The organism is Peribacillus sp. ACCC06369, from assembly GCF_030348945.1.
Taxonomy (GTDB): Bacteria; Bacillota; Bacilli; order Bacillales; family DSM-1321; genus Peribacillus.
In genome coordinates this window covers 2,998,919-3,460,291 of record NZ_JAUCEN010000002.1, presented here as the reverse complement: position 1 = coordinate 3,460,291, position 461,373 = coordinate 2,998,919, and the positions used below count along the sequence as shown (strand labels likewise).

Sequence of the window (461,373 nt, the reverse complement as noted above, 5' to 3'; positions counted from 1 at the left end):
GATTGTCCGCTATTTAAGGGATAATGATCACACATGGGATGGTAAGGAAATTACTGAAACAGCCAATCTTCTTAATCAAGCCAAAAGCCTTGCCTTCAGGGACGTGGAAAATCATTTTTTAAGGGAAGAAGACCTGTATTACCATTATTTCAAAATGCGTGAAAAGCAATTTGAAATCATTGAACGAATTCTTCCCCTAGTCACGAATATTCCATTGGTCGTCAAGCAAAGCGGGATAGTGGCTGATTTTATAGAAGATCTGGCAGAAAACGTCCATCCACAAAATACGGCCATTCTTTATCTGAAGAAGCTTGAAGAAATGGAGATTCATTTTAGGGGAATGGCACTGCCGCAGACACGGGAAGAGTTCGTATCCAGGGCCGCATTACTGCAGCTCATGAAGGAAATGGAACGCTATTTATTATTGAAGCATTCCTTCAAGGGGTTACCCAAGCCGACCAGCAACCGAATGAAAAAGAGGCACTTGGCTTAAACTAAGCAAAAAGGTAAAGGAATTGATACGAATGAAATGGATCCTTTCTTTGTTGCTTATGCTATCTTTGTGGCCGCTTCAGGTACATGCCCAACCTCAATCGGTTAAGCCTGGCGATCCTTTTATCATCATCAATAAAGCCAACAATAAATTGGCGTTCATTGATGAAAACGAGGTCAAGGAGATACTGTCGGTCGGTACGGGAAAGAGTCAGGAACTGACACCTGAAGGGATTTTCACGGTTAAAGTAAAAGCGGTCAACCCCTATTACCGTAAAAAGAATATTCCCGGCGGCGATCCCAGAAACCCTCTGGGGTCGCGGTGGATTGGATTCGATGCACGAAATACCGATGGGAGGATTTACGGCATTCATGGTACGAATCAGCCATCATCAATAGGTAAATACATCTCAAATGGCTGTGTACGGATGCATAAATCCGATGTAGAGCGTTTGTACGAAAAAGTCCCTATCGGCACTAAGGTGTTGATTACCATATCAAACGAGGATTTCAAAACTTTGGCAAAGAAAAACGGGGCGATAAAATAAGGAGAGGGAAGCTTTTTGCTCCCCTCCCCATTACGATGTCTTTTACAAAAGAAATGCGATACCTGATAATAAGCTCATTAATAACATTGAGATAAGCATTAAATACACGACGATCTTTCTTATTTTTTTGTTTCCCATATGCTCTCTCCCTCAAAACAGTTTAATTGATTTCATTTTAACTTGAACATTTAGTAGAAACAAGTAAAAGTATAATGTTCATATTATTCCGAATCTTAAAAGACTTTAATGCAAGATTAGTAGTGTTTAAATGGAGTCATCCAATAATACATAGCATGGGGGTTTGAATGATGATAAAAAATATCGATCATATCGGGATCGCCGTCAAGTCACTTGATGAGACTTTGCCACTTTACACGGAAACGCTGAAATTGAAACTTGAAGGAATTGAGATAGTGGAGAACCAAGGCGTAAAAGTGGCCTTTATTTTGGCAGGCAATACCCGTTTGGAGTTGTTGGAAGCGTTATCACCTTCAAGTCCAATCGCCAAATTCATTGAAAAACGCGGTGAAGGTATTCATCATGTGGCGCTTGGCGTCGATCGTATCGAAGATCGAATTAAAGAAATTAAAGAATCGGGATTGCGCATGATTGATGATTCATCAAGAAAGGGAGCGCACCATGCAGATGTTGCTTTCGTTCATCCCAAGTCTACCGCGGGTGTATTATATGAGCTTTGTGAACGAGCCGAATCAAAGGAGGAGCAGGAATGACAGACATATATGAAACGATCAATGACTTATATGATAGACGCCGAAAAGTGGAGATGGGCGGCGGAGAAGAAAGGATCGACAAGCAGCATGATAAGGGCAAACTTACCGCAAGGGAAAGAATCGAACTTTTAGTTGATCCAGGTACTTTCATCGAGCTTAATCCTTTTATCAAACACCGTAATACCAATTTTGGCATGGAAAAGGAAGAAGGGCCGGGAGAAGGGGTTGTCACCGGTTACGGAAAGGTGAACGGCCGCGACATTTACCTGTTTTCGCAGGACTTTACTGTATTTGGCGGTGCACTCGGTGAAATGCATGCTCTGAAAATTGCCAATGTTATGGATTTAGCAGCGGAAAATGGAGCCCCTTTCATAGGTTTGAACGATTCTGGTGGGGCGCGTATTCAAGAAGGCGTAGTTTCGCTTGACGGATATGGCCAAATATTTTACCGGAATTCCATTTATTCAGGGGTCATTCCACAGATTTCGGTTATTATGGGACCTTGTGCTGGCGGGGCCGTATATTCCCCAGCCATAACCGACTTTGTCTTCATGGTTGAAAAAACGAGCCAAATGTTCATAACAGGACCCAAAGTCATTGAAACGGTAACGGGTGAGAAGATTTCATCTGAAGGGTTGGGTGGAGCGACTGTTCATAATACCATAAGCGGTAATGCGCATTTCAAGGGAGCAACAGAAGAACAAGTATTGGCCGACGTTAGACGTCTCCTGAGCTATCTTCCACAAAACAATGAAGAGAAGCCGCCCGTTTTGGAAGCGGACGTAGGCGATGACTACCGTCCGGACTTAACGGATGTAGTCCCTTATGAAGGGATCCGTCCATATGATGTTCGGAAAGTATTGGAGCAAATTGTCGATGAAGATTCCTTTATGGAAGTGCAAGAGGGCTTTGCGAAGAACATAGTGATTGGTTTAGCGCGAATCAAAGGGAAATCAGTGGGGCTTGTCTGCAACCAGCCAAAAGTATTGGCAGGAGGACTGGATATTGATTCATCTGATAAGGCTGCCCGTTTTATTCGTTTTTGTGACTCGTTTAACATTCCGTTAATTACGTTTGAAGATGTTTCAGGGTTCTTTCCGGGCGTTAAACAAGAGCATGGCGGGATTATCCGTCACGGTGCAAAGCTACTATACGCTTATTCAGAAGCAACAGTCCCAAAATTGACGATCATTCTGCGTAAAGCATACGGAGGAGCTTATGTGGCCCTTAATAGTAAATCCATCGGTGCTGATTTAACGTTTGCATGGCCAAATGCCGAAATCGCGGTAATGGGTTCTGCTGGAGCGGCAAATATCATTTTTGCCCGTGAAATTCAAAATAGTGAGGATCCAGATGCGACCCGTGCAGCTAAAATAGAAGAGTACCGAGAGAAATTCGCCAATCCATATGTTGCTGCGAGCCTTGGAATGGTAGATGATGTAATTGATCCCCGTGAAACAAGGATTAAGATCATTCAATCACTTGAAATGCTTCGCAACAAAAAAGAAAAACGTCCATGGAAAAAACACGGCAATATCCCGTTGTGATCCAACTGCAAGGAGCCTAAAATAAATCTATTTTGGGCTCTTTTCCATATTGGGAAGAAATCATGATTAAAGGAAATCATTTATAAGTCATCATTCACCAGTTTAAAACGACCTTTTGGGAGGGAAATGACCATTAAGCGGGGTTCTTCATTTTCACATTATTTGCCGGGGCGCTGCTTTTAGAAGTATAATTAAAGAGGAAAACTTTTTTGGAGGTTTTATTTTATGATTAATGAAGAACGTTTAGTTAGTGAATTCATGGAATTGGTGCAAATTGATTCCGAAACGAAAAATGAAGCAGCCATCGCCAAAGTGCTGAAAGAAAAATTCGGGGCACTGGGTGTAGAGGTTTTTGAAGATGATACAACAGCAGTTACCGGTCATGGTGCAGGCAATTTAGTATGTACTTTAAAAGGAATGAAAGAAGGCGTAGATACCATTTATTTCACCTCCCATATGGACACGGTTGTTCCTGGGAACGGAATCAAGCCTTCCATCAAAGATGGATACATAGTGTCAGACGGAACGACCATTTTAGGGGCTGATGACAAAGCTGGATTAGCGGTCATGTTAGAAACGCTTAAAGTGTTGAAAGAACAGAATATCGAGCATGGAACAATCGAGTTCATCATAACAGTCGGTGAAGAATCTGGCTTGGTTGGAGCAAAGGCATTGGATCGCTCCCTTGTAACGGCTAAATTCGGTTTTGCACTTGATAGTGATGGAAAAGTGGGTAATATCGTCGTTGCTGCACCTACTCAGGCGAAAGTGTCTGCGACAATTTTAGGCAAGACCGCTCACGCTGGTGTCGCTCCAGAAAAAGGAGTTTCGGCTATTACGATCGCTGCAAAAGCAATCTCTAGAATGCCATTAGGCCGAATCGATGAGGAAACGACAGCCAACATCGGACGTTTCCAGGGTGGACAGCAAACCAATATTGTTTGTGACCATGTTGAAATCCTTGCAGAAGCAAGATCCTTGATTCCTGAAAAAATGGAAAAACAGGTAGCGAGAATGAAAGAGGCATTCGAGACTGCCGCTATTGAAATGGGCGGGCGTGCCGAAGTTGAAGTTAACGTCATGTATCCTGGTTTTAAATATGGGGCTGGTGACCATGTAGTCGAAATCGCAAGAAAGGCAGCAGAGAAAATCGGCCGTCCATGCGAGTTGGTTAAAAGCGGCGGCGGAAGCGATGCAAATGTCATTGCAGGCTTTGGGATTCCTACTGTCAATCTCGCAGTGGGCTATGAAGATATCCATACTACGAATGAAAGAATTCCAGTTGAGGAATTAACGAAGCTTGCTGAGATGGTTGTCAGTATCATCAAAGAAGTATCCGGGGAATAATCAACCCGGAAAATGACAGGAGTGGGGAAGAATTTCCTGGATATATCGAAGCAGGTTACCGACGAGAAAAATGATGCATTACTTTGATTCCCACTTTCCAGGATTTGTTGCTGGCATGACAAAGTCAGGAATGAATTGTAACCACTGATGATATGAATGAGGTATTATATCCAGGTAAATCAGCTATCGGTAGATGAACAGAGGTGGATTACATTAAAGGTGGAATCCCCTCCATTGTCCAGGCAGACCGTGAAATACTTGATTTAAAGGATATACCCTTTGAACGGATAGGCTAATTAGGCAATCTAAAAACTGAATATATGCAGGGTGTTGCCAATGTGGGTAGCCGTTTGATTACGATCATTGATCCGCAAAAACTCGTATCATCTTTTGAAGGAGTTCAGGTATTGCAGGAATATATGTACAGTCATCAATGACATGATGGCTGTTTTTCTTGGAGTGGAGCACTTTTACAGTGATTACCAAAGATAAATAGGGGTATCTTAAAAGGAATGGTTTTTTTTATTGACCCTATTATCCGGTGTTTTTTATTTTTACAAGGATGTGACGGTCAAACATGAAGGACATGTATCCCAAAAATGGCAGGGTCATTCTCCATGTAGACATGAATAGTTTCTATGCTTCAGTGGAAATGTCATATGATGTTTCATTGAAAGGCAAACCGCTTGCCATAGCAGGCAATGTTGAAGAGAGAAGAGGCATAATCGTCACTTGCAGTTATGAAGCAAGGAAGTTCGGGGTTAAAACGACCATGCCGATTTGGCAGGCGAAAAAACTATGTCCTCAATTAGTCATCCAGAAACCGAATTTCGAGCGTTATCGAAAGGCATCACTGGCTATTTTCGATGTATTAAGGCAATATACAGAGATGGTTGAACCGGTTTCGATAGATGAGGGATATCTGGATATTAGTGAATGCGCCGAATTGGGTTCACCTTTAGATATAGCCAAGAGCATTCAGGAAAGAATTTATAATACGATGGATCTCCCTTGCAGCATCGGGATTGCCCCTAATAAATTTTTGGCCAAAACTGCCTCAGATATGAAGAAGCCTATGGGAATCACCGTATTTAGGAAAAGGGATATTCCGGAAAAGCTCTGGCCTTTACAAGTCGGCGAAATGCATGGCATCGGGGATAAGACCTCGGAAAAGCTTCATACTATTGGCATAATGACGATCGGGGACCTTGCACACGCCAATGATCATCAACTGAAACAGCTTCTTGGGATCAATGGCATCCGTTTGAAAGATAGGGCTAATGGAAACGATCCGAGGGTTGTCGATCCCGAAGCGATTTTTGATCATAAAAGCATTGGGAACTCGACAACTCTTCCACATGACACCACCAATCAAAAAGAACTGATCGGTGTATTGGAAAAGCTTTCCGGTAAGGTAGCCGTCCGTTTAAAAAATAAACGCCTGCTTGGTCAAAAAATTGGTGTGACGATCCGTTATAAAGACCGACGCACTATAACGAGAAGCAGAACGGTTCCTAATCCAGTTTTTGAAAAAAAGGATATTTTGGATGTAGCTACCGAACTATTTATGAAAAATTGGAATGGGGAAGGAATCAGGCTTCTTGGTGTCACTGCCTATGATGTCATCGAAAAAGAGTCGGCCTTCAAGCAACTGGATATTTTCTCCTTTAAAGAGGATGCAGAAAAAGAACCTCTGTATGAAGCGATGGAACACTTGCAAAATAAGTACGGAGAAAATATTATTAAAAAGGGATTACCCTTGAAGAACCGTTCGATTGGAATAGACACTAGCTTCAGCAAAGATTTCTTTGAGCAATCCAGAAGGCATGATGATTCTTTTGACAAAGAATAGCGTATAAGCTGTGTAAAGATATAGAGAAGGGAAAGATGATCATGACAAAACAACAGATTGGCGTTATCGGACTAGCTGTAATGGGCAAAAACCTTGCATTTAATATTGAAAGCAGAGGATATTCGATTTCAGTGTTTAATCGCTCAGGGTCAAAAACGGACGAAATGATGAAGGAAGCGGAAGGCAAAAACGTAACAGCCACTTATACGCTTGAAGAATTCGTCGATTCTTTGGAAACGCCACGTAAAATTTTATTGATGGTTAAAGCTGGTGCTGCAACAGATGCAACAATCGAGCAGTTAAAACCGTTACTTGATAAAGGTGATATCGTTATTGATGGAGGGAATACCTTCTTCAAAGACACTCAGCGCCGTAATGAGGAATTAAGCCAGCTTGGCATCCATTTCATCGGTACAGGCGTGTCAGGAGGGGAAGAAGGAGCTCTGACAGGTCCATCCATCATGCCTGGAGGTCAAAAAGAAGCATATGAACTGGTTGCACCTATCTTGAAGGATATTTCAGCTAAGGTCGATGGTGATGCTTGCTGTACATATATCGGACCTAATGGAGCAGGTCATTATGTGAAAATGGTACATAATGGTATTGAATACGGGGACATGCAGTTGATTTCCGAATCTTATTTCCTTTTGAAAAATCTTCTGGGACTATCCGCTGAAGAATTCCATGAAGTCTTTACTGAATGGAATGAAGGGGAACTTGATAGCTATTTAATAGAAATTACTGCTGATATTTTCAAAAAATATGATGAAGAAACTGGCAAGCCGATGGTCGATGTCATTTTAGATAAAGCTGGCCAAAAAGGTACAGGGAAATGGACAAGTCAAAGTGCGCTTGATCTTGGTGTTCCGCTTCCAATCATTACAGAATCCGTATTTGCCCGGTTTATTTCAGCAATCAAGGACGAGCGTGTTGCAGCGAGTAAAATCCTTCGCGGTCCAAAAGCCGAATCATTTACTGGTGACAAAAAGGCTTTGATTGAAAATATCCGTAAAGCACTTTACATGAGCAAGATTTGTTCATATGCACAAGGATTTGCACAAATGAAAGCAGCATCAGAAGAAAATGACTGGAACTTGCAATATGGGGAAATCGCGATGATTTTCCGTGGCGGCTGTATCATCCGTGCACAATTCCTACAAAAAATCAAGGAAGCGTACGATCGTGAAGCGAACTTGAACAACCTTCTTCTAGATCCTTATTTCCAAGGAATCGTTGAAAGCTATCAAGGAGCTTTACGTGAAGTAGTGTCAACGGCAGTGATGAACGGAATTCCGGTTCCTTGCTTGTCATCAGCTCTTGCTTATTTCGACAGCTATCGTACAGAAACGCTGCCAGCTAACCTAATTCAAGCTCAACGTGACTATTTTGGAGCTCATACTTATCAACGCATTGATAAAGAGGGAACGTTCCATACCGAATGGATGGAAAAATAAAAAGTTCAAGCCGGCTTATAAGGAAATTTCCTTTCAAGCCGGCTTTTTTTGTATTCATCGATTGAAGGAACTTTTATGTACAGAAAAAGAGAGGGCGCCCCAATGCGCCCTCTCTTTTACTATCTCCGATGCTCTACAAGGTCAATGACCCCTAATACAACATGTGCCAAACCGAAACCAAAGACCGTATTAGCTACCATTTTGTTTGAGCGCCTGTTCTGCTTCATTGCATAGCCCGCAGCTGTCACGGCTGTGCCCAAGGCTGTTGGAATTAATCCTTCACGAATGTCCATCGTTTAATCCCTCCACATCGAAGTTAGTGGTGCCTTAATATCACCTTCTCTAGTGTAACCTCAGCAAGACCTCAGCATTCTTTTTTTATAAAGAGAATAAAAGGGTCAAAATGGTAAAAATGAACTAATTGTAAATAGTGCTAATTGATTTACCTTTTTTATGGAAATGGTAGTATGATGGATGTCATTCATCCAGGCCTTTTAGGTTTAAACACCTGCGGAAAAAGAAATATAAACATGAAGAGCCATGGACGAACCGTAGGATACAGTAGGCAGATAAGAGAGAGAAGGAGCGGATGACAGATGTTCATCATCTGGTTGGCTGTAGCCATTTTTTTATTTTTCATTGCCTTAGAATTTGGTGTTTCATTTTGGCTTAATTCAGAAATGGATGAAGCAATGTCCAAGCCCAAGGAAATGCTTCGTATTATCAGGAAGAAATTGGTCAGGAAGAGTGTTTCATGAATGAAGAAGGGATACAGATTCAAATCTGTATCCCTTCTTTATTTAATCAATCATCATTATTTTTGTTTTTCTTGATTTGCCACCAAATATGCCCATCCTTTTCCAGGAGTTCATCGGATGCAAGTGGACCTGTGGATCCTGCTTCATAGTTAGGGAAAGACTCTTCTTTAGTATTCTCCCATGCATTGGAAATGGTATCGACGAACTTCCATGAGAGGGCAACCTCGTCCCAGTGCGTAAAGTTTGTAGCATCGCCGCGCATACTATCAAACAATAGCTTTTCATACGCCTCGGGAGAATTGATGTGTTCGATCCCTTTGTTGGATACGGTCAGCTTCACTGGCTTTGTATTGGATGTCGTCCCGGATTTCTTGACATTTAAGTATAGTGTGATGCCTTCGTCTGGCTGGATATGGATTACGAGAAGATTCGGGTTCAACGTTTCTTCCGTTTTATAATACAAATTCATTGGGATATCTTTGAATTGAACAACGATATTCGTTGATTTGACATCCATTCTCTTACCGGTACGGATATAAAAAGGTACACCGGCCCAACGGAAGTTATCTATCATCAATTTGCCCGCAACATAGGTCTCTGTGTTGGATTCGGGATTTACGTTATGTTCATTGCGGTATGCCGGAAGTGTTTGACCGTCTACCGTTCCTTCACCATATTGGCCGCGGACGAAGTATTGATCGACTTCTTCCACTTTCATTGGGCGAAGTGAACGCAAAGCCCGCACTTTTTCGCTTCGGATCTCTTCGGTTGTCAAAGCGATTGGGGGCTCCATGGCAAGCAAGGCAACCATTTGCAGCAGATGGTTTTGGACCATATCCCTTAGGGCACCGCTAGTTTCATAATAACGCCCACGTTCTTCAACGCCAAGTGTTTCGCTTGAAGTAACCTGGATGTTAGATATATATCTGTTATTCCAAAGCGGTTCGAAAAGGGCATTTGAAAAACGTATGACCTCAATATTTTGAACCATTTCTTTTCCTAAATAATGATCGATACGGTAGATTTCATCTTCAGCGAAGGCAGTCCGAATCTGCTCATTCAATTTTTGTGCGGTTTCGAAACTGTGTCCAAATGGCTTTTCTATGACCAGGCGCTTGTATCCATTCGAGTTAGTCAGGCCTTGAGCTTTAATCTGTTCGGCAATCGTTCCGAAAAACTCGGGTGCCATCGCTAAATAAAAGATCCGGTTTCCTTCTAATTGATATTGTCCGTCTAATTTTTCGGCAATGTCTTTTAACTGAAGGTATGATTCCGAGCTAGTTACGTCATGGGAGTGATAATGGAAATGGGAAATGAATTCGTCTACCTTTTCTTCCGCATGTCCGAACGTAAGTATGGAGTCCTTGACACTTGTTTGAAACTCCTCGTTCGTCAATGGTCTCCTTGCTACTCCAACGACAGCGAATTTATTGATTTTCTCTTTTTGAAATAGTCGATATATGGAAGGAAACAATTTCCTTTTCGCTAAATCTCCGGTAGCACCAAAAATCATGATCAATGCTGTGGGTTTATTGTTTTCTGTCATGTTAAAACCTCAACTTTCCCTTAAATCTGTCTATAAAGTTGGAATTCCCGAATGTGTACCAATTTCTAATTTTACGTTTAGCTTTCCCTCAAAGCAATCAATTTGCGCATTTTTTCTCATATTTCATTAAAAGATTAATTTGGTTTCAGTTTTAATGGACCATAAATGAAAGAGCACCTTGGTTATGCTATAGTTAAGTCATAAAGTATTTGCAACGGAGGTAGTATCGTGGATTTTGTTTTATTGGGTACAGGCGCTGGCGTTCCGGCTAAAGCGCGTAATGTGACGTCAATCGCTCTTCAATTATTGGAAGAGCGGGGGAAGGTTTGGTTATTTGATTGTGGTGAAGCGACGCAGCATCAAATTTTAAAAACGGCAGTCAAACCGCGAAAGATCGAAAAAATTTTCATCACCCATTTGCATGGTGATCACATCTTTGGACTCCCTGGGTTTTTAAGCAGCCGATCTTTTCAGGGCGGACTGGAAAAATTGACCGTATATGGTCCACATGGCATAGATGCATTTATTAAGACGAGCTTACAGGTGAGTGGCACTCATTTGAAATATCCATTGGAGATCATTGAAATAGAGGAAGGCGTAGTATTTGAGGACGAACAATTCATTGTGACGGCGATGTCGCTTGATCATGGCATTTACAGTATCGGTTACCGGATTGTGGAAAAGGATCGACCGGGAAGCTTACTGGTCGACCGGCTGCTAAAAGAAGGTGTAAAGCCGGGTCCGCTTTTTAAAGCATTGAAAGATGGACAAACGGTCAGTCTCGATGATGGCCGTGTCCTAAATGGGAAGGATTATCTCGGTGCTCCGCAAAAAGGCCGGGTCATCACGATTCTTGGTGATACACGAGTATGCAGCAATGCTCTCATTCTTGCTGAATCGGCGGATTACCTTGTTCATGAAGCTACATTTTCAGCGGAAGAATCTGAAATGGCATCCGCCTATTATCATTCGACCACGGTTCAGGCTGCAGAAACGGCTTTGAAAGCGGGAGCTAAGCATCTAATCCTTACCCATATCAGCTCACGGTATACTCCAGAGGATTCGGAGAGGTTAAAAGCGGAAAGCGAAGCGATCTTTGCAAACACGATCATGGCAGAAGATTTAATGACCATTAAAGTTCCTTTATATTCAGAGGAATAGGGTAGCTGAAATCGATGCTGATGTTTGATATAATTAATCAATTGTTCATTGGATATTTAAAGGAGTGTAAATATGACGGACCAAAGTAACCTACATACTAAAGCAATGGATTTTCTCTTAAAAACAAGCCGGACTTTTTTCATACCAATAAGCTATCTTCCAAAGGGATTACAGGAGGCCATTGGAGCAGCATACCTTTGCATGCGCGCCATCGATGAGATCGAGGATCACCCTGGTCTTCCTGCTGATATTAAGGTTTCCCTGTTACAGGATCTCAGTGAGCTGCTTGGGGCGGATTATAGGGAAGAAGAACTTCAATCGTTATTTGAACCATATAAGGATGAACTGCCCGACGTGACCCTGCTTCTTTCGGACTGGATTCAATATTGTCCTCCCGGTGCAAAAGCCAAAGTCCTGGAGTCGACAAAGGAAATGGCCGAAGGCATGGCCAAGTGGGTTAAGAAAGATTGGCAAATCCATAATGAGGAAGAGCTCGATGATTACACTTATTATGTTGCGGGTTTGGTTGGAGTCATGCTGTCTGATATGTGGAACTGGTATGATGGAACGGAAACGGACCGTGAACTTGCCATCGCATTTGGCCGTGGACTCCAAACGGTCAATATCCTGCGTAACCGTGAGGAAGATGCAGAACGTGGTGTGAACTTTTATCCGGATGGCTGGGGTTTCGATGAGATGCTTGCCCATACGGAACATAATCTTACATTAGCCGATGCCTACATTGGGGAGATTGAAACGAAAGAGATCATCCAATTCTGTAAAATACCCTTGGAATTGGCAAAAGCCACATTGAAGGCCTTGAAAGAAGGCAAAGAAAAAATTGATCGTGCTACAGTTACCGAAATTGTTAACCAAGTAGTCGAACACTGATATTCCATTTAGCTGCTGTGAAAGTTATCCCCTTTCACAGCAGCTTTTTTGATGTTTTACAATTAAAACTCGAAAAATTCTAAAAAGTTAAAAAATAGATTGGAATAATTGGGACTAAACGATTATAATTTAGGACATAAAAGCTAAAAAGCTGGCGTCGTTATTAAATAAGAAAAAAGCGGGGGGAAACATATGAAAAAGAAATTATATTCAACTGCAGCCATGACATTGGTCGCAGGTTTATTACTGGCTGGGTGTGGAAATGACAAGGAAAAAGATACGGCCAAGGATGAAGGCGGAAAGGATACCTTCAAGATTGGGGTATCACAAATCGTTCAGCATGATTCCCTGGATCAGGCATATGAAGGATTCCAGGCGGCATTGAAGGACAGCGACATCAATGCCAAGTATGATCTTCAAGTTGCACAGGGTGACCAAAACAACAGTCAGACGATTGCCAATAACTTCGTTGGGGATAAAGTGGATCTGATTTTTGCGAATTCCACTCCTAGTGCCCTAAGCTCATTAAATGCGACCAAGGATATTCCAATCGTTTTTACATCGGTTACCGATCCCGTAGCGGCGGAGCTAGTTACTTCTTTGGATAAGCCAGGCGGAAATGTGACGGGCACGACGGATTCCCATCCTGAAGCCATTGCAAAGTCAATGAAATTCCTAGCGGAAGAACTTGGCGCCAAGACAATTGGTACCGTTTATAATACAGGGGAGCAAAATTCCGTCGTCCAAATAAAAAATGTGAAAGCGGAAGCGAAAAAAGCAGGATTGAAAGTCGTGGAAGCATCTGTCTCGACTTCAGCCGAGGTTAAACAGGCAGCGGAATCATTAATCGGAAAAGCGGATGCTTTCTATATCATTACTGATAATACAGTTGTCTCGGCTCTGGAATCGGTCATTTCCGTGGCAGATGATCAAGATATCCCTTTGTTTGTTGGCGAACTTGATTCCGTTAAAGCGGGTGGTTTTGCAGCCTATGGCTTCAGTTACTATGATATTGGTTATGAAGCGGGGCAAAAAGCGGTTGAAATCTTGAAGGATGGTAAAAAGCCTGGAGATATCTCGGTTCAATATCCACAAAAACTTAAATTGGTCATTAATGAAAAGGCAGCAAAAGATATGGGTGTTGAAATAAAAGAAGAATGGAAAGCAGATGCTGAGTTTGTAAAATAAACTCTGCTTTTGTTCGGGGAAGGAAGAAAAAAATGTTCTCAGCCTTATTCAACTCTTTTGAGTCGGGAATGATTTATGCGATCATGGCACTAGGTGTCTATTTAACATTCAGGATTCTCGACTTCCCGGATATGACAGTGGAAGGTAGTTTTGTGACAGGGGCCTCTGTTGCCGCCATTATGATCGTTAACGGTTTCTCGCCGATCGTAGCCACATTGAGTGCTATGGTAGCCGGGTTCATCGCTGGGACAATAACGGGTTTCCTGCATACGAAAGGAAAAATCAATCCACTCCTGGCAGGTATCTTAATGATGATTGCGCTCTACTCCATCAATTTAAGGATCATGGGTGCATCCAACATTCCGTTGCTTTCTCAAACGACCATTATCACGAATATCCAGGATGCCTGGGTCGGCACCGGGCTGGACAATTTGTTGAATGGTCTTTTATCGATCGTGGGTCTCGGTGATAGCCTGCCAAAAACGTGGGCCATATTAATCGTTATGCTGATTGTGGCCGTTGTCATTCAAGCTGGAATGTCAGCTTTTTTAAAAACGGAAATCGGTCTGGCTTTACGGGCGACTGGTGATAATGAAGCCATGGTCAAGAGTTTTTCAGCCCATACCGGCAACATGAAAATCCTTGGACTTGCAATCGGAAATGGACTTGTGGCATTCTCGGGGTCCTTGGTTGCCCAATATAACGGTTTTAGTGATATTGGCATGGGGATAGGAATCATCGTCATCGGATTGGCATCCGTCATAATCGGTGAGGCTTTATTTGGGGCAAAAACGATTGCGCGTGCGACGCTTGCGGTTATTGGAGGGGCGATTATTTATCGAATCGTCGTAACTTTGGCACTTCGCGTAGAATTCCTTGATACAGGTGATGTTAAATTAATTACGGCACTTATTGTGGTTGGGGCACTTGTCATTCCGAAAATTTCCGATAAACAAAAGGAAAAAAACCGGAAGAAAAGACGGCTTAAAGAAATACAGATACGTCATGGCGGGACTTTACCGAAAGGGGGGGAAGGATATGCTTCGGTTAAATCAGATTTATAAAGTCTTCAACGAAGGAACACCGGATGAAAAGCTTGCCCTTGGAAATCTGGAACTGCATATGACAAAAGGCGAATTTGTAACTGTCATCGGAAGTAATGGAGCAGGTAAATCGACGTTGATGAATATGATTTCCGGTAAGATTCTCCCTGATGCCGGTGAAGTCATCATTGATGGGGAAAACGTATCGGCAATTGAAGAACATGCACGTGCCAGAATGATTGGCCGCGTTTTTCAGGATCCCATGCTGGGAACGGCACCACATATGACGATTGAAGAAAATATGGCGATTGCTTATGGCCGAACCAATAGAAGAGGTTTAGGCTTCGGTGTGACAAAAAAACGGAAAGAACTATTTAAAGAATGTTTGGGTACCCTTCATTTAGGCTTGGAAAACAGGATGACAGCAAAAGTGGGATTATTATCGGGAGGGGAGCGCCAGGCTCTATCATTGCTGATGGCGACCTTCACGGATCCTAAAATCCTGCTTCTTGATGAACATACAGCAGCACTTGATCCTTCCAGGGCAGAGCTTGTTACAAATCTGACGAAGGAAATCGTCGAAAAGAACCAGTTAACGACGTTGATGGTGACTCATAATATGCAACAGGCGATCGATCTTGGAAATTCCTTGATCATGATGGATAAGGGACAGATCATTTTTGAAGCTAGAGGCGCAGAAAAGCAGAAGCTAACCGTTGAAAAACTGCTTAACGAATTCCAGCGCATCAAAGGTGAAAAAATGCTAAATGACCGTGCAGTGTTGATTTAAGATGATGAAAAGGCCCGACCCAGGTGGAAGACTAACCTTGGGGCAGGGCCTTTTTATTTTTGGGTAATTATCAGATCAGGTTCTATTTCTGAACGAATGTCGATGAAGTACCTTAGCATAGGGAAAATGGCTATGGTGGAGCAATCATTAACGATCTTGGATGATAACCGATGCTAATCGCTGTCGGCTGTGCTCCATGATGAAGTATCGTTCTTTCTGTAATTTCCAAAAATCATTTTTATGAATGGTCTTTTTTTCGGCTTTTTCGTGGCAGCAGCTTCTTCAGCCGCGAGGAAATAATCAAAGTGCTGGTCCATTGGTGTTTCTAACGCTTCAATACGGGCTTCGAGCTTCTTAACGAGTTTGTGCATTTCTTCCATTTCACTTCTGTGCTGTAAAAGTTGATAGGATACAACATCGTCCGCTTTTGTTTTCAGTCCATTTTCAAGCCTGACGACCCGTTCTATCAATTGTTCATGTTCTTTATTCGTTTCGGGGTGTTTCTGGACGGTTGCTTTTCTAATTTTTTTCTCTGATATGCTGACCTTTTGGAGAATGATGCCCTCGTTCAGCTGATCTTGGACTTTTCTCAATAATGCAATGTCATCATCTGAAAACTGGTAGTGGCCAAGCTGATTCCGTTCTACTTCCATGTTCAATTGGGTAACCCAGCGTTGAATCGTACTATGGGAAACATTCAGTAACCGGGCAACTGCACTTGTATTCATCGAGATTCCCCCTTTTGGTTGTTGAATTCGATAAGTATGAGGCAATTCCTTTACAGATGACAAAACATGTTTTCATTCGGCAAAGAAAGTGGATTTCCTACGTAATTTGCATGCGAAACGATCAATAAGGGGGGATCTCTTGGAGTCGGTTTTGGAAAATGGTGAGCCTTGTTAGGAGCTTTAAAGAGCATTTGTGAGTGCGTGGTTTGCCGGTCAATTAAGCTTTAAAAGGAAAAATGATTCAAATGTCGAATTACCAATGAACAATGTATAAAGGAGGACTAGTATGAACAGGATCAACATCATAACTTTAGGTGTCAGGGATATCAATGAATCATTAAGGTTTTACCGGGACGGGTTGGGATTCCATACATCGATTAAAGAGGACGAACCCACAATTGTTTTTTTTAATAATGCAGGAACGAAACTTTCTTTGTATCCTTTAGAGAAGCTAGCAAAAGACATCAATGAGATAGAACCGCCTAAGAAAAATGGTTTCCCCGGTATTACGCTCGCTTATAATGCTAAATCAATTGAAGAAGTCGATGAGGTGATCAACAAGGCTGAAAAGGCCGGAGGCACAATCGAGAAATCACCTCAAGATGTTTTTTGGGGAGGATACAGCGGATATTTTTCAGACCCCGATGGTTACTATTGGGAGGTTGCGTATTCGAAGGATTGGAGTTTTGATGAATCGGATATGCTGATTATAAAGTAACGCTCACTGCAGCTGTGAAATCAAATTGACCTGGACCTTCCCTATGCCCCTTATAAGGAGTCCAGATCATAAAAAGGGCTGTTGCCTAGCCGCTGCCTGTAAGGGAGTGCTAGTCAACAGCCAATCATCATCTCTGGGCATTTACTGAGAAACTACATGCTTGGCAAGTTCTTTACTTATTTGATTGCCCATTCGCTTCGATTGCTCAGTCGCTTCTTGTACACAGGCAATGAAAGCTTCTTGCACTTGATGTGCTTGAAGTGCTTTCAGACCTGCTTCGGTCGTTCCGCCTGGTGAAGTTACTTCCTTTCTTAGCACGGCTGGGGTTTTAGGTGATTTCTGCAACATATCGGCCGCACCCATCAGTGTCTGGAGAATTAATTGCTTCGCGGTTTCGGAATCGAGACCTATTTCTTCTGCTGATTTTTCCAATGCTTCGACCAAGTAATAAATATAAGCCGGTCCGCTTCCTGATAAGCCTGTTACCGCATCGAGCTGCGTTTCGTCAACGACTGCCACCGTACCCACCGTTTCAAAGAGAGTAATCGCCGTTTGTAATTGCGAGTCTTTCGTATGACCATTAGCCGCAAGGGCCGTTGCTGATTTTCCCACAGCTGCCGATGTATTAGGCATGGCACGGACAATCGAGAACCGCTTGTTGGCGATTCCTTCCAAGCTTGCAGTTTGAACCCCGGCCACAACTGAAATGAATAGCATTTCTTCCCGAATATATTCTTTTATTGATTGCATCGTTTCTAAAATATCTTTCGGTTTCACGGCCAGTACGACAAGGTTTGCATCCTGTACTAAAAGCTTCAGCGATCTTGTGGCAGTTACACCGTATTGTTCCTTTAAATAATTGAACCTATCATCATTGGATTTATTTGTTACAAAAATATTTGCTGGGTCAATTACCTGTTGGGTCACCAGCCCCGAAATGATTGCTTCTGCCATCGATCCAGCTCCGATAAACGCGATTTTTTTCATATTTCCCGCTCCTTTTCCTATTAAATTTCTGGCTTTTTTTGAAAAACAAAAAGACCCCTCATCCAATAAAGGACGAAAGGTCTAGCTTCCGTGGTACCACCTTTGTTCAACTTTTCCATAATAAATAAACAGAAAAGCTGCACTTGAATCCTCTAACGCGGGAATTACGTCAGGTTTTCCTGAAGGCTCATAAGGTAGGTTCAATAATGAGGGGGCGATGAAGCCTTTCAGCACATTCCGAGCTTCACTCTCTTTACGCCATCAATAAATTTACTTGGCCTTAATCAAAGCCATGCCGTCTTTAATTACTTGTGATTATGAAGGATATATCAGTACTCTGTCAATGATAATATATGCATGGACGACAAAAAATAGACATGAATTATGTGAAAATAATGACAGTATTTAAAAATGCATGTAAAATGGTAATTATACATTCGTTTTCTTGCTAAGTATACTAAGTAATTCTGTTTAGCGTATAAAAAGATTTATATAAATATAATTTCTAAGGTGGAAAAGATTATGGCGAATTGGAATGGAAATATTGCAAAAATTGCTTTGCCCACGCCGTTTGCAGTGGGTGATGTGAATGTTTATGTAGTTAAAGGGGATGCCTTGACGCTCATTGATACTGGTGTTAAAACCAAACGATCAAAGGAAGCCTTGACTAACGGGCTTGGGGATTTGGGTCTGAAACTGACCGATATCGAACAAATCATTTTAACCCATCATCACCCTGATCATGCTGGTGCACTCGATTTCTTTGATAAGGAAATCCCGGTTTATGGACATAAAAACAATCAGCGCTGGCTGACTATCAGTGATGATTTCCTTGAAACCCATAATCGTTTTTTCCTTGATTATGCCACAAAGTTTGGAGTGGCAGAAGAGCTGAAAAATAAACTGATCCATAACCGTGACGAAATCAGATTCCTTAGTGAACGGAAGCTGCATGGATATTTGGCTGAAGGGGATGAGCTTCCTGGTCTTCCAGGCTGGAAAGTGATCGAGACTCCAGGGCATGCGCAAAGCCATTTATCCTTTTACCGGGAAAGTGACGGGGTCATGATCGCGGGCGATCACTTGCTTGCTAAGATTTCACCCAATCCATTAATGGAACCGCCTTTACTTCCGGGAGGCATGAGGCCTCGTCCGTTACTGCAATATAATGCATCACTTCAGAAATTATTGGATTTTTCGATTTCCACTGTTTATTCCGGACATGGATCTGAAGTGGAAGGAGATGAGGTTGCCGACTTGATTCAATATCGATTCGAGCGGCAGCATAACCGGGCCATGCAGGTGAAAAGCATGCTTCAAGATAAGCCTTTATCGGTCTTTGAAGTGTGTCAGCAGCTTTTTCCTAAAGTATACCTTCAGGAAGTGGGCCTGACACTTTCGGAAACGGTCGGTCAGCTGGACTATTTAGAAGATTTGGGTGAAGTCGAAACCAAAATCCAATCAGGGGTCATTCTGTATTCAATCGCTTAATGTTAGGCAAGGAGGCACACTTTTTTGAATAAGTTACAAGGGAAAATTATTGTTATCACCGGTGCTTCCGGAGGGATTGGCAAGGAAGTTGCCATCCAAAGTGCAAAGCAGGGAGGCCATCTCGTCCTCTTGGCCAGAAGTCTGGATAAATTACAACAGCTAAAGAATGAACTCATCGACCAATATGGGATTGATGCATATGCCTATAAGCTCGACGTTGCAGATACTGATCAGGTGACAAGGGTATTTAATGACATCCATGCTCAAATAGGTGAAGTGGATGTGTTGGTCAACAATGCTGGTTTCGGCACGTTTAAAGAAGCGCAGGATACGGAACTAAATGAAACGAAAGCAATGTTTGCTGTCAACGTCATTGGATTAATGGCCTGCACAAAGCTGGTTCTTCCGTATATGAAGCAGCGAAAATCGGGGCATATCATCAATATTGCTTCACAGGCCGGTAAAATTGCCACTCCTAAATCAACATTGTATTCCTCAACCAAGTTCGCAGTTCTTGGCTATTCAAACGCACTTCGGCTCGAGCTGATGGAGGATCGTGTTTTTGTGACCACCGTCAATCCCGGACCTATAGAAACGAATTTCTTTAACATTGCAGATGAATCAGGTACATATTTAAAGAATGTCGAAAAGTTCATGCTTAAGCCTGAAGATGTCGCGGCTAAAATCGTAGCGGCGATGCTGACCAATAAGAGGGAAATCAACCTCCCTGGCTGGATGAATTTAGCTGGGAAATGGTATAACATGTTTCCAAAGATCACCGAAACATTAGGGAAAAAAGCATTTTTTAAAAAGTAGGCTAGATTTTCGATACCGGACAAGGCGAAAGATGTTCAATAATAGGTAAAAAAAGGGGAATGTCGATGACATTCCCCTTTTTTATGAAATAACGGAAGTTTTATTCTGAATAAATTGGTAACTATTTCATGGGGAATCCGTCTATTTCTTAGGAGGGATTTTCATGAAGATGATTGTAAACCTTTTAATATATATAATTGTTGTCTTTATTCTGGGTAGCTGTCAATCCTCTGATTGGAACATGGGTGAAGCCATTGCCAAGGGGGAAGAAGGTTTCATTACAGATCTTGACGATAAAAGGATTTTGATTAAAGGGACTTATTATAGGGTGACCAATGATACATATATTCAAGATCAACATGGTAATGACCTCGAATATTCTGACTTGGAAATCGGGATGAAAGTGAAACCATGGCACCGGGGCGGGGTCAAGAAATCATTTCCTGGGAAAGCGGAAGCGAAATTGATTCTTGTTTTGACGGATGAAAAAAGTTTGGCCGAACAAAGGGCGGTCACTGCTGCCCTCAATCATGTCAGTAAAGCGGAAAGTCAGCGATTCATGGTTCTCGATGTCGTCCATTTGCCCTCAGAGCATGTGTATAATATTGAAATGATGAATCGTTCCAATTTGGATTCATCATTCATGGTGACTATAGAGGATTTAACGGATGAAATATTATATATAAAATAAATCAAAAAAACCGGACTGAATCATTTATGAATTCAGTCCGGTTTTTTTAATGGGATTTCGCTCACAAGGATGAGCTCATGTCCTGGATTTTATAACGTTTTCGCACCTAAATATTTTGGTTTCCAATAAGAATTATCCATATTCGTGATGGTTATTCCTTTAGAAGACGTAGCACTGATGAATTGACCATTTCCGATATAGATCCCAACATGGGATACTCCTGTTCTTCCAGAAGAAGTATCAAAGAATACAAGATCACCTTTAGCTGGTGATGATACTTTTAAACCTGTATTGGAATAGAGCAATGTTGTTGTACGAGGTAAGGTAATTCCTTGTGATTTCTGGAATACGTAATAGACGAAGCCTGAGCAGTCGAATCCAGTCGGTGTTGTTCCGCCCCATTTGTAAGGTTTGCCTATTAAGGTTTTTGCATAGCTTATCAGGCTTGTATTATTGACATTATAAACACCAAGCGCATTAAATGTGCCTCGGCCTGCAATCCCATCGGCAGTTAATCCTTTGGCTTTTTGGAATTTTTTTACTGCAGATACAGAATAGGTGCCGTAATATGTAGTCAGTGAACCTGAATATGTGAAATAACCTTTGGTTTTTAAAAGTTGTTGTAGTTGTTTGACATCGCTATGTGTCATTCCGGGTCTGAGGGTTTGATCTCCGATATTTGCAAAGGCTTGCAGTGGGGTTAGCATCATGGCAGATGCAACAGCAGCTGAAGCGATCCATTTCTTCATAATTTTCATTTCCTCTCTATCTATCTCTCTATTATTCTAACAATATTATCCTACAATACCATTATGACAATTAGACATAATTTTGGTTACAATTACATTACAAAAAATGAGTAGTAAGACTAAAATTAAATAGACGAAAGTCTATTGAAAAGGGTGGATGAATTTTAAAAAACTAAGCATATGGATTCACTTGAAATTATTCAAGTTACTAATTAATCTATTTGAAAAAAACTATATGGAAACATAGTTTAAATATGGTAATTTATCCGTTTTTAGGGTCTGTTATATTTTTCAAGGAAATTACAATAAAAAGTAGAAATTTGTATGAAAACTTCCATTGAATAAGAACGTATATTCGGTTAAAGTTATGAATATAATAAAAGCGAACGTATATTCTTGTTAGGGTGAAGAAATGATGGATTATGGGACGATGCCGAAACAATCAATTATGTGTATCGATATGAAAAGTTTTTATGCAAGCTGTTCTGCGGTCATGCTTGGTCTGGACCCACTCGATTGTTATCTGGCGGTGGTTGGTGATTTGAAGAGGACGGGGAGCATTGTGCTTGCAGCTTCTCCAAAAATGAAGAAGGAATTTGGCATCAAGACAGGTTCGCGGATGTTTGAGATTCCGAATGATCCAAGGATTGTCGTCGTTGAACCCAAAATGGCGACCTATTTAAGGGTCTCGACAGAAATCACCCGCTTGTTCAACCGTTATGTGCCCAAAGAAGCGATTCACGTGTATAGTGTGGACGAAAGTTTTGTGAAAGTCGATGGTGCCGCTTCTTTATGGGGAGATGCCCGGGTGATAGCTGAAAAGATAAAAGATGAAATCGAACGGGAATTACAGCTCCCATGTGCCATTGGAATTGGTCCGAACATGCTTATGGCAAAACTTTGCCTTGATTTGGAAGCCAAAGATAAAGGGATTGCAGAATGGAAGTATGAGGATGTGCCAAACAAACTTTGGCCGATTTCCCCGCTTCGTGAAATGTGGGGAATCGGCAGGCGCGTAGAAAAAACCCTTCATGGAATGGGAATATTCACGGTTGGGCAGCTTGCCAATTATGATCTTGAATTACTTGAAGCGAAGTTTGGAATTATGGGCAATCAGCTTTACCACCATGCGTGGGGAATAGATTTATCGGATATGGGGGCAGTGATCATCGAAGGGCAGGTCAGCTTTGGCAAAAGTCAAATCCTGCTTAGGGATTATAAGGCGGAGCATGAGGTCAAGCAGGTCATGCTGGAAATTTGCGAAGAAGTTGGAAGAAGGGCACGTACCCATCGCAAGGCAGGAAGGACGGTCAGCCTAAGCATTGGTTACAGCAAGGATGAGTTTGGCGGTGGTTTCCATCGTTCGCGTTCGATCAGCGAACCGACCAACATTACGATGGAGTTATATAAAGTTTGCCTGGAGCTTTTTCATGAGAACTATAAGCAAAAAACGGTTCGGAGCATAGAGGTCCGACTCTCGAATATTGTGGATGATAACGAAATGCAGCTGACTTTATTTGATGCTTCGCGCTGGAAAAAGCGGGAATTGAGTTACACGGTTGATCGAATCCGCCATAAATATGGACCCAAATCGTTATTGCGTGCAGTTTCGTATACAGAAGCGGGTACAGCTGTTCACCGAAGCAGGCTGCTTGGTGGGCATAAGGCGTAAGGTTGACTTTGAAGGGAGGGAAAAGAATGATTCGTGATCGCGGCCGTATCAAATGGACATCGATGATGTTGCCGGAGCATGTGAAGATGCTGCGGGATTGGGTGGTGGAGGATGGCTATGAAACGGAGCGCATCCTGGATGAGCAGCAACTGGAAGAAATGAATGCGGTAATGGGGGAAGCGATGGAGGAAAGAAAGGATGTCGCGATTGCTCATTATGAAGGAAACCGGTATCAGCTGTTAATCGGCAGGATCCATTATTATAATGAGCTCACCCAAAAGCTTCATATCGTTGATCGCTTTCAGCAGGCTCACTATATCAGGCTTTCCGATATAGCGGATGTAAGGATAATGGAATAATGAGCGGAAGGGCTGTTCTCAAGGGACAGCCTTTCATTTTCGGAACGACATCGATCCTCTTTACTGTATTTTCATCTTGATAAAAGGAAATCATCGGGCAAAAGGGAATCTGACTTGTAGCACGGTTAATGGAAAAAGTGATTTTCATGTCGGCCGATCTTGCAGAAGGAAGCAGGCAGTTTCGTTAACAGAAACATTTTTATCGTTTATAATGGGGGAATGCAAAGACATCGGGAGGCATGTAATCATGTATATTGAATGGACGGAAAGAGCGGCTGAGAAAATAGCCGATAAGGTACAGGGACAAGAAGGATATTTACAGTTGAAATATGATACTGATGGCTGTGGCTGCGTGGTAAGTGGTGTGACGGCGCTATGGTTGGTCAACGAACCTGAGGAAGGTACCGAAAAAGCGGAAACAAACGGAATCCCTCTATATGTGGAGAAATCGAAAATGATTTTTTTGGATGAAGTCATGAAAATAGACTTTGTTCCGGAAGCGAACAGCTTTCAGTTAAAAAGTCCGAATCAAATCTTAAATCCGAGGATGAGCTATTTTAATAAAATCTAACTGAAGAAAATGAGAGGGAATCTTGGATCCCTCTCATTTTCTTCTCAGACAAGTTCGAGAAACTGATCGATTTGATCTTCATATTCTTTTGGATTTTCATTATAAGATTGAGCATGGGCCCCTTTTTTAGCGATGTACAACTGCTTTGGGCCCTCTTTTGCTGCATATAATTCCGCTGTCATGGAAGCAGGAATAAAGCTGTCATTCTCACTATGGATGAAGAGCACGGGGTTTCGGATATTTTTCATATAATCGATTGGGGACACTTCATTGGTCCAATATCCATCACGGAGTTTGATGAACGTACGCCCAAGCGGAAACACGGTCCAAGAGGGAAATGGGATTTCAAGCTTGAGCTGGTGTTTGATCTGATCCTCGAAATTTGAAAATGGACAGTCCGCAATGTAAAAGTCAGCACCATCTTCAAGCATTCCCGCATATAAAAGCAGGGTTACGGCCCCCATGGATTCTCCATGAATGCCAATATGAAGATCAGAACCTTTACGCCTTTTCAATTCATCGATTACGGCCTTCAGGTCGAATTTTTCATAATGTCCATAACTGCTCGTCTTGCCACCGGAATCCCCATGCCGGCGGTGGTCATAAATGATGGCATTGAAGCCCCGCTTAAGAAAAATATTCATGTACTTAATGGAATTGACTTTGTTCTCCGTCACACCATGGGAAATGACCACCCACTTATTGGTATCGTGGGGTTCGATAAACAAGCATTTCAAGGAATATCCGGATGGTGAGGATACCCAAATTTCCGTTTTAGGCAGATTATCAAAATCCTCCCTGATCAGGCGTTTAGCCGTGATTTCACGATTCTGGATAAAATCAGCTTCCTTTTTTTTCATGTACATGATCCGATTGGAAAAATAAATGCCGACGCCGATGATATAGGTTAGGATTCCAGCGAGTGTAAACCACCATTTCTTCATGAAGGATCCTCCTCGGTTGATTTTCTTTATTTTACCATGAGGGAAATGGGAAAACACTGTTTGAAAACCATAACGAGGAAAACGGCAGTCGTGATATAATAATTTCATAAATGGCCAGGAGGTTTTAAGGATGAAAAAGAAACAGCCGCGAAATCAAAATCAAAGCAAAAACCAAGATAAAGATTCATCATCATTGAAACTTGGTGATATGATCAATCAAGATATCATGTCCCAGCTTCGTCAAAAGCAAAAGGAACTGAATGAGGCTGAACAAGAGAAAAGGGCAGCGGAAGAAGAAAAAAAACGCGAAGAAAGAAAGCAGCGGGAGAAGAACAAATCATTCGAAGAACTATTGGGTGAAAGCAATATGAACTGGAAGAACTATAAATGAAGAACAGGGAGCAGTTTAAGGGCGTCTCCCTTTTTCGTTCCTAACGACAGGAAAGAACCATTCTTAGAAAAGGATAGGGGAACATTCCTTGCTGATATTCCTTTATTTTATAAAGTATAACGATTATATTAAAGATAAGTTCGATATGCATTCATATCGGATGGACTACTACTAGCTGGTGATATGATGCAAAGTAAAATAGAAAATGTACTGGAAAACCAATTATGTTTCCTGCTTTATGCAAGTTCAAGGGAAATGACGAAAAAATATAAACCGCTGCTTGATAAACTCGAAGTGACATATCCTCAATATCTGGTTCTTCTTCTACTATGGGAACAGGATACACTTACAGTGAAAAAATTAGGGGAGCTGCTTGCCCTCGACTCAGGAACGCTAACCCCCATGTTGAAACGAATGGAGCAGAATGGCTTGATTGTCCGTGAACGTTCCACTGAAGATGAACGGTCTGTCATGATAAAGCTGACGGAAAAGGGACATGGTTTACAGGAAGAGGCCTGTCTCATTCCCGATCGCATTTCGGCTATGTCGGGTGAGGATAAGAGGGTGGTTGAGGATTTGAAAGCTTCACTGCTCCAACTATTGAAAACATTACAGGAATTTTAGCAAAAAGGAAAAACGCTTGGGAATCCCAAGCGTTTTAGTTTGTCGAAAAAAGGAGATTCGGAATGGTCTTATCCCTAACCAAACTATAAAAGAAGGCTTGGTTATCCAAACCTTAGTAGATTGAAGAAATTTGCGACACTCCTGCCGAATAACTGGCTAGCCGAGACCCCACAGACGCTTGCTTTGATGAGGCTTGGCTGACAGTCGGCGGAAAGGGGGCGGATTTAATCCGTGGATCTTAAATAATTGCTTCGGCGTCCGAATAGTGAAATGAAGGTCGAAATAATTTGTGAAAGATCGAATAAAGTGCGGTGTAGGTCGAAAAAAATCGTGAACGGTCGAATAATGTGCAGTGTAGGTCGAATAATTGCGTGAACGGCCAAAAAAAATGTGGTGTAAGTTGAAAAACTGCGTGGACTGCCGGGAAAAAGCTCCGGATAACGAAAAAAGTAACGGTGTAGGTCGAAAAAAGTGCACCGGCTGAAATCAACTGCAACTTTTTTAAAATAAAAAACTGCAGGCAAACTCGCTTTTCTTCGAGTTTGTCTACAGTCTGAGACGCTTGGGAACCCCCAAGCGTCTTTTTGTCGGATTAATCTACATCTATTTCAATGGCGACATCCACATTGCCGTTGATTGCTTTTGAATAAGGACACATTTGATGTGCTTTATGAACAAGGGTTTCGAATGTCTCCTTATCGACCCCGGATCCCTTCACGGCCAAAGTTACAGCCAAGCTGTACTGATGCATCTCACCCATCAATAGACTGACGCTTGCAGTGACTTTGGAATCGAAAGAAACGCGTTCAATTTTACCAACTGATTGCAAGGCACTATCAAAACATGCGGCATATCCAGCTGCAAAAAGCTGTTCCGGATTAGATGCTTCAGGCATCTGTTTAGCCCTTGGCGTTCCCGGCATCGCAATATCAACCGTGAAGTTACCGTCAGCGGAAATAGCCGTTCCTTCTCTTCCGCCATCCACTGTTACTGATGTTGTAAATAATGTTTTTGTCATGATTTTTCTCCCTTACCTTCTTATTTTCAATTGTACACAACTGAATTGTACAACATTAACTTTAGGATGGCAATGAAAAAGTTGAAAAACTATATCGAATGAAGTTATCGATCAAAATTCATCAACTGAATATATTAGAAGTGGGGTCTGGAAAGGATTAGAATGATAGGAGATACAGAAGCACTATGGAAAATAAAATGACGGAACGGAAATAGGCTGCCTATCCCGTTGGTTAAACGCAGATAAGGCAGCCTCTAAAGATCGTCCTGACATTCCTTTGAAACATTTAGTTTAGTTCGAACAACTTTTTATTCCCGGTGACTTTCATATTTGTTCGCTTTGGTCAACTGCTTCAAGATATCAAGCTCGGTTTTGGACAGTGAAGAGCTGTTAGCGGCCTGGCAGTTTTCACGGAGCTGCTGTACTGAGCTTGCTCCTGGTACAACGGTAGCGACGCTTTGATGTGACAATACATATTGAAGTGCCGTTTCATTCAACTTCCTATCAGAAAGTTTGTCCTTTAATTGCGGAAGTAAATCCTTAAGCTCGTGATAGCTATAGTCGAGGTATCCATCCTCTTTTGCCTTTGCAAGCATTTTCTCACTAAGCAACCCTTTAGCAAGGGGCCCACGGGCGATGATGCTGATCTGTTTGTTGTCCAAAAGGGACATCCACTCTTCTGGGCGGCGGTCGAGAAGATTAAACTGCAGCATTACGGAATCGAGCTCGGATTTTTCAGTGAATTCCTTGATCACATTCGGACGAATCGAGGAAATTCCATAATATCGGATATAGCCTTCTTTTTTCAGCTCTTCAAATGCTTCTACCGTTTCTCTGATATTGTCTGAAATGGTGCCTCCATGTAATTGATAAAGGTCAATATAATCAGTCCCCAACCGTTTTAAGCTATCTTTTACTGCCGTTTTAATATAAGAGCCAGATGGATCCCAGCTCCAGGCATCCTTATTTTCATTCCAACGGTTTCCAACCTTGGTGGCTATGTATACCTTATCGCGGACCGATTTTAAATTCTTTCCGACGATTTCTTCATTCATACCGAAATCATATAAGTCAGCCGTATCAAAGTAATTGATTCCTTCATCTAAAGCGGCCTGTATGATTTCGGATGCCTGATTTTCAACAGTCCCCAATGACATGCATCCGAGCCCGATTTCAGATACTAGCAATTCTGAATTGCCTAGTCTGCGTTTTTTCATGTTATCCACTCCCTTTACATTCATTGTAAAGGAGAAATCCATTTCACTCAAAGAATTCACTTGATCCGTTTTAAAGGAGCGGGTGGCGCCTGATGGTGTATGTCGGCAATCCAATCATTGATATAGACATATTGATTTTGCAATTGTTTTAGTTTTTGAAGGATTTCCCAACTCTTTCCGGATAAAGTAACGCTTTTTTCCAATACGTAAACTTTCATTAAATCGCCCTCCCTCTCTATTATGGTAAAATGTATGAGAAATCATGCTGCAATTAGAACAGAGGAGTGGTCAGGATGAAAAAATTTGAAGAAAAAACGCTGTCTTCGGAAAAAATCTTCACAGGAAAGGTAATCAGCCTGCAAGTGGATGATGTTGAACTTCCTGATGGGAAAACGGGTAAACGTGAAATAGTCAAACATCCGGGAGCGGTTGCAATCATAGCTCTTACTGCAGAAAATAAAATCATCATGGTTGAACAGTACCGTAAAGCGCTGGAGAGAAGCTTGGTGGAAATCCCTGCAGGAAAGCTGGAAAAAGGGGAAGAACCGGTTCTGTCGGCAGAACGGGAGTTGGAAGAGGAGACAGGTTATGAATGCGAAAAAATGGAGCACATCATATCCTTCTATACTTCACCAGGTTTCGCCGATGAATTGGTCCACCTGTATGTGGCCCACAATTTGAAAAAGAAAGAAAATGCGGCCCCACTGGATGAAGATGAATTTGTCGAGATGATTGAACTCACGTTGGAGGAAGCTCAAACTTATATGGTTGAAGGGAAAATCCAGGATGCCAAAACGGCATATGCCGTGCAGTATCTGCTGTTGAAAAAGGCGATGACTTCATAAATGAAGGAGTTTTACGCTGACCTGCATATCCATATAGGCAGAACGAGAAGCGGAAGGGCCGTGAAAATAACAGGTGCTAAGACGTTAACCTTCAGCAAGGTGCTGCAAGTGGCGAGTGAAAGGAAGGGCCTTGATCTAATCGGGATAATCGATTGCCATTCTCCTGAAATTATCGAAGAGATCGAAGCGGGGATTCTGGATGGCGAAATCACGGAAAAGATGGAAGGTGGACTTCAATACAGGAATACAACCATCATTCCAGGCTCGGAGATTGAAATTTATGACCAGAATTGTAATGGACCAATCCATGTCCTCGCCTATTTTCCCACTTTAAAAGCGATGAAGGAATTCTCCTCATGGATGAGCGGACATGTTAAAAATATAACCTTGAGCTCCCAAAGGATTTATTGTGATGGAAGAACGCTGCAAAAGATGGTGAAGTCACTGGGCGGCCTGTTTATCCCGGCACATGTTTTCACCCCTTTTAAAAGCTTGTATGGAAAAGGAGTGCGGTCCAGTCTGACAGAAGTATTTGATCCGAAGCTGATTGATGCCATCGAACTTGGCTTAAGTTCAGATACAGAAATGGTCAAGGATATCGAGGAGTTGGACTCCTATGTATTCGTGACAAATTCCGATGCTCATTCGCTTGGGAAAATCGCTCGTGAATATCAAAAAGTCCTGCTTGCAGAACCAAGTTTCAATGAGCTGGCAAAAGCCCTTAAAGAAAAAGGGAATCGTAAGGTGACCGTTAATTATGGATTGAACCCCTTATTGGGAAAATATCATCAAACCGTATGTTCAGGGTGTTTACACCAGGTGTTGAGGGATAGTGAACAATGTCCTGAGTGTGGTAATAAATCCATTATAAAAGGAGTATCGTCCAGGATCAACGAACTCTCCAATACCAAAATCAACGGAAGATATGGAAGGGAAAGGCCACCATATATCCATCAAGTACCACTCGATTTCATCCCAGGACTTGGACCTAAATCGATGGAAAAACTGCTGGAGGCATTTGGAACAGAGATGAATATCCTTCATGAAGTTACGCTTGAACAGCTCATGGAAATCGTGCCTGAAAAATTGGCTCGCTACATTGATTCTGCCAGAAAAGGGACGCTTTCTTTTGAGGTGGGGGGCGGAGGCAAATACGGAAAAGTCAAAAAGGAAAGCTAACCTGAATAAAAGTCCTGACAGATGATTGTTACCTGTCAGGACTTTTTTTAGTTTGTAGTTTTTGCATAAATGGAGGTGTCCCGCAATTCCTTGCCATCAGCACTTAGACAGTCATAACGCAAAGTTCCTTCAAGGATAAACCCTAGCTTCTCGGGTATCCGTTTGCTGGCAATATTTTTAGGATCACAGCGGATTTCAACTCGCTTTGCCCCATAATGGTAAAAAGCGAATTTGGTTAACTTTTCGACCGCTTCCATTATGTACCCTTGTTTACTGTACCTCGTATCAATCCAATAGCCAATTTCGAATTTAGGGATATCCCAGTTAATCCGGTGCAGACCAGTGGAGCCGATGAATTGATCGTCTTCTTTCCTATAAATATGAAGTCTAATATCCTCTTTTATAATAAAGTCCGCAAAGGACTTAAGAACGTTCTGTTCTGAAGTTTCCGGAGACGCATCTTGATGGGCAAATGGCAGCCACTGTTTCAATTCATGTTTAGAATGGACAATGGCCTCGTAAACGTCAAGGCCATCACCAGGCTGACATGGTCTTAAATATAATCGTGGGGTTTCAATTTTTTCGGGGAAATCCATTAATATAGCTTTCATATCCTACCTCCATATAATGATTTTGGGAAATTATAACACAAATTCTGTTTAAGGTGTTCTGCTGATGGGGAAAGTTTTCTTAGCATAAATGAGAGAGTGAAAACATAGATTCTAGTAAGCGGAGTTGGGAGGATGAAAGATGAAAAAAAAATCTGTCGTACAAAATGCCGTAATGAAACATATTAACGAACATTCCTCATTATATGTCTTTATCACTGTGCTTTTTTTGATGGGTGTCATTTTTGGGGCAGTACTGGTGAATAGTTTGAGCTTTACCCAAAAGGAAGACTTGTTCTATTATTTATCGCAATTTTTCGGACAAGTATCCAAAGGTGAATTTGCATCTTCGCATGATATGTTCAGCCAAAGTATTATGCATAATATAAAATATATCGGCGTCATCTGGATTCTCGGAATATCGGTCATCGGTTTGCCTGTCATCTTGGTTTTGCTATTTATAAAAGGGATGGTTGTTGGATTCACAGTCGGCTTTTTAGTCAATCAAATGGGGTGGAGTGGGTTTTTATTATCGTTTGTCGCCATTCTGCCCCAAAATATATTCATAGTCCCTATATTCATCGTGATAACCGTCCTTGCCGTCTCACTATCAATGAAAATGATCAGCCGGATTTTCCTTAAGCAGGTTCGTGAGCCACTGAAGCCGATAATATCACGGTATATTTTCTCATTGATTTTGTCGGGGTTATTTTTGGTTACAGCTGCTGCATTTGAAGCGTACCTATCCCCTTCCTTAATGAAAAATGTCGTAAGTTTATTGGGTCATTGATGGAAATTTACGGTTCCCGCAAATTTTTTTATCATTAACAAGAAATCTATTTTGACAGTTTTCCCTCATTTGATATAATGGATAGGATAGCGGCGCGGGAGGGAATATTAGGTATGGAAATAGAAAACAGAATTGATAGGATAAAAAAGCAGTTGCACTCGTCCAGCTACAAATTAACGCCTCAGCGAGAAGCGACCGTCCGCGTTTTACTTGAGCATGAAGAGGACCATTTAAGCGCAGAAGACGTTTACCTCCTTGTCAAAGAAAAGTCGCCGGAAATTGGATTGGCAACAGTTTACCGTACGCTAGAGTTGCTGACTGAATTGAAGATAGTAGATAAAATTAACTTTGGAGACGGGGTTTCCCGTTATGATTTAAGACAAGAAGGAGCTGCGCATTTCCATCATCATCTTGTTTGTGTGGAATGTGGTGCGGTAGATGAGATCCAGGAAGACCTACTTGAAGACGTAGAAGACATTGTCGAACGCGACTGGAACTTCAAGATTAAAGACCATAGATTAACCTTTCATGGCATTTGTCATCGATGTCATGACAAAGAAGACAACAAAGGTGAATGAAGTTGGACCTTTTCCATTTAGTGGAGAAGGTTTTCTGCATTTTTAAAGGGCTAAAACCTATTGCGAGACATCAGGAAAATATCAGGATGAAGGAATGAATTTTCTCACGTAAGTGCAGTATTTGCTTTCTCCTTACCTAAACACGTATAAAACTTGTCCTGTTGGGCATAGATTGATACAGAGGATCGAATGGGAGGGGAAAGATGATGAAAACATCATTATCGCTTATTTTGCATACGGCTAAAGTGATGGTTCTCTTTGTTAGCTTTACTGTTCTTTTTTATATAGGAATGGTATGGTTAAATCAGGAATATCAGAGTTATCATCGTTATGATGAACCCAAAGGTATGGCTGTAAAAGTATCGAAGGCTGTTGATACAGGTGATGATGCATGGCTTGAACGCTTAATGTTGTTTTATTTAAACGGGGAGTAATGAATATGGAGAATCAAATTAGGGATTTCATTCATTTTTTAACCATTGAAAAAGGACTGGCCAAGAATACGCTCGTCTCCTATGAGCGCGACTTAAAATCATATTGGGGCTATCTGAAAGATGTTGAAACCATTAACGACTGGAATGATTCACGGCGGGTGAACATCTTGCATTTTCTCGTGCATTTGAAGGATCAAGGGAAATCATCGAAGACGGTAGCACGTCATATTGCGTCCATCCGGTCTTTTCATCAATTTCTTCTAAGGGAAAAAGTAACCGATCAGGATCCGTCCATACATATAGAAACGCCAAAACCGGAACGAAGCCTTCCGAAAGTATTAAGCATGGAAGAGGTTGAAGCACTATTGGAAGCCCCGAAGATAATGGATGAATTCGGTTTACGAGACAAGGCGATGCTAGAACTGATGTATGCGACAGGTATGCGTGTCAGTGAGTTGATATCCATGGATGTGAGTGATGTTCATGCATCGATGGGTTTTGTCCGTTGTGTAGGGAAAGGGAATAAAGAGAGGATCATTCCGATTGGACAAACGGCACTGGGTGCCATTGAACATTATATGGAAAGTTCCCGAGGGAGATTGGCCAGCCCAAAGCACAGGACAGATTCACTTTTTTTGAATCATCATGGCAACAGGCTGACAAGGCAGGGGTTTTGGAAGATTCTAAAAAAACTTGTGAAATCGGCACAAATAGAAAAAGAAATTACACCACATACACTGAGACATTCTTTCGCGACTCATCTATTGATGAATGGGGCTGATTTACGTGCCGTCCAAGAAATGCTCGGTCATGCGGATATTTCGACAACGCAAATTTATACACATATTACGAACGTACGGATCAAGGATGTATATTCAAAATTCCATCCGCGAGCATAATAGAATAGCAGAATGATAGAAAGGTTGTGAATTTAACTGCGAGGCAGTTGAAGGGAGCAGCCTTTTTTCTGATCTGTCTCGACAGTCATAATGCTGCTGAGATTCTAGCGCACACCCAATGGAACTTTATTTCATTCGTGAAATATATTATTTGTCTCCATCTAGGTAATCGTTTACAATATAGAGAGGTCAGACTTCTGACGTTATCATCATTGCATTTATTTGAAGAGTAACTGTGCAGTATAAGGGTATTATAGAGAGTATAAAACTGATTACTATTTTAGGAGGAATGACTCATGAATGGAAATTCAGCATTTAAACGTATATTTGTAGTTGTTATGGATTCTGTTGGAATCGGCGAAGCACCTGATGCAGATTTATTCGGTGATAAAGGGGCGGATACACTTGGCCATATCGCAGAAAAAATGAATGGATTGAACATGCCGACTCTCGCAAAATTGGGTTTAGGCAATATACGTGAAATCAAAGGGATTGATAAAGCTCAACATCCTCTCGCATACTATACGAAAATGAAAGAGGCATCTACAGGAAAAGATACGATGACTGGACATTGGGAAATCATGGGGTTGAATATATCCACTCCATTCCGTGTATTTCCAGATGGTTTTCCGGAATTGTTAGTCAATGAACTCGAGGCGAAAATGGGACGGGGAATTATTGGGAACGTCCCGGCAAGCGGTACGGAAATCATTGAAAGACTTGGCGAGGAACATATGAAAACGGGTGCGTTGATCGTATATACATCAGCTGATTCAGTTTTACAGATTGCTGCACATGAAGATATCGTTCCGATAGACGAATTATACAGGATTTGTGAAATTGCACGTGAGGTGACAATGGCTGATGAGTTCAAGGTTGGGCGCGTGATTGCCAGACCTTTCACAGGTGAACCAGGCAGCTTCAAAAGAACCACTAACCGTCATGATTATGCATTGAAGCCTTTTAACCGGACGGTAATGGACGAATTGAAGGATTCTGGATATGATGTGCTCGCAATCGGGAAAATCTCGGATATCTTTGATGGGGAAGGCGTCACAGAATCATTAAGGACCGTATCCAATATGGATGGAATGGATAAATTAATCCAAACGATAGAACAGGACTTCAAAGGGCTAAGTTTCCTTAACCTGGTCGACTTCGATGCTTTATACGGTCACAGGCGCGATCCAGAGGGATACGGAAAGGCATTGGAAGAATTCGATGCTCGGATGCCGGAAGTCCTAGATAAACTGAAAGAGGATGATTTATTGATCATCACTGCCGACCATGGGAATGATCCGGTACATGAAGGAACCGATCACACACGTGAATATGTGCCATTATTAGTCTACTCCAAACGATTTACAGAAGGTGCGGAGCTCCCGGTAAGAGATACATTTGCTGATATCGGGGCGACGGTCGCTGCTAATTTTGATGTGAAAATGCCTGCCTTCGGGAAAAATATATTGGGCGATCTAAATAAAGGGGAGATTAAATAGATGTTTAATAAAATAGAGACAGCTGCGTCATTCATAAAAAATAAGATTGAAGGCTCCCCGGAGATAGGACTGATTCTTGGTTCTGGACTTGGAGTATTAGCAGATGAAATTGAAAATCCCATAACGATTCCTTACCACGAAATTCCGGAATTTCCGGTATCGACTGTTGAAGGACATGCTGGACAGCTTGTCATTGGTCATTTAAGTGGTAAAAAGGTAGTGGCCATGCAAGGGCGTTTCCACTTTTATGAAGGGTACTCCATGGAGAAAGTCACATTTCCAGTACGTGTAATGAAACTTCTTGGTGTTGAGCAGCTAATTGTAACGAATGCGGCCGGAAGCGTTAATGAAAGCTATGAACCAGGTGACTTGATGCTCATTACGGATCATATTAATTTAATGGGGGCAAACCCATTGATTGGTCCTAATGAGGAGCGTTTCGGCCCTAGATTCCCTGATATGTCAGAAGCTTATAATAAAGACCTTCGGACTCAAGCTAAACAAATTGCATCTTCACTAGGCCTGGATATTAAAGAAGGTGTCTATATCGGAAATACAGGACCAACCTATGAGACACCGGCAGAAGTGAAAATGGCAAGGATCCTTGGCGGGGATGCAGTTGGGATGTCGACAGTTCCGGAAGTTATCGTAGCAAGGCATAGCGGTATGAAGGTGCTTGGAATATCATGCCTTACCAATATGGCTGCAGGCATCCTGGATCAGCCTTTGTCGCATGAAGAGGTAATTGAAACGACGGAAAAAGTGAAAAGCAGTTTTCTGGAATTTGTTAAGCAAATCGTTAAAGACATATAAAACGATCCAAAAAAATACAAGTACACCTGAGAGAAGCGGTGTCTTTAAAAAAGTGGGGATTCCAATATGAGAATGGTAGATTTAATTGAGAAAAAGCGTGATGGAAAGGCTCTTTCTACAGAAGAAATACAGTTCATTATCAAAGGGTTTACCGATGGATCGATTCCGGATTACCAAATGAGTGCCTGGTCAATGGCTGTTTATTTCAAAGGGATGAATGAGCAGGAACGTGCTGATTTAACCATGGCAATGGTCGAGTCGGGCGATCAAATAGATTTATCGATGATTGAAGGAATTAAGGTCGATAAACATTCAACAGGCGGTGTTGGTGACACCACAACACTAGTGCTTGGACCATTGGTTGCTGCTGTAGGTGTCCCAGTGGCAAAGATGTCAGGACGCGGGCTCGGCCATACAGGCGGTACGATCGATAAATTGGAGTCTGTAAAAGGTTTCCATGTCGAAATAGAAAATGACGAGTTCATTAGACTTGTCAATAAAAATAAAATAGCTGTCATTGGGCAAAGTGGTAACCTGACTCCAGCGGACAAAAAGTTATATGCATTGCGCGATGTTACGGCTACGGTTAATAGTATCGGTTTGATTGCCGGCTCTATCATGAGTAAGAAAATCGCTGCTGGTGCTGATGCGATTGTACTTGATGTTAAAACGGGAGCAGGCGCTTTCATGAAAACTCTCGAAGATTCCGAAGAGTTAGCGCATGCTATGGTAAGCATTGGGAACAATGTGGGGCGAAACACGATGGCTGTCATTTCCGATATGAGCCAACCTCTGGGTTACGCAATCGGAAATGCATTAGAAGTGAAGGAAGCCATCGATACGCTTAAAGGGGAAGGACCGGAAGATTTAACGGAACTTTCTTTAACACTGGGAAGCCACATGGTGTACCTTGCCAAAAAGGCAAGCTCGCTGGAAGAAGCAAGAACCTTGCTTGAAAATGCGATCAAAGATGGTTCTGCACTTAACTCATTCAAAGTCTTCCTAGAAGCGCAGGGAGGCGATGGTTCGGTTGTGGATCAGCCGGAAAAACTTCCGCAGGCTGCTCATGTTTTCGAGCTAGAAGCGAAAGAGGATGGATATGTATCGGAAATCATCGCTGATGAAGTAGGAACGGCAGCTATGCTTTTAGGCGCCGGGCGGGCGACAAAAGAGTCAGAGATTGATTTGGCAGTCGGGCTGGTACTCCGTAAAAAAATCGGGGAATCCGTGGCAAAAGGTGAATCCCTTGTGACGATTTACAGCAATTTTGAAGATGTTTCAAAGGTGAAAGAAAAATTGTATGAAAGCATTGCGATTTCAAAAGAGAAAGTGGAAAAACCTACTTTGATCTATAAAGAAATCATGGAATAACAAAAAAAAGGCCGCGGTTTTGAGCGGCCTTTTTACGTCTGTCCCATTGAATGTTTAAAAGAGGATGCCCATGCGCATCCTCTTTTATTTTTGTTAATATGTTACCCAATATCCATTATATGTTCAAAATTCATCTTTATTTGTATAAAAATGGGTTTGATGGAAAAAATAAATCATATAAAGATTGGAGGGTATGGAGATGAAGCGGATTCTTTCTCTATTTTTAACCGTATTAGTAGCAATGGGTTTTAGCATCCCGCATACAGAGGCAGCTGAAGAAAAGGGAGTTGACTTGGCGGCCAATGCTAAATCAGCCATTTTGATTGAACGGGATACAGGCAATATTCTGTATGATAAAAATGCAGATGCTCGTCTTTCACCGGCAAGCATGACGAAAATCATGACGATGCTGCTGATCATGGAAGCGATCGATAAAGGCGAACTCAGCATGAAGGAGAAAATCAGGACTAGTGAGTATGCAGCTTCGATGGGCGGTTCCCAGATCTTCCTCGAGCCAGGTGAAGAAATGACCACAGAACAAATGCTTAAGGGCATCTCGATTGGTTCGGCGAATGATGCATCGGTAGCGATGGCTGAACGTCTTGCTGGATCGGAAGAAGAGTTCGTTAGGAAAATGAACAAAAAGGCGAAAGACCTCGGGTTGAAAAATACGAAGTTCCAAAACGCAACAGGCCTTCCTGTTAAAGATCATTACAGTTCGGCCCATGATATGTCGATCATGGCGAAGGAATTATTGAAATACGATACGATAACAAGGTTCACGGGAACATATGAAGATTACCTCCGTGAAAATACCGAAAAGAAATTCTGGCTTGTCAATACGAACAGATTGGTGAAATTTTACCCTGGAGTGGATGGACTGAAGACAGGATTCACAAATGAAGCGAAGTATTGTCTGACAGCCACAGCAAAAAAGGGGAATATGCGTGTCATTGCCGTCGTTTTCGGGGCCGTTTCTCCAAAGGAACGAAACGCTCAGGTCACCAAGATGTTGGATTATGCATTTTCGCAATACATCACATATCCGATTTATAAACGCGGTGAGGTGTTAGGTGAAGCGAAGATAAGTAAAGGCAGCAAGAAATCCGTGATGGGAGTGACAAGTGAACCCATTTCAGTTTTGACAACCAAGAACGGGACGCCAAAGGACTTTACAAAAAAAATCACTCTTGATAAAAATTTGGATGCCCCCATTAAAAAAGGCGATCAAATTGGTACACTTGAATTGAAGAAAAACGGTAAGGTGTATGTCGAATCTCCAATAGTCGCGAAAGAAACTGTTGAAAATGCCAGCTGGTGGCAATTGTATAAACGGGCTTTCGGCATGTTTGCCCAAGCGAAATAGAATAAATTGTCGCAATGCCTGTTAATCGTACTAATTTAGGCGAATCTCCACTAGTTTTGCCACTAAGAAGGAATCTGCAGGTGAAAAAGAGAATTTGACTCTTTATAAGACAGTGAAGGAGGCTGTATATAATGAGTCTTACGATTAATATGGAGGCGAAAAATCGTGTATTGTGCATTCGTCTCAAAGGTGATTTAGATCATCATACAGCAGAAAAATTGAAAAACCAGGCAGAGGCAGCCATTCAAAAGCATAACATCAAGCATATTATCCTCAACATGGAAGAATTGCATTTTATGGACAGTTCAGGGCTTGGAGTTATTTTAGGACGCTATAAGCAGGTAAACAAAAAGCAAGGTGAAATGGTGGTTTGTGCAATTTCTCCAGCGGTAAAGCGGTTATTTGAGATGTCAGGGTTGTTTAAAATTGTTAAAATGGAACTATCCGAAAAAAACGCTTTGCAAAGACTGGGGGTTGCCTAAGATGAAAAATAAAATGGAAACGAAATTTTCTGCACTAAGCCAAAATGAATCTTTTGCAAGGGTAACTGTTGCGGCTTTCATTGCCCAATTGGACCCGACGATGGATGAATTGACTGAGATCAAGACTGTCGTGTCAGAAGCCGTTACGAATTCGATTATCCATGGGTATGAGAGCGACCCTGAAGGTTGGGTCTATATTTCAGTGGTCATCGAAGGTGATACTGTGGAATTGACCATCCGGGATGAAGGACTGGGCATTGAGGACGTCGAGGAGGCTAAACAGCCGTTATTTACGACTAAACCCGAACTTGAACGTTCCGGTATGGGATTCACCATCATGGAAAACTTCATGGATGAAATCCATATAATTTCCCATAAGGGCGAAGGCACGATCATTCGATTAAAAAAGCACTTAACTACAAGCAGAGCTTTGTGCAATTAAGGGAGACTTGCATATGGATGTGGAGGTTAAAAACCAGAAGAGCAAGAAAGGCCAGCCCCATTTAAAAGATGAGGAATTGCGGAATTTAATCCAACTCAGCCAGAGCGGTGACCAGGATGCAAGGAACCTGATTGTCAATAGCAATCTTAGACTTGTATGGTCAGTCGTGCAAAGATTCCTCAATCGAGGTTACGAACCGGACGACCTTTATCAAATTGGCTGTATTGGTCTGTTGAAGTCCGTGGATAAATTTGACTTATCGTTTGAGGTGAAATTCTCAACTTATGCTGTGCCAATGATCATTGGTGAAATCCAACGTTTTATCCGTGATGATGGAACGGTTAAAGTAAGCCGGTCTTTAAAGGAAATGGCGAATAAAATTCGCAGGGCCAAAGAGGAACTTTCAAAGACATATGGCCGTGTCCCGACTGTCAACGAATTGGCGGAACACCTTGAGCTATCGCCAGAAGAAATCATCATGGCCCAAGAAGCCAGCAGGAGCCCTTCATCCATCCATGAAACGGTTTACGAAAATGATGGAGATCCGATTACCCTTCTTGACCAGATTGCCGATCATAACGAGACATCTTGGTTTGATCAAATTGCTTTGAAAGAAGCGATACATGAATTGAATGAACGTGAAAGGCTGATTGTTTTCCTGAGGTATTATAAGGATCAGACGCAATCGGAAGTAGCGGCAAGGCTTGGTATTTCCCAAGTTCAAGTGTCAAGACTGGAAAAGAAAATTCTTCAGCAAATGAAAAACCACATGAATCAGTGATTCATGTGGTTTTTCATTTGGCTGGAGATAAATCTTTATTTTAGGAAAAAGTAAAAGTAATTCCCTCAGGATATCTTGGTGGGATGAAAATTTTTGAAAATATGAGTGGGGGTCAAATTTTTTAGTTGAATTTAAAATTAAAAACGAATAATATAGTAAAGGTCGCGTTTTTCATTCGTTTTTCATCTTGTTTTAAACGAAAAATCAATCAGGAAAAGCGTCGATGCAGTACAATTTTAGGACACCTTGTCTTTGCGTGCAAACGGTTGTCGGTGTTTCCTTTAGATCTGGAGGTCTAAAATATGTTTATGGAAAAGTTTTTTTCCCTGAAAGAAAATGGGACGGATGTCCGTACAGAAGTCATGGCGGGTGTTACGACATTTTTAACAATGGTTTATATCCTTATTGTGAATCCGGCATTATTGTCTTCTATCGGAATTCCATTTGAACAAGTTTTCATGGCAACGGTCATATCAGCGGTAATTGGGACCCTTATCATGGGGCTGGTAGCAAAATACCCGATTGCGATAGCACCAGGGATGGGTTTGAATGCTTATTTTGCCAGCGTTGTGGGGGCACAGGGCCTCTCATATCAGACTGTATTCGGTACGGTTTTCATTGCTGGTTTGCTATTTCTATTAATTAGCGTAACGAGCTTGCGTAAAATGATAATTGATGCGATTCCTAACTCATTAAAATATGGCATCACATCCGGAATCGGTTTATTCATTGCATTTATCGGATTGAAGAACGCTGGAATCGTGGTGTCTAATGAATCAACGATGGTGACGCTAGGCGATTTGCATCAGCCAGGAACCGTTTTAGCGTTAGCGGGCTTATTCATTACCTTGATTTTTATGGCCCGTAATATTAAAGGGGCAATTTTTATTGGTATGATCATCACGGCAGTCATTGGCTACTTTATCGGTTTGCTCAACTTTGATGGAGTCGTATCTGTACCTCCAACACCGGTATTTTTCGATATCGATATTGCCGGGGTCTTCACGCATTCTTTATATTCAATCGTTTTCGCCTTTTTACTTGTGACGATCTTTGATACGACAGGTACCTTGATTGGTGTCACGGAACAGGCAGGACTAACGAAGGATGGGAAAATCCCACGCGCCAAGAAAGCATTTTTAGGTGATGCGATTGCGACGATAGTCGGCTCGATTTTTGGAACAAGTCCCTCAACGGCTTACGTTGAATCGAGTACTGGAGTCGCCGCAGGCGGACGTACCGGGTTAACTGCTACTGTTGTGGCGATCCTTTTCGCTGCATCGATTTTCTTTTCTCCATTAATATCGGCCATTTCTTCAGTTCAAGCAATTACAGCCCCCGTTTTGATCATCGTAGGATGTTTCATGATGGAAGGCTTGGCTAAAGTCAATTGGAAAATTTTCGATGAAGCATTTCCGGCATTTGCGATCATTTTAACGATGCCGCTTACTTCAAGCATATCTACAGGGATTGCAATCGGGTTCATTACTTATCCCCTTATGAAGGTATTCAGTGGAAAAGGAAAATCGGTACATCCGCTCATTTATATTTTTGGATTGATATTTTTGGTTCAGCTGATTTTCTTCCCCACTCATTAATTTATGAATGTAAATCAAAAAGACATGCTGTCATTGCAGCATGTCTTTTTTGTTTTCAATTAGTAATATTTGGACATGGTTCACTTCCTGCATTTTCAAACTGTTTCCAATCCATACTACTAGCATAAGGAAATAAAAGGTCGGGATGTGATGATAGTGGCAGTTGTATATATCAGGATGAGGAACCGTGTACAAGTAAAGGGAAATCAAACGGTGAGGATAAAAGATATTGCAAGGATAATCGGACCTGAAGAAGTGATTCGAAAAATTGAAGAAATCATATTATTAACGGTCAAGAAGGAAGATAGGAATATTATTGTCATTGATTTGGCTCAAGTTATCATGGCCATTCGTAATGTGGATACGACCATTGAGGTGGAGACGTTCGGACCCTCCCAAACGATCATCGAAATCATCCTCTCGAAAAAGAAAATGTCAGTTTTGACTTTCGCCTTAGTCTGGTTCTTGTTGTTTGTCGGCGGTGGGATGACCATCATGAACTTCCATGTGGATGTCAGCATGGGGGAAGTGCATCAAAAAATCTTTACTTTAATAACGGGAAAAGTGGAAGAAAAGCCGTTATTGATCCAAATCCCATATAGCTTCGGACTTGGCATGGGCATGATTTTATTTTTTAATCACTTTTTTAAAAAACGCTTCAATGAGGAACCTAGTCCGCTCGAGGTTGAAATGTTCAACTATCAGCAGGATTTGGACCGATATGTAATCATGAATGAAAATAAGGAGAACGTGCGCCATCTTGATGACAGGTAAAGTTATCTTCGGAATCTTTGTTGGGTTAGCCGGAGGTTTTGCGACAGGTGCCGGTTTTGTAGCGTTTTTAACTGTACTTGGGGTGATACCGAGGCTGACTCAGCTGACAAAAACAATGAAAATGATACATTACTACGAAGGAGCTATCATTGCCGGGGTTGTCGCAGGAACTTGGCTAGGGTTACAGGGTACGGAATTTTCCCTCCCACAATTTTTATTGATTCCGATCGGCCTGGCTGACGGGATCTTTAATGGGATGCTTGCTGCTGCCTTAACTGAAGTCCTGAATGTATTTCCGGTTCTGTCCAAGCGAATCGGCATTCAAGAGAAAATCATTTATCTGTTAATGGCACTCGTTTTGGGGAAAATAGCGGGATCATTATTCCAATGGATTTATTTTGTCGATTTATAAGTTTATGAGGTAACTATTCCTGATGATGAAAGGTAGGCCCAAGATGGTGACCAAACGAAAAGTGATATTGATTACGGATGGAGATGAGTATGCGAAACGGGCTGTCGAGCATGTAGCCAGGGAAATTGGGGGAAGATGTATCTCCATGTCCCAGGGTAATCCATCACGATATACGGGCTTGGAGTTAGTTGAATTAATAAAAAAGGCGAAGTATGATCCAGTATTGGTCATGTTTGATGATAGCGGTTTTATCGGTGAAGGATCCGGCGAACAGGCAATGAAGGTAGTTGCCGGTCACCCTGATATTAATGTCCTTGGAGTGATAGCAGTCGCTTCAAAGACTAGAAGGGAAGAATGGACCAAGGTGGATATCTGTATTGACCGTGATGGTAATTTGACACCGAACGGGGTTGATAAATACGGCGCTGAGGAATTCGAACTGGGTAAGATTACAGGAGACACGGTGTATTGCATCGATCAATTGCATGTTCCCATAGTAGTGGGGATAGGGGATATCGGAAAAATGTCCCATCAGGACGATTTTAAAAGAGGAGCACCGATAACGAAGCTAGCGGTGGAAATCATATTGGAAAGGAGTGGACATGATGACTTCAGAAAAACCTGAAAACATGAAACCGATTCCGGATAGGGTAGCGGAAGTTGACGCATACATGAAAGAGAAAGTAGGTCTGGGCGTCAGCTTCGACTTAGGGGTAAGAAGGATAAAGGTCCTTAGAAAAGATGTGCATCTTTACTATATAAACGGGCTGACGGATACAGAGTTCATCATGGAAATCCTCGAATCTCTTATTCATAACAAAAATGCTGAAATCTTGACTACTAAAGTTTTTGATGCAGTCAAAGGCTTGCTCGTACACCAATCCGTTGAGGAAATAAAGACGATGGATGAGCTTGTTGATCAGGTATTATCCGGTTTAATAGTCATTGTTGTTGATGGTAAACCAATAGGATTGGTTGTTGATGTCAGGAGTTATCCCGGGAGACAGCCAGTAGAACCCGATACGGAAAAAGTCGTCCGTGGATCAAGAGATGGTTTTGTCGAGAATATCATCGTTAACACTGCGATAACCAGACGGAGAATACGGGATGAAAGATTACGTTTCGAAATGTTGCATGTAGGGGAACGATCGAAAACGGATATTTCCATCGGCTACATTAAAGATATTGCCGATCCTGATTTAATAGAAATCGTTCGTAAGGAATTGAATAACATTGAGGTTGATGGCATAACGATGTCTGATAAGACGATCGAAGAGTTCATCGTCAAGCAAAGATATAACCCATATCCGCTTGTCAGGTACACGGAACGGGCTGATGTAGCGGCAACACATCTACTTGAGGGGCATGTCCTTATTTATGTGGATACTTCACCGAGCGTCATCATTACCCCGTCCACTCTTTTCCATCACATGCAACACGCTGAAGAGTATCGGCAGGCGCCTGCAGTTGGAACCTTGGTGCGCTGGGTACGTTTTTTCGGGATTTTCGTTTCATTATACTTGCTGCCTATTTGGTTATTGTTTGCTTTAGATCCTTCTCTTTTACCGGATAAGTTGGAATTTATCGGGCCGAATGAAAAAACGCATATACCCATTGTGGTCCAAATCTTCATTTCCGATATAGGAATAGAATTTTTAAGGATGGCAGCCGTACATACCCCGTCCCCGCTTTCTACGGCAATGGGCTTGGTTGCGGCAGTTTTGATTGGACAGATAGCGATAGATGTCGGACTATTTGTTCCTGAAGTGGTTCTCTACGCTTCCGTAGCGACAATCGGTACTTTTGTCACTCCAAGTTTAGAATTAGGGGTTGCGAATAAAATTTCCCGTTTAATACTGATAGTGTTGGTCGCTATCTTTAAAGTGCCGGGCTTGATCATAGGCATCACACTCTACATTATTATGCTTACTAATATAAAAACGTTAAATACACCTTATTTATGGCCGCTTATCCCATTTCAGCCGAAGGGTTTGTCACATATACTATTAAGAAGACCTTATCCAGGAACTGCTGAGCGTCCGAGTATTGTGCATCCCCAGGATAAATATAGGCAGCCGAGAAAATCTAAAGGTTGATGTTGTCGAAAAGTTATGGTAATTTAATTTTATTCGGATAAAGCGGTAAAGTTAAGGCTTCACAAAGAGATAGAGCGTTTATGCCTCTTTGAAGTTAAACCAATCTGTCTTTCCCTTCGAACTACTAAGCAGTCATAGAGAACAATATTAAATGGGATAATCGATACGGATGAGGCTTGTTCATATAGAGGACCCTACTCACTTACAGCAGGGTTTCTTTATTTGGGGCTGCCTCATTTCTTATTAATCTTTAGATCTAAGTCAGGAAGGTGAGGCTATCATGCATTTGTACGGAACCGGTGGTGTCAATGAACGTGGACATCTGGAGATCGGAGGAGTGGACACGATCGAACTGATCGAACAATTTGGTACACCATTATATGTTTATGATGTAGAGCTAATTCGTGAACGGGCAAGAGGGTTCAAGAAAACTTTTGAGGAATTGGGGATTTCTGCTCAAGTTGCTTACGCAAGTAAGGCCTTTTCTTCGATTGCCATGATCCAGTTGGCCGATCAAGAAGGACTTTCTCTCGATGTTGTCTCAGCGGGGGAATTGTATACGGCAATTAAGGCAAATTTCCCAACTGAACGGATTCACTTCCATGGAAACAACAAAAGTGAAGAAGAGCTACATATGGCTTTGGATTATGACATTGGCTGTATAGTAGTCGATAATTTTTCAGAGTTGACACTGTTGGAAGAAATTTGTACAAACCGTGAACAAAAAATGAAAATCCTTCTTCGTGTAACACCAGGTATCGAAGCCCATACGCATGATTACATCTTGACAGGGCAAGAAGATTCGAAATTTGGTTTTGATCTTATTAACGGGCAGGCGGAAGGCGCCCTTCGACAAGCACTGCAAAGTGAATTTCTGGAAGTGCTGGGATTGCACTGCCATATCGGTTCCCAGATCTTTCAAACGACCGGTTTCCTTCTTGCAGCCCAAAAAATTATCGGCAAGCTGAATGACTGGCATGGCTCGATAGGGTTTCAACCAAAGGTATTGAATCTCGGAGGGGGATTCGGAATTCGGTATACACAAGAGGACGACCCGCTACCGGCATCTCAATATGTAGAAGAAATCGTTACGGAAGTGCAGAACCTGATTGCCGATTCTGATTTAATGATGCCTGAAATCTGGATCGAACCTGGCCGTTCATTAGTCGGGGACGCCGGTGTGACCTTGTACAAGGTCGGTTCTGAAAAGGAAGTGCCTAATGTCCGTAAATATATTGCCGTTGATGGGGGCATGAGTGATAATATACGTCCTGCTCTTTATGAAGCGAAATATGATGCCATTCTTGCAAACCGGCCACTTGATCCTGTAGAAGAGACGGTGTCCATTGCTGGGAAATGCTGCGAAAGCGGTGATATGTTAATTTGGGACTTACCATTGCCAAAAGCCGGACGAGGTGATGTCTTGGCAGTCTTTTGTACAGGGGCATATGGATATTCCATGTCGAATAATTACAATCGGATTCCGAGACCGGCTGTCGTCTTTGCCGAAAATGGAGAAGCCCGATTGGTCATCAAACGCGAAACGTATGAAGATCTTATCCATTTGGATTTGGCCCTACATGAAGCAGCGGTCGTCAATAAAAAATGAAAAAAGGATGGCATTGGCCATCCTTTTTTCATTTGAATCAGCTGAAAAATGATTTGATTGCGTCTATTAAACTACTGAATACTTCTTTCAATTTATCCAAGAATGATTGACCCTCTTCGGACTCAAGAAAATTGGATAGCTTATCTTTAGCTGCAGTAAGCTGATCCCCGACAGCGTTCCAATCGATATTCAATTCTTTTAACTTATTGAATAAATCAATTAGACTTTGAACTTGATCATCATTTAAGGCGATTCCAAGTTCTTTTGCTGAAGACTCGACAACCTCGCGGACCTCTTCAGTATTGGCTGGTGGATTTTCAGCCATTTCCTCTTTTATTTTCGTTACTAGTGCAGAGGCTTCCTCTGTACCGATTTCGTCACCCAATTTAGCTGTTTTCACCATTTCTTCATTCGCTGCCTGTTTCACATCTTCCGGAATCTTCTTGTCGGAGGAGATCTCATAGGCTTTAATGACCCCTGTCAAAGCTGCTGTACCGGAAACGGGTATAGGTGCGGTGACATAAATGGTAGCATCTTTTACTCCAGCAGTTGCCAGTGCATTGATATACATTTCATCTGAGACCCAGTTAATGTTTTTCGACTCCAGTTTAAGTCCAGTACCTTTTTCCTCCAAAGTAATCGCAGAGGATGAAATCGCTTTAGTACCGATCAGTCGGCTAGCGATATAGTCTCCTAAGTATTCATGTTCCTCCGCATTTGTAACCGTCAGTACCTCAACATCATTAGGGGCTTTCATTTCTGACAAAATCATATTTTTTTGTTCATTTGTCAAATTTTCCCCAAGTGTGACGATCATTTCACCAACAGCTGCATCTGCAAAAGCTTTATATGGCAATAATAGACATAATAAAATGGTTACAATGACCCATTTATTCATTTTTTTCATGATAATCCTCCTTAACTTTTCCTGCTGAATTAGAATCTTTCAATAAAAGGGCGGCGCTTTAAATAAAGATTCATAGTATTTGACGAAACAAAGGATAAAAAAGATACATATTTTCCGGAAAATATTTGTATAGCCAAAGATAGCTTAGGTTCTTTCAACGGAGAAAAAGTGATTGCATCCTTGTATTTTATACCTAAGACCACTCTATGAACCTAAGATCACTTTACCAATGTAGTAAAATTGAAGCAAGATTGCAAGGATATTTGTCAGAGTGTGTTAAGTTATAGTAAAATGAATTCGTTATTTAAATATTTGGACCATTCATAAAGGGAGTATGGGATGAGGAAAAGTAATAAAACTCTTTTACTTATGATGCTTATTATCGCTTTGATGTGGGGAATCGTATATTGGCTGTTTATCGCTTAGCACATAGTACATCGATAAATCAAGTGCTGAAAGTGATGTTGAAACGAACGAAGTTTTTATGTATGATGGAAATGTTATATGTGAGGATTATTATTCAAAGCGAATTATTTGAAACAGGTAGATAATAAAAACGTTATTTAGTAACGAGGGATATTATGTTGATTAAGTATAAGAAAAGTTATGAGAAGTTTGCCATGGGATTATTATCTTTCATGCCAAATGAAAAAGAAATAAAAACGCTTCGGAATACGATGAAGAATTATGAAACGGATGAAAATCTACAGCTGTTCTTATGGAAAGATGAAGAGATTACGGGCTTGATCGGAATAGAAGTCTCTCCAAACCACATTGAGATACAACATATATCTGTAAATCCATCCTTTCGGAAACAAGGTATCGGTAAAACGATGGTCAGGGCCATCAAGGAGCAATATCCTGACAAAGAACTAAAAGCAAATGAGTTTACGGAAAGCTTTCTTGACAGGTGTGAAGAAGTCTGAATATGAAAGTTGAATGGAGGACCACCTTTAAGGGCGGTCCTCCATTCTTGTTTTTCGAAGGGATAGCTGACGAGCCCTTTCTGAAATGACATCTGAACGGTCGCGCATTAGATGCTTATCAACTATTGATGAATTAGCCATGTTGCTACCTGCGCCCCATATGTACCCTTCGTGCAAACACATGGATTGGCATTGTTCGATCAACCCTTGATCCGCTATCGGAAGATTTATGCTTTCATATGGCTTTTGGGATAACATTCGTTCATGTGTGTCCTCGAGCATTTTGAACAGTTCTTCTGGATCGAGCCCCAACTTCAGGAGCTCGGCCTTTTTAGTGTGGAGAATTGCCAGGGCTTTAGCCAGGGTCCTTGCAGCCCCTTTTTTGTTTCCCCTGCGGTCATGGTACAGGGCAACCGCAATTTGTATGAGCCCGACCCAATGCGAGTCACGCTCTTTTGGAGCGGTTTCCTTCCAATATTCTTCAAGAATTTCATGACATTCGAAGTAATCCCTTGTCCCATGGAAATGGACAAGGAAAGAAAGGTAGTCTTCCGCGTAATTCAATAGGAGCACCCCTTTTGTTTGATGGAATCTCTAAGTAAGGAAAAAAGCCTTTTCCATAGCTTAACACCCGCCATGTATACCCTCTAAGTTTAGCATAGAATTTTTTCTTGGAAAATAAAGAAAGCCGATTGCAAGGCAATCAGCTTGATTCATCAGTCTTCCATTAACACCAAGAAGCACCGACGATAACTAATAAAATGAACAATACTACGATAAACGCGAATCCGCCGCCGTTTCCAAAACCACCTGCACCCATAATGAGTACCTCCTTTGTTCTGCTATTCTTACATTTCTAGGTTATGTTGGATTTTAGAATGTGATTGGGCATCGACCCATTTATCGCAAATCCCTTTTAAGAACTTTTCTAAGGTCTGGAAATTATTATTATTGGATAAAGGGCGGCAATCCACTATACTTGATTAGTGAAAGAAATAGGCCTATTATAGGCCAATTAGATTTAAATGGGGTAATTTAATGGGTTATAATATAAAAATTGACGCTTTCGAAGGTCCGATGGATTTACTCCTGCATTTGATTAATCGCCTGGAAATAGACATCTACGATATTCCGATGGCTGATATTACAGATCAATACCTTGGGTACATCCATACGATGCAGCACCTGGAATTGGATGTGGCCAGTGAATATCTGGTGATGGCTGCAACACTGCTTGCCATCAAGAGTAAAATGTTGCTGCCAAAACATGAAGATGAACAATTGGTTGATGAAGATGGGGAAATATTTGAAGAAGATCCACGGGATGAGCTTGTGGAGAAACTATTAGAATATAAAAAGTATAAGTATGCAGCTGAAGAATTTAAAGGGATGGAAGAAGAACGCAGCTTGATGTTCACTAAACCCCCAAGTGATTTATCTGTATATGTTAAAGAAGCGGAAAGTGATAAACAAGAGTTGAACATAAGTCTATACGATATGTTGGGAGCTCTGCAAAAACTGCTGCGAAGGCAAAAAATACAAAAGCCGCTTTATACGAAAGTAACGAAACAAGAGATCTCGATAGAAAAACGAATGGATGAAATCATGATTGAGTTACAATCAATTAAAGGGAAGAAAAGTTTCTTTGAACTGTTTTCGCTTCCGGTTAAAGAGCATATCGTCGTCACTTTTATGGCGGTGCTGGAACTTATGAAACTAAATGAAATCATTGTTGAACAGGAAGATAATTTTTCGGAAATCATGATTGCTGCTAAGGAAGGTGTAGAGCCAGTTGGAAGTTATTAATTGGAAAGGGATTCTTGAGGCATTATTGTTTGCTGCAGGAGATGAAGGACTCTCCGTCAAACAAATTGCCTCTGTCCTTGAAATTACGGAATATCAAGCAACGGACATCGTTGAAAGTTTAAAGGAAGAATATTTATCGGATGTACGCGGGATTCAGGTGATCGAAATAGCGGGTGTTTATCAAATGACGACAAAAAAAGAACACTCGGATTACTTGAAAAGACTAGTGGAAACATCAAACACTCAAGGTTTGTCCCAGGCCGCTTTGGAAACACTCGCAATCATTGCCTATAAGCAGCCGATTACCAGAGCTGAAATTGATGAAATTCGCGGTGTCAAAACGGACCGCCCCATCCATACACTTGTCACTAAAGTCTTAATAAAAGAGGTCGGACGTGCTGAAGGTTCCGGCCGGGCTTATTTATATGGGACAACAAAAGAGTTTTTGGATTACTTCGGCCTGAATTCCATTGATGAATTACCGCCGCTCGCCGATAATTCGGATGATAGCTTTGAAAATGGTGAAGCAGATCTGTTTTTTGAAAAATTTCAGCAAACAATCGAATAACATTTTTCTTTAAATTGTGATAATATAGAAAAAAATGAATGCGGGGGGATTGCGGGTGCAAATTGTAGCATGCAATGGATTTGGCCTTGAAAAAGAAAAGCCAAATTCGCCGGAGGAATTTTTTAACCGATCCGTTATAGAATACATAAAGGATGGAGAAGAAAAGACGCTGAATGTACTGTATCTTCGTTATTTTGATGAGATGGTCACTCGTTGGACTCCTTATCCCGCCAATCCGCTATTCAAAAGTTCTAAGAGAGATATTTATATGGCTGATATCATTGCAATGGTCTGTCTGCTCAAAGACCCGAGCCTGGTTAACCGAAAACGTGTATATATAAATGCAGAAAAAGAGCTAGCCGGTTATTTTGAAAATATAGATTTTGAAAAATTGGAGAAAGTGTTTATATCTATTGACCAAGCTAAACCATATGATATAGAATCACATGTTGACTATTATATTCAATCTTAATCATTTTGAGGAGGGTTCACGGTTGGGGAATACATTGGTTAAATCTCAGCTTGAGGATGTAAAAGGCTTTTTGGAAACAACAGTGGCTCAGCTAGAGGAATTTATAAATGAGACGACCTATACTAAGCTGCAAGAGGAAAAAAGCGGGGATGAAACTTATTATAAAGGGATCCTTTCTAGTTTAAGAAGAATGCTTGTAAGTTGTGAAGAGGGCTTGGAGGCTTGCCAAATCGTTCTTAAAAATGATGTTTTTAATAAAGCTGCAGCTGAAAAGACGCTTTATAGGGTTTATCATCAATGTATCGAAGAATACTTTTCCCCAAAATCGGATCGGTGGTTTGAGGACAGCAGATCTGCCTATACAGGAAAAAACTCGATTAAATTTCACCAAAGTGTGCCAGACAGCATAATAACCATTCTGAAGGCCGTGGAAAGTGGATTCCAGACCATGCGTGAAGAATTGGAGTTTTATGAAACGGATTACCGGACGAAAATGTTACAGTCAAGATAAAGGAAACAGCCAGGCTTAATAGGCCTAGCTGTTTTTTTATTTATAAATGGAATCTCCGCTTAATCGAAACATAGAATACTTTGATGATTATGTGCATGAGGGTTAAGAGGAGGTTGAAAGATGTCTGATGTTAGAGATTATGCTAAAGAGGTAAGTGATTGGGTTGATGGAGTCATGGAATATCTTGAGAAGATCGATATCACCGATTCGTCAGTGTTATCAAATATTGAACGGCTTTCCCAGTTGACAAAAGATATGGATGAGGAAGAAATGGATTATGAGGATATGGTCCTGATTGAAGAAGAGATGGCTCGGGTCTATGAAGAAATTGAAGAACTCGCTAGAGAATTCAATATACAGGATAGGCAATCAGTCCCGATTGGGAAGCATACACTTCCGCCGTTACCTTATGCCTATGATGCGTTGGAACCGACGATTTCAAGGGAGATCATGTATCTGCACCATGATAAGCATCATCAAGCATATGTCGATGGGCTGAATAAAGCGGAATTGATGATGAAAAAAGCGAGGGAAACGAAAGATTTCTCCTTGTTGAAACATTGGGAAAAGGAAGCAGCCTTTCATGGGTCAGGCCATTATCTCCATACGCTTTTTTGGGAAGTGATGATTCCAGGAGGAGGCGGACAGCCAAAGGGAGATTTACTTAAACAGATTGAAAAGGATTTTGGAAGCTTTGCAGCTTTTAAAAGTCATTTTAGTGAAGCGGCCAAACAGGTAGAAGGTGTTGGCTGGGCGATATTAGTCTGGGCTCCACGTGCGTGGCGGCTAGAAATACTTCAATCGGAATTGCATATGGTTTTGACCCAGTGGGATACGATTCCAATCCTTGTTCTTGATGTATGGGAACATGCTTATTACCTACAATATAAAAATAATCGGGCAGCCTATGTGGACAAATGGTGGGACGTTGTAAACTGGCCGCAAACGGCCGTAAGGTTCACGGAAGCGAAGAAGCTGATTTGGAAAAAACAATAACTGATAAAATCCAGGAATGTTTAGGGGAACCAATTTAAGATACGAGCCGTGACGGTTCGTATTTTTTTTGCTGAAATCCTGTATCAAGAATTTTCTAGGGAAAATATGGCAATGATATAAAAGAATCACCTACCCATTTATTTGCAAACGACTATTGATTCTCATTTGGATATTTTTATTTGATTGAAAAGGGGATGGTATCATCTTTCGAAATAATGAGCATGCGTCTTATTTTAAACCTTGAAATAACATCGGAAATGTGTTAAAAATGCTATTTTGAAGTACTATGGGTTTTTAAAAATATTTAATTTATATCAATATAAAAACTGTGACTAATTTGTGAACTTAAAAATTATTAAGGTATATTTATTGACTAGTTTCTATTTAATAATTATTATAAACAGGAGCATATAAAAAAAATAGCTAATTGGAGGAATTTATTATGTCATTGATCAATAAACAAGTAGAAGATTTTAAAGTACAAGCTTACCATGCAGGAGAATTCAAAGAAGTTACACTTGAAGATGTTAAAGGAAAATGGGCAGTATTCTTTTTCTACCCAGCTGACTTTTCATTCGTATGTCCAACTGAATTAGCTGATCTTCAAGATAACTACGAAACATTCAAGGAAATTGGTTGTGAAGTTTACTCAGTATCAACAGATACTCATTTCAGCCACAAAGGATGGGCTGATGCTACTGATACAATCGGTAGAATTCAATATCCAATGTTAGCTGACCCAGCAAACGTTTTATCCCGTCAATTCGGTGTATTGATTGAAGAAGATGGATTGGCTCTACGTGGAACTTTCATTGTAAATCCAGAAGGACAAATTAAAGCATATGAAATTAATGACTTAGGGATTGGCCGTAATGCAGAAGAACTAGTAAGAAAAGTTCAAGCTGCACAATTCGTAGCAGAACACGGAGATAAAGTTTGCCCTGCAAAATGGACTCCAGGTGAAGCTACTCTTGAACCAAGCCTGGACCTTGTAGGTAAACTTTAATTTTTAATGGGATGATCCCTTTCTTCAGTTAAAGGGTATATCCAGCAATTGATTACGATTACTGGGACAATTCGTCCGACAAGATTTAATGACAAAAGGCACTTACCTAAAATAAGTGCCTTTTGTATGTCGAAATAATCAGTTTAGCAGACATTATCATTCAGCAAGGAGAACAAAAATGAAAAAAATATATGATTTATTAATTATTGGTGGTGGTCCTGCAGGCCTCTCAGCAGGCGTTTATGCAGGAAGAGCTAAATTAAAGACAATTATTCTTGAAAAAGGAACTGGCGGCGGACAAGCTGCAACTACATCGGAAATAGCCAATTATCCTGGTATCCGCCATATATCGGGCCCAAGGTTAGTTGAAGAAATGAAGCTGCAAAATGAAGATTTTGGGGTTGAGTTTGCCAAAGCTGATGTAACGGGCGTGGATTTCTCCGGTGAGGTAAAAGTGGTTAAAACCCTTGGTGGGGACTACCATTCCCGCGCGGTCATCATTGCAACGGGTGCTTCTCCAAGAACACTAGGATTTCCAGGTGAAGAGGAATTTACTGGTCGCGGTGTAGCTTATTGTTCAACATGTGATGGCGAATTCTTTGAAGGGTTGGAAGTTTTCGTTATCGGGGCAGGATATGCAGCCGCTGAAGAAGCTATATTCCTGACCCGCTTTGCTACAAAGGTTACAATCATCGCCCGTGAATCAAGCTTCTCGTGTGCCCCGTCCATTGTTGATAAGGTAATGGCAAATGATAAGATTGAAGTGAAATTCAATACGGAGATCCTTGGGGTATATGGAGATGGGATGATTCAAAGTGCCCGTTTCATCAATAACGCGACTAAAGAAGAATTTGAGTATAAGGCGAAGGAAGAAGACAGTACGTTTGGAGTATTCGTTTTCATAGGTTATGAGCCGAAAACAGAGATTTTCAATGGCCATATCGAAATGGATCATGCGGGTTACATTCTCACCGATGATGATATGAAGACTAATGTGAATGGTGTATATGCGGCAGGCGACCTAAGGCCAAAATCCTTGCGCCAGATTATCACAGCTGTATCTGACGGTGCGATTGCAGCAACGGATGCCGGTAAATATATTGCAGAAGAAAAAGATCGCTTAGGCATTAAAGATGAACCTGAAGTTGAAAAACCGGCCAAAAAAGAACAGGCCGCTGTCCCAGCAGGAAAGAGCGCTTTATTAAGTGATGCGTTACGTGGCCAATTAAAGGGCATCTTCGGCAAGATGGAGAGTGACGTAACATTGGTGTCCATCGTCGATGAAAGTTTGCCGAAATCAGTCGAATTGCGAGACTTCTTGTTGGATGTTGCTGAATTGGGGGACAAGCTTCATCTTGAGTTATACAACAAGGGGGAAAATAAGGAAATCGAAGAAAAAATCAATGCAGATAAGTTCCCTGTCGTTTCCCTCTTAAATTCGAATGGTGAATACAGTGGCGTCAAATACCACGGTGTACCTGGCGGCCATGAGTTGAATTCCTTCATTTTGGCTATCTATAACCTAGCCGGACCTGGTCAAGCATTGGATTCAGTCGTATTGAATTCAATTAAGGGAATCAGTAAAAAAGCGAACATTAAGGTTATGGTTTCATTGGCATGTCACTACTGTCCAGACGTTGTAGTTGGCGCACAGCGTATTGCGATTGAAAACCCTAACGTTGAAGCTGAAATGGTCGATATAAGCAATTTCCAGGAAATTAAGAAGAAATATAAAGTCATGAGCGTGCCGGCCATGATCATCAATGATGAAGAAGTGGTATTCGGCGCTAAGAAAATTGATGAAATCGCAGCGTTATTAGTATGATAGAACACTAAGTCGATAGGGGAATGTCCTCCTATCGATTTTTTTATGGGAAATGACCCTTGAAAATCAGTAGATATCATGCCGGTTTACATTCTTTTATTCATAACCCTTGTCCTTTTGCATAAACTTGTACAAAAACAAGTAAAGAGACGAGGGGGCACTCATGCGTTTTCCATATAAAGGGTTATCAAGTTTGTGTATCGTCATTCTCCTGTTGTCTTTTATGGCACCTGTACAAAGCGTCAATGCAAATGTTGCTGTAAGTGCCCATAGCGCGATTTTAATGGATGAGGATAGCGGAAGGGTCATTTATGAAGTGAATGCTCATGAAAAGAATCGCATAGCAAGCATTACGAAAATAATGACGGCGATCTTGGCTATTGAATCGGGACAAATGGATGAAACAGTTAAGGTAAGCAGCAATGCCTTCGGGACGGAGGGATCTTCCCTTTATTTAAAAGTGGGAGAAAAGATTAAGCTCGAAGATTTGGTTTATGGCTTGATGCTTCGCTCAGGTAATGATGCAGCAGTCGCAATCAGTGAAAAGGTTGGTGGAAGCCTGGATGGATTCGTCTGGATGATGAATCAAAAGGCAGAAGAAATCGGGATGAAAAATACACATTTTTCAAATCCACATGGTCTGGATAATACGAAAAACCATTATTCAACCGCATATGATATGGCCATACTTACTCGTTATGCCATGCAAAATGAAACGTATGCAAAGATTGCCGGCACTAAGGAGCACAGGGCGCATAATTCTACAGAACAATGGGATTATGTATGGAAGAACAAAAATCGCCTGCTTACACAATTATATGAGTATTGCACAGGCGGGAAAACAGGGTATACCAAACTAGCAAAACGTACCTTGGTGACGACGGCAACAAAAAACGAGCATGACCTGATTGCTGTGACATTGAATGGTCCCGATGATTGGAATGATCATATCCAAATGTACGAATCCGCTTTTAAGGATTATAAGCCTACAGAAATTTTACCCGAAGGCATGGTAGAAAATTTACAAAATAAAATGTATAAAGGGCATGTTTACATTAAAAATGATTTCTCGTACCCACTGACAAAAGAAGAGAGAAAATTGGTCAATGTGAAAATGAAATTATTGAAGCCACAGAAGGTTTGGAAAGATAAAAGGAAAATCCCGGAAGTGGTCGGCAGAGCATCCATCTATCTCGATGGAAAGAAAATAGGAACGCGTTCAATTTTTTATGGGGAATCGAAAGAAAGCTTCAAGCAACAATCATTCCAATCTTCATGGGCTGAGGTATTTGAAGCGGTATTGGGACTCGAACGAAATGGTTAATTACATTTGGGTTGGCATGTTTGTGATAGGTATTGTATTCGGCATGATTAATGGGACGATGGATCAGGTCAATGAAGCTCTTTTTGTTAGCGCAAAGGAAGCGGTCACCCTTTGTCTGGGACTGATGAGCATTCTTGTTTTTTGGCTGGGTTTGATGAAAATAGCGGAGGAATCGGGACTGCTTGATAAACTATCCAGCTTGTTCAGGCCATTCATGAGATGGCTGTTCCCTGAAGTGCCGCCTAATCATCCGGCTATGGGATATATACTTTCGAATATGATGGCAAACACATTCGGTTTGGGGAATGCAGCTACACCTCTTGGCATTAAAGCGATGGAGCAGCTAAAGAAACTGAATGGAGGAAAAGCAACGGTCAGCCGCTCGATGGTCACTTTTTTAGCGATCAATACCTCAAGCGTAACGTTGATTCCAACGACTGTCATTGCGATTCGCATGAATTACGATGCCCAATCCCCGACGGACATCGTTTTTCCAACCATAATAGCTACGGCCATTTCTGCCGTTGGAGGAATCGCGATAGATCGATATTTTTATTACAGGAGAAAGAGGAGCGGGAGGGAATAGGATGTTGCACTGGATGACCACCATTTCAATTTGGATGATACCGATTTTGATCCTCAGTATATTACTGTACGGCACATTGAAAAGAGTCCCCACCTATGAGATGTTCGTCGAGGGGGGGAAAGAAGGGATCAACATGTCCTTTTCCCTTATCCCTTTCCTGGTAGGCATGCTTGTGGCGATTTCAGTATTTAGGGCATCAGGCGCCTTGGATTTCATTGTACAATCACTAAACCCATTGCTTTCCCTTCTTCATTTTCCGTCTGAGGTTTTACCCCTTGCGATTATCCGGCCAATATCAGGAACAGCCGCATTAGGAATGACCAGCGACCTGATATCGGTTTATGGACCGGATTCCTTTGTCGGGCGCTTGGCTGCCACGATTCAGGGAAGTACAGACACCACCTTCTATGTATTGACGGTTTATTTTGGAGCCGTCGGAATCAAAAAAATGGGTGATGCCCTTAAGGTTGGGCTTTTGGCAGACTTGATCGGAATCATAGCCGCCGTTATCGTCGTCACATTAGTATTTGGAATGAATTAAAGGTAAGGAAATGGGCGATTCCATTTCTTTTTTTTTTGCCTTTTTCTTAAACGAACCCGTTATGGATAGCTATCAATTTTTTATATGGTTCGAACATTCATCTTAAAGAAACATTTTTTTTGTATGGAAAAATAAGCTATGTTACACTCATTATGGAAACCACCCCATTTAACCGTCACATTATTGATGTAATTATAAAAGAAAAGCTCTTAATCGCGAAAAACCTTTTGTTTTTGCCTCTCTATATGTAATAATTGTATGATTGTGTATGTATCGACAATAACAAACGAATGATTATATTATGGGGTGAAGATAGATGGAACGATTACAAAAGGTGATAGCACATGCTGGACTGGCTTCCCGCCGTAAAGCAGAAGAGTTGATTTTAGAAGGTAAGGTAAAAGTGAACGGCAAAGTAGTGAAGGAATTAGGTGTGAAGGTGGGTCCTAATGATAAGGTTCAGGTTAATGAAGTCCCGCTTGAAAAAGAAGCTCCTGTTTATTTCCTATTCTATAAACCGCGCGGTGTCATTTCGGCAGTTTCTGATGATAAGAATAGAAAAGTCGTAACGGACTATTTCCCTTACATCAATGAACGGATTTATCCAGTTGGCCGCTTGGATTACGATACTTCGGGTTTGTTGATTTTAACCAATGACGGAGAATTTGCAAACACGTTAATGCATCCTAAGCATGAAGTGGATAAAGTGTATGTGGCAAAAGTGAAAGGGATGCCTTTGCGTGAAAGCTTGAAAAAGTTGGATAAAGGTATCAAATTGGAGGATGGTAAGACTGCCCCAGCCAAGACTAGGGTATTGTCCACCGACAAAAAAAAGGAAACGGCCATAGTTGAAATCACAATACATGAAGGCCGGAACAGGCAAGTCCGCCGGATGTTTGAAGCAATCGGCCATCCCGTCATAAAATTGAAGAGGGAACAATATGGTTTCTTGACATTGGACGGTTTAACAGCAGGAGATTCCCGTGAGCTGACTCCACATGAAGTTAAATTAATGCGGACTTTAGCAACGACCGAACCAAAACAGCGGAGAATGTAAGAAAGAATTTTTCCTGTATTAATAGGTTGAAACCACTACCCCATTTTTCCCCTGGAGGATTGGGTGGTGGAAAACAACCTGTAAATACCTTTCCTTCATGAATCGGGAAAAGATGTCACAAAACTTTCAGAAATGTAAATAAAATGGACATGGTGTTAAATGGTATAATGGTATGGTTAAATTAGTGTGGCCTTAGGAGGATTTCTATGGATAAAAAGAAGCGACGCCTAATTATCAGGACCATCATTCTCCTGCTTCTAGGTGCAGCTTTAGTGTTTGCCCTTTATACGAACTTCACTAAAGATAAGAATGAAAGTCTGAGTAAAGGATCCGATGCACCCAATTTCGTTTTGACTGATATGGAAGGCAAAGAACATAAACTTTCCGATTACAAGGGAAAAGGCGTCTTCCTGAACTTTTGGGGTACATATTGTAAGCCGTGTGAATATGAAATGCCTTATATGGAAAATCAATATAAGAAATTTAAAGACCAGGGCGTTGAGATATTAGCGGTTAATGTCGGGGAATCTGACTATGCTGTCAATAATTTCATCACAAAGCATGATCTTACCTTTCCTGTCATGATCGATAAAGGTAGGGAAGTGGAAAATGCCTATCGCGTGGATATTTTGCCAGTCACCTTTTTGGTTGATAAAGAGGGGAAAGTGATAGATATCATCACCGGAGCTTTGACAGAAGAGAGCATCCAAAAGCATATGGAGAGAATTAAACCATAATATTGGGGAGTTTTTGACATGAAAGAAGTAAAATGCGATTGTGGTCATGTAAATCCATTTGGCACAAAGATTTGTGGGAAATGTGGGATGGTGCTTGGTAACGAAAAGGAAAACAAGCTAATTGATATGCGATATGAAGGAAGTGCAAGGCGTTCACAAACATATAAAAAAACGGTCATCGATAAAATATGGAACTTCTTTTCTTCCGTTAAGGTAGGGGTGACGCTCATTGTCATTGCCTTAGTCGCTTCAGCTATCGGGACGATTTTACCTCAGGAAATGTATATCCCTTCAACGGCGACGCCTGCAGAGCATTATGAACTGGAGTACGGCTGGTTCGGAAAGGTGTATTATGAACTCGGGTTTCATAATTTGTACAGTTCATGGTGGTATTTGATTATCATAGGCATGCTCGGCATATCACTATTGATTGCCAGTATCGATCGGTTCTTTCCCTTATATAAATCGTTAAAAAAACAAGGGGTCACACGTCATGACGGTTTCATGAAACGTCAGAGGATTTTTGGTGTGACAAAGCTTGAAGATCAAGATGTAAACCTTGAAGAAGTAAAGAATAGGCTAAAAAGGCAGCGTTATCATATACGAGAGGAAAACGGTCATATACTTGCCGAAAAGGGTCGTTTTTCACGTTGGGGACCCTATGTAAATCATATTGGACTTATCATTTTCTTAATTGGAGCATTATTGCGTTCTGTCCCTGGGATGTATATTGACAAAGTACTTTGGCTGCGGGAAGGCGAGAGAAAAGAAATCCCGGGTACAAATGGTGAATACTACCTCCAGAATAATGAATTTACCTTAGAGGTATATGACAAAGAAAATGAAGAAGATGAACAATACAGTGCTGCAATAGATAAAACCGGTACGATAGCTAAAACCTATCAATCCGATGTAACGCTCTATGAGCGCAAGGGAGAAACCATACCAGGGGAGAAAGTGGACCTTGATAAGCTTAAAGATTTTAAAATCAAAGTCAATGAACCTTTGAAACATGATCATTATGCCCTCTACCAAGTAGACTATAAACTGGATGAGCTCAGTACGATGTCTTTTAATTTGATAAATAAAGAAACCGAAGAGAAATATGGCAGCTTAAAGGTTGATTTGAATAATCCTGAAAAGAAATACGAGTTGGATGAAGGTTATTCTGTTGATTTGATCAGTTACTTCCCTGATTTCGAGTTCGATGAAAAAGGTGAACCTAGAACGATATCGAAGATTCCGAATAATCCAGCATTTATCTTTAAAATGCATACTCCGGATAAGCCAGAGGGTGAAGTCAGTTTCGTAGCGATTAAAGAGACTGTGGAGCCTTTAGGGGAAAATACATATAAAATGGCCTTTAATGGTGTGGAAACCCAAGATGTCACGGCTTTGACCGTTAGGAAGGATTTAACGCTTTGGATCCTATTCTCTGGTGGAATCATTTTCATGATAGGTGTTGTCCAAGGCTCATATTGGAATCACCGGCGTATATGGATTAAAAGGAAAGATGATGAGATATTAATGGCCGGCCATACAAACAAAAACTGGCACGGCATTAAAAGAGATATAGGACAAGCGATAGAATCAACATCTCTTTGCGAACCAACGGATCAACTTGAGGAGGAGAAATCTTCTAATAAGGGGGAAGTTTTAAATGGCTGAATTAAGCAGTAACTTTTTATATGCAGCTTTCTTATCATATCTGATCGCTACCTTTTTATTTGGGGGATCGATAAAGGATAAAAGTGGAGCGGAGGAAAAGAAACAAAACAAATGGGCTAAACTTGGCATTTTCATCACCATTCTCGGTTTCGCTGCGCAAATTGGGTATTTCATCACTAGATGGATTGCTGCTGGCCATGCCCCGGTAAGTAACCTGTTCGAATTTACGACCTTTTTCGGAATGATGCTGGTCGGTGCTTTCATACTAATTTATTTCCTTTATAAAACACCTGCACTTGGGTTATTCGCTTTACCGATTGCGTTATTGATAATTGCATACGCAAGTATGTTCCCTACAGAAATTTCGCCGCTCATTCCTGCTTTGCAGAGCGATTGGCTTCATATTCATGTAACGACCGCAGCGGCAGGACAGTCGATCCTTGCGATAAGTTTCGTTGCAGCCATCATTTATTTAATCAAATTCGTCGATCAGTCACAAGCGAGCAAAAGAACGTTTTGGCTTGAAGTCATCATGTTCACATTAGTCAGTACCATCGGTTTCGTCATCATCACTTCTACTTTTGCCGCCATGGATTATAAGGCGAATTTTGATTGGGTCGATAAAAAAGGTGTGCCAGCTAAGCAAGAATTTAACCTTCCTGCACTTGTAGGTCCCCATGAAGGGGAACTAACCGAGACGGATCGGTTTGAACCACTGGTGAACATGCCTGCCCTGATCAATGCCAAGAAACTGAATACAGTCATTTGGTCAATCGGTATGGGACTCGTCCTGTATGGTCTAATAAGATTGATTGCCCGTAAAAGAGTGGCAGCATTGATTAAGCCGATCGTTAAAAATGTGAATTTGAATTTATTGGACGAGATTAGTTATCGTTCAGTCCTTATCGGTTTTCCGATCTTTACACTCGGTGCCCTCATTTTTGCAATGATCTGGGCTCAAGTGGCCTGGACACGATTCTGGGGCTGGGATCCGAAAGAAGTCTGGGCTCTGATTACTTGGTTGTTTTATGCGGCCTTTTTACATCTGCGCATGTCAAAGGGGTGGCAAGGGGAAAAATCAGCATGGCTTGCGGTCATCGGTTTTGCCATAATGATATTTAACTTGATATTTGTTAATCTTGTTATTGCTGGTTTGCATTCATATGCTTGATTCTGTATTGTAATAATTAGATGAAGGGGGTCTTTTGATAGAAACGTCGAGGGTTGGCTTGTCGATTTTTCTAGAGAATGATCCCTTTTTCCGTCCTCACTTTATATATGATATTTCAGTGAAATACCCACTATGAATTCACAGAGGAAACGGGTGAGGTCTTTTTTTGTGACAATATGGTGAAAGGTCCATAAAAGCCATGCGAAATTGGCTCATTATCGTACTTTGGAAGGAAAAATTATTAGTCAGGGAAGTTTTCATTTTGTAGAATAAATGATAGGAGGCTGATTACATAATGTATAACGCTATTAAAATTCTCGTGGTGGATGATGAGGAAAGAATCCGCCGGCTGTTAAAGATGTATTTGGAAAGAGAAGATTATATAATTGATGAAGCTGAAAATGGAGATGTGGCTTTAACAAAAGCCCTTGAAAATGATTATGATTTAATTTTATTGGATATTATGATGCCTGGTAAAGATGGAATCGAAGTTTGCCGTGAATTAAGGGAGAAGAAGACGACACCTATTATCATGCTGACTGCTAAAGGGGAAGAAGTGAACCGCGTTCAAGGGTTCGAAGTGGGGACCGATGATTATATCGTAAAGCCGTTCAGTCCCCGTGAAGTCGTGTTAAGGGTTAAAGCTTTATTGCGACGCTCCTCAAGCACGGGTTACATGCAGACGGAAACGACGGCAAAAGATGTGATCGTCTTCTCGCATCTAACCATTGATAATGATGCCCACCGTGTACTTGCTGATAACAAAGAGGTTTCATTAACACCAAAAGAATATGAATTATTATATTTCTTAGCTAAATCCCCAGATAAAGTTTTCGATCGGGAGCAATTGTTAAAAGAAGTGTGGCATTATGAATTCTTTGGAGATCTTCGAACTGTTGACACGCATGTTAAACGCTTACGTGAAAAATTAAACCGCATATCCGAAAACGCAGCCAAGATGATTGTCACTGTTTGGGGTGTAGGTTACAAGTTCGAAGTCGTTAATGACTGATGCTGTGGGGCAGTGTCGTAGGGAAGCTATGGGCAACGATCCTATTGCTCGTGTCATTCGTATTAATCGTTTTAACCGTTCTGCTGGTCGAATTCTTTGAGAATTTCCAAATTGAAAATATTGAAAATGATTTAACCAAAACGGCCGAACAAATCATTAAGGTAACAAATGACCATCAGGGATCTAACAATGAGGTTTTACAAATAGCTTCGGAATTAATAGGAAACGAAACGAAAATGATCATTCTAAACGATGACAAAATGATTTTCTCATCCATTGGAGGAGATAAGGAGTTTGAAATCACGCCGGAATCCATTAAGAATGATCCTGAATTGCTCAAGGTTTTTACCGAAAGAAAGACTGTAAAAAAGGAAATGGCGCTATCCCATGATCCGGGTAAAGAGGAATTATCCGCAATCGTTGTTGGGATTCCACTTGAATTGAATGGGGAACAGGATGAAGTTTTCTTATTTCAATCATTGGAGTCCATGGAAGAAACCACAAAATCCACTACACAGTTCATTTTATTGGCAGCGGGCATCGCCATTATTTTGACAACGATTTTTGCTTTCTTTTTATCTACAAGAATCAATGCCCCATTGGTGAAGATGAGGGAAGCCGCACTGGCGATTGCCCGGGGGAAATTTGATACAAAGGTTCCAATCTTGACTCAAGATGAGATCGGTGAGTTGGCCATAGCGTTTAATCAGATGAGGAAGCAGCTGAAATTCAATATGAATGCACTCAGTCAGGAAAAGGAACATCTCTCAAGCATTCTTAGCAGTATGGCTGATGGGGTCATTACCTTCAATAAAGATGGCACAATCCTTGAAACGAATCCGCCAGCGGAAAGATTTCTCCAGTCCTGGTACTTTGAAAAAGGCAATAACCGGGAAGATAACGTGAATGTCCCCTTGGTTTTGATGAATCTTTTTGATGAATCAGAGTCCTTCGATAAGGAGCAAGTCGGGGAAATTACCTTGCAGGGCAGAGATTGGGGATTCATTGTCAGCCCGCTATATACAAATGCCGACAATATTCGGGGAGCGGTGGCCATCATACGGGATATGAGTGATGAAAGACGTATGGACAAACTTAGGACGGATTTCATAGCCAATGTCTCCCATGAGTTAAGAACGCCCATTTCAATGCTGCAAGGATATAGTGAAGCGATCGTTGATGATATTGCGGGCAGTGAAGAGGAAAAGGTGGAGATGGCCCGCATCATCTATGATGAGTCTTTGAGAATGGGACGTTTAGTCAATGATCTGCTCGATCTGGCTAAATTGGAATCGGGAAAAATGAACCTTAGCTTTGAACATGTACCAATTTCACCTTATTTAAAGAGGATTACAAGTAAGTTTTCCGGGCTAGCCAAAGAAAAAGGGATTACAATATCAGTCAGTCTTCAAGACAATGAAATTGAATGGCATTTTGATCCTGACCGTATTGAACAGGTTTTGACTAATTTAATTGATAATGCGATTCGTCATACTCCTCCAGGCGGTAACATTGATGTCATTCAGAGGACAAGTGATCGAAGAGGTCTGATCATTGATGTGAGGGACTCTGGATCTGGTATTCCCGAAGAAGATTTACCTTTTGTATTTGAGAGGTTTTATAAAGCGGATAAGGCAAGGACCCGCGGCCGATCAGGTACCGGATTGGGTTTGGCCATCGTAAAAAATATAATCAATGCCCATGATGGCTACATTTCGGTAAACAGTTTACCTAATAAAGGGACAACGTTCAGTTTTATCCTGCCTCGAATTATGGAAAATGCCGATTGAATGACGGACAGCTTTCCAAAAAAAATTGTTTCATAGGGAACTGTGAAGACAAAGGCAATTGGATTCATTTCCAACTTGTCTTTGTTTTTTTTAGGGAACAAGATAAGAAGTTCCGGACATGTGGAAATGACGGAATTTTATATTAAGATTAAAGCCGAAGTATGTAACTTTTATTGAGGAATGACGACTATATTTATGAACGGATGTGGGGAAATGATGGATTCCGTTTTCCACGATCTATATGAAAAATATCATCAGGAAGTTTATCAATTCATTTTTTATATGACTAAAAATCGAGAAACGGCAGAGGACCTTGTTCAGGAGGTCTATATCCGGGTTATGAAGGCTTATGAACGCTTCGAAGGAAAAAGCAGTGAAAAAACGTGGATTTATTCGATTGCCAGAAATGTGACGATTGATTATTTTCGGAAACAAAAAGGGTGGAAAGACAAAATCTTTCCTAACTTTGATTGGGATAGGCAATTGATTAAAGATACTCAGCCCATTCCGGAAGAAGTGGCCATCATGAACGATGAGATCCAAGATATTTATCAATGTTTAAACAGATGTACCGTCGATCAAAGATCCGTCATCATTTTAAGGTACATTCAGGGCATGTCCATTACGGAAACTGCAGAAATATTAAATTGGAGTGAAAGTAAGGTAAAAACGACCCAGCACCGTGCTTTAAAGGCAATCAAAACATTGATGGAAGATTTATCAGGAAAGGAGGGCCACCGCAATGAGAAGATCCCGTTGGAAAGAAAACGAAATTGAAGACATGCTACGCGGGCTTCCGAAATTAAAAGATGACCGAACCAAGGCAGAGGTGTATGCGAGAATACATGATAAAAAAAGAAAGAAACACTGGATACCTCTAATTGCGGGTGTGGCCTCCTTATTCTTAATGGTTGTTTTGGCGTCATCGTTAATTATTGGAAACAAGGGAACTACAAGGGAAGAGGACAGCAGCGGTAATGGGAAATTATCCATATCCGAAAATAAGGAAATGGCAGATCAGGAACGGCAAAATGCAAATATCAAAGAAAATACCTCAGAAGATAAACAGGGTAATCAAGAGTTTTTGAGTAAGCAAGCGGAGATTGAATCTAAAGACGAGGTTTCAGAAATAGAACCTCTAACAGGGGAAAAGGAAAAAACTTTTGCACATGCGATTTATCAAGACGACCTTAAAAATGCATCGGTCATTACCATAGGCGTACCTGATGATCAAATGAATTTCATCGTTCCCATATCAATTAAACTCAAACATTATGACAAAGCGGATACACTGAATCGGTTAACGAATCAAATGTCCAATATCGATGAAGAGCAATATGGGCTATCTGACTATTTTCCGCTTGATATAAAGATTAACCAAGGAAACGATATGACCACTGCTCATATTGAGTTTCGAGAAAACAGCCGATTATTGAAAGAGGATACTCTTTTTCTCCATTCGATGGAAGAAACGCTTTCCTATAATGATATAGAGAAGATGACTTTTTCTACAGGTGGTAAGCAAGGGGCAATGTTTGCCAATAAGGGATTTTTAAAGGAGGCGGATATACCTCATCAACAAAAACGCACATACCTACTTTACCAAAGAGATGAATCCTCTCCAAGGTTCCTAGTTCCAAGCAATATGGATTATCGGGACATTGAAGAGGCACTTCAAGCTGGAAAAGGGGAGCCGGACATGGAGGGGATTTCACCTGCAATCCCGGATGACCTTAAATGGGAAAGTATACGTTCAAAAGGAGATCTTGTGTCCATTCAATTGTCAGATCAAGCAGCTATAGAAAATAGTGAGGAATCCCTTCAAGCTTTAGAAGCCATACTCTTCATTGCTAAGGATTTTGGTTTTGAAAAAGTGAAGTTTGAAAATGCACCAATTGAAGAGGTCGGCCAGTTGAATTTAACTGAAGACATATGGGTGCCCAAAGCACCGAACCTAGTGAATTGATGCAGGGGACGGGCTAAATGATGGAGGGGTGCTCTATACATTTAAAAAAAGTGCCCGCGCTGACGGGCACTTTTTTCTTCTTATAATGAAATACGGGCCATGAATGTAATTTCTTCTGTTTCCATTAAAAATTGTTTCATGTTGTCTGCCAATGGTTCATCAAAGCTTAAAACCATGATTGCTTCCCCACCAGCTTCTTTTCGGCCTACCTGCATGGTGGCGATATTCACTCCGTGATCACCAAGAACCTTACCTACGTTACCGATTACACCAGGTTTATCGGTATGCTGGATATAAAGTAAATTCGATTCCGGATGAAAGTCGATTTTGAAACCATTCAAGCTTACAATTCGAGAACCGTAATTTTCGATATAAGTTCCACTTATTGTTAATTCGCGGTTGTCACCTTTTATTTTAAGGCTGATCAAGTTAGAGTATCCTAAAGAGTCCGTTGAGATTTTTTCACCAACTGTAATGCCACGCTCTTTTGCGACCAGCAAGGCATTCACCTCATTGACTGATGCATCAACCCTTGATTTGAAGAAGCCTGAGATTAGACTTTTTGTCAGAATCGCTGTATCGAAGTCCAATGACTCTCCTGCATACGTAACGGAGATTTCCTGAATCCCTTCATTCATGCACTGAGAAGCAATGGATCCCATTTGCTGAACAAGTTGATAGAATGGCTGTACCTTTTCAAACACTTCTTTAGAAATCGCTGGAAGGTTGATTGAACTGGAAACTGGATTTCCTTCGAAATAGGTCAAAACTTCTTGGGCAACCTGTACGGCTACATTTAATTGGGCCTCTTTCGTAGATGCACCTAGATGAGGTGTAGCAATGACGCTATCCAATTCAAGCAGTTTATGGCCAAGTGGAGGTTCTTCCACGAAAACATCCAGCGCCGCCCCTGCAACATGTCCTTCAACTATCATTTCATATAAATCATCTTCGTCTAGAATTCCACCACGTGCGCAGTTCAGTACATAAACTCCTTTTTTACAGGTAAGCAGTTTTTCTTTATTGATTAAACCTCTAGTTTCATTCGTTAGTGGAGTATGTACAGTAATGATATCTGCTTTAGGAAGCAATTCATTTAACGGCAGGGACGTTACGGCCATTTTCTTTGCACGATCAGCAGTCAGGAACGGATCATAGACAATTACATCCATCCCAAACACTTTAGCACGTTTGGCAATTTCCCCTCCGATACGTCCAAATCCAACTATACCTAATACTTTGCCGCGAAGTTCCGTTCCAGTATATGAAGAACGTTTCCATTCCCCATTCTTCAGTGAAGCATAAGCTTGCGGAATATGGCGCATTAAAGAAGCCATCATGGCAAATGTATGTTCTGCAGTTGAAATGGTATTGCCGTCAGGAGCATTAACCACGACAATCCCACGTTTTGTCGCAGCGGGGATGTCTATGTTATCGACGCCGACACCAGCGCGTGCTATAATTTTCAACTGCGGCATACGGTTCATTAAATCTTCCGTAACCTTCGTTGCACTTCTTACAAGTATTGCATCAATCTGATCAAGTTCGTTTTCCGCTTCCTCTACTGTCTTCTGAATAAGGTGAATATTGGAAGCCTCTGATAGCGGTCCGAGTCCTTCTGGTTTGATGGCATCTGCTACTAAAATCCGATACACGTCTAAACACCTTCCTAGGGAAAAGAATTATCTTAAATTTCAGTTAATTTTACAATTTAAATGCCAATTGTGTCAATTTGGCTTCTCTGATTGTAAGCGCTTAAAACAATAATTACATTTGGATCGTATGTTTAATGCCGCACTATTAATGGCTTCAACATCGATTGCTTTAAAAGAAAAAATATTTTCATTATGATAATTTTGTGTATCCGATTTTTCTTTTAAGTGATTTATAGTCCTAAATGTATCAACTGAGAAAAAATGCTATCACAAAAAAGGAATTTCGGATATAATGGGAAAGATAAAACAAAATTTTATAGGTCTATCTTCGGGGCGGGGTGTAATTCCCCACCGGCGGTGATGAAGGAAATTCTCTTCTAAGCCCGCGAGCCTTATGGGCAGGATTTGGTGTGATTCCAAAGCCGACAGTATAGTCTGGATGGGAGAAGATGGAGGTTCCTGAGTGCGTTTCAACAGTTATTTGCTGAACGTTTGTTTGATGTAACCTTTAATTTATCCCTTTAATTCTATTGGAATTAAAGGTTTTTTATTGAGCATCAACATGATTAAGGAACCCTAACCTCTTTTTCAGGTAGATCGGAAAAGAAGGAGAGAGAACTATGAAAAAGAACAAAGTGAAAAAAATGGTCACACTGGCCATGATGGGAAGCATTTCTTATTTATTGATGCTTTTAAATTTTCCGTTCCCAGGATTTCCACCTTTTCTGAGTGTTGATTTTAGCGACATACCAGCACTGATGGCGGCATTGATTTTCGGTCCGATGGCCGGGATTCTAGTTGAATTCCTTAAAAACCTATTGGATTTTGTCATGACAGGGACCTTGACTGCTGTACCAGTGGGACATATCGCTAACTTTGTTGCGGGAATACTGTTCGTCTTGCCGACTTATTATGTATTTAATAAAATCAATTCAAAAAAAGGGATGACGTTCGCTTTACTTGCGGGTACAGTTTCCATGGCGGTATTTATGAGCGTTTTAAACTATTTTGTCTTTTTACCGGCTTATACCTTCTTTATGGGAGCGGATGCAATGTCGGCACCCGAGTCGAGAAAGTTCGTCACGACGGCAATCTTGCCTTTCAACGTGATTAAAGGCGTGCTCATCACATCTGTATTCATGTTATTGTTCATTAAATTACAGACATGGATCAATAAGCAAATATTATATAAAAATGCTTAACGGCATTGACGATAGAAATATAAAAAAACAACCGGATATCCATATCCGGTTGTTTTTTTATGTCATTGGTATGGGAATATATAAGCGACATTGGCCAAAAGAAAAAGCCATTCTCGATTGAAAATGGCTTGTACCTTTATTCGAATTTTAGTGCATCCCCGTCAAATGCCTCGTCAGCAACTTTAATAGAATCCGTTGGACATCCTTCAAATGCATCCATCATATCATCTATTAGTACATCTGGAATTTCAACGATTCCCTCATTATCGTCAAGGGTAACAAATGCAATCCCTTCGTCATCATAATCATATATATCTGGTGCTGCTGCTCCACAAGCACCACAAGCGATGCATGTTTCTTTATCCACAATAGTAAATTTAGCCATGAATATAACCCCTCCTAAGTTGATTAACAACTGATAATCTTTTTATTTCAGATTATTATCTCTTTCTTATTGTAAGACCGAATGCCAAACTTTTCAATAGAAATTGTATTGATAATAACTATCATGTAGTAGAATGTCAACGAAAAACATCGTAATAATTAACTTGGGTCCTACCATGGTTCGTCATTTAGTCACATAATTTTCCTTGTATTCATCAATAATAACGGCGATTTTTGCAGATATTTGTTACAATGGGTTTATTGGTTAAATGAAACAAGGATGTGAGTCCCATGAATAATTATCTACAGGCAATCATTCTATATGCGATAAAAAAATTTCAAGGCGAACGTTCCATTTATGCTATATACCATATGCTACAGGGAAAGAAGTCGTCACAAACAATCCAGGATGCCCATTTATTCGGGTTAACGAATATATTTGGGACAATACCTCGATTTACCCGTCAGCAATTGAATCAAAACATTGAACAGTTCCTTAAGCATGACTACATTAATTTAACGAATAAATCAGATGCATATGAAATTAGTCTGCAAGGAGAGGGAATGTTAGTCGATTACTTTAATAATAATCCTTTTCCGACGTATATAAATGGTTGGAAGTATCACAATATCACCCCGGTTTTCTGGGGAAGGTTAAACTTGCTCATTCAAACCATATCCCATATTGTCCACAATGAAAGACGTTTTTATCCGATACAACGAAATCCGAAAATCCAATATTTCGTGAAGGAATTCTTACATGCCAATCGTCAGGACCGAGTGTTGATTGCTCAACATCTATATGAAGAACTGATTTCCCTTTTAGAAAGTCAAAGTGATTTGAAACGAGACATTTTCATTTTGAAATTAACTGGGGTAAATAGGATTGGGCTTACGTTTGAACAGATTGCCAAAAGGAAAGATGTAGAAGAACAATATGTTCGCTTTACATTTCTTGACTCGTTGCATCAAATGCTTTCAGAAATGGATACGGGAACGGGAACGGAATACCCCCTTTTGTCCTCGTTAACCAATGATTGGCAAAAGAGTGAGAATCCTCATTTGACACAATCTACACAGACTACTTTACGGTACATACAGGCAGGGAAAAACCTGGGGGAAATAGCTGAAATCCGCCGATTGAAAGTCAACACCATTGAAGATCACCTCGTTGAAATTGTCCTATCGGATAAAGGTTTTCCAATATCCGATTATGTGTCTATCGAGGATGAGAGAGAAATTGCTGCTGCTATTAAGGAACTTGGTACGAAAAAGCTTAAAGCAATCAAGAATATGGTCGATAATAAACAGATAAGCTTTTTCCAAATACGGCTTGTACTTGCGAAATTAGGTGATGGATGATGAATATAGAACGAGTCCTCAAAGAAAAATTCGGATTTGATGAATTCCGTCCCGGACAAAAAGAAGTGGTTGAATCATTGATGTCCGGCCGTCATACTTTAGCGATGCTGCCAACCGGATCCGGTAAATCATTATGTTACCAGTTGCCGGCCTATCTTTTGAATAAGACTGTCCTAATTGTCTCCCCATTATTATCATTAATGCAGGATCAGGCAGATCAGCTCAAGATGAGTGGCGAAAAAAGTGTTTTGACCCTCAATTCTTTTTTGAATCTAAATCAAAAAAGGAAAGCTTTCGACCGGTTACATAGTTATCGTTTTATCTTTTTATCTCCTGAAATGCTGAGCCTGGAGACTGTGATAAAATCCTTGAAATCTATAGAAATAGGTCTATTCGTCATCGATGAAGCACACTGCATCTCACAATGGGGATATGATTTCCGACCGGATTATTTGAATTTAGGAGAAGTGAGGCGTGAATTGAACAATCCATTGACTCTTGCCCTGACAGCAACTGCAACCACTGAAGTCAGAAGGGATATCATTGGTAAACTCAACATTGGACAAGCCAAGGAAACCGTCTCATCTGTTGACCGCGATAATATTGCAATAATTGTAGAGCGCAAGTTCAGCTACGAAGAGAAACTATCCCGTGTACTGGAGCTTGTCAGGAAATTTACAGGTAGCGGAATTATTTATTTTTCCTCTAAAAAATTGGCGGAATCGGTCACTGGGTTTTTACAGGAAAACGGGATTGAGAGCGTCAATTATTATCACGGTGGCATGGAACAGGAACAAAGGATGCTCATTCAGCAGCAATTCATTTCCGGTCAGTTGAAAATTATATGTGCAACGAGTGCTTTTGGCATGGGTGTAAATAAATCCGATGTCAGGTACGTTATCCATTTTCATATGCCATCCACGATGGAAGCTTATCTTCAGGAGATAGGCAGGGCGGGACGAGATAGGAAGCAAAGTGTGGCTGTCTTATTATATAGTGACGGGGATGAAGGGCTTCCCCTGCATCTGATGGAGCAACAGTTGCCTACGGATATGCAAATCGATGGTGTTTGCTCTTTCCTTAATGCTTCACAACAGATTCCGGCGAATTTGACCCTATCAGAAAAAGAACAGCTGTCTCAATCTTTTTCGTTGAACGAAATCCAGCTTCGTTTTTTTACCCAGTTCATTACAGGAAATAAAGATCCTTTATATCAAGTGGCAGAGATGAAAGAGTATTGTCAAAAGAGGAAATCCGGGAATCAAGAAAAGCTTAATAATTTCCTTATTTGGATACAAGCAAACGAATGTCGCCGTTCAGGAATATTGGACTATTTTGAAGAAAAGCAGCGGGAAGTGAACCCCATTTGCTGTGATATCTGTGGTATGGATGCCGAGAAAATGGCTGATGTATGGCCGGAAGTCAAGGTGGATCCGGTTAATTCCTATTCAACGTGGAAAGAGGAATTGGCTTTTATCTTATTAAAGAAGGAAAATGGGAATGAAAAATAAGCAAGCTGAAATAATTAAACAACTAACAGATAAACAGTTGCTAAATAATTTGTTTCTTACACAAATTATTCTCTTAACGTTATCCATTTTTTTAGGTATTATTTTATTTAAAGACCGTTCTGCTTTTTTCGACTTATTTATCTTTGATGACCTGAACATTTTGCTGATTGGAATTCCCGCTGGAGTCATTGTCGTGTTATTTGACATTTTCTTTATGAAAGTGACACCACCTTCCTATCAGGATGATGGTGGTATTAACGAACGCATTTTCAGTAATTTGTCATACCCGATGATTTTTGTCGTTGCTTTAGTGGTAGCGATAAGTGAAGAGTTATTATTTCGTGGAGTGTTGCAAACACATTTTGGCTTGCTTCTTACGAGCCTCATTTTTGCAGCTGTTCATTATCGTTACCTTTTTAATTGGTTTTTATTTTTAAATGTTTTGGTTTTGAGCTTCTTTATCGGTTTTCTCTTTGAAATGACCAATAATATCCTGGTGACGATTACGGCACACTTTTTGATTGACTTTATCCTGGGTATTTTAATCAAGAGCAAAAAGCAAAGAGGGTTGAGCAAGAAAGGGGGTGACTTTAATGAGTCGAGTGCAGAAGAGTGAAAAGGAAAACGATCAGGCTGGTGAACTTCGTTCGCGAATTGAACGTCATAAGGCTAAGTCATCATTGCCCAAGCGCAGCAAAGTTCACCAGAATAAAAAGAAAAAAAGTAAAGTGAAGATTAAGTTTCCAATGATACAATTATTAGCATTGTTTTTTATTTTGCTTCCAATTGGATTTTACAGCCTTTATACATATTTTCAGGAAAAACCTTTCCCTGTACATGATCCAAAAAGTGACCCAGTCGTCTTTGAAGAAAATAAGGAAGATAAAGAAGCGATCCCTACTACAGCAACGGCAGAGGATTTAAAGGAAAAGAAAGAAAAAGAAGTAGCTGAGGCTAAAGCAGAGGAAGAAGAAAAGAGAAAAGCCGAACAAAAAGCTAAAGCACAGCAAGAGGCCGAAGAAAAAGCTAAAGCACAGCAAGAGGCCGAAGAAAAAGCTAAAGCACAGCAAGAAGCCGAAGAAAAAGCCAAAGCACAGCAAATAGCTGACGAAAAAGCAAAGGCTGAAGCGGCAGAAAAGAAAAGGGCAGCCGAAAGAGTTCAAGCGGCGAAATCGGATAAAGAGGAATACAAGGTTGTCTTACATACTGTTCAAGGTGAGGAAACATTATTCCGCATTTCCATGAATTACTACAAATCACAGGAAGGCATTGCTCTGATCAGAGAGTGGAATGGTCTGAATGGCAATGAAATTTCCAGGGGTCAGGTTTTGAAAATTCCGATCAAGAAATAATGATGGCACCTTTAGAAAACATCAAGTTTAAATCCTTCTAGTCCAAAACAAAAAAGACTTTAGGCAAAAGGAGTTCAACCTTAATGTTAAAACAAAGTTGATTGGAACGGAAGGTACGAGACTCCTGCGAGAAAAGCGCGTCCAAGGGAGCCTCCGCAGACGCAATGGCGCCGAGGAGGCTCCCGGACCGCCCGCGGAAAGCGAGTGCCCGAAGTGGAAATCAATATTCAAATTTTAAAAACCTAAAAAAACTGGAGACAAACTCAATTATTATCGAGTTTGTCTCCAGTCTGACCCTGTCTTTATAGGCAGGGTATTTTTAATATTGTTCAACTTGGTTCAGTATGAAGCCAAACATGACAAGTACTTTATCATTTTTTCCACTACTCTTTCATATCATGATTTGAAAGAGTAGAGGAGGAAATGCGATGGAATCTACAATCATTTTATTGGATGAAAAAACGGATCAAGCAACTAAACAAATGCTGCAGAATGTCGTGGATCGAAAAAAAAAGTTCGAGGCTCTTAAAAGGAAACACCTTCAAAGCTTATGGGCAACCATGATTGTTGCTACCCTTTTTTTGGTTTATCTTTATTTATATATCGTTGTACCTTATTCTTATTCCTTTTTCAGTATGTTTAGTGTTTTCGTCGACCATTTTAGCCATTTCCTTTTTTTGGCGGCAGCCATAGGGCTATATGGATATATGATATTAATTAAAAAAAAGCTCGATAAAGCAGAAAAGGAGTTTCAGTTGCTTCGCTGTGAAATTATTAATAAAAGTAAGCAGTTATGGGAAAAAGAGGAAGAATGGAAAAGTCGCCATAAGGTTTTTGAAATGATGAAGAAGAATTATGATATTAACTTATATCATGAAAATAAATGAATGATCGCGTTAAATCATATTTAATTGCGAGTAATATGGTTTTATGGTTATATGAAGGTAACTCTTGGGATTAGGATGGAAAGAAGGTTTACGAAAGATGTTATTGGTATCTGGATTATTTTTAGTCATCATTCTGCTGGTATTTGCCACGATTATTTACATGTGGCGTATGGCCAAGCAAGATAGGTTGATTTTTCAAGACTTATTTTTCAATGACTTTCCTGAAGGGTTTGGCGATGTTCGGATTTTTTTCATATCAGATCTTCATCGACGGATCATATCGGATAGATTAATTGAGGGAGCACGTGATAAGGCTGATCTGGTGATCATCGGCGGGGACATAAGGGAAAACGGGGTTCCCTTGGAACGTGTGGAAAAAAATATATTGAAATTAAAAGAACTTGGCCCCCTTTATTTTGTTTGGGGAAATAATGATTATGAAGGGGATTTCCATGAGCTTGATGCAACCCTTTTGAAACATGGAGTGAAAATCCTTGATAATACAGCTGTTTCTTTTGAGTCTCAAAATGGCAGCAAAATCGCTCTTCTGGGCATTGATGATATAACGGAAGAACGAGATAGGCTCGATCTTGCGTTGTCGGATTGCGGGAATGAAGCTTTTCGGATTTTGGTGAGTCATAACCCATTGGTTAAGAAACAATTGACTCCGGAACACCATATAAGTCTCGTTCTGTCAGGTCACACCCATGGAGGGCAGATTCGCATATTCGGATTCGGTCCCTATCAGATCGGCAGCATAAAAAAAGAGGGTGACTGTTTGTATATGACGAGTAATGGCTATGGGACAAGTACAGTGCCTTTAAGGCTTGAAGCAAAGCCGGAAACGCACTTATTCACCCTGAAAAGGGGGGCATGCACTAAAATAGGCGAAGCGGTGGAGCAGACCTATTAAGCTGCTTTTAATCGAGCCTATCGAGATTTTACAGACTTAAAAAAATCCACTATAATTTCAACAATTGATCGTACAGTTATTGGAGGCCTTGTAAAACCATGCAAGAAGGTAAATATAATATAAAGGCAGTTTCAAAACTGCTAGACATTCAGCCAGGAACCCTAAGGGCGTGGGAAAGGCGCTATAAATTTATCGAACCTGTCAGGAATGAATCAGGGCACCGGCTGTATACAGAAAAACATCTGCAAATCCTTAAATGGCTCATCAATAAAACAGAGCAAGGTTTTACGATAAGCCAAGCCGTTTCGCTACTTGAAAGTACAGGCTATCTGGCGACTGGAGTTCCTGAAACGAACCGTAAGGATGAACAAACGACTAAGTTATCGGATGAATTAATTGAAGCTCTATTAAATTTCAATGAAAATAAAGCCCATATGCTGATAAGCCAAGCATTCAGTATGTATACAATCGAACATACCATAGTTGATCTACTCGGTTCAATATTGGTTCAGATAGGGGATAAGTGGGAAAAGGGGGAAATTACTTCCGCTCATGAACACTTTGCTTCGAACATCTTAAAATCCAGGATCAGCTCAGTCATGCATACGATTCCGACTAACGGTTTTCTTCCGAAAGCCCTTACCGTTTGCGCCCCTGGTGAAAAACATGAATTCGGACTGTTGGTCTTTACCATTTTTTTGAAGCGGAAAGGATATGAAACCATTTATTTGGGAGAATCCATCGCGGATAAGGATCTTTTTACCGTTTTAAACATCATTAGACCCTCTTACTTATTCATGTCATGTTCACTAAAAGAGAATCTCGATAGAACATTTAGGCTGGTTGAGGAGTTAATGAAGGATTTCCCGGATTTGAAGGTGGGTCTTGGAGGTGCGGCGCTGAGCCTAATATCCGAAGAGAACCGTACTGCCTTCAGCGGAGTTTTGATGGGGGACACGCAATCGAAATGGGAAGAATGGCTGAAAGGTTAGCGATCGGCTGTGGAGAAATAATGGATATGCACCCTGCGACCAAGGCTTCATATGATGTATGAAGATGGTAACCAGGGGGCATTTTTTTATGAAGCTGGAGCGATTAACTAATAATAAAATCAAGATTTTTTTGACCCTTGATGATTTGATTGATAGAGGTATTACAAAAGAAGATATTTTAGGGAATTCCTTTAAGGTCCACAAGTTATTCCAGGATATGGTTGAAGAAGCGTGCGAAGAACTCAGCTTTAAAATGAGTGGTTCCATTGCAATCGAAATTTTTTCCCTGCCTGCACAGGGATTGATAATCATCGTAACAAAGGACGAAGAGGAACTATTGACAGACGAAGAGGAATTCTTGGATTTGCAGGTGAAAATTGATGACTTCCCCCATATTCTGTATGTTTTCAATGATTTTGAAGATATCGTCCAATTATCTCATCGATTGTCTTTGCAAGGTTCGCTTAAAAGTACTCTTTATCATTATGAGGGAAGATACTATTTACTTATCGAAAATGTTAAAGACACGACCTATGACACGGTCATCTCTTTAGCGGCTGAGTATGGCCATGCATCAACATTGACACTTTGCCGCATCAATGAATATGGAACATGCATAATCCAGAATGAAGCGATACATGTTTTGATCACACACTTCAGTTAGCTGCAATACGAATGAGACAAGGCAACCACATAATGGAAAAACAATGCGGTTTGCCTTATCTGTCTCACCTTTTTGGCCGGAGAAGATGTAAGGTAAAATAGTAAGAAAACAGTTGATATGATAACGTTTTCATTTTTAGAATATTTCCAACTTTTAAATTCCCATTTTTACTCTTGCATAAATATATCGAAGGTGTATACTAGCACATGAAGAGGACTATTTGTACATTATAATTTTATATATGGATGAGATTTTCTAGGAGGTACTTTTAATGGAATCGGCAAAAGGTAATAGCCATGTAAATGAAGAAGAAAAACACGACGTACTGAGGTCTACCCAAACTGTAATACATAAAGCTTTGGATAAGCTGGGTTACCCGGAAGAAGTTTATGAGCTTTTGAAGGAACCATTGCGTTTATTAACGGTGAAGATGCCAATCCGCATGGATGATGGGTCAGTGAAAATTTTCACGGGTTACCGTGCACAGCATAATGATGCTGTTGGGCCTACAAAAGGTGGTATCCGTTTTCACCCTAATGTAACGGAACGTGAAGTGAAAGCATTATCCATTTGGATGAGTTTAAAATGCGGCATCGTTGATTTACCATATGGCGGGGGTAAAGGCGGTATCGTTTGTGATCCTCGTAATATGTCCTTCCGTGAGTTGGAAAGGCTAAGCCGGGGCTATGTTCGCGCAATTAGCCAAATCGTGGGGCCGACTAAAGATATCCCGGCACCTGATGTATTTACAAATTCTCAGATCATGGCTTGGATGATGGATGAATACAGCCGTATGGATGAATTCAACTCACCAGGATTCATTACGGGTAAACCGCTTGTACTTGGTGGTTCTCATGGCCGTGAATCAGCAACTGCCAAGGGTGTAACGATTTGTATCAATGAAGCTGCCAAGAAACGGGGCATTGATATTAAAGGGGCACGGGTCGTCATTCAAGGTTTTGGTAACGCAGGTAGTTTCTTAGCTAAATTCATGCATGACGCAGGTGCTAAAGTTATTGGTATTTCAGATGCCTATGGTGCTCTACATGATCCTGAAGGACTGGATATCGATTATCTTCTCGATAGGAGAGATAGTTTCGGAACCGTAACGAAATTGTTTAAAAGCACAATTTCAAATAAAGAATTGCTTGAATTGGATTGTGATATTTTAGTTCCGGCTGCAATTGAAAACCAGATCACTGAAGAAAATGCTGCTGATATTAAAGCAGCGATCGTTGTCGAGGCGGCAAACGGACCTACAACAATTGAAGCGACACAAATCCTAACGGATCGTGGAATCCTTCTTGTTCCAGATGTCCTCGCTTCTGCTGGTGGAGTAACGGTTTCTTACTTCGAGTGGGTACAAAATAATCAAGGATATTATTGGTCTGAAGAAGAAGTGGATGAAAAGCTGGAAAAAATCCTTGTGAAATCTTTTAATAATATTTATGAACTTGCACAATCCAGACGTGTTGATATGCGACTTGCGGCTTATATGATTGGCGTAAGGAAAATGGCTGAAGCTTCACGCTTCCGTGGTTGGATCTAAAAGATTCAAATTCTTGTATTGATTATAGTGAAAATCATGTTGATTGCTTTATCATTGAAATGATTTGTAAAAACTCCTATCATGTATTGATAGGAGTTTTTATTTTTAGACGAACGAATTACATAGTGCATGGAAAGGCAGTGGAGTATAGATGAATGTTGAAGAAGTCATTATCATAGGTGGGGGCCCTTGTGGATTGGCTGCTGCGATCGCTCTTAAAGAAGTGGGAATTCAGTCCCTGATCATTGAAAAAGGTAATGTGGTGGATTCCATTTACCGTTATCCAACACACCAAACATTTTTCAGTTCAAGCGAAAAACTGGAGATTGGTGATACCGCATTTATTATCGAAAATCGTAAGCCGGTCCGTAATCAAGCGCTAGCCTATTATAGGGAAGTAGTCAAAAGGAAAGAATTGCGAATCAATAAATTCGAAAAAGTGGAAAAAGTGGAAAAACGTGAAGATGGGAAATTTTTAGTCAAGACATCAAAAGGTGACTATACAGCTCTACATGTGATCGTATCGACCGGATACTATGATCATCCAAACTATATGTGCATTCCGGGCGAACAGCTTCCTAAAGTGTTTCATTACTTCAAGGAGGGCCACCCCTACTTTAATTGTGATGTTGCCGTCATCGGTGGTAAAAACTCAAGTGTGGATGCGGCTCTGGAATTGGTCAAATCTGGTGCAAGGGTTACAGTCCTTTATAGAGGATCGGAGTACTCTTCAAGTATCAAACCATGGATTCTCCCGGAATTTGAATCATTAGTCCGCAATGGAACGATTATGATGGAGTTTAATGCGAATTTGGACAAGATAACTGAAGATAGTGTCATATATCATGTAGGTGAAGAGGAAAAAGTTATTAAAAATGATTTTGTGTTTGCCATGACTGGTTACCATCCTGACCATTCCTTTTTGGCTTCAATGGGCATAAATATTGATAAGGAAACTGGAAGGCCTTCATATAACGAGGAAACGATGGAGACGAATGTTAAAGGTCTTTATATTGCAGGAGTTCTGGCAGCCGGAAATAATGCGAATGAAATCTTCATCGAAAATGGCAGGTTCCATGGTGGTTTGATTGCCTATCATTTGGCTGTTAAAGAAAAGTGAATTAAACGAAATGGAGATGGTTGAATATGGGAAAAATATCATTAATTACCACAGGTGGGACTATCGCCAGTAAAGAAACCGCGAATGGTATGTTGGCCTCTGGTGCATTGACTGGCCATGAGTTGGCATCACTTTGCGAATTGCCAAATGGTATCGGGGTTAAAGTGGTTAATCTTTTTCAGATTTCAAGCATGTCCATGTCCTTTGAGAAAATGCAACAGCTTAAATTGGCCATCCAAAAGGAATTGGAGGATCCGGAAGTTACGGGAATTGTCGTGACCCACGGTACGGATACACTGGAGGAAACGGCTTATTTCCTTGATGTCACGAGTAAGGATCCACGTCCAATCGTATTAACCGGATCCCAACGGTCACCTCAAGAGGTGGGAACCGATGTATATTCCAATCTAAGGAATTCGATATTATGCGCTGCAAGTGATCTAATTAGGGATGTTGGCGTAGTTGTCGTTTTTAATGAGCGAATCTATTCAGCAAAGTATGTTAAAAAAGTGCATGCTTCCAATTTGCAGGGATTCGAATCTTTTGGTTATGGATATTTGGGGATAATTGATAATGATGTCGTCAGCATCTATCAAAAACCTTTACATAGGGAGTGTTATGATATTCGGAATCGCATCCCAAGAGTGGATATCATCAAGTGCCACACAGGCGCTGATGGCATCTTTATTGATGCTGCGGTTGCCAACGGTGCGAAAGGCATCGTGCTCGAAGGTGTAGGAAGGGGACAGGTTACTCCACAAATGGTAACTTCCATACAAAATGCAATCGATAATGGAGTAACGATCATCATGGCTACTAGTGCAGAAGAAGGAAAAGTTTACCCAGCTTATGATTATGAAGGCAGCGCATTTGATTTAAAACAACGTGGCGTGATATTAGGTGCTGATTATGACTGCAAGAAGGCTAGAATTAAGTTAGCTGTCGTGCTGGCAAGCGAAAACTCTATAGATGAAACTTTCTTTAAGTACTGACGGATTAAATAATTGTTGGAAGTCTTGATTCTTGGATTCAGTTTTTCTTCATTCCATGGTACGATTAAGGAAAAGAAGAGGAAAAGAGGGTCAGCTAATGCTGGTCATGTTGTCAGCGGCCATTGCGCCAGGATTGGCGCTACTGAGCTATTTCTATTTGAAAGATCAATATGAAACCGAACCGATATCGGTTGTGGTCAAAACATTCTTATTCGGTGTCTTTCTTGTTTTGCCGATAATGTTCATACAGTATGTGCTCGAAACGGAACATATCTTGAATACCGATTTAGCTAATGCTTTTTTATGGGCTGCACTGCTTGAAGAATTTTTCAAGTGGTTCATACTCATTTATGTTATTTATCAGCATGTGGCATTCGATGAGCCATATGATGGGATTGTTTACGGAGCTGCAGTCTCCCTTGGATTCGCTACGATGGAAAATATTCTGTACCTGCTAGCCAACGGGGTTGAACATGCATTTCTAAGAGCCGTTCTCCCAGTATCCAGTCACGCTTTGTTCGGTGTGATCATGGGGTATTATTTGGGCAAGGCGAAATTTTCAGCTTCGAATAATAAGTTCTATTTATTATTGGCATTGATCATACCAATTTCATTACATGGGGTTTATGACTATATTTTGGTTTCTCAAAAATTTTGGGTGTACTTCATTATGCCATTTATGATTTACCTATGGTGGTTAGGCATGAAAAAAGTAAAAAAAGCACGATTGTTGTCTGACTTTCATGCAGAAAAACTTTCCCAAAACCATTCCCTTAGCAAATAGACGAATACTACCAAAACGGAGTGCTGGCATATTTTGCCCGCTCCGTTTTTTTTATGGGTTGGAATAAAAAAGACAGTTAAGAAGAAAATAGAATTACATTAATTCAAGAAAAAGAGGAGTGTTTTTGATGAAAGGAATTTCGTCAAAATGGAAATGGCTTTTGCTGTTTTCGTGTATTACTATTTGTTTCGGAATTTACCCGGAAGCAAGAACAAGTGCCTTTTCGAGCCAAGTCATTCAAAAAGGTGCGGTTGGCGATGATGTAATTGAACTGCAGGCACGCTTACAAAACATCGGATACTATAATGGAAAGATTGATGGAGCCTATGGATGGGGCACTTATTGGGCACTTCGAAACTTTCAACAAGATTTCGGGCTTCCAATCGATGGCTTTGCAGGGACTTCAACAAAACAGAAGTTGGCGAATGCATCTAATTTCAATAAAAAATTTGTTCACGAACAGATCAATAAAGGGAACGAGTTCACCTATTATGGGGGAGTACCCATTGAAAACCAGGTGAAAGTGAAAGCGAATGGATCCAAGTCTGGTGGAGGCACACCTGGAAAAGCCCCTTCCAAAACAGCGACATCAGCCAATCTTCCAGGAGGATATTCTCAAAACGATATTCAGCTGATGGCCAATGCCGTTTATGGGGAGGCGCGAGGGGAGCCGTATACAGGTCAGGTTGCCGTTGCGGCTGTAATACTGAATAGGGTGGAAAGTGCAGCTTTTCCGAATACCATTTCGGGCGTGATTTTTGAACCTGGAGCCTTTACGGCTGTTGCGGATGGACAGATTTGGCTGACACCAAACGAAAGGGCAAAAGAAGCCGTGGTGGATGCCATCAATGGTTGGGATCCAACCGGTAATGCAGAATATTATTTTAATCCCGCTACGGCAACGAGCAAATGGATTTGGTCAAGAGAACAAATTAAAAGAATCGGAAAACATATCTTTTGTAAGTAAAGAGGTGAAGGAAAATGATCAGGAATATAGTGATTGCCCTGCTTGTTGTAGTTGTTGCAGGAACTGCATTCTGGGGCTATCAAGAACATAAGGAAAAAAATGCTGTACTAATCAACGCGGAAAATACGTATCAGCGAGCCTTTCATGATTTAAGCTATCAAGTAGATTTATTGCACGATAAGGTCGGCAGTACTTTGGCTATGAATTCACGTTATTCATTAAGTCCAGCTTTAACAGATGTTTGGCGTATCACTTCAGAAGCCCAAAGTGATGTCGGGCAGTTGCCATTGACCTTGCTTCCTTTTAATAAGACAGAAGAATTTTTATCGAAAATTGCGGACTTCAGTTATAAAACGGCTGTACGTGACCTTGAAAAAGAACCATTGAATGATCAGGAATATTCGACTTTACAATCCTTGTACACACAGGCAGGAGACATCCAGGGCGAGTTAAGAAAAGTGCAGTATCTAGTCCTTAAAAACAATTTAAGGTGGATGGATGTCCAAATGGCACTTGCATCAGGAAAAGAAAATTCGGATAACACAATCATCGACGGATTAAAAACGGTAGAGAAAAAAGTATCTGGGTATGGGGAAACGAATGAGATGAATCCGACTTTTACTTCTGCACAACAGAGGGATGAAAACTTCAAAAATTTGCAAGGTGAAACCATTTCAAAAGAAGAAGCAATTGAGACAGCAAAAAGCTATGCCCATTCAAAAAGCAGAAATTTGAAGGTGAATGTTGAAGAAAATGGCAAAGGTTCCGATTATGGATTTTACAGTGTGAGCATCCTCGATAAAGAATCCGATATCGAAATGAATATGGATTTGACAAAAAAAGGCGGTTACCCTATTTGGTATATCAATAATAGGGATGTGAACAAGACAACCATTGATTTGAATCAAGCCTATACAAAAGCCGAAGAATTTTTAAGGGAACATGATTTCAGTTCACTTGAACTATTTGAAAGTGCTCAGTACGATAATATCGCATTACTGAATTTCGTGACATCTGAAAATGGAGTCAAGATTTATCCTGATTCAGTCAAGGTTAAAATTGCATTGGATGATGGATCCGTTATAGGGTTTTCAGCCGACGAGTATTTAAAATCACATAAAACCAGGGAAATAGGGAATCCGAAAATATCCGAGAAAGAAGCTAAGGACAAAATCAACGCGAATGTGAAAATAATGGATGAAGGAAAGGCGTTAATCACCAATGATATTGGTGAAGAAGTTCTTTGTTATGAATTCCTTGGTACGATTAAAGATGATACGTACCGCATTTTCATTAATGCAGACACCGGTCAAGAAGAAAAGGTGGAAAAATTAAAGAATTCCGAACCGGTATATGAAAATTTAATTTAAACTGCTAAGATGATTCATACACAGTGGGGAAATGTGCCTAGCACTTTCCCTTTTTTTATTTCATGACATAATAACTTAAAGGATTTATGGATTATATGGGAAGATTAATGGGTAATATTATGGGTTTCCTTCATACAAGGACGTGGACGGAGATTCATTATTTAAGGTTAAAAACCAAGGTCATTCGTTTAACGGAGAAAGAGTATGTGAATATGCTGCTGCACGTCCAAGTTCTTGAACCGACAAAAAATGATGTACAGACATTATGAGATTTATTTTTGAAAAGCAGGTGGACTGAAAGAAAAAAGGCTTGTATGTTTGACATGATTGAATGAAAAACAGTGATTCCATCCATACTGCTAATATAAACAGTATGGAAGGTGCGGCTTATGAAAACATTTGAAAGACTATTAATTAAAGTGATCATCATCCAATTGGTCTGCTTATTTTTTTTCCAGTTCCTTTTAAGCAGGGAGGATCAAATCTTTGATTTGACCAAGCTCTCGAAATACGAAGGTGTCACTAGCAATAATTATACGAAAATCATTGAAACTTTCAATGGGACCCCAAAGTGAAAGCGGTGATCCGCTTTTTTTGTATGAAGGTTTTTCGATAAAGGATAATTTTGATGGCTGTATAAACCGAAAGTTGAACAAAGGTGATTTTGAACGAACACATCCCTTTTATTAATGATTTTCCCGCTAGTTGTGATAAAATGAAAGGGTACTAAATAATCAGCATGATTGTAGGATTCTTGGGAGGATTTATGGAAAAAAAATTATCAGTTGCAATCGATGGACCAGCTGCTGCTGGGAAAAGCACGGTTGCTAAAATTGTTGCAGAAAAGTTCAATTACATATATGTGGATACAGGTGCTATGTACAGGGCCCTTACCTATAAGGCCCTTAATCAAAAGATTCGCCTGAATGATGAACAAGCATTATCTGAAGTTCTCATCAATACAGAAATCGAATTAAGACCAAGTGAAAATGGGCAGTTGGTGTTCGTCGATAATGAGGACGTGACAGCCCAAATCAGGAACAATGAAGTGACCGGTTCTGTTTCGGAAGTGGCAAAGCACAGGAGCATCCGGGAAGAAATGGTGCGCAGGCAGCAAATCTTTGGTGAAAATGGCGGAGTCGTCATGGATGGCAGGGATATCGGTACGCATGTCTTACCAAACGCCGAGGTAAAGGTATTTCTTATCGCTTCTGTAGATGAAAGGGCACAGCGGAGGCATCAGGAAAATATTTTGAAAGGTTTTCCATCCGATATTGAAAAATTAAGGGAGGAAATTGCTACTAGGGACAAGCTGGACTCTGAACGCGAGGTATCGCCCCTGAAGAAGGCAGCGGATGCTATCGAAATTGATACGACTTCATTATCGATTCAAGAAGTTGCAGAAAGTATCATGTCTTTAATAGAAGAGAGGAAAAGATGACATTGGATTTTTACACATTTGCCAAGAACGTCGTAAAAGGCGTTTTAATGCCTTCGTTTAGGGTTAAAACGCTCGGAAAGGAACATTTCCCTAAAGAGGGCGGAGTATTGATCTGTGCCAATCACATTGATAATTTGGATCCGCCTATAGTTGGCATAACTTCACCAAGGGATATTCATTTCATGGCGAAAGAAGAGTTGTTTCATGCACCGGTTTTAAAGGGTATATTACCAAGAGTAAATGCATTTCCGGTGAAGCGGGGCAATAGCGATCGCGAATCTCTTAGAAAAGGGTTAAAGATTTTGAAGGAAGGCAAGGTGATTGGACTGTTTCCCGAGGGTACCAGAAGTAAGACAGGTGAATTGGGAGAAGGTTTGGCGGGTGCTGGATTTTTCGCGCTGAGATCTGATGCCGTGATCATACCGTGTGCGATCATCGGCCCATATAAATTTTTGCGTCCGTTGAAGGTCGTATACGGCCCTCCAATAAATTTTACCGAATATCGGGAACGGAAAATATCAGCCGATGAAGCTACCAAAATCATCATGGACCAAATTGGGAAATTGATTTCCGAGCATAAATAGTCCTTCATACTTGACAATTTTCTGATTTTGTTAGAATTTATAAAATAGGGGTATTGTTCCTTATTGGGGATGAAAAGGAATATAACCTTATAACTCTTAAGAAAACTGTTTTTATCTTTATTAGGAAAGTGTTTTTATTGAACCACTTTAAATAAAATATGTGGCCGATGAAGAGGAAGTTAGCTGATCAGTCATGGGTTAAGGAGGAGTTAGTAATGACAGAAGGTATGAACCAGGTAGAAGTGAACAATTACAAAGTTGGGGATCAAGTTAAAGCAACCGTTTCAAAGGTGGAAGAAAAACAGGTCATTGTCGATGTGGAAAACAGTAAGACTAATGGGATCATTCCTATAAGTGAGCTTTCAAGCCTTCATGTCGAAAAGGCGTCAGATGCCGTTTCGGAAGGTGATGTATTGGAGCTGGAAGTCATTAAAGTTGAAGAAGAAGCTATCATTCTATCAAAACGTAAAATTGACGCTCTGAAAGCATGGGATGACCTGGAATTGAAATTTGAGAACGGAGACGTTTTTGAGGCCGAAGTTAAAGATGTCGTCAAAGGCGGGCTTGTTGTAGATCTAGGCGTACGTGGATTTGTTCCAGCTTCTCTTGTAGAAGACTATTTCGTTGAAGACTTTTCTGATTACAAAAACAAAACTTTAACATTCAAGATCGTTGAGCTTGAGAAAGACAAGAATCGCTTGATCCTCTCACATCGGGCAGTCGTTCAAGACCAAAAGGAAAAACAAAAAGCAAACGTTTTGGATAAAATCGAAAGCGGGCAAGTGCTTGAGGGCGTGGTCCAAAGGATTACCGATTTTGGTGCATTCGTGGATATTGGAGGCGTAGACGGTCTTGTCCACATTTCCCAGCTTTCCCATCAGCATGTCGAAAAAGCATCCGATGTCGTTTCAGAAGGCGATAAGGTGCAGGTGAAAGTCCTATCCATTGATCGTGATAATGAAAGGATTTCACTTTCCATTAAGGATACTCTTCCGGGACCATGGGCAGGCGTTGCCGAAAAAGCGGCAAAAGGCTCTACACAAGAGGGAATCGTTAAACGCCTTGTTTCTTTCGGTGCATTCGTGGAGATTTTCCCAGGGGTAGAAGGGCTTGTCCATATTTCACAGATTTCGCACAAGCATATTGCCACACCACAAGAAGTACTTAAAGAAGGCCAGTCAGTCGAAGTGAAAGTCCTGGATGTCAATGAAACGGATCAACGTCTATCATTGAGCATTAAAGAACTTGAAGAGCCACAATCCAATTACAACACATCAGATTATGAGCTTCCTGAAGAAACGAAAGGCTTTCAGCTAGGTGAAATGATCGGTGATCAATTGAAAAAACTAAAATAAGATAATAATGGTGATGGCCTTGGAGAGAGAACAACGAAAGTTAGATCATATAGAATTTGCGCTAAAAACAGGTCAGCAGCATAAAACCGGATTAGAAGATATTTCGTTCATTCATCAAAGCTTACCAGGGATTTCCTTGAATAATGTGAACCTCACAGCAGAAGTTGGCGGACTTGAATTAAGTTCGCCGATTTTTATAAATGCCATGACTGGAGGCGGAGGCCCTGAAACCGAAAAATTGAATGGTGACCTTGCCATTGCAGCCCGGGAAACAGGAATCGCTATGGCGGTTGGATCACAAATGGCAGCCATCAAGGATTCTAGCCAGCAGGCCTCCTTTAAAGTGGTAAGACAGGAAAATCCCGATGGGGTGTTGATTGGTAATCTCGGTGGTGAAGCAACAGTCGAACAGGCAAAGCGAGCTAGCGAAATGATCGGGGCTAATGCACTGCAGATTCATATTAACGTCATTCAGGAATTGACGATGCCTGAAGGGGATAGGAATTTTGCGGGTACCCTTTCGAGAATAGAGGAAATTAACAGAACTATCGGAATTCCTGTCATCGTAAAAGAGGTTGGGTTTGGGATGAGTATGGAAACGGTGCAGCAGTTACATTCCGTAGGTGTTTCGATCATTGATGTAGGTGGGTTTGGCGGAACTAATTTTGCTAAAGTCGAGAATGAAAGACGAGCGAAGATACTCGAGTATTTTAATGAATGGGGAATACCGACAGCTGCTTCGATAGTAGAAGCTGTTAATGTCTCACCTCAGCTGTCAGTCATTGGATCGGGTGGGATTCAAAGCCCCTTGGAAATTACAAAAAGCCTGGCCTTAGGAGCGAAAGGTGTCGGGTTAGCCGGACATTTCCTCAAGCTGCATAAAGAGTTGGGTCTGGTACAACTGATTAAAGAAATAAACTACATACATGAAGATTTAAAGATCATCATGACTGCACTCGGGTGCTGTAATATTTCAGAGCTAAGGAAATCCAAAATAGTCATCAAAGGCAACACCTATCATTGGTTATCTCAAAGAGGCATTGATTGTTCAGCATATGCTAAATGAATGACCACAAAAAGAAGCATCTCGATTGAAACAAATTGAGATGCTTCTTTTTGTTGAGGATAGACTTAACACTTAACTATTCCTTCTTCTTGCCTCTTCAGGACTTTCCATGCTTGTTGCCCCTTTTTTATCCAATGATTGGTCCCTGTCGGACTCCACCCGTTTACTTTCTTTCAATTTCTTCTCTTGCCGATCTTTGCCCATGTTTACACCTCCTTCTTTAGTTGATAGTGGGAAGGTTTTATGCATAAATATTTGCAGTTCCACATTAAATGCCGGGCTTACGTTTATACTTTGAATAAACAAGCCATAATGTTTCCTAAAAGGGGGACGATGCATGGATGGAATTTTGTTTTATTGGATGTCATGGATAGTTTGGGTCATTGTCATGTATTTTATTCCAAAAACGGTTCCCTTTCGTTTTGATTTTCTTTTTCATCTATTGGCCGTAATGATATTGGCGGGGTATAAACTGGAATTTTCCCTGGTTTCCGTGCATTTGAGCGGTCCATATCTTTTCTTTATACTGTGTGTGTATATTAGGAAGCAATCAATCCTCAAGATAATGGAACTGATCAGCGGCAGTCTTATCATCACTCTCGCTTATGCCAGTTTTCAACTTTTTTCTTTGCTTGATCCGATATGGCTCATCATGAAACCCTCTTATCTTTTGTGTATTTTCCTGAATTATCTAATCCTTTTGCTTTTTAAAAATTGGAAACATCGATTGTTCGTCCTTTTAAATGGCTTGATAATGGGTGATATCATATATTCCGGATTGCTTGTTTATCACTCTTTGCCCCAGGTGGGCCTTGCGTACGCATGGCATGATAATGCCGTGCTGATATTGGGCGCAAACATACTATGGAGAATGTTGGAGCTTTTTGGCCAATACATTTATTTATCATCCCAATCGAGATTATTATCAAAACAAGGTAAAGAGAATTTTAATCAATGAAGAGTATGGTGGAAAATAGGCAAGGGGTGTTATCCGCTTTAACCAAAAGGCTGCAGTTAAAATGGAATCAATTGGCATTGGAAGGCTTTTATGCATACAATCATTGTTGATTGGCGAGAAATTTGTTACTATAGGATAGTTAGAGGTCTGTAGATAAATCGTAAAATGCTCTAAACAATTAAAAAGGAAGCAGTATGCCGAAAGCTTTCTTCATTTTTTTGGGCTGTTTATAATCACGTTTTAGCATGCTGAGGGTTCGGCTTCACGTCACCTGAGGAACTGGGTAGCAAAGTGGACAAACTGCCTGTTAATACTTGATACGTTTAACTGAACATCAGTGGGATTACTGATGAAAGTTTCCTTTATATGATGATGGATACAGCCTTTTCCTTTAAAAGGAAAAAATGAAAATCAATAATGCAAAGCAACCGTAAAAAATGCATTCATGAATTTCGTGACTTTGACAGAGATATAGTAGCAGAAAGGGTGAATAGCAATGCCAAAACCGGTAATTGCGATAGTCGGTCGTCCGAACGTAGGAAAATCGACAATCTTTAATAGAATAGTGGGAGAACGGGTTTCGATTGTCGAAGACGTTCCTGGAGTAACACGGGACAGGATTTATAGTTCAGGTGAATGGTTGACACATGATTTTAACATTATTGATACAGGTGGAATTGATATCGGAGACGAGCCGTTCCTTGAACAAATTCGCCAGCAGGCTGAAATTGCCATCGACGAAGCGGATGTGATCATTTTTATGACGAATGGTCGTGAAGGTGTAACGGCTGCTGATGAAGAGGTCGCTAAAATTCTCTTTAAATCGAGAAAGCCAGTTGTCCTTGCAGTCAACAAAGTCGATAACCCAGAAATGAGAGATCAAATCTATGATTTCTATGCGTTAGGTTTTGGCGATCCATTCCCGATTTCCGGGTCTCATGGGCTTGGTCTTGGTGACCTTCTGGATGAAGCGGCCAAACACTTCCCTAAATTCAGCGGTCAGGATTATGCTGATGATGTCATTAAATTCAGTTTGATCGGAAGACCGAACGTAGGTAAATCATCCCTGGTCAATGCGTTGTTAGGTGAAGATCGAGTCATCGTAAGTGATATTGAAGGAACGACTCGCGATGCGATCGACTCTCCTTATAAATATAATGGCAAGGAATATGTCATTATTGATACAGCTGGGATGCGGAAAAAAGGGAAAGTGTATGAAAGTACGGAAAAATATAGCGTACTTCGTGCATTAAGGGCAATTGAACGTTCAGACGTTGTTCTTGTGGTCCTTAACGCTGAAGAAGGTATTCGTGAGCAGGATAAAAAAATTGCCGGATATGCCCATGAAGCGGGTAGAGCGGTCATCATCGTCGTCAATAAGTGGGATGCCATCGAGAAAGATGAAAAAACGATGAAGGATTTTGAAGAAAAAATCCGTGCCCATTTCCTATTCTTGGATTATGCGCCAATCATTTATCTTTCTGCCTTAACTAAAAAACGGACACATACCTTAATACCAGTCATTGATCAGGCTAGTGAGAATCATGCTATCCGTGTTCAGACAAATGTATTGAATGAAGTGGTAATGGATGCCGTGGCGATGAATCCGACACCGACTCATAATGGCAACCGTTTGAAAATTTATTATACGACTCAGGTAGCGATCAAGCCGCCTACTTTCGTTGTATTCGTTAACGATCCTGAGTTATTGCATTTCTCATATGAGAGGTTTTTAGAAAATCGAATTAGGGATGCCTTTGGTTTTGAAGGAACACCAATACGAATTTTTGGACGTCAGAGAAAATAGTAAAAGGTGGTTATACAATGGAGAAAGCAAAAGAAAGCATCGCAGTGATTGGTGCAGGTAGCTGGGGAACTGCTTTAGCGATGGTCATAGCTGATAACCAGCATGAAGTGAGGTTATGGGGACATAATCAGAAACAAATTGATGAAATCAATCAAAATCATACGAATGGAAAATACTTGCCTGGGATTGAATTGCCTTTGGGGATTCAAGGGTATTCTTCCATTGAGGAAGCGTTGGTCGGGATTGAAATAATAATCTTGGCTGTGCCGACTAAAGCCTACCGGGAAGTGCTGGGTCAGATTAAAGAGGCTCATGATAAACCATTGACAATCGTTCATGTGAGTAAGGGGATTGAACCTGATTCCCTGCTTCGTATTTCGGAAATGATTGAAGAAGTATCTTCGGCGGATTGGCTTAAAGATATAGTGGTTCTTTCAGGGCCGAGCCATGCAGAAGAAGTCAGTCTTCGTCACCCGACAACAGTTGCCGTTTCTTCAAAGAATATGAAAGCTGCCGAAAAGGTTCAAGACATCTTTATCAACAATAATTTCCGTGTGTATACAAATCCGGACTTGATTGGCGTTGAAATCGGAGGGGCATTAAAGAACATCATTGCCTTAGCTGCCGGCATTACGGATGGGTTAGGCTATGGTGATAATGCCAAGGCTGCCTTAATAACACGTGGATTGGCTGAAATTTCCCGTCTAGGGGTGGCCATGGGAGCTAACCCACTTACTTTTTCCGGATTAGCTGGAATAGGTGATTTGATCGTCACTTGTACAAGCGTTCATTCCCGAAATTGGAGAGCTGGGAATATGCTTGGTAAAGGGCAAAAGCTTGAAGAAGTATTGGAAAACATGGGTATGGTCGTCGAAGGTGTCAGAACGACTAAAGCCGCCTATCAATTAGCTCAGAAGTACGAAGTGAATATGCCGATTACTGAAGCCCTGTACGATGTCTTATTCAATGGGGAAGAAGTGAAAAAGGCAGTTGACCTTTTAATGAATCGTTCAAAAACGAATGAAATGGAAGAACTTTTTAACATATTGGATAGCAGACAGCAGGATTAACCTTGAATCTGTTGATTTTAATAAAAGAATTTCATTAAATTAGGCATTCGATGATGCGCCTTGCCATGTATCAGCATACAATGCAACGAAAGTAAACTAGTAATTTGACCTCGGCACGGGGGGATTTAGTCAAATGAGCGGAAGATATCTTGATATCTTCTGCTTTTTTTATGGGCAAAAATCAGCGGTTCACTTTTAGCTAACTTTAAGGATTATGAATAATTGAATAAGTTATTCAAATTTGCATCAAATATTCTCCTTATTTCCTTATTTTTTGTTAAATTTCGACTATTTTTTTTGGTATGAAAATTGCGAAGTGTAATATGACCAATAAAATTATAAGGAATTCCAGAAAAGTTGGTTAACTTTTCTGCTTAAATGGGAAGGGGAATGATACATGCAAACAGGTCAATTGAAAAGGTCTTTAAACTTATGGCATATCGTATTGCTAGGTGTTGGATATATGACGCCGATGGTTGTTTTTGATACATTCGGGATAGTTTCCGAAAAAACGGGGGGGCATGTGCCAACCGCTTATGTCATCGCTCTTTTAGCGATGTTGTTTACAGCAGCCAGTTATGGGAAAATGGTGAAAATTTATCCGCAGGCAGGTTCAGCCTATACTTATACACAAAAAACGATCAATCCGCATTTAGGCTTCCTTGTCGGATGGTCATCGATGCTTGATTACTTATTTTTACCGATGGTGAACGCCATTTTAACAAAAATATACTTAACAGCACTTTTTCCAGAAGTATACCCGTGGATATGGGTGGTGGCATTTGTCCTTTTAATGACAGGCATTAACTTATTCAATGTTAATTTTGCTGCCAACTTTAATAGCTTTCTTGTTTTTTTTCAAATGTTGGTCATCATTATTTTTGTGGCACTTGTCGTTAAAGGAGTCATGAGTGGAGAAGGAACAGGAGAGGTCTTATCGGTTCAGCCATTCATCGGGCCTCATATTGAAATGTCGACGCTCATAACAGGTGCTACAATCCTTTGTTTTTCATTTCTGGGGTTTGACGCTGTCACTACATTATCGGAAGAAACAACAAATCCAACCAAAACGGTTCCCCGGGCCATCTTTTTGACTGCCCTTATCGGAGGGATTTTATTTGTGACGGCTTCATTCTTTACACAGTTATTTTTCCCGGATATTTCACGTTTTAGCGATCCTGAAGCGGCTTCCCCGGAAATTGCCCTTTTCGTGGGCGGGAAGTTATTTCAAGCCTTCTTTCTTGCAGGAACTTTATCCGGTACTCTTGCCTCCGGTCTTGCATCTCATGCTAGTGTTTCCAGGTTGTTATATGTCATGGGGCGTGACCAAGTGATCCCGAAAAAACCATTTGGGTTTGTTCACCCCAAATACAACACGCCATTCTTTAATGTCATATTCGTCGGGGTCATTTCAATGGTTGCCTTATTCCTTGATTTGGTTACGGCTGCTTCCCTCATAAACTTTGGGGCTTTAATTGCTTTTACTTTCGTGAATATTTGTGTAATCGTCCATGCAATTAGAAACAAAAGTTTCCTTACGATTAAGGGATTTCTTACAACTATTCTGTCCCCGGTTATTGGCGCGGCATCGGTCTTCATCCTTTGGCTTAATCTTGGTATGAGTTCATTGATTCTAGGAGTTGTCTGGGCGGTTATTGGAATTGGTTATCTTCTGTACCGGACAAAATGGTTTACGGACTCCCCTCCGCTATTTCATTTTGAAGAAGCCCAGTGAATCCAAGCTATTCACGAAACGAAGGAGGTTGTTATATATTTCTGATGCTTTTGATTGCGTACAGTTACGGACAGGGCAAAGGTCATTTGATCGGGCCGGTTCGGTTCGACATATGCTTACAGAAACAAGTCGATTAATCCAAATGATACTAAAGGATTATTTATTCATTTCAATGGTTAATTCCTTGTTATTCAGCTTTTCTTTTCAGCAGCTTTTGCTTCTGTACCTGCCTATGCATGGGTGTTGAGTTTACTGATTATTGTGACGGTTATCAATGTTGTTGATGAGAAAATGGCTACGAAAGCAAGGCTTCCCTTACGATGTCTCCTTGCTTTCCATTGCCATATTCGCCAATTTTTCTATTCGTGACGGGGAAGGAACGGGAACTCTTTGGAGTTTTCATTCTTTCTATAATCCAAATGAGTCATTTTCTTACATCGTGCAGGTGCTGCACTCCTATTTTCTCGTTTCCTGGCTTTGATTCGGCAATGCCATTTACTGAGGAAACGGCCGATTAAATCCTGAACTAAGAAAAGGTGAACGGTCGAAAAAAGTTTAAGATGATCTGGTTTTAGGTCAAAAGGGTCCCTTAAAGGACCCTTTTATTGTGGGTTGAATAAAGGTAAATTATGGATACATGTAAGGGTGCATATTATTTTTTATCTTGCAATTCAGAATTATGTTAAAATAGGTTAGGTTACAAAAGGAGAGTGAAACTGTGTTATCTATTCCGGATGATAAAATTAGACCATTCATAACTATAACAATTGATCAGCCAACATTTTCAGAGCAAAAAATTGATGAGATACAGGAACCTTTCTTCTTTCTTATGAAGGAAAATCAAGTATTTGCGTATATCCGCATGGATGACCTCCCGTTAAATGAAAAAATAACGACAGTCGATCAGCTTTTACAGTATGCTTTTTCGATCGATAATGTCTGTAAATTAACTCCTAACATATCCTTGCCGCTTCTGTTTCAAATTATTGGTGAACCTATCGTACTGATAAAAACGGATGATGGCCTGCTTACCGGTTATGTAAAAAGGGAAGATGTGTTAGCTGAATTATTTAAGCAGGACAGCAAACAAAATTTAGACCTGCTAAATGTTATTTTAACTTCGATTCCTATGGGGATTTTTGTGGCTGATAAAGAAAAAAATATCGTGAACTTCAATGAATCAGGCTTGAAGATGATAAAAAAGCCTTCTGAACAAGTCCTAAATGAACCTGCTGCGAACATCTTCAATAAGCAACATATACATAGCGTGTTTGCCAGCGGGAGCAGTATTCTGAATCAGCTGGAAATCACTGATGTCATGAGTGTGCTTGTCGACTATAGTCCGATTCTGAACCATGAAAAAGAAGTCGAAGGGCTGATCATCATCGTTCAGGATTTACCGATGGTTGAGGAAATGGCCATGGAAATAGAATTAATAAAAAGCTCGAATAAAGACTTGAATGCCATTTTAGCGAATATCTATGATGAAATACTTGTAGTCAATCAAAAAGGGGAGCTGCTGCGCTATAGTGACAGCATCATCTCAGGATTCTGGGGGAAGGATTTAAAAGATTATATCGGGAAGAATCTCTTGCAACTAGAAGATGAAGGGATTTTTAATCCTTCGGTCACCCGATTGGTCCTTGAACAAAAAAAGAAAGTATCGATTGTCCAAGATACGAAAATGAATAAGAAAGTCCTTTCTGTCGGAACTCCTGTATTCAATGAAAAAGGGGATATAGAGCGTATAGTCATTGCTTCAAGGGATATAACCGAAACGACACAATTGAAATCGGAATTAAATGAAATGAGGAAAGAACTGGACTCATTCAAAAAACAAGATCAATTTTATAAAGAGTTGATTTTTGCCAGTCCTAAAATGGAGCAGATAATCAGCCAAGTCAAGAAAATCGCTCATTTTTCATCCACTGTTTTAATCAACGGGGAGTCAGGGGTAGGTAAAGAAGTGATAGCTGAAGCCATTCATAAAATGGGTAGGCGGTCCAAGCAACCTTTCCTGAAGATAAATTGCGGGGCGATTCCGGAAAACCTCCTCGAAAGTGAATTGTTTGGTTATACGAAGGGTTCATTTACAGGAGCTGATAAAAATGGGAAGGTAGGATACTTTCAACAGGCCAATAAAGGTGTTTTATTCCTTGATGAAGTGGGTGACATGCCTATTCATCTTCAAGTCAAGCTGCTGAGGGTCCTCCAGGAACAGGAAGTGATCCCGATAGGCAGTACTACACCTATCTCCATTGATGTTCAAATTGTTGCGGCCACGAATAAGAGTCTGGAAAAAATGGTCGAGATGGGGACGTTCAGAGAAGATTTATTCTATCGATTGAACGTCATTCCCATTCATGTGCCCCCTTTAAGGGAAAGGCCGGAGGATATACCGCCGCTAGCCTTTCATTTTCTGCAAAAACTGAATGAAAGGTATCAGCGGAATTACCACTTTTCCCCCGATGCCTTAAATATACTGGAAGTCTATACATGGCCGGGGAACATTCGTGAATTGCAGAACATGATTGAAAGATTGGTTGTTTCTGCTGATGAAGAGATGATCGATGCTGACTTCATTCAAAGGTTCATTCCGGTCGGCAGTGACTTTAAACAAACGAAACCCATCATTACCAGAATCCTTCCTTTACAGGAAGCACAGGATCATGTCGAAGAGCAATTGATCATGCTTGCCATGAAACAGTATAAAACTACGACCAAAGCAGCAAAAGCTCTGGGGATAAGTCAATCGTCAGTGAGCAGGAAGTATCAAAAAGTTTTAGCTGAACAGAGTAAGAGAATCGAAAAAAATGCATATTGAAAAAAAGCCGTTGTCGAGTGATGATAATCACTTGTCAGCGGCTTTTTTTAAGAAAAGAAAAAGCTTTTAAATGAATTTTCAAGGATGATTATGCAATGGGGAATAGTAATATGCAAATTTGCATAGTTTAAGAGCGGTTTATCAAAAATAATGCGATTTTATTGGGAAATTATATTGGCACGGTTCTTGCTTGATTAGTAAGTATAAGAAAAAAGGGAGGTAATCATTAAAGTTTCATCAGAGGCGGTCTTCATTAACAAATCCACTAAAGTTATAAAAAAAGGAGATTTTAAAATGTCAATTAACGTAAAAAGTAAAAATACTCAAGCCAACCAAACAGCAACTCAGGATTATATTAAAAAAGTGCTTCAATTAATCGAACAAAAGGAAATTTCAAAAGAAGATGCGCAATGGATAACAAAAGAAACGGTCGAGAATTTCCGGAACCATGTAAACCCAGGGTTCTTGGAATATCGGAAGACGGTCACTAAAGACACACAATTCGCTGCGGTGGAGTGGTCTGATCAAGATTCCTGTTTTACGGATGTTAATGGAAAAAAATATATCGATTGTTTAGGTGGCTTTGGTATTTATAATGTTGGCCATCGTAACCCTAAAGTCGTTAAGGCCGTAACCGATCAATTGCAAAGACAAGCCCTTCATAGCCAGGACTTACTAGATCCATTGCGTGCAATGCTTGCAAAGATCCTAGCCGATATCACGCCAGGGGATTTAAAATACTCATTCTTTACGAACAGCGGTACGGAGAGCGTGGAGGCTGCACTTAAGCTCGCTAAAATGTACAGTGATAAATACACGATTATTTCCACGACAAAATCATTCCATGGTAAAAGTCTTGGTTCCCTATCGGCAACGGCAAAGGGCATGTTCCGTAAACCGTTCATTCCACTGATTCCTGGTGTGCGTCATGTACCTTTCGGTGATGTGGATATGATGAGAAAAACGTTTGAAAGCTGTGCGTTGGTCGGTGAAGATGTTGCTGCTGTGCTGTTGGAGCCGATCCAGGGTGAAGGAGGGGTCATCCTCCCTCCGCAAGATTATTTAAAGCAGGTTCGGGCATTATGTGATGAATATGATGCGTTATTGATATTGGATGAGGTGCAAACAGGAATGGGACGTACAGGTAAAATGTTCGCTTCTGAGCTCTATGATGTTGTTCCGGATATTATTTGTTTAGCGAAAGCATTTGGCGGCGGAGTAATGCCTGCAGGGGCTGTGGTAGCCAATGAGAAAGTGTTTAAAAGCTGGTTCGATAATCCATTCATGCACACTACGACATTTGGAGGGAATCCACTCGCGTGTGCTGCTGCCATCGCTACGATCGACGTGCTTTTGGAAGAAAATTTACCTCAGCGTGCTGCAGAAGTTGGAGAATACTTCCTAAATGGGTTAAAGGAAGTGGCTAACGAGCACAAAGATAAAGTATTGGAGATTCGCGGCCAAGGATTGATGATTGGTATCGAGTTCCATAAAGACGAAGTGGGTTATGAATTTTCAAAAGCCCTATTTGATAAAGGCATATTGGTGGCAGGAACGCTTATAAACTCCAAAACAATCAGGATTGAGCCGTCATTGACTATTCATTTGGATGAAGTGGATACAGTCATAAAAGCGTTTAAAGAGGTCTTGCCGACGCTTCAATCTTAATTTAAATAAGCAGAAAAACAGCCTTTAGGCTGTTTCAGACTGTAGACAAACTCGATGAAAATCGAGTTTGTCTATTTTTTATGAGTTGTACAATTTGGCCGTTGATTTTCCACTCCAGGCACTCGCTTTCCGCGGGCGGTCGGGGAGCCTCCTCGGCTTTCGCCTGCGGGGTCTCCCCTAGACGCGCTTTTCCCGCAGGAGTCTCGTACCTTCCGTTCCAATCAACTTTGTCTTACCTTTTAGATAAACACTTTTGCCTGGAGTCATTTTTGTTTTAAAATAGAAGTATTAAAACTTGAGGTGATGAGGATGCTTTCTAAACATGATTCTATTCAGCGAGATCAACTTGAAATGATTACGTTAGATCAACTGGTGCCACTGAACCATTTGGTTCGTAAAATGGAGGCTGCCATTGACTTCACTTTCATTTATGACTTGGTGAAAGAGATGTATTCAGAGGTAGGACGCCCAAGTATTGATCCAGTTATTTTAGTTAAACTGACATTCATTCAATATACCTTCGGTATTCGTTCCATGCGTAAAACGATTGAAGAAGTTGAAACCAATATGGCTTACCGTTGGTTCTTAGGCTATGGTTTCCATGATAAAGTACCTCATTTCTCTACGTTCGGGAAAAATTATGAGCGACGCTTTAAAGATACAGACCTGTTTGAACAGATTTTCTATCGCATTTTAATGACAGCTGCTAATAAAAAGTTAATAAGTGCTGAACACGTTTTCGTGGATTCCACACATGTGAAAGCCAGTGCGAATAAAAGGAAATTTGAAAAGAAAATCGTTCGTAAAGAAACACGAGCGTATCAAGGGCGTCTTCAAGAAGAAATCAATCAAGATCGTGAAAAACATGGAAAGAAGCCTTTTCCATCAGATAAATTTGATAAAGAAGAGACCAAAGAGATTAAAGAAAGTACAACGGATTCTGAGAGTGGCTACTATGTGAAAGATGAACGAACAAAACAGTTTGCCTATTCATTCCATGCGGCCGCAGACCGCAACGGTTTTGTATTGGGAACGATTGTAACACCTGGAAATATACATGACAGTCAGATCTTAGAGCCACTAGTTGAACAAGTGATTGAGAAAGTTGGAAAACCGGAAGCCGTTGCCGCAGATGCAGCTTATAAAACACCAGCGATTACAAGCTACCTATTTAACAAAGAAATCATACCGGCTTTACCTTATACACGTCCTCGCACCAAAGAAGGATTTTTCCGCAAACAGGACTATGTATACGATGAACATTTTGATTGTTACCTTTGTCCTTCGGGAGAGCTATTAAAGTACTCAACAACCAATAAAGAGGGCTATCGCGAGTATAAATCACCCAAACACACTTGTGCGACATGCTCATTTTTATCTCAGTGTACAGAAAGCAAAGACCATCAAAAAGTGGTGACACGGCATATTTGGCAAACACATGTGGAAGAAGCAGATCATCTGCGTCATCATCAAGATGTAAAAACTATATATGCGAAACGTAAAGAAACGATTGAGCGTGTATTCGCAGATGCAAAAGAAAAGCATGGTATGCGTTGGACAACTTTAAGGGGACTTAAAAAATTGTCGATGCAGGCGATGCTTACTTTCGCTGCCATTAATTTAAAGAAGATGGCCAATTGGACATGGCGAGGTCCAAAAATGGCCTAACATAGTGGGCTCGTAGAGCCCCAATCTCCTAACTTCAGGCAAAAATTCAAAGGGAATCTCAAAAAGGGGTTCGGAATTTTTTAATTCCGAACCCCTTTTGTCTACAAACTGAAACAGCCTTTAGGCTGTTTTTTTGTTGATTGGAAGGAGAAAGTATGGAAAATTCATTATATATTTCTCGTTATTTAACCGCACCTCAGAAATTTTTTTGCGAAAATTAGTCATGAAAACGAGAATTACACAGTTTGGACAATGATTTAATTCCTTTAACGTAATTTGGTATGTTATAATAATTTCTGGAAAAAGGAGTGATGAAGATATGACACCTGCTCTGCAAAAAATGTGGATATCCTTTATAGCTATGGGCTTTATGGTTATCTCTATATTTCTAATCTACTTAAGCCGTTATAAATTAAAAGGTTTTTGGAGAGGCTTGACAGCAATTATCGCATACATACTTATGATTCTAGCCGGCTTGATCATCCTTATCGTTGTTCTTAGCGGGCCAACCACTTGATAGGTGAGGAGAAATGATGAAGAATTTATTCAAAATATTATGTTTATTATGCATCTCCGTATCATTATCTGGCTGTTTATATCCGGAAAAGCAAAAAATGCAAAACCAACTGCCTTATAAAGAGCAAATACAATCCGTCCAAAGTGCAGTCGATCAATTTCAGAAAGACGAGGGTGGCATACTGCCCATCGTTACAAAAGATGCAGAGACACCGATTTATCAAAAATATGTCATAAAGTTTTCTAAGATCTCGCCGAGGTACATGGCTGAACCGCCGGACAATGCCTTTGAATCAGGAGGTGTCTTTCAATACATCCTCGTTAATGCCGAAAAGGATCCGACTGTAAAGCTGTTGGATGTCAGGATGGCACAGAAGATCCAGGATGTTTCCTTGAGATTGACTGCTTATCAGCAAAGCAATGGATACCCGCCATTTAAGGAAAGGTTATCCGATAATGTCTTTACGCTCGATTATGAAAAAATGGGCCTGAAGGAAGCTCCTACGGTCACGAGTCCATTTTCACAAAAAGATTTATATCTTGTAGTCGATGGCCAAGGTGATATTTTTGTTGATTATACCCCGGATTTACTTGAGGCATTAAAGAAGCATGATGGGGAAGTCAAGCCAGGTGAGGATATCCGGGACCTGCTAGTGCAGAGTTCGGAGTTCGTACCAGCCTATTCATTGCCATATACAATTGATGAAAAAACAAATAATCCAATATTTCTTACAAAATAGGCATAACCCTTCTTCTACAAAATATATTGTAGGGGAAGGGTTATTTCTTTATCTTTATTTCATCTTACTTTTAAAATAACAACCCTTATATAAAATTTCTGGTGGAGGAAGGGAATGAACCAGGGAAATAATTGGAATAAATTTTTAGGACAACATCATAGATATATAGTGTCCTAAATAAAAGCAAATGGATAAACGAAATCCCAAAACTCTAATTCGGGAGGGGATACCTTGGAAAAGGTAGATATTTTTAAAGATATAGCTGAACGGACCGGTGGCGATATTTATTTGGGGGTGGTCGGTGCCGTCAGGACTGGGAAATCCACATTTATTAAAAAATTCATGGAGTTAGTCGTTATTCCGAATATCCCTTCAGAGGCCGACCGTGCAAGGGCACAGGATGAATTGCCTCAAAGTGCTGCTGGAAAGACGATCATGACGACAGAACCAAAATTCGTACCCAATCAGGCAGCATCGATTCAGGTAGCTGAAGGGCTCGAAGTTAACATTCGTTTAGTCGATTGTGTCGGTTATACAATACCTGGGGCTAAAGGGTATGAAGATGAAAATGGTCCCCGCATGATTCACACGCCTTGGTATGAAGAGCCGATTCCGTTCAATGAAGCGGCTGAAATAGGTACTCGCAAAGTAATTCAGGATCATTCCACATTAGGTGTAGTCGTTACGACGGATGGGTCAATAGGGGAAATTCCTCGTAGTGATTATTTAGAGGCGGAGGAAAGGGTTGTTGAAGAATTGAAGGAGGTTGGCAAGCCATTTATCATGATTGTCAATTCCGTTCAGCCTCACCACCCAAATACGGTAGCACTGAAGGAATCCTTGCAGGAAAAGTATGATATCCCTGTATTGGCCATGAGTGTCGAAGGAATGCGGGAATCGGATGTTTACAGCGTACTGCGTGAGGCCCTTTACGAATTCCCGGTACTCGAAGTCAATGTGAATCTCCCGAGCTGGGTAATGGTTCTGCGAGAAGATCATTGGTTAAGGGAAAGTTACCAGGAAGCGGTTAAAGAGACCGTTAAGGACATTAAACGCCTGAGGGACGTAGATCGTGTTGTCGGTCATTTTAATGAATTCGAGTTCATTGACCGTGCCGCGCTTGCAGGCATTGAGATGGGGCAGGGTGTTGCGGAAATCGACCTGTACGCCCCTGATGAGCTCTATGATGATATTCTGAAGGAAATAGTCGGTGTGGAGATTCGGGGCAAGGATCATCTGTTATCTTTGATGCAGGACTTTGCGTATGCCAAAGCAGAATATGATCAGGTGGCAGATGCACTGAGAATGGTCAAACAAACCGGATATGGTGTCGCAGCACCTTCCCTTAACGATATGAGTCTTGATGAACCGGAAATCATCCGTCAGGGAGCCAGGTTCGGTGTAAGGCTAAAAGCTGTAGCTCCTTCCATCCACATGATCAAGGTCGATGTCGAATCCGAATTCTCGCCAATCATCGGGACGGAAAAGCAAAGTGAAGAATTGGTCCGGTATCTGATGCAGGATTTCGAAGACAATCCACTTTCCATTTGGAACTCTGATATTTTTGGCAGGAGCCTAAGTTCCTATGTAAGGGAAGGCATACAGGTGAAATTAGCGATGATGCCAGACAATGCGCGCTATAAATTGAAAGAGACACTGGAGAGAATAATTAATGAGGGCAGTGGGGGATTGATTGCCATCATCTTATAAAAACGTTTTAAAGCTGGACCAATTCCTTCAATGGATTGGTCTTTTTGCATGCAATGGACAAAAGTATCCCAAGAAAAATACCCCTTATGAAGGCCAATATTTGAAAAAACCAGTTGTTTTTTAGTATAATCTTGAAAAAACCCTGTGGTTAAGCGATTTTCAGTAATATAATAAGTTTAATTTCTATAAAAAAGGGAAATGATGAATAGCGAAAGACAAAATTTATAATATATACAATTATTAATGAAAAGATTCCCATTATTTTTTGAATTCCCTTGCTAAGCTAATAGGATTTGTGATAATCTACATACAGAAAACGCGTTATAACAGCGATTTCAACCTATTTCCAAATTTCCGGATGCATTATTTGGAAATTAATTCGGCTTGGTAATCCTTGATTTCCATGGAATGAATTTTTTTGGACCGAAACTAATAACAAATCACTATTATAGTGTTGTAATAATGATTTTTTATAAAGAATCCTTTTGGGAGGAGGTGAATGGCATGAACAAAACAGAATTGATTAATGAAGTTGTTACAGCAACTGAAATTTCTAAGAAAGACGCTACAAAAGCTGTTGATGCTGTTTTTGATACAATCTTAGAAGCTCTAAAAAACGGTGATAAAGTCCAATTGATTGGTTTTGGTAACTTTGAAGTTCGTGAACGTGCGGCTCGTAAAGGCCGTAACCCACAAACTGGTGACGAAATTGAAATTGCAGCTAGCAAAGTGCCAGCTTTCAAACCTGGTAAAGCACTGAAAGATGCAGTGAAGTAATTCTACCATTACATACGGGTGCTTAACCGAAAAGGGCCGCGTGAAAACGCGGCCCTTTTTTTGCTTCTTAATTTCTATCTGTGATAATATAAAAGACAGTGAATATTTCAGAAACGCTGTAAATGGCAAATCCGTCAAAAGCCATTACAAAAAAGCCGATTCCGAGGAAACTGCCTTTCAAGAGCGTCATTGCAAGTGGGAATGGGTGGCCTTGATAATAGGAAATATGGATGTCAGGGTGTAATGCCTTGAATTTTATTCTGAATACATAATATTAATGATTTTTTAGGAGGTACTATAAATGGCTAATGTTGATCATGCCAAAATAGAAGAAGCGGTTAAAATGCTTCTTGAGGCTGTAGGGGAAGACCCAACGAGGGAAGGATTGCTTGATACTCCTGGCCGTGTAGCCAGAATGTATGAAGAAATTTTTTCTGGACTTAATCAGGATCCAAAAGAGTATTTCGATACTGTTTTTGGAGAGGATCATGAAGAACTAGTACTTGTAAAGGATATTCCGTTTTACTCAGTCTGTGAACATCATTTAGTCCCTTTTTACGGAAAAGCACATGTAGCATATATCCCGAAAAACGGAAAAGTAACTGGGTTAAGTAAATTGGCACGGGCGGTTGAGGCTGTATCAAAGCGTCCGCAACTTCAAGAGCGGATCACTTCGACAGTGGCTGACTCGATAATGGAAAAGCTTGAGCCTCATGGTGTAATGGTTGTAGTAGAGGCTGAACATATGTGCATGACCATGCGAGGTGTAAAAAAACCCGGATCTAAAACAGTGACTTCAGCTGTAAGGGGAACGTTTGCGAAGGATCACCGCACTAGAGCGGAAGTGCTGGCATTCATAAAAGACTAAGGACATGGGGGCAGGAAAAAAATGAATGAAAAAAAGATTCTGAATGATTTTGTCGTAATCAAAGCCATTGAGGATAGTGTGAATGTCATCGGGTTAACAAGAGGTACGGACACCAAGTTTCATCACTCCGAAAAACTTGACTCAGGAGAGGTGATGATCGCACAATTCACAGAGCATACCTCGGCGATTAAAATCAGGGGCCATGCAAAAGTTTATACTCCATTCGGGGAGATAGAAAGTGATTCTAAAAAGAATTCACCTGACAAATGATAGCTCCAATTTAATTGGTTAAATATAAATCAATCATCTGATATCGCGTTTAACAAGCCGTAAATTTCCCGCATCCATTTTCTTGAAGAGCAAATGATGAAGGTTTCCTTATTTTTGGAAGTTTCATTTTATAAACGTTGTCCATTTCATCTGATTGTTTTTATGGTATAATAATGTGTATTTTACACAGACAGAAACCAATATGTATGAAAAAAATTATCTTTCGGGGATGCAAGGGTGATCTCAATTGTTAAACATAACGGACGACATAAGGCAATTAAAACGATTAATAGAAACGAAAGCTCAACATCCATATTTATTGAAGCATATACAAAAGCCAAGCTTGGACGAAGATAAACTGATATTGCTTTGGGGATTGTTTAACGATTTGGACGTTTTAAACGAAAAACGGAATCAATACATCATTTCAACCATGTTAGTGCAAATAGCTCTGGATACCCATGAAATCGTCTCGAATTCGGGTGATGGAATCGAGTTGCCTGAGGTATTGAAAAATCGCCAATTACAAGTGCTTGCTGGAGATTACTATAGTGGCTTATACTATCAAGGGCTTGCCAGTGTGGGTAATGTTGATATGATCCGTATACTTTCAAGCGCAATAAAAAAAATAAATGATAATAAAATCATTCTTTATCAACAAGGGTCCATTAATGATGTACCAACGCTTTTAATGACGATAAAAGCGATCGAGGCTTCGCTAATCCATAAACTGGCGGATTACTATAATGAGCCTGCCTGGATAGACATATCGGAAGATCTGCTGCTTTTGAAAAGGCTGCATGCCGAGAAGCGGAGCTATCTGAAAACGGGTCAATCTATAGTTTTTGATGTCCTAAGGGCAATGCCTTTTGATGACTCGATTAGTGGGGACGTACTCATTTCGGAAAAAGAAGAACAGGTACGGGCCCAATTCGATAAGTGCCTGAGGGATGCCAGGCAATCCGTACAGTGCTCGATGCGGAAACTTGCAAAGTTTGATGATGAACTTCTTGATAGAGTGAAAGTCATCTTGGAACAAACAGAGAGTATAGCAAATTCATATGTGAAAGAAGGGTGAGTCATGGAGCAGTCTAAAGAGCAAAAAGTTCATCATGTCTTCGAAAAGATCTACGGAAACTATGACAAGATGAATTCCCTCATCAGCTTTAAACAGCATCTTAAATGGCGGAAGGCTACAATGGCCATCATGAATGTCCCAAAAGGCGCCCATGCACTTGATGTATGCTGTGGAACAGCGGACTGGACCATTGCCCTTGCTAATGAAGTAGGACCGGAAGGAAAGGTTGTTGGTCTCGATTTTAGTAAGAACATGCTGAAAATCGGCGAACAAAAGGTGAAAGAACTCAATTTAGATCAAGTTTCCCTAATGCATGGGAATGCAATGGAACTTCCTTTTGAGGATAATAGCTTTGATTATGTCACGATTGGTTTCGGGCTGCGGAATGTCCCTGATTACATGCAAGTGCTTAAAGAGTTAAACCGGGTAGCCAAGCCAGGTGGAATGGTCGTTTGCCTGGACACTTCACAGCCAACGATGCTTGGCTTTAAACAGGGCTATTACTTTTATTTCCGTTTCATCATGCCCATGTTCGGCAAATTATTCGCAAAAAGTTATAGCGAATATTCATGGTTGCAGGAATCAGCTCGAGATTTCCCAGGCATGAAAAAGCTTGAAAGCATGTTCAAGCAGGCAGGAATGGATAATGTCAGTTACAAGGCCCATTTCGGCGGTGTTGCAGCAACACATTTCGGGTACAAGCCTTCAAAATAAGCATAATAGGAATGGACAAAGCTGGGTGGAATGTATGAAATTTAAAATGATGTATTCGTTTTTGAATGCAGATTTGCAATTAATAGAAAAAGAACTGGAAGCCGCAATTGAAGCGGATTCCACTGTTTTAAGGGAGGCTTCCCTACATTTACTGCAATCCGGTGGAAAGCGGATCCGTCCGGTATTCGTCCTTTTGGGTGCGAAGTTTGGCGATTATGATATACATGTCGTAAAGCATGTCGCAGCGACATTGGAACTGATCCATACAGCTTCCCTTGTGCATGATGATGTTGTAGATGATGCAGATTTACGCAGGGGATCTGCCACCATTAAGTCAAAATGGGATAATCGCGTCGCCATGTACACAGGCGACTTCATTTTTGCTCGTGCACTGGAAATGATGGCGGTGATCGAGTCGCCCCTTGCGCATCAAATTCTTGCTGATACTATGGTTGAACTATGCCTTGGGGAAATTGAACAAATAAAAGATAAATACAATTTCGAACAGAATTGGCGGATATATTTCAGAAGGATCAAACGAAAAACGGCATTGCTCATTGCATCGAGCTGCCAGTTGGGAGCCATTTCAGCCGGTGTTGAAGAGAAAATTCACCAAAAGCTATTTAAATTCGGGTATTATGTCGGTATGTCTTATCAAATCACCGATGATATATTGGATTTTACAGCTTCGGAAGAAGAGCTTGGTAAACCAGCCGGAAGTGATTTGATTCAAGGAAATATCACTTTACCAGTTTTGATTGCAATGGAAGATCCAAAGTTGAAAAGGCTTATCGAAACAGTTCGGGAAGATACGCCAAAAGACGAAATGTCCCACATAATCAATGAGATAAAATCATCCGGTGCCATTGAACAGGCTGCGAGGATCAGTGATATGTATTTAGAAAAGGCTTTTACTGAGTTGAAAGGTCTTCCTGCAATTAAAGCCAGAAAAACTTTATCCGATATCGCGAAAAATATCGGAAAAAGAAAGTTTTAATACTGGGAGTTGCGAAACTCATCAAACAATGGTAATATTCTAAAAGGATTGCCTTATATAGGCAAATAACAATGATACATATTAGGAGTGACATTCATGGAAAGAACATTTTTAATGGTTAAACCTGACGGCGTTCAACGTAATTTAATCGGTGAAATCGTTTCCCGTTTTGAAAAGAAAGGCTTCCTTCTTGCAGGAGCAAAATTAATGGTCATCTCTCAGGAATTGGCTGAGCAACATTACGGCGAACACAAAGAACGTCCTTTCTTTGGCGAATTAGTGGACTTCATTACTTCAGGTCCTGTCTTCGCAATGGTTTGGGAAGGCGAAAATGTAATCGCTACTGCACGTCAAATGATGGGTGCTACTAACCCTAAAGATGCAGCTGCAGCAACAATTCGTGGTGATTTTGCCGTAACTGTTGGCAAAAACATCATTCACGGATCTGATTCAGCTGAAAGCGCTGGACGTGAAATCGGTTTATTCTTCAAAGAAGAAGAACTTGTTGAGTATTCAAAACTTGTAAACGAGTGGGTTTATTAATTAATACGAACACACATAAAAAAAGCGGGTTCCATCGTCATTATGAGATGGAACCCGCTTTTTTTGTTTTGAGCTTATTTAATTTAAAGAAAATATGGCATTTTCCGATATATAAAGAGTAGAACTACTTAAAATCATTATGTGCAGGGGAGTCGTAGGAATGCCTCAGGAATATGAAGAGTTTATTCGTAATATCAAAATGTTGACAGGGATTGATTTGGCATCATATAAGGAAGGGCAAATGAAAAGGCGACTAACTTATCTATATGAAAAAAGAGGATATCATTCATTTCGTGAATACTATAAAGACATTCAAACAAGTCCGGGAGTATTAAATGAGTTTTTGGATAGAATGACAATCAATGTTTCAGAATTTTATAGAAATGCGAAAAGATGGGAAGTGTTGGAGCGAAAAATCCTTCCTGGGTTATTAGGAAGCAAAAAAAAGTTGAAAATATGGAGTGCCGCCTGTTCTACTGGTGAGGAACCATATACGATTGCAATGATACTATCCAATCTCGTTCCACTTAACCAGATAGAGATATTGGCGACGGATCTGGATGAAAATGTATTGGCGCGTGCGAAATTGGGAATTTATCCTGACCGATCCTTAAATGAAGTACCTGAAGAAATAAAAAGGAAATACTTTAAAAAACAAGCGGATTTTTATCATGTCGATGATGAAATCAAAAAGAGAGTGACATTTAAAAAGCAAAACCTTCTCGCAGATCGGTTCGAACAGGGATTCGATTTAATCGTTTGCCGCAATGTTTTGATTTATTTCACTGAAGAAGCCAAAAGTTTATTATATGAAAAATTCAGTGCATCACTAAAAGGCGGCGGGGTTTTTTTTGTAGGAAGTACCGAGCAAATATTCACCCCAGGAAAATATCAATTTGAAACGATCGACACATTTTTTTATAAGAAAAAGTAAATACCTTGAAAGGGACTGATTCTGCACAGAGCATTCAGTCCCTTTTCGTTTGTCGTGTAATAGCAAATCCAGTAGAACTTCAATTTGAAAGATTAAACTATATCGAAAATGTTTAAGTACTTGTAAAATAGATAGAAAAGTGATTAAATTCAAACAATATGGTTTTTACGTTTTACATATACCCACATTTCATAAAATTGTGGTATATTGATACATATACACTTTAAAGTGCTAAAAGGGGGCTGGAAGATGAGATATTTAACAGCGGGAGAATCACATGGTCCGCAACTGACTACTATAATTGAGGGATTACCGGCAGGAATGCCGATAACGAATGAGGATATTAATCAAGAATTAGGACGCCGGCAAAAAGGGCATGGGCGTGGAAGAAGGATGCAAATCGAGAAAGATCAGGTTTTCATATCTTCGGGAATCAGACATGGCTACACACTAGGTTCACCGGTGGCTTTGGTGGTTGAGAACGACGACTGGAAGCATTGGACAAAGATCATGGGAAGTGAAGGGCTTTCAGAGGAAGAGGCTGAAGAAATCAAACGTAAAATCACCCGCCCTCGCCCTGGTCATGCCGATTTGAACGGTGGGATTAAATACGGTCACCGTGATCTGAGAAATGTTTTGGAACGGTCTTCAGCCCGTGAAACGACTGTAAGGGTGGCAGCTGGGGCTGTCGCTAAAAAGCTATTGTCTCTATTGGGAATAGAAGTGGCATCGCATGTTTTGGAAATTGGTGGAGTGAAGGCAGAACCCCCCAAATACGAAACGATTCAGCAGTTGCAACAGGTGACAGAAGAATCTTCTGTAAGATGTTTTGACAAAAACGTAGAGCAACAAATGAAGGATGCAATTGATGAAGCGAAACAAAAAGGAGATTCCATCGGAGGCATCGTTGAAGTCATTGTAGAAGGAATGCCGGTGGGTGTAGGGAGTTATGTGCATTATGACCGTAAGCTTGATGCAAAACTTGCAGCAGCGATAATGAGCATCAATGCATTTAAAGGGGTGGAAATAGGTCTTGGATTCGAAGCGGCCCATCTATTCGGCAGTGATGTCCATGATGAAATCGCATGGGATGAAGAACAGGGTTATTACCGGAAAACCAATCGCCTCGGCGGTTTGGAAGGCGGTATGACAACGGGAATGCCGATTGTTGTGCGCGGTGTAATGAAGCCGATCCCTACTTTATATAAACCTTTGAAAAGTGTTGATATTGACACGAAGGAAGTGTTCGAAGCAAGTGTGGAACGTTCCGATAGTTGTGCAGTTCCTGCAGCGGCAGTAGTTGCCGAGGCAGTAGTTGCGTGGGAACTGGCGGCTGCCATCGTTGATCAATTCCCTTCAGATCGATATGAGCAATTAGCTGAATACATTAGATCTTATCGGGAAGAAGTAAAGGAGTTTTAAATCATGGAATCCATCCAAATAAAAACGGCTTCCAAGCAATATCCGGTTTTAATTGGCAAGAAGGCGATTAATGAATTGCCAGAATTAATAACACATGAATTAAATCATCTAAACAAGATTCTGATTATAACTGATGAGAAAGTGGCGGAACTTCATTTGCAAACTGTGAAAAACGCCCTTGTCAAGACGGGGAAACCTGTCCTGCATCATGTTGTGCCAGAGGGGGAGCATGCTAAAACTTTCGATGTGTTTTATGAATGCCAAAGCTACTGCTTATCCCAACAGCTTAATCGCAAGTCATTGATTATCGCCCTTGGTGGTGGTGCGGTCGGTGACTTGGCTGGATTTGTTGCGGCTACATTTATGAGAGGGATTCCATTCATACAGGTACCGACGACTTTGCTCGCCCACGATAGTGCAGTGGGCGGCAAGGTTGCCATCAATCATCCACTAGGAAAAAATATGATTGGGGCCTTTCACCAGCCTGAAGCTGTCATATATGATCTTGAATTCTTAAAAACCCTGCCGCTTAAAGAATTAAGGTCAGGTTTTGCCGAAGTCATTAAACATTCCTTGATAGCCGATAATGAGTTTTATCTATGGTTAAAGTCGAATATTGTGGATTTGAATGATATTACGGATGAGCAATTCCTAACAATGATTACAAAAGGGATCGGCATCAAAGCTAAAATTGTCGAAGAGGATGAGAAGGAAACCGGCATTCGTGCCTTTTTGAATTTTGGTCATACGCTTGGGCATGCAGTGGAAGGTTCAATGGGATATGGAAACTTTACGCATGGGGAATCCATTTTAATCGGGATGGTATATGCTCTTAAATTAAGCAAAAAGAAAGTGGGTCTCGATTTTAAACTGGATGAGTTTATTAATTGGGTTTCTTCTTTAGGTTATCAAATGACCATTCCAACCCGACTTGAACATGCAATGCTACTGGAATTAATGAAAACGGACAAAAAATCAGTCAATGATGCAGCTACCTTTGTCCTGCTAAACGAAGTAGGGTCACCGCAACTAATGGATATAGGCGACTCTGATCTGATAGAGGAAATGGCGGATATGATATAGAGTTCTGGAGAAGGGGGACTATGTGTGATAAGAGGAATAAGGGGTGCCACTACAGTAGAAAGAGACACAGAGATGGAAGTGATTTCAGCTGTCGAAAAGTTGATGGCAGAGATCATTCAGGTCAACGAGATTGATCCCGATATGGTGGCTTCTGTATTTTTTTCTGCTACGGAAGAGATTCGTTCTGTCTTCCCTGCCAAAGCCTTGAGGAAATTCGAAGGCTGGACTTATGTACCGGTTACATGCATGAAAGAAATACCGGTGAGCAATTCCTTGCCATTTTGCATCCGGGTCATGATTCACGTAAATACGACGAAATCTCAAAAAGAGATACAGCATGTATATCAGGCAGGGGCTACGGTATTACGGCCAGATTTGACAAAGCAGATATAAGATGATTTTAAAGCTATGAATATGATATACTATTCTCACACTTTCTTACTTTAAAGTGATAAAAATATAGAGGTGATTGACATGAAATGGAATGAAGCGGTCCTTTCCTTGAAGTCTTATCAACCGGGAAAATCCACTGATGAAGTGAAAAAATTATACGGGTTGGAAAAAATCACGAAATTAGCTTCAAATGAAAATCCTTTTGGCTGTTCGGAAAAGGTCAAGGAGTCCGTTAGGAATTCAACCCATTCTTTTGCCATCTATCCAGATGGATATGCAACGATGCTTAGGGAAGCTGTTGCAAAACATACAGGTGTGAAAGAAACTCAGCTTATATTTGGGAATGGATCTGATGAGAACATTCAAATCATATCCAGAAGCATATTGGGAGCCGGGAAGAATACGGTCATGGCAACAGGCACTTTTTCGCAGTATCGCCATAATGCCACGCTTGAAGGTGCGGAAATCAGGGAAGTTCCTCATATTGACGGAGCTCATGATCTAGAAGGAATGCTAAAAGTTATAGATGAAAAAACCGCGGTTGTCTGGCTTTGTACACCAAATAATCCTACAGGTAAATATATCTCGGAACAGGACTTATTATCGTTCATCGAAAAAGTTCCGGAAGATGTTCTTATCGTTCTGGATGAAGCTTATTGTGAATATGCAACGGCTGAGGATTACCCGAGAACGAATCAATGGATTAATAAATTTAAAAACTTGATCATACTTCGTACATTTTCAAAAATTTATGGTCTAGCCAGTTTTAGGGTAGGGTACGGATTAGCTGATGAGGATATCATTCAGAAACTGGATCCATCCCGGGAACCATTCAATGTCAACACATTCGCACAGAATATTGCTATAGTCGCTTTGGAAGATCAAGCTTTCATTGAAAAATGCAAGGAAGAAAATCAGAAGGGGCTCAAGCGGTACTATGAATTTTGCAGTAAAGAAAATTTAGCTTATTACCCGTCACAAGGTAATTTTATCTTTATCCATTTTAAACAGGATGCCGACATGGTGTTTCAATATTTGCTTGAGCGCGGATACATTGCAAGATCGGGGAAATCTTTCGGTTTTCCTAACAGCCTAAGGGTAACAATTGGTTCTACTGAAGAAAATGAAGGAATGATTAACGCTATTAAAACTTTCTTGAATGAAGTTGAGGCACCTTCTGATTCGCTGCTATAAGGTTTTATCAAACCTAGAGGAGCATAAAAGATGCGGGGGAGAGAAGAGTGAAGGGAAAGGTTTTTGTAATAGGTCTAGGTCTAATTGGCGGATCATTGGCCATGGCTGTACGCCATGCACATCCTGAAGCCGTGATTGTTGGTACGGACCTAAGTGAAAAGAATATTCAACTATCGATGCTATTGGGGATCATTGATGATTCTGTATCATCTCTGGAAGCGGGAGCATGTGAAGCTGATTTGATTCTACTTGCTGTGCCTGTAAATGAAACCGTCAAGATTTTAGCTCAATTGGCTGAAATGGATTTAAAAAGTGATGTAATCATATCGGATGCAGGAAGTACGAAGGATACAGTCGTTAAGGCAGCAAAACCATTGATAGATAAAGGGGTGGCCTTCATCGGAGGGCACCCTATGGCTGGTTCCCATAAAAGCGGTGCCGGAGCAGCCAAACTTCATTTATTTGAACATGCATTTTATTTGCTTACTCCCGGCGATTCCATCGAAGAAGAAAAAGTGGAGCAACTGAAAGAGTGGTTACAAGGGACAAGAGCGAACTTTTTGGTTGTCACTCCTGCTACCCATGATAAACTGACTGGAGTCATTAGTCATTTTCCGCACATTGTCGCATCAGGGCTTGTTAAGCAGGCAGAAAATTATAGTAAGGAAAATAAGTTGATTTCAAGGCTTGCTGCAGGTGGTTTTCGGGATATTACAAGAATTGCTTCAAGCAGTCCGGAAATGTGGCGTGACATTTTGTTACATAACCGGGATGTGTTACTAGAATTAATGAATGATTGGCTTAATGAAATGGAGCATATAAAAGGGCTGGTAGCAGATGAAGATAGTGAAGAAATCCTACGATTCTTTACTGATGCAAAGATTTTCAGGGATGATTTGCCAACCCATGCGAAAGGCGCAATACCAGCGTTTTATGACTTATATATCGATATACCGGATTATGCCGGGATAATTTCTGAAATTACCGGATATTTGGCACAAGAAGGTATCAGTATTACAAACATAAGGATCATAGAAACCAGGGAAGAGATATACGGAGTGCTGGTCATCAGCTTCCAAACGGATGTTGATCGCATAAAAGCCGCGGATTGTATCTCAAGACATACAGATTATGAAACGATCCTAGCATGATATTAATAGGGAAGGATGGTTGTATGAATACAAAAAAATTACAAACGAACATCCAGTCATTACGTGGTTCGATTGCCATACCGGGAGACAAGTCCATCTCCCATCGTTCGATAATGTTCGGAGCCCTTGCCGAGGGGGAAACGACAGTCTCTAATTTTCTTCCAGGAGCCGATTGTTTAAGTACGATTTCCTGTTTTAAGCAGCTTGGAGTCCATATCGAACAAGAAGGCCAGCACGTCAGAATTGAAGGCAAGGGTTTTAATGGATTAAAGGAACCGGAAGCAGTGCTTGATGTCGGGAATTCGGGTACAACGATCAGGTTAATGATGGGCATTTTGGCGGGTCAAGATTTTTCGGCTGTTTTGGCAGGTGACGAATCGATAGCCAAACGTCCAATGACAAGGGTGGTCAACCCACTTCGTCAGATGGGAGCGGTCATTGATGGCCGTAAAGGAGCCGAATATACCCCGCTCTTCATAAGAGGAGGCAAACTACAAGGGTTTCGCTATGAATTACCTGTGGCAAGTGCGCAGGTCAAATCTGCGATAATCCTGGCTGGTCTACAGGCTGAAGGGGAAACGAGCATTATCGAACCGGAAGAGACCCGTGATCATACAGAACGAATGATCCAAGAGTTTGGCGGGAAAATCGAAAAAGACGGTCAAACGATTAAAGTAAGCGGAAATCAAGTCTTCAAAGGAACGGCCATCCATGTGCCGGGTGATATTTCTTCAGCGGCTTTCTTCATGGTGGCTGCAGCGATTACGGAAAATAGCGAAGTGGTATTAAAGAATGTGGGTCTTAATTCGACCAGAACTGGAATCATCGAAGTCATGAAATCGATGGGGGCGGACATTACGATTGAGAAGAAGACGGGCGTAGGTGAACCTGCAGGAGATATCATTGTCAGAAGCTCCCGACTAAAAGGAACCACCATCAGCGGTGATCTAATTCCCCGTCTCATCGATGAAATACCGGTAATTGCACTATTGGCAACACAGGCTGAAGGGATAACGACAATCAAGGATGCAGCAGAACTAAAAGTGAAAGAGACCAATCGAATTGATACGGTCGCAAATGAGCTTTCCATCCTGGGGGCAGATATAACTCCGACAGCAGACGGATTGATTATCAAAGGACGTAATGCCCTAAATGGAGGTACGGTTACAAGCCATGGAGATCATCGTATCGGAATGATGCTCGCTGTTGCAGCTTTGATAACGAATGGGGAAGTGGAACTTGCCGACCCTGATGCCATAGATGTATCATATCCACAATTTTTTGAGCATTTGACGGAATTGATAAAGTAACTATTAAAAAAGTTTACAAACCTTATTTGGTCTGTAAACTTTTTTTTTAAACGCTCTAAAGTGTTGAAAGCGCTAACATTTAGGCGTTTTTGCCTGTATTAATCATGAAAATTAAGAAAAAGGGATTCCTGATCAAAAAGGAGAATGAATGGATCATGGAGAATTAACTAGTAACCTTTTTTTAATGAGAATGAGGAGGGGACTTCATCAATGGAATACAGGGCTACAGTATGGTAAACTAATAAATACTGTTTACTATGCATCTCACTATTGCAACATGGGTATTTTGTCTTGATGGCAGAGAATGTCACATAATGACGTGAGTGTGTATGACTAGAGACCAAGTCAATCATGCAAAAGGAAGGAATCAACAATGAACACAGTGGAACAAGTTATACAGCATTTAAAAAAAGGGGAATTAACAGAAGCTCTTAAACATATAAATCGTATTAAATCATCAGAGTCAGCAGAGGACATATTGTTGCTGGCCGAGGAAATGCTCCAGCTTGGTTTTGTGGAGGAGGCAAAGGATCTTTTTGAACATCTTCTGGAACTCTATCCTGATGAAGGAGAATTGATTGTTTCGTTGGCGGAAATCCTGATTGACATGGACCAGGAAGATGAAGCGATGCTGATGCTTGAAAAAGTAAGTGCAGATGATGAAGTATATCCAAGTGCTTTGCTTTTGGAAGCGGACCTTTATCAATTACAGGGGATGGATGAGGTCAGTGAACGAAAATTACTGCAGGCAAAGGAAATACTTCCCGATGAGATCATCATTGATTTTGCGCTAGCTGAACTGTTCTTTCATCAAGGAAGGGATCAGGAAGCCATTGCAAATTACATAAAGGTTTTGGAACAGGAACAAGAAATCGCTGGAGTTAATGTCAATCAGAGGCTTGCTGAAGCATTAAGCAGTTCTGGGAAATTCGAGGAGGCCCTTCCGCACTTTGAAAAGGCCTTGAATGATGGACTTGAAATCAATACCCTATTTGAATATGCATTTACGGCTTTTCAGGCAGGTCTTTATGAGACAGCGGTACGAAAGTTTGTTGAACTGAAAGAATTAGATCATGAATACCATTCCCTATATTTATATCTGGCAAAGAGTTATGAACATCTTGAGGATTTGGAAAATGCCCTGAAAACGGTCAAAGAAGGAATCAAGGCTGATGAATTCAATAAGGAACTTTACTTCTTCGGTGGAAAAATTGCCTTGAAAAGCGGACTTGATGAAGAGGCGGAAAATCTATTTAAAGAAGCTCTTGCCATTGATCCAGGATACCTGGAAGCTGCACTTACCCTCTTGAAACTTTATATGCACCACGAAAGGTATGAAGATGTACTCGAGTGTATTGGTGAAGTAAGGCGGTATGGAGAGGATGATCCGCAGTTTGACTGGATAGCTGCTGTATCTTATCAACACACCGAACAATTTAAAGAGTCATTAACCAGCTATCATAAAGCATATAATTCATTCAAGAACAATCAAGATTTCCTGGAAGACTATGGTTTCTTTTTAATTGAAGAAGGAGACAGAGCCACATCTAGAGAAGTATTTAATAAGCTGCTTGAGATAAACCCAGCAAATGATGAGTATGCGATGATTTTGGAGCGGCTAGGTGAAAGTACAGATGAACTGTAGATAAGCGAAATGAAACTAAATCAAGACAGAGGAGGGAATTCATGGTGGCTGCCCCTGTTTCTGTGAATGAGAAGAAGGATTTTATTCGGTGGTTTTTAAATCATTATCAACTAAAACGAAGAGAATGCGTGTGGATATTGAATTACTTAATGAGTCATGATCAACTAATGAAAAAGGTTCATTTTGTAGAAAATGCCCAATATTGCCCACGCGGACTAATTATGTCGACACATTGTGTGGATGAAGTCCCTTTCAGGTTCTATAAGTCCAATATCATGACGACCGATGCAGAGAAATCTTTTCATGATATCCGGTTAAATCGGGATGAAGACATTTATATTCAGCTCAATTTTAAATCCGCTTACTCTTCCTATCAATATGCAGCGGTATTGGAAAATAATCCCTTCGTGCCGAAATCTACGGCATCGAACGAAAAAGATCAGCTGCTGGCTGAACAATTTTTAGAAAAAAGCATGCTTTATTTTCAAAGGGATCGTCTGCTAAAGGAAATCGATGAAGCACTTGATAAGCATGATGAACAAGCATTTAAGGATTTAACCGAACAATTGAATCAACTAAAAGTACTTGGATGAAATAAAATGACCTTTCCGTAATCAGGAAAGGTTTTTATTTTTTATAAAACATTGATAAAATCCACATTTTTGTAAAGACTATGGGTATATGGTAAAGATGTTATAAAAATAATGGTAAAATGATAAGGAGTTGATTTAAAAAATCGGGAGTGAAGAAAAGCATGAAGTGGACAGCAAAAGATCTTGACATGTATATGCAATCTAAAGAATATGTGGATACCGTATTAATTCCTTTGGTTCCCATATCTTTTGGATCGCAAATGAAGCAAACGGGTTCAATGAATGAATTTCTTACCATTTTAAGCTTGGAACTTGAAAAGCAGATGAAAGGAAGAATTCTTTTATTGCCAACATTTCATTATTTAAGTGATGAATTGGATAAGATTGAGCGGTTAAAGGGTTGGGCCAATGAAGTGAAAGAAAATAATTTCAAGCATGTTTTTTTTCTTACATCAGATTTCGAGTGGAAAAAGGAAGAGCGGGAATTGGAAAATAATTTAGTATGGATTCCTGCCGTCCCCCTGGAGGGGCTTGAAATTGAACAAGCCAGGGAAATGATTAACCAGCAGGTTCTCCAGATCCTTGATATATTCACTTATAATTGGAAAAATGAAAAAAAGTAGGATTTTTCGCATTATTTGACACATAGTTGCCACCTTTTGGGTTTTACAAATATTGACCTTGGTAAATTATTGAGATATCATGGAAATGTCCTAGTTTTATAGTGTTGCTATTTATTGGTCCTTTGGGCTCTCAGTATAGTAATAGAGGGGGGGAAAACGCATGAGCAAGCATAATGTTTCACGACGTCAATTCCTTAATTACACACTTACTGGCGTTGGTGGATTTATGGCGGCCGGTATGTTGATGCCTATGGTTAGGTTTGCAATTGATCCTGTATTATCAGCAGATAAAGGCGGGGATTACATTGCAACTAAGCAGAAGGTAAGTGAACTGACTACCGAACCAACCCGTGTCGACTTTAGTTTCAAGCAGGTCGATGGGTGGTATGAGTCTGAAGAAACAAATACAGCGTGGGTTTACAAAACGGATGATGGCAATATCGTTGCATTATCTCCAATCTGTAAGCATTTAGGCTGTACGGTAGCATGGAATACGGATAAGTCTAATCCGAATCAATTTTTCTGTCCTTGCCATTACGGCAGGTATACGAAAGATGGAGTGAACGTGAAAGGGACACCGCCGGTTTCACCATTGGATGTCTATGGCACGAAAGAAAAAGATGGAATTCTTTATTTGGGTCAACTAAAACCGCATGGGGAGGCGTAAACATTGCTAACAAAGTTATATGACTGGGTGGACGAGCGTTTAGATATTACGCCATTATGGCGGGATATTGCTGACCATGAGGTTCCTGAACATGTTAACCCCGCACATCATTTTTCTGCATTCGTATATTGTTTTGGTGGGTTAACTTTCTTTATTACGGTCATCCAAATCTTGTCAGGCATGTTCTTGACGATGTACTATGTCCCGGACATTAAAAACGCTTGGGAATCTGTTTATTATTTGCAAAATGAAGTTGCCTTCGGTCAAATTGTCCGTGGTATGCATCACTGGGGAGCAAGTCTAGTTATCGTTATGATGTTTTTACATACTCTTCGTGTCTTCTTCCAGGGAGCTTACAAAAAACCGCGTGAATTGAACTGGATGGTCGGCGTATTGATTTTCTTCATCATGCTGGCATTAGGCTTGACTGGTTATTTATTGCCATGGGATATGAAAGCGCTATTCGCAACGAAAGTTACGTTGACAATTGTCGAATCGGTACCGTTAATGGGACCGGCACTCAAGACATTGATAGCAGGAGATCCAACCATCGTTGGAGCACAGACATTGACACGATTCTTTGCAATTCATGTATTCTTCCTGCCTGCAGCATTATTTGCTTTACTGGCGGCTCATTTCCTAATGATCCGAAAACAAGGTATTTCAGGTCCACTATAAAAGAATGGTGAATCAAGAACCAAAAAAACCTTTTCATAAAGGAGGGGAATTGTTCAATGCATCGTGGGAAAGGTATGAAATTCGTAGGTGACTCGCGTATCTCCGCGGACCGTAAACCGAATATTCCGAAAGATTATTCAGAATATCCTGGGAAAACTGAAGCATTTTGGCCTAATTTCCTTTTAAAAGAATGGATGGTCGGAGCCGTATTTCTTGTAGGTTATCTATGCCTGACAATCGCACATCCATCGCCATTGGAAAGGATAGCAGATCCTACAGATACAGCGTATATTCCGCTGCCAGACTGGTATTTCCTATTCCTTTACCAATTACTTAAGTATACTTATGCTTCAGGCCCTTATAATGCAATCGGGTCCATGGTAATACCTGGTTTGGCTTTCGGGGCATTGCTCTTGGCACCTTTTTTAGATCGTGGTCCAGAGCGGAGCCCAGCGAAACGTCCTTTTGCTGTAGGCTTCATGCTATTGGCAATGGCAGGTGTTTTCTATTTAACATGGGAGTCTGCGGCACATCACGATTGGGAAGCTTCCAAGAAGCAAGGAGCAATCGTGGAAGGTGCAGACATTGATAAAGAAAGCGATGGGTATAAACTGATGGATTCTAGTGGCTGTATTAGCTGTCACGGAGCAGAATTAACTGGTGGAGCAGGAGCGCCAAGCTTAATTGACACAGGTTTAAAGCCAGAAGAAATCTCTAAAATCGCTCGCGAAGGCCAAGGTGCCATGCCAGCTGGCATGTTCAAAGGTACAGATGAAGAATTGGCAACATTAGCTGAATTTGTATCTGGATTATCAGCAAAATAATATAACCATCAACAGCATTTTCTTTCATATGCTGTAAATGAAAAGCTGACGACTACGGTTGTCGGCTTTTTTATTGGTAAATTGAAGCGTAAATGAAAGGAAATTGAAATGATGCTTGGTTTTCAAGGTGATGGAATGTAAAATGAGTATACATGAGAATGTAAGTGAGGGTAAAAGAATGAATGTTATCTACAGTTGGCTTGCAAATCGGCAAATGCTCTTTTTGTTATTAATAATAAATATATTCGGAACAGCCTTTGGATATTATTGGTACGGAAGTCAATTGGAAAACACTCCGGCCATTTTTTTGGCTTTTGTACCGGACAGCCCGACAGCTAGCCTGTTTTTTGTATTTGTTTTATTGGGGTTCCTATTAAAAAGAAACTTTGGACTTATGGAAGCTTTGGCGATAATAACACTATTCAAATATGGTATATGGGCAGTTGTTATGAATCTAATGACATTAGTGACAACAGGTTCATTGCCATGGGAAGGCTATATGTTAATGGCTTCTCATTTGGGAATGGCGATTCAAGGGGTATTATATGCACCATTTTATCGAATAAAACCTTGGCATTTGATAGTCGCAGGGATTTGGACCATACATAATGACATAATCGATTATGTTTTTGAAATGATGCCAATATATCGTGATCTATTGGTATATATGAACTCGATAGGTTATTTTACTTTTTGGCTCAGCATACTTTCCATTTTTGTCGGCTGGTATTTTGGATATAGAAAAAAGCGGATCACCCTATCCTTCATCCATTAAAAAGTTAGCCCTGTATACAGCTTTGTAAAAGCAGGGTTAATTTTTTTTTGTGTTGAACGAGGTCTACTCATGTTTGTTCTTTCATATCGTTTTAGTAGAGATATGAGGAGGGACGAGTAGCATGTTGAAAAAATTCATATTAACCATTGCTGTTTTATTTGTCGTCTTACATTTCCCTGTCTATGCAGAATCCTCTTCAAGTTTGGAGCAATTAGATAACATTTCCGATAGTGCCTTGGAAATGGCCAAGTTGAAGCGATATGGAGATTCGGAAAAGATGCTGACGTTTTTTTCTGATCGGTTTTTAAAAGAGACAGCGAAAGAGCAGATCCTTGACATGGACGAACTTCGAATTATTACTGTAGCTCATAATGAAGCGTTGATGACAATAAAGGATATGAATAAGGGAGATTCCGAAAAGGTTAATTCTGTAACAAAGTTCCGGCTTGTCGTTGATGCGGTCAAGTCTACCCATCAGCCCCTTTGGACAGAGATGGAGGATCAAATGATGAATTCTTTCCAGCAGACAAAGAATGCCGCCATCAATCAAGACACGATTACATTCAATAGCCAATTGAACTTATTCCTTTCACAATATGAAATGATATATCCTAGCTTGAAAGTCGACCTTTCTAAAGAAACGATGCAGCAACTGGACACGAGGATTCAATACATCAACCAATACCGACCGGAAGTAATCAGTGATGGAGAGAGTCAAAAGGAACTGGATGCATTACAAAGCGAACTAACCTCCATTTTTGATGAAATGGGGGAAGATGATGCAGATCCTTCCCTTTGGTGGGTCATCATATCGACAGGCAGTATCATCATTATGACGCTTTCTTATGTAGGCTGGAGAAAATATAAAGGTGATAGGGAGAAACCAAGGAAAGAACATAATGATTAAAAAGACAGGGGAAGAGAACACTATATTTGACAGGGGTGCCCTCAATCCATAGAATTAAGAGTAATTATAGTCATAGGAGGATACCATGTATTTCATTTATTTGGCGATTATCATTTTAATCCCGATTTATGCACAAATGAAAGTGAAAAGCACGTATAAAAAATATACAAAGGTACCGGCTTCTTCTGGTATGAATGGTGCTGAGACGGCGCGGGCCATTTTGGATCAAAATGGTCTGTTCAATGTCAGGGTCGAAGAGACACCTGGAATGCTATCGGACCATTATGATCCAAGGGATAAAACGGTGCGTTTATCAACAGATAACTATCACGGCCATTCAGTTGCCGGTGTAGCGGTTGCAGCCCATGAAGTTGGACATGCGATTCAAGATAAAGAAGCATATGCATTCTTACGTTTCCGCCATGCGTTAGTACCGGTAGCTAACTTTGGTTCTAACATATCTTGGATTTTAATATTAATCGGGATGTTAGCCTCAATTCCTGGGTTGCTATTGGCGGGTATCGTTTTCATGGCAGCCGCTGTTCTCTTCCAAGTGATAACACTGCCGGTTGAGTTCAATGCTTCTTCACGGGCGATGGATCAACTCGTTTCAGTTGGGGTCATCCGAAATGATGAAGAACGGGAAACGAAAAAAGTATTAAGTGCAGCTGCAATGACTTATGTTGCTGCCGCTCTTGTAGCCGTACTGGAATTAGTTCGTCTTCTGCTTATGTATACAGGAATGAGAGAAGAAGATTAATGATAAAAGGACGCCATCACGGGATGGGGTCCTTTTTAACATGCAATTATAAACGCTTTTTAAAAATATTTGTTGTACATTGCTTATAAAAGTCAGGTATTCGGGGAAACATTCAAAAGGATTACATTCCATTTGGTATGCCACCAGCCCCTCGATTACCTTTCAATGGGGTTCTTATTCTCATCAAGTGTAAAGCCCTCGCCCAATACGTCATGCACTTCACTTACAGATACGAATGCATGAGGGTCCACCGATGTTATGGCATTTTTTAAGCGGACAAGCTCATTTTTCCCAACAACACAATAGAGGACTTCCCGGTCATTGCGTGTAAAGGACCCGTATCCCCGTAATACCGTTACGCCACGCTCCATATCATTCATGATTTTTTCGGCAATTTCCTTGTTCTTCTCACTAATGATCATTGCACCTCTGGCTGCATAGGCCCCTTCTTGCATAAAGTCGATTACTCTAGCGCCTATAAATACGGCAACGAGGGTATACATCGCTTCCCGGTAATCCAGGTAGGTAAGGATGGACAGGCCAATTACAACTGCATCAAAGATGAACATGGTCCGTCCCATGCCCATTCCTAAGTAACGGTGGGCAAAACGGGCAATGATATCTACTCCGCCTGTTGTCCCTCCGTAACGAAAGATGATCCCGAGCCCGACACCAACAAAGACCCCGGCAAACAATGCCACCAGCATCAAATCGTTTCCGAGATCGATATCGATTTGGTATCTCTCGAAAACCCAGAGCCAAACGGAGAGGCCGACTGTTCCGATAATCGTATAAAAGAAAGATGTGCGGCCTAAATATTTCCACCCTATTAAAAATAGGGGAATATTCAAAATCAAATTAGAATAAGAAGGATTTATCCCGATAAGTTGATATATAATCAAGGTGAGACCGGTGAATCCGCCTTCGGCCAAGTGGTTCTGCATGTTAAAATGCACAAGGCCAAAGGCGAAGATTCCAGCCCCAAAAAGGATGAATATAGTATTTTTCAATTTTAAGCCCAAAAGCATGTCCCATACCTCCAAAGGTTAGCATATCAGTAATTTACTTATTATAACTAATTAACCAACTATGGGCAATTTTGATTCGCAAACGTATCTGTTGTCATCCGTTTCACTTTTAGCTAACATGGAGAAGGTATAATGTTTGAAAACGAAAATCAAGAATGGGTGACTATATGGAAAAGCAAAAGACGCTCCAACAAATGCAAGCGGAAGTCGACCAATACATAGGACAATTCAAAGAAGGATATTTCAGCCCCTTGGCCATGCTTGCCCGCATGTCGGAAGAACTTGGGGAATTGGCTAGGGAAGTCAATCACTACCATGGTGAAAAACCGAAGAAACCAACCGAGGAAGAGAATAGTATTGAAGCGGAATTGGGGGACATGCTTTTTGTGTTAATTTGTTTTGCCAATTCTTTAGGGATTGACCTTCAAAGCTCACATGATAAGGTCATGGAAAAGTTTACAACCCGTGATAAAGATAGATGGACAAGAAAAGAAGAGGAAATGGAAGGGGAAGGTAAAAATGAGTAAAGTGAAAGTAATTGTAGCTGGTCCTCGTGGCAGAATGGGAAATGAAGCGGTGAAGCTCGTACATGGGACAGAAGGGTTTGAATTGGCCGCTGTCATAGATCGTAAGTATAACGGGGAAAGCCTCTCCGCAATAGAAGGTTTCCACGGTATTGAAGCACCTGTTTTTTCGGATATAAATGAATGCTTTTCTTCTGTTGAAGCAGACGTATTGATCGATTTAACTACACCTGAAGTGGGGATGTTTCATACCGAAACGGCACTTAATCATGGCATCCGCCCTGTAGTGGGGACGACAGGTTTTACAAAGGAAGATTTAGCGAAGCTTGATTCACTTACAAAAGAAAAGGGCATCGGCTGCATCATCGCGCCAAACTTTGCAATCGGAGCCATTTTGATGATGAAGTTTTCACAAATGGCCGCAAAGTATTTCCCGGATGTGGAAATCATCGAAATGCATCATGATCAAAAACTGGATGCACCTTCTGGTACGGCTTCCAAAACGGCAGATATGATTGCAGCGGTACGTGAAACAAAACAACAAGGACACCCAAATGAAAAAGAAACCATCCAGGGGGCAAGAGGAGCAAATGTAGACGGTATGCATATCCATAGTGTACGCCTTCCGGGCCTAGTTGCTCATCAACAGGTGCTTTTTGGAAGTGAGGGAGAGCTATTGACGGTCCGACATGATTCCTTTAATCGAGCATCCTTCATGTCAGGTGTCAAACTAGCTGTCGATACCGTCATGAAATTGGATGTTCTTGTATACGGCCTGGAAAATATTATCGAATAGGGAGAAGGAGGATTTACGATGAGAATTGCCTTAATTGCCCATGATAAGAAAAAAGAAGATATCATTCAATTTATAACAGCCTATAAAGCTGTATTTGAGCAGCATGAATTATTTGCTACAGGTACGACTGGTAAAAGAATTATGGAAGAAGTATCACTGCCTGTCCATCGTTTTCATTCAGGACCTCTTGGCGGAGATCAGGAAATAGGTGCAATGATTGCGCGCGGAGAAATGGATATGGTCCTATTTTTCCGCGATCCATTGACATCACAGCCACATGAACCGGATGTATCAGCGCTTATACGCCTATCCGATGTTTATGAAATTCCCTTAGCGACAAATATGGGCACGGCAGAAGTGCTGATACAAGGTTTGAAACATGGGTATATGGACTGGCTAAAACTACGGAAAAAACAAGGTGAGATAAATGATAAACAAAAGTAACATAGATATCCTGGCTTTCGGCGCGCATGCGGATGATGTTGAAATAGGTATGGGGGGCACGATTGCTAAATATGTGAAGCAAGGAAAGGAAATTGTCATTTGTGATTTGACAAAAGCTGAAATGTCATCCAATGGAACCGTTCCATTGCGTCAGGAGGAAGCGGATAAGGCTGCTGAAATCCTTGGGGTGAAAAGGATTTCCCTTGATTTACCCGACCGGGGTTTATATATGAAAGCGGAATACATAGATCAAATCATTACAGTCATTCGTCAATATAAACCTGCCCTTGTATTTGCCCCTTTTTTTGAAGATCGCCATCCCGATCATGGAAACTGTGCCAAATTGGTCGAAGAAGCAGTTTTTTCGGCAGGAGTCAGAAAGTATATGGAAGAAGAAGGCCTGGATTCTCATCGTGTCCAGAATATGTACTATTTTATGATAAATGGTTTTCACAAACCGGACTTCGTCGTGGACATCACTTCTTCAATATCACAAAAGCTGGATAGTCTTAGAGCCTATGGCAGCCAATTCGAAAAAAGTGAACGAACTGTTGAAACCCCGCTAGTGAATGGCTATATCGAGACAGTGGAGGCACGGGAGCGGATGTTCGGAAAAGAAGTGGGTGTCGCCTATGCGGAAGGATTCATGACAAAAAAACCGTTACTGATCGATGCCGACTTGTTAGGAGAAAAATAATCTTATGAAATTAAAAATTGGAATTACCTGTTACCCTACAGTTGGGGGTTCTGGTGTCGTAGCAACTGAATTAGGTAAAATGCTTGCAGAAAAAGGACATGAAATACATTTCATTTCATCAAGCCTCCCTTTTCGCTTGAATAAGATGTACTGTAATATTTATTATCACCAGGTTGAAGTGAACTCTTACTCAGTCTTTCAATATCCACCATATGACCTGGCCCTTGCCAGCAAGATAGCGGATGTGGTAAAACGGGAGAAACTAGATATCCTTCACGTTCATTATGCAATTCCACATGCTGTTTGTGCGATCCTTGCAAAGCAGATGTCAGGTAATGAAGTAAAGATCGTGACCACACTGCATGGTACGGACATAACCGTATTAGGCCATGATCCCTCATTGACCAATTTGATAAAGTTCGGGATAGAGCAGTCCGATGTCGTTACAGGGGTATCTAATTCCCTTGTCCAGGAAACGCATGATTTAATCGCACCGAATAAGGAAATCAAAACCGTTTATAATTTTATTGATGAAAGGGATTACCATAAATCCAATTCAGAATACCTGAGGGATGAATACGGAATCAGGGAAGATGAAAGAGTGATCATACACGTCTCGAATTTCCGTTCGGTCAAGCGTGTGAAAGATGTCATCCAGGCGTTTTATTTAACACAAAAGAAAATGCCTGCCAAGCTTCTGCTCGTAGGTGACGGACCGGAAGTGACAACCGTTTTGAAATTGGCTAAAGATCTTGGGATCGATGGATCGGTCTTGTTTCTTGGCAAGCAGGATAACCTTGCCGAATTATATTCAATCAGTGATCTGATATTCCTATTATCTGAAAAGGAGAGTTTCGGACTCGTGCTTCTCGAGGCGATGGCATGTGGAGTTCCTTGTATCGGGACGAATATCGGGGGAATTCCTGAAGTCATCGTAGATGGGGAGACTGGTTATATTTGTGAATTGGGTGATGTCAAAATGGTTGCAGAAAAAGCGATTGGACTTTTAAGCGACCCGATTTTGCATAAACGCTTTTCTGAGGCTGCGCTGGAAAGGGCCAATACCAATTTTCATTCGGCTACAATCATGTCAGAGTATGAAACCATCTACCTTCAAGCACTTGAAAGTAAATCTACGGAATAGGGAGGGGATGCTGATGGATCAGTTATTCTTAAAATCAGTACCCATTCTCGAATTGATTGAAGGAGCAGGATTCGAGGCCTATTTCGTTGGTGGTTCAGTAAGGGATTATATCCTCGGCAGGCCCATCAACGATGTGGACATTGCTACTTCCGCAACACCCCAGGAAATCAAACTGATTTTTTCTAAAACGGCTGATATCGGGATTGACCATGGAACAGTCCTTGTAATTACGGATTCGGGTACATACGAAATTACGACGTTTAGAACGGAAAGCGGGTATTCGGACTTCCGCAGACCGGATTCTGTGCAATTTGTCCGTTCTTTGACTGAGGATTTACGGAGAAGAGATTTCACGATGAATGCAATGGCCATGGATAAGTCCGGAAACATTATCGATCCATTTAATGGAAAGCGTGATTTGACTGAAAAAAGGATCATCACGGTTGGCAACCCGCATGAAAGGTTTCATGAGGATGCTTTGAGAATGATGCGTGCATTAAGGTTCGTCAGTCAACTTGATTTTGAACTGGATCAAGAAACCTTTGATTCCCTTAAAGAAAACGCCCAGATCATCAGTGAAATCGCTGTCGAAAGAATCCTGGTTGAATTTGAAAAGTTATTGGCCGGATCCAATAAGTTAAGGGCTCTCTCTCTCTTGCTAGAAAGCGGATTATATCGATACCTGCCTCAATTCTCCAGTAAGAAGGAGCATTTAAGTAAATTACTAAATCTTCCGCTTCATCAGCTTAAAGCGGCAGAAATATGGTCAGTAATCATGGTTCATACAAGTGATCGGGAAATGGAAAAGGCATTAAGGGCATGGAAGCTGCCATTGAAAACGATAAGAAACGTTCAACGTGTCATACAGCTAGTAAAGAAAGAACCCTCTTTTGAAAATTCAGCTATCGATGTATTTCAGGCAGGTCATGGCGTAACTGTACAAGCTGCTAAAGTCAGGGCAGCACTGACTGGGGGAAATGTATCGCGTGCAGAGGAGAATGCACATCTACGCTACAATGAACTCATTATTAAACATATGTCGGATCTTGCCGTAACGGGGACGGATTTATTGAATTGGCAACAAGAGAAACCAGGTCCATGGGTGAAAGAATACTTGGAAAAAATATTGAAAGCTGTCTTGAATAAAGAATTAAGAAATGATAAAGAAGAAATAAAGAGGTGGCTGGAGAAATGCAATCTGAGTTAAGAACAAAGTTGATGGAAGCCCTCTCAAAAGCGGATGGTGCATTTATATCCGGTCAGGAAATTGCAGAATATATTGGTTGTTCGCGTACGGCAGTATGGAAGCATATAGAAGACCTGCGCAGTGAAGGTTATAATGTTGAAGCCGTTAGGAAAAAAGGCTACCGGATCATATCAGCGCCGGAAAAAGTGTCAGAAAGTGAAATACAACTTGGCTTGGAAACAAAAACGATCGGCAAAATGATCCACTATCAGGAAACTGTGGAATCCACTCAAAAAATTGCGCATCAACTAGCAAATGAAGGCGTTCAGGAGGGGACCCTCGTCGTTGCCGAGGAACAATTATCCGGAAAAGGAAGATTGATGAGATCTTGGCATTCCCCAAAATTCAGCGGCATATGGATGAGTCTCATACTAAGACCGAAAATCCCGATTCATGAGGCTCCACAACTTACATTATTGGCCGCGGTCGCCGTGGCTCAGGCTATAGAGGATACCACTGATTTGAAGCCACAAATAAAGTGGCCGAATGATATTTTGGTGAATCGCAAGAAAGTGGTGGGCATCCTGACGGAGATGCAGGCGGAGTCAGATAGAATCCATTCTGTCATTATCGGAATTGGAATGAATATCAACCAGCAATTGGAGGATTTTCCTGAAGAACTGCAGGAAAAAGCGTCTTCCCTTCTCATAGAAAATGGAGGGACGGTTTCAAGGTCCAAGGTCATTCAACGAGCATTGTTTCGTCTGGAAAACTTGTACGAACTCTATTTAGAACAAGGCTTCATGCCAATAAAGGACCTATGGGAGAGTTATGCGATCAGCCTTGGACAGGTTATCAAAGCCAGTACCGTCAATGACACGATTGTCGGAAAAGCATTGGGCATAACGGATTCAGGTGTTTTACTACTTGAAGACGGAAAAGGAAAAGTACATTCGATTTATTCTGCAGATATTGAAATTCAGTAGATTTTTTTGTCAAATCCGCGAAAAATAAATAGAATTATTGAAATTGGCTTGATATAATGCAAGTGGGCAGTATCTCATGTGAACTGCACCCCCATAAATACCAAATTATTTGAAAATCTGCCTTGATCCAGAGATTGGACTGGGACGGAGGGATGAAACTTCTGATGGAACAAAGGGATTGACTAAAATGACAAGTGCTGTTTATTGAACGAAATCTGGCTTTTTAAGCCATTTTTCTTAGCTAAACAGATACTTTTTTAGTCAGTCCTTTTTTGCGTATGAATGTATAGACACCAGTTTACTCTGATGTTTTCATCTCCTCCAACAAAAAGGAGGAAACGTAATGAAATTGTCCGGAGATTTTTTGAAAATGAAACAAAATCAAGAGAAAATTGTCATGCTTACGGCTTATGATTATCCGTCGGCAAAGTTAGCCGAACAATCAGGTGTAGACATGATTTTAGTCGGTGATTCTTTAGGAATGGTCGTTTTGGGTTATGACTCTACGATCCCTGTTACGGTGAATGACATGATCCATCATACAAAAGCAGTAAAACGCGGGGCCCCAAATACATTTGTCGTGACTGATATGCCCTTTATGAGCTATCACCTATCCATGGATGAAACACTTAAGAATGCAGCCCGTATCATGCAGGAAGGTCATGCGGATGCCATAAAGCTTGAGGGAGCAGACGATGTTGTATATAAAATATCAGCATTGACGAAGGCGGGCATCCCGGTTGTAGCCCATCTTGGCTTGACTCCTCAATCAGTCGGCGTTCTGGGCGGATATAAAGTGCAAGGAAAAGACGCCGAAGCTGCAGCACAGCTTGTGGAAGATGCGAAAAAGTGTGAGGCGGCAGGTGCGATGGCAGTAGTGTTTGAATGTGTACCATATCAAGTGGGGGAACTCGTCACAAGGAACCTGGGGATTCCTACCATTGGAATTGGGGCAGGTGCAGACACGGATGGTCAAGTCCTCGTTTATCATGATGTCATCAAGTATGGGGTAGATCGGGTTGCAAAATTCGTAAAAGTTTATGGAGATGCGAATGAACTGATTGGCCAATCGATAACAAGGTATGTCAATGAAGTGAAATCTAAAGATTTTCCGTCGAAAGAACATACATTTACGATGAAGGAAGAGCAGCTTACAGAACTTTACGGAGGGAAAAGATGAAAACTTTTACATCAGCAGCAGATTTGCAAAAGGCGCTCCGGGAGGAAAAAAGCAATCACCAAAGCATTGGCTATGTAGCGACAATGGGCTTTTTACATGAGGGGCATGCAACCCTAATGGAAAAGGCTCGCAAAGAAAATGATATTGTGGTATTGAGTATATTTGTTAATCCGTTGCAATTTGGACCAAATGAGGATTTTGAAACATATCCACGGGATTTGGAACGGGATGAAAATGTCGCAGCCAATGCCGGAGTGGATTATCTCTTCTATCCAACAGTCCACGAAATGTACGGTGAAGAACCATCAGTCAAAGTTGTTGTCCAAAGCAGGACGGATTGTTTATGCGGGAGACAAAGGCCTGGACACTTTGATGGTGTAGCGACGGTCTTGACGAAATTCTTCAATATCATCCTTCCTGATAGAGCTTACTTCGGGAAGAAGGATGCCCAGCAAGTCGCTGTGATAGATGGATTGATCAAAGATTTTAATTTCCCGATCCAGCTTGTAGCTGTAGATACCGTACGAGAAGAAGATGGGTTAGCGAAGAGCTCGCGAAATGTTAACCTATCAGATCGGGAACGAATGGAAGCTAATGAGCTGTACCAAAGTTTATTAAAGGCCAAAGATGCGATTATATCAGGTGAAAGAAATACTGCAACCGTTACGGCTCTGGTAAGTGAACATATTGGTGCCCATACAAATGGGGTGATCGACTATATTGAAATCTATCAATATCCGGAACTTAAACCAATTGAAATGCTTTCTGGAAACGTCATCATTGCAATCGCCGTTAAGTTCAAGCATGCAAGGCTAATAGATAATATTACTTTAAATGTAGAATAATTCATGAAGATCAGGGGGAAATGTGATGTTTCGAACGATGATGAATGGAAAAATCCACCGTGCACGGGTAACTGAAGCTAATTTGAACTATGTTGGCAGTATTACAATTGATGAAGACATAATCGATGCGGTGGGTATTCTGCCTAATGAAAAAGTCACCATCGTGAATAATAATAATGGTGCTCGACTTGAAACGTATGTGATTGCGGGTGAACGGGGGAGCGGTGTCGTGTGTTTGAACGGAGCGGCAGCAAGACTGGTGCAGCCGGATGATATCGTGATAATCATTTCTTATGTGATGGTTGCTGAGGATAAACTGGGAGATCACCAACCAAAAGTTGCGATCATGGATGAAAATAACAAAATCATTGAACTGATTTCAAAAGAACCTGCAGCTACAATCATGTAAGCGGAGGGCCGGCACTTGTGCAGAATCATGCACAGGTGCCGGCCCTTTTCGGCGGATGATGAATGGTGGAACGGGTTTTAGAATAGGTATGATGAACGGCTTGTTTCCTTTATTACGATTATTATGGTATAAAAAAGATAAGAGAATTCCATCAGGAAGTGGAGAAAGCGAAGTTTGAGGTGTACAATTCATGATGCAACGATATGTAGTGGTCGATTTGGAAACAACAGGGAATTCTCCGAAAAAAGGGGATAGAATTATTCAATTTGCTGGCGTGGTCATCGAAAATGACCAAATTGTGGATGAATACTCGACATTCATCCACCCTGGACAGGAAATTTCCTTGTTTATTGAAGAATTGACCGGAATAAGCAACGAGACGGTAAAAAATGCACCTGACTTTGAAGATGTCGCAGAAAATATTGCCCGGCTGATAGAAGGGGCTTGTTTTGTTGCCCATAATGTTTTATTTGACTTATCTTTTTTACAGGAAGAACTAGTACGCTGTGGGTTTGAGCCGTTTTATGGTTCCACCCTTGATACAGTAGAATTAGCGAAAATATTAAAGCCAACATCCGATGGATATAAGCTGCACCAGCTGGCTAAAGAAGAAAACCTAGATCATTCCAGGCCCCATCAAGCGGATAGTGATGCATATGCCACCGCTCTATTATTATTGGAATTGAAAAAAAAGCTGATGAATCTTCCGGTGATGACGCTTAAACAATTATATCGATTATCTTATTCCTTACAAAGTGAAATTTCCGAATTGATAGATGCTTGCATAGCAAGCAAACTTGCTAAAGCAGAAGTCCATTCACCAGATCTTATAACTTATAGGGGCCTTGCATTTAAAAAGGCCGAAGAAGAGAGTGACCATAAAGACACGGAGTCAGAATTCCCGCTCGATGATGAGGGAAAAATCTCCATGCTCCAAAGTGCATTCCCTGCTTTTGAAGCAAGAAGCGGTCAGCTTGATATGATGAACATGATTCACCATTCCTTCGAATCCAGCCAAGATGCAATCATTGAAGCTGGGACAGGTATTGGAAAATCCATAGGCTACCTGCTTCCAGCCGTTTATTTTGCAAGAAAACATCAAAAACCGGTCGTCATTTCGACGTATACGCTTCAGCTACAGGATCAACTTCTCCAAAACGAAGTCCCTAAGCTTAAGTCAATCCTTCCTTTTACCTTTCAAGCTGTTTTGTTAAAGGGAAGAAGTAATTATTTGAGCTTGGCAAAGTTCGAAAGGGCATTGCGTGAAAAGGAAGATAATTATGAAACGGCATTAACTAAAATGCAGATATTGGTTTGGCTTACGGAAACCGTAACAGGCGATAAAGATGAATTGAATCTCACAAGCGGCGGTCAACTGTTTTGGAATAGGCTGCAAAGTGATGGTCTTACATACGCCGGTTTAAAACAGCCTTGGCTAGAATTGGATTTTTTTGGAAGGGCAAAAAAAACGGCGACCAAGGCGGATATCATCATCACTAATCACTCATTTTTAATGACGGATCTACTTACAGAAGACGCTTTGATTCCCAAGAAAGGGTATCTGATACTCGATGAAGCACACCATTTGGAACAGGCTGCATCTAAACAGCTTGGGAGCAGGCTTAATTATATTTCGGTGAAGACGGTTTTGAATAGACTAGGGACATCAGATCAAAAGCAATTATTGTACAAATTGGACAGGTTACTCTTAAATAATGGACTGACGGATGGGAAGTCTTCGCATGAATTAGATCAAAAGCTTAGTGACTTTTCCTATGAATTCGAACAGCTTTTTTATTACATCTCCAGTCAGGCGGAAAAACTTTCCCGTTCCATGAGTCCGAAACGGCTTTCATTCAAAATAGATGATGGCAGATGGGGTAAAGCGATCCTGGTGGCTGAGCGATTGGTTGACTTGTTAGGTTATATCATCACGGAATTAGAGAAAAGATTGGCGCTTTTATTGAATAAAGAGTCCCCCTTGGGTAAAAATTCATTATTTTACTTAAATGATATTGAAGTGCTGCTTGGGCATTTGCAGGATACCAGGGACTCCCTACATGAATTTTTCATTAAGCCTCATGAAGAAAATATTTATTGGCTTGATTATACGAATTCAGCACCTCAGCACGGGGTGACTCTTACGGTTCAGCCAATTTCAGGAAGTAAATGGTTATGGGATTCCTATTTCGGGCGCCAAAAAAGTGTCATCATGACATCAGCAACCCTTGTGGTGAAGGATTCTTTTAATTATTTTAAAGAACAACTCGGTTTAGAGAATGAGCTTATTCAGACAGCGAGTTTTCCTTCGCCCTTTCCTTATAAGGAACTCGTAAAGGTTGTGGTTCCAAATGATATACCGGATATCAATTGCTTAACGGTGGAGGAATTCTCGGAAACCGCAGCAAACCATATTATTGCCGCCGCTCAGGCAGCTAAAGGCAGGATGATGGTATTGTTCACCTCCCATGAGATGCTGCGGGCAACGTATCATTCCATTAAAGACACTGGTGTCCTGGATGAGTTCACCCTGTTTGCACAAGGGATTTCTGGTGGAAGCCGTATGAGGCTGCTCAGGAATTTCCAAAATTTCGAAAAAGCCGTCCTTTTTGGGACAACCAGCCTTTGGGAAGGCGTCGATATACCAGGCGAGGATTTATCTTGTTTAATCATTGTCAGGCTGCCTTTTTCTCCTCCGGATGAACCAGTGACAGCTGCAAAATGCCAACTTCTCGAAAAGCAAGGGCGTAATGCTTTTTCTGCGTATTCTTTACCTGAAGCCCTGTTAAGGTTCCGACAAGGATTCGGCAGGCTTATACGAACTCCAGAAGATAAAGGGATTTTGGTTATTCTTGATCGCCGCATCGTCACTGCCAAATATGGTCCCGAATTTCAAAAGGCCATTCCGGCAGTCGACTGGCATCAAGCCTCAATAATAGAAATGGCTGATATGATAGAAGAGTGGATATAAAGAATCTTTAGATTATTCATTAATCCAATTGAATTTTTATCAATTTATAAAGAAAAATAACTTATGAACTGGTATAATGTGAAAGGTGGTAAAGCCTTCAAATCCTTTTCATACCAGTGGTTGTTGACAATATTTAAAAATGGAGGGGCGTTTTCATGGAAAGTAAAATTGAAGTAATTTCAACAGTCAGGTTGCAACATTCTCCTGATCTGTATAAAATTGTGGATTCTTTGAACCGAACATTGAAAAAAGATGATTTAATGTTCGGTCTGGCATTGGATTCCGAAGATCAAGAAAAAGCGATATTTACAATTTATCGTACATAGAAAGAGGGAAAAGCAGCTTTGAAAAAATGGTTGATTATTGCTTCTATCCTGGTCCTTTGTTTTATCGGATTTGTCAGCGGGGCATATATTAAAGCGTTGCAGCCTAAAAAAGAAGCTGGTGATGAGGCTTTTAAAAAGGCGAAGGAAGAGGGCGGCCTTGTGACTATGGAAGATTTCTACCTTTATAATGGGCAGGATTCATACTCTGTCATCATTGGTAAGGGAGAAAAAGGGACTAAAAAAATAGTCTGGCTTCCTGAGGACAAGAAGAAAGAAATAGTAGTGGAAAACTATAAAGATGGTAAATCAAAAAAAGAAATCTTAAGCATTGTCAATGAAAAGCTCAATCCCCAAAAAATCATTTCAGTTAAGCTAGGCATGGAAAAGAACGTTCCGCTTTGGGAAGTAACTTATCTTGATGAATCAGAGCGTTTTAACTATGATTATTACGATTTTAAAACTGGGGAATGGCTTAAGTATTATCGAAGCATTTAGAATGGAGGATTAATTTACAATGAAATTAGCGAACCGGGTTCAGTCATTAACCCCATCAACAACATTGGCCATCACGGCAAAAGCAAAGGAACTTAAGGCCCAAGGTCTTGATATAATTGGTTTGGGGGCAGGTGAACCAGACTATAATACGCCCCAACATATTATAGATGCAGCCGTTCAATCCATGAATGAAGGTCAAACAAAATACACGCCATCCGCTGGTCTGCCGAAGCTAAAAGAAGCAATTGCAGCTAAATTGAAGCGTGATCAAGGCCTGGAATACAAACCTTCTGAAATTTTAGTTGGCTCTGGTGCAAAGCACGCACTTTACACATTGTTTCAAGCGATCCTGGATGAAGAAGATGAAGTGATTGTTCCGATACCGTATTGGGTAAGTTATCCTGAGCAAATCAAGCTTGCTGACGGAAAGCCAGTTTATGTTGTCGGAACGGAAGAAAACCAATATAAAATCACTAAGGAACAATTAGAACAAGCGATTACCGAAAAAACCAAAGCTGTTATCATCAACTCGCCAAGCAATCCAACGGGCATGCTTTATTCCAGGGAAGAACTAGCGGCTATCGGGGAAGTTTGCCTAGCTCATGATATCTTGATCGTTTCCGACGAGATTTACGAAAAGTTGGTTTATGGAAATGCTGAACATACATCCATTGCAGAGATTTCACCGGAATTGAAAAAGCAAACGATCATCATCAATGGTGTATCTAAATCCCATTCGATGACTGGCTGGAGAATTGGTTATGCAGTCGGTGAAGAGTCCATCATTAAGGCAATGACGAACCTTGCTAGCCATAGCACATCCAACCCTACGACAACCGCTCAATATGGAGCGATTGCTGCTTATGAAGGTTCGCAGGAGCCTGTGGAAGAAATGCGTCAGGCATTTGAAGGCCGTTTGAATAAGATATATGATAAATTGGTTGAGATTCCGGGCATTAGCTGCATTAAACCACAAGGGGCATTTTACTTATTCCCGAACGTTAAACGTGCAGTTGAATTAACGGGTTACAGCAATGTCGAAGAGTTTACGACTGCATTGCTGGAGGAAGCACAAGTGGCTGTTATTCCAGGTTCAGGATTTGGTGCACCTGATAACATCAGACTCTCTTATGCAACTTCATTGGAATTGCTGGAAGCAGCCGTTGAAAGAATCCATTCATTCGTTACATCAAAAATGGCATAATTTTTTTAAAAACCTGCAGACTACCTGGTTACAACAGGGTCTGCAGGTTTTTTTAGTGGAATTAATACCCCTCCCATTTAAAGGGAATTTTTATCACATCAAACCTTTCATAGGTAACTGAACATTATATAATGCAAATCAAGCTTGCAAAGGAAAAAGGAAAATCATATATGATTTTTAATGAAAACCGATTGCAATCATATATGATTTCATATATGATGAAAATATGGAAGATAAAAACAAAAACCCCAGCAAAAAGCAAATTGCTTATGAACACCTTCGTAAATTAATTTTGGATGGAACATACGGTTCTGGACAGCGGATCATTATCGATCAAACGGCAAAAGAACTTAGTTTAAGTCCGATTCCTGTCAGGGAAGCAATCAGACAACTTGAATCTGACGGCCTTATTCAATATAAGCCTTATAGTGGAGCAGTGGTTACAAGCATAAATGAGAGCGAATACATTGAAACTCTTTCTGTTTTATCTTTGCTTGAAGGCTATGCAGCCGCACTCAGTTCTTTAACGATGAATGATCATGATTTTGAAAATCTAATTAAATTAAACAAAGAAATGGAAAAAGCCCTCCATAACTTTGAATTAGAGCTGTTTGGTAAGTTAAACGAGTGTTTTCATGCTGAAATTTATGAAAGGTGCGGAAATTCCTTTTTAATTGAGGAAATTAAACAGGCGCAACAAAGAATGAATAGAGTCAGAAAGTCAATGTTCACCATGGTGCCGCAACGCGCAGTCCAATCCATTTTTGAACATGAAAGCATCATAAAGCTTTTAAAGGAAAAAGCGTCTTTTGAAGATATTGAATCATTGGTGAGAAAGCATAAACTGAATGCCATAAGTACATTCAAGCAGAGGTCGGAAACTAATCACGATCAGGCACTTTGATGATCAAGGCTTTGTTTTATAATAGTCGATCGATTATTTATAAAAGCAAGGCCGATTTTTTCACTTATATTATTCCGAATATTCAAATAATGAAAAGGTGGTAGGAAAAATGTACGAAGAAATCAAAAGCCGTTTAAGAGGATCCATCGCTCCTGTAATCACTCCGTTTGATGACAAGATGGAAGTGGATGTAAAAGCAATTGAAAATCTGGTAAACTGGCATATTGAAAGCGGTTCCCATGGAATCTCGGTATGCGGGACTACAGGCGAGCCCAGTTCTCTAACGATTGAGGAGCGGGAATTAGTGATGGAAACGGCCATTAAAACAGCAAATTCCCGTGTTCCAGTAGCTCCTGGTACTGGATCTGCTAATCAGAAAGAAACGTTGCATTTGACAAAAAGGGCACAGGAAATGGGGGCGGATGCTGCTTTAGTGATCGTTCCATATTACAATAAGCCAAATCAACAGGCACTTTACAATCATTTTAAGACAGTAGCTGATTCTGTTGACATCCCGCTTATCGTTTATAACATTCCTGGAAGAACGGCGACGAATTTAGAAGTGAAGACATTGGCACGCCTTGCTGAAGATTGTAAAAATATTATTGGTGTAAAGGAATCTAATAAGGATTTCGAACATGTGAACCGTGTCTTATTGAATTGTGGAAGGGATTTTCTCTTATATTCAGGCATAGAATTATTATGCTATCCAATGCTGGCTATAGGAGGAGCTGGACATATAAGTGCTACAGCCAATATCACTCCTAAAGAAGTGGCGGAAATTTATAACCATTGGGTGGAAGGTGATGTGAATAAGGCTCTGGACCTCCATTATAAATTAATGCCATTGAATGATGTTTTGTTTAAAGAAACAAATCCAGGACCTTTAAAAGCAGCGATGGGGATGATGGGAAAAATCAATCCTGCATTAAGGCCGCCTATGGGCCCGCCTTCGGAACCATTAGAAAAGGAACTGCGTGAAACCCTTCAATCATACGGACTTATTGACCAAGTGATCGGCTCATAATTGGTAGATTGGGAAGGTAGCAGAATTTCATACTATTTTTGGCTTCTTCCCGAATTAATTATTAAGGAGGATTTATCATGCCAACTTATCCCGTGCAAGATGTCCAACATTACATCAATGGTCAATTTGTTGATGGTACCTCAGGGAAAACATTTGAAAATCTTAGCCCTTTTAATAATCAAGTAATCAATATTGTGGCAGAAGGGTTTAAACAGGACATTGATCTAGCGGTAGCTGCTGCAAAAGATGCATTCGATAACGGTCCATGGAGAAAGATGAAAGTGGAAGAAAGATTGAAATACATTAATAGGATTGCTGATTTAATTGAAGAAAATGCCGAAGAAATTTCCTACTTGGAATCACTTGATACAGGGTTGCCGATTAGCCAGACAAAAAAACAGGCTGCAAGGGGAGCGGAGAATTTCCGTTTTTATTCTGAAATGGTGAAAAGCAGGCTTATAGGAGAATCGTATCAAGTGGATGACACTTTCATTAATTATACGATTCATAAACCGATAGGAGTGGCGGGATTGATCACTCCTTGGAATGCGCCTTTCATGTTAGAAACCTGGAAGATCGCCCCGGCTCTGGCTACAGGTAATACATGTGTCCTTAAACCGGCGGAATGGTCTCCGTTGACAGCTAATAAATTGGCTCAAATCGTGGACCAATCCGGTTTGCCAAAAGGCGTATTCAATATCGTTCACGGTTTTGGGGAGACAGCAGGAGCGTCCTTGGTCGCCCATCCTGATGTCCAATTGATATCCTTTACCGGAGAAACGACTACTGGCGCTGAAATCATTAAAAATGGTGCGGATACAATGAAACGTTTTTCCATGGAACTCGGAGGTAAATCACCAGCTATCATTTTTGAAGATGCCGATCTGGAAAAGGCCATGGATTCAGTGGTTTGGGGAATCTATTCATTCAATGGGGAGCGCTGCACGGCTAATTCCAGGTTATTTGTCCATGAATCGATAATAGACCAGTTCGTTGCAGAATTGAAGGAACGTGTTCATAATATCAAAATTGGAAATCCAATGGAAGCAGGAACGGAAATTGGACCGCTGATCCATCGGAATCATTTTGATAATGTCTCCCGTTATCTGGATATAGCAAAAGATGAAGGGGCAGAAATTGTAAGCGGTGTCATACCGGGTGAATTTAAAGAAGGGAATTTTATCGCCCCGACGCTTCTCTTGAACTGTACAAATGATATGACGGTAGCACAGGAAGAAATTTTTGGACCTGTCATGGCAGTCATTCCTTTCAAGACGGAAAAGGAAGTACTGAAAATGGCCAACGATGTAAAGTATGGGCTTGCTGCTTATGTATGGACCAATGATATGAAACGAGGACATAGATTTGCTCAAGCTGTCGATAGTGGGATGGTCTGGGTGAATTCTCAAAATGTAAGAGATTTACGGATACCATTTGGAGGATCGAAATATAGTGGGGTTGGACGTGAAGGTGGCCATTATAGCTTTGAATTTTATACAGAAACACAAGTTATCCACGTGGCGATTGGAGAACACCATATTCCAAAATTCGGGGATTCGAAACGAAATGCCGTTTCTTCTGCTGAAAAATAATTCGGATTTCAAAAGAAGGGGAGAATACTATGAATTTTTCTATTATTCGTGTTGCGAGAACGATACTTAATGTAACAGATTTAGATAAATCAAGGGCCTTTTATGTGGATGCTTTAGGTTTTGTTGAAACGGAAAGAACAAATGAACACATTTATTTACGTGGTTTAGAGGAAGCGCATCATCACTCGCTTATCTTGAAAAAGGCAAAAAAGCCAAGCGTTGAAGCGATAGGATACAAAGTTGAAAAAGAGGAAGACCTTAAAGAATTGGAATCTTTTTTCCTTTCAAAGGGGATGAAAATGAAGTGGATGAAAGAAGGAACACAGCATGCATTAGGCAAATCGCTTCGAGTTCAGGATATTTCCGGATTGCCAGTGGAATTTTTCAGCAAAATGGATAAAGCCGAGAGATTGCTGCAACGATTCGATTTGCATAGGGGTTCAAGGGTCCAAAGGATCGATCATGTGAATTGTAGTGTAACAAATGTGCAAAAAGCCCATGATTTTTATGTGAAGGAATTAGGTTTTGCCTGTTCGGAAGATACTGTTGATGAGTCGGGTCAATTATGGGCGACATGGCTACATAGAAAACAAACGGTCCATGACCAGGCATTCATGAACGGAATCGGTCCAAGACTTCATCATGTAGGCTTCTTTCTGCCAGATCCCCTTGCACTTATCCATGCATGTGATGTGCTGGCATCACTCGGATATGCACAGTCCATCGAACGCGGCCCCGGAAGACATGGCCTATCCAATGCATTTTTCCTATATTTAAGAGACCCGGACGGTCATAGGATCGAATTATACAATGGGGATTACTTAACGTCCGACCCAGATACAGAACCAATCCATTGGGATTTGAATGATCCAAGGCGTCAGACATTCTGGGGAGCCAAAGCTCCGGATTCATGGTTTGATGAGGCTTCCGCTGTTCTTGATATTATATCAGGTGAAGAAGTTACTCTTGAAGAACCGATCCTGGAAAAAAGCAAGCCTGAATTCATCATCTGATTGCAGCGCGGATATAGGGTGAATGAATGAGCGTCTCGTCAAAGCTAACGTTGACTCTGATTTTGGAGTGACTATGCATGTGTTCACGTTTCCGTGATAAACAATTCATCCGATCATACCAACTGTTTACCGGTTAAGGGAAAAAATGAACTGGTGAATATAAAATGGAAAACCGCTATATTATGGAAGAACTGCTTACTGAAATTTTTAATGGAACCTTTCTTGTAGATGGATTTGGATATCATTCATGTTCAGCACACACTTAACTGCAATTCTATTAATTAATTGAACTTTTGAAATTATTCATTTGTAAGCGCTTCGTTTATTGATGCTGAAGGGGGATACAATCATGCCGGCAAAAACGGGTAAAGAATATATTAATAGGGTAGACAAAGCAAAGGCGAATGTATGGATCAATGGGGAGCAAGTAGAGGATAAGATCAGTGAACATCCAGCTTTTAAAGGGGTCATGAAAACACAGGCGGAATTATATGACCTCCAACATGATTCTGGGAAAGAAGACATCATGACTTATATTTCACCAACTTCCAATGAAAGAGTAGGAACCTCATTCATGCAGCCCCGTACTAAGGAAGACCTTGAAAAAAGGAGGAAAATGATTCAAGAATGGGCAAGACATAATAATGGAATGATGGGACGTTCCCCTGATTATATCAACAGTGGGATGATGGCGTACGGTTCTGCGGCGGATATGTTCGGCAACCAGGATTCGGCATTTGCGAAAAATATGAAAGATTACTATGAGCTCTGCCGGGAAAAGGATTTGTCGTTGACACATACCCTGATTCAACCACAGGTAAATAGGGGAGTTAGTGCGGCAAAGCTTCCGGACCCTTACATCGCTGCCCGGATTGCCGGCAAGAATTCGGAAGGGCTTATTATAAAGGGAGCCAGGTTATTAGCTACACAAGGAGGAATTACGGATGAAATCATGGTTTTCCCTTCAACATTGCTTAAACAATCTGAAGAAGAAAACCCTTATGCATTCGCATTCTCCATACCAAATAATACACCGGGGTTAAAATTCATCTGTCGTGAATCATTTGACTATGGAAAATCACATTTCGACCATCCACTTGGTTCACGATTTGAGGAAATGGATTCGATTATCGTTTTTGATGATGTAGTTGTTCCTTGGAATCGGGTATTTGCATATGGGGATGTCGGCATTTGCAACCAGGCTTATAATGAAAGCAATGCGGTTGTTCATATGACCCATCAGGTAGTATCGAAGAATATCGTCAAAACCGAGTTCGTTCTAGGGATTTTGCAACTAATGGTGGAGACCATCAATATAGGGCAATACCAGCATGTTCAGGAGAAAATTTCGGAAGTCATCATAGCCCTTGAAACGGTAAAAGCTTTCATTACAGCTTCGGAAGCAAACGCGAAAGTGGATAAGTGGGGAATGATGACACCTGATTTCACACCGTTAAACATAGCCCGTAATTATTATCCGAAGATTTACCCTAGATTCAGTGAAATAATGCAGCTTCTTGGTGCTAGTGGCTTAATGGCGATACCTAATGAAGCCGATTTCAATTCGGAGCTTCGACCGGATTTGGATAAATATCTTCAGGCCGCTAATGGTGGAGCCTATGACAGGGTTAAATTGTATCGCCTCGCATGGGATGTATGCATGAGTTCATTTGGAACCAGGCAAACACTGTACGAAAGATTCTTTTTTGGGGATCCGGTCCGTATGGCCAGCGCTTTATATAACGGCTATGATAAACAGGAATATGTGGATCGTGTCAAGGAGTTCTTAAACCGTACTGAACATCTTGCAGAAATCAACTGAGACCGGTAGCGGTATCCGATCATTTCAAGGCCTTCCCGATGATCGGGAAGGCCTTTTATTGTACAGTCGGAATTCCAATAGTTCATTTATTTATATCGATCATGAATATTATTTTTTTTATATGTGCCAAAATCACTGAATTCCGTAAGTTCCATGGAGAGGGCAAGATATCTTTTTGAAAAGAGGGATGCCAAATGGGATTCCATCGTTTCAAAAAGTTGGTCACATACTTTGGTTTTATCACTATCCTGGCGGCCAGCGCCAATTTTTAGTATGGCATGAACAAAGGCATCATCCTCTGTACCATCGGCAACACGATAATGCTTCAATTCAATGGCCCGGGATCGGATGCCGCCAATTGGAAAGATCGAAGGATAGGAGATCAGTACATCATTCACCTTGCTCAATAAGCTGTCAATCTGGATTTCATCTTTGATATTATCCGTATACTCTATAATAATATGAGGCATGTAATTAGTCCCTTCCGTTCATTATGGATTTTAAATGTGGCCGATCCCCGCCTTCTGTAAATATATCGTCACCGACTATTGTGCTGACGAGTTTTCCGATACCTTCAATTTCAGTGATGATTTCATCGCCTACAGCAGTATCCGCCAATCCTTCCGGTGTGCCTGTCAATATTATATCGCCTGGACTCAATGTCATGAAGCTGCTGAAATATTCAATTAAATCAGCGATGCTGAAAATCATGTCTTTCGTGTTGCCTTCCTGAGTCAATTTTCCGTTGACATATGACTTGATGGCAAGATTTGAAGGGTCTGTAATATCTTCGGCATCTACTAGCCAAGGACCGATGGGGGTGCAGGTATCGCGATTTTTAACCTTTAAGTTAGGTCGATAGTAATTCTCAAGATAATCCCGTATTGCATAATCATTTGCAATGGTATATCCACTTACATACTTAAAGGCTTCTTCCTTCTTTATGTTCTTCGCCTTTTTACCGATGACGACTGCCAGTTCACATTCATAGTGCATATAAGATGCATCAGCAGGCCGTCTTGTCTGCCCACGGTGGCCGATAAAGGTATTGGGACCTTTTAAGAACGCCAGGGGTTCTTCCGGGGCTTTAAAAGCAAGCTCCTTCGCATGGTCTGCATAATTCAAACCAAGTGCGAACACAGTCCGCGGTTCCACTGGGGGAAGCCAGACAACATCTTGCTCATGGACAATCCGGCCATCCGCCAATTGGAGCTGGCCATTATATTCACTTGCTTGATGTATGGCACCTGCATAGGCTATACGTGCTCTCTTCATAAAATTCCCTCCATTGATAGTTTTTCTTCGGAAATGATTGTATTTTCCAAATATCCGATTTCGTCAATTTCTATTCTAATATGGTCATTGGCTTTTGCCAGTGGTGCATTCTCTGGGACTCCTACTAAAAGGACGTCACCCGGATTCAAAGTCATGAAGTCTGTTACATCCTCAATTAGGTGGGAGATGGAGCGAATTAGATTTGAAGTTGAATTTTCTTGCCTAAGCACCCCATTAATATATACACGGATCCCTAGAGAATCGGGGTTGGATATGGAGTCCTTGAATACGATCCAGGGACCGATCGGGCAAAATCCATCACGTGCTTTATAGCGGATCGCAGGGCGGTAAACGCTTTCATGCGGAATGCTAATATCATTGGCGATCGTAAAACCTTCTATAAAATCCAGTGCATGTTCTTTCTTGACTCTTGTTGCCGTTTTATTGATAACTATTCCAAGTGCCGCCCCGATTTCCAATGCAGGTATGCCATTTGGAAGGGGAACTGGATTTGAAAAAGAAGATAACGTGTTTCTAGGTTTAATATAAAGGATCGGCCCTTTAGGAGGTTCATTATAAGGAGCTTGGTGGAACTTCTCCTTCAATGCATCCAATGATCCTTTATAGTTTAATAATGTCCCATATACCGTTCCTGAAATAGGGATATCCAACTTTATTTGAGATACTTCATATTTATCACCGTTCATTAATAAATACTTTTTCGACAATATTTCCACTTCTTCAGAATATTCAGATTTTTGTAGTTTCACTCTTGCTTTTGCCATGGACACTCACCCCTTGATTTATTATTAATCATATATGATATCGTATATGATTTTTTGTTTAAGTTCAACATTTTTAGATTATTCAGTATAATTATGCAAAAATTGTTAAAAAGATTGGTTTTAACTGAAAAATGTCTTGAACATTTAGTTAGTAGAGCATCCAGACATCTTCCTTGGTCATAACTCATAGGAGGATTCTCTTATAATAATGTGGAAATTCCCTTTGGGTTCAGATTCTTAAGAATGGGTAGTTGAACCGATATGCATTCATGGCTGCACACAGTATCCGAAAAAATTGGACTTTATGGCTGTAATCTCTGCATGCTACTGTAATGGCAATATAGGGGTGTTCGTGCCTATATTGGGGGGAAGTGATTACTTTAAGGAATTTATTTTGGGTAACGATGGCTACAAATACGATGAAAGGACCTAATGGCATTGTTCTACCCAACAGCACATACATAACTGCTTATAGGTGGTTGTTCCATCAATGGTCTGGGAACAAGAAAATAGATATTTGAACAGGTCCTGTAGCAGATATTTAAAAGTTATGATGATAGGGTTCAATCATAGTTTTAAAAGCTGAAATGCCAATCGATACATATACCGAGGGGATCCTACTGCCTTGGGCGGCTACCATGTCAGCAAATTCGTTAGTGTAGTATCTACCATGCAATCTGGCGAATACGCTCAAAAAACCTGAAAGTGATATCAAAGGCGTGGAACTTCCGCTTCAATTGATTTATTTGCTTGTAAGCAGGGCTATGGGTATAATAAGTAGAGTAAATTACATAGTAAGTTAAGCTATTTTTGGAGGTAAATTCCGTGAAAATTACAATAAAAGATGCTAGCAAATTCGTCGATCAAGAAGTTACCATTGGAGGCTGGCTTGCCAGCAAGCGTTCCAGTGGGAAAATTGCTTTTCTTCAAATCCGTGATGGCTCCGGTTTCATTCAAGGAGTGGTCGTGAAAGCTGAAGTGGGTGAAGAAGTTTTCGCTCGTGCGAAATCGGTTTCGCAAGAGACATCCATGTATGTAACAGGTGTCATTCAAAAGGATGAACGCTCGCCGTTCGGTTTTGAATTACAAGTGAAAGATATTGAAATCATTCATGAATCATTGGATTATCCAATTACACCTAAAGCGCATGGTCCTGAATTCTTAATGGATAACCGCCATTTGTGGCTGCGTTCAAAACGACAGCATGCAGTCATGAAAATCCGTAATGAAATAATCCGGGCTACATATGAATTCTTTAATGAAGAAGGTTTCGTAAAAGTCGATCCCCCAATTTTAACAGGAAGCGCTCCAGAGGGAACGAGTGAATTGTTCGCGACTAAATATTTTGATGAGGATGCATACCTTTCACAAAGTGGACAGCTTTATATGGAAGCGGCAGCAATGGCACTAGGGAAGGTATTTTCTTTTGGTCCTACCTTCAGGGCAGAAAAATCCAAAACAAGACGGCATTTAATCGAGTTCTGGATGATTGAACCGGAAATGGCTTTCATCGAATTTAAAGAAAATCTGGAGGTTCAGGAACAATTCGTATCTTCCATCATCCAATCTGTATTGAAAAACTGTCAGCTTGAGTTGAATACCCTGGGCCGTGACACAGCAAAGCTTGAACAAATTAAAGCTCCTTTCCCGCGTATTACTTATGATGAAGCCATTAAGTTCCTTCATGAACAAGGATTTGATGATATCCAATGGGGAGATGATTTTGGGGCGCCGCACGAAACTGCAATAGCAGAAAGTTATGAAAAGCCAGTTTTCATAACTCATTATCCAACCAAAATCAAGCCTTTCTATATGCAGCCTGCTCCTGACAGGGAAGAAGTCGTTCTTTGTGCCGATTTGATCGCTCCCGAAGGATACGGGGAAATAATTGGCGGTTCGGAGCGGATTCATGATCTGGAATTGCTTGAACAAAGAATCAACGAGCATGGCTTGAGCGAAGATGCTTACAAATGGTATATGGAATTAAGAAAATACGGATCTGTACCGCATTCGGGCTTCGGATTGGGGTTAGAACGTACTGTTGCTTGGATCAGTGGAGTTGAACATGTCCGTGAAACCATTCCGTTCCCACGTCTATTAAATCGTTTATATCCTTGATCTCTTAAAGAAGCGGTTATCTGGTCATATTGGGCAGATAACCGTTTTTTGTTAAAATTATAAGCTTATTCGGGGAGCCATATTCATGTTATACTTAATCAGAGGTGTCCAAAAACATGAATAAAGAACATTTATATGCGTGGTTTAAGGAAGGAACGATAACGATTCCATCCTTTTTGTTGACTAACTATAAGACAATGGGACTGAATGAACAAGAAATGGTCCTATTATTACAATTGCAAAGCTTTATCGATAAAGGTAACCATTTCCCTGCACCATCCCAACTATCTGACCGAATGACATTGCAGGAAACGGAATGTCTATTCCTAATCCAGCGTTTGGTTCAAAGGGGATTTGTTGAAATGGTTGTTGAAGGGAGTCAAGAAATCGGACAGGAAAAATATTCGTTGTCTCCACTTTATGAAAAAATGATGGACTGTTTCTTAAAAACTTTGAAACAGTCAGAGTCGGCTGAGGTCCAAAAAGCGGGGGAGAGCCTTTATACAATTTTTGAACAGGAGTTCGGCCGCCCTTTATCTCCATTTGAATGTGAGACATTGGCAATGTGGATGGAGGACGACCATCAGCCTGAGATCATTAAGTCAGCTCTTAGGGAGTCTGTCATTTCCGGTAAATTGAATTTCCGATACATTGATCGAATTTTATTCGAGTGGAAAAAGAATGGAATAAAAACCTTGGAACAGGCAAGGGAGCAAGGACAAAAATTTAGAGTTCATCAAAAGAGGGATCGGAAGACGGAAACTGCACAACCATTGAAAGATGTACCTTTTTATAACTGGCTCGAGCAGTAATGTAAATTGAAGGAGAACCAATATGTTGAATAAAGCTCAAATTCGATATTGTCTGGATACAATGGGGGAAATGTTTCCGGATGCCCATTGTGAGCTGAATCACTCCAATCCATTTGAATTGGTGATTGCCGTTGCCCTGTCAGCTCAATGTACGGATGTATTAGTCAATAAAGTCACTAAGGATTTATTTCAAAAATATAAAACGCCTGAGGATTACATAAGCGTTCCGATAGAAGAGTTGGAAAATGACATTCGCTCAATCGGTTTGTTTCGTAACAAGGCTAAGAACATACAAAAGTTGTCGCGCATGCTGATCGAAGATTACGGTAAGGAAGTACCCAGAGATCGTGATGAGCTTGTTAAATTGCCTGGCGTGGGCAGAAAGACGGCTAATGTAGTCGTTTCCGTTGCGTTTGATGTGCCAGCGATAGCTGTGGATACCCATGTAGAGCGTGTTTCCAAGCGCCTGGGATTATGCCGTTGGAAAGATAGTGTCCTCGATGTTGAGAAAACGTTGATGGCTAAGATACCAAAGGATGAATGGTCCGTTACGCATCACCGCCTGATATTCTTTGGACGCTATCATTGCAAGGCACAGTCACCAAGATGTGAAACCTGCCCACTTCTCGAATTATGCCGTGAAGGAAAAAAAAGAATGAAAAGGAAAGAGGCCAATTGACGCAGTCCATATCATTAAAAGTCCCCGCAGAATTGGCCCATCCTTTGTTTTTCCCTGAAAAGGAAACCATCTTGGAAAAAGAACACTATGCAGGGTGGAGTGTTTCGATCCCATTCGAGGCTTTTCCGTATGAGTTACTTTACTATAATGATGTTGAGTCGTATACTCCTTGGACTAAGGGGGCTTTTCATGTAAAGGAACTAATGGAAAAATGGAAGGGAATCGATACAGAATGCAGCTTGCTATTTTCAGAGCGAAAAGTGGGACGGACCTTGGGACTCATGAAGCAGGGTATAGGATTATTTTTAACTGCAGTCTTCTGGATGCATGGAAAGCCAGTGGTATTGAGTGATTTCCGGCTACAAATAAAATCTTTAAATCATATTCCGGTGAACCTGGCCGAAAGGCTGTCTTTCATCCTTGAAAGACCTGCTTCTTTCCATTCGTATAGACAACTTAGTGAATTGTTCCGAGAATTTGAAAAACAATATGTGAAGTTCATGATCAAAAATAAGAATAAAAAAAACGTCTAAGCTATAAGCTTAGACGTTTTTTAGTCAATCTTGATTTTCTTTATCCTTGTCTTTCTCTTTTTCTGGATCAGGGTCCGGGTTAGGATTAGGGTCCGGGTCAGGGGTTTCGACTGGTTTTTCTTCTACCGTCCCAGGGTCGGTGCCAGGATCCCCGCCTTCAACGTCTTCATCATCCTTATTGCCATTTCCATCATCAGTATTGTTTCCATTGCCATTGCCATTGCCATTATTATCAGTGTTTCCATTCTCATTACCATTTCCATTGTTGCCGTTGTTATTTTTGTCTTCATCTTGTTTATCTTCTTCGCCTTCAGCAGGAGTTTCTTGTTCCAAATCTTCACCTTCGGCCGGATCTTCAATCTCCTCTTCAGTATCCTCAGGTTCCGCCGCTTCAGCCGGTATTTCGACAGATGTACTTGCAGGATCACTTTGTTGGTTATCCACTAACGCTACCACTGAGAAAGTATATTTACTTCCAGGGGTTGGGTTAGGGATCGTTAAACTAGTATCCTTCGATTTTTTTAACACGCTCTGCGCTCCGCCATCAACGGACATCATAACCTCGAATTGGGCTTTTCCTTTAGGATATGACCATGATAGATTGATTGCATTACTTTCTTGATTGTAAGAAGCGTTAATGCCTGGTGAGTCAATTTTCTCATATTCTGTCGTCACTTGTGTTGGCTCGTGACCTTTAACATAATATTCATAAGTGATTTTACTGCTTGGTGTATATTCATTGGCTTTAACAGCCGGATTCGAACCTTTTATGACTCCAACTTTTACAACGCTGTCAGGTTGATCAAAGTCTTTCGTTTCTTTTGATTGAGCCATATGTTCCATTAAATTCTTAAAGATTGATTTAGGGATCCTTTGAGAAGAATCACCCAGATACTCCAATTTCTCACCTGATGCATTATCATAACCAGCCCATACTGCGACTGTATAATTGGTTGTATAACCCGCCATCCAGCTATCTTTTACACCGGAAGATGGGATGTTGTTCGCTGCACGCTGTTCAGGCGTGAAATTGGTTGAACCCGTTTTACCGGCTACTGGGAGATTTGGTATATTGGCTAACCTTCCTGTTCCATAAGCTTCTTTCATTACGCTCTTCAACATGTCCGTCACGATGAAAGCCGTGGAATCTTTCATGACCGGCTTCGAATCAGTCTTGTTTTTGATGGTTGTTTTGTCACGTAAAACAATCTTTTTCACACTATGCGGTTCATTATAGATACCGTTGTTTCCGAATGAACTGTATGCACCGGCAAGTTCAAGAGTAGAAACGTCTTTACCGCCACCCAATGCTGCTGATTCTGTTATTTCCTTTTCAAAAGGAATGCCCAGGTCAGTGGCAAAATCACGCGCACGGTCCAATCCGACTGCTTGAAGCGTTTTTAAGGCAGGGATATTTAATGAACGTGCAAGTGCTTCGCGAGTCGTTACGGTACCATAATGTCGCCCGGAAGCATTTTTAAGCGGTGTTCCATCAGTGTAACTATATTCCTCATCTTTGATTTGATGGTAGGTGGACCAATTTAAATATTCTACGGCAGGACCATAATCCAAAATTGGCTTAATGGTCGAACCAGGTGAACGCTTGGCATCCGTTGCATAATTCCAGCCACGTTTAACTGTCGTGTTCCTGCCGCCGCCCACTGCTTTTATTTCACCAGTTTCAGTATCGAGTAAGGTGACTCCAGCTTGGAGATCTTTACTTGGATAATTAATGATTTCATCACTGTTCAACATGTTATAGACATATTCCTGGGCATCTTTATCAATGGTCGTTTGGATTTCCAAACCATCGGTAAAGACGTTATAGTCACCCATATCTCCGACTTCCTCAATTACCAAATCGATGAATGCATCATAAGCAGTCGTATCGATTTGACTTTTATCGATTTCTTGAAGTCCTTCTGTTATATCGATGCTTTGTGCACTTTTCATTTCATTTTCGGTGATATATCCATGTTTATTCATTAAGTGCAGGACAATATCACGGCGTTCTTTCGCACGTTCAGGGTATTTATAAGGGTCATAACGGCTTGGGCTTTGCGGTAATCCGACAAGCATGGCCGCTTCGTTCAATTTCAATTCGCTTAGATCTTTTCCATAATAAGTTTGGGAAGCAGTTAAGACCCCGTTGGCACGGTTTGCAAAGAAGATCTTATTCACATACATTTCGAAAATTTCTTCTTTTGTATATTTTCTTTCAAGCTGAATGGATAGCCACATTTCCTGGACTTTCCTTTTAATGGTCTTATCAGGTGTTAAATAAGAACGCTTGATAACCTGCTGGGTCAATGTACTTGCACCCTCTGAGCCGAATCCGTTTTTGAAGTTGGCTATGACGGCACTGCCCAGACGTAAGAAATCCACCCCGTGGTGTTCATAAAAACGGGAATCTTCCGTAGCAAGGAAAGCTTCTTCGACAAGATCAGGTATGTCTTCATAATTTACATAATCCCGGTTTTCCGTTCCGACTTCAGCTAGCAATTTTCCGTTTTCATCCAGAATTTTGGATGTGACTGGATCTTTCAAAAGCTTTTCGTCAAGTTTAGGAGCATCGCTTATAAAGTAAGCCATTGCAGCTCCTCCTGCAACCAAGCCTATAATTCCGATCGTGACTAGTATAAGGAAAATGCGCTTAAGCATATTGGTTGGCTTTTTAGGTCCATTCTTCGGTTCCTTTTTTTGTGTCTGACTCTGTTTTCGGCGTTCTTCTCTCGTATTATATTTTTCAGCCATTACAGCTAACCTGCCTTTCTAAAAAAACTAAAAATTTTCTGCGATGAGCGAATCTACTACTTTAATATAGTCAATTCTCGGTTGAAAGCCAAGAGTAATCTTTCGTGAACTGCTTTCAACCTCTTGAAGAGTTATAGATTTGCGTCCACCGTCTTTCATTCTTTTCCAATAAAAACTCAGTTGTTCAGAACTCAATAGATATATATCATCCATTGCGGAAAACCGGATGATGACAAATGCAATTCCATCATGCTGAATGATCTGTTTCATATGTTCAATTTGATGGTCATGAAAATTCTTCAGTGGGAACGAACTGCTGTTTTTCGTTTCCTTTGCCTCAAAATCAATGTACTTTCCTTTATAAACACCATTGTAATCGGTGGTCGACGCTTGTTTGAAGTAGGCTTCTTTAATGACTGCAGCACTTCTCTTCGGGTAGTGGACATCGACAATTTGAATAGGTGTCGGTTTTTTATGGATGACGGCAATGCCGTGTGCTAAATAATACTGATTGGTTTCGTTCAAATCGTCTTCCAATGTTTTTCCCCGGTTGCTATAACTGATTTTTTTTAGTGGGCTTTTTTTTTCTTCCATAGCCTGCGGTACAAATCTTCGTCCGTTGGGATAATGAAATGCCACTTTTACCCCTCCTTTTTTTCACTTATCTATATTAGCAAAAAAAGAATCCAATATGTGAATAAAAAGAATTGTTTCTTAGAACGATAGGATTAATGTACAACTATATGTCACAATTCATCGCTATAGAAAGGCTGGACACATAGATGCGAATGTTAAAGACGGAAAAGCAATTGCTCCATTCCATAAAAGTCCAAACCGCTAAAGGGAATAGGGATAATATATCAAGAACAAAGGCATATGAACAATTTTTCAAAATGCATCCAGAAATACAATGGTCTTTTTTAGCGGGGATGGTTTCTAGAAATGCAGGCTGGAATATGTGTGACCTTGAAGGGATTTGGCTTTCCCATTTGCTTAGCCCCAAATACAGGTATCATTTATTTCTAACGTATGAAGATGCCAATTGGAGAATATTTCAAGATGCTTATCCGCAATTGCTTCTCTATCATTATTCGACGAAGTATGAACGTCCTTTGTTTCACTTATGTCATTATTTTTTTATTACTAAATTCATGACAAATGAATGGTATTCCTTTTGGAAATATGGGAATCGTGAAAGATTAGTCACTGCGCTTATAATAAATGAACAAAATATCATTGAAAAACCGGTTATTAAAAAGCAATCTTTCGTTTTTCAATCTATATTATTTTTCCTGCAGGACTGGATGCATTTTAGCACTGTCTTATTTCCTACCTGCAATGGAAGACTGTATGGCTCTTCCGTTTCGCATTTTAGAAATATCGATAAAAGGATTGAATTGGGGAAAAGGTTGGCTGGCCTTTTATTTTCTGAAGATTTATTTCCGCTTTTTCATGAATTTTCCTGCAGGACTGAACCAACTGGGGCTAGATATGATTATGAACGATATCGAAAAAAGCCTAGGTACCATGAAACCCCGATGCTGAGGGGAGTTTATCCATTGATTCATCATCAAGTGCGTGAGACGGAGCAATGGGATTTGAAAAAAAAGATTAAAAAGGATTGGTTCATTGAACCTCAATGGGAAGAAGACCCGCAATTGACCGATTGGTATGACCATAAACAAAAGCAGCTGCACACAGTTGCAATGATCAAGAATTGGTTTTTATAAAAGGAAACAGGGAAGGCGTCGATTAAGCCTTCCCTGTTTATTGTACAGTATTTAAGACTTACGTTGAGGGGCGGTTTTCTCCACTAAGTTTCGGGTTCCCCGTTCCTGCCTTTTTAGTGGGCGGCTTTTGTCGTTTTTCGTTTTTTTGCTGTCTGCTTTCATTCGACTGCATAAAATCACCTCCTGTCTGTATTTTTGTTTAAAACTCCATTCTTCATTCTGCCATTGTTGTCGAAGGGCATAATAAATTAAGTGAATTACACTTTCTTTGCCGATTCCCTTCTAGTTTTGTCAGTCATGAAGGGCTTTGTGATAAAAAAAAGAATAGTACAGGTAAAGAATGGGAGGGATCAGCATGGTCAATAAAAGTGTCGCAACAGAGGAAATATTAAGGATGATAGCTGAGATCAGTACCAGCCTGGATCGTTTGGAAATTTCATATGGGGAAACTGTAAATACAGTCCGGTGCAAACTATGGGCAGAGCAATATACATTAGTTAATGAAGCCCAGGAAGCCATTGAAAAAGCCGAGGATTATTGGGTGAATGTTGAAGGTGAAAACCATTCCTTTTCCATTGTTCCGGAAAAATCAATAATTAATCACAAGGTTTTAACTGAATTGCACGTATAAGCCAACAGAATATCATTTTATAAAGAACTGGATTATACTAAAGGGAAACAAACGTGCGGAGGAATATATTGTGCAAAAAGAAAAACTGCAGCTATTGACTGAACAATTAATAAAATATACGGTCCAAGCCGATGATATCTATGAGGGTGTACGCAAGGAAGGAAAGGAAAAGGATTTCTTTTCGGAAGTCAAGCCCTTCGCAGACCAAGTCAGGACCGTATGCATCGAATGGGAAACTGGAATGAAGGAGTGGATGAAAGAAACCGAGTTTAAGCATCTTTTCCCCGAGCAAATCGAACAAACCGCTCATAACCTTTCTGATGTAGCCGTTCAGGCATTCTTTCCTAAAACCAGTTACAAGCGATTTAAAAGTCATATCCAATCGGTCGAATTTATCCTTCATAATGTAAAAGCGGAAATCGATCGGATTTTATCATAAAATCACCTACACTATATTTCCTCTTTTTTCATATATTATCAGAACCATGTAATGAAAAAAGAGGAGGGCTCATTGAACATGATGAGATCCGGTTTTAACCAAGTCTCCCCAAATCAAGGACAGTATCCTCAATCAATGCCGGAATATTGGGGAGGGTACCAGCAGCCAATGCAGTATCCTCCGCCAAATAATCATAATCTTGAACAACCATTTATGTATCCATATCTTCCCCAGGATACAGGGGGCTATATGACGCCATATCATGATCCATATCAGCAAGCGGCCTATCACCCATTCCAACCAGTTCAGCAGCAGGCGATGCCTGTGGGAGCTTATCCGGGCACCAGTGTAATGCAGCCACTGCCGCAAATGCCACAAATGCAACAAATGCAACAAATGCAGTCCAATCAGCAGCCGCAAGCTTTTAGTCCGTTCGCCAATCCGCTGCAGCCAGCTAAACGGCCCCCACAAAGTCAGCAGCAGGCTTATAATCCTTATCCTAAGCAGCAGTTCATGCAAAAGCCACAGCCATCGGGTATCAAATCGGTCATGAATCAATTCAAAACACAAGATGGCTCAATGGATATAACGAAGATGATGAATACAGCTGGACAAATGATGAATACAGTTTCTCAAGTATCTTCAATGGTCAAAGGAGTAGGGGGCTTCTTCAAAGTTTAAATGGTGAATAAAGTATAAAAGCAGACTTACAAGTGACCCAGCCACTTTTTAAAGTCTGCTTTTAATCTTGCCTAATTGATTTCAATACGATTCCCTCTGATTTTGGGAAGGTGAAGCGTGAGGATGCCATCGCGATGTCGTGCGGTCACTTTTGCTTCATCAATCGCTTTTGGAAAGGAAATGGTTCTTGAAAATGTACCTGCTGAAACTTCCTTTTGAAACATTCCTTGAGTTTTGTGCTTCCTATCTACATGCTTTGCAGTTATGGTTACTGCATGGGTCAGCACATCAATTGAAATCTGGCTGCGTGCAATACCAGGCAAGGTAGCGGTAAGGGTATATTCTGAAAGCGTCTCGTGAACATCAACCGGAAAGCTGCGTTCTTTAGTTGAACCGAAGAAATCGTCAAGGGATTGCAGCATACCTTTAGGTGGCCTTTCGGAAAACAGTCGATCCATTTTGTTAATGAAATGGGTAAAGGGTTCTATTCGATTCCGATTATTTTTTTTTTCAGAAGAGGTCATCACGGTGCTCCTTCCTAAAAAATTCCTTTGCCTATAGGCTATGTGAGGACTGAAGAATTGTGAATGCATTCTTGGGTTTTAGATACGGGTCTATAGGGAATAAAGTTACTGAATGATCAATAAAGGAAATGAGGGATTGATATGAATAAGACAAAAAATAGCAAGCTTTCCTACATAGATACCGGGAAAGGAAATAAAACGTTGTTGTTTATCCATGGATTTTGTGGAAGTCATGAATATTGGAGTGACATCATTGCTGAATTAAAGGATGAATACCGGGTTGTTGCCGTTGATTTACGAGGACATGGGTCAAGTGAGGAAATAGGGAAGTCTTTCTCAATTGAAGATATGGCTGCTGATATTGCGTCATTTTTGGAAGAACTGAAAATCGGACAGGTTTATATGTTTGGTCATTCGCTAGGGGGATATGTCACCTTGGCATTCGCCGAAAGGTTTCCTGGGAAATTGTCTGGTTTTTCACTGATTCATTCTACAGCTTTTCCGGATGATGAGGCTGGTAAGGAGGGACGTTTAAAATCTGTTGAGAAAATCGAAATGGATGGAATCCCTGCTTTCATTGACGGACTTGTACCAAAGCTTTTCGCTCATTCCGATGATCCAAATATTGAACATACTAAGGAAATCGGTTATAAAACCAGTGAAAGTGGAGCAATCGGATCTTTGCATGCCATGAGGAACAGAACAGACAGAAATCATGTACTTAAAGATACGAAGCTGCCGGTCCTTTTGGTTGCAGGTGAACAAGATAAGGTGATTCCCGCTGAAAAAACCTTTTCTGTAAAAGGGAGTCATATTAATGAAGTTATACTTGAGGGGAGCGGCCATATGGGAATGGTGGAAGCTCCAAACAGACTAATCGAAGAAATCATTCGCTATGTCGAGAAAAATTAACTGAAAAAAGTCTAAGCAGGAAACGGGCTGTTGCCGTTTCTTGTTTTTTTTTGAATAGGAAATAGTTTCCCTTTTGCATAGAACGTTCATTCGATAGAATAGGAGTATGAGGTGGTTATATGAAACTGCGAAAAAATTTACAAGAAATCATCACGGATTTAAAAACCAATGAAAATTTTAAAGATAATATTGTACATTGGCAAGTAATTGAAGCGAAAGAAGCAAAACATGTCCCTTTTCCCGATCGAATGAATGATAAGATCAAGCATGCTCTTGAAAAACGGGGAATAAATGGGTTGTATACGCATCAGGCAACGGCATTTGATACAGCTGTCAGTGGCAATAGCCTTGTAGCGGTCACCCCAACTGCTTCTGGTAAAACCTTTTGCTATAATTTGCCGGTCCTTCAAAAAATACTTGAAGATGAAAAAACCAGAGCACTGTATATTTTTCCGACAAAAGCGCTGAGTTATGATCAAAAAAGCGAATTGAACGAAATGATTCATGAAATGGATGCTCAGATAAATAGTTATACGTACGACGGGGACACACCTTCAAATATCAGGCAAAAAATCCGACAGGCCGGGCATATCGTGATCACCAATCCTGATATGCTCCATTCCGGAATCTTGCCGCATCACACGAAATGGGTTTCTTTGTTTGAAAACTTGAAGTATGTGGTCATCGATGAACTCCATATTTACCGCGGCGTTTTTGGAAGTCATACCGCTAACGTCATAAGAAGATTAAAAAGGATCTGCAAGTTTTATGGAAGCGACCCTGTCTTTGTCTGTACCTCCGCTACGATCAATAACCCAAAAGAGTTGGCAGAAGAGCTTACGGAAAAAAAAATGGTCCTCATCGATAATAACGGGGCCCCAAGTGGGAAAAAGCATTTTGTGTTTTACAATCCCCCAATAGTCAATAAACCACTAAACATTCGAAGGAGTGCGGTTTTGGAAGTCAGGAAGCTCGCAAATGAATTTTTGAAGAATAAAATTCAAACGATCGTTTTTGCGCGAAGCAGGGTTCGTGTGGAAATTCTATTGACCTATTTACAGGAACTCGTCTCAAAGCAATTGGGGCCAAAATCGATCAGGGGCTATCGCGGGGGGTATCTGCCAACACAGCGCAGAGAAATTGAACAGGGCCTCAGGGATGGTTCCATTTATGGGGTTATATCTACGAATGCACTTGAGTTGGGTGTCGATATCGGCCAGCTCCAGGTTTGCATAATGACTGGTTACCCTGGATCGATATCCAGTGCATGGCAACAGGCGGGACGAGCAGGAAGAAGGCATGGTGAAGCACTGATCATCATGGTCGGCAGTTCTAGTGCCCTTGATCAATATATCGTCCAGAATCCCGATTACTTTTTTACCAGAAATCCAGAAACTGCAAGAATCAATCCAGATAATCTTTTGATCTTGGTTGATCATGTCAAATGTGCAGCATATGAGCTGCCATTTAAAAAAGGCGATACCTTTGGAAAAACAGAGATTATGGACGTACTGGAATTCCTTACGGAAGAAAGGGTCTTACACCTGAATGGGGACAAATGGCATTGGATGAACGATGCTTTTCCCGCAAGCAATATCAGCCTGCGTTCTGCGGCACAGGAAAATGTCGTAATCATCGATCAAACGAACGCACCGGTTAATCGGGTCATAGGTGAAATGGATACGTTCAGTGCAATGACCCTTCTCCACGATGAAGCCATTTACTTGCACCAGGGAATGCAATTTCAGGTGGAAGAACTTGATTGGGAGGAAAAAAAAGCTTATGTTCGTGAAGTCAATGTGGACTATTATACGGATGCTAACCTTGCCGTTCAGTTGTCTGTATTGGAAGTGGATAAACAGCGAACTTTTGCTTCCACAGCAGCTGCCTTTGGTGATGTCGCCATCCGGGCGATGCCTACGATCTTCAAAAAAATCAAATTTGAAACTCATGAAAATATTGGTTCGGGACCAATCAGTCTCCCTGAGATGGAACTGCACACGAGTTCGGCCATGCTTTCCATGGAGCCCGATATATTTGAATGGGACGAAAATCGAATAGAACAAGGAATGATAGGCGCTTCCCATGCTCTTAATTACATGATTCCGCTATATGTTATGTGCGATCCACATGATATTCATGTTTATCCGCAGGTTAAGGCAGCGCATAATGAAAAACCAACAATTTTTATCTATGATAGTTATCCGGGAGGCATTGGGTTAAGTGATAAGGTATATGAAAACTCTGAAGTCATTCTATTGGAAACCATATCCATGATCGATAATTGTACTTGTGAAAGCGGCTGTCCTTCCTGTATCGGAACGGAATCCGCCACGAAAACGGCCAAGAGTGATGCAAAACAGTTATTGGGTCAATTTTTCAAGGAAAAACAAGCATAGTTTGCGGGGATAAGTGAAAAGAGGTGTAGTTTATGTCATTAAAAAATAAATTGAACCGTATGAAAACGCATATGAACCTGGAGCCAGTGAAACATCCTTCCGAAGAAGAAAATAACCATATAGTGAATGAAGAAATTCCTTATCTTGAAAAGTGGCAGGAGAACGATACCGTTTCCTTTCATTTCGATGATGACTATTGTTTCATTAGGGAGGTCCGCTACCCTATAAATCATAAACACGGGTTATATGCATTTTCTGAGCTGAAAAAGATCGTAAAAGAGTGGAATCAAACCTCTTTGGAGCATCCACTATCCGCTAAGGGCGTTAAAAGTGAAGACCTGTTTTTCTTCGATACGGAAACAACAGGGCTTGGAGGCGGAGCCGGCAACACCATTTTTTTACTAGGTTATGCCTATTTAGAAGGTGAAGAAGTTGTCGTGAAACAACATATCCTTCCGCAGCCCGGAAGTGAAATACCGCTTTACCAGAGCTTTCTGGAAAACATCAATTACGAAACGCTTGTCACATATAATGGTAAATCCTTTGATTGGCCCCAGCTAAAAACCAGACATACTTTGGTAAAGGAACATGTACCAAAACTACCGGAATTCGGACATTTCGATTTATATCATGCTTCAAGACGCCTTTGGAAAAACAAATTGGAACGAGTTAAATTATCAGTAGTCGAAACAGATATTCTAGGTGTGCATAGGGAGGATGATATTCCTGGATATTTGGCACCGATGATTTATTTTGATTTTGTTGAGAGGAAGAATCCAGAAATTTTGTTTGGAATCATGAAGCATAATGAATTGGATATCTTATCACTGATAACATTGTATATTCATTTGTCCCGGAAAATTCTCCAAATCGATGGATATACGGAAGAGTCCATGGAAATTGCACGCTGGCTCGCTTATCTGGGTAAAAAAGAGGAGTCAGTCGAGACATATGAAAAAATAGTGGAAGCGGGAAATGAGGAAGATCGGATAATTGCAGGCCATGCCTTAGCCTTCCAGAAAAAGAAGCAACAACAATTCAATGAAGCATTGGAAATTTGGAAGGAAGTCGCCCTAAAAGGGAATGTGCAAATAAGGATACAGGCACAAATTGAATGTGCAAAATTATATGAACATCAATTTAAGGAAGTCGGAACTGCTCTAAAATGTGCAAAAATTGCACAACAAGAGATGGTGAGGGAAGGGACCATTCCAGGGAAAAAACAGTTGGAATTGGAAAAGAGGATCCGGCGGCTCGAAAAGAAAGAGGAATCTAAGGGTATTTCTGTATAAGATAAGGGAATCGGAATTGTCTTTTAGTGCGAAATGCTGAAAAAAAATATGGATACAAATATTGTAGCCTTCAACTATTATGTGTAAAATGGAAAGAGTTGAGGGTGAAATTCCGAGGCATTCATTTCATACCTTTACATCATATAAATTTAAGGTGAAAGCGGAGCGGAGAAATGTATAAAACGACTTTATTTCTATTTTTTGTAGTCCTTTGTTTAACGATTGTTTTATTTACATCATTAAAAGAAAGTCTCTATTCCTTTTTATAGAAAATTACCCTCGGTGCATTTGAAGGGTTAGCCATATTATAATTAAAGTGTACTAATTGACAGCCATACATAGTTTTATACTTATTCTGTATAAATAGGTCATTTCATCAGTACACGTCTCCCCTTTTTCTCATAGTCTGTAATGGTAAGACTAAACTTATCATGATGAAAGGGGACGTATTATAAATGTATTTTCGTAATTGTGGAGGAAATAAACCCCATGTAATGGGAGCATCCAACAATGTAATGGGCGCATCCAACAATGTAATGGGTGCATCCAACAATGTGATGGGTGCATACGGGAACGCACCTGGAGTAATGGGCGCATCAACCGGTAAACACCCCAATAACGTAATGGGAGCGTCAACCGGTAAAAACTCTAACGTAATGGGAGCCTATAGTCCAACGGCTGTGTCTCCAGGGCAATTTGGTCCAGCACAAACATCTCCATCTCAAGTTGCCCCAGCTCAAGTCTCTCCAACACAGCAACATGTTAATACGAATGTATCGAACACAGTTATTCCTGTCGTTCATCCATCACATACAACGACTGTCAATAAACATGTGAACACGTTTAAGCATTACTTCCCGCATACTCAATCCGTGGTGAACGAGTGCTATAATCAACACTTGATATGTGGAAGGCCGCCGCATAACCCATGCTGTCCGCCTAGGCATTTCGGATACTAAAAAATAAGGGCTTATTAAGCCCTTGTTTTCATACATAATCATGTTATAAGGGAGATTGGCCAAGCAATGAAGGTTTTGTATATGACTGGCTACAAAGCTTTTGAATTCGGGATTTTCAAAAATGACCATGAAGCCGTAAAATATATAAAGAAAGCGATGAAGCAACGTCTTCTGCCATTGGTGGAAGATGGGCTGGAATGGGCGATTATATCAGGTCAGTTGGGTACGGAACTATGGGGTGCCGAAGTGGTGTTCGAAATGCAGGAAGAATATAATCAGCTTAAATTAGGGGTGCTTACTCCTTTCCTGAAACAGGAAGAGTCATGGAATGAGACGAATCAAGACTATTACCGATCCATTTTGGCCCGTGCCGATTTTGTTGAATCCATTTTCAACAAGCCATATGAAGGGCCACAACAGCTAAAAATCAAAAATAAGTATATGGTCCATAAAAGCGATGCCATGCTCATCATTTTCGATGCCGAAAAAGAAGGGTCAGCCCGATATCCATATTTCGAAGCGAAGAAAAAAGCGGAAACACAGCCTTACCCCATCTTTCAGATAAACTTTGATGATCTGCAGCTGGCTGCGGAAGAAAGCAGCTGGTCCGAAGAATGACAGAGTGAAAATAATTATGGATTAAAAGTTGTTTCTAAAGCATATTCATATTATGATGAAATTTAGATACAGATTCATGGGAGTACATATCGTTCACTGAAACTTATGCAAATAAAAAGGTGTTTCGTTGACAAACCCAAGCAGATTTGAAAAAATAATAAAAAGTCGATTGTATTGGCGAAAGTATTGAGGTGAAGTCTTATGCTATCCGATAAGATAAAATTAACGGCTAAAGATATTCTTGAGAAAGATTTTAAACCAGCCATGCGCGGTTATAAACCTGAAGACGTGGATCAATTCCTGGATCTGATCATTAAAGATTATGAAGTGTTCCATCAGGAAATTGAAGATCTTAAACAAGAAAATCTTAAATTGAAAAAACAAGCTGAAGAGAGTACAAAACGTCCAAATCAACCTGCTCCCAGTGCCACTCCGGGAACCACTAACTTTGACATCCTTAAACGGTTATCCAACTTGGAAAAGCACGTTTTCGGAAACAAGCTTTTTGATTGAGGTTTTGCTTTGTAAAAGTGAAATTGATTTTGGTATTGTGTTTTCATGAATAATGGAGTATAATCAATTATGTTATGTTAACGTTTGGGTAATTGCTGCTGCATTTTTGCAGTAGAGGAAAGTCCATGCTCGCACGGACTGAGATGTCCGTAGTGTTCGTGCCTGGCGAAAAAATAAGCTTGGGCAGCAATCTTGGATTGCTGACGGCTGGGAAAATGCCTAAGTCCTTTTGGATATGGCATGAATACCTATAAAAGTGCCACAGTGACGGAGCCTTTACAGAAATGTAAAGGGTGGAACGAGGTAAACCCCACGAGCGAGAAACCCAAATTAATGGTAGGGGCGCTTTCTTCCTTGGAAATGAACGAGGAGAAGGACAGAAGCCGTGCTTCTGTAGATAGATGATTACCGCCGAAGTACGAGACGCGAGTCGCTTGCAGTACTGAGGAACAAAACATGGCTTACAGAACGTTATCATATAACACTAAAAGCACAACTCTCCTTTTAAAAGGAGAGTTTTTGTTTATGGAGATTGCCCTTGAATAAAAAAGGGGGCATTCCAATTTATTTTTCGTTTTCTGAAACTCAGCTGTGTTAAACTAAGAACTTGGCAAGTTTCAATTCCAGTCGAATGATTTTTTTAAATGAAAGTGTCTAGCAGGAGGACAATTGCTTGATTGACGTCTGTCCGTAACGTTTTTAAAAATAGCGTTGAAATGTTAAGCATTCCTTGATTCTGGGGCATCCTATTTATAAAGGTTCTGTTTGGCTTCTATTTGAAGGTATTAAGACATGACTTCAAATTTTCAGGTCAATGAATGGGAAGCATTTCTCTATAAGGTATACATAATTGGTGTGAATAAATGGTCCTTCGCTGTATGGATAAATATTTGCAGCGTTTACCTTGATGGATAATTGAGTAAAACTTTATTTTATTGCGGTTGATTTTCCGGTTACTTTAAAAAATGCTCTCGCTAGATGACAACGACATTTTTTTCAGGAAATCAATGACGAATTCTAAGCAAAAAATAAATTGACGGTGGAACTTTTAAATAAGGTTTACATGTCTAAAATCGATTCCCAATTCTTTATTCTTATAATGAAGGAATTAGGTAAAGGTACAATTGATTTGGATTAATGGAAAGAAGGTGCAGGATTAATGAAACAATTCGATATTATCGCAACATCAGCAATGGGATTGGAATCAATTGTCGCCAAGGAGGTTCGGGATCTTGGTTACGATTGTCAAGTCGAAAATGGTAAAATCACCTACAAAGGGGACCAATCTGCCATTGCCCGCTCTAATTTATGGCTGCGGAGTGCAGACAGGGTGAAAATTAAGGTCGCAGAATTTAAAGCATATTCATTTGATGAGTTGTTTGAAAAAACAAAGGCCTTGAATTGGGAAGATTACTTATCAGCCGATGTCGAGTTCCCAGTGAGTGGGAAATCGGTTAAGTCCCAGCTCTACAGTGTCCCTGATTGTCAGGCTATCGTCAAAAAGGCGATTGTTGATAGATTGAAAAGTAAATATAAGCAGGTATCTTGGTTTGCGGAGACGGGTCCTTTATTTAAAATTGAAGTGTCTATCTTAAAAGATGTAGTGACACTTACCATGGACACTTCAGGTGCAGGTTTGCATAAACGAGGGTATCGGACAGGGCAGGGGGAGGCTCCCCTTAAAGAAACATTGGCGGCTGCGTTAATCATGCTGACCAATTGGAAACCGGATATGCCTTTCATTGATCCGTTTTGTGGATCAGGAACGATTCCTATCGAGGCTGCCTTAATTGGGCAGAACATAGCACCTGGGTTTAACAGGGAGTTCGTTTCTGAAACCTGGTCGTGGATGGACAGCAAGGTATGGGATGAAGCAAGGGTTGAGGCTGAAGATTTAGCCGATTATGATCAGTACTTGGACATAACCGGTTGTGATATCGACCATCGGATGGTAGAAATATCTAAAGCGAATAGTTTTGAGGCCGGTCTTGGAGATCTGGTTGAATTCAAACAAATGCAAGTGAGGGATATCTCGACTAGGAAAGAGTATGGTGTCATTGTCGGGAACCCCCCTTACGGAGAGCGTCTAGGTGAGAAAAAAGCCGTTGAACAGATGTATAGGGAAATGGGACAAGCCTTCAAGAAGCTTGATACTTGGTCAGTATACATGATTACCTCCAATCCTGACTTTGAACAGCATTACGGTAAGCCTGCAACGAAAAAAAGGAAGCTTTTCAATGGTTTCATCCGTGCAGACCTTTATCAGTATTGGGGAAAAAGACCGCCGAAACAGTTTTAATGTGAAAATGAGTGGGTAGAATATAACGGTGAATTTTGATAGCCAGGACGTTTTATTCATAATAGGTTCCAGTCTTGCTTATCATTTCCTTTTCTGTTATTCTAATAATGAATTATTTTTGTTCAGATTTAAGGAATACCTTAATATTCAATGAGCAAGGATAGTAATATAATGTGTGGAAAACACACTAGGAGGCAACAAAAATGGAACAAGGTAAAGTAAAATGGTTTAACGCAGAAAAAGGTTTTGGATTCATCGAACGTGAAGGTGGAGACGATGTATTCGTACATTTCTCAGCTATCCAAGGCGAAGGTTTCAAAACACTTGAAGAAGGCCAAGACGTTACATTTGATGTAGAACAAGGTCAACGTGGACCACAAGCATCAAACGTAAACAAAGCTTAATTCAACCCTATATTATTTACAGACAGGCTCTCTAAAGGAGCCTGTCTTTTATTTTACGAGTCGGGTAACCTGACAGCATACATAGAAGAAAAACATGCTTTATACATTTCATTTCTGATGGTAGGGTAAATATCTTGACTATTAATGTGAAATAAAGGATAATATACTTTTGCCTAGATATATTATAATGCGGATTCGATATACTGATGATAGATAAAAGGGGAGACCATGATGCTTAAAACACTGCCTTTTTCGGTAACAAAGGAAGACTCTTTTTACGATAAGCTTTCAGAATGGATCGGTGATGTTTTTTACGATATTCTTCCCGAAAAAGGATTTGAGCTGCGTGACGAACAGATCTTCATGGCTTTTCAGTTAGAAAAAGCCTTTAAAGAAAAGAATGTAAGTTTTGCTGAAGCAGGGGTAGGGACCGGTAAGACCTTGGTCTATTTACTATATGCGATTTGTTATGCGAGATATACGAACAAACCGGCAATTATTTCGTGTGCAGACGAAACGTTGATTGAACAGCTTGTCAAAGAAGAAGGCGACATCCAAAAAATCAAGAATGCCTTAGGTATTGAAGTGGATGTTCGGCTTGCCAAATATCACGATCAATATGTATGTCTTAAGAAATTGGATCACGCAGTGAATCATGAAGATTCAGAGGGAATAGATCAGCTCTATGATGAACTTCCCAAGTTTGTCCATGATAACTCATCCATGAACGCCTATACAGCATATGGGGACCGTAAACAGTATCCATATTTAAATGATGAAGACTGGTCTAAAGTTGGCTGGGATCAGCTTCAAAACTGTTTTACTTGTGATAAACGCCATCGTTGTGGACAAACCCTATCACGGGACCACTACCGAAAATCAAGCGATTTGATCATTTGTTCACATGACTTCTTTATGGAGCATGTATGGACTAAGGAAAAACGTAAGCGTGAAGGACAGTTGCCATTATTGCCTGAACATAGCTGCGTTGTCTTTGATGAAGGCCATCTATTGGAGTTTGCTGCTCAAAAGGCTTTAACTTATAAAGTTGGGGAACAAACCCTTGCTTCGGTTTTAGAATTGCTTACTGCCAATCAGGTTCGTGAAGAAACCTTATACATCATTGAGGACTTAATTGATATCAATGAAGAGTTTTTTGATTTGTTGGATGAAAAAGCCATACATGTAAGCGGATCTAATCGTTATGAAATCCCGATGTCCAAAGAGATAACAAGCTTTGCCCAGAAACTTCATAAAAAGGTTGAAGAGTTAGAGGAAAACCTTGTTTTTGAAGCGGAAATGTACACGATCAATGACTATGATTTAAAAGTGACGGAAGAATATTTAGAACAGCTGGGTTACTCCCTTTCCCTATTTGTGAAGGATGAACAGGCCGTTTCCTGGTTTGAAGAAAATGAAATGACCAAAACATTGGTCATCATGCCAAGGCTTGTACAGGATATTTTGTCTGAACAGGTATTCTCTAAAAAAATCCCTTACATTTTTTCATCGGCTACATTATCGGATAATAAATCTTTCCAATACATTGCAGATAGCTTAGGGATAGAAAAGTATGACAGCTTCTCAGTTGAGTCACCATTCGATTACGATGAAGTCATGAAAATGAACATGCCGGTCTTCGAAAATGGAGACCAATTGGCAAAACTTCAATATACGATGAAGACAATTGAGGAAAATGAAGGTCGAACACTTGTGTTATTCCAATCAAAAGAAGAATTGCATTGGTTCAAGGAAAACTGCCCAATATCAACCTATCCTTTTTATTTTGAAGGTGAAGCGGAAATCAGCGAGCTTGTTAAGAAGTTTCAAGAGAATGAGCAATCTGTTCTTTTCTCCTATCATTTATGGGAAGGGCTTGATGTTCCAGGACCTTCATTACAAAATGTAGTGATACACTCCCTTCCATTCCCGCCACGCGATCCAGTATTCGAGGCCAAACGTAACTCGGTTACCGATGCATTTGAAGAAGTGGATCTTCCATACATGCTCCTTCGATTGCGTCAGGGAATAGGGCGATTGATCAGGACAAGCAATGACTCGGGAACCGTACAGATTTTGATTGAAAAGAACCTTTCGGAACAGGTGAAAGAGAAGATTGTATCCGTTCTTCCTGTAACGCTTTAAGTCAATCCAATCCAAAATAAGAGCCAAGGGCCCCCTTGGCTCTTATTTTATTTTATTAAACGAAGTAGTTCTGATATGAAAGATTTTTGTATAATATGGTAAAGTGTATTTGGAAGGAGCTGTGGATATGAAAAAGGGTATCGATCTGATTGAAAAAGAATTTAAAGAATATGTCAAGAAAATCTCGGCCTATAATGAAGCGCTCGCGTTAATTTTTTGGGATTTGCGTACAGGTGCACCGAAAAAGGGCGTTGAGCAGCGTTCTGAAGTTATCGGGGTGCTTTCCTCCGAGGTTTTTAATATGATCACAAGTAAAGAAATGGAATCCTTCATTACAGAACTTTCGATGGAGGAAGCGACTCTTAGTGAAACGACGAATAAAATGGTTCAAGAGTGTAAAAAAGAGTTTGAAAGAAATAAGAAAATTCCTGCAAACGAATATAAGGAATTCGTCATTTTACAATCCCGTTCTGAAAGTGCATGGGAAGAGGCAAGGGAAAAAGCTGATTTTTCATTATTTCAACCTTATCTTGAGCAAATTGTTGCCTACACCCGTAAGTTCGTAGAGTATTGGGGATATGAAGGGCAGAAATATAATACCCTTTTAGACATGTATGAACCAGGCATGACTGTAGATATACTTGACAGCGTATTCAGTGAGCTTCGGTCAAGGATAGTCCCTCTGGTAAAACAGATTGCTGAAAGCGAACATAGACCTGAAACAGCGTTCCTTTACAAAGAATTTCCAAAAGAAAAGCAGCATCAACTCAACCTGGAAGTTTTAAAACAGCTAGGATACGATTTCAATTCTGGCAGGCTGGATGAAACGGTTCACCCTTTTGCAACTGGAATAAACAGGGGCGATGTCCGTGTGACGACCCGTTACGATGAAAATGATTTCCGGGGGGCAATATTCGGTACCATTCATGAATGTGGACATGCCATTTATGAGCAGAATATCGCCGAAGAGTTAACCGGAACACTGCTCGATAGTGGGACATCAATGGGAATCCATGAATCACAATCTTTGTTTTTCGAAAATTTCATTGGACGGAACTATAGCTTCTGGAAAAACAAATTCACCCTATTAAAAGAATATGCTCCCGAACAATTCGATGATGTGACGCTGGATGAATTTTACCGGGGCATTAACGAATCAAAACCATCGTTCATCCGTATTGAAGCAGATGAACTGACGTATCCCCTACATATTATGATTCGGTATGAATTGGAAAAGGCTCTCTTTAATGGAGAACTCGAGGTGAAGGATTTACCAAAAGTCTGGAATGAAAAATACAAGGATTATTTGGGGATTGTACCTGAAAATGATGCCATGGGCGTTTTACAAGATGTACACTGGTCAGATGGCAGCTTTGGTTATTTCCCATCTTATGCATTGGGATATATGTATGCAGCCCAAATCAAGCAGTCGATGCTTAAAGATTTGCCTGATTTTGATGGACTGTTGGAAGCGGGTGATATTGCTCCAATCAGGGAATGGCTTAATGAAAAGATACATAAATACGGAAAAACTAAAAAGCCTCTGGAGATTTTGAAGGAAACGACAGGTGAAGGCTTGAATGTTCAGTATTTAATAAAGTATCTTGAAAATAAATATAAAGAAGTTTATAAAATCAAATGAATCAAAAGAAGAGGGCCTTGGAATTATTTCAAGGCCTTCTTCTTTTTTTATGGCTGCGTTAATCCAATCCATAATTTCCAAAACTTAAAATACTGTGTTATTTCGTTTCACCCTCTTCTTGGAGTGATTCCAAAAAAGAGTATAGTACCACCAATCGCCTGAGCGGTTTGGTATGGAATCCACTGAAGTGCATGCGCAGGATAACCGTAAGTGACTATTTGTTAATGGGTAAATCCATGTTGATCAGTCTTGGTGATTTCATAATTTTCAAATAATACGAATAATACTTTCTTTTTTTAATTGAAAGTTCGGTTTTTGTTAAAAATGACTTTTCAAATAGAGCCAGCGTTGTTATAATTCATATATTAATAAAATAAAAATCTTCACTCGTATAATAGCAGGGATATGGCCTGCAAGTTTCTACCGGATTACCGTAAATAATTCGACTATGGGTGAGTAATAGATCTTGTTGCATAATGGAAGGCTTTTGCTGATTCATTTTTCATTCATGCCCAAGAAATATTGCTTCACTCCAAAAAAGTGCCGCAATGTTTCTTGGGCTTTTTTATATGCCGGGAAACAATTGCATGGTTTATGGGTCAATATAACATCCAAGATTGGGAGGAACCTTCATGCAACTTTTAAAGGAAAAAATCTTGTCCGAGGGTCAAGCTTTATCAGAAGATATTTTAAAAGTAGATTCATTCTTAAATCATCAAATGGATCCTATGCTAATGAAAGAAATTGGTAAAGAATTCGTAAAACGTTTCGAACAAAAAGAAATAACAAAAGTGCTGACAATTGAATCTTCAGGCATTGGACCTGGTTTGATGGCTGCTTTGGAATTGGAAGTTCCGTTAATTTTTGCCCGTAAACGTAAATCACTTACTTTAACAAATGATTTAGTAACGGCGTCCGTACATTCCTTTACAAAAAAAGAAACCAATACAATTACTGTTTCCAATAAATATATTGAAGCTGGAGATAAGGTTTTGATCATCGATGACTTCCTTGCGGTCGGACAAGCAGCCCGGGGCTTGGTGGATATCTGTAATCAGGTTGGAGCAGAAGTGGCCGGTATCGGCATCGTTATTGAAAAAGCATTCCAAAGTGGCGGTAAGGATCTTAGGGAACAAGGTTTTCAAGTGGAATCCCTTGCGCGAATTGCAGAGTTGAAATTCGGTGAGATAACGTTCGCTGAGGAAAAGGAAGGGGCAACCGTCAATGTCTAATCAATCACCATTGAAAGTTGCTTCCTTAGGACTACAACATGTTCTTGCAATGTATGCAGGTGCGATCGTCGTTCCACTGATTGTCGGAGGTGCATTGGGTTTAACAGCTGCGCAGTTAACCTATTTAGTTTCGATAGACATTTTAATGTGCGGAATAGCGACGTTATTACAAGTCTGGAAAAATAAATTCTTTGGAATTGGGCTTCCCGTCGTTTTAGGCTGTACTTTCACGGCAGTTAGTCCCATGATCGCGGTAGGTACCCAATATGGAATCTCCACCATTTATGGAGCCATTTTAGTGTCAGGATTGATCGTCATAATAATTAGTAAGTTCTTTGGGAAACTGGCAAGGTTTTTCCCACCGGTCGTTACTGGATCAGTCGTTATGATCATTGGGATCACACTCATTCCTGTCGCCATCAACAATCTTGGCGGCGGCCAAGGTGCTCCTGATTTCGGCAACTTGGATAATGTAGCTCTTGGTTTTGGAACTTTGTTATTCATCATTTTCATGTATAAATTTTCAACGGGGTTCGTACGCTCCATCTCTATTTTACTGGGACTGTTAGTCGGGACATTTGTCGCTTTCTTCCTTGGAAAAGTTGATTTTAGCTCAGTAGCAAGTGCCACTTGGTTGCATTTGCCTCATTTTTTCTACTTTGGCACTCCGACTTTCAATATCACGGCTATCATTACAATGACCTTGGTGGCGATCGTCAGCTTAGTGGAATCGACTGGCGTTTATTATGCCTTAGGAGAAATCACGGACAAAGAGATTTCGGAAGACGATCTCGCGCGTGGATATCGTTCTGAAGGGCTTGCCATCATGCTCGGCGGTTTGTTTAATGCTTTTCCGTATACAGCATTTTCACAAAATGTCGGTTTGATTCAATTGTCGGGAATAAAAACAAGAAATGTCATTTATACAACAGCGGGCATGCTCATTTTCATTGGCTTTGTTCCGAAAATTGGTGCATTCACGACGATTATTCCTTCCTCCGTGTTAGGCGGGGCAATGGTTGCCATGTTCGGAATGGTGATTGCCGCTGGAATTAAGATGTTAAGTAAAGTGGATTTTGCCTCACAAGAAAATTTATTGATCATCGCTTGTTCCGTAGGTATGGGACTTGGGGTCACGGTCGTTCCTGAGCTTTTTGCTAAAATTCCGGAAAGCATTCAAATATTAACGGATAATGGAATCGTGGCGGGAAGTCTGACAGCCATTTTCCTGAACATCGTCTTTAACATCGTCCCTACAAAAGGGAAAGTGAAGGAAGCGCGTATTGAAAGGCAGAATGTAGCCTGATTAAAAATAGATTCGCTATACTTGATAGATTCACCCATAAAATGCCCCAAATCCTCAGATGATGGATTAGGGGCATTTTATATTTCCGCCCGAAGACATATCGTTGATAATGAAGTTTTTTCATGAAATGAGATTTTGTCAGATAAAAGGAAACTCTCTTCACTTTTTGAATATATTGATAGTATATGTTCAGGAAAGTAGTGATAGATATGGAGAGAAAATATTGTATTCATTGTCGGACCATTTTAAGTCAGGAGAATAGGTGCAGTGTATGTGGAAATGAGGAGTTTCAAAATATCATTATACAAGTACAAAATCAATCTTCAGTGAAGAAGGAAGAATGAACGTACCCCCTTACCGATTATCTGGGTAAGGGGGTTTATTGTTTCAAGATTACATTTCAACCATTAAGATGATATGAAGGGTACCTACGCCTTCCAATGAAATGGGCAAATTGACTGCTTCATTAAACCCATATATTTTTGTATTGCCCACAATGACGGTGGGAGGTGTAATATCTATAATTGTATTCTCCGTTTCTAAGCAGGTGGCGATATTGCCAGCAAGCATGTTGCCGAGTTCTGCTGCGAAAGATTCAAGCATTTCACCTTCTAATGGAATGACGAACATGCCTTCACCTATTTTACTCATGCATCCGTTTGTTCCTTCAATGATTATTCTTCCGCGGTTATCCCCTGATATGCCAATAAGCACGCTAATGGATTCCTGTTTGAAAGGCTGCCTGATGAGGGATGGCTTTTGAATATCTATAGTTAAAAGGAATAACGGACTTAACAGCAAGGATGGATCCATTTAACACTTTTGTAATTACAGTGTTGATATTTTCATTCCTCCGATTGTATGGTTATGTGTTCTACTTTAACAATATTATAGGTTCTTTTACCTATATTGTTTTAGAAAAAAACAAAAAATATAATGGGCCATCAATAAATATAACCATTAAGCCGTAAAGCATAAATGATATCTTGGTGGGTATATTAACCATATCATGAATAATAAGGGGTGGGATCATGCCATATTTATTATCTGCATCACATATAAAGCTACCATATTTACTTTCACAGGAAAAAATCATGGAATTTTCGAGAGAAATCTTTGGACCCTCGTATAAGAATATAGAACGGTTACTAAAGGCCTTTAAAAATGGACAAGTGGAAAATCGATATTTTTCAAATGATCTTGATTGGTTTAAAGAGGATCATACTTTTTCCGATCGGAATGATTTATACATCAAACAGGCAGTCAAGTTTGGGAAAGAGGCTATAGAAAAATGTTTAGCCAACACAGAATTTTTAAAAGAAGAACTGCATGCAAACGACCTGGATGCTTTCTTTTTCATCTCAAGTACGGGTATCGCTACCCCAACCATCGATGCCAGGATAATGAATGAGCTTCCATTTAACCCGCATGCAAAAAGAATTCCGATTTGGGGACTTGGCTGTGCAGGGGGAGCGAGTGGCCTATCACGTGCTTTTGAATATTGCCAAGCATATCCGGCGGCGAAGGTCATTGTTTTAAGTGTGGAGTTATGCAGTCTGACATTTCAACGGAATGATATCTCTAAAAGTAATTTAATTGGAACTTCCTTATTTTCTGATGGAGTGAGCTGTGTTTTGGTTTGCGGTGATGAAGTACCGGATGAACAGTTTTCAAGAAAAGGAAGCCATTTGAAATTTTTGGATTCGCAATCCACGCTTATGCCGAATTCATTGGATGTAATGGGGTGGGATGTTAAAGACCAAGGGTTATACGTGATCTTTTCGAAAGATATACCTTCAATCATCAAAGATTGGCTTAAACCGAATGTTCAGGAATTCTTAATGGAGAATGGATTGGAGCTTGGGGATATCAAAGATTTCATTGCTCATCCTGGAGGAAAAAAAGTAATTGATGCTTATCACGAAGCCCTGGGATTCGATGAAAGCATGACGGGAGAATCAATGAGTGTATTGAAGGAATTTGGCAATATGTCCTCAGCCACTATTTTGTACGTCCTGGAGAGATTCATGCAGCGTGGCGGGAATGAAGATGAAGTCGGCTTGGCTGCTGCATTGGGGCCTGGATTTTCATCTGAACTTGTGTTAATGAGGTGGAAATGATGATCTTCGCCATTTTCATAATCTTGATTGCCATTCAACGCCTCGTTGAACTATATATTGCCAAGCAAAATGAAAAACAGCTGAAAGTTGCAGGAGCTGTAGAATACGGTGAGTCCCATTACAGATGGATGGTTCTAATGCACCTTAGTTTTTTTATTTTTCTCATTATTGAGGTGGTCGTGTATGAACGGGATGTGGCTGGAGTTTGGCCAATTTGGCTGATCCTGTTTCTAATTGCGCAGTCGGGAAGGATTTGGGTAATCAGTTCATTGGGGAAACATTGGAATACAAAAATCATAGTGGTTCCTAATGCCGAAGTAGTCATTAAAGGACCTTATAAATATTTCAAACATCCGAACTATATAATAGTAGCAACTGAGATTATAGTTATTTCCTTATTATTCAATGCATATTATACTGCAATCATCTTTAGTTTACTGAACGTTTGGATGATGGCTGTAAGAATCCCCCTAGAAGAGAAGGCATTAAAGGAACATACGGAATATTCTGCGGTTTTTAAGGGAAAATAATAAAAATTATAAATTCTTATTGAAAATGATTATCGTTCGTGATAAGATTCTAAATGAAGATGAAAATTATTCTCAATCACATATCGATAAATTTATTATTAAAAACTAAAAGCTACTCAATATATAAGAGGATGGTGTTGGTAATGGTCTGGGTATTCATTTTATTGACAATCGCTACATATGGTTTTGTGATGAAATATGTATTAAATAATATTCAAAAACCGGCAAAGGCAGTAAAACCTTATACGGAGTCAACAATGGAAAACCGAGCTGCATTTAACCCCACCCCTACAACCAGGTAAACACCTGGTTTTTTTTGCATTCACGACGATTATATAATCAAACTAGATGAATCCGCCAAACGGCGGTTTTTTTTTTGAACACGGCCTGTAATGAATCATATAGTAAAACTAAAGCTGATGGTATGAATAATAAACGAAATCGTTTACAATAAGAGTATCAAAATGACGATAGTTAAGGGGTATGGATTCATGATTCAAGAAACATTAAAGCAACAGTCCAAATTGGGGATTTTGACTGCCATGTATGAGAAATTCCAATCGGCAGGTGATACAGGCAATGCCGGTAAAATGAAACAGTTAATCATGAAAGTGAATGATGAGGAGTTCATCATTGCTTTTTGCGGCCATTTTTCAGCGGGCAAGTCAAGTATGATCAACTTTCTCCTCGGTGATCAAGTATTGCCATCAAGTCCGATTCCAACGAGTGCAAATACGGTAAAAGTCCAAAAAGGGGAAGACTATGCCAAAGTCTTTTACCATCAACAGCCACCAGTCTTATTTCCGGCACCTTATGATTTTAAAGAGGTGAAGAAATTTGCCAAGGATGGTGATTCAGTATCGGCAATAACGATAAGTTCCAATCATTTTTCACTGCCGGATTCATGTGCAATCATGGATACGCCAGGAATCGATTCGACAGACGATGCACATAGAGTTTCTACGGAATCTGCCTTGCATCTAGCTGATGTCGTCTTCTATGTTATGGATTATAATCACGTCCAGTCAGAAGTGAATTTCCTATTCACAAAAGAATTGTTGGAGGCTGAAAAGCCGACATACTTAATTATCAATATGATCGATAAGCATGATGAGACCGAGCTTAGCTTTCAAGACTTCAAGCTTTCCGTTTCTGAAGCATTTGCGAACTGGAATGTTTATCCTGATGGCATTTTTTATACATCTGTAAGAGATTTGAACAATAGCGAAAATGAAATAGAAGTGGTCCGGCAGTTTATCTATGAAATGGCGGGCAAAGGTCAAAATGATGGGAAAGATGCCATCATGCAATCGGCTAAAGCCCTAGTCGAAAGGCATCTTATTTGGCTGAAGGACCAATATGAAGAGGCACATGCCGATGATTTTGAAGTATTATCGGAACTTCCTCATGAAGAGCGAATTCATCTGACGAATCAAGTGGACAGCCTAATAAAAGAAAAAAATTCATTGACTGGACGTATAGAGGACATCAAAGTCCAATATGCTGAAGCATTGGAAACAATATTGAAAAGTGCGTACATCATGCCCGCGGCTACACGGGACCTAGGTAAATCATTCTTGGAATCGGCGCAGCCTGACTTTAAAATGGGTCTATTATTTGCCAAGAAAAAAACGGAGGCAGAACGTGGGGAACGCATCAAAGCATTCTTGACTGATTTACAAGAAAAGGTGAAGACCCAGCTTGAATGGCATCTTAAAGAATTAGCGGCTAAAACGCTTAATAAAGCGGAGATCCATGATTCAACACTTGAAAGTAAAGCTCAGGCACTTCAAATCGAGGTTACGGAAGCTTACATAAAAAACTCTTTGAAGCCTCAAGTCGATATTACAGGTGAATACGTTTTAAACTATACGAATGATTTGGCCGCAGCCATCAAAAAGAAAGCACGTGATGTATCAGAAGGATTTTTGAATGGTATGGTTGCGGTAATGGAAGGAATAGTCGAACAGCAGTCTATATCCATCGATAAAGAGCTTGAAGGTTTTTCTGAATTTGCGGAAGCCCTTAAAGTTACTGCGGCGATGAACGCGGAAATCGAGTACCAAACGGAACGTTTAGAGGCCATAGCCAATCAATCTGAATCATTGATCGATGAACGTGATATTGATACGCTTTTAACTCAATGGGAAGAGGAAGAAAAAAATATTACAGTCAAAATCATGAAAACCGATAAAGGAAGTAATTCAAAGCACGTCAACGAACAACCTGAACAAGATCATGATAAAGAAAATAAGGCTGTACCTTCTGTGGCTGTTTCTTCATCTGGTGCTTTTGATTTACGCGGAAAAGAAAAGCTAATGGAGACAGCAGCCGGTTTACATCAGGCGGCCAAGCTGATACAACCTTTGAAAGGGTTTCAATCACTTTATAAAGAATTGACGGATAAGGCGAATCGCTTGGAACAGCAGACTTTCACGGTTGCCCTCTTCGGTGCATTCAGTGCAGGCAAATCTTCCTTTGCCAATGCGTTGATGGGAGAAAGTGTCCTTCCTGTTTCACCTAATCCGACAACTGCTGCAATCAATAAAATCATGGCTTCAGACGCTGAGCATCCACATGGGACGGCAACCGTCAAATTAAAGACGGAAGCGATGCTGTTGGAAGATGTAAGCTTGGCTTTGGCAGCTTTTGATAAATCGGCCAAGACTCTGGATGAAGCACTTCAGCTAGCAGGACAAATCATTGCGAAGGCGGGGGAAGTTGATAAAGGGAAAACGCATTTATCCTTCCTTAGGGCGTTTCATCAAGGGCTGTCCGAGCACCAATATGATTTAGGAAATGTGGTTACGGTAGATCTTGATGGGTTTAAACGTTTTGCTGCGGAAGAGTCCAAGTCATGTCTTGTTGATTTGATTGAATTGCGATATGACTGTGAAATGACAAAGCAGGGGATGGTCCTTGTTGACACTCCTGGGGCGGATTCGATTAATGCCCGACATACAGGAGCAGCTTTCGAATATATTAAGAATTCGGATGCCATCCTTTTTGTGACCTATTATAATCACCCATTTTCACGGGCAGATAGGGAGTTCTTGATACAACTTGGACGTGTGAAAGATTCTTTCGCCATGGATAAGATGTTCTTCATTGTCAATGCCGTCGATCTTGCACAAACCACTGACGAATTGGACGAAGTGAAGGAATATGTCACAGATCAATTGAATGGATTCGGAATCCGTTTTCCAAAACTATTCCCGCTAACGAGTAAGGGAGCTTTAATGGAAAAACAAATGCCTGGTTCATTTAAGCATTCGTTCCTTCCGAATAGCGGTATTTCGGAATTCCAAGACCAATTCGATTCTTTCATCGAAAACGATTTAACTGGACTTGCAATTGAATCCGCTCAAGCGGCTGTAAAAAGAACGGAAGAATTGCTACGGGATGTAATTACAGCTTCCAGGCAGGATGAAAAAACGAAACGAAAAGCCCTGGAGTCCCTTTCACATGAGGCTCAGTCCATTTCGGAACTTCTCTCGGTCATTAAAGGGGATGCAGAAAAACAACGTTTGAAAAAAGAAATCGATGAACTGACTTTCTATAGTAAACAACGGGTCTTTTTCCGGTTTAATGATTTCTTCAAAGAATCGTTCAACCCTGCTGTTTTAAAGGATGATGGAGGGGATCTGAAAATTGTCCTCAAGCAAGCGATGAAGAACTTATTGGATGCGTTAGGCTTTGATCTTGCCCAGGAAATGCGGGCAACGGCTTTAAGGACGGAAATGTTCGTAAATAAATTGCTGAATGAGAAACAAGGCAGTTTGCTTCAGCAAATTCAAAAAGTAAGAAAAAATCTTTCATTACAGCCATACGAACCTAATGAGAGGGAGTCGCTTGAGTTCACAGGAGCTTTTGTCCAATTGGATACTGACGAATTCAAAAAGGAATTGGCGTTATTTAAAAATCCCAAATCCTTCTTTGAAAAAAACGAGAAATTGAAAATGAGCGAAGGGCTTCAGAAGCGTTTGGATGAACCTGCCATTATGTATGTAAAAGGACAGGGTGAGCGGATTTTCGAAATGTATAATGAAGTCCTCGACCAAGAGTTACTCTCGATTCAAAAAGAGTTTATGAGGGAAATATCGGATATCTTTGCGGGTTTACGTGCAGCATTGGAGGAAACGGTCGATCTACCGTATTATGAAAATGCAGTGGCGGAATTGGCAAAAATGCATTCGAAATAGAAACGAGGTTCATTCATGAAAGAAAACCTTATTTCAAAATTGAAATACCTAGAAAAGAATGAGAATATGACCATTTTAATGGCTGCTGTTACAGGCAGCCATTCTTTTGGTGTATCTTCCGTCCATTCGGATATCGATGTTCGGTTTATATATGTTCATAATGATAAGCGAACATACCTCAGCTTGAGTCAGCCCGTTGAAGTGATTCATTTGAAACAAGGTCTATATGATATGGAAGGCTGGGATCTTTTTAAATCATCCCGTCTTACGGTAAAGAGTAATCCTGCTCTATTTGAATTATTTCAGTCACCAATCAAGCTGGTTACACATCCGGATTATCTTAGGAAGATGAATGATTTGATAACGGATTGCTATTCCAAAAAGACACTAGGACACCATTACTATCGGATGATGACCGACAATCTTCAACAATTGGCAAAACCAATGGAATCCGAAAGAAAAGAACTAAAAACATGGGTACAAGTTTACCGTTCATATTTAATCCTGGTATATATTATCCAACAGGGTTCACTGCCGCCTTTATCAGTATGGGAACTGCTTGATGTGGTTTCAATCGATCAAGAAATGAAAACCAGGATGACCCGAATATTTAAGGCAAAACAAAAGGATGAATGTATGACCATCAATGATAGCGAAAAGAATCTTTCGTTATTAAAAGGGAAATCACTTTTTTTAAAGAATGAAATAACTAAGCTTCCTCCCGGGAAGAACATGGAAACGGAGCTTAATCAATTAATTTGGACCATTTTGAAATAGGGGGTTATGCAAATGGGTTATATAATGGAAAAAGAAGAGCTGTTGCCGTTGTTGGATTCTAGTGATATCAAGATCTGTGACTGTCGCTTTCGTCTAGGCTCTCCTGATGCAGGGTTTAATGAATACCAAAAAGACCATATTTCCGGTGCTGTTTATTTCGATCTTGAAAAGGACTTATCGGGGCAGGTTCAAGAACATGGCGGAAGACATCCTCTTCCTGACCTGGAAATGTTTAAAGACAAACTGGAATCAAATGGCATTACCAATGATACGGTACTTGTTGCTTATGATGGGGGAGAAGGTTCTTTTGCTTCAAGGTTTGTCTGGTTGCTGAGCTATCTTGGGCATCAGAAAGTCTATGTTCTTAACGGGGGATATCGCGCCTGGAAGGATGCGGGCTATCCGATTGACTCGAATCAAACGAATTATATTCAAACAAAATATCATATCGATTTAAATCAAACCGTTTTTGCATCTTTTCAAAAAGTGAAGGATTATACTATGAATAGGGCTGACCATGTCGTATTAATGGATTCAAGGGAATCTAAACGGTACGAGGGAATCGAGGAACCGATTGATAAAAAAGCCGGCCATATACCTGGTGCAGTAAATATGGTGTGGTCGAACGTCCTGGAAAATGGCTATTATAAAAAAAAGGAAGATCTTCAGGCGCATTTCTCAAGTATCGACTTGGATAAGGAAATCATTGTGTACTGTGGTTCAGGTGTAACGGCTTCTCCCAATTATATCGCCCTGAAAGAAGCGGGCTATAAAGATGTAAAGATATATATTGGCAGTTTCAGTGACTGGATCTCTTATGATGAAAATCCGATTGAATAATATTTTTTCCAATTAAACGATCCTTAAAAAAGAGGACAGGTATGTTAAAATGGATGTACATCATGATAGAGGTGATAATGTGTTAATGAAAGAAAATGAGCTACATCCATCATTTATGCTTGTTGACGGGATGGCGTTATTATTTAGAGCTTTTTATGCAACGGCCGTTACTGGTCAATTCATGATAAACTCAAAAGGCATTCCAACTAATGCCGTTCAAGGTTTTTTGAAGCATATGCTGACGGCAGTGAATCATTTTTCACCTAGTCATGTAGCGGTGTGCTGGGATATGGGCAGCAAGACTTTCAGAAATGAATTATTTGATGGATACAAGGCTAATCGTTCAGAAGCTCCAGTCGAAATGATCCCTCAATTCGACCTAGCGAAAAAAGCGGTTGAAGCGTTTGATATTCCTAACATAGGGCTCTCAGGATATGAAGCGGATGACTGTATCGGGACAATTGCGAAGGCATCTGCACAACATAGCCGAGTGGGTATATTGACAGGCGATCAAGATATGCTCCAGTTAATTGAAGAAAACATTTCCGTTCTTTTGTTAAAAAAAGGATATGGGAACTATGAAGTGCATAATCCCGATAGCTTTTTTGAATGGAAAGGGATCACTCCAAGACAAATGATTGATTTAAAAGCTTTAATGGGCGATACAGCTGATAACTATCCCGGAGTTAAGGGGATAGGTGAGAAGACTGCATTGAAATTATTGATTCAGTATCAAAGTATCGAAGGGATTCTTGAAAATGTTGCTTCATTGACCAACGGACAACGGGCTAAGATTGAATCAGCCGTCGATATGCTCCATTTATCCAGACAACTAGCAGAAATAAAATGTGATGTACCAATTTCATGTTCTTTGGATGATGCTGTTTATCGGTATGATCGCGAGAAGGTCAAAAATCTGGCTAGGGATCATGAATTCAGGGCTTTACTGAAAATGATTTAATAATGAAACTTTTCGGAGCTCCCCAATGGGAGCTCCTTTAATTTGTAGGGTGAATTTTTTGTCGAAAAATGGATAGTCAAAATCCTTGATTTACGGTAAGATGAAAATAAGGCATGAAGTATGGAGTGGATGCAGAAGTGGCGAAATCAACTGAAGAGTATGTTAATTTTTTAGAGGGTAAGGGATTCACTTTTGGTAATGACGCTATAGGTTTTATTTATTTTGGTAAGCGCTACACTGACGCAAGTGATATATTAGTCAATGCAGCAATAGAATTGACTTTGAAGGTTCAAAAGAATTTTGATGGTAGCTTCTATATTTCCTTTTTGGAAAACTTAAAACAAAATGGCATTGAAACGCGTAGTGCAGCGGTATCATTTGCTAAAGAACAGGGCCTGCTTAAATAAATCGGACTTCTTAACTTTGAAGTCCGATTTATTTTATTTGGCTTTTCAGGAAAACTCCTGTGTGACCGGTTTCTTTTTCTTCGCAGGTAGCTCAGCAAGTATCATCCCCATGAAAATGAAGACACAGCCGATGATGGAAGCGGAAGTCAATTTTTCCCCTATCAATATGTATGAGGATAACGCAGCAAAAACCGGTTCCATTGAAAAGATCAACGCGACTCTTGTAGGTGTCGTATAGGCTTGGAAGAAGGTTTGGGCGAAAAAGGCGAACGCCGTGGCAAGTGCTGCCGTAACCAATAAAGCAGTCCATACATCTTTCTGTAACATGACCTCTGAGCTGAAGATGACAGAATGATTCTCTTTGAAAATGAAGGCTGAAACAAAGGATAATAAAGATACGGTGGAAACCTGAATCAGCGTCAACGGTAAAGCGGGATGGGTTTTGGCATATCTGGCGGTCGTAATGATCTGCATGGCGAAACTTATTGCGCATAAAAATACGAGTAAATCACCGATATTCAAATTGGAGCGGTCCGCGAAAGTCATTAAATAAAGCCCCACGGTTGCAGCTGCCACACCTATGACCGTATTGCGGGATAGCCTGTGTTTCAAAAGTAACAGAGAAAAAACAGGTACCATGACGACACTTAGGCCTGTTATGAAGCCCGTCTTCGCAGGAGTTGTATGATTCAATCCAATCGTTTGAAGACCATACCCAAGAAAAAGCCAAACCCCAATATGAAACCCCGCTCTAAAAAGGCCTTTATTCCATGTTTTCCCTCTTTTGCGTAAAGTCGATATATAAGGGATGAGTAAGAAAAACAAGGCCATGAAAAAACGGACGGCATTAAACGTGAAGGGGTCAAGAAACGATAGGGCATTTTGAACCATGACAAAAGTGACACCCCAGATGAATACAACGAATAATAATGAAAAATCAGCTGTCTTGTTCATGAATTTCCTCAGCCTTATTCAATCGAATGGCACGTCTCGCCAATACATCCGCTGACTTGTTTTCGAGACTTGGAATCCATTTCATGAAAAATAATTCAAGCTCGGCGGAAAGTTTAAGCGCTCGTTCCAGCAATATGGCGTATTTATTTTTTGCAAATCTTTTTTCAATGGCCTGGTTGATGGCTTGGGAGTCAGTCCGAAAAGAAACGATTTGATAATTATTGGCTACACAAATTTCCAACGCTTTGATTAAAGCATGGTACTCCGCTTCATGGTTTTCCATATTTCCAAGCGGAATGGAGTGCCGCTCGACCACACCATTATTATTTATGAAAACACCTGCCCCGCTCGGCCCTGGATTGCCCGCACTGGCACCATCAATATACACTTCGATCAAGATGTGCTCCTCCTCGAGATTAAGCTGTTAATATGCTATGATTAAAAACTGTTTCATATAAAATTAAGATTGAAACATGAGAATTTCAGGCTGATAAGGGAACTATAATGAAAAGAGTGATTCAATTGCTTACATTATATTATAAATGGTGGGACGAGAAAAAGGTATGAAAATTGTAAGCGTTCTGCATGAATAGTGAATTGATAAGGAGCTGGAAATCTTTGAAGGTAATTATGCAATGGACATATCATGCTTCAAAAAAACCATCTGCCGATTTCGTTTCGGATTGGCTTGATGCCGGGACTGCACTAGTCATTACAGAAGACCTTGAAAAGGCGGGAAGGCTGAAAGAAGTGGAATTCAAGGATGAATTTGATACAGTATGGACAAAGAAGGAGCTAAAGAAACTCCTTACTGAAGTTGAAGAAGAGCCGCAGGATGTAACGGTTTTTTTTGATGGCGGTTTTCAAAAAGATGAAAAGATGGCAGGAATCGGTGTTGCCATTTATTATCGTCAAGGTAAGAAGTTCTGGCGTTTACGCACTAATGTAAAATTGGAGCAATTCGAATCCAATAATGAAGCGGAATATGCAGCATTTCATGAAGCGGTAAGGCAGATGGACGAACTTGGAATCCATCACCAAAGCTGTGTATTTAAAGGGGATTCTCTAGTTGTCTTAAATCAACTTTCCGGTGAATGGCCCTGTATGGAAGAAAACTTGAATAAATGGCTGGACCGCATTGAAGCGAAACTGGATAAGTTAAAGATCATTCCGGTCTACAAGCCAATTTCACGAAAGGAAAACCAGGAAGCCGATCGCCTGGCAACACTTGCTCTTCAGGGAAAAGCCATTTTCAGCAAAATAGAAGTTGCTGGGTCAAAGGAGCCATAACAACAATGAACAGGAAAAAAATATATGAAGAAGTGGAAGATGTTCTCGCTTCGTTTTGCCAAGATTGTTTTTTACGAAAGCATTTTCGAAAAGAGAAGGGGCGTTCTTATGCCCATCAGTTCTGTATATCAGAATGTACAGTCGGTGAAAAATTAAAACAGCTAGGCAATGAACTTAGTGGCCGTTCGTAAGTACTGAAAATTGCTTTAATTATGATACAGGGTCATGAAGGATATGGTATTATAGGTAAAAATTAGAGAAATATGTGAGAGCATTGAAGAAATGGGAAGCTGCATGGTCAGAAAATCAAGAACAACCTAAAGTGACAATTCATGAAAGACTCAACGAAGCTTCGCTTCAAATTAAAAACATCTTTCAAGATATACGTAAAGCAGGAAAGATACAGCTTGAAATGGTTGAAGTGATTAAAGCGGAAGTTGCACCTGTCATTGCAGAAGCGGCAAAGATTCCTCATATTTATTACCTTTTTGAAGAAATGCAAGCAAATAAAGAGTCATTATGATCCATCCATACGATCCCCTTAAAGTTTTATTGAAAACCAATACTGGGATCATTGATTTGCGAATGGAAAAGGGATGGCAGATTGAACGGATCATCAGTTAATGAAAGAAGAGCCCGATTATAAAAAATCGGGCTCTTCTTCATTTTGCTTTACCGAATCGAAATATGCTTTGAGCATCACTTTATTTTCGATGAAGTCTGCAATCGTATATTGATCAAGGACCTGTAGAAAAGCATCCAAGGCATTATTAAGGACAAATTTCAAAGAACAAACGGGAGAAATCACACAGTTATCGTGATCTTTAAAACATTCCACTAGATAAAAATCCTCTTCGGTTTTCCGCACCAGTTCCCCTACATTTATTTCAGCGGGGGATTTTGCTAGCCGGAAACCGCCATTTCTTCCACGTATCGTCTCAATATAGCCTAATTTACCTAGATTATGAACAATCTTCATCAAATGATTTTTAGACAGTTGATAAACTTCAGAGATCTCTTTTATATTTGATAATTTGCTTTGGTCGTGGGAAGCCAGGTAAATCAACACTCTAAGTGAGTAATCGGAATAACTCGTCAACCTCATGTTTATCGCCTCACATTCTATCCCCATTTGACTATATCATAAATGTGAACATTTTATAAACATGAAAACTTATTCTCTGAAAAGATGCATTAAAAATATTGCTTTTAATGGATTTAAGTTCTAATATAAACATGTATTTAAAATACTTGTTTATGAAGAGGAGTTTTCCTATGCTATCCCAGAAAACAATCGATATCATCAAATCAACCGTACCTGTTTTAGAAGTGCATGGTACAACTATAACAACTGTATTCTATAAAAATCTTTTCGAGGCACATCCTGAATTATTAAATGTCTTTAATCACGCCAATCAAAAAAAAGGGCGCCAGCAAAATGCACTTGCCAACACGGTTTTGGCAGCAGCTAAATATATAGATAAACTTGAAACGATTTTACCTGCCGTGAAGCAAATAGCACAAAAACACAGAAGTCTCGCAGTTAAAGCCGAGCATTATCCGATTGTTGGAGAACACCTATTAGGTGCAATCAAGGAAGTTTTACAAGAGTCGGCTACAGAAGAAATCCTCCAAGCTTGGGGAGAGGCCTATGGAGTCATTGCCGATGTATTCATTAGCATCGAAAAGGAAATGTACGACCAAGCTTCCAATCAGGTAGGGGGATGGTCAGATTTCAAACCATTCACTGTGGTGGAAAAAGTCCGCGAAAGTGATGTAATCACTTCCTTTTATTTAAAGCCATCAAATGGCGATAAGGTTCCATTTTTTCTTCCTGGACAATATATTACCGTTCGTATCGAGATACCGGGTGAACGCTATTTATTCAACCGTCAGTATAGTTTGTCTGATGTTCCGGGGAAAGATTACTTCCGGATTTCCGTCAAAAAAGAAAAGCCGGGAATCTCTCCTGATGGAAGGGTCTCGAACTACTTGCATGAATCCATTCAGATGGGTGACAGTATAGACGTAACGGCCCCTGCAGGGGATTTCACCATCGACTTGGAAAAACGAACACCTGCAGTATTTCTGAGCGGAGGCGTTGGTATAACACCCTTCATGAGCATGGTCCATGCGGTGGCTGAACAAAAGCCTGAGCGTGATGTCCAGTTCATTCATGCATCCGGTAATGGAAATTTACAGCCGTTTAGAGAGGAATTGACAGACCTGACGCACAAGCTTGCCAGCTATCATTTATCCTTCGTCTTTAAAAATCCGAGTGAGGAGGATAAGGACCTGCCGAATTTTGAGAAGGAAGGGTATATCGATAAGGAATTGTTGAGCCGTCATGTAAAACCTGAAGCTGATTATTATGTGTGTGGTCCTGTTCCTTTCATGAAGGCCATTATCACTTACCTGAAAGAGTTGGGGGTAAATCCCGATAAAATACACTATGAGTTCTTCGGCCCAGCCATGGCGTTATAAGGTTCAGGTTCATTCATACTTGGAATGTTATTGACATCAAGAAGATAATTTTGCATACTATATTAAAACAATGAACGTTGAGAGAAGATTAGTATGCGAGAATCACTGTGACAGAGAGCGGCGTCAATTGCTGGAAGACCCGCGACAGGAAAGCGCAGAACCTGCTTCTTGAGTCCTATGCAAAACATAGGCGCAAATCCTGGCGTTATCAGGCAAAGTGGAATGCATGAACTTGCATTCAATGAAGGTGGTACCACGGAGAGCAGCCCTTTTCGTCCTTATTTCGAGGATGAAAAGGGCTTTTTTTCATGTCTAAGATATTTATTGGAGGAAAAAACCGATGGAAAAGAAACGCATCGTAGTAAAGATAGGAAGTAGTTCTTTAACCAACACAAAAGGTGAAATCGACCAAAAAAAATTTTCCGATCATATCCAGGCAGTTGCAGCATTAAGGAAAGCGGGACATGAAGTTGTCCTTGTTTCATCAGGTGCCGTAGCGACAGGTTTCCGCAAGCTCGGTTATCCTACGAGACCTGTCACTCTCAAAGGAAAACAAGCTGCTGCAGCTGTAGGGCAAAGCCTATTGATTCAATCATATATGGAACAATTAGGTCGATTTGGGATCGTTCCGGCGCAAATATTATTAACACGGAAAGATTTCTCGAAAAAAGATAGATATAAAAATGCATATGCGACATTGATGGAATTGCTTGAACGCGGCATCCTTCCGATTATAAATGAAAATGATACAGTATCAGTCGAGGAGTTGACTTTCGGTGATAACGATATGCTATCCGCCTTAGTAAGCGGGTTGGTCCATGCCAGCAACCTGATCATATTAACGGACATTAATGGGCTCTATGATTCCAATCCACAGACAAATCCAGGGGCGAAACGATTTGAAAAGCTATCCGAAGTAACGGCGGATTTATTGCAAATGGCAGAAGGTGCGGGCTCTAATGTTGGAACCGGTGGAATGAAATCGAAGTTGATAGCAGCCCAAACTGCATTGTCTCTTGGAGTGAAAGTATTCATCGGATCTGGTGCGGGGAGTGAAAAACTTCTCACAATCCTAGAAGGCAACGGTGATGGCACATATATTGGGAATGATGTCATGACGACGGTAACGAAAAACAAACAGTGGATATCCCTTCATTCACAAGTATCCGGAAAAATTTTCGTTGATGAAGGTGCCGAAAAGGCTTTAGTTTCAAATGGCAGCAGTCTGCTGCCAGCTGGAATTTATGAAATTAAAGGAGTTTTCAATAAGGGCGATGTCGTCGAAGTCTTTGGTGCAAATGGATTATTGGGGCGGGGTGAGGTCCTTTATTCCGACGAAGAATTAAAACAGGCGATGGGCAAGCGGACAACCGAGCTTGTGATCACTTCCATCGAAGTGATCCATCGTGATAAATGGGTAAAGGCATAGCTTATAAATATTAGCGAAGGAAAAGGGGGCATTTGAAAATGAGTGAAGTGACTGCGAAAGGAAAGGCAGCCAAAAAAGCCAGTTATCAGCTAATTGGATTAACAACGGATAAGAAGAACGAGGCACTTGGGAAAATTGCTAAGCAACTTGTTATCGATAAAGATCTTTTGATAAAAGAAAACCAAAAGGATCTGGAAGAAGGCAGGAAAAAGGGCTTCAGTGAGTCTACTTTAGATCGAATCATGTTAAATGTTAACCGTATTGATGACATGGCAGCGGCAATTAGACTTTTAATCGATTTAAAGGATCCTATTGGAGAGAAATTGGAGACTATCGAAAAAGAAAATGGGTTATTGATTAAAAAGTTAAGAGTTCCGATCGGTGTAATCGGAATGATTTATGAAGCTAGGCCGAATGTGACCATCGATGCAGCTACACTATCCTTGAAAACGGGGAATGCGGTCCTCTTAAGAGGTAGCTCGTCAGCCAAATACTCCAATATGGCACTAGTCTCTTCCATCCATAAAGCTTTAGAGAATACGGAGATTCCTATGGAAGCAGTTCAGTTAATCGAGGATACGAGCCGTGAAACCGCAAAAGAACTATTTCATCTTAATGAGTATTTAGATGTTTTGATTCCTCGCGGCGGAAAGAATTTAATAGAAACGGTCATTAAGGAGTCCACTGTTCCCGTCCTTGAAACAGGAGCAGGCAATTGCCATATATTCATCGATCAGACAGCAGAGATCACGATGGTCGAGAAAATTGTCTTAAACGGTAAAACGCACCGCCCTTCCGTATGCAATGCAATTGAGAGCCTTCTTATTCACGAAAAATGGTTTAAAGAAAATGGTAAGCGGCTTTTGGCAATCCTAGACGAAAAAGGTATCGAAGTATACGGAGACGAAGCGATTTGCAGCGCTTTTCCAGGAGCGAAAAAAGCTACGGAGGATGATTGGTCTACAGAGTACCTAGCATTAAAAATCAGCGTAAAAATTGTAAAAGGTGTTTCGGATGCCATTGAACACATTAATCGATACGGTACCAAGCATTCCGAAGCAATCCTGACGAGAGATGAACAAAACGCTACCGTATTTTTGAATAAAGTGGATGCGGCAGCAGTTTATCATAATGCTTCCACCCGTTTTACCGACGGTTTTGAATTTGGTTATGGCGCAGAAATCGGCATTTCCACACAAAAGCTCCATGCACGTGGACCTATGGGTTTACCGGCCTTGACATCAAGCAAGTACTTCATTTATGGCCAAGGGCAAATCCGGGAGTGAATTTCATTTTTTTCATAGAAGGTTATTGAAACTCAATTAAGGGTATTGTATAGTACATTACTTTTAAAGGAGCAGATACCATGGACAAGAGGTTTATAGCAATATATGAAAATGAAAATGAAGCGAATTCAGCAGTCAAAAATTTAAAGGAACAAGGATATACATCCGATCAAATATCAGTAGTGGCAAAAAACATTGATAAATTACCCAATGAAGCTGAGGAAGTCAGCCCGGCAAAGACTGATGGATTAGTTGCTGGGGCAGCAGCCGGCGGAGCTGTCGGGTTGACAGGCCTCCTTATTGGAATGAGTGCATTAGCCATACCAGGAATTGGTCCAATATTGGCGGCAGGACCGATTTTTGCCACTTTTGGCGGAGCAGCAGCCGGGGCAGCATCGGGAGCAGGCGGATTGAGAAAGCCATTATTGGATATGGGACTGGAGGAAGCCGAAGTCGATCAATATATGGAGGGTATCAAGTCCGGGAAAATCCTTGTCATTGCTGATCCAGTTTTAAGTTCGTAAGTAGAACCTCCTTGAATGAATAGTTCTACGTTGATTGACAACAAAGCTCCAAGACCTCAAATACTCAAAATGAAACAGATCGTGTATATTGTAAAACCCCGTTCAGGATTTCTTGAACGGGGTTATGTGTTTGTAGACTAATTTTAATGTCAGTAACTATAAAACCAAAAGGAATTCCACGTTTGTATGAAGAATATAAGGAATATAGTCCTATTGTCGAGAAAGGAATGAAAATTATACCAAATAAAATGATTTATATGCCAGGTAATTTTTTTATACAGCAAAGAGGGGGCTAGCATTTTTAATTCAGTTTTAGATTTCATTGAATCACTAAATAATTAAAACTTTAAGAAATCTTCATACTGTTGTTAATGGTAAAAGCTTATTACAGTGATGATAAGCAGGGGAAAAATAAACATTCCAAGAAGAAAAAGGTGAGTAGGGTAATTTGAATGTGACTCTTATTGAAAGAATAATCTGCTATCAATAACAATTCGAATACTAGGGTGTAAATTAAAAGTGAAAAGGTCGTTTATTGACGAAAAAACCCATGGTAACAGGGTTTTTTGTTCTTCAAAAGTGATTTTAAAAATGATATATATAATTCTGAACGAAAACATTTGCTTGGCATACTTAGCCATCTCGATTAAACACACCCTGGTTTGACTAGGGCTTAACTATCAGGTTGCTTGAGATTATATCCAATAAACCAAAATGATTTTACGTTGGAGGTTGGCGTTTTGATAAAAATTAAACTCGTTGTTCCTCGAAAAGGGTATATTACGGATGCTTTTGAAAGGTTTGAGGAATTCAACCAGTTGGAAGAATCAGAAAACAATGATAACGGTTCAGTGAAGTTTGTTTTAGAGGAGGTAGTTGAGGATGCCGATAAGATTGGGAAGTTGAAGCTTGATGCGGATGTAATCATCTCAAGGGGATTAATCACAAAACTATTAAAAGAAAGCAATGAATCTATTCCTATCGTTGATATACCTGTACAAGGTATTGACCTCATTCGTTCCCTTTATGATTGCAAGGCACGTTTTGGCAGTAAAAAAGTGGCCGTTATAGGAGCGCTGAATATGATTTATGGCGTGGAAAACCTTTCGGATATCGTTGATTTGCCAATTCAGTCCTATATATTGAATGATATCGAGTCCTCAGTTAGTTTAGTGGATTTAGCAGCCAGAGATGGCTGTGAGGTGGTGTTAAGTGGTTTAAGTACCTGTAACTATGCTGAAGAGATAGGGTTGGGAGCCATTCTTGTTGACACTGGAAAGGAATCATTTCGGCAGGCGTTGATTGAGGCGAAAAGAGTAGCTCTTGTCAGCAGAAGGGAACAGGAGAAGACCAAGCGTTACCAAACGATTCTTAATTATGCCTATGAAGGGGTTATTGCAATAGATTTAAAACGACAAATATCTGTATTTAATACGGCGGCTCAGGAGATATTATCCATTTCCAAGGGGAGCTTAATTGGAAATTCTATATACGATATCATAAAGGACGGAAAATTTCGTAATATGCTGTTAAGTGACAATGAATACGAAAAAGATATCGTTGCTTACCAAGCCATTCAATTATCGGTTAAAAAAGTTGGGATATTTTTAAAAGGTAAAAAAGTGGGGGATATGGTTGCCTTTCAAGATGTTACACGCATTCAGGAGATGGAAGGGAAGTTCTTTAGAAAGATTCATTCACGTGGACATGTGGCTAAGTACACCTTTGATGATATATTGTACCGGAGTTCCGAAATTAAGAGGACGATTGAAACTGCTCAACATTATAGTGAAGTAGATTCAAACATTCTTATAATTGGAGAAACGGGAACGGGCAAGGAAATATTCGCCCAAAGCATACATAATCATAGCAACCGGAAAAATAACCCGTTTGTAGCCATTAATTGCGCTGCGCTTCCCGAAAATTTATTGGAAAGTGAGTTATTCGGGTATGCAGAAGGAGCTTTCACGGGGGCTATGAAAGGCGGAAAGCAAGGCTATTTTGAATTGGCTCATAGAGGTACGATTTTTTTAGATGAAATAGGGGAAATCTCCCCAAAAATGCAAAGTCGGTTGCTTCGTGTCTTGCAAGAGCGGGAAATCATGCGTATCGGTGATGATAGAGTGATTCCGGTTGATGTGAGAATTGTGTCGGCAACAAACAAAGACCTCATGCAAATGGTCAAAAGTAATGACTTTCGGGAGGATCTATATTATCGCTTGAGTGTACTGGACCTTGTCTTGCCTCCGCTTCGGGAACGCAGAGAAGATATTCCGTTATTGGTGAATGCTTTTATTCAGAAAGGCCATTCGGATCAAAAAATTAAGATTACGGATACTGCCATGAAAAAGCTGAGTGAAGAGAATTGGGAAGGGAATATTCGCCAATTGCAAAATTTTTGTGAGCGATTATGTGCTCTTTATAAAGACAAGTTAATTGATGTGTACGATATCGAAATGTATTTTCCGAATAGAAGTAAAAAGAAAATACTGTCGAAACAAGCAGAAGAACTTGATATGCCACCTGTGATACATCTATCCGAGCGTGAAAGAATAGTTCAAACGTTAAATAAGGTTAATTTTAATAAAGGAAAAGCTGCCTTGGAGTTAGGGATGAGTCGCACTACTTTATGGAGAAAGATGAAAACCTTGAGTGTTGAAACAAATTGAAACGTAATGAAACTTATTAATTCATTATGAAACAATTTGTTAACTTTATTTATTTCTTAATTTGAGAACTAATTGGCTTCTTTCTTGAATAAACTGATGTTTTTTATGTTGGCACAATAATTGTATATATACAAAGAAGTAGGAAAGATTTTTCCTTCAAGGTAAACATGAAAGGGTGGTAATGTGAGTCATTTAGTGTATATTCCTCAAGATATTGAGAAAGAGGGGAAAAGTTATTTAGTAGAAAAAGGCTATAAGATTAAAGTGGGATCTGAACTGGCACAAGAGATCCTTATGGAAGAAATCAAGGATTGTGATGCATTATTAACGAGATCAACGGCTGTAATAAATAAGGAAGTTATTGAAGCAGCTGAAAACCTCAAAGTAATTGCTAAGTATGGTGTGGGCTTGGACAATATTGATATCGAAGCTGCTACAGAGCGAAGCATTTACGTAACAAATACCCCAGAGGCAAATGCGAATTCTGTAGCTGAACATGTAATGGCATTAATTTTATCATTGTCCAAAAACTTAAGCTTGGCTGATCAAGAGCTGCGCCGCGGGAATTTTGCTATCCGCAATCAACTTTTTGGTATGGATTTGGAAGGCAAGACATTAGGGATTATTGGACTAGGGAGAATTGGTAGAATACTGGCAAAAAAAGCTTCCAAAGGCTTCGATATGAAAGTGATTGGCTACGACCCCTATGTTACAGCCAGCACGAATTCGGAGTTAGAGATAGCAACTGACTTAGAGTGGGTTTTCAGAAACTCTGATGTTATCAGTCTGCATCTGCCGTTAACGAAAACAACAAAAGGAATAATAGGAAGCCGTGAGTTTTCCTGGATGAAACCCTCATCCTATTTTGTAAACGCTTCCAGGGGAGGCGTAGTGAAGGAGAGTGATTTAGTAAATGCTTTGCAAGCGGGCGAAATTGCCGGCGCTGGAATAGATGTATTTGAAGTTGAGCCTCCTGATAAATGGAATCCCCTTTTTAAAATGGATAATGTGATTGTCAGCCCTCATAATGCGGCATTGACGAAAGAAGGTTCGGTACGCATGGCTGTACATGCAGCAATGCAAGTTGAACAAGTCCTTACTGGAATGAAACCGAATTGGGCAGTAAATGAGCCATTAACTAAAGGGGTGCCAAAGTAGTGCTACAAGTGTAATTATCTGTTTTTTCTAAATGGTTAGAAGTGAATAGGTCGGGTTTGGCATTTGTTGATAAGGATGGTGAACAAATGAAGAAAATAATCTATGTGATAAGTGCGGTACCAGCACTTGGCTCGCTTATTGTTATCAATCGAATTGAACCATATGTTTTAGGAATGCCATTTGTTCTTTTTTGGGCCATATTATGGGTTTGTCTTACATCGGTGTGCTTGATAATTGCTAATAAACTTGATCCTGCAACCAAGGAGGAAGAAGACTAATGAATGAAGCCCTGCTTGTCATCCTTTTCTTTCTGGTTCTGTGTATTTGGTTAGGGCTTCAAGCTCGAAAAGGTAAAAATATGAGTTTGGAACAATGGGCTATAGGTGGAAGAGGTTTCGGCAGCTTTTTGCTCTTCTTTTTGATTGCAGGTGAAATGTTTACGACATATACGTTTTTGGGGGCCAGCGGCGGCGCTTATAGATCTGGTATGCCTCCAGCCTTATATGCTTTCAATTGCTTCTATTTTGTAATAGCCTATTGGCTGTTGCCGCCAATTTGGAGATATGCAAAAAAAAATAATGTCATATCTCAATCCGATTTTTATGACAAGAAGTACAATAGTCCGGCTTTAGGTGTTCTTGTGGCGGTAATCAGCGTTATTTCAATTATTCCTTATCTAATCATGCAGTTAAAAGGGTTAGGAATTATCGTATCGGAGGCGTCCTATGGGTCCATCTCTCCTAATGTGGCTATAGTTGTAGGTGTAATTGCCATCACAATTTATGTAACTGCCTCAGGGATGCATGGCGTAGCGTGGACGGCGGTTATTAAAGATATCATGATTTTGGCAGTTGTCGTCTTTATGGGGATTTATTTTCCACTTCATTATTACGGTGGTTTGCAGTCGATGTTTGAAGCAATCGATACAGCAAAACATGGATTATTGATATTCCCTGAACAAGGATTGAGTATCTCTTGGTTTATTTCCGCTACGATTATGACAGCACTGGCATTCTATATGTTTCCTCATATGTTAGCGGGAGTGTTTTCTGCAAAAAGTCCAAAATCACTTCGTTGGAATGCTGGGATTATGCCAATTTATCAAGTAATCATCATTTTTTCGCTTTTTATTGGTTTTTCTGCGATTCTTCAAGTTCCGAATTTACAGGGAGCAGAAGCAGATTTGGCTTTATTTAAAATGGCGAAGATGTCATTCGATCCCTGGTTTGTTGGAGTTATTGGAGCATCTGGGGCGATGGCCGCCCTTATACCTAGTTCACTCGTGTTGACGGCTACGGCCACGATACTTTCAAAAAATGTATATAAGGTGTGGAAACCGAATACATCAGATGACCAACTTCGAAGATTGAGCATGATGTTAGTACCTGTCATTTCTATAGTGACCCTATACTTTACGTTCAATGGCGGGGAGTCGATTTTTACGCTGTATCTTATGGCATATAGCTTCATGGCACAGTTGTTCCCAGCACTATTTTTCAGTTTGTGGAAAAAGAATCCTGTTACCGTTCAAGGAGCTTTTGCCGGAATGATAGCTGGAATTCTAATTGTCATTTACTCGACTACATCAGGTACGACACTTGCCACATTATTTCCATCTCTACCGCAAGCAATACAGGATCTTGATGTGGGGTTAGCTGTATTATTCATCAACATTGCAGTAACTTTGGGAGTAAGTGCTATTACAAGAAATACTTCAATTGAGACGGAAGCAGATAATAAACCAGTTTCTGGTATCGAAAAACTTGTTAAATGATAGTAAGAATGAGTGCAATATTAATAGAAACATAAATTAGCAAACAAATACACGTTCTTGAAAGCGGGAGGCTGAATATGAAAGTCAGTGGAGGAAGAGCAGTCGTAGAAGTAATGGCTAAAGAAGGGGTAAAAAAAGCTTTTTGTGTACCAGGTGAAAGTTATCTTAGTGTAATGGATGCACTATATCAACATCCTGAAATAGAACTTATTTCCGCCAGACATGAAGGAGGTGCCTCTTTTATGGCGGAAGGGTATGCGAAGGCTTCAGGTGAGGTAGGAGTTTGTATGGCAACGCGTGGAGTGGGTGCTACAAACTTAGCTATCGGTATTCATACTGCTGCTCAGGATTCAACCCCTTTGGTTGCGCTTATTGGCCAAGTCGAACGCCCTTTTAAAGAAAAGGAAGCGTTTCAGGAAGTGAATTTGACGGGTTTTTTCAGTCATTTATGTAAATGGACGGTTGAGATTGATCGTGTGGAAAGAATCCCGGAATTATTGCAACGGGCGTTCCATATGGCGCGATCGGGACGTCCGGGTCCTGTATTAGTGGCTTTGCCGCATGACATGTTAGAAGATGAGGCAGAGTTGAACATCTATCCTTCTTATCGCGCGCTTCCTCCCCAACCACATTTGGACGATTTGAAGCAGGCGATAGAGACGATACGAAACGCGGAGCGCCCCATATTGATTGCTGGTGGCGGTGTGATTCATGCTAAGTCTAACAAGCTGCTTGTACAGTTTGCCGAGGCAATGAAACTTCCTGTTGTTACCGCTTTCCGCCGATTCGACGCGTTTCCGAACTCACACCCCTGCTATGCAGGATGGCTAGGGTTTGGGACACCACAATATTTACTGGATACAATCCGAGATGCAGATGTAGTTTTGGCGTTAGGGACACGATTCTCTCAAGTAGGAACACAAGATTACACCTTGCTCTCTGAAAATACAAAACTGATCCATGTAGATATTTGTCCCGATATTTTTGGTAAAGTGTATGCTCCTTCCCTTGCAATTGAAGCAGATGCCAAGAGTTTCTTAGAACAAGCACTGCAAGCTTCAGGTTCTTCCATTTCAAACGAAGATAATGTGAAAGAATTGCATGAAAAATATATGACATTTTCTGAACCAAAGGCCGACTACACAAAAGATTTCGTGGATATGGATGGATTAATGCATGACGTTGCTGTCTGTCTTCCGAAGGACACCATTATTACAAATGATGCCGGCAATTTTTTTGGATGGCTATCCAGATATTATCGTTTTGAACATGAAAACACTTACGTGGGGCCAACTTCGGGAGCGATGGGATATGGACTGCCTGCTGCAATTGGGGCAAAGCTGGCGCACCCTCTGAAACATGTTGTTTCTTTTTCAGGAGATGGCGGCTTTATGATGACTCTCCAAGAGATTGAAACGGCTGTACGGTATAAAATTCCGACTATATCAATTGTCGTGAACAACAATATGTACGGAACGATTCGTGTACATCAAGAAAGGCATTTTCCAAAACGGGTCGTTGGAACTGAATTGTCCAACCCTAATTTTGCCGAATTGGCCCGCTTGTTTGGAGCGCATGGTGAAAAGGTTGAAAAAAATAGTGATTTTGCGCCAGCGCTTCAAAGGGCGATTGCTTCAGGGCTTCCGGCTGTAATCGAAGTTGCAGTCAATCCAAAGATTCTAACTGTAGGCCAAGACAAGAAGGGAGTACACGAAAAGCTAGTGTCCAACAAATAGTTGCGGCATCCATGCTTTGGTTTGTTTCCATTAGAAGTCAGTCGTAGGAATTAATAAAAGGAAGTTTTTGGGGAGGGTTCACAAATGTTAAAACCATATTTAGTTGTGGAATGGAATGATACGGAAACAGATGCAAAAGGGTGGCTGGTCGTGCATAACTTTGTTAAAGGCTACGCAGGCGGCGGTACAAGAATGCATCCAACGGTTACACGAGAAGAGGTCGAAAGATTAGCTGAGGCGATGGCTTATAAGTATGTAGCCTGTGAGTCCGAGACGACAGGCGGTTGTAAAGCGGGCATTGCCTATGATTATAAAGCGCCAGACGCGTATGCAGTATTAAGAAGATTTCTAATTGCGATGATGCCTTATATAGACATCGGGGTATCTTTAGGCAGTGACTTAGGTACCAAATATGAAGATGTGCTCAAAATATTCAATGAGTTTGGTATGGATATACCTCTTACGAAATCAATGAAGCAGAATCTGAATGTTCTGCAAGGGATAAAAGACTTTGATGAACTTTTGACGACAAAAATTGACGGGTTGTTTTTAAACGATGTCGTAACAGGATATGGTGTAGCATTTTCGGCAGATGAGGCATGGAAATTTAAAAGCGGAAAAGATGGAGCGAGAGTTGTCATTCAAGGTTTCGGCTGTGTAGGAGCAAGTTGTGCATTGAAAATGTCCCAGTTAGGTTATAAAGTTGTAGGGATTTCTGATGCCAACCTTTTGGTAACGTGTGAAGAAGGATTAGATGTCCAAAAGCTTATTGATCGTAAGAATTCATACGGAGAAATGGATAAAGAGTTTTTTGAACCGCATTATGATGTAAGGGCAAACACGGATTGGCTCGATATAGATTGCGACATATTAATTCCGTCCGCACTAGAGGATGTCATCCACAAATCAAATGCTAAAAGCGTAAAAGCAAGCTTAATTGTGGAGGCGGCAAACATCCCCCTTTCTTTAGAGGGAGACGAAATCATAAAACAAAGAGGAATTGATGTTGTCAATGATTTCGTTGCGAACCTTGGGGCGATTAGATTTTATGATGCCGTTATTTTTGGACTAGTAAATCCAAATCCACAATCTGTAGTTGATGATATCGAAAAACTATGCAGGAAAAATACGTATCACTTGTTTACACAAGCAAAAAACCAAAATAAATATCAAAGAGATGTAGCTTATGAAATATTCAAACCGACAATCAGCGACTTGCTGGAATATGCAGAGCCTTCCGAAGCTTTATCTCCACAATAATGTGTTTTATTTTCAGAATAATGGGAACTCTCTATAACTTGTGTTAATCAGTGTATGGGGCAGTTTATCAATCAGAAAGGGGGGCATTCATGGAAACAAAACATGAAAATCAGCCAAAGGAATTACAGCGTTCGATGAAGAGTAGACATTTATTCATGCTCTCCTTAGGTGGGGTAATTGGAACAGGTCTTTTCCTGGGATCAGGATATGCGATCGGTGAAGCTGGGCCCGGAGGAGCGATTGTTGCCTATTTGGTCGGTGGTTTATTAATGTACTTGGCGATGATTTGTCTCGGTGAATTATCGGTAGTGATGCCGGTTTCAGGTTCCTTTCAGGTCCATGCAACAAAATTTATCGGACCCGCCACTGGATTTGTCATCGGCTGGATTTACTGGCTGAGCTGGGCTCTTTACGTAGGCTTGGAATTTGTGGCGGCTGGTTTGCTCATGACTAGATGGTTTCCTGATATACCAGTATGGATATGGTGTGTGATATTTACCGTACTTTTGTTCACCATAAATGCTTTAACAACGAGAAGTTTCGCTGAGACAGAGTACTGGTTCTCAGGGATTAAAGTACTTGCCGTTATTCTGTTCATAATTATCGGTGCGGCCGCAATGTTTGGATTGATTCATATGGATGCTCAACCTGCTCCGTTTTTTTCCAATCTTATGGGTGATGGACTATTCCCTACAGGATTCACGGGTGTGTTTATATCAATGATGACGGTCGTATACGCATTCCAGGGATCGGAAATCATGGGGGTTGCAGCAGGAGAGACGGAAAACCCGCAACAAAGCATTCCGAGAGCGATTCGTAACATCGTAATACGTGTGCTGCTTTTCTATGTTCTAGCAATCTTTGTTCTGTCGGCTATCGTTCCGTGGCAAGAAGCTGGGGTGCTGGAAAGCCCTTTCGTCACCGTTTTTGAAATGGTAGGCATTCCTTATGCCGCTGACATTATGAATTTCGTGATTTTGACGGCGGTGCTCTCTGTTGGGAATACGGGTCTGTTTGCTTGTACCAGGATCCTTTTCTCCCTTTCTCAAAACGGTATGGCACATTCCTCATTTGGAAAGCTCAATCGGCGCGGTGTACCCATTAACGCTTTACTCGTCACTCTGTTCTTTGCCTTGCTGTCGTTACTTACTAGTGTAGTAGCGGAAGAAACGTTATTTGTTGTGTTACTTTCTATAAGTGGGGTTGGAGGGGTACTTACTTGGATGGCGATTGCGTTCGCACAGTACAGATTCCGTAAGCAGTATATCAGAGAGGGCGGAAAGGTGGAAAATCTGAAGTATAGAGTACCTTTCTTCCCTTTTGCCCCGATTCTCTGCATCCTTATGTGTCTAGGTATTTTCGTGTTCACGGCATATGATCCGACACAGCGCACTTCGTTGTATTGGGGATTAGGTTTCGTCGCTGCTTGCTATATATTTTACTATTTTAGATATACGAGAAGGAAGGTAGATGTGCCTACCTTATCAAATGAACAGCAAAATGATTTCGTTCAATAGAAATTATTCTTAATACGCCGACAAAAGAAAACGTGCCACAATTCGAGTATGAACCAAATGTGGAAGAATTCATTTTAGAAGATTCTAGTAATAATCAAATCTTTAATCAAGATGTAGAAAAATAGAATGCGGGAGGAAATTGTATGCGTTACTTAAATTATATTAATGGAAAATGGCAAGAACCAACTACAGGGGAGTATAAGGAAAATCTTAGTCCCCATAATGGAGAAAATTTAGGGGAATTTCCATCTAGTGCGGCGGCTGATTTACATGATGCAGTTGCAGCCGCAAAAAATGCATTTCCAGATTGGAAAAAACTGTCGTTTCAGCAACGGGCTTCATACTTGCAGAAAGCAGCTGATATTTTGAAAAAGAATGTGCAGGAAGTAGGTCAGGATTTGATAAAGGAAGAAGGGAAAACATTCTTGGAAGGGATGGGGGAAGCCAACCGTGCCGCTAGCATACTTGAATATTATGCTGCTGAAGCTCGGCAGCCACTTGGGGAAGTAATTCCTTCAGCTAATGCCAATACATTTTTGTACACTACTCGCACTCCGCTCGGTCCGGTGGGATTGATTACACCATGGAACTTTCCTATTGCCATCCCTGTATGGAAATTGGCGCCGGCCCTGATTTACGGGAATACAGTCGTGATTAAACCGGCTGATCTTACACCTAAGTCTGTCTATCATGTGATGAAAGCATTAGATGAAGCCGGTCTTCCAGCTGGTGTCATTAATTGTGTGTTCGGAAGAGGTTCCATCATTGGAGCTGCATTGGTGGAACATCCGGATGTGAAGGCTATATCTTTTACCGGCTCGAATCAAGTAGGTCAGCAAATTCAAAAACAGGCCATTGGACATGGGAAGAAAGTGCAAGTGGAAATGGGAGGGAAAAACCCGCTCGTCGTCCTCGCTGATGCTGATCTTGAAAAAGCAGTTGAAATTGCTGTAGGAGGAGCTTTTAAATCCACGGGGCAAAAATGCACAGCAACTAGTAGGGTGATTGTGGAAGAAGGAATTTACGAGGCTTTCCGTGAACGTCTTGTCGCGCGTACGAAAGAATTAAAAGTGGGCGACCCGCTCAATGAAGAAACATATATCGGTCCTGCTGTATCTAGATCACAACGCGATGGTGTGCTTGATATGATTGATGCTGGGAAATCAGAAGCGACGCTTTTGTGTGGAGGAGAGATTCCGACAGAAGAGGAATTGGCGAACGGTTTTTATGTCAGGCCGGCTATCTTTGAAAATGTTCCTCAACATGCCCGCATTGCACGGGAAGAAATATTTGGGCCAGTCATCGCTCTTTTTAAGGCCGGAAACTATGAGGAAGCAGTTATGATGGCGAATGATACAGAGTATGGATTGAGCGCAGCAATTTGTACGAATAATTTAACGTCTGCTCAACGGTTTATTGAAGATGTCGAAGTGGGTCTTGTACATGTCAATTCGGAAACAGCAGGAACCGAACCGCAAATGCCATTTGGCGGATGTAAAAATTCAAGTGCAGGCAGCCGTGAACAAGGAAAGAGTGCTGTTGAATTCTATACAGAGGTCAAAACAGTCTATATGGATCGGATATAACTGGAAATTGAAAATAGTAAGTATTAAGCGTTGAACTTTAAAAAATTAGCTAATTATCTGGAGGGATTTTCGATATGACTACGAAAAAAGAAAATGTACAGTTTAGCCCAACATTACCTTATTCACGGTATGTTGATCCAGAGGTATTTAATGAAGAAAGAAAAAAGATTTTTAGGAAAAATTGGATATTGGTGGGGCATGCCAGTCAAGTTGAAAAAGTAGGCGACTTCTTGACTTTAGATGTCGCCGGAGAGCCTATTATCGTTTCTCACGGAACTGATGGAGAACTGCGTGCTTTCTATAATATTTGTCCTCATCGTGGAATGAAAGTGGAAAACTCTGATAAAGGAAATAAAAAAGTTTTACAATGTGGATACCATGGATGGACATTCAAATTAGATGGAAATGTAAATAGAGCTCCTAATTTTAAAACGAATCAATTGGGAGTACACAGCTGTATGAAATCCATTCGTTTAGAAGTTCAGAATGCTATGATTTTTGTCAATCTAGACAAAAATGCACCTTCCTTGGCAGAAGCATATCAGGAATTTCTAGAGGAAATGAAAGAGTATCACTTCTTTCATTCTCTAAAACTAGTTAGGGAAACCCGGCGTGTAGTTAAGGCTAATTGGAAAGCTGTTGTTGACAACTACCTTGAATGTGACCATTGTTCCATTGCTCATCCAGGCTTTGCAAAATCTTTTGATCTAGCGAACTTTTGCACAACGACACACGACAAATTCACCTATCAATATATGACAGCAAGCAAGAATTCTGAAGGTGACCAAGCGCGCTTTTATTGGATTTGGCCAAATATGATGATTAACGTTTATCCAGGAGACGGAAATGTGAATACCATTCAAGTAATTCCTGTTGATGCAGAGACGTCGCTAGGTATTTATCGTGATTATTCCCTTAATGAAAAAACAACAATAGAAAAAGAAGAATATTTTAATTTCGTTGATCAAGTACGCCAGGAAGATTTTGAACTTGTGGAAAAATTGCAAAAAGGATTAAGTTCTCAGGCGTTTACAAATGGTATCTTTTCTCCAACTGAACATGCTGCAGTCTATTTTCATGAACTTATTGATAAGAACCTCCATGACTAATTATTGTGCAGCCCAATTGAAATAAACGTCATTTAAGAAACGTTAATACAGAGAATTTGCAAGATATTTTATTCAATCTTTTTTGGCAGGGATCTATCGTAAAGTGGTCTTGCCCGAATAAGTAGAAGTTTAAAAGCGAAGCAACCAACCAGTGTGAATCGGAAGTCTACCCGAGCATACTGGTTGAGTTGTTTTTTTAATGCGCTAATCGTTTGTTGACTTATTTCAACGACCGATAAAGTTATAAAAATTCACGAACTTTTTTTTGTATTTACTCATTGTGTGAGGATTTGTTCTTACTTTGTTGTTCCTCGGCAAGAAACTCAATAAAAACATTCATGGCAGATAGCGGATGCTCATTTACCCTTTTAAAGTAATTACTTTTTCTGGAATCTGTTAAATAGTTGCTTTTTTTGATTCTCTCCAACATATATTTTTGACTCATTTTCACTATTTCTTTTTGGTTGTGCTTGTTTTCTTTTAATAGGGCAAATCCTACAGCTCCCACCAATGCATAGATTCCAAGTGCGGTTTTCGAGATGGGTAAGGAATCGCTCTTAAATAAAAGGAAAAAAAGGTTAATGATGGAAAATCCTATCATCACCGTCGAAAAAAATCCGTATTTCAAATTTTTCTTCAACAATGGGGATAATGATGATTGAAGTTGTTCGATTTCGGCTTGCATGAAACCCGGTATTTTATTTATTTTAATATTCATTGTTTCCTCCTTATTACCTCCAAAAAGTATATGCTATTAAAAATCTCATCTATTTAATGAAACAGGAAAAGGAACCTAATAGTATAATCTTATCTTTTGGAAATGCATTTGTCATTTAATATACATCTTGGAATCCTTTAAGGGAAAAGTAAAAGAGAAGGTGAAGCAACAGGGGCCATGACTAATAGGGGTGCTGCAGTTATTTTCATGAGCTAAACTTATACTTAGCTTTTCTCATTATTTGAATTCAGTTGAAAGTTGGAGCACTTATCTAAGGACAAGGCATTATCCATTCCATTGTCCGGGCTCTATTTGGAACTGGCAGTATGTTAAGGGACAAACAAATATCCTTTGCCATAATATCTTAACAAAGGTATAAATAATGAATGAAATATGGTAAAATAGTCCTCAAATGGAAACCTTACATTTCGTTTTTTCATTATTAATATTTATGGATGGCCATCTCGCGCCTTTTTTTGTCATAAATACGTGACTATTGTGGTATTTTGTTCATTTAAATCGAGTTTTGGTACAAATCAATATATAATTAGAAAGCGAGATTATAGTTTCAAAGATTAAGGAGGGACATAGAATGATGGAATGGGCTCTAGTCATTTTGTTTGGTGCAGCAGTTTTACTGTTCATTTTATCGTTTATTAAAAAGGATTCTGTAAAAGTGGACAGTCAATTGGAGCAGATTGCTAGCACTTTTGGGGATGAAATGAATGTATTACAGGAAAAAATCAGGAACATCGAGATAGATGCTGAAATTACGGTGCAAGAAGCAGGCATTCTTGCAATGTCTTCCGAAAAGCGGAGCTTGTTGCGTGAAGTACTCGACCTACATAAGCGAGGCTATTCATTCGAAAGCATCGCACTGAAAACAAAACAGACAGAAAATGAGATAGAAAACTTGCTTACTCCTTACATTAAAACGAAGAATGAAAGGAGTAAAGTGGCCAATGACATCTAAATCAATGCGCAGCTTTGCCGGAGGCCTTATTGTTGCAGCAGGTTTGTGCGGTGGAGTGTACTTCTTTGTTCCAGGTGAAGCGACCGGTACATCAGAGAAACTATCGGAAGATGATATGAAAGAGTCCCTGGCTTCTGAAGGGTATGTCATACATTCCGAAAAAGAATGGGAAGATCAGATTGCTGAAGCAGAGGCAATTAAAGATAAAGCGGAAGCGGAAAAAGAAACTGTAAAAGAACCAACAGAAAAAATCATATACCGTACAGTTCTGACAGTGTCTAAAGGCTCGACAAGCATCGATGTAGGTAAAAACCTTCAAAAAGCAAAAGTCATTAAGAATGCCTATGGGTTTTCTGATGAGGTTGAAAAGAAAGGCAAGGCCAACGGATTACGTCCTGGAACATACGTGGTAGATAGTGAGATGACGACGGAAAAGATCATATCTATCATATTTAAATGACAAAAAACGACCATCCATATGATGGTCGTTTTTTATATGCAGTCAACTTTTTTGAAGCAAAACGTTAACAATAAGAAAAAAGATCTGATTAAACCAAGTGTAATTTTCAAGTTTTCTTTACCTTAACCTTTGTCCGAACTCCGGCCCACACTGCAATGATAAGACCTCCAATAGTATCCGCGATCAAATCTATCATTGTATCTTTATTTCCCCCGCCTTGTAATGTCATTCCGAATAATTGATCGGAACCAAATTCGTAGATCTCCCATATAACACCACCAAGTGCTGAGAAAGAGAGGGTAAACAAAAAGACAAACCAAGGAGATATCTCTTTACCTGCATTTCTGTATATTAAACGTTCATATAAAGCAATACCTGTAAAAGCAAGAAGGGATCCGCTTAGTAAATGTAAGAGTGTGTCCCACCACCCCAGACCATACCAGCCTAAAATAGATCCTAAATATTGTGAACCGAATAAGAAGACTAAATAGGAAATGATAATTGGCAGATTGAATTGAAGCTTGGTAAATAGGGCCAATAGAAGGGGAATTGCTCCACATGCCACTCCTCCTATCGAAACCAGGGATTTGAATGTTTCATCGGTTGTATAGTAAAAGATAGATAAAGCCGCCATGAAAAGGACATACACTAAACTTAATAAAATAACTAGCTTTCTATTCATATGATTACCTCAACAAATCATTATAATTTTGATTTTTTTATACAGGAATAACTGGAGATAAGCAGACCACCGATAAGACCGCAAATTATATCGTACATGGTATCCTTATTACCGCCTCGCTGCATGGTATGAGTAAAAGTTAGATCACCTACATACTCATAGACTTCCCAAAGGACAGTGGCAAGGACTGCAAGTGAGAGTACAAAAAGAAAGGTGACCCAGCTTGATATATCTTTTCTCGACTTTTGAGGAATGAATTTTTTATAAAGAGCAATTCCAACAAAACCCACGAAAATACCCTTGTAGAAGTGAAGGGTAGAGTCCCACCATTTTAAATCCACATAAAAATTTGCGATTGACCCTAAAAATGTCGTACAGAAAACAAAAACATAATAACCGATTATGATTGGAATGTTAAAAGGATTATTTTTTACAAATAGTAATGAAATGGGCAACGCACTTACCAATATTCCCCCTAAAGCTACCATCCATCGGGAAGAATCATCTTTTATGAGGTAAAAGATGAGTAAAACAGTCATGAATACTATAAAAACCAGACTAAGTATAATGATTATTTTATGTTTCAATATATCACCTCATTCGTAACTTCATTACGATCATATCCAATTTATCCTTAATGCAACCGTCATTCTCTAATACTGGCTGTATGTTTTGAACATTCGCTTGAGGTATGACAGAAATTAAAAAAATAGTAAGTAATATTAGAACAGGTATGAAGAAAATTTCCAATGTGCGTGTAAAAATTTCAATACCAAGGCGAGCTGTCAAGATCACTACTACAGCTAACAATATATTCAATGCTACAAGTGGTGTATTCGGCATCCAAAAAGTTTTAATGAAGAACCATACAAAAATTAATGCAACTCCTGTGCCAAATAATGCAGCAAGCCACGCATCCTGCTTTGCAAAACCAGCTAAAGGAGAAGGAGTATGTAAAATAACCGTTCCAACCGAATACAAAAGGATTAAAATCATCAATTGATGTGATGAAATTTTGAAACTAGCAGGCATTCAGATTCACATTTTTGTTTGTTCCTTCCTTTTTAATACTCCTTAGTTTTGGCCATTTTATGTTCAAGTTATTCAAATGGCCAAATTAATTTGAAACAATTAATGATCATTACAATAATTTTTTTAACATGCTTTTGATTAGAGGGGGTTAGCATTGAAATCTCGAGTTCCTATCCCAGTGAGGAAGTTAACTAACCTACCCTATCCTATCCTTTTTATAAACTGGGGATGAGGATTGGCATTGGTAATTTTTTTGAAAGGGTCGAGGTCATTGTGGCCTTCATTTGGATTTTTACAGAATATTTTAAGTTGACCATATGCTATGGACTCGCCTTAGGATTAGTTCAATTGCTAGGTCTGCAAAATTACAAAATCCTTCTTTTCCCATTAGCTTTTCTAATTCTCACTTTTACAATCTTTTCGCATCCCGATATAGTGCATTATCAAAACTTTATGTCTATAGCCTGGACACCTTTTTCCTTAACCAGTTGTTTTTTTATGCCGTTATTATTATTAATAGTTGGAAAAATAAGAAAAAAATTAGAGAAGCCCTAATGTAAAGATAGGTAGTTTTGACGGTTCCCAGTAGCTTAAGGTGTATTATTGGATGTCCCAGTGGATGCCGATGCTAGGTATACCCGAAGCTCAAACAGTAAACGAATCGAAACAGGTCAACAAATTTATTGCCATGTAAAGGAACTACGATGAATTAACTGTGATGTTATAGTAGTACAAATTATCAATTCGACTATTACAAGCCAATATCAGCAACAATTCGTGATACACATGTCGCGGATTTTTTGACGTTGGAAAATTGGGCTTCTTTCATAAAAAGAGGATGTAATCACGATCTGAACAAGGGAGCGTAGCACCCATCTAATAGTTACTTGTCTAGTCCAATGTTCTTCATGCTTCATAGAATAAAACCAGTACATAGGGGGAGGGAAATTGAGTAAAAGCAGAAGGATAAAAAATGTCTGACAATCTCTTTTTTTTTTGCTGCTTTTCATCGCTTAAGATTGAATGAAAATTCGGCTGGAAGGGCATTGCGAATTTTTTCAATGGCGAACCATCCAACTATTATGTCTTGAATCATAAAAAAAGCCATATTACGACATCAAATTCCAACATATTTCTACTTTGCCAAATTGTATAATGGGACAGAAGAAAACTTTAAGGGAGTGATCGTTGTAATATGAAAAACAGAAAAATTGTTTCTACACTAGGAGTTTTCGTTTTATCTGCGAGTATCGCGGCACCGACATTGGCAGCAAAAGAAACATCCCCAGGAACACCTAGTCAACAAACTTATTCCGTTTCAGGTTTTACAGACCATGCTGAACTAGGGAAAAAGCTAGAACAAATTGCAAGTGATAGCCAAGGTAAAGTGAAAGTGGATGTAGCTGGATATTCCAATAGAAATAGAGAAATCTATAAAGCTTCCGTGGGGACAGGTGAAAAAGTAGTTTTAATTCAAAGTGAGATCCATGGAAATGAGAAGACTGGTACGGAAGCCATCTTGAATATCTTGAAGTTTTTGGGGACCAATTCTCCTGAAGCGGAGAAAATTCGCAAAGAAATTACCCTTGTCGCTTTGCCTAAAATAAATCCGGATGCTGCTGAATTAAACCGTCGGGGTAATGATATGACCTGGTCTGAGGTCGTGGAACAATTTCCACAACTGGCTGGAGCCAAACCATCTTGGAACTATTATACATATAAAAATGAATCATTTGATTATGAGTCCAAACCTGGATTCGATGTCAATCGTGACTTTAATCCTGATTTGAATTATAACCCTCAAGCTAAAGACTTCCCTGGAAAATCATCCACCCCCGGTTGGTTCATAACACCTGAATCACAAGCATCACGTGATGTTTACAAGTCTTTAATTAATCAATATGGGAAGGTGGAGATTTTTGTGGACTTGCACCACCAAGCTCCCTATTATGAAATCGATGGGACTGATGATTTAGTCACATACTCGATTTCCGGTCAATTTGTTCCGGATCCAAGAACACCTTCAGGACAAACGTATGCCAAATATGCAAAAAACTATAATTATGATTTTTCCAGACAATTAAATGTAGCGGTATACAATGCTATGAAACAACAAGGTAATTCTCCATTTGGAAATATATCCTTATATCCGCAAAACCAAAACCTTCCTGGAACGGCACTAGGAGCCTTTGCTTTAAACGGAAGTGGGACAGTACTCTTTGAAGTAAGGGGCCAAACACAATCCTTTGGCCAAAAGAAAAAAGGCATGCTTACTAAAGCAGTGGAAAGCGGGTTATATGGGATAATTGATGGTGTTACTGATGGATCTGTATATAAAATAAATCCGGAACAATACGAGTCAATTCCCCTGACGGAGGGCAGGCAATAAAAAAAATAAAATTGAGTGGGAAAAGATATTTATATTAACTTCCAGTATAGGATTGAAGTAACCAGACGGATACCCGCCTGGTTTTTCTTCATGATCGGTTTCGATGAATTTTTCACTTAAATCTTTCAGGAACAACACAGGCAGAACATTTTTTTGAGAGAATCGCCTTTGTAAATGAAGTCCTTTCAACGGTTATTGTTTAATAAATGATATTAGTTGGAAACATAGTTATTTTTCACTATTAACACAAAGTGTTAAAAATGTCAGAATATTAATAAGGTTATATTAATTGTTAAATTAATGAGGAGGGGTTTTATGAGTCTTAAGAAGAGAGTTCTAACAGTTTCATTATCTAGTTTAATGACTTTAAGCGCAGTAACAGCTGTTGCGCTACCAGTCGGAGCGGTTGGAAATGGCCCAAGTGCTGGAAATGGTCAAGTTACAACTTCAAATCTACATACATATGAAAGCTTGGTAAGTTATCTTGAAACCCAGGATGCTAAACAAGAAAGATTGGCACTGGAAGTAATCGGGGAAACGGTAAAAGGGAGAGATATTTACCTAGCTAAGTATATTTCAAATCCTAAAAACCCAACTATACTATTTTTAACTCAACAGCATGGAAATGAACAACTGACTACTGAGGGTGCACTCGAATTCATTAAACATCTAGGCACGAATAAGACTAAAGGTTTATTGGACAATGTTAATATTCTGATCATCCCTATGTTAAACGCAGATGGGGCAATGGGAGATGTTAATTTCCCTCTTGATGACTATTTAGCAAAAGGTGATCGACATCTAACCCGGGCAAATGCAAACGGGATTGACTTGAACCGTGAGCATGATAAAAAAACTGATCAAATGCAAGTCGAGGTAAAAGCTTTACACGAAAATGTATTTGCGAAATATGATATAGATTACATGATAGATTTACATCATCAAGGGACGTTAAGCGAAACGGATGGTGAACTTGTTTCAGGTTCCATTCTTTATCCTACAAACGCTAACGTAAAGCCAGAAGTGTTAGAAGCTTCAAAAAAACTGGGTGCTGTTGTATATAACTCAATTGAACCTGCTGGTTGGGGCCATATTGGTAAATATGATGGCGGTTCAGGAGAAAATATAGGTCGTAACGGTGCAGCTGTTCGTTATGATATTGCCACTCTGTTATTTGAGATGCGAGGTATGTCTGACCACAATGTGGAGTCAGTAGCACTTGGACAAAAAAGTAATGGTTATCTAATAAAGCAAACGGTAACCACTTTGGATGCAGCTGTGAGAGCTCTTGCCGATGATTCTATTGAAACTGTTGATGCAGGCTTTTGGGACACCCTGCCAACACAATCCAATCGTCCTGGGGCAGAATCAGACGAATAAACTAACGGCATGTAAGACTGTAGACAAACTTGAAGAAAAGCGAGTTTGCCTGCAGTTTTTTTATTTGAAATACGTTCCAGTTGTTTTCAGAAATCCGCTTCCTTTTCGCAAGCCCCCTCGCCGCAGCATCTTTGGTGTCTCGGCAGTCAGTTATTAAGCAGGAGTGTCGCAAATTTCTTCAATCTAGAAAGGTTTCATCCCATTTAAAACAGTAAAAATCATGGAGTATAACCAAGTCATGCATTAAAACCATATCATTCCCTCTTTAAAATCTCTGAAAGGGATAGAGGTCATTCGAACACCATTGTGTCGAAAAAACATCCCATTCTTACAAATGGGATGTTTTTGTGGTCTTTACCTTATGAAATCGGAAACAGGATGAGATACGCATTATCCGACCTGAAGTAAACTTGGATTTTCTAGAAGCCTAACTTTTTAATCAGTTGATATGACATTATTTACAGTGAATATAGCAGGATTATATAAAAAGATGACATTGAAAAAAAGCATCCGCTTTCACCCAAGCAGATGCTTTTTGAATTTTAGGGATTTTTTATTTTGTACTTAGCTCGGTAAATGTGTAACGATAACAGTTCGACCTGGATGGCCATTCTTTAGAAGTTGGAGTTTTCATCCTATAAACTATTTTGGGTTAAATTCTCCTTTTTTTGTTCTTCTTTTAATTGTAAGGCTACTAAACTGGCAAAGTCATGAATGATGGTGGCTGCCAACAGTGATGTGATTTGTGTTGGATCATATGGTGGGAGGACTTCCACCAGGTCGAATCCAATAAAATTGAATCCTTGCAGAGAACGTACCATCTGTAGGGTTTCAAAGCTATTTAGACCGCCAACCTCCAAAGTGCCAGTACCAGGAGCACAGGATGGATCAACAAAATCAATATCAAAGCTCAAGAAACATGGTGTATCCCCAATGGTTTTCTTGACTTCCTTCACGACATCTTCGATTCCTCTTTCCTTCAGCTGGGGCGTAGTTATCACATTGTAGCCTAGATCGGTACTGGAATCTATATCTCCTGGATGATTGAGCGTACCTCTGATCCCAATCTGGAAAACTTTATCCGTTTGGAGCAAACCTTCCTCATATGCACGGATAAACGGGGAACCATGCCAATATTTCTCATCATAATAAGTATCCCAGGTATCTGTATGTGAATCAAAATGGAGAAGTGCAACTGGCCCGTGTATTTTTGCGGCAGCTCTTAGATTAGCCAATGTTACTGAATGATCTCCTCCGATGCCTATTGGAATGATCCCATTTTTCATTAAGTCTGCCATAGCCTTTTCGATTAACTCATAGCTTCGGTGTATATTATGGGGGATCACTGAAACATCCCCAATATCAATGGCATTACATTCGTCAAAAGGGAACACCTTTTGAATGGGATGATAAGGAAACAAGGTCATGGATGCCTGGCGGACTGCCTGTGGTGCAAACCGGGCTCCTACCCTGAAGGAAGCAGCAGTATCAAAAGGCAAACCTACCACTGCCAATCTGGCATTTTCTCTTGAAGAAGGTAAGCGCATAAATGATCCGGTCGTACAGAACTCTGGTTTAACATCAGGGGATAAAGGATATTTCATTTTTGTATTCCTCCATTTTCTTATAACTTTAATAGTTTTTAAACTCTTATAGGTATTTATGCAATTACCATGCCAAGTCACAGGTAGTGATTTCTTGCGGTTTCTAACCAGGTATCATGTGCTTGGAATATGCAAGGGCGAATAATTTATGGGAATATGAATCGCCAATTTAAAGATGCTGAACAACTTAATTCCTATGAATCAATCCAATGCAGTCAAGAATACGGGAAATTAAGTGCATTTCCCGCATATTTCATTTATCGAAGTAAACCATTATCATTTGGCACAAAACTTGCATTAAGGTATACAGTTGAAATTATTTTAAGAGGGAGGTATTGAAATTTATCTATTTAAGAATATTGATCCTACTATTTGAAAGCGGTTGCAAGGAGGAATGATAGGTGGAAAATGAGGTTACATTGAAAAGAACGCTGAAATTATGGCAAATTGTTATGATGGGGTTAGCTTATATGACACCCATGGTCGTATTTGATACATTTGGTATTGTATCTGGGATTACGGACGGCCATGTGCCGACTGCTTATATCGTGGCATTGGTGGGGATGCTTTTTACAGCCGCTAGCTATGGAAAACTTGTAAAGGTTTTTCCTGCTGCAGGTTCTGCCTACACTTATACGCAAAAGGCCATTAATCGGCATTTAGGATTCCTGGTAGGATGGTCTTCGTTGTTAGATTATCTATTTTTACCTATGGTAAATGCATTGTTGACCAAAATTTATCTCACAGCATTATTTCCAGGAGTCCCAACATGGGTATGGGTAGTATCTTTCGTAGCAATCGTCACCATTCTCAATCTCCGGAGCGTCAATGTACTTGCTAACTTTAATGCGCTATTTGTTTTAATTCAGATTGCCATCATGGCAGTGTTCATCATTCTTGTTGTCAAAGGTTTGCACAATGGGGAAGGTACGGGTGAAGTGTTTACAATAAAGCCTTTCGTAAATGGGGGAATGGACTATTCGGCAATAATAACCGGAGCCACGATTCTTTGTTTTTCCTTTTTGGGTTTTGATGCGGTGACGACACTATCCGAAGAAACGCCAGATCCGAAAAAAACGATTCCAAAAGCGATATTTTTAACTGCACTTTGGGGTGGAATCATCTTCATTACCTCTTCTTTCTTCATTCAGCTCTTTTTTCCGGATATATCCCGTTTTAAGGAACCGGATGCTGCGTTACCGGAAATCGCCCTATATGTAGGCGGAAAGCTATTTCAATCCATTTTTCTGTGTACGACTCTCGTCAATACGCTAGCATCGGGACTGGCATCGCATGCCAGTGTATCCCGGCTTTTGTATGTTATGGGCCGTGATAAAGTGTTTCCGGAAAAATGGTTTGGATTCATTCACCCTAAGTGGAAAACGCCAGCCATTAATGTACTCATAGTTGGGGTCATTTCATTGTCCGCTTTATTCTTTGATTTAGTGACAGCCACATCACTGATCAACTTTGGTGCATTAATGGCCTTTACCTTTGTAAATCTGTCAGTGATCAGCCATTTTATCATTCGTGAAAAGAAGCATCGAACTATAAAGGGATGTATCCAATACTTAATTATGCCTTTAATCGGAGCTATAGCAATTGGCATTCTCTGGATCAATCTAGAGACAAGTTCACTAATAATGGGAACAGGCTGGTTTATTATTGGGTTTTGTTATCTATTATATATCACAAAGGCATTCCGAAAAGCTCCTCCCCAATATCAAGTTGAAGAAATTCAGCTATAAGACTTTGCAAGGAAAAACGCATTCTAAAAAGGATGCGTTTTTTTATTATCATTTTTTATATATGCAATCCTGAAATGCTTATGAATTAATATATATGTCTGGAAGAGTGTAACTGATATAGCAAAAGTGTTCAAAGTTGAAACCAATATTAATAGGGTGATAGATAAGAATAATGTGCATGACTAAATATTTTTGATTACATGACTATATAAAATTAGCATGCAAGTATGATGAGTTTGTTTAGGATGGTTTACGACTCTTAACGAAATGTAGTAAAACACATCCTTAAACAGGCTATCTTCTTAGACGTAGAATTTCTTCACGTGCTTTTTGATAATTATCTATGGTTTGTTTATCAATTCGATGAAAAACACTTAAGTAAAGAGCATCAACCATGTTAAGTTGCATGATTCTAGATGCTATACTACCGATTCGGTGATCATGTTCGATGTCAGGAAAACAAAGTTGTATACTTGCTATTTTCAATAAAGGAGACTTTGTATAAGCGGTTATTGCCAATACTGGTACGTTAATCTTTTTTGCATATGTAGCCATCTCCAATACATCTTTTGTTTTGCCAGATGTGGAAAAAAGAACTAATGCATCTTCTGAAGTGAAATTGGAAATATAGGAAATCACTGTATGAAAGTCAGTGTTCATTCCTGTAGTAACGCCAAGTTTAGCGAATTTATTACTGGCATCCAATGCAGCAGTAGAGGAGCCCCCGACACCAAAAAATGCAATTTTCTTTGCTTGGCTTAAGCATTCTACTGCTTTTTCAAACTCTTTTTTGTTCAGAGTTTGTCCTAAAGATTCTAAAGCAAATTTATTGCTCATAGTTACTTTTTGGAAAAGTTGATAGGGAGTATCATTTTCACGTAGTAAAGAAAAATCATTAATGTTGGCATTATTTGAACTCATTTCTTTTACTAATGTATGTTGAAAGGTTTTAAAGCTGTCTATACCCATTCTTTTACAAAAACGCACAACACTAGCTTGGGAAACATTTGCGTTGATTGATATTTCAGAAATCGTGTAAGTTTGCACCAAATCTGCATGGTCCAATATATATTTGGCTACTTGCCGTTCAGCACGAGACAAGGAATCGGCTTTTTCTTTTATTTTTTGTAATAAAGTTAAGCTCATAATATGTCCCCTTCATTAAATATTTTATTAAATGATGTAAACTCCCTATTGTTTCATTTATATCATAAATGAAATGTATTTTGCACATAATGCAAAAAAAAATGCCATAAATGAAATTTTATTTCTTGTTTTATTAATAAAACCTTGATTTTTTAATTCTTTTTTCATAAGATAAGTTTATGTAAATATTCAAAAAATTCTGTTATAAGGAGGGGGTAGTTTGAATCGGGCCATTTTACTTGTAAGTCATGGGAATTTAGCTTCGACTATGAAAGACTGTGTAGAGCTTATAGCAGGGAAACAGAAGCAACTCTTTGCATTGAGCATGGATGACCAAGTAACGTTAGATTCATTTTCAAGAGAACTAGAAACGGCAGTCAATCAATTGTTGGATCAGTACAAAGAAATAATCATTCTGGCAGATATTAAAGGGGGGACCCCATGTAATGCAGCTACACTTCAAGTGTTAAAAGGTAGCCGGGTACAAGTAATCGCTGGTTTCCATTTAGGTTTAGTTATTGAATCTTGCCTTTCACCTGTAAGTCCCAAAGAGCTTATAGCTAATACCTCTATGAGCATTAGCTATATAAACTCTACAGTTAACCCCATAAATATTAAGGAGGAATTGTAATGAGTATCGTTGTTACCCGTATCGATGAACGGCTCATACATGGGCAAGTTGCTTATTCATGGAGTGTTGCTTATCAAGTCACAGAATTTATTGTAATTGATGATGGCGTTGCAACCGACCCTACACAACTTTTGTTACTTAGCTTGGCAGTACCTTCGGGGAAAAGACATGCTATCCTTTCTGTCGAAGATGCAGTGAAATATCTAGTTGAGCGGTCTGATCAGGAAAAAACGTTTATCGTAGTAAAAAGTCCTCGAGTCCTTTTATCTCTCATTGAAAAAGGTATCATTCTGCCTTCTATAAATGTAGGTGGCATGTACTATAAAGAAGGAAAACAGGAAATAAGTAAAACAGTCTATTTGGATGAAGAAGATAAATCTGTTTTTCTCAAGATTAGAGATCACGGAATCCCTTGTGAAATCAGAACCTCTCCTAATGATAAATCCATTGATTTATTTAGCAAGATTTAATGGTCGAAAAGATAGTCAGTGTAAAAAGGGGGAGGAAAAGTGGAAATTGAGTTAATATCAGCGATTTTGTTAAGTGTTTTTGTTGCAATTCTCATGACCGAAAATTATGGGTATGGATATTGGATGATTAGCCGTCCCATTTTTGCTGGACCATTATTAGGACTAATAATGGGAGACCTACAAACGGGATTGATTGTAGGGGCCAGTGTGGAATTGATGTTTATGGGGGTCTTACCGATTGGAGGTAGCGTGCCTCCTAATGCACAAATTGCTGGTCTAATAGGGACCATTTTCGCGATTAGTGCCGGGGGTAAGCCTGAGGTTGGAATTGCACTGGCATTACCAATCGGTATTTTAGCACAATTTTTAATCATGCTAGCTTGGAACTTTAATATTTATCTAGTGCATCGGGCAGACAATGCTTTACAAGAGCTTAATCTAAAAAGGGCAGAACGGCTACACCTTTCTGGAATAATCGTTTTTTTTACAGTTATGTTCATTCCAACTTTTTTAGCCATTTATTTTGGCAGTGAATTTGTAAATAATCTGGTAGACTCTATGCCTTCATGGTTTATGGAAGGATTAAAGATTACAGCAGGAATTCTACCTGCAATTGGAATGGCCATGCTTCTGAAAATGATGAACCTCAAGAAGTTTTGGTCATTTTTCCTAATTGGATTTGTTCTGGCAGTCTACTTGGACCTGAATGTACTTTCGATAGCCTTGTTGGGTCTTGGAATCGCGATCAGCATTTCAGCAGTGGGAACGAAAGGAAATGATAGTGGAATTTCCCGTGATTCCTCCCGACAGAGTGCAGCTAAAACGACGATTCTGACAAGGAAAGATTTAATGAAAACATTCTTGCGTTCTTTCTTCAGCATGACCTCTATAAATTATGAGCGTTATGGCAGTTTAGGGTTCTGTTATGCGATATTGCCGGCACTCAAAAAACTCTATCCAAATAATCAGGATTTAAAAGAATCGGTTGTTCGTCATAATGAGTTTTTTAACTGCCATCCGTATACTTCCAATGCCATCATTGGTGTTACTCTTGCACTTGAAGAACAACGAGCGCAAGGAAATCCCATCACCTCAGAAACAATTTCTTCTACGAAAGCCGCATTGATGGGACCACTCTCTGGAATTGGTGATTCTGTGTTTAAAGCAACTTTTATGACCATTTTTGCAGCAATTGGCGCTGGTTTGGCGTTGGATGGAAATTCACTTGGACCCATTATATTTATTGTACCAAACGTCTTGCTCAATATTTTTTCTCGTTACTACGGTATTGTCTATGGGTACCAGTTTGGGATATGCCTAATCCTTAAAATGAAAGACTCTGATGTACTAAATAAGTTTGTTCAGGGAGCTACCATTGTAGGATTAATGGTAACAGGATCAATGGTAGTGAATTTTGTTAAAGTGGGCGTGGCTGCTAAATGGAACTTTGGTGGAAAAGAAATAAATTTGCAAGAACTTCTTGATTCAATTTTACCTGGGCTTTTGCCCCTCCTCTTAACACTTGGTTTCTTATGGGCATTACTTAAATATCAAAAGGCTATCTACTGGTTAATCTTCCTTTGCTTTATTGTAGGATTAGCTGGTAAATTCTTAGGAGTTCTTTAGGTGGTAATTATGGATAAAAAAAACGTATTGGAATCTATTAAGAATGGATTGATAGTGTCGTGCCAGGCTAGAAGGGGATGGCCGATGTATGGGGCGGATATCATGGGCGCATTAAGCAAGGCTGCAGAAAAAGGAGGCGCAGTTGGTATTAGGGCTACCGGGCCTGAAAATATTAAAGCGATTAAAAAGGTAACAAAATTACCTGTATTAGGTATTCACAAGCAATGGATTGAAGAATGTGAAGTATATATTACTCCTACCTATGAAAGTGCAATAAGCATTATTGAGGCTGGAGCGTCCATCGTAGCTTTAGATGGGACTCAACGAAAGCGCCCTCATGGAGAAACGGTAGAAAGAATCATAGGAAAAATCCATAGTGAGCATCCAAATATTTTAGTGATGGCAGATTGTGCGACTTTTGAAGAGGGACTAATCGCAGAAAAATTCGGTGCTGATATAATATCAACCACATTGTGTGGGTATACAGAGGAAACAAAATACGTAAAAGAAGTTGATTATGACCTTATTCGAAAACTCTCTTCTGCCTTAAAAATCCCAATCATCGCTGAAGGGCATATTCATACTAAAGATCATGCTAGAAAAGCTATTGAAAGTGGCGCTTTTGCAGTCGTAGTAGGAACGGCCATTACTCGCCCGGAAATTATCACAAAAAGGTTTGTAGATGAGTTAAACCTGTTGGCTGAAAAATAGAAGTTTCAATATATATTTTGAGTATTTTTCTTTTAAATTTAACAGTCGGTTCCTTGGACTGACTGCCGTTGATTAGACTTGTACCATCATCTGGCATCTGCTACAGATCAAAGCTTTCTTTTTCAGGATAAACAAAAAAAAGAGCACTCAATGAATGTTTTTACATTTATCGGGTGCTCTTTTTTTGTATGTAATCATCATTTTTACGTATGCAAACCTGAATTGCCTATGAATTAATACATATGTGTCTGGATGATTGCTGGTGCCGATGATGATTGCAAATGGCGGTATATGACTATCGACACTATGTTTTCAAAGCTGGCATGAAAGTTGCTTAATACTTTATAAGAATAAAAGAGAGGTGCTAAAATGACAGGGAAAATTAAGGTAATTGAAAAACGGCAATTGGATAACCCGCTGCAAGAATTCCAGGACATCTTAAAAGAAGCCATTCATGTTTTGGGCTATCCAGATCTGGTTTTTGACTTTTTAAAAACGCCAATGCGTTTTTTGGAAGTCTGTATTCCTATTCAAATGGATAATGGGGAGACAAGGATGTTTCAAGGGTATCGGGCTCAACATAATGATGCAGCTGGTCCAACGAAAGGGGGGATTCGTTTTCACCCGGATGTCACACCTGAAGAAGTTAAGGCTTTGGCGGGTTGGATGAGTTTGAAATGCGGAATAACCGATCTTCCATATGGAGGGGCAAAGGGCGGCATTGTATGTGATCCAAGACAGATGAGTTCGTCTGAGCTAGAACGATTAAGCAGAGGGTATGTCAGGGCAGTCAGCCAAATAGTGGGACCTACAAAGGATATTCCCGCACCAGATATGTATACGAATTCTCAAATCATGGCCTGGATGCTAGATGAATACGATCACATAAGGGAATTCGACTCACCCGGCTTTATTACAGGAAAGCCACTGAGATTAGGGGGATCGAAAGGTCGGGAAAAGGCTACTTCTAAGGGAGTATTATATACACTTCAAATGATAAGTGATTTAAAGAGGATTCCAATTGAAGGCATGCGGGTAATCATCCAGGGATTCGGGAATGTCGGCAGTCATTTAGCGATGTATTTACATGAAATGGGGGCAAAGATAGTCGGAATAGCGGATGAACTTGGAGGATTATACGATCCGAATGGCTTAGACATTCCTTACCTTTTGGAGAACAGGGACTCTTTTGGTGTCGTATCGAATTTATACAAAGATTCATTATCCAATCAAGAATTATTGGAAAAAGAGTGTGATGTGCTAATTCCTGCAGCTATTAGCGGAGTGGTAAATAAAGATAATGCAAAACGATTAAAATGTGAAATCCTGATCGAAGCAGCAAATGGGCCGACAACAAAAGAAGCGATTAAGATTCTCGATGAAAAAGGTATAGTGGTAGTCCCGGATATTTTGGCGAATTCAGGAGGGGTGATAGTCTCGTATTTTGAATGGTGCCAGAATAACCAAGGTTATTACTGGACGGAAGAGCTTGTGGATGAACGATTGAAGGAAAAAATAACAGCCAGCTTTTTGAATGTCTACCATACTTCCCAAAAATATTCCGTGAACATGAAAGTAGCTGCTTATATTGAAGGGATTCACAAAATAGCAGAGGCATCCCGGCTTCGAGGTTGGGTCAGGTTCTGAACGAATTAGTGCTTACAAGAAAGGGGGCAATCCGTTGAATTTTGATATTCTTTCGGAAAATAAAGAAAACCAGGCTATTCATCATTATTGCTTATTGTCACAAGATTATAGATATGATGTGACCATTGTTTATTCGGCCCAGTTTTTCGGTAAAGCAATGGTGACTTCCATTCAAAGCGGAAGAATGATTCTGCTGTGTGCCAATGATATTAATTTAGATCAGTACTGGGCTCCAACCCTGGGCATTGAACAAGAAGATATACCTGAGTTCCAAAACTTTCTCGATTTAGTCTTACAATCACCATTTCATTTTGAAGAATACTGAAGGAAGGAATGATGTAAATGTACGTTGATGTGATTCTTAGTCCATGTGATGGCAGGGTTGAAAAAATTTCAATATCCAAAAATTCCAGATTTTACGAATGGGAACAGTTATTTCAGATTAAGAAGGAAGATGGACGTGTGGAAATCATTGATATTGGGGTCAGCGGGGAGATAGAGTCATTGGAGGTATTGGAGGGGGAACCAGTGGTGGCCGGCGAGGTCCTCGCCTATTTTAAAGAAGATTTATTCGTGACAGGCAGCGATTAATATAAAACGAAAAGAAGATGAAATGATTCATCTTCTTTTCATTTTATCCGTTAATCCGCCCTGCTCCTTTATTCATTGACCCCTATACCCCAATTTTGACGAAACCCGATTGCCGGTTTCCATCACATTCTTAATGAGGAAATCAAGTCTTTCTTCTGTCAGGTTAAAGCTGACAAAACCAATGCTCACTGCCCCGTGCACTTCCCCAAAATGGTTAAGTATCGGAACGGCTACAGAACATGTTCCTTCTGTCCTTTCGCTGTGACTGATTCCATGTCCTTTCATTTTAGTTTCTTGCAATATATCCCAAAATGCTGCTCTTTCTTTAATTGGCAAAAGAACATCTACGATTTTTTTCGCTTGATTATAGGGCATATAGGCGAGCATCACTTTATTGGCAGCTCCAATATGCATAGGTACGCGTGAACCAAGCTGGTCATAAACCCGGATTTGGCTTTTTTCACTGTCGATTCGTTCAATAACGAGTGACTCCATACCTATTGGCTGGCTAAGATAGACGCTTTCCTCCACTTTGTTCATCAGCCTTTCCAGTTCAGGCCTAATTTGACTGATGTAATCCATTTTGTCATACATACGCAAACCATATTCGAGCCAAATATTCCCTAAACCATATTGTTTAGATTGTCCGTCCTGTTGAATTAATCCATGCTTGGACATTGCTTTTAACAAACGATGCATGGAACTGACAGGAAGATCACATTCTTGAGAAAGTTCCGTAATCGACAGCCAGTTTTCCGATGAATTGGAAACTAGCACCTTTATGACGTTCATGGCACGGTCAATAGATTGCATAAACAAACCACCTATCTTTCATCACAAGTTGAATAACATGAGGATTTATTTGAATATTTAAAACATATTGACATTATAACAAAAATAATTTTATAATTAAAGAAAAATTCCTATTAGCGGAAGTGTTTTCCGTTATGCGGAAAAAGGAGGGAGAGCCAGTGACATATTGTTCGTCTATGTACAAACCATTGGAACGTGTCATTGTAAAACATCCGAGCGATGCTTTTATCAGTCAAGAGCATTTAAGCCAAGCATGGCGGAACTTTAACTTTGCGTCAGAGCCAGATTTCAAAGAAGCCCTAAAAGAGTATGGTGACTTTATTTCCATTTTGGAGAAATATGTTCCAAACATCGATTATTTGCCAGCATCTTCGGTAGTAGGGATTGACTCCTTATATGCGCATGACCCGGTAAAATTCGCAAGCGAAGGAGCCATTATTTTAAAGTCCGGGAAAGAATTAAGGCAGCCTGAGGCTAATGTATACAAGGATTTTTGTAAGGAAAAAAACATCCCGATCATTGGGTATCTAACGGGTGATGCGGTCGCGGATGGCGGTGATATCGTTTGGCTTGATGATAAGACCCTTGTTGTCGGACATGGTTATCGTACAAACGCTGAAGCCATTCGGCAATTAAAAGAAATGACCGCTCATCTAGTGGATGAATTCATCGTAGTTCAGCTTCCGCATGATCAAGGCGAGGCAGAGTGTCTCCATCTTATGTCTTTCATCAGTATGGTCGACCATGATTTAGCGGTAGTTCATTCTCGCCTAATGCCAGTCTTTTTCAGAAAATTACTTATTGAACGGGGCATTCAGCTTATCGAAGTGCCGGAAGATGAGTACTTGAACTTAGGCTGCAATGTGCTCGCCATTGCTCCTCGGGTTTGCGTAATGTCTTCTGGCAACGCTTACACAAAGCGGAAACTTCTTGATGCAGGGGCAACAGTTTATGAATACAAAGGAACTGAAATCAGTTACAAAGGCACTGGCGGTCCAACCTGTTTAACTTGCCCTGTGGTGCGTACAATATAAATGATGGGGGATTTAATTTTGTATAAACATGTAATTGTAAAAACACCAGGAAAAAGCTATGTAAATGGATTAACAACATCCGACCTTGGCACGCCAAATTATGAAAAAGTATTGCAACAGCATGCTTCTTACGTGGAAGCTTTGAAAAAATGTGGGGTGTCAGTCACACACTTGCCGGCAAGCGAGGAGTTTCCAGATTCAACATTCGTTGAAGATACCGCCGTTCTGACTCAGGAATTTGCAGTCATTACTAATCCAGGAGATGTTTCCAGAAACAGTGAAATAAAAGAAATCGAGTCGGTTCTGAAGGATTTTTATGCTAATTTTCACTATATAAACGCTCCAGGCACATTAGATGGGGGAGATGTCCTTCAAGTCGATGATCAATTTTTTATCGGTATTTCGAATCGTACAAACGAGGAAGGTGCACGCCAGTTAAAGGAAATTTTAAAATCAGAAGGGTATAAAGGGACGATTGTTCCATTAAAAGAGTTCTTCCATCTGAAAACAGGAATAGCCTACCTAGGAAATGACTTGATTGTTGCAGCAGGTGAATTCCTCGACCATCCAAATTTTGCCCAATACAAGAAAATCACGGTTTCAGCAGAAGAAGAATACTCAGCAAACTGCATCCTCGTAAATGACTATGTGATTATTCCGAAGGGATATGATGAGACGACCCGTCGATTGAATGAAGTTGGTTTTAAAACGATTGAGCTGGACATGTCGGAGTTTCAAAAGCAGGATGGTGGATTGAGCTGTTTGTCACTGCGGTTTTAAACTTCGGAGAATTTCGATAAAAGTGTTTTTTCCCACTATTACTCTAATATTAGATGAAAATCGGAAAGGGGATTTCAATGAGTCAATTACTATGGGGTACTCCGGAAACGCTTCGTGCTTTGTTATGTGAACTTGTTAGCTGGGAAAGCCGTACACTTACAATGGGGGAAAGCACGTTTCCTTATAAGTTACAAGAGAAATTAAGAGAGCTTGATTATTATAAAAGGAATCCGGCGTACTTATCGCTTCACGAAGCTGATTTAGGGAGAAATTTTGTCAATGCCTTTTATAAACATCCTGAAGCAAAGGAGACAGTTGTATTAATTAGCCATTTTGATACAGTTCATACCGAAGAATACGGTGATCTTGAGTCTCTCGCTTTTCAACCAGAGGAGCTCACGAAAAAACTTCATGATCGGAAAGATGATCTCCCGGAAGAAGCGCGCATTGATCTTGAATCGGGAAAGTACTTGTTTGGCAGGGGAACGATGGATATGAAAATGGGACTTGCCCTTCACATGGCTATCATCGAAAAGGCAAGCATTGAACAATGGCCAATCAATCTCCTGCTGTTAACGGTTCCTGATGAGGAAGTGAATTCTGCGGGAATGAGGGCTGCAGTTAAAGAACTTGTGACCTTACGTGATAAATATGACATTTCCTATAAAATGTTTTTAAATAGTGAACCATCCTTTTCACAGAAACCGGGCGATGAAAGTCATTATATTTATTCTGGAACGTTGGGAAAAATCATGCCAGCTGCTCTTTTTTATGGGAAGGAAACTCACGTGGGTGAACCATTAAAGGGGATAACTGCCAACTATATAGCCTCGTTTCTTACGCAGCTCATGGAGTGGAACACTCTTTTTCAGGAAAGTGATCTGGGCGAGGAAACACCTTTACCCGTATCGCTTCAGCAAAAAGATTTGAAACTGCAATATTCAACACAGACACCTTATCTTGCAGCCGCGCTTTATAATGTTTTCATCATGAAAAGAAGCGCTGCAGAAATTATGGATTTATTCGAGCAGGTTGCAAAGGAAGCAGCGATGAATTGCAATGAATCATATAAAGCTCTTTGCCAGCGTGAACAAATTGAAGGTGTAGGAGAAGTAAAAGTATTGCGCTACGAAAAGTTACTTTCTTATGCCGAGGGGAAATTTGGAGGCAATTTTGTTGAACGAATCAAGAGTGAAGTAAAAGGGAACATGGATTTGGATGAGCGGGAAAAGTCACTGCGAATCGCTGAAAAACTGATGATACAATGTCAGGAGCTTGCACCCGCCATTGTATTGCTGTTTGCACCGCCATATTATCCAGCCGTCAATACGTCAGATGATCCGCTTATCGTAAATTCTGTGAATTTAATCAAGGAAACTGCCAGCTTCCTTGATGAAGAAGTCAGCCAAATTCATTATTTCAATGGTATTTGCGATTTAAGCTATGTTCATTATCGTGAGGGGTCTGATGGCTGGACGGCTTTTGAAAAGAATACGCCAGTCTGGGGCGATACTTACAGCATTCCTTTTGCTGATATGCAAAGACTTCAGGCACCCGTGCTCAATGTGGGTCCGTTCGGCAAGGATGCACACCAGCGTACTGAGCGCCTTCACATTGATAGTGCCTTCGTCCATACGCCCGTTATGCTGGAGAAGTTAATAAAGAGTATGTTTAAGTGCTTGGTTGAGAAGTGATGGAGGGATCCTATCCCTTCGACTGGAAAACTGGATTAAAAGTCTAAAACTTTAACTGGGGGTATTTATATGAATGACCTGCCTAATGGTCAAATCACTTCCGAGCCGCTTAATCAGAAAAATAAGCCACTTAACCAGCTAACGGAGTTACCGGAAAAAGGGATAAATCCTTTTGTATTGATGTTTATCGTAATTGTAATAGTGACAGTATTGACCTATATCCTACCTGCAGGCCAATATGAAAGAATCGAAAAAGATGGCCGAAGTGTAGTCGATCCCACTTCTTTTGAATTTGTCGAATCAACACCAGTAGGGTTATTGGAAATGTTCAGCAGCATTCATGCGGGGATGATTGAAGGGGCGTCAATAATCTTGTTCGTCTTTTTGTTTGGCGGGGCTCTCGGAATCATGCAGGCAACAGGAGCCCTTGATTCATTCATTAAATTTGTGGCTGTCCGATTCGGAACAAAAGAGAAATTGCTTATTCCGTTGATGGTATTAATCTTCGCATCATTAGGGACACTGATCGGCTCTGCTGAAGATGCGTTAGTCTATATCGCAATCATTGTTCCGATGACGATTGCATTAGGTTTTGATGCACTTACAGGTTTTGCGATCGTTATCCTTGGTACATTGGCGACTGGATTCATTTCGGGGATTACAAATCCTTTTAATGTAGGGGTTGCCCAAAGCATTGCAGAACTGCCCATGTATTCGGGAATGGGATTGCGCATAGCTCTTCTTGCAGTGTTTTATGTAATTACAGTATTGTACATCTATTTCCATGCAATGAAGGTGAAAAGAAACCCCGAACTGGGGGAGTATGGGAAATTCAGGCGTGAAGATCATGCACATCTTGATAAAAACTTTAAGATGAGTAAGAGACATAGCGCTGCTTTAATTATTTTATTGGTGAATTTCATCCTATTAGTCTATGGAGTCATTAAATTAGGATGGTATATAAGTGAAATTGGAGGCTTGTTTTTATTAAGCGGGATCATCATGGGCATGATTGGAGGCCTGACCCCATCCAAGATGGCCAATGGTTTTATTTCAGGAGCAGGCGATATGGTTTCTGGCGCATTGATAATTGGAATTGCGCAGACAATCTTGGTCATCATTACAAGTGGCGGATTGCTGGATACTATTTTATATTATGCTGCAGGATTGGTTGAGCAGCTTCCTCCCGCCATAAATGCAATCGGAATGTTCATTGTCCAATTATTTCTTAACTTCATTGTTCCATCTGGAAGTGGACAAGCGGCATTGACGATGCCGATTATGGCTCCATTAGCGGATTTAATGGGTGTGACAAGACAAACGGCAGTGCTAGCTTTCCAATTAGGGGATGGGATCTCGAATATGATATTTCCGACTTCTGGAGTGCTGTTGGCTGGACTGGCAGTGGCAGGCATATCATTTACGAAATGGGTAAAATGGGTGTTTCCATTTCTTTTGATTCAGGTTGCGGTAGCGATTATCTTTTTGATCATTGCTCAAAGCATACAGTATGGCCCTTTTTAAAGATTTGAAAAGTCTGAATATTCCAACTAAATGATCAAGGAGGCATTCATGATGAAGACAATACAGGAGACAGTTGTGGATGAAGTGATTTCATGGAGACGTCATTTTCACGAAAATCCGGAGCTCTCATATCAGGAGCACCAGACTTCTGAATTCATCTACAGGAAATTAAAAACCTTTACAGGACTAGAGGTGACGAGACCTACCGAAACGAGCGTATTGGCGGTTCTCAAAGGTGCTAAAAAATCTGCACGAAAATCTAATACCATCACTTTTCGTGCAGATATTGATGCACTCCCGATAGAAGAGGAAGCAGAAGTTGAATATAAATCAAAAAATCCTGGGGTTATGCATGCATGCGGACATGATGCACATGCTGCAATGTTATTAGGTGCTGCTAAAGTCCTCTCTGGGAAAAAAGAAGCGATTAATGGAGAAATCAGGTTTATTTTCCAACACGCTGAGGAGGTTCTGCCAGGGGGAGCTCAGGAATTGGTGAAAAAAGGGGTCATGGAAGGAGTGGATTATGCATTTGCATTGCATGTTACTCCTTATGAAAACACTGGAACGATATGTTTAAGGGAAGGGGTATTCTGTGCAGCAGCTGATGATTTTGAACTTAAAATAATTGGTCAGGGCGGACATGCGTCGACACCGGAATTAACGGTGGACCCGTTAATCATTGGTGCCGAAATTACGACGAATATTCAACATATCGTTTCCAGAAAAATTTCAGCTCTAAGGACACCTGTCATTTCAGTCACTCAGTTCCATTCCGGAAGTGCGCTCAATGTCATACCTGAATATGCAGAAATCGGCGGTACCATTCGTTCATTGGACTCTGATAGCCGAGTGAAAGCAAGGGAGCATCTAGAGCAAATCGTTAAGGGGATTTCAGAAGCGCATGGGGCAAAATGTGAAATTACTTGGTATTTAGGATATCCAGCCGTAGTGAATGATAAAGCTGCCGTTGATATTTCGAGAACGGTCATGGAAGGGATTTTTGAAGAAAATCATATCATCCATGTTGATGATCCAATGTTCGGGACCGAAGATTTTTCAGCTTTTTCCGAAATCGTTCCCTCTTCCATGCAGTTCATAGGCGTCCATAATAATGAGTTTGGAAAAGCTTATCCATTGCACCATCCTAAATTTAAAATCGATGAGAAAGCTTTAGGGTATGGAGTGCGATATTTTGTAGGGATAGCGGATAAATTATGCAGTCAATAAAATGATTGAAGGAAGAGTTTAGTATCTGCTTTGGAATAGTTAAGCGATTGCTAAAGAAAAGGGATAAAAGTCAAATTACATTTAAAGTACGGGAGGTTTATTAACCTCCCAAATCTTAAGAAGATAAGCTACCTATTTAGGAGGAATATATATGTTTAAACATGCGATTGTACGAAAGATTGGAAAAAGTTTTGTAAATGGATTAACAACATCGGATTTAGGAAACCCGGATTATGAAAAAGCGCTTGTACAACACGAGGCTTATGTAGAAGCATTAAAACGCTGCGGTGTGAAAGTGACCGTTCTGGATTCTGATGAAACATACCCTGATTCTACGTTTGTAGAAGATACCGCCGTGTTGACGCCAAAATGTGCCCTTGTAACGAATCCTGGTGCAGAAAGCCGAAATGGTGAGGTTATTGAAATGAAAGAAGTTTTAAAGGGATTTTATGACACAATCGAGTATATTCAATCCCCAGGCATGTTAGATGGCGGAGATGTAATGCAGGTTGAAGATCACTTCTATGTTGGCCTTTCATCGAGAACTAATGAAGCAGGAGCTCTGCAGTTCAAGGATATCATGGGTAAGTATGGTTATGATACGACCATCATTCCCCTTAAGAAATTCTTTCATTTAAAAACGGGTGTCAATTACCTGGGGGACAATAATTTATTAGTGGCCGGAGAATTCATCAATCACGAGGTTTTTTCAAGCTTTAATCAAATAACTGTAAAACAAGAAGAAGAATATTCGGGTAACTGCGTCCGAATGAACGACCATGTTATTGTCCCGAAAGGATTTGAGGGAACAAAGAAAAAAATAGAAGATTTAGGATACACGGTGATTGAAGTGGAAATGTCTGAATTTCAAAAACAAGATGGCGGCCTTAGTTGTCTCTCTTTGAGATTCTAAGATAGTTTGGGAGAAGAAATAGGTTAATAGATAAGATAAGGACGTGATTATATGGGGGATGGACTGGAGAATAATGATCAACTGCAACGCTCAATGAAAAGACGTCATTTATTTATGCTTTCGCTTGGCGGCGTTATTGGTACAGGCCTTTTTTTAAATGCAGGCTATACAATTAACCAAGCAGGGGCAGGAGGCGCCCTGTTGGGATATTTAGCCGGTGGTCTTATTTTGTATATGGTAATGGTTTGTCTGGGTGAGCTAGCCGTTCATATGCCGGTTACAGGTTCTTTCCAAAAATATGCTGCTGAATATATTGGGCCTTCGGCTGGTTTTTCGCTCGGATGGATGTATTTCGTCGGTTCAGCCGCAACTGCAGGAGTTGAATTTACAGCAGCAGGAATATTGATGAAACAATGGTTCCCCGATATTCCTACCTGGATTTGGTGTGCAGTGTTCATAGTGCTTTTATTTACCTTGAATGCATTGACGACAAGAGGTTTTGCAGAGGCGGAATATTGGTTCGCCGGTATAAAAATCGTTGCAGTTATTTTATTTATCTTGATTGGAATCGCGGGCATCTTTGGTTTTGTCTCTTTATCTGATCGTCCAACCCCATTCTTTGAAAACCTGGCTCCTTCCGGTCTTTTTCCAGCAGGGGGCATTACAATTATCTTTGTGACAATGATGAATGTAATATTTTCTTATCAAGGTTCAGAACTGATAGGAATAGCAGCAGGGGAAAGTGAAAAACCTGAAGAGAACATACCAAAAGCCATACGAAATGTCCTTTTTAGAATCATTGTTTTTTACATTGCGTCCATTATTATCCTTTCTGCCATATTCCCTTCTTCAGAATTAGGCTTATTGGAAAGTCCTTTTGTAACTTTAATGAAGATAGCGGGGGTTCCTTATGCAGCAGGGATCATGAATTTCATAATTTTGACAGCCATCCTTTCTGTGGGGAATTCATGTCTTTATGCATCTACACGCTTACTTTGGTCGATGGCCCATGATGGGATGGCACCTAAGCTGTTTGGTATTTTGTCAAATAGGAAAGTGCCGTTGAATGCCCTTCTTTTTACCATATCCTTTTCTCTTCTATCATTATTGACAAGCTTCATTGCTGCGGATACTGTGTTCGTGATACTTATGTCAATAGCAGGTATTTCCGTCACAATTTCATGGATGGGAATTGCTTTATCGCAATATATGTTTCGCAGGAAATTTATAAAAGCGGGAGGGAAAACGGAAGAGTTACAATATAAAGTACCTTTTTATCCATTTGTCCCGTTGTTTTGTTTAGGCTTTTGCTTGCTGATTCTTGTATTCCTTGCTTTTGACCCTACCCAACGAGTAGGACTGTTTTATGGAATAGGATTTTTGGTAGCCTCTATTTTATTCTATAAATTTAAACTGGCTAAGAAAGTAGAGTCAAACACTAACTTTGAAAATGAAAAAATATTGTAATGGAGTTCTATATTGAAGTTCGTATTAAAAGGTCAGCCAGTTTTTATACTGGTTGACCTTTTTTTTATCTTGTAGTTCCTGTCACTAGGATGATTATTTGCTTGAATGGAAGGAAAAGATTGACAATGTGACGAAATAGAAGGAATGATTTATTTCAAAAATAGGAAGGAGGAATTAACATGTCTGAAAACAAAATAACTGACAACATCACAACTAACGTAGAGGGTCGGGATCTCATCATGGAGCGTATATTTGTCGCGCCACGGGACCTTGTTTTTAACGCGTTTTCAAAACCTGAGCAGTTGGCTAGCTGGTGGGGACCGAAGGGATGGCAAACGGAAAATCGAGAGTTTAATTTTAAGCCTGACGGCGTTTGGCATTATTGCATGCGGTGCACAGATGAAAACCAAGGTGAATTTTATGGCCAAGAATCTTGGGGTAAAGCCGTCTATCAAGAAATTATTGTACCGGAGAAGATTGTCTTAACGGATATGTTTTCAGATGAAGAAGGCAACGCAGCCGAAAGTATGCCAGAAACACTGGTAACGATGACGTTTGTTGAACACGAGGGTAGGACAAAGCTGATCATGCATTCTCGATTCAATTCAGTCGAGGGTCTTCAGCAAGTAATGGAAATGGGGATAGTCGAGGGATGTGCTTCACAATTTTCCCGCCTCGACGACCTTCTAAAAAAGCGCCAGCAGATAAGATAATAAGTCAGGAGCTGTATACAACCTCCTGCTTATGAACTAACGAGTGCGATTCTTCTTGAGAAGGATCGCTTTTTCTTATCATGCTAAGGGCAGGATGGCATGTGAAAAATTAACTATCTTAACGAGAGAGTCAAGATAAAAAATAAATGTAATACAATTAAAGAATACCTAAAAAGGAAGGGGTGAAAGAATGAAAATCAATCATTTGAATTTAACTGTTAATGATGTTACAGCTTCATGTGAGTTTTTAGAAACATATTTTGGATTGACATGTGAAGGAAGTCGAGGAGATGGGTTCGCCGCAATGAAAGATGATGATGGTTCCATATTGACTCTAATGAAAGGAAGCAATGTACAATACCCCAAGACTTTTCATGTTGGATTCATACAAGAAAATGAAGAACAAGTTAACAGTATCAATCAACGATTGAAAGATGATGGATTCAAAGTAAAACCTCCACAACACTTACACAGGTATACATTCTACGTAGAAGCGCCTGGAGGATTTAACGTTGAAGTACTGTTTTAACGAGTTACTTGGAGATAGATAATAAACTAAAAGTAGCTTGCTGTTGCTGCGGCAGCTTACTTACGGAATAAAAGGGGCGGCAATAGTTTAACAAGGAATGTTAATAAAAACAAACCGGAGGGGGATATATTTATCTCTCTCCGGTTTGTTTATTGTAGGATGTTTAATTTCTTACCTAGGAAGTTATTTTTACCAAACTCAATATTAAGAATAAGAATCCCACTAATACGACTAATTGGATGCCATGCCCATTCCTGATATAATAACCCACCTACAGCAGTACAAATTCAGGAGCTTCCGGTGCTGCAGACGTAATCCAATATTGACTAATATTATTTTCCCCCAAACCAAAACAATTAAAGCCATAGGTCCAGTGAACTGTCCCATTAAGAATAATAAGATGTAAACGGCCCCTAATGCGAAATGAATGCCATGGTAAAGTTTGATGCAAATATGGAGGCAATGTTACCAAGAACGAAAACACCAAGTACAAATAATTACTGCCTTCTTGCGATTTATACCCGAGACCAATAACGGGAAAGTTTACCTAGATATAGCGTCAGCTAGTGCAAAGAGACCCACTAGAAACCCCGCTTTGAATACACTGACGTGAAAGTGATCAGCAATTAAAGCAGACAGGTATCAAAGGTGAGGTGCAAACCGAAAATGAAGTAGATGGCTCAGTCCAAAAACTTGATTAGTAAAACCAGCAGTGTCTGCAATAGCTACACTTCTTATAGGATTTTAAGTTTCAATAATAGCAGACGAAAATAAATCAGTATGATTGGGATGAAAAGTACACGTATTATTTAGTTGATCAACTTAGAAGAGGGATTAATATTATTGACGAATAATGTTATTAGATAGAAAAAATGGGAAATTCAACTAGTTTATTAGAGTTTTAATAAGGATGACTATCTAGAAAAAAAGGATTTTATGTTAGTTCAATCCTTTTTTACTTGGGCACATGAGATTCTCTCTTTTAATTCAGGCTTAAGCTTTTGAATAAGTGGGACGGAATTAGGGTTTTGAATTTGTTGAAAAAGAGAGTCCGTTATTTTTTTTGCTAGAATTTCTACTGGTACACCAATACTTGTTAATGGAGTTTCTAGGTCTCCCATTTTTGGAATGTTGTCATAGCCAATAATAGAAATATCTTTTGGAATGATTAAGTTATTTTCCATTACAGCCCGGATAATCCCACCACTAATATCATAACTACCACCTATAATGGCAGAAGGGATTTCGGAAGACTGTAGTAGACGATTTGTTGCCCTATAACCACTTTGCCAATCAAGGCCACCAGTATTTATAAGTGATTGACCTATAATTTGTAAATTAAATTGTTTCATTGCTTCTAAAAAACCCGCATACTTTTCTGTTTGACGTGAATCATTTAGTGAAAAATCACCAATATATGAAATATCCTTGTGTCCTAATTTATATAGATACTCAACGGCAAGATACATGGCTTTTTTATAGTTTACATCTATATAAGGTATAGTGGTTTGATTATTACAATGCCCATAAGATATGATAGGGATTTTTGAAGATAATAAGTAGTCTATTTGGTTATCGTTTTCCTCAAAAATAATGATTCCATCCACTTGAAACCGTTTAAATTTTTCAACTGCTGATTTGGTGGAATTGATTGATAAAATCATGGAATAGTCATTTTTTTCAATTTCAGCATTAATTTTTGTAACAAGTGTTGATAATGCAATTCTTTCTATAGAAGGCCAAACTAAACCAATTATTTTCGTTTCCTTTGAAACTAGTCTTCGAGCTGCAAAATTAGGTTCATATCCCATTTCTTCAGCAATTTTCAATATTTTTAATTTTGTTTCAAGTTTAACAAGTGGGCTATTATTTAATGCTTTTGAAACAGTAGAAAAACTAACTCCTGAAACATTGGCTATATCTTTAATAGTAGTTCCCAAATAATGATTCCCCCCCAAAAAATAACCAGAAATAATAACATTGTTATTAATGATAAGGAAAAACCTTGTGAATAACAAGATAACCATGACTAAATAATTAAGATCATAAAAACTAATAAGTTAAAAAGGATAAAATCATTTAGAAAGTGTATGGAAATTAATAATTCTGATTTTTGCAAAAAAAGTATTTGTTGTTTTACTTATAGTCATGTATTGTTAATAACAACGTTGTTATTTTGTGTTTGAATAACCAATATTATAGAGAAAAGAGGTAATTTGCGTTGAAAAGCTTAAATAGCCAGGTTTCCTATAAGCAGCTTAGTGCTTTTTTTATCCCATTGGGATTTTCTGCCAGCTTAACATCTATAACACACCTCATTATTAATGGTACTTTAACACGCACAGAAGATGCCGCCTTTATTATTGCTTGTTATGCAGTAGCTTTTTCTCTTTTCCAAATTGTTGAAAGACCGATTATTGTGTTTAGACAAACAAGTTCAGCTTTAGTAAATGACAAACAATCTTTTAAACTTCTTGCTGTATTTTTTATGTATGTAATTGGAATCGTTCTATTGTTTTGTTCTATATTGGCATTTAGCAGGATAGGCGACTGGATGTATGTCCATTTATTTAATGCAGATGAAAATATGGTTCACACTATTTCACAAACCTTTAAAATTATCATTCTCGTATTAATATTTTCCGGGATACGTGGTATTTATCAAGGGATTATTATCAATCATCTTGAAACAAAGTGGATTACGATTGGGGTAATTGTAAGATTAGTTACCATGTTTGTTATCTCTTTTTTGTTAGTTAAGGTTGATTATGTAACGAGTGTTGCAGGAGCGGTTATTTTCTTAGCAGGGATGATCATTGAATGTCTCATTAGCGTATGGAAGGGCCATTTCCTTATTAAGGAATATCCGAGTACAACCGAATCCTCTAATTTACGAAAGTCTGATATCGTATATTTTTATACTCCATTGGTATTTTATTTCATTTTTCAAACGATGATGATTCCAATTGTTTATGTTTTTTTGGCAAAATCCGAAAATATTCAAATGGGAATCGCTTCCTTTGCTCTTGCACTTAGTATCACGAACATGACTTTAAGTTTTTTTATGTATACACACCAGATTGTTTTGCAATTTTATGAAAAAAATAAAAAGAAAGTAATTAATTTTACTTTATTAATAGGTCTTACTCCCTCTATCTTACTTACAGTATTGTGCTTTTCACCATTAGGCAGTTGGTTTATGAAGGTTGCTATGGGGGCAGATCAAGTCTTAGCGGCAACAACAATTGGAGTTCTGAAATTCTTTATATTAAAAACGCTGGTTTTTCCAATTGTAGACTTTCTTAATGGATTTCTTATGCTTCAAAGAAAGACAAAGCGTATGGTACTTTCTCAAGTAGTAAATCTAATAACGGTCATAATCAGTCTAGCTATCTTTCTATACTTCTTCCCAGAGTGGAATGGTATTAACGGGGCAATTGCTGCTTCATTAGGTGAAGTTGCAGGATTAGCTGTAGTATTTTCAATTGTTTATAAATTGAGCAATAAAAATATCAAACAAAAGAAAAGAAAAGGTGCATAGGGATAGGATGTTAATTTTTACATAGCCTTCTGTTTTATTGAATAGGAAATTAAATAGTGACCTTATACCATTGAAAAAGAGAAATTATGCAGTTATTATCGTAATATTAAGAAAAGTAGTAAAAATTGAGGATTGATTATAATGAATATGAAATACTTTTTTTTTCACTTTAAAATAAAGGATAAGATATTTTCCATTATGTTGTTGTTATTAGTCGTATTTTGTTTGATAGGAATAATCGCATTTCATTATTTTTCAAGGATGTATGAAGAGCAAATTTACAAAGAATCAGCAAAAACCCTTCAATTATCTTCAGCTGTTTTAGATAATGAATTAAAAAAGATGGAACAACTATCCTTTCAGATTAGTACTGATAATTTTGTTCAAAACTCATTGAAGCAAATAATTAAGAACCCAAAAGTATTTGAAACCTATAGAACAAAAGACAAATTAATAGAGGGATTAGTTTCATTCGCAACCCAAGAAAGATATATATCTTCCCTTCAGATTATAGATAATCAGGGAGGAACCTACATAGCCGGGTATAATACAAAAATAAAACACAATGCAGAGGAAATTGTTCCCCTTGCCCTTTCGAAAAAAGGGACGAATGTATGGGATGGAATGGAAAATCAAAATAAGTTAACAGCAGCAAGAATGATCAGAGATAAAAAAAATATAAGTCTAGAATTGCTAGGAACATTAATGATAACCATCGATATGGATAACCTCATTCGAGGGAGTTTAAAAATCCCCTCCGATAACGGTTTTGTCATTGTTAAAGACAATGAAATCGTTTATAGGAGTGATTTGAACGAATTAAAAAAACATAGTTTTCCGAAAGGGAGAAATGAAAGCGGTTACGAAATTATGGATATTGAAGGGAAAGACTATTTAGTGGCATTTCAAGATTCGGAGTTTTCTAATTTAACATACTACCACTTTCTTCCTTATGACACTATTACTGAGCAAACTACTATTATCAAACACTGGATGGTTCTGTATTTATTTTTTATGATATTGTTTACGATTTTCTTGAGCAGAAGAGCTGCAAGTGCTTTATCTAAACCTCTAGAAGGATTAACCGAAAAAATGAAACAAGTCCAAAAAGGAAGATTTGAACCATCAGTATTTAGGGAAGGAAAGTATTCGAATGATGAAGTGGGACAATTACATAAAGATTTTCAAACGATGATCAATAAAATAAATGTTTTAATTAAAGAAAATTATGAAAAACAATTGATGATAAAGGAAACAGAGTATAAGGCATTGCAAGCACAAATAAATCCTCACTTTTTATACAACACCTTAGACTCTATTAACTGGATTGCAAAAATCAATAAACAACCCAAAATCTATATTATGGTTGAAGCATTAGGGAATATGATGAGAAATATCATTAGTAAAAAGGCCCCGCTTATTTCTATTAAAGAAGAACTGCAGATTGTTGAAAACTATATTACCATACAAAAATATCGATATCAGGAACGACTTCATTTCACTTTAAATAGCTTGACCGATATTGAACATTATCTTATTCCTAAACTGTCCATTCAACCCATTGTTGAAAACGCTATTCAGCATGGGGTGGAGGAATCCGAATCCGGATGTAGTATAACAGTCGATATTTATACTTTAGATAATGAAGATCTTCATATTGTTGTAGAAGATAATGGCCCAGGAATGAATCAGGGGACTATTACGTCTATCTTTAAGGGAGAAATTAAGCCAAAGGGCACCGGAATAGGATTACGAAATATCAATGATAGAATTAAACTCATGTTTGGCAGTTCTTATGGAATACAAATGGAAAGTGAGAAAGGGAAAGGTACGAGGGTCATTATCACATTACCATGTAGGATGGGGTGAAACATATCATGTATAAGGTACTGATAGCAGATGATGAAATTAATATCCTAGAGGGGATAGCGTCTCTTGTAAATTGGGAGAATTGTGGGGCAACTCTTATAAAAAAAGCACACAATGGACGGATTGCTTTTGATTTCATCCAGGAAAATCCTCCTGATATTGTGATTTCAGATATTAAAATGCCAGGGCTGAGTGGAGTTGAACTAATTGAAAAAGTTCACTCTATTTTTCCGCATATTAAATTTATTATCCTCTCAGGTTATGACGAATTTGAATATGCGAAAAAGGTCATGCAATACAATGTCAAGTACTATTTACTTAAACCGAGCAATGAATCAAAAATTGAAGAAGCACTAAAAAATGTTATAGATGAATTAAACAAAGAAAAAGAAAAGGAACAGGTGGTAACAAGTATAAAAAAAAGCCTGCAAGATGTAATGCCTAAAGCGAAAGAGCAATTCCTTAAGGAGTTTATTACAAATAAAAAATGTGGGATACCTGAATGGGAGTACTTCAGCCAATTATTTGAAATTAAAGTAACATCACAGAAATTCAAATTAGTTATTTTAGAGATTGATGAGGATGAAGGTCATGATTTCGAGAAAATTTTTGCCTTAAAGGAGATTGCTGTTGATCGTTTAAATAACAACTATACCATCCAACTTTGTACAATAATTGGTGAAAGAATTGTCATTTTGTGTGAAAGCTGTCCAAATCAAATACTGATAGAAAAAATTAAGAACGTAAAAGAAGTGTTTTCAACTATCTATAAATTGGAATTCACTACGGGCATAAGTAATGTTGGAAGTATTTATCAACTGCGAAGGCTTTACCACGAGGTTATCGATTGTCTATCACAGCGTTTTTATTTAGGAAATGGAAGTATTATAACAGTTAATGACTTGCATAAAGAAAAATCATATTTTGATAATATTCTATTGCTTGATCACGAGGATTTTATTTTTTCAATTAGAAGTGGGAATATTTCAGAGGTTAAACAATATTTAAATCAATTCTTTGAATATTTCAAAAAGGAAAAATATGATATTAACTTGGTGAAATCACATTGTATAGAGATTAATATGAGCATCATAAGACAAGCAAAAAGAGAAATGATTGATGAACTGTTTCAACGAATCATTTATTTCAAAGACTTTTCGAATTTAGGCCAGTATAAAGATTTTATTGAAAGCATATGCGTAGAGATTGCACAAAATAATTATGATCACACCAAGGAAACACAAAGTGATGTCATACGAAAAGTGATAGAATATGTAGAAAAGAACATATCTGACGAGTCCATATCATTATCCAAGATTGCAAATGATGTTTTTTATATGAATCCAGATTATTTAGGAAAGCTTTTCAAGAAGGAGACAGGAGAAAAATTTTCTAGCTATCTGGTTAATCGAAGAGTGGAAAAAGCAATTGAAATAATAGGAAGCCAAGAAGAAGTTAAAATGATTACGGTGGCTGAAGAAGTTGGATTTGGGAATAATCCGGGGTATTTTAGCAAACTATTTAAAAAACAAACGGGGTTTACACCTTCAGAATATAAAAGTAATTTGCTCCTAAGTTAGCTTGTTGAGTTGTAAAATAACTCAACAGTTTTTTTTTGTCAGAAAAATCAAAAGACCACTGATTTTTTCACATAGATATCTGAAAATTCTATTTTTTAGAAAACTCAGTTAATTTATTATTAATTTAGAAAGCGTTTTCAATAAAGCTTTCGAAATGAATAGGGAGGTTGGTTCCAGGATGAAAAAGAAAAATCTTTTATTTGTACTAATGATTATTTTTACAATAGTGCTCAGTGCTTGTTCAGGAAACAAAGCTTCAAATGATGCAGGTAATGAAAAAGAAAATCAGAAAGAAGATGGGTCTGAAAAGATTACCTTAAGAATGTCATGGTGGGGTTCTCAAAGTAGACATGACCAGACACAAGCTATTATTGATCTTTATGAGCAAGAAAATCCTAACGTTAACATTGTGCCAGAGTTTACAGGGTTTGATGGATATTTCGAAAAGATGGCTGCACAAGCCGCCGGGAACAACCTACCTGATATTATGCAACAAAATTTTGGTGAGTATTTAAATCAATATGCTGATAAAGGGCTATTGGCTGACCTTTCAGAATTTGTGGGAAATGGGACGATTGATGTAAAAGGTGTAAGTGAAACGATCATGGAATCCGGTACACAGGAAGGAAAGATTATAGGAATTCCAACTGGAGCCAACGCGCTGGCAGCTATTTATGATAAAGAAATGCTTGAAAAGGCAGGGACGGCACTTCCAGATGCAAATTGGACATGGGAGGATTTCTTGACCGCTGCAAACAAGGTTCACAGTGAATTAGATACTTATGGTACAAGACTTTTAGAGCCAGGAAATCATTTTGAATATTATTTAAGAGAAAAAGGCTTCAAGTTATTTAATGAAGATGGAACAGGCTTAGGATATGATGATGACCAACTATTGGTTGACTTTATGGAAATGAATAAAACGTTAGTAGATTCTGGTGCAGCACCAGGATATGATGTGATTCAACAAATTAAGGGAGTTGAAGACGAACTTATCGTCCATGGGAAAGCTGCATTTGACTTCCGTTGGTCCAACCAAGTTGGAGCGCTTACGAGTGCTGCTGGTAAACAATTGGAATTAACACTTCTTCCTGGTAAGGGAAATGCACAAGGAATGTTTTTAAAACCTGCCATGCTATGGTCCATTCCAGAATCATCCAAGCATAAAGAAGAAGCTGCTAAATTCATCAACTTCTTTGTAAACAATATTAAAGTTTATGAAATTGGTGGTTCAGACCGAGGAGTTCCCCTGAAGCAAGAAATTAGAGACGCAATGGCATCTAACTTAAGTGAAACAGAAAAGAAAATATTTGATTACATTGCATTAGTTACTGAAAATAGCTCTCCAATTGATAACTTCCCATCTGCATCTGCTGAAGTATTACAAGCATTGGCAGACATTGATGAGTTAGTTATTTATGGGGAAATGACTCCTAAAGAAGGTGCTAAGAAATTTAGAAAACAAGCGAAAGAGATTTTAAGCCGATAAGGAACAAAGAGGTCCTGGTCTCCATCTTCTTTCAGACCTCTTTTTCTACAATACTCACTCACTTCTATTAAAAATTAAACTAGCAGTACTTAGGTGCAACCTTTAAACGACTATATTTAATAAGAAAGAGATGAGGGTTATGATACCAAAAAAATCTGAACAGCATGACTCAGTTGTACATTTTCCAAACAAGAAAATTACTTATAATCCAGTGAAGATTTTAAAGTCCAGAAAGAAAAAATCGGGTTATGAAAATTTAACTGGTTATCTTTTTATCTCACCTTTCCTCATTGGATTAATGTGTTTAACACTCTATCCAGTTCTTTACTCTTTATATTTGTCTTTTACGGAATATGATTTGTTAGGAACACCCACTTGGACTGGTCTTGATAACTATCAACGTATGTTCACCAATGATGCGATGTTTTGGACTTCGATGAAGACTACATTCTTTTATGCAGGAGTTGCTGTACCTATTCGACTTGTTTTTGCCTTACTAGTGGCACTTGCACTAAATAAGATTACAGAAATGGTTGGATTGTATAGAACAATGTTGTACTTACCATCAGTAGTAGGTGGAAGTATTGCGATCTCTATCATGTGGAGACAGTTATTCGGAAATGACGGAGCTTTTAACTCCATATTAGATACATTAGGACTTCCGACTCATTCTTGGTTAGGTGACCCAGGTACGGCCATTTGGACTCTTATCGTTTTATATGGCTGGCAATTTGGCTCTTCCATGTTGATCTTTTTAGCTGGATTGCGAAATATTCCAAAAACATATTACGAAGCATCTAGTGTGGATGGGGCACGTCCCATCCAGCAATTTTTCAAGATTACATTACCTTTATTGACCCCGGTTATTCTATTTAATACTGTTATGCAGGTAATCAATGGTTTTATGGCATTTACACCAAGCTTTATCGTAACAAATGGGGGACCTATGAATAGTACAGTGTTGTTTGTTCTTTATATGTATAGAAGGGCATTTGAATTTTTCGAAATGGGCTATGGATCGGCAATGGCTTGGGTAATGTTAGTTATCATTGCTCTCCTTACTGCATTCATATTCAAAAGTTCAGATAAGTGGGTCCATTACGAAGGTGAACAAAAATAAAATAAGGAGGGTATGTTTATGAATACACAAAGTAAAAAGAAATTAAAAAAAGTTACACAACATGTCACGATGATACTCTTTACCTTACTCATGCTCTATCCTCTTGCTTGGCTGGTTGGCAGTTCTCTTAAAGAAAGTTCAACAGTCTTTGTTGAAGCACATAAAATTATTCCAGATGCATTTCACTTTGAGAACTATATTGAAGGTTGGAAAGGGTTTGGCGGAATTACGTTTACAACCTTTTTTACAAACTCGTTAGTTATTGTAATAATTTCCACAATCGGTAGTGTCCTTTCTTCTACTCTTATTGCATACGGCTTCGCACGTATTAATTTTGTTGGAAAAAAACTCTGGTTTGTTTGTATGATGCTTACCATGATGCTTCCATATGAAATGGTAATGATACCTCAATATATCATGTTTAATGGTTTTGGATGGATTGACACCTATTTGCCGCTTATATTACCAACATTTTTTGGTGCACCATTTTTTATCTTTTTAATCATTCAATTTATCCGTACGATTCCAACGGAGTTAGATCAAGCTGCAAAAATTGATGGATGCGGTACATTTGGAATATTTTTTAGGATTATATGCCCATTAGTGGTACCTGCTATGATGACTGCGGCGATTTTCTCATTCTATTGGCGTTGGGACGATTTCATGGGTCCACTGCTTTATTTAACAACACCTGAGAAATACCCAGTATCATTGGCCTTAAAATTATTTTCTGATCCAAACTCTGTAACGAACTGGGGTGCAATGTTTGCAATGTCAACCATTAGCCTTATCCCAGTATTCATTATCTTCTTTATATTCCAACGTTATATCGTTGACGGGATTAGTACAAGTGGTTTGAAATCTTAAAATAGGAAACAAAGGAGAGGCTCAATAATGGTGATAGTGAACAAGAGTGATAGACAAAAACAACTTCAAACCCCTTTGGACTGGGGGAAGGCGGCCTGTGATTCATTAATAGCAACATATACACCAGCACAACTTCCACCCGAAAATAGATGGCATTACCACCAAGGGGTATTTTTATATAGTATGTTGCAGCTTAATGAAATCATTGGCAGGGAAGATTACTTCCACTATATAAAAGGATACGTGGACAACATTATTGATGAGGATGGAAACTTTTATTTTAATCGTGAAGAGTTAGATGCTATTCAGGCTGGGCTATTACTATTTACATTAGACAAAGAAACCAATGATCCAAGATATAAAATTGCTGCAACAAAGTTGAAAAATATGTTTACAACATTTAATAGAACATCTGATGGAGGCATTTGGCACAAGGATAAATACCCGTATCAAATGTGGTTGGATGGCTTGTATATGGGTGGTGTATTTGCCATGAATTACGGAAAAGAGTATGGTGCACCAGAATTACTAGAAATGGTGATTGAACAAGAAAGATTAATGAGAAAACATACGAGGGATGAAAAGACTGGTTTGTTCTATCATGCCTGGGATGAGAAAAGACAGCAGTCATGGGCTGACCCAGATACTGGAAAGTCACCTGAGTTTTGGGGAAGAGCAATCGGCTGGTATGGTATTACATTTAATGAGATTTTAGCATTCTTGCCAAAAGAACATCCTTCACGACCAGAAATTGTAAAAGCGTTACAGGATCTCATTACAGGACTTGTTCAATTCCAAGATGAAGATACTGGGCTTTGGCATCAAGTAGTCGACAAAGGTCATGACATCAATAATTGGCTGGAAACCTCTTGTGCAGCATTATTTGTTTATACCATTGCTCGTGCCATAAATGATGGTCATACGGATGAAAGGTTTAAAGAGTTTGCTATTAAAGGATATAGAGGTTTGTTAGATCGAATGGAGTTTAATGACAATGGATTGTTTTTAATGCCTGAAATTTGTATCGGTACAGGAGTAGGGGATTATCAGCATTATTTAGATCGCCCAACCTGTGAAAATGATTTGCATGGTGTTGGTTCTTTTATTCTAGCGTGTATAGAAATGCAAAGATTATTGCCTAAGCTGTAAAAAGGGATAATTTCAAATTAAGAATGGGGTGTAAATCATGAAAAAGTTTGCAGTTTGTGGTGTAAGTAAAAGAGCAAACGGGATGTTTATTAAACCGATTCTTGAAAAATTCTCCAAAACCAGTCAACTAGTTGCTTTACTAGACAAGGACCCAAAACGATTCAACGTTTGTAAGGAAGAGTTTCCGCAAATTCATGATGTACTAGAGTATTGTGATAATGAATTTGAAAAAATGGTATATGAAACAAAGCCTGATGTCATTATTGTTACGGGTAGAGATGATACACATGTTGAATATATTTTGAAGGCGTTACAACATGATTTAGATGTTATCACTGAAAAGCCAATGGCTACGACAGCAGCTGACTGTAAAAGAATACTAGAAGCAGAAGAGGATAGTAAAGGGAAAGTTACGGTTACATTTAATTACCGTTACAGTCCGTTCCACACAAAATTGAAGGAATTAATCCTTGAAGGGAAAGTGGGGCGGATTACTTCGGTTGATTTAAATTGGTATATTGATACCTACCATGGCTCTAGTTATTTCCAACGCTGGAATCGAAATAGGGAATTTTCCGGGGGCCTTTCCATTCATAAAAGCTCACATCATTTTGATTTAGTGAACTGGTGGCTTGATCAAAAACCTGTTGAAGTATTTTCCTTTGGTGCTCTCAATTACTATGGAAATAAAAGTGAGCATAATCCTGAAGAAGAAGACGGACGCTATTGTGTTACTTGTAACCAAAAGAGTCAATGCTCCTATTATAGTCGATGGAATTCAAGAAGCAATAGCTTAAACGTTCAAGACGATCATATCGATTCCGACGCCCGTCGAAGGAATGCGTATACGAATTACCGAACAGATCAATGTATCTTTGATTCAGATATTGAAATTGAAGACACTTATACTGCAACTATCAAATATGATAAAGGCGCCCTATTAAGTTATTCTATCAATTTCTCTTTACCATATGAAGGATACCGGTTAGCTATTAATGGTACAAAAGGACGTCTCGAAACGACAGAGTTTCATGCACCAGCCCGTGTTCCTTTTCCAGTCCCTGAGCAGACAATCGAGTATTTTCCACTCTTTGGTTCTAAAGAGACGATTCATGTTTTGAAAAGAGAAGGCGGACATGGTGGAGGAGATCCAGTTATTCAGGAAGATATTTTTCTGGGTGAAGATCCAACAAGACCTTACCCAATTCTTTCAGGAAGTGTAGATGGAGCCTATGCTGTTGCAACAGGTGAGGCTGTCTGGCGTTCTTCTAAAGAAAATAGGCCTATTTATATTGAAGAAATATTAAATGCCCCAAAAGTGAAAAATTCATAGAAAACTAAGTTCTGCAAAAGAGAGAGGCCTATTGGCTTCTCTGCAGAACTAAAATACGATCATGTTGAACATCATGGAAGGAGGAAGGCGAAATGGAGATGAGCCGACTATTAACGGGAATCTATAATCTTTGTAAATGGATCACACATTTTGCGTATTTAAATCTTTTATGGATCATTTTCACTTTAATAGGTGGAGTCATTTTGGGGATTATTCCCAGTACTGTCGCAATGTTTGCAATTGCTAGGAAAACTGCAATGGGTGAAGAGGATATTTCAGTCATTAAAACGTTTTGGAGTACGTTTCGAACAGAATTTATTCGGGCAAATGGTTTGGGTCTCAAAATAACGCTCATAGGTTTTTTTTGGTATTTTGACTTATATTTCTTTCGCCAATTTGAAGGTGCTTTTTACACCATTATGAATTATCTTATGATTTTGATTGGTATGGTATATTTTATGACTCTTCTATATATTTTCCCGGTTTTTGTTCATTATGATTTGAAGGTCTATCAATATGTGACTCATGCTCTAAAAATTGGGTTTTTACGACCAACTACGTTAATCTTTATGCTTATCGGTAGTCTATCCACCTATTATTTCTTTAGTTATTTTACAGGGTTGATTCCATTTTTCGGGATAAGTTTTTTTGTTTATTTTAACATGTGGGTTGCATATAAAAGCTTTGAAAACTTTGAGGTTGTCCGATCTAAAGAGAAGAAATTCATCTGTGCAGACTAAGGTGCAGGATAGTGAAAGAAGATCACCGCAAAACAAAACTTTAATTAGAGAGTATCAAGTTTCAATTTTTGATTTAAGTAACGGGATATAATAATTGGAAATTATCATTTTGGCTGGAGCTGAATCATTCTGGATAAAACCGTGTAAACAAAGGAATTTGTTCATTTTTTTGAGAGATAAATGTAAGCTGCGGCAATGTTAGCACGGATATTGCATCTTAAGATAATGGATAATGAAAGTCAAAAAATATAAGGGTGGATAAAGCATGAGAAAGGTTTCCGTTGATCAAATTCGTGACACAGTTGCAACACTTTGCTGGGAGGCATGTTACAACCTGCCAGAGGACATTGTAGAAGGATTTTATAAAGCGAGAGAATCCGAACAGTCGCCGTTAGGAAGATCCATTATTGAGCAGCTCATTGAAAACGCTAAAGTGGCCGCAACAGAAGATCGGCCGTACTGCCATGATACAGGATTGACGGTGGTTTTTGTTGAATTGGGGCAGGAAGTATACATTGAAGGTGGAAATTTTGAAGAGGCAATCCACGAAGGAATTCGAAAAGGCTATAAAGAAGGCTATTTGCGCAACTCCATCGTCGGAGATCCGTTACTCCGAAAGAATACAAACGATAATACACCGGGTGTGATACACACCAGAATCGTTGCCGGAGACCAAATTAAATTAACGGTTTTGCCAAAAGGCGGCGGAAGTGAAAATATGAGCGCCATGAAATTTCTGCTTCCAGGAGAGGGAGCAGAGGGGGTCAAGAAGTTTGTGCTGGACACGATTGTAGCAGCAGGTGGAAAAGCGTGTCCGCCGATTGTGGTTGGTGTTGGGATTGGTGGGAGCTTTGATAAAGTAACGGAAATAGCTAAGAAAGCGATCTTGCGTGATATCGGCAAGCACCATTCTGATACACATATTGCGCAACTAGAAAAAGAATTACTTGAAGAAATTAACAAGACAGGTATTGGTCCACAGGGACTGGGCGGAACCAATACAGCCTTATGGACGTCTGTGGAAACATACGGATGTCATATCACCGCACTACCGGTAGCGGTTAATATTCAGTGTCATGCAGCAAGAAAAAAATCCTACATTCTTTAAATCCAGAAAAGAAGGTGCTAAATATTGGCTAAAATAACCTTGCAAACACCCCTTACTCAGGAAGATGCCCTCCGTTTACAAGCGGGAGATGAAGTCTTTTTAAATGGAGTGATATATGTGGCTAGAGATGCTGCCCATAAGCGCTTCCTTGGGCTTCTTGAAAAAGGTCTTCCTCTACCGATTGATTTGCGAAATCAAATTATTTTTTACGCGGGTCCAACTCCTCCTAAGCCCGGGCAGATTATCGGCTCGATAGCCCCGACGACAGCTGCGCGCATGGACCCTTATGCGCCGGCCATGTTTGAATATGGTGTGAAAGGTGTAATTGGCAAAGGGCCTAGAGGTCAATCTGTGAAAGATTCATGCCAAAATGAAAAAGCGGTTTGTTTTTCTGCCATTGGCGGACTATCTGCCCTCTTAAGCGATAAGATACAAGCAGCGGAGGTAGTAGCGTATGAAGATCTGGGGCCGGAGGCTGTCCGTGAACTTGTTGTCAAGGATTTCCCGGCTTTAGTTGTCTATGATACACATGGAAATGACCTTTATGAACAGGAGATTGCAAAGTATCGAACGATAGAACGGAGACTATCTAGCATTTAGCTATGCTTGAAGTGAGAGTTTCTCAGGAGGTCTCTTCCAAACGATATCCTTGAAAATAATTTTTTAAATACAAGTTGAGTTTTTAATCAGTTGTTCATAATCTAAAACCTGCAAAATTTCTCCAGAAGATATAAATGAATCCTTATTGGAAGGATGTAGAATTTTTAAGAAGAGGGGAGTAATTATTTAACGTTAATGTATATGATAATATTTCAAGGGTAATAGAAAGCATTAGAACTCATTGTTTAAAGAGACAGGATAAAACATCTGTACTGAAAATTGAGCAGATGAAGGCGGTACTTCTTTAACTGGACTTATAGGTAAGGATATAGAATGGATGTTATCAACTGAGTTCGAGAATGAGATGGTTTTTGAAGTTTTTGGTAATGAAGAATTTTGTAATTTTGTTAATACAGAATAAAGAAATATGAATGTAACGATGATTATTCAACTATCAGGTGCTTTACTTCAATCAGATAGTGCTTCGGTTGCTCTTTTTCTAATGGAACAACAAGGGAGGTTAGTAGAATTATATGTTATGATGGAAAAAAATAGATTTTCTTGGGGGGATTAAAATGGTTACATGCTATCTGAAATATGTTCTTGACCCTTATAAAATAAATGAGTTCGAAGAATACGGTAAGATGTGGATTCGATTAGTTAATAAATTAGGCGGTGCACATCAGGGGTATTTCCTCCCGCATGAGGGTGCTAATAATATTGCTTATGCATTATTCACTTTCCCAAGTTTAGCAGCATATGAAGAGTACCGAGTAAAAATGGCATTGGATGCAGAATGTCAAGAAGCATATAAATTTGCAGAAGAGACTAAATGTATTTTAAGTTATGAGAGAAGCTTTATGCGTCCTATATTCGAATGAACATACATTAAATTTGAAAAATATTCTATCCAAACCTTGTTAAGCTAACAGGTGCTATACTTCAATATCCGGGGTTGCTGCTGCAACCTTTTTCTTATGCAACAAACGGCTCTTTACTTCAATAAGGAAGGTTACTAGGCAGCCTTTTTTATGGAACTAACGTGGCAGTATAGTTGAAAATATAAACTCCAACTATGAAAAGATAATGATATATTCCATCTAGCTCCCTAAATCCTTCTAGTAGTATCATAGCTTCACATGTAATACGTGATCATTGTTCCGATCAGCCTTGTCGCGTGTATACAAGTAGGGGGTGAACCGTTTACCTGACGGGGTCCAAGCCCCACGGGCAGGTACGATCTACCATATCACCTATATAAGCGTGGTCATATGGAAAAACCAGTTGGATCCGGATAATGGCGGGCGTTAATGCCATTTTAATTCCTTCATAACCTTCATAATGTAAATGAAAAGAAAATAACGAAAAAGCTGAATGCAAAAGCCCGCTCAAGACGGCTCCTGTAATCAGCTTTTTTTATCTTAACTATAGCATCCAGCCGGTTTGAAATAATTCCGGCATGACTGCATCCTGAATTTCAAACATGTATATTGAGTTGCTTACGTAGACGCTGCATTTCAGAATTGAAATAGGCTTTACTGTAATCACATCCGACAATGGCAACGATATTGCCGTCATCATCAATTATTGGCGCAAAGCTCGTTTTCCACTCACCGTACCGGTCTTCGTAAATGGGAGTAACACCCGCTTTCCCATTAAACGCCTGGTAAGCGACATTTACCATTTCCGGAGGGCCGATATATTCTTCCCCCGGTTCAATTACAAAGCCTTTGTCTGCGACGAGGTGAATCAGACGTCCATCCTCTGTCATGATAAATATGAAGACCCATTCAATTACGCCTTCTTTTTCTTGAATCAGGGTAAGCTTTTGTTTCAATTTTTGGGAATGGGAAGTTTGCCGGTTCATATTTTTTTGTAGACTGATAACCTCATCAGCTGGAATGATAGCTGCAGTTACAACGGCAACGGAACGAAGCCGCTGATTTATTTGTTCTTCTAAAATGGCCCGTTTATTCACTGGTGAAAAGCTTGCCTCTTCAATTTTATTACGTAATTTTTTATATTTCCTGCTCATGGTCGGCTGGCTGACTTCCAATACCTTTGCCGCTAGTTTTAATGATTTGTATTGTTCCATTGCCATGTTGATCAGTTGTTCCTCCACAAGGTCGACTGCTTCTTGCAATGGCATTAGAAAATCGATGACAGGTATTGAAGTGGGTTTGGGCCCTTTAAAAGGAAGGACCTCTTTAACCAAAGCAACATCCACTTCCGGTACTCCGCTTGTAATCACAAGCCTTTCAACTGTATTTTCAAGTTCGCGCACGTTACCGGGCCATTGATAGATACATAGCAAGTCGATTGCATCCGGGGTGAAGGCTACCTTTCGTTTGTACAGCGTATTGTACTTTTGTAAAAAAAATTGAACCAGATGGGGGATTTCATCTACACGTTTCCTAAGCGGCGGAAGATGGATAGGTACGACATGAAGACGATAATATAAGTCTTCTCGAAATTCACCTTTTTTCACCATTTTTTCGAGTGATTTATTTGTTGCGGCAATCACTTGAATATCAACAGGGTGTGAGGTCGTACTGCCAATTGGGGTGACAACGCGTTCCTGAAGGACTCGAAGCAGTTTTACCTGTACGTTAGGCGGTAACTCGCCCACTTCATCCAAGAATAAGATACCCTTATGTGCAAGTGTGAATTTCCCCTTGGCCCCGTCTTTCCTTGCGCTGGTAAAAGCCCCTTCTACGTAGCCAAACAGTTCGCTTTCAATCAAGTTTTCCGGGATGGCGCCGCAATTGACTGGTATAAAATGTCCGTCGCTCCTGTTACCCATATTATGTATGGCCCTGGCAGCTATTTCCTTTCCGACACCGGATTCCCCCAATAAAAGGACTGTTGCGCTGACATCACAGACCATTTGCATTTTATGAAGAACGTCTAGCATGGGTTTACTGCGGATCACAAATGGAAAAGATGGCTTTTTCGCTTCCAATAATGGCCCCGATTGCCCCACTGATGTATCTGGGTAAGAGTCTTTAATTTCTTTGTAGGCCCAGACCCATGCCCCTGATTCAATCGGGTATGCCGTTACCAGCACCTCTGGACCCTGCCATGAGGACTGCATGAAACTTTTTTTTTCATTTTTGCCCATTACCTCTTCTGCCAAACTCGTAGAAAATAAATCTTGTTCAACATCTTTGATAGAACCACCGACATTAGCGGATTTGACTGTATGGAATAAGGAGTTCCTTGTTCCGGTCGACTTCAAAATGGTGCCATTTTTATCTGTCACAATAAGCTGATCGTAAATAGACAAGAGTGCAGAGGTGAAGTGATCCATTTATGTCTACCTGCCTTTCATTAAACTTCCTAGATTCAATATTACAGAAGTTTCACAATTGTTCAATAGTTTCAAAAATGAATATTCTTCCTATTGAAAACCTTGTAAGCATAGTGTTTCTGATTGGCATGGTTATTGCAACAAAGTAAAGAGAAGGGACTAAAAAGCATGATTTGCAAAGGAGGGAGAAGCTATTTTGAATAAAGAGAATCAGTTTCAACAGAATATCAATTCAGAAGATCCCTTTATTAAAAGTTTATATTCAGATTTGAATGAGCGGATCATTGCGTATGAACAGGAAGATGCCGTGAAAATCGACAAAATGAAATGGAAGGATGCGACAGGCTCTATTTTTTTCATGATTTTAATCATTGTCTACCTGGTCTATTCACTTGTTTAAAGTAGTTTTGTTTAGAACCCCCAGAACAATAACAGCCTTATTTCCAAGCAACGCAATCATTATTTTATAGTTGGGAGAGAAGCGTGTGAGTAAAGAGATTTCCTCCATTTCAAAGGATGTGGCCTTTGGCTTTTTACCGGCAAGTAAAAGTGACCGGATTTTTAACCTTCGCGATTTAATTTTAGTCCAGGTTGTTATTGGCCTCTCATCTTTTGGGCTGTTAACTGGTGGATACACAGGTACAATGCTTGATGCGAAGCAGTCACTTGCAGCGATTTTATTCGGTAACGCCTTCCCAATGCTGTTGATTGTTCCCATTACCCTGTATTTTTCGCGTTATGGCATAGACACTTTTGTAGGGTTTCGAAGTTCACTAGGGTATATCGGATCCAATATCTTTTTCTTTGTTTTCCTTATTTTGACTCTCGGCTACATTTCCATTGCGCTTTTCATGTCTGGCCAGGCGTTAGCAGAGGCTGCTAATTGGATGGGGATGCCCGCCATTTTCTCAAGTCAAGCAACGGGAGCGCCGTTTTTCTCAATTTTACTCTTTATCTGTGCATTTCTTGTAACGGTGAGGGGACCGGTAGCGATTCAAAAATATACCGCAGTAGCCGTTCCGGTTTTTATGGTTCTCATGTTTGGCCTTCTCGCAATAGTCTTGTTTGGACAGGGATTCACGAAAGTTGCCAATATACTTCCTTCTGAGCCGTTTGAAACGACTTCCCGTTCATTCGCGACTGCCTTGGAATTAAACATCGGTCTCGGCTTCTCATGGCTTCCATATCTTGGCCAATACAGCCGTTTTTCTAAAACCGAAGGAGGAGCATTTAAAGCAGGATTCTACAGCTATGGAATCATCGTCAGTATCGCTGCTTTAGTTGGGGCCCTTGCTGCATTAGTCACTGGTTCACTTAATCCTTCTGACTGGATGTTTTCAATCGCAGGAAGTTGGGGCGGTTTCATTGGCTTGATTTTACTTTCGGTAGGGAATGTCGGTGCAGCCATTTTCCTTATGTACTCACAAGCTGTCAGCTTTAAAACTGTATTCCCTAAAAAGTCATGGATGATAGCGATGGGTACAACCGTACCAACTATATTCTTACTTTTAAGCTCAACGTTCTACGATGCATTTGGTTCATTCATTGCTGTCATTTCTTTTATTATGGCTGTTCTTGGTGGCATTGTCGTTGCAGATTACTTTTTTGTAAAGCGCCAACGCATTTCAATAAGGGATTTGTATGATACGCAAGGCTCTTATACCTATTGGAAAGGCATTAACCCGTCTGCAGTTCTCACAGTGGTTATTGGAACGATCGTATACTGGGCACTCTATAATCCATTGACTTTTGAAGCAAGTGACTTTTTCCTTTATTCGGCTGCCGGAATTCCCACATACTTTGTTGCTTTAGTCACCTACTATGCATCTTCTAAATACCTTTTCCGTTTTGAAGTTGACATGGAGCGTCCATCCGTTGAATTAAAGGAAGCTAAATAGAAAAACACGCCCTTAAAAGAATCTAGGGAACGAGAGGAGATTGTTCGATGTTTACACAAAGCTTAGATTTCAAAACAACTGATTTAGATACATTCCCATTTCCATTCACTTCAGGTAACTATCGTTATTCAAACGACTTGAAACGACTCTCAAACATTAACTGTATCGAAGTCACACCAGAATACAAACTCCAAGTAGAAACGAAGCGTCGTCTCCTTCAAGAACAGCCGCATATAAGGTTTCAATCTTTTTCACACACATTAGAAATGCAATGGGAGGTACTGGAAATGCTTGTCGACATGGCAGCCGATCGCTATCCGGAGCATTTCGAGGTCATTAAAGATGGAGACAACTGGACTTTCAAAAACCACATCTTCGGGGAATCCGATTCATTCGTATATGGCGATGCCAGCACGCTTCCAAATGAGCCGCTTGATTATATAGGGCGCCATTTCCACAATGATTTTGTGTTAATGGTTCATCGCGATAGTAATTTCTATTTGGAAGTGGGGCAAGTTTCATACGCCGCGCTCTTCTCAGCTAACTGGAATAAAGGCATGTCCTTTGATGAAATCCATGCACCAGTTCCATTTGTATCGCGGAAAGGCGACGAACTGGCAGATCGCGTTCGTAAGTTTTTATTATCCATTGAGCCAGGAAAGCCATGGACACGCATCAACTGGAACCTGATGGCGGACCGTTGGGATGTCAACTATGAAACGATGGATGTATGGGGACCGCAGCGTTCTGGGATAACACCAGAAAATGCAGGTAAACTTGTTCGTTTGCGTGTTGAAGAACAAAAGTTTTATCGCATGCCACGAAGCAACGCCATTCTATTCGTATTGAATACGCAGTTCCTGCCAATAGAGGATTTGGCATTGCGCCAGGAGTGGTTTGATCTGACATATAGCGTACTGCAGGATATTCCGGAACCTATGGCTGAATACAAAGGGATTGCCCCGTTTCTTCCACAATCGGTTGAATATTTGAGGCGCATTGATGAAAAACAAAAAACGAAGATAAACAAAAAGTAGGGGGATAGGGCCTTGTACAATAGTCCAGTATTGTTTGATAAATCCATTACGATCGTAAATCAATTTACTCCTCGGAATGAACGAAGGAAGTTTGTCATCATTTCTGATCAAGCCGGATATGAAAAGGCGAAAAGTTTCACTTCTGAAATTGCAGGTACAGTACCTTTTGAAGGTCTTTCCATTAACGGAATGGAAGATAAAGAGGAGATTAAGAGAGTCATTTTGTCACAAAAGATGGGCACCCAATTTTATATTGCGGCTGCATGGAACAATGCCGTTATGGTCTTCTCGCTGGGAGTAGAAGCTGGTCTATCTGAGGATGAGATCCAGACGGTGATTATCGGGCCTAAACGAAGGTACGTATATTGCATGAAATGTTTCGAAGTGTCGGAAGTCGCAGAAGAAGCAGAGATTGCAGAATGTGACCAGTGCAGAGCCAGTCTTGAAATAGGTCCTTTTTATTCAATCGTACGGGAAGGTTATATTGGTTACCCATTCATCCCAATCGGAAAAGAAGAAGAAGTAGGGAGCTGATCATCATGCGGGTAGTAGGAAATATTCAAATGAAAGTAAACAAGATCATTCAAGAAACTCCATTCGTGAAACAGTTCGAGTTGATACCAGTTGATGGAAAACCGTTGCCTGCATTTACAGGCGGTTCGCATTTGACCACTTTCATGCCAGCGGAAGATATGATATTCGAGAGAGAATACTCCATCATCAGCCATCCAAGAGACCGCAAAAAATATGCAATTTCCATTCGTCGTGACGAGGCGTCTCGCGGAGGTTCCGCTTTCTGGCATGATCATGTAAAGAAAGATTCCAGGTTGGAAGTCAGTTTCCCTAAAAACAACTTTCCTCTAAGCTTTCGAGCTAAGCATCATGCTTTTTATGCAGCTGGAATCGGCATCACCCCATTTTTGGCAATGATGGAAGACATGGCTGCCGAAGGGCAAACCTTCGAACTCCATTATGCAGCACGCACACCGGAGTTATGTGCTTTTTATGATCTGTTGAAAGCCAAATATCCTGATCAATGTACATTTTATTTTTCGCAGGCAGAAGACAAACGCAGAATGTTGCCTGAGACGATGATGGATCATCGCATTGGCACACATGTATATTTTTGCGGACCCCTAGAGATGGTACAAGAGTATCGAAAAGCTGCAAGTTCATATGGGTACCCGGAACATGCGATCCACTTCGAATTATTTGCGACAAAAAATGATGGACCGCAAGATCCTTTCATTGTCGACCTTACAGACAGCGATCGGTCCATCAACGTTCATGAGGGTGAAACATTGCTTGAAGCCCTTTTAAGGGAAGGAATAGATGCACCTTATTCTTGTAAAGTGGGCGGTTGTGGAAGTTGTGAAGTAGATGTAGCAGAAGGGGAAGTAGACCACCGGGATAACTTCCTTAGCGAAGAAAACCGTCAAACACGCAACTCAATACTGACATGCTGCTCACGTGCGAAGGACGACAGACTTATTTTAAAACTTTAATCATTCTGTATAGGTAAAAAAAAATAATGTAAACCGGAGGCATAAAACATGACAATTTTAGAAACGGCAGTTTTAGAGCTAAAAAATTACATCGACGGTAAGTGGCAGTCCTCATCTTCAAATGAAGTAATCCCGGTAATTAATCCTGCAACACAGGAAGTCATTGCAAGGGCACCGCGTGCCACCAAAGAAGATACAGAAATGGCAATCTCTGTTGCGAAAGCAGCTTTTGAAAGTGGAGTATGGTCAGGCCTAACAGCACAGGAGCGTGCTTCCTACCTATATAAAATCGCGGATAAAATTGATGAACGTGCGGAAGAGTTAACGATTCTTGAAACAATGGACAACGGGAAACTTAAAGCAGAGGCAGGTTTCGATATTGCCGATGCAGCCGCGTGTTTCCGTTACTATGCAGGCTTAATCCTTCATCCTGAAGGGGAAACTTACCAAGTTCCCGCTCCCGTTCAAGCGATGGTTGTTCGCGAGCCAGTAGGAGTAGCCGGTTTGATTGTACCTTGGAATTTCCCTCTTCTAATGAGTGTCTGGAAAATCGCACCGGCCCTTGCGGCAGGTAACACCATTGTATATAAACCGGCTGAATTGACTCCTGTTACAGCTATGAAATTATTTGAAATCCTAGAGGAAGTGGGCATCCCTAAAGGTGTGGCCAATATGGTGATGGGCCGCGGGACTGTTGTCGGTCAAACAATTGCAGAAAGCAAGGATGTTGACATTGTTTCGTTTACAGGAAGTACAGATGTTGGCCGCGCAATCATGAAAGCGGCCGCGGGCAACTTAAAGAAAATTTCCCTAGAACTTGGCGGTAAATCACCTAACATCGTTTTTGCAGATGCAGATTTAGAGACGGCCGTCGATTACGGATTGTTTGGCATCTTCTTCGGTGCCGGCCAAGTTTGTTCATCAGGTAGCCGCATTCTAGTTGAAGAAAGTATTTATGATGAATATGTAAAACGCTATGTGGAACGCGCAAATAAAATCAAAGTAGGACCTGGCCTCGCGGAAGACAGCCACATGGGGGCAATTGTCAGCGAAGCCCAAATGAATAGCATTTTGAACTATATTGAAATCGGCAAACAGGAAGGTGCGACACTTGCAACAGGCGGTTACCGTCTTGTTGATGACGGTCTTGACAAAGGATTCTTCATTGCACCGACTGTCTTCACTGATGTAACGCCTGACATGCGCATCGTACAAGAGGAAATCTTTGGACCAGTAGTTGTCATCCAAAAGTTTAAAGATGAAGAAGAAGCTATTAAACTTGCAAATGATTCAGACTACGGCCTTGCAGGCGGCGTCTTCTCTAACGACGGGGCAAAAGGACTGCGAGTGATCAAGAAGGTACGGGCAGGCATCACCTGGGTAAATGATTATCATCCAACCTATGTCGAGGCGCCATGGGGCGGTTACAAACAGAGCGGTATTGGACGCAGTTTAGGAAAATACGGCTTGGATGAATACCAGGAAATTAAACAAATCAACATTAATCTCGATGTAAAACCGGTTGGTTGGTTTCCAAATTAATCATAGAATTAGAGAGAAAGCAATTAACTTACCATATTCAAATCAAAGAACCTAATCCAAATATGGATTAGGTTTCAGTTTGTAACAAAAGGGGTGCGGAATTAAAAAATTCCGAACCCCTTTTGAAAATTCCCTTTGTAATTTTGGCCCAAGGTTAATCAATGGCAGTCTCAATTTTACAAACCAAATGGTTCGCTGGCATCGGTTGGTCTAAAGTAATCATTTCAAGTTGATCTCGCTGAATAGAATCATGTTCAAAAAGCATCCTCATCAACTCAAGTTTTAATCCTTCTATTTTAAAAGGACTGTAGGCAAAAGGAGTTCTATCTAAATGTTAAAACAAAGTTGATTGTAGAGGAGGCTCCCGGACCGACCGCGGATAGTGAGTGCTTGGAACGGAAGCCACGTCCCAATTGTACAAGCCATAGAAAACTTCAGGCAAACTTTTTTTGGTATGATAACAGTGTCATACCCATGCATATTTATCGGAAAAAGCATATGGGGATTGAATATGTTCTTACCGCTGAAGCACTTATTCTGGGTGTCTTTGGTTGTCGTATATAGTATCATACAAAAGGAAAGGACATTACATAATGCTCACAATATAAGATAATGAGAACGATGTTTATGCCTTCTTTAATTTGAAAAGGCGAGGAATTCGCCTGGACTATCAAAGAGTACTCCAATCAAGGAGAAAGCGTTCTATCAAATGTTAAAGACAGTCAGGATCAGGTTAGGAGTGGATATGGATGACTAAGTTTTATTCGGATATGACAGTGGAGGAAGCGATTTCAAGTTTTCCTGTCGGAAGCAATGAAGTGGAAGTAATGGACGATTCAGAGGAATTTATCGGATTTCTGACGATTGAAGCGTTATCTGCGGCAGTGCAGCAGAGTGATTTGACGAAGCCTATTTCTCATTTCATTACAGTGAATGCACCGCTACAAAATATACGGAATTACTCTATACCATATGAACAATTTCAAGCATTTTTTGAGAGTGATCTATGCAGGGTTGTATTTAATGCCCTGTATGATGGCGTGTATATCACCGATGGGGAAGGAACGACATTATTTATCAATCAAGCTTATCAGCGCATTACCGGAATAAGAGAAGAGGAAATTATCGGAAAACCAATGAGTTATTTAATTGAGCAGGGTATGATATCCGTTTCTGCTTCGTTGGACTCTATTCGAACGAAGAATCAAGTCACTTTGACACAAAGAATCCGAAATGGGAGAAAGATAATCGTATCTGCCACACCTATTCTTTCGCCACAGAATCAAGTCATTTTCGTCATAAATAGTGTAAGGGATATTACTGAATTAATCCGGATGAAGTACACAATCGACAGTCAAAAGTTATCTTTCCAACCTATTTCTCAATTATTGCCCGGCTCGGAACAGGTGAATTTGCAGGAAATAATCATTGGGCCTACTACAACTCCTTTATTCAAACTGGCCGATAAAGTAGCTAAAACGGATGCGAAGATCTTGTTACAGGGGGAAACGGGTGTAGGGAAGAGCTTAATCGCTAAGTACATTCATGCGAAAAGTTCCAGGAAGGATAAAATTTTCCTTGAATTAAATTGCGGAGCCATCCCAGCGAACTTGGTTGAATCCGAACTTTTTGGATACGAACCGGGAGCATTTACCGGATCCCTGAAGAATGGGAAAATGGGGATTTTTGAGAAAGTGAATGGTGGTACGTTATTTTTAGACGAAATAGGGGATTTACCTTTAGAGTTACAGGTCAAACTTTTGAAAGTGGTAGAAGAAAACAAGTTTATGAGAGTAGGTTCCACCGAAATGAAAGAAGTGGATGTCAGGTTAATTACTGCAACTCATCGGGATCTGGCCTCACTCGTTCAAGAAGGATCTTTCCGCGAAGATCTATATTACCGGCTTAATATTGTATCCTTTGAAGTTCCGCCACTGCGCCAGCGAAAGGAAGAAACGATCCCGCTTTTAGAAATGTATTTGAAAAAATTCAATGAAAAATATAATGAACAGAAAAGGATGACACCGGAATGCTATGAATGGCTGACAAACTATTCATGGCCTGGTAATATACGTGAGCTTGCGAGTCTTGCAGAGCGACTGGTTGTCACGACTTACGATGATACGATCGATTTGGCTAATTTACCATCTTTCATACAGCCGGTCTTATCAAAAAAACCAACATCTCATTCCTTGAAGGAAGCCGTTTCCGATCTGGAGCGGACCTTGATACTGGAAGCGATGAAAAAATACGGGACAACAAGGGCGGCTGCCATATCTTTAGATATCAGTCAAAGCGCTTTAGTGCAAAAAATGAAAAAATTTCACATACGAGTAGAAAACGAATCGAATTAGTTTTTTTGATTTGATTTCTACTCATTTTTATAGGGTTACCCATGAAAGAATAAGTTATTTCCCTTATAAATTAAGCGTTTTCACTTTGGCATGATTCATGCATAAGTAATAACTGAAAGGGGAGATAATCATGAATATTTCTATTTTTTCAATGGCTAACAAATTGGTGACAGGAGCAGATTCTTTACAACAGCTGACTGAAGAGGTTACTCGATTAGGGATGAAGAATCCATTGATCGTTACAGATAAAGTTCTACTGGATGCTGGGGTTGTGCAAAAGGTTGAGGATTTACTTTCATCAGCATACGGTATTTTTTCGGATGTGAATCCTGAACCGGAAATTGAAATCGTTGAGCAATGTGTACGGTCCATCAGGGATGGAAATCATGATGGGCTGATTGCGGTAGGAGGGGGAAGTGCGATGGATATTGCCAAAGCCTCTTCTGTCATGGCTACGAATTCAGGTAGCATCGAGACCTATTTTGGCACGAACCTAATTGAAGTTCCAGGAATTCCTTTAATAGCCATACCGACGACGGCTGGCACGGGGTCTGAAGTGACGAATATTTCGATTCTATCCGACAAAAAAGAACAGGTTAAGAAGGGAATTGTTAGTTCGTATCTTTTACCGGATGTATCAATCGTATCTCCCGTCATGACGCTGACTTGCCCGCCAAGTGTGACGGCAGCGAGTGGGGTGGATGCACTGGTTCATGCAGTGGAGGCTTATATTTCCAAATTCGCCTCGCCCTTGACGGATGCCTTGGCAATTGGAGCCATGAAGTTGATAGCGAAAAATTTACCAAAGGCTTACGCTGCGCCAGATCATCTAGAAGCAAGGGAAGCCATGATCACAGGAAGCCTAATGGCCGGGTTAGCTTTTGGAAATGCTGGTGTTGGAGCTGTTCATGCCTTAGCTTATCCGCTTGGAGGCCGCTTCCATTTATCACATGGAGTCAGCAATTCATTATTACTGCCATATGTCATGCAATGGAATAAAATTGCATGTTTGGAAAGGTTCCGTGACATTGCAGAAGCACTGGGAGAGAAAGTCAATCATTTAAATGATGATGAGGCAGCAGATAAAGCTATAGAAGCGATGACGAGAATATGTCGTTACGTGGATATACCTGAATCACTTCGTCAATTTGACATTCCTGAATCTGCCTTAAGTGAAATGGCTGCCGAAGCCATTAAACAAGTACGATTGCTGCGGAATAATCCCCGTGCATTAAACGTTCGGGATATCGAAAAAATTTACCGTTCAGCCTATGGCATTTAAGTGGAGGAAACATTATGAAATGGAAAAACCGTCGCTACGGAGAAGAGACATCATATATACCTGCGGGACCCTTTAAAATTAGATTGCCATTTGTCCATTATCGGTTTGAATGGCCGGACTATGTTCAAGGACTATTGATGTGTGCAGTTGACCTTGGAGCGATTACACTGCTTGCAGACCATCTAGGTATGCCATTTGATGTGGCTCTAGCCGTCGTTGTCTTAAATGGATTATTATATTTAGCACATCATTTACTCGGAGACCCAGTTATACCAGGTTGGATTACACCGGCGGTTCCATTGCTTGTATTGTTTGTCGGGCAATTTCCGGAAGGACCTGATCGGGTCTATGCACTCGTTGCGTTTCAATTGACATTGGGTATTTTATCGATAGTACTAGGAATGACCGGACTTGCGAGTAAGGTCGTTCGATTAGTGCCGAATGCAATCAAATCAGGAATTATTTTAGGAGCTGGTATCGGTGCTGTCGTTTCCATTTTCGAAGTGGGTGGAAAGTTTGATTTATTTCCTTATACAATAAGCATTTGTATCGGTTTTGCCTTTTATCTACTTTTCTCAAAAAGTTTTGGAAAATTAAAAATGCGAAATAAAGCTTGGGTATTTTTAGGGAATTTAGGGATATTGCCAGCTATCTTGCTCGCAGTCTTTGTAGCCCCGATTTTTGGAGAAGCAAAATGGCCTAATATTCAATGGGGATTCAGCAGTCCGGATTTTGCTACGCTTTGGTCAGACTATACTGTTTTTGGTTTGGGATTTCCTGCCATGACCTTCTTTTTAAGTGCGATTCCAGCTGTTTTTGCTACTTATTTAGTCGTATTCGGGGATGTGCTGAAAACGAAAGCGTTGCTTTCTGAATCCGATGAGGTCAGGGATGATGAAAAAGTGGACTATAATCCAAACAGAGCTCATTTAATTTTTGGTGGCCGAAATGTGATCATGAGTTTTATCGGACCTGATATTACAATGTGTGGTCCGTTGTGGGCAGCCATGCAGGTCGTAGTTGTGGAACGGTTCAAGAATGGCAAGAAAGCAATGAATTCTTTCTTTGGCGGTGCTGGCTCATTCCGTTGGGGTACGAATACAGGGTTATTCTTATTGCCGGTCGTCAGCTTAGTGGAACCAATTCTAGGTGTTGCTTTGGCCTTAACACTCTTGGTTCAGGGATATGTTAGCGTACGCGTCGGTGTGATGCAGGCAAAGAGCCAACGCGACCTGGGAATTGCAGGGGTCGTTGCTGCCATCCTAGTTATAAAAGGTGCTGGAATGGCGTTTGCAGCAGGAATCCTATTATGTGCCCTTTTATATGGAAAGGACTTTTTCAAAGGAGAAAATGATAATACTTTTACAGATCATGAAGAAGAAGAAGAAGAGGAGATTAAAGCGGGATGAAAAAAGTAGTGGAAAAATGGCCAATTTATATTAACGGCGAACGCATTCATACAGAACACCATTTTGTAGTAGAAAATCCAGCAACACTGGAGCCTGTTGGCTATGTTCCGGACGCTAATGAAAAAGAGGCAAAGGCAGCTGTGGATGCAGCTCAGGCTGCCTTTCTGACTTGGTCGAAAACAAGTGCTTATCATAGGGCGGAATTACTTGAGAAGTGGTACACAATCATTGAGAACAGGCTGGATGAAATCGCGACAATCATGACACTGGAACAAGGAAAGCCATTGGCCGAGGCAAAAGGTGAAATGAAATATGCTTCAAGTTTCGTGAAATGGTTTGCTGAAGAAGCAAAGCGTAACTACGGGGAAATCATACCAGCCTCCGTTGCTTCAAAGCGTATTTTAGTGCAAAAGCAGGCGGTGGGTGTCGTTGCTGCCATTACCCCATGGAATTTTCCGGCTGCAATGATCACGAGGAAAGTTGCGCCAGCCCTTGCTGCGGGATGTACCGTCGTCATCAAACCCGCAGAACAAACGCCTTTGACCGCTTTGCTGTTAGTTGAAAGTGCCCATGAAGCAGGCATTCCAGACGGCGTAATAAATATTGTAACAACCCAAAAACCGGGAGATGTGTCTGACGTGTGGATGAATGATTCACGTGTAAAAAAGATTACATTCACTGGCTCCACTCCTGTAGGGAAACATCTAATGAAAAAGGCGGCGGAAACTGTTAAAAAAGTCTCGCTTGAACTCGGTGGATTGGCTCCGTTCATCATTGCTGAAGATGCGAATATCGAAGAAGCCGTAAAAGGTTTGATTCAATCGAAATTCAGGAATGCCGGACAAACATGTATTTGTGCGAACCGAATTTTCGTCCATGAGACGATCGAGCAGCCATTTTTACAAGCTTTTGAAGAAGCTGTTTTAACCTTGAAGGTTGGAAATGGAATGGATGGAACCGATCTTGGTCCCCTGATAGATGGAGCCGCAGTAAAAAAAGTCCAGCTTCAATTGGAGGATGCTAAAAGTAAAGGAGCTTTCATCCATAAAACCTCCAAATTCGAAGAAAAACAAGGTTATTTTATCGCACCAGTAATTCTTTCCAAAGTAACGGATGATATGCTGTGCATGCAGGAAGAAACGTTTGGGCCAATTGCCCCTGTCAGTACATTTAAAACCGATCAAGAAGCGATAGATCGAGCCAATAACACAAACTTTGGCTTGGCAGCTTATGTGTATACGGAGTCATTAAATAAAGCAGTTACTTATTCGGATGGTCTTGAATATGGAATTGTCGGTATTAATGACAGTGCCCCATCCACTGCCCAAGCACCATTTGGCGGGATGAAGGAAAGTGGCTTAGGTAGAGAAGGGGGACACTTCGGCATGGATGAATATTTAGAAGTGAAGTATGTATCTCTTATGCTTGGCAATTAAATAAATAGAAGAGTTCGCCTGATTCTTCAGGCATTCAAAAAAAGAGTAAAAGGCACATCAAATATCGATGTGCCTTTTACTCTTTTTCAATAGTTAATAAGCTTTTTACCTTATACAATTGTGAAAAAGTTATATAAATTTGAGTTGCAATCCATTTAGGATAACGTTGTTTTTCTTCATATATCTGCTTCCCAATATAATATTGTAATATGTTTACTTCTTAATTCGATGTGTTGAAGGAGGGAAGGTCATGTTTCCAAGGATGACATCGATGTTAGCGCCGGTAGCCTTGGGAACGTTACTTGCATGACCATGAAAAGTCTCATTTGCAAGTAGCGCAAAGGCCACCGCTTCTTTTGCTTCAGAAGAGTATCCCAACTCTTCTTGAGTCAAGACTTGAATGGAATTTCCAAGTAATGATTGGATCATATTTAATAACGTTTTATTGTAGCTGCCACCGCCGCCAATAATCACTTCTTCTATATTGGTTTTAGGAAAGATGAAATTTCGATAATTTTCCACAATAGACTTTGCTGTGAACATCGTTACGGTTGCTAAAATATCTTGGCTTGGAAGTGATTCAAACATCTTTAATAGTTTTACAACATATTGCTTGCCAAACAATTCTCTGCCGGTTGATTTTGGTGGAGGGCTCATAATATAAGGATGACTGATGCAATAAGATAAAAGTTCGTCATTAATTTGTCCTTGTTTAGCTATTTTACCACCTTCATCATATTTTACATGGAACAATTGTCGGCATACTTCATCAATGATCATATTCCCTGGCCCTGTATCAAAAGCATACATGTCATCCAGAGATGCTTGCTTGGGTAAGACGGTTACATTTCCAATGCCCCCTATGTTTTGAAGTAATCTTCCCTTCGTTTCGCTTCTATAAAGAATATATTCGGTAAAAGGAACAAGCGGAGCTCCTTGTCCTCCTGCAGCCATGTCCATCGTACGGAAGTTAGATATAACAGGAGTGTTTGTATCATGAGCTATCACTGCAGCTTCCCCAATTTGCAACGTGGAGGGAATCCAATTTTGTTCTTGTATAGGCTGGTGGTATATGGTTTGTCCATGGGATCCAATAAGATCCAGTTTATTAATGGGAAATCCAGCTTTAAGACAAACTTCCTTTACTGCATTGGCAAATAATTTTCCTAATTTAAAATTCAAACTGCAAATTAACTGCACATTGGACGTGTCTACCGATAAAGACTGCATAATTTCTTTTTCAACATCTTTTGGAAAAGGGTATGTTATGAACTCAATCATTTCCATTTCAGTCTCTAGTCCACTATAATCCACCCGAACAAGTGCGGCATCAATTCCATCCAGTGATGTTCCGGACATTAACCCTACTATGTACATAGTCTTCCACCTACTTTAATTGACTTTTATAATCCTGATTTGTGATTTTTTGCAACAGCAAATGATACTAAAGATAAGACCATTCCTGCACGTTATTCATGCATACCTTACGTCATTATTCACTTACATGCTTGATGATTATTTTACTTTTATTTTAATCTGTTTAGTTTGTTTGCTTTCATTATGGGTTCGGTCCAAGGCAGTAACAACATATGTGTAAGTCTTTCCTTTTACTACAGTCCCATCATTAAATAATTGACGGTTTTTCTCTTTATGCACGGTAGCCAGTAAATTCGTTGAGTCTTCTATACTTCCTTTTTTCTCTCCATCAAAACGATAAATGGCATAATAGGATGCATCCGATTGCTTGTGATCGTTAATTTCAAATTGTATTCCATCTCCTGCTTGTGTTGCCTTGATTACCTTTGGAGCTTTTGGAGCATGATCATCAATCCAAGGCATGGCCGGAACCAATGCGGGATGTTTATAAATATCCTCGCTTAAGCGATCTGCTATCCCAAGGGGGTTTTTCCGTAAATCTTTGGCACTGAAATGCATGCTTCCATCAAATTCCTCATATGTTCGATTCAGTTTTAACTGGTTGGGCATTTCTTCAGGATTGAACCAGTTTTGTACACCATTGGACTCTGTATTAATTTTATAGTCTCCTTGTCCAATATAGAGTTGAACATTTTTACCTTCGACTTCTTTTGTCCACCAATCAAGAAGTTTGGCATAGTCAGCTACTGGCAATCCTATATTCCAATATAATTGGGGAGCAATATAATCAATGTATCCATTATTGATCCACGTTCTGGTATCTGCATATAAATCATCGTAATTCGTTTGCCCGGCAGCAGTGTCAGACCCTGTGGGATCAACTGCTTTGTTGCGCCAAACTCCAAATGGACTAATACCAAACTTCACATATGACTTTTCTGCCTTGATTTCTTCATTTATATGCTTAACAAGGTTATTTACATTATCCCTGCGCCAATCTTCTATATTTGTAAATTTGTCTGCTCCATATTTTTGATAGGAATGTTCATCCGGGAAAGGTACTCCTGCAATCTTGTAAGGATAGAAATAATCGTCCATATGAACTGCATCGATATCATAATTCTTAACAACTTCCATTATTCCATCGATTACAAACCGCTGTACGCCAGGAATGCCTGGGTTAAAGTACAATTGTTGTCCATATGGTATGACCCAATCCGGGTGCTTTCTAGCAGGATGGGATTCTGGAAGATTATCAATATCCGATATTTCAGCTGTTTTACCTAAAGGCATGGTTATGCGGTATGGATTAAACCACGCATGAAATTCCATATTACGCTCATGTGCTGCTTCAACCATGAATGCAAGAGGGTCGTACCCAGGATCTTTTCCTTGGACTCCTGTTAAATATTTTGACCAGAGACCGTATTCAGAAGGATAAAAAGCATCTGCAGTGGGTTTGATTTGCATAACGACAGCATTCATGCCCATTGCTTTTTGTTCATCCAAATATTTTATGAATTCTTCTTTCTGTGCTGATACGGATAAACCAGGTTTGGACGGCCAGTCAATATTTAACACACTTGCAATCCAAGTTGCGCGCAGTTCCTGTTTTATATAAGTCGTTTGCTGAGGGATAGTCCCTGATTCTGCATTTGCAATCAAGTCAGATGGAAGGATAAGCGATCCTCCCACCAAAGCGGCTAGCGCCAATGAACCTAATTTTCTCTTTGTAACTCTTTCATTCATCAATAATACAACCTCATTTCATTACTAATATTTATATTTAATTATTTGTAAGCGTTAACAAATAAAGAATATATCAAATTGTCACCAATCAGAATGGAGATTATGTCTAATCAATAAAAGAATCATAGGATTCATGAAATAGCCAACCGGTTTACATTTTTAGTAGAAAGTTATAAATCATTTATGTATCTACGTTTATTTTAAAATTAATTTTTAAAAATGTATACACAATATTGAAATAAAATTTTAATAGTGATATATTCACTATAGCAAAAAAAGTTTCACCACTTTCACCACTGAATAAAAAAAGGATGATTTGTATGCTAGGACATTTAACGACAGAGCGTCGTAATGAAAAGACCATGAGTTTAGATGAAATGAATACACTTGAATTGTTAGAGGTGATGAACGAAGAAGACATAAAAGTTGCCCATTGTGTAAAAAAAGAACTTCCGCAAATTTCCAAAGCAGTGGAGATGATCGTTGCAGCTATGAATAAAAATGGCAGATTAATTTACATGGGTGCAGGTACAAGTGGGCGCATCGGTTTATTGGATGCAGTGGAATGTCCCCCAACATTCAATACCGATCCAAGCGAAGTAGTGGGTCTTATAGCTGGCGGGGAAAAGGCTTTCATTAAAGCGGTTGAAGGTGCAGAAGACAGTTTTGAATTAGGTCCTGAAGATTTAAAGAAAATCGAATTGACGAACAAGGACGTTGTAGTAGGAATTGCGGCCAGTGGACGCACTCCATATGTTATTGCAGGCTTGGAATATGCCAATCGAGTTGGTGCAGGAACAGTGTCTATAAGCTGTAACAAAGGTTCAGAGATAGGGAAAATTGCAAAAGTTGCGATTGAAGTAGTAAACGGGCCTGAAGTCCTGACAGGTTCGACACGTTTAAAAGCTGGAACATCTCAAAAGTTAGTATGCAACATGCTTTCAACAGCTTCAATGGTTGGAGTGGGAAAGGTTTATGGGAATTTAATGGTGGATTTACAGTTAACAAATGAAAAGCTGGTTGAACGTGCAAAACGTATTATCATGGACGCTACTGACTGTAGTTATGAAGTTGCAGATGAATTTTTAGAAAAGGCACATGATCAGCCTAAAATTGCAATTGTCATGATTTTAACGAATGTTTCATATAAAGAAGCATCAAATCGTTTAGAAAAGGCACATGGTTTCATAAGAAAAACGATTTAACGCTTTTTAATATAAAAATAAAAAATTGGAGGAACAAATAATGAAGGTATTATTCGTATGTTCAGGTGGAATGTCAAGCGCTATCGTTGTAAGCGCTTTAAAAAAAGAAGGGGAAAAACAGGGTGTAAATATCGAAGTATTGGCAGTCGGAACTCAAGAATTTGATGCAGAAGTACGTAACGGCTGGGATGTGGCAATGGTAGCTCCACAAGTCAAACATCGTTTCGATGGCTTTAAGGCATCTGCCGATGAAGCTGGTGTTCCATGTGAAGCCATTCCAGCTCAAGCTTACAGTCCTCTTGGTGGACCTAAGCTACTAAAACTTGTAACAGAACTAGCAAAATAATAATCTAACTCTATTTCTTTTCAATCAAACGTAAAAGGGGAAAACGACGAATGGACAAGTTTGTAGCTTTTTTAGAAAATAATCTTTCAACCCCCATGGCGAAATTGTCTGAGCAAAAACATTTACGCGCAATTCGCGATGGTGTGGTTTCTGCGTTACCGTTCATTATCTTTGGGAGTTTATTTTTGATCATTGCATTCCCGCCAGTTGCAGCAGATAGTGCAGTAGGTGAATGGGCTGCAAAACACATAGCTGAAATTTTAATACCATATCGATTAACGATGTTTATCATGACTCTATATATTACTTTTGGTATAGGCTACAGTTTATCTCAAAGCTATAAACTTGATCCCCTATCTGGAGGTTTACTATCATTGGCAGCCTTCTTGTTCACAATAGGAGTAAAAATGATGGATGGTGTGGGGTTTGTTTTGCCAATGACAAATCTCGGAGGCCATGGCCTTTTTGTAGGAATGCTCGTATCCATTTTTGCAGTCGAAATTTTACGTCTATGTAAGACCAAAAATATCACAATTAAAATGCCGGATTCTGTTCCAACTTCAGTAGCCCGGTCATTTGAAGCATTAATACCAGTTACAATTGTACTGCTTGTCATGACCTTGATTACAGTCGTTTTTGCTGTTGATTTACATTCACTTGTTGATAAAGCGGTTGCACCACTCATCAGTGCAGGCGATACCTTGCCAGGTGTATTAATCCCAGTGTTTTTGATTACATTCTTCTGGTCATTTGGTATTCATGGCGTATCAGTGGTAGGTGCCGTTGCTCGTCCAGTTTGGGAAGTGTACTTAGCGAATAACTCAGCAGCAGTTGCAGCTGGGAAGACAATTCCCCACATAGCTCCTGAAACATTCTTCCAATGGTTTATTTGGATTGGTGGCTCTGGTGCAACATTGGGTTTAGTAATTGCGATGCTCTTGACGGCAAAGTCTACCTATAGTAAAGCGATGGGGAAAGCAACAATTGTTCCAAGCATTTTTAACATCAATGAACCTGTTATTTTTGGGATGCCTATTGTATTGAATCCAATATTGATCATTCCATTTATCATAACACCGCTAATTGGTGCGACACTTGCATATGTAGCAACGTCCGTTGGGCTGGTGAACCCTACTTATGTAATGGTTCCCTGGACATTGCCTGCTCCAATAGGTGCCTACCTTTCAACAGGCGGTGATTGGAGGGCCATTGTTCTCGTGATGCTTAATTTAACAATTTCCGTCATTATTTATCTGCCATTCTTCAAAATGTACGACAAAAAGCTTTTGGCGCAGGAAAACATGGTAGAAACGACAGAAAATAAAAATATCGCTTTATAAGGAATTTTTAAAAGGGGGAGTTTGGGACTAAAAGCTCCAAACTCCCTTTAAAATAATTGTTAGAGGGAGGAAAGGGCATGAATTCAACATCCAGAATTCACTTTTTTAGTTACAAAAGTGCCTTTCTATTTTTTAGCTTTATTCTTGTTTTTAATTTTATCTTTAACACATTAATGAATGCTTTGGAGATAGATAAACAATTATCACTGTACCTAGGAAATACCTTTGCCATAAGCGCAGGATTGACGATGGTTGTTTGTTTTGTTGAAGGTAAGTTTAAAAACAAGAAACAAGCATCACTATTGTTCTTGTCTTTATTTGCGGTAAGCGCACTGGTCTGTTATGCAATTATCTATAAATAAATGAAAATGGCCGATATGAAATAAATGCTTACGCATGAGGTGTTAGGAGAATGGAAATGAACAAAGGGGTAAAAATTGCCACAATTGGTGGAGGGTCCAGTTATACACCAGAATTAATCGAAGGTTTTATTAAACGATTTGATGAGTTACCTATTAGGGAACTGTGGCTAGTGGATATTGAAGCAGGAAAAGAAAAACTTGAGATTGTAGGAACCTTGGCAAGGCGAATGGTTGAAAAAGCAGGGATTCCAATGGAAATACATTTAACATTAGACCGCCGTCAAGCCTTGCAAAATGCTGATTTTGTCACAACGCAAATGAGAGTGGGATTACTTGATGCACGAATCAAGGACGAGCGTATTCCCTTGGAACTTGGATTGATTGGTCAAGAAACGAATGGCGCAGGTGGATTGTCCAAAGCATTACGAACAATCCCCATTCTTCTGGAAATTGCAGAAGAAATGCAAGAGCTATGCCCTGATGCATGGTTAATTAATTTCACGAACCCAGCGGGGATGGTAACCGAAGCCCTTCTTCGCTACAGCAAGCATAAAAAAGTCATTGGGGTATGCAATGTACCTTTTAATATGCATATGTCCATTTCTAACATGCTGGGTGTTGAAATGAAGAGAGTGCACATAGATTTCGCTGGGTTAAACCACTTGGTATACGGGATGCATGTGTTTGTTGATGATCAAGAAGTAACAGATAAAGTGCTTGAAATGCTGGGTAATCCAAAAATTCAGATGACGATGAAGAATATTGCTCCTCTGGCTTGGAATAGAAGATTTTTGAAATCTTTAGGTGTGGTGCCTTGCCCGTACCATCGCTATTATTACAAAACAAAAACGATTTTGGAAGAAGAGCTGGAAGCATTCAAAGCAGGGAAAACTCGAGCTGAAATCGTGAAAAAATTAGAAGAAGGTTTGTTTGACCTATACAAAGATGAAAACCTTGACATCAAGCCTCCACAATTAGAGCAACGCGGTGGAGCTTACTATAGCGATGCAGCGTGCAACGTCATTTCTTCTATTTATAATGATAAAAAAGACATTCAAGTGTTAAATGTCCAAAACAAAGGATCGCTTACTGATATTGATTATGATTCAGCAGTCGAAGTGAGCTGTATCGTCACCAAAAATGGACCAATTCCATTGACAATGGGTAAATTACCCGTACAAGTGCAAGGCTTAATACAACAGATCAAATCATTTGAAAGGATAGGTGCAGAGGCAGCTGTTACAGGGTCGTATGATAAAGCGTTATTAGCTTTAACGATCAACCCACTTATTCCAAGTGATGATCTAGCTGAATTGGTTTTACAAAAACTATTAAAGGCGCATGAAGAATACTTGCCGCGATTCTTCAATGAAAGTACAGTTTCTTACATCCAGTGAAGAGTTTTCAAACATTGAATATGGAATACAGGAATCTAATAATCTAACATAAATAGGAGTGTAATGATATGTCAACTGAAATGAACAATAACGAAATGGAAATTTTTGAAATAATTTCACATAGCGGAAATGCTAGAGGATTAGCATTCGAAGCATTGAAAGAAACGGAAGAATTTAATTTTGAAAAAGCAGAAGAACTAATTAAACAAGGTCAGGAAGAATTGAACTTGGCACATAAGACACAAACCAAGCTAATTCAAGCAGAATTGAATGGAGTTCCAAGTGAAAAAACTTTATTGATGATTCATGCTCAGGACCACTTGATGACGGCAATGAGTGAACAAAAACTAATTGAACATATGATCCGCATTGTAAAAAAGCTAGCCCCACAACAGTAACGAAGAGGTGATTAAACAATGGGTAAACTCGGTATATCCATCTATCCAGAACATTCAACCGTAGAAAAAGACATCGAATACATTGCACTTGCACACAAATATGGATTCAAAAAGATCTTTACTTGCTTGCTTTCTGTTGAAGGTGACAAAGAGAAGATTTTAAAAGAATTTAAAGAAACGATTGTATATGCCAATCAATTGAATATGGAAGTGATGGTCGATATTGCACCCCGGGTATTTGGGGCGCTAGGCATTTCTTATAATGACTTATCGTTTTTTGCAGAATTAGGTGCGTATGGAATCAGGCTGGACATGGGTTTTACAGGTAACGAAGAGTCGATTATGACACATAATCCCTATGATCTGAAAATTGAAATAAACATGAGCAACGCAACGAAATATTTAGAAAATATTATGGATTACAAACCTAATAAAGAAAATTTAGTTGGATCACATAACTTCTATCCGCATCGCTATGCGGGATTGAGCTATCCTCATTTTATAAAATGCTGTGAGTCATTCAAAAAGCACAATATCCGCACGGCAGCTTTCATTAGCTCACATGCAGCAACTTACGGACCTTGGCCGATAACGGAAGGATTATGTACAATAGAAATGCACCGGGAATTGCCCATTACAACACAAGCGAAACACTTGTATGCGACAGGATTAATCGATGATGTAATTATTGCAAATGCCTACGCCTCCGAAGATGAATTGAAACAGCTTAGCTTGTTAAACAGCGGTCTGTTAACATTTAATGTTAACCTTCACGAAGCCATAACAGATTTAGAGAAAAAAATAGTATTGGAAGAATTTCATTTTTACCGTGGAGATGTATCCGATTATCTTATTCGGTCGACTCAATCACGCGTAAAATATAAGAGCGAAGATTTTAAACCAACATTTACGCCTGATATTAGACGCGGTGATATATTAATTGAAAATGAGCTCTACGGACAATATAAAGGGGAATTGCAGATTGCACTGAAAGAAATGAAGAACTCAGGGAAAACAAATGTAGTCGGAAGAATAGCAGAAGAGGAAATTTTTCTGTTAGATTATTTGGAGCCATGGGGGAAATTCCAATTCAATATTAATTGAGAATCTTCAGGGAAGGAACATTGATATTCCTTCCTTTTTTTGAATAGGAGAATGATATGGATTATATTATCGGTGTAGACGGTGGTGGCACAAAAACTGAAGCAGTGGCTTATGATTTAGCGGGTAATAAAATAAGTGAAGGCAAAGCGGGGTATGGAAACCTGCTTATAAATGAAAAACAAGCCATCGCTAACATTATTCAGGCAATTGAACAATGCGTAGCTGCTATTAATAATGGAAGTTGCCGTTACATTTGCTTAGGATTGGCTGGGTATGGAGGAGTTGAAAATCAACAGGGTATAAAAAGTGTAATAAGCAGCGCATTTACTATCCCGTTTACCATTGTAAATGATGGAATTATCGCTCATGCTGCTTTACTAAAAGGAAAAGATGGCATTTTGACCATATCCGGAACGGGATCTGTAAGTATCGGCATCCATAATGGTATTGAGAAATCGGCTGGTGGCTGGGGACACATTCTTGGGGATGAAGGAAGTGGCTATTGGATCGCGATGCAAGCTTTTATAAAAATGACGAAAGAAGAGGATGAAGGATCTAATTATAGCCATTTAACCGAGTCAATACTTAAAAAACTGGGCTACCACAGTGTTATGGAACTGAAGAAATTCATTTATTCCGCGACGAAAGCCGAGATTGCTGCGTTTGTCCCCCTGATTGTCCAACAGGCGGATGCAGGCGATGATTTCTCGCAAAATATCCTTCGTCAGGCAGGATACCACCTTTCCAAAAAGACGCTTGAGGTTATCAATAAGTTAAAGTTAAGCGAGAATGTTACAATTGCAATTAAAGGTAGCATATTGACAAATATACCATTGGTTCAAAGCTCTTACATTAACCATATTAAACTTGAAAACCCAAAAGTGAAATTTATTTTAGAAGACGTATCTGCTACCTTAGGTTGTTACTACATAGCAATGGAGCAGTTAAAGTAAGTAAAAATCAAGGAGATTACATCATATGCAAGTTGAAAATATTATCCTAAGAATTGAAAGTTTATTGAACCAATTACCAAAATCAGAAAGGAAAATTGCACAATATATCTTAGAAAATCCAAATGATATTATCAGAATGACGATACATGAATTAGCTGATCATGCCAATGCCAGCAGTTCAGCTGTAACGAGATTTTGTCATTCCATAAAAGTAAACAGTTTTTCTGAACTAAAAGTTTCTTTATCATCCCTCATTTCCCAACCGGAGAAAAAAGGATTCCATGACATTGAGCCTAATGAACCAATAGCGTCCATTAAAAATAAAATAGTGTCCAATTCCGTACAAGCCATACAAGAAACTGCACATTATTTGGATGAGGTCGTTCTTGACAATATTATTGAAACCATGAGGAGTGCAGATGTAATTTATGTCTATGGACTAGGAGCATCATGGCTCGTTGCTGAAGATATTACACAGAAATGGTTACGGTTAGGAAAGATTGTAAGTGCCAATCAAGACCCGCATATTACGGCCACTGCGCTTGCTGCTTCATCAAAGAATACCGTTTTTTTCTGTATATCCAATAGTGGCGAAACTGAAGAGATTCTGGAACTCGTTGATATAGCGAAAGCATATGGAATTAAAACAATTGGTTTATCACGATTGGGGGACAATGGATTAACTGAAAAAGTTGATATGTCCCTCCAGCATGTACGTGCACCAGAGGCTAAATTCCGAAGTGCAGCAACAAGTTCGCTTTTTGCACAATTTCTAACGGTCAGCATTATTTTCTATGCGTATGTTTCAAAATTCTATAATGAAAATAAAAATGAAATTGAACGTTCAAGGGAATCTGTATTGAAATTCACAAAAAGGAATTTGGATACTTAGAAACATGAATCTAATCTACAGGAATTTTTATCGTGTTAAAAAGCATGGATCGAACAAGATTATTACTAACGGTATTTTAGCTTGAGATGTTTCCAATCAGGGTGCCTTGTAAAATTACATCACTATGGAAGGAAGATGTACGCTAAATGATCCAAAAGAATTCTCTGAGTCCCCTTTATTATCAACTTGAAGAGGAGATTAAAGAAGCGATTCAAAAACTTGAATTGGCGCCAGGAGAGATGATTCCTTCAGAAAAAGAATACACCGAAAAATATGAAATAAGTAGGATGACGGTGAGACAGGCCATTTCTAACCTTGTGAATGATGGTTATTTATATAGGCAGCGCGGAAAAGGAACATTCGTTGCACAACAAAAATTGGAGCAACCCTTGGATTAACAAACTTTTCAGAGGATATGATTTCAAGAGGATTTGAACCAAGTACACGAGTTATCAGTTTTAACGAGGTCAAAGCCGATGATGATCTTGCTGCGAAGCTTGAGGTTGAAGCAGGAAATCCTATTTTCGAACTGATACGTGTTAGGCTTGCTGATCAGTTGCCGATGGCATATGAAAGACTATACATACCAAAAGACCTTGCCCTGGATTTAACGGAAGAAATAGCCTTAACCTCCATTCAAGACTATGTTCAAAAAACGTTTGGCTTTAAAATTCAGCATAGCAGACAGGTGATTGAAGCCTCCATCGCTCAAAAAAACGAGGCGGAAATGCTTGAAGTAATTGAAGGTTCCCCGGTACTGCTGATTGAACGAAGAAGCACCCTGGATTCCAATATACCACTTGGGGTAGTCAGATCGGTCTACCGGGCTGATCGATATAAATTCAGAATTAATTTGGAGCGACTATCTTAAGCGATAAAAGACAGTAGTAAGAATGCCGCTATTAAAGGGATAATATAAAAGCTAAAAAGCCTATTTCCTTGATCTAAAGTGAGATAGGCTTTTCTTTTTTTCTTTTTCTAATTAGAGTCCCATTGCTGAAAAGAGCGATTGGGTAAGGGGTTCTCCCTTTTTAAAGTAATAAGGAATATCCGATATATTTTAAATTTAATTAAAGAAAATAAGATCCCTTGCCTAATATGGACAAGGGATCTTTGTTCAAAGATAAAAGTATAATATTACTTTTCAAGTTTAAGAGTTTTTCCAGCTCGAAAAAGGAAGCTACTTTGAAAAAAATCATATTCGGAACAATCTGCCTCGTGCTTTTCAAATTATTCCGCTAAGCTTGCTGCCAATCGGTCTTCTTTCCAAATGACTGTAATACCTAGGCCAATGACGATAATGACAGCAGCGAAAAGATAAGGATAGTGGATGTTTACGTCAAATAGTATTCCTCCCATTGCTGGTCCGACGATATTCCCTAAGCTCGTATAGGTTGAGTTCATTCCAGCTACAAACCCTTGCTCTTTTCCGGCAGCCTTTGATAAAAATGTCGTCAATGCCGGACGAAGCAAGTCAAATGCAAGGAAGATGAAGCAAGTTACTACAAGTACTGCCAAATAGCTGGAGATTAAAATGGACGCCACTGCAAATATTGCACCGATGATTAAACATAATTGGATCAGCTTCTTTTCACCGAGGATATCTACCAGTTTTCCAAACATGAATACTTGCACAACAACTCCGAAGATTGAGCTTATTGTAATGATGGTTGCAATATCCTTCGGCGTGAAGCCGAATTTATGATCAGAAAATAGGCTAAAAACAGTTTCATAGGCTGATAAACCAAAAGCGAGTACAAATACAATGATAAACGCAATAAAGTAAAGCGGATTAAGTGATCTTTTTATATCTCCAAAAAAGTTTGTTTGCTTAGTATTAGCAGAAACTTCTGCAAGCTGTTCCTTTGTCATAGGCTCTTTTAAAATGAATATGGATGTAATGCATGCTAAAAAAGCAATGGCTGCCGCAAGGAAGAAGGGCAAGCGTATACCATATTCTGCAATAAAGCCACCGATACCAGGTCCTATAATAAAGCCCAAGCTAATGGCGGCTGAAATATAGCCCATTGCTTTTGGCCTTTCTTGTACTGATGTAATATCTGCAACATATGCAGTAACACCCGGCATAATAAAGGCGGCACTAATTCCCCCTAGGATCCTTGATATATATAAGACGGATACGTTCGTGCCTACACCAAAGATAAGTTCTGAAACACCAAAAAGGAATAATCCGATAATGATGATTTTCTTTCTGCCATAACGGTCAACCCAACGGCCTGCGAATGGTGACATAACAAGTTGTGATACCGCAAATACGGCAACAAGAAAGCCCATCGTACTTCCTGATAAATGCATGATATTCATAAAAGATGGCATAACGGGGATAATGAGTCCAATTCCCAGAAAGGCAATGAATATATTGCTTAGAAGAATAATTAATACCATCTTTTGTTCTTTAATTGGTTTATTCATGTATTAACACCTCTTTCTATGTAAATCATTTTTGTGAAATTCCTCTCCAAAATACTTTCCAAGAGGCTGCTAATTTGTCCTTCAGCCGTTTCTCATCATTGCCGTATACAAGCTCCAGCATAATGGAATCGACTACTCCCAAAAAAGCATAGGTCGGCGTTATTGCTGCATCTCCGACGATTAATTTAGCATTGATCCAATCTTGGAATTTTCTTTCCAGTATCGCCTGTACCTTTTCCTCGATATCCATGACTTCTTCTACGATAGCTTTTTCAAGATGGGCTGGCGGAAAAAAGGACATACGCAGCCAAAATTTTAAATGCTCATTTTTTTGGAAAAGATCGATGATTAATTGTAGAAATCCGTATAAATCTTTTTCAGGATTTTTTGAATCAACTTTACTGAAATATTGGAGTTTCGAAGATAGCTCAGTCTCTTTCACATCACGTAAAACGTTTAGAAAAAGATCATCTTTTCCTTTAAAATGGGCGTAAATGGATTGTTTTTTCATGCCGACTTCTTCAGCTATCAGAGAAAGGGATGCTCCTTCATAACCATGAATCGTGAAATACTTTAGAGCGGCTTCTTTAATTTCATTGCTTTTCAATAATATCACCTCAAATTTAACGAACGTTCGTCAGTTATATTAGCAAATTTAATAAATATAAGCAAGCGGATTAGATTATAGAATGGTATTATGCAATGCGATAATGTAGAAAAATCGGACGCTTTAATTGAATCAAAAGGAGAATGCAAATGAGACATGTCTAATTTGCATTCTCCTTTATTTTTTATTTTTTTTGGAAAATTCATATTAACCACCTCAAGTTTTGCAGATACGGCTATTCCTTAAATTCCTGCATATAATTCTATATTGAGAATAAAAAGGCAGGTGGGATGAAGATGGTTACGTATGATATCAGAAAAGAGCTTCATTACTATTCCACAAAAATACGAGAAACGAATGACCCTTATTATTGGTATTGTTTGGCTGAGACTCAGATTAAAGCCGGATTAACCAACGAAGCACTGCAAACGATTGATAACGCCTTGTCGTTCCGAAATCCATATCCTTCAAAACAGGAACTGCTAGAAATGCAAGTGAGCCTCCAATCAGTTCTTTCAAGAGAAATGAATCAGAACAGATCAACCATTGTAACTTCAAAGCAAGGCGATATTGACGGGGACGGTGAAAAGGACAATGTTTTTCTTACCGCAAATAAAACCCTCGATAGTCCATTTTGGAAAAACCTAACTTTAGTCATCCGGAATGGGAGTACAAATCAATATGAACAAGTTCCTTTGAAAAATAACGGAGGATACAATCCAACCCTTATGCTTGGTGATTTTACAGGTAACAAGAGGGATGATATTTTAGTGGTCATTGATACAGGTGGCAGCGCTGGTACTATTTATGCGTATGTATTTTCTTATTCTAATGGTAAACTCACGCCGATTTTTGATTCCGATGCATTCAATGAAAACTATAAGTATGATGTGGCTTATGAAAATCAATACAAAGCAAAGGTGAACAGTCATTATCTAAATGAAAAGTACATTCTTGACCTAACTTATAAGGGGAAGGAATATTTATCTGAAATTTATAACCAGAATGGTGTTTTGAAGGCGCCGATAGAAGGATGGGTCAATCCTTTATCTGGTTTGTATCCGGTTGATTTTAATAGGGACGGCATATATGAACTCGAAGCCTATCAGAGGATAGCAGGGAGGTACAATGCCGACTCACTAGGGTTTGTACAGACCATATTGAAATGGAACGGGCAAGCGTTTGTTCCTGACCGGCAGAATGTAGCTATTTTTGGAGGGGGAATATAGCATTGAAGCAAAGGGCGACGCAGTGATCAATACAGATTTCCACTTATCATATAATTTGCGTTAATCTCTTATTGCGTCGACAGAATTTCATGCCCTTCTTCTTTGTCACTTCAATTCCCTTGAGTCATCGTTACTTCTTCAATAAACGGGTTAGTTCAATAAGCAAGTAGTAAAAGACTATTATTAGTAGGCGATACCTACACGTGATTTTATATAATCGCTACTTTTTATTTGGCTAAATGTAAATTCTGCAGTATCCGGCACAGATATTTCAACTCCACCCTCCGGCAAAAAATTACCTTCTACACGATATTTACCTACACTTTCTCCAGCAGGCAAATACGTAGGACAGACAATAGTCCATACTAGTGTTGATTGTTTAAGCATATCGTATACTTTATGATGTTCTTTCGCTGCACGGGTAGACTTACGCTTTGATTCACTTGACAGATAACGCAGTGAATTTGGGGTGGTTCTACTTTGCAGGATACCTGCAGTTCCAATAGTTATAATTCGTTGTATATCTTCGTCTTCCATCGCTTTGATAATTAGTGGCATACTTGCTGATAATGTGGTTGTCCCATCAGTATTCAGTGCACTAATAACAACATCAATCCCTTGCATTGCACGGACGATATCATCTTTATTTAAAACATTACCTTTGATAATCGTTAAATTTTCATTATTTATTTCAATCTTCTCTGGAGTGCGAACTAATACAGCAACGTTATGTCTATCATGAAGGGCATAAGTAACTAATTGACTCCCAACACGTCCAGTTGCACCTAAAACCAAAATATTCATAAGAAAGAACCTCCTTTTGCGAATACAAATATTACACTAAACATTATATCGTCTTTTTCAACAAATGAGAGCTTTAGTGCAATATGACATCATAAAACGAACAAACTTTTCTATAAAAAATGAAACAGCAAATTATAATAATAAAATCCCAATTTTTGATTTATATCATTGAAAGATTTGGATTTTTAATAGAGAACATCCTTAACGTGTAAATTCGCGTTTTCTGGCGGGCCTCCAAGAAGGAACTGCCTATCTTTTTTTTAGATAATAATGTTTATAAAATCTAACTTACCATTTAAAAATAGAACAGGATTGTGTCGATGAAAAGTTTTCTCGTCTCGTGAGCTAGGTGAAAGTCAGGAAAAAAGAGTTACAAGACTAATACAAAAGGGCCCCCAATAGCTTCAGGAGTGGCCCTTTTGAAAATGTCACTTGGTAGAATGATCTGATTTCCATTGGTGAGAAATGACTTTATCTTGTCTTCTAGTTTAATTATGTATCACTTTTTTTGATTTCTAATATTGCTGTTCTTCTTTCGATTGTAGAAAAGCATCAACTGATTCATCTAATAACTTTTCCCGATTTGGATCTTCATTGACATCTGTATCCACTTCCATTTCTTGTTCAAGTATATCGAATGTATCCTTTTCTTTATTTAAACGACTAACCTGATTTTTATTTTGGGATGTGTTAGGGTTATTATTTTTTTGATTAGGCATATAAACTCCTTCTTTAACAGTATTTTTATTTAGTATGAACAATTGATCCAAAATAAAATCCAATATTATTTTCAGCTTCTTTCACGAACAGAGACCTGTAATTAATCAATCTCTTGCTATCTTGTTGTTCACGTTGAAAGGTGCCATTGCCTAGAAAACCGAAGCTAGATGGAGTTGCCGACGTGACAAACCTCATCACACAAATGGAAAAGCAGGCTTTTCTAAAGAGGATAGCAACCAAATGGGACAGGAAGACTGAGTAAAAAAGAACATGAGGATTCGCCTTTTATGGTGATAATATGTCCTGCAGTAAGTGATACGAGTTTACACCGTTTCTTCTACTGCCGAACCTGGGGACGTCAAGTCGGTTCGTGGAACGGTGGATAAATCATTTCTTGGACGAGATAGTTGGATTCCCAAATGAATCGGCTCATGTGTTCGATGGTGTGTCAGGTGCTTTTCACGAAGCTACGTGAAATCACCAAACAGAAGAATATGCTATTAAATCGTTACTTTCAGGTCGAAATGGTAATCAATAAAAAGTTTCCGGTGATTATTGTGTCATTATCCTAATTAGAACATATGGTGAAGTAACCCATAAAATTAATTCCTCCTTAAAACAAATAAGGAGATGTTTTTATTGTCAAGTTGTGGTCATGAATCAAATTGTGATTGTGAGAATAACGGTTTTGGATTTGGTGGAGGTTTCGCCTTTATAGTCGTATTATTTATACTCTTGATCATTGTTGGAGCTACTATTTGTTGTGATGATGGAGGTTACGGTGGTCCTGCCCCCGTTCAAGGCTACGGCGGTTTCTGCTAAAAATTGTATATGAAAAAAGCCGACCTTTAATTGGTCGGCTTCTTCAATTAATCTGTCCTTTGCATGTGTAAATTCTTACACTTATCATTTTCAGGGCCCGTTTCAAAAAATGGTACCAATATGGTAACACCGTTCTTGATATGGATATTTATGGTGAAAAGGTACAGGGTTATGAATGTGATGACGCAATAGACCTGGTTAGAATGGAAGTTGGCTATCCGGTCCAGTTCTAATCCTATTGACGGTAAAGTTAAAGTGGAGTGAGAATCCTTTGCTTATTAACAAAGTAAGCCCACTCAGAAAAGCCAATCTCCTTTAGTCTTTTTTGGACTAATTCAAATTCATCACCAATACGTTCAGGTGTATGGGAATCTGATCCAAATGTTACCTTCACATTATAGAAAAGTGCTCGTTCTAAAATGTCATCCGCTGGATACCATCCACCACAATCTTTTGTTTTACCAGAAGTATTGATCTCAATGGCGATATCTTCTTGACTAATGATTTTCAACGTTTTTTCAATACTGTCTGTTTCAATGGATGAAAAGGCTGGATAAAACCCCTTCATTGCATCAATATGGCCTAAGATTTGAAACACTCCGCTTTTTGCTGATTTCTGTATTAATTCATAGTATTCATCCTTGATTCTTGACTGTTCTTTTGAGGTCAAACCATTCCAACGCCCTTTTTTAAAAATGCTAATGTCTTGAACATAATGAACAGATCCAATTATGTAGTCAAAAGGGTGTAAAAGATATTGATCACGGTAGACTTCAATGTGATCAGGGAAGAAATCACTTTCCATTCCTAATAACACATGAATTTTACCTTCATATTTCTCTTTTAAACGATGTACTTCCTCAATATAAGGGACAAGTTCACTTTTTGCCATTGCAATAGTTGGGTAGAGATGGTCGTCCTCACTATAAAAATATGGAGAATGATCAGAAATCCCAATATAATGCAACCCGTATTCAATGGCTTGCTTTACATAATCCTCAATTGTGCCGATAGCATGCCCACAGCGATGATGGTGAGTGTGCAGATCAAATTTTATTGAATTCGTCATTTCCTTAGGCCTCCTAAAACCAACCATATTGTCTTGTTTTATCATATCCAAAATTCAAACTCTTTCTCACAAATTGTAAGAAGATTTATACCTTCCTTAAATCTGCCGTTTTATGGACGGGGGATGGATTTACTTTAGCTGGTGATACCCCTTTTTTTAAAGGAAATAATTTTATACAAATCACTTATCATTGAAAACAACTTTATACCTGCCAGAAAATTTCTTAGTCGGGGGATTTTCATATGTTTGTCGGTTACACAACATCCATTGTGAGTTGTTCCTAGTAGAAACAAGCGGCAGAATCGAATTGGTGAACACGAAAAAATATGATTGGAGATTGGTTTAGTTTCCAGGAACTAAAATTATTTGGTCTAAAACGAACCAGCTAGAAGAAGGTTATTCTGTTTAAGGGCGCATTGTACAAGGAATTGGTCATTTTTAGTTCGAGGTTTGTATAAATGTAGGATTTCTTAGACAAACTAGAATGTTCAAATATGTAAAAAGAAAGGAAAGATACAAAATGACAAAGGTATTGTACATCACAGCTCATCCCCATGATGACAAACAATCTTACAGTATGGCCGTTGGAAAAGCATTTATTGACACTTATAAAGAAGTTAATCCTAGCCATGAGATTGTGAATATTGACCTTTATAAAGAAAATATTCCTGAGATCGATGTAGATGTTTTCAGTGGTTGGGGGAAACTTCAATCTGGAAAGGGCTTTGAAGAACTTTCGTCGGAAGAGAAAGCAAAAGTCAGTCGTCTCTCAGAGTTATGTGAGCAATTTATAGCTGCCGATAAATATATATTTGTAACACCTTTATGGAATTTTTCATTCCCTCCAGTATTGAAAGCATATATTGATTCCGTTTGTGTAGCAGGAAAATCATTTAAATACACCGAACAAGGCCCAGTTGGTCTTTTAACTGATAAGAAAGCCTTACATATTCAAGCTCGTGGTGGTATTTATTCCGAAGGACCTGCAGCTGAAATGGAAATGGGTCACCGATATCTAAATATCATTATGCAATTCTTCGGAGTGCCCTCCTTTGAAGGTATATTCGTTGAAGGACATGCTGCAATGCCTGATAAAGCACAAGAAATTAAAGAAAATGCCATTGCACGATCAAAAGATTTAGCATCTACTTTTTAAAAAAAAGAGTCAACAACTTGTTGGCTCTTTTTTTTTTGCATAATTAAAAGTAATATCTGGATTTATTTATTCTTACTTCATCAATCAGGGGCATTTCTCTAATAAATTCGTATCTCTTTTATTTAGTGGGTATTTATTATTGTTGCTTTAGTATTTTGGCTTTTTAAAATTTCGCCTGATAATTTAATTTCTTAATGTTCTATATGAAGAAGTAAAAAAGTCGATCCTAAACGTATGAACTGACCTCCTAAAGTTAGACAGGTTATATCGTTAGGCAGCCTGTTGGGCATGAGTTCGGTATTGTACCGGGCTCATGCCTTTTAATTTTGCCTTGATTCGTTTGTGATTATAGTATTCTATATATTTTGCTAGTTCTTGTTTAAAGTGTTCCACACTTTCAAATTCTTTTAGATAAAGAAGTTCCGATTTCATGATACCAAAGAAATTTTCCATAACAGCGTTATCGTAACAATTCCCTTTGCGAGACATACTTTGCGTAATGCCACGTTCCCTAAGGGCATCACGGAATTGTTTCATTTGATAATGCCAGCCTTGATCTGAATGAATAAGGAGAGTATCGTCGTCTGTTAAACGTTCAAAAGCTTGATCTAACATCGTTGAAATGAGTGAGTAGGTTGGTCTTGAACCGATTGTATACGTAATGATTTCTCCATTAAATAAGTCCAATATCGGCGATAAATATAGCTTTTCTCCAAATAATTTAAACTCTGTAATATCCGTAACCCATTTCTCATTTGGTTGTTCAGCTTTGAAATTGCGATCTAAAATATTTAGTGCAATCTTGCCCACAGTTCCTTTGTAAGAGCGATATTTTTTCATACGGACAAGACATTTTAGCCCTAGTTCTTTCATGATACGTTGCACCTTTTTGTGGTTTACTTTGTGTCCTCGATTTCTAAGTTCATCACGAATACGCCGGTAACCAAACCGACCTTCATGTTCATCGAAAACAGATTTAATCAATACTTTCAGTTCTGCATCTGCATCAGGACGACCGAAGTTTTTCACCCAATAGTAATACGTGCTACGCGGAATGTCTGCGAGCTGTATAAGTGCTTTCACCGAGAATGCATTCCTTAATTCATAGACTACTTGTGCTTTGTCTTGTTTGGTGATTTTTCCTTGTTTTGAACTAAGGCATTCAACTTTTTTAAATAGGCATTCTCCATACGTAAACGTTCATTCTCCGCCTGTAAAGCCTCTATTGATCCTTCATCGGGTAATTGAGAATTTGATGTCTTATTATTTTTATTTTTCATGGATGGACGCCCCTTTTTCTTTGATTGTAGGGCATCAAATCCATCTGTTTCATAAGCAACTTTCCATTTTCGAAGCGTTTCATAAGAAGGAATATTAAAAATCGCTGCTGTTTTCCTGATAGACGTCCCTTGTTCGTTCATATAATTAAGTACATCTAGTTTAAACTGTGCAGGGTAGGGTGTATAGCGTTTTTCAAAAGCATCATCACCAAAAAGTTTAAATTGTTTAATCCACTGATGGAGTAAACTCGGATGAACACCAATAGATTTAGCAATGGTTTGTCCTCCCTCATTACCATCTATATATTGTCTTACTGCCTGTATTTTTTCTTCTGAAGAAAATCTCGCCATAAAAAACTGCACCTCCAATTGTTAGTTGTGTCTAACAATTGGGGTGCAGTTCACGTAGAGGAGATCGACTTTGGAATTCTCTGTACTTATTTCGTTTTATTTTCCATACTTTATGTATGAAGAATATTTTTATCAATTTTCCCCATTGCTTTAACTCATAGGAGCATTAACTTTAGAACTCTGCAAATGGAAGTGCAAGTTAATAATTGTACTTAAAAATGGAGTGATACGATGAATAAGATGTATGATGTCATCATTACCGGTGCTGGATGTGCCGGCTCTACCTTGGCAATTTATCTTGCTAAGGCTGGTTTCCATGTGTTGTTAGTGGACCGATCTACTTTTCCAAGGGACACATTATCAACCCATACCTTTTTCAATAATACTGTCGCTCTTCTTCGAGAAATAGGTGTCCTGGACAAGTTATTGGAAACAAAAGCACCACCGGTACGGGATATTAAATTTCAATTTGAGGATACCGTGATAGAAGGTCTCATCCCTGAGGTTTACGGAGAGGACAGTTGTTATTGCATTAGACGAACTTATCTCGATCATATCCTACTTGAACATGCCAAATCTCAAATGAATGTAACTGTTTTAGAAGGATTTCGTGTGACGGATGTCATCCGTGAAGACGAAACAGTAATAGGCGTGAAAGGTTTAGACAGCAACAACGAGAAACAAGAATTTTCAGCACGCCTGGTAGTCGGTGCAGACGGCCGATCCTCTATTATTCGCAAGCTGGTAAAAAGTGAACTCAAAATAAGTAGTCCGGCAACAGTCGGCATCTATTTTGGGTATTTCTCTGGATTTTACCATGATAATGTTCCTAAATTCGAAGTATACAAGGTAAAAGATAACACAGCCATTCTCTTTCCGACGAATGATGATTTATATGTTATTGTCGGCATTTTCCCATTACGAAATAAGGAATTGATAGAACGGTTGAAATTAAATCCGGAAAGCGGTCTACGCAATCTCTTAACAGATAACTTTCCGAATACAACAATTGGGGCCCGCTTGAAAAATGCAAAACTAGAAGAACCGGTCAAAGGCATTCTAGGCTATGATAATTACTGGTATAAAGGAATGGGAAAAGGATGGGCGTTAGTTGGAGATGCAGTTTGTTTTAAAGATCCTGGCATGGCGCAGGGTATCCATGATGCTATATGTGGGGCACGTATATTATCCAATATTCTATTAAAATATAAGGGACAATCCGATCAATCAAATCAAATGTCTGAAGAATATCAAAAGGCAATGGAAGATGAGTTTATGGTTCGGTTTCACATGGGATGCCAAATTTCCAAGAATGAACGCATATCTGAACAACAGGATGCTGTCAACAAGCTAATCAGTTCCCATCCAGAGGCCATAGAGAAGTTTTTAGGGATTTACAATTACGCAAATGAGCCCGTTGTTTTAGAAAAAGAACTTGTACGAATCATGCAGTCAATCTAGCGATATTTCTAAAAAATAAAGTGATTCAAGTACAAAAATAATTCACTATAAAGATAGAGCGACAATATGCTGTTCATTTTAAGATAGGACTAATTCAAACAAATTATAAAGCAGTTCAATCTCATTTTGGAAAGCGTATCCTCTTGGTAAAGTTGCCCCGGTTACACAATACAGCTTAACCTATTGAGCCTGCATCAGTGGTGCTACCCCTAATATGGGGGATCAAGAGGAACGGTTAATAAATCTTTATTTCAAAGCTACGGTTGGTACTTTTTTCACCAGGTGCCATGGCACAAATTAGAGAAATAAAAAAAGTCATTTCCTTACGTACAGGAAACGGCTCTTTTTTGCTGGGATTTGCTTAGCATACAAAATACCGAAGTTTGGGGATTTTCAATTGAATTGAAATCCAACATGAAAATACTCCGCGATTTAGTTAATTATCACGTTTAACCAGTATTTCGTCCATATACTCACCAATTTTGCGGAATTTATCATAACGTTGTTGGCGTAAAATGCCTTTATCTAAATGACCAAGTTCTTGCAATGCTTTTCGTAGAGTTTCTTGGATATAATGCGATTGAAGAGGGAGGTCAATATGTGCTCCTCCAACTGGTTCTTTTATGATTTCATCAATCACGCCTAGTTTCATCAAATCCTTAGCCGTAATTTTCAATACTTCAGCTGCGCGTTTTGCTTGTGTGGCATCCTTCCATAATAATGCTGCTGCTCCTTCAGGCGATATAACCGAATAAAATGTGTTTTCTAGCATGAAGATTCGATTGCCGATACCTAAAGCCAAAGCGCCACCACTCCCACCTTCACCAATAATAATACAGATTATAGGCACTCCAAAGCCAGCCATTTCACGAAGGTTGCGGGCAATAGCTTCAGATTGTCCACGTTCTTCTGCTTCACGACCCGGGAAGGCTCCAGACGTATTAATAAATGTTACGATAGGTCTATTGAACTTATTGGCTTGTTGCATAATTCTTAGAGCTTTTCTGTAGCCTTCAGGTTGCGACATGCCAAAACGACGATGGATATTGTCTTTTGTATTTTTCCCTTTTTGATTTCCTATTACAGTAATAGGCATTCCCTCTAAGGTAGCTATTCCTGAAACCATAGCAGGGTCATCCCCAAAAAGTCTGTCACCATGTAGTTCAAGAAAGTCTTCAAAAATATGATGGATGAAATCTAAAGTAGTAGGGCGTTGTTGAATTCTAGATAGTTTAATTTTATCCCAAACTTCCATATTTTCATAAAGGTGATTTTTGATTTCATTGGCTTTTTGCTCAAGATTATTTAATATTTCGGAAAGGTCAAGATTATGATTTGCTGACATCTCTTTCAGTTCGGCAATATGGTTTTCTAGTTTTTTTAATTCTTGAAAATTCATCGTTCAAGGCACTCCCTGAAGTTTAGATGATGGATTTTTAAAATGGTTGTTAATGATTGTCTTAATGCACTTCTATTTACAACCATATCCAGTTGACCGTGTTTTAATAAAAATTCAGAGGTTTGGAAATTTTCCGGGAGTTCTTCTCTTATAGTCTGTTCAATTATGCGTCTACCTGCAAAGCCAATTAAAGCTTGTGGTTCGGCAATATTGATATCGCCTAATGAAGCGAAACTAGCAGAAACGCCCCCTGTTGTAGGATTCGTCAAAACGGATACGAAAAGAATTTTTTCATAGTTTAGTTTTTCTAAAGCACCACTTGTTTTCGCCATCTGCATAAGGCTAAGAATCCCTTCTTGCATCCGAGCTCCACCGCTTGCTGAAAATATTATTAATGGTTTTCGGGTTTTTAATGATTCTTCAATGGATCTTGTGATTTTTTCGCCCACGGCTGAGCCCATGCTACCCATACGGAAGCGAGAATCCATGACACAAATGACAACCGGATAGCCGCCTATGGAAGCTTCCCCAGTAATGACCCCATCATATAATGAAGTCTTTTTCTTATCAGAAACTAATTTATCTTTATATTCAGGGAAGGATAACGGGTCAACGGAAGTTAAACATTTATTGAATTCCGAAAAAGAATTACTATCTGTAATCATTGAAATGCGGTCATAAGCTGTTACGGGGTAGTGATATTGGCACTTAGGACAAACATTCAAATTCATTTTCATTAGAGAGTGATCATACGTTTCCCCACACGATTTACAAGTAAAAGAGTCCGATTCGATATTTTCTCTCTTTATTGGATACACCTTCATCAATCCTCCTATAACAAGTTACGCTCCCATTTATGTAAAAAAAGGAGCGCGATATTTTTATAAATTGTAGAGAATGAAACTTTATTGTCGGTCCTTCATTATGATTTTACTTTCCTGTATAATACATTTACTGGGAGGAGAAAAAAGGTATGAATGAATCAGAAACACAGGGTTATATTGACGGGAATTACATAGGCTTGTACGTATAAAAGTATTAAAAACTTCTTTCTCTTTCTGAAAAGAGGATAGAGGTATCATATGCAATTACTAAAGTAATGGAATGGGTTAAGCAGTTCATTACAATTAAATGGACATATGTACCTAGGTGTAATGAGGGGGAAAATCATATAATTGGAATAAACTCCTATCGTGTGATTCACTATATATGCATCGTAGGGATTAAAATCCAAGGAATTATCACCGCACCAAAAATAATCGTACATTTTGCTCCAAAAGTGGGTAAAACTAAAATGAATGATATGCATTATGTCTAATTTTCAAGATAAAGTTGTTTTATTACGCCTCCAGAGGCAATGGAGAAGCCGCTTCAAAGGAGCTAGCATCTAAGGGTGCGAAGCTGGTATCGGTAGCTCGTCGCGAAGTTTGTTAGAAAACTACAAAAAGAAATTCTGAATTATGGCGGTCACGCTGTTTATAATGTGATGGATGTCACCTAATTTGAATAAATCGAAGAGCCCTATGTGGCATCCAGTGCTTGAATTAGATTAATTGGAGGTTTCATGTATGAGAGCGGTATGTGCTCACGCAGCATTGATTTTGTTTGTGGGGAGGATGAGGTTTAGACGGGAGGCGATACATAAAGATGAATAAACAAGAAAGCGGTTATAGATGGGTGGTATTTGGCACCGTTTTATTTGCTTACTTTTTAATTGTGAGCCAAAGAACGGCTCCTGGTCTTATTACCGATCAATTGATGAAGGATTTTCATGTTTCCGCTTCTACCATAGGTCTTATGAGCGGCATTCAATTTTTAGCCTATGCAGGATTACAAATACCGGTTGGTCTTTTATCAGACAGATATGGCCCCAATCGATTTCTTATTATCGGCACACTCCTAAATGGGCTAGGAAGCCTAATATACAGCCTTTCTCCCAATGAATATGTGTTGATTTTCTCCCGGTTATTAGTTGGAATTGGAGATGCCACCATTTTTGTCAACTTGGTTTTAATATTAAGCCAATGGTTTAAGGCACAGGAATTTGTAAAATTATTAGGCCTGGTTGCCATGGTTGCGAGCCTTGGTTCGTTATCAGCTACCGTTCCTTTTTCCATGTGGATTTCATTCGCTGGTTGGAGAACCCCATTCCTTAGCATAGGAATTATTTTAGTGCTTTCATCATATCTTCTGTATGTCGTACTTGTATCGAAACCAAAACAACTATTTAAAGATGATTCCAAAGCCAAGGAAATTCTAATTAAAGACCGGGAAGGTGTTTGGTCGATTCTACGCCGAATATTTTCTACCCGTCAAGCCTGGGCCACTTTCTTTTGCCACTTTGGAGTTGTTGGCACATATATAGGATTCATCGGTTCGTGGGGAGTTCCCTATGGAATTCATGTGTTTGAAATGTCTCGTTCAGGGGCAAGCCAGCTTATTATGTATGGTCTTTTTGGAGCCATCATAGGAGGCCCTTTAATTAGCTGGATTACAAGCCGGCTGGGTTCTATCAAAAAAGTCTACACCTTTATCCATCTAATTGTCTTATGCAGTTGGAGTGGGTTGTTCTTCTCCGGCGTAAAACCTCCATTTATAATGGTGGTGGTTTTACTATTTATCATAGGTTTTGGAAATGGAGCTAGCTCTTTGACTTTTGCAGTGGTACGGGAATCATTTCCTATTCAACAAGTAGGTGTTGTTTCAGGATTTGCCAATATGGGTGGATTCTTAAGTGCCGTGTTGTTGCCTAGTGTTTTCGGAAATGTACTGGATCTATTTCCTCGGCATTCTATAGATGTGGGCTATCATTATGGATTTCTCATACCTGTCATATTTTCTTTGATGGGATTGTTAGGTGTCATTTTGATCAAAGAGAAAAAAACGTTTTAATATATATTTCAGTTATAAAGGTCCGATTTGTAAACGTCCAAGTTCTAAAAAGTAAGTTTTTATAAAAATACCAGACATATTCTCCTTTACATAGTTAAAACAATATGTAAAGGAGAATATGTCCTTTTCACTTATAGCAAACGAGTTAGCTATATAGAACTTATCAAAATACTATAAATAAACTGGGAGAGATAAATGCACTTGATGCCTATTCAACAGATAGTGAATTGCAAAAATATCATCTTACAGTATTGGAAGACGACAAACATTAATTCTCTCCCTATCAAGCTATCAAGGAGCACCATTGTTAAAGCGAGAGACATTAGAAGAATACCCAGAGTTAAAAGGAATTTTGAATAAATTGTCTGATAAAATTACCGATGACGAAATGAGAAAAATGAATTACGAAGTAGCCGCAGAGAAGAAAGGCGAATAGCGCCAAAGAGTTTTTAGAAAAAATCATTTGCTGAACTAGACGTAAATAACCAGACAGCATTTCATCCGACTATAAATACGAAAGGAGAATTCAAATGAGAATAGAAACAAAGGATATTCTTTCAAAGAAAATCCTCACTGAGGCAAAGGGTTATTTGGATGTCGGATTTACACATTCATTAAATCCCTACAGTGGATGTGCATTTTCTTGCAGGTACTGTTATGTCAGAGAAATGCCCATTCAAAAATTTAAGGGAGTTCCTTGGGGGGAATGGGTGGACATAAAAACAAACGCTGCAGAAACTTACCGGAAGGAGATCATAACACTTCGCGGAAAAAGCAAAACTGTGAATATATTTATGTCTTCCGCAACAGATCCATACCAGCCACTTGAACGGAAAACAAACATTACACGGGCAATCCTGGAAGAGATGATTAAAAATCCTCCTGACTTTCTTCAAATCCAAACTCGAAGTCCACTGATAATTAGGGATATTGATTTATTAGTAAAATTGAAAAAAAAATGTAGAGTCCTTGTTTCCATGACGATTGAAACAGATAGGGAAGATATAAAGCGAATTTTCTCTCCTTATGCACCAGGAATTAAGCTACGTACTAAAGCTTTAAAAGAGGTACATGACGCCGGAATATCCACCCAAGTTTCGATTTCTCCCGTAATGCCATTTAGCCCGGATTTCCCAAAAGTTTTAGATGGAATCGTGGATCATATTTGGATTGATACTTTAATTATTGGCGATGGTACGATGGGTAAACGTTCAAGGAGATTAGGAATGCCAGAATTATTTAAAGAACATGGACTCTCGAAATGGTATCGGGAGGATATACATGTAATGGTGGTTAAATATTTTAAAAAGTACTTTCCTAGTGACATAATACGAGTTTCAAAAACAGAGGCTTTCCCAAAATAAAGTTCCTGTTTTGAGTAGGATTATTGAAATTGAAAGTAAAGTAAAGTTAAGTAACAACGACTCGTTAGGAAGTATGTGACCTTTTAGAGAATCACTGTTCATACGTGTGCTGGGTTTGTAAAGAATTAATAGTAAGGAAGGTTGGGCCAATCTATCACACTTAATAATTATGACGTCGTTTGACATTGAATTTAAGAAAAAACTATTAATATTAAAAAAGTAGTTAAAGAAAAAACAAGGGCGTTAGTTCCATTTACTATTGAATCATTACAAAGTAAGATTTAATAAAAAAGAAATCATTTTATTCTTTAAAAGAAAAGAGTGGGTTTAATAATGAAAGACATTAAAAATATCTATTGTGTAGGTCGAAATTATGCTTTGCATGCAAAAGAATTAAATAATGAAGTACCAACTTCCCCTTTTTTATTTTCAAAACCAACTCATTCGCTAGTTGAAGCAAATGGTCAGTCAATTACGTTGCCGAGTAATCAGGGTTCCATTCACTATGAAACAGAACTTGTCCTTCATATCGCAAAGCCGTACGAAACAGGAATGAAAGTAGATGAAATAGTAGATGCCTTAGCCATTGGTTTGGATTTAACACTTAGAGATGTTCAAGCACAGTTAAAGCAAAAACAGCATCCTTGGCTTTTGGCTAAAGGATTTAAAAATTCGGCTGTTGTAAGTGATTTCATTCCGTTTCAAGGTGTCGAAGCATGTAAACAATTAGATTTTTCCCTTTTTAAAAACGGAGAGCGTGTACAAGTCGGAAATATTAAGGACTTACTTTTTGATTTGCAAACAATTATAGATTTTACAGCAGAGCATTTTGGGCTTGGGAAAGGAGATATTATTTTTACCGGTACTCCTAGTGGCGTCGGTCCTCTTTCAGATCAAGACAAGCTTTCACTAAACTGGGGTGGAAAGGAAATTGGATCCTGTTCTGTCACACTACATCCATGATAAAGAGTAGTCATTTCCTTTTCATATGCAACTATCGGGACAGTAGTTGCATAAAAATAAAAATTATCAATGGATTTTACGTGAAACTTATGCTTTGTTGAATTAAACGTAAAAGCTACTCCTAAAGATTGGTATCTCTGGAGTAGCTCCTATTTTATAACTTTCTATACTTTTCTGGTACTCTGGAATCGAATATGGGAACATCTTTTCTTATTTGGGGTACTTTCTCTAAATTTAAAGTTGCCTTTAATTCACCAACTTCTTGATCTAATTTTTGAACAATGTCTCCCCATGGATCTACAATTTGTGAGCAACCTGCAAATTCCACCCCTAACTTTGTCCCCGCCACATTTGATGCAACAACATACATTTGGTTCTCAATTGCGCGCGCACGAAGTAACGTATTCCAATGTGTTTCCCTTGCAAGTGGCCATTCTGCGACGATATGTAACACTTGAATACCTTGTAATGCTAAGTCACGAATAATTTCAGGGAATCGTAAATCGTAACAAATAATAACCCCCATCTTCACACCTTCAAGTTCAAATATTTCAACTTGATTATGACCGCCCGTTAAAAACTTAGGTTCATCTAACATCGGAACAAGATGCATCTTGTCATATGTGTGAACAATCACACCCATTCGATTTACTATAATCGCACGATTAAAGATATCATTACCTTCTAATACGGCAATCGAGCCACCCACCAAGTTTACATTAAACTTCTTAGCCAATGATTGTAAAAATTCAATGGATTGCTTTCCATCCACTTTGCAGATTTCTTTCAATTCCTCCAACGCATAGCCCGTAGACCACATTTCAGGAAGTACAACAACATCTACATCATCACTATAGTTAGCTTCTAACCAGCGTTCAATGATTTTCCTATTCTCTACAGGATTTCCAACCACTAAATCCATTTGAAATACTAAATAATTCAAATCGGTCACTCCTCTTAATAGTATTTAGTTTAGTAATGAAGTATCTGGTTTCACAAACAACCATAATATAGCTGCAATAAACACAGGGATTACAGTTACTCCTAATGTGATATTCCACCCAAAGTTTTCTGCTAACCAACCACATAATAACGGTGATACAAAAGCTCCTAGATTTCCCCACAAGTTCATCCAACCTGAAACGGAACCTGAAAAGTTTCTCCCTAAGTCTGTAGCGGAAGCCCATGAACACACTACTGTAAATCCTAGTGAACCCAAGCATAATGATAACCATAAAACATTCATATAAGGAGATACTGTCATAACAGCAAGGTACATTGAAATAATAAATACTATTAAACCTGATATAGCTAAAGAGGATCTTGATATTTGCTTTGAAAAACCTTTACGTACTAAGTAGTCGGAAAGAATACCACCAGTCATTACTGTTATCAGTATTGCTAACCAAGGTAGGCTTGCAGCAAATCCCATTTTACTTAATGAGAATCCTCGATCTTCCAGTAAATATGTAGGTAACCAAACTAAAAAGAAAGTGATAATATACAAAACAACGAAATATTGTAATCCTAAAGCCCAAAATCGATAGCTTTTCAGAAAAGTACTCCAAGGGGCTCTAACTTTAGCAGTATCAACAATTTCTCTGTCTTCTAGAATATATTCTTTTTCTTGTTCATTCACAAGTTTATGAATTTCAGGATAATCTCGGGCTATAACATACCATACACCTGCAATGATTATTCCTATTAATCCAAAAATATAAAATACAGCTTGCCAACCAAAATATTGATAGATATAAACCGTAACGATAGGGGCGATAACTGGTCCAAAATATGAACCTGCCAATAATGCACTGGATGCTCTGGCTTTTTCATCTCTTCTAAACCAGTTTGTATTAAATACGGCATTAGCTGGAAACATCGGTCCTTCACCTATCCCAAATAAGAATCTCACCATATACAATAGACCGTGAGATTTAACTAAACCCGTCAAACCCGTAAATACTGACCACCATACTAGAGAAAAAGCGATCATTTTTCTAGGACCGAATTTTTCTGCCATAAGTCCTGCCGGAATTTGAACTAACGCGTAACCTAATGAGAATAGTGATGCGAGCATACCAAACTGCACTTTATCTAAACCTAAATCATCCATCATTGGTTTTGCTATAATTGAAATATTCGATCTATCCATGTAAGCGATTACACCTATTATAAAGAAAAAGAATGCTAGTCCCCATCTAACTTTTGTAGGTTTCTTTTTCAAAACAATTCCCCCTTAATAAACAATGGAATAATGATGTGTAATTTTTCTTTTTAACTTGGGGTGTTCGATTTCATATTCAAATTTATCACCAAAAATAAACCCATTTTTTGTAGGAACAGTACCTGAAAAAATAATAGTATGTTCTAAATCCTTTTCTCCGAACTTGTCCAGCTTTTCCAATAAAACATCAACCTCTAAGAGTGCATCTAAAGTGTCTTCTTGATATAAACGTTTCTCTCCATTTGAAGTAACATAAGAACGTAAAATAATATTATCCCAATCTTCTTTTAAATCTGCTAATCTCCAAAAATCAGTTGCAAGAGGTTTATCACAAATTGATTTAGACTTTAAAATATCTTCTTTTTCTACTTCTCGATCAGTATGATCGCTGCCAAGGGTAACCAACCATTCTTTTCCGTCATGGAATAACACATATTCTGTTTCCCCAGAGGAAAATTTACTTCCATTACATTCATTAGAAAAATTCAGTTGTTCTATTTTTTGTGGATATATCATCGGAACATGGGGTGGAGGTGCAATACCTAATTCTTTTAATTCATCTATGTGCTCTTGAATTTTTTCTATATTTCGTCCACCATATCCAACAACGATTACTTTATTAATATCAATTTCATGCTTTTTGACCTCTCCATTAGAAAGATGCAAATTAATTACTTTTCTCATTTGAATTCCTCCTCAATTGATTAATGATTTCATTTTTGGTATTTTCCACATGGTTATTTGATGCAACCAGAAGTTGATTAATATCTTGTGATTTTAAACCCTGCACAATTGCTTTATGTTCAGATATTGTTTCCTCAATACGCGACTTCTCAGTTATGGCTTTTAACCCAAACCATCTAATCTGATCACCAATTTCCTCAAACCATTTTTCTAACCGCTGATTTTTAGTTAAAAATACAATTTCAGAATGGAACTCTTTATCTAATTCAATAAATCTTTGGTGATCTGTTTTATTTTTTTCTTGCTCCTCAATGTAACCTTCCAATACTTTTATTTGTTCTAGAGTAATATTTCCACACATTTTTTCTAATGAGAATCGGTCAATAATCATTCGAATTTCCATTACTTCCATTACATTTTCCTCGGTAATTTCATTAATAAACGTACCAACCCGTGGTTTTGAAATTATCCATTTTTCTCTTTCTAACAACGACAGGGATTCTCTTACAGGAGTCCTACTTACACCTAACTTTTCACTTAGATCTCTTTCAAAAATGGCTTGACCCGGTAGAAGTTCGTAATTCAAAATTGATTTTTTGATTGCCTCAAAAGCTATATCTCTTAACGGCATAACTGGCTCTATTTTTTTCATTTTTCCTCCTCTTGGTATGTGGTATACCAACAACTTTATCACACGCTGAAAATTCAGTCAATTCATAATTGACAGATTTCATTGGTTCCTTTTTCTATCATTGTAGCAATTAGGATTCTGGCAAGGTTTCGAAAGGGGAATCTTCAACCGGCAGACGCGTTTAAACACGCAAGTTTTTAGTCCAGCTGGTTTTTATCACAACAAAATTATGACAAAAGGTGTAATTAGTTGGGCATGAAATGCTTTTTTCCTTCATATACCGTGGTGAAATGAAGAAGAGAGGATGAACATATTTCCTCCAAGTTTATGTATCGTTGTGAATATTTGTTTTAGGCCTAAACCTGTTTCTTCACTTTTGGTGGAGGTGATACCATTATTACTCAGTTCGCAGACCTAGGAAGTTCATTCTCCTGTAAATAGTATTCAAAACTTCATTTATTGACTTAACAAAGTTGGTGAGTGGGGATTCTGTATAAAAAAGGTCGAATTCCAAAAATAGATGATAGAAGAGAACTGCCCATATTTAAACATAAGCACTCTTTAAAAAGGTTTTAATTATAGGCAAATTTAAAGGAAAGAAAAGGACACAGTAACTTCTCCAATTCAAAATATTGTTCCGGTTTTTCAAATGTAAAAAGTTTTGAGTGGCACGGGTTTTTTGGTAACTGAAATTATTAATAAAAAATTCAGAATTATAAAATAAATATATTGTGTATTGTATACAATATGGCATATAATGAGTTTAATTTACAAAAAGGAGGGCAAATGGATGCAATGAAATTAAATAAAATTAAATCCGTTTCAATCGCTTCAGAAGTTTTTGATCAACTTAGATTAAAAATAATCAATGGTGAGTTGAAAAATGGAGAGCGATTGGTTGAAATGAATCTAGCCAAGGAAATGGGAGTAAGCAGAACTCCTGTTAGAGAAGCGGTACAACGGCTAGAACAAGAAGGTTTAGTTGAAATACTCCCCAGAAAACACTGCGTTGTGAAAGGCATAACCTTGGAAGCCATCAATGAAATTGTCCTCATTCGTTCGTTATTAGAGCCTACTGCTGCTAGAGTCGCAGCGTCCAAAATCACCGATGAACAGCTATTGAAATTAAAAAGTTATCTAGATCAGTCTGAAATGTATTTTCAACAAGGTAGAATTGAAGACCTTATGAAAGTCCATGATTTATTTCATGCGGAAATCATTAAAACTTCTGGGTTAAACAGACTGATCAATATGCTAGAAAACTTACATGATTATATTGTTCATTTTAGATATTCCTTTTTAAGCAGACCCCACCTTGTAGAAAGATCCATCAAAGAGCATTCTGAAATCTATGAAGCTTTATGTAGCCGTGACGAAGACAGAGTGGAAAAAGTATTTATCAAACATCTGAGCGGAATTACAGATTATGAAAGAGTGGTAATGGAAGATAGTATGCATTCCGAACAAATCGGTTTGGAAAAATGATGTAATCAGAACAGGGGGATTGTAATGAGTAATATGAAAACGACAAGTATCCGCGGGGAAATCAAAGAAACGATTCGAGTTTTAAGTGAAGAAGTAGGGCAACGATTCGCAGGAACAGAAGGTGAGTGGAAGGGTACAGATTATATACACCAAAGACTTAGCGAATTAGGAGTAGAAACTGAAAAGCAAGTGTATCCTTTTGTGGGGTGGGAACCTGAAGGAGCACCTGAGCTTGAAATCTTGTCTCCAATTCCTAAAGTATTAAAAACGGCTTATCTACTATTCTCTGGATCTACTCCAAGTACAGGAATTAAAGGGAAGCTTACATATCATGGAATAAAAGGCCTGATTCCGGGCGTGTATGATATGCCTTGTTACAATGTCTTAGGCGCTGAAGGAGAAATTTTGGCACAGGTTGTTGTAAATAGCGGCGGTGACCCTATTGCATTATTGAATCCAAGAGCAAAATTCCCAATTCCTGCTGTAGTGATGAGTTATGAAGATCACCTTCGTGTTCAGGAGTTATTAAGTGAAAAACATGACATTGAGGTATTTGTTAAGGTAGAGGGCAAAATAAAGGAATGTAAATCGGCAAACATCATTAGTCATCCATATAAATCGAAAAATACGGTTAAAAAGAAAAAAGTAATTGTCTGTGGTCACTCTGATACTACGTTAAATACTCCTGGAGCCTATGATAATGGTTCAGGTATAGCAGGAATCGTTGAAGTTGCCAGAAGACTGAAAACTGAAAATCATGATTTTCCTTTTGATATTGATGTCATAGCATTTTCCAATGAAGAAGTCGGATTCATAGGAGCCGATTATTATGTGAACGATTTAAAGGAAAAAGGAACACTTAATGAGGTAGCGGCAGTTATCAATCTTGACCAAATTAGTGCGGGAGACAAGATATGGTCTTGGGTAGGGCCGGAAGATTTCCGTCAAAAGGTAAAAGAAAGTTTCAGAGAAGCTGGAGCTTATGATAGAGATGACTTCGAAGTTGATGTTGATACTCCTAAAGCGGGAGCCGATGAATGGATGTTCCATTTAGAAGGGATTCCAACGGCGCTCCTTATGTTTTGGAGATTACCGGACTATCACCGTCCGACAGATACTATGGAAAAAATCGAATATGACAAAGTGGAGCTTATTATCGAGACTGTTTTCAACTTACTCAATCGAATAGAGTAAAGGAGAATTCCCATGTCCAAAAAAACTGTTCTTATCCTATTAGCTCCATCCGTATTGATCTTATTGGGACTTTTTGTTATTCCTTTAATTGTTGTTCTTAATAATTCCATCTTGGATGAAAGCGGAAGAATAACTTTTCAGCATTATCTTTCATATTTTAACGATCAACACTATTTATTTATTACCATACGATCAATAAAAATCTCCTTAATAGCTACATTTATCACCTTGTTGGTCGGTTATTTTATCGCCTACTTCACCACCAAATATATCAAGAGTAAGATAATTAAGCGTATTGCCTATATCGTGATCATATCACCATTATTTACGAGCGCTGTCGTAAGATCATTTGGATGGATGGTCATTTTAGGGAATAACGGATTTATCAACAAAACTCTATTAGGGCTGGGTATCATCTCCCAGCCTCTAAGACTTCTGTATAATGAGACTGGTATAATAATAGGTTTGGTGTATATTTTAGCTCCTTTTATGATTTTATCCATTACGACGGTTTTGGAGAATATAGACAGCAGGCTGGAAGAGGCTGCGTCGGATTTAGGTTTAGGTCGTTTACAAACCTTTCTAAAGGTAACGCTTCCATTAACAGTCCCAGGAATATTGGCTGGCAGTGTGATGGTTTTCTCTCTAGCTATTAGTGCTTATGTTACGCCTGCTATGCTTTCCGGTGGAAGGATCCAATTGATCGCGACCGTTATCTATGAACAAATGATGCAGGTATTCAACTATCAGTTCGGTTCTGCGGTTGCTTTTGCTGTGTTAATCTTTAGCTTTTTGATTATTGGATTAAACCATTATTTATTAAGGTCTGACTGGATGGAGGGGGGAAGACGTTGATCTCTAAACTAGTAATGTGGACAATAGGTGGCTTCCTGCTTTTATTTCTGGCCTTTCCATTATTGGTGTTGATTAATGTTTCATTTACTGAACTAAATTATTTAAGTTTTCCTGGACAAGGATTTACATTGAAATGGTATCAAAAGCTTTATGAGGATATATCGTACGTAGAATCCTTCATATATAGTTTTAAACTATCGGGTGTTGCTACTCTAGGTGCGATATTAATTGGTATTCCAGCCTCATATGGTTTGGCAAGGAATAATTTTAAAGGCAAGGGGATTGTGATGAGTCTTATCTCATCCCCTCTCTTGCTCCCTCAAATCTTCTTAGGCTTGGCACTGCTTCAGTTTTTTTACTACTTTACTAATAGCCCACAGAATTTCTTAAATCTAGTGTTAGGTCATATCATTATTACATTGCCTTATGTGGTTCGGACGTGTGTGAATAGCTTCCTGGGGATAAGTCCGTATATTGAAGAAGCAGGAAGGGATTTAGGTGCGGGTGCATTGAAAACCTTTTTTTTCATTACATTGCCACTGATGAAATCTAGTATTATCGCAGGAACGCTGTTTTCCTTTGCTGTTTCGTGGGTAAATGTTGAAGTTACGATTTTCTTGACCTCTGCCGATCAGATGGCACTTCCGGTTAAAATGTTCAATTATGTTCAGTACAACATCGATCCAATGATAGCTGCTGTTTCAGCCGTGACGATTTATATTGCATTTTTCTTAATTCTTGTCATTGATATGTTAGTAGGCATTGAAAATGTTGCTTCAAAATAAAACATGGGACTAGGGGATGTTATATGAAGAAGTTAAGTGTTTACACCATTTTGTTGGCAATTATTTTAGTGGTAGCTACCGGTTGCGGAAAGCCCGTTCAACCAAATAGTGTGGCGACTGAAGCCAATACAGATGTACAAGAACAAGAAATATCGATTGCCATTTTCGGTGGTGATTGGGGCGAAACTATCAAGAAGCATATCATTCATCCTTTTGAAAAAGAGACTGGTATCAAGGTAAAAATCATTGAAGGCAATTCAACGGCAACTTTTTCCCGTCTATTACAGGAAAAAGGCGCGCCTACCATTGATTTAGCATTAATGGACTCCGGAATTTCTGAACTATCCTACGAAAAAGGAATTGTTGAAAATATTGATAAAAGTAAACTCAAAGAAAACGCTGCCCTTCTGCCAGAAGCATATCAAGGTAATGGTGAAGAAGTATTTGGAGTAGCTCTAGGGTATTGGGGGCTAGGGATTGTTTATAACAAAGACGTAATTAAAAACCCACCAAAGTCGTGGAAAGATCTTTGGAAGGAAGAGTACAAAGGAAAAATAACGGTCCCTACACCTGCAACTACCGGAGGCTTTCCTTTATTGGTACAAGTTTCTGAGCTAGAAAGAGAAGCAAAAGGAAAAGTAGAAAAAGGACTTGGGAAAATGAAGGAATTAGAAGTAGTAGCATACTTCGATGGTTCTGGAACGGCTACAAATCTATATCAAAGCGGGGAAGCATCAGTTGGAGCTCACTACGGAGGCCCTACTTATGTAATGCAAGACCAAGGTCAACCGATTGAATTTGTTGTTCCGGAAGAAGGCGTTTTAGGTGCAGGTAGCTTTTGGCATGTTGTGAAAGGCTCGAAAAAGTCTGAGCAGGTTTATTCCTTCTTAAACTATGCTACTACTAAGATTGCACAGGAAGGAATTGCGAGTGATTTATATTTGGCACCAGTTCATAAGGATGTTGAATTAGATGAAACAACCCTTGAAAGAATGCCTTATGGCAAAAACGGCACCATACAGGATTTGAACATGCCTGATTATAATCTCATAAACCAGCATCGAGATGAGTGGAACGAGCTATGGAACAGAGAAATCGGAAATTAAGGAGGTTTCAATCATGTCAGTGGTTCCGATTGTAGAAAACAATATAGCACATGTAGCCAAAGAAAAAGACAGCATTATTGAGTTACATAGCATCACGAAAAAATATAGTCAAGCAACTGCCGTAGACAACATTTCCCTTAATATAAAGGAGGGTGAGTTCCTCTCGCTTCTTGGTCCAAGCGGATGTGGGAAAACCACTACCCTTAGAATGATTGGCGGTTTTGAGCTTCCAAATCAAGGCAGTATAAAGATCGATGGAAAAGAAGCAGGGAATTTGCCACCCAACCAACGTCCGGTAAATACGGTTTTTCAAAACTATGCTTTGTTTCCTCATTTGAGCATTTACAATAATATTGCTTTTGGATTAAAGCAAAAAAAAATATCAAAAGCGCAAATTGCAAGTGATACAACCGAAATAATCGAAATTATGGGGTTGCAGCAGCACATGGAAAAATATCCAAGACAACTTTCAGGTGGGCAGCAGCAAAGGGTTGCACTTGCAAGAGCTCTGGTCAACAAGCCAAGAGTGCTCCTTCTAGATGAACCACTAGGAGCATTAGATTTAAAGCTAAGAAAAAAGATGCAATTTGAATTAAAAAAACTTCATGAACAATTCGAAATCACGTTCATATATGTCACTCATGATCAAGAAGAAGCATTAATCATGTCCGATCGAATTGCTGTTATGAACCAAGGTAGAATCGAACAAATTGACACGCCTCAGCAAATCTATAACAATCCAAAGACTCTTTTTGTTGCCGACTTTATTGGGGAAACGAATGTAATAGATGTGGATCTATTAGAAAGCCAGAATAGAGAAAATCTATTAAAAGAGTTTTCCCAAGTTAAGAATTCAGATAAAAAGCTTGTAATAAGACCTGAACACTTAAAAATTACCCAAAGTCGCTTTCAGCCAAATCGAATTACGTTTGAGGCTAAATTGAAAAAGGTCCATTTTGTTGGTTCAAAAAGAGTGGTAGAGTGTGTATCAGGCTCTCAGGAGATTGTTGTTAACCTATCTGATGAGGAGCAAATGGATCATCTAGGTGAGAGTATTTGCTTGAGTGCTAGAAAAGACTTGGTGAAAATACTTTAATATGTGGGTAAGCTCTGTTTAGAGGAAACTTTTTACAGAGCTTTTTTCAATTTAAGTAACAGGTCAGCTGCTCAAACTTTCTAATACTTCATATTTTTATTTCAGTAAAATAACAAAAATATATAAAATTTTTTCGTTGGGTAATTCAGCTAAATCGACTTTCTCTTCAATGATTTTAAAATTTGTTAGGTGATATGCTTTTCTTTAGTTCTCTTACCAATAGAAGTACTGCTACTGTAAAAAGGACTATCAGGATTAATAATAGTTGGGTAAAATCTAATAATAGTTATTTCTCTTCAAATCCACCCATTGGTTAGTTTTTCTTACCTATTAATCTTACTATTGAAATTCCCATTCTTCACCGGAGTTAAGCAATTATTCCCGGAACAGTTCCGTTAAAACGAAGTCATACCTAGCCGATTGTAATAATTAAGGGATAATGATAGGAAAGATATTTTGTAACGGATTAGGTGAAGATGATCATGAAGCTAATCATCATATGTGGATAATAATGGTCAGATTTGGAAATTTAATCTACGTTCATCACTCTAGCTATGCCGAGTGTGTTTCACATTAGTTAAATATTATAGTCACTAATTAAAGTTGTGTATAAATTGTGGACGAAACAAAGAGAGATCTTCATCCCTCAGGTATTTTCCCCAACTTGTGCATGGCTTTTTTTTTGAGGAAGAAAAGAACAGTTTATGTAAATGTTGTTGGGATATAATTTGTAAAATATGAACGGTTTATTTTGCGCATATAAGCTCTTAAAGATTTTTAAGTATAATGTTAAAGAGAAATGATTATATTAATGTAGCATGTGTTCTGGAAAACGAATGTTTGTTTTTTGGACCTTGATTTTCCTATTTTATTCAAATTGAAATGAATATTGATAGGGAATTACGAAAAATAAATAAGATTATATATAAAATATAAATATTTTTAAAGTGTTGTGAAATTTTAAATAATCCTATATACTATAAAAAAACTATTTTCCTATATGTAACTGGCGCAACATGGAGAACCATGGGGGAGCATATAGAGTATAAGCCGCGCGCCTGGGCAAACACTTGATCTATAAATAGATCAAGTGTTTTTTATTTTCCTAGGAAGAGGTGTAGGTAGAGATGAGTAATATGCATAGAAAGATGGGGACTTTTGCTTTAACTATGACAGGTATTGGTTCTATTATCGGCTCAGGTTGGTTGTTCGGAGCGTGGAAAGCCGCCCAGATTGCTGGGCCAGCAGCTATTTTTTCTTGGATTATCGGTATGGTTGTAATTTTATTTATTGCATTATCTTACGCAGAGCTTGGGGCAATGTTTCCTGAAGCTGGAGGAATGGTTAAGTATCCTCAATATTCGCATGGTTCTTTTATTGGATTTTTAGCTGCGTGGGCGAACTGGATTTCTATCGCTTCGACTATTACCGTTGAGGCCATTGCTTCGGTACAATATATGAGTACGTGGCCTTGGGAATGGGCCAGATGGTCTCATTCCTTAGTTGATAACAATATCTTAACGACCAAAGGATTATTCATAGCTTCTTTACTATTATTGTTCTATTTCTTCGTCAACTATTGGACAGTTAACCTTTTTGCTAAGGCAAATTCATTTATTACTATTTTTAAATTAATTGTTCCAGGTGTAATGGCAGGATCGTTATTTTTTGCTGGATTTCATGGTGAAAACTTTACAAGTTCTCAAGGAATCGCACCATATGGTTGGGCAAGCGTTTTAACAGCAGTAGCTACTTCTGGTATAGTGTTTGCGTTTAACGGATTTCAAAGTCCCGTTAATATGGCAGGAGAAGCGAAGTCGCCGAATAAGTCTATACCAATTGCTGTTATTGGGTCTATTCTAATTGCAGGTTTTATATACGTTATTTTACAAGTTGTTTTTATCGGTGCAATCGATCCGTCTATGATTGTGAACGGATGGAGTCAACTGAATTTTAATTCACCTTTTGCAGATTTGGCAATTGCTCTTAGCCTTAACTGGTTAGCGATTGTATTGTATGTAGATGCGTTTGTATCACCGTCTGGTTCAGGTGCCACTTATACAGCTACAACTTCGCGAATGCTTTATGGAATGCAGAAAAATGGGTACTTACCGAATATCTTTGGTACATTACATCCACTTTATGGTGTTCCTCGTCCAGCGATGTTATTAAACTTAGGCGTATGTTTTATCTTTTTATTTTTATTCCGCGGATGGGGCGTACTTGCTGAAGTGATTTCAGTTGCTACACTTATTTCGTATATCATGGGGCCAGTTGCATTGGCAACTTTAAGACGTACTGCTTCTCATTTTAACCGTCCATTTCACTTAAAAGGTGCTTCTATTATTGCACCTTGTGGATTTGTTTTTGCATCGCTTACTTTATACTGGGCGCGTTGGCCATTAACAGGAGAAGTCGTTTTCATCATTGCCATTGGACTACCTATTTACTTTTATTATCAAGCTAAAAATAAATGGAATGGATTCAAAAAACAATTTTTATCAGGTGTTTGGATGCTTCTTTACTTAGGTTGTATGATTTTGATTTCTTATATTGGAAGTGAGAAGTTCGGCGGAAAAAATATTCTTACATTTGGCTGGGATATGGTGGTCATCGCATGTCTGGCACTTTGCTTCTATTGGTGGGGAGTTAAGAGCGGGATTAAAACAGAATACTTGGCTGAGGCTGAAAAAATCAACAAAGAATTTATTAATAAATAACTCTTAGTGTAGACAACCAGCGATTTAATTGGTTGATTGAGCTGACAAGACGTTTAACAACCATGTCCCTGTTAGACATAAGGACTCGAAGTTTTTCTAAGGATTCTGGGCTATGATGAATGAATGTATAATAGCCATTTTTCACCATATCAGCGATGACGAGAGCGTCCTTTTTATCGCTCTTAGATTGGGTATTATCTCGGTTCTCTTTATTCCTTTTAACAAGGTGCGGATTTACGGTAACAACATCGCCGTTTTGTTCAAATAACCATTTTGATAGATTCAACCAGTAATGACCGGTAGGTTCCATGCCCACGATGGCTGTGCCTAAATGGTTTATTCGTTTAAGTTCTTTGATCCAACTTAGAAATTTAGTAAACCCCTCATCGTTATTTTCAAAGGTTAGAGGATGACCGACCACAATTCCTCGATAGTTAACAGCTCGAGCAACATGAAGTTGTTGTGCAATATCAATTCCTACAACAAGATGACGATTCGTGATTCTTTCAATTAGTTGATTTTGTTTGTTTTGCATTTTAAAATTCATAGTAGGCTTCCTCCTTAAGACTTTGAGTTAGATTGGTCTCTATACTCGTATTTTACTGAGGGGCTCTATTTTTTTCAAACCTGATATTTAACGATCTACAGGAATGCTAACGGGTGCTTTACTTCATTAAGGGAGTTGCTTTGGCAGCTCTTTTTCTTATAGAGCTATTGTGGCAGTTAGTCCGATTCCTTAGTGATTTAAGAAATTAGTTTTTCATTTGGGATTATCAAAGTCACCATTGATCAATGGGAGATAGAATCAAATATGGGAGAAATGATAATAGAACTATGCTTTTGAGGCACAATAAATTGAAAAGATATAAAAAGAATGCAAAGCGAGGAATTTTATGAAAAAGGTTGTAATGTTTTTCCTATGTCTTCTTATCTTAATTCTTCCATCACAAGTTTTTGCTCAACGAAAAGTACCTATTTTAATTTATCATTCGATTGACGAGTTTACTGGGCATGGTTCTAAGGAGCTATATGTAACTCCTGATAATTTCCAGAAACAAATGATTTATTTAAAAGACCATGGCTACACATTATTAACTTTTGATCGTTGGCAAGACATTAATAAAGAAAATAAACCCATTTTCATTACCTTTGATGACGGATACAAAAACAATCTGAATGCATTTGCTATCTTTCAAAAACTTGAAAACGAACGTTTTAAACCAAGTGGTACCATTTTTGTTATTTCTGACTTTATCGGTCGTTCAAACCGTTTATCGAAATCGGATTTAAAAATGATGGCTGATTCGGGTATAATCTCAATCCAGTCTCATACTGCTACACATCCTGATTTGGCGGAAATAAAAAATTATGAATATGAACTGAAAGGGTCCAAAGATAAAATTCAAAAAATAACAGGCAAACCAGTTAATGCTCTTGCGTATCCATACGGAAATTTCAATGACAAAGTCGTAGAAGAAACGAAGAAATATTATTTATTTGGACTTACGACAACTCCTGAACTATTTTCTGAGAAGGGCATTAAAGACGAACTTTATCTTTTACCATGAATTTATATCAAGTATTCAACTACTCTTGATGACTTTGCAAAGATAGTTGAAAGCGGTTCCTAAACCAGGTAATCGCTTTTTCTTTTGGAACCAAGGGAAAAGTACTTAATATTGTTTATAAGCAAATGGGTACGGAAATAGGAAAACATCAAATATAATTCAAAAGTTTAAGGAGATAGATATTGAACTAATTGGGTGATTTATGATTGAAGTTCTTTAAAAACAATGGAGTGGATGAATACCACCTTCGTGTGTCACCAAGTAACAAGCAAGCAATAGCTTTTTTTAAAAAAAGCAATGCTAGAACTTAAATTTGAGTTAGGTGTGAAAGTAATTAGAATGAAAGGTACAATTTAACTTTCACTCTTTTCAACTAACGGGTGCGTTAGCTGAAGCTCGGAGCTGTCTTTAAAGCAGCTTTTTCTTATGGGGGTGCCGCCAAGGGTACCGCAAAAAAGGTCGGGCAACTACTGCTCGACCTTTCAACTATACCCCACTACATAGTTAATGGATATTTATAATACGAAACTATAAAAATATCATTCCTCAATATGTATGTAGATTAGTTTTACTTTGCAAATAAGTGGTTGCCTATTCTAATGACTGTTTCCCTAGTGAAAATCCATTCATCTGTTGCCGAGGAAGGATTATAATAATAAACAGAACCATGAGTAGGATCCCAACCTTGTAATGCATCAATAACAGCTCGATAAGAATAGCTATTTGGGGTCAAATAATATTGCCCATCATGTACAGCTGTAAAAGCATTTGTCTGGAAAATAACATCGTAAGTATTTTTAGGAAAACCTGGCGTTGACATTCGGTTCAAAATTACTGCAGCGACAGCTACTTTTCCTTCATAAGTTTCTCCTCGAGCTTCTCCATGAACAACCCTGGCCATCATTTCAATACTATGTAATTTTTGTTGTGTTTGGAATCCAAAAACTCCATCTGGTAATAGTCCAGAATCTAGTTGAAGTTGATTCACTGCATGATCAGTAATTGAACCATAATACCCTGTTGGTTGACTGTTAAAGTAACCCATTTTCTTTAAATTTTCTTGTAAGTCATAAACTGCTTGTCCTTGACTTCCATTGTGTAAAATTTCTTGAGCAAAGATTGAATTTGGTATAAAAAACATGAAACAAATAAAAACAACAAACGACATTTTTTTTACATTTAACATCAAATAATACCACATCCTTCGATTCATTTTCCTACTATTCTACTTTAACATACAAGAAAAATAGATTTATCTTACATTATTCCTATTTTAAACCAAAATTTTAAAAAATTTTCAGGCAAATTTGTCTGTTTATTAGGTACCGCCTATTGCCATCAAGCTAAGAAAAAGGATTATATCCAAAACGAAAAAATAAGCTAATCTTTCTGTAAATGCTACTGAAGATAGCTTTTTTCGTTTTGGGGTATAAAGAAGTTTTAACTTGATGGGCATGCGGCAAGACTCCTTATGGAACTATCGGGGGGGCAGGGTAGTTGAAGAGTGCTGTTTGATCTGTATTCAACAATTGGGCCAGATTGTTAAAAAACACGAAAATGATTTTATTATTTTTTTAGTTATATAAATGTTTGGTAAAATAATAGCATGAACACAATTATGAGTATTGTTGATGATTTTTCTGAGCCTATGCAAACTTTAATTTTTGTGAATTAGTGATGAATCTCAAGGCTTTAAGGATAAAAGAAGGAGGATTAAATGATGAATGAATTTGGTACACTACATGAGTCAAACGGTCGTTATGCTTTAAGATTTGAACGATTTTTTCCTCATAATCCAGAAGATGTTTTCCTTGTCATTACGAATCCTAGTTACTTCTCCCAATGGTACCCTTTTGCCACAGGGGAGATGGATCTCAGACTTGGTGGCCAGATTGCCTTCGATGACGGTGAAGGAACGACATATAACGGTACCATTACAGAGTTAGAAAAGCCATATTTATTTGGTTTCCGTGAAGTTGATGATCTGATAAACATTTCATTGCAGGAAGAGGATAAAGGGTGTCGAATGATCTTTACCCATACTTTTAACGATGATTCATGGGCAGTTAATACCGCGGCAGGATGGCATAGGTGTCTGGATGTATTGGTCCAAATCGTCAATGGTAAACCAATTAAGTGGCACGATAACTCAACTAAGCTGCGTAAAATCTATAGTGAAGTATTTAATATGGAACGTTAAAACAATATAAAAAGTTATTCCATTATAGGGCGCGATTCTGGAAGAAGATTCGCTTTTCTTAATGAACTAACAGGTGCGTTAGTTCATTAAGAAAAAGTAAAAAAGTCGATTCCTATAACGTAAAGGAGATCGACTTTTTATGTTAGAATTCTTTTAGCGTATAAAATTTCAGAAATGGGCGGTATAGCTTGCTACTACAGATTGTAAACGTATACTTTTTTGTTGATATTCTAAAAATCAAAAAGCAGGAACGATTTTAAATTTTTAGGCATCACCTCATCTTTTTTACAATTAAAGGTGATCTTTGGTTGAATCAAAAAGTGGATCACCTGATTTATCCTGCTTCTTTTTATCTGTTGTTAACTCAGGATTTTCCCAATCTTCTTTATCTTCATCAGATACTAATCCCTTGGTTGCACCCTTGAATTCAGTTAAAGTACGTCCAAAGGCTCTACCGATTTCCGGCAGCTTTTTAGGTCCAAAAATAATCAAGGCAATGACAAGTATTAAAATTAAACCTGGTATACCTATACTTTGAAACATAATGCTTCCCCCAAGTAATTAAATTTTGTAATTCCTTTTAAATCATTTTTAGAATAACCTCAGTAAAAAAATCGTTAAAATCCAATATACTTATCAAGTTTTTTTAAGCCCTGATTTATTTTAATTACTGTTGAAGTTTTTGGTCGATAGTTCGAATCGCTACATAATTTTGAAATTGTACCTCTACTTATATTTGATGCTCTTTCTAACTCTAATTCATTTATGTCTTTTTGTTTATCCACCCATCTACCAAAATTACTTCTTTTTTTACCAAGTCTCATCACCATTGATGCTCCTTTTAATTAGTTTTAGCAGCGTTGGTTAATTTTTAATTCAACAATGTTGAACCCACAGCTCTACCAAGTTCGGGAATTGTTTATGGGTCCAAACAAGATTAAGGCATCCCTTAAAATTTCACAAAAAATGCAGTAAAGTACATGATTAATAGTCCAATCGCGAAACCAGAAAGGTTTAACCATGAAACAGATGCTTCATTATGTTTTCTATGATCTTCAATGAGCATTTTTGTTATTACATATATTACTTGAAGAATGGCCCCTGCTCCAATACCAAGGAATAAAGCTCCCCAAATTGGTGAGAAGATGAATCCGCCCACCCATGTACCCGCAATGGCGGGTGCACCTGCGATAACTCCAAGTAATAGAAAGTCTCTAAATCGAGGTGTGGCCTTTAATAAAGGAGCAGCGATTCCAATCCCTTCCGTGATGTTGTGAAGGGTAAACCCTATGATTAAAAAGGTTCCTAAAGCAGCTTCACCTAGTGCAAAGGAAGAACCAATTGCCAAACCTTCTCCAAAGTTATGAAGGCCAATTCCGGTAGCCATTAACAAAGCCAGACCAAAAGGGGAATATCCTTTCCTTTCTTGTTTTCTTTGTTGATACTGATCAAAGCCGATCAATAATAAAAAGGTTAAGGAAGCCCCAATTATGACAACCATATTCCCCTGAAATACAGAAGGTGCTTCTGCACCAATTTCAAATCCATCAGCCAGTGTCCCGACAAATAAGAATAAAAGGAGCCCAACGGTAAGAGCAAGAATCCCATTTATAGATTTTCGTGAGAAACGTTTCATAAATGGATACCACAACAACCCCAATGTGATCGGGACAATTCCAACGTAAAACCCGATTAAGCCGTAATTAAGGAAGTTGCTCCAGGTGGTTTCTGGAGTGAGTGTGGCAGCTGCAACTTCACCTTCCGTGATAATGCCATTCTCTGTGATTAACTTAATGGTATGTGGATCACCTTCCACCCATGGGTAAGAGATGGTCACCTTTCCCTCATCAAATCGTTCAAGTTTTGCTTGAGGAGAGACATTGTAATTCCACACCGAATCATTAACCATCACTTGAGAAATCGTTAAGGGTTTGGGTCCGGTATTACTAACAGATAATTCGAAACCGATTTTAGTTACCTTGATGCGTTCAATGTTCAAGACTTCTATCGGTGCTGCAGGATCTTTTTCTACACCTGCTCCATTTTTCAGCACCCATCCTAGCACCCCTATAAGTAATACTAACGGTATTAAAATAGTAATTAACCATTTGCCCTTCATATTATCCCTCCTTTTTTACTCGACCTCAAAGAATCCCATCCAGCCTAACTCAGCAAATTCACTTACATGGGCATGAAACATATATGTTCCCTTGTATGGAAAACGAACTTCAATAATTCCACGTTCTCCCTGACATTGCATGATGGTATCTGTGAACTGAGAGGGGTTATCGTTTCTGCCGGTTGGATAGTACGTAAAGTAATTCGCATGCAAATGAAACGAATTTAATAAGTCGAATTCTGTTAAATTACTTAGATAGATCCTTACGAGTTGATCTTTTTTGATTTTAATAGGGTGATTCATAAATGCGAAGGCATAGCCATTCACCGTATAAAACTCGTTTTCGCCGTCTAAATCCAAATCAAATCCATTCATAACCATGTTTAACTCTAAAGCCGGCTCTCTTGGCTTCTTAGGATCAATAATAAAATTACCGTATAAGCCTTTATGGATATGGCGGGCTAGGGGGAGTACATGGCAATGGTAAATTTGTAATCCGTATGGCTTCGCTTCAAATTCGTATGTGAATTTTTGTCCAGGATAAATAGAAGTTAAACCGTCCATCTCTGGAGGATGGATTCCGTGAAAATGAATAGAGTGGGGGTGGCTGCCCTGATTAATAAAGTGAAACCGCAAAAGGTCCCCCTCGGTACAACGAAAAGATGGTCCTGGAATTGTTCCATTATAAGTCCAGCCTGGAAATTTAATTCCTTTGGCAATTTCGATTTCTTTATCAATTGCCACTACGTCATATTCCCGGAGTGTTTGACCGTTGGGAAGCTTGGTTTCTTTTCCATAATCAAACTCAGTAAGGAGCCGTTCTGCCATTTTGTAACCTGTGGTTTTTGTTTTATCACTCATATTTGCATGATTGGAATGATTGCCATTCTTGTGAGACGAATTATTGGATGCCTGAGCCATAGTTGGAAATTGTGCCATTTTATTCAAGTAATAAGATCCAGCTACTCCAAACGCACCTGCAGTCCCCATCTTTAAAATATCTCTGCGGGAAACCTTTTTCTCATCCGACATTATTTGACCCCCTTCTAAAAAGTTTCCTGAAGGAAACTTTTTGTTGTATAAGCTATACTTTAAGTTAGGTACAAGTTTAATGTCAACTCTTTTTTTCAGAATACTTCGTATACGATGACAAGCATGCATGGATCTGATAAAGGTGGATGAATAAAGATCCATCCGAATGGTTACAGACGATATATTGCTGCAAAAAGGGTGGGAATGGATCTAGTCCTTTGCTTATCCATAGGGAATCATCATGGAATTCATAAAAAAACATACAGTTCTACTCTGCTGACTTGTCATTATAAGTGGGTACATAATGAAACCTATATATCTACCACACAATGTCCTTCCTGCAAATCATTGGAGTATCAAAAATTATAAGCCCATAATAAGAGTTGAATATGTACGTTAGTAATCGTGCAAGAGTCACAAATCAACTGTCATTTTGGCAGCTTTTATTGTTTCACTAACGGGCAGTTTAGTTTAATAAGAAAAGGTTTTTATATGACGGATAGAGAACTTCTTATGCAACAAACGGGGCAATATAGTTGAAAAAGGAACTTAAATGAAAATCTCGAATATCTAATGTAATCGGATAGCTAAAAATTTGATGACAGACAGGAGTTAGATACGATGATAAAAGGTTTCGGAGGAATATTTTGGAGAACTAAGAATCTTGAAGTTGTAAAAAAATGGTACAGTGAAGTGTTGAAGATTGAAATGGAAAATTGGAATGGGACGGTGATAAAACCCCAATTAGAAAATGAGACTATCTTTTCTTTCTTTACCGAGAATGACAGTTATTTTCCAACAGAACAACAAGTGATGTTAAATTTCCAAGTACATAATCTAAACGAGACTATTAAGCATCTTGAACATATTGGTGTATCTCTTGCAAAGAAAAAAAGAGATTAGTGAATTTGGAAAGTTTATTTGGATTGAAGATCCTGAAGGTCGACTGGTCGAGCTTTGGGAGAAATAACGAGTTGTAATTCATTTGCTATTGAGCTAACAGGTGTGTTAGCTGAAGATCGGAGCTGTCTTTAAGGCAGCTTTTTCGTGCGCCCGGCATGGGTGCAATCTATAGGGTGAAAGTCCCGAACCATGAAGGCAGTAGTAGTGGTTAGCTTAATGCAAGGGTGTCCACGGTGACGTGGAATCTGAAGGAAGCAAGCGGCAAACCTTCGGTCTGAGGAACACGAACTTCATATAAGGCTAGGTATCATTGGATGAGTTTGCGAAACAAAACAAAGTCCTTACTGCCGAAGGTGGTACAGAGTAAATGAAGCAGATAGATGGAGGGAAAGATTGCACTCTTACCCGGGGAGGTCTGATGACAGCCAAGTACACTTGGTAACCTGTCCAGTGATGGACAGCTGAATCATCAGAAGTCAGCAGAGGTCATAGTACTTGTCTACTCGAGAAGATAAGGAAGGACCGAACAGATTAAGGAGGATGAATACTAGGCGTTCGTTATCTGCGAAGAAGCAAACAATTCCTAACGGAACTTATTTGAAGGAAGATGTGGTGAATACACGGGGAACTTCAAAAGGGTGGAGCAGATAAAGGCACAAATAGACCATTTATCCACGTAGAAAGGATATCAACGATGTTAATGGAACAGATACTAGAGAGGGAAAACTTAATACAGGCATTGAAGCGTGTAGAAAGAAATAAGGGAAGCCATGGTGTAGATGGAATGCCGGTTCAAAACCTGAGACCGCACCTCGCAACCGAATGGTACAACATGAAAACTGCCCTTTTACAGGGTACCTATCAACCGAAGCCCGTCCGTCGTATCGAAATCCCGAAACCAAACGGCGGAGTTCGGCTATTGGGTATTCCAACCGTTCTAGACCGTTTCATTCAACAAGCCATTGCCCAAATATTAACCAGGATATATGACTCAACCTTTTCGGAGAATAGCTATGGTTTTCGCCCTAACAAACAAGGGCACCAGGCGGTTCGAAAGGCAAAGTCCTATATAACCGAAGGTTATACATGGGTAGTGGATATGGACTTGGAGAAGTTCTTCGATAAAGTGAATCATGACAAGCTCATGGGAATGTTAGAGCGGAAAATTGAAGATAAACGAGTTCTCAAACTGATTCGTAGATTCCTTCAAGCAGGCATTATGATAGGCGGACTTTTTCATAAAAGTGAGGAGGGAACTCCGCAAGGAGGTCCGTTAAGTCCTTTATTATCTAATATCATGTTAGACGATTTAGATAAAGAACTAGAGAAACGCAATCTTCGATTCGTAAGGTATGCGGATGACAGTACTATCTTTGTGAAGACACGAAAAGCCGCCAAACGTGCAATGGGAAATATCTCAAGCTTCATTGAAAATAAACTGAAGCTAAAGGTCAACTACGAGAAGTCGAAGTATGATCGCCCTTGGAACAGAACGTTTCTCGGTTTTAGTTTCACGAAGTCAAAGAAGAACCCGAAGGTTCTACTGGCTAAACAAACGGTGAAGAGAGTAAAGAAACGAATCAGGGAAATGACCTCGAGAAAATTACCGAAACCCATGAAACTCCGAATAAATAAGTTAAAGCAATACCTTAGAGGTTGGATGGGTTATTTCGCCCTCATTGATACTCCGAACGTTTTGAAGAATTTAGATTCATGGATTCGAAGAAGACTCAGGATGTGCCTATGGAAGCAATGGAAATTGCCAAGAACGAGAGTGAGGAAACTCAAAGGATTAGGCGCCCCATTTGGAAAAGCGTATGAATGGGGAAATAGCAGAAAGGGTTATTGGCGCATAGCGCATAGTCCTATTCTAGACAAAACCCTTAATAATGTTTATTGGCACCACCAAGGGTTAGTAAATCTATATGAACGATATACAAAACTACGTCAGACTTAAACTGAACCGCCGTATACCGAACGGTATGTACGGTGGTGTGAGAGGTCGGAGGCTAGGCGCCTCCTCCTACTCGATTTTATGCAACAAACGGGGCAGGTTAGTTCCATAAGGAATAACTTGGTTTTTTTTCTCCTTCATTTAAAAGCCACTTATTTACAGATCAACAGGGTAAGTAGAACCATTATTATGAATATTAAAATTCCATATTATCAATAATAAAAAGGTGATTTTTAACTTTGGAAGGAGAGGGTTTTATGAAAAAAATATTATTGATGGGATTTATTTTATTATTTCCTCTAAACATGGTGGCTGGAACAACCAGTGCATATGCTAAACCGCAAGTACAACGTATTAGCCAATCTGAGGTAAAGTTCGAAAATGAATTCAGGAGACTTTGGATTGATCATGTATTGTGGACAAGTAATTATATTACAAGTGCAACAACAGCTGGTGCGGAGGATCAAAAACAGGTACTGGCTAGGCTTCTGAAGAATCAGGAGGATATTGGTAAAGCTGTAAAGCCAGTATACGGAGAGAAGGCTGGGAACAAACTTACGGATCTGCTTAAGGAGCATATTGTTATTGCGGGAAAGATTGTAGATGCGGCTAAAAGCGGAAATAATGCCTTGGTGCAACAGCTAAACAAAGAATGGTATAGAAATGCTGATGAAATAGCCGCTTTCCTTAGCGGTGCCAACCCCTATTTGAAAAATGAAGATCTAAAAAATTTGCTGTATATGCATCTGAAATTAGTGACAAAATGATTTAACTGCAAGCTTAGCAAAAGATTGGAACGCAAGGATCGTTTCAATTGACGAAGGGGTCACACATATAATCCTAATGGCAGATACTATCTCTGCGGGAGTTGTAAAACAGTTTCCGGATAAGTTTTAAAAAAAACCTTAAGAATCCTCCAGCATTCAGTTGGAGATTCTTTCATTATGAGGGGCATTTGCTTATGTTTATAACACGATGTTTGTGTAACTGCATTATTGCTCTAACTGTCCCGTTACTTTAAGTACATTCCTTCTCAATCTCTATTTTTAACATAAATATCTAAATTAACAACCAAGTGTAATTCAATTATCTGGCCCGATTGCGGAACAAAAATAAACATCGCTTCAGCATCATGCGTGTTAGTCAATAAAAGTGTAAACAACCTAGGCATTTAGCAAGTTTATCAAGGGATGTGCTTAAATAAAAAGGTGAGTTAGCTTAAGATTGGAGCTGTTTTTAGGCAGCCTTGTTGAATAAGGAAAATGATCATTAGTGATGAAATTATTCTTTTTATAGTACGTAAGGGGCAGTAAAACTCAACAAAGATATTCGTTTGAAATATAGGTAAATTATGGTGTTGTGATTGATGAAATTGACGCAAACAAAAGATGTTTGAACCTAAGAAGCTTTGGTCATTTTTAACTATTTTAATAGTCAGTTTATTCTGATATTATGGAAGGGATAAAGATTGGAGGAGGAAATAACATAAAAAGCTTATTTTCAATCTTAAGTACCTTTGTGTTGGTTCTGGCAGGTGGAATGGTATTATGTACTTCTTCTGCACAAGCAAGTGTTCCTCAGTATTCTTTTCAAACAGAAGATGGAAAATGGGATGGTGAAATTGGAAATCCTAACATAGGTAGTGACCTAGAGGTAGAACTAGTTTCCCCAATCTATTTAAAGACCTCTTCTGGAAGTAAGTTATTGACTAATTATAGTAACTTATGGTCTCGTCTCTGCAATGCTAGTACTGGAAAGTGCACAGGCTATCATAGCTTAGCAGGTGGAAAGACATTATTCACAGGTATGAAAATAGGTAAATTCTATGTTGATGTGAAAGATGGATATTCTTCTGGCAAAGTATATGGAAAACTACAAATTATTTTCAAATAACTTGTATTACTTGCTACTCATTCTTAATGGGTAGCTTTTTATATGAAAAGTTTCTAATATAAATTAATATCTAAATATTTTTGTATAATTTACTAAAATTAATTAACACTGACCTTTTTTGTGTTGGAAGTGCATTTACTATTCGAATGGGATTAATAATTAATTCTTATAACTTTATAGTAATTCAGTATTTTACTGAATTAAGAAAAAATGATACAGTATTTTCTATATTTACAAATATTTTTAAATGGGAGGTTATTCATAGAATATGTATAAAAGCTATTTCTTCTTTCTCATTCAATAGTCAAATGAGAAAGGAATGATCTACTCTATTTATTGACATATTGTGTAATGATGCTATTAATCTTTCGTTCAGGGAGGACAACTTATGAAAAAGTTTTTTGCTTTTCAAGTGTTAATTGCATTGTTTATTGGAGCACTTATCGGACATTTTTTTCCTGTACTTGGCCAATCTTTAAGACCAATTGGCGACGCTTTTATTCATCTCATTAAAATGATTGTTGTGCCTATTGTTTTCACTACTATTGTCATTGGGTCATCAGGCGACGGAAACATGAAAAAAATGGGTTCATTAGGACTTAAAACAATTATATGGTTTGAATTTATTACCACTCTGATTCTAGGTATTGGTCTTTTACTTGTTAACATTTTAAAGCCTGGTGATGGGCTTAATTTGTCCCATCTTGCCCAGAAAGATATAACACAATTAAATGAAAGCGTTACCAAAGTTGTCGATTTTAAAACGATGCTTGTTAACATCATTCCAAGCAACATTGTTGATGCGATGGCAAAAAGTGATTTATTAGCTGTTATATTCTTCGCTATTTTATTTGGTGCAGCTGCTGGAGCAATTGGTAAAAAGTCAGAGCCGGCAATGAAGTTTATGGAATCAGTTGCAAATATCATGTTTAAACTGACACAAATGGTCATGGTAACCGCACCGATTGGTGTACTATCTCTCATGGCCGCCTCTGTAGGTCAGTATGGTATCGCCCTATTAATCCCTATGGCAAAGTTGATTGGGGTTGTGTATCTTGGACTTGCTATTGTTATTTTCGTTCTGTTTCCAATAATTGCTTGGTTCTTGAAGATTTCTTACTTTAAAGTGTTTCGAATGGTATGGGATTTGTTCCTTATCGCTTTTTCTACAACAAGTACGGAAACCATTCTGCCTCAGTTAATGGATCGAATGGAAGCATACGGTTGTTCGAAACGTGTTGTTTCATTCGTTATTCCTTCTGGGCTATCACTGAATTGTGATGGTTCGACATTGTATCTTTCTGTTTGCTCTATTTTCTTGGCACAAGCATATGGCATCCCGATGGATTTTGGCCAACAGTTGATTGTAATGGGTGTTCTTGTTGCAACGTCAAAAGGAATTGCTGCTGTTCCATCCGGTTCGCTGGTTGTCCTTTTAGCCACAGCCTCAGCAGTAGGGCTTCCTGCAGAAGGCGTTGCAATTATAGCAGGCATTGACCGTGTGCTGGATATGGCACGTACTGCTTGTAATACTCCTGGACATGTTCTCGCTTGTATTGTGGTTTCGAAGTGGGAAAAAGAGTTCCGTCAGGAAGAATGGAAAGCTCAAACCGAACAGTCAAGCGTTCAGGCATAAGATTAAGATAAAAGGAGCACACATGTTTTTGTTGTTCTCCGTCAAATGTTGGGGTGATGGTCTTCGGACCTCACCCTTTTTCATGTAAATCCTCATCCTTTTAAACTTTTGGGCTATTAAAACCTATTACGGTGCAGGTGATAAAATAAGAGAATCGATATGGAGGTAGCGCATTGAAAAAAAATGCTGGGTTATTATCAGTTTTCCTTTTTAATGATATGAGTAACTAATTTTTTTGTTTAGCACCTGTTGTTGATTTTATTGGAAATCATATTTTCTTAATAACGATTTCAGTATTTATAGTCTCTTTAATACTAGCTTTCCTGTAAAAAAGGGTTTGGAGAAAAGCTGCGTTCGGCACATTAAGAGCAATAGTTGTTATATTGAAGTTATTCTATGGTTTGATGACAATTTTATAAATACAAGGAGAAGTTTTATAGTCTGTCATTGGAAGCCAGGTTTTTTCTTACTTCTTATAATGCAGTTGGTCAAAAAAAGTATTTAAAAGAGGAAAAAGATGTTGCAGCTTTTTATCATGAACTAGGTGCTAAAGAACTCAGGGCTGCAGGATACAATCATTCATCCGATAAATGAAAATTTTAGAGAAAGATATTGACATCCTATTAGCTGGTTTACTTCAAAAACTAGGGTTGATGCGGCAGTCTTTTTTATGGAACTAAAGGGGGGGATCTTCCTTAGGTGTAGAGTGACAATTTTGTTCATTAATACAACTAATATTCATTTAAATTTCAGAAGTTTCTGGTTGGAAACCTCCTATATTTCTATCTTCGACTACCATGCGCAATCCACGCTTCGGTCTGAGTGTAATAGACGGAAGTGGCTTTACTTCATGATGGTCAGGCGCCAGTCTTATCCGATATCGTTGAGCAATGCATGCTAGGACAAGCACAGCTTCCATCACTGCAAAATGATTACCGATACAAACTCTCGGACCTCCGCCAAATGGAAAGTAAGCGAACGGAGGTAGGGTTTTCATAAAGTTGTTTTCAAATCGCTCAGGTTTAAAGGAATCTGGATTATCAAAATACTCAGGCTTGTGGTGCATCACATACTGACTCAACAGGATCATATCTCCTTTTTTAAAAAGATACCCTCCAATTACCACATCCTCCGCCACTTCCCGTTGTATGATATAGGCAGGCGGGTATATGCGCATTGATTCATAGATAACATTTTGTGTGAATGTTAATTTCATAAAATCGCCAGGTGTTAGATTACGGTTGCCGATTACGCTATCTATTTCATTGAAAAGTTTTGTTTCCACATCAGGGTGTTGGGAAAGCAAGTATAAGGTCCAGGAAAGCACGTTTGCTGTTGTTTCGTGACCGGCAAGGAAAATGGTCATTAACTCATCACGTAACTGCTTGTCTGTCATAGCTAAGCCATCCTCATCATCTCGAGCATCCATTAGAATCCCAAGCATATCCTCATGTCTCTCTGCCACTGTTCTACGTTTTTCAATAAAGCCATAAATCACCTTATCAAGTCTCTGTTTCGCAATTTTATATTCACGGTTGTTTTTAGTTGGAACCCATAGTGGCATTTGAAGTGTTCGCATTCTTTTAACGGCAATTCTCATGAAGGCTTCTATAGGTTCCCCGAGCATGCCATATCCTTCTTTGAGGTTCATGCTGAACATGGTCTTGCTGATAATACCCAGTGCAAGGCTCATCATATCCTCCGTAATAATCCTTTCTTCTCTGTTTTTCCAAGTGGAAATATAGTCCATTGTTATATCAATCATATCCTGACCATAATTGCTAATATGAGACTTTTTGAAAGAGGGTTGAATAAGCCTTCTTTGGCGCATGTGAATTTCTTTTTCACTTGTAAGAAGGCCTTCTCCGATTACTGGTTTTAAAGCAGAGAAGTCCTTTGATTTCAAGAAGGATTTTTGTTTTGTTACAAGTACCTGCTTAATTAAATCTGAATTTGAAATAAGGTAAACATTATGGAAAGGTCCAAAACGAATTTTAGCAACTTCTCCATATTCTTTTGCTAAACGGGTAAGAAAGCCAAGTGTATCTGAAATAAACTCCTTTGAATGGCCAGTAATTAATTTTCCTTTTGGGCCTGGAGAATCATTTGAAAAATCTTTGTCACTCATTGGTTTGTTTCCTCCATTTCGGTAAAATTACTTGTATTCATTCTATGAGGAAAGTATTGATTGGTTTGGACAAGTTGTTAATAAGAAGACTAACAAATACAATATTTTTTAAAGATGGTTAATCAATTTGAATGAAATTATAAGTGTGTATAAAGGAATACTATTAATAAACGAAATCAAAGTGTTTATGAAATTGTAAAGGCACCCATCCCTGGTTGTCACTTTCTTTTACTAATGAAAGCAGGTATGTATGGAACTACCTTACAAAAGTTATTATCTTGTTGAACTAATAAATATGGGGTTGGAAACAGCTCCATTTTCTTATGCAACTAAACCAGCCAATAGTTTGTCAATATTTTTCAATAAAACCTTAAAATATTTCATGCTATACTAAATTTGTGCATACCAAATAACCTTCCAAGTTTCTGTGTTTGGAAAGTTCTGGGTGGTTTAGTTATACTTTCAAACTAGCCTATCTTGGAAAGGTGAGTTGCTTTTTAAAAGTGCATAAATCCAATGTAAGAGTTTATTGGCACATGCTATCACAGCTACTTTAAAGGGCTTTCCTTCTTCACGTTTCTTATCATAAAACTCTCGTAATCGCTTGTTACGAGGGATGATTTCATCTGTCGTTTTCTTCTTGCGACAATCACGAATGGCACATTTAACAGCCATATACAAGGCGTGTCTTAGTCTGCCAGAACCTCTTTTGGTAATCCGATTTACTGTGCCTTTAAATTTACCTGATTCAAAGATACTTGGATCAATTCCGGCAAATGCCACTAGTTTTTTAGGGTGATTAAACCGTTCAATCTCTCCAATTTCAGAAATAATCGTTGCAGCGATTTTTTCACCGATTCCAGGGATGGATTGGATAATCTTATATTCTTCAATTTCTTTTGCCAAAGCATCTATCTCGTCTTCAAATTTGGATAGGTGCTTTTGGTATTCTAGAAGCATTTTTATATACATTTCAAGGCTTAAAATGTGACTCTGATATAAGGTTCTCTGAAAAGGGTTTCGAGCTGAGGCAGCCGTAAGTTTCTCTGCCTGTGTATTCGCCCACTTTTTAGAACGACTTGGACAAAGTTCATTAATCCTATTTGCTACAGTTTCTTCACCGACTGCTAATATGTCTTCAGAAGTAGGGAATTCTAATAGAGTAAGCAAAGAAACAACCGAATACAAATCTCCAAAAACCCCTCTATATTCAGGAAATACTTGATCAAGAACAGCCTGGAACTGTAGTTTTGTTTGTACATAGATACCTGTTATATTTTCGTGTTGTCTTGAAAGATTACGAAGATTTAAGAGTTGTATCCCTCGTTTTTTATAAGGCTCTAAATCCTCTTTATAGTACAGCTCGCAGAGGTGACGTGCATCGATTATATCTGTCTTTACTTTGCGTAAACTTGAGCTCTTCGCACGATAAGAAATGAGTGGGTTAACGACAATTAATAAGTAGCCTCTCTCCTCAAAATACTGTACAACTGGCGTATGATAATGCCCCGTGGATTCCAATACAATCGGAGGTTTGATTCCTGTTTTATTTTCTATTTTTCTCAGAAACTGAAATAGCGTTTCTAATCCTTCAATGGTATGTGTAACTTTGAAACTGCCTTGATAAGGCTTCTTCTTTTCCAAGAATGCTTGAACCTGACTTTCACCTTTAGCTACATCCAGACCAACCACTGGATTCATTTTTTATCTCCTCCAAAAACATAATATTTGCCGGTAACCCCTAATCCTTCTTGCAGTATCATAGCTTCGCTTGTTATACGAGATCTTGGTCCCAACCAGCCAAATCATGTTTAAGCAAGTAGGGGGCGAACTGTTTAGTTGACGGGATCTTAAGCCCCACGGGCAGGTACGTTCTACCCCGGCTACCGTTATATTAAAACTATATAAAAATTGGTCAACCAGAAATATCTGGCTGACCTAATAATACGAACAGGGCAGGTTAGTTCCATAAGGAAATGGATTATTTTACACTTATGAATAATTACTCTTTATTGTTATTATTTTCTTAAAGGTCAATTATTTTGTATTTGATATCGTTAATTCACCATTTAAGGAATGTGATTTACTGTGACAGCAATAAATACAATTAACTTCGTTACAAAGTTATTACTTTTTTTAATTTTTTTCTCTTTTAATACATATATTTGTTTTTATGCAAAAGACAAAACAGAAGGCATAGTTACTGCTAGTATAGGTATCTTTCTAGTGATTTTAGTGGCAACCATTGGATTTCTTCTAGAAAAAAATCAAAAGTAATCGGATATTCCAATCTCGGAATATTTATTGCAGCATCAATAAGGCAATTAACAGATAAAATTACAGATAAATTGTAGGTTCCATAAAATACATAGTTAAATAACTTAATCTTAATCTTAATGAACTAACAGGTGCGTTAGCTGAAGATCAGAGCTGTCTTTAAGGCAGCTTTTTTTTTATGCGACTATCGGGGCAGGATAGCATTCCTGTAGTTCGTTATTTTTCAGCTTTGAAAAAAATAGGGCTCCTCAGTAAGATATGAGTAAGACACCACTCTAACCCAAAATCTTAGGAGGAACCCTAATATGAAGTTTAAAATGCAAGATAAACAAAATCAACTAATAGAAAGAATTTCCGATAAACACCTTGTTGTTGGAGTGGATATTGCCCAACAATTACATGTGGCTAGAGCAGTGAATTTCCGTGGAATTGTAGTCGGAGATCCACTTGCATTTGAAAATAATGAAGATGGATTTGCTAGTTTATTAAAATGGATGGATAAGCTTCAAAGATTAAATAAACTGGATGCAGCCATCGTGGGAATGGAACCTACAGGCCATTACTGGATTAATCTTTCAAAATGGCTATTTAAACAAGGAATTGAGGTAGTGACAGTAAACCTTCACTTAGTAAAAAGGAATAAAGAAAACCGTGATAATACTCAGTCCAAAAGTGATAAGAAAGATGCCCTGGTCATCGCCGATATGGTGAAGAACGGTTACTACGCCTTTGTCAGGAACACTTCAGAATCATTTGAAATAATTAGGGTCCTTATGTCTAACCGTGATGTGGTGGTTAAACGACTCGTTAGCACTATTAAGAATCCTCTGGCTGCCATTGATGCAGCAAGGGAACGGTTTGAAAAGTGGCTCAGAATGCCAGAAAAAGTTGCATGGCATGCCTGCAAAAGGATTTATTAATCAACTTCATAAAACCTTCAGGAGGGATTTATATGTCATTAAAAGTAGGAGATATCATTACGTTTGAACGGACTTTTACAGTAAGGGATGTTGAATTATTTACAGAGATTTCAGATGAAGGGAATCATCATATAACCCCAGATGAACAGGGAAGACTTGTAATTCAAGGATTATTAACGGCAACTCTACCAACAAAAGTAGGTGGAGATCATCACGTAATGGCTCGTACTATGAATTTTGAGTTTTTAAGACCTGTGTTTACGGGGGATACAATAATTTGTGAGGTTAAAATTGAAAAATATGAAAGGCAAGAAAATAATAGAACAGCTATAATTGCATTCTTTTTATGTAAAAATCAGAATGAAAAAGAAGTATTAAAAGGGGATTTTTCAGGTGTAATACTTTAAATTCTTTATAAGTTTCCTTAACTAGGTGCTTAGTAAAATGGCTGGGGTCCCATTTTGTAGCTTTTTCATATTTTCCATTTAATCACGCGCTCCTCTGGAATAACTAAAAGTCCAATTTCTCAATTTTAATGCTGAGAAATTGGGCTTTTTAATATTGTGATTTCCTGGTTAACGTGGTAAATCCGCATTTTCCTGAAGCTACCCGATTTAGTAAAAGAGACATAAGCTACAATTACGGGGGGGAGTTTTTATAACCAAGCCTTTTTTAGGAGCTCCACGCCAAGCTGGATTTCCTCACAAGAAAGATTACTAAAACCAAGTTTAATAATGGGGTTATCGGTATTATTTTTAATAAAGTAGAGTGAAGTAGGATACACTTTAACACCATGAAATGAAGCTCGCTCTATTAGCCATTCTTCTGAACGTTTCAGATGTACTTTGATTAATAAATACAAACCGGACTGCTCACCAATAATTGATATAATTTGATCGAATTGCTTTTTTAATAATGATACCAAGAGCTGCATTTTTCGTTTATAAACAAGACGCATACGTTTAATATGGCGATTCCATTCTCCTTCTTCCATAAATTTAGCCATTGTGAGTTGGCTTAGAAGTGAAGTGGTACTCTCAAAATGAAGAAATTGGTCTTTATAACGGTTTAAAAGTGGTTCTGGCAACACCATATAACTTAAACGAATTCCTGGAAGAAAGGACTTTGAGAAATTCCCTAGATAAATGACTCTTGCAGAATCAATGGATGCGAGAGCTGGAAATGGTTGTTGCGTATAGCGAAATTCACTATCATAATCGTCTTCGATAATATACCCTTGCATCTTGTTAGCCCAATGAATAAGCGTTTGCCGTTGTTGAATGGACATGCTTACCCCATATGGACTGTGATGGGAAGGTGTTACATAGATTAATCGTGATTTCATTTCTGCCAATTGTGAAAAATCAGCACCTGCTTCATAAACTGGTAAAGTTTCAATCGTCAAACAATGGAATTGAAAAGCTTCCCTAGCGCCATCATATCCAGGGTCTTCTACTGTAACGCTTGGAAAATCATCCTTTAGTATATGTCCAAGATTGATAAGCATTTGTTGGGTACTACTGCCGATAATAATGGCATTTTCATCTGTTTTCACCCCACGGGATTGGAGTAAGTATGTGGCAATTTGTTCACGTAGGCACACCTCACCAAAGGGTTCCCCATATTGAAAGCTCTCCTGTAACGTTAATACTTGATTGGCAATCCTCCTCCAAATTTTTAGAGGGAAATGTGTTTGATCTACGGCACCTGCTCGGAAATCAATGAGTGTAGGTGTCACTGACTCTCTTTGCTTTTTATTATGAGGAATTAACTCTTCTTGGGATAAAAGTGGCTCTAATTCATTTACAAAATAACCTTTTCTCCCTTCTCCTCGAATATAACCTTCAGCTACAAGTTGATCATAAGCCATTAATGTCGTATTGCGACTTACTTGAAGGGAATCTGCAAGTTGACGAATGGAGGGCAATTGTTCATCAGCAAGTATGTCACCCCGATCAATAAATAACTTAAACTGCTCATAAATTTGTTTGTATTTGGGAGAATCATCCTTAAAAGCAAAAATGGTATTTATCATTTACGACCCCCTTTGACATGTTTATTTATTTAGAATTGTACCTTTTTATATGTCAGTTTGTATAATACTATATTTCTTAGATGACGTACTCGATTATTAAAGGTAGAAATGAGGATATAAAAAGTTGCTATGATCGTGAATAAATAATATTTAAGAATCAATGTTTAAAAGTTTATATCAGTTGGAAAGGAGATTTTTTATGTATATCCCTAAGCAATTTGAAATAAAAGAATTAGCAGTAGCCTACGATGTAATACAGGAGAATGGTTTTGCAACATTGTGTTCAATGCATGAAGGCATACCTTTTGCTACACATTTACCACTGCTTTTGAATAAGGAGAAAAACTATTTGTATGGTCATCTTGCTCGTCCGAACCCTCAATGGAAAGATATTGAAAATCAAACAGTCTTAGCAGTTTTTCATGGTCCTCACTGTTATATCTCTTCCTCTTGGTATGAGACGAATCAAGCAGTACCAACATGGAATTATGTGACTGTTCATGTATACGGCGAAGCCGAACTAATTGAGGATGAACAGGAGTTAACGGATTCCTTGCATGACATGGTATTGAAGTATGAAGCCCCTGATAGCTCATACAAATTGCAAGATTTAGACGCTGATTTTCTCGCTGGAATGAACAAAGGAATTCAAGGCTTCAAAATAAAAATCAAAAAGATAGAGGGAAAAGCGAAGTTAAGTCAAAACCATTCATTACATCGACAAGAGCTAGTTATTAATCACCTGGAACAGATCCAATATACAGATGAGCAAAAAATTTCCTTTTTAATGAAGGAAAACCTAAAAAAATAACGTTGAATGTTACTGCACTAACGGGAGTGTTGATCCAATAAGGATTTACACTCTTTTTGTTTAACTTCTTTTACTAATGGAGCAGATTTCAATAATAAGGAACACTTAGAACGTTTTTACACAAGTGCAGAGAAAATCTTAGCAGCAACGTTTTTTTCACTATCAGTTAATGGAAGAAAAATTGGAGCCTTTTTAAATAACGTTGCATGTTATTTCCATTAAGCTAGTCAAAATCTTAACAGATTTCAAAATGTTAAGCCGTATGAGTATTTTTAAAAAGATATGCATGTACTGGATTAATTTAACAATCGATATATAAAATATAACAAAAAATCACGGTCCCTTTATACGGATATAAAATTCCAGAGTTATTCTTAATTTACATCTAGAGGGAGGGATCGGAAGTTGTCAAAATTTCAGGCCATATCTTCTTTGTGCATCTTGGTATTTATTATCATTTTCGTAACTTATAAAATCACAGCATTCTCATCCAATCATTCCACAACGAATCATTCCACATCAAACCGCTACATTCAAGTACAATTGTTAGGCGTTAATGATTTTCACGGCCAACTAAACAAATATCAAATGGTTTCAGGAACGATGGCAGGGGGTGCTGAATACCTGGCTGCCTATTTAAAAAAATATATACAAAAAAACCAAAATACACTACTTGTTCATGCTGGTGATATGGTAGGAGGAAGTCCTCCAATTTCTTCTCAATTTAAAGACGAACCCACGATTGAACTTTTAAACCTCCTGCACTTTGATGTCGGGACACCTGGAAATCATGAATTAGACCAAGGCGTAAATGAAATGAAACGTCTTATTTATGGAGGATTCAATAAAAAAACAGGTTATTTTCAAGGTGCCAATACTTCTTACATTTCTGCAAATATCATCGATAGAAAGTCGGGTACTCCCTTGTTATCACCGTATGTTATTAAACAAATTGACGGAATTAATATTGGATTTATCGGTGTGGTCACAAAAGAGACCAACCTGTATGTGGCACCTGAAAATCGAAAAGAAGTAGAAATTACGGATGAAGTTTCAGTTATTAACGGAACCGTTAAGATTTTAAAGGAAAAAGGGATCAAAGTAATTGTTGTACTGGCACATGATTCAACTAAATCTGATCAGACAGGAGCAAATTCCAGTGGAGCTTTAGTGGAGATGGCTCCAAAAATCGATGATGAGGTCGATGTCATTTTTGCCGGTCACAGCCATGAATATGCCAATACCGTTGTAGCCGGTAAACTGATCGTTCAAGCTTATTCTAATGGGAAAGCCTTTTCTCAAGTAAATCTTGAAATTGACCCACATACTAAAAATATTGTTAAGAAACAAGCAAAGGTTATTGTCACTTCACATCATCAAATAAAACCAGATAAAGAAACGGTGGCTCTTCTAAATAAATATAGAAAAAGATTGGGGAGCTATTTTAATCAGGTAATAGGAGAAATGCCTGAAGAAATCACACGAAAACAAGATGCAAACGGTGAATCCCCATTAGCGAAAATGATTGCAGAATCTGAGCGGGAAGCCATGGGGGTAAATATAGCTTTTGTCCATCAAGGCGAAATGAGGAAAAGTTTTAAAAAAGGGGATATCACTGTAGAAGACCTTTATACAAACTTGCCCTTTGGTCATAGTATCAGTAAGTTAATCTTAACAGGAGACCAAATAAAACTTGCTTTAGAACAGCAGTGGGCGAAAGATTATGAAAATAGGTTACAAACGGTTGGTTTAACGTATGATTGGGACCCAAAGGCTCCAATTGGCAACCGCATTGTTGCGCTAAAAGACATGAAGGGTCAAGAGATTCAGCCAAACAACGAATATGAAGTAGCGGTTAGTAATTATTTAGCTTCAGGCGGTGATAACTTCACTGCATTTGAACAAGGTAGACTCGTGGAATCCGGTCCACAAGTCGTCACTGCACTTATACGCTATATCCAACAGAAGTATCCCCACGAAATTTTTCCTCATTCATTGAAAGAATGAAGGGGAAAATACAAGGACTTGCATAAGTGGCAGCTCTTTTTCTTATGAAGTTAAAGGGGCTGGTTAGCTCTTTAAGGAAAGTGGAAGGTAAATCCAATTAATAGTATAGTCATATGTACTAGATCCTTTTTGTGGTCTATTTCATGATCGAAGAAAAATTCAGCTGAGGTGTATTGTACCAAATAATTTACATTGCTTTTATTTTTCGAGAAAGTAAAGGTACAATTAATACTTATATAGTTTAATGATGATAATAAAAAATAATGAGGTAGGGAAAAAAATGATTGCAAAAACAGAAGAAGATTTTAATGGTTTGAAGGAAATTGGCAAAATTATTGCCTCCATTAGAGATGAATTGGTACAAAGAACAATTCCTGGCATAACGACCAAAGAACTTGATGATATAGCCGGAGAACTTTTAGAAAAAGCAGGTGCAGTTTCAGCTCCAAAAGGTGAATATGATTTTCCTGGCTATACTTGCATTAGTCTTAATGAAGAAGTGGCACATGGTATTCCGGGTCATCGGGTTATTCATGAAGGGGATCTAGTAAATATAGATGTATCTGCTTCAAAGAACGGTTATTTCGCAGATACAGGAATCTCATTTGTAGTAGGAGAAGGAGAAGAAGTATTAACGAGAATATGCGACGTTGCTAAAAAGGCATTTGAAGCAGGTCTTAAGAAAGCAAAACCCGGTTCCAAAAAAAGTAGAATCGGAAAAGCAGTATTCGAAACAGCGAGACAGCATGGATTCACTGTTATCAAAAACCTAACAGGACATGGTGTTGGACGTAGAATACACGAAGCACCTGACCATATTTTAAATTATAATGATCCATGGGATAATGAAATATTAAAGGAAGGGATGGTTATCGCATTCGAACCATTTATCTCAACCTTTGAAGAAGAAGTATTCCAAAAAGAAGACGGTTGGACCTATGCTACAGAAAAAAGTTATGTAGCTCAATTAGAACATACGATTATCCTTACTAAAAATGGTCCGATTATTGTCACACTTTAATTCAAGCAATGAAGTTTCTAAAATTATAAGCCCTTATTTAGACTTTGTGAATTGTGAATAAATGTACCTAAACTAACAAGTGCGTTAGCTGAAGATCGGAGCTGTCTTTAAGGCAGCTTTTTCTTTTGGAACTATCGGGCAGGTTAGTTGCGCGAAATGTTTCTAGGTTAAATCGGATGGACTTCAAATAGGATTGTTCAGCAAGAATCGTCCCAGGTTCAATGGTGAATTATGTTAAAATGGACAATTTGATTTTTCGGCCATTTTAATATTTGCAAATGGGGAATTCAAGAATTATTTTTCTACAGATGCAATGATGTCTTCAGCTAAGAGTTTAGAACCACTAGCACCTTTTAAATATTTCAATGTTCCTTCACTAGACCAATCAAATATCTTTATACTGCTTATTCTTTTATTTACTTCTTTAATGTTTAACTGGTTAGAAACAAAATTATAATTTGAAGGAATAATTTTATTGCCGGCTATAGTTAAAGCATTTAAACAGACTATTTGAGTTACAACAGGTAACAACTCTTTTATACAATTAAAATAAGTAAGAGTTATATTATGTATTTTTTCCTTGAGTAATTCGGCTATCTTTGTATTTTTAATTAATAACAAAAGAAAGTTATATACATTTTGTAAAGTAATATGCTTTTCTTTAGTTCTTTTGCCAATTAACGTTCCGTTATTATACAAGGGGCTGTTAGGGTCAATAATTAACTGTGTTGCAATCCAACTAATTTCTTCATCTAAACAGTGAAAAGTAATGAACGCAGATTTAATATTGCATTGTTTTGTACATACTCCGATTCCCCCAAAATCCGGAGTTTTTGCCTATTAATCTGCCTATATCTGGACGGATTTTTTCATCTCCACTCTTCACTGTAATAAAGTTAATTATTTCATGCTTTCTTGGAACAGTTCCGTTAAAACGAAGTCATATCTAGCCGATTGTAATAATTAAGGTATAATGATAGGGAAAGATATTTTGTAACGGATTAGGTGAAGATGATCATGAAGCTAATCATTGCGGAGAAACCAGATCAAGGTTCAACGTTAGCAGCTCAATTTAAAACGAAGAAACAGCAAGGCTATATAGAAATCATGCCGAATGAACTTTTTCCCGATGGAGCTTATGTAACTTGGGCCGTCGGGCATTTATGTCAACTCGTTTCCCCGGAAACCTATCATTCAAAATGGAAGAAATGGTCGATGGAAACGTTGCCGATGATTCCGGAGAAATTTCAATATGAAGTGACCCGGCAAAAGGCAAAGCAATTCAATGTTGTGAAGACATTGCTTAGGAAACCGGATGTCGATGAAATAATTCATGCAGGTGATGCCGGGCGTGAAGGAGAATTGATTGTACGCAATATCGTCAATCTATGCAATGTCAATAAGCCGATGAAACGTTTATGGATTTCCTCTTTGACCCCAAAAGCGATTTATGAGGGATTCCAAAATCTGAAGAGCGAGGAAAAAACCAGGCCGCTCTATTATGAAGCGTATACGAGAGCTTGTGCGGATTGGGTTGTGGGAATGAATGCATCGAGAGCGTATAGTATTTTATTGAAACAAAGGGGCGTTTCGGATGTGTTTTCAGCTGGTAGGGTTCAGACACCTACTCTCGCTTTGATAGTGAAGCGGGAAATGGAAATTGAGCAATTCAAGTCTGAACCGTTCTGGGAAGTGTTCGCTGACTTCAAGATGGATGGTAAAAAGTATCAGGGGAAATGGCAGCAGAACAATGATCCCAGAATCAAGACAAAAGAACTTGCTGATAAAATTGCCGCTTTTTGCAAGGGTAAAGAAGCAGAAATTGCAGAGATGGACACAGAAAGAAAAGAATTTCAGCCACCTTTGCTATTTAATCTATCGTCATTGCAGGCTACAGTAAACAAGATATATAAATATTCACCGAAACAGACTCTCGATATTGTACAAAGTTTATATCAAAAAGGGATCGTTTCTTATCCACGTTCAGATTCCAATTATGTTACGGAGGGGGAAGCCGAAACATTTCCCGATATATTGCAAAAACTAAGTGGATTTTCAGAATATGAGTCCCTGTTTCCTTTGCCACAACCGAACATCATGAATAATAAACGGTTTGTAAATGAAAAAAAAGTGACTGATCACTATGCAATTATTCCGACGGAGCAGGTAACCGACCCAAAGCGGCTTTCCGCTGAAGAACGGAATATTTATGACTTGGTGGTACGCCGGTTGATTGCTGCTCATTATGAGAAAGCCATTTTCGATTACACCACCATTAAAACGCTTGTCGATAAGCGTGCCGAATTCATTTCAAAAGGCAAGCAACAGATCCAAGAGGGATGGCGCAAAGTGATTTTCCAAAATGACAAGGATGATGATGATATCATTTTGCCGTCCGTTTCAAAAGGGGATACCGGAAAGGTCGCCAATATAAAGGTGAAAGAAGGAAAAACACAGCCTCCTAAGCGCTATACAGAAGGTCAGTTGATCACATTGATGAAAACTGCCGGAAAGCATCTGGATAATGAGGAGCTAGAAAAGGTGCTGATGAAAACCGAGGGCCTCGGAACGGAAGCGACTCGAGCTGGGATCATTACCATGCTGAAAGATCGTAAATACATTGATGTCAAAAAAAATCAGGTGTTTGCGACTGATAAAGGGAAAGTGCTGATTACTGCCATCGGGGAGAAAATCCTGGCTTCACCTGAAATGACGGCCAAATGGGAACAGCGTTTAAGGGAAATTGGTGAAGGGAAGGCTTCAGCCGGCGGCTTTATGGAAGCTGTTAAGAAGATGTCAGCAAAAATAATCAGTGATGCCGTGGAATCATCGGAAAGCTGGGATTTTCAAGGGCTGGACACCGAGTCGATTCAACGGAGCGGCCCTAAAAGGAAAAGCTCAGCATCTGTGGGCAGCTGTAAACTATGCGGTTCTAAGATTGTCGATAAAGGGGAATTCTATGGATGTGTAAGTTATCAAAAAACCAAGTGTAATTTTACTATCTCCAAAAAAATCCTAAATAAGAAAATCAGTCAAGCAAATATAAAAAAGCTGTTGGCGAACGGTGAAACGGATTTGATAAGTGGTTTTAAAAAAGGAGAAAAGACTTTTGATGCCATATTATCCTGGTCCGACTCTGAAAAAAAGATCAGTTTTACATTCCCGACAGAACAAAACGTCAACCAAACTTGAGAAGAAACATCATTTAAAGGCGCCCTGAGACGATATCTTCTTGTTTCGGGGCCGTTAATATAGTAAAATTTTTAGATATGCGTTTGAATGGGAGGATTCCGAATGCCTACACCGAGCATGGAGGATTACATAGAACAAATTTATTTACTTATTGAAGAAAAAGGATATGCAAGAGTTTCCGATATAGCCGAAAATCTTTCCGTCCACCCATCTTCTGTTACAAAAATGGTTCAAAAACTGGATCAGGAAAAATATTTGATATATGAAAAGTACCGGGGTCTCGTTTTAACTGCAAATGGGAAAAAAGTTGGTAAAAGGCTCGTATACCGTCATGAACTTTTAGAACAGATGCTAAGGTTGATAGGGGTCAAGGAAGAAAATATTTATCATGATGTTGAGGGGATTGAACACCACCTTAGTTGGAATGCCATCGATAGGATTGGAGACTTGGTTGAATTCTTTGAGGAATCTCCTGACCGTGTCGAGGATTTACGAAAGATACAAAAAAGAAATGAAGAAAATGCAAAATAAGCTGCCGCTGGCAGTTTTTTTTTATTTGACCTGGTCGTTCTTCATTTTACACATACGGTTACAAGTGAGGGAAAGTGCAAAAGTATTTTGAAAAAAGGATTTTTAAAGTGAAAGCAGAATAGCTATAATGTAGCCCCAGTATTTGATTCGGGAAAACTTTTTGTCTTGGTGAACGGGGCCGGGATTGTAATGGCCATGAATATTTCAGGTACTTAGATAATTAGGGGTTAAATGAGAGGGGGAATGTCTGATGAATTTACATACTTGGCATAAAGAGTCGGAAAAGGAATGGGATGTTTTTGCACCTATGTGGGTGAAGAATTCGCAAGAAATGTGGGAAACGGGGAGCCGGAAAAACATTATTCCTTTCTTTTCTGAATATGTACCTTCGGGAGTGAAGGTGGCTGACATAGGCTGTGGTGATGGAGTTGGATCTTTAAAATTGGCCGAAGCGGGATTTGAAGTAACTGGAGTTGATTTATCCAATGTGATGATTGAATTTGCAAAGGGTAAAACCTCTCAACAACCTGAACTTTCTTTCCTTCAAGGAGATTTTTATAATCTTCCATTCAAGGATGAAGAAATGGATGCGGCAATGGTCATTAATTCTCTGGAATATACGGGTGAACCATTAACGGTGTTGAAGGAAATCCAACGGGTAATAAAGCCTGGGGGTTATGTCTGTTTTGGAATACTTGGTCCGACAGCTGAACCACGAAAAAACTTTAGTTTTCAACGGTTGTTAGGAGATAAAGTCATCATGAATACAATGCAGCCGTGGGAATTTGAAAGAATGGCAACAGAAACGGGATGGAAGGCGGTGGCTGATACAGGCGTCGCGAAGAGAGGGGTGGACTATACAAAACTGGGACATTTTTCAAAGGAATTAAAGCAAGCTGTATCGTTCATGTGGCTGTTCCTCCTTCAAAAAGAGGTGGATATGTGATGGAGAAGTATCAAATCGATCAATTCGTTGAAAAGACGAAACAGCAGGATAAAGGACAAGGCTTATTTGAACTTGAAACGGAACGAATTCTGGAAATTAATCTGGAACAGCAGATATGGGCAAAAATGGGGACGATGGTTTCTTATCGCGGCCATATTAAATTCGAGCGGGAAGGCATCTTGGAGCATGGTCTTGGTAAACTTTTCAAAAAAGCCTTGACGGGTGAGGGTGCATCCTTGATGAAAGCGACCGGAAGCGGCAAGCTATACGTCGCTGATCAAGGGAAGAAGATTTCAATTTTACAGTTAAATGGTGAATCGATCTGTGTTAACGGTAATGATTTACTTGCCTTTGAGCCGGGTATTCAATGGGATATAAAAATGATGCGCCGCATTGCCGGGTTATTGGCGGGGGGATTATTCAATGTAAGGCTCGAGGGGAGAGGAATGGTCGCATTCACATCCCATTATGAGCCACTTACTTTAATGGTGGAACCAGGGAATCCAGTCTATACGGACCCAAATGCAACAGTTGCATGGTCAGGGGAATTGCAGCCTGAATTCGTAACGGATGTTTCATTAAAGTCGTTTTTTGGAAGGGGAAGCGGCGAATCCGTTCAAATGAAATTCGAAGGCCAAGGTTTTGTTGTCGTCCAACCTTTTGAAGAAGTATATTTCGGTAATAAGGAATCATGAAACAAACAGCCTGAGTCAGAAACTCAGGTTGTTTCCCATGATATTCGAAAGTGGCTGCCCAAAAAAACTATTTAGTTAAATAGAAAGCTTCTTTTTTCTTACCCTTTCAATCCCACTCATATGGGGTTGATTGGTAGACATAATAGTTCAGCCAATTCGAGAACATCAGGCTGCAATGGCTCTTCCAGCGGTGAAGGGGTACCTTGGTGGGATCGTTATCAGGAAAGTAATTTTCAGGGAGTTGCGTATTGATCCCACGCTCCCTATCGCGTTTGTATTCTTCACCGAGGGTATCGGCATCATACTCGAAATGGCCGGTAACCATAATTCTTTTTCCATCAACAGAAGCAGCCATCAATACCCCAGCTTGATCGGACTGTGCCAGAACCTTCAATTCTGGATGGTTAACTAATTTTTGATAGTCAATATCCGTATGGCGTGAATGAGGGGCCATAAAATAATCATCGAATCCGCGGACTAGATTTTCATTTGGTTCAAGTACCTCATGAGTATATATGCCGAAGCATTTCTCTGGCAGTTCGTGTTTGCCTATTCCGTAATGATGGTACAGGGCTGCTTGGGCTCCCCAACAGATATGTAGGGTGGATGTTACATTTTCGTTTGACCAATTCATGATATTCTGCAGTTCTTCCCAATAATTAACGTCTGAAAATTCCAGTTTTTCGACTGGGGCGCCTGTAATGATCAAGCCGTCATATTTCTTTGTGCGAATATCAGTAAATGATTTATAAAATTGGTCTAAATGAAATTTACTCGTGTTTTTTGATTCATGTGTGCTTAGGCGCAGGAATGATATGTTTACTTGAATGGGAGTATTGCCAAGAAAGCGCAGTAACTGAGCCTCTGTTTTCTCTTTTTCTGGCATAAGGTTTAAAATTAATATATTCAATGGACGGATTTCCTGATTGGTAGCTCTTTCCTCATCCATAACGAAAATATTTTCCTGTTCTAAAATTTCCCTAGCTGGCAGTTGTTCCGGAATTCTGATTGGCATGATTAGCCTCCTTCTCCAAAAATCATAATATTTTTATTATATAGAAAATTATTGAATAGAAAAGCAATTTTAATAATTTCTTGAAAATCTCGAAGGAAATGGATCGCGAATGGTAAAATGGGAAGATCATGAATACATAAACTTATGAAGTTGGAGAGGTGTATGGAGATTGTTTGATCCTACAGCATTTGAGAACATGAAAGTGGTACTGGAAGGAGCTGTCTATGATCGTGACTTCATTGGAGACATATTGGTCATAAACCGTGATGATATGGTGAATCTGTCAACCATGTCCAGATCATATAAGATCGAGATGGAATTGAAAGAACCCATGGCACCCATTTCGATTAGCGGTGCCATCGAAATACACGCTTCACTCCGGAATCTAAGTGCAGAGTTACTCGATTCCACCATTGATGATACGCATTCCGGTTGCACGGTCGATATTTTCATTTCTTTTCCCCAAAAGCTTAATGAAGTGAATGCTGAACAATTCTTGAACGACCTGGGAAAAATTTGGGGAGATCAGAGAATCATTACAGTGACGACAAGCTTAACGGTCAGTAAAAAGGTGCAACCCGTTCATTCATCTTTATTTAAAGTTTCATTTGGCAGGCTTGTAAAAGAGGAGCAAATGGATGATTTGGAAGACATGGTAGAGTATTTGATACAATCCATAAAAGCGGTGAAGATTCAGGGATGATCGGAAAAGGATAAAAGTTGGTAAACGTACCTTTCAATACGGTAAAATGACATCATCATACTAAAGGGAGCGATCATACATGTCCATTTACGAATTTGAAGTTAATAAAATCAATGGCGAAACCATCTCGCTTGAAGAATATAGAGGGAAAGTGATGATTATCGTGAATACGGCAAGCAAATGCGGTTTTTCACCACAGTATGATGATTTGCAAAGCCTGTATGTACAGTATAAAGAGGATGGTTTAGCCGTGCTTGGTTTTCCGTGTAATCAGTTTTTGAAACAGGAGCCTGGTGATGACCTGGAAATCGATTCTTACTGTAAATTGAATCATGGTGTAACATTCCCGATGTTTGCAAAAGTGAATGTCAATGGAAAGGAAGCCCATCCCTTATTCAGTTATCTGACTGAAAATGCTCCTGGAGTGATGGGGTCCAAATCGATAAAATGGAATTTCACAAAGTTCTTGATTGATCGTGATGGAAATATCGTCAGTCGGTATGCACCTAAAACAAAACCCCTGGAAATGGAAGAGGATTTAAAAAAATTATTATGAAGAATGATATCGAGTCCAACGGATGCTGCAGTTTCTGTTGGGCTCGTTTTTTTTAGGTAAGATATTTATTGCATGGATCCATTTTTAGAGGGGGACAGATGGTTGGGATGTTGAATATAATAGTAAACACACAATTGAGGGGGGAAACCATGGAACGAATTGCATGGGTAACGGATAGTACGGGAACTTTAGACGAAGAATTAGCATTGAATGAGCATGTTTACGTCGTTCCGATGGTCGTCATCATCGATGGGAAGGAATATGAAGATGGCGTCGACCTATCACCTGAGGAATTATACCGAAGAATGAGTGAGGATAAGATGAATGCGACTACATCACAGCCCTCGGTCGGCAGATTCCAAGAGTTATATAAGGAGCTTGAAAAACGCTATGATCGAATCATAGCCGTACACCTTTCAAGTGAATTGAGCGGGACCGTTTCCGCGAGCAGGCAAGCTGCACAAATGGTTACGATCCCCGTTGACGTGTTTGATACTTTACTTATTTCCTTTCCAATGCTATTAATCTTGAAACGGCTCATGCATTATATTGATAATGGCGATTCCATCAATGAGGCTTTCGCTAAAACGAGAATATATGCGGAGAATCATGAAACGTATGTATTAATAGGTTCTTTAGATCAGCTGCATCGCAGCGGCAGGTTAACAAACGCACAGTTTATTCTAGGAAGCCTATTGAGCTTTAAACCCATCATTTCAATCGAAAATGGTGTGCTTCATACCAAATCTAAACCTCGGAACCTTAAAAAAGCGGAAAAACAGATCTTCACTGATTTTCGCAGGTCAGTCGAAGCAGGAAAAGTAAAAGAATGCACCATATTATATGGTGCTGTTTCGGAGCAGGCACATAGATGGAAAAAGATGATTTCCGAAGAATTTCCTCATGTGTTGACCCATGTATCTCCGCTCGGTAGTGCAATAGGGGTGCATACTGGTGAACAGACGATTGGACTCAGTTGGTTCAATGAAGATTAAAGCACAACATTATTGAGAACCATGGTAAAATAGATAGGACATGGAGTGGTGAAATGAAACAAACGATGATAGATTTAACGGAGAAGTATGTATACGACCAATTGAATTCAGATGCCAGCGGCCATGATTGGTTCCATATCGATCGGGTTCGTAAGCTGGCTTTACATATTGCAAAAGAAGAAGGAAAAGGGAATGAGTTCATCATTGAATTGGCGGCCCTGCTTCATGATATCCCTGATGATAAACTAAACCAGGAAGCTGATGAGGGATGGGGAAAGCTGGATCTTTGGTTTCAGGAACTGAAGTTGGATATTGATAGTGTGGATGCCATTAAACAAATCATCAACACAATTTCATATAGTTCCGGGCAGTTGAAGCTTCCTTCCATCGAGGCTGAAATTGTTCAGGACGCGGACCGCTTGGATGCAATTGGTGCCATTGGGATAGCCAGGACATTTGCATTTGGAGGAAAAAAGGGACAACTTATGTTTGATCCTTCACTGCCCATCAGGGAAAACATGACAAAGAAGGAATACAGGACGGGTAAAAGCTCTTCCGTTCATCACTTTTATGAAAAATTATTACGTTTGCAAGATATGCTCAATACTTGCACAGCCAAGAGGATTGCAAGTGAAAGGCATGAATATATGGTTAGATTTTTAGAGGAATTTAAAAAGGAATGGGATGTACGATTATGAAAGTTTTTAGCATGGAACATGTAATGAAAACCCAAGGGGAAAAACTTCTATTTAAAGATGTATCTTTTTCCATTACCGAAGGGGAAAAAATCGGGATCGTTGGCATAAACGGCACCGGTAAATCAACATTATTGAATATCATTGCAGGATTGGAAGACAGTGATTTAGGAACGAAGGATCATCCGAATGATTACACGATTTCCTATCTATCCCAAGATCCGCATTTTGATGAGAAATTGACGATCATGGAATATATGTACGAAAGCTCAACTCCTGTATTTTCATTGATCAAGGAGTATGAAAAGACGCTCGTCCAACTCCAGGTAGATCCACAGAATAGTGCAATACAGGACCGTTTGTTAAAACAGCAACAGGATATGGACACGCTTGGCGCCTGGGATACAAGTGCCAATGCCAGAACGATACTGACCAAGCTGGGCCTTCCCGATCACTCAAGGAAATTGGGGGAACTGTCAGGTGGCCAAAAAAAACGTGCGGCCTTGGCAAAAACCTTGATTGAGACCCCTGATTTACTGATTTTGGATGAGCCTACGAACCATCTCGATTTCGAAAGCATTACATGGCTTGAAGAATATTTGGGGAAATATCAAAAGTCCGTCTTATTCGTAACCCATGATCGTTATTTCCTTGATCGGGTTTCCAATAAGATTTGGGAAATTGCCCAAACGCAGCTTTTTGAATACAAAGGGAACTATGCTGACTATTTAGAATCAAGGGCCATTCGTGAAGAGAACGAATCGACCGAAAGAACGAAAAAAGAAAGTCTATTTAAAAAGGAACTGGCCTGGATCCGAAAAGGTGCAAAGGCCCGGACAACGAAACAAAAGGCCAGGATCCAACGCTTCGAAACATTGGAATCCGGTGTAAAGGATAAGCAGAAAACCGAGAACCTGGAAATGGAATTAAGCGGTGCCCGTCTTGGGAAAAAGGTACTGGAGATGCAGGATGTAACTAAATCTTTCGGGGATCAAACCATCATCAACCATTTTTCCTTCCTCTTCAAACCAGGTGATCGAATTGGGATCGTTGGTAATAATGGCAGTGGTAAGTCAACCTTGTTAAATATCCTGGCGGGACGGGAATCTATAGATGAAGGAATCCTGGAAAAAGGGCAAACCGTGAAAATAGGCTACTATACGCAAGAAAGCGTCGATATGGATGAGAATTTGCGCATGATAGAGTATATTCGCGAAACGGCGGATTCAATCGCCCTTAAAGATGGTAGTTTCATTTCGGCTGCGCAGATGCTTGAAAGGTTCCTGTTTCCAATGGGATCGCATGGGACGCCAATTCGCAAGCTTTCCGGTGGGGAGAAAAGGCGTTTATATCTCCTTAACATATTAATGTCGGCGCCTAATGTCCTGCTTTTGGATGAACCGACGAATGATTTGGACACGCAAACCTTGACCGTTCTGGAGGATTATTTAGAAACGTTTTCAGGTGTAGTCATTACCGTATCACATGATAGGTATTTCTTGGATAAAACGTGCCATCAGCTTCTTGTTTTCAAGAATAAAGGTGAAATTGATTTCTATTACGGTAATTACTCGGAGTTCTTGGAAGAAAAGACGGAAGAGGCCGTACCAGTGAAAACACCAGAACCTCAGATTAACCGCACGGAAAAGAAAAAGAAAAAACTAACCTATGCGGAAAGTAAGGAATGGGAAGAGATAGAAGGGAACATGGAACGGGTCGAGCTGCGTCTGAAAGACATCACGTCAGAAATGTCAGCAGCGGGAAGTGATTTTGAAAAAGTCCGCCTGCTGCTTGAAGAAGAAAAGGAACTAACGGATAAATTAGAGCATTTTTTGGAAAGATGGACGTATTTAGCGGAAAAATTGGAAGAGGAATGAGCGGGGACTGGTCCAAGGGAGCAAACTTGGACCGGTCTTTTTTTTAGCCAATCTCAATTGCATGAGAATCTGTTGCCGTTGTGATAATATCTAGTACATGGAAACGTCTTGTAAAAGGAGAGAAATGGATTGAAAATTAAATCAATAGAACCTACACCAAGTCCGAATACAATGAAAATCAATTTAACTGAAGAGTTATTAGCAGGTAAAAGTAATAACTATAAGAAGGATCAAGCTGAACAGGCACCGCAGCTGATTAAAGATTTATTTAAGATTGATGGGGTGAAAGGGGTATATCATGTTGCGGATTTCTTAGCGGTTGAGCGCAATGCGAAATATGATTGGAAAGATATCTTGGTCCAAATCCGTCAGGTCTTCGGGGAAAAAACCGAAGAACAAAGTCAACAAACGGTTTTAAATGAACATTACGGTGAAGTAGCCGTTGCCATTCAACAATTCAAAGGCATTCCGATGCAAATTAAAGCAAGTGATAGCCAACACGAGAAACGTTTTGCCTTACCGGAATATTTCATAAAGGGCATTGCCGCTGCCCAAAAAGAAGATGATAATGTAGTCCTGCTTCGAAAATGGAAGGATTATGGCGTAAGATATGGTGATATGGAAGATATCGTGAAGGAAGTATCGGATGAGCTGATTGCAGCATATCCAGAAGAACGAATTAATCGGCTTGTAGCTGCTGCTAAAGAAATGGTGGATACAAAAGAAACATTCTTGAAACGGCCAAAAATTAAACTGACTGCAGAAATGCTGAATGACGAAAGCTGGGAAAAGCGATATCAGGCTTTAGAACAAATGGAAGATCCAACAGTGGATGATATTCCAGTATTGGACATGGCACTCTCCGACAGTAAAGTCTCCATTCGAAGGCTCGCGGTTGTATACTTGGGTATGATCGAAGATAGAAAAGTGCTTCCGAGCTTGTACAAAGCTTTGAAAGATAAAAGTGCAGCCGTAAGACGTACGGCTGGTGACTGTTTATCCGATCTAGGGTTTGAAGAAGCGATGGGGGAAATGTCACAATCACTTTCAGATAAAAATAAGTTGGTAAGGTGGAGGGCGGCGATGTTTTTATACGAAGCGGGAAATGAAACGACCCTCCCTTATCTAAAGCAAGCGGAACAGGATCCTGAATTCGAAGTGGCCCTTCAGGTCAAGATGGCCATTGATCGTATTGAAAATGGGGAAGAAGCGAAAGGTTCGGTTTGGAAGCAAATGACAGAATCAAGGCAAACGAATGACAAGTGATTTGGAATAACCCAGGCAAAAGGCATGCGGATGATTTAATCCGCATGCCTTTTTATTTTTGAGTTCCCTCAGGTCGAACCCAAAAACATTTAAAATGGCCAATTTTTCGATATATAGAAGTTTTTTAAGATATAAATCTGTTCTCTATTATTTTAGTAAAATAATTTTTGTAGATATTTAGTGTTGAATGGTTGCATTTGAATGTAAATATGTTAGAATTTTTAGAGTATACTAAAAATTATATTATATTGAATCATTAAACATTTAGTGGAAATTGGGGGTACAACAAATGTCTACATCAAATATGAGAAGTGACATGATTACAAAAGGGGTCGATCGAGCTCCACATAGAAGCCTGTTGCGGGCAGCAGGGGTTAAAGAAGAAGATTTCGGTAAACCGTTTATCGCGGTTTGTAATTCATACATCGATATCGTTCCAGGTCATGTCCACCTTCAGGAATTCGGAAAAATAGTGAAGGAAGCGATTCGGGAAGCAGGCGGTGTGCCTTTCGAATTTAATACGATCGGGGTAGACGATGGAATTGCGATGGGTCATATTGGTATGCGCTATTCTTTGCCAAGCCGTGAAATCATCGCGGATTCCGTGGAAACTGTTGTATCTGCACATTGGTTTGACGGTATGGTTTGCATTCCAAACTGTGACAAGATAACGCCGGGAATGATGATGGCAGCTCTTCGCGTCAATATTCCTACAATATTCGTAAGTGGCGGACCGATGAAGGCAGGAAAAGACAAAAACGGTAAGTCTCTTTCATTAACATCCGTTTTTGAAGGGGTGGGCGCTTATCAAGCAGGTAATATCAATGCAGAAGATTTACAGGAAATCGAGCAAGTTGCATGCCCTACTTGTGGTTCTTGTTCAGGAATGTTCACTGCAAACTCCATGAACTGTTTGGCAGAAGGCTTAGGACTTGCGCTTCCGGGAAATGGAACGATTTTGGCGGTAGCAGATGAACGTAAAGAATTCGTCAAGAAATCCGCTAAACAATTGATGGAGATAATCAAACTGGATATCAAGCCTCGTGATATCGTTACGATTGATGCAATTGATAACGCATTTGCATTGGATATGGCGATGGGCGGATCAACTAACACTGTACTGCATACACTTGCATTGGCACATGAAGCAGGTTTTGAATATCCAATGGAACGCATAAATGAAATAGCTAACCGCGTACCGCATCTAGCGAAAATTGCACCGGCATCCGATTATCATATTGAAGATGTACATAATGCTGGTGGTGTAAGTGCCGTCATTAATGAGTTACTCAAAAAACCAGGTGCCTTTAACGGAGACTGCCTTTCCGTTTCAGGTAAAACGCTCCGCGAAAATGTTGCCGGTTGTGAAATTTTGGACAAGGATGTTATCCATCCGTTAGATAATCCGCATTCTGAGCGTGGAGGGCTGGCGGTATTGTTCGGTAACCTTGCACCTCAAGGCTCCATCATAAAAGTGGGTGCCGTTGACGAATCAGTTGGTGGCTACCACAGGGGTCCTGCGATTTGTTTCGATTCCCAGGAAGATGCACTTTCCGGAATCATTACTGGAAAAGTTAAGGAAGGGAATGTAGTGGTCATTCGTTACGAAGGACCTAAAGGAGGGCCGGGTATGCCGGAAATGTTGGCACCGACTTCCCAAATCGTCGGAAGGGGACTTGGAGCCAAAGTCGGTTTGATTACTGATGGCCGCTTTTCAGGCGCATCTCGAGGCATCAGCATTGGCCATATATCCCCCGAGGCAGCTGAGGGAGGCCCAATCGCCTTTGTGGAAGATGGAGATATCATCGAGTTGGATTTGGAAAATCGTAAAATCGAATTGGAAATTTCCGATGAAGAATTCGAAAAGCGCAAAGCAAATTGGAAAGGCTTCGAATCAAAAGTTAGAACAGGCTATTTAGCACGTTATTCCAAACTTGTGACGAATGCCAGCTCAGGCGGAGTGATGAAAGTTTAATTAAAGGAAATACTAAAATATGGTGGCAGAATGAAACGGATTCTGTCACCATGTTTTTTTTTTGCAGCGAAAATGAATCTTCTTTGATTATGACCCATTATGCTGGAAGGACGAATATACAACGCTCTAAGCGTCATTTTTGCATAAGTACTTAAGAATATAGTATGATTAAACTAATTGAAGAATTTTAACCAAGGGGGTTTTTTTATGTCGATGGCATATGATGAATATATGAAACAAATGGTAAAACCAATGCGTGCGGAACTGGTGCAAGCAGGTTTTGAGGAGTTGGAATCAGCCGAAGCGGTTGAAAACTTTATGGATGCCGTAGAAGGTACGACACTTGTGGTTGTGAATTCAGTTTGTGGTTGTGCTGCCGGGTTAGCCCGTCCAGCTGCTACTCAAGCCGTACTTCAAGCAGACAATAAGCCTGATCATCTGGTAACTGTATTTGCCGGTCAAGATAAGGAAGCGACAGCTAAAATGCGGGAATACTTCGATGGAATAGAACCTTCTTCACCATCAATGGCTCTCCTAAAGGGCAAAGAGGTCTTACATTTCATTCCGCGCCATGATATAGAAGGACAGCCAATGGAAGCCATTATGGAAAATTTATTGGCAGCATTCAGTCAAGTGAATAAGTGATGAAGTAGAATGTCCTGGAAACAGGGCATTCTTTTCAAATTTAATAGAGTATGGAGGGGGAGGATTCATGTTTGTCACTACAGTAGGAAGAGTCGATAAAGAAACGATGATATTAGCCGAAAGGTTAGCTGAAGAATTACATATTCCCTATATTGCCCGAAGAAAACGATCGGTGAGAGATATCCAATCGGATCATGATGAAGATGATTGCCTCGTTTTTGGTAAAAAGCGGATGGAGTTATATCGGTACCAAGAAAAAGAACCATTCTTTTTTCACCCGAACCTTGCAATGATAAGAATAAAACGATTAATTCGTGGCGAAAGTGATCCATTTCTCATTGCCGGAGATATAAATGAGGGGGATTCTGTGCTTGATTGTACATTGGGCTTGGGCTCTGATGCGATTGTCGCAAGTTTCGCAGTTGGTGAACATGGACAGGTTGTTGCATTGGAGGGAAATCAATATTTGGCCATGCTCGTGGAACATGGGATGAAGACCTGGGAGAATGCAGAGGAAAAGATGATACAAGCGATGAGACGAATAGAGGTCATTCAAGCGGATCATTACGATATATTGAAAGCATTGCCGGATGATCATTTTGATGTCGTATATTTCGATCCCATGTTTGAGGAAACGATTCAGGAATCGAATGGAATCAGGGGGTTGACTCATTTTGCGGAAGATAAAGATTTATCGATGGAAATAATGAAAGAAGCCAAGCGGGTTGCGCGAAAGAGAGTCGTGTTGAAAGACCATTTTCGCAGCTCCCGCTTTGAGGAATTTGAATTTGAGGTATTAAAGAGAAAAACATCCAAATTTCATTTTGGCTTCATTTCCATTCTTGATCAGGATTTATAATCTGTCTCGTCTAATCCCATTGCACAACCTTCCCTGCTTGAATCGGCAGCACCATAGTTCGAACCATCAGGATTAATTTGAATGGCTTGGACATTCCCTATAGAGTGGGGAACTTCATTAAAGGCAAAGCCCATTCCTTCTAAGTGACCTTTGCTGGTCATATCCATTCCTGCTTCCCATTCAATATGGGGGCCCATTGGTGTGAAAATTCTAGGTTCTTCAATGGCTGCTTTCAAGTCCATTTTTAAATCGAGTACATTGATGATCGTTTGGACGACTGAACTGATGATGGTTGGTCCTCCAGGTGATCCTAACGTCAAAATCGGCTCGCCGTCTTTAAAGATGATGGTCGGGCTTTTACAGCTGACAGGGCGTTTATTGGGCTGCACTTCATTCATGCCCCCAGGAATGGAATCGAAATCAGTCAGTTCATTATTCAACATGAAACCATAGTCGGAAACCATGATGCCTGAGCCGAATGGATGTTCAACTGTAGAAGTGCAAGCTGCAATATTACCCCATCTGTCACGGACCGTGAAGTGTGTCGTTTCACTGATATCTTCGTCATTTGGTTGCGGAATGACTTCCCTTTGTTTCACGGAATCATATATCCAAGGGTTTCCGAAGTCAATGGCATTATTCCTTGCATTGAAATTAATGAATGAGCGGCGTTTGGCTATATATTCATCATGCAGTAGACCCGCTAATGGCAATTCGGCAAATTCGGGATCAGCGAGAAATGCCTTTTTATCTGTAAATGCAAGACGCATCGCTTCTGCAATCAAGTAATATTTTTCCCAAGAACGGACGTCATATTGTTCGATTTGGAAGCTCTCCAATATTTTCAGGATTTGAATGACCGTGAATCCGCCTGCACTTGGGGCCATGGATGATGCAATTCGATAATCCTTATAAGTCCCATACATTGGTTCATCAATCGTTGCTTTATAATCCTGTAAATCAGAAAGCTCCATGAACCCTCCCAATTCCTGTATACAGGAAATGATGCCCTCTCCGATTTCACCATCATAAAATGCGGAAACGCCTTCACGTTGCAATATCCGATAGGTATTCGCCAAATTTTCTTTTATCAGCAATTCGCCATCTTGATAGGGTTTTCCGTTTGGCATGAAGAACTTACGGGCTTCCTCGCCCAATCGATATTCAAAATTTTTAAGAGCATCGCAAAGGACCCAATTGACGGGAACTCCTTTTTCTGCAAATTCAATGGATGGCTCGATGAGGTCAGCTAAAGGCTTGCTTCCATATTCGGAGAGTGCTTCATCCATAGCTTTCAGTATTCCAGGAATTCCAACCGCTGTAGCTTTGATCGAGCGTTCTTTAAATGGGATGACTTCCCCTTTTTCATCAAGAAACATGTCTCGATGCGCTGCTTTAGGTGCTCTAACATGGCCATCGAATATTTTTGTTTTCTTATCTTTAGCGTTATATACCATAAGGAAACCACTTCCGCCGATTCCAGTCATCATGGGTTCTACAATATTCAGGGCAAATTGGATGGCGACCGCCGCATCGACAGCATTTCCACCTTCACGTAATATTTTTTCCCCAATGGAAGTGGCTACGGGATGAGCGGTAACGACCATTCCGGCGTTCCCTGTAGCTGTTTCCCGCTTGTAATCTTTATCTTTAGTGTGTTCATTGGTGTTTTCCATAATGATTCCTCCAGTATTCAGTCCTTTTATCTGCCAGAAGGTAAGGCTTTATGTGATTATGTGAAAAGAAAACCTTGTCATTGTGTATAAATGACAAGGAGATTTTTCGTAGGTATTTATTTATTCTTAATCAGCAAATGCTAAATATACGAAAAATGCTAATGTTACAAGACATAAAGCCACCATGGCAGTCGTAGCCAAAGCCATATAAGACCCCTCCTTAAAAAGACTTGAATCTAATTAAGTTCTCCAAATATCGTCAAAATCCTTCATTTAATTGTAGAATTGTTGATATTTAGTGAAAAAGTTCGGGTTCATAAAGTTTATATAGGTATTTATCCTTTTTTTTGATTTTTGAAACATGGTAACTATATATTCGTAATTACTAAAAAATAAAAGTATACTAAATATAATGATAATACAAAAAAGGAGGGGGAGTGTGATTTGAAAGCAGCGGTTTGGTTCAGGAAAAGTCTGGTCATTTTAGTATCCGTTTTAACGTTTGGTCTTGTCACTCCTTCAGATCTGGCGTGGCTTGCTGAAGCCGATTCGTTAAAGGATACTAAAAAAGGGTTGGTGGATGAAGAAGGGTTAGCCTATCTTTCTTCACAGAAACCGACTGAACCTGAAGAGGAATTCAACCGGGAAGAATTTTTATCGGGCATATTCAATAAAGCAGAGGAAAACGCATTTATGAAATTTGGCGATAAGATCAATCCTAAAATAGGCGATGAGTTCAAAATGGTAATATTACCAAAAATGGAAGAAGCCATTACAGAAATGGCTGCCCAATTTCCAGATGAAAAATTACAGCAATTAACCATTACTGAGCAGCCGAGTGCTGGCAGGGCCGAGAAAATTTTTCATATTTATGATTCATATAGCGGCAAGGATATCATCAGATTCCATGTAAGGCAGGAAAATCCTCCACTGGATGGTTATTGGTTCAATTTTCACTATCATACCTACCATGATTCATTTGCCTCCCATTATGATATAGGGAAAATATATTGGGATAAAAATACGCCGCCAGAGTGGACGAATAAACAAAGGCTCTCATAGTGTGGATGGTTTCGTTGATTTTAATTAAGTGTAAGCGTATGATGAAAATGAAATTTCTAATAGGCATTAAATGATACGTTGTCATGCAACGTATTTATTTTGTGTTTAAAACATAGTAGAGTTTTTATCATTACTGGGAAGAATGTTATTTTAAATGGTTTTCTAATTTTGCTGTAATAGTAGCAGGGGAGTCTTTATCATGTCAGAGTTGTTAAATAACATCATTCAAACATATGCTCAATTTTTTGATTGGCATATGTGGGTGGAGGTTTTATCCGACCCTGTGAGCTGGGGATTGATAGGAACGCTTGTATTAATGGAAGGATTACTATCGGCGGATAACGCTTTGGTATTAGCTGTAATGGTCAGGCATCTTCCGGAAAAACAACGGAAAAAAGCACTTTTTTATGGATTATTAGGTGCTTACGCTTTTAGGTTTATAGCGATTGGAATCGGTGTTTTCCTCATTAAGCTTTGGTGGGTGAAGGTGATTGGAGCAGCCTATCTTGGTTGGCTCTCGTTTAAATACTTTCGGGATAAAAGGAAAAAACAAGCGGGGACCGATGAAGATATCCAGGGAATGAGTAAAAACAGCATACTGATCCGTATGTTTGGTACATTATGGGGAACGGTTGCGGCAGTGGAATTGATGGATATAGCATTTTCCGTCGATAGTGTCTTGGCCGCTTTCGGGGTGAGTGAAAAAGTCTGGGTCCTTCTGACCGGCGGGATGATTGGTGTCTTGATGATGCGGGGAGTCGCAGGTTTATTTTTAAAATTGATAGACAAGGTTCCTGAATTGGAAACTGCCGCATATGTGCTTATCGGGTTCATTGCTATAAAAATGCTAATTGCCGTTGCAGGGATCGAAATCCCTTCTACGATCTTTTTTGCCTTTATCTTGATGATTTTCGGCACCACGATCGTATTTCATTTGAAGAAAGGGAAAAAGCTCAAAGAACATGGTTGAGCACTATGTAAAAAGCTGACACAAAAATGATGTCAGCTTTTTGTTGACAAAAGGATTCGGAACGTTATCATCCCAAACCCCTTTCGACTTTTTTTGTTATTCTTTTAATTAGACCTCTCAAATTTCGACTTTTACCATTCCTTGATCTTTCCATGTCCATTTTAAAGTCCTTTAAAGTCGTCCCACCGCATGCCATGTTTTTTTGGGGTTTTGCGAATAAAAATGCGGTGACTTTAATCCTCGAGTTTTTATCATGTTTTTTACTGTTTTATATGGGGGATGAAACCCTTCCTAGATTGAAGATATTTGCGACACTCCTGCCGAGCCCTCCGCTAAATGCTTACGGCGAGGGGGATATTGGCAGACAGACAGTCGGCGGAAAGGGTGCGGATATCTGAAGTTGGTTGGAAAGTAGGGACACTCGCTTTCTGCGGGCGGTCCGACCTCGCGGACCTATTACAATATAGAACATATTATAACTTCTGCAAACCATTTTAGTCAGGTGAAACAAAGGAAACCCCTGCTCAGCGTTTAAAAATTTCCGATAAGGTGTATTCTTGGGAAGGTATAATTTATAAACGATTAGTCTCCATTTATATAAAATTCTTCAAAAAAAATAGCTCATTGTTTTATCAATGGAATTCCTTTTTCCTCTTCAACTAACGACGGAGGTTAGTGAAAGAAGGAGAATTAAATTTAGTGAAGAATTAACCTTGTAAAGAGTGGTATCTTACCTGAGGAAGTATCAATGGAATTACAAGATGGTTTATATGATGAAATATCAAGTTTATGTTCCGAGGGAGGGGGATCAGTTGGTTGATGGAAAAACAGCGTAACATTATTTTATACATTGGTACTTCAATTGATGGCTATATTGCAAATGATGATGGTACATTAGAGTGGTTAGAATCAACAGAAGTAGAAGGAGATTCTGGCTACAATTCAATTCTGGAAAGAATTGACACTGTTGTTATGGGAAAAGGAACTTATGATGTCATTCGTGGATTTGATATGGATTATCCTTATTGTGATTATAAAAATTATGTATTTTCTAAATCTGTTAGTGGATCAGATGAATATGCTTCATTTATTGATGAAGATGTCAAAACTTTCATTAAAAATGTAAAACAAAAGCCTGGTAAAGATATATGGTTAATTGGTGGAGGAAACTTAGCTCGTGAATTTTTTAAAGAAAATTTAATTGATGAATTCCAACTAGCCATTGCACCCATTATTTTGGGGAAAGGAATCTCCCTTTATATCGGAGATGATATTACCCTAAAATACACATTAACCAAAGTGGAAAAATTAGGTCAACTTGCTATGCTTCATTATATAAAAAAATAATTTTCATCATCTTTCCCTTTTTTAGTAGGGAAAGATTTTTACCTTTTCAATTACACTTTTTACTGAAAATCGTTCGAAAAATTAATGGATGTTTATATAACTAACGGTGAGCTTTAGTACAATTAGTTAATAAAGATAAATATGAGGAAGAGCACAGTTTGAAGAACGGTGCTTCAGTTAGTAGACAAAAGAGTTCTATCTAAAAGTTAAAACAAAGTTGATTGGAGCGGAAGGTGCGAGACTCCTGCGGGAAAAGCGCGTCCAGGAGAGACCCCGCAGGCGCAAAGGCGCCGAGGAGGCTCCCGGACCGCCCGCGGAAAGCGAGTGCCTTGAGCGGAATTCAACGTCTAAATTGTACACCCATAAAAAAAACTGTAGGCAAACTCGATTTTCATCGAGATGCATACAGTCTGTGCTGACATCAAATATGATGTCAGCTTTTTTTTTGGAGAATATCAAGTAATTGAAGAAGGGCGGTAAATGTAGTGAAGAAAATCAAAGGCAATAAAATGTTAAGCCAGAGAGAAGGGAGTAACGGATGCAGCAATATGCCAAAGAAAATGGAGAACAAAAAAAGGTCGAGAATGATGAACACTTTTAAACTGTAAATATCAAGGACTTCTTCAGCAAGTTCACGGTGCTCATTCAAGCTGGCGTTTTTATTATTGGTTTCCATGCAATCACCTTAAACCTTTTACGATTATATACTGTTGATATATGAAAAGAGCGGAACAATGGTTCTTTTAAGGAAGGGCTGGAACCAAAATTACCAAAAAAACATAGAGTTTTTACATTAAATCAATATGTTATACTAATATAATAGTGTTGAAGATTTATAGATTTAAAAATACATATATTTCTTGACGATAATGAGAAATGATTGAAAGGAGAGAAGATTGTGAAAAGTAAAAAATGGTTAACCGTTCTTGCATTATTTGCCTTTTTCCTCTCGATGCTCTCCTATTCCCTAGCAAAGGATGAAGGGGTAAAATGGCGGAATTTGCCCAAAGATAACCTTTTAAGTCAAGCAGATATTTTTAATGATAATAAAGAATTACAAAGAATATTTTTATTTCCAGAAGGGGAATACAATGAAAAGGAAGCACTGAAAATTGTTGGAACCATTGACAAACTGCCGCATTCCCTTTTAGTGAAGACTGCTGACAGAGGTGTGAGGGTCAAACTATTTAATGGTAATTTAACAGAAAATCAATCTGCGGCTAAATTAAAGGGAAAATCCCCCCGTGGTTATTTGAATAAAGAAACAACTTGGGATGATGTACCTGGGATGGGCGGATCTCATACCGTATTGGTTAAAATCGGAGCAAGTGACAAGGGTAACGGGCATGGCTCCATTAATTTGGAACTGCATGAGCTAGGGCATTCCATTGATAATATAGTTTATGATGGTATCCGTGAAGACATGGATTATTTGAAGATTTGGGGCAAGGAAGTGGGAGGACTGTTTCCTGGACAGTCGTATTTTTCCAATTATCCTGAAGAATACTTTGCAGAAACGTTTGCGATGTTTTATGTAAACTTCGAACAAAATCAATTACTTAGAAAAAAAGCACCCGAGACTTATAATTTTATTAAACAATTAGATTAAACATTGGGCTATAATACGTTAAAATAAGGAGAATGAAAGTAGAAAAGGTGGTTTATCATGAAGCAATATTTAGATTTATGTAAGCATGTACTCGAGAATGGCACTCAAAAAGGTGACCGTACGGGAACAGGGACGATCAGTACATTCGGATATCAAATGAGATTTAATTTAAAAGATGGGTTCCCTGTCCTTACAACGAAAAAGGTTAGTTTAAAAGCGATTATCCATGAACTATTATGGTTTTTGAAGGGTGATACAAATGTTGGCTACCTTCAGGAAAATTCCGTACGCATATGGAATGAATGGGCTGATGAAAAGGGAGAATTAGGTCCGGTTTATGGTCATCAATGGCGTTCTTGGGGAGCGGCTGATGGACGGCAAATCGACCAGATCAGTGAATTGATCGAACAAATCAAAACGAATCCCAATTCAAGAAGGCTGATAGTGAGTGCTTGGAATGTTGGGGAACTGGACGAAATGGCATTGCCGCCTTGCCATGCTTTCTTTCAATTCTATGTGGCTGATGGCAAGCTTTCGTGCCAGCTATATCAACGTTCAGCGGACGTCTTTTTAGGTGTTCCTTTTAATATTGCTTCGTATGCGCTCCTAACGATGATGATCGCGCAGGTGTGTGATTTGGAAGTTGGCGAATTTGTACATACTTTTGGGGATGTCCACATCTACTCTAACCACCTTGAACAAGTGGAACTGCAGTTGACTCGTGAACCGAAACCATTGCCAATCATGAAAATAAATCCGGAAGTGAAAAATATCTTTGATTTTAGCTTCGAGGATTTCGTTTTGGAAAATTACGAAGCCCATCCCCATATAAAAGGAGAGGTTAGCATATGATATCGTTGATAGTGGCCATGGATCAAAATCGTGTGATCGGGAAAGACAATAAACTGCCATGGCATCTACCGGCCGATTTGCAGTATTTTAAAAAGGTGACGATGGGGCATCCAATCGTCATGGGCAGAAAAACATTTGAATCAATCGGCAGGGTACTGCCTGGCCGTGAAAATGTCATCGTTACCCGAAATCAGGATTTTAAAGCGGAAGGTTGCGTAGTATTACATGATATTACACAAATCAAAACGTTTGCAGATAATAGTGTTGAGGAAGTCTTCGTGATTGGCGGAGCCGAAATCTTCAAGGAAATCCTTCCTGTTACCGACCGCCTGTATATAACGGAAATTCATGAAACCTTTGAAGGTGATACTTTCTTTCCCGTGATTGATGAAAATGAATGGGATAAAATTTCCTCAAACCCAGGCAGCATCGATGAAAAAAATCGATATGCACATGATTTTATTATTCTACAAAAAAAATAAATGACTAATCCGATTATGGGGAAATAACCATAATCGGATTTTTTTTGGTATGGAATGAACAAAAGATAGAATTTTTAGAAAAATCAATTACATTAATAACAGTAAAGTGCTATAATGATTGAATTGATTAGGAAGGAATGAGGGATTGATATGAACCAGACAGCATCCATGAATAGGGGGATTCAATTGGAAGATATTCTAATTGCCTACAGAGAACTGAAAGAAATCGTTTTACATACTCCTTTACAAAAAAATCAGAGGCTCTCTGAAAAATATGAATGTAATGTATATTTAAAACGCGAGGACCTTCAACATGTACGTTCCTTTAAATTAAGAGGAGCTTACTATAAAATGAAAAGCTTGACCGAGGAAGAGACGAAGAATGGAGTCGTTTGTGCCAGTGCAGGTAACCATGCACAGGGAGTTGCTTTTTCTTGCAGTCAATTAGGAATCCACGGGAAAATTTATATGCCTGCTACAACACCAAGGCAAAAAGTCGATCAAGTTCAGTTATTTGGTCGGGATAATGTGGAAATCATCCTAATCGGAGATACATTCGATGATGCATTTGCCATGGCGATGGAATGCTGTGAAAAAGAAGAGCGTTCCTTTATCCATCCATTTGACGATGAAAAGGTAATCGCCGGGCAAGGAACAACGGCTGTAGAAATCCTGAATGATTGTGAAGATGGAATTGATTATGTATTTGCCGCTATCGGCGGTGGCGGTTTAATGGCCGGAGTATCAAGTTATTTCAAATCGGTTTCACCAAAAACGAAATGCATTGGCGTGGAGCCGCTTGGGGCTGCATCGATGGAATACTCCTTCAAGGAAGGAAAAGTTTCTGAACTTGAAAGCATAGATACATTTGTTGACGGAGCAGCTGTCAAGTGTGTAGGACAGATGACATATCAGCTCTGTAAGGAAAACCTGGAAGATATCGTTGTCGTTCCTTCAGGGCAGATCTGCACGACGATTCTCGATTTATATAATCAGCATGCAATTGTCGCTGAGCCGGCAGGGGCCATTTCTGTAGCCGCTTTGGATTTGTACAAAGAACAAATCAAAGGCAAAACGGTTGTTTGCATGGTCAGTGGAGGGAATAACGACATTGGTCGTATGCAGGAAATTAAGGAGAAATCCTTATTATATGAAGGACTGCTTTATTATTTTATCGTGAATTTCCCGCAACGCGCTGGGGCTTTAAGGGAATTCCTTGATGAGGTGTTAGGACCGAATGACGATATAAGCCGATTTGAATATACGAAGAAAAACAATAAAGAAAGCGGGCCGGCCCTGGTTGGTGTAGAGCTAAAGGATAAAAATGATTATCAAGGGCTCATTCAAAGGATGAACAAAAAAGGATTCTCTTTCGTTGAGGTCAATAAAGACAGTAATTTATTTCATTTATTGATTTAATCATGGACAAAATGTTAAATTAGGATAGAATAATACCTATGTTTTTACATTTTATTCTGCCGGCACAGTCGTTACGGCCATACTGTCGAAAATTGTTACCATTCTATGACGAATTGCCAGTTCCCTTTCAATTGGTTGGAAATGGTATTATAATCGTAGTAGGTCTAATTACAACACCAAAGGGGATGTATCCATGTCGAACATTGGAGTACCTGGTCTGATTCTCATCTTAATATTGGCATTAATTATCTTTGGTCCGAAGAAACTTCCAGAAATTGGCCGTGCTTTTGGACAGACACTTCGTGAATTTAAAAAGTCCACGAGTGACTTAACAAAAGGTGATTATGAAGAAGATAAGAAATTACAACAAAAAAATCATGAATGATTGAAATGCTGGGCGTAAGATGTAATCGTCTTGCGCCTTTATGCTGGAACAAAGATACGGATTTTCAGATGAAGGCGTGATCAACTTTGGAAGATAAAGAATTAAATATCATCGATCATCTCGATGAATTGAGAAAACGGCTCATCATTACTGCTGTTGCTTTTTTCATCTTTTTTATCGCCAGTTTTATTTATGTTGAAGAGATTTATAATTGGTTCGTGAAGGATCTCGATTTTGACCTGATGGTATTGGGACCAAGTGATATTATCTGGATTTACTTTATGCTTTCAGGCGTCGTAGCCATTGCGGCAACGATACCGATAATTGCTCTGCAAATATGGTTATTCGTTAAACCCGCCTTGATGCCAAATGAAGTAAGAGCGACCCTTGCCTATATTCCAGCACTTTTCTTGCTTTTTATCGGAGGGCTTGCTTTTGGTTATTTTGTCATCTTCCCGACCATTCTTCAATTTTTGATTGAATTGGGCGATGGGATGTTCATAACCAGTTTTACAGCGGATAAGTACTTTTCATTCCTATTTAATATGACGATACCTTTTGCCGTTTTATTCGAGCTTCCGGTCGTTACCATGTTTTTGACCTCCATTGGTATAATTAATCCTTATGTGCTTCAAAAGTTAAGGAAGTATGCATACTTTGTACTGGTTGTCATTGCGATATCGATTACGCCGCCTGACTTTATGTCCGACTTTATGGTAATGGTTCCACTGCTGTTATTATACGAAATCAGCATTTCATTATCTAAAGTCGTCTATAAACGAAGGGTGAAGCGTGAAAGTTTGCGGGAAGGCAGCTACGAGGAAGGTTTATAACAGGGGACCCATGATGGCATTTTGCCATTATGGGTTTTTTGTAATGTAAGTCGAGCGTGATTTGTCCATTTTTTTATACATTTGAATATTTATACTTTTTGATTTATTGTGTATAATGTAAGCAATCGGTTAAAAATGAGGATTGATATTTTGATGTTCAAATGCTTGGAATTCAAAGATTGTTTTGGACATAAGGTCACAATTTCAGAAATACCTGTCTTATTGCCTAGTGATCCGAATTTTTTTATGTTGACCGCGCGTTTGGAAATATTTGTAAAGAAAGTTTTTGCTAATAAAGATCATAAAGAAAATTACTCATTTAAGCATTATTTAGCATCCGTACTCAAATGGCCCGTTTATAACAAGATTTTTTTTGGAAGCTTACTCAATAATGCTTAATGCGGACTGTTCCATAGCTAACATCTCCGATAAAAGAGATGCCACGAATGCCGTGCGATTCCGAAATAAAACGGCATGTGTTCAGGTTAGCTCATGGGACGGTCTTTTTTTTGTGCAATCATTTCGAAAGATGAGTATCCTTTCACTTGAAAAAAGATACCTTTGGTTTGAATGCGTACCTTGAATAGGTATAATACAATAGATATGTTAATTTAGGGATGTGTAATGATGAAAAAAGTAAAGATAGTAACAGATTCTACAGTAGATATGACACCGGAAGAACTGGAATATTATGACATTACAATGGTTCCTTTATCTATCTTTATAGATGGAGAGACTTTTTTGGATAAGGTTGAAATCGAACAAGAAGAATTCTTGAAAAGGATGAACCAGTCAAAAGAACTTCCAAAAAGCTCACAACCAGCCGCAGGTACCTTTGTTGAGGTATATAATGAACTCGGAAAAGACGGCAGTGAGATTATTTCGATTCATATGACAGGTGGCATGAGCGGTACTGTACGCTCAGCGGAAAGCGCAGCCAGTATGTCTGAAGCGAAAGTAACCGTTCTTGACTCGAAATTCATTTCGAAAGCGATGTCATTCCAGGTGATCGAGGCAGCGAAGATGGCAAAGGAAGGGAAATCCGTATCAGAGATAATCGAACGACTGGAACATATTAAAAAGCAGTCAAGTTTAATCATTGTCATTGAAACACTTGATAACCTCGTTAAAGGTGGAAGGATTGGGAAAGTTTCTGCATTTATCGGTTCACTGCTGCACATAAAGCCGATTGCACTTTTGGACGATGGTGTACTGAATCCTGTATCCAAAGCTAGGAGCCAGTCACAGGTCGTGAAGTTCATCATCAAGAAATTCAAAGAAGATACACAAGGCAAAAAAATTAGAGGCATTGGTTTTGTACATGCAAATGGACTTGAAATTGCGGATAAAGTCCGCCAGGCCATTGCAGAATTAACAGGGTATCAAGATATAAAGATAGATGCAACCACTGCCGTTGTCAGTACCCATACAGGCGAAGGCGCCATGGCAATCATGTATTATTGGGATTGATATGTATAAAGTGTATGAAATTGCAGCCGCAGAGGTCTGTCATTTTTACAATTGTCTTTAATTCGTAGAAAGTGTTGCTGTTCTCATACCAATTGGTCTGTTAGAATAAATGAAGTAACAGAATATTTTATACATAAAGGACGGGGTAGGGATGAGAAAGCTGCATTTGCTTATGGCAGCTATGGGGGCATCAATTTTATTGCTGTTGACAGCATGCGGTTCCAATGGTGTACCTGATGCCAAGAATTGGGACCTTGAAGATTTTAGTTACATTGATCAGGAGGGAAAGCCTTTCTCAAAAAGCGATCTTAAAGGTAAGGTTTGGGTAGCGGATTTTATTTTCACAAGCTGCGAGACGGTCTGTCTGCCCATGACTTCCAATATGACGAAATTGCAGCAGCAACTGAAGGCTGAGGGTATATCGGATGTAGAGTTCGTTTCCTTTTCTGTGGACCCGGAAATTGACAAACCTGATGTTTTAAAAAAGTTTGGTGACCAATTTAATGTGGATTACGGAAATTGGCATTTTCTGACCGGTTATGGTCAGGAAGAAATCGAGCAGTTTGCATTGGATAACTTTAAAACAATCGTCAAAAAACCAGAAAGAGAAGATCAAGTGATTCATGGGACCAGCTTTTTTCTAATTGATCAAGAAGGAAAGATCATTATGGATTATACAGGTCTGCAGGATATTCCCTTTGAAGAAATTATTAAGCATATAAAAATTTTACAGAATTATTGAACAGGTTAAATGACCTGTTCTTTCTGTTTTCATCCATTTTTCATTCGGATTTCTTTAGCATTTTGAAAGGTGAAAAAGTGAAAATTAGTTTTTGAAGAAACAGCAGTGGCGAAGAATGATTTTACATCCTCAGTACATGCTAAATTTTATAGGACTAGCTTTTATTCACTTCATTTTTCATATTGTATAGTAAGGAATGCTCAAGATAAAAGTATGATGAAGGTATATTGTTTGCAATTTTTCGTTTTCTGCATGATATAATATATGGGTAGGAAGGTGAGGGACATGAGGTACAGAATCACCTGTCTTTTCATATGCCTAGTTTGGATTTCAGGCTGCGGTCAAAGTGAACCGGCCTCAAAGCAGCCATCTGTTCAGCAGAAAAGCATAGTTGAGCTGAGTAAAAAGGAAACCATTCCTGCCAGCTTTTTTCCAGACCCTGTGCAAATCGTTTCAATTGGCGATTCCTTGACTCAAGGTGTCGGTGATAGTAAAGATAACGGCGGGTATCTGCCTTATTTACAAAATAAGCTGGAAAAAGAACCATCGATTACTTCCGTTGAGATGATTAATCATGGCATACGTGGAAATAGGACCGACCAACTATTGAAAAGACTGGATAAGGCTAGGATTAAAGAAGACATTAAGCAAGCTGACTCGATTGTTGTCACAATCGGTGGAAATGATATCATGAAGGTCTTTAAACAGAATTTCTCCAACTTGGAACTGAATCAGTTTGATTCGGCAAAAATAGGGTATGAAAAAAGATTAAGGCAGATACTTGATAAGGTTCGTTCCGAAAATGATCATGCGCAAATTTACCTTGTTGGCGTTTATAATCCATTCTCCAAATGGTTCGCTGATTTTTATGAACTTGATATGATCATGAATGATTGGAATGAAAGCGGAAAAGAGATTATTGAAGAATATGATTCAGCCTATTTTATTGAAATAGCAGACATTTTCAAGGATTCCGAAGAGGATTTGCTTTATGCTGAGGATTATTTTCATCCAAATGACCGCGGATATGAATTAATCGCGACAAGAATCTATAATGATATGGATATAACCACAATTGGAAAGGACACGTTGGAAGCGAGTGCCAAAGGAGATGATGACCAAGAATGACAAATGTCAAATGGAAGACTTTGTTTATTTCCCTATTAGCCCTAAACATCCTGGTCATCCTGTTTGTTGTGATTTTAGTAAATCTGCCGGCTAAAGATAAAGAGCTGATTCCACAAGTAAGCCACGAAGAAGATATCCAATTTCAAGTTCACACGAATCGGGAAGACCTGACGAGATTAATCAACCAATATCTTGATAAAGAAGGATTGACGGGATCGATTCACTACGAAGTGTATTTAACGGATGAGGTAGAGTTATATGGAACAATGCCATTTTTCAATCGTGAAGTTGAAATGAAATTGACTTTTGAGCCAATTGCCCAAAAGAATGGGGATTTGGTCTTAAAACAAAAATCAATTGCTGTTGGACAAATGAATCTTCCTGTTTCATATGTAATGAACCTAATAAATGAGCGTTATAACATGCCGGATTGGGTTAGCATCAGCCCCAATGACGAAAGTATTTATGTGTCATTGCAGGATATGGAATTGAAAAGCGACATTAGGGTGAAGGCGAAAGACTTCGATCTTGAGAATGATGACATTTCATTTTTATTGACCATCCCATCATCATTACAGTAATAGTGAATTGATAAAAAACCAGGATCAATGAATCCTGGTTTTTTATCATTTATGGGGAGAGCGTTAAGGTTTCTGGAGTTGATGATTTTCGATTCAATCCGATTATAAAAATGGTTGAGGACGTATTTTCTTGGAAAACATAGTTTGGCAAAGAGAGTATGATCTCTTTTGTCCCAGCTTTCCTGACTTCGAAGTCGACTATCATGGGATGTATATTAAGATAATCGCATGCTTCCCTGAAATCGAGATTTTCAAAAACGACATCTCCGTCTTTGACGGCAATATCCACCGAAGGTAAACCATGGGAAAGATGGATGAATCGGACCTTGGCTTCATTTTGAGGCACCAATGGATTATCTTCGAAAGGTGACATTTTCAACGACTCATTAGCCAAGGAAGCTGCTATGGTATAGGACCTCCCGCTTTCTAGCGCCACTTTACAGCCTAAAAGCCTTTGCCCGCTGCGGTATATCTCCAATTGGTATATGCCAGGGGAAAGCTGTGAATAACCATTGCTTTCTTTATATGAAAGATTGTTGAGAATGCACTTTTCATTTACATAAACATCAAATGAGGGAGCTGTTGGGGCAGCGTGTAAAATGCGAACTTGTGATGGCAATATGACTTTCATATGCTCATATCTCGATTGTTGTGTTGCTTTATTGAGACTTTTCAAATGCTTATGGTAATAATAATCATGCAGATGCGGATTACTGTATTTATAATAAGACGATAGTAAATCATAAGTACCCGCTTTTTGTAAATATGATTGTTTATCGCTCATTTCCAACACCTCACATTTTCCATTATGGACTCATCATATGTAGTTATACTTGGGCGTGTGTTTCCTTCCCTTATAAGGGAAGGGGCAATTTATGTTAAAAGGGACGATCGGCATATTATTTTACAGAGCAAAATAAAAGCGTTAAAATGCATTCAATGGATTGTTTGTAAAAAAGGAGGATTTTCATTTGACAAAGCAATTAGAGAAAGCAACATTCGCAGGTGGATGTTTTTGGTGCATGGTGAAACCGTTCGATGAACAGCCTGGTATCGAATCCGTTATCTCGGGCTATACGGGCGGGACTACGGAAAATCCTACGTACAAAGAAGTTTGTTCTGAAACCACGGGACATTATGAGGCTGTGCAGATCACCTTTGATCCAAGCGTATATCCATATGAAAAAATAATCGAGTTGTTTTGGCAGCAAATTGACCCGACAGATGTTGGCGGACAATTTCATGACCGGGGAAGTTCTTATCAAACGGCCATTTTTTATCATGACGAAAAACAACGTGAAATAGCTGAAGCATCCAAAGCTAAGTTGCAGGCGAGCGGAAAATTTTCCAAACCGATCGTAACGCCGGTTAGACCAGCCAAAACTTTTTATCCAGCTGAGACATATCACCAGCATTATTATAAAAAGCAACCTGAGCATTATGAAAGATATTCGATTGGCTCAGGCCGAAAAGCATTTATACAACATCACTGGGGGGAAAAAGATGAAAAGTAAAGAAGAATTAAAACAGAAACTTTCAGCGATTCAATATGAAGTCACCCAAAATAATGGAACGGAACCAGCTTTTAACAATGAATATTGGAACTTGAAGGAGGAAGGGTTATATGTGGACATCGTTTCAGGTAATCCTCTTTTCACTTCAAAGGAAAAGTTCGATTCAGGCTGTGGTTGGCCAAGCTTCACTAAACCGCTAAAAGAAGAGGAAGTGGTGGAAAACCTCGATACGAGTTACGGTATGAGAAGAATCGAGGTTCGCTCAAAAACTGCCGATTCTCATCTGGGCCATGTCTTTAATGATGGGCCTGGACCATCAGGCTTGCGGTATTGCATCAATTCTGCCTCATTGAGGTTCATCCCGCTCCAAGATCTTGAAAAAGAAGGATATGGAGAATACAAAAAGCTTTTTGATTGAATGGAAAACCCCCTATCAGATAATGATAGGGGGTTATTTAATATCGGGTAAGATTCAATCGGTAATGATCGATGCTATCCGGACATATGGGATGGTGGTAAGCTCCATTGCTTTACTTCTGCCAGTCACCTCAAAACGGACCGTATGTGAACCTGGAGGAAGCCCATTAGTGATAAATAAATACCTTTCACGGGCAAAGGGCCACCACGTATTCAAAGTGGTGATTTCATTTCCATCGATCCATACATCTACTTCCCCGCCATCGGGACTCCTAAGCAGTCTCACACCAAGCATAGTTCCTTTGAAGTTATATTCAATCACACTGCCCTTTACACTACTAGTGAAATAGCCGCCCCTTGGACGGAAACCTTTCATTTTTTCATAGTGTTCAATCTCGGATAATTCAAATTCTGAATGGTCATGAAGCTTAGATGGCAGGCCTGAAACAGTCTTCCCGCGTTCTATATTATCCAGGAAGCGTTCGTATATTTCATTAGCATAAAATTTATAACCTAGCCCATTTGGATGAATCAAATCTCTGGTCAGCTGTTTTTCCGTATATCCAGAATGCTTGAATATTGGACGCATATCCACATTAGTTGCACCATAATGTTTGGATAAAAGGACGATGGCTGACGCAAATTCCTCATATTTCAAGGAACTCTCTGTTATTGTGAACAATTCAGCATTAGGGTGGAGCCCTTTTGCCTTTCTGATTAAAGCTTCATATGTCATGATAAAATCATCGACATTCATATATTTACGGTCATTTTCACCGAAAACGAAGAAAATCAAATCTTTATGGTCATGCTTCTTTCTTTGGGAAAGCTTAAATAGACCTTCAAAAGCAGTGGATCCGCTTTGGACCACGTAATCTCCGTGTAAAGGAACATCATTGGTTTCGATCAACTTATCTTCTAACTGTTTGAACCATGTTAGTTTAGGGTTTTCGGCTCCCGACCCTCTTCCGATACTGTCACCAATAACGAGATACTGAATGGGCTGGCCTGTTTGGAATTTTTGATAAACATTTATCGAATCATCCGATCCATATGTTTTAGGAGCTTTTTGAAGGATATAGCTGATTAGAAGGATCGTGGCGATTGCAGCGAAAGGGATGAAGGATTTTGCGTTCTTTTTCAATTATGTTCCCCCGTATTAACCTTTTATGTATCTATATTGGCATGAGATAGCGTAAAGAGGCTAAGAATTGTTTTTTTTCTTATTATATCCCAATTTTAAAGTAACACAATAAATACGAAACGTTTTTTTGACACTTTTTATGGCTACTCTTGGTGTTTCACCTATTGAATGTTTAATGGTGATGAAGGTGTTTTTCGATAAGTTTTTTCTTAAATCCAAAAAAATAGGCAAATACACAGACCGAGGCGGGCGTATTGACATATGGTAAGGTGTAAAGAGAAATCAGAATTCTAAAAGGAGTGAAACTTAATGTACGGATATGGTGGAAATGTTGCAGGACCAGGTTACGGTTATGGTGGCGGCGGTGGATATGGTGGCGGCGGCGGCGGTTGCTGCGGATTTGGATCAGGCTTCGCATTAATCGTTGTCTTGTTCATTCTGTTGATTATCATCGGTGCTTCATTCTGTTGCTAATTGAATAACTAAAGAGACCAGTTTATAAAGCTGGTCTTTTCTTTATGTAAGGATTTGGTGGTTTGACGGGGGCCTTTTTAGAATCCATAGTGATTACTGATTAGACATGGATAAATACAGTGTAATCATGGGACAGGCGATACATTACACAACAATTCCTGGCACAACGGGAATGAAGAGAGGATGCCATTGATGGGGAGAACAAGGCCAAAGGATCTATAAGGAAATCATGACCAGGTTTTGATGTAAGTAAGGTCGATAAGAGAATGGGGTGAGTGGCAGTCCTTAAGAGTCTTGATTTTTCTTTGTTCAACATTTCTGCTAAAATAACGAAAGATGTATTAATTTAGGGGGATAAAGATATGAAACCTTCCCGTTTACAAGCAGGGGATGAAATTCGCGTTATTGCTCCTTCAAGAAGCTTGGCGATTGTCAAAGGGGAACAACGCAGATTGGCAGAAGAAAGATTGATTGAGCTTGGTTTTAAAGTGACATATGGTAAAACGGCTTTGTTCCATGATGACTTTTTTTCGAATTCGATTGAAGACCGGGTCGAAGATTTACATGAGGCTTTCAGGGATCCGAATGTTAAGGGAATCTTTACAGCCATCGGGGGGTATAACGCTAACCAATTGTTACGATATATCGACTACGATTTGATTAAGGAAAATCCAAAAGTGTTGATGGGGTATAGTGATATAACCGCAATTTTATTGGCCATTCATAAAAAAACAGGCCTAACTACATACTCAGGTCCTCATTTCTCGACGTTCGGAATGAAGGCTGGTCTGGAATATACGATGGAATATTTTAAAAAGGCTGTAATTGAAAGTGAAGGCTTTTATCTTGATCCAAGTGAAACGTGGAGTGATGACTCTTGGCATTTAGAACAGGATGACCGAACTTTCCACCCGAATGCTGGTTATATGGTCATTCAGGAAGGGGAAGCGGCTGGGACGATCATTGGGGGAAATCTTTGCACACTCAATCTATTACAAGGTACAGAGTTTATGCCGTCTTTAATGGACAGTATCCTTTTCATTGAAGATGACGAAGAAAGTCATCCATTCAGTTTTGACCGGGATTTACAATCCTTGTTACATCAGCCAGAGGCAACTGGGATTAAAGGAATCATCATAGGCCGTTTCCAAAAGGATTCGGGGATGACTGAATATGCTTTGCATGAAATCATAGCTGGCAAAAAGGAGATAAATGGCATACCCGTGATCGCTAATGCCAATTTTGGTCATGTTCATCCATTTGTAACGGTGCCGGTTGGTTCAAAAGCAATAATGAAGGTAAAGAACGGAAAAGCGACGATCCAGATAAATTCATGACACAGTTTGAAGACGCCGTTCAAAAAGTGGACGGTATTTTAATCTGTCGGGATTTGGATAAATGTATTTTACATTTTGGTGTGTTTTTGGAGCCTTTCCTCTAATCAGCACCTGAAAATTGTCCTATTTTACAAGCATTATTAGGGAATATGAGTCTAATAGTTCAAATTCTATATTTTTCTGATATAATACTAAGAGATTTAAAATAGAAAAGGTGATTATGTGTTATTAACAATTCCCGCATCCATTCGTTTAGAAGGGGCTTTGGCCGAGTATAATAAAAAAGGCCGTGTTAGCCATACATGTTTCGTTTGTAACGGAGACACTTCTAATGGTGATGCAAGCAACTTGAACTACTATAAGTTAGGAACTAAAAAAGTTTGTCATTCCTGCATGAAAAATGTTTTGCGTCATCCTTCTTTAAAAGAGTATGAATATGTACATACTTCAGTTATCGATAAAACTGCTTTTTATAAAAATGTGCTGGCTGTTTTAAAGGATGAAAGTTTTTTGGAGTCCATTCGTGAAAAAGAACTAATTAGCGCATTGTAAGAAAAAAGTGTATCTCTCGCGGATACACTTTTTTTGTCGCCTTTTTTTGTCCGATTCATCAGGAAACCCAAAAATTCATCCGTTTATTTGCTTAGGTCAATTTCCTTAGCAAGATTGCGTTCATCTGGACATACACTTTACTATATTGCATTTGTTTTTAAAGAGAAGGAGAGTGTGGGCTTATGGAGCAGTCTTCATTGATCAAGCCGGTCCTGGGAGGAGCCTACCCGACTATCAGTCATGGTCAAGGAGTGTTTTTATACGACAAAGAAGGTAAGGATTACTTGGATGCTTCCTCAGGTGCTGTTACTGCCAATATTGGCCATGGGGTCCAGGAAATCATGGAGGCGATGGTAAAACAGGCTAAACTGGTTTCATTTGTATATCGTTCCCAATTTACCAATGATGCTGCAGAGAAACTTGCCGGAAAAATTGCTGAATTGACCAAAGGGGAACTGACCTACAGCTTTTTTGTAAACAGCGGCTCCGAAGCAACTGAAACTGCCTTGAAGATAGCCATTCAGCATTGGCAGGAAAAAGGGAAGCCCAAGAAACAGAAAATCATATCGAGGTGGATGAGCTACCATGGCATCACGATGGGGGCTCTTTCAATGTCTGGGCATCCGATTCGTCGAGAGCGATTTACCCCTTTGCTTGAATCATATCCTTCTGTATCTCCTCCATATTGTTACCGGTGTCCACTTCAACTTGATCCCCATACGTGCGGAATGGCCTGTGCTTCGGAATTGGAAGCATCCATCCGGCGTATTGGCAGTGAAAATATAGCGGCTTTCATCGCAGAACCTGTTATCGGGGCAGCTGGAGGGGCGATTGTCCCTCCTGATGGTTATTTTCGAAAACTGAAGAAAATCTGTGAAGAGAATGATATTTTATTCATTGCCGATGAAGTCATGACTGGATTTGGACGTACCGGTAAGATGCTTGCCTCAGAATATTGGGATGTGGAACCTGATATCGTAACATTTGGTAAAGGCATGAGTGGAGGGTACACCCCGATAGCCGCCACAGTAATGACCAAAAACGTGATGGAGCCAATAATGAAAGGCTCGAAGTCAATTATCGGAGGACATACGCTTAGTGCCAATCCATTATCGTGTGCGGTATCTTTAGCCGTTTTAGAATATGTCGTAAGGAATGATCTTGTTGAAAAATCAGCCGATAGAGGGAAGGACCTGATTAGGGGCCTGAAGAAGTTAGCAGGGAAGTATTCCTTTATCGGTGATATACGTGGCAGAGGTTTATTGATAGGCGTCGAATTTGTCCAGGATAAGGCCACAAAGGCCCCATTTCCGAAGGAGGCCGATGTGACCAATGAAATCATTGAGTTGGGAATGAGGAATGGAATACTCCTTTATCCCGCAGCAGCAGGCCTTGACGGTGTAACCGGGGCAGCCATCATCATCTCCCCGCCGTTAACGATTTCGGAAGAGGAGTGTGCAGAATTGTTAATGAGGGTCGATATAACTTTTCGGCAATTTAATGAATCCTTTGGTAAACGGCCATCACACCAAGGAAGTGAGTCATAGTGTTGGAAAATACATTCCAGAAGATTTGTCGTTTGGAGGATGTCCTCCATCTCTTTAAAGATAATCAGTCCATCTTGTATGGGGGATTCGGTGGTATTGGGACACCTCCGGGATTGATCAATCTGATTTTGGAGTCAGGTATAAAGGATTTAACCTTGATTGGGAACGATACAGGTTTCCCCGATATTGGAATCGGAAAACTGGTCACCCAACGCCGTGCAAAAAAAATCATCGTTTCCCATATCGGTTCCAATCCAAATGCAGGACTATTAATGAACAATGGGGAACTCGAAGTGGAGTTCTCTCCTCAAGGTACACTTGTCGAACGCATCCGGGCTGGAGGGATGGGATTAGGTGGGGTATTGACTGATATAGGAATTGAAACCGATATCGTCCGGGAAGGCAAGCAAACCGTAAAGATAGGTAAGAAAAATTATCTGGTGGAACCTGCATTAACAGCAGATATCGCCATTGTTTACGCAGAAATGGCAGATCCTTACGGAAACCTCATCTTTGATAAAAGCGCCAGGAACACGAACCCACTCGTAGCTGCGGCCGGACAAATCACGATCGTCGAAGCCATGCAAATCGTTCCGCTTGGCTCTTTGGATCCAGAGAGCATCATTGTGCCAGGTGCCTTTGTGGATTATATCATTCCATCAAAAGGAGTCGATTGGAAATGGGTTTGGGAACCGAAGATAGAAATCGAATAGCGAAACGGGCAGCAGCAGAAATAAGCGATGGGATGCTGGTCAATTTGGGAATTGGCATTCCATCGCTTGTACCGAATCATCTTTTGAATGACCATAAAGTTATGTTTCATGCTGAAAATGGCCTTGTGGGGATTGGCAGTTCTCCTGAAAAGGGAAAGGAAGATGCACATCTTTGCAATGCCGGGGGACTACCGATCACCATAAGACCCGGGGCTTCCTACTGCGACAGTACGGTTGCATTTGGGATGATAAGGCGCGGGAGGGTGGATATCACGATTCTAGGAGCCCTTCAAGTGAGTGAAGTGGGGGATCTCGCTAATTGGATTGTCCCAGGAAAGAGGGTGCCAGGCATGGGTGGTGCCATGGAACTGGCTGCAAAGGCAAAAAAGGTCATCGTATTAATGGAACATACCGATAAAGCGGGCATGTCTAAATTAGTCAAAAAATGTACGTTGCCGTTAACTGCCAAGAAATGCGTACATATGATCATCACTGAGCTAGGCGTGTTTTCTGTAACTTCCGAGGGCCTCCTTTTAACAGATGTATTTGATACATCCAGTATTGAGGAAATCAGGGATCGAACCGAAGCCTTGTTTACCGTCTCTGAAAACATCCATATTTTAAAAGAATGAGAGAGGAGAATGGATATGTATGAGGAAAGAATAAGAACATGGTTGAATGATCATCGGACAAATGGGGTTCAGCTTTTGCAAAAACTGGTCCAGGAACCGAGCAAAAGGGGGCAAGAAGGAAGTGCACAAGCCATAGTGGTCGAGAAGTGCAGACAACTTGGTCTGGAAATAGATCTATGGGAAATTGGGGATGAACAATTAAGAAAACACCCCCATTTTTATTGCGATCGCAAGGATTTTAAAGGAAATCCGAACCTTGTGGCTATTAAAAGAGGAACCGGCAATGGGAAATCCCTTATTTTAAACGGACATATTGATGTTGTTCCTGAAGGCGATCATGCAGCATGGCACGATGAACCCTATAGCGGCAAATTAAAAGACGGGAAAGTGTTCGGGAGGGGAACGACAGATATGAAAGGCGGCAATGTTTCTTTATTGCTGGCCATCGAAGCGATAGTCGAATCTGGAATCCAATTGAAGGGGGACGTGATTTTCCAGAGTGTGATTGAAGAGGAAAGCGGCGGTGCAGGAACACTTGCGGCAGTCATCAGAGGGTACGAAGCGGATGGGGCAATCATTCCGGAGCCTACCAATATGAAACTATTCCCTTTACAGCAAGGTTCGATGTGGTTTCGACTGAAAATAAAGGGCAAGTCTGCACATGGAGGCACAAGGTATGAAGGAGTAAGTGCAATTGATAAAGCGGTTGGTGTAATGAAAGAAATCAAGATGCTTGAACAAGAACGGAATGAGTCACTCCGTCATTCACTCTATAAAAATGTACCCATTCCCATTCCAATCAACATAGGAAGCATTCAAAGCGGAAACTGGCCTTCTTCCGTGCCGGATACAGCCGTTCTTGAAGGCAGATTCGGCATCGCACCGACAGAGACCATGGAAGAGGCACAAAAATCGCTGATACAGCGAATAGATGCTTTAAACCAGAGTGATTCATGGTTCAAAGAAAAACCAATTGAATTAGAATGGTTTGGGGCCAGATGGCTGCCTGGCAATCTCGAAATCGATCATTCGCTAATGAAAACCATTGGCAGGTACTATGAAAAAGTGGTGGGGGAAGAACCGCTTGTCGAAGCGTCCCCTTGGGCGACGGATGGAGGGTACCTTTCATCAGTTGGCTCGACTCCCGTAGTTGTATTTGGACCAGGGGAAACGAAAATGGCCCATGATTCAAACGAATATATAGAAGTGGATAAAATGATGGAGGTTGCAGAAATCATTGCATTGACCATGATTGATTGGTGCGGGGTGGAAGAGCAATAATTATTTTTCCCAAGGTCTGATTCTAGAAAGGGTCAGGCCTTATATTACCATTTTCGATGGACGTGAAAGGAGCGGGACAAATGGAGGCTGGCATCATTGAAAAAAGAATTCAAAAGCCAAGGTGCTCAATACATATTACGATCGACTATTTTAATAAGCGATTAAGGGTTGACGATTACCTAGGTCATTTTCAGGAATGCGTAGAGGAATCCCTGAAGGTGGCTAACGGCGTATCAGCAGAGAAAATCATCTTCAAGTCACGCAAGGAAAACGTTCTGGCATTAATTGCTCAGGGCTTTTTATATGAAGGAAGCATCGATAAATTCTTTTTGGGAAGCGATTGTTTCTTCCTTGTAAAATATAACAAGAACGAAAGGCGCAACAGTGAGGAATGGGAAAAGGAAGATCAAATCCTCACCGATGTTCAGAGTCTCCCGATTAAATCCGGACTGGATGATCCGCCGACTGCCTATCAAGCACGTAAAGCGGAAGTTACCGATGCAGTTCAGCTGGCACAATTGTACGGGAAGGTTTTCGAAGTGTATCCCACTCCGATGAATGATCCGTTATATGTGAAAAAATGCATGGAAAAGGGAACGGTCTTTTATATTTTTGTTCATGAAGGCAAGATCATCAGTGCTGCTTCCGCAGAAATTGATGCCTTTTACCATAATGCGGAAATCACTGATTGTGCGACATTGCCGGAACATCGGCAGTACGGTTTGATGAAACACTTGATTTCCTCACTTGAAGACTACCTTATTTCGAATGGCAATTATTGTATTTATTCCATTGCCCGGTCGCTCTCATTCGGTATGAATGCTGCATTGCACCAGCAGGGTTACTCGTACCGTGGACGTTTGGCCAATAATTGTTACATCTTCGATAAACTGGAAGACATGAATCTTTGGGTGAAAAATTTTACATGATTGCTCATTTTCAGGCGGTACATGACAAGTTTTTGGCATTTCCTCATATACTCTAGCAAGAGGGTAATTGAGGAGGGATATCTTGCCAAGTGAATTTTTTAATACAAGTGAAGTACTGGAAGCTATATTAGAGACAATTGATGAAGGCATTCATGTAATAGATCCAAAAGGACAGACCATATTTTATAACGGAGTGGCGGCCAATCATGATGGAATGAAAAGAAGTGAAGTGCTTGGGAAACCGTTGCTTGAAGCCTTCCCTTCTTTAAATCACAAATCATCGACATTACTCCGAGTGATTAAATCTGAAAAACCGATCTACAACTATAGCCAATCATATGTAAATGCACATGGGCGAATCATTGAGACGCTAAATACGACGCTCCCCATATATGTAGATGGGTTCATGATTGGTGCAATAGAAATTGCTAAGGATTATTCAAGTTTGAAGCAATTATCTGAAAGGTTAGCTGACCTTGAAAGCTCGCTCAAGACAATCAAAAGTCCTGAAAAGAAAACGTCCCAGAAAGGCGGATTGTATTCGTTCACTGAAATCCTGACCAGTGATACTGGGTTTAAGCGTTTGATATCACAAGGGAAAAAGGCTGCCCGATCATCCTCATCGGTATTGGTTTATGGGGAAAGCGGTGTAGGAAAAGAGCTTTTTGTTCAAAGCATCCATAAGGATTCCAGCCGCAGTAAAGAACCATTCATCGCACAAAATTGTGCTGCCTTACCAGAAAATTTATTGGAATCGCTTCTATTCGGTACGGCTAAAGGAAGTTACACTGGCGCTGTGGAACGCCAGGGATTATTTGAATTAGCAAACGGCGGAACCTTGTTTTTGGATGAATTGCAATCAATGCCGATTGACTTGCAGGCAAAGCTTCTGCGTGTGCTTGAAGATGGGTTCATCAGGAGGATAGGCGGCACAAAGAGCGTACAGGTGGATGTCAGGATCATGGCAGCGATGAATATAGATCCTAAAAAGGCCGTATCGGAAAACAGGCTAAGGCCAGATCTATTTTACCGATTAAACGTATTGAGCTACGAGCTGCCTTCGTTAAGGGAGCGTACTGATGATATAGAGCTTCTGACTGAGCATTTCATATCAATATTTAACAGTAAATTAGGACTTTCCATAAAAGGCATTGAAGAGAAGACAAAGGTTTTCTTTCGGGAATATCATTGGCCTGGAAACGTAAGGGAGCTTAAACATACGATAGAATTCATGATGAACCATACGGAGAAGGATATTTTGAACCTTGAAGACTTGCCACAGTTTTTAAAAAAACATACCCATTCCTCATCAGTAAAAATACTTCCACTTCGTGAGGCCATGATTGAGATGGAAACAAAATTGATTACCGAGGCCCTTCATCAGACAAACGGAAATGTCTTTCAGGCATCGAAGCTATTGCAGATTCCAAGGCAGACCTTGCAATATAAAATAAAAAAACATATTTGACCATAAAAAAATCCGGAAGCAGCCAGCAGTCCGGATTTTTTTATGGTCAATGGAATTTTTGGGTCATTTTGGCACCCTTCTTGCATTTAATACTACTATCATAACTCAGGAGGTATAACCATGTTATTTGACTTATATAAGCCAGATCGCAATTGGAAAGATATAGAGCTATGGAAAGATGTAACCAAAGAACAATGGAACAACTGGCTGTGGCAGCTTACGAATACGATCCGAACCGTTGATGATTTGAAAAAAGTGGTAAACCTGACTCCGGATGAAGAGGAAGGCGTAAGGATCTCCACTAAAACCATCCCTTTGAATATCACCCCATACTATGCTTCGCTAATGAATCAAGATGACCCAAGGTGTCCAATCAGAATGCAATCGGTCCCCATCTCGGAAGAAATGCATAAAACCAAATATGACATGGAAGACCCCCTTCATGAGGATGAGGACTCCCCTGTACCGGGTCTGACCCATAGATATCCGGATCGCGTCCTTTTTTTGGTGACGAATCAGTGCTCGATGTACTGCCGTTATTGTACGAGAAGACGCTTTTCAGGGCAAATTGGCATGGGCGTGCCAAAAAAACAATTGGACGCTGCCATCGGTTATATACGTGACACACCGGCGGTTAGGGACGTCCTTATTTCAGGCGGGGACGGATTATTGATTAATGACACGATCCTTGAATATATCCTCAAAAACTTAAGGGAAATCCCTCACGTTGAAATAATCAGGATAGGTACGCGGGCTCCGGTTGTTTTTCCTCAAAGAATCACTGAAAATTTATGTACCATCTTAAAAAAATATCATCCGGTTTGGCTCAATACTCATTTCAATACCTCGATAGAAATCACCGAAGAGTCAAAGAAAGCTTGTGAGATGCTTGCCGATGCAGGTGTACCTGTGGGCAACCAGGCAGTTATTTTAGCGGGGATAAATGACAGTGTCGCAATCATGAAAAAGCTAATGCATGACCTTGTTAAGATTCGTGTGCGACCTTACTATATTTATCAGTGTGATTTGTCAGAAGGCATCGGTCATTTCAGGGCTCCCATATCAAAAGGGATTGAAATCATCGAGGGACTCAGAGGCCATACATCCGGGTATGCTGTTCCTACCTTCGTCGTCGATGCTCCAGGTGGGGGAGGGAAAATAACACTGCAACCGAATTATATCCTTTCACAATCCCCAACAAAAACGGTGCTGCGCAATTTTGAAGGAGTCATAACCACATATCCTGAACCTGAGCATTATACACCTGGCCTTGCAGATGATTATTTCAAAGGGGTATATCCCGATATGGAAGAAAAAAGGTCAGATATAGGTGTATCCGGTTTGATGAACGATAAGCAATTCAATTTAGTGCCTGAAGGGCTGAAGCGAATGAATCGACGGGAAAATTACGTGACAAACCCAGAGCATGCTACATTGAAAAACCAACGTGAAAAAAGAGATTTGTTGAAAGAAAAGAAATACCAGGCACAGCAAAAAAAGAGCACTCCAAAGGGAGATGAATAGCATGGAGACGTGTCCATGGTGTGAGAAAGGGAAGCTTACATCGGTAAAGGGGACGGTGTATTGGGAACTGCCGGATGGTACGAGGGCGGTGGAAATTACGGAAACCCCTTCATCTCATTGTGAGAATTGCGATGCTCTTTTTCAAAGTGATGAAATAGTTAAGGGAATTGAAAATCAACTATTTTTAATTGATTCGAAACAGCTTGAAAAACAAACGAAGTACAGTGAGCTAATGAACATGAAAAAGCTGTTGAAACGCAACTACTTTGACTTTTAGCGGAATGGTACATGACGTTTCCATTTATTAATGAATGAATGAATCCCCTCATTTTAGGCAGAACAGTGTAAATCACTATTCTATCTTAGATGTAGGGGGTTTTTCCCATTCACAAGAATTATAGGCCATCGGGTATTTGAATGTTAGAGTAATTCCGCCACCCTTCATACGGCATGACTGACCATGCTCGTGTGTATATAAGGTAAGGGTACTTGCAAGCATTTGATTGAAGCTCTAGGTTAAACTTGTAGCGATTCGATTCATTTGATCGATCACTTAAAGAATAAAGAACGTAAGTGTGAAAAAATATTTCCCGCCTTTAAAAGGATTGAATCAATTTGGGAATGAGAACGATATTTTTATTGAAGTTCCGTATTCTATTATCAAATGCGGTTCGTGCTGAAAAATGGTGGATTTCAATAAAATGAGGAAGAAAAAACCAAATTATTTTAAAAAAGTGGACGGAAGAGAAAGTTTCCGATATATTAAAGCAGGAATCATAGTTATTTTTAGGGGGGCTCGACACCATGAGACCATTTTATTTATATTTAATGAAATTTCGACAACCAAAGGAAATTGATGCAATCACTAAATTTGCGAATCATGCCTATCAGGATCATGGCTTCCCAAAACAATCGACTGATTATAATGAACTGAGCAGTTATTTGGAATTGAATGCAGATTATCTCGAAAGTATGTCAGTATTCGATCAAGCGTGGGAACAATATGTCCAAATAGAAGAAGGACTCCTATTGGGAGATCAGGAATAGGGGGATCGGAAGGATGCTTAAAAGCCTTCAAACCCGAATTTTGCTTTATTCTTTACTTATAGCAAGTGTTCCTGTTCTGATATTGGGGATCATATCCTATGGATCACAGCGCTCCCTGCTGGAAAAGGAAGCTAAAAATGCCTTGAATGCAGGTTCACTGAATATTGTAAATGAAACATATAGCTATTTGAACGAACGCATCAGTGATGTGAAGTTAATGAGTGCAAATTCGGTAATCATAAATCCCGGCTCTTCAAAGGAAGAGAAGTCAGTTGAACTAAAAAAGTTTATCGATGCAAAAGGAAGTTATTACGGTGTTTTGCATTTGAATATGGAAGGAAAGGTCATTGCGGATACCTCCAATAAAATGATCGGGGATAACCTCGCAAAGAGAATATGGTTTAAAGAGGCCATGGAAGGTCATGAATTCCTTTCTGACGTATACAAAACCCGAGCTTACTCAGAACCCATAATATCTCTAAGTGCGCCGGTATATGATAATACAGGAAAAATAATCGGTGTCGTATCTCCAGCTTTCAGATTGGAAGGGCTCTGGGAGATGATGGAGAAAAAGGCTAATGACATTAGTGATAAATATCCAGTGAACTTTTTCATTCTTAATCAAGAAGGTATCATGATTTCGAAAAAAGACCCACATGGCATCATGCAGGATTCAGCCTTGGAGGAAATTGGATTAACGAAAGAAAAGCTGATGGAGGCTTCGTTATCGGATGAATTGTACAGTGCAGAGAATGGGGAAAAAATATATTCTATCCAGCCTATCCATACGATAGCGGAAACGGAGAATACGTGGTTTGTTGTTGTGGGTGCAGATAAGAATCAGGTGTTTCAGCCTTTGAATGACCTTTTATCACGGTATCTGACCATCTACAGCATCGTATTTGTTTCTATCATTCTGGCTGTCTATTTACTTACAAAGACTCTTGTGCGGCCAGTTCAAGATCTTGTCGAAGCAACGGAGGATTTCATTGAAGGAAAGGAATTCGTCTTTTCCAATAAAAGAAGCTTCGAGGAAATGGAAAAATTGAATCTTGCCTTTCTAAGAATGATGGAAACGATAGAAGATCGTGAGAAGGAAATCGTCCGTACGGAAAAATTGAAATATGTTGGCCAGCTTGCAGCCGGGGTCGCGCATGAAATCAGGAACCCGCTGACGACAATAAAGGGCTTTTTCCAACTATTGAAGAGTCAGGATCATGATAAAACACTAATAGAAAAATATAGTGATGTCATGCTTCATGAAGTGGATCGGGTGAATGTATTCGTGACTCAACTTCTTGATTTGGCAAAACCCCATCAACTGGAATGGGAGAAAATGGATTTAAAGGATTTCCTTGATGAAATGATAGATACATATACTTCTTCAAATCCGAGTTCTCACGTAAGAATAATGAATGGAGTGACACAATCCGTCATTGTTTTTTCAGACAGGAACCGGTTAAGGCAGGTTCTCTTGAATGTCCTGAATAATTCTTGTGAAGCCATCGAAGCAAGAGGGCAGATTGAACTGGATCTGACTGCCGTTTCCCAATATGTAAAATTGATGATCAGAGATGATGGAAAAGGCATCAGTCCCGAGAATTTAAAAAATATCGGCATGCCCTTTTATACCACTAAACAAGATGGAAACGGCCTAGGTGTAGCGACCTGCATTCAGATAATGGAGGAATTAAAAGGAAAATTTCAAATTGAGAGTGTACATGACGAAGGAACGAAAGTGACGCTCATTATCCCTACTGCGAACCGTCTCATTAAATGAGACGGTTTTTGGTTGTAGATAAATGAGGAACAAGGTTTTTCGTTGCCCTTTAATAAATGGGCAAGTTCCTTATCTAAATGAGTAAAATGCCCTCTCATTTCCATTAACCTCCATGTTTGTTTATGCATATAATTTACTAATCAAACGATAAGGACCATATTGGGGGATGTCTCTTATGGGCAAAAAAAAACAGCCGAAATTTAAATTAGGCGATACAGTCGTAATAACAATGTATGGGACAGTCGGGAATATAACCGATGTTAAATTTCTCGATGGTGCTTATGTGTATGAAGTGAACTATAGTGAAGGTCTTTATATTGAAAAAACATTGCAATCGATAAATGAATACGAAGGAGAAATCCTTTATCCAAAAGAACAAATCGACATTGAATATAAATATTTATTAGGTGACTTGGTCCAGGTGGATGGATATGAACAGGATTATTTCAAGATTATCGGCTATCGAACGGAAATTTGGCGCTATAAGGAAAATGCCTGGGAGGATGTAATCTATGAGTTATCAAGAATTTCGGATGGTGAATGGCTTGAAGCGCATGAAGAAGAACTGACTCTGATAGCCGATGCTAAACGTGCAGATGGGATCATTAAAAAGTTGGGCCTGCTCCTTCCTAAAAAGAATAATGAGCTTGCTATCATTGCTAAACAATACAACCCTGGTAAAGGTGAGCGAGAAATGACAATGACAAAAAATGAAAAAAAGGAAATGATTGATGGACTGTTGGATTTATATAATGATTATTGTAAGCTCTACGAACATTTTGGCGATGATGAATATCGTCATATCATGAAGATCGCCCTTGCTAAAATTGAAAAAGCTGCAGAGGAAATTTATCCAGATCATAAAAAGAAGCAAACGAAGTGAAAAGGTATCCCAAACTTTTAAAGGGCAATTTCCAAATTACCTAAAAAAGCTACCATTCAAATTGGCCACCAATGGAACATGGTAAATATAGGCCCTTCATATGATTTTCCATTAAGGGATGCCTTACTGGCATATTTGTCTCTACACATTCATAGACCTTTAAATAAGGGGGCGATGATTTGCGAGAAATTGAGGTTTTTATTGATACAGAAGAGATAGCGGAATTCTTTTTTCAAGAATTGATAAGACGGGGCTATCTTCCAACAGAAGCTGAAGTTGAAGATCTTGCTGACATCACATTCGAATATCTTCTTGAAAAATGCATAATTGATGAAGAAGTCGATGAGTAACCAGTCATAAGACGGTTACCAGCTTCCTTTCCCTTAATTTTAAAAACAATTAAAAAAAGACGGCGGGCCTCCGCCGTTTTGTTTGCGGTTCTGAGGAGGGGTGCCAAAAGTCTTTTCACGATTTCCAGTTTCCTAATCAGGTTGGTTATTGGATAAGGTTCAATTTTCCTAACTTGTGGTTGATATGGTATAGTAGTTTTTGTATATCATTCCAACCACAAGTTAAGGAGGAAATAGTTGTATGAGCGTACATATTGGTGCAAAAGAAAATGAAATTGCAGAAACGGTCTTACTACCTGGAGACCCATTGCGTGCAAAATATATTGCTGAAACATTTTTAGAGGATGCAAAACTTTACAATGAAGTTCGGAATATGTTTGGATACACAGGGACATATAAAGGGAAAAGAATTTCCGTCCAAGGCACAGGCATGGGTGTTCCATCCATTTCCATCTACGTAAATGAATTGATGAATAGCTATAATGTTCAGAAGCTGATTCGCGTTGGAACTGCAGGAGCCATCCAAAAAGACGTAAAGGTCAGGGATGTAATCCTTGCAATGAGTGCTTCCACCGACTCGCAAATGAACCGCATGACTTTCGGCGGGGTGGACTTTGCTCCAACCGCGGATTTCGAATTACTAAGAAAAGCTTATGACGCGGGCACGGCTAAGGGCTTGCAATTGAAGGTCGGGAATGTATTTACGGCCGATCAGTTTTATAACGATAATAGTGAATTGGAAAAATGGGCAAAATACCAAATCCTTGCGATAGAAATGGAATCAGCGGCCCTATACACGCTTGCTGCTAAATTTGGACGCCAAGCTTTATCAGTATTAACCATTTCCGATCACATTTTAACCGGTGAGGAAACGACGTCGGATGAGCGCCAGTCAACTTTTAACGAAATGGTTGAAGTGGCATTGGAAGCAGCTATCCAAGACTGATAATTGGATGTTAATGACAGGCGGGTGACCAGGAATAAATGATGCTGTATAATGAAGGGTGGGATACAGGCTCATTTATTCCTTGGTATCCGCATTTTTGTAATGTCTCGCCTTAAGGGGTACCCTAGATTTAACGTTTGCGAAGGGTTAAAAAATACATATGATCAGTAAGTTGTTATTTTTGATAACTATTATTTTTCGATTGGCATGAAAACTGATAAAATAGAAAGAAACCGTTTATATCGTCATGAAGAATGAAAGTGGTGAGGCTTCAGTGGAAGAAGAAAATCAACAACAGCCAAAAGAGGCAGGGAAATTCATTAAAATAAAGAAGTTTACGTTCATTATGGGGATTTTCCTAGTCATATTTCTAACTGCAGGGATTACTACAATAGCCTTGACCTTTGGAAATGAAAAAGTAGAGTCAATAGCACCGGATAAACATTCGGAATTTGAAAAGCTGTATTCTACATACGATACGATAAAAGATAACTATTATGAAGAGATTGATCAAGACAAGCTGGTTGACGGGGCAATTAATGGAATGATCAAATCATTGGATGACCCCTACTCTGCCTATATGGATAAGAAGGAAGCATCGAGTTTCCATGAGAGCATCTCTTCATCTTTTGAAGGAATCGGTGCTGAAATTCAGGAACAGGATGGAAAAATCATGGTCGTCTCACCGATAAAAGGGTCACCAGCCGAAAAAGCGGGTGTAAAACCGAATGACATCATTTTAAGTGTCGACAGTAAAAGCGTTGAAGGACTGAGCTCTTCTGAAGCTGTCCTGAAAATCAGGGGCGAAAAGGGAACGAAAGTGAATTTATCCATCTCAAGAGCTGGTGAATCGGAACCGATTGAACTCACCATTAAACGTGACACAATTCCGATTGAAACAGTCTATGCGGAAATGCTTGATGATGGAGTTGCAAAAATCCAAGTGACCAGTTTTTCCGAACATACAGTTCAAGAGCTGAAAACGGCGCTTGAAGAAATGTCGAAGAAGGATATGAAGGGTCTGGTATTGGATTTGCGTGGAAACCCAGGGGGACTGCTTGACCAAGCAATAGAAATGGCAAGCCTGTTCATACCTAATGGGGAAGTGGTCCTTCAAGTTGAGGAACGAAGCGGGAAAAAAGATGTCTATAAATCGAAGAATGATGGAGAGCTGAAGATCCCGGTAGTCGTGTTGATTGATGATGGAAGTGCCAGCGCTTCTGAAATTGTTGCAGCGGCTGTCAGTGAATCAGCAGACATTCCTTTGATTGGTGTCAAATCATTTGGCAAAGGGACCGTTCAGACTGCCCAAGACTTTGAAGACGGATCCAACTTCAAATACACGGCAGCTAAATGGTTGACGCCTGAAGGCAATTGGATTCATAAAAAAGGGATCAAGCCTGATATTAATGTGAAGCTTCCTGATTATGCCAACCTTCCGTACATTTCGCCTGATAAGGAATTGAAAGCATCGGATTCTTCAAGTGAAGTGAAAGCTGCTGAAGAGATGTTGAAGGAAGCAGGACATGATCCAGGGAAGATAGATGGATTCTTTGATGAAGCAACAAAAAATGCGGTAACAGCATTCCAAAGGGAACAAAAAATTAAAGAAACCGGCACTATAAAAGACGATACTACCGTTAAATTGATGCAGGTCATCCGGGAGAAAATCCTTAAAAACGACACTCAAGTTAAAAAAGCAGTAGAAGTATTAAAGAAAGAAATCAAATAAATGATTTTGCCCGAAAAGCCTGCCAACGATTATCGTTGGCAGGCTTTTTTGTCGTTTAATGCATACGATTCCAATATTAGGCAGAAAATATGGGTAAATTTCCGATGAGGTGAGGTAATGAAAGAAAAGGTACTGTTCATATATCTATTGATCTTGATTCTGGCAGGCTGCACCTATGCCCCTTTACCCAAACAAAATGGAAATGCAGGTACGGAAAAAAAACTAACCGAAGAAGAGAACGAGGAAAGCGTGAAAACATTTCTGTTTATTGGTGTTGATACCAGGGGAGAGGAAAAATCTCGATCAGATGCGATTATACTGGCAAAATACTTTCCTGAGCAGGAGAAACTGAAGCTGGCTTCAATCATGCGTGATAGTTATGTAAAAATCCCTGGGTATAAACCAGGATATAACAAAATAAATGCCGCTTATTATTATGGCGGAAGGGAACTGCTCAAGAAAACGATACAGGAAAACTTTGATGTCAAGGTCGATCATGTGGCAGTAATTGACTTTCAGGGATTTGTGAAGATGGTCGACTTGCTTGCCCCTGAAGGAGTAGCGGTGGATGTGGATCAAGAAATTATTGATGATATGAGCATTCAAGCAAGCACTGGCAAAAATGTTTTACATGGTGAGGAAATATTGAAATATGTCCGTTTTAGACATGATGATGAAAGTGATTTTGGAAGGGTTGAACGTCAACAAGAAGTAATGGTTCAATTAAAAACAGCGTTTATAAATCAAATCTCAACCTTCGAAGGGATGGCAGCGCTTCCTAGTATAATAGAACAAGGGCTCTCGTATTTGGATACAGATATTGGGCTGAAAACGATAATGGAAATGGGTCCAAAAGCCGTCTTCCATACACCGGAAACCGTTGAAACCTTAAGGATTCCAGTGGAAGGAAGTTTTAGAGATGAAATATATCCCCAGTCTGGAGCCGTTTTGGAAATGGACTACACTAAAAATAAGAAAGCACTTCAGGAGTTCTTTTCAAAATAATAAGAATGTCTAATATCATTTGTTATCGAAAACACGGGATTTAATTAGTGAATAGATTCGAATCACTTAGATTATTGCATAATAGACCTCGTAAGAATAATCATAATTGATCTTCATTAAAAAACGAGACGGATACGAAATCCTTCTCGTTTTTTTATCACCAATAAAACTTGGATCATTTAACGAAATCAGGAATGTTTTTGATGAAATCCGGTGTTATGATGCCGTTTTCTGTAATGATGCCTGTAATTAGATGATTCGGTGTAACATCAAAGGCTGGATTGAAAGTCTTCACGTTTTCCGGGGCAATCCTTACACCTTGAATAAAAGTGATTTCCGCTTCATGCCGTTCTTCGATCGGGATGGATGTGCCGGATTGGATAGAGAGGTCGAAGGTGCTTGATGGAGCCGCCACATAAAAAGGGATACCAAAGTGCTTGGCTAATATGGCTAATCCCAATGTCCCGATTTTATTGGCTGTATCTCCATTAGCCGCAATCCTGTCGGCCCCGACTATAATTCCATTTATTCGTTTCTGGTGAATCGTATGGGCGGCCATATTATCAGAAATTAAGGTGACGTCAACCCCCGCTCGCATCAATTCCCAAGCCGTCAAACGCGCCCCTTGCAGGACAGGCCTGGTTTCACAAGCGTACACTTTTAGCGGAAAGTCCCTTTCTTTAGCCAGGTGGAAGGGAGCCAGTGCTGTTCCATAACGGGCTGTGGCAATCCCTCCAGCGTTGCAATGCGTTAGGATGGAATCTCCTTTAGCGAATAAGGATAAACCATGTTCTCCGATTTTCCTGCACATTTCTTCATCATCAGCAAAGATGGCTTGGGCCTCCGATACAAGTGCTTCCTTGGCAGCTGAAATGCTTTGCGCTGTTTTCAACGTATTCTCCATCCTCCTTAACGCCCAAAAAAGGTTGACTGCAGTTGGCCGTGAAGAAGCAAGTTTTTCAATATGCCTCGTTACATTTTTCTTGAATTCCCCTAATTCAGCGGTTGTTTCCTGTTTGGCACCAAGTGCAACACCAAATGCAGCCGTCAGTCCAATTGCTGGGGCACCACGAACTTTTAATGTCAATATGCTGTCATATACATCATCAACAGAATGAAGTTCAATAAATTCTGTTATGGAAGGAAGGGCTTGTTGATTTAATAATGTAATATGGGTATCATCCCATTGTACCGAATATGGTAAGGGTGCTAGTGTAGTCATGTGCAGGTCTCCTTTTAAAGGGTTGAATAAGATGGCAGTGTACGTTGCTTCAACGCTTCAATGACAGCTGGAACATCCAATTCTTCCCGTTTTTTAATTAAAAATGCACCAATTTCCAATGTTGCCGTTTTGGCAGCGATCCTTGTATCTTTATTTTCAATGACGTTTAAATCGGCAACATGGGAAAGGCCAATGGTTCGTCGAATCAGTTCACAGCCGGCAAAACCGAATGCATCTTTTTTGAATTTTGTCAGTAAATAAGGCAGATAACCTTTCACATGGCGGAATGGGCTTTTATTTTGGCCTTCCCATAATTCGGTATAAGTTTCTTCAAAGGCATTCCAAAATTCATGAAGGTGTGAGAAAATCTCTTCCTTTCCAGCGCCATTTCGTGTAATTGCCTGAAAGAGAAGGTTGGCGGTGTATTGACCAAGGTCAAAACCAACGGGCCCATAAAAAGCGAATTCCGGATCAATAACCTTTGTTTCAGTTTCACTTGCAAAAATACTTCCAGTATGTAAATCTCCATGAAGCAAGGCTTCCTGCTCGGTTTCAAAGCTTTGTTTCAGCTTAGCGACCTCAAGTATCACTTCTTGATCATTCCAAATATTTTTGGCGGCATCAGTCAATTCCAGCTCGAAATCTCCCGGAAGTTCCTCAAAAAATGGATCCGTGAAAATAAAGACCTCAGTGATTTTGCAGAGTTCCGGATTCGTGAAATGTCGGGCCACTTCCTTTTTCGCGGATGGTTCTAAATGATAATCTGATGTATAAAATGCCGTCTTCGCTACATATTCACCAATATGCTGTGAAAGCAATGGATATTGATCGCCATCGATCAAGCCTTTTCTAACGATTTTCAAGTGCGATAAATCTTCCATGACTGTGATGGCAAGCTGTTCATCCGAATAATAGACTTGCGGTACGAATTCGGGGCAATAGCTTCTGAAATGAATCAGTGCATTCGCTTCAATGGATGCCCTTTTCAATGTCAGTGGCCAGCTTTCACCAAGTACCTTGGCATAAGGGACAGCTTGTTTGATTATTATTCCTTTGTTTGTGACTGTGTCTGTAATATGAAAAACATAATTTAAATTTCCATCGCCGATTTCTTTACAGTTTAAACTTGCATCCGCATTGACCAACCCAAGTTTTTTTGCAAGGGTTATAGCAGTTTCGTTTGTCAATCTCTTAAAATTTGAATGGTTTTGAGTCATTCTTTTCCCCTCCAGATTCAAAATAAGAATAAAAAAGCCTCTTTCATATAGAAAGAGGCAGAAGTTTTGGCTTCGGACCTCTTATCTTCCAGAAAATGAATTCTGGTGGAATTAGCACCGTGCTCTGTGGATTTTATAATCCGGCGGTGAATCCGCCCCATTTCACAATGGTATTACAGTCGGTTGCTGGGCTTCATAGGGCCTTTATCCCTCAGCCTGCTCTTGATAAGAGTATATGTTTTCTGAAATTTTAATCTTCGGGAAAATAATATCAACTTTTTAAATAGTTTGTCAATGGGGAAATTAATAATAATCCGGCCGACTATCTTCGAATACGGGTATTTTGTTCATGGCCAAAGCCCAGACTCGATCACTGGAGAGCCTTATTGATTAGCCGTGCCATTGAGAACCAATCATATGTTGTAGCCGTTAACCGTTCAGGTTCGGATGTCAATAATATTCCTTGATTATTGATCCATGGGGGAATATCATAGGTGAATCCGGAGAAGCAAACGAACTCTTGACAGGCACCTTGGACTTCAATAAAGTTACAAAAGCACGGAACTTCGGCGCCTTGAACGGTATGGGCTCGCTGCCATTCAGGAAAACGAATGTCATAACAAATGAATCCAGCACATATTTTTTCATCAAGAGTAAATTAACCATCTTTTTCACCTGGCTGCAGGAAATGATGTTCATCCATTAACTGAAATAAGTGAAGCTTATCATATTGTTTAATGAGATTTCCATGCTTATTGATGATGATCATGTTGTTATAGATGCCCTTGCTTGCTCTTTTGGCAACGGAACCCCCAATTATGTGAAACTGGTGTTTCTTTGCCTGATCTTTTAAACATTCAATCGTTTTTTCTGCTTCTTCATCAGCAATCTCATTTAACCTGGTCAAGTCGTATCCTGTTGTCCGAAGCTCTGGTAAAATAACCATATCGGGTTTGGACATTGCTGCTTTTTCCATCCATTGTTCTGCAACCTGAAAATTGATATCTGGTTGCCCGAAGGCAATATCCATTTGAATGCAGGCAATCTTCCACTTCATCGTTAAAAACCCCACATGTAAAAAATGCTTTACAAGACTATGATAAACATATATCATTTGTGACTAGAATTTCAAGAAATTTCAGAGAAGGTGTATAAATGTTGCAATTCGAAAAATCCAGACAACTTCAAAAACTGCCCAAGCAATTTTTTGCCTCTCTAGTCGCAAAAGTCAATGCGATTACGGCGCAAGGTCATGATGTCATTAATTTAGGCCAGGGAAACCCTGATCAACCGACGCCTGAACATATCGTGAAAAGTTTGCAGGTTGCCGCTGAAAAAACGATTAATCATAAATATTCGCCGTTTCGGGGACATCAATATTTAAAAGATGCTGCTGCCGTCTTTTATGAACGTGAATATGGTGTCAAGCTGGATCCGAATAGTGAAGTGGCGATTCTCTTCGGGGGAAAGGCAGGTCTTGTCGAACTGCCGCAGTGTTTATTGAATCCAGGTGATACGATCCTTGTTCCAGACCCCGGCTATCCGGATTATCTTTCCGGTGTCGTTTTAGCACAGGCAAAGACCGAACTGATGCCCTTGACAGAAGAAAATGATTTTCTTCCGAAATACAATGACATACATAAAGAAGTGCTAGTTAAAGCCAAAATGATGTTTTTGAACTATCCGAATAATCCCACAGGTGCTTCTGCAACTGAAAGTTTCTTTGATGAAACCGTCTCCTTTGCAAAAGAGCATTCGATTTGCGTGGTCCACGATTTCGCATATGGGGCGATAGGATTCGACGGAAAAAAACCGATAAGCTTTCTCCAGGCAGAAGGAGCGAAGGATGTAGGGATAGAAATTTACACTCTATCGAAAACATTCAATATGGCAGGGTGGAGAGTCGGTTTTGCAGTGGGGAATAAAAGTGTCATAGAAGCTCTTGAACTATTGCAAGACCATCTTTATGTTAGTCTCTTTCCAGCGATACAGGAAGCAGCGGCAAGCGCGTTACTGGACTCGCAGAGCTGTGTAGAGGAGTTAGTGAAGATGTATGAGGGACGCAGGAATGTTTTCATTGAGGGATTGAGGGCAATCGGCTGGGATGTCAAAGCTCCTAAAGCATCATTCTTTGCCTGGCTCAAGGTACCAAAAGGTTTTACGTCCGAGAGTTTTGCAGACTATCTATTAACGCATGCCCACGTAGCTGTTGCCGCAGGGAATGGATTCGGTGAATTTGGCGAAGGTTACGTCAGGGTAGGGCTTCTGACTTCGGAAGAACGGCTTGAAGAGGCTGTGGAACGGATACGTACATTAAAATTATTTTAACGGAGGATTCAATTTATCCACGGTTAAATAGACAAAAACTTATTGACAAAGTATGGATTACGTGTCAGAATACAAAATAAATTCTTAATCTTTCGATACTTGAATGTAACTATATATCAGCGTTTTCTTATTTTGAGCAGGTGGAGGGACTAGCCCTATGAAGCCCAGCAACCGACCGTAATTCCATTGTAAAATGGGGCGGAATTCTTCGCCGGATTTTCTTGAAATCCACAAGGCACGGTGCTAATTCTTGCAGCCAATGGCTGGGAGATAAGAAGATGGCTTTTTAAAGCCTCTTCTTTATGAAGGGGCTTTTGCCATTTTGAGACCATTTCAGGTTAATGACTTCGAGAGTTTAACTAACGTGATATAGGAGTGATCAAATGAGCGAGATAGTCGCTACTTATTTAATTCATGACTTTAATGGAAATCATGAGAAAAAAGCAGAAAGCATTGCCTTAGGATTGACTGTGGGAACATGGACGGACCTGCCCCATTTGGTCCAGAAGCAACTGGAAAAACATAAGGGTCGTGTCGTATCGGTGACACCACTATCTGAAGAAGAGAGGGCAAACAGATATTTTAATCGTAAAGTGTACCGTTCACTAATTAAGATTGCCTATCCGGCAGGGAATTTCTCCAATGATTTACCTGCTATCCTCACGACGGTCTTCGGCAAACTTTCATTGGACGGAGAAATAAAACTTATCGACTTGGATTTTGTCGGTGAGATTCAAAAAGCTTTCCCAGGGCCGCAATTTGGCATTGCAGGCATAAGGGAAAAGATTGACGTATATAACCGGCCCCTGGTGATGAGCATCTTTAAAGGTGTATTAGGAAGGGACCTAGCCTTCCATAATGAGCAACTGAAGCGACAAGCATTAGGAGGTGTCGACCTAGTTAAAGATGATGAGATTCTCTTCGACCAGGAACAGACTCCATTTTTCGATAGAATAAAAACTGGAAAACGAATATTGAATGAAGTCTATGAGACCACTGGTCACCGAACTTTATACGCTGTCAATCTATCAGGGAAAACATTTGAATTATTGGATAAGGCAGAGCAAGCTGCTGAAGCAGGGGCGGATGCTTTATTGTTCAACGTTCATACATATGGTTTGGATGTATTGCAGGCCTTGAGTGAGCATGATCGAATCAGGCTACCGATCATGGCGCACCCCGCTTTTAGCGGGGCATTGGCATCTTCATCATTTTATGGGATCGGCTATCCATTATTACTTGGTAAATTAGTAAGGTTATCAGGTGCGGATTTATCCTTATTCCCATCCCCTTATGGAAATGTCGCCCTTGAAAAAAAGGAGACATTGGCGATTGCTGAAGCTCTTACAAAAGATGAACCTTCGTGGAAAAAAGCCTTCCCTGTTCCTTCTGCAGGCATTCATCCGGGCATGGTTCCGGACCTAATCAAGGATTTTGGGCTGGATAGTGTGATTAATGCCGGAGGTGGAATTCACGGACACCCTGACGGGGCAGAGGGTGGGGCCAAGGCTTTCCGTTCTGCTGTGGAAGCCGTTCTAGCAGGAAAGGACCTATCTGAAGCGGCGGCTGAGGAAGAAACGCTAAAAAAAGCTCTTGTTTTATGGGGAGGCTTGTAAGAAAAAATGAAACCGATCATCTTTTGTGATTTCGACGGAACGATCACCAACACAGATAATATCATTTCCATCATGAAAAAATTTGCGCCTCCGGAATGGGAAGAGTTGAAAGACGGTGTCCTTCAGCAAAAAATCAGTATATCTTCTGGCGTTGGGGATATGTTTTCGCTACTTGATAGTGGCTTGAAGGATGACATCATTCAATATGTATGTGAGTCGGCCGGCATTCGTCCAGGGTTTTATGAATTCGTTGAGTATACGAAACAAGCCAACATCCCTTTATATATTGTAAGCGGAGGCATGGATTTTTTCATTGCACCCCTTTTAAATGATATCTTGCCATCAGAGTCCGTTTATTGCAACCATGCATTTTTCAATAAGGAAAAAATTTATATTGAGTGGCCCCATGCCTGTGATGACCAATGTAAAAATGATTGTGGTTGCTGTAAGCCATCCATTATGAGGGGGATTGCGGGTGCGGATGATTTTAAACTCGTTATTGGAGATTCAGTAACTGATTTTGAAGCGGCAAAACAGGCTGATTTTGTCATAGCCCGTGACATATTGCTTGAAAAATGCGATAGGGAAGGAATTCCACATCAAGGATTTGAAACATTTTTTGATGTAATTGACATTTTAAAACAGCAGGAGGTGGTTAAAGCGTGAACACTCATTCTAAAGAATGGCGGGAGTTGGCAGATATTAAGGCTGAATTGGCCGAAAGGGATTGGTTTATGGGAACTAGCGGGAATTTGTCCATCCGTAAGCCCGAAAGTCCTTTCTTTTATATTACGGCAAGCGGTAAGGATAAAAGGAAGCAATCGGATTCGGACTTTTTACTGGTTGATTTAAAAGGAAAACCAGTTGAAGAAACGGAGTTAAGACCATCGGCCGAAACATTGCTTCATACCGTTATTTACGGGAAAACCAATGCGAACTGTGTACTCCATGTCCATACAGTTGAAAATAATGTGATATCCGAATTGTACGGAGATGAAGGTCATGTTACTTTTCGTAATCATGAAATCATTAAAGCGACCGGACGGTGGGATGAAGATTCAGAGCTAAGGATTCCTATCGTCTATAATCACGCTGACATTCCGCTGTTATCCGATAAGTTCGAACCACATGTCGAAGAAGACTCTGGCGCTGTGCTGATCCGCAATCATGGTATTACGGTTTGGGGTAAAAACGGATTCGGGGCTAAAAGAATACTTGAAGCTTGCGAATTTTTATTTCAATATCAACTATTGCTTAATCAACAAAAGGCATTTGCAGGTTCCATAAAATATAAAAATCCATAGAGGAGGAATGAATGATGGCGACGATCAGATTCCATGAAACAAACGAAGTTATTGAAAATGGGGAAAAGGTAAAAGGTTTTTTAGAAACACAAGGGGTTATCTATGAGCAATGGGACATTTCGAAATTACCGGCCCATCTTGTGGAAAAATACGATCTGACAGATGCTGACAAGGAGGAAATCCTTTTAACATTCAAATCGGAGATAGCGGAAATTTCCGAGAGAAGAGGCTATAAAGCGCACGATATCATTACATTATCCGATGCAAATCCAAACTTGGATCAAATGCTTGAAAACTTTAAGCAGGAACACCACCATGAGGATGATGAAGTGCGTTTCATAGCAGGCGGAACGAGTATTTTTGCCATTGAAGGCGGCGATAAACAGTGGTTTGATGTACGGCTTAATCCAGGAGATCTAATTAGTGTACCAGAATCCACACGGCATTATTTCACGCTGGCAGAAGATAGAAAAACGGTCGCTGTCCGTATTTTCGTTACAGCGGCAGGATGGGTGCCGATTTACGAAAAGGACGAAGTTCAAGCATAATCATTGTTGAAAAACCAGCTTATAGGCTGGTTTTTTTATGTGGTTCAGGCAAGTGCTTTAGGAAGACAAGTATGATAAAATTTAACGGAATCGAATTTAACCGGATCATAGGAGCAGATACGAATGAAAACAACCGAAGTGTACATATTGGGCGGCTTTCTCGGCAGCGGGAAAACGACTCTTCTTCGAAATATCTTAAAACAGGAAAGTGAAGCGGGTAGAAAAGTGGCCGTGCTTCTAAATGAACTCGGAAGTGTATCGGTGGACAGTGGCCTGATCGGTGATGAAGTGCCACTGAAAGAGTTGTTTGACGGGTGCATCTGTTGCACAATTCAGGATAAGCTAGAGGTTCAGCTTCATGAATTGCTAACTGAAAACGACCTGGATGCCGTTTATATTGAAACGACAGGAGCAGCGCATCCAGTTGAAGTATTGGATGGCATCATGTCACCGCTTTTCGCCAAAAGGCTGGAGTATAAAGGGATTATAACGGTCGTCGATTTATTAAGGTGGCGCGACCGGGAGGAACTGTCTCCGCAGCTTCGACAGTTGCTTGCTGAGCAAATCCACCATGCGGATTTCATATTATTGAATAAAGCTGATCTAGTTAGTGAGATGGAGGCCGCACAGCTGATTTATTCAATACAGGCGCTGAACACGGATTCTGTATGTTTATTGACGGAGTATGCAGCCATTTCCTTGATATCGTTGCAAAGGATGCAAAGAAAAGGGCGTAATGGCCATCAAAAGCTTGATGTACGCGATCATTTGCATTTAACTGCAGTCGTCCATACATTTGAAGGGGCCGTTGCACAAACTGACTTTGAAGATTGGCTTAGGGCCCTTCCTGAAACGGTCTATCGAATGAAAGGATACATTTCCTTTACACATTCACAATACCCACATTTATTCCAATACTCTTATGGAATGCCGATGTACATGAATGAAATGATGAAAATGCCATTGAATATCGTCATTATCGGGGAAAAGCTGGATAGGGAAATGATGATCGGTCAGTTGAAGGCTTTGGAAGCGAAAGCGGCTCAATAAACGTTTATCGCCCACTAAAGAAGGGAAACATAATAGGAAACTTTCTGATCAAGGGGGCGGTATTAGTGCCATGGAACAATAACGATTATCCGAATTCGATGAAGAATCTAGATAAAGATGTCAGGGAAAAGGCCATTGAAATCGCAAATGCATTATTGGATGAAGGATATGAGGATGGAAAATCCATTCCAATTGCCATAGACCGGGCTAAAATGTCGGTGGGAAAAGATTGAAAAAATGGTCAGACCCATTTACCGGGTCTGACCATTTTTATTGTTGCAATCCAAAGGCGGCAAATGTCTTTTCGTCTTCAATTAATCCGCAAGCAGCACATTGGACCCGAACTTCAGGACCATTATATGCTAGATGGAATGGTTGAAGGGAATCGTTCGAATATTGTTCAACAATCTCACCGGATTGCGGATCCTTTTTAACTGGGGTTGATACTTGCTGAATGAGATTGAAGCGAGATTTATTTGTCCGGCAATTCGGACAGCGGTATACTTGAGACAATGTACTCACTCCTTTTTTGAATTTTTTAAGCGATATCGTATTATTCAAGTAGTCTTTACAAACTTGATCATTAATATGTATAAATTAGTAATGGATGGAAGGGATTATATGAAAGAAAATGTCAGGCAAGAAGCACTACTGGAGGCTTATTTAAGTATATGGAATAATCGTAAGGTGACGGATGGAGGTGGAAGGGAAGTGTTATCGGAACTCATCCGCCGTGAGCTTTTGGATGAAAATGCACATCCACGTGCCCGGAAACCGGTACTAGAGAAGTTTTACCTCTGTATTAAACGCGTGATGGAATCTTCGCTTTCAGAAGAAAAGAAAAACGCGATTGCCATGGCCTATGTGAATGAATTGGAAAGATTATGATTCCGCTTGTGACACGGATGCTTGTTAAGCATATATTCTTTTCCGCTTCATACTTTTTTCACAAATCATTGTTAAAATTTTAAAAAAATAGATATTTAATGAATAAGGAGCTTAAAATATGAAGTGGGGCATTGGGCTTTTTCTTGCCATCGTACTGCTTACTGGGTGTAATGGCGGTAATACATTTACTAAAATAAACAGAAGTGAATCTTTTTTGGCGACAGTCAATATCAAGGATACCTCCCTGACTTTCATAGATGAAAACTATCATACTTTTGCCAAGTGGGATATTTCAGAACCATTTACCGGAGCCCTGCTTCTGGCCGACAAAGATACTATCCTGCTTTATGGAAAAGAGATGGAGAAAGTCCAAGTGTTCTCTTTATCGGCAGGAAAACTGATAAACAGTTGGGAAATTGGGAAAGGGATCGTCAATATGCAGCTGTTACAGGATGGAAAAAGCATCGTGGCAGTCAATCAATCGAATCACTCCATTTCCTTTTTAAATGATAGAGGGGAGGAGCAGGATATAGTCAAAGTTGGTAAAAGCCCCTTGACCGTTCTTCAAGGTGAGCAAGCGAATCGTTTGTATGTGATTAATTTTGGTGATACCAAATGTTCAGTGATAAATCTTGAAACGAAAAAGGTCGATTTCGAATTTCCCATACATAGTTCCAGCACAGGCACATTATTAAGGGAGGAAAAGGATGAAATATGGATCGGGGGACACGGGGATGGGGACCAAGTGGAAGAAGATCTATATATTTATTCGGCAAAAACGGGAGAGTTGAAGAAAAAGTTGAAGGCTCCCACCATGCCGATAAAGTTCCTGGAAAATGCTGAAGGCATTTTTGTCCTTAGTCATGGCACCAGCTCCTTATATAAATTGAATGATCAATATGAGGAAGTGAAAAGCAAAGTGGTCGGCGTCAACCCTTTTGAAATGGTGAATTTTAACGAAGATGTGGTCGTAGCGGGATATGATAGTGATGAATTGTATGTAATGGATGCTGACACGGTCGATGTTAAAAAAACGGTCAAAGTCGGCGAGGGTCCATTCCAATTGATGTTGAGGGAGTAGTTGACATGCATGTTTACACCATATTAGTCGTGGATGATGAAGAGGATATGCGGAATCTAATTGAAATGTATTTGCTGAATTCAGGTTATCAATGCCTTCAAGCTGCGAATGGAAAAGAAGCCATTAGTATGGTTGAAACACAGGAAGTAGATTTAATCCTATTGGATATCATGATGCCAGGTATGGATGGTTTCTCCGTTTGTGAAAAAATCCGTGAAAATTGGGAGATTCCTGTGATATTTGTCAGTGCGAAAGGTGAAGAATGGGATAAGGTGAAAGGGCTGAAGCTCGGCGGGGACGATTATATCGTCAAACCGTTCAATCCTGGAGAATTGGTCGCAAGGGTCGAAGCGGTATTGCGAAGGACAGGAAAACTGTCATTGAATGAAGAGAATCAAAACCATGTCCGATTCGGTAACATTAGCTTAAACTTACAATCCAGAACCGTTTTGGTGGAAGGGAAGCCGATCAATTTAACTTTGAAAGAATTCGAATTGCTTTTATTCCTCATGCGACATAAAAGTCAGGCTCTCAGTCGTGAACAACTGCTTGAAAATGTATGGAGCGGGGAATATGGAGGATCTTTACGTACCGTGGATACCCATATCAAAACGTTACGAATGAAATTAAGCGCGGCCGATTACATTCAAACCGTCTGGGGAATCGGTTATAAGATAGAGGAAAAGAAATGATTAATAAATGGAGATCCCTCTCTTTTAAATTATGGCTCACCATCATCACTGCCATCATCTTGTCCGTGCTTTTCGCTTATTCCCTTTCTCAATATTATTATAAAAATCTATATGTGGAGAAGCTTAAAACAGATTTAGTCAATGAAGCGTCATTGCTTGGAGCGGATTATTCCGGTGGTGAAATCAGCGAAGAATATAAGCAAAGAGTTGAATGGTTCAACAGTAAGAATGACAGCGAGGTCTTTGTCGTCAACAATCCCAGGGAATTGAGTGCCTGTCTGCCTTTTGAAATAAACTATGACACACTTATTTCTGAAGAAGAAAGGCAAATGCTTTTAGCCGGAAAAGCCGTTGAAAAAGAGGGGTATGAGAAAAGGTTTGAAAAAAATATCGTGGCGGCCATCATACCCCTGATTGATGAAGATCGCCTAGAAGGTATCATCTATACATATATTCCAGTAGATTCAATTACTGTCTTGCTTAAGGAATTTGCAGCAAAATGGATGGCAGCGATTCTTTTATTCTTGATTGTCGCGATTTTTTTTACTACGAAATGGTTGAAAAAGCTGGTCAGTCCGATTAAGGAAATCGAGACAGCTGCCCATCATGTCTCAGAGGGGAATTATGACATACAGGTCCCGGTAAGGAGTCATGATGAAATAGGCAAATTGGCAATAGCCTTTAATGATATGGCCAATTCAATCCATTTGGAAGAGGAAAGAAAAAAAGAGTTTCTTGAAAATGTGGCACATGAGCTCAGGACCCCGCTTAGTTACGTAAAGGGGTACACACAGGCCATTTTGGATGGTGTTGTGAAAAATGATGAAGAGGAACGGAAATACCTTCAACTCATTTCAAGGGAAGCTCTTAGGCTGCAGCGCCTTGTAGGAGATTTGATGGACTTATCAAAAATGGATAGTGATCCATTCATGTTATATAAAACTCCGATTGCCTATGCGCAATTCATTGAAGAAGTGCTTGTTAAATATGAACCGATAATAAAAGAAAAGCAATTGGACTTGCAGATCGAGCTGGATCCAGATCCGATTATTATTGGCGATGAAGGCAGGATGGAACAGATCCTGCATAACATTCTTGACAATGCCATTCAGTACACGGATTCTGGAGGATCAATCGATATTAGCCTAATTCAGCATAAAGAAAATTGCGAACTGTTGGTTACTGATACGGGTAACGGGATTCCTGAAGCGGATCTGCCATATGTAATGAATCGTTTTTACCGGGTGAACAAAGCACGAAGTCGTTTTGATGGAGGGTCAGGGCTCGGACTGTCGATCGTCAAAAAATTGGTGGAATTGCAAAATGGCAAAATCGAAATAGAAAGCAAGGAAAAAAGGGGAACAAAAGTCAGGGTCGTCCTACCGATAATAAAAGAAGAATGGAATTCATAAAAAGGGGATACGTTCAAAAATGAAAAAAATCATGTTATTTTGCATGGCGTTAATTTTATTGGCTGGATGTGGCAAGGAAGAGGAAATACCGAAAATGTTAAATGTCGATTTAGCTGTCGATCCAATTCAGGGCAAAGTGAACGAGTCTGTGAAGTTTCAAGCAAAAGTGACCTACGGGGACGAAGAAGTGACAGATGCGGATGATGTCAGTTTTGAAATTTGGCTTGCAAATAGCGATGACCATGACAAGATCTCTGTAAAACATAAAGGAAACGGCATTTATGAAATGGAAAAGACTTTTGAAGAAGAAGGAACCTATTATGTATATGCCCATGTAACGGCAAGGGATATGCACAACATGCCAAAGAAGGAATTCGTCATAGGCAAACCAAGCCCTCCTGAACAAAATGGTGATAAAAAGGAAATGGACGAGATGAATGATGGAGAAATGAAATGATGAATGAACCATCAAAACCAAAACAATTCGGGTTTAAATCCGAATTGTTTTTTTTATTTGGAAAAATGTTCAAGGCAACAGAGGTTAATGAATAAGGACAAAGGACGAAATGTCGAAGTCAATTCGAAAAATTTGTAACATAAAAGTAAAGAAAGTCACAATAATTAGGTTTGAAACGATATGTCAACTAAAAGTTATTAGTATTCAATGGAAATGGTTCTATGTAACTACCATTGACAAGGAATATCTGGATAAATATGAGTATTTATACTATTGGCAGAAAGATAGATAGTTAAAGCATTTTTGCTTGCTTTCTCTGAAACTATGATAATAATATTTTCGTCATTCGCATCCTGTGAATTTGTTGGAAATTGATGGTGCATATATTACAAAAAGTGCATGATATGATAATTCCAGAAGCAAAGCACAACAAAAAAAGAACATCACAGGAGGAAATACGAATGAAAAAGAAAATGTTTATATCAGCAGCAGCAGCTGCAGCTATTATATTCACAGGAGTAGGAGCTAACCAAGCAGAAGCAGCCAACTGTGATACTGTGAAACAAGTAACTTACCAATCTATGAATAAAGAGGATATGCAAAAAGTCCTTAACCAATATCTAACTAAATACAATGTCACTTTACCGGCAGCACAGGCACAACAAAAACCAGTTCAAAAACCAGTTCAAAAACCAGTTCAAAAACCAGCTCAAAAACCAGCTCAAGAAGCTGGAACAGCAAACCAACCAAAACCTGAAGCAAAACCTGAAGTAACACCTGATAAATCAACTGGTGAAAAAGAGACAAGCTCTGAATTAAGCGCTTTTGAACAAGAAGTTGTTAAATTAACTAATGCAGAACGTGAAAAACAAGGTTTGGCAGCTCTTAAAATCGACACTGAGTTGAGCAAAGTTGCACGCGCCAAGTCTCAAGACATGAAAGATAATAACTACTTTGACCACAATAGCCCGACTTACGGCTCACCATTCGATATGATGAAAAAATTCGGAATCAGCTATACAACAGCAGGCGAGAACATCGCACAAGGTCAACAAACACCTGAAGAAGTTGTACAAGCTTGGATGGATAGCCAAGGACACCGTGAAAACATCATGAATTCTAGCTTTACTCATATTGGAGTAGGTTATGTGGAATCTGGTAACTACTGGACTCAACAATTCATCGGAAAATAATAGATTGATAGAAGAGTGCATCCCAAAAACATGGGGTGCGCTTTTTTTGTGCGAAAATAACTAATTCCATTCAAAGGAATGGTATGAATTGTGACATCGATTGGTTGCCGAAATCTAATAGAATGGCAGGAACCGCACTTTATCATCAGTGTGGTCCCAATGAAGCACGTTAAATCTCGGATACATCGATTTCTGAATACTGGGTATTGAAACTTTTCTGAAGACGTATTTCCAATGTTGATTCTTTATATTGGGCTGATGCCCCTTTTTTCTTTACAAGAGCGGGAAGTGTTATGACATGGCGATCTGACTCTTTTGGAATCCCCTCAATGATGGATTGGTTAGAGGTATGGTAAAGTTTCATTTTCTTCAGCCAAGATTCATCTTCTATGGGAATTCTTACAAAGACAAATAAATGAGTTTCAAATACATCGGCATGTAAAGGATGTGCAGATTTGGCATTTACTTTTTGTGAGCCGCCATCATTTTGGTTCATCATACCTTGCATATTTTCAGGGATGACCTGTGAAAATACTTTTTCAATGAATGATTGTACATCACTTTGCTGCATATTTTTCATGAAGTCCTTTTGGTTGGGGTTATTTTTAAAAGAAAAAAGTGAATTCCAGGGAAACATTTTGAATTCCTCTCTCCTGCTTATGGGCTGACAGGTTTATTTCTTATATTTTATGCAGGCTAAAGCCTATAGGTTCGTTTTTATAATTACTAAATTATAGAAATCGGGTCAAACTTATGTATAATTAAGTAAAATCCATTTGATAAAGAGGGTATGCCTGTGGATGAAAAAGTAGCTTTTATTACTGGTGGAGCAACTGGAATCGGCAAAAGGATGGCATTTTCACTCGCGGATAATGGAATGTCCATTATCATTACTTATCGAAAAAGTAAAAAGGCAGCTTTAGCATTAGTGGATCAATTACAGGATAAGTATCATGTTAAGGCACTTGCGATTCAAGGTGATTCGTCAAGTGAGAAAGATTGCCGGAATATTTTGCAGTTGGCCTTGGAGGCCTTTGGCCATGTTGATATCTTCATTCATAACGCAGGGCCATATTTGCATGATCGCAAGCCCATGACTGAATATGCCAGTGATGAATGGAAGTATATCATGGATGGAAATTTAAATGGTTTTTTCTATATTGCGAAGGAGCTTATTCCACAAATGCGCAGTAGAAGCTGGGGAAGGGTCATTACATTAGGGTTTGAAAGGTGTGAAACTGCACCGGGTTGGATTTATCGTTCTGCTTTTTCCGCTGCAAAGAGCGGCTTGACCTCTTTGACTAGAACTTTAGCTGCTGAAGAAGCTACACATGGAATCACCGTTAATATGGTCTGTCCTGGCGATATCGTTGGTGATTGGAAAGAGGAAGAAATTAGGGTCGCAAGAGGAGTAAAGGATGATTCGATACCAGTCGGCAGACCTGGTACAGGGGAGGATATAGCGAGGGTTATCACATTCTTATGTGATGAAAAATCAGATTTCATTACCGGCAGCATCATACCCGTTACAGGCGGTAAGGATGTTCTAGGGAAAATTTATAAAGCCTAGTGGTTAAGGGCATGATCTTCAGAATGAAAAAGGGTGGGGCCGGTGTAATCCAGCCCCACTCTTTTATTACGCCATTTTTTTATATTTTACTTTCTGTATGAACCTTAAGCGGGCCGCCAATCCTATAGCTCCGAGAGCCAAGCCGGAAATTAAGCCTATCCAATACCCAAAGGCCCCCATATCCGTATACTTTGCAAAGAAATAGCCAATGGGAAGTCCGAGAATCCAATAGGAGACCAGTGACATCGCAAACGTGACATTTACATCTTTATATCCACGCAAAATACCCTGTATAGGTGCCTGCAGGGCATCTGATATCTGAAAGAAGATGGCATATATTAAAAAATGTGATGTCAGCATCATTACCTCATGATCTTTAGTGTATACAGAGGCGACAGGTTCACGGAAGAGGAATAGGATGGTCGATAAAACGAGCGACATCGTCAATGCCATCGAAATGCCAATCCAGCTGTACTCTCTGGCATCTTTATAGCGGGCTGCCCCAATTTCAAATCCAATGACGATCGTCAATGCCATGGATATACTTAGCGGCATCATATAAAGTAGTGACGCGAAATTCATGGCAATCTGATGCGAAGCAATTGTCACGGTATCATACTTACTCATTAAAAGGGTAACAGCTGAGAAAATGCTTGTTTCAAAAAAGATAGCCAGCCCGATAGGCACCCCAATCAATAAAAGCGCCCGCCATTCTTTCAAAGAAACCCGGAAAAATTCACTGAAAACCTTATATGTCGAAAAAGGGTTGATTTTGACGACTACAAGGATGGCAACCAGGGCAATTAACCAATAAGTAATGGCCGTTGCGTATCCTGAACCGACACCGCCAAGTTCGGGGAATCCAAACTTCCCGTATATCAACAGGTAATTAAATAGGACGTTAATCGGGAGTGCACACAGGGTAATGATCATGGAAATCCTCGTCTGCCCCAGTGCATCTATGAAGGCCCTTAACGTATTATAAACGAATAATGGAATGATTCCGACTGAAAGGGCGATCAAATAATCATGCGCCACCCGGTGGACATTTTCTTCAAGGTTCATGGCATTCAATATGGGATTCAATGAAAACGCCCCAATGATTAAAATGACCAAGGCTAAAACGACTGCTAAATAAATGGCCTGCATCACGGAATATGAAACGGATTTAGACTGCTTGGATCCAACCAGCTGTGAAACCACCGGCGTTAGGGCAATCAATATCCCACTCAGCCCCGTGTACACGGGTGTCCAAAGCGAACTGCCGATCGAGACGCCGGCAACGTCCTGCGTACTGTATTGCCCCGACATCATAACATCGAAAAAAGTCATGGCATAAAGACCGATTTGAGTGATCAGGATAGGTATCAATATATAAAATAACAGGCGGATCTTTTGCGATTTAGTATAAGTCTGATTCATCAAAGTACCTCAATATCAATATTTGGAATTTTCAACACAATGAAAGAATTATATCACATAGCGTGTGAGGTTTTAAGTTTTATTTAAAGCTAAAAAAGACTTGCCTTATTAGGGCAAGTCTTTTTGTCAGTCGCGCATGGATTCAAAATCATTCATGGCTTCCATATTTGAGTCTTTTTGAAGAATGAAAGCCTGGGAAGGGATGGCAATTTGTACATCTTCCTGTTCCAATATCTCCATGATTTTAAAGTTCACATCTTCTTTGATTGATAAATATCCTCCAAAGTCCGTCGCATTCGTGAAGAAATAAAGGTAGAGATTGAAACCGGAATGACTAAACTCATCAAATTTAACGAGAATCGTTTCCGGATGTACTTCTGGATGGTCAATCAGCATTTTTTCTATGTCCTTAATGACATTTTCCAATTTTTCTTTTGGTGTTGTTACATTCACACCCAAATGGAAGGCAATCTGTCTTTTGCCCATCTTGGACCAGTTAATGATCGGTTCATTCGAAAGGGTCGCATTTGGAACCGTAACTAAAGCTTGGGCAAACGTCCGAACTTTGGTGCTTCGGAATGTGATGTCTTCAATTGTCCCCTCCACACTTGGAGTTTTGATCCAATCTCCTATGGTAAAAGGTTTTTCGGTAACGATGACGATACCCCCAAAGAAATTACTGACGGTATCTTTAGCGGCAAGAGCGAAAGCCAATCCACCCAAACCAAGCCCTGCAACAAATCCATCGACATTGAATCCCCATTCTTCCGCAATGATGGAGGCACCGAATGCAATGATGATTATTTTTATGATTTTCGTAAAGAACGGCATAACGATTTGATCGACTTCAAGTCCGAATTTACTTACTAATTTCGGAAATAAAATAGTTAAGATCGAACTGATATTGGAAAATGTCCAAAAGAATAAAAAGACAAAAAATGATCTGTATATTTTCGATCTTAATTCAACCGAAGGTGAGTCAATCGGAAAATAGTGCAGTGAAATGATAACACCAATCAAAACGATAAGCCATCTTACAGGCTGTTCTATAGCGAGCATTAAGTTGGCGGCAAATTCAACTTTACGTTTTTCCGCTATTCTTAGAAAGAATTTGAATATATATGTAGTAAATACTTTCCGAAGCAAAATGAAGATTAGAAAAATGCCTATGGAAATTCCTAATTTGGTCCAGGCTTCGATTCCATCAAATTGATGGAGAGATTCAGAAACTTCTTGCAATGTATTACTCCTCCAATGTATCTTGTAGTATTGTAGAATACTAAGATTATAATATATTCATGCTGAAAAAGGAAAAATAATCGATGATTACATTCATGTTGGTATTTTACGGTTCACTGAATACTTTTTCAAGTTATTAATGGCAAGGATATATGGTAATATGGATGCAAAGTGACTTTATAAGTTTGGAAGGTGGAAATATTGACTAAGAAAATAGTATTTACCGGAGGCGGTTCTGCCGGTCATGTATCTGTTAATGCTGCAATCATCCCGGAATTTTTAAAGCATGATTGGGATGTTACTTATATTGGTTCAAAAAAAGGCATTGAAAAAAATATCATCGAAAAGGAATTTCCCGAGGTCCGTTATGAAACGATTTCCGTTGGGAAATTCCGACGTTACCTATCTGTTGAAAATATGAAAGATCCATTCCGGGTCATAAAAGGAATTTTTGATGCACGAAAAATTCTAAAAGAAACCAAGCCGGATTTCATTTTCTCCAAGGGTGGATTCGTTTCCGTTCCAGTTGTTTTGGCAGGCAGGATGCTGAGAATTCCGATTGCGATACATGAATCGGATTATACACCTGGTCTGGCCAATAAAATTGCCATGCCACTTGCGTCGAAGATTTTCACTACCTTCCAGGAAACGGAAAAAAACCTTCCGAAAGAGAAGGCCATGTATCTTGGAGCTGTATTGCGCGATGGGATTTTTACGGGAAACCCTTCCTCCGGAAAGGCATTTTGCGGATTCACGAATAACAAACCGGTCCTACTCGTTATGGGCGGCAGCCTTGGAGCTGTAAAAATCAATAACTTGATTACAGATAACCTTGATGCGCTATTAAAGGATTACCAGATCATTCACATTTGTGGTAAGGGTAATGTTAAAACCGAATTGAAACAAAGGGGATATGCTCCCTTTGAATTCGTACATGAAGAATTATTTGATCTATTGGCTGCTGCTGATGTCGTTGTGTCAAGGGCAGGTTCAAATTCCATATTTGAATTCCTTGGTTTGCAAAAGCCTATGTTGCTTATACCGCTAAGTGCCAATGCATCGCGTGGAGATCAAATCTTGAATGCTTCAAGCTTTGAAAAACAGGGGTTTTGTAAAGTCATCCAAGAAGAAGAATTAAATGACCGGATTTTTAATGATACATTAGTGGACTTGGTGAATCATTCGGATGAATATCAGGAGAAAATGCGTCAAAAACGCCCATTCAAAAAGGCAGCGGAAATGTATGATTTATTACTTGAAGTGATGGCTGCAAAAAAATAAGTATCAATCCCTTCTTTGAAGCATATCTTTTTCGAACAGAGGAGGGGGTAGAATGGCTTATGAGTATTCCAAAGGGTGGTTCATTCAGCAATTAAAAGCCGCAGGGATTAACTATCATCCAATTGAGAAAAAAAAGCTGGAGCTGTATAAAACCCATATTCTAAGACGTTTATACGAGGGCCTGAAAAAAGATGAATCATAAAAAGAACCGCAACGTCACTGACGTTGCGGTTCTTTTTATAGGAAATTATTTATAAAAGGAAAGAAACAGGAAATAAGGATACCTGCGATAGCCATTGCCGCACCTGCGACTGCCCCGGTAAACTCACTTTCCTGAGCAGCTTGAGCCGTTCCAAGGCCATGAGCGATCGTACCATAGGCAATACCACGTGCGAAGGGCATCGTAATGTTTAATTTATCCATCATTTTTGGAGCGATCATCGTACCCAGCACCCCAGTCAAAATGACGAAGGCGGCTGAAATATTAGAATTTCCACCATAAAGTTCCGTGATTTCTACAGCGATTGGCACTGTAATGGATTTAACCGCCAATCCTTGGAGTATGACTTGCGGTAGTGAAAATGCTTTAGCAATGGCGAAGGCAATGACCAAAGTGGCCATAAGACCAAAGATCATGCCGCTAATTGCCGGAATTGCATATTTAACGATTATCTTTCTGTTTTTATAAAGTGGTACCGCCAAAGCAACGGTAGCTGGTCCCAGGAAATAGGTGATGATGTCTTTTCCCGGTGAATAATCTTCGAAGTCCAAACCGCTGATCAACAATACGAGAATGATTGTAACCGTACTGAAAAATACGGGCGTCGTAAAAGGTGATGGATGTTTAGCATATATTTTCCTTCCAATGGAATAGGCAAGGATGGTTATCAAGATGCTATAAGTTGTGATGAGCGCTGTCATGCTGCTTAACCTCTCCTCTATGGGATAACTTCTGAACAGTCCAAGCCGAAACGATGAATCCAAATATAAGGCTGACTCCCAATGTAAGTGCCAATGGCAAACCAAATTCTATGAAAAGCCACCCCATGGTCATTAAACTGATTGAAATTGGAATGAAGAAAAAGGCTAGGTGTTTAACCAAGAATCCTGAAGTAAGTTCGATCCACTCGACTTTTAAAACCTTCGTCTGTAGTAAACTGAATAACAGAATCATGCCGATGACGTTGCCCGGAATAGGTAAATGAAGTAAATGTGCTATAAAGTAGCCAAGCTTGCAAATGATGAGAAGTATGATAAGCTGCACGATAAAAGCAAATGTTTTTTTCATGATTAAGTCCTTTCAATGGAGCATTGAATATATTATTGAATTGGTCAATTGTATTCATTATAAAAAAATATCCCCGAAAAGAATAGGGAATTGCAGCAAACTTTCCTAAACATCCTGTTAAAATGGAAAAAAGAGCTTTCCAATTTTGGAAGCTCCGGGCATTATATGAAAAGAAAAGCAAAGCCATCTTAAAATCAGCGGATTTGTTTTTTTGTTTTATTTTATGCTTCAAGTAACTGCTGTTCATCATCATCATGCTGTCTAAGGATATGAAAGGTGTATAAATCTTTAGGGATTTCATACAAATCGAAGATATCTCCTTCATGATTGATCTGATCATAAAGGGACTTTCTTGTTTCGTTTGCATTGACGGCATAAGGAAGCTTTTCTGCGGCTTTTATAGAGCGGATATTTTTTTTGCGAATACGCATGAAGACCGTTTCCATACCGAGCTCGAAAAAAAGCTCTTTAAAGAAAGCGTCTTTTGCAATGGCATTATACCCTTTTCCATGATAAGACTTGCCAAGCCATGTGCCTAAGAAACCTGCACCATTTTCAATATCGTATAAAGAAATGCAACCGATGGGATTTTCCCATTCATCCAAGATTGTTCGTGAAATGAGTTCCCCAGCATCTTCTGCCTCGATCGTTTGCTTAGTAATGAAAACATATTCTTCATATGAATCTACTTTATGGCGCACGAAAGGGAAGACATCTGGATGCGTCATTTGTTCATAAAGAGAAAAACAATCTGTGAAATCTCTCTTTTTTAACATTTCCGTCCCTCCGTTTGAGGGCAGTTCTTATGCGTAGTCGCTGCCCACCCTCGAAATTTTTTAAGTCGTTCATCAAAAAATTTCGGGGTGGGAATCGAACCCACTAGAACCGGAAACCGGTGGCGCACCATTTGCCTTCCCTATTTTTATTGTCTGAAATTATACGGATCTAAAGAACCTTACGAAGGTATAATACTAAAAAAAAAACGGTTTGGGAATAGGTTTTTTGCCTTTTTTTTTCGTCAAATTTCAACTTTTTTATGAAGGGTGAAATTGGAAGGCAAACGGTTGCTTTTTTCCATGGAAAACTGATTTCTTCGCCCGCTTTTTTTAGGGAAACTTGTTGCTACCCTTTAAAATTTACCTGTGAATTGCATGAATAAAATGATTGCTCCGAGGGCCCATACATAAATGGAGAATATTTTCAGTGAACGCTTTTTTAAGAAATCGATCATCCATACCACGGCTATATAACCAAAGATTGCTGCGGCTAGGGTGCCAACGAAAAGAGCAGTGATTGGAAGCCGTTCAACTTCTCCTGTAAATATTGGTTTCATCTGAAATACAATGCCTCCCGTAATGGCAGGAATTGAAAGCAGAAAGGAAAAATAAGCTGCAGTGGCCCTATCCAGCCTGCAGAAGAGCCCAGCGGCTATCGTTAGGCCCGAACGCGAAAGAGCAGGCATGATGGCAGCAGCTTGGAAGGTACCGATGATCAGGGCATCTTTGATGGAAATTTCATTTAAGGATTTGCCACCTTTTCTTACCCCGTCCGCTACCCATAAAATCAGTCCCGTCGCTAAAAATTCCCAGCCAATGGTCACGCCTGTTTTTGAAAGTCCATCAAACCAATCCCCTAGTAAAATGCCGGCAATCACTGCGGGGATCGTCCCAGCAATAAGAAGTAGGGTCATTTTGGAGAAAGGATTTTTCAAAATGGAAATGATGTCACTCTTATAGACGACCAATAACGCCAGCAAGGTTCCGATATGGAGCATGGTATCAAGAAAAATGCCGGCCTCGTCAAGATGGAATATATGCCGTCCTAAATATAAATGTCCAGTACTTGAAATAGGTAAAAACTCAGTCAAGCCTTGAATGATTCCAAGGATGAAGGCTTGAAATTCGTTCAGCAAAAAAACATCACTCCAATCTAGAAGGTATAGGACAATCCATTATTTAATCTGTATGCACAAGACGGGTGAACATGTTCGGATTTTTCGTCATATATATCGCCGATGGGGTTTTATGAATAAAAGGCAGTCCAATTTTATTTTTTTCGAATATAATGAGAGGAAAAATGAAACTATTTTTCATTTGATTCGTAATTAATCATATGAGAAAGGAGGAGAAGACACTATGCCTAATAAAGATGAAAGAGTGTTTGCTGCCCTTATTTATGTGATCAGCTTTTTTACAGCATTTATCGGTCCTTTGGTGATTTGGTTATTGAAGAAGGACTCTTCACAATTTGTGGATTATCACGGAAGGGAATACCTGAATTTTTTCATTTCCTACACCGTATATTCAATAGTTGCAGGGATACTCACTATAGTATTGGTTGGATTCTTGCTATTGCCGGTTATCGGGATAGCTTTAGTCGTATTCACCATCATTGCTGCTGTTAGGGCTTATGAAGGAACGGATTACAGGTTCCCATTAATTTTTAGGATATTATAGATCGATGTAAAAGGATTCCGTTCAATTCGGAGTCCTTTTTTATCTGAATGAACCATATTTTTAAAAGGGAATAGATCACATAGAAGCGAATAAAGTATTATGATATTTACTTCCTTCCATGAATTTTTAGGGAAGTGGATGCCGGGCGCTAAGGGTACAGCTAATCAACGGTCGCCTTAAGGCGGCAAACTTTCTTGTAAGGAGTGAGGAGCAGAGCGGAATATGAATATACGCGAATATTATCAAAAAACGAGCAATTCTAATTTTCATGCTTCTTGGATATCTCTTCTTTTGGCCGTTGTATTTTTCATTTTCCATATTTTTGCGATGATACCTGGCAATATTTTATTGATAACGTCTCCTTTTCTTTTCTTTAGCACTGCCCAATTTGTCAGTCATCGTATATATGAAAATAGAATGAAGGAATTACCTGATGAACTCAAAGGGTCACATGCCGCGTTATTAAAAAATGAACATGTTTTATTGACTTTTATGCCAGCACCGACATTGAGGCTGCTTCTCTTTGCCCCTGATGGATCTCTAATGGGCGAGATTCGGGATTTGAATATGAAGTGGTTCATGTGGATGATTCCCAATTTCTTGTCGATGCTCCTGGCCAAACGTTATGAACTGGTGGACCATGAGGGACGTTTGCTGGCTAAGTACCATATCAAAAGGGGGCTTTTCAATAAAATGACGATCATGGATGATCAGGGAGGTCTGCTGGGATCGTATCAAGAAAATCGGTCATTCGTGAATATCAATGGAATGATATATAAGGAAGATGGTACGGAATGGATGCCCATCAAAACGCCGGGAAGTGTGAATTCTTTCGAGATTGCCACAAAAGAAGGGGAAAAAATCGTTTCATACCAAGAAGGATGGATGCCTTTGGAGTGGGGGAAGCGATTCAAGACAAATACACCGATCCTTTCTTTTTCATCAAATGTTGATGAAATTCCTAAAATCATCGTCTTTGGGTTCTGTGCAGCCACTCTAAATCATCGTTCAAATTGACTAGGATAACCCTTTAGCAAAACTTTTAAATATTTGATATAATCATAGTGGAATACATAGATTAAATACTTATAAAAAGGTGGTAAATATGAGTTTACTTAATGAGATTCTTGATTATAATGAACAGTTTGTAGAAAAAGGTGAATATGTTAAGTATAGAACGGATAAGTTTCCTGAGAAACGTATGGTCATCATAAGCTGTATGGACACTCGGCTCGTTGAACTATTGCCAAAATCCTTGAATGTGAAAAATGGCGATGTCAAAATCCTGAAAACTGCCGGGGCAATCGTCTCCCACCCATTCGGAAGTGTCATGCGGAGTATCCTTGTTGCTATTTATGAGCTAAAGGCAGATGAAGTATTGGTCATACCTCACCATGACTGCGGGATGGCATCAGTCGATGCCGATTCTGTAGTAGACAAGATGATCGAACGTGATATACCTAAGAGCACCATCGATACACTGGGAGCTGCAGGAATCGATATCCGCAGTTGGCTTCGCGGATTTGATGATGTTTATGAAAGTTGTAAGAACAGTGTGGAAGTGATTAAAGGGCACCCTTTGATCCCTAAGAATATTCCTGTACATGGTCTAATCATTTCGCCTGATACAGGGAAGCTGGAATTGGTAGTCGATGGATATGCGGGAGAACAAAAATAATATAAAAACATCAAGGCTGTCGAAATGATTTTCGGCAGTTTTCTTCAAATTTTGAGCTATCTATTTATTTTTATCCTTTTTTTTGATAAAATCACCAAGTGTAGTTTGTCACTAATACAAACGGGTGGGCGAGGGATAAATTTAATAAGGATACAACATGAAGAAATTAAACTTGGAAGCGTTTTTTCATTTTTCCGACTATGGAACGAATGGAAAACGTGAAATCCTTGCTGGAGTCGTCGGCTATTTTACGATAGTCTATATTCTCATCGTGAATTCCCTGATATTATCGGAAGCGGGCATACCGATTAATGGTGCAGTGATTGCCACGATTCTTTTATCTGCCTTAAGCTGTATGATGATAGGGCTTTGGGCGAATGTCCCAATCCTTCTGGTTCCAGGAATGGGCGTAAATGCACTTTTTGCTTATACCATGGTTCAAGGAATGGGTCTATCTTGGCAATCGGCGCTTGGTGCTGTATTTATCTCAGGGGTTATTTTTGTAGTCATCGCTTTCACAAAATACTCTAAGATAATCAGTGATTCAATTCCAAGTTCAATAAAAGAAGCCATATCTGTTGGTCTTGGCTTATTCTTGATGCTAATTGGACTCGAAAAGGGCGGGATAATCACGGGAGGTTCATCCTCTATCGTCGCACTTGGAGATTTAAGCGATCCTGCGGTGTGTGCGACAGTGTTGACCTTTTTACTGGCCATTACGCTATTCATCAAGAATGTCCCCGGTAACTTCATGATTACCATCCTGGCAGGGAGCCTCATTGCCTATTTGTTCGGGACTGTTCAACTATCGGAAATCCATTTTTCAGGCATAGACACAGCTTCCTACGGTAGTCTCTTCTTTTCATTATCGTTCATGGAAGCGGACCGGATCGAATTCTGGATAAGTGTATTTGCGATGACGATGGTTCTTGTTTTTGAAAATATTGGTCTTGTACACGGGCATGTAGACAGTATCAACCGCCAGGGTGCCTATAAAAAGTCGCTGCAGGCGACAAGTGTTTCCGTTCTGATTTCAGGCATATTCGGTTCAAGTCCTACGGTTGCAACCGTTGAAACGGCAGCTGGAATCGCATCAGGAGGCAGAACTGGTTTTACTTCAGTGGTGACGGGTTTTCTATTCATTCTATCACTGCTATTTATACCGGTGATTAAAGTGATCCCTGATAGCGCCATTGCCCCCATTTTAATTATTATTGGCATTTTGATGCTTGGAAACATAAAAAAGCTGGATTTCAGCGATTTAACCGAGAGCATACCGGCAATCATGATAATCACGATCATTCCATTCACTTACAGTATTGCTGATGGAATGGCATTCGGTTTCATCCTGTACCCGTTCTTGAAGCTTGTAACCGGAAAAGCGAGAGAAGTGTCAGCACCTATGTATGTGAGTGCCGGAATGTTTATCGTCTATTTCATCATCGGTATAATCGGTTAATATTTAGGAAGAGCGGTTGGAATGAGTCATTTCTCATTCCAACCGCTCTTTATTGTGTTTTTTTAGAAGGGAAAATTGGATTTATTATGATTTACTCGATGACACATCCGTCCTGAAAATGCTATGATATAGAATATTAAAAAATGATAAATGACTAGCAGCATATTAGAGGATGTGACAGGATGATTATTGAAGGTTTAAAAAGCCATGGTTCAGGTAATGATTTCTTAATCATTGATGAATTGACTACGACCTTGACGTTTACTGAAGAAGAGCGAAAAAATTTCGCGAAGGCCCTATGCAATAGGGAAAAGCTTGGCGCGGACGGAATCTTGTTTGTAATGAAAAGTGAACATGCTGATGCAAGGATGCGTGTCTTTAATGCGGATGGATCGGAAGCCTCGATGTGTGGCAATGGACTTCGCTGTGTTGCACGTTACGCGAACGACGTTCTAGGGCTCGATAAAATGATCGTTGAAACCATGAAGGCAAATTTACTCGTGGAGAAAACGGAAGACATTTATGAGGGCATTCCGACATTCAAGGTGGAAATTTCCCCTGTAAGTTTTAATGTGACGGATCTTCCTCTCGTTATAGCGAAAGAACAGTTGCAAAACGAACCATTGCCGGAACTTCATGATACCCTATTATTTTCGGCTTTGGCGGTTCCTAATCCACATTTAATCACGCTCGTCGATAGTGATATTTTACAAAGTGATTTGCAGGAAGACCTTTCAACAAAGGTCAATCAACCGAATGAGCTTTTCCCTGATGGCGTCAATGTCAGCTTTGTGAAAGAGTTGGAACCAGGGAGCATTTACGTGCGGACATTTGAACGGGGAGTGGGCTTCACGAATGCTTGTGGAACGGCGATGTCGGCTTCAAGCCTAGTAACATGCTCTGTTGGATTAAACGCGTTGGAAAGTGAAATATCTGTCTACAATAACGGCGGAAAAGTTAAATGCGTCGTGCATCATGATGAAGAAAGCCAAAAGTATTCAATTGATTTAATTGGGAACGCAACCTATGAATTCAAGGTATCGATTGAAATAGACTTAGATCAGCCTGAAAAATTTGTCATGCTTGAAAAACAGGATTTTGAATCGGAAACAAGCCTGTATGCCAAGCTGCAGGATGAAGTTCAAAGTTATTTGAAAACGACATTATAAAGAAAAGGACCAACCAGGAGTTGGTTACAGACTGTAGACAAACTCGAAGAAAAGCGAGTGTGCCTGCAGTTTTTTTTATTTAAAAAACGTTCCAGTCATTTTCAGAAATCCGCGCCCTTTCCGCCTACTGTATCAGGGTTGGGAATGAGACCATTCCCAACCCCTTTTTGCCGACAAAAGGGTTTCTATCTGAGTTTTTTAAACAAAGCTGATTGGAATGGAAGGTATGAGATTCCTGCAGGGAAAGCGGGTCTAAGGGAGACCCTAGAGGCGCACCCTACTTTCCAATCAACGTTCCATTTTACACTCCTTCAAAAAAAGACCAACTAGTTGTTGGTCTTTTTTTGTTTTAGGAATGATAATACTTCCAAAAAGGCCGGGCCATTATCGACAAGCCTGTAATCCATAAATGCACATCCGTTCCTTTTGATTCTGTTTGGTATGGTTTCAATCGTATAGTCCTTTAACTGGAGACTTTCGTCAACTTCCTCCCAAAACAAAGGTGTAGCCACACCCGCGAAAGAATTTCCCCGTGGGGAATAAGGTTGAATGATGGTTTTTCCTTCACTATGCTGCACAAAGTCCAAGTAAAGTCGGTCATGCCGATTTATTTTCATTCTTTCCGTTGTAAAATCATTTGGGTTGGAACTTGTTAAGTAGTCACCGAGAAAATCGGTGAATATGCGTGTCTCCTGATAAGTAAATCTGTCATCAGGCAGAGGGATGTGAATTTGCAGTCCTTTGTTACCTGAAGTTTTTACAAAAGCTTTTATCCTTAAAGAGTCCATCACCTTTTTTATTTCCTGTGCGGCCTTTATAGCCAAGGAGAAAAATTCGATGGAAGGGGGATCTAAGTCCAGGACGATTTCATTGGGTCTTGTTTTTCCAGCTTTCTGAAATGGGGCATGGAATTCCAATGCCAGTTGATTTCCAAACCAAAGTAGCGTTTCAATATCGTTACACAGCATATACTCAATATCATCATCCATGAACGTTTTAATAAAGGCCGGCGCATAATCAGGCTTGTTTTTCTGGAAAAATCTTTCTTTATCCATAGTGCCATGAGGATAGCGAATAGTCGTAAGCTGTTTATCCTTCAAGAAGGGTAAGAAGAAAGCTGAAACCTCCCGTAAATAATGAAGGTATTCAACTTTTACCACCTGTTTTCCACCGGTTATCCAAAGTGGTTTATCCTTGGAGGTTATTTGTACAGTATCTGGAAATGTGTATTGGCCTATGACGAATTTCTCCCAGGTACATTCATCGGGGGTTGTTTGTAAAAGCCATTGCGAAAACTGGGGTTCACGCAATTCATTTTCCTCATAAACGTGTAAGAATTGAACTTCGATGCAAATGGATGGATGTATATAAAAAAATTGTGCATCTTCGTCTGATGCATTTTGCTTGATCAGTTCATGCAATATCCCTTTATCTTGAGCACTCAGTCCATTTTTAACACTTCCGATTTTCGTTACGGCACCTTCTTTGAAAACTGCGAGGGAAACGTAACCATTTTCTTTGTGCAATGCTGTAATGAAACAAGAAACGGTCTTCCAATTTTTCACCTTAATCCAAGATGTAGAACGTTTTCCTTCTTGCCAAGTTCCCCGAATTTCCTTGGCGACAACTCCTTCGCCATCGAATAGGATGACCTTTTTCAAGGCATCATCCAAAACGTCAAAACTTTCTATTAATTGGATCAAAGCCTTATCGGTGGAGTCAGGAGGCATAGGAAAGCCAAGTTCTTCACCCATATTCATCATGAATCTCCTTCGTTCTTCCATAGGATTAGCTGCTATGTCTTTTCCGCTGATGCGAAGCAGGTCAAACGCTATAAACCGGCATGGGGAAAAATGAGCTTTTTCTGAAATTAAGGATTGTTTCCCAAGGCGTCCACGCCACTGTATTTGAAAAAAGTCCGCTTTTGCTTGATTGGTAAGCCAGACCAATTCACCGTCCAACTGCAGTGGTAGGTAATCTTCCAGGTCCAGATCTTTGATGTAAGCAATGATTTCTGGGAATAAGGGTGATAACTCCTTCTCATTTCGACTCGAGATGCTTATCGTATCGGAGTCTATCGTTAAAATTGCCCTAAAGCCGTCATATTTGATTTCATAACGCCAATCCTTGGAGTTAGGGGCTTCAGGGTAATAGGTTGGCAGCATCGGTTTCATCTTGTAATTACCTCCGCAAATAATTGATAACATTATTTTGCCAAAAAAACGAAGTGTTAGAGTTGGCAATTGTTTTTTCGGTTTTTTTTTAACAAAGGGGAATAATAAAATTGATCTTCTCTTTAAAAATAAGTTATGAGGTGACGAATATGCATACGATGTGGAAGGGGAGCATATCATTCGGTTTGGTGAACATTCCGATCAAACTTCATGCTGCAACGGAAGATAAGGATATATCTTTAAGGACGTTGCATAAGGAGTGTCATTCACCGATTAAATACGAAAAGATGTGTCCGGTTTGCCAAAAAGAAGTGGGAAAGGACGATATAGTCCGCGCTTTTGAATATACAAAGGGAAAGTTTGTTGTATTGGAAGACAGTGAACTAGAACAGCTAAAAAAACAAAATGAAGAAAAAGCAGTGGAAATCGTGGATTTCGTTAAAATTGAAGAAATAGATCCCATTTATTTCAACCGGAGTTATTACATGTCTCCTAATGACGGTGGGATAAAAGCTTATTCCCTTTTGAGGCAGGCCCTAAAAGAATCGAATAAGGTTGGGTTAGCGAAAATCATCATTCGCTCAAAAGAACAAATGGCGGTAATCCGAGTTGTTGATAATACCTTGGTGATGGAAACGATTCATTATCCGGATGAAGTTCGCTCCACAGCGGATGTGCCGAATATCCCTGCCAACGATACCATTGTAAAAAAGGAAATCGATACGGCTGTGTTATTGATAGATCAATTAACGACTACTTTCGATCCGACAAAATATAACGATGACTATCGAACCGCTTTACTTGATTTGATTGAATCGAAGAAAACGGGACAAACGACGATTACAGCCAAAACAAAAGAGCCAGTTTCCAACAATGTAACCGATTTAATGGAGGCTTTACAGGCATCCATTGACCGAACGAAACATGATGAACCGGAAAAGAAAAAGACTACCCGAAAGAAAGCGGCACCGAAAAAAAAGAAACAAGCATAAACAGGAAGCTGAGCGGAAGACGTGTGATGTCGCTCGGCTTTCTGCTTGTTTTAGCAAGGGGGTTTGCCTTCTAATAAGGTAATGAAAGTGACTTAACAGGGAGAGGATTACATATGGAAGGAAGTACAAATAGGTAAGTGGATCACGATGTAAGGAACTGAATGGAATTAAAAGAAATGATGGATGGAAATGAAGGCAAAAAAATTCGCTCCCTAAAGAGCGACAATGAGGAATTCAATCGTGAAAATCAACATATAGGCGAACGGTTGTAGTTTTCGACTATATATTGTGTTCATATTCTACCATATTTAATTCTGAAATAGCAACAAAATTACTGAAACTAACCTATGAATTTTTCTGGAAATCAATGATATTTCGCCAACTTGGTGCTTTTGCCCTTCTAATCTGCTATATTCCCATAAAAACTACAGAACAAAATGGATTTTTAGTATAATTTATACATATAGGATGATATAAATTAAATAAGAATGGAAGATGTAAAATGGAAAATGGAAAAATCGAATCCCTTCATGCCGGAAAGCCCAAACAGGAAAATTTTTCGAATATCGATATCTTTTCAGCGATGGATAAACAAGCAGTGGATGACGTGATAGTAACTAAATCAGGCATAATGGGTGATGGGGTAGGTAATGTAAAGTTCCATGGAGGTCCTGATCGGGCTTTGTGTTTTTACCCCTTTGAGCATTACTCATTATGGAATGAAAGATTCGCTAAAAAGCTAGATATCCCTGCATTCGGTGAAAATTTAACTGTAGCGGGGATGAGGGAAGAAACAACGTATATCGGTGATATTTATCAAATAGGCGAAGTGATTGTTCAAATTAATCAGGGGAGGATCCCTTGCTCGACCATTTCTCACTTCAATCAAGAACCTAAGTTTTTGGAATTCGTGCTGAAAACGAGTTACACTGGTTATTTTGCAAAAGTCATTCAGGAAGGAACGATAAAGAAACAAAACGAAATCGTGCTAATAGATCGTTTGCAAGAAAAAATTTCGGTTCATTATGCAACAGAGGTGATCCTGCATAACCGAGATGGGCTGGAAGGCTCAAACGCGTTACTTACACTAGACTCGTTAGCGGAAGACTGGAAACAAAGGATAGTGAAGAGAGTTCAAGCTGCAAAAGAGTGATTGAATTTTGCAAAAGTGAAAAAAATGACGATCAGGTATTGAAATTGACAGATTATTAATGTAAATTAAATATAATCAAATTTTGAAATCTTGTGAAAATTATATAATTGGATCTTATCGAGAGAGGTGGAGGGACTGGCCCGAAGAAACCTCAGCAACCAGCTTAGGCAAAGGTGCTAAATCCAGCAAGCAGAGCTTGATAGATGAGGAGAATGTTTCAAAAGACCTTCTTCTTTGAGAAGGTTTTTTTTCTTTTCTCTCATACTCATATAAAACGACAAAAACAGGATTGTTTTTGAGAGAGGGTGTAATTATGAATTTTCGTAAAGAATTGAAAGAAAGAATGCTGGTTGGAGAAGGGGCAATGGGGACCTTACTGTACTCTTATGGCATCGATCAATGTTATGAGGAATTAAACTGCACGAACCCAGATCAAATAGAGTCCATTCACCGTGCCTATTTGCAAGCTGGTGCAGATATCCTTCAATCTAATACATATGGGGCCAATTTCAATAAATTGAAACGGCATGGACTTGAAGATGAAGTAAGCAGAATCAATCGCCAGGGAGTCATCCTTGCTAAAAAAGCGGCAAAAGGAAAGGCATATGTCTTCGGTACCATAGGGGCACAGCGGAGTATCAGGAAATCGGATTTAAGTATGGAAGAGATAAAGCGAGGTTTTCGTGAACAGCTATACAGTCTGTTGATGGAAAACCCGGATGGGATTCTCTTGGAAACATTTTATGACCTGGAAGAGCTGGAAACCGTTTTGCAAATCGTTAAAAATGAAACTGGACTGCCGATCATCGCAAATGTTTCGATGCATGAACTGGGAAATCTTCAAAATGGAATCCATTTAAATGAAGCCTTTCAAAAACTCGAGCAATTGGGTGCCGATGTTGTTGGGGTGAATTGCCGACTCGGTCCACATCATATGATTCGGGCCTTGGAAGAGGTGAGTTTGCCAAAGCAAGCGTCGATTGCCATTTACCCAAATGCCAGCCTTCCCGATTATGTGGATGGAAGGCTTGTCTATAAAGCTGTGCCGGAATATTTCGGCTCAAGTGCCCTAGACCTTCGTGAGCAAGGTGCCGGGATCATAGGAGGGTGCTGTGGAACGACTCCCCTGCATATTCAAGCTGTAAAGAATGCGATTGGAAGTTTGGCTCCAGTAAAAGAGAAATATACGAAAGCCCGTGAAATAGAAATAATTGAAGTGAACGATAGAGAATTGGAACTCCCTCTGTACGAAAAGGCCAAAACAGAAAGGACGATTCTTGTTGAACTTGATCCTCCGAAAAAGTTGGGAATAGAGAGTTTCATGACTGGTGCCGAGGTTTTGAAAAAAGCAGGGGTCGATTCCATTACCTTGGCGGATAATTCACTTGCTTCACCAAGGATATCGAATGATGCACTGGCTAACTTGCTGAAGAACCAATTGAATGTAAAGCCGATGGTGCATATAACATGCCGGGATCGAAATTTAATTGGCCTGCAGTCACATTTAATGGGCCTGCAGACGGTTGGGCTGGACGAATTATTGATCATCACCGGAGATCCCTCTAAAATTGGGGACTTCCCGGGAGCCACTTCGGTTTATGATTTATCGTCGTTTGACCTAATAAGCATGGTCAAACAATTTAATGAAGGTCTATCCTATTCCGGTCAGAGTTTGGGCCAGCGGGCTAATTTTAAAATTGCCGCCGCTTTTAATCCCAATGTAAAATATTTGGATAAAGCCGTACAGAGAATGGAAAAGAAGATTGCCTGCGGTGCCCAATCCTTTTTGACACAGCCAATTTATTCAGTTGAGCAGATTGAAGAAGTTTATGAAGCTACAAAACATTTAGAAACCCCGGTTTTCGTCGGTATCATGCCATTGACAAGCACACGGAATGCCGAATTCATCCATAATGAGATCCCGGGCATCAAATTGCCAGATAATGTAAGGAGGGCCATGGCTTTAGCGGGGGATGACCCTGTAAAGTCAAGAATTGAAGGGGTGAATATCGCGCGCGAGCTAGTCGACGCGGCAAGGGAAAAATTCAAGGGCATATATTTAATCACTCCGTTCCTTCGCTATGAAATGACAGCGGAACTTACGAAATATATTAGAAAAGTCGATAGTAAACATACATCAGAGGTGGCAGTACATGAATAAAAAAGCGATTCAAGATCAGTTGGATACTAAGATTCTCCTGCTCGATGGAGCGATGGGAACCATGCTTCAAGCGGAGAATTTAACAGCAGAGGACTTTGGCGGGGAACAATTCGAGGGTTGCAACGAGTATTTATCACTGACACAACCGGAAATCATCCAATCCATCCATGAAAAATATTTAGCAGCAGGTGCTGATATCATTGAAACAAATACCTTCGGAGCGACTAGCATCGTTCTTGAGGAATACCAAATAAGCACGATTGCCTACGAGCTTAATAAAATTTCAGCTGAGCTTGCCGTTAAAGCATGTGAAAAATATTCAAATGATAATTGGCCAAGATATGTAGCTGGCTCGATGGGGCCTACCACAAAAACGCTATCCGTAACAGGTGGAACGACTTTTGATATTTTAACCGATTCTTATGAAGAACAGGCACTCGGTCTTTTGGATGGCGGGGTAGACTTGTTATTGGTGGAAACCTGTCAGGATATGCTTAATGTCAAGGCAGCCTTTTCTGGAATAAAAGCAGCCTTCGCTAAATCAGGAAAAGATGTGCCTGTCATCATATCAGGTACGATCGAACCGATGGGGACGACACTTGCTGGCCAGTCGATAGAAGCTTTCTATTTATCGGTTGAACATATGAAGCCCATGGCAGTCGGCCTGAATTGTGCAACAGGGCCGGAATTCATGATAGACCATATCAGGACACTTGCAGATATAGCCAATAGCGCAATCAGTTGTTACCCGAATGCCGGGCTCCCGGATGAAGAGGGTCACTATCATGAGTCACCGACTTCACTTGCAGAGAAAATGAAGCAATTTGCCGAAAAGGGATGGGTCAATATCATTGGGGGTTGTTGTGGTACTACGCCAGAACATATTAAAGAACTTGTCAGGGTCCTTGAAGGCATTCAGCCCCGTACAATATCCGAATCAGCCCATGGGCATGCCGTATCAGGCATAGAGCCACTCATTTATGATGATTCAATGCGTCCTTTATTCGTAGGTGAGAGAACGAATGTTATCGGATCTCGAAAATTCAAGGAGCTGATTCGTGGAAAACATTACGAGCCAGCTGCCGAAATTGCACGTGCCCAGGTAAAAAAAGGCGCCCATGTCATTGATATCTGTCTTGCTGACCCTGATGGGGATGAGCTTGGTGATATGAAGGAGTTCGTAGAAGAGGTCGTCAAAAAAGTGAAAGTCCCATTGGTCATCGATACTACAGATGAAGCCGTACTTGAACAAGCATTAAAACATTCACAAGGAAAATCCATCATTAATTCCATTAACCTTGAAGATGGTGAAGAGCGCTTTGAAAAAATAGTGCCATTCGTCCATCAATATGGTGCTGCCGTTGTCGTAGGAACCATTGATGAAATTGGGATGGCCGTCGATGCTGAGCGCAAATTGGAAGTGGCTACACGTTCTGTTGATTTGCTCGTAAATAAGTATGGACTAAACAAAAGTGACATCATTTTTGATCCGCTGGTTTTTCCTGTAGGTACGGGTGATGAACAATATATCGGTTCTGCTTTAGAAACGGTGAAGGGAATTAAGGCAATCAAAGAAAAGTTTCCGGAATGCTTAACGATACTTGGCATATCGAATGTTTCATTCGGACTGCCAGCACGTGGAAGGGAAATTCTAAATGCCGTTTTCCTCTACCATTGTACAAAAGCAGGTCTCGATTATGCTATCGTGAATACGGAAAAGCTTGAACGTTTCGCTCTGATACCGGAAGACGAAGTGAAATTGGCTGAGGCACTCCTGTTTGAAACCTCTACAGAAACTTTAGCGATCTTTACCGAGTTTTATCGTGGGAAAAAAGCGGAGAAGAAGGATAATGGTGTGATCCTGCCATTGGACGAACGATTAGGTAACTATATTATCGAAGGTACGAAAGAAGGATTGATTGATGATTTAAATAAAGCAATTGAACGCGGTGACCGCCCATTGGAAATCATCAATGGACCATTGATGGATGGAATGAGTGAAGTGGGTCGGTTATTTAATGACAACCAACTTATTGTCGCAGAAGTGCTTCAGAGTGCTGAAGCAATGAAGGCGGCTGTATCTCACCTTGAACCACTAATGGAAAACTCTGAAGATAGCGCCAAGAAAGGAAAGATCCTTTTAGCGACTGTCAAGGGAGATGTACATGATATCGGGAAAAACCTAGTGGATATCATACTGTCTAATAATGGCTATGAAGTCATTGATTTGGGTATCAAGGTCGCACCGCAACAAATCATTGAAGAGGTTCGAAAACATGAGCCAACCATAATTGGACTATCTGGATTACTTGTTAAATCAGCACAGCAAATGGTGTTAACTGCACAGGATTTAAGACAAGCGGGAATAGATACCCCTATTTTAGTGGGAGGGGCTGCTCTATCCCGTAAATTCACCGATTTTAAAATATCACCTGAATATGGAGGTCCGGTTTTATATTCCAAAGACGCGATGGATGGGTTGGCTGTTACGAATATTTTACATGACACTGACAAAAAAGTGGTCTACTTAGAAGAGTTAGTCCAGAAACGGGAAAAATCGAAAGCCAATGCCGCCATTGCTGCCACGATGGAAAAACCTGTTCGGAAGCAGTCCACAGCTGCTCCATTGAGTGATGTACCTGTTAAAGAACCGCGTGATATCATGCGTCACGTTCTGAAAAACTATCCATTGGATGTCATCCAGCCGTACATTAATAGACAAATGCTGATTGGACATCATTTGGGGCTAAAAGGTAAAGTTGCCGAATTGCTTAAGGAAGGCAATGAAAAAGCGGTGCAGCTGAATGCCCTCGTTGATGAATTGATCGAATTCTTAAAGACGGAACCGGACTACGGCTTGAATGCGATTTATCAATTTTTCCCTGCTCAAAGTGAAGGGGACAAGCTATTGGTTTACAACCCGGATAATCATAACGAGGTTTTGGAAACTTTTGAATTTCCTCGGCAAGATACGAATCCGCATCTTTGTTTAGCGGACTTCGCGAAACCGGTCTCCTCCGGGAAAATGGATTATGTTGGTTTCTTCCTTGTTACAGCCGGAAAAGGGATCAGGAAATGGGCAGAAAAACTAAAGCTTGAAGGTGATTTCTTGAAAAATCACGCCCTTCAATCGCTTGCTCTAGAAACAGCTGAAGGGTTTGCGGAAAGAATTCATCAATTAATGCGTGATGATTTAGGAATAAGCGATCCGATTGAAATGTCTATGAAAGAGCGGTTTGCCGCTAAGTACACCGGGCAAAGATTTTCATTTGGTTATCCAGCTTGTCCAAATCTGGAAGATCAGGAGAAACTATTCCGCTTGTTACAACCTCAAGATATTGGCGTTGAATTGACTGAAGGATGCATGATGGAACCTGAGGCTTCCGTATCAGCGATCGTTTTTGCACATCCTGAAGCTCGTTACTTTAATGTAGATCGATAAGCATATGGATAAGGCAGCGGTATTTTTTACCGCTGCCTTATTGCGCATGAAACCCCTTAATTGGTATATCTTAATGGTCAAAAGGAAGGGGATGCAACACCTATGAAGAATCTGCTTAAATTATTTCTTTCCATGACGATTTCTCTCATTATTATTTTGTTCGTGATGGATGTACAGTCCATTCAAGTACATGCAATGGTTCCCGAAGAGATGATACCGCTCCTAAAAAGTAAGGAAAATCAGAAAATCGCTTATTTGACTTTCGATGATGGACCATCTTTGAATACCATGGAGATATTGGATATTTTGGACCGCTACCATGTTAAGGCCACATTTTTCGTTAAAGGTAACGAAGAACCATACGCAAAGGAATGTTATCAGGAAATGGTTTCCCGCGGTCATGCGATTGGCCTTCATTCCTATACACATGATTATTCCATCGTTTATCGATCGACAGAGAGTTTCTTTCAAGATCTGAATAGGCTTGAAACCATGCTGCAAAAGGAGTTTGGGATAAAAAGCCGAATTGTACGCCTTCCTGGCGGCTCCAATAATCGACTTCGGCATCAGGCTGCAACTAAACCCATCATCAATGGAATCCTTCAACAACTAATGGAAAAAGGGTATATATACTTTGATTGGACCATTGATTCTACAGATGGCATCAGTCCATCAATAAGTGAACAACAAATCATTTCTTCCGTACAAAAAGGGACGAAAGATCAAAAGCATGTTAATATCTTATTGCATGATATCAATAGTATGAAAAATACAGTGAAAGCATTGCCTGATATAATTGAATTCCTTAAAAAAGAAGGGTATACCTTTGATACTATTGATGAGACAACCCCCAAAATACAATTTAATTGATGAACACATTGTTTATGTATAGTAAATTAAGGTATAGGGATAAGATATTACATTGCGAAAGGATTTATCGTTTCTATGATGCCATCATTGTTTTTATCACATGGAACGCCACTATTAGCTTTGGAAAAGAATACCTACACTTCTTTTTTGAAGGATTATATTAAAGCTATGGAAAAACCTGCTGCCATCGTTATTTTGTCAGCACATTGGGAAAGTGAAGATCAGATGATTTCTGCAGTAGGTAAGCATGAAGTCATTTATGATTTTGCAGGATATCCTGAAGATATATTTCAGATAACATATCCTGCTCCCGGATGCCTTGAGCTGTCCGATCGAATTTTAACCCTATTGTCCAAGATAGGTGTATTGGGGGAACTAGATGAAAGGCGCCCCCTAGACCATGGGGCATGGGGGCTTTTGCACATCATGTATCCCGAAGCTGACATCCCGATCGTATCCATGTCCATTAGTCCTGCCCTGCCATTGGACAAGCAGTATGAAATCGGGAGAACATTGAGGGAATTAAAGGAAAGTAATGTACTGATAATCGGGAGCGGTGGAATTGTCCATAATTTCACCTATATTCAGAAGGATATGCATGTTGCAGAAGGATGGGCAATCAACTTTGAGAACTGGGTGGAAGAGAAAATCATCAAATGGGATTTGAAATCTTTGTTTAATTATGAAAAAATCGCTCCCTATAGCAGAGATGCTGTGCCCTCCAAAGAGCATTTCATTCCATTAGTCATCGCAATGGGGTCAGGAGATGACAAAAAAAAAGCAGCTCTCCTGCACAGGAGCTTTCAATATGGCAATCTGAGTTTAACAGCTTGGAAGTTTGATTGAGCTGAAAGGGTTTTCAAACTAGTTAAATTTACCTGAAAAATAATCATTATACAAAAATACAAAAATCTTTTTTTAGCAAAAAAAGGACTTAAATGAGCAAAAAAGTCAATTAAAAGCGTATTTTGACGAATTAAACAGAAATATAGTTTAAAAAAGGTTGCATAAAGTGGTTTAACCTTTGGATATTTCGACAAAAACATGTTAATATAACATCTGAAAACGTTTTATCCTTTAAAATTTTATTATTCGATAACCAAAGTTATTTATTATATATCTTATATATATCATATATTTGGGGAAAATTTAGAAGAAAGAAATTTGGGGATGGATAAAACGAAATGAAAAAAATTATGAGAAAAATTTGGGGGTTTACAAAATGACCATCAATGATTCTAAGGTATACGACCAATGGAAAGCTTTTTCAGGTCCAAACCTTGGGTATGTCATGGAGCAATACGATTTATTTCTAGCCAACCCGGAAGAAGTGGATCCGGAACTGAAAAACTTTTTTGAAGTAGCAGGTCCTCCTTCATTCGATGTATCGGCAGAAACAACTGAAAGTGCACCAACTGTACAAACTGGAGAAGTTCTTCCAATGAAGAAAATTATGTCTGCAGTAAAGTTAGCTGAAAACATCCGTGCATACGGACATCTTGCTTCAAATATTTATCCTTTAAAAGAAGAAGCTCAAGACACGGAACAAATTCACTTTGAAAAATATGGATTGACTGCAGATGATTTAAGGAAAATACCGGCTGACTTTATTTGTCCAGAATCACCTGAAGACGTGAAAGACGGATACGAAGCCGTTCAATACCTAAAACAACTCTATACAAAAACGATAGCCTTTGAATTTCACCATGTTAATGACTTGGAAGAAAAGCAATGGCTTACTGATATGGTCGAATCCGGAAACATGTTCCCGGAAGTGGCTAAAGAGAAAAAAGAACTATTACTTAAACGATTGAATGAAGTTGAAGGTTTCGAGAAATTCCTTCACCGCACATATGTAGGTCAAAAGCGTTTCTCTATTGAAGGACTGGATGCTTTGGTTCCGATATTAGATGAAATGATTTCACAAACTGTTCAAAATGGAACGGGGAATGTGAATATTGCAATGGCTCACCGAGGACGTTTGAATGTGCTTGCACATGTATTAGGAAAGCCTTATGAGGTAATTTTCTCTGAATTCCAACATTCACCAAATAAAGATTTGGTTCCTTCCGAAGGTTCAACAGGCATTAACAATGGATGGACTGGCGATGTTAAATACCATTTAGGTCTGGATAAACAGATTACTAAAGCTAACATACAAAAAGCAAGGATTACACTTGCCAATAACCCAAGTCACTTGGAAGTAGTCGGTCCAATCGTGGAAGGGTATTCTCGTGCGGCGCAAGAAGACCGTTCAGAAAAAGGATTCCCGGTTCAAGACATTTCCAAATCTCTTGCAATCCTGATTCATGGTGATGCAGCATTCCCAGGTGAAGGCATTGTACCGGAAACGTTTAACTTAAGCCGTTTACGCGGTTATCAAGTTGGCGGCGCTATCCATATCATCGCCAATAACATGATCGGTTTTACAACGGAAAGTGAAGATTCACGTTCAACCTTATATGCTAGTGATTTAGCAAAAGGCTTTGAAGTGCCGATCGTGCATGTGAATGCAGATGATCCAGAGGCATGTATGGCTGCTGTTAACCTTGCTAACCTATATCGTGAAAAATACAACAAGGATTTCTTGATCGACCTGATCGGTTACAGACGTTTCGGCCATAACGAAATGGATGAGCCATTGGTGACTCAACCTGAAATGTATGCATTAATCCATAAGCACCCAACCGTTAAAGAGCTTTATGGAAAAAAATTGATTCAATCTGGCGAGTTCACTGAAGCTGAAGTTAAAGCAATTGCTGAACAAGTGGATACAAGGCTTGCAGATGCATATGCGAAAATTTCCGGAAATAAACCGGAAGCTTCTAAAGAATGTAATCCCCCTGGGATTATTGAAAAAGGACTTCCAGCCATTGAAACGGCAGTTCCGAAACAAGAACTGGTTTCAATTAACGAAGAACTTGTTAAGTGGCCGGAAGGATTCACTCCTAATAAAAAATTAGGAAAGATTTTATCACGTCGCTTGGATTCCTTTGGTGCAGACGGAAAAGTTGATTGGGCTCATGCTGAGACACTTGCATTTGCATCCATATTGAGTGACGGTACTCCAATCCGTTTGACAGGACAAGATTCAGAACGTGGAACATTCGCACAGCGTAATATCATGTTACATGACAGTGTTAACGGAAAAACATATTCACCACTTCACACACTTGATACTGCTAAAGCTTCATTCGCTGTTCATAACAGCCCGCTTACTGAAACGGCAGTTCTTGCTTATGAATATGGTTATAATGTATTTGCACCTGAGACACTTGTATTATGGGAAGGACAATTCGGTGACTTCGCTAATACAGCACAAGTTATCTTTGACCAATTCATCGCTGCTGGCCGTGCGAAGTGGGGTCAAAAATCAGGTCTTGTCATGCTGCTTCCACACGGTTATGAAGGACAAGGACCAGAGCACTCAAGTGCACGTCTGGAACGTTTCCTTCAACTGGCGGCTGAAAACAACTGGACAGTTGCTAACTTAAGTTCGGCGGCTCAATACTTCCATATCCTTAGAAGACAAGCTAAGATTTTGGATCAAGAGCAAGTACGTCCGCTTGTCATCATGACACCGAAGAGTATGCTTCGAAATCAAGTGATGGCTTCAACAGCTGAAGAATTCAGTGAAGGCACTTTTGAACCATTTGTAGAAACCAAAGCTTTGGGCAAAAAACCTAAATCGGTTGAACGCATTGTTTTTGCTTCAGGTAAATTGGCGGTTGAACTTCGTGAAAAAGCGGCAACTGAAAAAAATACGGATTGGTTGCAAATCATCAGTGTCGAAGAAATTTATCCATTCCCGTTCACTGGTGTTCAAGAAGCTTTGAAAAAATATACAAATCTAAAAGAAATCTTCTGGGCTCAAGAAGAACCTAAGAACATGGGGGCTTGGACATTCGTTGAACCTCGCCTAAATGCAGCGGCTCCTGGTAATCTTTCAGTAACATATATAGGAAGGAAACGCAGATCAAGCCCGGCTGAGGGAGATCCACTTGTCCATAAAAATGAACAACAACGGATTATGACTCAAGCAATTACACGCAATAATGAGGGGGAGAAATAAAATGGCTGAAGTAAAAGTACCTGAATTAGCAGAATCAATTTCTGAAGGATCTATTGCGCAATGGTTAAAACAACCCGGTGATCACGTTGAAAAAGGAGAATATGTCCTTGAACTTGAAACGGATAAAGTAAACGTGGAAATCATTTCAGATTATACGGGTACACTTTCGGAACATTTAGCAGAAGAAGGCGATACTGTCCAAGTTGGACAGGCTATCGCTATCGTTGATGAAAATGGATCAGCTGCAGCAGCTCCAAAAGCGGAAGCTCCTAAGGCTGAAGAAGCTAAAGCAGAACCAGCTAAAGCAGAACCAGCATCTCCTGCTAAAGAGGCTCCTAAAGCTGAAACGAAAGAAGCATCATCCACTCAACAAGTTATTGCTTCACCAGCTGCAAGAAAATTGGCTCGTGAAAAAGGAATTGACTTGACTCAAGTGCCTGTAGCCGATCCACTAGGTCGTGTACGTGTACAAGACGTAGAAGCGGCAAGCAATGCACCTGTGGTACCTGCGGCAGCTCCAAAACAAGCTCCTGCAGCTAAACAAGCAGCAGCTCCTGTTGAAGTGAATGATGATCGCATTGAAGTGGTTAAGATGACGCGCCGTCGTCAAACCATTGCCAAACGTCTAGTTCAAGTACAATCCGAAGCAGCCATGCTTACTACTTTTAACGAAGTCGATCTTTCAGCAGTCATGGAATTGCGTAGCCGCCATAAAGATTCTTTCGTGAAAACAAATGATGTCAAACTTGGTTTCATGTCATTCTTCACTAAAGCGGTCATTGGCGCATTGAAAAAATATCCGTTACTGAATGCAGAAATAAAAGGCGACCATATCCTGAAAAAGAACTTTTATGATATCGGTGTTGCCGTATCCACAGATGAAGGTCTAGTCGTTCCGGTGGTAAGGGATGCTGACCGCAAAAGCTTTGCTGAAATCGAAAAGAACATTTCGGATTTAGCTGTTAAAGCGCGGAACAACAAACTAGGACTTTCGGATTTATCAGGTGGTACTTTCACCATCACAAACGGAGGGACTTTCGGTTCCCTATTATCTACACCAATCTTGAATGCCCCTCAAGTTGGTATCTTGGGCATGCATACAATTAAGACACGTCCAATCGCTGTTGGAGATCAAATCGAAAACAGACCAATGATGTACCTTGCATTATCTTATGATCACCGTATCGTTGACGGAAAAGAAGCGGTTGGTTTCTTAGTAGCTATCAAAGATATGCTGGAAGATCCAGAACAACTTTTACTTCAAGGATAATAATGATAAGAAAAACCCCATGTCAAATGACATGGGGTTTTTTTGTATGAAGAGGTTAAACTGAAAGGCATATTTTCATAGAACAAAAGATTGGGAGAAATGAAAAGTTTTTAATTCATTTATGAATGTTTTTGAAGGTATTTTTGAATGAATTTGAATATTTTTAAACGTTTGTGATTGATTATTCCTTCATTTTCATATATGATGATGATATTAAAGTGAGGTGGGCGGTTTGTTGACAACTGAAAGACATCAAATCATCTTATCGATTCTAAAAGAACAAGGAACGATAAAGCTGCAGGAGCTTGTAGATCAGTTTCAAGCCTCGGAGTCGACCATTCGGAGAGATTTAGTGCAACTCGAAGAAATGAAGCTCTTGAAACGCGTGCATGGCGGGGCCTCTTTACTTCAAAGAAAAGGCCTTGAACCAACAACTATGGAAAAGCAAAACAAAGCGAAAGCCGAAAAACAACTTATAGCAAAGCTGGCGTCCTCATTCATAGAGAAAAATGATTGTATATATCTTGATGCAGGCACGACTACTGCAGAAATGATTCCTTTTTTAAAGGATAAAAATATAACGGTCCTGACAAATGGTCTAATGCATATTCCAAAACTTATCGAATTGGAAATCAAAACAGTGTTAGTGGGCGGAACGATAAAATTCTCGACAAATGCTGTTATAGGAAGCAATGCTGTGCAATTTTTGAATGAATACCGTTTTGATAAATGTTTCTTGGGAATGAACGGCATCCACCAAGAACTGGGTTTCACAACACCCGATCCGGAAGAAGCACTACTGAAAAAGATGGCATTACGCCTGTCCAACGAAACCTACGTGCTTGCTGATAGTTCAAAATTGAATGAAGCCACTTTCGCAAAGGTTGCGGATGTAAGCGATGCCATAATCCTGACTGACAGCAATGATGAAGAGGCTGTTGCTCAACTCCATAAAAATCCAAAGGTAAAGGTCGTGACCATTTAATGATTTATACAGTGACACTCAACCCATCCATCGATTATCTGGTCGAGGTGGAGAGTTTTCAAATGGGCAAAGTGAATCGAACTAGTTATGATGCAAAATTCCCTGGTGGGAAAGGGATCAATGTTTCCCGAGTACTTAAAAGGCTAGGAAATAGTACGACAGCTTTAGGGTTCATCGGTGGACAAACAGGTGAATTCGTAAAAAGGTTTTTAAGGCAGGAAGAGATTTTCACAGACTTTACAGAGATAGCTGGAGATACAAGAATAAACATTAAATTGAAAACAGGGCTTGAGACCGAAATAAATAGCCAGGGGCCAGTCATTTCGAAAGGGAATTATCAACAATTATTTAGTCAGATTGAGCAGTTGAAAAATGATGATATTCTCATTTTGTCAGGAAGCATCCCTCCAAGTGTCCCTTCGGATGTATACGAGGCAATGGCAAAGTCTTGTTCTGATAACGGCATTAAAGTGGTAGTGGATACCAGTGGAAAGGAATTACTGAATGTCCTTCCACATCGGCCATTTTTGATAAAGCCTAATCACCATGAACTGGGTGCGCTTTTTTCTACCGAAATTAGAACGGTTGATGATGCTATCGAATATGGCGCTAAATTGGTTGAAGCAGGAGCACAAAACGTTATTGTTTCAATGGCAGGACAAGGTGCCGTGCTTTGCTCAGGCAGAGAGTCATATTCCGCAAATGTACCAAAAGGAAATGTCATCAACTCAGTTGGTGCCGGTGATTCCATGGTCGCAGGTTTCATCGGTACATATGAAAAGACAGCGGATATTCTATCTGCCTTCCGTTTCAGTCTTGCAGCAGGAAGTGCTACAGCCTTTTCATCCGATCTCGGTACATTGGATAAAATTGAAGAGTTATTACCGCAAATTGATATCAATCATCTAACAGGAGGCTGACTCTATGAAAATTACAGATTTATTAAAATTGGATACAATCATAATTAATCTAGAAAGTGTTACAAAGCAAGCAGTCATTGATGAACTGTCAGGGAAGTTAGCCGAGGCTGACAGGTTAAACGATGTGGAGGGTTTCAAAGCTGCCATCTTAAAACGTGAAGAACAAAGCACAACAGGGATTGGTGAAGGGATAGCCATCCCACACGCTAAAACAAATGCTGTGAAGATACCAGCCATCTGTTTCGGCAAATCGGTTAATGGTGTGGATTATGAATCGCTGGATGGGCAGCCATCTCATCTGTTCTTTATGATTGCAGCAAGTGAAGGAGCGAATGCGGATCACTTGGAAACCCTTTCCCGGCTTTCTTCATTACTGATGGATGATAAATTCAGAGCCCGACTGATTTCAGCTTCATCTGGTGAAGAAGTTTTAGATATAATCAATCAAAAAGAAATGGAAGCCGATGAAGAAGAAAGAGAAGAGCAGCAATCAAATAATGCTTCCATTGGTAACAGTAAAGGGAAAATCCTAGCCGTTACGGCTTGTCCTACAGGAATTGCCCATACTTATATGGCGGCAGATGCGTTAAAGGCTAAAGCGAAGGAAATGGGAATCGATTTCAAAGTGGAAACAAATGGTTCAACAGGAATAAAAAATGGTTTAACCGCGGCAGAAATTGATGAGGCGGATGCGATTATCGTTGCTGCGGATAAACAGGTGGAGATGGATCGTTTTAATGGAAAACATGTCATTATTGTCCCGGTTGCCCAGGGGATCCGGAAGACGGAGGAACTGTTAAACAGAGCCTTGAGTCAGGATGCACCTGTATACAAAGCAACAGGGAATGATAAAAGTGACGAAGGTGATTCATCAAAAGGAGGACTTGGGATTTACAAGCACTTGATGAATGGCGTAAGTAATATGCTTCCATTTGTCGTCGGTGGCGGAATATTGATTGCGCTTTCGTTCTTTTTTGGGATCGAGGCAGCCGATCCGGCAAATCCGGATTATAATCCCATTGCCAAAGCATTAAGTGATATTGGCGGGGGAACTAGTGGTGCCTTCTTCTTGCTTGTCCCTGTCCTTGCCGGATTCATTGCTTCAAGTATAGCCGACCGTCCAGGTTTTGCCCCTGGTATGGTAGGGGGATTATTGGCAGCACAGGCCAATGCCGGTTTTCTTGGCGGACTAATCGCCGGTTTCCTTGCAGGTTATGTAGTCTTACTATTAAGAAAGTTGTTTTCCAAGTTACCGCACACACTCGATGGCATTAAACCAGTTTTACTATATCCTGTATTCGGTATGTTAATTACAGGATTGATCATGATATTTCTAGTAAATGAACCAGTAACCGCAATAAACATGGGCCTGACCAATTGGCTGCAGGGGTTATCAGGCACGAACGCAATATTCCTTGGGTTGATCCTTGGGGGTATGATGGCTGTGGATATGGGCGGACCTCTAAATAAGGCAGCATTCACCTTCGGGATTGCAGCCATTGAGGCATCAAGTTTCGGACCGCATGCTGCAGTAATGGCTGGTGGAATGGTTCCTCCTTTGGGAATCGCATTTGCAACTACATTCTTTAAAAGTAAATTCAGTGAAATGGAAAGAAAATCAGGGTTCACTAATTACTTCATGGGTGCTTCATTCATTACAGAGGGAGCCATTCCTTTTGCGGCGGCGGATCCATTACGCGTTATCGTCAGCAGTGTTGTAGGGGCAGCGACAGCAGGAGCCCTGTCAATGGCTTTTAGTGTAACTCTGCCAGCACCGCATGGAGGGATTTTTGTCATCCCCCTTGTCAACCATCCTTTTCGCTATTTGCTGGCCATTTTAATAGGGTCCCTCATTACCGCATTAATATTGGGGTTCTGGAAAAAGAAGCAGATATAAAAAACAGAATGCGGTTCCCATTACATTGGATCCGCATTCTGTTTGTAGACAAAAAGGTTTCGGAATGGTCTCATTCCGAAACCTTTTTGATTTTTTATTTTATTTGAAGCAGTGATAAATAGAGGCTCTAAGATATGACTATCATGCGTATTTCCGGGTGTTACGGTGTTACTATTGTCCCCAATTCAAATCCATTGCGGTATGCTGCTGCCGTATGAAACAAATGGGCAAACTGTTTTGTTCGTTCATCTTTCACATAGTAGCCACTCTCAGGATCAGTGGAATTTCTTTAATCTCCTTGGTTTCTTCCTTGATAAATTTATCTGGTGGAAAAGGCTTATTCCCACGTTTTCACGATCTTGATTTATTTCTTCTTGAAGGCGTCCTTGATAGGCCCGTGTTAACTTTACGAACGCTTTTTTTTCAAATTTCGCTTATTCGCACTGGCTTTCACATGTGTGGAATCAACAATTACATGCAGACGCGATAGAAAATCTGTTCAAACAGGTCAGTATCTTTAAGGCGTCGCTCATAATTTTTCCCGAAAAAACGTGGCGGTTCTTCAAAATTTCGTGGTATTAGTCACGAACAAGTTTGTGTTTTAATTGCCAGATACCGTCAAATAACTACTTATTCACGTGTTCTTGGTAGAGGGCATATTGTGAAAACCCAATTAGACAAAGCTATCGACTCTAAAATGATATCAGACAATAGGCTCTGCACAGATGCTTGAAGGGCTTTTTCTTCGTATGCAAAAAGCGAAAGATTGGAACATTACCACTTTAATATCAGATGGTACAGAACGTGTTAAAAGACTGTACCACATCCAGAATGTGAATAACTATAACAGCCGTTAAAAGGCTGGATGCAACGATTCAATGGATATAGTGAAACATCGTAGTGATAATGTATTTATAAGTAAAATGATTGTAGATATCTGTTTGTTACCAATTAACGAAACTTACAGTCATTAGAACGTACAATATAGTAATGATGACCTAAAAAAAACAGGGAGGAAGAAAGTATGAATTTGACCCCAAAACAACGAACCTTGTTGCTATCATTAACCACTGAATGGCAGACACCGATTCAAATTGCTGGTCGTCTTCCGAAAGAATGGGGAAATCTATCCTGTGTAAATCAGTCGCTTAAAGGTTTAATGCGTAAAGGATTGGTGCAAGCTAATCCAGTTATGTTCGGTCTGTTTCGATTAACCACGGATGGCACGACCATAATGGAGTTAGAATTGGGTGAGAACTAATGAAATATAGGCAACGTACACAAGAGGATAAAATTCATTTTATTTGATTAGATGTTAGTTCAATGAAAAATAGTTTTTTCAATCACAATAAAAATTAACATAGCCTAAAACAAAAAAGACTGTAGGCAAAAGGAGTTCTATCTAACTGTTAAAACAAAGTTGATTGGAACGGAAGGTACGAGACTCTTGCGGAAAGCGAGTGCCTGAAGAGGGAATTAACGGTCAAATAAGAACCAAAAAAACTGTAGACCAATTCAATTATTATCGAGTTTGTCTACAGTCTGAAAGCGCGTCCAATTACATCGGATCCGCTTTTCTTATATCCAATCCAAAACTCTTCAGGAAACCTTGCGTCTATCTAAAAGATAAATGATTATTTATTAAATGTGGTTTGAAGCCTAAAAGATTTTCAACTTCAAGCACTGGATGGGCTTTTTCGCGCAGGGATGAATGTTACCTCAATTGATCGATCCGGATTCAAACCATACTCCCCATACATTTTAAGGCTGCAGGTTTCTATTTTAACATTAGAATCTTAGTGAAAAACTTCCTCAATGGGTCCATGTTATTTTTAGGAGAGGCTAATTGGAAATGGTGATTTTTAAAATACCCCCTCATTCCTTATAGATCCAATATTAAAACAAAAAATTAATAAGGGTGGCTTTATCTTTTTTTTACGGTCGATAAGTTTTGCTAATCTTAATATTGACTGGTTTATTAAAGCATGAATTTTTATGTTTATGGGTAAAGGCATATAAAAACTAACAAAAGGAGTGAATATGCATGCTGAAGAAAAACACCTTAAAAACGACAAAAAGGGATGATATGATTGATGTTACGACTGAAGTACAGGCATTCATCATGGAGAATGGGATTCAAGAGGGCATAGCCCTTATTTATTGTCCACACACGACTGCAGGGATAACGATTAATGAAAATGCAGATCCCGATGTAAAAAAAGATATGCTTAGAAGATTGGATGAGCAATACCCATGGAATCATACATTGGATTTACATATGGAAGGAAATACTGCTGCCCATTTAAAATCAAGTACGGTTGGTTCTTCACAACAGGTGATCATCCACAAAGGGAGCTTAATCCTTGGTACCTGGCAGGGAGTGTATTTTTGTGAATTCGATGGTCCTAGAGAAAGGCAATATTTTATTAAATTATGTGTCGATAGGTAAAAATGGCAGGTATAGCAACGATAAAATGGGAGGAAGCGGATTGGAAGATGTTTGGATTGAAGGAAGCAGAGTAATATTGAGGAATGTTAAACAAGCAGACTTAAAACGTTTATGGAGCCTGAAATATGGAGAAGTCAATCCAGAATGGAAAAAGTGGGATGCACCCTATTTTCCCCTTGAACTCATTGATTTCCATACGTATATCGATAAAGAAACGAAGCACCGAACCTATGATGAAAAGATGGGGGTTTATTCCGAACTATTAATGGAAAAAAACGATCAAATAATAGGTTCTGTTGTATATTACTGGGAACATGAACCATCACGTTGGCTGGAAATAGGGATTACGATTTTTGATCCCAAGTATTGGAATGGCGGTTATGGAACAGAAGCGATAATGATGTTCATAGGCTATTTATTCGAAAATCTGGAGATTGAACGGGTCGGACTGACTACTTGGTCAGGTAATGAACGTATGATGGCAGTTGGAGAAAAGGTAGGCATGCAAGTTGAAGGCAGGATGAGAAAATGCCGTTATTATGATGGTCATTATTATGATTCAATCAGAATGGGAATACTACGTGAAGAATGGGAATCTTTAAAATTTCGAAGTTAATTGACCCGTGAAAATTTTTCCTTTATTTCCTTGGAAAAAATTTAGCGCTGTTTTCTCCTATATGGTCTGTTATCCTTGGAAGATGCTTAACGAGGAGGTTACAGGATGAAATTATCAGTATTAATAACCGTGATAATGACTCTAAGTGTCATCGTACTTGGGATAGCTTTTCCTAAGGGAACGACCAGTCTAGCTTCTGATGGAGCAACCAAACATGTCATTAAACAAGGTGAATCGATATGGGATGTTGCGAAGCAGTATGGTGTCCCAATCAAAAAGTTAAAAGAAGTCAATAATAATGTAAATAATGTTGCCGAGCCTGGTAAAACATTGATTATTCCACATGTAATGAATGAAAAAGATAAAGAATTATTAGCAAGGCTTGTGCATGCAGAAGCCAAAGGGGAGCCCTACAGAGGGAAGGTCGAGGTGGCAGGAGTCGTTTTGAATCGCCTTGATAGCAATGAATTCCCTGATACGGTCCGGGAAGTGATATATCAAAAAAATCAATTTTCGCCCGTTGGTGATGGCAGTATAAACAAAGCAGCCGGAAAAGATGCCAAAAAAGCTGTCAATGAAGCTTTGGCGATTCATGGCTACACAAATGATGCCTTATATTTTTGGAATCCTAGTATTTCGGACAGCGAATGGATGAAACAATTGGACGTAATCAAAATCATCGGCGGCCACCATTTTGCCATATAAACGACATGAATAGAACCGGCTCACCAACTAAGGGATGCCGGTTTTTTATGTATAAACTTTCCCTTAAACGATATCATCCCACATCTCACGGGGATTCAGTTCATAAATACTGTTTTCTCGGTACATGATGCTTCCGATAATCAGTTCACGTCTAATCGTTGCATAATCATCATGGAATGACTGGATGAATTCATTCAGTTCTTTTTCTGGATATTTTCGCCCTTTTTCCAAAAGTCCGGCAATATGATGAAGAACGATCAGTTTCTTTTTTCTCTGTGCTGGTATGGTTTTCAATCGGCCATTTTGTGTCAAGAAGTTTGCAAGGATCTTTTTGTGCTCCATAATCATTTTTTGATTTTCCATTTTATTGGATTCCCCCTTATTTGAAACCATTTTAGGTAATGCTGAAGAATAATGATCCAGGACATCTTCATTCAAAAAATAATATACCGTATTTTTCTCCCTTCGATCCTTCACTAAATTAATGTCCTTCAATTTCGTTAAATGGTGTGAAATGGTCGGTGCTGTCAATTTTAATATTCCTGCAAGTGCCTGTCCGTGTTTTGGACCGTTTGCCAGAATGGATATAATCCTGATCCTGGTCACATCACCAATCGTTTTGTGGAAAGCGACCAATTTTTCTAATTGCATTATTATCCCTCCTAGTTAGACCACTATCTAATTAGATAATAATCTAATTGGTGGATGATAATCAAGTTTATATTCACTTTTCTATATTGCTTTGAAGATTTGATGTATAATTTAGGTTAATTCTAAAAGTTTTTTATCTTAAGGAGCTGTAACATGGCTAATACACATGTTTATACAAAAAAAGAAGAAGTGGTCAATGCGATAACCCACGGTGTCGGTGTTTTGTTGAGTATCGCCGCTCTTGTGTTTTTAATAATCTTCTCAGTCCAAAAAGGTTCGCCTTGGCATGTAGTCATTTCAGTCATTTATGGCGTTTCCATGCTTCTTTTATATGTTTCATCCACTTTAGTGCATAGTTTTCCAGAAGGAAAAACGAAGGATATATTTGAAATCTTTGATCATTCAGCCATATATATATTCATTGCAGGAACATACACGCCCATCATGCTCCTGGTGATTCAAGGTTCACTAGGCTGGACACTCCTAGCAATTATTTGGGGAGTTGCAATCATTGGCGTTGTCTTCAAAGCCTTCTATGTGAAAAAGTTCCTATTCCTTTCGACGATCCTCTATATTGCGATGGGGTGGATGATCGTTATCGTATGGGGCCCGCTCTCGGCAACCATGCCCACAGCTGGTATCCATTTACTGATTGCAGGGGGCTTGCTTTATACGTTTGGAGCTATCTTTTATGTTTGGCGCGCTTTTCCGTTTCATCACGCCGTTTGGCATGTATTCGTGCTTGGGGGTTCTGTCACTCACTTTTTTGCTGTATTGTTTTATATCCTTCCACTATGATCAAATTTAACGATTCTTTAATTTGGTCGATCTTATGATATCTGAATGTTTCTTGAAGTTTTAAATGACCCCTTTTAGGAAATAAATAGGGTATACAAACTAAGAAGGAGGAAAGATCAATGAAAAAATCAATCAAATTATTATCAGTACCGTTTGCCGCGATGCTTGTTTTGGCTGGCTGCGGGGAAGAAAATGATGAAGTGAAAAACCCGCCGGTTCAGGAAAATGAAAATCAAGCGGAAACAAATCCTGAAACAGGAAACGAAAATAATGAAAAACTGCCTTTCACTTATAAGGATTTTCAATTAGAAGTGGATTATAAGGGCAATGATAACGAATACGAAGCCGAATATGATACCATGGGAGCTCAAACAGAAGCTTCGATCGAGGACAAGCAAAACAAACATGAAGTTTATGGTGATGAAGCAATGAAAGAATTAACACCGATTTTAGAAAAGTTGACATTCACCAAAGATTCAACAGAGGAAGAAGTCATTCAAGAAGTGACAAAAGCTTTTGATTTGAAGGATGACTATCAAGAGTTCGATTTAGAGGTCGTTTTCGATGACGGTACGAAAAAAGAATATAAAGTGAATAATAAGTAACTGAATCATGTTACTATATTCTTTATTAAGGAATTAAATGGTGGCATATTCATGTGTGTCCTCAATAGTTGTCAAATTACTGTTACTATAGTAAAATGATTACGGTTAGCAAAGGGGATAATATACATTTGCTATTCATATTCGGACTTATGGGGATAGGACCGCAATAAATACTTGCAAAAAAGATTCTTTTTTAAGAGTCTTTTTTTTGTGTGTGCAAGTGTTCGGGAAATTGAATTATGAGGAAAAAGTGAATAGACGAAAGAGAGGGTACCACAAGCAGTACCCTCTCTTTCATTTACCCATCATTGGGAAAGTGTTGTACTTTTCTTTGGCAGCATATTAGCCGATGCTAACCTTGAACGGATAGTAATGCCAAGCCAAGATGCAAGAAATGCCTTTAAAACGCCTACGATTATAAATGGAGCAAAACCGCTGGCAAATGCCACTGTCCATGATAATGAGCTCATATATTTTAACCAAACTGTACCGATAATCAAAGTAAGTATCATCCCGATAATATTTGCAATGAAAGCCATTGCAACTGAGAACCGCGTTTTTTCCAATATCAGACCGGTTATATATACTGTCGGGATATAGGATAATAAATAACCGCCAGTCGGACCGAATATCTTAGCAAGTCCTCCAGACATTTCAGCGAATACTGGTACTCCGGCAGCTCCTATGAACAAGTATAATAAAACGGAAGAGGTTCCATAACGTGAACCCAGTATAGTAGCTGCCAATCCAACAGCTAAAGTCTGTCCTGTAATCGGTACCAAGGGCAGTGGAATTGTAATTTGGGCTAGTATTCCTATAAGTGCTGCAAATAAAGCTGTAACCATCATCATCCTTAACTTCTCATGACGTTCCTTCATCGTGTTTCCTCCTAATGTAAACCTAGTTATCGAACGAGTTAACATATAAAGAATTCTAATATGTTAAGTAAACACTGTCAATAAATATTATGAATTTTATTTTAATATTGGTCTTAATATGACCAGATTTGTAAAAAAAGAAAGAAAAATGGATGTCAGTTTCAAAAGTTGGTAAAAAGATGAAACTTTTTGAATGTGTCATTCGTATGAATGGTAAGTAGAGTAAATGGAGGGGATTATAACCATATATTATCAATGTTGGTAAAACGCTTATCCTAGGTCCTTAAAGTAGTAAGCGGCTAGGAAAAATCGAATTTAAAGGATGAAAGAGATGGAGTTATTTGGGGTTCCATTAGAAACAGTCTATTTATATGGATTAATTATATTCGGAGGGCTAACATTCTTATTTATCTTGTTTAATGATATTTTTTCCGGCCTTGAATTACCGGATATATTTAATCCAACTCTCATTTTTAGCTTTTTGACCGTGTTTTTTGCGAGTGGGTTTTTGCTTGAATCGCTTTCAGGACTTAATGCTGGATTGAGTGCAGGCATTTCCCTGCTCATTTCATTTACCATCGTCACTTTACTGAATGTATTTGTTTTGATTCCCATCTCATCAGCGGAAGAAAGTTTAACATTCCATGAGAATGACCTGAGAGGGAGGGTTGGTAGGGTTCTGACATCAATCCCGGTTGACGGGTTTGGTGAAGTCCTTATTGAAAGCATCAGTGGCAGCATTGCGAAAACTGCGGCGAGTTATAAGAATGAAGGAATTGTTTCTGATACAAAGGTCTTGATCATTGAAGTTAAAAATGGGGTTGTCTATGTTTTGCCCCATCAGGATTAAAAAAGGGTAGGAGGAAAATTATGTTTAATTTGATTTGGGTTGTTGTCGCCATTGTTGCATTTTTACTTATCGCACTTATCGCTGTCTTTGTTACGAAATACCGAACGGCTGGTCCTGATGAAGCATTGATTGTGACCGGAAGCTACTTAGGCAGCAAAAATGTTCACATCGATGAATCAGGAAATAAAATTAAAATCGTCCGCGGCGGAGGTGCTTTCGTACTGCCGGTGTTCCAGCAAGCGGAACCATTGAGCTTACTGTCAAGCAAACTAGAGGTCTCGACTCCTGAAGTATATACAGAACAGGGTGTTCCTGTCATGGCCGATGGTGTGTCGATAATCAAGATTGGCAGTTCGATCACCGATATCGCCACAGCCGCAGAACAATTCCTTGGTAAATCAAAAGATGACCGTGAGCAGGAAGCACGGGAAGTCTTAGAGGGACATCTTCGTTCCATCCTTGGTTCGATGACAGTCGAGGAAATTTATAAAAATCGTGAAAAGTTTTCCCAGGAAGTACAAAGGGTAGCTTCACAGGATTTAGCTAAGATGGGACTCATAATCGTATCATTCACCATTAAAGATGTCCGGGATAAGAACGGATATCTTGAATCGCTTGGTAAGCCAAGGATTGCGCAAGTGAAAAGGGATGCCGATATAGCAACCGCCGATGCAGAGAAAGAAACGCGAATCAAGCGAGCCGAAGCTTCGAAGGAAGCCCAGCGTGCCGAACTAGAAAGGGCAACCGAAATAGCCGAAGCCGAAAAAATCAACAAGCTTAAGGTTGCGGAATTCCGGCGTGAGCAGGATATTGCCAAAGCACGAGCTGACCAAGCTTACGATCTTGAAACGGCCAGATCCAAACAGGATGTAACGGAACAGGAAATGCAAATCAGGATCATTGAACGTCAGAAGCAAATTGAGCTGGAGGAAAAAGAAATCCTTCGTCGTGAAAAGCAATATGATTCAGAAGTGAAGAAAAAGGCTGATGCCGACCGTTATGCGGTAGAGCAGGCAGCCTCAGCTAACAAGATGAAACAGATTACAGAAGCGGATGCCGATAAATATAAAATAGAAGCAATGGCGAAAGCGGAAGCGGAACGTGTTCGCATGGACGGTCTTGCTAAAGCGGACGCACAAAGGGCACAAGGTACCACTGAAGCGGAAATCATCCGGTTAAAAGGGGTAGCAGAGGCAGAAGCGAAGCAGAAGATCGCTGAAGCTTTTGAACAGTTCGGGCAAGCGGCCGTAATGGACATGATTTTGAAAATGCTGCCGGAGTATGCTAAACAAGTGGCAAGCCCGCTTAGTAATATCGACAAAATTACTGTTGTGGACACGGGTGGAAGCGGTGCGAATGGCGGGGCTAATAAAGTGACCGGGTATGCAACGAATTTAATGGCGACATTGCAGGAATCATTAAAGGCATCTTCAGGCATTGATGTCAAAGACTTACTTGAGAATTTCTCAGGAAAGCGGAATTTGCCAATATCCACCATCAATCAGGAGAGTGTTGAAGCGAATATGAATATGGCAGCAAGCAAGGAAGAGTAACAGGGGAAAAATTTAAGGGAGGTAAGAGCACTAACATGCTCTTACCTTTTTTGAATCGTGTATGTTATAAGAAAAGGCTGGATCAGTTACTGAAGTGAACCCAAAAAGTTAGATGCTTTATTTAATTAGGCAACCTTGAGGGCATGAACCCGGTAATCTACTGGGCTCATGCCTTTTAATTTCATTTTGATTCGTCGGTGATTGTAATGGATATAATCTTAAAGTTCTTGTTTGAAATGCTCAATGCTGTTGAACTTCTGTAAATAAAGTAATTCAGATTTTAGTAAGCCAAAGAAGTTTTCTATGACTGCATTGTCTAAACAATTTCCTTTGCGGGACATACTTTGTATAATGTTATGTCTTTTCAAATCATGTGAGTATTGTTTCATCTGGTAATGCCAGCCCTGATTTGAATGAAGAGGGGGGATCTTTCGATTCCAATCGCATAAAGGCTAAGCATCTTGGAAAACTGGGTGCAGTTCAAAATTTAGATAAACATTTTCTTTAACTTAACTATATTTATTCAATTTTTTAACAAATGCATTAATTGCTTTACATAGTCTTCTGGTTCGTTAACTAAAGCCTCTTTTAGTTTAAGTACATTCCTTTATAATTCGTATTGAAATGAACAACGACCCTATAATTATAAGTTCCTTTCTAAAAGTTTTCCTACTTTTTCTGCCATTTCCTGTGGTGGATAAGGCATCCCATTTTTTAGCCACCATTCCACTACACCAACGTAAGCATTGGCAACAAATTCGACAACTATATCTTCGCTTTGACCAAGGTTTTTGCCCTTTGTTATATCCACGTCTTTTTTGAACTCTTCGATATTATGTAGAACAAACCGACTACGAAAATACCGAGCTCCTTCACTGGCCAACATCGTTGAAAAAAATAAATAATTATTTTCAAGATACTCCATGCAGTGTACAGTCGATTCAATCCAATCCAGTTCAGTTTCCGACTCACAAAAGTCACTCATGTTCGTAATATGTTCTTCCATGATCTTATCCAACAGATCAAATTTATCTAAATAATGAAGATAAACAGTTGCACGGTTAACATTTGCCCTGTCAGCAATATCCTGAATGGTAATACTATCGAAATTTTTTTCTGACATCAATTCAAGAAATGCTTTTTTAATTGCTCCTTGAGTTCTAACTATCCTTCTATCCACTTTTGCCATGTTATCAATACCATACCTTCCTTGAGATAATCGACAATTTTTATTGATTTGTTGTCTAAACAACAAATCCGGTTAAATTAACGAGTGTGATGTCTTGTTTTGTTTATAGTTATATTATAAATTATTGACAGATGTCGTAAAAACATCAATTGTAACTTTTATTTTACATGAAAGGATGAAAAAACGAAATGACAATTGAAAACAAAGTGGTTGTAATTACAGGTGCAAGTTCAGGTATTGGGGAAGCCACAGCTAAGCTGTTAGCTGAAAAAGGTGCAAAAGTTGTACTTGGTGCAAGACGTGAAGAGCGTTTAGCAAAATTAGTTGAAGAAATTAGATCGAACGGTGGTCAAGTGGCTTATCGCGTTACAGATGTGGTTAATCCAGATGATAGTCAGCAGCTTGTTCAACTAGCTAAAGACACTTTTGGTGGTGTCGATGTAATCTTCTTGAACGCTGGACTAATGCCTAATTCACCACTTTCCGAATTAAAAACTGACGACTGGAACAGTATGGTTGACGTTAATATTAAAGGTGTATTGAATGGTATCGCCGCAGTATTGCCAACATTTACATCGCAAAAGTCTGGACATATCATTACTACTTCATCAGTAGCTGGGCTTAAAGCTTACCCAGGCGGTGCGGTTTATGGCGCAACAAAGTGGGCTGTTCGTGATTTAATGGAAGTTTTGCGTATGGAATCTGCCCAAGAAGGTACTAATATCCGCACAGCAACTATTTATCCAGCAGCGATCAATACGGAATTGTTGGATACGATTACTGATAAGAATATTTCAGAAGGTATGACTGCGTTGTATGAACAATATGGTATTTCACCTGATCGAATTGCCAATGTTGTTGCATTCGCGATTGACCAGCCAGAAGATACGAACGTTAATGAGTTTACAATTGGACCAACAAGTCAACCTTGGTAATACTTTGTTCATCATGGGCGAGCACGCTCACTCACGATGCCATAGTGAAGATGCTTACGAATTGGCGGCAATATCAAAAGAGCTGTACATCGTTCCAAATGCAGGACATGTTGATTTGTACGACAAGACGGATTTGATTCCATTCGACAGGTTGGAAGCATTCTTTACCGAGCATTTAAGTAACAATCGCTTCAAAGGCTCTAATCACCATCGCAGATCAGAAGGAACCACCGTTTCGCTGGATTGGTGGTTCAAATGCCATCGCTAGTGCGGAACAGAAAGTCGCAGAGCAAAAGCAGGTCAATGCCTATCGTGACCTTTCGGCTTCCCTCACTTATGAGGATGCAAAAGCTCTCAGACGAAGTAACTTTGAATTCTTCGAGAAGAAATTTTAATAAAATGCCTCCATTGCTTTTTGGGGGCATTTTATTGAGGATAGGAGATCATTTTATGACTAAACGAAATAACTTGCTGATTTTCATATTGACCATAGGAGTTTTCGGAATTATAAATACTGAAATGGGGGTTATTGGGTTATTGCCTTCCATTGCAGATCACTTTCATATCAGTGTATCAAAAGCAGGATGGCTGGTGAGTCTTTTTGCTCTTACTATTGCTGTATCTGGACCAACGATGCCGTTATTGTTTTCTGGGATAAATCGTAAGAAGGTCATGTTACTTGTATTAGGAGTTTTCGTTTTGGGAAACATTGTATCCATATTTACAACTAATTTTATCATTCTATTAATTGCTCGTATAATTCCAGCCTTTTTTCATCCAATTTATTGTTCTTTGGCATTTACAGTAGTTGCTTCCTCAGTAAGTAAAGAAGAAGCTCCAAAAGCTGTTTCTAAAGTATTTATAGGAGTATCTGCTGGTATGGTAGCCGGCGTACCGATCGCAAGTTTTATTGAAAGTGCCGTTTCGTATGAAATGGCGATGGCATTCTTTGCTATAATTAATTTTATTGTATTCATTGCTACATTGATTTTTGTACCATCCATGCCTGTTGAAGAAAGACTTTCTTATGGGACACAATTTTCCGTATTAAAAAAACCTATTATATGGCTTTCCATTGTGACTGTCATTTTATTAAACGCAGCTATATTTGGGGTTTATAGTTATTTTGTTGAATATCTGAAAACAGTAACGAATATGTCCCCTAATACCATAAGTTTAACGTTATTCATCTTCGGTGGGGCCAGTATTATTGGAAACATTGTCGCAGGAAGGTTACTTACTCATAGTGCCATTAAGTCTGTAGTATCTTTTCCTTTGTTATTGGGTGCTGTTTACATCATTTTATTCTTCACAGGACAGTTTACCGTACCTATGGCAATAATAACTTTAATTTGGGGAATATTGGCTGGAGGGATAATGGCAAATATTAATCAATATTTGATTGTGTCTTCAGCTCCCGAAGCGCCTGATTTCGCCAATGGGTTATTTATATCATCCTGTAACGTAGGAACAACATTGGGTGCAGCTGTAGGCGGGTTATTTATATCACAAATGGGTACACAATACGTCGTATTAGTGGGAATCCTATCATTGATCCTAAGTTTGGTAACTATTTTACTAAGAAACTATATGTATAGTCCTACAGAAAAACTTTCTAAATCTGCTCTAGCCCAAGATTAGTAGTCATAGAATGGAGGTTTTAAAATGTCAAAGGATATAAAAGTTGCACTTGTTACCGGTGGGAACCGAGGAATTGGGTATGAACTGGTCAAACAATTGGCTTTGAATGGTTTTAAGGTCATTTTGGCAAGTCGGGATCCAGAAATGGGTCATGAAGGTGCACTAAAACTTAAGGAGTTAAATCTGGAGGTTTCGTTTGTGACGTTGGATGTAGATAATCAAGAAAGCGTCAGTCAAGCTGCGATTACAGTAAATGAGCGGTATGGAAGGTTAGACGTTTTGATTAATAATGCTGGTGTATATTTGGATGAGAATAAAAAGTTAGTGTCTATGGACCCTTCCATTCTGGAGAAAACAATGGCAACAAATTTCTTTGGAGTTTACCATGTGATCCGTTCCTTCATTCCCCTCATGGAAAAACAGGGCTATGGGAGAATTATTAATGTTTCCTCAGAATATGGGGCGATGAGCGAAATGTCATATCCAGGAGTAGGAGCTTATAAGATGTCTAAATTTTCCCTAAATGGATTGACACGATTGGTAGCCGCAGAATTGAATGATGATATCAAAATAAATGCAGTCGATCCGGGATGGGTAAGCTCAGATATGGGAGGACCATCGGCTCCAAGAACACCTAAGCAAGCTGCGGAGTCTATCCTGTGGTTAGCGACGATTGGACCTGAAGGACCTAATGGCGGCTTTTTTAGAGATGGAAAACGAATCGATTGGTAACATTACTATTACTTTGTGTATTTGGGAAATAAATAAGGGTTACACAGAGGTTACCTTGGAAATTCTCACTAGTTTTGTTGGATGGTTAAGGAATCCATTCCAAAGTAATTCAATAACTCCGTTAAAGCACAAAAACAGAGAAAACTATTAATCTTACTATTACAGCAGTAACTAATTTCTATGGTTATTTTTCATCGAACCACACTTAAACACAAAGTAAAGAAACAGTATAATATTGTTCAACTAAAATATGCTTTACTTCAATAAGGGAGTTGCTCGTCAGCTCATTTTCTTACAGAACTAAAGGGGCAGCTTGGTTTCAGAAAATGGTGTTTTTACAATATAGAGAAAAAAAAACCCCGAAAGATCGGGGTTACAGACTGTAGACAAACTCGATGAAAATCGAGTTTGTCTATTTTTTATGAGTTGTACAATTTGGCCGTTGATTTTCCACTCCAGGCACTCGCTTTCCGCGGGCGGTCGGGGAGCCTCCTCGGCTTTCGCCTGCGGGGTCTCCCCTAGACGCGCTTTTCCCGCAGGAGTCTCGTACCTTCCGTTCCAATCAACTTTGTCTTACCTTTTAGATAAACACTTTTGCCTGGAGTCATTTTTGTTTTAAAATAGAAGTATTAAAACTTGAGGTGATGAGGATGCTTTCTAAACATGATTCTATTCAGCGAGATCAACTTGAAATGATTACGTTAGATCAACTGGTGCCACTGAACCATTTGGTTCGTAAAATGGAGGCTGCCATTGACTTCACTTTCATTTATGACTTGGTGAAAGAGATGTATTCAGAGGTAGGACGCCCAAGTATTGATCCAGTTATTTTAGTTAAACTGACATTCATTCAATATACCTTCGGTATTCGTTCCATGCGTAAAACGATTGAAGAAGTTGAAACCAATATGGCTTACCGTTGGTTCTTAGGCTATGGTTTCCATGATAAAGTACCTCATTTCTCTACGTTCGGGAAAAATTATGAGCGACGCTTTAAAGATACAGACCTGTTTGAACAGATTTTCTATCGCATTTTAATGACAGCTGCTAATAAAAAGTTAATAAGTGCTGAACACGTTTTCGTGGATTCCACACATGTGAAAGCCAGTGCGAATAAAAGGAAATTTGAAAAGAAAATCGTTCGTAAAGAAACACGAGCGTATCAAGGGCGTCTTCAAGAAGAAATCAATCAAGATCGTGAAAAACATGGAAAGAAGCCTTTTCCATCAGATAAATTTGATAAAGAAGAGACCAAAGAGATTAAAGAAAGTACAACGGATTCTGAGAGTGGCTACTATGTGAAAGATGAACGAACAAAACAGTTTGCCTATTCATTCCATGCGGCCGCAGACCGCAACGGTTTTGTATTGGGAACGATTGTAACACCTGGAAATATACATGACAGTCAGATCTTAGAGCCACTAGTTGAACAAGTGATTGAGAAAGTTGGAAAACCGGAAGCCGTTGCCGCAGATGCAGCTTATAAAACACCAGCGATTACAAGCTACCTATTTAACAAAGAAATCATACCGGCTTTACCTTATACACGTCCTCGCACCAAAGAAGGATTTTTCCGCAAACAGGACTATGTATACGATGAACATTTTGATTGTTACCTTTGTCCTTCGGGAGAGCTATTAAAGTACTCAACAACCAATAAAGAGGGCTATCGCGAGTATAAATCACCCAAACACACTTGTGCGACATGCTCATTTTTATCTCAGTGTACAGAAAGCAAAGACCATCAAAAAGTGGTGACACGGCATATTTGGCAAACACATGTGGAAGAAGCAGATCATCTGCGTCATCATCAAGATGTAAAAACTATATATGCGAAACGTAAAGAAACGATTGAGCGTGTATTCGCAGATGCAAAAGAAAAGCATGGTATGCGTTGGACAACTTTAAGGGGACTTAAAAAATTGTCGATGCAGGCGATGCTTACTTTCGCTGCCATTAATTTAAAGAAGATGGCCAATTGGACATGGCGAGGTCCAAAAATGGCCTAACATAGTGGGCTCGTAGAGCCCCAATCTCCTAACTTCAGGCAAAAATTCAAAGGGAATCTCAAAAAGGGGTTCGGAATTTTTTAATTCCGAACCCCTTTTGTCTACAAACTGAAACCCCGAAAGATCGGGGTTATTTTTTATTTACTTGACGTCCACTTTTTTTGGAGCTCTGTGAACTTGTGTTTCCAATTTGAAATTCATTACCTAATTCAACATCATTTCTTTTATCCTGTTTCTCGATTTGCTTTCGCGTTTGATCCTTGTTTTGCATCCCTTGTTTAGACAATACGTATCCATCTGCTTTCAATGTTATTGTTTTTAATATGCGCAAGTATAAGGGAAAATACGTATGATTTATTTAAAAGATAATAAATGTACTAATAGGTTCTGGAAATAAAACTTTCTTGTTGCATTACGGGTGCGTTATCTGAAAATCGAAGCTGTCTTTAAGGCAGCTTTTGTGGATTTAAAACAAAGATCAACCTGTTGTAATAAAGTTGCATCGTTTTGAAAAAGGTCAACTGTTTATATGTGGATTTTTGATAATGTAGGATTTTCTCTTATTAAGCAAATGGGCCAGATTGTAAAGTAAGATTGTACAACTAAGGTTAGAGAAGGATTTCACGAAACTAAAATAGAATTTCACACTAATACTTTTAGATGATTTATTGGATAGATTCTCTTTATTTTATGAGTAATATTGCATGAGTACTAATGAGATCAACAAAAATACGAGGTGTCCAAACATGAGTTTTTATTTTAAAGAATGTAAACAAAGTGATATTGGGGATTTAATCCAAAGATATGTTAGTACATTAAGTTCTCCTATTGATTCCTTTTTAGAGGAGCACATTCTCAATTCCGTATTTTATACAATCAGTTACAACTCTGAAGTTGCAGGTTATTATGCCATACATAGTAATCAGTACCTAACTCAATTTTATTTAGATTTATCATACTACAAAAAATCCCAAGAGATTTTTGACAATGTTCTTAAGGATCATTCAATTCGGTCAATACTGGTTCCAACATGCGACGAACTTTTTTTAAGTTTGGTATTAGATCATGATTATAAGATCGAAAAACAAGCTTACTTTTTCCAAGATAACAAAGTGGAAATTCCAAAGGGAAAATTATTTAAAGATGGGGAATTCAGAGCTGCGGTGCCTAGTGATGCTGCAAAAATAACTGAGGTATGTCAGGACTTCATTGATAAAGTGGAGGAACGTATTGAAAATAGGGAAATATTCACCTACACCAAAGGAAGTATTCTGCTTGGAATAGGGATTATGGAAACAAGTAAGTTACTTGATAGATATGGAAATATCGGCATGTTTACAAATGAACAATACAGAAAAAAAGGAATAGGCAGAACGATAATTCATCATTTAAAGGAACGGTGTTATGACAATAATCTAAATCCGATTTGCGGTTGTTGGTATTATAACACTCCCTCGAAACAAACGTTAGAAAGTGCTGGTATGGTCTCTAAAACAAGATTATTAAATATCAAAGTCCTATAGGTAGAAAATGATCAAAAATTTTTATAAAAACCAAACTTAAATCTGCTGGAGAAGATTCCATTTTGATCAATCTTTTTTTCAAAATGGATTCTTTTTATTTATCGTAAAATACTGGTTTGTGAGTTAATTTTGATCAAACTTTATTTCAAAGCAACAGCTTATTCTTATGGAACTAACGTGGCAGTTTAGTTGAAGATTGAATACGTTGCAAAAAGGGATTTATACTGTTAAGGCGAATAGTTAATAATTGGATTTATTTTGAAATGGAGAGATATTAAGAGTTAAGAAAAGACCTAAATAGAAAGGTTGTTTTATTTGAACAAATTTGACTGCGTTTCTGAAACAGGAAGATTAGTAATAAGACCATTAAAGGAAAATGATTTTAAAAATTGGCTTAGCGAATTTAAAAATAGACATCCTTCTCAACACAGGTATGATCAAGGGAAGATTGATATGAGTGAATGTATAGAGGAATGGTTTACCAACTTAGTGGAAAAACATCAAGAATTAGCAGTGGATGATATAGCATATGTTTTTGGTGTCTTTAGGAAAGAAGACGGTACACATCTTGGAACGATAGATTTTTCCACCTTAGAGAGAAATGACTTTCAATGGGGTAGGATAGGTTACACTATTCATAATCAATATTGGAGAAATGGTTATTGTAAAGAGGCAGTAAAAGAAGCCCTTAATATCGCCTTTAAAGACTTAAATTTCCACCGAATTGAGGCTCATATAAACGTTGATAACACACCTTCTTATAAGTTAGCAGAGAGTGTAGGCATGGAGTTTGAATGCATAAGAAAAGGATTTATTTTTGAATTTGGTGAATGGACTGATAATCTGGTTTATTACATAAATTCCAAATAGAAAATTCTTCAACTACGAGGTTCGGTAGCTTAGATCTGGGGCTACCATAAGGTGGAATTTTTGCTTAATTAACTAAAGGGGCAGAATAGTTGATGAAGGTATTTATTGTTCAGAAAGAGAATAGTATTCGGTAAAGGTTGATTTTTAAGGAGTAAACAAACTTAATATCAGGAGGGGAAAATGGTTGATTATAGTTATGAGAAACAACATCTGAAAAAACTCAGGACTTTTATTTATATCACGATAGCATTAATTTTTTCAATGTTATTTATATTTATTAGCATTTTTCTTTTGTATTTTTCTATGTCAAGCATTTTAGACGTTGTGTATTTTCCACCAAAACTAGCGATTTTTTCATTCATAATTTCTATTGTATTTTCTGTTTTAGCTATAAAAAATCTCTTTGGTAAGATTTTGTTAGTATTAAACATATTTCTAATGCTATTTATGATTTTTTATGGACCATAAATAGATACAAGAAGACTAACTTAGGGTGAAATAGTGAGGCTGTTGTTTAGACAGCCTTTTTTTATGGAACTAAAGGGGCAGGTTAGAGTATAAGCATATTTATAATAAAGGGACAGTACCTATTTTTCATGGTATTGTCCCTTTATCCCTGTGTGATTTATTTTTTCAAACCTGCTGCAAAGAAGGGACCATTAACTGTAATGGTTGATAGGATACGAGCCATTTCTTGAGGGGATTCTTTCCTGCCACTATCCAACCATTGTTGAATTACTCCTATATGTGCAGATGCAACGTAAGAAGCAAAATATTGTCCTGGAACAAGTAAATTTTCCTCCTTAATAAGTGCGTTTGGATTATTTCCAAACAGTGTTTTCCACATAAATTCTTTCAGTCTTGTTTGAAATGATAAATCTCCTTTTGGACCTAACACAGCTTTCATAAATCCACTATTTTCATTAAAATACTCAAATATTGAAACTGAGAGGTTAAACGGTGCTAAAGTCGGAGAGTCGGTTCCAAGTGTGGCAATAACACCTGGAATGTTCTGTTTTGCAATTCTGGACATTTCAAGCATGATTTCTTCTTCGTATTTAGTCATTAAATCAAATTTGTCTTGAAAGTGTGCATAAAATGTGCCTCTATTAATTTTTGCTCTGGTTGTTATGTCTTTAACCGTAATTGCTTTGAACCCTTTTTCATCGATTAATTCTACTAGTGCATTTCGGATGGACTCTTTTGTCCTGATGATCCGTAAATCCGTATTACTATCTAGCAAGTTAATTCCTCCTTGATTTTATCCAACACATTTATAAAAGGTGTTCCGTAACCAACACATGTGACATTTTTGATTATTGAAACAGAACTAGTCCCCAAATTATAATTTGAATGTAGTAAATAAAACAACAGGTTGTTCTTTATTATAAACCCAAACCAAGGAGGGGAAAAATATGTTTAAAAACAAACTGGTATTGATTTCACCTATCATCGCATTTGCAGTTATTTTTATTTTTTCACTGACATTATTTCCATCGGTTCAATCACAACCGAAAAATCTGCCGATTGCAATCGTAAATGAGGATGAAGGAGTGGAAATTCCTAATCAACCAAAGATGAACATGGGGCAAACGATTGTTGAAATGATACAAAAGTCTTCAGCATCAACCAAGGATAGAGACCCTACTGTAAAATGGGCAGAAGTAGACAGTATTGAGGCAGTCCAAAAAGGTTTAGATAATCAAAAGTATTACGCGGCTTTAGTTATTCCCAAAGATTTTAGTCCAAAGCAAGCATCATTACGGACACCAGCACCTTCTGCACCTGAAGTACAAATATTTATTAATCAGGGAATGAATACGGCTGCTTCAACGATGGCAGGACAGGTCTTGAATGGAGTAGTTGACAACATGAACAACACTGTCCGAAAACAACTACTTGATGGTTTTGAAAAACAAGGAGCAACATTGACTGCAAAACAGGCAGCAAGCCTTGCAGTTCCAATCGCTAAGAAAGTCACAAATGTCAATGAAATTGGCACGAATAGTGCGAATGGAAATGCTCCTGTTTCTTTATTCCAGCCATTATGGATGGCTAGTTTGGCAAGTGCTGCGATTATCTTTATTTCCATTAGCAAAATGCCGATCCGCACTAGAAAAGAAAACCTTGTCAGAAAGTTCGGGCAAATTTTAATGGGTGCGGTTGTAGCTCTGGTAATTGGATTTGGCTTAACCTGGATAGCAGATGGTATGGTTGGTTTAAATATCCCGAATTTCATGGATACGGCTTTATTTTTATCAATTACATCCTTTAGCTTTTTTCTAATGATATTAGCTGTACTTTCACTATTGGGGCTTAAAGGTATGCCTATTTTTATCTTAATGCTTTTCTTTGGTGCACCATTGCTTGCAATGGCTCCAGAAATGATGTCTCCATTTTATCACGATTGGGTTTATTCTTGGTTGCCAATGAGATTTATGGTAGAAGGGCTTCGAGGATTTTTCTTCTTTGGGGAAGGCTTAACCTGGAATACACCTGTTACTGTTCTTGTTTGGATTGGATTAGTAAGCACGATTGTGATACTGAGTACTGCTTTAAAACGCAATGGAGTGAAGGAAGTAGTATCGGATTCTCGAAATATATAAAACATGGATACAACGTTGGTCAATTTATTGCCATGTTTACCAAAAGAGTCGTTTCTCTTATAGGGAAAACGACTCTTTTTATTGAGTATGTGAAAAAATGTACTTAAACTGTATTTAAGGCAGCCTTTTTCATTTACTCTTAAGTATTAAACAATAATATCTACTACCTATTGTTTATTTTTTCACCCTAATTCCAGAAAAATCTATTAGGGACTATAAGAAGTAGAGTATATGTGGTTCGAAAAAAAGAAACTATTTTAGGATGATTCATAGTCCATAGTCTTAACACCTTTCGGGAACGTTAGGGATATTTTAGTTATTTTGTATTTTATGCACACTTTATGCACAAATTTGTAATGATAATGTAAAATTAGGTAAATATGTGTGTCACTTAAAGATGATAAAATTATAAAAAAAGAAATTTTATCGGGGGAGAAAATGAAAAAAATTATAGCATCTTTTGTAGTCTCTGGATTGTTACTATCAAATCCGTTGGTTAGTAATGCTGCATTGGGCGATCGAACATTAAAAAGTGGAATGACTCATACAGAAGTAAAACAATTACAAGAGGTTCTAAAGAAAAAAGCATACTTTAAGAGTAATAATACAACTACATATTTTGGTACCGTTACTAAAAGTGCAGTCGTAAAGTTCCAAAAAAGTAAAGGCTTAAAAGCTGATGGTATTGTAGGTCCGAATACATATAAAGCTTTGGGGGTAAAAAAGCAGACATCCAACGTAGCTAATATTAATAAAACAAGCAATAAATCTACTGCGATTGTGAATGAAGCAAAAAAACATTTGAATGTACGGTATGTATGGGGTGGAACTACACCAAAAGGTTTTGATTGCAGCGGATTCCTAAAATACGCTTTCGATAAAGGTGCAGATGTCACTTTACCAAGAACGGTATCGGAAATCTATAAAAAGGGGACAAAAGTGTCCAAACCACAAGTTGGAGATTTGGTCTTTTATGAAACCTATAAACCTGGTGCCTCACATGCTGGTATTTATATAGGTGGTAATCAATTCATACACAGCTCCTCATCAAATGGTGTTAGCATTTCCTCTATGGATAATAGTTATTGGAAGAAAAGGTATTTAGGAGCAAAAAGAATGTAATAGAGAAAGTTGCCAGTTCTTTTTATTAAGAGACTGGCTTTTATAGTTCTACCAATAGGTTACGATACAAAGAAGTCCTATGGATGGTAGTATCTCTTCTAGAATGGACAGTCTCTTATTTTTTTCCATTCTTCTCCTCAATTTTACGAACCAACTGGTTCGCTGGCACCAGTTGATCTAAAGTAATCATTTCAAGTTGATCTCGCTGAATAGAATCATGTTTAAAAGCATCCTCATCACCTCAAGATTTTAATAATTCTAGGCAAAAGGGTTCTATCTAAAAGTTAAAACAAAGTTGATTGGAGCGAGTGTGCGAGACTCCTGCGGGAAAAGCGCGTCCAGGGGGAGACCCCGCAGGCGCAAAGGCACCGAGGAGGCCCCGGACCGCCCGCGGAAAGCGAGTGCCTGGAGCGGAAATCAACGTCTAAATTGTACACCCATAAAAAAACTGTAGACAAAATCGATTTTCATCGAGTTTGTCTACAGTCTAAGGTAAGAGCACTGATATGCGCTTACCTTTTTTGAATCGTGTATGTTTTAAGAAAAGGCCGGATCAGTTTACCTGGCCTTTTGTATTTAACAAATTTGTTCATCATACTCGGCTTTCAAGAAATTTAACAAATTTTGCTTTTGGTGGGAATAATGAAAACAATTAAAGTAAAAGGAAAAGTCGTCAAAAAAGAGTGGATTTTTATCCTCGAAGCCATAAGTATTTAAAAAATCCGAAATTATTTTTTCTTGATCCACTAAGTCGAACAATCCGGATACATAAAATTGATAACTGAATTTATCATATAAAAAAAGGTATCCTGTATCCTCAAAAATATTTTTCACTGTATGACCATCCAATTCAACTCACTCCTTCCTTACCAATATACCTTTTTAACCATGAAATTATTCAGTGCCCATCTTTCAAGGAATATTATTATATTTATTGCAGAGTGTTTTTTATACCTTCAATGCATTGAAGGAATGAAACAAATGCAGGTAGGGAGAATCAGGAACCAAAAAAAAGCACATCCAATAAGGATGTGCTTTCATAAATCTTATTTGTACATTTCAGCCACTTGTTTTTGTAATTGGCTATTTTCAAGGTATTCATCATAGCTAATTTGCTTATCAACTGTACCTTTTGGTGTAAGTTCAATGATTCGGTTCGCTATAGTTTGGATGAACTGATGATCATGAGAAGAGAAGATCATCGATCCTTTAAAGCTGATCAAACCGTTATTCAATGCCGTAATTGACTCTAAGTCTAGATGGTTAGTAGGTTCATCAAGCATTAGCACGTTCGAACCGCTTAACATCATTTTAGAAAGCATACAGCGGACTTTTTCGCCCCCTGAAAGAACACTTGCCTTTTTCGTAACTTCATCGCCAGAGAATAACATTCTGCCCAAGAAACCGCGCAGGAAGCTTTCGCTCTGGTCATTAGGAGAATATTGACGGAGCCAATCGACAAGAGTTAAATCGACACCTTCAAAGAACTCGGCATTATCTTTAGGGAAGTATGCCTGAGAGGTCGTAACGCCCCATTTGAATGAGCCGCTATCCGGTTCAATTTCACCTGCCAAGATTTTGAACATTGTTGTTTTGGCAATCTCATCTTTACCGACAAAAGCGATTTTGTCACCCTTATTCATTGTGAAGCTGACATTATCCAATATTTTTATGCCATCGATCGTTTTCGAGATTCCATCTACACGAAGCAGGTCATTCCCGATTTCACGCTCAGGTGAAAAGCCGACATATGGATAGCGGCGAGAAGAAGGCTGTATGTCATCCAAGCTGATTTTGTCCAATAATTTCTTACGGGATGTCGCCTGGCTTGATTTGGATGCATTGGCACTGAATCGAGCGATGAAATTTTGAAGCTCTTTGATTTTTTCTTCTTTTTTCTTGTTGGCATCTTGAGTCAATTTAAGGGCAAGCTGGCTTGATTCATACCAGAAGTCATAGTTACCGATATAAACTTTGATTTTACCGAAATCTAGATCCGCAATATGTGTACAAACTTTGTTAAGGAAGTAACGGTCATGGGAAACTACGATAACTGTGTTTTCAAAGTTGATCAAGAACTCTTCCAGCCATTTGATCGCTTTTAAGTCCAAGTGGTTGGTAGGCTCATCCAGTAATAGAACATCCGGCTTACCGAATAGTGCCTGGGCAAGCAATACTTTAACTTTGTCGCCACCGTTCAATTCTGCCATTTTCTTTGTATGCAGGTCTTCTGCAATACCAAGGCCTTTTAAGAGAATGGAAGCTTCAGGTTCAGCTTCCCAACCATTTAATTCGGCAAATTCACCTTCAAGTTCGGCCGCTTTCATTCCGTCTTCGTCCGTGAAGTTTTCCTTCATATAGATGGCATCTTTTTCTTGCATGACTTCATATAATCTTTCGTGTCCCATAATGACAACTTTAAGGACCTCTTCTTCTTCAAAAGCGAAGTGATCTTGTTTTAGAACGGCAAGGCGTTCGCCAGGCCCCATATGGACATCACCGGATTGTGCTTCAATTTCACCGGAAAGGATTTTTAGGAACGTAGATTTACCCGCACCATTAGCACCTATCAGACCGTAGCAGTTACCAGGCGTGAATTTTATATTAACATCTTCAAACAGTTTACGATCACCATAACGTAAACCAACATTATTTACTGTAATCATTTATTTACATTCCTCCAAAATACTTTTGTTTCAACGTGTCCAACACTTTGTTTCATTAGTTTTACGCTGATTCATACAAAAAGCAGTTTACGATCTTGTATGTTTTAAACTGTGCATCATTTAAATTGTATCTTATTTTTGTAAAAAGTTAAAGGTGGATTATTAAAAACAAGGTAATAAGGTAGAATTTCTAACGTTAATACTAAATATTTACATGTATATTATTTACAATCTGATTTAATCAGATTATTTATTAGTGTAGGGAAAGTTGATTCAATCAGATTTGGAGTGAGAGTAATGAGAGGCTTAGAGTTTATTTGTAAGGTTTTAGATATCCAATACAAATGAGGTTGCAGAAAAAATAGGAGTCAGTAATCAAACTATATTATTTAAAGGATGAAAGGAGTAACGGAATATTAAAATGAGTAATATTATCAACACATGAAACTTTAGTGAAGGAGAAATTTTCAAAAACAACAAAGCACTATGTGAAGCATTAAATGAAAAAGTGAAAACAGGATATTCCAAACAAGCGCAGCTCAAAGAGTGGGAAGGTTATTTCACTTATTTGAAGGATAAAAATAAGTTTATCATTAAGAAAATATTAGATGATCCTATTGTAAAAGTTGAGCATCGTGGTGGAAATAACAAATTAGCACATGCAGATAAGATGGATGAAATGTTGACTTATATCCTAAGCAAGCAAGAAGAGTGAATTATTAATGACAATCAATAGGTTGTTACTAGAAATGAAGATAATCAATGAGAACTTTACATACGATAATTACAATCAGAATAAAGTCAGTAACTATTTGGATATTAAAGGAAATTAGTTACCCCTAATGCTTCAATGTTGATGAAAATTATAAATAAAAATGACAAGGACTGAGGAATAGATATCAAGAGTCCTTTGATTTAATCCTGAATACTCTCATATGCTCCGTTTTTCAAGACTTTGTGCAATGAAAGATGACTTTTATTGGGTGATAATGCTTAGGGGAAAAAGGTGAGGTACACTAAGTATAATTACCCTCACAAAAAGACCATAATGAGCCCCTTATACACAGAGGACTCACTATGGTTAAAATCACACATTATTATAATGTACTTGTTACGCGTAATACTCATTAAGATGTTTTTCGTATTTAACTTTCAATTCTCGAATCAAATTACTATCATTAGAAATAATATCGAGAACATCATTATTCACATAAATGAGGAACCTATCATTATAAAAAACGATATAAGCTTCTCTATGCCCTTGGTGGACTTTCTTACAATAATTATACACATCTGAATTATTTAGACCCTTTACTGTAGCATAAATTATCTCAGCATCCATTTCTTCATCTTTAACTATGACTTCTTCCCAATTGTTTATTTTGATTGATTTTCCTATCCCATTTTTTTCATGATGCCTTTTATTATTTGTTATATTTCCTATAATAAAAGACGTATCAATCTTTTCATTAGTGTTGAATATGTCTTTAAGGATAGTTGTAAGAAGACTCCCGCTTATTTCATCCATTCCAAATCTTATTCTATGATTTGTATCTACCTGAAAAAATGGGGTTTCTTCGTCCTTAAAATTAACATTGAATTGTTGAATTCTTTCCATAAATTATTTAATCCCCTATTCTATTTAAATCTATATCGTAAGTTCCAGATCTAGTTTTCTTACTTCCTAGATCTTTTACTGTTAATGCACCTTTCCAAAAACCGCCATTATGACTATCTATGTCTCTAACTATATATTTTGGCTTCCCTTTCTTATTGTAATATACAACTGCTTTCTTAGAGAGATAATTGGTTTTAGAATATCCCAATTCTTTCGCAACTACTTTTGCAACTGCTTCAGAACTTTTAAGCATTGACTTAACTATTGAAGGTCCCCATTTTTTTATTGCTTTTTTTATACTTGTTTTGCAATAAACGCCACAAGTACTCCAACCACTGGCCAAATCTTAACTTCGCTTTTATTCTGTTTGTACATCGATCATTTAAATCAATAAACTCTTTTGCCAAATTAGTGCATTCATGGTTGGCATAATAAAAGATCATAGAGGGATACATGATTTCATAGAAGGTACATACATGACAATTGATAAGCGGTTTAATAGTTGCTTCAGACTGTAGACAAACTTGATGAAAATCAAATTTGTCTACAGTTTTTTTGAGGGCTTGTAAAAAATCGAACGTTGATTGGAAAGTAGGGCACTCGCTTTCCGCGGGCGGTCCGGGAGCCTAATCGGCGCCTTTGCGCATGTGAGGTCTCGCTTGGACGCGCTTTTCCCGCAGGAGTCGCGCACACCCGTTCCAATCAAATTTGTTTAACATGTAGATAGAACTCCTTTTGCCTACATGTTTTTTTTGTTTTAAAATAGAAGTATTAAACTTGGTGATAACGATGTTTTCTAACCATTATTCTATTCACAGAGATCTACTTGATCCGCAGATGCAAACGAAAAGCATGGCCTGGGTTGGACAACGTTAGGGGGACTTGAAAATTTGTCGATGTTTTTATGCGAAATTACACATTCAAACCGATATGATTTTTTTAATATGAAGGGAATTTAGCGACTACTTTATTGGCGCATCAATGAAATCTTAAGGTATAAATATTACATTGGAAACCACGATAGAATATCTATTCCATTAATACAGTGGCAGTTAGGAAGCAAAAAGCACTTAACCTATTATGGTCAAGTGCTTTGTTTATTCAAAACTTCTTTATTTTGATTAATGATGATTTTATTTCTTAAAATCATTTCCTTATTATTAAGACCAACATTGAGTTCTTTGGTATTATTCACTTTTTCTAGCAGTGATACTACAGATATTTCCAGTAATTCAGAAACAGGCATATTTGTTTTGGATGATAAAATTTCAAGTTCATGGATTAATTTAGGGGATAGCATTGGTGGTCTTTCATTTATTTCCATGACAGTTCCCACTTTCTTAAAAAAGTTATGTAATTAATTTTAAGTATATAATGTGAGTTTCCAATAAAATATTAAATTAGCGTTATTTATGTTAAGAGTTGATGACAATTGTAGGAGCAGAATGGTTTAACCGAGCACTTTACCCTAATAGAAGTGCTTTTTTGTGTTGATTATTCTCATGTTAAAGATCATTCCGAGAGAAAAATGATTTCGCATCGCCCATAAAAGAAATTGTTCCAAAGCATGCTTGATGTGTTTGACATTTTCTTGATATACAATAAATTCCCTGCATATCATTAAGAATAGTATAATGTCCATTAACATCATTCTTTTGGATAAACTGATCAACAGGATAAAATAAAAAAATAAACTTCCTACTCCCAGAATGGTAATTTCAAATAAGTAATTATAAAATATTCCTCTTTTGATTTCTGAAATGTATTAAAGATTTCCTCCTGAAAGCATTTTGGATGCTCTTTCATAAGTCAACATTTTATAGCAACGTCCAATCTAAAATTTATAGTGCATTCTTCAAATTATGTGAAATATCGGAAAAGTTAATTTCAAGTATATAATTCTATGTATCCAGATTTGTAAACCATTGGGTTTTCTGATAGTATAAATGTCCATTTCGACTTAGCATCGGCATTTTTTTAGTTTGATAAATAAATAAGGAAGGGAGAGTGGTTTTTTTGGGAAGTCACCCTGATTTCGAACATGAACGACAAAGGCTGGATTTTACCAAACGTTATATCGATGTAGTCATCAAAACATCAGAAACAAGCAAAGATCAATTTCAGCGGAATATGCAAGAAGCTTTTGGTGATGCCGATTGGTCTGAATCCGCCTTATATTCTCAGTTGCTGACTACAGCCAACTTTTTTGAAATGTCCAAATCTGAACTTGAAAGTTTACGCAAAGCCAGTAAAAAGCCTTACTTTGCAAGAGTGGATTTTGAAAGGAATGATGGTGAAAGTGGCGAAGTGCTTTATTTCGGAAAAACATCCCTTTATCAGAGGGAAAGCCAGGAACAGATCATTGTCGATTGGCGATCACCAATTGCAAACCTTTATTATGAGGGGCGGATTGGTGAAATTGAATATGAAGCGGAAGGGGAAACATTTTGCGGGAACATCACTTTAAAGAGGCAACTAATGATAGAAGAAGGTGTCTTGGAAGAGGTAAGGGATATTGATTTAACAACAACGGATGAATTGTTGCAGGAATCCCTTTCTAAAAGTTCCAGTAATCGATTGACAGATATCATTACCACGATCCAGGAAGAACAAAATAAAATCATTCGTGCAGATTTGAACAAGCCAATCATAGTCCAGGGCGCAGCGGGCAGTGGTAAAACAACAATTGCTTTACATAGAATCTCATATTTCATTTACCATTATAAAGACTTGTTCGATCCGAGACAATTAATGATTCTTGCACCGAGCAGGGTGTTCATTGATTACATATCTGAAGCATTACCAGAATTGGGTGTTGAAAAAGTAAAACAATACACATTTTCCGAATATGTTCAGGCAGCGATAGGTAAGCAAGTGAAGCTTGTAGCGGATGATAAATTAACTCGATTGCTGGAAAAGGATGATGAAGAAATAAAGACCGCTGTCTGGATATCAGGTCTAAAGGGCTCCCCTGCATTTAAATATATTTTGGACGAATATGTAAAGGATATTTTCCAGGGGTTTCATCCGGATACAGATTTTTATTGTGATAAATATCGCCTCTATTCCGCTAAGAAGTTCATAAGGTTATTGGAAGAGGATTATTGGTATTTACCGTTATACAGCAGGCTGGACAAACTGAAGGCCATTTTACAAAATGAAGTGAAATTGAAAAAGAAAATAATGCTTGAACGTGCTGTTGATTTTTATGAGGCCAAAATCGAGAAGGCTCTCTATAAGAATATCGATCCAGTCGTACGTAAGGAATTTGTTACAAAATGCCTCGATAAAAAAGAAGAAAGGATCGGGCAGATCAAAAAGGCGATCCGTTCTTCCGTAAAAGGCTATTTTAAGCAATTCAAAAAGAAGGATCTTCTCCAATACTATCAGGAATTATATCAAGATCCGGAGCGGCTAGCCTCGTACAGTAACGGTAAACTTACTGTTGAAGATGCTAATGCTTTATGTGAGTATAATCAAAAACATTTTTCTGATAAATGTTACGAAATGGAGGACTTAGGTGCATTATTATACCTTCAGGAGCGGCTTTTTGGTGTCGACAAAGAAAACAAAGCAAAAAATGTCGTCATTGATGAGGCTCAGGATTATAGTTTCATGCAGTTACAGGCACTCAAAACCGCAGTGGATACTGACATGTTCACACTCGTAGGTGACCTTGCACAAGGCATCCATTCATACCGCGGACTTCAGACATGGGAGGAAGTTCACA

440 protein-coding genes, 1 other RNA gene, 13 pseudogenes and 6 riboswitches (2 of these 460 only partly in view) are annotated in these 461,373 nt (G+C 39.5%); of the genes and pseudogenes, 363 read left to right on the top strand and 91 right to left on the bottom strand.

The features are described 5' to 3' along the window. Together QUF78_RS17620 and QUF78_RS17615 are read left to right on the top strand one after the other, a co-directional pair. Positions 1-493: the 3' portion of an aromatic acid exporter family protein gene (locus QUF78_RS17620; protein WP_289325683.1), read on the top strand. Its footprint begins 497 nt before the window's first position; the window shows 493 of its 990 coding nt (coding positions 498-990); its start codon lies beyond the left edge, outside the window; its stop codon occupies positions 491-493. A 31-nt stretch (positions 494-524) separates the two neighbouring features. Next, entirely contained in the window at positions 525-1,040 is a 516-nt protein-coding gene (locus QUF78_RS17615) for a L,D-transpeptidase (protein ID WP_289325682.1), read from the top strand. A 42-nt stretch (positions 1,041-1,082) separates the two neighbouring features. Here the strand turns inward: QUF78_RS17615 and prli42 are convergent, their stop codons facing one another. Continuing rightward, positions 1,083-1,178 (bottom strand): stressosome-associated protein Prli42, encoded by a 96-nt coding sequence (gene prli42, locus QUF78_RS17610; RefSeq protein ID WP_156404416.1) that lies wholly within the window; start codon positions 1,176-1,178, stop codon positions 1,083-1,085. Positions 1,179-1,345: 167 nt separating this feature from the next. On the opposite strand from prli42, the gene mce reads away from it, so the two are divergent. The 5 genes from mce (at position 1,346) to gndA (ending at position 7,971) form a co-directional block, all read left to right on the top strand. Beyond that, positions 1,346-1,771: a methylmalonyl-CoA epimerase gene (gene mce / locus QUF78_RS17605; protein WP_289325681.1), complete on the top strand. Its 426-nt coding sequence runs from the start codon at positions 1,346-1,348 to the stop codon at positions 1,769-1,771. Beyond that, entirely contained in the window at positions 1,768-3,318 is a 1,551-nt protein-coding gene (locus QUF78_RS17600; protein ID WP_289325680.1) for an acyl-CoA carboxylase subunit beta, read from the top strand. Before mce ends, QUF78_RS17600 begins: the two co-directional genes overlap by 4 nt. Positions 3,319-3,543: 225 nt before the next feature. Further along, positions 3,544-4,665 (top strand): tripeptidase T, encoded by a 1,122-nt coding sequence (locus tag QUF78_RS17595; protein ID WP_289315736.1) that lies wholly within the window; start codon positions 3,544-3,546, stop codon positions 4,663-4,665. Between the two features lie 577 nt (positions 4,666-5,242). After that, complete coding sequence (locus tag QUF78_RS17590; protein WP_289325679.1) at positions 5,243-6,517, top strand: DNA polymerase IV; 1,275 nt, start codon at positions 5,243-5,245, stop codon at positions 6,515-6,517. A gap of 41 nt (positions 6,518-6,558) precedes the next feature. Beyond that, positions 6,559-7,971, top strand: coding sequence for an NADP-dependent phosphogluconate dehydrogenase (gene gndA, locus QUF78_RS17585; RefSeq protein ID WP_289315740.1), 1,413 nt, complete (start codon positions 6,559-6,561; stop codon positions 7,969-7,971). Positions 7,972-8,090: 119 nt separating this feature from the next. Here gndA and QUF78_RS17580 read toward each other — a convergent pair whose 3' ends face one another. Then, positions 8,091-8,264, bottom strand: coding sequence for an asparagine synthase (locus QUF78_RS17580; RefSeq protein WP_289325678.1), 174 nt, complete (start codon positions 8,262-8,264; stop codon positions 8,091-8,093). Positions 8,265-8,567: 303 nt separating this feature from the next. Between QUF78_RS17580 and QUF78_RS17575 the strand changes: the two genes are divergently transcribed. Next, entirely contained in the window at positions 8,568-8,729 is a 162-nt protein-coding gene (locus QUF78_RS17575; protein ID WP_289325677.1) for a hypothetical protein, read from the top strand. A gap of 46 nt (positions 8,730-8,775) precedes the next feature. On the opposite strand, the gene zwf is transcribed toward QUF78_RS17575, so the two are convergent. After that, the gene (gene zwf, locus QUF78_RS17570; RefSeq protein ID WP_289325676.1) at positions 8,776-10,275 is read right to left on the bottom strand and encodes a glucose-6-phosphate dehydrogenase; all 1,500 of its coding nucleotides are present in this window, start codon (positions 10,273-10,275) and stop codon (positions 8,776-8,778) included. A 228-nt stretch (positions 10,276-10,503) separates the two neighbouring features. Here zwf and rnz point away from each other — a divergent pair, with 228 nt between their 5' ends. The 5 genes from rnz to QUF78_RS17545 all read left to right on the top strand — a co-directional run bounded on the left by rnz (position 10,504) and on the right by QUF78_RS17545 (position 15,348). After that, positions 10,504-11,436 (top strand): ribonuclease Z, encoded by a 933-nt coding sequence (gene rnz / locus QUF78_RS17565; protein WP_289325675.1) that lies wholly within the window; start codon positions 10,504-10,506, stop codon positions 11,434-11,436. A gap of 72 nt (positions 11,437-11,508) precedes the next feature. Further along, entirely contained in the window at positions 11,509-12,327 is an 819-nt protein-coding gene (locus QUF78_RS17560) for a phytoene/squalene synthase family protein (RefSeq protein ID WP_289325674.1), read from the top strand. 192 nt (positions 12,328-12,519) lie between these two features. Further along, positions 12,520-13,515, top strand: a complete 996-nt coding sequence (locus QUF78_RS17555; protein WP_289325673.1) for an ABC transporter substrate-binding protein — start codon at positions 12,520-12,522, stop codon at positions 13,513-13,515. A 32-nt stretch (positions 13,516-13,547) separates the two neighbouring features. Beyond that, on the top strand, positions 13,548-14,579 hold the full coding sequence (locus tag QUF78_RS17550; RefSeq protein ID WP_289325672.1) for an ABC transporter permease: 1,032 nt from the start codon (positions 13,548-13,550) through the stop codon (positions 14,577-14,579). Then, the gene (locus QUF78_RS17545; protein WP_289315747.1) at positions 14,554-15,348 is read left to right on the top strand and encodes an ABC transporter ATP-binding protein; all 795 of its coding nucleotides are present in this window, start codon (positions 14,554-14,556) and stop codon (positions 15,346-15,348) included. Before QUF78_RS17550 ends, QUF78_RS17545 begins: the two co-directional genes overlap by 26 nt. 173 nt (positions 15,349-15,521) lie before the next feature. Here the strand turns inward: QUF78_RS17545 and QUF78_RS17540 are convergent, their stop codons facing one another. Then, entirely contained in the window at positions 15,522-16,076 is a 555-nt protein-coding gene (locus tag QUF78_RS17540) for a MerR family transcriptional regulator (protein WP_289325671.1), read from the bottom strand. A 286-nt stretch (positions 16,077-16,362) separates the two neighbouring features. Here QUF78_RS17540 and QUF78_RS17535 point away from each other — a divergent pair, with 286 nt between their 5' ends. Further along, positions 16,363-16,794 carry a VOC family protein gene (locus QUF78_RS17535; protein WP_289325670.1) on the top strand — a complete coding sequence of 144 codons (432 nt, stop codon included), beginning with the start codon at positions 16,363-16,365 and terminating at the stop codon, positions 16,792-16,794. 141 nt (positions 16,795-16,935) lie between these two features. On the opposite strand, the gene proC is transcribed toward QUF78_RS17535, so the two are convergent. Further along, on the bottom strand, positions 16,936-17,781 hold the full coding sequence (gene proC, locus QUF78_RS17530) for a pyrroline-5-carboxylate reductase (protein WP_289325669.1): 846 nt from the start codon (positions 17,779-17,781) through the stop codon (positions 16,936-16,938). 522 nt (positions 17,782-18,303) lie between these two features. Between proC and QUF78_RS17525 the strand changes: the two genes are divergently transcribed. From QUF78_RS17525 to QUF78_RS17515, 3 genes are all read left to right on the top strand, one after another. Continuing rightward, a complete protein-coding gene (locus QUF78_RS17525) occupies positions 18,304-19,272 on the top strand; it encodes an MBL fold metallo-hydrolase (protein ID WP_289325668.1) in 969 nt (322 codons plus the stop codon). 24 nt (positions 19,273-19,296) lie between these two features. Continuing rightward, the gene (locus tag QUF78_RS17520; protein WP_289325667.1) at positions 19,297-20,088 is read left to right on the top strand and encodes an SDR family NAD(P)-dependent oxidoreductase; all 792 of its coding nucleotides are present in this window, start codon (positions 19,297-19,299) and stop codon (positions 20,086-20,088) included. 163 nt (positions 20,089-20,251) lie between these two features. Then, positions 20,252-20,779 (top strand): hypothetical protein, encoded by a 528-nt coding sequence (locus QUF78_RS17515; RefSeq protein WP_289325666.1) that lies wholly within the window; start codon positions 20,252-20,254, stop codon positions 20,777-20,779. Between the two features lie 89 nt (positions 20,780-20,868). Here the strand turns inward: QUF78_RS17515 and QUF78_RS17510 are convergent, their stop codons facing one another. After that, entirely contained in the window at positions 20,869-21,528 is a 660-nt protein-coding gene (locus QUF78_RS17510; RefSeq protein ID WP_289325665.1) for a C40 family peptidase, read from the bottom strand. A 412-nt stretch (positions 21,529-21,940) separates the two neighbouring features. Between QUF78_RS17510 and QUF78_RS17505 the strand changes: the two genes are divergently transcribed. From QUF78_RS17505 to QUF78_RS17495, 3 genes are all read left to right on the top strand, one after another. After that, on the top strand, positions 21,941-23,200 hold the full coding sequence (locus QUF78_RS17505) for a Y-family DNA polymerase (protein WP_289325664.1): 1,260 nt from the start codon (positions 21,941-21,943) through the stop codon (positions 23,198-23,200). A gap of 26 nt (positions 23,201-23,226) precedes the next feature. Next, positions 23,227-23,559 (top strand): YolD-like family protein, encoded by a 333-nt coding sequence (locus QUF78_RS17500; RefSeq protein WP_289315755.1) that lies wholly within the window; start codon positions 23,227-23,229, stop codon positions 23,557-23,559. A 247-nt stretch (positions 23,560-23,806) separates the two neighbouring features. Further along, positions 23,807-24,130, top strand: coding sequence for an iron-sulfur cluster biosynthesis family protein (locus tag QUF78_RS17495; protein ID WP_289325663.1), 324 nt, complete (start codon positions 23,807-23,809; stop codon positions 24,128-24,130). A gap of 44 nt (positions 24,131-24,174) precedes the next feature. Here the strand turns inward: QUF78_RS17495 and QUF78_RS17490 are convergent, their stop codons facing one another. Further along, positions 24,175-25,074, bottom strand: a complete 900-nt coding sequence (locus QUF78_RS17490; protein ID WP_289325662.1) for an alpha/beta hydrolase — start codon at positions 25,072-25,074, stop codon at positions 24,175-24,177. Between the two features lie 130 nt (positions 25,075-25,204). Here QUF78_RS17490 and QUF78_RS17485 point away from each other — a divergent pair, with 130 nt between their 5' ends. Then, entirely contained in the window at positions 25,205-25,465 is a 261-nt protein-coding gene (locus QUF78_RS17485; protein ID WP_289325661.1) for a YqkE family protein, read from the top strand. Between the two features lie 186 nt (positions 25,466-25,651). Then, complete coding sequence (locus QUF78_RS17480; RefSeq protein ID WP_289325660.1) at positions 25,652-26,089, top strand: MarR family winged helix-turn-helix transcriptional regulator; 438 nt, start codon at positions 25,652-25,654, stop codon at positions 26,087-26,089. A 592-nt stretch (positions 26,090-26,681) separates the two neighbouring features. On the opposite strand, the gene QUF78_RS17475 is transcribed toward QUF78_RS17480, so the two are convergent. From QUF78_RS17475 to mciZ, 3 genes are all read right to left on the bottom strand, one after another. Beyond that, complete coding sequence (locus QUF78_RS17475) at positions 26,682-27,107, bottom strand: Ohr family peroxiredoxin (RefSeq protein ID WP_252281220.1); 426 nt, start codon at positions 27,105-27,107, stop codon at positions 26,682-26,684. 308 nt (positions 27,108-27,415) lie between these two features. Continuing rightward, the gene (locus tag QUF78_RS17470; RefSeq protein ID WP_289325659.1) at positions 27,416-28,324 is read right to left on the bottom strand and encodes an aldo/keto reductase; all 909 of its coding nucleotides are present in this window, start codon (positions 28,322-28,324) and stop codon (positions 27,416-27,418) included. 56 nt (positions 28,325-28,380) lie between these two features. After that, on the bottom strand, positions 28,381-28,542 hold the full coding sequence (mciZ, locus tag QUF78_RS17465; RefSeq protein ID WP_289315762.1) for a Z-ring formation inhibitor MciZ: 162 nt from the start codon (positions 28,540-28,542) through the stop codon (positions 28,381-28,383). 75 nt (positions 28,543-28,617) lie between these two features. Here mciZ and QUF78_RS17460 point away from each other — a divergent pair, with 75 nt between their 5' ends. Further along, positions 28,618-29,169 (top strand): NUDIX hydrolase, encoded by a 552-nt coding sequence (locus QUF78_RS17460; RefSeq protein ID WP_289325658.1) that lies wholly within the window; start codon positions 28,618-28,620, stop codon positions 29,167-29,169. Continuing rightward, positions 29,170-30,348, top strand: coding sequence for an endonuclease Q family protein (locus QUF78_RS17455; RefSeq protein ID WP_289325657.1), 1,179 nt, complete (start codon positions 29,170-29,172; stop codon positions 30,346-30,348). It abuts the gene before it with no gap. Between the two features lie 47 nt (positions 30,349-30,395). On the opposite strand, the gene QUF78_RS17450 is transcribed toward QUF78_RS17455, so the two are convergent. Further along, on the bottom strand, positions 30,396-30,959 hold the full coding sequence (locus QUF78_RS17450) for a GNAT family N-acetyltransferase (protein WP_289325656.1): 564 nt from the start codon (positions 30,957-30,959) through the stop codon (positions 30,396-30,398). Between the two features lie 139 nt (positions 30,960-31,098). Between QUF78_RS17450 and spoIIM the strand changes: the two genes are divergently transcribed. The 17 genes from spoIIM (at position 31,099) to lysA (ending at position 46,900) form a co-directional block, all read left to right on the top strand. Beyond that, a complete protein-coding gene (gene spoIIM, locus QUF78_RS17445) occupies positions 31,099-31,746 on the top strand; it encodes a stage II sporulation protein M (protein ID WP_289315766.1) in 648 nt (215 codons plus the stop codon). A gap of 119 nt (positions 31,747-31,865) precedes the next feature. Continuing rightward, positions 31,866-32,324, top strand: a complete 459-nt coding sequence (gene fur, locus QUF78_RS17440) for a ferric iron uptake transcriptional regulator (RefSeq protein WP_289318338.1) — start codon at positions 31,866-31,868, stop codon at positions 32,322-32,324. 206 nt (positions 32,325-32,530) lie between these two features. Next, on the top strand, positions 32,531-32,758 hold the full coding sequence (locus QUF78_RS17435) for a YqzK family protein (RefSeq protein WP_095389711.1): 228 nt from the start codon (positions 32,531-32,533) through the stop codon (positions 32,756-32,758). Between the two features lie 5 nt (positions 32,759-32,763). After that, on the top strand, positions 32,764-33,657 hold the full coding sequence (gene xerD / locus QUF78_RS17430) for a site-specific tyrosine recombinase XerD (RefSeq protein ID WP_289325655.1): 894 nt from the start codon (positions 32,764-32,766) through the stop codon (positions 33,655-33,657). Between the two features lie 296 nt (positions 33,658-33,953). After that, a complete protein-coding gene (gene deoB, locus QUF78_RS17425) occupies positions 33,954-35,156 on the top strand; it encodes a phosphopentomutase (protein WP_289325654.1) in 1,203 nt (400 codons plus the stop codon). Next, positions 35,157-35,969: a purine-nucleoside phosphorylase gene (locus QUF78_RS17420; RefSeq protein WP_289315769.1), complete on the top strand. Its 813-nt coding sequence runs from the start codon at positions 35,157-35,159 to the stop codon at positions 35,967-35,969. It abuts the gene before it with no gap. A 66-nt stretch (positions 35,970-36,035) separates the two neighbouring features. Beyond that, complete coding sequence (locus QUF78_RS17415; protein WP_289315770.1) at positions 36,036-37,340, top strand: pyrimidine-nucleoside phosphorylase; 1,305 nt, start codon at positions 36,036-36,038, stop codon at positions 37,338-37,340. Between the two features lie 199 nt (positions 37,341-37,539). Then, a complete protein-coding gene (locus QUF78_RS17410; RefSeq protein ID WP_289325653.1) occupies positions 37,540-38,706 on the top strand; it encodes a D-alanyl-D-alanine carboxypeptidase family protein in 1,167 nt (388 codons plus the stop codon). Positions 38,707-38,837: 131 nt separating this feature from the next. Further along, positions 38,838-39,188 (top strand): anti-sigma F factor antagonist, encoded by a 351-nt coding sequence (gene spoIIAA, locus QUF78_RS17405; protein WP_061463936.1) that lies wholly within the window; start codon positions 38,838-38,840, stop codon positions 39,186-39,188. Position 39,189: 1 nt separating this feature from the next. After that, positions 39,190-39,630, top strand: a complete 441-nt coding sequence (gene spoIIAB / locus QUF78_RS17400) for an anti-sigma F factor (protein WP_289315772.1) — start codon at positions 39,190-39,192, stop codon at positions 39,628-39,630. A 13-nt stretch (positions 39,631-39,643) separates the two neighbouring features. Further along, the gene (gene sigF, locus QUF78_RS17395) at positions 39,644-40,411 is read left to right on the top strand and encodes an RNA polymerase sporulation sigma factor SigF (protein WP_289325652.1); all 768 of its coding nucleotides are present in this window, start codon (positions 39,644-39,646) and stop codon (positions 40,409-40,411) included. Between the two features lie 308 nt (positions 40,412-40,719). After that, positions 40,720-42,009, top strand: a complete 1,290-nt coding sequence (locus tag QUF78_RS17390; protein ID WP_289327347.1) for an NCS2 family permease — start codon at positions 40,720-40,722, stop codon at positions 42,007-42,009. A gap of 153 nt (positions 42,010-42,162) precedes the next feature. Next, the gene (locus tag QUF78_RS17385; RefSeq protein ID WP_289327346.1) at positions 42,163-42,783 is read left to right on the top strand and encodes a stage V sporulation protein AA; all 621 of its coding nucleotides are present in this window, start codon (positions 42,163-42,165) and stop codon (positions 42,781-42,783) included. After that, positions 42,773-43,195 carry a stage V sporulation protein AB gene (locus QUF78_RS17380; RefSeq protein WP_289318341.1) on the top strand — a complete coding sequence of 141 codons (423 nt, stop codon included), beginning with the start codon at positions 42,773-42,775 and terminating at the stop codon, positions 43,193-43,195. The genes QUF78_RS17385 and QUF78_RS17380 overlap by 11 nt, the downstream gene beginning before the upstream one ends. A 43-nt stretch (positions 43,196-43,238) precedes the next feature. Further along, positions 43,239-43,820, top strand: a complete 582-nt coding sequence (gene spoVAEA / locus QUF78_RS17375) for a stage V sporulation protein SpoVABEA (protein ID WP_289325651.1) — start codon at positions 43,239-43,241, stop codon at positions 43,818-43,820. After that, the gene (locus QUF78_RS17370) at positions 43,798-45,291 is read left to right on the top strand and encodes a spore germination protein (RefSeq protein ID WP_370015726.1); all 1,494 of its coding nucleotides are present in this window, start codon (positions 43,798-43,800) and stop codon (positions 45,289-45,291) included. The genes spoVAEA and QUF78_RS17370 overlap by 23 nt, the downstream gene beginning before the upstream one ends. 280 nt (positions 45,292-45,571) lie before the next feature. Beyond that, positions 45,572-46,900 (top strand): diaminopimelate decarboxylase, encoded by a 1,329-nt coding sequence (gene lysA, locus QUF78_RS17365; RefSeq protein ID WP_289325649.1) that lies wholly within the window; start codon positions 45,572-45,574, stop codon positions 46,898-46,900. Positions 46,901-46,937: 37 nt separating this feature from the next. On the opposite strand, the gene QUF78_RS17360 is transcribed toward lysA, so the two are convergent. Next, the gene (locus QUF78_RS17360) at positions 46,938-47,798 is read right to left on the bottom strand and encodes a DUF1002 domain-containing protein (protein ID WP_483313890.1); all 861 of its coding nucleotides are present in this window, start codon (positions 47,796-47,798) and stop codon (positions 46,938-46,940) included. A gap of 590 nt (positions 47,799-48,388) precedes the next feature. Between QUF78_RS17360 and QUF78_RS17355 the strand changes: the two genes are divergently transcribed. After that, the gene (locus QUF78_RS17355; protein ID WP_289315778.1) at positions 48,389-48,733 is read left to right on the top strand and encodes a GNAT family N-acetyltransferase; all 345 of its coding nucleotides are present in this window, start codon (positions 48,389-48,391) and stop codon (positions 48,731-48,733) included. A gap of 27 nt (positions 48,734-48,760) precedes the next feature. Here the strand turns inward: QUF78_RS17355 and QUF78_RS17350 are convergent, their stop codons facing one another. Next, positions 48,761-49,297 (bottom strand): DUF309 domain-containing protein, encoded by a 537-nt coding sequence (locus tag QUF78_RS17350; protein WP_289325647.1) that lies wholly within the window; start codon positions 49,295-49,297, stop codon positions 48,761-48,763. 163 nt (positions 49,298-49,460) lie between these two features. Next, positions 49,461-49,553 carry a YjcZ family sporulation protein gene (locus QUF78_RS17345; RefSeq protein WP_072273196.1) on the bottom strand — a complete coding sequence of 31 codons (93 nt, stop codon included), beginning with the start codon at positions 49,551-49,553 and terminating at the stop codon, positions 49,461-49,463. A 218-nt stretch (positions 49,554-49,771) separates the two neighbouring features. Here QUF78_RS17345 and QUF78_RS17340 point away from each other — a divergent pair, with 218 nt between their 5' ends. From QUF78_RS17340 to QUF78_RS17255, 18 genes are all read left to right on the top strand, one after another. Further along, on the top strand, positions 49,772-50,539 hold the full coding sequence (locus tag QUF78_RS17340; RefSeq protein ID WP_289315780.1) for a segregation/condensation protein A: 768 nt from the start codon (positions 49,772-49,774) through the stop codon (positions 50,537-50,539). Then, on the top strand, positions 50,526-51,107 hold the full coding sequence (scpB, locus tag QUF78_RS17335; protein ID WP_289315781.1) for an SMC-Scp complex subunit ScpB: 582 nt from the start codon (positions 50,526-50,528) through the stop codon (positions 51,105-51,107). Before QUF78_RS17340 ends, scpB begins: the two co-directional genes overlap by 14 nt. A gap of 55 nt (positions 51,108-51,162) precedes the next feature. Beyond that, positions 51,163-51,579: a hypothetical protein gene (locus QUF78_RS17330; protein ID WP_289325646.1), complete on the top strand. Its 417-nt coding sequence runs from the start codon at positions 51,163-51,165 to the stop codon at positions 51,577-51,579. Positions 51,580-51,601: 22 nt separating this feature from the next. Then, a complete protein-coding gene (locus QUF78_RS17325) occupies positions 51,602-52,090 on the top strand; it encodes a YpuI family protein (protein WP_289315783.1) in 489 nt (162 codons plus the stop codon). Between the two features lie 120 nt (positions 52,091-52,210). Beyond that, complete coding sequence (locus QUF78_RS17320; protein WP_289325645.1) at positions 52,211-53,086, top strand: superoxide dismutase; 876 nt, start codon at positions 52,211-52,213, stop codon at positions 53,084-53,086. Between the two features lie 442 nt (positions 53,087-53,528). Further along, positions 53,529-54,092, top strand: a complete 564-nt coding sequence (gene ahpC, locus QUF78_RS17315; protein WP_289325644.1) for an alkyl hydroperoxide reductase subunit C — start codon at positions 53,529-53,531, stop codon at positions 54,090-54,092. Between the two features lie 178 nt (positions 54,093-54,270). Beyond that, positions 54,271-55,917: an FAD-dependent oxidoreductase gene (locus QUF78_RS17310; RefSeq protein ID WP_289315785.1), complete on the top strand. Its 1,647-nt coding sequence runs from the start codon at positions 54,271-54,273 to the stop codon at positions 55,915-55,917. Between the two features lie 163 nt (positions 55,918-56,080). Next, positions 56,081-57,241 (top strand): D-alanyl-D-alanine carboxypeptidase family protein, encoded by a 1,161-nt coding sequence (locus QUF78_RS17305; protein WP_289325643.1) that lies wholly within the window; start codon positions 56,081-56,083, stop codon positions 57,239-57,241. After that, complete coding sequence (locus QUF78_RS17300) at positions 57,234-57,827, top strand: nucleoside recognition domain-containing protein (protein WP_289315787.1); 594 nt, start codon at positions 57,234-57,236, stop codon at positions 57,825-57,827. The genes QUF78_RS17305 and QUF78_RS17300 overlap by 8 nt, the downstream gene beginning before the upstream one ends. A gap of 13 nt (positions 57,828-57,840) precedes the next feature. After that, positions 57,841-58,368, top strand: coding sequence for a spore maturation protein (locus QUF78_RS17295; protein WP_370017073.1), 528 nt, complete (start codon positions 57,841-57,843; stop codon positions 58,366-58,368). Positions 58,369-58,684: 316 nt separating this feature from the next. Further along, a complete protein-coding gene (rluB, locus tag QUF78_RS17290; protein WP_289315789.1) occupies positions 58,685-59,425 on the top strand; it encodes a 23S rRNA pseudouridine(2605) synthase RluB in 741 nt (246 codons plus the stop codon). A 206-nt stretch (positions 59,426-59,631) separates the two neighbouring features. After that, positions 59,632-60,162, top strand: a complete 531-nt coding sequence (resA, locus tag QUF78_RS17285; protein WP_289325641.1) for a thiol-disulfide oxidoreductase ResA — start codon at positions 59,632-59,634, stop codon at positions 60,160-60,162. Between the two features lie 18 nt (positions 60,163-60,180). Further along, positions 60,181-61,830 carry a cytochrome c biogenesis protein ResB gene (resB, locus tag QUF78_RS17280; protein ID WP_289325640.1) on the top strand — a complete coding sequence of 550 codons (1,650 nt, stop codon included), beginning with the start codon at positions 60,181-60,183 and terminating at the stop codon, positions 61,828-61,830. Next, a complete protein-coding gene (ccsB, locus tag QUF78_RS17275) occupies positions 61,823-63,001 on the top strand; it encodes a c-type cytochrome biogenesis protein CcsB (protein WP_289325639.1) in 1,179 nt (392 codons plus the stop codon). Before resB ends, ccsB begins: the two co-directional genes overlap by 8 nt. A 295-nt stretch (positions 63,002-63,296) precedes the next feature. Next, a complete protein-coding gene (locus QUF78_RS17270; protein ID WP_289325638.1) occupies positions 63,297-64,013 on the top strand; it encodes a response regulator transcription factor in 717 nt (238 codons plus the stop codon). Beyond that, entirely contained in the window at positions 64,010-65,803 is a 1,794-nt protein-coding gene (locus QUF78_RS17265) for an ATP-binding protein (RefSeq protein ID WP_289327345.1), read from the top strand. Before QUF78_RS17270 ends, QUF78_RS17265 begins: the two co-directional genes overlap by 4 nt. A 216-nt stretch (positions 65,804-66,019) precedes the next feature. Beyond that, entirely contained in the window at positions 66,020-66,580 is a 561-nt protein-coding gene (sigX, locus tag QUF78_RS17260; protein WP_289327344.1) for an RNA polymerase sigma factor SigX, read from the top strand. Further along, the gene (locus QUF78_RS17255) at positions 66,546-67,769 is read left to right on the top strand and encodes a hypothetical protein (RefSeq protein WP_289325637.1); all 1,224 of its coding nucleotides are present in this window, start codon (positions 66,546-66,548) and stop codon (positions 67,767-67,769) included. Before sigX ends, QUF78_RS17255 begins: the two co-directional genes overlap by 35 nt. Positions 67,770-67,849: 80 nt before the next feature. Here QUF78_RS17255 and serA read toward each other — a convergent pair whose 3' ends face one another. After that, positions 67,850-69,424 (bottom strand): phosphoglycerate dehydrogenase, encoded by a 1,575-nt coding sequence (serA, locus tag QUF78_RS17250; protein ID WP_289325636.1) that lies wholly within the window; start codon positions 69,422-69,424, stop codon positions 67,850-67,852. 320 nt (positions 69,425-69,744) lie between these two features. Continuing rightward, positions 69,745-69,879: riboswitch (FMN riboswitch) on the top strand. Positions 69,880-70,044: 165 nt separating this feature from the next. Between serA and QUF78_RS17245 the strand changes: the two genes are divergently transcribed. Further along, positions 70,045-70,626, top strand: a complete 582-nt coding sequence (locus tag QUF78_RS17245) for an ECF transporter S component (RefSeq protein ID WP_289325635.1) — start codon at positions 70,045-70,047, stop codon at positions 70,624-70,626. A 136-nt stretch (positions 70,627-70,762) separates the two neighbouring features. On the opposite strand, the gene QUF78_RS17240 is transcribed toward QUF78_RS17245, so the two are convergent. After that, a complete protein-coding gene (locus QUF78_RS17240; protein WP_034308087.1) occupies positions 70,763-71,011 on the bottom strand; it encodes a ferredoxin in 249 nt (82 codons plus the stop codon). 290 nt (positions 71,012-71,301) lie between these two features. Between QUF78_RS17240 and QUF78_RS17235 the strand changes: the two genes are divergently transcribed. The 20 genes from QUF78_RS17235 to fni all read left to right on the top strand — a co-directional run bounded on the left by QUF78_RS17235 (position 71,302) and on the right by fni (position 89,919). Further along, positions 71,302-72,372 carry a YpbB family protein gene (locus QUF78_RS17235; RefSeq protein WP_289325634.1) on the top strand — a complete coding sequence of 357 codons (1,071 nt, stop codon included), beginning with the start codon at positions 71,302-71,304 and terminating at the stop codon, positions 72,370-72,372. After that, a complete protein-coding gene (locus tag QUF78_RS17230; protein ID WP_289325633.1) occupies positions 72,372-73,883 on the top strand; it encodes a RecQ family ATP-dependent DNA helicase in 1,512 nt (503 codons plus the stop codon). Before QUF78_RS17235 ends, QUF78_RS17230 begins: the two co-directional genes overlap by 1 nt. Next, on the top strand, positions 73,873-74,499 hold the full coding sequence (locus QUF78_RS17225) for a CPBP family intramembrane glutamic endopeptidase (RefSeq protein ID WP_289325632.1): 627 nt from the start codon (positions 73,873-73,875) through the stop codon (positions 74,497-74,499). Before QUF78_RS17230 ends, QUF78_RS17225 begins: the two co-directional genes overlap by 11 nt. Continuing rightward, positions 74,477-75,235: a LysM peptidoglycan-binding domain-containing protein gene (locus tag QUF78_RS17220; protein ID WP_289325631.1), complete on the top strand. Its 759-nt coding sequence runs from the start codon at positions 74,477-74,479 to the stop codon at positions 75,233-75,235. The genes QUF78_RS17225 and QUF78_RS17220 overlap by 23 nt, the downstream gene beginning before the upstream one ends. 428 nt (positions 75,236-75,663) lie before the next feature. Further along, on the top strand, positions 75,664-76,122 hold the full coding sequence (locus QUF78_RS17215) for a YpbF family protein (RefSeq protein ID WP_289325630.1): 459 nt from the start codon (positions 75,664-75,666) through the stop codon (positions 76,120-76,122). Positions 76,123-76,186: 64 nt separating this feature from the next. Next, positions 76,187-77,035 (top strand): metallophosphoesterase, encoded by an 849-nt coding sequence (locus tag QUF78_RS17210; RefSeq protein WP_353957917.1) that lies wholly within the window; start codon positions 76,187-76,189, stop codon positions 77,033-77,035. A 98-nt stretch (positions 77,036-77,133) separates the two neighbouring features. Next, positions 77,134-78,027 (top strand): MerR family transcriptional regulator, encoded by an 894-nt coding sequence (locus QUF78_RS17205; protein ID WP_289325629.1) that lies wholly within the window; start codon positions 77,134-77,136, stop codon positions 78,025-78,027. 88 nt (positions 78,028-78,115) lie between these two features. Then, positions 78,116-78,691 (top strand): genetic competence negative regulator, encoded by a 576-nt coding sequence (locus tag QUF78_RS17200; protein ID WP_289325628.1) that lies wholly within the window; start codon positions 78,116-78,118, stop codon positions 78,689-78,691. Positions 78,692-78,962: 271 nt separating this feature from the next. After that, a complete protein-coding gene (locus QUF78_RS17195; protein ID WP_289325627.1) occupies positions 78,963-80,240 on the top strand; it encodes a Glu/Leu/Phe/Val family dehydrogenase in 1,278 nt (425 codons plus the stop codon). A gap of 151 nt (positions 80,241-80,391) precedes the next feature. After that, positions 80,392-81,360, top strand: a complete 969-nt coding sequence (locus QUF78_RS17190; RefSeq protein ID WP_289325626.1) for a YpdA family putative bacillithiol disulfide reductase — start codon at positions 80,392-80,394, stop codon at positions 81,358-81,360. Between the two features lie 26 nt (positions 81,361-81,386). Beyond that, on the top strand, positions 81,387-82,352 hold the full coding sequence (locus QUF78_RS17185) for an asparaginase (protein ID WP_289325625.1): 966 nt from the start codon (positions 81,387-81,389) through the stop codon (positions 82,350-82,352). A 97-nt stretch (positions 82,353-82,449) separates the two neighbouring features. Beyond that, a complete protein-coding gene (gene prsW, locus QUF78_RS17180) occupies positions 82,450-83,136 on the top strand; it encodes a glutamic-type intramembrane protease PrsW (protein ID WP_289325624.1) in 687 nt (228 codons plus the stop codon). 127 nt (positions 83,137-83,263) lie between these two features. Beyond that, positions 83,264-84,103 carry a spore cortex-lytic enzyme gene (gene sleB / locus QUF78_RS17175; protein ID WP_289325623.1) on the top strand — a complete coding sequence of 280 codons (840 nt, stop codon included), beginning with the start codon at positions 83,264-83,266 and terminating at the stop codon, positions 84,101-84,103. Between the two features lie 14 nt (positions 84,104-84,117). Next, complete coding sequence (ypeB, locus tag QUF78_RS17170; RefSeq protein WP_289325622.1) at positions 84,118-85,473, top strand: germination protein YpeB; 1,356 nt, start codon at positions 84,118-84,120, stop codon at positions 85,471-85,473. Between the two features lie 107 nt (positions 85,474-85,580). After that, positions 85,581-85,742 carry a hypothetical protein gene (locus QUF78_RS17165; RefSeq protein WP_289325621.1) on the top strand — a complete coding sequence of 54 codons (162 nt, stop codon included), beginning with the start codon at positions 85,581-85,583 and terminating at the stop codon, positions 85,740-85,742. A 120-nt stretch (positions 85,743-85,862) separates the two neighbouring features. Beyond that, positions 85,863-86,048 (top strand): YpfB family protein, encoded by a 186-nt coding sequence (locus QUF78_RS17160; protein WP_289325620.1) that lies wholly within the window; start codon positions 85,863-85,865, stop codon positions 86,046-86,048. Between the two features lie 191 nt (positions 86,049-86,239). Further along, positions 86,240-86,914, top strand: a complete 675-nt coding sequence (gene cmk / locus QUF78_RS17155) for a (d)CMP kinase (protein ID WP_289315812.1) — start codon at positions 86,240-86,242, stop codon at positions 86,912-86,914. After that, positions 86,911-87,498, top strand: a complete 588-nt coding sequence (locus QUF78_RS17150; protein WP_289315813.1) for a lysophospholipid acyltransferase family protein — start codon at positions 86,911-86,913, stop codon at positions 87,496-87,498. Before cmk ends, QUF78_RS17150 begins: the two co-directional genes overlap by 4 nt. A 215-nt stretch (positions 87,499-87,713) precedes the next feature. Continuing rightward, the gene (rpsA, locus tag QUF78_RS17145) at positions 87,714-88,853 is read left to right on the top strand and encodes a 30S ribosomal protein S1 (RefSeq protein ID WP_289325619.1); all 1,140 of its coding nucleotides are present in this window, start codon (positions 87,714-87,716) and stop codon (positions 88,851-88,853) included. Between the two features lie 19 nt (positions 88,854-88,872). Beyond that, positions 88,873-89,919, top strand: a complete 1,047-nt coding sequence (gene fni / locus QUF78_RS17140) for a type 2 isopentenyl-diphosphate Delta-isomerase (protein WP_289325618.1) — start codon at positions 88,873-88,875, stop codon at positions 89,917-89,919. A 72-nt stretch (positions 89,920-89,991) separates the two neighbouring features. On the opposite strand, the gene QUF78_RS17135 is transcribed toward fni, so the two are convergent. Then, positions 89,992-90,123, bottom strand: coding sequence for a YpzI family protein (locus QUF78_RS17135; protein WP_289315816.1), 132 nt, complete (start codon positions 90,121-90,123; stop codon positions 89,992-89,994). A gap of 133 nt (positions 90,124-90,256) precedes the next feature. Between QUF78_RS17135 and QUF78_RS17130 the strand changes: the two genes are divergently transcribed. From QUF78_RS17130 to QUF78_RS16965, 34 genes are all read left to right on the top strand, one after another. Further along, positions 90,257-90,877 carry a YphA family membrane protein gene (locus tag QUF78_RS17130; RefSeq protein ID WP_289325617.1) on the top strand — a complete coding sequence of 207 codons (621 nt, stop codon included), beginning with the start codon at positions 90,257-90,259 and terminating at the stop codon, positions 90,875-90,877. A 496-nt stretch (positions 90,878-91,373) separates the two neighbouring features. Continuing rightward, the gene (gene der / locus QUF78_RS17125) at positions 91,374-92,684 is read left to right on the top strand and encodes a ribosome biogenesis GTPase Der (protein WP_230156953.1); all 1,311 of its coding nucleotides are present in this window, start codon (positions 91,374-91,376) and stop codon (positions 92,682-92,684) included. Positions 92,685-92,701: 17 nt separating this feature from the next. Continuing rightward, on the top strand, positions 92,702-93,754 hold the full coding sequence (locus QUF78_RS17120; RefSeq protein WP_289325616.1) for an NAD(P)H-dependent glycerol-3-phosphate dehydrogenase: 1,053 nt from the start codon (positions 92,702-92,704) through the stop codon (positions 93,752-93,754). Between the two features lie 397 nt (positions 93,755-94,151). After that, the gene (locus QUF78_RS17115) at positions 94,152-95,489 is read left to right on the top strand and encodes an APC family permease (RefSeq protein WP_289325615.1); all 1,338 of its coding nucleotides are present in this window, start codon (positions 94,152-94,154) and stop codon (positions 95,487-95,489) included. A 283-nt stretch (positions 95,490-95,772) separates the two neighbouring features. After that, a complete protein-coding gene (locus QUF78_RS17110) occupies positions 95,773-95,970 on the top strand; it encodes a hypothetical protein (RefSeq protein ID WP_289325614.1) in 198 nt (65 codons plus the stop codon). A gap of 237 nt (positions 95,971-96,207) precedes the next feature. After that, positions 96,208-98,313 (top strand): sigma 54-interacting transcriptional regulator, encoded by a 2,106-nt coding sequence (locus QUF78_RS17105; protein ID WP_289325613.1) that lies wholly within the window; start codon positions 96,208-96,210, stop codon positions 98,311-98,313. A 294-nt stretch (positions 98,314-98,607) separates the two neighbouring features. Then, a complete protein-coding gene (locus tag QUF78_RS17100; protein ID WP_289325612.1) occupies positions 98,608-99,981 on the top strand; it encodes a putrescine aminotransferase in 1,374 nt (457 codons plus the stop codon). A 309-nt stretch (positions 99,982-100,290) separates the two neighbouring features. Beyond that, a complete protein-coding gene (locus QUF78_RS17095) occupies positions 100,291-101,649 on the top strand; it encodes an IS1182 family transposase (protein ID WP_289323635.1) in 1,359 nt (452 codons plus the stop codon). A gap of 319 nt (positions 101,650-101,968) precedes the next feature. Next, positions 101,969-102,166: a DUF2768 domain-containing protein gene (locus QUF78_RS17090; protein WP_284470311.1), complete on the top strand. Its 198-nt coding sequence runs from the start codon at positions 101,969-101,971 to the stop codon at positions 102,164-102,166. A gap of 16 nt (positions 102,167-102,182) precedes the next feature. Then, positions 102,183-102,905: a hypothetical protein gene (locus QUF78_RS17085; protein WP_289325611.1), complete on the top strand. Its 723-nt coding sequence runs from the start codon at positions 102,183-102,185 to the stop codon at positions 102,903-102,905. Between the two features lie 231 nt (positions 102,906-103,136). Next, positions 103,137-104,615: a stage IV sporulation protein A gene (spoIVA, locus tag QUF78_RS17080; protein ID WP_289315825.1), complete on the top strand. Its 1,479-nt coding sequence runs from the start codon at positions 103,137-103,139 to the stop codon at positions 104,613-104,615. 504 nt (positions 104,616-105,119) lie between these two features. Then, positions 105,120-105,392 (top strand): HU family DNA-binding protein, encoded by a 273-nt coding sequence (locus QUF78_RS17075; protein WP_034308023.1) that lies wholly within the window; start codon positions 105,120-105,122, stop codon positions 105,390-105,392. A 301-nt stretch (positions 105,393-105,693) separates the two neighbouring features. After that, on the top strand, positions 105,694-106,260 hold the full coding sequence (gene folE, locus QUF78_RS17070) for a GTP cyclohydrolase I FolE (protein ID WP_285766234.1): 567 nt from the start codon (positions 105,694-105,696) through the stop codon (positions 106,258-106,260). Between the two features lie 21 nt (positions 106,261-106,281). Further along, positions 106,282-106,530: a trp RNA-binding attenuation protein MtrB gene (gene mtrB, locus QUF78_RS17065; protein ID WP_076365643.1), complete on the top strand. Its 249-nt coding sequence runs from the start codon at positions 106,282-106,284 to the stop codon at positions 106,528-106,530. 247 nt (positions 106,531-106,777) lie between these two features. Then, positions 106,778-107,608: a heptaprenyl diphosphate synthase component 1 gene (locus QUF78_RS17060; protein WP_289325610.1), complete on the top strand. Its 831-nt coding sequence runs from the start codon at positions 106,778-106,780 to the stop codon at positions 107,606-107,608. A 3-nt stretch (positions 107,609-107,611) separates the two neighbouring features. Further along, positions 107,612-108,322: a demethylmenaquinone methyltransferase gene (locus tag QUF78_RS17055; protein WP_289325609.1), complete on the top strand. Its 711-nt coding sequence runs from the start codon at positions 107,612-107,614 to the stop codon at positions 108,320-108,322. A 34-nt stretch (positions 108,323-108,356) separates the two neighbouring features. Then, entirely contained in the window at positions 108,357-109,319 is a 963-nt protein-coding gene (hepT, locus tag QUF78_RS17050; RefSeq protein WP_289325608.1) for a heptaprenyl diphosphate synthase component II, read from the top strand. A 96-nt stretch (positions 109,320-109,415) separates the two neighbouring features. Further along, positions 109,416-109,862, top strand: coding sequence for a nucleoside-diphosphate kinase (gene ndk, locus QUF78_RS17045; RefSeq protein ID WP_289325607.1), 447 nt, complete (start codon positions 109,416-109,418; stop codon positions 109,860-109,862). A gap of 160 nt (positions 109,863-110,022) precedes the next feature. Beyond that, entirely contained in the window at positions 110,023-110,796 is a 774-nt protein-coding gene (locus QUF78_RS17040) for a CheR family methyltransferase (RefSeq protein ID WP_289325606.1), read from the top strand. Positions 110,797-111,045: 249 nt separating this feature from the next. Then, complete coding sequence (aroC, locus tag QUF78_RS17035; protein ID WP_289325605.1) at positions 111,046-112,218, top strand: chorismate synthase; 1,173 nt, start codon at positions 111,046-111,048, stop codon at positions 112,216-112,218. A 3-nt stretch (positions 112,219-112,221) separates the two neighbouring features. Further along, positions 112,222-113,301 carry a 3-dehydroquinate synthase gene (aroB, locus tag QUF78_RS17030; protein WP_289325604.1) on the top strand — a complete coding sequence of 360 codons (1,080 nt, stop codon included), beginning with the start codon at positions 112,222-112,224 and terminating at the stop codon, positions 113,299-113,301. 24 nt (positions 113,302-113,325) lie between these two features. Beyond that, positions 113,326-113,694, top strand: coding sequence for a chorismate mutase (aroH, locus tag QUF78_RS17025; RefSeq protein WP_095389661.1), 369 nt, complete (start codon positions 113,326-113,328; stop codon positions 113,692-113,694). An 81-nt stretch (positions 113,695-113,775) separates the two neighbouring features. Further along, positions 113,776-114,888: a histidinol-phosphate transaminase gene (gene hisC, locus QUF78_RS17020; protein WP_289315832.1), complete on the top strand. Its 1,113-nt coding sequence runs from the start codon at positions 113,776-113,778 to the stop codon at positions 114,886-114,888. Positions 114,889-114,935: 47 nt separating this feature from the next. After that, positions 114,936-116,039 (top strand): prephenate dehydrogenase, encoded by a 1,104-nt coding sequence (locus QUF78_RS17015; protein WP_289315833.1) that lies wholly within the window; start codon positions 114,936-114,938, stop codon positions 116,037-116,039. A gap of 23 nt (positions 116,040-116,062) precedes the next feature. After that, positions 116,063-117,349, top strand: a complete 1,287-nt coding sequence (gene aroA / locus QUF78_RS17010) for a 3-phosphoshikimate 1-carboxyvinyltransferase (RefSeq protein ID WP_289325603.1) — start codon at positions 116,063-116,065, stop codon at positions 117,347-117,349. 373 nt (positions 117,350-117,722) lie between these two features. After that, complete coding sequence (locus QUF78_RS17005) at positions 117,723-118,994, top strand: tetratricopeptide repeat protein (protein ID WP_289325602.1); 1,272 nt, start codon at positions 117,723-117,725, stop codon at positions 118,992-118,994. 41 nt (positions 118,995-119,035) lie between these two features. Next, positions 119,036-119,587 carry a ReoY family proteolytic degradation factor gene (locus QUF78_RS17000; protein ID WP_289325601.1) on the top strand — a complete coding sequence of 184 codons (552 nt, stop codon included), beginning with the start codon at positions 119,036-119,038 and terminating at the stop codon, positions 119,585-119,587. A gap of 161 nt (positions 119,588-119,748) precedes the next feature. Beyond that, positions 119,749-120,210, top strand: a complete 462-nt coding sequence (locus QUF78_RS16995) for a YpiF family protein (RefSeq protein WP_289325600.1) — start codon at positions 119,749-119,751, stop codon at positions 120,208-120,210. 160 nt (positions 120,211-120,370) lie between these two features. After that, positions 120,371-120,877 (top strand): QcrA and Rieske domain-containing protein, encoded by a 507-nt coding sequence (locus QUF78_RS16990; RefSeq protein WP_289325599.1) that lies wholly within the window; start codon positions 120,371-120,373, stop codon positions 120,875-120,877. A 3-nt stretch (positions 120,878-120,880) separates the two neighbouring features. Then, positions 120,881-121,555 carry a menaquinol-cytochrome c reductase cytochrome b subunit gene (gene qcrB, locus QUF78_RS16985; RefSeq protein ID WP_034307974.1) on the top strand — a complete coding sequence of 225 codons (675 nt, stop codon included), beginning with the start codon at positions 120,881-120,883 and terminating at the stop codon, positions 121,553-121,555. Between the two features lie 56 nt (positions 121,556-121,611). Continuing rightward, a complete protein-coding gene (locus tag QUF78_RS16980; RefSeq protein ID WP_289325598.1) occupies positions 121,612-122,379 on the top strand; it encodes a menaquinol-cytochrome c reductase cytochrome b/c subunit in 768 nt (255 codons plus the stop codon). 178 nt (positions 122,380-122,557) lie between these two features. Then, the gene (gene lhaT, locus QUF78_RS16975) at positions 122,558-123,154 is read left to right on the top strand and encodes a lipoprotein heptaprenylglyceryl N-acetyltransferase LhaT (protein WP_289327342.1); all 597 of its coding nucleotides are present in this window, start codon (positions 122,558-122,560) and stop codon (positions 123,152-123,154) included. 121 nt (positions 123,155-123,275) lie between these two features. Further along, positions 123,276-124,061, top strand: coding sequence for a sporulation protein YpjB (ypjB, locus tag QUF78_RS16970; protein WP_289315840.1), 786 nt, complete (start codon positions 123,276-123,278; stop codon positions 124,059-124,061). A gap of 85 nt (positions 124,062-124,146) precedes the next feature. Beyond that, positions 124,147-124,821 (top strand): zinc metallopeptidase, encoded by a 675-nt coding sequence (locus tag QUF78_RS16965; RefSeq protein WP_289325597.1) that lies wholly within the window; start codon positions 124,147-124,149, stop codon positions 124,819-124,821. Between the two features lie 155 nt (positions 124,822-124,976). Here QUF78_RS16965 and QUF78_RS16960 read toward each other — a convergent pair whose 3' ends face one another. Further along, complete coding sequence (locus QUF78_RS16960) at positions 124,977-125,849, bottom strand: YitT family protein (RefSeq protein ID WP_289315842.1); 873 nt, start codon at positions 125,847-125,849, stop codon at positions 124,977-124,979. A gap of 167 nt (positions 125,850-126,016) precedes the next feature. Here QUF78_RS16960 and QUF78_RS16955 point away from each other — a divergent pair, with 167 nt between their 5' ends. From QUF78_RS16955 to hpaB, 19 genes are all read left to right on the top strand, one after another. After that, positions 126,017-126,376, top strand: a complete 360-nt coding sequence (locus QUF78_RS16955) for a nucleotide pyrophosphohydrolase (RefSeq protein ID WP_289325596.1) — start codon at positions 126,017-126,019, stop codon at positions 126,374-126,376. Then, positions 126,369-127,169 (top strand): 4-hydroxy-tetrahydrodipicolinate reductase, encoded by an 801-nt coding sequence (gene dapB / locus QUF78_RS16950; RefSeq protein WP_289325595.1) that lies wholly within the window; start codon positions 126,369-126,371, stop codon positions 127,167-127,169. Before QUF78_RS16955 ends, dapB begins: the two co-directional genes overlap by 8 nt. Positions 127,170-127,187: 18 nt before the next feature. Beyond that, entirely contained in the window at positions 127,188-127,613 is a 426-nt protein-coding gene (locus QUF78_RS16945; protein WP_289325594.1) for a methylglyoxal synthase, read from the top strand. Continuing rightward, positions 127,597-128,310, top strand: coding sequence for a bacillithiol biosynthesis deacetylase BshB1 (bshB1, locus tag QUF78_RS16940; protein WP_289325593.1), 714 nt, complete (start codon positions 127,597-127,599; stop codon positions 128,308-128,310). The genes QUF78_RS16945 and bshB1 overlap by 17 nt, the downstream gene beginning before the upstream one ends. A gap of 4 nt (positions 128,311-128,314) precedes the next feature. Continuing rightward, positions 128,315-129,454: an N-acetyl-alpha-D-glucosaminyl L-malate synthase BshA gene (bshA, locus tag QUF78_RS16935; protein WP_289325592.1), complete on the top strand. Its 1,140-nt coding sequence runs from the start codon at positions 128,315-128,317 to the stop codon at positions 129,452-129,454. Between the two features lie 13 nt (positions 129,455-129,467). Further along, positions 129,468-130,661 (top strand): CCA tRNA nucleotidyltransferase, encoded by a 1,194-nt coding sequence (locus QUF78_RS16930; protein WP_289325591.1) that lies wholly within the window; start codon positions 129,468-129,470, stop codon positions 130,659-130,661. Next, the gene (locus QUF78_RS16925; RefSeq protein WP_289325590.1) at positions 130,646-131,626 is read left to right on the top strand and encodes a biotin--[acetyl-CoA-carboxylase] ligase; all 981 of its coding nucleotides are present in this window, start codon (positions 130,646-130,648) and stop codon (positions 131,624-131,626) included. Before QUF78_RS16930 ends, QUF78_RS16925 begins: the two co-directional genes overlap by 16 nt. Before the next feature lie 343 nt (positions 131,627-131,969). Continuing rightward, on the top strand, positions 131,970-132,806 hold the full coding sequence (gene panB / locus QUF78_RS16920) for a 3-methyl-2-oxobutanoate hydroxymethyltransferase (protein WP_289325589.1): 837 nt from the start codon (positions 131,970-131,972) through the stop codon (positions 132,804-132,806). Further along, a complete protein-coding gene (gene panC, locus QUF78_RS16915) occupies positions 132,803-133,651 on the top strand; it encodes a pantoate--beta-alanine ligase (RefSeq protein ID WP_289325588.1) in 849 nt (282 codons plus the stop codon). Before panB ends, panC begins: the two co-directional genes overlap by 4 nt. 25 nt (positions 133,652-133,676) lie before the next feature. After that, on the top strand, positions 133,677-134,060 hold the full coding sequence (gene panD / locus QUF78_RS16910) for an aspartate 1-decarboxylase (RefSeq protein WP_289315852.1): 384 nt from the start codon (positions 133,677-133,679) through the stop codon (positions 134,058-134,060). 190 nt (positions 134,061-134,250) lie between these two features. Continuing rightward, entirely contained in the window at positions 134,251-137,031 is a 2,781-nt protein-coding gene (gene dinG, locus QUF78_RS16905; protein WP_289325587.1) for an ATP-dependent DNA helicase DinG, read from the top strand. Positions 137,032-137,186: 155 nt separating this feature from the next. Beyond that, positions 137,187-137,357 carry a YpmA family protein gene (locus QUF78_RS16900; RefSeq protein ID WP_064505144.1) on the top strand — a complete coding sequence of 57 codons (171 nt, stop codon included), beginning with the start codon at positions 137,187-137,189 and terminating at the stop codon, positions 137,355-137,357. A gap of 30 nt (positions 137,358-137,387) precedes the next feature. Then, entirely contained in the window at positions 137,388-137,852 is a 465-nt protein-coding gene (locus tag QUF78_RS16895; protein WP_289325586.1) for a cell wall elongation regulator TseB-like domain-containing protein, read from the top strand. A 19-nt stretch (positions 137,853-137,871) separates the two neighbouring features. Next, complete coding sequence (locus tag QUF78_RS16890) at positions 137,872-139,056, top strand: pyridoxal phosphate-dependent aminotransferase (protein ID WP_289325585.1); 1,185 nt, start codon at positions 137,872-137,874, stop codon at positions 139,054-139,056. 226 nt (positions 139,057-139,282) lie between these two features. Continuing rightward, a complete protein-coding gene (locus QUF78_RS16885) occupies positions 139,283-139,960 on the top strand; it encodes a GntR family transcriptional regulator (RefSeq protein WP_289325584.1) in 678 nt (225 codons plus the stop codon). A 109-nt stretch (positions 139,961-140,069) separates the two neighbouring features. Then, complete coding sequence (gene hpaI, locus QUF78_RS16880; protein WP_289325583.1) at positions 140,070-140,987, top strand: 2,4-dihydroxyhept-2-ene-1,7-dioic acid aldolase; 918 nt, start codon at positions 140,070-140,072, stop codon at positions 140,985-140,987. A 77-nt stretch (positions 140,988-141,064) separates the two neighbouring features. Next, positions 141,065-142,579 (top strand): 5-carboxymethyl-2-hydroxymuconate semialdehyde dehydrogenase, encoded by a 1,515-nt coding sequence (gene hpaE, locus QUF78_RS16875; RefSeq protein ID WP_289325582.1) that lies wholly within the window; start codon positions 141,065-141,067, stop codon positions 142,577-142,579. Between the two features lie 29 nt (positions 142,580-142,608). Further along, a complete protein-coding gene (gene hpaD / locus QUF78_RS16870; protein WP_289325581.1) occupies positions 142,609-143,592 on the top strand; it encodes a 3,4-dihydroxyphenylacetate 2,3-dioxygenase in 984 nt (327 codons plus the stop codon). A gap of 349 nt (positions 143,593-143,941) precedes the next feature. After that, positions 143,942-145,414, top strand: a complete 1,473-nt coding sequence (hpaB, locus tag QUF78_RS16865; protein WP_289325580.1) for a 4-hydroxyphenylacetate 3-monooxygenase, oxygenase component — start codon at positions 143,942-143,944, stop codon at positions 145,412-145,414. An 86-nt stretch (positions 145,415-145,500) separates the two neighbouring features. Here hpaB and QUF78_RS16860 read toward each other — a convergent pair whose 3' ends face one another. The 3 genes from QUF78_RS16860 to QUF78_RS16850 are packed head-to-tail and all read right to left on the bottom strand — an operon-like array spanning position 145,501 to position 147,474. Next, positions 145,501-145,884 (bottom strand): 5-carboxymethyl-2-hydroxymuconate Delta-isomerase, encoded by a 384-nt coding sequence (locus tag QUF78_RS16860; RefSeq protein ID WP_289325579.1) that lies wholly within the window; start codon positions 145,882-145,884, stop codon positions 145,501-145,503. Positions 145,885-145,888: 4 nt separating this feature from the next. Further along, positions 145,889-146,689, bottom strand: coding sequence for a fumarylacetoacetate hydrolase family protein (locus tag QUF78_RS16855; RefSeq protein ID WP_289325578.1), 801 nt, complete (start codon positions 146,687-146,689; stop codon positions 145,889-145,891). Next, positions 146,686-147,474, bottom strand: coding sequence for a fumarylacetoacetate hydrolase family protein (locus QUF78_RS16850; RefSeq protein WP_289325577.1), 789 nt, complete (start codon positions 147,472-147,474; stop codon positions 146,686-146,688). The genes QUF78_RS16855 and QUF78_RS16850 overlap by 4 nt, the downstream gene beginning before the upstream one ends. Before the next feature lie 825 nt (positions 147,475-148,299). On the opposite strand from QUF78_RS16850, the gene asnS reads away from it, so the two are divergent. The 4 genes from asnS to QUF78_RS16830 all read left to right on the top strand — a co-directional run bounded on the left by asnS (position 148,300) and on the right by QUF78_RS16830 (position 151,616). After that, positions 148,300-149,592, top strand: coding sequence for an asparagine--tRNA ligase (asnS, locus tag QUF78_RS16845; protein ID WP_289315864.1), 1,293 nt, complete (start codon positions 148,300-148,302; stop codon positions 149,590-149,592). 116 nt (positions 149,593-149,708) lie between these two features. Beyond that, a complete protein-coding gene (locus tag QUF78_RS16840; protein ID WP_289315865.1) occupies positions 149,709-150,404 on the top strand; it encodes a DnaD domain-containing protein in 696 nt (231 codons plus the stop codon). Between the two features lie 22 nt (positions 150,405-150,426). Next, complete coding sequence (gene nth / locus QUF78_RS16835) at positions 150,427-151,083, top strand: endonuclease III (RefSeq protein ID WP_289325576.1); 657 nt, start codon at positions 150,427-150,429, stop codon at positions 151,081-151,083. Beyond that, positions 151,080-151,616: a YpoC family protein gene (locus QUF78_RS16830; RefSeq protein ID WP_289325575.1), complete on the top strand. Its 537-nt coding sequence runs from the start codon at positions 151,080-151,082 to the stop codon at positions 151,614-151,616. Before nth ends, QUF78_RS16830 begins: the two co-directional genes overlap by 4 nt. A gap of 24 nt (positions 151,617-151,640) precedes the next feature. Here QUF78_RS16830 and QUF78_RS16825 read toward each other — a convergent pair whose 3' ends face one another. Together QUF78_RS16825 and recU are read right to left on the bottom strand one after the other, a co-directional pair. Further along, complete coding sequence (locus QUF78_RS16825) at positions 151,641-154,370, bottom strand: penicillin-binding protein 1A (protein ID WP_289325574.1); 2,730 nt, start codon at positions 154,368-154,370, stop codon at positions 151,641-151,643. A 27-nt stretch (positions 154,371-154,397) separates the two neighbouring features. Beyond that, positions 154,398-155,009: a Holliday junction resolvase RecU gene (gene recU / locus QUF78_RS16820; protein WP_289325573.1), complete on the bottom strand. Its 612-nt coding sequence runs from the start codon at positions 155,007-155,009 to the stop codon at positions 154,398-154,400. Between the two features lie 143 nt (positions 155,010-155,152). On the opposite strand from recU, the gene QUF78_RS16815 reads away from it, so the two are divergent. The 4 genes from QUF78_RS16815 (at position 155,153) to QUF78_RS16800 (ending at position 157,851) form a co-directional block, all read left to right on the top strand. Beyond that, positions 155,153-156,100, top strand: a complete 948-nt coding sequence (locus tag QUF78_RS16815; protein ID WP_289325572.1) for a DUF2515 family protein — start codon at positions 155,153-155,155, stop codon at positions 156,098-156,100. Between the two features lie 355 nt (positions 156,101-156,455). Next, a complete protein-coding gene (locus tag QUF78_RS16810) occupies positions 156,456-156,731 on the top strand; it encodes a hypothetical protein (RefSeq protein WP_289325571.1) in 276 nt (91 codons plus the stop codon). Positions 156,732-156,801: 70 nt separating this feature from the next. Continuing rightward, positions 156,802-157,170: a YppE family protein gene (locus QUF78_RS16805; RefSeq protein ID WP_289315871.1), complete on the top strand. Its 369-nt coding sequence runs from the start codon at positions 156,802-156,804 to the stop codon at positions 157,168-157,170. A gap of 78 nt (positions 157,171-157,248) precedes the next feature. Beyond that, entirely contained in the window at positions 157,249-157,851 is a 603-nt protein-coding gene (locus QUF78_RS16800; protein ID WP_289327341.1) for a YppG family protein, read from the top strand. 71 nt (positions 157,852-157,922) lie between these two features. Here QUF78_RS16800 and QUF78_RS16795 read toward each other — a convergent pair whose 3' ends face one another. Next, positions 157,923-158,309, bottom strand: coding sequence for an Hsp20/alpha crystallin family protein (locus QUF78_RS16795; protein ID WP_289325570.1), 387 nt, complete (start codon positions 158,307-158,309; stop codon positions 157,923-157,925). Between the two features lie 207 nt (positions 158,310-158,516). Between QUF78_RS16795 and QUF78_RS16790 the strand changes: the two genes are divergently transcribed. From QUF78_RS16790 to QUF78_RS16730, 13 genes are all read left to right on the top strand, one after another. Next, entirely contained in the window at positions 158,517-159,287 is a 771-nt protein-coding gene (locus QUF78_RS16790) for an alpha/beta fold hydrolase (protein ID WP_289325569.1), read from the top strand. A gap of 119 nt (positions 159,288-159,406) precedes the next feature. Then, on the top strand, positions 159,407-161,686 hold the full coding sequence (locus QUF78_RS16785; protein WP_289325568.1) for a DEAD/DEAH box helicase: 2,280 nt from the start codon (positions 159,407-159,409) through the stop codon (positions 161,684-161,686). Positions 161,687-161,718: 32 nt separating this feature from the next. Continuing rightward, on the top strand, positions 161,719-162,978 hold the full coding sequence (locus tag QUF78_RS16780) for a ribonuclease H-like domain-containing protein (RefSeq protein WP_289325567.1): 1,260 nt from the start codon (positions 161,719-161,721) through the stop codon (positions 162,976-162,978). A 455-nt stretch (positions 162,979-163,433) separates the two neighbouring features. Then, on the top strand, positions 163,434-163,937 hold the full coding sequence (locus QUF78_RS16775; RefSeq protein WP_289325566.1) for a CotD family spore coat protein: 504 nt from the start codon (positions 163,434-163,436) through the stop codon (positions 163,935-163,937). 66 nt (positions 163,938-164,003) lie between these two features. Further along, positions 164,004-164,555 (top strand): SLOG family protein, encoded by a 552-nt coding sequence (locus QUF78_RS16770; protein ID WP_289325565.1) that lies wholly within the window; start codon positions 164,004-164,006, stop codon positions 164,553-164,555. A gap of 201 nt (positions 164,556-164,756) precedes the next feature. Further along, entirely contained in the window at positions 164,757-165,068 is a 312-nt protein-coding gene (gpsB, locus tag QUF78_RS16765; RefSeq protein ID WP_289315878.1) for a cell division regulator GpsB, read from the top strand. Positions 165,069-165,148: 80 nt separating this feature from the next. Then, positions 165,149-165,537, top strand: an RNA gene (gene rnpB / locus QUF78_RS16760) — RNase P RNA component class B. Positions 165,538-166,227: 690 nt separating this feature from the next. Beyond that, entirely contained in the window at positions 166,228-167,367 is a 1,140-nt protein-coding gene (locus QUF78_RS16755; protein WP_289325564.1) for a THUMP domain-containing class I SAM-dependent RNA methyltransferase, read from the top strand. A gap of 203 nt (positions 167,368-167,570) precedes the next feature. Further along, complete coding sequence (locus QUF78_RS16750) at positions 167,571-167,771, top strand: cold-shock protein (RefSeq protein ID WP_034307871.1); 201 nt, start codon at positions 167,571-167,573, stop codon at positions 167,769-167,771. Positions 167,772-167,999: 228 nt separating this feature from the next. Continuing rightward, a complete protein-coding gene (locus tag QUF78_RS16745; RefSeq protein ID WP_421155918.1) occupies positions 168,000-169,916 on the top strand; it encodes an ATP-dependent DNA helicase in 1,917 nt (638 codons plus the stop codon). A gap of 127 nt (positions 169,917-170,043) precedes the next feature. Further along, on the top strand, positions 170,044-171,558 hold the full coding sequence (locus QUF78_RS16740) for a carboxypeptidase M32 (RefSeq protein WP_289325562.1): 1,515 nt from the start codon (positions 170,044-170,046) through the stop codon (positions 171,556-171,558). A gap of 367 nt (positions 171,559-171,925) precedes the next feature. Continuing rightward, positions 171,926-172,027, top strand: a riboswitch (purine riboswitch). A 163-nt stretch (positions 172,028-172,190) separates the two neighbouring features. Beyond that, positions 172,191-172,790: a xanthine phosphoribosyltransferase gene (locus QUF78_RS16735; protein WP_289315882.1), complete on the top strand. Its 600-nt coding sequence runs from the start codon at positions 172,191-172,193 to the stop codon at positions 172,788-172,790. Further along, the gene (locus QUF78_RS16730; RefSeq protein ID WP_289315883.1) at positions 172,783-174,096 is read left to right on the top strand and encodes a nucleobase:cation symporter-2 family protein; all 1,314 of its coding nucleotides are present in this window, start codon (positions 172,783-172,785) and stop codon (positions 174,094-174,096) included. Before QUF78_RS16735 ends, QUF78_RS16730 begins: the two co-directional genes overlap by 8 nt. Positions 174,097-174,489: 393 nt before the next feature. On the opposite strand, the gene QUF78_RS16725 is transcribed toward QUF78_RS16730, so the two are convergent. Beyond that, positions 174,490-174,909 (bottom strand): chemotaxis protein CheX, encoded by a 420-nt coding sequence (locus QUF78_RS16725; RefSeq protein WP_353957916.1) that lies wholly within the window; start codon positions 174,907-174,909, stop codon positions 174,490-174,492. A gap of 218 nt (positions 174,910-175,127) precedes the next feature. On the opposite strand from QUF78_RS16725, the gene QUF78_RS16720 reads away from it, so the two are divergent. The 8 genes from QUF78_RS16720 to QUF78_RS16685 all read left to right on the top strand — a co-directional run bounded on the left by QUF78_RS16720 (position 175,128) and on the right by QUF78_RS16685 (position 183,933). Next, positions 175,128-176,216, top strand: a complete 1,089-nt coding sequence (locus QUF78_RS16720) for a type III polyketide synthase (protein ID WP_289325561.1) — start codon at positions 175,128-175,130, stop codon at positions 176,214-176,216. Continuing rightward, positions 176,213-176,746 (top strand): isoprenylcysteine carboxyl methyltransferase family protein, encoded by a 534-nt coding sequence (locus QUF78_RS16715; protein ID WP_353957947.1) that lies wholly within the window; start codon positions 176,213-176,215, stop codon positions 176,744-176,746. The genes QUF78_RS16720 and QUF78_RS16715 overlap by 4 nt, the downstream gene beginning before the upstream one ends. Before the next feature lie 137 nt (positions 176,747-176,883). Next, positions 176,884-177,048 (top strand): hypothetical protein, encoded by a 165-nt coding sequence (locus QUF78_RS16710; protein ID WP_289315886.1) that lies wholly within the window; start codon positions 176,884-176,886, stop codon positions 177,046-177,048. A 162-nt stretch (positions 177,049-177,210) separates the two neighbouring features. Then, entirely contained in the window at positions 177,211-180,948 is a 3,738-nt protein-coding gene (locus QUF78_RS16705; protein WP_289325560.1) for a dynamin family protein, read from the top strand. A gap of 15 nt (positions 180,949-180,963) precedes the next feature. Then, entirely contained in the window at positions 180,964-181,725 is a 762-nt protein-coding gene (locus tag QUF78_RS16700) for a DNA polymerase beta superfamily protein (protein WP_289325559.1), read from the top strand. A 12-nt stretch (positions 181,726-181,737) separates the two neighbouring features. Next, the gene (locus QUF78_RS16695) at positions 181,738-182,565 is read left to right on the top strand and encodes a sulfurtransferase (protein ID WP_289325558.1); all 828 of its coding nucleotides are present in this window, start codon (positions 181,738-181,740) and stop codon (positions 182,563-182,565) included. 85 nt (positions 182,566-182,650) lie between these two features. Further along, positions 182,651-183,526, top strand: a complete 876-nt coding sequence (locus tag QUF78_RS16690) for a 5'-3' exonuclease (protein WP_289327339.1) — start codon at positions 182,651-182,653, stop codon at positions 183,524-183,526. 113 nt (positions 183,527-183,639) lie between these two features. Beyond that, positions 183,640-183,933, top strand: a complete 294-nt coding sequence (locus tag QUF78_RS16685; RefSeq protein ID WP_289325557.1) for a DUF6123 family protein — start codon at positions 183,640-183,642, stop codon at positions 183,931-183,933. A 45-nt stretch (positions 183,934-183,978) separates the two neighbouring features. On the opposite strand, the gene QUF78_RS16680 is transcribed toward QUF78_RS16685, so the two are convergent. After that, complete coding sequence (locus QUF78_RS16680; protein WP_289325556.1) at positions 183,979-184,887, bottom strand: DMT family transporter; 909 nt, start codon at positions 184,885-184,887, stop codon at positions 183,979-183,981. Then, positions 184,871-185,284, bottom strand: coding sequence for a reverse transcriptase-like protein (locus QUF78_RS16675; protein WP_289315892.1), 414 nt, complete (start codon positions 185,282-185,284; stop codon positions 184,871-184,873). The genes QUF78_RS16680 and QUF78_RS16675 overlap by 17 nt, the downstream gene beginning before the upstream one ends. A gap of 221 nt (positions 185,285-185,505) precedes the next feature. On the opposite strand from QUF78_RS16675, the gene QUF78_RS16670 reads away from it, so the two are divergent. From QUF78_RS16670 to QUF78_RS16660, 3 genes are all read left to right on the top strand, one after another. Then, positions 185,506-186,177 (top strand): reverse transcriptase-like protein, encoded by a 672-nt coding sequence (locus tag QUF78_RS16670; RefSeq protein ID WP_289325555.1) that lies wholly within the window; start codon positions 185,506-185,508, stop codon positions 186,175-186,177. 5 nt (positions 186,178-186,182) lie between these two features. Continuing rightward, positions 186,183-186,368, top strand: a complete 186-nt coding sequence (locus QUF78_RS16665) for a zinc-finger domain-containing protein (RefSeq protein WP_289315894.1) — start codon at positions 186,183-186,185, stop codon at positions 186,366-186,368. Between the two features lie 74 nt (positions 186,369-186,442). After that, complete coding sequence (locus QUF78_RS16660; RefSeq protein WP_289325554.1) at positions 186,443-186,700, top strand: hypothetical protein; 258 nt, start codon at positions 186,443-186,445, stop codon at positions 186,698-186,700. A gap of 117 nt (positions 186,701-186,817) precedes the next feature. Here the strand turns inward: QUF78_RS16660 and QUF78_RS16655 are convergent, their stop codons facing one another. After that, on the bottom strand, positions 186,818-187,282 hold the full coding sequence (locus tag QUF78_RS16655; protein WP_289315896.1) for an RrF2 family transcriptional regulator: 465 nt from the start codon (positions 187,280-187,282) through the stop codon (positions 186,818-186,820). Between the two features lie 170 nt (positions 187,283-187,452). On the opposite strand from QUF78_RS16655, the gene hmpA reads away from it, so the two are divergent. The 13 genes from hmpA (at position 187,453) to QUF78_RS16590 (ending at position 204,709) form a co-directional block, all read left to right on the top strand. Beyond that, complete coding sequence (hmpA, locus tag QUF78_RS16650) at positions 187,453-188,661, top strand: NO-inducible flavohemoprotein (protein WP_289325553.1); 1,209 nt, start codon at positions 187,453-187,455, stop codon at positions 188,659-188,661. A 340-nt stretch (positions 188,662-189,001) separates the two neighbouring features. After that, positions 189,002-190,090 (top strand): glutamate 5-kinase, encoded by a 1,089-nt coding sequence (gene proB / locus QUF78_RS16645; RefSeq protein WP_289325552.1) that lies wholly within the window; start codon positions 189,002-189,004, stop codon positions 190,088-190,090. Positions 190,091-190,128: 38 nt separating this feature from the next. Beyond that, positions 190,129-191,376 carry a glutamate-5-semialdehyde dehydrogenase gene (locus QUF78_RS16640; RefSeq protein ID WP_289325551.1) on the top strand — a complete coding sequence of 416 codons (1,248 nt, stop codon included), beginning with the start codon at positions 190,129-190,131 and terminating at the stop codon, positions 191,374-191,376. 80 nt (positions 191,377-191,456) lie between these two features. Continuing rightward, positions 191,457-191,900, top strand: a complete 444-nt coding sequence (locus tag QUF78_RS16635; RefSeq protein WP_289325550.1) for a general stress protein — start codon at positions 191,457-191,459, stop codon at positions 191,898-191,900. A 740-nt stretch (positions 191,901-192,640) separates the two neighbouring features. Then, entirely contained in the window at positions 192,641-194,569 is a 1,929-nt protein-coding gene (locus QUF78_RS16630; protein WP_289325549.1) for a sigma 54-interacting transcriptional regulator, read from the top strand. 183 nt (positions 194,570-194,752) lie between these two features. After that, positions 194,753-195,727, top strand: a complete 975-nt coding sequence (locus tag QUF78_RS16625) for a hydroxyacid dehydrogenase (RefSeq protein ID WP_289325548.1) — start codon at positions 194,753-194,755, stop codon at positions 195,725-195,727. An 86-nt stretch (positions 195,728-195,813) separates the two neighbouring features. Then, positions 195,814-196,005, top strand: a complete 192-nt coding sequence (locus QUF78_RS16620; RefSeq protein ID WP_289325547.1) for a DUF3311 domain-containing protein — start codon at positions 195,814-195,816, stop codon at positions 196,003-196,005. Further along, positions 196,005-197,501 (top strand): sodium:solute symporter family protein, encoded by a 1,497-nt coding sequence (locus QUF78_RS16615; protein ID WP_289325546.1) that lies wholly within the window; start codon positions 196,005-196,007, stop codon positions 197,499-197,501. The genes QUF78_RS16620 and QUF78_RS16615 overlap by 1 nt, the downstream gene beginning before the upstream one ends. 77 nt (positions 197,502-197,578) lie before the next feature. Beyond that, positions 197,579-199,237: a thiamine pyrophosphate-dependent enzyme gene (locus tag QUF78_RS16610; protein WP_289325545.1), complete on the top strand. Its 1,659-nt coding sequence runs from the start codon at positions 197,579-197,581 to the stop codon at positions 199,235-199,237. A gap of 84 nt (positions 199,238-199,321) precedes the next feature. Further along, complete coding sequence (locus QUF78_RS16605) at positions 199,322-200,497, top strand: Glu/Leu/Phe/Val family dehydrogenase (RefSeq protein WP_289325544.1); 1,176 nt, start codon at positions 199,322-199,324, stop codon at positions 200,495-200,497. A gap of 89 nt (positions 200,498-200,586) precedes the next feature. Further along, the gene (locus QUF78_RS16600) at positions 200,587-202,014 is read left to right on the top strand and encodes an amino acid permease (protein ID WP_289325543.1); all 1,428 of its coding nucleotides are present in this window, start codon (positions 200,587-200,589) and stop codon (positions 202,012-202,014) included. A gap of 143 nt (positions 202,015-202,157) precedes the next feature. Further along, positions 202,158-203,600, top strand: coding sequence for an aldehyde dehydrogenase family protein (locus tag QUF78_RS16595; RefSeq protein WP_289325542.1), 1,443 nt, complete (start codon positions 202,158-202,160; stop codon positions 203,598-203,600). 74 nt (positions 203,601-203,674) lie between these two features. Beyond that, entirely contained in the window at positions 203,675-204,709 is a 1,035-nt protein-coding gene (locus tag QUF78_RS16590; RefSeq protein WP_289325541.1) for an aromatic ring-hydroxylating oxygenase subunit alpha, read from the top strand. 271 nt (positions 204,710-204,980) lie between these two features. Here the strand turns inward: QUF78_RS16590 and QUF78_RS16585 are convergent, their stop codons facing one another. Next, positions 204,981-205,427, bottom strand: a complete 447-nt coding sequence (locus tag QUF78_RS16585; RefSeq protein WP_289325540.1) for a DUF5392 family protein — start codon at positions 205,425-205,427, stop codon at positions 204,981-204,983. Between the two features lie 592 nt (positions 205,428-206,019). Here QUF78_RS16585 and QUF78_RS16580 point away from each other — a divergent pair. Continuing rightward, positions 206,020-206,400 carry a hypothetical protein gene (locus tag QUF78_RS16580; RefSeq protein ID WP_289325539.1) on the top strand — a complete coding sequence of 127 codons (381 nt, stop codon included), beginning with the start codon at positions 206,020-206,022 and terminating at the stop codon, positions 206,398-206,400. Beyond that, on the top strand, positions 206,390-206,860 hold the full coding sequence (locus QUF78_RS16575; protein ID WP_289325538.1) for a hypothetical protein: 471 nt from the start codon (positions 206,390-206,392) through the stop codon (positions 206,858-206,860). Before QUF78_RS16580 ends, QUF78_RS16575 begins: the two co-directional genes overlap by 11 nt. Before the next feature lie 106 nt (positions 206,861-206,966). Here the strand turns inward: QUF78_RS16575 and QUF78_RS16570 are convergent, their stop codons facing one another. The 3 genes from QUF78_RS16570 to QUF78_RS16560 are packed head-to-tail and all read right to left on the bottom strand — an operon-like array spanning position 206,967 to position 208,574. After that, positions 206,967-207,542, bottom strand: coding sequence for a DUF2238 domain-containing protein (locus QUF78_RS16570; RefSeq protein WP_289325537.1), 576 nt, complete (start codon positions 207,540-207,542; stop codon positions 206,967-206,969). Between the two features lie 20 nt (positions 207,543-207,562). Then, positions 207,563-208,129 carry a DUF2238 domain-containing protein gene (locus QUF78_RS16565; protein WP_289325536.1) on the bottom strand — a complete coding sequence of 189 codons (567 nt, stop codon included), beginning with the start codon at positions 208,127-208,129 and terminating at the stop codon, positions 207,563-207,565. A 4-nt stretch (positions 208,130-208,133) separates the two neighbouring features. Continuing rightward, positions 208,134-208,574, bottom strand: coding sequence for a GerAB/ArcD/ProY family transporter (locus QUF78_RS16560; RefSeq protein ID WP_289325535.1), 441 nt, complete (start codon positions 208,572-208,574; stop codon positions 208,134-208,136). Positions 208,575-208,790: 216 nt separating this feature from the next. Between QUF78_RS16560 and QUF78_RS27895 the strand changes: the two are divergent. The 3 genes and pseudogenes from QUF78_RS27895 to QUF78_RS16550 all read left to right on the top strand — a co-directional run. After that, positions 208,791-209,129 (top strand): annotated as a pseudogene (locus QUF78_RS27895) (GerAB/ArcD/ProY family transporter); the annotation flags it as partial. 640 nt (positions 209,130-209,769) lie between these two features. Then, positions 209,770-210,963: a M14 family zinc carboxypeptidase gene (locus tag QUF78_RS16555; protein ID WP_289325534.1), complete on the top strand. Its 1,194-nt coding sequence runs from the start codon at positions 209,770-209,772 to the stop codon at positions 210,961-210,963. Between the two features lie 315 nt (positions 210,964-211,278). Beyond that, complete coding sequence (locus tag QUF78_RS16550) at positions 211,279-212,343, top strand: M14 family zinc carboxypeptidase (protein WP_289325533.1); 1,065 nt, start codon at positions 211,279-211,281, stop codon at positions 212,341-212,343. Between the two features lie 635 nt (positions 212,344-212,978). Here QUF78_RS16550 and speB read toward each other — a convergent pair. After that, complete coding sequence (gene speB / locus QUF78_RS16545; protein WP_289325532.1) at positions 212,979-213,947, bottom strand: agmatinase; 969 nt, start codon at positions 213,945-213,947, stop codon at positions 212,979-212,981. 401 nt (positions 213,948-214,348) lie between these two features. Between speB and QUF78_RS16540 the strand changes: the two genes are divergently transcribed. After that, positions 214,349-215,695, top strand: coding sequence for an APC family permease (locus QUF78_RS16540; RefSeq protein WP_289325531.1), 1,347 nt, complete (start codon positions 214,349-214,351; stop codon positions 215,693-215,695). Positions 215,696-215,989: 294 nt separating this feature from the next. Here the strand turns inward: QUF78_RS16540 and QUF78_RS16535 are convergent, their stop codons facing one another. Next, a complete protein-coding gene (locus QUF78_RS16535; RefSeq protein WP_289327338.1) occupies positions 215,990-216,844 on the bottom strand; it encodes a MurR/RpiR family transcriptional regulator in 855 nt (284 codons plus the stop codon). 217 nt (positions 216,845-217,061) lie between these two features. On the opposite strand from QUF78_RS16535, the gene QUF78_RS16530 reads away from it, so the two are divergent. The 7 genes from QUF78_RS16530 (at position 217,062) to QUF78_RS16500 (ending at position 222,517) form a co-directional block, all read left to right on the top strand. After that, entirely contained in the window at positions 217,062-217,472 is a 411-nt protein-coding gene (locus QUF78_RS16530) for a PTS sugar transporter subunit IIA (RefSeq protein WP_289325530.1), read from the top strand. After that, the gene (locus QUF78_RS16525) at positions 217,472-217,942 is read left to right on the top strand and encodes a PTS sugar transporter subunit IIB (protein WP_289325529.1); all 471 of its coding nucleotides are present in this window, start codon (positions 217,472-217,474) and stop codon (positions 217,940-217,942) included. Before QUF78_RS16530 ends, QUF78_RS16525 begins: the two co-directional genes overlap by 1 nt. A gap of 39 nt (positions 217,943-217,981) precedes the next feature. Then, complete coding sequence (locus tag QUF78_RS16520; RefSeq protein WP_289325528.1) at positions 217,982-219,568, top strand: PTS system mannose/fructose/sorbose family transporter subunit IID; 1,587 nt, start codon at positions 217,982-217,984, stop codon at positions 219,566-219,568. Between the two features lie 9 nt (positions 219,569-219,577). Beyond that, a complete protein-coding gene (locus tag QUF78_RS16515; protein ID WP_289325527.1) occupies positions 219,578-220,279 on the top strand; it encodes an N-acetylmannosamine-6-phosphate 2-epimerase in 702 nt (233 codons plus the stop codon). Between the two features lie 369 nt (positions 220,280-220,648). Next, entirely contained in the window at positions 220,649-221,926 is a 1,278-nt protein-coding gene (locus QUF78_RS16510) for a Glu/Leu/Phe/Val family dehydrogenase (RefSeq protein WP_289325526.1), read from the top strand. Positions 221,927-221,960: 34 nt separating this feature from the next. Then, positions 221,961-222,251: an SAV0927 family protein gene (locus QUF78_RS16505; RefSeq protein ID WP_289315921.1), complete on the top strand. Its 291-nt coding sequence runs from the start codon at positions 221,961-221,963 to the stop codon at positions 222,249-222,251. A 17-nt stretch (positions 222,252-222,268) separates the two neighbouring features. After that, positions 222,269-222,517, top strand: coding sequence for a biotin/lipoyl attachment domain-containing protein (locus QUF78_RS16500; RefSeq protein ID WP_289315922.1), 249 nt, complete (start codon positions 222,269-222,271; stop codon positions 222,515-222,517). A gap of 72 nt (positions 222,518-222,589) precedes the next feature. On the opposite strand, the gene QUF78_RS16495 is transcribed toward QUF78_RS16500, so the two are convergent. Beyond that, positions 222,590-223,330 (bottom strand): IclR family transcriptional regulator, encoded by a 741-nt coding sequence (locus tag QUF78_RS16495; RefSeq protein WP_289325525.1) that lies wholly within the window; start codon positions 223,328-223,330, stop codon positions 222,590-222,592. Between the two features lie 176 nt (positions 223,331-223,506). Between QUF78_RS16495 and QUF78_RS16490 the strand changes: the two genes are divergently transcribed. From QUF78_RS16490 to QUF78_RS16450, 9 genes are all read left to right on the top strand, one after another. Continuing rightward, positions 223,507-224,364 (top strand): dimethylarginine dimethylaminohydrolase family protein, encoded by an 858-nt coding sequence (locus QUF78_RS16490; RefSeq protein WP_289327337.1) that lies wholly within the window; start codon positions 223,507-223,509, stop codon positions 224,362-224,364. Between the two features lie 15 nt (positions 224,365-224,379). Further along, on the top strand, positions 224,380-225,144 hold the full coding sequence (locus tag QUF78_RS16485) for a dimethylarginine dimethylaminohydrolase family protein (RefSeq protein WP_483313889.1): 765 nt from the start codon (positions 224,380-224,382) through the stop codon (positions 225,142-225,144). Positions 225,145-225,221: 77 nt separating this feature from the next. After that, positions 225,222-226,838 (top strand): M20/M25/M40 family metallo-hydrolase, encoded by a 1,617-nt coding sequence (locus QUF78_RS16480; protein WP_289325523.1) that lies wholly within the window; start codon positions 225,222-225,224, stop codon positions 226,836-226,838. Positions 226,839-227,018: 180 nt separating this feature from the next. Next, the gene (locus QUF78_RS16475) at positions 227,019-228,362 is read left to right on the top strand and encodes a YfcC family protein (protein WP_370017067.1); all 1,344 of its coding nucleotides are present in this window, start codon (positions 227,019-227,021) and stop codon (positions 228,360-228,362) included. Between the two features lie 51 nt (positions 228,363-228,413). Further along, on the top strand, positions 228,414-229,592 hold the full coding sequence (locus QUF78_RS16470) for an amidohydrolase (RefSeq protein ID WP_353957915.1): 1,179 nt from the start codon (positions 228,414-228,416) through the stop codon (positions 229,590-229,592). A gap of 151 nt (positions 229,593-229,743) precedes the next feature. Beyond that, entirely contained in the window at positions 229,744-230,505 is a 762-nt protein-coding gene (locus QUF78_RS16465) for a dimethylarginine dimethylaminohydrolase family protein (RefSeq protein WP_289315927.1), read from the top strand. Between the two features lie 51 nt (positions 230,506-230,556). After that, positions 230,557-231,972: an amino acid permease gene (locus QUF78_RS16460; protein ID WP_289325520.1), complete on the top strand. Its 1,416-nt coding sequence runs from the start codon at positions 230,557-230,559 to the stop codon at positions 231,970-231,972. Positions 231,973-232,151: 179 nt separating this feature from the next. Then, positions 232,152-232,685, top strand: a complete 534-nt coding sequence (locus QUF78_RS16455; protein WP_289325519.1) for an SRPBCC domain-containing protein — start codon at positions 232,152-232,154, stop codon at positions 232,683-232,685. Positions 232,686-232,875: 190 nt separating this feature from the next. After that, complete coding sequence (locus tag QUF78_RS16450; protein WP_289325518.1) at positions 232,876-233,214, top strand: VOC family protein; 339 nt, start codon at positions 232,876-232,878, stop codon at positions 233,212-233,214. A 645-nt stretch (positions 233,215-233,859) separates the two neighbouring features. Here the strand turns inward: QUF78_RS16450 and QUF78_RS27890 are convergent. Both QUF78_RS27890 and QUF78_RS16440 read right to left on the bottom strand, forming a co-directional pair. After that, a pseudogene (locus QUF78_RS27890) lies at positions 233,860-233,931 on the bottom strand (Tn3 family transposase); the annotation flags it as partial. Between the two features lie 227 nt (positions 233,932-234,158). Beyond that, a complete protein-coding gene (locus tag QUF78_RS16440; RefSeq protein ID WP_289325517.1) occupies positions 234,159-235,154 on the bottom strand; it encodes a LacI family DNA-binding transcriptional regulator in 996 nt (331 codons plus the stop codon). A gap of 281 nt (positions 235,155-235,435) precedes the next feature. Between QUF78_RS16440 and QUF78_RS16435 the strand changes: the two genes are divergently transcribed. The 13 genes from QUF78_RS16435 (at position 235,436) to QUF78_RS16375 (ending at position 249,491) form a co-directional block, all read left to right on the top strand. Further along, positions 235,436-236,755 carry a multi antimicrobial extrusion protein MatE gene (locus QUF78_RS16435; protein WP_289325516.1) on the top strand — a complete coding sequence of 440 codons (1,320 nt, stop codon included), beginning with the start codon at positions 235,436-235,438 and terminating at the stop codon, positions 236,753-236,755. Positions 236,756-237,016: 261 nt separating this feature from the next. After that, positions 237,017-238,624 (top strand): cache domain-containing sensor histidine kinase, encoded by a 1,608-nt coding sequence (locus QUF78_RS16430; RefSeq protein ID WP_289325515.1) that lies wholly within the window; start codon positions 237,017-237,019, stop codon positions 238,622-238,624. 8 nt (positions 238,625-238,632) lie between these two features. Further along, a complete protein-coding gene (locus QUF78_RS16425; RefSeq protein ID WP_289325514.1) occupies positions 238,633-240,204 on the top strand; it encodes a response regulator transcription factor in 1,572 nt (523 codons plus the stop codon). Positions 240,205-240,382: 178 nt separating this feature from the next. After that, a complete protein-coding gene (locus tag QUF78_RS16420; RefSeq protein WP_289325513.1) occupies positions 240,383-241,693 on the top strand; it encodes an ABC transporter substrate-binding protein in 1,311 nt (436 codons plus the stop codon). Between the two features lie 196 nt (positions 241,694-241,889). Beyond that, positions 241,890-242,813 carry a carbohydrate ABC transporter permease gene (locus QUF78_RS16415; protein WP_370017066.1) on the top strand — a complete coding sequence of 308 codons (924 nt, stop codon included), beginning with the start codon at positions 241,890-241,892 and terminating at the stop codon, positions 242,811-242,813. Positions 242,814-242,831: 18 nt separating this feature from the next. Then, positions 242,832-243,680, top strand: coding sequence for a carbohydrate ABC transporter permease (locus QUF78_RS16410; protein WP_370015557.1), 849 nt, complete (start codon positions 242,832-242,834; stop codon positions 243,678-243,680). A 27-nt stretch (positions 243,681-243,707) separates the two neighbouring features. Beyond that, positions 243,708-244,829, top strand: a complete 1,122-nt coding sequence (locus QUF78_RS16405) for a glycoside hydrolase family 88/105 protein (protein ID WP_289325511.1) — start codon at positions 243,708-243,710, stop codon at positions 244,827-244,829. A 37-nt stretch (positions 244,830-244,866) separates the two neighbouring features. Next, positions 244,867-246,162 (top strand): Gfo/Idh/MocA family protein, encoded by a 1,296-nt coding sequence (locus QUF78_RS16400; RefSeq protein WP_289325510.1) that lies wholly within the window; start codon positions 244,867-244,869, stop codon positions 246,160-246,162. A 92-nt stretch (positions 246,163-246,254) separates the two neighbouring features. Continuing rightward, positions 246,255-246,902 carry a YesL family protein gene (locus QUF78_RS16395; RefSeq protein ID WP_289325509.1) on the top strand — a complete coding sequence of 216 codons (648 nt, stop codon included), beginning with the start codon at positions 246,255-246,257 and terminating at the stop codon, positions 246,900-246,902. Between the two features lie 265 nt (positions 246,903-247,167). Further along, entirely contained in the window at positions 247,168-248,010 is an 843-nt protein-coding gene (locus QUF78_RS16390; protein ID WP_289325508.1) for a fumarate hydratase, read from the top strand. Between the two features lie 24 nt (positions 248,011-248,034). Beyond that, on the top strand, positions 248,035-248,610 hold the full coding sequence (locus QUF78_RS16385; protein ID WP_289325507.1) for a FumA C-terminus/TtdB family hydratase beta subunit: 576 nt from the start codon (positions 248,035-248,037) through the stop codon (positions 248,608-248,610). Positions 248,611-249,037: 427 nt separating this feature from the next. After that, on the top strand, positions 249,038-249,184 hold the full coding sequence (locus tag QUF78_RS16380) for a hypothetical protein (RefSeq protein WP_289325506.1): 147 nt from the start codon (positions 249,038-249,040) through the stop codon (positions 249,182-249,184). Between the two features lies 1 nt (position 249,185). Then, positions 249,186-249,491 (top strand): NIPSNAP family protein, encoded by a 306-nt coding sequence (locus tag QUF78_RS16375; protein ID WP_289325505.1) that lies wholly within the window; start codon positions 249,186-249,188, stop codon positions 249,489-249,491. 596 nt (positions 249,492-250,087) lie between these two features. On the opposite strand, the gene QUF78_RS16370 is transcribed toward QUF78_RS16375, so the two are convergent. Beyond that, a complete protein-coding gene (locus tag QUF78_RS16370; protein ID WP_289325504.1) occupies positions 250,088-251,896 on the bottom strand; it encodes a sigma 54-interacting transcriptional regulator in 1,809 nt (602 codons plus the stop codon). Positions 251,897-252,116: 220 nt separating this feature from the next. Between QUF78_RS16370 and QUF78_RS16365 the strand changes: the two genes are divergently transcribed. The 10 genes from QUF78_RS16365 (at position 252,117) to QUF78_RS16320 (ending at position 264,383) form a co-directional block, all read left to right on the top strand. Then, positions 252,117-252,320: a hypothetical protein gene (locus tag QUF78_RS16365; RefSeq protein ID WP_289325503.1), complete on the top strand. Its 204-nt coding sequence runs from the start codon at positions 252,117-252,119 to the stop codon at positions 252,318-252,320. 85 nt (positions 252,321-252,405) lie between these two features. Beyond that, positions 252,406-253,818, top strand: a complete 1,413-nt coding sequence (locus QUF78_RS16360; RefSeq protein WP_289325502.1) for a purine-cytosine permease family protein — start codon at positions 252,406-252,408, stop codon at positions 253,816-253,818. A gap of 47 nt (positions 253,819-253,865) precedes the next feature. Continuing rightward, the gene (locus QUF78_RS16355) at positions 253,866-254,855 is read left to right on the top strand and encodes a heme-dependent oxidative N-demethylase family protein (protein WP_289325501.1); all 990 of its coding nucleotides are present in this window, start codon (positions 253,866-253,868) and stop codon (positions 254,853-254,855) included. A 12-nt stretch (positions 254,856-254,867) separates the two neighbouring features. Next, positions 254,868-255,389 carry a hypothetical protein gene (locus QUF78_RS16350; protein WP_289325500.1) on the top strand — a complete coding sequence of 174 codons (522 nt, stop codon included), beginning with the start codon at positions 254,868-254,870 and terminating at the stop codon, positions 255,387-255,389. A gap of 5 nt (positions 255,390-255,394) precedes the next feature. Beyond that, positions 255,395-256,360, top strand: a complete 966-nt coding sequence (locus QUF78_RS16345; RefSeq protein WP_289325499.1) for a PDR/VanB family oxidoreductase — start codon at positions 255,395-255,397, stop codon at positions 256,358-256,360. 48 nt (positions 256,361-256,408) lie between these two features. Next, on the top strand, positions 256,409-257,902 hold the full coding sequence (locus tag QUF78_RS16340) for an aldehyde dehydrogenase family protein (protein ID WP_289325498.1): 1,494 nt from the start codon (positions 256,409-256,411) through the stop codon (positions 257,900-257,902). 749 nt (positions 257,903-258,651) lie between these two features. Beyond that, complete coding sequence (locus QUF78_RS16335) at positions 258,652-260,256, top strand: sigma-54 interaction domain-containing protein (protein WP_289325497.1); 1,605 nt, start codon at positions 258,652-258,654, stop codon at positions 260,254-260,256. Positions 260,257-260,386: 130 nt separating this feature from the next. After that, complete coding sequence (locus QUF78_RS16330; RefSeq protein ID WP_289315941.1) at positions 260,387-261,538, top strand: iron-containing alcohol dehydrogenase; 1,152 nt, start codon at positions 260,387-260,389, stop codon at positions 261,536-261,538. Between the two features lie 14 nt (positions 261,539-261,552). After that, positions 261,553-262,947: a solute carrier family 23 protein gene (locus QUF78_RS16325; protein WP_289325496.1), complete on the top strand. Its 1,395-nt coding sequence runs from the start codon at positions 261,553-261,555 to the stop codon at positions 262,945-262,947. Next, positions 262,944-264,383 (top strand): NAD-dependent succinate-semialdehyde dehydrogenase, encoded by a 1,440-nt coding sequence (locus tag QUF78_RS16320; protein WP_289325495.1) that lies wholly within the window; start codon positions 262,944-262,946, stop codon positions 264,381-264,383. The genes QUF78_RS16325 and QUF78_RS16320 overlap by 4 nt, the downstream gene beginning before the upstream one ends. Positions 264,384-264,596: 213 nt before the next feature. Here QUF78_RS16320 and anmK read toward each other — a convergent pair whose 3' ends face one another. Further along, positions 264,597-265,760, bottom strand: a complete 1,164-nt coding sequence (anmK, locus tag QUF78_RS16315; protein ID WP_289325494.1) for an anhydro-N-acetylmuramic acid kinase AnmK — start codon at positions 265,758-265,760, stop codon at positions 264,597-264,599. A 138-nt stretch (positions 265,761-265,898) separates the two neighbouring features. After that, positions 265,899-267,509 carry a glycoside hydrolase family 10-like protein gene (locus QUF78_RS16310; protein ID WP_289325493.1) on the bottom strand — a complete coding sequence of 537 codons (1,611 nt, stop codon included), beginning with the start codon at positions 267,507-267,509 and terminating at the stop codon, positions 265,899-265,901. 311 nt (positions 267,510-267,820) lie between these two features. Between QUF78_RS16310 and murQ the strand changes: the two genes are divergently transcribed. The 10 genes and pseudogenes from murQ (at position 267,821) to QUF78_RS16260 (ending at position 276,377) form a co-directional block, all read left to right on the top strand. Continuing rightward, on the top strand, positions 267,821-268,714 hold the full coding sequence (gene murQ, locus QUF78_RS16305; protein ID WP_289325492.1) for an N-acetylmuramic acid 6-phosphate etherase: 894 nt from the start codon (positions 267,821-267,823) through the stop codon (positions 268,712-268,714). Between the two features lie 40 nt (positions 268,715-268,754). Further along, positions 268,755-269,060 (top strand): PTS sugar transporter subunit IIB, encoded by a 306-nt coding sequence (locus QUF78_RS16300; protein WP_289315947.1) that lies wholly within the window; start codon positions 268,755-268,757, stop codon positions 269,058-269,060. Between the two features lie 50 nt (positions 269,061-269,110). Then, positions 269,111-270,400 carry a PTS sugar transporter subunit IIC gene (locus QUF78_RS16295; RefSeq protein ID WP_289325491.1) on the top strand — a complete coding sequence of 430 codons (1,290 nt, stop codon included), beginning with the start codon at positions 269,111-269,113 and terminating at the stop codon, positions 270,398-270,400. 77 nt (positions 270,401-270,477) lie between these two features. Then, entirely contained in the window at positions 270,478-270,762 is a 285-nt protein-coding gene (locus QUF78_RS16290) for a hypothetical protein (protein WP_289325490.1), read from the top strand. A gap of 50 nt (positions 270,763-270,812) precedes the next feature. Further along, positions 270,813-272,159, top strand: coding sequence for a 6-phospho-beta-glucosidase (locus QUF78_RS16285; protein ID WP_289325489.1), 1,347 nt, complete (start codon positions 270,813-270,815; stop codon positions 272,157-272,159). A gap of 68 nt (positions 272,160-272,227) precedes the next feature. Continuing rightward, on the top strand, positions 272,228-272,557 hold the full coding sequence (locus QUF78_RS16280; RefSeq protein ID WP_289325488.1) for a PTS lactose/cellobiose transporter subunit IIA: 330 nt from the start codon (positions 272,228-272,230) through the stop codon (positions 272,555-272,557). An 18-nt stretch (positions 272,558-272,575) separates the two neighbouring features. Next, entirely contained in the window at positions 272,576-273,661 is a 1,086-nt protein-coding gene (locus tag QUF78_RS16275) for a DUF871 domain-containing protein (RefSeq protein WP_289325487.1), read from the top strand. A gap of 56 nt (positions 273,662-273,717) precedes the next feature. Further along, the gene (locus QUF78_RS16270) at positions 273,718-274,614 is read left to right on the top strand and encodes an N-acetylglucosamine kinase (RefSeq protein ID WP_289325486.1); all 897 of its coding nucleotides are present in this window, start codon (positions 273,718-273,720) and stop codon (positions 274,612-274,614) included. Between the two features lie 25 nt (positions 274,615-274,639). After that, positions 274,640-275,506: a MurR/RpiR family transcriptional regulator gene (locus QUF78_RS16265; RefSeq protein WP_289315953.1), complete on the top strand. Its 867-nt coding sequence runs from the start codon at positions 274,640-274,642 to the stop codon at positions 275,504-275,506. Positions 275,507-275,652: 146 nt separating this feature from the next. Beyond that, positions 275,653-276,377: pseudogene (locus QUF78_RS16260) on the top strand (GntR family transcriptional regulator). Positions 276,378-276,736: 359 nt separating this feature from the next. Here the strand turns inward: QUF78_RS16260 and QUF78_RS16255 are convergent. Next, entirely contained in the window at positions 276,737-277,939 is a 1,203-nt protein-coding gene (locus QUF78_RS16255; RefSeq protein ID WP_289325485.1) for an MFS transporter, read from the bottom strand. A 25-nt stretch (positions 277,940-277,964) separates the two neighbouring features. Beyond that, a complete protein-coding gene (locus QUF78_RS16250; RefSeq protein ID WP_289325484.1) occupies positions 277,965-278,546 on the bottom strand; it encodes a TetR/AcrR family transcriptional regulator in 582 nt (193 codons plus the stop codon). 488 nt (positions 278,547-279,034) lie between these two features. Between QUF78_RS16250 and QUF78_RS16245 the strand changes: the two genes are divergently transcribed. Next, entirely contained in the window at positions 279,035-279,775 is a 741-nt protein-coding gene (locus QUF78_RS16245) for a VCBS repeat-containing protein (protein ID WP_289327335.1), read from the top strand. A gap of 183 nt (positions 279,776-279,958) precedes the next feature. Here QUF78_RS16245 and QUF78_RS16240 read toward each other — a convergent pair whose 3' ends face one another. Both QUF78_RS16240 and QUF78_RS16235 read right to left on the bottom strand, forming a co-directional pair. Then, on the bottom strand, positions 279,959-280,579 hold the full coding sequence (locus tag QUF78_RS16240) for an NAD(P)-dependent oxidoreductase (RefSeq protein WP_289325483.1): 621 nt from the start codon (positions 280,577-280,579) through the stop codon (positions 279,959-279,961). 515 nt (positions 280,580-281,094) lie between these two features. Then, positions 281,095-281,298, bottom strand: coding sequence for a hypothetical protein (locus QUF78_RS16235; RefSeq protein ID WP_289325482.1), 204 nt, complete (start codon positions 281,296-281,298; stop codon positions 281,095-281,097). Between the two features lie 640 nt (positions 281,299-281,938). Here QUF78_RS16235 and QUF78_RS16230 point away from each other — a divergent pair. Continuing rightward, the gene (locus QUF78_RS16230; protein WP_353957666.1) at positions 281,939-282,121 is read left to right on the top strand and encodes a YjcZ family sporulation protein; all 183 of its coding nucleotides are present in this window, start codon (positions 281,939-281,941) and stop codon (positions 282,119-282,121) included. Between the two features lie 250 nt (positions 282,122-282,371). Here the strand turns inward: QUF78_RS16230 and QUF78_RS16225 are convergent, their stop codons facing one another. Continuing rightward, entirely contained in the window at positions 282,372-283,190 is an 819-nt protein-coding gene (locus QUF78_RS16225; RefSeq protein ID WP_289325481.1) for a histidinol-phosphatase, read from the bottom strand. Positions 283,191-283,710: 520 nt separating this feature from the next. On the opposite strand from QUF78_RS16225, the gene QUF78_RS16220 reads away from it, so the two are divergent. After that, positions 283,711-284,346: an FMN-dependent NADH-azoreductase gene (locus QUF78_RS16220; protein WP_289325480.1), complete on the top strand. Its 636-nt coding sequence runs from the start codon at positions 283,711-283,713 to the stop codon at positions 284,344-284,346. Positions 284,347-284,616: 270 nt separating this feature from the next. Here QUF78_RS16220 and QUF78_RS16215 read toward each other — a convergent pair. Continuing rightward, a protein-coding gene (locus QUF78_RS16215; RefSeq protein WP_289323168.1) for an IS3 family transposase occupies positions 284,617-285,977 on the bottom strand; the annotation gives its coding sequence in 2 pieces (ribosomal slippage) (positions 284,617-285,521 and positions 285,521-285,977; 1,362 coding nt in all). 231 nt (positions 285,978-286,208) lie between these two features. Here QUF78_RS16215 and QUF78_RS16210 point away from each other — a divergent pair. Further along, a complete protein-coding gene (locus QUF78_RS16210) occupies positions 286,209-287,438 on the top strand; it encodes an NAD(P)/FAD-dependent oxidoreductase (RefSeq protein WP_289325479.1) in 1,230 nt (409 codons plus the stop codon). Between the two features lie 436 nt (positions 287,439-287,874). On the opposite strand, the gene QUF78_RS16205 is transcribed toward QUF78_RS16210, so the two are convergent. Next, on the bottom strand, positions 287,875-288,837 hold the full coding sequence (locus QUF78_RS16205) for an acetyl-CoA carboxylase carboxyltransferase subunit alpha (RefSeq protein WP_289325478.1): 963 nt from the start codon (positions 288,835-288,837) through the stop codon (positions 287,875-287,877). Next, positions 288,834-289,661 carry an acetyl-CoA carboxylase, carboxyltransferase subunit beta gene (gene accD, locus QUF78_RS16200; protein ID WP_289325477.1) on the bottom strand — a complete coding sequence of 276 codons (828 nt, stop codon included), beginning with the start codon at positions 289,659-289,661 and terminating at the stop codon, positions 288,834-288,836. Before accD ends, QUF78_RS16205 begins: the two co-directional genes overlap by 4 nt. An 823-nt stretch (positions 289,662-290,484) precedes the next feature. Here accD and QUF78_RS16195 point away from each other — a divergent pair. The 4 genes and pseudogenes from QUF78_RS16195 to QUF78_RS16180 all read left to right on the top strand — a co-directional run bounded on the left by QUF78_RS16195 (position 290,485) and on the right by QUF78_RS16180 (position 294,056). Continuing rightward, positions 290,485-291,729 (top strand): MFS transporter, encoded by a 1,245-nt coding sequence (locus QUF78_RS16195; RefSeq protein WP_289325476.1) that lies wholly within the window; start codon positions 290,485-290,487, stop codon positions 291,727-291,729. A gap of 185 nt (positions 291,730-291,914) precedes the next feature. After that, positions 291,915-292,165, top strand: a pseudogene (locus QUF78_RS16190) (glycine betaine ABC transporter substrate-binding protein); the annotation flags it as partial. A gap of 94 nt (positions 292,166-292,259) precedes the next feature. Next, positions 292,260-293,093 (top strand): SPL family radical SAM protein, encoded by an 834-nt coding sequence (locus QUF78_RS16185; protein ID WP_289325475.1) that lies wholly within the window; start codon positions 292,260-292,262, stop codon positions 293,091-293,093. Between the two features lie 333 nt (positions 293,094-293,426). Beyond that, positions 293,427-294,056: a fumarylacetoacetate hydrolase family protein gene (locus QUF78_RS16180; RefSeq protein ID WP_289325474.1), complete on the top strand. Its 630-nt coding sequence runs from the start codon at positions 293,427-293,429 to the stop codon at positions 294,054-294,056. Positions 294,057-294,210: 154 nt separating this feature from the next. On the opposite strand, the gene QUF78_RS16175 is transcribed toward QUF78_RS16180, so the two are convergent. The 4 genes from QUF78_RS16175 to QUF78_RS16160 are packed head-to-tail and all read right to left on the bottom strand — an operon-like array spanning position 294,211 to position 297,616. After that, positions 294,211-294,999 carry a carbon-nitrogen family hydrolase gene (locus QUF78_RS16175; protein WP_289325473.1) on the bottom strand — a complete coding sequence of 263 codons (789 nt, stop codon included), beginning with the start codon at positions 294,997-294,999 and terminating at the stop codon, positions 294,211-294,213. Between the two features lie 24 nt (positions 295,000-295,023). Then, on the bottom strand, positions 295,024-296,280 hold the full coding sequence (locus QUF78_RS16170) for an MFS transporter (RefSeq protein WP_289325472.1): 1,257 nt from the start codon (positions 296,278-296,280) through the stop codon (positions 295,024-295,026). Between the two features lie 12 nt (positions 296,281-296,292). Continuing rightward, positions 296,293-296,964, bottom strand: a complete 672-nt coding sequence (locus QUF78_RS16165; protein ID WP_289325471.1) for a DUF2848 family protein — start codon at positions 296,962-296,964, stop codon at positions 296,293-296,295. Continuing rightward, positions 296,948-297,616: a GntR family transcriptional regulator gene (locus QUF78_RS16160; RefSeq protein ID WP_289325470.1), complete on the bottom strand. Its 669-nt coding sequence runs from the start codon at positions 297,614-297,616 to the stop codon at positions 296,948-296,950. Before QUF78_RS16160 ends, QUF78_RS16165 begins: the two co-directional genes overlap by 17 nt. A 765-nt stretch (positions 297,617-298,381) precedes the next feature. Here QUF78_RS16160 and QUF78_RS16155 point away from each other — a divergent pair. The 7 genes from QUF78_RS16155 (at position 298,382) to QUF78_RS16120 (ending at position 306,836) form a co-directional block, all read left to right on the top strand. After that, on the top strand, positions 298,382-299,080 hold the full coding sequence (locus QUF78_RS16155; protein ID WP_289325469.1) for a GntR family transcriptional regulator: 699 nt from the start codon (positions 298,382-298,384) through the stop codon (positions 299,078-299,080). Positions 299,081-299,104: 24 nt separating this feature from the next. Next, the gene (locus QUF78_RS16150; RefSeq protein ID WP_289325468.1) at positions 299,105-300,274 is read left to right on the top strand and encodes a M20/M25/M40 family metallo-hydrolase; all 1,170 of its coding nucleotides are present in this window, start codon (positions 299,105-299,107) and stop codon (positions 300,272-300,274) included. Positions 300,275-300,286: 12 nt separating this feature from the next. Continuing rightward, positions 300,287-301,129 carry an ABC transporter permease gene (locus tag QUF78_RS16145; RefSeq protein WP_289325467.1) on the top strand — a complete coding sequence of 281 codons (843 nt, stop codon included), beginning with the start codon at positions 300,287-300,289 and terminating at the stop codon, positions 301,127-301,129. Then, positions 301,126-301,914 carry an ABC transporter permease gene (locus QUF78_RS16140; protein WP_289325466.1) on the top strand — a complete coding sequence of 263 codons (789 nt, stop codon included), beginning with the start codon at positions 301,126-301,128 and terminating at the stop codon, positions 301,912-301,914. Before QUF78_RS16145 ends, QUF78_RS16140 begins: the two co-directional genes overlap by 4 nt. A 23-nt stretch (positions 301,915-301,937) precedes the next feature. After that, positions 301,938-303,020 carry an ABC transporter substrate-binding protein gene (locus tag QUF78_RS16135; RefSeq protein WP_289325465.1) on the top strand — a complete coding sequence of 361 codons (1,083 nt, stop codon included), beginning with the start codon at positions 301,938-301,940 and terminating at the stop codon, positions 303,018-303,020. Between the two features lie 19 nt (positions 303,021-303,039). Beyond that, complete coding sequence (locus QUF78_RS16130) at positions 303,040-304,116, top strand: ABC transporter ATP-binding protein (protein WP_483313851.1); 1,077 nt, start codon at positions 303,040-303,042, stop codon at positions 304,114-304,116. Between the two features lie 992 nt (positions 304,117-305,108). Next, positions 305,109-305,187: riboswitch (ZMP/ZTP riboswitch) on the top strand. Between the two features lie 56 nt (positions 305,188-305,243). After that, entirely contained in the window at positions 305,244-306,836 is a 1,593-nt protein-coding gene (locus QUF78_RS16120; protein WP_289325464.1) for a glutamate/serine transporter AimA, read from the top strand. 13 nt (positions 306,837-306,849) lie between these two features. Here the strand turns inward: QUF78_RS16120 and QUF78_RS16115 are convergent. Then, positions 306,850-307,383 (bottom strand): annotated as a pseudogene (locus QUF78_RS16115) (IS110 family transposase); the annotation flags it as partial. A gap of 346 nt (positions 307,384-307,729) precedes the next feature. On the opposite strand from QUF78_RS16115, the gene QUF78_RS16110 reads away from it, so the two are divergent. Further along, positions 307,730-308,404 carry a polysaccharide deacetylase family protein gene (locus QUF78_RS16110; RefSeq protein WP_289325463.1) on the top strand — a complete coding sequence of 225 codons (675 nt, stop codon included), beginning with the start codon at positions 307,730-307,732 and terminating at the stop codon, positions 308,402-308,404. 568 nt (positions 308,405-308,972) lie between these two features. Here the strand turns inward: QUF78_RS16110 and QUF78_RS16105 are convergent. Both QUF78_RS16105 and QUF78_RS16100 read right to left on the bottom strand, forming a co-directional pair. Then, positions 308,973-309,590, bottom strand: a complete 618-nt coding sequence (locus tag QUF78_RS16105; protein ID WP_289325462.1) for a cell wall hydrolase — start codon at positions 309,588-309,590, stop codon at positions 308,973-308,975. Positions 309,591-309,722: 132 nt separating this feature from the next. After that, entirely contained in the window at positions 309,723-309,860 is a 138-nt protein-coding gene (locus QUF78_RS16100; protein ID WP_289325461.1) for a hypothetical protein, read from the bottom strand. Between the two features lie 264 nt (positions 309,861-310,124). Here QUF78_RS16100 and QUF78_RS16095 point away from each other — a divergent pair, with 264 nt between their 5' ends. Beyond that, entirely contained in the window at positions 310,125-310,604 is a 480-nt protein-coding gene (locus tag QUF78_RS16095; protein WP_289325460.1) for an SRPBCC family protein, read from the top strand. A 291-nt stretch (positions 310,605-310,895) separates the two neighbouring features. On the opposite strand, the gene tatA (QUF78_RS16090) is transcribed toward QUF78_RS16095, so the two are convergent. The 4 genes from tatA (QUF78_RS16090) to QUF78_RS16075 all read right to left on the bottom strand — a co-directional run bounded on the left by tatA (QUF78_RS16090) (position 310,896) and on the right by QUF78_RS16075 (position 313,755). Beyond that, entirely contained in the window at positions 310,896-311,147 is a 252-nt protein-coding gene (tatA, locus tag QUF78_RS16090; RefSeq protein WP_289325459.1) for a twin-arginine translocase TatA/TatE family subunit, read from the bottom strand. A 74-nt stretch (positions 311,148-311,221) separates the two neighbouring features. Then, positions 311,222-311,428, bottom strand: a complete 207-nt coding sequence (locus QUF78_RS16085; RefSeq protein ID WP_370015470.1) for a transcriptional regulator — start codon at positions 311,426-311,428, stop codon at positions 311,222-311,224. Between the two features lie 125 nt (positions 311,429-311,553). After that, the gene (locus QUF78_RS16080; protein WP_289325457.1) at positions 311,554-312,723 is read right to left on the bottom strand and encodes a ZIP family metal transporter; all 1,170 of its coding nucleotides are present in this window, start codon (positions 312,721-312,723) and stop codon (positions 311,554-311,556) included. 15 nt (positions 312,724-312,738) lie between these two features. Further along, entirely contained in the window at positions 312,739-313,755 is a 1,017-nt protein-coding gene (locus QUF78_RS16075) for a multicopper oxidase domain-containing protein (protein ID WP_289325456.1), read from the bottom strand. Positions 313,756-314,376: 621 nt separating this feature from the next. On the opposite strand from QUF78_RS16075, the pseudogene QUF78_RS16070 reads away from it, so the two are divergent. From QUF78_RS16070 to QUF78_RS16045, 6 genes and pseudogenes are all read left to right on the top strand, one after another. Further along, positions 314,377-314,725: pseudogene (locus QUF78_RS16070) on the top strand (VOC family protein). Positions 314,726-315,352: 627 nt separating this feature from the next. Beyond that, positions 315,353-316,615: a group II intron reverse transcriptase/maturase gene (gene ltrA, locus QUF78_RS16065; protein ID WP_289323195.1), complete on the top strand. Its 1,263-nt coding sequence runs from the start codon at positions 315,353-315,355 to the stop codon at positions 316,613-316,615. 254 nt (positions 316,616-316,869) lie between these two features. Next, a pseudogene (locus QUF78_RS16060) lies at positions 316,870-317,509 on the top strand (glycosyltransferase). A 555-nt stretch (positions 317,510-318,064) separates the two neighbouring features. Then, complete coding sequence (locus QUF78_RS16055) at positions 318,065-318,505, top strand: hypothetical protein (protein ID WP_289325454.1); 441 nt, start codon at positions 318,065-318,067, stop codon at positions 318,503-318,505. Positions 318,506-318,893: 388 nt separating this feature from the next. Next, entirely contained in the window at positions 318,894-320,141 is a 1,248-nt protein-coding gene (locus QUF78_RS16050) for a dicarboxylate/amino acid:cation symporter (protein WP_289325453.1), read from the top strand. A gap of 447 nt (positions 320,142-320,588) precedes the next feature. Continuing rightward, positions 320,589-320,735, top strand: a complete 147-nt coding sequence (locus tag QUF78_RS16045) for a hypothetical protein (protein WP_289325452.1) — start codon at positions 320,589-320,591, stop codon at positions 320,733-320,735. Between the two features lie 148 nt (positions 320,736-320,883). Here QUF78_RS16045 and QUF78_RS16040 read toward each other — a convergent pair whose 3' ends face one another. Continuing rightward, on the bottom strand, positions 320,884-322,269 hold the full coding sequence (locus QUF78_RS16040; protein WP_289325451.1) for a cytochrome P450: 1,386 nt from the start codon (positions 322,267-322,269) through the stop codon (positions 320,884-320,886). A 462-nt stretch (positions 322,270-322,731) separates the two neighbouring features. Further along, a complete protein-coding gene (locus QUF78_RS16035) occupies positions 322,732-323,970 on the bottom strand; it encodes an IS110 family RNA-guided transposase (protein WP_289324650.1) in 1,239 nt (412 codons plus the stop codon). An 881-nt stretch (positions 323,971-324,851) separates the two neighbouring features. On the opposite strand from QUF78_RS16035, the pseudogene QUF78_RS16030 reads away from it, so the two are divergent. Further along, positions 324,852-325,361: pseudogene (locus QUF78_RS16030) on the top strand (IS110 family transposase); the annotation flags it as partial. Between the two features lie 137 nt (positions 325,362-325,498). Beyond that, positions 325,499-325,873: a hotdog domain-containing protein gene (locus tag QUF78_RS16025; RefSeq protein ID WP_289325450.1), complete on the top strand. Its 375-nt coding sequence runs from the start codon at positions 325,499-325,501 to the stop codon at positions 325,871-325,873. A gap of 248 nt (positions 325,874-326,121) precedes the next feature. On the opposite strand, the gene pdxR is transcribed toward QUF78_RS16025, so the two are convergent. Continuing rightward, positions 326,122-327,501 (bottom strand): MocR-like pyridoxine biosynthesis transcription factor PdxR, encoded by a 1,380-nt coding sequence (gene pdxR / locus QUF78_RS16020; RefSeq protein ID WP_289325449.1) that lies wholly within the window; start codon positions 327,499-327,501, stop codon positions 326,122-326,124. A 199-nt stretch (positions 327,502-327,700) separates the two neighbouring features. Between pdxR and QUF78_RS16015 the strand changes: the two genes are divergently transcribed. From QUF78_RS16015 to map, 3 genes are all read left to right on the top strand, one after another. After that, a complete protein-coding gene (locus tag QUF78_RS16015) occupies positions 327,701-328,312 on the top strand; it encodes an FMN-binding negative transcriptional regulator (RefSeq protein WP_289325448.1) in 612 nt (203 codons plus the stop codon). A gap of 405 nt (positions 328,313-328,717) precedes the next feature. Then, complete coding sequence (locus tag QUF78_RS16010; protein WP_289325447.1) at positions 328,718-330,319, top strand: bifunctional metallophosphatase/5'-nucleotidase; 1,602 nt, start codon at positions 328,718-328,720, stop codon at positions 330,317-330,319. A gap of 280 nt (positions 330,320-330,599) precedes the next feature. Beyond that, positions 330,600-331,340, top strand: a complete 741-nt coding sequence (gene map, locus QUF78_RS16005; protein ID WP_289327333.1) for a type I methionyl aminopeptidase — start codon at positions 330,600-330,602, stop codon at positions 331,338-331,340. 294 nt (positions 331,341-331,634) lie between these two features. Here map and QUF78_RS16000 read toward each other — a convergent pair whose 3' ends face one another. After that, positions 331,635-332,039: a hypothetical protein gene (locus QUF78_RS16000; RefSeq protein WP_289325446.1), complete on the bottom strand. Its 405-nt coding sequence runs from the start codon at positions 332,037-332,039 to the stop codon at positions 331,635-331,637. A 318-nt stretch (positions 332,040-332,357) separates the two neighbouring features. Here QUF78_RS16000 and QUF78_RS15995 point away from each other — a divergent pair, with 318 nt between their 5' ends. The 4 genes from QUF78_RS15995 (at position 332,358) to QUF78_RS15980 (ending at position 336,704) form a co-directional block, all read left to right on the top strand. Continuing rightward, a complete protein-coding gene (locus tag QUF78_RS15995; protein WP_289327332.1) occupies positions 332,358-334,532 on the top strand; it encodes a DNA topoisomerase III in 2,175 nt (724 codons plus the stop codon). A 102-nt stretch (positions 334,533-334,634) separates the two neighbouring features. Next, positions 334,635-335,063, top strand: coding sequence for a transcriptional regulator MntR (mntR, locus tag QUF78_RS15990; protein WP_289325445.1), 429 nt, complete (start codon positions 334,635-334,637; stop codon positions 335,061-335,063). Positions 335,064-335,313: 250 nt separating this feature from the next. Beyond that, on the top strand, positions 335,314-336,009 hold the full coding sequence (locus QUF78_RS15985; RefSeq protein ID WP_289325444.1) for a class I SAM-dependent methyltransferase: 696 nt from the start codon (positions 335,314-335,316) through the stop codon (positions 336,007-336,009). Beyond that, positions 336,009-336,704 carry an AIM24 family protein gene (locus QUF78_RS15980; protein ID WP_289325443.1) on the top strand — a complete coding sequence of 232 codons (696 nt, stop codon included), beginning with the start codon at positions 336,009-336,011 and terminating at the stop codon, positions 336,702-336,704. The genes QUF78_RS15985 and QUF78_RS15980 overlap by 1 nt, the downstream gene beginning before the upstream one ends. A 106-nt stretch (positions 336,705-336,810) precedes the next feature. Here QUF78_RS15980 and metA read toward each other — a convergent pair whose 3' ends face one another. Then, positions 336,811-337,719 (bottom strand): homoserine O-acetyltransferase MetA, encoded by a 909-nt coding sequence (gene metA, locus QUF78_RS15975; protein ID WP_289325442.1) that lies wholly within the window; start codon positions 337,717-337,719, stop codon positions 336,811-336,813. A 169-nt stretch (positions 337,720-337,888) separates the two neighbouring features. On the opposite strand from metA, the gene QUF78_RS15970 reads away from it, so the two are divergent. The 9 genes from QUF78_RS15970 (at position 337,889) to QUF78_RS15930 (ending at position 347,290) form a co-directional block, all read left to right on the top strand. Further along, on the top strand, positions 337,889-338,422 hold the full coding sequence (locus QUF78_RS15970; protein ID WP_289325441.1) for a hypothetical protein: 534 nt from the start codon (positions 337,889-337,891) through the stop codon (positions 338,420-338,422). A 79-nt stretch (positions 338,423-338,501) separates the two neighbouring features. Beyond that, positions 338,502-338,978, top strand: a complete 477-nt coding sequence (locus tag QUF78_RS15965) for a glutathione peroxidase (RefSeq protein WP_289325440.1) — start codon at positions 338,502-338,504, stop codon at positions 338,976-338,978. Positions 338,979-339,127: 149 nt separating this feature from the next. Continuing rightward, positions 339,128-339,973, top strand: a complete 846-nt coding sequence (locus QUF78_RS15960) for a DegV family protein (protein WP_289325439.1) — start codon at positions 339,128-339,130, stop codon at positions 339,971-339,973. 53 nt (positions 339,974-340,026) lie between these two features. Continuing rightward, a complete protein-coding gene (locus tag QUF78_RS15955; RefSeq protein ID WP_289325438.1) occupies positions 340,027-340,671 on the top strand; it encodes an HD domain-containing protein in 645 nt (214 codons plus the stop codon). Further along, positions 340,668-342,545: an ABC-F family ATP-binding cassette domain-containing protein gene (locus QUF78_RS15950; protein ID WP_289325437.1), complete on the top strand. Its 1,878-nt coding sequence runs from the start codon at positions 340,668-340,670 to the stop codon at positions 342,543-342,545. The genes QUF78_RS15955 and QUF78_RS15950 overlap by 4 nt, the downstream gene beginning before the upstream one ends. A gap of 129 nt (positions 342,546-342,674) precedes the next feature. Continuing rightward, positions 342,675-343,811, top strand: coding sequence for a conserved virulence factor C family protein (locus tag QUF78_RS15945; RefSeq protein WP_289325436.1), 1,137 nt, complete (start codon positions 342,675-342,677; stop codon positions 343,809-343,811). 289 nt (positions 343,812-344,100) lie between these two features. After that, complete coding sequence (gene ilvD / locus QUF78_RS15940) at positions 344,101-345,786, top strand: dihydroxy-acid dehydratase (protein ID WP_289325435.1); 1,686 nt, start codon at positions 344,101-344,103, stop codon at positions 345,784-345,786. Positions 345,787-345,993: 207 nt separating this feature from the next. Next, positions 345,994-346,431 carry a BrxA/BrxB family bacilliredoxin gene (locus QUF78_RS15935; protein WP_289325434.1) on the top strand — a complete coding sequence of 146 codons (438 nt, stop codon included), beginning with the start codon at positions 345,994-345,996 and terminating at the stop codon, positions 346,429-346,431. A 67-nt stretch (positions 346,432-346,498) separates the two neighbouring features. Then, complete coding sequence (locus QUF78_RS15930) at positions 346,499-347,290, top strand: class I SAM-dependent methyltransferase (protein WP_289325433.1); 792 nt, start codon at positions 346,499-346,501, stop codon at positions 347,288-347,290. On the opposite strand, the gene ggt is transcribed toward QUF78_RS15930, so the two are convergent. Continuing rightward, a complete protein-coding gene (ggt, locus tag QUF78_RS15925) occupies positions 347,278-348,966 on the bottom strand; it encodes a gamma-glutamyltransferase (protein WP_289325432.1) in 1,689 nt (562 codons plus the stop codon). The two genes, QUF78_RS15930 and ggt, sit on opposite strands and share 13 nt — an antisense overlap. Before the next feature lie 444 nt (positions 348,967-349,410). On the opposite strand from ggt, the gene QUF78_RS15920 reads away from it, so the two are divergent. From QUF78_RS15920 to QUF78_RS15905, 4 genes are all read left to right on the top strand, one after another. After that, positions 349,411-350,028 carry a YpjP family protein gene (locus QUF78_RS15920; protein ID WP_289325431.1) on the top strand — a complete coding sequence of 206 codons (618 nt, stop codon included), beginning with the start codon at positions 349,411-349,413 and terminating at the stop codon, positions 350,026-350,028. 199 nt (positions 350,029-350,227) lie between these two features. Further along, positions 350,228-350,998, top strand: coding sequence for a TerC family protein (locus QUF78_RS15915; protein ID WP_289325430.1), 771 nt, complete (start codon positions 350,228-350,230; stop codon positions 350,996-350,998). Between the two features lie 152 nt (positions 350,999-351,150). Continuing rightward, the gene (locus QUF78_RS15910; RefSeq protein ID WP_289325429.1) at positions 351,151-351,396 is read left to right on the top strand and encodes a hypothetical protein; all 246 of its coding nucleotides are present in this window, start codon (positions 351,151-351,153) and stop codon (positions 351,394-351,396) included. A 421-nt stretch (positions 351,397-351,817) separates the two neighbouring features. Further along, a complete protein-coding gene (locus tag QUF78_RS15905; protein WP_289325428.1) occupies positions 351,818-352,345 on the top strand; it encodes a dihydrofolate reductase family protein in 528 nt (175 codons plus the stop codon). A gap of 433 nt (positions 352,346-352,778) precedes the next feature. On the opposite strand, the gene QUF78_RS15900 is transcribed toward QUF78_RS15905, so the two are convergent. After that, positions 352,779-353,021 carry a hypothetical protein gene (locus QUF78_RS15900; protein ID WP_289316028.1) on the bottom strand — a complete coding sequence of 81 codons (243 nt, stop codon included), beginning with the start codon at positions 353,019-353,021 and terminating at the stop codon, positions 352,779-352,781. A 222-nt stretch (positions 353,022-353,243) separates the two neighbouring features. Here QUF78_RS15900 and QUF78_RS15895 point away from each other — a divergent pair, with 222 nt between their 5' ends. The 11 genes from QUF78_RS15895 to QUF78_RS15845 all read left to right on the top strand — a co-directional run bounded on the left by QUF78_RS15895 (position 353,244) and on the right by QUF78_RS15845 (position 361,846). Further along, positions 353,244-353,954: an anthrax toxin lethal factor-related metalloendopeptidase gene (locus QUF78_RS15895; protein ID WP_289325427.1), complete on the top strand. Its 711-nt coding sequence runs from the start codon at positions 353,244-353,246 to the stop codon at positions 353,952-353,954. Between the two features lie 57 nt (positions 353,955-354,011). Next, positions 354,012-354,806, top strand: a complete 795-nt coding sequence (locus tag QUF78_RS15890) for a thymidylate synthase (protein ID WP_289325426.1) — start codon at positions 354,012-354,014, stop codon at positions 354,804-354,806. After that, complete coding sequence (locus QUF78_RS15885; RefSeq protein ID WP_289325425.1) at positions 354,803-355,288, top strand: dihydrofolate reductase; 486 nt, start codon at positions 354,803-354,805, stop codon at positions 355,286-355,288. Before QUF78_RS15890 ends, QUF78_RS15885 begins: the two co-directional genes overlap by 4 nt. Before the next feature lie 150 nt (positions 355,289-355,438). Continuing rightward, positions 355,439-356,707: a threonine ammonia-lyase IlvA gene (gene ilvA / locus QUF78_RS15880; protein WP_289325424.1), complete on the top strand. Its 1,269-nt coding sequence runs from the start codon at positions 355,439-355,441 to the stop codon at positions 356,705-356,707. A 193-nt stretch (positions 356,708-356,900) separates the two neighbouring features. Continuing rightward, positions 356,901-357,092 carry a twin-arginine translocase TatA/TatE family subunit gene (gene tatA / locus QUF78_RS15875; protein WP_034307557.1) on the top strand — a complete coding sequence of 64 codons (192 nt, stop codon included), beginning with the start codon at positions 356,901-356,903 and terminating at the stop codon, positions 357,090-357,092. 86 nt (positions 357,093-357,178) lie between these two features. Continuing rightward, entirely contained in the window at positions 357,179-357,925 is a 747-nt protein-coding gene (tatC, locus tag QUF78_RS15870; protein ID WP_289325423.1) for a twin-arginine translocase subunit TatC, read from the top strand. Positions 357,926-358,060: 135 nt separating this feature from the next. Next, positions 358,061-358,324: a DUF2535 family protein gene (locus tag QUF78_RS15865; protein WP_353957914.1), complete on the top strand. Its 264-nt coding sequence runs from the start codon at positions 358,061-358,063 to the stop codon at positions 358,322-358,324. A 228-nt stretch (positions 358,325-358,552) separates the two neighbouring features. Continuing rightward, positions 358,553-359,395 (top strand): DegV family protein, encoded by an 843-nt coding sequence (locus tag QUF78_RS15860; protein ID WP_289325421.1) that lies wholly within the window; start codon positions 358,553-358,555, stop codon positions 359,393-359,395. Between the two features lie 151 nt (positions 359,396-359,546). Next, the gene (locus QUF78_RS15855; RefSeq protein WP_289325420.1) at positions 359,547-360,137 is read left to right on the top strand and encodes an SCO family protein; all 591 of its coding nucleotides are present in this window, start codon (positions 359,547-359,549) and stop codon (positions 360,135-360,137) included. A 285-nt stretch (positions 360,138-360,422) separates the two neighbouring features. Beyond that, the gene (locus tag QUF78_RS15850) at positions 360,423-361,265 is read left to right on the top strand and encodes an SGNH/GDSL hydrolase family protein (protein WP_289325419.1); all 843 of its coding nucleotides are present in this window, start codon (positions 360,423-360,425) and stop codon (positions 361,263-361,265) included. Further along, entirely contained in the window at positions 361,262-361,846 is a 585-nt protein-coding gene (locus QUF78_RS15845) for a YpmS family protein (RefSeq protein WP_289316038.1), read from the top strand. Before QUF78_RS15850 ends, QUF78_RS15845 begins: the two co-directional genes overlap by 4 nt. A gap of 49 nt (positions 361,847-361,895) precedes the next feature. On the opposite strand, the gene QUF78_RS15840 is transcribed toward QUF78_RS15845, so the two are convergent. After that, positions 361,896-362,630: a DUF4397 domain-containing protein gene (locus QUF78_RS15840; RefSeq protein WP_289325418.1), complete on the bottom strand. Its 735-nt coding sequence runs from the start codon at positions 362,628-362,630 to the stop codon at positions 361,896-361,898. A gap of 187 nt (positions 362,631-362,817) precedes the next feature. Here QUF78_RS15840 and msrA point away from each other — a divergent pair, with 187 nt between their 5' ends. Both msrA and msrB read left to right on the top strand, forming a co-directional pair. After that, on the top strand, positions 362,818-363,360 hold the full coding sequence (gene msrA, locus QUF78_RS15835; RefSeq protein ID WP_289325417.1) for a peptide-methionine (S)-S-oxide reductase MsrA: 543 nt from the start codon (positions 362,818-362,820) through the stop codon (positions 363,358-363,360). Beyond that, a complete protein-coding gene (gene msrB, locus QUF78_RS15830; protein ID WP_289316041.1) occupies positions 363,350-363,778 on the top strand; it encodes a peptide-methionine (R)-S-oxide reductase MsrB in 429 nt (142 codons plus the stop codon). The genes msrA and msrB overlap by 11 nt, the downstream gene beginning before the upstream one ends. Before the next feature lie 54 nt (positions 363,779-363,832). Here msrB and QUF78_RS15825 read toward each other — a convergent pair whose 3' ends face one another. Beyond that, positions 363,833-364,921 (bottom strand): SGNH/GDSL hydrolase family protein, encoded by a 1,089-nt coding sequence (locus QUF78_RS15825; RefSeq protein ID WP_289325416.1) that lies wholly within the window; start codon positions 364,919-364,921, stop codon positions 363,833-363,835. Between the two features lie 309 nt (positions 364,922-365,230). Here QUF78_RS15825 and QUF78_RS15820 point away from each other — a divergent pair, with 309 nt between their 5' ends. The 18 genes from QUF78_RS15820 (at position 365,231) to QUF78_RS15735 (ending at position 383,121) form a co-directional block, all read left to right on the top strand. Then, on the top strand, positions 365,231-365,395 hold the full coding sequence (locus QUF78_RS15820; RefSeq protein WP_289325415.1) for a YjcZ family sporulation protein: 165 nt from the start codon (positions 365,231-365,233) through the stop codon (positions 365,393-365,395). 362 nt (positions 365,396-365,757) lie between these two features. Then, complete coding sequence (locus QUF78_RS15815; RefSeq protein WP_289325414.1) at positions 365,758-366,732, top strand: S66 family peptidase; 975 nt, start codon at positions 365,758-365,760, stop codon at positions 366,730-366,732. A 222-nt stretch (positions 366,733-366,954) separates the two neighbouring features. Beyond that, entirely contained in the window at positions 366,955-367,284 is a 330-nt protein-coding gene (locus QUF78_RS15810; protein ID WP_289325413.1) for a hypothetical protein, read from the top strand. Between the two features lie 182 nt (positions 367,285-367,466). Continuing rightward, positions 367,467-368,831: an aspartate aminotransferase family protein gene (locus tag QUF78_RS15805; RefSeq protein ID WP_289325412.1), complete on the top strand. Its 1,365-nt coding sequence runs from the start codon at positions 367,467-367,469 to the stop codon at positions 368,829-368,831. Positions 368,832-368,833: 2 nt separating this feature from the next. Beyond that, on the top strand, positions 368,834-369,544 hold the full coding sequence (locus QUF78_RS15800) for a CoA transferase subunit A (protein WP_289327331.1): 711 nt from the start codon (positions 368,834-368,836) through the stop codon (positions 369,542-369,544). Beyond that, positions 369,511-370,176 carry a 3-oxoacid CoA-transferase subunit B gene (locus tag QUF78_RS15795; protein ID WP_289325411.1) on the top strand — a complete coding sequence of 222 codons (666 nt, stop codon included), beginning with the start codon at positions 369,511-369,513 and terminating at the stop codon, positions 370,174-370,176. The genes QUF78_RS15800 and QUF78_RS15795 overlap by 34 nt, the downstream gene beginning before the upstream one ends. A 9-nt stretch (positions 370,177-370,185) precedes the next feature. Continuing rightward, a complete protein-coding gene (locus QUF78_RS15790) occupies positions 370,186-371,457 on the top strand; it encodes a peptidase (RefSeq protein ID WP_289325410.1) in 1,272 nt (423 codons plus the stop codon). A gap of 80 nt (positions 371,458-371,537) precedes the next feature. Continuing rightward, positions 371,538-372,386 carry a putative beta-lysine N-acetyltransferase gene (ablB, locus tag QUF78_RS15785; RefSeq protein WP_289325409.1) on the top strand — a complete coding sequence of 283 codons (849 nt, stop codon included), beginning with the start codon at positions 371,538-371,540 and terminating at the stop codon, positions 372,384-372,386. Positions 372,387-372,468: 82 nt separating this feature from the next. After that, the gene (locus QUF78_RS15780) at positions 372,469-373,854 is read left to right on the top strand and encodes a sigma-54 interaction domain-containing protein (RefSeq protein ID WP_289325408.1); all 1,386 of its coding nucleotides are present in this window, start codon (positions 372,469-372,471) and stop codon (positions 373,852-373,854) included. Between the two features lie 120 nt (positions 373,855-373,974). Beyond that, entirely contained in the window at positions 373,975-375,378 is a 1,404-nt protein-coding gene (gene kamA, locus QUF78_RS15775; protein WP_289325407.1) for a lysine 2,3-aminomutase, read from the top strand. Position 375,379: 1 nt separating this feature from the next. Then, complete coding sequence (locus tag QUF78_RS15770; RefSeq protein WP_289325406.1) at positions 375,380-375,655, top strand: YokU family protein; 276 nt, start codon at positions 375,380-375,382, stop codon at positions 375,653-375,655. Between the two features lie 527 nt (positions 375,656-376,182). Further along, positions 376,183-376,425 carry a YozE family protein gene (locus tag QUF78_RS15765; protein WP_289316053.1) on the top strand — a complete coding sequence of 81 codons (243 nt, stop codon included), beginning with the start codon at positions 376,183-376,185 and terminating at the stop codon, positions 376,423-376,425. A gap of 13 nt (positions 376,426-376,438) precedes the next feature. Next, complete coding sequence (locus tag QUF78_RS15760) at positions 376,439-378,205, top strand: ATP-binding protein (protein ID WP_289325405.1); 1,767 nt, start codon at positions 376,439-376,441, stop codon at positions 378,203-378,205. Positions 378,206-378,380: 175 nt separating this feature from the next. After that, positions 378,381-379,088: a hypothetical protein gene (locus QUF78_RS15755; RefSeq protein WP_289325404.1), complete on the top strand. Its 708-nt coding sequence runs from the start codon at positions 378,381-378,383 to the stop codon at positions 379,086-379,088. Between the two features lie 179 nt (positions 379,089-379,267). Further along, positions 379,268-379,438: a YozD family protein gene (locus QUF78_RS15750; RefSeq protein ID WP_064505166.1), complete on the top strand. Its 171-nt coding sequence runs from the start codon at positions 379,268-379,270 to the stop codon at positions 379,436-379,438. A gap of 241 nt (positions 379,439-379,679) precedes the next feature. After that, positions 379,680-380,384 (top strand): purine-nucleoside phosphorylase, encoded by a 705-nt coding sequence (deoD, locus tag QUF78_RS15745; RefSeq protein ID WP_207440173.1) that lies wholly within the window; start codon positions 379,680-379,682, stop codon positions 380,382-380,384. Positions 380,385-380,631: 247 nt separating this feature from the next. Further along, entirely contained in the window at positions 380,632-382,116 is a 1,485-nt protein-coding gene (locus QUF78_RS15740; RefSeq protein ID WP_289325403.1) for a lmo1851 family serine protease, read from the top strand. Between the two features lie 117 nt (positions 382,117-382,233). Further along, positions 382,234-383,121, top strand: a complete 888-nt coding sequence (locus QUF78_RS15735) for an LCP family protein (RefSeq protein WP_289325402.1) — start codon at positions 382,234-382,236, stop codon at positions 383,119-383,121. Positions 383,122-383,296: 175 nt separating this feature from the next. Here the strand turns inward: QUF78_RS15735 and mtnA are convergent, their stop codons facing one another. Continuing rightward, a complete protein-coding gene (gene mtnA / locus QUF78_RS15730) occupies positions 383,297-384,343 on the bottom strand; it encodes an S-methyl-5-thioribose-1-phosphate isomerase (protein ID WP_289325401.1) in 1,047 nt (348 codons plus the stop codon). Between the two features lie 14 nt (positions 384,344-384,357). Then, the gene (mtnK, locus tag QUF78_RS15725) at positions 384,358-385,560 is read right to left on the bottom strand and encodes an S-methyl-5-thioribose kinase (protein ID WP_289325400.1); all 1,203 of its coding nucleotides are present in this window, start codon (positions 385,558-385,560) and stop codon (positions 384,358-384,360) included. A 78-nt stretch (positions 385,561-385,638) separates the two neighbouring features. Then, a riboswitch (SAM riboswitch) is annotated at positions 385,639-385,792 on the bottom strand. A 231-nt stretch (positions 385,793-386,023) separates the two neighbouring features. On the opposite strand from mtnK, the gene QUF78_RS28040 reads away from it, so the two are divergent. After that, positions 386,024-386,266, top strand: a complete 243-nt coding sequence (locus QUF78_RS28040) for a hypothetical protein (RefSeq protein WP_483313850.1) — start codon at positions 386,024-386,026, stop codon at positions 386,264-386,266. Here the strand turns inward: QUF78_RS28040 and QUF78_RS15715 are convergent. Further along, the gene (locus QUF78_RS15715; protein ID WP_289325399.1) at positions 386,219-386,617 is read right to left on the bottom strand and encodes a nitrilase-related carbon-nitrogen hydrolase; all 399 of its coding nucleotides are present in this window, start codon (positions 386,615-386,617) and stop codon (positions 386,219-386,221) included. The genes QUF78_RS28040 and QUF78_RS15715 overlap by 48 nt on opposite strands. Positions 386,618-386,715: 98 nt before the next feature. On the opposite strand from QUF78_RS15715, the gene QUF78_RS15710 reads away from it, so the two are divergent. From QUF78_RS15710 to QUF78_RS15680, 7 genes and pseudogenes are all read left to right on the top strand, one after another. After that, positions 386,716-387,888, top strand: a complete 1,173-nt coding sequence (locus tag QUF78_RS15710) for a pyridoxal phosphate-dependent aminotransferase (RefSeq protein WP_289325398.1) — start codon at positions 386,716-386,718, stop codon at positions 387,886-387,888. Between the two features lie 124 nt (positions 387,889-388,012). Continuing rightward, positions 388,013-388,165: riboswitch (SAM riboswitch) on the top strand. A 106-nt stretch (positions 388,166-388,271) separates the two neighbouring features. Beyond that, the gene (mtnW, locus tag QUF78_RS15705; protein WP_289325397.1) at positions 388,272-389,504 is read left to right on the top strand and encodes a 2,3-diketo-5-methylthiopentyl-1-phosphate enolase; all 1,233 of its coding nucleotides are present in this window, start codon (positions 388,272-388,274) and stop codon (positions 389,502-389,504) included. A 6-nt stretch (positions 389,505-389,510) separates the two neighbouring features. Then, positions 389,511-390,170 carry a 2-hydroxy-3-keto-5-methylthiopentenyl-1-phosphate phosphatase gene (locus tag QUF78_RS15700; protein WP_289325396.1) on the top strand — a complete coding sequence of 220 codons (660 nt, stop codon included), beginning with the start codon at positions 389,511-389,513 and terminating at the stop codon, positions 390,168-390,170. After that, positions 390,167-390,808 (top strand): methylthioribulose 1-phosphate dehydratase, encoded by a 642-nt coding sequence (locus QUF78_RS15695; RefSeq protein WP_289325395.1) that lies wholly within the window; start codon positions 390,167-390,169, stop codon positions 390,806-390,808. The genes QUF78_RS15700 and QUF78_RS15695 overlap by 4 nt, the downstream gene beginning before the upstream one ends. Positions 390,809-390,822: 14 nt before the next feature. Then, complete coding sequence (locus QUF78_RS15690; RefSeq protein WP_289325394.1) at positions 390,823-391,356, top strand: cupin domain-containing protein; 534 nt, start codon at positions 390,823-390,825, stop codon at positions 391,354-391,356. Positions 391,357-391,479: 123 nt separating this feature from the next. Continuing rightward, positions 391,480-392,406 carry a CobW family GTP-binding protein gene (locus QUF78_RS15685; RefSeq protein ID WP_289325393.1) on the top strand — a complete coding sequence of 309 codons (927 nt, stop codon included), beginning with the start codon at positions 391,480-391,482 and terminating at the stop codon, positions 392,404-392,406. A 65-nt stretch (positions 392,407-392,471) separates the two neighbouring features. Further along, positions 392,472-392,618: pseudogene (locus QUF78_RS15680) on the top strand (DUF2188 domain-containing protein); the annotation flags it as partial. A gap of 58 nt (positions 392,619-392,676) precedes the next feature. On the opposite strand, the gene QUF78_RS15675 reads toward QUF78_RS15680, so the two are convergent. Continuing rightward, a complete protein-coding gene (locus tag QUF78_RS15675; RefSeq protein WP_251428523.1) occupies positions 392,677-392,919 on the bottom strand; it encodes a DNA alkylation repair protein in 243 nt (80 codons plus the stop codon). Positions 392,920-392,994: 75 nt separating this feature from the next. Here QUF78_RS15675 and QUF78_RS15670 point away from each other — a divergent pair, with 75 nt between their 5' ends. The 6 genes from QUF78_RS15670 (at position 392,995) to QUF78_RS15645 (ending at position 398,129) form a co-directional block, all read left to right on the top strand. Continuing rightward, positions 392,995-393,294: a hypothetical protein gene (locus tag QUF78_RS15670; protein WP_289325392.1), complete on the top strand. Its 300-nt coding sequence runs from the start codon at positions 392,995-392,997 to the stop codon at positions 393,292-393,294. A gap of 118 nt (positions 393,295-393,412) precedes the next feature. Further along, the gene (locus QUF78_RS15665) at positions 393,413-394,375 is read left to right on the top strand and encodes a YncE family protein (RefSeq protein WP_289325391.1); all 963 of its coding nucleotides are present in this window, start codon (positions 393,413-393,415) and stop codon (positions 394,373-394,375) included. A gap of 5 nt (positions 394,376-394,380) precedes the next feature. Then, positions 394,381-395,067: a response regulator transcription factor gene (locus tag QUF78_RS15660; protein ID WP_289325390.1), complete on the top strand. Its 687-nt coding sequence runs from the start codon at positions 394,381-394,383 to the stop codon at positions 395,065-395,067. Then, positions 395,064-396,479 carry a sensor histidine kinase gene (locus QUF78_RS15655; protein ID WP_289325389.1) on the top strand — a complete coding sequence of 472 codons (1,416 nt, stop codon included), beginning with the start codon at positions 395,064-395,066 and terminating at the stop codon, positions 396,477-396,479. The genes QUF78_RS15660 and QUF78_RS15655 overlap by 4 nt, the downstream gene beginning before the upstream one ends. 19 nt (positions 396,480-396,498) lie before the next feature. Then, positions 396,499-396,936 carry a FixH family protein gene (locus tag QUF78_RS15650; protein ID WP_289325388.1) on the top strand — a complete coding sequence of 146 codons (438 nt, stop codon included), beginning with the start codon at positions 396,499-396,501 and terminating at the stop codon, positions 396,934-396,936. A gap of 461 nt (positions 396,937-397,397) precedes the next feature. Then, positions 397,398-398,129 (top strand): CAP domain-containing protein, encoded by a 732-nt coding sequence (locus QUF78_RS15645; protein ID WP_289325387.1) that lies wholly within the window; start codon positions 397,398-397,400, stop codon positions 398,127-398,129. A 169-nt stretch (positions 398,130-398,298) separates the two neighbouring features. Here QUF78_RS15645 and QUF78_RS15640 read toward each other — a convergent pair whose 3' ends face one another. Beyond that, positions 398,299-398,766 carry an Hsp20/alpha crystallin family protein gene (locus QUF78_RS15640; protein WP_289325386.1) on the bottom strand — a complete coding sequence of 156 codons (468 nt, stop codon included), beginning with the start codon at positions 398,764-398,766 and terminating at the stop codon, positions 398,299-398,301. A 159-nt stretch (positions 398,767-398,925) separates the two neighbouring features. On the opposite strand from QUF78_RS15640, the gene QUF78_RS15635 reads away from it, so the two are divergent. Beyond that, on the top strand, positions 398,926-399,699 hold the full coding sequence (locus tag QUF78_RS15635) for an SDR family oxidoreductase (RefSeq protein WP_289325385.1): 774 nt from the start codon (positions 398,926-398,928) through the stop codon (positions 399,697-399,699). Between the two features lie 66 nt (positions 399,700-399,765). Here the strand turns inward: QUF78_RS15635 and QUF78_RS15630 are convergent, their stop codons facing one another. Further along, the gene (locus QUF78_RS15630) at positions 399,766-401,121 is read right to left on the bottom strand and encodes an MATE family efflux transporter (protein WP_289325384.1); all 1,356 of its coding nucleotides are present in this window, start codon (positions 401,119-401,121) and stop codon (positions 399,766-399,768) included. Between the two features lie 126 nt (positions 401,122-401,247). Beyond that, entirely contained in the window at positions 401,248-402,360 is a 1,113-nt protein-coding gene (locus QUF78_RS15625) for a mechanosensitive ion channel family protein (protein ID WP_289325383.1), read from the bottom strand. 201 nt (positions 402,361-402,561) lie between these two features. Between QUF78_RS15625 and QUF78_RS15620 the strand changes: the two genes are divergently transcribed. Beyond that, positions 402,562-403,641 (top strand): undecaprenyldiphospho-muramoylpentapeptide beta-N-acetylglucosaminyltransferase, encoded by a 1,080-nt coding sequence (locus tag QUF78_RS15620; RefSeq protein WP_289325382.1) that lies wholly within the window; start codon positions 402,562-402,564, stop codon positions 403,639-403,641. Between the two features lie 52 nt (positions 403,642-403,693). Next, complete coding sequence (locus tag QUF78_RS15615; protein WP_289316078.1) at positions 403,694-403,843, top strand: DUF2639 domain-containing protein; 150 nt, start codon at positions 403,694-403,696, stop codon at positions 403,841-403,843. Positions 403,844-403,878: 35 nt separating this feature from the next. On the opposite strand, the gene QUF78_RS15610 is transcribed toward QUF78_RS15615, so the two are convergent. The 4 genes from QUF78_RS15610 to QUF78_RS15595 form a co-directional block, all read right to left on the bottom strand. Beyond that, positions 403,879-404,562, bottom strand: a complete 684-nt coding sequence (locus QUF78_RS15610) for an LrgB family protein (protein WP_289325381.1) — start codon at positions 404,560-404,562, stop codon at positions 403,879-403,881. Beyond that, positions 404,537-404,929, bottom strand: coding sequence for a CidA/LrgA family protein (locus tag QUF78_RS15605; protein WP_289325380.1), 393 nt, complete (start codon positions 404,927-404,929; stop codon positions 404,537-404,539). The genes QUF78_RS15610 and QUF78_RS15605 overlap by 26 nt, the downstream gene beginning before the upstream one ends. Before the next feature lie 221 nt (positions 404,930-405,150). Then, positions 405,151-405,705 (bottom strand): GNAT family N-acetyltransferase, encoded by a 555-nt coding sequence (locus QUF78_RS15600; protein WP_289325379.1) that lies wholly within the window; start codon positions 405,703-405,705, stop codon positions 405,151-405,153. A gap of 353 nt (positions 405,706-406,058) precedes the next feature. Beyond that, a complete protein-coding gene (locus QUF78_RS15595; RefSeq protein WP_289318357.1) occupies positions 406,059-406,838 on the bottom strand; it encodes an undecaprenyl-diphosphate phosphatase in 780 nt (259 codons plus the stop codon). Between the two features lie 226 nt (positions 406,839-407,064). Between QUF78_RS15595 and QUF78_RS15590 the strand changes: the two genes are divergently transcribed. The 5 genes from QUF78_RS15590 (at position 407,065) to dapF (ending at position 411,691) form a co-directional block, all read left to right on the top strand. Then, positions 407,065-407,385 carry a DUF4870 domain-containing protein gene (locus tag QUF78_RS15590; RefSeq protein WP_101225220.1) on the top strand — a complete coding sequence of 107 codons (321 nt, stop codon included), beginning with the start codon at positions 407,065-407,067 and terminating at the stop codon, positions 407,383-407,385. A 222-nt stretch (positions 407,386-407,607) separates the two neighbouring features. Further along, the gene (locus QUF78_RS15585; protein WP_289325378.1) at positions 407,608-408,402 is read left to right on the top strand and encodes a hypothetical protein; all 795 of its coding nucleotides are present in this window, start codon (positions 407,608-407,610) and stop codon (positions 408,400-408,402) included. Between the two features lie 88 nt (positions 408,403-408,490). Beyond that, entirely contained in the window at positions 408,491-409,063 is a 573-nt protein-coding gene (locus tag QUF78_RS15580) for a beta-class carbonic anhydrase (protein WP_289316083.1), read from the top strand. Between the two features lie 157 nt (positions 409,064-409,220). Beyond that, positions 409,221-410,522, top strand: coding sequence for an NCS2 family permease (locus tag QUF78_RS15575; RefSeq protein ID WP_289325377.1), 1,302 nt, complete (start codon positions 409,221-409,223; stop codon positions 410,520-410,522). Between the two features lie 182 nt (positions 410,523-410,704). After that, entirely contained in the window at positions 410,705-411,691 is a 987-nt protein-coding gene (gene dapF, locus QUF78_RS15570) for a diaminopimelate epimerase (protein ID WP_289325376.1), read from the top strand. A 326-nt stretch (positions 411,692-412,017) separates the two neighbouring features. Here the strand turns inward: dapF and ligD are convergent, their stop codons facing one another. Continuing rightward, entirely contained in the window at positions 412,018-413,865 is a 1,848-nt protein-coding gene (gene ligD / locus QUF78_RS15565) for a DNA ligase D (RefSeq protein WP_289325375.1), read from the bottom strand. A 149-nt stretch (positions 413,866-414,014) separates the two neighbouring features. On the opposite strand from ligD, the gene ku reads away from it, so the two are divergent. The 11 genes from ku to QUF78_RS15510 all read left to right on the top strand — a co-directional run bounded on the left by ku (position 414,015) and on the right by QUF78_RS15510 (position 431,627). Then, on the top strand, positions 414,015-414,857 hold the full coding sequence (ku, locus tag QUF78_RS15560) for a non-homologous end joining protein Ku (protein WP_289325374.1): 843 nt from the start codon (positions 414,015-414,017) through the stop codon (positions 414,855-414,857). 502 nt (positions 414,858-415,359) lie between these two features. Then, positions 415,360-416,010 (top strand): MOSC domain-containing protein, encoded by a 651-nt coding sequence (locus QUF78_RS15555; RefSeq protein WP_289316088.1) that lies wholly within the window; start codon positions 415,360-415,362, stop codon positions 416,008-416,010. 111 nt (positions 416,011-416,121) lie between these two features. Beyond that, positions 416,122-416,220: riboswitch (SAM riboswitch) on the top strand. A 103-nt stretch (positions 416,221-416,323) separates the two neighbouring features. After that, positions 416,324-418,171 carry a bifunctional homocysteine S-methyltransferase/methylenetetrahydrofolate reductase gene (locus QUF78_RS15550; RefSeq protein ID WP_289325373.1) on the top strand — a complete coding sequence of 616 codons (1,848 nt, stop codon included), beginning with the start codon at positions 416,324-416,326 and terminating at the stop codon, positions 418,169-418,171. Then, on the top strand, positions 418,164-421,613 hold the full coding sequence (gene metH, locus QUF78_RS15545) for a methionine synthase (protein WP_289325372.1): 3,450 nt from the start codon (positions 418,164-418,166) through the stop codon (positions 421,611-421,613). The genes QUF78_RS15550 and metH overlap by 8 nt, the downstream gene beginning before the upstream one ends. 102 nt (positions 421,614-421,715) lie before the next feature. After that, positions 421,716-422,483 carry a polysaccharide deacetylase family protein gene (locus QUF78_RS15540; RefSeq protein ID WP_289325371.1) on the top strand — a complete coding sequence of 256 codons (768 nt, stop codon included), beginning with the start codon at positions 421,716-421,718 and terminating at the stop codon, positions 422,481-422,483. Positions 422,484-422,561: 78 nt separating this feature from the next. After that, on the top strand, positions 422,562-423,329 hold the full coding sequence (locus QUF78_RS15535; protein ID WP_289325370.1) for a dioxygenase family protein: 768 nt from the start codon (positions 422,562-422,564) through the stop codon (positions 423,327-423,329). A 376-nt stretch (positions 423,330-423,705) separates the two neighbouring features. Then, positions 423,706-426,555, top strand: coding sequence for a 2-oxoglutarate dehydrogenase E1 component (locus QUF78_RS15530; protein ID WP_289325369.1), 2,850 nt, complete (start codon positions 423,706-423,708; stop codon positions 426,553-426,555). A 1-nt stretch (position 426,556) separates the two neighbouring features. Continuing rightward, a complete protein-coding gene (gene odhB / locus QUF78_RS15525; protein ID WP_289316094.1) occupies positions 426,557-427,825 on the top strand; it encodes a 2-oxoglutarate dehydrogenase complex dihydrolipoyllysine-residue succinyltransferase in 1,269 nt (422 codons plus the stop codon). Positions 427,826-428,057: 232 nt separating this feature from the next. Next, positions 428,058-428,810, top strand: coding sequence for a DeoR/GlpR family DNA-binding transcription regulator (locus QUF78_RS15520; RefSeq protein ID WP_289325368.1), 753 nt, complete (start codon positions 428,058-428,060; stop codon positions 428,808-428,810). After that, the gene (gene pfkB / locus QUF78_RS15515) at positions 428,810-429,730 is read left to right on the top strand and encodes a 1-phosphofructokinase (RefSeq protein WP_289325367.1); all 921 of its coding nucleotides are present in this window, start codon (positions 428,810-428,812) and stop codon (positions 429,728-429,730) included. Before QUF78_RS15520 ends, pfkB begins: the two co-directional genes overlap by 1 nt. 4 nt (positions 429,731-429,734) lie before the next feature. Then, positions 429,735-431,627 (top strand): PTS fructose transporter subunit IIABC, encoded by a 1,893-nt coding sequence (locus tag QUF78_RS15510; RefSeq protein WP_289325366.1) that lies wholly within the window; start codon positions 429,735-429,737, stop codon positions 431,625-431,627. A gap of 119 nt (positions 431,628-431,746) precedes the next feature. On the opposite strand, the pseudogene QUF78_RS15505 reads toward QUF78_RS15510, so the two are convergent. After that, positions 431,747-432,188: pseudogene (locus tag QUF78_RS15505) on the bottom strand (IS5/IS1182 family transposase); the annotation flags it as partial. Here QUF78_RS15505 and QUF78_RS15500 point away from each other — a divergent pair. From QUF78_RS15500 to QUF78_RS15480, 5 genes and pseudogenes are all read left to right on the top strand, one after another. Next, positions 432,169-432,601, top strand: a pseudogene (locus QUF78_RS15500) (IS1595 family transposase); the annotation flags it as partial. The pseudogenes QUF78_RS15505 and QUF78_RS15500 overlap by 20 nt on opposite strands. A 50-nt stretch (positions 432,602-432,651) precedes the next feature. Then, complete coding sequence (locus QUF78_RS15495; RefSeq protein ID WP_289325365.1) at positions 432,652-432,888, top strand: hypothetical protein; 237 nt, start codon at positions 432,652-432,654, stop codon at positions 432,886-432,888. Between the two features lie 783 nt (positions 432,889-433,671). Next, positions 433,672-434,076, top strand: a complete 405-nt coding sequence (locus QUF78_RS15490) for a secondary thiamine-phosphate synthase enzyme YjbQ (protein ID WP_289316099.1) — start codon at positions 433,672-433,674, stop codon at positions 434,074-434,076. Between the two features lie 40 nt (positions 434,077-434,116). Beyond that, positions 434,117-434,692, top strand: coding sequence for a GNAT family N-acetyltransferase (locus QUF78_RS15485; RefSeq protein ID WP_289327330.1), 576 nt, complete (start codon positions 434,117-434,119; stop codon positions 434,690-434,692). 105 nt (positions 434,693-434,797) lie between these two features. Next, positions 434,798-435,397: a cell wall hydrolase gene (locus QUF78_RS15480; RefSeq protein WP_289325364.1), complete on the top strand. Its 600-nt coding sequence runs from the start codon at positions 434,798-434,800 to the stop codon at positions 435,395-435,397. A 63-nt stretch (positions 435,398-435,460) separates the two neighbouring features. Here QUF78_RS15480 and QUF78_RS15475 read toward each other — a convergent pair whose 3' ends face one another. Further along, a complete protein-coding gene (locus QUF78_RS15475) occupies positions 435,461-436,048 on the bottom strand; it encodes a DUF2087 domain-containing protein (protein WP_289325363.1) in 588 nt (195 codons plus the stop codon). A 153-nt stretch (positions 436,049-436,201) separates the two neighbouring features. Between QUF78_RS15475 and trhA the strand changes: the two genes are divergently transcribed. Beyond that, positions 436,202-436,846: a PAQR family membrane homeostasis protein TrhA gene (trhA, locus tag QUF78_RS15470; protein ID WP_289325362.1), complete on the top strand. Its 645-nt coding sequence runs from the start codon at positions 436,202-436,204 to the stop codon at positions 436,844-436,846. A gap of 119 nt (positions 436,847-436,965) precedes the next feature. Further along, positions 436,966-437,451 carry a YusW family protein gene (locus tag QUF78_RS15465; RefSeq protein ID WP_289325361.1) on the top strand — a complete coding sequence of 162 codons (486 nt, stop codon included), beginning with the start codon at positions 436,966-436,968 and terminating at the stop codon, positions 437,449-437,451. A 305-nt stretch (positions 437,452-437,756) separates the two neighbouring features. Here the strand turns inward: QUF78_RS15465 and QUF78_RS15460 are convergent, their stop codons facing one another. After that, entirely contained in the window at positions 437,757-438,329 is a 573-nt protein-coding gene (locus tag QUF78_RS15460; protein WP_289325360.1) for a biotin transporter BioY, read from the bottom strand. Between the two features lie 331 nt (positions 438,330-438,660). On the opposite strand from QUF78_RS15460, the gene QUF78_RS15455 reads away from it, so the two are divergent. Both QUF78_RS15455 and QUF78_RS15450 read left to right on the top strand, forming a co-directional pair. After that, entirely contained in the window at positions 438,661-439,179 is a 519-nt protein-coding gene (locus QUF78_RS15455) for an NfeD family membrane protein (protein WP_289316106.1), read from the top strand. Positions 439,180-439,199: 20 nt separating this feature from the next. Continuing rightward, the gene (locus QUF78_RS15450; protein WP_289325359.1) at positions 439,200-440,732 is read left to right on the top strand and encodes a flotillin lipid rafts scaffold protein FloT; all 1,533 of its coding nucleotides are present in this window, start codon (positions 439,200-439,202) and stop codon (positions 440,730-440,732) included. A gap of 125 nt (positions 440,733-440,857) precedes the next feature. Here the strand turns inward: QUF78_RS15450 and QUF78_RS15445 are convergent. After that, positions 440,858-441,151: pseudogene (locus QUF78_RS15445) on the bottom strand (IS3 family transposase); the annotation flags it as partial. A gap of 224 nt (positions 441,152-441,375) precedes the next feature. Next, entirely contained in the window at positions 441,376-441,921 is a 546-nt protein-coding gene (locus QUF78_RS15440; RefSeq protein ID WP_289325358.1) for a TetR/AcrR family transcriptional regulator, read from the bottom strand. 188 nt (positions 441,922-442,109) lie between these two features. Between QUF78_RS15440 and QUF78_RS15435 the strand changes: the two genes are divergently transcribed. The 7 genes from QUF78_RS15435 to QUF78_RS15405 all read left to right on the top strand — a co-directional run bounded on the left by QUF78_RS15435 (position 442,110) and on the right by QUF78_RS15405 (position 449,631). Then, complete coding sequence (locus tag QUF78_RS15435) at positions 442,110-442,856, top strand: SDR family oxidoreductase (RefSeq protein WP_289325357.1); 747 nt, start codon at positions 442,110-442,112, stop codon at positions 442,854-442,856. Then, the gene (locus QUF78_RS27885; protein ID WP_353957913.1) at positions 442,831-443,124 is read left to right on the top strand and encodes an alpha/beta hydrolase; all 294 of its coding nucleotides are present in this window, start codon (positions 442,831-442,833) and stop codon (positions 443,122-443,124) included. The genes QUF78_RS15435 and QUF78_RS27885 overlap by 26 nt, the downstream gene beginning before the upstream one ends. A gap of 182 nt (positions 443,125-443,306) precedes the next feature. After that, a complete protein-coding gene (locus QUF78_RS15425) occupies positions 443,307-444,497 on the top strand; it encodes an MFS transporter (protein ID WP_289325356.1) in 1,191 nt (396 codons plus the stop codon). A 24-nt stretch (positions 444,498-444,521) separates the two neighbouring features. Then, a complete protein-coding gene (locus QUF78_RS15420) occupies positions 444,522-445,229 on the top strand; it encodes an SDR family oxidoreductase (protein ID WP_289325355.1) in 708 nt (235 codons plus the stop codon). Positions 445,230-445,879: 650 nt separating this feature from the next. Continuing rightward, positions 445,880-447,238: an IS1182 family transposase gene (locus QUF78_RS15415; RefSeq protein ID WP_289323635.1), complete on the top strand. Its 1,359-nt coding sequence runs from the start codon at positions 445,880-445,882 to the stop codon at positions 447,236-447,238. Between the two features lie 704 nt (positions 447,239-447,942). Next, on the top strand, positions 447,943-448,761 hold the full coding sequence (locus tag QUF78_RS15410; RefSeq protein WP_289325354.1) for a GNAT family N-acetyltransferase: 819 nt from the start codon (positions 447,943-447,945) through the stop codon (positions 448,759-448,761). A 315-nt stretch (positions 448,762-449,076) separates the two neighbouring features. Then, entirely contained in the window at positions 449,077-449,631 is a 555-nt protein-coding gene (locus QUF78_RS15405; RefSeq protein ID WP_289325353.1) for a GNAT family N-acetyltransferase, read from the top strand. Positions 449,632-449,864: 233 nt separating this feature from the next. Here the strand turns inward: QUF78_RS15405 and QUF78_RS15400 are convergent, their stop codons facing one another. Next, positions 449,865-450,062 carry a hypothetical protein gene (locus QUF78_RS15400; protein ID WP_289325352.1) on the bottom strand — a complete coding sequence of 66 codons (198 nt, stop codon included), beginning with the start codon at positions 450,060-450,062 and terminating at the stop codon, positions 449,865-449,867. 194 nt (positions 450,063-450,256) lie between these two features. Beyond that, positions 450,257-450,874 (bottom strand): TetR/AcrR family transcriptional regulator, encoded by a 618-nt coding sequence (locus QUF78_RS15395; RefSeq protein ID WP_289325351.1) that lies wholly within the window; start codon positions 450,872-450,874, stop codon positions 450,257-450,259. 172 nt (positions 450,875-451,046) lie between these two features. On the opposite strand from QUF78_RS15395, the gene QUF78_RS15390 reads away from it, so the two are divergent. Both QUF78_RS15390 and QUF78_RS15385 read left to right on the top strand, forming a co-directional pair. Then, positions 451,047-452,237, top strand: a complete 1,191-nt coding sequence (locus tag QUF78_RS15390; protein WP_289325350.1) for a YhgE/Pip domain-containing protein — start codon at positions 451,047-451,049, stop codon at positions 452,235-452,237. A 438-nt stretch (positions 452,238-452,675) separates the two neighbouring features. Next, entirely contained in the window at positions 452,676-453,359 is a 684-nt protein-coding gene (locus QUF78_RS15385) for a C40 family peptidase (protein ID WP_289325349.1), read from the top strand. 1,046 nt (positions 453,360-454,405) lie between these two features. Here the strand turns inward: QUF78_RS15385 and QUF78_RS15380 are convergent. Beyond that, on the bottom strand, positions 454,406-456,025 hold the full coding sequence (locus tag QUF78_RS15380; RefSeq protein ID WP_289316127.1) for an ABC-F family ATP-binding cassette domain-containing protein: 1,620 nt from the start codon (positions 456,023-456,025) through the stop codon (positions 454,406-454,408). Positions 456,026-456,533: 508 nt separating this feature from the next. On the opposite strand from QUF78_RS15380, the gene QUF78_RS15375 reads away from it, so the two are divergent. Further along, a complete protein-coding gene (locus QUF78_RS15375) occupies positions 456,534-456,740 on the top strand; it encodes a hypothetical protein (RefSeq protein WP_289325348.1) in 207 nt (68 codons plus the stop codon). A 396-nt stretch (positions 456,741-457,136) separates the two neighbouring features. Here the strand turns inward: QUF78_RS15375 and QUF78_RS15370 are convergent, their stop codons facing one another. The 3 genes and pseudogenes from QUF78_RS15370 to QUF78_RS15360 all read right to left on the bottom strand — a co-directional run bounded on the left by QUF78_RS15370 (position 457,137) and on the right by QUF78_RS15360 (position 458,967). Continuing rightward, positions 457,137-457,643: a hypothetical protein gene (locus QUF78_RS15370; protein ID WP_289325347.1), complete on the bottom strand. Its 507-nt coding sequence runs from the start codon at positions 457,641-457,643 to the stop codon at positions 457,137-457,139. A 7-nt stretch (positions 457,644-457,650) separates the two neighbouring features. Further along, positions 457,651-457,988: pseudogene (locus QUF78_RS15365) on the bottom strand (toxin C-terminal domain-containing protein); the annotation flags it as partial. Between the two features lie 739 nt (positions 457,989-458,727). Next, on the bottom strand, positions 458,728-458,967 hold the full coding sequence (locus QUF78_RS15360) for a hypothetical protein (RefSeq protein ID WP_289325346.1): 240 nt from the start codon (positions 458,965-458,967) through the stop codon (positions 458,728-458,730). 692 nt (positions 458,968-459,659) lie between these two features. On the opposite strand from QUF78_RS15360, the gene QUF78_RS15355 reads away from it, so the two are divergent. After that, positions 459,660-461,373 carry the 5' portion of a HelD family protein gene (locus QUF78_RS15355; RefSeq protein WP_289325345.1) on the top strand. 536 nt of this gene lie beyond the right edge of the window, so only the first 1,714 of its 2,250 coding nucleotides appear in the window; it begins with the start codon at positions 459,660-459,662; its stop codon lies beyond the right edge, outside the window.

Coding starts and splice junctions, on each gene's coding strand:
- xerD (WP_289325655.1), top strand. CDS start 32,764: ATGGAGAATCAAATTAGGGATTTCATTCATTTTTTAACCATTGAAAAA.
- QUF78_RS17495 (WP_289325663.1), top strand. CDS start 23,807: ATGTATATTGAATGGACGGAAAGAGCGGCTGAGAAAATAGCCGATAAG.
- QUF78_RS16635 (WP_289325550.1), top strand. CDS start 191,457: ATGGACAAGAGGTTTATAGCAATATATGAAAATGAAAATGAAGCGAAT.
- QUF78_RS15360 (WP_289325346.1), bottom strand. CDS start 458,967: ATGGAAATAAATGAAAGACCACCAATGCTATCCCCTAAATTAATCCAT.
- rluB (WP_289315789.1), top strand. CDS start 58,685: ATGGAACGATTACAAAAGGTGATAGCACATGCTGGACTGGCTTCCCGC.
- QUF78_RS15935 (WP_289325434.1), top strand. CDS start 345,994: ATGTCGATGGCATATGATGAATATATGAAACAAATGGTAAAACCAATG.
- QUF78_RS17165 (WP_289325621.1), top strand. CDS start 85,581: ATGGGTAATATTATGGGTTTCCTTCATACAAGGACGTGGACGGAGATT.
- deoD (WP_207440173.1), top strand. CDS start 379,680: ATGAGCGTACATATTGGTGCAAAAGAAAATGAAATTGCAGAAACGGTC.
- QUF78_RS17310 (WP_289315785.1), top strand. CDS start 54,271: ATGAAAAAAATATATGATTTATTAATTATTGGTGGTGGTCCTGCAGGC.
- QUF78_RS17300 (WP_289315787.1), top strand. CDS start 57,234: ATGGTTAATTACATTTGGGTTGGCATGTTTGTGATAGGTATTGTATTC.
- msrB (WP_289316041.1), top strand. CDS start 363,350: ATGAAAAGTAAAGAAGAATTAAAACAGAAACTTTCAGCGATTCAATAT.
- QUF78_RS15900 (WP_289316028.1), bottom strand. CDS start 353,021: ATGGAAACCAATAATAAAAACGCCAGCTTGAATGAGCACCGTGAACTT.
- proC (WP_289325669.1), bottom strand. CDS start 17,781: ATGAAAAAAATCGCGTTTATCGGAGCTGGATCGATGGCAGAAGCAATC.
- QUF78_RS16600 (WP_289325543.1), top strand. CDS start 200,587: ATGGAAACAAAACATGAAAATCAGCCAAAGGAATTACAGCGTTCGATG.
- QUF78_RS16050 (WP_289325453.1), top strand. CDS start 318,894: ATGAAAAAGTTTTTTGCTTTTCAAGTGTTAATTGCATTGTTTATTGGA.
- QUF78_RS16705 (WP_289325560.1), top strand. CDS start 177,211: ATGACGATAGTTAAGGGGTATGGATTCATGATTCAAGAAACATTAAAG.
- QUF78_RS17415 (WP_289315770.1), top strand. CDS start 36,036: ATGAGAATGGTAGATTTAATTGAGAAAAAGCGTGATGGAAAGGCTCTT.
- QUF78_RS16245 (WP_289327335.1), top strand. CDS start 279,035: ATGCAAGTGAGCCTCCAATCAGTTCTTTCAAGAGAAATGAATCAGAAC.
- QUF78_RS16825 (WP_289325574.1), bottom strand. CDS start 154,370: ATGGCTGAAAAATATAATACGAGAGAAGAACGCCGAAAACAGAGTCAG.
- QUF78_RS16725 (WP_353957916.1), bottom strand. CDS start 174,909: ATGGATCCATCCTTGCTGTTAAGTCCGTTATTCCTTTTAACTATAGAT.
- QUF78_RS16470 (WP_353957915.1), top strand. CDS start 228,414: ATGAAGACAATACAGGAGACAGTTGTGGATGAAGTGATTTCATGGAGA.
- QUF78_RS17005 (WP_289325602.1), top strand. CDS start 117,723: ATGAACACAGTGGAACAAGTTATACAGCATTTAAAAAAAGGGGAATTA.
- QUF78_RS17215 (WP_289325630.1), top strand. CDS start 75,664: ATGGAATCTACAATCATTTTATTGGATGAAAAAACGGATCAAGCAACT.
- ltrA (WP_289323195.1), top strand. CDS start 315,353: ATGTTAATGGAACAGATACTAGAGAGGGAAAACTTAATACAGGCATTG.
- QUF78_RS17515 (WP_289325666.1), top strand. CDS start 20,252: ATGAAGATGATTGTAAACCTTTTAATATATATAATTGTTGTCTTTATT.
- QUF78_RS16195 (WP_289325476.1), top strand. CDS start 290,485: ATGAATAAACAAGAAAGCGGTTATAGATGGGTGGTATTTGGCACCGTT.
- QUF78_RS16095 (WP_289325460.1), top strand. CDS start 310,125: ATGAATGAATTTGGTACACTACATGAGTCAAACGGTCGTTATGCTTTA.
- QUF78_RS16405 (WP_289325511.1), top strand. CDS start 243,708: ATGGTGATAGTGAACAAGAGTGATAGACAAAAACAACTTCAAACCCCT.
- QUF78_RS16475 (WP_370017067.1), top strand. CDS start 227,019: ATGTTTATCGTAATTGTAATAGTGACAGTATTGACCTATATCCTACCT.
- QUF78_RS15420 (WP_289325355.1), top strand. CDS start 444,522: ATGTCAAAGGATATAAAAGTTGCACTTGTTACCGGTGGGAACCGAGGA.
- QUF78_RS17225 (WP_289325632.1), top strand. CDS start 73,873: ATGAAAAATAAGCAAGCTGAAATAATTAAACAACTAACAGATAAACAG.
- lhaT (WP_289327342.1), top strand. CDS start 122,558: ATGAATGTTATCTACAGTTGGCTTGCAAATCGGCAAATGCTCTTTTTG.
- QUF78_RS16275 (WP_289325487.1), top strand. CDS start 272,576: ATGGGTAAACTCGGTATATCCATCTATCCAGAACATTCAACCGTAGAA.
- QUF78_RS16410 (WP_370015557.1), top strand. CDS start 242,832: ATGAATACACAAAGTAAAAAGAAATTAAAAAAAGTTACACAACATGTC.
- QUF78_RS15980 (WP_289325443.1), top strand. CDS start 336,009: ATGGAGAAGTATCAAATCGATCAATTCGTTGAAAAGACGAAACAGCAG.
- tatA (WP_034307557.1), top strand. CDS start 356,901: ATGTCGAACATTGGAGTACCTGGTCTGATTCTCATCTTAATATTGGCA.
- QUF78_RS15575 (WP_289325377.1), top strand. CDS start 409,221: ATGAAGAAATTAAACTTGGAAGCGTTTTTTCATTTTTCCGACTATGGA.
- QUF78_RS15815 (WP_289325414.1), top strand. CDS start 365,758: ATGAAACCTTCCCGTTTACAAGCAGGGGATGAAATTCGCGTTATTGCT.
- murQ (WP_289325492.1), top strand. CDS start 267,821: ATGATTTGTATGCTAGGACATTTAACGACAGAGCGTCGTAATGAAAAG.
- QUF78_RS16885 (WP_289325584.1), top strand. CDS start 139,283: ATGGAAGATAAAAACAAAAACCCCAGCAAAAAGCAAATTGCTTATGAA.
- QUF78_RS15715 (WP_289325399.1), bottom strand. CDS start 386,617: ATGAAGTGGAAGATTGCCTGCATTCAAATGGATATTGCCTTCGGGCAA.
- QUF78_RS15755 (WP_289325404.1), top strand. CDS start 378,381: ATGGGCAAAAAAAAACAGCCGAAATTTAAATTAGGCGATACAGTCGTA.
- QUF78_RS16320 (WP_289325495.1), top strand. CDS start 262,944: ATGAAAAAAGTAGTGGAAAAATGGCCAATTTATATTAACGGCGAACGC.
- resB (WP_289325640.1), top strand. CDS start 60,181: ATGAAAGAAGTAAAATGCGATTGTGGTCATGTAAATCCATTTGGCACA.
- QUF78_RS16590 (WP_289325541.1), top strand. CDS start 203,675: ATGACTACGAAAAAAGAAAATGTACAGTTTAGCCCAACATTACCTTAT.
- hpaB (WP_289325580.1), top strand. CDS start 143,942: ATGCCGGCAAAAACGGGTAAAGAATATATTAATAGGGTAGACAAAGCA.
- QUF78_RS17360 (WP_483313890.1), bottom strand. CDS start 47,798: ATGAATAAATGGGTCATTGTAACCATTTTATTATGTCTATTATTGCCA.
- QUF78_RS17355 (WP_289315778.1), top strand. CDS start 48,389: ATGTTGATTAAGTATAAGAAAAGTTATGAGAAGTTTGCCATGGGATTA.
- trhA (WP_289325362.1), top strand. CDS start 436,202: ATGGCTAATACACATGTTTATACAAAAAAAGAAGAAGTGGTCAATGCG.
- QUF78_RS17435 (WP_095389711.1), top strand. CDS start 32,531: ATGAAAACATCATTATCGCTTATTTTGCATACGGCTAAAGTGATGGTT.
- ahpC (WP_289325644.1), top strand. CDS start 53,529: ATGTCATTGATCAATAAACAAGTAGAAGATTTTAAAGTACAAGCTTAC.
- QUF78_RS16610 (WP_289325545.1), top strand. CDS start 197,579: ATGAAAGTCAGTGGAGGAAGAGCAGTCGTAGAAGTAATGGCTAAAGAA.
- QUF78_RS17480 (WP_289325660.1), top strand. CDS start 25,652: ATGCAAAGTAAAATAGAAAATGTACTGGAAAACCAATTATGTTTCCTG.
- QUF78_RS15640 (WP_289325386.1), bottom strand. CDS start 398,766: ATGTTTCCCTGGAATTCACTTTTTTCTTTTAAAAATAACCCCAACCAA.
- der (WP_230156953.1), top strand. CDS start 91,374: ATGCCAAAACCGGTAATTGCGATAGTCGGTCGTCCGAACGTAGGAAAA.
- aroA (WP_289325603.1), top strand. CDS start 116,063: ATGAATACAAAAAAATTACAAACGAACATCCAGTCATTACGTGGTTCG.
- QUF78_RS15685 (WP_289325393.1), top strand. CDS start 391,480: ATGAAAACAACCGAAGTGTACATATTGGGCGGCTTTCTCGGCAGCGGG.
- QUF78_RS17305 (WP_289325643.1), top strand. CDS start 56,081: ATGCGTTTTCCATATAAAGGGTTATCAAGTTTGTGTATCGTCATTCTC.
- metA (WP_289325442.1), bottom strand. CDS start 337,719: ATGCCAATCAGAATTCCGGAACAACTGCCAGCTAGGGAAATTTTAGAA.
- dinG (WP_289325587.1), top strand. CDS start 134,251: ATGATGCAACGATATGTAGTGGTCGATTTGGAAACAACAGGGAATTCT.
- QUF78_RS16080 (WP_289325457.1), bottom strand. CDS start 312,723: ATGAAGGGCAAATGGTTAATTACTATTTTAATACCGTTAGTATTACTT.
- QUF78_RS16775 (WP_289325566.1), top strand. CDS start 163,434: ATGTATTTTCGTAATTGTGGAGGAAATAAACCCCATGTAATGGGAGCA.
- QUF78_RS15600 (WP_289325379.1), bottom strand. CDS start 405,705: ATGTTAAAAAAGAGAGATTTCACAGATTGTTTTTCTCTTTATGAACAA.
- QUF78_RS16330 (WP_289315941.1), top strand. CDS start 260,387: ATGAATATTTCTATTTTTTCAATGGCTAACAAATTGGTGACAGGAGCA.
- QUF78_RS15385 (WP_289325349.1), top strand. CDS start 452,676: ATGAAAAAAATTATAGCATCTTTTGTAGTCTCTGGATTGTTACTATCA.
- QUF78_RS16735 (WP_289315882.1), top strand. CDS start 172,191: ATGCAACTTTTAAAGGAAAAAATCTTGTCCGAGGGTCAAGCTTTATCA.
- QUF78_RS16900 (WP_064505144.1), top strand. CDS start 137,187: ATGGAAAGTAAAATTGAAGTAATTTCAACAGTCAGGTTGCAACATTCT.
- QUF78_RS16755 (WP_289325564.1), top strand. CDS start 166,228: ATGAAACAATTCGATATTATCGCAACATCAGCAATGGGATTGGAATCA.
- mtnW (WP_289325397.1), top strand. CDS start 388,272: ATGAGCGAGATAGTCGCTACTTATTTAATTCATGACTTTAATGGAAAT.
- QUF78_RS16680 (WP_289325556.1), bottom strand. CDS start 184,887: ATGAACAAGACAGCTGATTTTTCATTATTATTCGTTGTATTCATCTGG.
- QUF78_RS16345 (WP_289325499.1), top strand. CDS start 255,395: ATGCGGGTAGTAGGAAATATTCAAATGAAAGTAAACAAGATCATTCAA.
- QUF78_RS16795 (WP_289325570.1), bottom strand. CDS start 158,309: ATGGATCGACTGTTTTCCGAAAGGCCACCTAAAGGTATGCTGCAATCC.
- QUF78_RS16955 (WP_289325596.1), top strand. CDS start 126,017: ATGGAAAAGCAAAAGACGCTCCAACAAATGCAAGCGGAAGTCGACCAA.
- QUF78_RS15840 (WP_289325418.1), bottom strand. CDS start 362,630: ATGAGCGATAAACAATCATATTTACAAAAAGCGGGTACTTATGATTTA.
- QUF78_RS16490 (WP_289327337.1), top strand. CDS start 223,507: ATGTACAAACCATTGGAACGTGTCATTGTAAAACATCCGAGCGATGCT.
- QUF78_RS17535 (WP_289325670.1), top strand. CDS start 16,363: ATGAACAGGATCAACATCATAACTTTAGGTGTCAGGGATATCAATGAA.
- mciZ (WP_289315762.1), bottom strand. CDS start 28,542: ATGAAAGTTTACGTATTGGAAAAAAGCGTTACTTTATCCGGAAAGAGT.
- QUF78_RS15495 (WP_289325365.1), top strand. CDS start 432,652: ATGAATTTGACCCCAAAACAACGAACCTTGTTGCTATCATTAACCACT.
- pdxR (WP_289325449.1), bottom strand. CDS start 327,501: ATGATAAATACCATTTTTGCTTTTAAGGATGATTCTCCCAAATACAAA.
- QUF78_RS17190 (WP_289325626.1), top strand. CDS start 80,392: ATGAATGTTGAAGAAGTCATTATCATAGGTGGGGGCCCTTGTGGATTG.
- QUF78_RS16995 (WP_289325600.1), top strand. CDS start 119,749: ATGAAGTGGACAGCAAAAGATCTTGACATGTATATGCAATCTAAAGAA.
- spoIIAA (WP_061463936.1), top strand. CDS start 38,838: ATGAGTCTTACGATTAATATGGAGGCGAAAAATCGTGTATTGTGCATT.
- QUF78_RS15955 (WP_289325438.1), top strand. CDS start 340,027: ATGAAACAAACGATGATAGATTTAACGGAGAAGTATGTATACGACCAA.
- hmpA (WP_289325553.1), top strand. CDS start 187,453: ATGCTATCCCAGAAAACAATCGATATCATCAAATCAACCGTACCTGTT.
- QUF78_RS15660 (WP_289325390.1), top strand. CDS start 394,381: ATGCATGTTTACACCATATTAGTCGTGGATGATGAAGAGGATATGCGG.
- kamA (WP_289325407.1), top strand. CDS start 373,975: ATGTTATTTGACTTATATAAGCCAGATCGCAATTGGAAAGATATAGAG.
- QUF78_RS16740 (WP_289325562.1), top strand. CDS start 170,044: ATGAAAAAGGGTATCGATCTGATTGAAAAAGAATTTAAAGAATATGTC.
- QUF78_RS17245 (WP_289325635.1), top strand. CDS start 70,045: ATGAAAAAGAACAAAGTGAAAAAAATGGTCACACTGGCCATGATGGGA.
- QUF78_RS15965 (WP_289325440.1), top strand. CDS start 338,502: ATGTCCATTTACGAATTTGAAGTTAATAAAATCAATGGCGAAACCATC.
- QUF78_RS16235 (WP_289325482.1), bottom strand. CDS start 281,298: ATGCCTAATCAAAAAAATAATAACCCTAACACATCCCAAAATAAAAAT.
- hepT (WP_289325608.1), top strand. CDS start 108,357: ATGAAATTTAAAATGATGTATTCGTTTTTGAATGCAGATTTGCAATTA.
- QUF78_RS15650 (WP_289325388.1), top strand. CDS start 396,499: ATGAAAAAAATCATGTTATTTTGCATGGCGTTAATTTTATTGGCTGGA.
- QUF78_RS16455 (WP_289325519.1), top strand. CDS start 232,152: ATGTCTGAAAACAAAATAACTGACAACATCACAACTAACGTAGAGGGT.
- QUF78_RS17095 (WP_289323635.1), top strand. CDS start 100,291: ATGCTTTCTAAACATGATTCTATTCAGCGAGATCAACTTGAAATGATT.
- QUF78_RS16930 (WP_289325591.1), top strand. CDS start 129,468: ATGGATCAGTTATTCTTAAAATCAGTACCCATTCTCGAATTGATTGAA.
- QUF78_RS17270 (WP_289325638.1), top strand. CDS start 63,297: ATGTATAACGCTATTAAAATTCTCGTGGTGGATGATGAGGAAAGAATC.
- QUF78_RS16770 (WP_289325565.1), top strand. CDS start 164,004: ATGAAGGTTTTGTATATGACTGGCTACAAAGCTTTTGAATTCGGGATT.
- QUF78_RS15950 (WP_289325437.1), top strand. CDS start 340,668: ATGAAAGTTTTTAGCATGGAACATGTAATGAAAACCCAAGGGGAAAAA.
- QUF78_RS16240 (WP_289325483.1), bottom strand. CDS start 280,579: ATGAATATTTTGGTTTTAGGTGCAACTGGACGTGTTGGGAGTCAATTA.
- panC (WP_289325588.1), top strand. CDS start 132,803: ATGAAAACTTTTACATCAGCAGCAGATTTGCAAAAGGCGCTCCGGGAG.
- QUF78_RS15455 (WP_289316106.1), top strand. CDS start 438,661: ATGGAGTTATTTGGGGTTCCATTAGAAACAGTCTATTTATATGGATTA.
- QUF78_RS15490 (WP_289316099.1), top strand. CDS start 433,672: ATGCTGAAGAAAAACACCTTAAAAACGACAAAAAGGGATGATATGATT.
- QUF78_RS16945 (WP_289325594.1), top strand. CDS start 127,188: ATGAGAATTGCCTTAATTGCCCATGATAAGAAAAAAGAAGATATCATT.
- QUF78_RS16620 (WP_289325547.1), top strand. CDS start 195,814: ATGAAGAAAATAATCTATGTGATAAGTGCGGTACCAGCACTTGGCTCG.
- QUF78_RS16375 (WP_289325505.1), top strand. CDS start 249,186: ATGGTTACATGCTATCTGAAATATGTTCTTGACCCTTATAAAATAAAT.
- QUF78_RS16840 (WP_289315865.1), top strand. CDS start 149,709: ATGAATAAAGAACATTTATATGCGTGGTTTAAGGAAGGAACGATAACG.
- QUF78_RS16960 (WP_289315842.1), bottom strand. CDS start 125,849: ATGCTTTTGGGCTTAAAATTGAAAAATACTATATTCATCCTTTTTGGG.
- QUF78_RS17560 (WP_289325674.1), top strand. CDS start 11,509: ATGACGGACCAAAGTAACCTACATACTAAAGCAATGGATTTTCTCTTA.
- QUF78_RS16430 (WP_289325515.1), top strand. CDS start 237,017: ATGTATGAAGAGCAAATTTACAAAGAATCAGCAAAAACCCTTCAATTA.
- QUF78_RS17135 (WP_289315816.1), bottom strand. CDS start 90,123: ATGGGCAAAGATCGGCAAGAGAAGAAATTGAAAGAAAGTAAACGGGTG.
- QUF78_RS17230 (WP_289325633.1), top strand. CDS start 72,372: ATGAATATAGAACGAGTCCTCAAAGAAAAATTCGGATTTGATGAATTC.
- QUF78_RS17085 (WP_289325611.1), top strand. CDS start 102,183: ATGAAGAATTTATTCAAAATATTATGTTTATTATGCATCTCCGTATCA.
- QUF78_RS16685 (WP_289325557.1), top strand. CDS start 183,640: ATGAAGTATGGAGTGGATGCAGAAGTGGCGAAATCAACTGAAGAGTAT.
- pfkB (WP_289325367.1), top strand. CDS start 428,810: ATGATTTATACAGTGACACTCAACCCATCCATCGATTATCTGGTCGAG.
- lysA (WP_289325649.1), top strand. CDS start 45,572: ATGCATTTGTACGGAACCGGTGGTGTCAATGAACGTGGACATCTGGAG.
- aroC (WP_289325605.1), top strand. CDS start 111,046: ATGAGATATTTAACAGCGGGAGAATCACATGGTCCGCAACTGACTACT.
- QUF78_RS17120 (WP_289325616.1), top strand. CDS start 92,702: ATGGAGAAAGCAAAAGAAAGCATCGCAGTGATTGGTGCAGGTAGCTGG.
- QUF78_RS16785 (WP_289325568.1), top strand. CDS start 159,407: ATGAAACTGCGAAAAAATTTACAAGAAATCATCACGGATTTAAAAACC.
- QUF78_RS15380 (WP_289316127.1), bottom strand. CDS start 456,025: ATGATTACAGTAAATAATGTTGGTTTACGTTATGGTGATCGTAAACTG.
- resA (WP_289325641.1), top strand. CDS start 59,632: ATGGATAAAAAGAAGCGACGCCTAATTATCAGGACCATCATTCTCCTG.
- QUF78_RS15585 (WP_289325378.1), top strand. CDS start 407,608: ATGAATATACGCGAATATTATCAAAAAACGAGCAATTCTAATTTTCAT.
- folE (WP_285766234.1), top strand. CDS start 105,694: ATGGCTAATGTTGATCATGCCAAAATAGAAGAAGCGGTTAAAATGCTT.
- QUF78_RS16615 (WP_289325546.1), top strand. CDS start 196,005: ATGAATGAAGCCCTGCTTGTCATCCTTTTCTTTCTGGTTCTGTGTATT.
- mtrB (WP_076365643.1), top strand. CDS start 106,282: ATGAATGAAAAAAAGATTCTGAATGATTTTGTCGTAATCAAAGCCATT.
- prli42 (WP_156404416.1), bottom strand. CDS start 1,178: ATGGGAAACAAAAAAATAAGAAAGATCGTCGTGTATTTAATGCTTATC.
- QUF78_RS15510 (WP_289325366.1), top strand. CDS start 429,735: ATGAAAATTACAGATTTATTAAAATTGGATACAATCATAATTAATCTA.
- odhB (WP_289316094.1), top strand. CDS start 426,557: ATGGCTGAAGTAAAAGTACCTGAATTAGCAGAATCAATTTCTGAAGGA.
- QUF78_RS17615 (WP_289325682.1), top strand. CDS start 525: ATGAAATGGATCCTTTCTTTGTTGCTTATGCTATCTTTGTGGCCGCTT.
- QUF78_RS16135 (WP_289325465.1), top strand. CDS start 301,938: ATGAAGAAGTTAAGTGTTTACACCATTTTGTTGGCAATTATTTTAGTG.
- QUF78_RS16160 (WP_289325470.1), bottom strand. CDS start 297,616: ATGAAAAAAATAGAGCCAGTTATGCCGTTAAGAGATATAGCTTTTGAG.
- QUF78_RS17195 (WP_289325627.1), top strand. CDS start 78,963: ATGGAATCGGCAAAAGGTAATAGCCATGTAAATGAAGAAGAAAAACAC.
- spoVAEA (WP_289325651.1), top strand. CDS start 43,239: ATGGTGACCAAACGAAAAGTGATATTGATTACGGATGGAGATGAGTAT.
- QUF78_RS16510 (WP_289325526.1), top strand. CDS start 220,649: ATGACAGGGAAAATTAAGGTAATTGAAAAACGGCAATTGGATAACCCG.
- QUF78_RS15540 (WP_289325371.1), top strand. CDS start 421,716: ATGAAGAATCTGCTTAAATTATTTCTTTCCATGACGATTTCTCTCATT.
- QUF78_RS16850 (WP_289325577.1), bottom strand. CDS start 147,474: ATGGCAAAAGCAAGAGTGAAACTACAAAAATCTGAATATTCTGAAGAA.
- QUF78_RS17475 (WP_252281220.1), bottom strand. CDS start 27,107: ATGACAAAAACATTATTTACAACATCAGTAACAGTGGATGGCGGAAGA.
- rpsA (WP_289325619.1), top strand. CDS start 87,714: ATGACAGAAGGTATGAACCAGGTAGAAGTGAACAATTACAAAGTTGGG.
- QUF78_RS17340 (WP_289315780.1), top strand. CDS start 49,772: ATGGGTTATAATATAAAAATTGACGCTTTCGAAGGTCCGATGGATTTA.
- QUF78_RS15440 (WP_289325358.1), bottom strand. CDS start 441,921: ATGGCAAAAGTGGATAGAAGGATAGTTAGAACTCAAGGAGCAATTAAA.
- QUF78_RS16800 (WP_289327341.1), top strand. CDS start 157,249: ATGATGAGATCCGGTTTTAACCAAGTCTCCCCAAATCAAGGACAGTAT.
- mtnA (WP_289325401.1), bottom strand. CDS start 384,343: ATGACTACACTAGCACCCTTACCATATTCGGTACAATGGGATGATACC.
- zwf (WP_289325676.1), bottom strand. CDS start 10,275: ATGACAGAAAACAATAAACCCACAGCATTGATCATGATTTTTGGTGCT.
- QUF78_RS16665 (WP_289315894.1), top strand. CDS start 186,183: ATGAACAGGAAAAAAATATATGAAGAAGTGGAAGATGTTCTCGCTTCG.
- QUF78_RS16105 (WP_289325462.1), bottom strand. CDS start 309,590: ATGTTAAATGTAAAAAAAATGTCGTTTGTTGTTTTTATTTGTTTCATG.
- QUF78_RS15765 (WP_289316053.1), top strand. CDS start 376,183: ATGAGACCATTTTATTTATATTTAATGAAATTTCGACAACCAAAGGAA.
- QUF78_RS16560 (WP_289325535.1), bottom strand. CDS start 208,574: ATGCCTGCTAGTTTCAAAATTTCATCACATCAATTGATGATTTTAATC.
- QUF78_RS16965 (WP_289325597.1), top strand. CDS start 124,147: ATGTATTTCATTTATTTGGCGATTATCATTTTAATCCCGATTTATGCA.
- QUF78_RS16525 (WP_289325529.1), top strand. CDS start 217,472: ATGAGTATCGTTGTTACCCGTATCGATGAACGGCTCATACATGGGCAA.
- QUF78_RS16690 (WP_289327339.1), top strand. CDS start 182,651: ATGAAAGAAAATGAGCTACATCCATCATTTATGCTTGTTGACGGGATG.
- anmK (WP_289325494.1), bottom strand. CDS start 265,760: ATGTACATAGTAGGGTTAATGTCCGGAACATCACTGGATGGAATTGAT.
- hisC (WP_289315832.1), top strand. CDS start 113,776: ATGAAATGGAATGAAGCGGTCCTTTCCTTGAAGTCTTATCAACCGGGA.
- QUF78_RS15610 (WP_289325381.1), bottom strand. CDS start 404,562: ATGACAGCGCTCATCACAACTTATAGCATCTTGATAACCATCCTTGCC.
- QUF78_RS17595 (WP_289315736.1), top strand. CDS start 3,544: ATGATTAATGAAGAACGTTTAGTTAGTGAATTCATGGAATTGGTGCAA.
- QUF78_RS16145 (WP_289325467.1), top strand. CDS start 300,287: ATGTCCAAAAAAACTGTTCTTATCCTATTAGCTCCATCCGTATTGATC.
- accD (WP_289325477.1), bottom strand. CDS start 289,661: ATGAAGGTGTATCCAATAAAGAGAGAAAATATCGAATCGGACTCTTTT.
- QUF78_RS17590 (WP_289325679.1), top strand. CDS start 5,243: ATGAAGGACATGTATCCCAAAAATGGCAGGGTCATTCTCCATGTAGAC.
- QUF78_RS16015 (WP_289325448.1), top strand. CDS start 327,701: ATGTATATCCCTAAGCAATTTGAAATAAAAGAATTAGCAGTAGCCTAC.
- QUF78_RS17100 (WP_289325612.1), top strand. CDS start 98,608: ATGTCAATTAACGTAAAAAGTAAAAATACTCAAGCCAACCAAACAGCA.
- QUF78_RS15475 (WP_289325363.1), bottom strand. CDS start 436,048: ATGCAATTAGAAAAATTGGTCGCTTTCCACAAAACGATTGGTGATGTG.
- QUF78_RS16500 (WP_289315922.1), top strand. CDS start 222,269: ATGTACGTTGATGTGATTCTTAGTCCATGTGATGGCAGGGTTGAAAAA.
- QUF78_RS16555 (WP_289325534.1), top strand. CDS start 209,770: ATGAAAAACAGAAAAATTGTTTCTACACTAGGAGTTTTCGTTTTATCT.
- QUF78_RS15740 (WP_289325403.1), top strand. CDS start 380,632: ATGAAGAATGAAAGTGGTGAGGCTTCAGTGGAAGAAGAAAATCAACAA.
- QUF78_RS15665 (WP_289325391.1), top strand. CDS start 393,413: ATGAAGTGGGGCATTGGGCTTTTTCTTGCCATCGTACTGCTTACTGGG.
- map (WP_289327333.1), top strand. CDS start 330,600: ATGATTGCAAAAACAGAAGAAGATTTTAATGGTTTGAAGGAAATTGGC.
- QUF78_RS16335 (WP_289325497.1), top strand. CDS start 258,652: ATGACTAAGTTTTATTCGGATATGACAGTGGAGGAAGCGATTTCAAGT.
- QUF78_RS15805 (WP_289325412.1), top strand. CDS start 367,467: ATGGAGCAGTCTTCATTGATCAAGCCGGTCCTGGGAGGAGCCTACCCG.
- QUF78_RS16605 (WP_289325544.1), top strand. CDS start 199,322: ATGTTAAAACCATATTTAGTTGTGGAATGGAATGATACGGAAACAGAT.
- QUF78_RS16390 (WP_289325508.1), top strand. CDS start 247,168: ATGAGAAAGGTTTCCGTTGATCAAATTCGTGACACAGTTGCAACACTT.
- QUF78_RS17555 (WP_289325673.1), top strand. CDS start 12,520: ATGAAAAAGAAATTATATTCAACTGCAGCCATGACATTGGTCGCAGGT.
- QUF78_RS16855 (WP_289325578.1), bottom strand. CDS start 146,689: ATGAAGAGAGCACGTATAGCCTATGCAGGTGCCATACATCAAGCAAGT.
- ggt (WP_289325432.1), bottom strand. CDS start 348,966: ATGGAAAACACCAATGAACACACTAAAGATAAAGATTACAAGCGGGAA.
- QUF78_RS15645 (WP_289325387.1), top strand. CDS start 397,398: ATGAAAAAGAAAATGTTTATATCAGCAGCAGCAGCTGCAGCTATTATA.
- QUF78_RS15425 (WP_289325356.1), top strand. CDS start 443,307: ATGACTAAACGAAATAACTTGCTGATTTTCATATTGACCATAGGAGTT.
- QUF78_RS16465 (WP_289315927.1), top strand. CDS start 229,744: ATGTTTAAACATGCGATTGTACGAAAGATTGGAAAAAGTTTTGTAAAT.
- QUF78_RS16270 (WP_289325486.1), top strand. CDS start 273,718: ATGGATTATATTATCGGTGTAGACGGTGGTGGCACAAAAACTGAAGCA.
- QUF78_RS17240 (WP_034308087.1), bottom strand. CDS start 71,011: ATGGCTAAATTTACTATTGTGGATAAAGAAACATGCATCGCTTGTGGT.
- QUF78_RS17485 (WP_289325661.1), top strand. CDS start 25,205: ATGAAAAAGAAACAGCCGCGAAATCAAAATCAAAGCAAAAACCAAGAT.
- ablB (WP_289325409.1), top strand. CDS start 371,538: ATGGAGGCTGGCATCATTGAAAAAAGAATTCAAAAGCCAAGGTGCTCA.
- QUF78_RS16025 (WP_289325450.1), top strand. CDS start 325,499: ATGTCATTAAAAGTAGGAGATATCATTACGTTTGAACGGACTTTTACA.
- QUF78_RS17000 (WP_289325601.1), top strand. CDS start 119,036: ATGGTGGCTGCCCCTGTTTCTGTGAATGAGAAGAAGGATTTTATTCGG.
- QUF78_RS16380 (WP_289325506.1), top strand. CDS start 249,038: ATGAATGTAACGATGATTATTCAACTATCAGGTGCTTTACTTCAATCA.
- mtnK (WP_289325400.1), bottom strand. CDS start 385,560: ATGACTCAAAACCATTCAAATTTTAAGAGATTGACAAACGAAACTGCT.
- QUF78_RS15860 (WP_289325421.1), top strand. CDS start 358,553: ATGAAAAAAGTAAAGATAGTAACAGATTCTACAGTAGATATGACACCG.
- metH (WP_289325372.1), top strand. CDS start 418,164: ATGAATAAAAAAGCGATTCAAGATCAGTTGGATACTAAGATTCTCCTG.
- QUF78_RS17110 (WP_289325614.1), top strand. CDS start 95,773: ATGAGAAAATGGCTACGAAAGCAAGGCTTCCCTTACGATGTCTCCTTG.
- QUF78_RS15915 (WP_289325430.1), top strand. CDS start 350,228: ATGTCAGAGTTGTTAAATAACATCATTCAAACATATGCTCAATTTTTT.
- QUF78_RS15770 (WP_289325406.1), top strand. CDS start 375,380: ATGGAGACGTGTCCATGGTGTGAGAAAGGGAAGCTTACATCGGTAAAG.
- sigF (WP_289325652.1), top strand. CDS start 39,644: ATGGATGTGGAGGTTAAAAACCAGAAGAGCAAGAAAGGCCAGCCCCAT.
- QUF78_RS16450 (WP_289325518.1), top strand. CDS start 232,876: ATGAAAATCAATCATTTGAATTTAACTGTTAATGATGTTACAGCTTCA.
- QUF78_RS15410 (WP_289325354.1), top strand. CDS start 447,943: ATGAGTACTAATGAGATCAACAAAAATACGAGGTGTCCAAACATGAGT.
- panB (WP_289325589.1), top strand. CDS start 131,970: ATGAAATTGTCCGGAGATTTTTTGAAAATGAAACAAAATCAAGAGAAA.
- QUF78_RS15605 (WP_289325380.1), bottom strand. CDS start 404,929: ATGAAAAAAACATTTGCTTTTATCGTGCAGCTTATCATACTTCTCATC.
- QUF78_RS15535 (WP_289325370.1), top strand. CDS start 422,562: ATGCCATCATTGTTTTTATCACATGGAACGCCACTATTAGCTTTGGAA.
- QUF78_RS15930 (WP_289325433.1), top strand. CDS start 346,499: ATGTTTGTCACTACAGTAGGAAGAGTCGATAAAGAAACGATGATATTA.
- hpaD (WP_289325581.1), top strand. CDS start 142,609: ATGAATTTTTCTATTATTCGTGTTGCGAGAACGATACTTAATGTAACA.
- QUF78_RS15670 (WP_289325392.1), top strand. CDS start 392,995: ATGTATAAATTAGTAATGGATGGAAGGGATTATATGAAAGAAAATGTC.
- QUF78_RS17295 (WP_370017073.1), top strand. CDS start 57,841: ATGACCACCATTTCAATTTGGATGATACCGATTTTGATCCTCAGTATA.
- QUF78_RS15390 (WP_289325350.1), top strand. CDS start 451,047: ATGTTTAAAAACAAACTGGTATTGATTTCACCTATCATCGCATTTGCA.
- QUF78_RS15865 (WP_353957914.1), top strand. CDS start 358,061: ATGAGGATTGATATTTTGATGTTCAAATGCTTGGAATTCAAAGATTGT.
- QUF78_RS16110 (WP_289325463.1), top strand. CDS start 307,730: ATGAAAAAGGTTGTAATGTTTTTCCTATGTCTTCTTATCTTAATTCTT.
- QUF78_RS15590 (WP_101225220.1), top strand. CDS start 407,065: ATGCCTAATAAAGATGAAAGAGTGTTTGCTGCCCTTATTTATGTGATC.
- QUF78_RS15845 (WP_289316038.1), top strand. CDS start 361,262: ATGACAAATGTCAAATGGAAGACTTTGTTTATTTCCCTATTAGCCCTA.
- ligD (WP_289325375.1), bottom strand. CDS start 413,865: ATGAAACCGATGCTGCCAACCTATTACCCTGAAGCCCCTAACTCCAAG.
- QUF78_RS16815 (WP_289325572.1), top strand. CDS start 155,153: ATGCGAATGTTAAAGACGGAAAAGCAATTGCTCCATTCCATAAAAGTC.
- ypeB (WP_289325622.1), top strand. CDS start 84,118: ATGATCAGGAATATAGTGATTGCCCTGCTTGTTGTAGTTGTTGCAGGA.
- sleB (WP_289325623.1), top strand. CDS start 83,264: ATGAAAGGAATTTCGTCAAAATGGAAATGGCTTTTGCTGTTTTCGTGT.
- QUF78_RS15820 (WP_289325415.1), top strand. CDS start 365,231: ATGTACGGATATGGTGGAAATGTTGCAGGACCAGGTTACGGTTATGGT.
- QUF78_RS16325 (WP_289325496.1), top strand. CDS start 261,553: ATGAAATGGAAAAACCGTCGCTACGGAGAAGAGACATCATATATACCT.
- QUF78_RS15790 (WP_289325410.1), top strand. CDS start 370,186: ATGGATATGTATGAGGAAAGAATAAGAACATGGTTGAATGATCATCGG.
- dapB (WP_289325595.1), top strand. CDS start 126,369: ATGAGTAAAGTGAAAGTAATTGTAGCTGGTCCTCGTGGCAGAATGGGA.
- QUF78_RS16210 (WP_289325479.1), top strand. CDS start 286,209: ATGAATAAGATGTATGATGTCATCATTACCGGTGCTGGATGTGCCGGC.
- QUF78_RS15985 (WP_289325444.1), top strand. CDS start 335,314: ATGAATTTACATACTTGGCATAAAGAGTCGGAAAAGGAATGGGATGTT.
- QUF78_RS17040 (WP_289325606.1), top strand. CDS start 110,023: ATGCCTCAGGAATATGAAGAGTTTATTCGTAATATCAAAATGTTGACA.
- QUF78_RS16280 (WP_289325488.1), top strand. CDS start 272,228: ATGTCAACTGAAATGAACAATAACGAAATGGAAATTTTTGAAATAATT.
- aroB (WP_289325604.1), top strand. CDS start 112,222: ATGGAATCCATCCAAATAAAAACGGCTTCCAAGCAATATCCGGTTTTA.
- QUF78_RS16100 (WP_289325461.1), bottom strand. CDS start 309,860: ATGCCCATCAAGTTAAAACTTCTTTATACCCCAAAACGAAAAAAGCTA.
- QUF78_RS16340 (WP_289325498.1), top strand. CDS start 256,409: ATGACAATTTTAGAAACGGCAGTTTTAGAGCTAAAAAATTACATCGAC.
- tatA (WP_289325459.1), bottom strand. CDS start 311,147: ATGTTTCAAAGTATAGGTATACCAGGTTTAATTTTAATACTTGTCATT.
- QUF78_RS15850 (WP_289325419.1), top strand. CDS start 360,423: ATGAGGTACAGAATCACCTGTCTTTTCATATGCCTAGTTTGGATTTCA.
- QUF78_RS15615 (WP_289316078.1), top strand. CDS start 403,694: ATGGCTTATGAGTATTCCAAAGGGTGGTTCATTCAGCAATTAAAAGCC.
- QUF78_RS16285 (WP_289325489.1), top strand. CDS start 270,813: ATGGAAATGAACAAAGGGGTAAAAATTGCCACAATTGGTGGAGGGTCC.
- QUF78_RS16595 (WP_289325542.1), top strand. CDS start 202,158: ATGCGTTACTTAAATTATATTAATGGAAAATGGCAAGAACCAACTACA.
- QUF78_RS16515 (WP_289325527.1), top strand. CDS start 219,578: ATGGATAAAAAAAACGTATTGGAATCTATTAAGAATGGATTGATAGTG.
- QUF78_RS16225 (WP_289325481.1), bottom strand. CDS start 283,190: ATGACGAATTCAATAAAATTTGATCTGCACACTCACCATCATCGCTGT.
- sigX (WP_289327344.1), top strand. CDS start 66,020: ATGGATTCCGTTTTCCACGATCTATATGAAAAATATCATCAGGAAGTT.
- QUF78_RS16310 (WP_289325493.1), bottom strand. CDS start 267,509: ATGAATGAAAGAGTTACAAAGAGAAAATTAGGTTCATTGGCGCTAGCC.
- QUF78_RS16205 (WP_289325478.1), bottom strand. CDS start 288,837: ATGAATTTTCAAGAATTAAAAAAACTAGAAAACCATATTGCCGAACTG.
- QUF78_RS17160 (WP_289325620.1), top strand. CDS start 85,863: ATGAAAACATTTGAAAGACTATTAATTAAAGTGATCATCATCCAATTG.
- QUF78_RS17455 (WP_289325657.1), top strand. CDS start 29,170: ATGAAGGAGTTTTACGCTGACCTGCATATCCATATAGGCAGAACGAGA.
- QUF78_RS16185 (WP_289325475.1), top strand. CDS start 292,260: ATGAGAATAGAAACAAAGGATATTCTTTCAAAGAAAATCCTCACTGAG.
- QUF78_RS16055 (WP_289325454.1), top strand. CDS start 318,065: ATGGAAGGGATAAAGATTGGAGGAGGAAATAACATAAAAAGCTTATTT.
- QUF78_RS17235 (WP_289325634.1), top strand. CDS start 71,302: ATGAATAATTATCTACAGGCAATCATTCTATATGCGATAAAAAAATTT.
- QUF78_RS16695 (WP_289325558.1), top strand. CDS start 181,738: ATGGGTTATATAATGGAAAAAGAAGAGCTGTTGCCGTTGTTGGATTCT.
- proB (WP_289325552.1), top strand. CDS start 189,002: ATGGAAAAGAAACGCATCGTAGTAAAGATAGGAAGTAGTTCTTTAACC.
- QUF78_RS16420 (WP_289325513.1), top strand. CDS start 240,383: ATGAAAAAGAAAAATCTTTTATTTGTACTAATGATTATTTTTACAATA.
- QUF78_RS17345 (WP_072273196.1), bottom strand. CDS start 49,553: ATGGGTGCAGGTGGTTTTGGAAACGGCGGCGGATTCGCGTTTATCGTA.
- QUF78_RS16730 (WP_289315883.1), top strand. CDS start 172,783: ATGTCTAATCAATCACCATTGAAAGTTGCTTCCTTAGGACTACAACAT.
- QUF78_RS15855 (WP_289325420.1), top strand. CDS start 359,547: ATGAGAAAGCTGCATTTGCTTATGGCAGCTATGGGGGCATCAATTTTA.
- QUF78_RS17540 (WP_289325671.1), bottom strand. CDS start 16,076: ATGAATACAAGTGCAGTTGCCCGGTTACTGAATGTTTCCCATAGTACG.
- hpaE (WP_289325582.1), top strand. CDS start 141,065: ATGCCAACTTATCCCGTGCAAGATGTCCAACATTACATCAATGGTCAA.
- QUF78_RS17500 (WP_289315755.1), top strand. CDS start 23,227: ATGATTCGTGATCGCGGCCGTATCAAATGGACATCGATGATGTTGCCG.
- QUF78_RS15795 (WP_289325411.1), top strand. CDS start 369,511: ATGGGTTTGGGAACCGAAGATAGAAATCGAATAGCGAAACGGGCAGCA.
- QUF78_RS16220 (WP_289325480.1), top strand. CDS start 283,711: ATGACAAAGGTATTGTACATCACAGCTCATCCCCATGATGACAAACAA.
- ccsB (WP_289325639.1), top strand. CDS start 61,823: ATGGCTGAATTAAGCAGTAACTTTTTATATGCAGCTTTCTTATCATAT.
- QUF78_RS16355 (WP_289325501.1), top strand. CDS start 253,866: ATGTTTACACAAAGCTTAGATTTCAAAACAACTGATTTAGATACATTC.
- QUF78_RS17525 (WP_289325668.1), top strand. CDS start 18,304: ATGGCGAATTGGAATGGAAATATTGCAAAAATTGCTTTGCCCACGCCG.
- ilvD (WP_289325435.1), top strand. CDS start 344,101: ATGTCTACATCAAATATGAGAAGTGACATGATTACAAAAGGGGTCGAT.
- QUF78_RS15700 (WP_289325396.1), top strand. CDS start 389,511: ATGAAACCGATCATCTTTTGTGATTTCGACGGAACGATCACCAACACA.
- QUF78_RS16165 (WP_289325471.1), bottom strand. CDS start 296,964: ATGAGAAAAGTAATTAATTTGCATCTTTCTAATGGAGAGGTCAAAAAG.
- QUF78_RS17075 (WP_034308023.1), top strand. CDS start 105,120: ATGAACAAAACAGAATTGATTAATGAAGTTGTTACAGCAACTGAAATT.
- QUF78_RS15905 (WP_289325428.1), top strand. CDS start 351,818: ATGGAAAAACAGCGTAACATTATTTTATACATTGGTACTTCAATTGAT.
- QUF78_RS15435 (WP_289325357.1), top strand. CDS start 442,110: ATGACAATTGAAAACAAAGTGGTTGTAATTACAGGTGCAAGTTCAGGT.
- QUF78_RS16585 (WP_289325540.1), bottom strand. CDS start 205,427: ATGAATATTAAAATAAATAAAATACCGGGTTTCATGCAAGCCGAAATC.
- ndk (WP_289325607.1), top strand. CDS start 109,416: ATGGAAAGAACATTTTTAATGGTTAAACCTGACGGCGTTCAACGTAAT.
- cmk (WP_289315812.1), top strand. CDS start 86,240: ATGGAAAAAAAATTATCAGTTGCAATCGATGGACCAGCTGCTGCTGGG.
- QUF78_RS16550 (WP_289325533.1), top strand. CDS start 211,279: ATGAGTCTTAAGAAGAGAGTTCTAACAGTTTCATTATCTAGTTTAATG.
- QUF78_RS16655 (WP_289315896.1), bottom strand. CDS start 187,282: ATGAGGTTGACGAGTTATTCCGATTACTCACTTAGAGTGTTGATTTAC.
- deoB (WP_289325654.1), top strand. CDS start 33,954: ATGAATGGAAATTCAGCATTTAAACGTATATTTGTAGTTGTTATGGAT.
- QUF78_RS16980 (WP_289325598.1), top strand. CDS start 121,612: ATGCATCGTGGGAAAGGTATGAAATTCGTAGGTGACTCGCGTATCTCC.
- QUF78_RS16720 (WP_289325561.1), top strand. CDS start 175,128: ATGCCATATTTATTATCTGCATCACATATAAAGCTACCATATTTACTT.
- QUF78_RS16715 (WP_353957947.1), top strand. CDS start 176,213: ATGATGATCTTCGCCATTTTCATAATCTTGATTGCCATTCAACGCCTC.
- QUF78_RS16750 (WP_034307871.1), top strand. CDS start 167,571: ATGGAACAAGGTAAAGTAAAATGGTTTAACGCAGAAAAAGGTTTTGGA.
- QUF78_RS17410 (WP_289325653.1), top strand. CDS start 37,540: ATGAAGCGGATTCTTTCTCTATTTTTAACCGTATTAGTAGCAATGGGT.
- QUF78_RS16290 (WP_289325490.1), top strand. CDS start 270,478: ATGAATTCAACATCCAGAATTCACTTTTTTAGTTACAAAAGTGCCTTT.
- QUF78_RS17220 (WP_289325631.1), top strand. CDS start 74,477: ATGAGTCGAGTGCAGAAGAGTGAAAAGGAAAACGATCAGGCTGGTGAA.
- QUF78_RS15735 (WP_289325402.1), top strand. CDS start 382,234: ATGAAAGAAAAGGTACTGTTCATATATCTATTGATCTTGATTCTGGCA.
- QUF78_RS15415 (WP_289323635.1), top strand. CDS start 445,880: ATGCTTTCTAAACATGATTCTATTCAGCGAGATCAACTTGAAATGATT.
- QUF78_RS16155 (WP_289325469.1), top strand. CDS start 298,382: ATGGATGCAATGAAATTAAATAAAATTAAATCCGTTTCAATCGCTTCA.
- QUF78_RS17150 (WP_289315813.1), top strand. CDS start 86,911: ATGACATTGGATTTTTACACATTTGCCAAGAACGTCGTAAAAGGCGTT.
- QUF78_RS15690 (WP_289325394.1), top strand. CDS start 390,823: ATGGCGACGATCAGATTCCATGAAACAAACGAAGTTATTGAAAATGGG.
- QUF78_RS17575 (WP_289325677.1), top strand. CDS start 8,568: ATGTTCATCATCTGGTTGGCTGTAGCCATTTTTTTATTTTTCATTGCC.
- ypjB (WP_289315840.1), top strand. CDS start 123,276: ATGTTGAAAAAATTCATATTAACCATTGCTGTTTTATTTGTCGTCTTA.
- panD (WP_289315852.1), top strand. CDS start 133,677: ATGTTTCGAACGATGATGAATGGAAAAATCCACCGTGCACGGGTAACT.
- QUF78_RS16120 (WP_289325464.1), top strand. CDS start 305,244: ATGAGTAATATGCATAGAAAGATGGGGACTTTTGCTTTAACTATGACA.
- QUF78_RS17450 (WP_289325656.1), bottom strand. CDS start 30,959: ATGAAAGCTATATTAATGGATTTCCCCGAAAAAATTGAAACCCCACGA.
- QUF78_RS16265 (WP_289315953.1), top strand. CDS start 274,640: ATGCAAGTTGAAAATATTATCCTAAGAATTGAAAGTTTATTGAACCAA.
- QUF78_RS17255 (WP_289325637.1), top strand. CDS start 66,546: ATGAGAAGATCCCGTTGGAAAGAAAACGAAATTGAAGACATGCTACGC.
- QUF78_RS17205 (WP_289325629.1), top strand. CDS start 77,134: ATGCAAGAAGGTAAATATAATATAAAGGCAGTTTCAAAACTGCTAGAC.
- gndA (WP_289315740.1), top strand. CDS start 6,559: ATGACAAAACAACAGATTGGCGTTATCGGACTAGCTGTAATGGGCAAA.
- bshA (WP_289325592.1), top strand. CDS start 128,315: ATGAAATTAAAAATTGGAATTACCTGTTACCCTACAGTTGGGGGTTCT.
- QUF78_RS16180 (WP_289325474.1), top strand. CDS start 293,427: ATGAAAGACATTAAAAATATCTATTGTGTAGGTCGAAATTATGCTTTG.
- dapF (WP_289325376.1), top strand. CDS start 410,705: ATGATTATTGAAGGTTTAAAAAGCCATGGTTCAGGTAATGATTTCTTA.
- QUF78_RS17420 (WP_289315769.1), top strand. CDS start 35,157: ATGTTTAATAAAATAGAGACAGCTGCGTCATTCATAAAAAATAAGATT.
- hpaI (WP_289325583.1), top strand. CDS start 140,070: ATGTACGAAGAAATCAAAAGCCGTTTAAGAGGATCCATCGCTCCTGTA.
- QUF78_RS16480 (WP_289325523.1), top strand. CDS start 225,222: ATGAGTCAATTACTATGGGGTACTCCGGAAACGCTTCGTGCTTTGTTA.
- QUF78_RS15460 (WP_289325360.1), bottom strand. CDS start 438,329: ATGAAGGAACGTCATGAGAAGTTAAGGATGATGATGGTTACAGCTTTA.
- QUF78_RS16790 (WP_289325569.1), top strand. CDS start 158,517: ATGAATAAGACAAAAAATAGCAAGCTTTCCTACATAGATACCGGGAAA.
- QUF78_RS16575 (WP_289325538.1), top strand. CDS start 206,390: ATGACATCTAAATCAATGCGCAGCTTTGCCGGAGGCCTTATTGTTGCA.
- QUF78_RS16570 (WP_289325537.1), bottom strand. CDS start 207,542: ATGAATAGAAAGCTAGTTATTTTATTAAGTTTAGTGTATGTCCTTTTC.
- speB (WP_289325532.1), bottom strand. CDS start 213,947: ATGAAATATCCTTTATCCCCTGATGTTAAACCAGAGTTCTGTACGACC.
- QUF78_RS16075 (WP_289325456.1), bottom strand. CDS start 313,755: ATGTCGGATGAGAAAAAGGTTTCCCGCAGAGATATTTTAAAGATGGGG.
- QUF78_RS17200 (WP_289325628.1), top strand. CDS start 78,116: ATGAAGCTGGAGCGATTAACTAATAATAAAATCAAGATTTTTTTGACC.
- QUF78_RS16700 (WP_289325559.1), top strand. CDS start 180,964: ATGAAAGAAAACCTTATTTCAAAATTGAAATACCTAGAAAAGAATGAG.
- QUF78_RS17580 (WP_289325678.1), bottom strand. CDS start 8,264: ATGGACATTCGTGAAGGATTAATTCCAACAGCCTTGGGCACAGCCGTG.
- spoIIM (WP_289315766.1), top strand. CDS start 31,099: ATGAAAAAAAAATCTGTCGTACAAAATGCCGTAATGAAACATATTAAC.
- nth (WP_289325576.1), top strand. CDS start 150,427: ATGTTGAATAAAGCTCAAATTCGATATTGTCTGGATACAATGGGGGAA.
- QUF78_RS16040 (WP_289325451.1), bottom strand. CDS start 322,269: ATGAGTGACAAAGATTTTTCAAATGATTCTCCAGGCCCAAAAGGAAAA.
- QUF78_RS17185 (WP_289325625.1), top strand. CDS start 81,387: ATGGGAAAAATATCATTAATTACCACAGGTGGGACTATCGCCAGTAAA.
- QUF78_RS17115 (WP_289325615.1), top strand. CDS start 94,152: ATGCAAACAGGTCAATTGAAAAGGTCTTTAAACTTATGGCATATCGTA.
- QUF78_RS15550 (WP_289325373.1), top strand. CDS start 416,324: ATGAATTTTCGTAAAGAATTGAAAGAAAGAATGCTGGTTGGAGAAGGG.
- ilvA (WP_289325424.1), top strand. CDS start 355,439: ATGAACCAGACAGCATCCATGAATAGGGGGATTCAATTGGAAGATATT.
- QUF78_RS16890 (WP_289325585.1), top strand. CDS start 137,872: ATGAAATTAGCGAACCGGGTTCAGTCATTAACCCCATCAACAACATTG.
- QUF78_RS16295 (WP_289325491.1), top strand. CDS start 269,111: ATGGACAAGTTTGTAGCTTTTTTAGAAAATAATCTTTCAACCCCCATG.
- QUF78_RS15480 (WP_289325364.1), top strand. CDS start 434,798: ATGAAATTATCAGTATTAATAACCGTGATAATGACTCTAAGTGTCATC.
- QUF78_RS16255 (WP_289325485.1), bottom strand. CDS start 277,939: ATGAATAAACCAATTAAAGAACAAAAGATGGTATTAATTATTCTTCTA.
- QUF78_RS17320 (WP_289325645.1), top strand. CDS start 52,211: ATGTCTGATGTTAGAGATTATGCTAAAGAGGTAAGTGATTGGGTTGAT.
- QUF78_RS15995 (WP_289327332.1), top strand. CDS start 332,358: ATGAAGCTAATCATTGCGGAGAAACCAGATCAAGGTTCAACGTTAGCA.
- QUF78_RS15450 (WP_289325359.1), top strand. CDS start 439,200: ATGTTTAATTTGATTTGGGTTGTTGTCGCCATTGTTGCATTTTTACTT.
- QUF78_RS16780 (WP_289325567.1), top strand. CDS start 161,719: ATGTCATTAAAAAATAAATTGAACCGTATGAAAACGCATATGAACCTG.
- QUF78_RS17390 (WP_289327347.1), top strand. CDS start 40,720: ATGGAAAAGTTTTTTTCCCTGAAAGAAAATGGGACGGATGTCCGTACA.
- gpsB (WP_289315878.1), top strand. CDS start 164,757: ATGCTATCCGATAAGATAAAATTAACGGCTAAAGATATTCTTGAGAAA.
- QUF78_RS17550 (WP_289325672.1), top strand. CDS start 13,548: ATGTTCTCAGCCTTATTCAACTCTTTTGAGTCGGGAATGATTTATGCG.
- QUF78_RS17460 (WP_289325658.1), top strand. CDS start 28,618: ATGAAAAAATTTGAAGAAAAAACGCTGTCTTCGGAAAAAATCTTCACA.
- QUF78_RS15885 (WP_289325425.1), top strand. CDS start 354,803: ATGATATCGTTGATAGTGGCCATGGATCAAAATCGTGTGATCGGGAAA.
- QUF78_RS16925 (WP_289325590.1), top strand. CDS start 130,646: ATGCAATCTGAGTTAAGAACAAAGTTGATGGAAGCCCTCTCAAAAGCG.
- QUF78_RS15580 (WP_289316083.1), top strand. CDS start 408,491: ATGAGTTTACTTAATGAGATTCTTGATTATAATGAACAGTTTGTAGAA.
- QUF78_RS16395 (WP_289325509.1), top strand. CDS start 246,255: ATGGAGATGAGCCGACTATTAACGGGAATCTATAATCTTTGTAAATGG.
- QUF78_RS15960 (WP_289325439.1), top strand. CDS start 339,128: ATGGAACGAATTGCATGGGTAACGGATAGTACGGGAACTTTAGACGAA.
- QUF78_RS15465 (WP_289325361.1), top strand. CDS start 436,966: ATGAAAAAATCAATCAAATTATTATCAGTACCGTTTGCCGCGATGCTT.
- QUF78_RS16810 (WP_289325571.1), top strand. CDS start 156,456: ATGGTCAATAAAAGTGTCGCAACAGAGGAAATATTAAGGATGATAGCT.
- QUF78_RS15630 (WP_289325384.1), bottom strand. CDS start 401,121: ATGAATCAGACTTATACTAAATCGCAAAAGATCCGCCTGTTATTTTAT.
- QUF78_RS16580 (WP_289325539.1), top strand. CDS start 206,020: ATGATGGAATGGGCTCTAGTCATTTTGTTTGGTGCAGCAGTTTTACTG.
- QUF78_RS16300 (WP_289315947.1), top strand. CDS start 268,755: ATGAAGGTATTATTCGTATGTTCAGGTGGAATGTCAAGCGCTATCGTT.
- QUF78_RS15760 (WP_289325405.1), top strand. CDS start 376,439: ATGCTTAAAAGCCTTCAAACCCGAATTTTGCTTTATTCTTTACTTATA.
- spoIIAB (WP_289315772.1), top strand. CDS start 39,190: ATGAAAAATAAAATGGAAACGAAATTTTCTGCACTAAGCCAAAATGAA.
- QUF78_RS17545 (WP_289315747.1), top strand. CDS start 14,554: ATGCTTCGGTTAAATCAGATTTATAAAGTCTTCAACGAAGGAACACCG.
- QUF78_RS16085 (WP_370015470.1), bottom strand. CDS start 311,428: ATGAGACTTGGTAAAAAAAGAAGTAATTTTGGTAGATGGGTGGATAAA.
- QUF78_RS16990 (WP_289325599.1), top strand. CDS start 120,371: ATGAGCAAGCATAATGTTTCACGACGTCAATTCCTTAATTACACACTT.
- QUF78_RS16460 (WP_289325520.1), top strand. CDS start 230,557: ATGGGGGATGGACTGGAGAATAATGATCAACTGCAACGCTCAATGAAA.
- QUF78_RS15555 (WP_289316088.1), top strand. CDS start 415,360: ATGGAAAATGGAAAAATCGAATCCCTTCATGCCGGAAAGCCCAAACAG.
- mntR (WP_289325445.1), top strand. CDS start 334,635: ATGCCTACACCGAGCATGGAGGATTACATAGAACAAATTTATTTACTT.
- QUF78_RS16495 (WP_289325525.1), bottom strand. CDS start 223,330: ATGCAATCTATTGACCGTGCCATGAACGTCATAAAGGTGCTAGTTTCC.
- QUF78_RS15710 (WP_289325398.1), top strand. CDS start 386,716: ATGTTGCAATTCGAAAAATCCAGACAACTTCAAAAACTGCCCAAGCAA.
- QUF78_RS16425 (WP_289325514.1), top strand. CDS start 238,633: ATGTATAAGGTACTGATAGCAGATGATGAAATTAATATCCTAGAGGGG.
- QUF78_RS17510 (WP_289325665.1), bottom strand. CDS start 21,528: ATGAAGAAATGGATCGCTTCAGCTGCTGTTGCATCTGCCATGATGCTA.
- QUF78_RS16745 (WP_421155918.1), top strand. CDS start 168,000: ATGATGCTTAAAACACTGCCTTTTTCGGTAACAAAGGAAGACTCTTTT.
- QUF78_RS16035 (WP_289324650.1), bottom strand. CDS start 323,970: ATGAATCCAGTGGTTGGTCTGGATGTAGCTAAAGGTGAAAGTCAGGTT.
- QUF78_RS17490 (WP_289325662.1), bottom strand. CDS start 25,074: ATGAAGAAATGGTGGTTTACACTCGCTGGAATCCTAACCTATATCATC.
- QUF78_RS15370 (WP_289325347.1), bottom strand. CDS start 457,643: ATGGAAAGAATTCAACAATTCAATGTTAATTTTAAGGACGAAGAAACC.
- bshB1 (WP_289325593.1), top strand. CDS start 127,597: ATGATAAACAAAAGTAACATAGATATCCTGGCTTTCGGCGCGCATGCG.
- QUF78_RS17505 (WP_289325664.1), top strand. CDS start 21,941: ATGATGGATTATGGGACGATGCCGAAACAATCAATTATGTGTATCGAT.
- QUF78_RS17130 (WP_289325617.1), top strand. CDS start 90,257: ATGGATGGAATTTTGTTTTATTGGATGTCATGGATAGTTTGGGTCATT.
- QUF78_RS17470 (WP_289325659.1), bottom strand. CDS start 28,324: ATGAAAAAACGCAGACTAGGCAATTCAGAATTGCTAGTATCTGAAATC.
- QUF78_RS17055 (WP_289325609.1), top strand. CDS start 107,612: ATGGAGCAGTCTAAAGAGCAAAAAGTTCATCATGTCTTCGAAAAGATC.
- QUF78_RS17370 (WP_370015726.1), top strand. CDS start 43,798: ATGATGACTTCAGAAAAACCTGAAAACATGAAACCGATTCCGGATAGG.
- QUF78_RS17090 (WP_284470311.1), top strand. CDS start 101,969: ATGACACCTGCTCTGCAAAAAATGTGGATATCCTTTATAGCTATGGGC.
- QUF78_RS15655 (WP_289325389.1), top strand. CDS start 395,064: ATGATTAATAAATGGAGATCCCTCTCTTTTAAATTATGGCTCACCATC.
- QUF78_RS16400 (WP_289325510.1), top strand. CDS start 244,867: ATGAAAAAGTTTGCAGTTTGTGGTGTAAGTAAAAGAGCAAACGGGATG.
- ku (WP_289325374.1), top strand. CDS start 414,015: ATGCATACGATGTGGAAGGGGAGCATATCATTCGGTTTGGTGAACATT.
- QUF78_RS15400 (WP_289325352.1), bottom strand. CDS start 450,062: ATGTTTAATACTAACAAAATCTTACCAAAGAGATTTTTTATAGCTAAA.
- prsW (WP_289325624.1), top strand. CDS start 82,450: ATGCTGGTCATGTTGTCAGCGGCCATTGCGCCAGGATTGGCGCTACTG.
- mce (WP_289325681.1), top strand. CDS start 1,346: ATGATGATAAAAAATATCGATCATATCGGGATCGCCGTCAAGTCACTT.
- QUF78_RS16640 (WP_289325551.1), top strand. CDS start 190,129: ATGAGTGAAGTGACTGCGAAAGGAAAGGCAGCCAAAAAAGCCAGTTAT.
- QUF78_RS16860 (WP_289325579.1), bottom strand. CDS start 145,884: ATGCCTCATATTATTATAGAGTATACGGATAATATCAAAGATGAAATC.
- QUF78_RS15910 (WP_289325429.1), top strand. CDS start 351,151: ATGTCCATTTTAAAGTCCTTTAAAGTCGTCCCACCGCATGCCATGTTT.
- QUF78_RS16150 (WP_289325468.1), top strand. CDS start 299,105: ATGAGTAATATGAAAACGACAAGTATCCGCGGGGAAATCAAAGAAACG.
- QUF78_RS15890 (WP_289325426.1), top strand. CDS start 354,012: ATGAAGCAATATTTAGATTTATGTAAGCATGTACTCGAGAATGGCACT.
- QUF78_RS17600 (WP_289325680.1), top strand. CDS start 1,768: ATGACAGACATATATGAAACGATCAATGACTTATATGATAGACGCCGA.
- QUF78_RS15530 (WP_289325369.1), top strand. CDS start 423,706: ATGACCATCAATGATTCTAAGGTATACGACCAATGGAAAGCTTTTTCA.
- QUF78_RS17380 (WP_289318341.1), top strand. CDS start 42,773: ATGACAGGTAAAGTTATCTTCGGAATCTTTGTTGGGTTAGCCGGAGGT.